This is a genomic window from Rossellomorea sp. NS-SX7, from assembly GCF_052828565.1.
On sequence record NZ_CM128249.1, the window covers coordinates 3,568,878 to 4,030,250 of the forward strand.

Genomic DNA, 461,373 nt, shown 5'->3' on the forward strand with positions numbered 1-461,373 from the left:
CCAGAAGCGATACCACAATCAGGAACGAAAGCGACAGCGAATGCTCCAGGATGGAGATCACGATATTGAAGAGGATGATGGCAATCAGGATATGTGACAGCTTCCCTGCTCCCCCGCTCTTTCCGCTCCCTGCCTCAATGGCAGCAGCGGTTTCATCGATTGCCGTGCTTGTCCCAAAAGAAGCACGCTTCCGCTTCCTATATCCGCCCGTATACCAATCAAGCAGAAGTCCCAAGACACTAAGCGGCAGCACATAAGGAAGCATCGTCCCCCATTTCACTCCCGTCATATCAATGACGATCCCCACAATCGGGGTGACCGGCGCCCACATCAAAGGCATTGAAAAGCCATGCGTGATGGCCCTGCTCATGAATCTCTCCCTATTCTCTAAAGGAAATCCATCCGCCGCCGGCCTGATCGAGAAATACGTCATCGGCAATGTAGCCAGATTCATAAAGATACTAAAGAAATAAGAAATCCCCGAAGTCAAACTGTATAAACTTGTGGAGGACCGGACCCGCCTGGAAATAAAGCCTTGAATATTCTCAGAATAATTACCAAGCTTGATCGGCAGTGCAAGTAATGGAACCAACGCAAATAGTGTCAAAAGATTAAGCATCGGTCCGAAAGATAAAACGATATCTCCAATCCCAGCACCACTCCTCAACAACATAATCAGCCCAAGTGCAAGGAACACCCCTCCAATCAATCTGACAAACTTACTTACTTTCAATATGGTCATACATACAATAACGAAACAAATAACAGAGATCACAGGTGAAAGCTCGATTCCCTTGAAAAGTTCATTCAGCAAGTAAAGGACAATCGAAACACCTGATAATAGTTTAATCATAAAATCACCGCATTTTTTCTGATTATTCTATATATTAAACCTATTGAGAATGAAAATCAATTAGTTGGTATACATTATTTTGATAAAAAGTTTGATTTTTAAAAATGATCATTCACTCTTCCTGCGTATGAGGAAGCAACTACAACGCCATAAAACCCTTTATTTATAAACGTTTAACCAAGATATTACGTACTGTACTTCAATTGATATGGTATACCAAGTTGTCTGATTTATCAACTTTAACTTAAATTCCATTAAAATTTCAAGTATTTGGTATACCAAATTATTGACTAATGCAAAAATACCGCTTATAATCAAATTATTAAAACGTTATCAATAGGAGGGCTTCACATGTTCCAATTCTTATTTGGATCAAAACATGCTTTAGAGAAAGCAAATCGTAAACTTGCGCGGCTGAAAAGGACCTTAAAGTTTTAATGAAATAACATATGGTAAGAGGACATTCTCATTTATAGATTCCAAAAAGGCATCCATACCCCTCACGCACGGGATATGGATGCCTTATTTTTACTTAACAATTTAGAGAATGATTTATCACTAGTGTGCCATTGGAAATTGTACAGCCACTTTTGTACCAACCCCTGGTGCGCTTTCAAATTTTATCGTACCGCCATATTTCTCTACTATATTGTAGCAAATCATAAGACCGAGGCCAGTACCCTTACTTTTTAATGAATAAAAAGGGGTGCCGAGGTTCTTTAATTCCTCAGATGACATGCCCCTGCCGTGATCCATCACTTCTATTCTTACTACACCTTTTTTCTTCCTGGCGGCGACGGATACGGCCTTGCTGTGAGGAGATGCCTCAATGGCGTTCTTAATCAAATTGATGAACAATTGCTTGATTTCAATGGGGTTAGCTATGATGAAGCACCCTTCCTCCACCGAAAGTTCAATGCTGTTATCGTTATGCATTCCATAACTTTTCAATAACTCCGTCACATCGTTCAGGACTGTATCAATTCCAACAGAATCCTTCATTTTGTCCTCGTCAGGCTTGGCAATGGCCAGAAATTGAGATATGACATGTTCAGCCGTATGAAGCTCGTTAATCATCAGAGAAAAGTTCTTCTTAAAGCTTTGATTGAGCTCTGGGTCAGCCTCATAGTATTGCAGAAATCCCTTCACGACAGTAAGTGGATTCCGTATTTCATGGGCGACGGCTGCCGCCATCTGCCCCGTCGTCTTCAACCTTTCAGCCTGCTGCACCTGTTCATAATACATACGCTGCTTCTGGATTCGGACATTCGTTAAATGAAAAATAAAATAAAGGATGATCTGGCTCGCAAAGAAATTCACAACATTCCCTGCTATATCTGCATAGATGTACAAATAGGTTTGCCCCTGATCGACAATGGCTATGTAGCTGAATGTAAATCCAATAAAAAGTGAATTCAGCACAAGGGAAAAATAAAAAAGACGTTTATCAAAAAACAAAATAGATAAAGCAGGAACAAAACACAACAGAATAAACTCCGACCATGTTTCGGGATACAAATAAAACAGACTATAAAAATACACTGTCGACGCTATGATCGTTGTGTACCTCATACCAGCATTTTCATACAGTGGGTAAAGAAGCAGGCAAAACGCCACAATGAACACCATTCCACCATGAATGACAAAACGGGAATCAAACGGGTTATCGACCACCACCCCCAACACCATCAAAACAATAATGACAGAAATGATCATATAATAATTTTTCTTTTGTAACCCATGTTGAAATTCCCTCATGCTCATCCCCCACTAGTCAACTATTGAACTATTAATCTTTGACAGGATATAGTAACTATCTTACAAAAAAGGGAAATAGTCAATGGGACACCGGGTCTCACGTCCCTTCATTGTCTTCCCTTTGGGACGAGGGGACAGGTTCAGCGTCCCTCTTCTTCCACCTGGGACACCGTCCCTGTCCCCTTGTCCCATAACAAAAAAGCCAGTACTCTGCTTCTTCTGGGTAAGAAGAAACAAATACTGACTCTAAGATTCATATGTATTGGAGCGGGTGATGGGAATCGAACCCACGACATCAGCTTGGAAGGCTGAGGTTTTACCATTAAACTACACCCGCGTATGTGGCAGGGGCAGTAGGAATCGAACCCACACCAAAGGTTTTGGAGACCTTCGTTCTACCGTTAAACTATGCCCCTATGCAAAAAATTTGTTTATGAAGATTTTTTACCATTCGCTCTGAACGTAATGCTCCGCTTTCGCTGCGCAAAGGGTAAGGAGGCTTATTTTCACTCCGCTTGCGCTCCGTGAAAAAAGCTAAATGGAGGGGGGCAGATTCGAACTGCCGAACCCGAAGGAGCGGATTTACAGTCCGCCGCGTTTAGCCACTTCGCTACCCCTCCATGAGAGAATAAAAAATATGGCGGAGGAAGAGGGATTCGAACCCCCGCGGGCTTTAACACCCCTGTCGGTTTTCAAGACCGATCCCTTCAGCCGGACTTGGGTATTCCTCCGTGTGATATTTCACGTGTAAAAGCTGAGCTTTATTCTTAGAGATGCTCCGCTTCGCTGCGCAAGGTTTAAGGATAGATATTTTACTCCGCTGACGCTTCGTAAAAATCTTTGGTGGAGGATGACGGGATCGAACCGCCGACCCTCTGCTTGTAAGGCAGATGCTCTCCCAGCTGAGCTAATCCTCCGTAAATACATCTATAAATTGTGACGACCTATATTAATCTATCAATTCTTTAATCAATTGTCAACTTCAATAAGGAAATTCACTATAAAAAAGATAGAACGGTTGACTAGGGACAGGTGACCTGTCCCACCTCTAACCTAAAAGCTAATATGATCCAAAAGTCAATCATCTCAATCTGAAAAATGGGACAACAAACCTGTCCCTACGTCCCAATAACAGTCTTTATCACTTCTTCTACAAATACAGGCGTTTTGACGAAGGCACTCTCAATGTGAAGGCGTTCGGTTCGTTTGTGGGCGTCTTTACCGAAAGGACCTACGTTTAAGACTGGTCCTTCGAGCTTGTGCATTTCCCCAAATGGTATCGAATAGGTCGTATTCCACACCGGGGTATTCTTTTCATAAACCGCCCATCCTTTGTTTTCGTCTTTGTAATTGACGTAGCTCAAGTCCGAGATGCCGTTGAAGTAATGGACCTGTTCGACCGGGAGATCAAAGTGTTCCTTCGCAGACTTCACCACGGCTTCGACACATGCTTCCACCAGTGGATGATCAGACGTATTGACAGGCGGATAATAAGGCGGTGTGAACATGATGACCATCGCGGGTGCGAGCTCCTGGCAATTGATCATGAGCGTATCGGCAACCTTGAAAGACTTTTCCCTGTCGTCTCCTTCATGGCCACCGATATCATGCTTGAGGGCTTCGATATAGTCCCTTCCAAGTTTCTTTTCCGCATAAACCTCCAGTTCTGAATACCGAAGCACCCCGACTTCACCAACAGAAGGAATCCCCTCCCGTTCACAAAGCTCCCTGTACCTCTGGTTGCACTCAGCGGCCGCAGACAAGGCAACTTGTTCAAATACATTCATGACATCTGCAGCCGTTTTCTTCATTGTGAAGACGTTGTATAGAGCAACAGTGCCAAACGGCGTTTGTGCGGAATAATCCAGCCTTAAATCATCCTGCTGCAAAGTTACTGGAAGTGGAGTTGTTTCACCAAAGTCGGTTTCTTTAAACAAGGGATTCCATTCCATCTTCCTAGTAAGGAATGAAGCGATGAACGGTGATGTCATCCCGCTCAGAGGTTCACCTACATGCGTTTCCCTTCCATAGAACAGAGCAGAGGGCATGATCTTTCCGATGGTACCTGAATATACATTGTAAGACGTATCAGTCGGATTTTGGGAAAACACCGGTTCTCCGTTTAAGAACAAGGTATAGTCGAGGTCGTGCACTTCCTTCAGTTCATTCAAATGAACGACAGCCGCTCTCATCCCGGAGGAATTCACTTCTTCATCCGGTACAGTCACAAGAACAAGGTTGACCGGCCAGCCTTCATCGGCAGCTTTTTCAATGACTGCCATGTGAATGGCCAATCCGGCCTTCATGTCCATCGTTCCTCTTCCCCATAAGTAGTTTCCTGATTTCAAATCATTCTGTGCATCCGGGTGCAGCTCATCTATGTAGTTCTCCAGCTCTTTGGTCAACTGCTCCGGGTTAAAGGCTAGGGCTTCAAGCTCCCCATATTCCTCCGTACTCACCGTATCAAAATGACTGATCAGGACTATGGTCTTTTCAGCTTTCTCATGTTTGTAAAAAGCTGAAAAAAACTGCCTTCCATAATCGGCATCCCCGAGGTTAAGATGAGTTGGATTGGCATGGAAATAAGGAACACCCTTTATCTTCTCATATACTTTTTTCGGAAATTCGATTTCTCCCTCTGTCAGAGTCCGGCTATGCCAGCTGACCAGTTCACAAAGCAGCGCCCTCAGCGTATCAGGTGTCCCCCAATGCCTCATGATATGACCTCCTTATTCACAAAAAACTCCTGATTCAGCCAGCCCTCAAGCCGGTTCATCGCTTCCTTTATTAATTCCATGCTGTACGCAAAAGAAATCCGGATGTACCCTTCACCAAACTCAGTAAACGAGCTGCCGGGTACAACAGCCACCCCCGCTTCCCTTAAAAGCCGTGTCGCAAATTCCATCGAAGGCATGCCGAACTGTTTTATAGAAGGAAAAATATAAAAGGCTCCTTTAGGCATAACGACATCAAAGCCCATCAACGTCAATCGCCTGTAAACATAATCCCGCCTATCCCTGTACGCAATATTCATCTGGGCCGGCACGTGCCTATTGTTAGTCAATGCCTCGATTGCTGCGTACTGGCCAGGTACCGATGCACAAACCCCATTGTATAAATGGACCTTCACGACATGCTCCATGATGGAAGCAGGACCAAGGACAAAACCGATCCTCCAGCCCGTCATCGAATGGGACTTGGACAGCCCATGAATGAGAAACAACCGTTCCTTCAATTGAGCATACGAAGCAAACGTGTGATGCTCCCCTTCCAGTGTGTTCTCACTATAGATTTCATCCGACACGATGAATAGATCATACTTAGCAATCAGAGATACCAGCTCGTCCATTTCCTCTTTATTCAGAGCCACTCCGGTAGGATTCGAAGGATAATTAAAGAGAATCGCTTTGGTTTTTTCAGTGATCAAGGCTTCCAATTTTTCAGGAGAAGGCTTAAATCCAGTGAGGGATGTGTCCAAATATACCGGCTTCGCCCCGCACATCGTGATGATGGGTTCGTAGCCTGAATAAAGTGGCGCCGGCAGGATCACCTCATCCCCTTCTTCCAAAATCGTCCTGAACACTGAATCCAGCGCCTCACTCGCACCGGTCGTGACGATGATTTCCGTTTCAGGATTATAATCAAGGCCATACGACACGGCAAAAAAATCACGGACAGCCTCACGAAGCTCAAGCAAACCGGCATTATGCGAGTAAATCGTCTGGTTCGAAGCTATGGCTCTGATCCCCGCTTCCTTCACCGCTTCCGGTGTGGGAAAGTCAGGCTGGCCAATGGTCAAATTGATGGCATTCGGATAGAGAACGAGCTGATTCGAGAATTGTCGTATCCCTGGAATGACCAACCCTTGTGCTGCTGCATTTATTGATAACGACATAACCTTTCACACACCTTTCACATACCTAAACTATTTCATTAATCCCGGTAACCAGAGGGTCAGAGGCGGGAAGAATGTAATAACAAGAAGACAGATAAACATCGATATCAGGAACGGGACAATCGCCCATGCAATTTTCTCGAACCGGACGCCGCCGACACTTGATGCGACAAAGAGATTCACTCCAAGAGGAGGTGTAATAAACCCGATGGCAAGATTGGCCACCAAAATAACGCCGAAATGAATCGGATCCACGCCTACGGCAGTCACAATCGGCAGCAGGATCGGTGTTAAAACGACCAGGGCAGAAATGGTATCGATGAACATCCCAACAATCAATAGCAGGATATTGATCGCAAGTAAAATAATAATCGGATTCGTCGATAGGTCAGTCAAAAAGTCAGAGATATTGGACGGGATCTGCTCCAATGTCATAAAGTAAGCAAACGAAACAGAGAGACCGATGATAATCATGGTAGTAGCGTTGATGACAACCGCCTCACGGAAGCATTCAAATACGGATTTCCATGTCAGCTCTTTATAAACGAACAATCCTACCACCAATGAATAGACCACAGCCACTACAGCTGCTTCAGTCGGGGAAAACACGCCTCCATAGATCCCTCCTAAAATAATGACCGGAATCACCAGCGCCCACTTTGCTTCATTGGCTGCTTTCAGAACATCTTTAAAACGAAATGGCATTGCTGCCTCAGGTTTATAACCCCGCTTTCGTGAAATGATATAAGCCGTGAACATCAGCCCTCCCCCAATCAGGATTCCAGGAATAATACCTGCGAGGAACATGCTGCCTACTGATACGCTCCCAATAACCCCGTATAATACAAATGGGATGCTCGGAGGGATGATGACCCCGATTGAGCCCGCTGAAGCTGCCACTGCCGATGCAAAGCCGCCTTCATATTTACGTGCGACCATTGCCGGGATCATAAAGCCGCCTATGGCAGCCACGGTGGCAGGACCGGACCCCGAAATCGCGGCAAAAAACATACAAGCCACGATGGTGACCATAGAAAGTCCACCAGTCATCCAGCCGACCATGGCCGTAGCCAGATTCAATAGTCTTTGTGAAACGCCTCCCTTCCCCATCAGAATCCCCGCGAGCATAAAGAATGGGATCGCGAGTAACGGGAAAGAATCGAGTGACGTAAAGGCTTTTTGAGTAATAATATCCAGCGGCAAAGTAGATCCGAAGTAAATCGCCACAAGCGCTGACACTCCTAATGAAATCGCAATCGGGACCCCAATCAGCAAACAAACAGCCAGGGTTCCAAATAACAGTGCGATGGTCATACCCTCACCTCCCCAGAAGGAGAATCATCATTGGTGCGCCAGATGGTCACCAGCTGCTGCAGCAGACGGAGCGCCATTCCCGCTCCTCCAATCGGTATCGCTAGGAATGGGATCCACATCGGCAGCTGCATGGCAGGTGTAACCTGTCCATTTTGAAGGCTGGCAAGAACGAGTTGAGTTCCAAAGACGGCAAGAAACAGGGCAAGCAAAAACCAAATGATCAAAGAGACTGTTTCAAGCAACTTTCTTGCTGTCCCTTTAAACAGCTCGATAAAGCTCTCAATACGTATATGCTGTCTCTTTTTGACTGCGTAACTAGCCCCGATCCAGACCTGGAATATATGTATATAACGGGCCATCTCCTCTGTCCAGCTCGGTGCTGAAGAGAACACATAGCGCCCGACTACCTGTCCAAAAATGAGAGCAACCATAAGAGCCAGCGTCAAAACAAGAATCGTCTCTTCCAGAACGTCGAATTTCTTTTTCATCTAAGAAGCTCCTTTCTAAAAAAGCAAGGAATCAAGGAGAGCCTTGATTCCTTGTTTCATGCCGATGATTAGTTGTTCGCTTCCAATGCTTTGTCCACTAAATCCTGACCAATGCGATCTACGTATTTGTCATAAACAGAAGATGCCGCATCACGGAATTTGTCCCGCTGCTCATCCGTTAATTCATTCACTTCCATTCCGCTTTCCTTCAATTTTTCAAGGAATTCTACGTCCTGCTTCTGAGCAAGGCCGCGCTGTTCTTCCCTGTACTCCTCGGATGCTTCAGTCACAAGCTTCTGTAAATCTTCCGGCAGCTCATTATAGAAATCATTGTTCATCAACAGAGCCGTTGCAGCGTACACATGACCAGTCATTGATAAATAATCCTGTACTTCATAGAATTTGTTTGTGTAATAAAGCGAAACTGGACACTCCATTGCGTCGTATGTACCTTGCTGCAGAGCCGTGTACAGTTCACCGAAGGCAAATGGTGATGCATTCGCGCCAAATGCTTTGAATGTATCCGTATGAAGCGGGTTTTCAAGCGTTCTGAACTTCTGCCCTTCTATGTCTTCAGGACTTTCAATCGGTCCTTTGTTATTCGACATATGGCGGAAACCATTTTCACCAAAGACAAGGCCCTTAATGTTATTTTCTTCGAGATCCTTCATAAGCTCCTGACCAAGTTCACCATCCAGCGCTTTATATGCCGCTTCATTGTTATTGAATAGGAATGGAAGGTCGAACACCATGAACTTTTCATTGAAAGAAGCAAGCGGTGCGACAGCAGGAATCGTCATTTCGATATTGCCCAATTGAACCGCCTCGATTGCCTCGCGATCAGAACCATATAGCTGGCCATTCGGATATAGTTCAACCTTGATACGGCCATTCGATTCTTTTTCAAGCTTTTCTTTAAACGTCTCGGCGGCAACGTGTGAGGACTGCTCTTCAGGTACAAGGTGAGCGATACGGATCGTGTATGTTTCGTCCCCGCCTTCCCCCCCTGAAGAACTGCTAGGGCGCCCGCATGCTGCCATCATCATCACGGCCATCAATAGTAGAATTAAATATTTTTTCATTTCTCTTCCTCCTCCAAGTAGTAGCCTTTAATTCGGCGTGCGATATTTTTCATATGGTGGGTCATCTGGATTTTGGCTTCTTCAATCACACCAGTTTCCAATGCATCCACTATGCGTCTGTGTTCTTCATATGCTTCCATGGCACTTAACTTCAACGTATTCGACAGGACCAGAAACGCCCTGTTCACCCCGGTATTAACCGAATGGATCAAAGCCCTGAGCTTAGGGTTTGGATTCCCACCGGCCAATAACAAATGGAATTCCCTGTCGAGATCGATGAATTCTTCATAACACCCGTCTGTAATTGCTTTTAGTTGAGCATCCAAGTTTTCTCTTATCCCCATAAACACCTCGCCCTTTAAAGGGAAGGTCGCTTCAAGGTTGTACACCTCTAACAGCGCACGGATCTCCATAAAGTGCATCGCATCTTCTTCTGTAAATGAGGCAACGGTCGCGATTTTCTGATCAGATAATTCGACCAGCCCTTCCACAGCAAGTCTTGTCAGCGCCTCCCGGACAGGCGTCCTGCTGATACCGAGTTCCTGTGCAAGCTTTTTTTCAGGAAGCTCCTCTGCCGGTGCCAGCTTTCCTGATATGATGTCTTTCTTGATCAGGTTAAAAGCCTGTTCAGCCAGTGTTTCTTTTTTGACCACTTTTTGCAACTGGTTCCCTCCTTTTCCAACAACCGCACTGGATAAATTTTTGTGAATCATAAGACAAATAGAAAGATAGATTATGTATGTTTATTCCTGATGTTAAGTAGAATTAGGTTCGGAATGCTTCAATCATTTAATAGAGTTGAAAAAATATCTTGGTGAGGTTCCCCCTTTGTGAACGGGGGTGTTTTTCTAATCGCAAGGATGAATTGGACTCTTGATGGGTTTTTTCTGAAATGATTTCAAGGCGGTATACCGTATACATTTATGATAATTTATGCTAATCTGTTTGTAAATATAAAATTTAGAATTTTTTAAAAACGGAGGGAGAACCTGGATGAGTACTGCATGGATAGAGAAATTGAAAGACTTAATAGGGGCAGAACGGGTCAGTACGAGTGAAGGAGAGCTATTCCGGCACAGCAAGGATGAATCCTTTCACGATCCTGTACAGCCAGAAACGGTAGTGTTTCCGGAATCGACGCAAATGGTCAAAGATATCGTAGACTTTGCAAGGGAGAGAAAGCTCACGATCACCCCTTATGGAGCAGGATCAGGGCTTGACGGTCTGGCCATTCCGGTTTCAAGGGGTATTTCCATGAATTTTGACCGAATGAAAAAGGTCATCGCCTTTAACCCCAAAGATTTATCCGTGACAGTACAGCCGGGTATCACACGCCTTGAATTGAATCGTGAAATCAACCGGCAAGGTCTGTATTTCCCCATCGATCCGGGAGCAGATGCCACGATTGGCGGGATGACTGCGACGAATGCGAGCGGAACAACCGCCGTTCGATACGGTTCCATGCGCGATCAGGTATTGAACCTTGAAGTTGTCCTGGCAGACGGCAGGATCATCAGAACCGGCAGCGCGGCAAAAAAATCATCCAGCGGATATCATTTAAACGGGCTGTTCACCGGATCAGAAGGAACGTTAGGTATCATCACTGAAATCACCTTGAAGCTTCACGGCATCCCGGAGCACACGATTGCAGCACGCTGTACATTCGATACACCGAAACATTGTGCTACAGCCGCTCAAGCTGTACTCACTAGCGGTATCCCCGTCCTTCGGATGGAACTGGTCGATGCCCAGAGCATCAAGCAAGTCAATGCCTACGGCGACTATCACTTTCCAGAACAGCATTCATTATTCTTTGAATTTGCCGGGACACGGACATCCGCTGAAGAAGAAGCCACATTTGTAGAGGATCTAATGGAGCACATGGACTGTGGCAATTGGGAGCGGGCAAGCGGATCCATCGAACGGGCCGAGATATGGAAAGCAAGACACGAACTAGCGTACGCCTTCCGTCACATGAAAGGAAAAGAAGTAGTGGGATCAGATGTGTGCGTCCCCTTGTCAAAGCTTGCCGACATGGTTGACTTTGCCCGTGCTCAGATTGAAGCTAGCGGTCTGCTTGGGAGTGTCTTCGGTCATGTCGGAGACGGGAACTTCCATACCATAATCGTGTATGATCCGAACATCCATAAGGAGAAGCAGGCATCGGAGGCGATCAATGAACAACTCATCTTAAAGGCTTTGGATGCTGGTGGGACATGTACTGGAGAGCATGGCGTCGGTCTTGGAAAGATGAAATATCAGAGGATGGAGCATGGTGAGGCGTTAGAAGTGATGAAGTCGTTTAAAGTGTTGCTGGATCCAGGGAATTTGTTTAATCCAGGGAAGATTTTCAATTAAACATTCATTATTGCTAAAAACAAACACTATGCCTACCCATTTAATAATGGATAGGCTATCTTCTGATAACTGTACAATTCAACATCACAAATTTTCCTTTCATCAAGTTTAGTAATGTTAGCTAGTTGGGGATCATCTCCCCAACATGATTATTCTCTTTTAAAAAGAGCCTCAGGACCTGTCCCGTGACTCCTAACCGTCTCACTTGAAATTTTTATAATGAGCTATGCTACTAAAGCACCTCATAGGCCTTTTGATATTTTTGAATATCTCCAGCCCCCATAAATAATAGTACACTCTTTGGGTGTTCGGACAGTACCGAAATGTTTTGCTCCTTTAATAATGAGGAATCTGGTATCATATTTTGTAATTCATCAATACTTACATTTCCTTCATTCTCTCTGGCAGAACCAAAAATATCGCACAAATATACTGAATCAGCTGACCTAAGGCTTTCGGCAAAAGAATTCAGAAAGCGTTGTGTTCTAGAAAACGTATGCGGCTGAAAAATGGCAACTACTTTTCTATCAGGATATTTTTGCCGTACAGCACTTATGGTTGCAGCAATTTCAGTCGGATGATGGGCATAATCATCAATAATTACCTGGTTTTTAAAGATCTTTTCAGAAAAACGCCTCTTCACTCCGTTAAAAGATTTGAGCCCTTCTTTGATATCAGCCATGTTTTTATTTTCAAGATAACCAACAGAAATGACAGCCAATGCGTTTAGCACATTATGGTTTCCATAACTTCCGATTTCAAATTCACCAAGAGATGTATCTTTCATGACTACATCGAATTTAGTCCCATAATCATTTAAACTTATATTTACTGCTTGAAAATCATTATCGTCCTCAAATCCAAAAAAACTTATTGGAACTTGAGTTTTTAGGTTTCTCAACAACGGATTATCTCCAAAGGCAACTATACGTTTTCTTACTTGAAAAACAAATGATTGAAACGCATTAAGGACATCATCAAGATCTTTGTAATAATCCGGGTGGTCAAAATCAATATTTGTTATGACTGCATAAGACGGTTTGTATGCAAGAAAATGTCTTTTGTATTCACATGCCTCAAAGATTAAATCCTTACTTCCCTTTTCCCCTCTTCCAGTGCCGTCACCTATCAAGTAAGATGTTGGATGGCATTGGTTAAATACATGAGCCATTAGACCTGTGGTTGAAGTCTTTCCATGGGATCCGGTTACCGCTATACTATTTAACTCCTCACTGAACCCACCTAAGAAATCATGGTACCGAATGACCTTTAAGTTTAGTTCTTTGGCTTTCTTGACTTCAATATGATCATCATCGAAAGCATTCCCTACAACGACAATATGATTTTCTTTTACATTTTCTGAATTGAAATCTAGTACTTGTATATTTCTACTTTCAAGTCCCTCTTGAGTAAAAATATACTCCTCAATATCAGAGCCTTGAACTTCAAAGCCCATGTCGTTCAAAATTTGTGCCAAAGGACTCATTCCTGCGCCTTTAATACCTATAAAATGAAAAGCATTCATTTCTATGACCTCCCTATTAGTTCTGGGTCTAAATGCAACTTATACGCATAACTTACATACTAAGCTGATTGAAGAGCAGGTCAACCTTTCGTCCATCCATTCCACGGCTCATGAGCGGTTCTGAATTCCTGGGTTTAGAACTGTCAAAAGATGAGGCAGTAGTATGGTTGGATACAATCCATTCATCGAGAACTTTACGATAGTTGTTTATCTCTGATTCGTTAAAGAAGATGGAAGACTCTCTTACTCCTTCTCCAGAAGATGAACAATGAAGTACCCCTCTTGAAGGATGGGATGAAAAATAAAACCTGATAGTACCAGAAACATCATGCTTCCCCTGCAAATCTTTTAGTAATTCAGCAGAATCGATACCAAGTGGAGATTCAATGGCAATTGCAACAACAGGACCGTTTGCACATAAATTTATAAGGTTATCATAGTGAGATGAAGTTTGATGCTCACCATATAACTGTCGTATTTGATCTTCTGTTGCAGTGATCATCTTAAGTCCAATGATTTTCAATCCTTTATCTTCTATAAAACAAACAATCTTGCCAACTAAATTTCTTTGAATGGCTTCAGGTTTCAAGAGAACAAAACCTCTCAATTTTATACCCTTCTTTCTACTATTAAATTTGTTTTGCTGGTACCTTATCATATTTTTCCACTTGGGATAAAATTTTATCAACAGCGTTCTCTTCGTTGATGTTGCCAAGTAGAATTCTCTCGTTATTCTCATCTTCCGTTAACCAATCATTATGTTCGTTTTGTCTCGGAATCCACACTACACCTTCACCATCGATCAATAAATATTTGTTTTTTCTATGCAGCCTGGATTTCAACTGAATATCCATCGATGTATCATTTACTGAATGAAGTGTTTCTTCGAGACTATTGAACTCTTCATCAGACAGTTCATACTTATGCCTATTTTTGTAACCGCCTGGTCCGATAGGCATGTACTGGAACAATTGCCACTTTAATATATTATTATATTCTTTCAATTGATGATAAATATTGATGATATCATCGATATTATTTTTATGAACCACAGTGTTGATCCCGATGTTTGCATTATTAAAACTAAGTTCATCTAAAATGCCCAATACCTCATGAACTTTCAATTTACGTCTGAACATATTCATTATTTCGTCTGTCGATCCATCAAATGGTATTCCTATGACATCAATGGATTGAACAATTCCTTTAGAAGAAATTTTTTTGATTATAGTATTCTTTCCGATTGTGACATCTCTGATTAACGACAGTCCTACCGTATCAAGGTTGATGGTATAACCTAACGTTTTTAGTGTATGGAGTATGTATGGCATGTCTTCACGCGCCAATGGTTCTCCACCTGACATAGTTACTTTAGAGATATTAACCTTTTCTTTTAACTCTGATAAAAAATTTATCAAATCACTTGTTATATAGTCTTTACCACTAAAAAAGTTGTAGCAGCCAGGACACCTGACAAAGCATTTATTACCGCCACTTAATTGTATCCTTCTGTTTAATTCCTGCATATATTCTCCCTCTTCCTCTTTTGAATTCTTAAAAGTGCGCCTATGTCATCTCAGGTTCATCTTTCAGGCGGCTTTGATTCATCCATGACTTGATCTCTAAGACCATGGAAGGTAGCACGGGTTCTAGGACGTTTCCTTAGCTAATAAATACAAACACACCTGTTGATTAACTGATTGTATTGACGTTAAAGCCGACACACTATTCTGAGGAGCATAACGGAGATGTTAACAGGTAACTTAAAGCCGGCAGCATATCGCCCTGGCTGAATCCCACCGGTAAGGGATATATCTTTACTTATTCGTATCAGCTTTGTTTAGAGCCATCAGAAAACGCTCATATTTACTTTTTCCGTTTAACTGAAATGTAATTTGTTTCTCTTTGAGCACGTCCAATATATATTCACAGTCTTCTTGATTTGAAACTCCTTCTATTTCTAACTCATAGGACTGTATCCTATGAGGAAACTCAGAATGGTCCAGTTCGAAAGTGAAATTATTATCGAAATTTAGACAATGTCTAGTATTCTTAATGGTTCCTAGAAACCTCAACTTTTCGTTTTTTGCCAGAGACAGTATCAAGTCTCTGCTGCTTTCAGGCAGATAATCCAACATGGAATCTGGATGTTCTATACACTGACTTAGAACCTCTTCGGAGATATTACGTTGTACTTCATCGGAGGTCACAAACATCGCTTTTTTGACTTTCATCTTCATACACAAGATCACCTCTTCGTTCTCTTCACGAATCCTGAGAGTGATCCCTGATTCCTTTAAATCTAAACGAGGAGTGTCAAAGTAGTAATTAATCTGCTTTAGTATTTTTGTTGGTTTGTTTGCTAGCAGCTGCTTAAAACCTTCAGCATCCAATAAGAGTTTGAGTTCTTGTTCCTTTACATTCATATTTTGATACTCCTTTTCTAGAACAATGTCCAGCTTCCTTGCCTTCTGGCATGTTTTTCAGCCATCGTCAGAATCCCGTAAGTGACTGGGATCAATAAAGCATTAAACAACACCAATCCTCCGCACATCCACCACCAAGTTGAATCAACCTGTCCTTCCAAGGCTTGTCTCAGCATAAATAAACTGTAGGTTACCGGGAATAAGGCAGCTGCTATTTTAGCCCAGAAAGGAAAGACTGTTGGTGGAATACGTACTCCTCCAAATAGATTCATAGGACCGTAAAAGATGTAATACAGGTAGCCCGAATCTCGTGAGAATAAACAAAGCGCACATAGGAACGCTCCCCATATCACTGCAGATATAACCATCAGGAGTAAGGAAGCAGCTAAATAACCCCAAGAAATTTCGCTTAAGTTAGAAATAAAGAAGAAGGTCAGGATGCAAAATACAAAAAACATCCACATTCCATTAAATAAAGAGTAGACTGATCTCCCATACAAAAAAACTGTCTTAGAAGCCGGTGTGAGATAAACTACTTCCAGTGTTCCTTGCTTTCGTTCAAGTTCAAATGTCCACGCCGATTGAACAACTGTCCAAAAAATTTGAAATACTAGAAAACCGCTTAGCAGAAACAAAGCTATGTCCCCGCCTTCAATCACTTGGGCAAGGGCAGATCCAGCACCGTCGCGGAAAGGTTTAAAAGAATAATAAGTCGTTAAAAAAGTGAGAACCGGCCACATGAGTAATGAATAAAAAATAACTTTGCTTCCTCCAAAGTCATTTCGATGCTGTTTATACAGCTCAGCTCGAAACGCCCGCCAGGATCTTGTCATCATCTCGAAGCCCTCCTTCAGATAAAAGTACGATTGCATCCTCTAAAGTAGGTTTTTCCACTGTTAAATTCTTTATCTGTACTCCTTCTTTCATTAACCAAGGCAGGATAGCAGGGGTTAAATCATCCACTGAGTCCGTTTTAATACTTAAAAGCACCCCAGATTGATCACCTTTTCTCACCAGTGAAATATCACTTTCTGGTATATTTAAGAAGTGATTAAGATAGTCTAATCTCTCTTCTTTAAAATCTTGAATATGAAGATGCAGGGTTTCATATCTAGCGGCTTTTTTTACAACTTCCGAAGGTGTAGCACACATAATAAGCTCGCCCTTATCTATTACATACACCCGATCACATAACTCTTCTACTTCTTGAAGGTAGTGGCTGGTCAAAAGAATTCCTTTTCCACTTTCCACCGCTAAACGCTTGACCGTCTTACGAAGCTGCCTTGCAATGGGGGCATCCAGTCCTAATGTCGGCTCATCCATTAACAAATAATCTGGATCGTTAATAAGTCCTCGAGCTATTTGAAGCCTTTGTTTCATTCCTTTTGAATAGTTTTCAACTGGTGTATCGGCAGCATCTTTTAATCCCATTTCTTCTAGAAGAACCTCTGAACGGCTAATGATTTCTTTTTCTGCCAGTCCATATAACCTGCCAAAATACATTAGATTCTCGCGCCCCGTAAGTCTCCAGTAAAGCATCCTTTCTCCACCGGCAATCATATTGATCTTTTCAAGAATGCTTTGACGATTTTTCACAGTATCCAGTCCATCAATGGTGATTGATCCGCTAGTTGGTTCAAGCAAAGTGGAAATCATTTTTATGGTGGTTGTTTTTCCAGCTCCATTTAGGCCTAGAAGACCAATGATTTCACCTGGATAAAGTTTAATGCTTAAATTTTCTACTGCGACCTTTTGCTTTTTTTCAGATCGGAACCAACCTAGTTTATTCTTACTTTCATAAATTTTTGTAACTCCATTTACAGATAGCATTTGATCACTCCTAAGCTATTGATCTATCAAAAACTGTTCTTTCAGCATATTTGATCATATATGCACCAATAAGGGTGTAAATTATACTCAAACCTAGTACGGACATAATCTTAAGTGGACTTTCCCAGATAGGTATGCCTGTTAACATAGAATCCCGGAACAGGAAGACTGAATCTGTTATAGGAAATACCTTGCTTAGCCACTGAAGCGGCACCGGCAAATATTCTATCGGAAATACGAAACCACACACTAAGCCGGTAACGGTAAACAGATTATTCTGCACAAAATAAGTATCGCGCGTATACAACATCACTCCAGCTAACACTAAAGCAATAGAAAAACATGAAATCATGAATAAAAGAAATCCAAAAATCGCAGATGAATCTGGATTTGTTAATTTCAAACCTAAGAAAAAAGCGATGATAAGGGCCGGGAATAATTCTATTACTACCCTGTAAAGCTGCTGAATGGCAGTACCTATAAAATATGCTGATCGTCTTGCTGGAGAAAGCAGCAAAACTTCCAGCGTTCCTTCCCTCCACTCAGTTATTAAAGATCTAGATACATTCATCATCATACTAACCGAAATCGTACTAAGCAGGCCTCCAATGATTACATAAGTCAGATAATCATCTGTGCCGGCAAATTTAGAGAATTTGCTGTCCAATTGACCTTGAATTAAATAATGGTATGTAAAATAAGAAACGAGAATGATATAAGTGCTGTTAAGCAAATGGCCCATAGTAAAGGTCCATGGATACGCTCTTATATCCGATATTTGGTTACGGTAAATGATGGCTTTTATAGCTTGTAACAACGGCTGAACCTCCATTTTTTGCAGAATTAAGTATACATCCCACTATGTTTCCTGATTTTTTTTTGTTCACTTGCCAGCTTTTTTGCTTCCTGTCTGGAAAACATATATCTTCGGAAAATGATCACGATGGATGACGAATTATAGACAAGGTGTCCGATGATGGCCGGTAACAATGTTCCACTTATTTTATAGGAATAATACCAGGCAATACTTAGTAGAAACAAAATAATATAGGATCTAACAGTGAAGGTTTTTCTGGTCAAGGGGTGGATATAGTGCGACAAAGAAAAAAGACCTCCTGATACAATACACTCGATCCAAAATACAGACTCCGGTACGTATGTGCGGTAAAAGATTTCTTCAAAGATCGCACTCCCAATAATTGAAGATTCAATACCTATGAAGGCCTTTGTCGTGATTGGCGGTAAAAGAGGATACACCTCTTTACGTAAAAAAGAACTATAATCTTTATACTGAATAGCTAGTGCGACAATTGCACAGCCAATGGCAAGTAAATAAGGCAGCATTCCACTCTCGGAAGCAAATGCAAAATTAGGAAGCCCGAAAAATATTGCTGGAGCAAGGAAAGGCAAGAAGAAAATGGTTATTCTTACTATGTCTTTAAAATTAGACCCTTTCACTTTTTCTCTAATTAAATTGGTTGAGAACATTGCAAATGCAAAGAACAAACCGAATAGTATGTACTGTAAAACCATTATTTCTGCCTCCAAAAATTCACGTATATTAGATAGAGATTCAATAAAGGAAAAGGACACCGTTTGTTAGTTAAAAAAGGTAATGATTCACTTAAAAGTCCTTCAAGTGAAATGTGATTCTTTGACAATCGCCATTCAATTTAAAAATTGAATTCTCACTGGGCAATTGTCAAAAATAATTAGTTAGGAAGATTTCCTGCTACTAGCTTTACTTGTTTTAAAGTTGGCTTTTTGTACATATGTATCCCCTCCTCCCCTTGTAACGGTGTCCTTTTCCCATATTGAATCCCTTCTCTGATAAGTCACGCACAAATCGAATTGAACTCTCATGATGATGAATGTTTAAATCAAGGGTTATACTTCAGCTAAGCCTCTTTCAATTAGAACATTCACAAATTCTTGTACATCATTTTCCACAACATCAACATCTGTGTTGTAATTAAGGGCAACTACTTTTGAAATACCCTCTATATCCCTCTGGCCATCAATCGATTCCCAAATCACTTGTCCAACATCGTTTAGTTCAAACAAATCATAATTAAGGGCTAAGTAACTCGTTCCATTAATTGCGCTAAATCTGGCAAACATATTTTGTGTAGGTACCAAGTTCCGTTTCCTCCTTATACAATTAACTAGTTTGTTTAACTTTTAATATAGATTGAGATTTCAAATTTAATGATTGTGCATACTTTATTGTTTCTTTGACCAATTCATTAATGGTGTCTAATTCAAATGATTGGCTTTGCAGTTCGATGTATTTACTCAAAAGGCTTGTATCTCCTGTTTTTTCTTGGTAGCGAAGTGCCTTTCTGTATAACCATTTTGTATTAGGGTTTGTCTCCCCATTTGCTGCTAAATAGGAAGTCATCACTCGATCCAGAAACAGTCGGGATAAAAAGAATGCTGAACCAAAATCTTCAGATAAATATGCCCCTTGTAAATCTTCCAGCAAACCCTGATAACTTTCATTTTCCACCGCGACGCGATAGTGCCCCAGATTGTCAAAATCAATGTGGTTATAAACTTCTTCAAATTTTTCAAGGTTAACAATTGGTCTGCCGAACTTCAATCTATGAAGTAAATCATATTCATCATCAGAAATTCTCTCTATGTATTCATTCGTTTTGAAATTAAGACGGTTTAATGAATTAATCGCTTTATTAAACTCGTTCCATGTCCAATATTCAAAATCCAAACGAATTCCCTCGTGAATGACGTTTCGGATTAAGTTTTGTTCACTCTGTAAAAAACTTTGAGTAATATTTTCATCTTGTTCAATGGAAGGGATCGCATCACAGATAACGTAAACATCAATATCTGAGGTAGAATTTCCAAACCCCTCCATCAACGATCCAGCTAAATACACTATACAATCGTCATAATTAATATGATTTAAATATTCGATGATAACATTCGGATTATTCAGTAAATTTTTAACGTTGTTTCTCATTAGATCCTCTCCTTTTATATTTCTAGGCCTTTTATATTCCCCTGCGCAGCTGCGTATCGCATTAATGCCGGTGAGCCTCCTCATTCTTTTCCTAGTCCGGTTTTTACAGAAGAAGTGACAGAGCTTATTTATCAATCTGATTATGATTCTTTTGATCCGGCACTAAAATACCATTAAGATAACAACAATCTTCATTTCTGGTTCACATATAACCCTCATAACTTTATACTTGATACATATGAATCAAATAATTATAAAACTATTCTACTAATAGTTTATTTATTCGGAGGGTCTCATTTGGATAAAGAAGTACTAGGTAAAGAGATAAAAAAGTTGAGAAAGCTTAGGAACTTGACACAAAAACAATTAGCCGAAGGTATCTGTAATCAATCAGAGATTAGCAGACTAGAAAAAGGAGAAGTCTTTCCAAGTATCGATATCCTTCATCTTGTCGCTAATAAGCTTAAGGTTCCTACTTTTTACTTTTATGAAGTTTTAATACACGATAATATCTCTTACAAGAATAATTTGACTGGAAAACTAATGACACTAGTTCAGAATAAGGATTACATTGAAGTTTATAAACTAGTTGAAAATGAGCTGAAAAAAACGGAATGTCATCCTGAATTCAAACAATTTTTGTTATGGCAATATTACGTATCTGCATATTATCTCAAGAAAATAAATTCAGATACTTGTTTAACAGAACTAAAACTTCTATTGCAGCAGCAGACTTTCGGAACAAATGTTATCCAGGATTTGTTCATCAAGAATTCCATTGCAAACATCTATGCCGAAAAGAGAAAATTCAAAGAAAGTATCCGTTATTATGATTCAATATTGAATTCCGAAATAGATAGCCTTGAGTACACTGCATTCCGCAATAAAGTATTATATAATTTGAGTAAAGTACTGTTCTTAGACAATCAAATAGAACTTTCTCTTTCTACCCTTGATGAGGCAATCGAATGGCTATGTAGAAATAGTGATATGTCCTTATTGGGACAAGTATATTTTCAAAAAGCCGAATGCCTTGAAAAGCTTAATTATCCGTATGATGAAATATCAGAGTGTTATAAGAAAGCTCTATTTTTCTTTAAACTATTAGGTCTTACATATTATGAGAAAATTATTATTGAAAAAAAGCAAAGATATTTAAATTAAATTTCAGGATTTTCAATCGAATGTTCGAATGGAAGATCCGATTCATTTTGCCCCAGTGAGACTCCATTATCGCTGCTTAGAGCGATTGCACCAATTAGTAGTAAAAGAAACGAAAATCCAAATAAGACTTTTTTCATGAGTACAACCTCCTGTGTTATCGTTCAATAAGTGTATAATAAACCATAAATTTCATGAAAAATATGCAAATTTACATATTTACAACAAATTATCCTATAATTTGATAAATTACTTATATATGGAGGTGATTAAATGCAGGATTTGTTCTTTTATAATTGGGAAGTTAGAGATGAATGGATGGAGTGGTGTAAAGAGGTTTCAGATAATAAACTAATTGATATCAAGTCGGAAGATATGCAAAATATTATTAAGACGTTATTTCATTTAATTTATAATGAACAACATTGGATGAGCAGTATAAAAGAGGAACCTGACTTAATTCAGATCAACAAGGATTTTATTCCTACAATAGAAGAAGTATTGGAATACTCAAGGTATACAAGACCTTTTGTAAAAGCTTTCATTGACAAGTATCAATTTATGTCAAATACGAACCAGAAGGAAGATAGCACAGGATTCCCGTATCCATTGAACAATAAAATGCACCAGTTAGTTATTCAAGAAGTTCATCATATAGGAGAGATAAGTATTTGGGCGAGCAATCTTGGATATGCTCCAGTAGAGACGGATATCATTGATAATCGCATCCTCATGGATTAATAGCAAAAAGCAGAAGATAAATCCTTTTAAAGGTGTTCTTCTGCTTTTTTTATTTTTTTATAAGTATTTTCGAACTAATACTGCACACGCAATGGTTATAGAATTTCCTCATAACAGGCCTCTACCTTTACCAGACTTTTAAAAGAGACCCTGGTTGATTTAATTATCTAATTATTCCGTCAATATGCATCATTGCATATTCCAGAACGTCATTTGTTTGATATTATTCTAATTGTGAGGGATCACAAATCCATATTGGGGGAGGGATAACGATGAAATCATTAAAAATCGGAATGGTAGAGCCTATGCGTTCTCATGAATATGGTTATGATGGGCCGTAATAGCCTAACTTAATATCAAATGTTTATCAGGCTAAGAAGTTCAACACGATATAGCTTCTTAGCCCCCCTAAAGGACCCTGATAGGGTCTTTATTTATTATCCAGTAAGGAGCGGACTGTGAAATGGAAAACACCAGCAGCATAAGCAAGGTAACTCAAGAACTTGTTAAAGAAATTGAAAAACATTCATATGGCTCTTATCTTATAGAAGGAAATCCAGGTTTAAGCAGGATTGTATCAACTAATTTTTGTAGTCAGGTTAAAAAAGACCACTTTATCTATGAAATATCGTGTAAAAGTTTACTAACCGACTCATATTCATTCGTTAAAAAATTGATCTCTCCTTATATTACATCTCTTGAGAAAGAAAACCCCTCCCTTCTAGTAAAATACAAACAATCTCTTTGCCTTTTGATGCCCTATTTACGGGAGAAAAAGTTATTTGAAGATGTCATTTTGGGGCTGGATGTCCCTCGAGAAGAAAATCCAACATCGTTTACGATGAGCTTCATAGTCAGTATGCTCAACGGAATTATTAACTTCCTGCTGGAAATATCCAGTCATTATGCTGAACATAAACCAGTGGTTTTTATTCTTAAAGATATCGATCAATGTGATTATTCAAGTTTGCAGCTTATTAAACGTCTGATCATACGATCTTCTGTTTGTTCATATTATGTCATATTAACTTCTTCCAAACACGGGCTCTTTAAAGAGAAAGAAGTAAAATTCAATAGGAAGTTTTTAATCAACACTGCTTCATATTCTCTAGTTAAGGATATGGAAACCCAACTTCAAGAATTAGACCATCACGAGAGAAGTGATTTTCTCAAATGTTATATTGAGAGCTGCGGGGTTAATGATGGGAATGGTCTTTATTCTGCAGTGTATCATGAGGCGGCTGAAAACATAAAGTTCAAATATCACCAAAAGCAAATTACTTCCTTACATGATCATGAATTAGACATGTCTTCTAAATATGCAAAACTCTTATTTCATATGGAAGCAATTAACGATGAAAAGGTAGCAGAATTATTAGAAGACGCTGCATATTACTGCAGAATCAGTGGGTATTATAATGAAGCCGTCCATTATGTTTCACACTCCCAAAGCCATTACTGGTCATCATACGATAATCAACAGAAAGCGAAGTTACTGAGAATCAAAGGGGTTGGCCATATAAGGCTTAAAGAAAATGCTGATGCCCTTGATAGTTTGGAAGAAAGTTTAAGACTGGCTAAAGATCCTTATTTCAAAGCAAGATTATGCTACACAATAGGTTCTTTTGTAATCAAGCATGAAGCTGAAATGTTTGGCCCAAAGTGGCTGGATAGAGGTTTTGACCAAATACAAGGGCTAGAGAATGAAAAAGCTACCTTGGAGAGGCTTTGGTTAAATAATTCCAAGGCACTTATCAAATACAGAGAAAGAAATTATGAAGAGGCAATCAAAATTGAAGAAGAAAACTTGAACAAATTTAAAGAAACCTTTAATGGCCAAGAACATGCAGTTACACATGCTATACTCCATTACAATACAGCATATGTGCTGCAGGACTCCGGCCGTTTGAAAGAGGCTCTAAATCATATTGATGAAGGAATTGGGTTAGTCCCTTCCAATTTGGATTTATATAATAACAAAGCAAATATTTTGCAGCAAATGGGGAAATTTCAGGAGGCAATCCCCTACTATAATAGAGTGAAAAATGACGGGTATCCCAAGGTAGAGGTATATATTAACTTAGGGAATGCGTACATGAAGTCTGGAGAATTCGATAAAGCTTTGGAAAATTACAATTATGCTGTCAAATTAGCACCGGATAACCCACATACTTGGAATGCAAGAGGACACTTAGGTTATGTAAAGGGTACATTTCAGGAGGCGATCAGTGATTTTTCAAATGCACTTGACATTGACCCAACATTTATTTCAGCTCTCATCAATCGTGCGAATACTTTTGCTGAATTAGGTAAGAATACCGAAGCGATAGCAGATTATGGTTCTGCTGAAAATTCAGCCCCTAACCGTGTAGAGATTTTCGTGAATCGGGGAGCGATATTTCAAGAAGCAGGGGAATGGAAAAAAGCTAAACAAGATCTGGAACATGCTTTAAACTTGGCCCCTTCTCAAAATCTAGCTTATATCTATGCAAACCTAGCTGTTATTTACAGTCAGGAGAACAAATTACAACAGGCAAAAGAATATATTGAACAAGCAGTCGCTCAGAATCCCTCAGATCCATGGATAAAATATAATAAAGCCCATCTTCATATTCAATTGAAAGAATGGGATTCTGCTTATTCTGAAATCAAAAAAGCTTTAGAGATATCCCCAACTACTAAAGACTTTATTGAATTGAAAGATAAAATTCCCAAAAGACCATCCATGGTTTAGGTGTTGAAAATGGGAAAAAAACTAACCTTTGAAGAAGTTCGAAGCCTCTTTTTTTATAGTAAAAACTATTTCCTGTTTTTTTTAGGATGGGCAATATCCCTTTTTGGTAGTTCTCTAACTAGAATAGCTTTACCTATCTTAATTCTTGAAAGAACGGGTTCCGGATTTGCCATGGGGATGACGTTTGCTCTTGAAACCATCCCTTCAGCTCTTTTAGGACCATTACTAGGGGCATTATCTGACCGGTACAATAGGAAAATCATGATCATAACCTCTGATGTGTTAAGGGCATTGATTTTGATCGCTGTATTATTAACCGGTAATCTTTACATTATTTTCACTTTAATTTTTTTAATGGGAATTCTGAAAGCACTTTATGTCCCGGTAAGGTCTGCCATTATCCCTGAACTTGTATCAAAAGAAAACTTCCCTAAGATTGTCGTGTTACAAGGAACGACTCAAAGAATCATAAATATTGCTGGTCCTTCATTGGCAGCAGCCATTATAGGGTTTACAAACCCTACTTTCGCTCTTCAACTAGACATCATCACATATTTAGCTGCAGCCTTACTATCCTATTTTGTCTATATCCCCATTCACAAAATATCTAAAGAAAATGGGATTGTGGCAGATATGAAGGAAGGTTTTGTTTATTTATTCAACCATTCAATGATTAGAAAACTAAATTTCTTTTGGGTGATCCTTAATTTCGGATTTGGTGGATTGACTGTATTATTGCTCCTTTACCTTGAAGAGATAAATATGGATAATGCCACTTACGGACTATTGATGACAGTCCTGACGATTGGAATGCTTCTGGGAACAATGGCGGCTTCAAAAGTAAAAGATAACCAAAAAGAAAAGATAATCGATTTATTACCTCTTACATTCGGGGTCTGCTACTCGTTCCTATTGTTCGATGTAGGTACCCTGGTTCTATTTATAATCGTGCTTATCCTAGGTTTGAATTTTGGCTTATATAATGTCATGGCCAGTATCATCTTCGGCCTGAATATACCAAATGAGATACGAGGCAGAGTGTATGCAAATGCCACAGCTTTTACTACTTTGGCTTTTTCTTCCAGCACCATATTAGCAGGGGCGATGAAGGCGTACTTTACTGTCTCAACAATTTTCTTTGTCATCGGAATAGTTGTTGCCGTTTGTTCTTTAGTGGTAATGATTCTTCACCATAAAAAAAGCCCGCAACATGAAGTGAAAAAAGCGATGAACTAAAAAAGTATGAACCGTTTAAAGTGACGGTTCTTTTTTTTAGAGTTTTGACACCCTATATCAATCTTACAAATTCTACAAATAAGCACAAGAAATCTTACCCTTGTATAGGGATTAAGCCTAAAAGCTTTACTTGGGGAACTTGCTTAACTTATGATTAAATAAATTTGGGTCTCAGGAGTGTTCTTGTGTAGCTTACATCATTCGATTATACATAATTTTCTTCAGCCCCTACGTTGTTGTCTAATTCCCATTATATAAAAAATACCCAATAGGTAGACGTTTTGTAATGTCCACTCTATCGGGTACAATGTATAATGGGGAGGTTGAAATATTTCACATTCTGCAGTTCAGCAAATGAGATAAGTACAACATGTAGATTTACATCATTTACTTCTCCAATTCCATAAATAATATAATAAGCAAGTGCAAGAAAAAGTTATCAAGACACTTCCCATGATTGACATATTTAATGCGGCAGCAGGAATTTCTTCGATTAACAATTCATCTGTAAATTCGAAAGTAAATAGATATAGTGAAGTTCGCACTCCATCAACATGTAATAACTTGTCCAATAATTCTTTTGATTTAAAGATGAAGTACATACCAATAATGGGAAGAAGAAACAAAATGATTACTTTTGATTTCATAAAAGATAACCTCTCTTTCAAAATAGCCTACACCTGATCTCCCTCCCTGTCTACTCCCTATTTTACTTGTTGAAGCTCCCAAAATAAATCATAGACATTCACATCAATATGGAGTTTTTTATCTTTCGATTTATCAAATTTGAATTCTTTTGAATTTGTAATTTGATTTTCAATAATTTGCTTAGAAACATCCACTAAGAAAATGTTATTATTTTCCGTTAATGTTTCAAATATTTCCTCATCCGTATTTATTGTTCCTTCAGCGGCATAAACACCTACAACCTCTAACTCAACCGGTCCATCCAATATTGATTTTAATTTTTCGAAATTCACCCTATTATCTTCTAGCGTCATTGTAAGAGCTCCCAGATTTCCATCACTCACTGACTTTGTTCTTACAAATATTCTATTTACGTCCACATTTGTATCATTTATTATTTCTTCAAGCTCCTCAAAAGAAATAGTTTCATTAAATGTAATAGTAGCAGGTACTGAGGCATACCCTTCTGCTTTTAATTTTTTAAAATACTGAGGCATTTTTTTCTGGTATTTTTTAAGACTATTCAGCGTAAGATTTTTTGAGTTCACAATCACATCTGCTTCGATTTCTTTGCTCTCTTTTTCTTTGTTTATCTTTAATTCAATAGAGTTATCATCTGACAATTTGTTTGGAGTATATTTTTCCATTTCTAACTTATTGGATGGTGAAGCAAATGAAGATGTCGCTATAGTTACAATTAATAATCCAGTTATGATCCCAGTCGGAAATATTTTTCTCAAAGTGTCCTACCTCCTATTGTTTGTAGTAGTTAATTGTTCCAAGTGGCGCATGCCATTGTGTATTGTATTCCCCGTAAAAGCTCTTGCTGCTTTCATGAGCATTTAACTCGATATAACCATCTCTTGCACAGGTTACACTTCCACCGCGATTGTTCCAATCCACGTAGAAATAATAACTAGTGGAAGTATTGATGCTTGTAGGACTTAGTGAAACGAATTCTGCCTCTTCATCATTTCCATCACCGCCATCATCATCTGTATCAAATTTAGGATTCGGATAATTAGTCGACATGCTCGATGTACTAGTGTCCAGATTACCGCTCATATCTGTTGCATCCAGGCCGTGATAGTAGCTACTGTTATTATAATAGTTTTTTATTGCAGTTACTTCACTTGAATTATACTTAATGTTGTGCATTCGTAAATCCACCTGATCCACACAAGAACCGCTATAAGTATTATAACTATTCGTATAATAATTACCTGAATTTGGTGCGTATGAGCCGGCAGGACTATACCATGACCCACTTACAATCTTCGCTGAAGCCTGTCCAGTAAAGCAGGCCATCGCAAGTAGTCCAGTTACCACAAGACTTAACATCCTTTTCTTTTTCATATTATTCCTCCTTATACTTAATACAAGTAAAATATTACCACCACTTCCAAAGATATAAAATTGGGAAAATTCTAATCATTTACTATGTAATAAACATTCATTCTCGTTATTCCCGACTGTTTTCGCTAGATTTCAATTGCTGTATATCAAGCTAATTATGACTATTTTTATATTGGGATAATCCTAAGGGTTTTTACGGTTTTATATTATTATGAATTTCATACCCAAAAAATGAAACGGATTTCCAGTTCGTTCCGTCGTATTATTAAGTTAATGGAGGGGTGGGGAAACTTGGATAAACAATGTAATACCCTTAGAGGGTTCGAAGAAATAATGAAACGATACGGAGAAGATGTGACACGACTTATATTCGGATATGTTAAAGATTGGGCTATAAGTGAAGATTTAACCCAAGAGGTATTTATCAATATTTATCATCATTTAGACGAATTTGAAGGACGCTCCCAATTAAAGACCTGGATTTTTTCAATAGCAATAAACAAGACAAAAGATCACATGCGTTCATGGCAGTATAAAAAACTATTGATGACGAATAACTTTTTCTACCTTCAAGACTCATCACAAAAACCTGATCAGCAATTAATCGATAGAGAAGTAAATGATGAATTAATAACGAAGGTATTTAAGCTGCCTTTAAAGTATAGAGAGGTAATCTTATTACATTACTATCAGGAATTAAAACTAACTGAAATCAGCCAAGTCATTAAAAAAAAGCCTGAAACCGTACGTACCAGGCTTTTTCGCGCAAAAAAATTATTAAAAGAAATAATAGGGGGGCATATCGAGGATGAATAAAAGAGAATTCAAGAAACGTCTCCATCATTTCATGTCGAAAGATCCTAAATTTACTGAAGAAAAAAAGTCTGCTATCTTAACTAGAATCAAAACAAAAACTGCTAATAAAAAGAAAGTGGAAATGAGGCCTGTTTTAAGCGGACTGACTCTCTTATCCGTGGGTATCTTCCTTATTTTTTTTGGAATGCAGCAGATGGGTATATTTGAGAAACAAGAGACAGACCCTACTTTGATCGCCACCCCAAAAGAAAATACAGATAAGTCCGAAGGGAAGGAGAAGACAAGTGTTAAAGATAACTTCTCACCACCAACTCAAGAGCAAATCAATAGTAAGGTGGAAGAAATTCAATCTACATTCCAGCTGAATATGACGCAAGATGAGGCCACACAAGCCTTTGGAAAGGACTTTTCAGAAGATAAAGCTCAAAACCCTGAAGGCAGTCCATTCGTTTTCTGGCGCTACGAGTATTTCAATGACCCCGACTCAAAGCGGAACCCTATTTTACCTCCAGGGGATATTGATATCGAGCGATTAAAAAAACGCACCTTAGGCATATCATTTTCTATATTCTGGAATAAAACAGAGGCTCACTTTGCTACAATCGCCTATCATGAGGGTGATACAGTTAAACTTATTACACATAAGAGAGACGGCACAGTCACCGTAGATGAAATAAAATAGTAATGCTCTTTTCGTTTTACTCTGTTCCTTTACACACTAGAAAATGCCGGAACTTGGGCATTTCTGCAGTTTATACTCGAGAACCCGCTTCATTTAGTAATTTTCATTACGTATGAAAAACAACTCTTTTAGAAAACAGCCAATAATAAAAAGATAACTCCATCTGCGATGGAGTTATCTTTTTATTATTAATTATGTTTGTTCTTTTCGATGAATGTATCTTTGATCGTCTCAATCTTTTTGTTATTTAATTTAAAATCTTTTTTGAACTGTTTCATTGTTCTTTCTTCAATTTTCAAACCATTAAACCAGTCCCAGAAGTTATCTTCTCCTACATAATCGATTACGTAATCAGCAAAGGATGTTTCCTCATTAAAATACTTCATATGTTTGGCATGATCATCATGGTGAAGACTCTCTTCTGTGTCTGCTTGAATAAAATATGGAGAATCTCCATAAATAAAGCTCTTATAAGGCCAGAAAATCTCCGGATCCACTGTATTATAACGTGTCATATCGCTGCCATTCATTACCCCTCCGTCATTGACGTCAAAGTGAATGTGAGTTCCAGTAGAATTTCCTGTTGTTCCTGTAATTCCAATTTGCTGTCCTCGGCTAACAGTAGCACCTGTAGATACCCACCTTTCATCTAGATGAAGATACCTGGCAATTAGATCATTACTGTTTCCTGATTCAGGGCTGTTGTTGTTTGTTTCTAGGACAATCCAATTTCCAGCTGAACTACTTACTCCACTGTACATTATTCTCCCGGAACTAACTGCGTACGCTGGATCATAACCCGTGTCTACATCAACTCCAAGATGAGAAGACCTTGTTGGATCTAAATATTCCGAAGTAATATAATTTGAAGTAGTAAAATATCTCCAATTGAAGTCATCGTAAGGATTCAATGGATCAGCTTTTTGTGGACCAGTCTCTGCAGCTGATACCCCTCCAGATATAAGGGATCCAGCTAAACCAATCACTGCAGCGCCTGAAAGAATTTTTTTCATTTTCATATTTTATCTTCCCTTCTTCGTTAATAAAATGGATTATTCATTTTACACACACGACATAACTTACATTCAACGACACTTTCACTCAAAGTATAAATACAATTTCTATGAACTTATTAAACTGCAAAATTACTTAAGTGATTAATAGTTGCTGTATGAAATACTTAAAGAACTGGTTCTGGTTGAATAAAGAGTACCTCCTGTATTCCCATACACAGGAACTCTAAAATATGCAGAAACAGTTTTGTATGAACTCGAACTCGACACCCCGATATAAGAAGAAGTGGTGTAATAGTTACCTACTGAATATAATCGAGTATTATCAAAATCAAAGTTTGCCTTTCTGGAATAATCCCCTCCACCAAAATAGACAGTCTTTTCTGAAGATGAAGAAGCATTCACATCATAGTTATCCCAGAATTTAATTGAAGAGCCGGCACTTATCGGACCATACCCCACAGAAAGCCCTGCAGTCGCACTATAATAAGGGCGCTTACTATAACTGCCATACCATTTTGTTTTCTTAACAAAATCAACATAACTGGACCCTGAGAACGTTAAATCTACTTGAACAGGGTTTGTATAACCTCCGAACCAAACTGCAGTTTCTGCACCAGAAACGTAAGTATAATCTCCAGGTCCGCAATTATACGTAATACCTTGAGAAGTAACTTTTATATTTGTGTCTACATAATCGCCGTCACTCATGATAGAACTGCCGATGATACTTGTTTTTCCGCTCTTTGAATGTTGTTCATCACATCCATTGCCATAAGGATCTGAATACGTAATGACTCCTGAAACATTTCCTACGTCTTCTCTATTTACTCCCCCAAGCATGGTAAATGAAGGCTCTTCTATTTCACCTTTCATAACTTTGTACACCCAAGCATCTGTAACGGATTTAGAATATTCAAAATCTTTTCCGTTTAGGTCTCCTAATCCAAGGTCGATCGCTGGAACATTAAAGGAAATTAAATCGCGTTCATCCTTGTCAAAAAAATAGATAGTAAGAGTCTTCTCACCTTCTAGTCTCTTATTAGCAACCAACTCGTTTGTGTTAGGCGTATTGTAGAGTTTAAGTTTCACGACCTCTAAGCCGTCATGGTTGTTTTCATTTGTAACATTAAAAATGACATCTTCAGAATCAATTCCTGATTGAAATGCTTCTCCAGACACTACCACTTCTTTAGTCACATTTTTATACTGTAATTGCCCTGTAATAGAAAGATCTTCACCATTAAATACATACTGATCAATCTTTAACGATGAAGGAACTTCCAACTCTTTCGCGTTTGGATTTTTTTCTGGTAAATTCACCAAAGCAACTCCCTTGTACACATTTTTCACATTGTCAGCGAATGCGTAGCTCGGAATTAATGCCAAAACCAAAACCAAAGCTAATAGAAACTTTAAACTCCTCATTTTCCATCCCCTCCTAATATTTTTTAGTACGACTCAATTATGAGGGGGTATTCCCAGTATTTGTATTGGGAAAATCTAGTCTCGAGTAACTGAAAGTAAGTGTTGATTAAACTGTTGTAAGGACATATCTTTGATTTCATAATCAACAAAGTAATGTTCTTTAAGGGCTTCTAAGTCATTATTTAATTCACTTATTTGTTCAGCCTCAATTTGTAAAGATGGATTATTTAAATATTGTTCAACCATGCGTTGATATTCCTTAAAGTATTCTTCATACTCATCCCCTGGGTGCAATGTATAAAGAGCATCGATTCGAATTAAGTTATTATTAAGCTTGGATAAATGCCTCCGTTGAGCTGCACCCTTAGTTCCCAAAACATTCGTTGAGCTATTGTATGTGTTATCTACTTGTGTGGTAAAGGCTGAAATATATTCTTTTTCATTCGTTCTAAGCTCAAGCCAATAGTATAAATTAAGAGAGCTGCTAATCAGAAGAGCGGCCAGTACACACGCCATAAAAATTTTGATTTTCAACTTTCAATCCCCCTCACAGTTATTGGGAAAATTATGATGAATCTATAAAATTTTTAATAAATCTTCAGTAAATAAAGTGAATTTTTCATCATTTAAGTACTTGTAGTGATTGATTAATAGTTTATAACAGTAGATTTTCTTGTCTTTATTTTCTGTCTCTATATAGTAAGGTAATGCAACTTTCTCCACATATTTCGCCAATTTCTTGTTTTTTCCCATGAGGATCATTGAGTGCATGTTAAACTTAATCTGATAATCTTTTGATGATGCTTCCTCTGCATATTTTAGCCCCTGATTTGTAAATAGAAGACCTTTTTCTTTTTCACCTTGTTCTACATATATATTTACTATTTCATATAGAGTACTTACACTGTTGACCCCCTTCTGCTCCGCAATTTTTTGACTTGAGCTGAAATGTTTAAGGGAAGATACATAGTCATTTTGACCTTTATACAGCAGCCCCAGGTTGTGGTGGACACTGACCAATAGTTCTTCTTTTTTGAAATACGTAGCCTTAAACAATACAATATTCAGGTGATTAATCGCTTCTGTGGGTACATTGATTTGAGTGTAGAGTATGCCAAGCAACAAATGAACATGCAAAGTCCTTGACGTGTTAAAGCTTTTTTGGAATACATCTAATGCTTTTATCGCATATGTAATGGCATATCCCAATTTATTTAATTTACCGCTTGCTAACGCAAGATAATAATATAAGTCTTTTTGGTGCAGCGATTCAATCTCAAGACAGTTATGGAGCAACTGAAAAGAATCTTCTAATAGTCCGCTCTTCAAAAAGTATATTCCATTAAAGAAATCCAATGTTTTCATTTCCGATACGTGTAATATTTTTGAATGCTCTTCCAGCGTATCTTTAATTTTAGCGCACTCTGCTAAATTATCTTTATAGAGATAATAACGATATTTTGTTAAAAGAAACCGGTAAATATAAGATGAATTTAAGAATAGCTTTTCTTTCTCACAAAGCTTATTAAATGTAATTTCAGCCCTTTCCTTGTCTTGAAAAATGATATACCGCTCCAACTCCTCAATCAGTATTTGATTTTCAGCCAAATCCGTTTTAAGGTCGTTAAAATCTACCTCTAATTTATTAAATAATAGAGTAAGTGTTTCATCGTTCACTTCCTTGTTTCCATTTTCTATTTTACTTAGATGTGAAACGGAACAAATTCCTTCGCACAAGTCTTCCTGCGTCATGGTCTTTGCTCTCCTGAAATATCGAATCAATTTACCATGCATTTAACCACACTCCCTTTTCATTTTCATATAAAAAAACGCCCAAGATGGACGTTCGTCAATGAAAGAATTAATCGAGACTTATAGAAGTCGGCGGCCAGATAGGATCTGTTTTTTGGTCTAAAGCCGCTGCAATAGTTTCTGTTTTATGCAGGTTCACCCCAACTCCAATCGATAAAATAGAAAGGCAAAGAATAATTTTTTTCATGATTGAAATTTCTCCCTTTTATTTATTTTTAGGTTTTTACCTTTTAAACTTTTAAACTGTTCTACTAGTGTAAAAATGACCCGCTGTAAGGGGTGAATGTAATTCTTCTATATATAGAAACTAGGATAAATGAGAAATCTGAAAGGAGTTAGAAGAATTAACTGAATGCGAATTAGAAAATAGGTAACTTGTACTACTTCATTACAATTAAATAGTAACAAACGGTTTCTATTTTATGATATGCAATGTTGCATATTTCTTAATTTACGATAATAGATAATCTAACAGAAAGTAAATGAATACAAGTCACAAATTAATTCAATCATTTTTATCGGATTCTGATTCATTTCTGACTTTACCAGTCTAAACAAAATAAAAAGTTTATTTTTTATGCAATTATGCATATTCCATTGACCCATCGAATTTTATTTAATATATTTATCTTGTAAAATTTTACAAAATAACTGGAAGGAGTTGACACCCATGAAATCAATCAAAATGACAAAGGTTGAGAATGTTAGAGCTTATAGCTTAGGTTACATCGATGAAGGCGGCTGGTCTTAATCGATTAATCAATAATACTGTAGATTAAATAGCATCAAAGGGCTTGTCAAAAAGCGTAAATAAGGCTCTTTTCCATTCGTGAAAAGAGCCTTATTTTATTTAAAAAATACGATATTAGGAGTTTTTCAATTGGAAAACTTAATAGGTAATTATTCAAATTTATTTTCAACTAGAGAATCTAATGTGTCTTTAATGAAGGGTGATTCCACAGAAATTCTCCCCTTTATGGAGCATCTAAAGGAATCTTTTCTACTGGATAAGCAATATGTATACAGTACTTCCGGTGTTTGTTTACCTACCGAGTCCTTTTATATAGCGAAACAATTAGTATACCAACAATTAGAGAAACTGGACCTGAAGCAGTCCCCTCTTGTAAGCAAGTATAGAAAGCCTCTATATTATTTAATGCCATGGTTGCAAGAAGAAAGTGAAATGTTTAAAGGGGTTTCACTAGGGTTAGAGATCCCTCAAGAACAGAATCCAACTTCATTTACTCTCAGCTTTGTCTATCAAGTAATAAATGGAATTATCAATTTTTTACTGGAAACAGCAAAGGAATTAGGCAACACTGAAAAAGTCGTATTCATGTTCTCTGATATTGATAAAACCGATTTTTCAAGCATTCGCTTTATTGAACAGCTTGCTAAGCGTTCAAAACAAGCAAACTTTTACTTAGTAGGCTCCTACTCATTAGACCAACTCCCGGAAAAATACCTGACTCTCTCTTCTATAAAGTCTTACAGTATGGCTGACATTCAATCTAAATATGCTTCCGGGACTTTCACCTTTACACACACCGCTAAGGATAGTCATCCAGAGCACAGCCAGCAGCCGCTGAAACATCATAATAAAGATCTAGCAGCACACTATGCAAATCTCCTTCTCTCACAAGATATAAGTAAGGAGACAGCTGAATCTTTCAAAGAAGCAGCTATTTATTCAAAGAGAAACGCTTGTTATGATGAAACCATTTATTATACCGATATTCTCATACATAAATATTGGGACTACTTCGATGATAGCAGTAAGGCAAGACTGCTCCGTTTAAAGGGAGTTTCGCATGTACTCTTAAAACAAAACGATATTGCCATGGAGTGTTTAAAAGAAAGTATAAAACACTCTAATGACAGGTATTTTAACGCCAAGGTCTGCTACATCATCGGTTCATTTGTAACGAAGCATATTGATGAGATTCTCGGCCAAGAATGGCTGGATAAAGGATTTTCCTATATTGAAGGGTTATATGATAAACAAGCTGTAATGGAGAGGCTCTGGTTAAACAATTCACGTGCACTTTATTATTTCAAAAACAAAGAATATGATCGGGCTATTCAAATTGAGAAAGACAACATTAAAGTCTTCCAGCTTACCTTTGATCAAAATGAACATGTGATGACTCATGCCATTTTACAATACAATACAGCTTATGCATTACAAGACAGAGGTCATTTCGATGAAGCTCTTTCTTATATGGAAAAATCACTACATCTCGTTCCATCTCATCTCGATCTATATAACAATCAAGCAAATATGCTGCAAACAATGGGAAGATATGAAGAGGCCATTCACTATTATGAAAAGGTTAAGGAAGAAGGTTTGCCTAAGGACGAGGTCTACTTGAACTGTGGCAATGCTAAAGCTTCTTTAGGTCATTGGGGTGAAGCATTAAAAGACTATGAATACTCGTTATTTATCAATCCAGATAATAGCAATACATGGAATTCACGAGGTTACTTATATTACTTAACCGGGAATAACGTGAAAGCTATTGAGGATTTTACCCAGGCATTAAAAATCCGCCCACAATTTATACCTGCCTTACTTAATAGAGCCCTGGCGTATGAAGCAACTGAACAAAATACTATGTCACTGAATGATTACCATACAATTGAAAATCTCAACCAGAACATAATCGAGGTATATGTAAATAGAGCTTCATTATATCAACGGATCGGGATGTTAAAGGAAGCAAAAGAGGATCTGAGGAATGCCATTGGAATAAAGCCGAATCAAGCAGAACCTTATGTGAATCTGGCTATCGTCCATAATGAGGAAGGTAACTATATTGAAGCAAAAAAACTTTTGGAAAAAGCAGTCACACTTGATTCAAAAAACCCGTGGTTTTATTTTAATAAAGCTTATATTCATAAAGTATTAAATGAGTATCAAGAGGCAAAGGTAGAGATAGATAATGCTCTTAAACTCTCTCCAAACGAAGAAGAATTTAACAATTTCCTAATAGAAATTATTGAAGCACTTAACCAGGTGAGCTCATCATGAAACGTTTAAGTGGTGAATTCACTAAATTATTATTCAGTAAAAATTATGGCTTTTTCTTTTTTGGAGGGGCCATTTCTTTTTTTGGCTCTGGTCTAACAAGAATTGCTCTTCCCATATTAATTTTAGAAAAGACAGGATCGGGATTATTAATGGGGCTTGCCTTTGCCATCGAAGTACTCCCTGCTACTTTACTTGGACCTTTTCTCGGTGCTCTGACTGATAAAATGAATCGAAAGAAATCACTCATCATCGTTGATCTTTTAAGAGCGATACTCATTTTAGGCATCTTACTTACTGCGGATTTCATTGTCATTTTTACAATGCTGGCATTGATAGGTGTTTTAAAGTCGTTTTACGCGCCTATCAGATTAGCGGTTGCACCTGATTTAGTCCCTAGAAAGCATTTTCCTAATGCTGTTTCATTAAACGGCGCTACACAACAGCTTTCAAATATCGTGGGGCCTTCTGTTGCTGGGATTCTCATCGCTTTTACAAGCACTTATGTGGTTTTGGTGATTGATCTCATCACCTATGTAATCGCCGCTTCACTAACATGTTTCATTACATTATCTGAACGAAAAGAAAAAAAAAGGGATTCATTGGTGGGACAAATTAAAGAAGGGTTTCTGTTTCTTTATACAAACAAACATCTTCGAAAGCTGAATTTTTATTGGATTGTGCTGGATTTTGCATTTGGCGGCCTTCAAGTTTTATTGCTTTTATATTTATCAGAAATCAGTATGAATAAATCGATTTACGGACTGTTAATGACATGCCTGACAATCGGAATTTTTATAGGGACGATAGTAGGGCCCAGGATCAATAAGCAACGAAACAAAGAACGGCTCATCAACATTTTACCCTTATCGTTTACGGTGCTCTATTGCATGTTAGTCTTCGACTTGCCTTTGTTACCCCTTGGATTCTTTATTACAATATTAGGTTTCTTATATGGATCATTTAACATTCTTGCCAGTGTAGATTTCGGATTAAACGTCCCTTCTGAATTAAGGGGGCGGGTTTATTCAAACGCAAATGCATTTACTACGCTTGCAATCGCTTCAAGCACTATTGTTGCAGGAGCGACCGATGCTTACTTCAAAGTGTCAACCATCTTCTTTACCTTTGGTGTCGTTAGCTCTTTCGTTCTGTTGATTATCCTTTTCACTCATACTTCTGTTAAACATATGATTTTCAGTAAGAAAACAAAAACAATTGCGTCTTAAAAGGACATGGGGACAGGCTGACTGTCCCCTATAAATTATTCACAGCTGTACTCTTCACATAACCAGCCTAATTCACCCCAAACCTCAAATAAGTTCTATCATCAAAAGAGATATTCCCTTTTTTCAGTCCTTTGGTTGATTTATATTCCCTGAAACAAAGGGGGTCCTTTTTGATGATTTCGGCTAAAGCTTCCTCTGATTGTTGAAGAGTGTTAAAAAGTCTTGGATATCCGTCTGAAGCAAGGACTATCTGTTTAGTCTTTGGAGGAACTTTTCTTACGATAAAAGATGATTCCTTTAGAGGAAAACCATCCAATGCAGAATAAGAATACTGAGAGTGAAGTGTATTTTGTAGTAAATATTGCCTTTTCAACAAAGGTAATACAAAATCCCTTCCTGTATCGAATTCCAGAAGGTCGTCAAGGGTTTTTCCCTGTACGATTTCCATCTCCAGAAATGCTGCCCTTGCATTGGAAATGACGATGTCTATCTCTTTCTCATCCTTAAATAGTTCGTCGTCAAGCATATACTGACAGTCCCCTATCATCCATATTTCATTCCTATACCTACTGTAAACAACCACTGAGGCTGTGGCTCTTTTGTAAGGGGCTGTTTTCAATTCTTCCAGCAGATTGTTTTCAAGGTAGAAGTTCATGAGGGATTGATTCATTCTATGAAAGGCCTCTCCTGCTGATATATCCTTCTGGAAATCTCTAACACACGACAGAATGAGAGACCTTGCCATCTGCCCGCTGGTTTTCCCATTATAACGATTCATACCTTTACTCGTTGCCCCATCTACTACTAATGCAAAATTATTTGTCAGTAAGTAACCATCTTCATTTGTCCGATCATTTCCAGCTTTTGAAACTGAGAAATCTTCAATTCCTTTCATGCCGATTCCTTTCCACCAGAAGATGCTCTTTCTGACATCCTCTTTGGCTGTTTGAGGATATACTCTTTCTCTAAACGAACGTTTGTAATATGCTCTTCTCTTAATTCGCAGCTAACAACTGCCACATATAGTTTTCCGAAATTCTTCATCTTCTTCGCCTTTTTAAAAAGGGATTCGGTAAAGTATTTAGCAGCAGCCACTGTACCATAAGTATGACATCCTGAAAAGACAGTAAGCGTCGTTGAACCATTATCATTAAAGGGGTTCTCCATTCTAATGACCAAGCCTAAATCTTTGACCACTTCATCGTTTTCTTTCATTGGACTTAGAATATCCCTTTCCCCCTCTGCATTCCAATGAATGTCATTTCCAACTTGTTCCACAATGTGAGTCAGCTTTTTCAACACATCTCTTGTTACTTCATTATTTTTCGGACCACCAACCGAAATGATATCTCGTTCACACCTTTCCCCCAAACGTTCCCCTGATAAATATATATTCTTCAGTTCAAGTTTTTTATAGGCCTTATTCAATGAAGAAATGATAAAAGCCAGGGCTCGAACTTGGCCTATTCCCGTTGCTTTTTTTTGATATCCTGTGTCCGCCGAAATGACTGAAGTTGCAGAAACGACTATGAGTTTGCTATGGTCTGTTAAATTCCACAGTCTTCTCCCAGGACTTACGCTATTAAAGAAATGCCCCATTTTTACCATGAACAATATGAAGACCGCCCAAACTACATTTACAAATAAACCTTGAGAAATTCCACCTTTAAATAATTGTGGAATCCCCATCATAAAGTCATAGATTTCTTTCATGATTCCTCCAAAAATAGTAATATTTACTTATCCTTTTTATCATTTTATATTATGATAATGGACAGGGTAAAGAAATTTTGGAGGTAACAAATGAAAACTGCCATACATGGGCTGCTTTATATAGTGTCATTTTACATGATAGAACTTTTTTCTTTTATTTTCATTACCGGGGTTTATTTGTATGTAAACACTTTTTATTTATCATCTGTTTATCAATTGTCCGGATTAATTATGTATCTAATGATACTCCTAGTCATACTCATTAAAGCCATTTCTTTCACAAGCAAACTAAAAGAGGGTTACTTGATTGGACACCCTATGACACCATCTGCAGAATGGACATCAGAAGAAACTCACTATACACATCTTTCTGAATCTGCAGCTTATTCCTTTACAATCAATCAATCTCTATGGGAATCAGATAAAGAGATTGTTATGAATCAAGAAATGTATAGTCAAATAAAAAGATATATGAAGAAGCACAAAAACACATTAATCCCTATCTTTATATGGCAATGGATCAAGGCAATGCAAAATAAACAACCCTTTTTTAATGATAAAAAATTGTGTATGTCCCAACCATTGAGTAACAGTGATTTGAGTCGATGCCATATAGGAGGCTACTACGACACATTTTTAACAAATCGGATATTTAACAAGAGCTTAAAGTGTAAGCATACACACTATCATGCCAACGAGATCTTTCATTGTAAGCCGAAATTGATGAACAACCAGATTGGTGTTTCAACCATCGGCTTCACGCTTGATGGTTACCTATTACTCTGGCAGCAAAACTCTAAAGCACTTTCGAGCTCCGGCCTACTAGCCCCTACAGGCAGTGGCTCTTTGGATTACTCGATGATGAAAAAAAATAGCCTAAATAAAACATTGATCAATGCAATGAACACTGAATTATGGGAAGAGAGTAACGGGAAAGAAACACAATTTACAATTGATGACATTGGCCGAACGTATGTCATTGGGCACTATCGATGGATGACAAGAGGTGGACAGCCTCAGTTCGCGGGAGTTTCATTCCTAAATATAGATTATAAAGAACTGAGTCCAAATTTATATGAAGTAACTCATGGTGAAAGTAAGAAGATTCATTCAATAGAAGAATTGATAGCTCACTTGCACTTATTACTCGAAAAAGATAACTTATCCTTCCCTTTAAGGATGAATATTTTATTTCTGTTGGATTATATACAGGAATATCCTGATTTTGTGAGTAGGATGTTAATCGGGGCAGAAAGAGTAGTATAAAGGACGAATGGGGGTGGATTCCATCCCCATGCTTTCCTTTTTCAATACATAAACTTCAGATTCTCCAACAACCCAGAGATTCGTATCACCTGCAATGAACCATCATTGATCATAGTGCAAATCATTACTTAGTAGTCTATTTACAAGTCAGATAGTATTCGTTCTCCGTGTACAAAAAAAAGAGATAAGAGTATTGTCTTTTACCTTCCCTTATTCAACCACAACCTATTTCCATATGATTTTAACCCCACCTTCTTGGGTGCGAATCCTAATCATATCCCCACTCTCATCCCGGACAAACGTCGGACGGTACCAATAAAGGATGTCCGCAAGCAGCGTAATCGACACAAAATGTGCCTTCCCGCTCGAAAACGTAATATTCTTATACCACAAATGAGGAGCCAGATTCCCCTCGATCTCCATTTCTCCAACCTGATTCACTACTTTACAACCTGATTTCATAAAAAAATTCCACCCTTTTATATCTAGTCACTTACTAGGTATAGAAGGATGGAAAAAGGACACCATTGGATGAAAACTTTTAATTAAACGTTTGTTTAATCGCAGAAAATGCTCTTTCAAAAGGGATTCAGGATTAAATCAAACGTTTGTTTAAAAAGCCCAATGATTTTCTTACCCTGACAATGTATTGACTGTGAAACCATAATATTCGATATGAAATACTCTCAAGACGAATATACATTAGAAAAAATGACAATATTTCAGGAGGGACAGCATGAACACATATATCGAAGTGGAACCTGGTATAGAACTATTCGTGCAAGATACCGGCAGTGGGGAGCCCATCGTATTTATTCCCGGTTTCACCTTTACAACCGAAGTCTTTTCAGAGCAGGTCAGGCACTTTTCAACATCCCACCGGACAATCGTGATCGACCCCAGGAGCCATGGCCGATCCACGATGACGGTTCATGGGAATGACTATGTCACGCATGGAACGGACCTGCAAAAGGTATTGAAAAAATTAAACGTCGAGAACCCTACCCTTGTCGGCTGGTCATTCGGATGCCTGACGGTTTGGGAGTATATCCGCCAATTCGGTTCGGATGGCATCAAGTCTATCGTTTTAATTGATATGCCTCCAAAATCCTTATCCGTCCAGCAAGACCAGGAGTGGGTGGAGGGCCCACTTGATGACATGGCTGCTGCTTATACAAACTACCTTCGAAATCCAAAAGGACAGCGGGACTTCATTTCTGCTTACGCCACGGGAGTCATGGTCCAGCGGGATCTAAAGGATGATGAATTAGAATGGATCGTTGAGCAGTCATTAAAGACTCCTTACTACATTGCCGCCAATCTGTTTTCCTCCGGGCTTTTCTCCGATTATCGAGTGGAGGCCACTGAGAGCAGTGAGTCCATACCGACTCTGTATGTGGTCGCAGAGCATTGGGCAGAAGCTGCGGTTTCAAGTCTAAATAAGCTGGCTCCTAAGGCGTCTGTGGAAGTATTGGGAGGGCATCTAATGTTTTGGGAGTATGGTGAGAAGTTTAATAAGATTGTTGAGGAGTTTTTAGAAGGTAATAGATAACAGAGCATTGTTTTCACTTCACTTTGCTGCAATCTAAAGTAACGTAAAGGACTGCCTTTTTCTTGGCAGTCTTTTATATAACATACTGGACTCGGATATATTGTCCTCCCACACTAAACATATACTACCCCCATAATTACAGCAATCACCACAAACGGCACCGGTATGATAGGGATCATCCCTAAAAAGCCCAAAAAATTCCCCGATTCTCTTCTATTGATAATCAAATAGATGATATTTGGAATTAGAGCGAGGATCACCAATTGGAATATTGCTTTCAAAACCCCATTGATATATTGGCCACCATCTTCTCCGAGAATAATGGCTACAAATAATAAGAATGACAGTACTATATACATCGGAAAAATTTTTATATTGAAACGTATAAATTTTCTAAACATAGAATCACCTCTTATTTAATTTAGAAGGAGAATAATCCTCCCTCCCCCTGAATAATTATACCTAGAAATATTAACACACAGGCCTTTAATACTAAATTATAAATAAAACTACAACAAAAATTGACAAAATATTCTTTCTATTTATGGTAGTATTGGTTCATCCCTTTGTAAACTACTCTTATGACTATCACGAAACATACATAATTAGTACTACAATGATTTTATTTTATTGAACATTGAAGGAGGAATTTTAAACATGAAGAAATTATTAACGGCTACCTTGGGTATAGTTTTTGTAATGAATATCATGGTATCGGGGGTGTCGGCTAAGAGTACCATCGTTCCTGGTCATCAGACAGACGATGGCAGTATTCCAGTTGGAGATGTAACAGGCATGTATACTCAAGAAGTTGGCGGTTATCATTATAAAGTTCAATATCGTGGTGACTTTGGAGGAGACCCGTATCTAGACAGCGGATGGATGATCAATCACATCACGAACATGGAAACGGGTGAAAAGTATTTCTACCTTATTGTTCATGAAACTGACCCTCGTTATACTGGAGAAGGTACTCCGATATGGGGAAGTTGGGAATATCACCTTGTGGTCGGTGGAAATCAAACGGATCCAGTAGATAATGGTGTTATTGATATTAACAAACCTAATCACCCTGTCAAACGCTAAATGAGTAACAAGTGGCAAGCAAGTAAAAAGAGACAGGCTTAAAAGGCCAATCTATAAAAGAGTAGTTTACAAAGTGGCTTGTTTTACCTAACAGGGATAAAATTTTACAAAGCAACTCTTCTATTTTTCTATAAGAGACAGCATTTTTCTGTCCAAAGAAAGGAGCCGTCGTGATTCCTAGTGTGGAATCGACGGCTTTTTTATCGTGATTTTGACTGTAACTCGGGTGCTAATTATTGCTGAGTGGGGGGCAATCCTCATTTTTATAAAAAAAGGAAATCGAGAACTATCCCCGATTAACCAACCATAGAAACGGGACACGCTACCTGCCCCCCCGTCCTACATGCCTAGATTCCCTTACCCGCTCATATAATAGGGTAATCAACTGAAAAAGGGGTGAACCACATGAAGAAACTGATTTCTTTGACGTACTTATTCGGGGTTGTGTTCCTTCTGGCAAGTGCACTTTATTTTTTTGCTTCTAATTGGCAGGTGTTTTCCCGACTGGAAAAGGTGGCTTTGGCGGGGTCTTTGATTGTATTGTTCTACGGAGCAACTTTTCTGTTGGAACGTGTATTAAAGGGGGCCCATTTCCTTTCAAATTGGCTCTTGGTCAGCGGGGTGATCTCCTTTGGCTTGTCCGTTGCTCTCCTCGGGCAGCTGTACAATTCCCACGCGGACAGTTATTTATTGTTCCTTGTCTGGTCAATTCCCGCCCTCCTGTTCAGCTTGTACACGAGGTACAACGGTTTTTACGCATTGGCCCATATCCTCATCCATTTGACGATTTACTTCTTTTTATTCCCTTCGTCCCCATTCGGGCACTGGACACCCGCCCATACATGGATCGCGTTCGGAGTCGGAATCATGAACACACTCTTGTTTTTGATCATTAAAAAAGGATGGATCGCTTCAAAGCCGCTTCTTTATCTCAGTCTAGCCTCTGCCAACCTCCTCTTTATGGTCTCAGCATTCAATGAAGGGTATCCCGTTTTCTTCTCCCTCTTTTATATCGTCATCCTGGGGGTTGGGGTGTACCGGTACGTTCACAAAGAAACGTCCATTTTCATCATCCTTTCGATGTTTGGAACGGGCTTTATCATCATTAAAATGTTCGAGTTGATGGCACGGTATGTGTCGAGCCTTTTCTTTGTCGGTCTCTTATTAGCCGCAGTTCTGTTGTTGACGGGAAGTGTTTTCCTTGTGAACTATTTACGGAAGTGTCCCTCCTCCCGTCATTGGACAAAGACGATTTTCGTTGCCAGCGTCACGACCATCGCCTCCGTTTTCATCGTGGCATCTGTCTTCGGTCTGCTTTCGCTGTTCATGGTAGACGTCTCAATGATCACTCTATTTATATTGGCTACAGTATTCGTCATTCCGAGTACGGTAACCAACTGGCCGTCCCCTGTGAAATATTCACTCACGATGACCGGCATCCTCATCGGGATGACGGCAAGTACCTTTGATGACTTTTCGTTTGCGATGTTCTTCGTTCTCGCCTTTGTGTTTTATCTTGAAAAACGGGCCGCTGCGAAGATTGTATTCTACCTTCTATTTCAATTGAACTTGGGGATCTTCCTTGGGCAGACGCTGGAAATGGGCGCACATCCCCTCCTGGCGGTGATGGTGCTCTTGAATGGTGCCGTGTTCCTTGCTGCTCATAAAAGACACGTCATTCAGTACGGGGCGTTTCTCATTGGGATCCTTGCCTTTTTTTCATTAACGGCCATCGATCTTTCGCTGCCGCTTCATATGATCTACACTGCTCTGTTCTTTGTGACCACAACGGTCTGCATCTATTTATTCAAAAAGTGGGATCGCACCTTCTATTGGGTTACATCCCTTGTCTTCTGGTTCATGCTCATCATTCAGCTGTATTACGATTTGGCCTGGAAGCTCGTCCATAAATCCCTGCTCTTTGCCGTATTGGGTGTCCTCTTCATGATGACGGCCGCATACCTGGATAGGAAGGCAAGCCCCGATCTGCAATCCCGCTCGATACTTGCCGGGAAAATCCCGGGGATTCTCCTCATCATCTTCCTTCAAGGGGGATGGATCGGTTATAGTGTCTATTCAAACGAAACCCTTTTACAAAACGGGGAAACGATCCTATTGGAGCTTCAACCTGTCGATCCCAGATCCCTCCTCCAGGGGGACTATGTGCAATTGAATTACACCATTTCTCAGCTCGAGCGCACTTCCATCGATGACACCGGACCCATCACCATTGTGCTGCGGAAAAATGCACAAGGCATCCACGAATATACAGGTGTGTATAGCATGCGCGACGGGGATTGGAATACCCCTTACGAAAAGAAACCCGGTGATGTCCTCCTGAACGGAAAGGTCACAGGTTCATGGGACCACACCGCCCAGGCCACCTACGGGATCGAACACTTTTTCATCCCCGAAGGAACCGGACTGGATGTGGAAGGGAAAGTGAAGACAGCCGTGGTCAAAGTGAGCGACAAGGGAAATGGGATATTGGTGCGGTTGCAGGACTAGGTGGCAGTAGCGAGGGACAAGGGGACAGGGCCCTTGTCCCTCGCTAAACCAAAGAAGGGGACAGGAACCACGGTCTTAAAAAACGTAGTTTCCTGTCCCTTCCCCATCCAATTGGTCATCCGCAAACAAAAAAAGACTCCTTCGCTTCCAAAGCAGCCTTTTCATTGACAGACCGTTCCCGATCAACCAATTCGATTACACATACACTCTCAGACCACCACATTTCATTGTATCCCTGACGGTATGCAATTCAATCTAACGAACCAAGTACTCCCCTCTACTTGGGACACCGAACCTGTCCCCCCGTCCCTTTTTCAATCTTTTCGCGGATGAAGGCTACGTACCTTTCGTCTTTTACGAGTTCGAACATATGTAAGGCACGATTGAAGTAAGATAAGGCTTGTTCCATCTCATCGACCAATTCGTGGTTATATCCGATCTGATAGTTTAATTCCCCCAGCCCCCACAGTTGTTCTTCTTCTATGCACCAGTTGATGGCTCTCCGGCAATAGGAGGTTGATTCTTCATAACTGCCTAACCGCGTCAATATTCTGGATTTATTATAAAATAACCTTGTTTTGATCGATTTATCATGCAGTTGCTCTGTCGCCTTCAATGCCGTTTCAACCAGGTAGAAATAGTGGAGCGCTTCATCATGCTGGTGTAAAGCTGTATGAATGGTTCCTCTGCTTGAAAGAATCTGCATTTCTCTTTCTGTCATGGCTTTTTTTTGATTGGCTGTGATGCAATAGGCCCGATCGAGGATTGAAAAAGACTTCTCTTCATTTTTCTCCACTTCATATGCATAAATCCCTTTATGCCAATAGAGAAGCTGCATTTTTTCCATATCTTTATAGAAAAGTGGATTTTTCTCCTCTATCTTCACTAGATCCATCATGTCCTCGAATTTACGGTTGATTCTGAGAGTTCTCAACTGCTTTTCAACTTCCTGCACATAATCAAGCCGAGGGGTGGTTCCGATTTCAAAAAAGTAATTCACATCGACCCCGAGCTTAACAGAGATTTGGAATAACGCGGTGGCGCTGGGATAGATGTCTCCCTTCTCAATCCGACTGACTAGCGCCTGCGTACAGACACCTTCAGCAAGTTCTCCTTGAGTGAGCCCGACTACCTTTCTCAGTTCTTTTATCTTTTTACCGATTACTGCATAATCCACTGAACTGCCTCCCAGACTTTGTTCTTATTGATAGTTTATCAGAAAGAATGGAACCGGGCCTATCTGCTTTTTAAAACTACTCAAGGGCACTGTGCAAACAATACTTATAAAGATGCGGGACACTGTTCCTGTCCCCTTGTCCCACCTTTAACCAACAACGAATGATAAAAATAACCAACAAGCTCCCTTACATTACCTTTATCTTCTTCCCTGAACTTCACGAGAAAGCATGTAGATGGACCACCTGACACTAAAATATCGAGAGGACATTGGATCTCCTTTTCTGTCAATGAAACATCATCTGTTAATACCTTAAGCTCTTCCAGAATGCCTTTTGAACCTACAGGAATTAAATCCAGAATGGCTGAATGCCTGCAGCATTTGGTGAACAGACTTAAAGGTGCCGCCATTTCCTTCTTTTCCATAACCTGATTCCCTGTTAACGGGGCACCTATTACAGCATACTTATACTCGTATTCTCTCGCTCTTTCATTTTTAACAACCGGTCTTTTTCCAAGAACGGTTATCCCTAAGGCCGATTGCTTTAAAGGAAAGTTGGATTCTGTGCTGCCTGTAATCTGCACTCCTTCTAATTCAGCCTCTTTGAGAGCTGTTTCTGCTCCTTTTTTATACGCTTCCCAAACCATATCTCCTGAGAAGTTGTGGATGATGACTGAAAAGGGATTTGCTTTAACTGCCAACACTTCCATTACCGCTACCCGGGTTGAGTAATAGGCGGTGATTACATCACCCACTTTGACTACATCCTCATCCTTTGTCCCGATCCCGCCGCTGTTATCTGTTCCGACGATGATTTCTTCATTTGAAGATGAAGGAATGATGCTAACGTCTCTCATGACTGCCTCCTCACCCTTTCATGAAAATAACGGTTTAACGGAGGATAAGCGAAATGAGCAATGGTCAGGTTCAGGAAAGACCCTATGCACAGGGAAGGAAGAATCGTAAAATAAAACTCTTTACTGATAATGAAAATAAACGGTAGCGGAGCAATAAAGGCATTGATGGTAAAGAACAAAACTGCCGCAATCACTGGAGATTGTTTGAACATAACACCAAACAACCAGACAGCTCCTGCCATTTCCGCTGCAATCAACACATGCAGCGGTCCCAGCGGAAAACCTGCCAGTAGTGCGGAAATCAAGTGTCCGGACATGGCTGTGACAGCTCCAAACCCTCCACCTATAATGGAAGCGGCAAGCAGTGCGGCAAGTGAATCCAAGGCAACGCTGCCCACGACTGCAGGGATTTTAATCAGCCCTCCAGCAGCACTAAGTGAAACTAAGAGTGCGAGTAATGTAAGCTTATTTGTTCTTTTCATCTGGCCTCACCTTTTTACCTGCTGCAGAGAAGACGTTTGCACTTCTTTCATATTCAACATCCTGCAATCCCATTCTGTAATTGATTGCCCTTGCCAGTGCGAAAAAATAGTCTGATAAGCGGTTTATGTATTGTAACGTCACTTCAGGAATTTCTGCATTTGTTTTGATCAGACTGACGATTTGCCGTTCAGCCCTACGGCAGATTGTACGGGCAATATGGATAGTTGCAGCTGGTCCTGACCCTCCTGGAAGGATAAATTTCTCAAGCGGCGGGGTTTCTCCAATATACTGATCAATCCTCTCCTCGAGATAATCGATCGTTTCGCTTTTAAGCTTCATCGGAAACTTATCCGTCACATTCGCCAGATCCCCTCCACAGTCAAAGAGTTCATGCTGAATTTTCTCCAGGTCATCCAGAACGTCCTGGAAGAGGCCTTTGTCCAATTCAGATACTGCTTTTCCTACGAATGAATTTAATTCATCAATCGTGCCATAAGCCTCTACCCTTACATCATCCTTATCGACACGCCCGCCTATAATGTTGGTCCTACCTTTATCGCCTTTTCTGCTGTATATTTTCATAGTAATCCTTCTCCTTTTAGTAAAGTCCGTATCATTTTTGAAGACTCATATTTTATAAAACATGTGACCACTATCGAATTCCTTCAAACCTATTCAGCCCCTTTTAACCTCTGCGGCAAACCAAACCAGATTTCATACACACTATCCGCAAGCTTTACAAGATCCTGGTATACCCATCCTGTAAGATCCCGCCACTTTCTTTCAGTAGAATCAATAGGTACGATTCCCCTTCCAATATCAGATCCGACCCATATCACGTTTCGCGGCGTTAATGCTCCTTCCCAATCCATCCACGTTTCAAACAGTGAGTGAAATTCACTTCTGATACTATTCATTTCTTTCTCTTTCCTGACTTCATTAAGAATAAGGTACTCGAGGCCTTCCAGTACAACTGTATTCTGAGAAGGATCAGGCTGAGGAAGAGTACATTCTTCAGATAAGTTCACCCACTCCAGCTTTTGCTTATTGGTTTCCCTCACCCATTGGGATTTTCCGTTGAAGGCACCGCCCGTAACGAACTGCATGTTTTTCCCCTCCTCCATTCATCGACTGTCCAACTCAATTCATACCCTCCGCCACATGGAATCTGCCATTCCCAAAAACTTCTTTCTTCTGCCGTCAGCTTCATCAATAAATGTCTTATCACACCGCCATGAGTGACGATCGCTATCCTCTTTGTCTGGCTGTCATAAGGTGGATGACTGCCGGATTTTCCGACATGTTTCGGGTCGTACCCATCACGATTGACGACATCCTTTACCTGCAGCCAGCCCATTCTCAGTCTTTCATAGAAATCACTGAGTCTTTCACCGCCCGGTATTTGAATGCTTGGGTCATTCAGCCATTCCTGGTAAGATCCATTCAATTTTAGTTCCTGGTATGTTTTCGTTTCCCATTTTCCAAAATGGATTTCCCTGAATAAATCGGATTCCAGATGAGGAACATCTCGAAACAGTGCTTTTGCGGTCTGTGTACATCGTACAAGATCACTCGTGATGACCCATTCATATGAAGGATAAAGCGACGCTCTCTTAACCAATTCCTTGCGGCTTGCCTCCAGTATCATGGCATCATGCCATCCAATATACTTTTTGGCGCGGTTTTCTTCTGTCAGGCCATGCCGGTATAAGCCGACAACCACACGATCAACCATAATACTGTCTCAGCTCCTTCCACTGATGCACCAAGCGTGTCTCCAGTGATGCCTCCAAACCACTTGATTGTTTGGCGTCTGATCCATACTGTCAGCAATCCTGCAGCCAAGGTGAACAGCAAAAACAAATCTGCTATTTCCGGCAATACCCAAAAGAAAATGACAGCAATCAGAACATAAGGAATCAAATAAGTCAGCAGGTACATGGGACCCGTGTGCTGTTTAAAATAATGCGCCATCCCTTCTTCCTTGGCCGTTTTACCTGTTACCATCAGGATCCCCATGATTATTCTGCTGAAAAATGGAATGATCCCGATCATGGTTGCGAGAAAAATAGAATCTAATATCATACTTTCATAGATAAATAGGAAGCGGGACGATAACAGGACGATAACTGATATAACAGCAAAAGCTCCAGCCCGCGGATCTTTCATGATCTCCAGACGTTTCTCTTTATCCTGATAAGAAAAATAAGCGTCACTGCTATCCATCCAGCCGTCAAGGTGTATACCTCCTGTAAGGATAATCGGCAATACCCAAACGATAAAGGCAAGGGCCAGAGATGAAAGAGTCGTCCACTCACTCAAGCAGAATAGGAGGCTTCCAACGATACCGCCCATGATCAAACCGAGTATTGGAAACATCATGACGGTCCTTTTTATCATGTCTCTATCCATTTTGAATGAGATCGGAATTGGGAGACTTGAGAAAAATTGAAGGCAGACCAGCAATCCCCATACATAACTTTTCACATTCATCCTGCAGGGAGTCTCCTTCCTTTTTTCAACACTGGTATGCCGTTCTTAACTGAATACGCTTCAGCTGCCATTTCAACAAGCTTTTGGTGAACCATACCCAGTGTTTTCGTAAAATTTCTCACAAAATCATTAGTAGAAACGGGTTCGCAAAAAACATCGTTGCTGACAAAGATTAGCTTGCCAGCGTTCTTGGATAGTTCCTTAACATCCCCAACGACCTTTTCTGTCAACTTTCGTTCATTGATAAATTCAGCTGAAAACATTTCATTGGTCAGCAAAGTCGTCACACAATCAAGTAAGACAATATCTTTGGAGGAGAAGGTTTCAGACAGATAACCAATATTCACCGGGCATTCCCACGTCATCCAACTATGCTCCGATTTTCTTCTGTCATCCTGATGCCTTCTTATCCTTTGACTCATTTCATCATCCACCGCCCTGCCACAGGCAATATAATGCAGGGATGCTTGGGGCAAGGCAGATTGATAGGATTCTGCCCTGCTTTCTGCGAAAGAGCTCTTTCCACTGCGCACTCCTCCACAAATAAAAATCATTTCTGCCGCCATTTGCTTATCCCTCCATCTGCAACTTATATATCAGCGAATTCATAAATAATAGAGCAAAGTCATCACGCACCGACTGAAACACATGATGACATATCCAATGTATAAGGGTCAGCCAACTCCCCCCTCCATAAACCTCGAAAAGCGGCTCCCGCAATGGCGAGAGACGCTCCAACAAGAATGCCAACAGGTACTCGGGTCAGCTTGAACCTATTCACGATAGTGATATCCATTTAATCCACATTATACAGGACAGGGTAACGGAAAATCGTTGTACCGAGGATCGAAATAATACCAGTAACCGGGACTCGCGCCAACCCCAATACCTATCAGCAGTGAGAATATTAAGATCCATACGAAACTATTACATTGTTACTTAAATAAATCCGGATAAACCGCTTTTGCAAGCTCCTCTACGCCTTGTACCAGCCTCGGACCGGTTCTCGTTACTAAATCCGAATGAACGTCATATACTTGTTCATTCTTGATGGCAGGAACACCCTCCCATCCCTCTCTGCTTAACACTAAGTCTTTCGGATTTTCCGTGTAATACCCATAGGTAGTGACAATGACATCAGGATTCAAGGCGATAATGGCCTCTTCATTCATCTTCACCCAGCCTTCCTGTTCTGCAGCTGCATTGTCAGCATTAATCAACGTCAGCATTTCATCCATGAAGGTATCACTTCCAGGAGTGTAAATCTCTGGTGCAGGAGACACTTCTACAAAAACGCTCTTTTTCTCTTCTTTTGAAACTTCAGCTGCTTTCTCCTTCACCGCCTGAAGATCATCTTTCATTTTCCCGATGGTTTCTTCAGCCTGTTCATTTGCATCTGTAGCCTTGCCGATCATTTCAATCGTAGAATAAACTTCTTCGAAACTTTTAGCGTCATGTACGACCAGAACCGTGATACCAGCGTCTCTTATCTGCTGGAGAGCATCCGTTGCCGATCCCATTACCGAAGCATGGGCAAGCACCAGATCAGGTGATAAGGAAAGAATCTTTTCTACGTTGAACTCCATACCGCCGATCTTCTCTTTTTCAGCAGCTTCAGGAGGATAGTTATCAAAATCAGATACTCCAACAACTTTATCAGCCAGCCCTAATTCGAAAGCAATTTCTGTATTACTCGGGATAAGCGATACAATCTTTTCAGGTTTTTCCTCAATCGTTACCTCATTATCCACAGCATCCTTTATGATTACAGGAAATGCTGCCGTTTCCTGGTTTTCAGCTTGTTCCTGATCCGCTGAATCCCCTCCAGCTTTCCCATTAACTGTGTCTCCGTTATTTCCGCAACCGGCAATGACGCCAATGGAAAGTAGCAGTGCAAGCAATAGTAAGTTAATCTTCTTCACGTTCGTTTCTCCCCTTTTTTCATTTCAAAATAAAAAAACATCTCTTCCTGAAGAAAGAGATGACGTGTAAAAGGCATATTTTTGATGTAAACTCAAAATTTATGCGATTTACACCTTCCCTATCCTCGTAGGCTTTTGGTGCACGGTAACAGGCAGGTCTCCTGGCTTATGGTCATTGCCCGCTGCTCCTTCCCATACAAATGTACAGTGGTATTAACAGCAGGCTCCCAAATTACAGTGGCGGGACCGCGTTGGAATTTCACCAACTTCCCTTTTAAGACTTCAGTTCGACTAAAGTCACCTGTTTCGACAATATGTATTAAATTTTCCGCTAGCTAGATTATACACAAGAAAGGTTGAGAGGGGAATCATTTTCCAGAATATTATTTTAATGGTTTAAGTAAAAGGAAGAGTGAGAACCGCCTCCACCTAATTCCACTGTTCCTCAAGCCTATCAAGCATCTCATTTAACTCTTCCAGCCGTCCGCTGCTGCTTCATCTTTTTCCTCCCTTTACCTGCTACAAATTCCTCATCCAACAATGCGACTTCCTCCAACGATTGCACACCTCTCTTAGAGAATGACAGAAAAAGGACACCCTGTTTTGAAATTTTGTTACATAAACGTTTGTTTAACTTTGTAGGTAGCTTTGTGCCAGGGGTTTAGAGATTAATCAAACGTTTGTTTAAAAGGACAAGTGGACAGGTATACCGTCACACTAAAATAATTGGACTATCTAGCTCGCGGTACGATGGACCTGTCCCCCTGTCCCACTTCCTCTAAACCTTTATACCCATATTCCGATAGTAAAAATAAACACCTGCATTATAAAGGAGTGCAATATGTTATTATTTCTACACTTTTTAAAGAAGAAAAAAGAAAAGGACGTACCCATACAAACAAGAAAACCGGCCGCTAAGCCTATAAAGAGGACTTCAGAGGAATTCGCAGCCAGAAAAGGAGAACTCGGTGAATACAAGATAGACATCCAACTTGATCAGCTGCCGAAAGACTGTCGTTACCTGAGCGACCTTCTTGTGAAAAACCCGAAGGCGAAGTCGGGATATTCCCAGATTGATCACGTAGTCTTGACTCCCTATGGCATCTTTACCTTTGAAACGAAAAATTATCAGGGCACCATCTATGGCGGGAAAGACAGAAAAACGTGGCTAGTGAATGGGAAATTTAAAATGATGAATCCGTTTGTCCAAAATTACGGACATATTGCCGCACTGAAGACACTGATTGATGAAAAACACCACCCTTTATTCATCTCAATGGTTTCCTTTACAAAGAGATGCACATTTAAAGTCGGATTAGAATATCGTAAAATCGCATCCAATGAGTTGATTGTCTATGATATCGAATTGTCTGAGTTCATTCACAGAAAGCTTTCGGTTTTGAAGCTTCAGCACAAACAACCGCTACTTAGTGAACCTGACATTTCTACCATTCATCATGCTTTTACTCAAGCGAATATAATTGATCCAACGACCAGGGAGGAACATAAGCTCAAACTAAGCAACCCTGAAGATACCGAGGTGATTGCCGGTGCCTCCGCGGCCTGCGTCGCGTGCAGTAAACCTGTTTCGGCAAAAGTACAGGCGTATTGTCTGGCAAACAAAAGGTTCGGAGGGAAAATCTATTGTTTTGAGCATCAGAAAACAAGGTAGAGCGGGAATCTGCCCCCCTGCTCTACCCCTTGTGGTAATCTTATCCAATGCTTAACCTTTCAAATTATTAAAAGGATTTCCATCAGGATTGGTTCGTATATAACCGCCGCCTTGTTCAAGGGGGGTGTCTATGGAGGAATTCCCGTCACCATCGCGGAAATATCCTTCCACTAAAGTCCCATCTTTACGAATGTAGGGATCTACATAGTGAGGCTCCACAAAGTGAATGTTGTCAGTGCCGGACCCTAAATGTAATGGTTTGAACTGAAATTGATTTGTATACTTCAACGGATCAGAGTAATGATAGATATCCTGGCCATGTCCAGTAAAGGATCCGTCTGACCCATAATCGATCACGGACGGTGTTTGATCCTTAAGTGCCAGATCTGTACTTGTGCCATAGTCCTGATCAAATGCTTCTGAAAGATTTACTGTATTGTTTTCCCATCCATTCATTTCAACGCTTCCTCCTTCATTAATTCTGTTAGATAAAGTTTCAGTTCTTTAATCTTTTCCCTGTGAGCATGGATTTCAGCTGCCTCTGTTTGATGTCTTGCCGCCTCTTCTTTAAGAATCATGTGATAACTTGTTATTAAACGACTAAATTCTTCAAGAGAAAGCCTGTTAATTTCACTGATTCCCTTTCTGATATACTGGTTCAACTGATATTTAAAGTCATCAAGAAGGACGTTAATCTGAGTATGCACGGAATATATAAGGTCCGGCTTGATATTGGCTAGTTGCTTCTCAGCGATCTTTTGAGAAATATAAGGCAGGCCAGCCATCCCAACTACCGGAAGGAAGAAAGGACCTCCCAATAAAAGTGCAAGAGAACCAACGCCCCCCAGCAAAACACCTGCTTTCACATTGGCATTTCCGCTGCGGGCATTCAGAATAGGGATATCGCCTTGAAACCTCAGATTCTCTCCCCTGTAGGACTGCAATTTTACACTTTGCTGAAAAGATTTAGATAATCCAATAGAAACCTCTCTTTCAAGCTTTACAAACAATTGGTGAATATGGTCGCTATACTGATCGATCCATTGATTGAAATGAGCCCGTATTGTATGAGGAATTTGGTTTTCCACAAGGGACTTTATATCAGCACCTTGAAAGAGATTAATTTTATGCTCGATATCCTCCTTCACCTTTTCTCCAAAATATTGAAAAGATTTGTTGATTAGAAAGTTGATCTCTTCTTCTCTCTCAAACAGATAATCTTGCAATTGTCCTTCCCATTTTGCACGATGTTCGAACCAGTTCTCCACCCTGAGTAACTGATCTCTTAGATCTTCAATCGATCTTTCTGTAAGTTCTTCCGCAGTTTCAACCTCTTTAAGCACTGCCTCGTGTATGTCAGCTAATCTTTCTTCAATTCGTTTTTGCTTTTGTTGTGTTCTTGAACCCGATTCTAGTCGTCGCTTTATTTCTGCTTTAATTTCTTCTATACCTGAAACTTGTTTGAGTTCATCGTTGTTCGTTAAATTACCTTCAAGGGCTTCTTTCGCTGATACAGGAAACACCCTATGTTGTCCACCTGCTATACCTTGAATTCTTCTTTCTGAGAATTCGATCACTTCATCCAGTTCGTCTTCATCAATTTGATCTAAGAAATTCATGACGAAAATGGTCCGGTCAAATCCAATTTTCTTTATTCTATTCTCCAGGAATTCCTGCTCTGATTTTTTTATTGCCGCTGTCAGAGAAGACATAAAGATGATGACATCTGCCCGTGGCAAGAACTGATGAGTGATGTCAGCCCGTTGTTCACTTAAATCATTCACACCGGGAGTATCAATTAATACAATACGCTCCTTCAATAACGGTACATCCAAAAATAATTTTATAAACTTGATTTCCTCCGGATTGAAGTCTGAAGAAGCAGTATATCTGTTTAACACCTCAATAGAAGCCTCTTGTTTCTCTATTTCGCCATTTTGTTTAACGATATGAATTTCCTGTTCGCTCCCGTGAAAAATCGCATTAATTGTTGCTGTAGTCGGGGTTACATTTCTTGGCATGATGTCCTGTCCCAACAAAGCGTTTACGAAAGTAGACTTTCCATGTTTGAACTCACCAACCACCATGATCGTATAATAATTTTGAATAATATCCTCTTCAAGTTCCTTTAATGGCTTCAATTGCGAACTATTAGGTAATACAGACTCTAATTTAAGAATCATTTCGCTTGTAACCCGCTTGAAATCTTCGAGATTGGTCCATTCACTACTCATAACACGCCAGCCTTTTCTTTTGTTTTTTTCTGCAGCTGCTTTAATAGACGAGGCAGATCTTTTTCAATCTGTGTCAATCTTGTATCCCTATGATTTAGGATATCTATTGTCTTATGAATATCTTTTTCTTCTAATTGAGTGGTTTTGATAAGCTGGTTTAGCTGTTCGTTCATTTGTTGAATATTTCGTTCAACAATCTCTTTGTATTGACTACGTATTCCCTCTCCCAAATTGCTCCAATCTTTCTTAAAAGAAGAAAGCTTTTTCTTTTTTGATGCTTCGAACTGCTCTAGGAGATCTCGTTTAAATCTTGTTTTTTCATTCTCACCTGTCAGCCATGACCATCCTGCTCTGAAAAGAGCCGTTATTCCACCAGCAATGGCTGTCGCCACATACCCAGCTCCGATGACTACTTTCCCTAACAAGCTGTTACTCTTACCCCAGGCATCGTCTAATTCTTCGAAAATTTCATCAAAAAGGCTGTATTCATTCATTCCATCGTTCTCCTTGACCGCCGGAAGAAGATCATCCTCATGAGGAGAGCTGCTTAAATTCACTAATTCACCTTCTAATCTTCCCCATTCCTCATTCAAATCTCTAGACCTGAGGTTAATGCATGCTTTGGCTGTCTCCGTCATTTTGTTTTTTTTGTTTATATGTAGAGTCCTTTCCAAGGGAGCAATCGTGTTTTCCACTTTTCTGCTTATCTCATTTACACTTAAATGACGAGATTCTTCAAAGGTTTCAAGTCCTTTTGAATAAATTTTTTCAGTTTCCTTTTGATACCATTGTAAAAGGCCTTGCTCTTCTTTTTTAAGCTCCATGTACATTTTTTTCAAAGCTTCATTTCCAGTCTCTTGAGTTTTCACTAATTTAGGGCGGAAGTTTTCTATTTTTTCTTTTAAACCCTCTCTTTTTTTACTTAAAGCATTTCTTTCTAGTGAAATATGCTTTTTCTTTATCTCTTTTATCAGCTTAGTTACTTGTTGAATAGGCTTCTGTAATTTTACAGCTCCCCGTTCAAACTGGAGAAAGTCCGCTAGATTGTTTTCAAGCTCAACAAAGCCGGTATCCTTGAGATCCCATACGGGCATTCTTCGTCCCCTCTTCGATCCAAGCTCTTCTCCATTTTGTTTCCGCCGGGCATTTAATGCCTGTTTTGCAGCCACCATATGAATTTTCGGCTGTTGTAAAACATCCTTCAAGTGAGTATAGGCGAATTCCAATACTTTTCTCTCGTCCTCTTTGCTCTCTAGTAAATCTTTGAAGTTCACAATGATAAAGATTTTTTGAATATCACTGGCCAATAATCGATCTCGCAAAAAACTAAGCTCTGATTCCGATAAGATTTTCAAAGCAGATAAAATGAGAATGGCTGCATCTGATTTTGGAATGATATTATTCGTGATTTCTTCACGCGCCGGGTCTAAATCGTTTGTTCCCGGCGTATCTATGATTTCCACTCCATTTTCAGAAAAAGACAGGGGATGGGCAATTTCTGCGTATTCAATTTCCTGAATGAATTGTACTTGTTTCTCGTATTCTTTTTCTGTTTTCACATCACCTGGAATCGGCTCTTTAGGAGCAACCAGTTTTGCAAAAAGTTCCTCTGTAATCTTCTTAGACCGTTTAGCATCTCGAAAATGTAAGGTAATTCCCGGCTCTGTGCCATACACAATTTTATTTAATATGGTTGTAGTAGGCTTTGCCGATGAAGGAAGTATTTTCTTACCCAAGAGTGCATTAATGAAAGTAGATTTCCCTCTGGAAAATTCGCCTACAACAACGACTTGAAATCTTTCTTCCAACAAATTGTTTTTAATTTCTTTTAATTTCCGCATTTCTATATCAAGCTTCATCTCATCGAGAAGATCTTGAAGCTCGGTTACTTTATCAAGTAATTTCTGCTGTGTAATCGTATAAGTATCCAATGAAAATGTCATTGATTGGTCCTTTCCTTATTGAGTAGTAGTAGTTTCTAAAATGTCGAAATAGGGCATGTCACTAATTTCAATACCCTCTTCACTTGTCACATTGATTAAATATTCAACCCTTACTTTCTTCTTCTGGGTTGGTTTATCCTGATATTGATATTCATCTTCAAGGTGGACGGTGGCCAAGTATGTATCAGAATCTACGATGTTCATCGACTTCACTTCAAAAGAAAGATTGTTCATTTGCATTTTTTTTGTGATCGCCTTTGTCAGGTACTTTTTCTCCTCCATGTACCGTTCAGAATCTGGCTCAAAATAATGTTCAACATATGAGAATCCTCTATTATTAAATGCCTCTTCATATTGATCGTAATAACGTAGAAGCATTTCTGATACATCTGATGCGCTTACCTGAACATTACCTTCGGACTCTGCATTCAAATCATCAAATGAGGCTTCAGCCATATCATTCTCTACGACCTGCTTTTTTGTATCTTGTATGATGATGTCATCTATTAATAGGTCATTATCCGCTACTGCTCTTAATACATATTCTTTCGTTCTTTCAAAATATGTCTCTATCCCCTTATCATCAATAAAAGTAAACGTCTCAAAACTACTCACCGTATACTGGTTATCATCTGTTTTCTCAATATTAGAAACCTGGTTTTCTCCAAACTCAAACCTATAGCCTTTTCCTTCTATAGAAGAGAAGTATTCCTCCATTTCCTGATGTTCTTCTGTGTCAGAGAAAAAATAGGGTTCAACATAAGAAAAGTCTTCACTATTTAATGCTTGCATATAGTCTGATCGATACTCATTCATGAACGAATAAATCATTTGTTCATCCACAATATAGGGGTTTATTGTTTCGTTCTCTATTGAATAAGAAACTTGGTTGATTTTAAGCTTGTTTGATTCAAAGCGATCCTGTATGAATGAGTAATGGACCTTGAAAGTTCTCTCCGCTTCTTCCCACGAATAGTACTCTGTAGTGGTGACATTAATCTCATCAGACGAATACTCTATTTCTTCTCCTGTAATCTTTACTAAATCTCCATCCGTCAACTTCTCATGATATGGAATAAAACCTTCCCAGCCTTCATCAGTGAAATATTCACTATACAACAACTCCAGCGAACCCGTTGGATTTTCCATCTCGTTATGGAGGCGTGTCAAGAAATCTTGAATAGCACTTCTGTCAAACAGGCTTTCAAGTTCTGTTTGACTCTCTTCTTCATACGACATTTGTTCGATAGTATTGGAATCTGCCTCATCATCCATATACGAAGCATCATCAAAGCTGCTTGTCCCTTGTGAATTATTAGGATCTTCAAGAATGAGATAGGCGAAAACGGAAAGGACTACAAGACAGACTGTTATTCCAATCCACTTCTCTCTTCTATCTTTAATCGTCCTTTTCACACTTCCTGGGTCGTGTTTAAGTGAAACAACCAACGGAATCTGAATCGACGGTATAAAACGAGTTCCCATGCCGGGAATGTTAAACTTTTCGTATGTTTTCATCTTGAGGTGTGGAAGTGAAAGAAAAGAAGCCAATGTGTCCTTGAATTCACTATATGGAAAGTCATCATAAAGTTCTTCAATATCCTCCAATGACCTTTGAACTTGTTCATAGGCTAAAAGTGGAGTAATGGATTCATCCACTGTAAAAAAGAACGATTTTACTTGATGTATGAATGAGTATATCCAGTCAAAAAAGCTCGTTAACTTTTCTGTATAACTTAGAGTAATCTCTTTATAACTAATCTTTATTTCTTTTACCTGTTCATTCCATTTTTCAGTCCGTTCTTCTATCTGAATCTTACGTTCATCGAAATCAGATTGAATGATGGATTGAATATTCCTATCCAAGTTTCGGAATACATTCTCTAATTTACGCTTTTCCTCCATGAGTACTTGTCTTTTTCTAGTGAATGTCTCTACCCGTCTATTGAATTTATCCTGCTTATCAGAGTATTGTTCAACCTTGGACACACCAAATAAACGCAAGCGGGAAAGATTGGACCATTCAGTTTCCAAGCTGTTATTTTCTTCTAGTAACCGCTCATATTCTTGTTGGTGATTCTCCATGTTTTTTTCATAGCTTTGAAGTTTAGGCAAGACTTTATCCCACTGATCTTTAATCATTTTGCGTTTAACTGGATCTTTAATAGGACTTACTATACTGTCAACATACGCTCCTGGACTTGTATTGTATTTAAGTGTGCCCAGTGTGGTTATCCAATCTGCATTAAGTTGCTTCGTTTCTTGATGCTGCTTCAGTACCTGCTCTTTTTCCTTCGCAAGGGAGGGATAGATAGTTGAATGAAAATCCTTGATTTTAATAAAGTTACGTTGTAAGGAGTAGGAGGATTTTTCTTTTAATAACATGCGATCCAACAGATCGATCGGCTCTTTCAATTTTTGAAGAATACGCTCAATCTTTTGGTCCGATTGCCCTTTTAAATCCTGAAACAGTTTCTCAACAGCACTCCAGTTACTCCACTCCACCATTTTTTTGTCCTTTTCTACTATTCCGTTTAATGCTTCTTTAGCAGATACCCCCACCAGTTCATCAATTAAGGGGTATAGACGTCTCAAGTTGAAGTCCAGAAAGCTTTCCAGTTCATCCTCTTCGTCATCTAATTGATCAATCCGATTTACGATACCTATTGGTTTAATCTCATAATCTTGAAGTTTCTTTAACCATTCAAGCTCTGTCGATGTTCCGACATTAAGAGAGTGGAATAACCATATCGCTACATCTGCCCGTTTTAAGAATTGTTCCGTTGCACGGGTATGGTCTTTATTTAAGGAAGTAAGTCCGGGACTATCCACTATGGTAAATGTTTTTAAAATAGGAGAAGGCAAATAATACTCAACATACGCTAACTTACTGCGTATAAATTTGGACTTACCTTCTCGTTCTGCAGTTAATTCATCCAGCCAGGAAGGTTCATATTCCTTCGTTGTACCGTCCGTGAAATGACCAATCACTTTTTTCTTCATACCGAATTTAAGCTTTGTTACCATTGCCGTCTCCGGCGTAACATTGGATGACAGTACCTTTTCACCTAACAAAGCATTAATAAAAGTAGTCTTCCCGGAATTGAATTCTCCCGCAACCATAACCAGTAATTCATCTTCCAAATCCTCAGAAATCTGCCGTAAATCTTTCTCAATCTGTTTAAATCTATTGTCTTTCGAACTTAGCTCTATCCAGTGTTGCATACCTTTTCGAAATCCTTCTTTCCAACTCATGAGGCATTCCCTTTTCCATATATATTAGTAGTTTAGTAATAGTCTATAGGTAACGATATATATAAAATTATATCCTATTATGTAATATATTGTAACTGTGCAGATAAAACATTTGGGTCCGAACTCGGTAAGGAATTGGACACCGCGATGAGCAAGTGACACTTCCCTTAGATTTGGGTTAGTTCCCTCGCCGTTGATTAGAACTACTGATGCGAAATAAACCAAGGGGGCTGGAACAACGGCTCTAAAACCGGAGTTCCTGTCCCCTTGGTTGTAATCCCCAGCTTATTCGCTGCCAGGACGGATGATAGCATCCCTTCCGCCGCCCAGCGACAAAGCTCCCAAAAAGGCGATCGTCTCAGGACACCGGAATGATATTTCCTCCGTGCTTAAGAGTACACCGATGGCCATTGATAAATCATAAAGCGGCCAGTCTTTTTAATTCCGAGGCACCACTTTAAAAAGAAATACCTCCTCAATCTCAAAAACCTAGCTGAGTGGGGGCAAAATATCCGTATCCGTTATCTCAAACTAACTAACTTCTCAAAAACACTCATAACAGTCTCATAATTAAGTAGTAATATCACACCCTTACTATACTCACTACAACAAACTACAACACAGAAAACAAAAACGACAACCAGTAACAAAATTACCAAACTTTAGTTGTAGTTTTTTGTAGCAATTTATACTACACTTATTTAGCAGAAAAACTTAATGTTGCTAATACTTAAGAGTTACAACTACTAAGGAGGTGTACAAAAATGAAAAGAATAGAAGAACACTGGGATGAGAATGATCGAAAACTTTTATACCAAACTGTTAAAAAGGAGCTAGAGCAAGGTAAAACAGTTGAAAAGGCATTTAATTATGCAAGTAGACTTTTTAACAAGCCCGCTGAACAGTGTAGACATGTTTATTTAAAATACGAAGCAGAACATGGGTACGACATGAGAGATGAAGATAATAAAAAGGTTGTTATCAAAGGAGATGAAAGTATAGTGAATCCTAAACCAAAAGATTTTGACTTACTATCCGAAATGATCGAAGCTTATAAGTCTGGAAATACTATAACCAATAGTATCAAGGCAGTGAGTGAAAAACATGGCCTTAATTTCGTATCAGTAAAGGGTCGATGGTATAAACTCATGAAAGATGAGGAATTCAGGAAGAAATTTAATGAGGAAAAGGACAAGTTTGATAAGAATTTAACTCTATCAACCTCTGTTTCTAAGGATAAGCAGGCATCTAAAAAGGAAGATGTCCCTCAAATAAATCAGGACAATGAAAAGAAAAATTCTTTTATTGATATGCAAATCAATTTCTTTAATGAATTTTATCAGAACGTTAAAAACGATCCTGAAGTTCTATCTAAATTGGATATGTATAAGGACATGTCAGCAAAGACGACCGAACTAGAAAACAAATTAAAGAAAATACACACAATCTCCAAGCACGAGGAAAAATAGAAGGAGAATAATACATGAAGATTAATAAAATCATTGCTGAAGTAAAACGAAAAAAAACAACGTATGCGAGACAAATTGAGCGGCTCCAAAATGAAGGCAAAGAAACTGGTGCCATAGAAAAAGTAGTAAATAAAAGCATAGATAACCTTACTGATGGGATTTCATCATTTGTCATTTTTGGGGAGCCCCAAAGCGGGAAAACGGAGATGATGATAGGCCTATCTGGCAAACTGATTGAAACAACCAAACGTTTAATCATTGTGTTAGTTCCTGATAGTTTACGATTATTAGGACAAAATACCAATCGTTTCATCACTTCTCGCATTAATCCAAAACCGAAAATTCTCCACGAATTCCTGGAGGGAGAGATCTCTCCTACCAGAATCGTTCTTTGTAAGAAGAACAGAGTAGATTTAGAGAATTTGATTATGAAGACACAGGGTATGAGTAAGGTGATCATAGACGACGAGGCAGATACAGCCAGTCCAAATGGAAAAATAAACAAGAAAGAAAGGACTAAAATTAACGAACTTATTGAAACGCTTTTAGAAGAAGACGGTATTTATATAGGGGTAACCGCGACCCCAGCCAGACTGGACTTGAATAATACATTTAAAAACAGAATAGAGAATTGGATACACTTCCAATCCCATTCTAATTATGTCGGTAAAGATGTTTTCTTCCCTGCATCTAATGAAGATATCTCCTATAACATTGAATTTATCGAGGACACTCCTTCTAATGAAGAGCTTGAAAAAGCTATATTATATTTTATATTGGATGTTGCAATGGTCAACGTTTTAAAGAATAGCTCAGAAAAAAATTATGCTTTTCTTGTACATACATCCGGTAACAAATCTAATCATACCGATGACGCAGGGACAATACGGAAAGTTTTCGATGTCATTTCTAATGACAAACATCCAGAATTTGATATATACATCAAAAGGCTCGCATCATTAGTCAAAGAGAACATTTCTAGTACCAGCGAAAGAGAAAAAATATTGGAATATATTTTGATCAATATCACTAATCACACCGTTATTAAAGTGAATAGCGACAAAAATAAAACGTATGTTGATCTTTCCGAACAAATTCCAAACCTTTTTACCGTTCCTGTAGGTGGAAATATGGTATCAAGGGGTCTTACCATCGATAATTTATTGGGCATGTATTTTACCAGGGACGTTAAAAGAATGCAGCAAGATACGTACATTCAGCGGGCCAGAATGTTTGGAAACCGTAAAGAATACCTCGACTACTTTCGTCTTTGGATTCCAGAAAAACTCTTTATGTCGTGGAGAAGTTGCTTTATTTATCATGATTTTGCAATAGAGTCCATTAAATCAGGTATGGGAGCCCCTGCTTGGGTTGCGGACGAAAAAGTGTTTCCCGTAGCAGCAAACAGCATCGATAAACAAACAATCAACGTACAAACAAATGAAATATCATTTGAATCTTTCTATTGTGATGCCGAAGAAGTCAAAAAGATAATGGATGGTTCTAAAACTCCGATTGAGATGCTGAGTGTTCTAAATGAATCATATGGAAATCAATGCCTGCCTAACTACATCATTAACTTTGTAACAAAGCATAGTAACCAAAAAGATATTGAAGTGAACATTGATTATAAAGAATCCAGAATTAAAAGACGAACTTCAGAAAATCAAAACACTGTACAGCATAGATTTTGGATTTGCTTCATTTCTCAAAATAAAGCCAAAGTTTTTTATAGTTTTTCACCTAAGAAAATGAAGTATATTTCAACTAACACTTTGTAAGATCACAAAGAGCATCCCGGCTAAGTGGGAGAGCCGTTCGATGCTCTTTTCAAAGACAACAAGAAATAGGAGCTGTGATCCTCTCTCTTTATCAACTCTTCTATTACTTTTCCATATTTATATAAAAATCATAATCTGAACCTTCCCCGGTTAATCACTTGTCAATAAGGCACCACTTCGCAAAAAGAAGTGCCTCCTCAATCTTAAAAATCACTTCTTTAGCGCATTAACGCTGGACACTTTAGCTGGGTGGGGGTCAGACCCCAATATTCCCCAATAAACAGGTACAAAAAAGAAGCAAGAGACCCCCCTGCTTCTTTTTCATATCTATCAATATACCCAACTAGCAGTAACCATTTTCCTCTTAGTATAAAATTCCACACCATCCGAGCCATTAGCATGAAGATCTCCGTAGAAAGAATTTTTCCAACCTGAGAACGGAAAGAATGCCATTGGTGCCGGTACACCTATGTTGATCCCGAGCATTCCTGCTTGTATTTTTTCTCTGAAGTATCGGACATTGCTGCCATCCTGAGTGAATAAGCATGCCCCGTTTCCAAATTCAGATAGGTTTGCCACTTGGACTGCCTCTTTTAAATCTTTTACTCTCACAATAGACAGGACAGGAGCAAAAATTTCTTCCTGCCAAATTTTCATATCAGGGGTCACTTTGTCGAAGATGGTAGGTCCGATAAAGAATCCTTTCTCGCATGCTTCTTTTCGACCATCTCTAATCAATTGGGCTCCTTCTTCTTCTCCTGATTCGATGTATTTTACCGTTCGTTCTAAATGCTCTCTACGGATGACAGGTCCTAAAAAGACAGATTCATCTAAACCGTCTCCCATTTGGATTTCATTTGCTTTCTGTACCAAATTCTCCATTAGTGTATCTGCTATACTATCAACAGCCACCACGACCGAGCATGCCATACATCTTTCCCCGGCTGAACCGAAAGCAGCGTTGATAATTTGTCTGGATGCTTCTTCAATTTTCGCATCCTCCATGACAATACTGTGATTCTTGGCCCCAGCTAACGCTTGGACTCGTTTTCCATTCGCTGATGCGCTTTTGTAAACGTACTCTGCAACCGGTTGAGAGCCCACAAATGAAATGGCAGGAACTTGTGGATGATCCAACAACCCATTTACGACATCATGGGCACCATGAACAATATTCAGAACACCGCCCGGTAATCCTGCTTGGTGGAATAACTCAGCTAATCGATTAGCTAATAAAGGAGTCCGTTCAGATGGCTTTAGGACAAATGTATTCCCGCATGCAATCGCTAAAGGGAACATCCAGCAAGGGACCATCATTGGAAAGTTGAATGGGGTGATCCCTCCCACAACTCCGACAGGATATCGATACATCCCGGATTCCATGTTGGTCGCGATGTCTGGAAGCTGCTTCCCCATCATCAAAGTAGGTGCGCCTGCAGCAAATTCTACACATTCAATTCCTCTTTGTACTTCTCCGTATGCTTCTTTGTAGTTTTTACCATTCTCTTTCGTAATAAGTGTAGCCAGCTCATCCCAATGATCAATCAGCAATTGCTGATACTTAAATAGGATTCGTGCTCTTTTCGGTACCGGAGTTTCACTCCATGTTTCGAATGCGATGGATGCCGTCTGAACTGCCTGATCGACTTCTTCCTTTATAGAAAGAGGGACGAATGCCAACACTTCTTCAGTTGCAGGGTTAGGAACAGGGAGGGATGAAGGAGAAGACGATTCGATCCATTTTCCACCGATAAAATTTTTAACCGTTTCTACTTTTGTATCTATGCTCATCTCTTTACACCTTCCCTATCATTAAATGGATGACCATCCTTACTATCATGGATAAACTCTTTAACTTGGTCCACAGTCGGCATGGCATCCGAACAACTGTGGCTGGAGATGACAATCGCTGCTGCAGCGCTTCCAAACTCCATTGCGTCAGGGAGATTCCAGTCTTGCATCAACCCGTAGATAAAACCGGCTGCATACGAGTCTCCCGCTCCAAATGTTTTAATCACATTTGCAGGGAAAATCGGGCTTTCAACCGACTGTCCATCCTTTGTATACGCAATCGATCCCTTCTCACCATGCTTTATGACGACTATTTTCGCTTCATGGTTGAACCAGCCTTTAGCTGTAGACCAATCATTTGGTTCTTCTCTGTTATCGAATCGTTCCATCAGGTCAAATTCTTCCCGGGTGCCGATGATGACATCGCACTTTTCTGCAGCAAGCCTGTAATAAATCGCCGTCTCATCTTCAGACGACCAGGAATACGGGCGGTAGTCAATATCGAAGACGACGACCACTCCGTGTTTTCTTGCATAGTGCAGAGCCGTGAAAACCGCTTCTCTTGAAGGACTCTTGGATAAAGCCGTTCCTGAAATCAATAATGCTTTAGAGTCTTTTATGTACTCTTCTTTTATGTCTTTGGGCTCTAAATTCAGATCTGCGACATTGTCCCGATACATCAAAATACTACAATCGGAAGGACTTTTGATTTCAGTGAACGCAAGGCCTGTCACACTATTATTTGTATCTATTACAACACTTGAAATGTCTATATTATTTTCATCAAGGTATTGTGAAATATATCGTCCCATTTGGTCAGCAGCCACTCTTCCAATAAACCCTGTCTTTTTTCCTAATCTCGACATACCGATTGAAATGTTGGCCGGGGATCCCCCTACATATTTTGTAAAAGTAAGGGTCTCTTCCATTGGACGGTTGATTTCATTCGCGTTTAAATCGATGCACAATCTTCCTACACCAATAAAATCGAATGGCTTGGTAGAATCAAAGGTTAATAGAGGCATTTTTCACGTTCCTTTCTATTTAGGTTAAAAAATCCATCAACTTTTTGTCTTAAAAAGCCACTCATGGTTGGGATCGTTCCTGAACTTCCACGTGCGGACAGGACCGGCCATGACATTTAAGTAATATCCTTCATACCCAGGGGGAGCACACACCGGATGATATCCTTTCGGAACCAGCACGGCATCACCATCTTTCACTGTCATGGTTTCGTCCAGCGCACGATCATCTGTGTATACCTTTTGAATCATGAATCCATCTGCCGGGTTCACTCTATGGTAATATGTTTCTTCCAGATAGGACTCTTCCGGTAAGTTGTTTTGATCATGTTTATGAGGGGGATAACTTGACCAGTTCCCCTCGGGTGTAAAAACCTCCACTACAAGTAAACAATCTGCTTCTTTTTGTTCAGGCAATATATTATGGATCACTCTCTCCATATTTCCTGCCCCGCGTATTTCCACCCCTACATCGGCCGGCTTAATCAGTCTCGCGCCATAAGTCCCATTTCCCGGTGCTTTACAAAGGGCAAATTGAAGCGGGGTGTTGGCTGTAATTGTTAATTGGTCACCAGGAGGGGCATACACTGCATAAGGAGGAATCTTCTCAAAAATACTCATTCTCTCTCCAATGTTCTCCCATGAACATTCCGCTGTTCTCACATCTGCCAATCCTGTCAGTAAAACGACACAAACCTCGGTTTCTTCAGTGGAAATCCTTGTTTCTTCCCCTTCTTTCAATAAAAACACTTCAAATCCAACGTATTCCCAACCAGCACTCTCAGGGGTGATCTCCATGACCTGCCTTCTTTGGTTGGGGTTATGACTTGGAACGATTAATTTAGACATATCTTCCACTCCCTTCACACTATTCCTACTACATTTCATTCAGGATGCGATCAAGATACTGTTTGGAACGCTTGGCATGTTCATAAGGATTCTTCTCATCAGGGTCCTGCTCTGCTTCCACAATCAACCACCCACGATAATCCATCCTTTTGAGCTCATCAAAAATCGGCTGAAACGGTATGACTCCATCTCCTGGTACAGTAAATACATTTCTGAGAACAGATGACTTAAAATCCACCTCTTCTTTTCTAACTGTATCCAGGACTTCTTGCCGGATATCCTTTAAGTGAACATGCTTCACACGGTCTTTATAAGCTTCAAGTAAAGACAACGGATCTGCTCCAGCATAGTAGGCATGCCCACTATCAAATAACAAATGAACGAGTTCAGGATTTGTTTCTTTCATAAGACGATCGATTTGCTCCCGTGTCTCTACATTGGTTCCCATATGATGGTGATAAACGAGATGAAGTCCTTGCTCCTCACATATTGCACCAGCCTTTTCAATGCCTTCAATCACTGACTCCCACTCTGAATCAGACCATTCCCGTACATTTTTCTCATTAGGGGGTCGGCGGGGATCTCCGATGGTAGATCCCCCTATATCGCAAGTGACAACCGTTTTGCATCCCATTTCCTTAAGAAAGGACACATGGCGCGTAAATGCTTCAAGCTCCTCCGCATGCCTCGTATGTTCCGAAAACAGTACACCCTTCCACTGAGATGCGAGTTTCATCCCTTTACTAGATAGGAATGCTTTTAATTCCGTCACTTCCTGTGGGAATTTCCTGCTCATTTCGGTACCTGTAAACCCTAATGACGACATTTCAGAAAGGATGGTATCACCAGAATAATGATCTCCTAATGAAAGCACATCTTCATTTGCCCAATTGATCGCTGAGATACCAAGCTTAATCGTTTCCACCATTGTCTTCACCATCCTCATTTAGCAAATGGGGCATCCCATCAATATTTTTTGGCAAGTTCGATACTTGATTTCATTTGTTTATGAGCCTTCGTTACTTTGTCACTTTTGGATACTTCCGCCACATCCACTCTCCACCATGAATCATAACCATCTGTATTCGTACCCGGGACAACACTCATATGAATGAGAGTCGATGTCGTTTCTTCTTTGGCTTTGCTTATCGCCATTTGAAGTTCTTCAATTGTCGAGACAGAATAGGTATTTACACCAAGCGCTGCCGCGTAGGATGCGAAGTTAATCGGCATATACTGACCCGTTAAATGACCCGTGTCATCTGAACGATACCGAAACTCATTCCCAAACCCTTCACTGCCTTGGCCACGCTGTAAATTATGGATACATTGATAGCCGTGGTTATCAAATAATAAAATATTGATCTTCTTACCTTCCTGGATACTTGTTACGAGCTCAGAATGAAGCATTAAGAAGCTGCCATCCCCACACATGGCATAGACCTCTTTTGCAGGTTCTGCAAGCTTCACTCCGAATGCCCCGGAAACTTCGTAACCCATACAGGAGAAACCATATTCCAGGTGGTAATCCTTTGGAGAATGGCTTCTCCATATACGATGAAGATCACCCGGGAGGCTGCCTGCAGCACCGACGATTACAGAGTCTTCTCCAAGCAGTTTGCTTAATTCGCCGATCACCCTTGTTTGGGACAAACCTTCTGGATGCTCTTCTGCAAACAGTCGATCCACCTCATGTCTCCATTCAACATTCAGCGATGAAATTCGTTCCGTGTCGTGACCTGATTGATAGGACACTCTTATTAATTCGTTACTTAAGGAACTCAATGCTTCCTTTGCATCTGCCACAACCGACATACCACTCATTTTCATGGCATCCATAGCGTTTACGTTGATGCTGAGCACCTCTACTTCAGCGTGCTGAAAAGCTTGTTTTGAAGAAGTGGAGAAATCACCCAACCTAGTACCGATCGCAATCACCAAATCAGCTTCTTTGGCTAACCTGTTAGCCGAAGAGGAACCCGTAACACCTATGGCCCCTACATTCAATGGATGATCCCAAGGCAGGCAGCTTTTCCCTGCTTGTGTTTCAGCAACAGGGATATGGAAACGTTCAGCGAAATCAACCAACTCTTCTGTGGCAAAAGAATAATGTACGCCGCCTCCTGCGATGATGATTGGATTCTTTTTTGACCTTATCAACTCGACTGCGCGTTGGATGATTGTAGATGGTGCCGGCTTACGATCCAAAAAGTGCGTTCTCTTTTGAAAAAACTCAATGGGATAATCGTAGGCTTCGCTTTGAACATCCTGCGGAAGGCAAAGCGTAACCGCCCCTGTCTCGGCTGGGTCTGTTAGGACACGCATGGCATTTAGAGCAGCAGTCATCAGCTGTTCCGGCCGTGTAATCCGGTCCCAATATTTACTTACAGCCTTGAAGGCATCGTTCGCAGAAATCGTGTAATCCATAGGATTTTCAATCTGTTGCAGGACAGGGTCCGGCTGCCGGCAGGAAAAGGAATCTCCAGGTAATAATAAAACAGGGATGCGGTTCGCAGTGGCTGTCCCTGCAGCAGTCACCATATTTAATGCACCAGGACCGATAGAAGTCGTACAGGCATAGGTTTCAAGCCTGTTTTTTTGCTTGGCAAAAGCAGTGGCAGCATGAACCATTCCTTGCTCATTCTTTCCCTGAATGAAGTTCAGTTCATGGTGCTCGTGTTCCAAGGCTTCACCTATACCGCTTACATTGCCGTGACCAAATATGCCAAACACACCTTTAAAGAACTTTCTTTCGGAATGATCCATCTCGACATACTGTTGATCTAGAAATTTAATCAAGGCTTGCGCCATCGTTAATCGAATTGTTTTCATGTCATAACACCTCCTGAAGGATTTCAGCAACCGCACCTTGTTATTGCCCATTACCAAGTTCATATTAGAGAGTTATCTGACCAACTTACTTCAAAGGAACCATTGTATCCAACTTCACAGCCTGCCCTGTTTCAAATGATTCCCTTGCTGCCCTTGCAATGCGCTCAGCATGTAGGCCGTCCCTTCCATCACAAATAATGTTCCTTTTATGAAGGATAGTTCCAATGAAAGAATTGATTTCCTCTACATAGGAATCTTTATATCGTTCTAGGAAGAAATATTTGGGTTTATCACGGTGGACGCCCGTTTCGGTGCTCACCTCCACTGTGGTGGGATAATCATTCTGTACAGTGACAGACCCGTTTGACCCAAACACTTCCACTCGTTGGTCATATCCATATACCGCTTTACGGCTGTTATCGATGACGCCAACCGCACCATTCTCAAATTTCAAGGAGATGATCGCTGTGTCGATATCCCCATTCTCAGCAAACACCGGATCGATCAGGCTCACTCCATTCACGAAAACTTCCGTCACTTCACTTCCGCACAAATATCGAGCCATATCAAAATCATGAATGCTCATATCCATAAACATTCCGCCAGAGGATCTGATGTATTGTTCTGAAGGTGGTTCTGGATCGCGTGACGTAATTTTCACAATATGAGGCGTACCGATTGTTCCTCCTTGAATGAGCTCGAAAGCCTTTTTGAAGTTGGGATCGAACCTGCGATTGAACCCTACTTGAAGAACAACCCCTTCCTCACTGACAACTTGTAACGTCTCCTCTGAATCTTCTACGGAGAAACTGATCGGTTTCTCGCAGAAGATATGTTTCTTTGCTCTCGCTGCTTCTTTGATGATGCTTGTATGTGTATTCGTAGGGGAACAAATAAATACGGCATCTATCTCATCATCTTCCAATAGTTTTCTATAATCATTCGTCGTCTTCGTGATACCAAGGGAGGCCGCCCAATCATCAAGGGTATCCGATTGAATATCCGACACGATCTTAAGGTTTACATCTGGGTGATGAACCAAATTTTGAGCATGTAATTTTCCGATCCTTCCAGCTCCGATGATGCCTATCGTCAATCTTGATTTACTCATGTGTCCTTTCTCCTCCTTACATAAATCGTTAGATTAGTAGATTGATAAACTACAGTCTGATTGCAAACCTGAATTTCGCATCCTCTTCGTACCACATCGGAAAGTTTGTACCCCACACATTGTTATATAAATTGAAGTGAAAACCACCTTCAAGAGATGGGAATGTATTATCAAGCTCCAGTAATCGCGGTTTACCTGGTGATACCAATGGAGCGTCCTTTGATTCAATCAAAACCTGACCGTCAGCACCATGATAGGCTACCCCCGTTTGTACAGCGTGAAGATTCCGGTTTCCATTTTTCACTACTTCCAAAGGCGAAACCCACTCACCGATTTTGTCCATTTTCCATAAGTTATCGTTATCTACTATCGGGGCAAATGAAAACCAGATAGCTTCAGGTAATCGGTTCGCATCCTTATCAAACCAGTTCAATTCAATTTCGATAGTAGATTCAGTTTTACTAAAAAGATAGGAGAGTTCTATTACTCTTGGAGCTCCAAACTCTTCAGCCGCTAGATGGGGAAGGCTCAGCCTTACATGTACGTGATCGGCTTTGTTATCCGTATCATGAAGAATCGATTCCACTTTAGGTTTATACCACTCATGTGTTGGAATGGGGTTGAGTAGGTCCATTCCAGGTTTTCCTTGATCAGCTTCAGACCAACGATATGTCTGCCCGATATTGACGACATATTGTTGAAACCATGTGTGATAGTTTTCTACACCGAATGTTTCATATGCGAACACCCCTAATGGCTGCTGCTGACTCGCCCTAATCTTACCGGAAGAGTCAATTAATTCGGAGATAGACCCATCGTTTGAAAATGCCACATCGAAAGTTCCGAGACGATACTGACAATCCACATTCATTTCTTCTCCAACCAATTTTTCTCGTCGCTTTGGTGTTAGCTGTTGAAAAGCCTGTTTTACTTCTAGCTGTTTATCTTCTGATAAGAAACTGATCGCTTTTTGTAAGTAGGCTCTTTGTTCCTCCCATGAGCTCTCAAAGAAGCGATAGCTTCTTTCTTCCCAAGCTGTTGAAAATAACTGTTCTGACAGGGCATCGAATTCATTCATAGCAAAGGATCCTATGTAACTATATTTGTCCGGTACTGCATCTTTAGAAATCAGATTTTGTTTTCGAGCCTTATGAAAGTCCTGTTTCGCGTAGTTTCTGTAATCATTCAAGTACTTCTTTTCATCAAGTCCCCATGTATGTTCCGGGATTAACAATAATGCATCTAAAAACCCCTTATACTCCTCACTGGTCTCTACTAATCTTCCTTGATCCAGCCATTTATCCCTTAACCTGAGAAGTTCACGGTAATGAGATATTTTCCTAGGGTCAGTGCCTGCGCCGTGTATCCAAGTGTCCCCGATTTCTTCGTAAACAACAGGTAGTCGATGTTTGACGGCTCTAAGTTTCACTGCAAAGTCATCCATGGTTGACGCTTTGATCACAGCATTCGGAAATTTCTTGCCAAGTTGGTGAAACTCATGTTTGATCTCTTCTATGGAAGGTGGTCCACAATTATCTCCAGTATGAGCGAATACCATGACTTCATTGATCCCGTCTATTTTGAGGACATCACCATAGTTATCCGCATAATTGACAATCACTTCTGATCCATCGGTTCCTCTCCAGCAAAATAGATTGGGAACGTTCGGTACTTTCGATGCCGGATTCACACCTAAATGTAAATATTCAATCCCATTTTTCACTAAAGAAGATATCATCGCATTCGTATGACCAGGCACGTCAGTCATTTTCGAAGAAATCGTCTGCTTCCCAAATCTCTCATCCAGTTCTTTTGAGATCGACAACGCATGCTCCAGGAGACGACGATCCATCAATTCTGTATGAGTAGTAAACGGTAAGCCGTGCCAAGCAACGTATCCTTTATAAACGGCTTCTTCCATTCTCTTTACCTGTTCTTCATTCGCCCTTTTTAAATATTCATGAATGAGCCAGGAGCCGGTCGTCCAAACGAACTGGACCTCTCCTCCCTCCTGGGCAAGCTGTTCGCTTAACTGTATGGCCTTCGGTATATAGGAACTCATATATTGATTGGTTACATTTTCTTCAAGGTCTGTAAATCCAAGATCTAAGTGCGTCTTGAAAATCACATGCACCACTTCGATATCCTTCATGCCTTTCACCTCTGGTTCTTTCTTAATTGGTCAAGTGGTTCGTTGTCATATTTATTAAATTTTTTAAGCTTAATTCAAGACTGTCCAGTGGCTTTCCAGAACACTCATCCTGTTCCACCGCATACCACTTAACACCGTTTTGTTCACCCCAGTTCAGAATGGGAAGAAAATCGATACACCCTTCTCCAATTTCAACAAAATCTTTTCGATAATTATTACTCATATCCTTAAGGTGTAAAATCGGCATGCGGTAAGAAAATTGCTCAATGTAATCAAGGGGATCAAAGCCGGCTTTTTTCACCCAATACGTATCGATTTCAGGGAATATACGAACCCCATCTTCAGGAGTTAGCAGATAGTCCAGGGCCGTTTCACCATCAATGCTCGTCATGAATTCGAAATCATGATTATGATAGCCAATATTCAACCTCAGAGGAGCAGCCTTACGTGAAATGTGAATCAACTCTTTCTTTGCCTGAATATACCCTTCAGCATTTCTCATCTCTTCATCTAAATAAGGGCAGATAATATCATTCGTTTCAAAAAGTCTCGCTTCCTCAACTACCTTTTCAAATTCATTCTTCAATCGAACCAATGGTACATGCATTCCTGCTGCCTTAAGCCCTGCCTTCTTCATGACATGGGCTATTTCTTGTGCTTGATAACCAAATAAACCATCTATCTGTACAGCTTCCCACCCCATATCCTTTAGCTTCCATAACACGCCTGGAAAGTCTGAGCTTATTTCCTTTCGTAAGGTATACAATTGGGCTGCAAATTTATGTTTCATCGTTCTCTCTCCTTCCACCTATGTTCATCTAACGGATTTTCCCCGATACATCTTCCTTTAGGTTCAGCCAGTTCATTTCCTCTGACGTAAGGATGATGTTGGAACCTGCAATGGAAGATAGTAGTTCTTCCTTTGTTTGAGGACCAATGATCGCACCTGTTAAAAACGGCTGATTGAGAACATATGCCAGAGCGATCTGAATAGGGGATGCCCCCTTTAATTCCGCCAGCTTTTGTGCACGCTTATAGCGCTCCCAGTTCTCTTCATGATAGTAGACCCTTACCATTTCTTCGTTATCCATCACATCAGGTGAGAATCGCCCGCTAAAGAATCCGCCTGCCTGGGAAGACCATGAAAATAGTGGCATCTTCTTACCGATATGCCAATCAAGCATTTCATCGTCTACAGATACACACCCAGGCCATCTTGGTTCATTGCACTTTGCCAGGCTTAGGTTCGGACTGTTGAAGGTAAATCCGATCAATCCGTGTTCAGCGGCATACTCATTTGCTTCCTGAATGCGCAGATGTGTCCAATTCGAGGCACCAATTGCATGTATCCTCCCTGCTTTGAGATGCTCATTCATGGTCTCAATGATCTCACCGACTTCAACTGTTTCATCATCTCGATGCAGTGCATAAAAATCGATGTAGTCCGTTCGAAGACGCTCGAGGCTTTCCATGAGATCCTTCTCTATTGCTTTAGGGGTTAAACGCGGGCCTGGTTCCCCATCATCCGGATGGGCACCTTTGGTCATGATATACAGATTATTTCTGGCACCGCTCTTTTCCACCCACTCTCCTAAAATAGACTCGCTGTCGATATATTGATGAGCAGTATCGAACATGTTGCCTCCAGACGCCACATAATCATCCAACATGGAGAAAGCCTGCTCCTTGCTCTCATATTCATAAAAGTGAGCTGTCCCCATAATCAAACGGGAACAGCTTTTTTCTGCATCCTTTTTATCTTTAACCGTCTTTAATGTGTGATAGTTCACGAGGTGGTTCCCCCTTCTAATCTGCTTACTTTTGAAACTAGTCAAAATAAATTGGATTACTGATCACAATCGGCTCTTCCAAGTCCACATCCCAAACCTCAACCCGGACATACTTACTGTCACTTGAAATACTGTTAGAGTAATAAACTTTCTGCGAATCAATTGCCTCATTAAGAATCGTGCCATGATCGGTAATCACCTTGATGATTCCTTTTACTTTCTCTTTGAATTCCACTTCTAATGGAATATCGTTGAGATTGTTTACTCTTGGGTAACTTCCTCCCATATAAGTGTCCATAGTTTTGATTTCAATCCAAGGAGATGCCGGTGTCCTTCCTACACACGCCCTTCCAGACTTCATGGCCTCCACTAACTTGCCAGGGGAATGACGCCAGGCATTTAACCAAGTCGTAGGGAAGCCATATTTTATTTTCTTGTGCTCCCTGTGTGTATCACTTCCACCTATGGCCACCACTTTTTCACCTTGTTTAAGCTGGGAATCCCACCAGTCTAGCGTTTTTTGATTAGCCTCACTCCAAGGACCATTCCATATTTCCACCATGTTTATATCAAAATGCTCTAATCCCCATTCCCAAGGACAATACTGACAATGGGGATGATTAATGGAGTAGAAGGACCCGTTGGTTATTCCCTCATCCATTTTCCCCTGCACATCCTCTATTGAACGGCAGCGGAAATCCAAGAAAGGCTGATGCACTCCATAGAAGTTGGCATGACCTTTATTAGTCGTCAGTTCCACTCCAGGAATAATCGCGATATCTTCCACTACAGGGAACTGAAAATTCTGACTAAAGGTGTTGTGATCCGTTAAGGCAAGGAAATCTAAATCAGCATATCTGATATTCTCAACTACCTCTGAGACTGTATATGCCCCGTCACTATGGTTGGTATGGAGATGCAAATCACCTTTGTACCATCTTCTTTTACTTCTGATACATGTAATCTTGACTGTTACAGAGCAAACCGTTGGAACCCTGTAAGCATTTAAGATAACTCCCCACTTACCTTCAGGCAATTCTCCAATGTTATATCCCGGAGTGGCACGATCTTCTCGCAAAAAAACCTCTTTTCGCGCTCCACCACTCCAGCCTCTAAACCCATTCGGATCTTCCACTCCCAAATCAATGACATTTGACTCTTTGTCTGTAAAATCCAACTCAATCTTAATTTCTTCCATATCGTCAATGACTGAGAAAGGCAAGGTCAGATACTCCCCTTGTCTGGAATGATCGATGGTTTCGGTCAATGTCAATTGTTTGTCGGTACTCAAGATTCTTTCCCTCCTGAACCGAGTCCGCCTAACCCTTGTTCAAATAAAGGCTGAAGGATAAAGTATAAAACGATCATCGGAAGTGCAGCCGTTGTCGCTCCCGCCATAATTAACGGCCAATCGATATTGTATTGACCTTGAAATGCTTTCAATGCGATTTGGATTGTATACATTTCCTGGGATCTGGCTATGGTTAACGGCCATAGATATTCGTTCCAATGACTTAGGAAGCTGAAAATGGATACCAATGCAATCGCAGGCTTATTCAACGGAAGGATGATTTTCCAATATATTTGAAATTTAGAACACCCATCAATAGTAGCTTGCTCATCCAATTCCCGGGGGATCGCAAGGAAGTTCTGTCTCATTAAGAAGATGGCAAACCCTGTCACTGCAAACGGAAGAATGAGCCCGGCATATGAATCCAACAATCCATCAGGACCCGCAAACGGTACATTTTTCATCATGAAGAACAATGGCACCACCATCAGGCCTGTCGGTATCATCATCGTTGCCAGCACCAGCATGAACAGCCTATCCCTTCCCGGGAATCGGAGGCGGGCAAAGGCAAATGCTGCTAAAGATGAAAGGAATACATTAATTAACGTGGCAATCACAGCAACAACAAAACTATTAAAAAAGGCTCTTGGCAAGTTGGTTTCCTGCCAAATTCTCAAGAAATTTTCCCAATAAAACTCGGTAGGAATAATCTTAGGCGGCCAAGCCATGACTTCACCCTGTGTTTTAACAGCGGTCATAAACATCCATATATACGGCCCTAAAAAGATCATTAAGACAATCGTGAGCATAACGTACAATAAAATTTTTCGGATCATGTTCGACTTTTTCATCAGTTCTTTTCCTTTCCGGATGATAGCCTTAATTGAAGCCATGTAACACCCAATAAGAATGGGAATAATACAAATGATAGAGCTGCACCATATCCGACATAGTTAAACTCAAAGGATTGCTGCCAAATATGTTTAATGGCAACCATCGTACTATCCATCGGTCCTCCATTAGTCAGGACATCAACAACCGCTACAACCTGGAAAGATCCGATAACAGACATGACCATACAGTAGACTAAGATATGCATAATGGATGGCAAGGTTATATGAATAAATTGCTTCCAAGAGTTTGCACCATCAATGCGGGCTGCTTCATATAAGGATTGAGGAACCGCTTGAAGGGCTGCAAGGAAAATCGGGATATTGTAAGCCGTCCCTCTCCATGCACCGATGAGGATCAGAATAATCATGGCCGTCGTAGGCTGTAACAGCCAGGCAGGGGGAGACTCCACTCCTGAAACTTTTAATATGTAATTTAATATTCCAAGATTATTATCGAATACCCATAAGAAGATCATTGCTGTTATAACTTCTGAAGTTATGGTAGGTAAGAAATAAAACACTTTAAAAAAACGGATCCCTTTAAGCTTTCTATTTAACAGAACGGCTACTGCAATGGCTCCACTTAATCCAATAGCCATCGAACCTGCTGTATAGATCAAGGTATTGCCAATACTTTTGATAAATAACGCATCCTGAAACATACGGACATAATTCTCCACTCCATTGAATACGGCGGGATTCGGCAGCCTGTACTCGTGAAAACTTAACCAAACCAAATAGATGATGGGCACAATCGAAAACAAAGTCAAAAATGTCAAGGCAGGTAAAACAAATAAATAAGAGCCGATATGATCTTTAAGTTTGTGCATATCCTTTTTAGGTTTTATGACCGATTTGTATTCATGAACAGTCTCTGTTTTCATCCTTTTCACTCCCTTATAAGGAAAAGGTATGTAACAAAACATACCTTTTCCCATTCACCCTTTGCTAAAGCAATTAATTCGAATTTTCAATTTCTCGTTCTGCGATTTTCTGAGCGTCATCCAATACCTCTTGTGGATCAGCACCGTCAAATACAGCACGTAATGCTTTCCCCCAAGCATCATTTGCTTCTGGGAATGCTTCAAGCTTATATGGCTGTGCATACTGTAACGTTTCAACATATGGCTTTAATAATGGGTCATTATATAGTTCATCTTCATACAAATGGGTTTTGACCGGATGACGGCCTTCTTCCTTCGCTAATCGAATACCATATTTATCCGAAATAAACCATTTCATTAATTCAAATGAAGCCACTTTATTCTCAGATCCCTTAGGGACAAACAAGCTTCCTCCACCTAGAACAGATCCTTTATCATCTCCTGGTAATGGGGCAGTTGCTAAATCGTTATAGGCATCAGGAAATTCGTTCTTGATTCTAGCAATATCCCATGGTCCAGATATAAAGGAAACTGCTCTTCCTGTTCCAAACATAGCAACTGGGTGGTCAGTTTGACGCTGTTGAGGCGGAGGAACTGGAGATGATTTATCCACTGTAGCCAGGCCAGTGTATTTCTTCATCGTTTCCACGATCTTAGGATCGTTCAAATTAGCTGTCACTTCATCCCCATTAAATTTCAAGTTGTTTGTACCTGCTGCTATAACATTTCCAAAGAAGCTCCAACCACTTGCACTAGTGACGATTCCATATCGTGAACCATCTTTTTCAGTTAACTTCTTCGATACTTCAACTAATTGGTCTAAAGTTTTTGGGGGTCCTGCAATCCCGTTTTCTTCAAAAACCTTCTTATTATAAAGATAGATTGTGGTATTTACGTCGATTGGTACCCCGTACTTAACACCTTTCCACTCGGTATCTTGAATCCCGCCTGGAACGATTTGATCCTCTGCACCCCATTCTTCCCATAAATCATCAAGAGGTTCAGCAAGCCCCTGGGCACCCATTGCAAATGCATGTGCGTGAGCCATATCTGGAACAGCGCCACTTGAAACCGCCAGCTTCACTTTATTACTCATGTCTCCCCATTCAATCCCTACTGTTTTAACCGAGATATTTGGGTACACCTCTTTAAACTCTTCAATAGCATCAGTGATTGGTGCTGTGTTCGCATAGTCAGCGGCCAACCAAATTTCCAAATCCGTCTTAGGCAGATCCGCTACTTTCTGATTGAACTCAGGCAAGCCTTCAGCAACTAGATCGCGATCAGGCGGATTGACGGTGATTTTCTCTTCTGTAGAACTCCCGGTTGTTGATTGACATCCGGCTAACACTAATAAAGTGGCAACTACACATAACCATACTCTTTTCATTGTTCTCCCCCTTGTTCTATCAACCGATTTTAAAACGCTTACAATTTGACGCCTATGAAGCTAACCCCTTCTCCAACCGCCTTTTCTCCCTATCTCCCCCTTTCAAGTATCTGTTTATGTCCTACCTTGATTCCCTTGCACGAATCTCTTTGCACAAGCTTAGCTGGAATCATCTTATATTTTGGTGATAACTCATTGTTGAGCGAACTCATTAAGATGCTTGCTGCTTCTTCCCCCAATTTTTCTGGCTGTAACTCCATACTGGTCAATTTAGGAGTAATCTCGTGGGCAAGTGTCTCATTATTGCTTAAAGCGACTAAGGAGACATCATTCGGAATATCGATCCCCAGGTCCCTAGATGCTCTTATGACACCCAACGCAACACGATCAGTATCAGCAATGATGGCAGTATATTTCTTCTTTTGATAGTTTTCTAGAAAACTCGTATAGCCATATTGCGAACCATCTTTACATTGCAAAGGATCATAGTACATGACATCCTCTTCAATAAATGGCAAGGAATAATTTTCAAAGGCTTGTCTTAATCCTGCTTTCCGGTCCTCAGCTACTGTCATATGTAAAGAAGCATTCAAGAACAAGATATCCTTGTGACCGAGTCCAATTAAATATTCTCCTACCTCTTTCACCATTTCAGTGTTGTTATTATCTACATATTTCGTTTCACCATTTCGATCATTTGGTCTCCCAATGATGACAAATGGTATGTTAGAAGCTTTGTATTTCAGGATCCTCTGATCTTCATCCCGTGGATTCAAGAGGATAACTCCATCAACAGGATCATTGGAAACGAAGTTCATTTCGTCTTCTTCAACTATTCTGTCTAATAGAACACGGTAGCCGTTTTCTGAACACTTCTTGACGACACTATTAATGATTTTCGTTTCAAAGCTACTTAATTCATACTCTGTGTAGGTAGGCATTTTCAGTCCGATGATCATCGTCTTTTTCGTAGCTAGGCTGCGGGCCATATGGTTGGGAACATAATTTAATCGACTCGCAACCTCTATTACTCGATTGGTAACCTCTACGCTTATCGGACGCTTTTTACTAAATACATTGGAAACGGTGCTTTTAGAAACACCTGCTTCTCTTGCAACATCACCTATCGTTGTCATACAAGTCTCCTTTATCATCGAACCGGTTTCATTGTTTATAAAAAAAATATTATGGTTTCACATGATTTATGCATGTTATTGAATGAAAAAAATCAAATTCGCCCCTCAATCAATCGAACCGGTTTCATAAATATGTGTCCATTATATTTCGTTTTCTAAAATAAGTCAATATTCTGAAAAATATTATTCTAAAATTTTTCTCCCTCTCTATTTAACCTTAGTATAATATAAAAGTCTTCGATGAAACTTGGGAAAATCCACGACACAAATAAAATCGACCTCTATACTATCAGTGAGATCGATCTTCAAAATTCTATTCTTTTATATTGTCTTTATAAGAGGAAACCAAACCGATTGCTCCTGCCAATCCAGCATTATCCCCTAAACTTGGAGGAACGATATACTCTTCAATTCTACTAAGTATTTGTTCATGGTGGATGTATCCCCCAAGAATGGATTTGACATATGTATGGATGAGGGGAAACAATTGTTCCTGCTTCATAACGCCTCCTCCGAGAATGATTCGTTTTGGAGATAAAATCAAGATGTACTGGGCAATCGCTTGAGCAAGATAGCTTGCCTCCATCTCCCATACAATTGCTTCTTCTTTTAAATCATAGGCTTTCTTCCCCCATCTATTCTCAAGGGCGGGACCAGCAGCAAGTCCTTCCAGGCAGTCACCGTGGTACGGACAGTTCCCTTCATAATGGTCCTCAGGGTGCCTTCGAACGAGGATATGACCCATTTCAGGATGAGTCAATCCGTGTAAGAGTTTCCCTTCGGCCAATGCACCAACACCAATACCAGTTCCAACTGTGATATAAATACAGCTATCCAGGCCTTGAGCAGCTCCCCATAAACTTTCCCCAAGTGCTGCAGCATTTACATCAGTATCAAATTCAATTGGGACCGAAAATCGTTTCTTCAGCTCCCCAACCAGATTCACATGATCCCATTGTTTTTTGGGAGTACTTGTTATATAGCCATAAGTAGAGCTTGAACGATCAAGATCTACCGGACCGAAAGAGCCTACACCTAATGAGGTAATTTCCTTATCCTGAAAAAAGGAATTGACCCGCTCCAAAGTCTCATCAGGGGTAGTCGTTGGAATTGTTTTTCGTTCAAAAATATTCCCATCCTTGTCACCTACCCCACAAACAAACTTAGTTCCTCCTGCTTCAATTGCCCCTATCATTATTTATTGCTCCTCCCTTACTCGCGAATTCTTTCTGAAAACTCTTACAATTACTATAATCGAATTTTCAGAGGATAGAAAGGTTGATTTGTATCCAAAACCCTCATCCCCTTCGAAGACAGACACAAGATACCCGAAAGAAATGGTTACTTTTTGCTAATAACATAAACAAAAAAAGGCCGAGGTATAACCCGACCAACTTACATAAATAGCCGCACAACTTGCTCTACCGTCGCACGAATCTGTTTTTCCGTTATCTGCCCCTTCAGCGCCTCCTCCAAAGACCGGCATTCCGTCTGAATCGAGAAAGCCGCATCCAAATATTGATTCACCTCTTTCAAATCCGTATCAATGCGACCGGCAATCCCAATGACTTTCTTTCCATGCTTCTTAGCAAGTTTCGCCACTCCGACAGGGACCTTGCCCATAAGAGACTGACGATCAAGGCTACCTTCACCAGTGAAGATCACGTCAGCTGCTGCCACCTTTTCTTCCAAGCTGGTCAGGACAGCTATTGATTCGACTCCTGATTGAAGTGCCCCTTTCAGACCTGCTGCGATGCCGCCGCCGAGACCGCCTGCAGCACCGGCACCTTCAACAGCCTGAAGATCGACTCCATAGGCGTCCTTGAATAGTCCTGCCAACTTTCTAAGACCTTTATCCAGTTCAACGATATCCTCATCGGTCGCACCTTTTTGCCTGGCAAAAATATGGGCTGCGCCATTCTCCCCATAAAAAGGGTTGGTGACATCGCTCGCAATGGTAAACGAGCATTGGTCAAGCTCAGAAATACGTTCGTCATCCGTGAATGAAGCCACCTTCAATAATGGATTTTCTTCATTGCCGAGCAGCTCCCCTTCATGGTCATGGAACTTCCATCCAAGCGCCTGTAGCATCCCGACGCCGCCGTCATTCGTCGCACTTCCACCAAGCGAAATAACTATATTCCGGTAACCGTTCCGTACGGCATCCTTTATCTGCTCGCCCAATCCATAGGAGTTGGTCTTCATTGGATCCCGCAGGTTGAAAGGGACTAGCGGCAGGCCGCTGCTCCGGGCACTCTCGATGAAAACAGTATCCTCTTCAAGCACGGCATAGCGGGTCGGGATCTTATTCATCAAAGGATCATGAACAATCACTTCCCTTTCCGCACCATCCATACATGCTAGAAGCGCATCGATCGTTCCTTCCCCTCCGTCAGCCATCGGTGAGTTCACCACATCAGCATCCGGCATGGCGGCAAGAATCCCCTGCCACACCGCTTCCCCGACCTCGTACGCCGAAAGCGAATCCTTAAACGAATCTGCCGCAATCAAAAACTTCATCTTCACACACTCCTAAAAACGGGTCAGGGAGACAGGTACATTGACCCAAATCCCATAAGGTTCATGCGGGTCAAGGGACCTGTCCCTACATCCCAACCTTTATTTGATCCATACAAACTGGTATGGTTCCAATTCAACTGTCCCGCTCATTTCTTTTCCAGTGACTAAATCAGTACCCGTTCCCGGCAGGGCCGCTTCGACGTTGCGGGAATCAAGATTCACAACAAATGTGATTTCTTCACCGGTATCGGCATTCTTACGCTTCAACCCAAACAGGTTCTCGCCCAGTTCCAGCACTTCCTGCCCTGCATAAGGGGAAAATGCCGACTCCTTCTGGCGGATGGAAATCATGTTTTGCAAGCCTTCGAAAATCCCTTTGCGGCGGGAATCTGCTTCTAATTCACCCAGGACGCTGTCCAGTTCAAGCTTCTCCCGGTTGATGCGTCGGTTGATGCCTGACTCTTCAACCCCTGCTTCATAGTTTTTAGAACCCAGCAATGAGTGATAGTAAATCGCCGGAACGCCGACAAAGGATAATAGGATTGAATGGGCCGCAAGCATCTTCGCGACTTCCATTTCTTCCGTCACATCCTCGCCCTTATTCACAAGCGCTTCTGAATAATTGATGTTCAACTCGTAAACAGACTGACTGCCGTCGCTATTGGCTTTATAAGACACTCTGCCGCCGTTTTCCTTCACTTTTTCAACAAGCATCTGCTTCTCGTCCTCGGTCAGGATCCCCTCTGTCGGACGCATGCCGATGCCGTCGTGACTCGCAAGGAAATTGAAATAAGTCGCGGTATCCGATACCGTATCAATCGTCTTCGCCCATTCCCTCAGCTTTTCACCGTCATGTGTTGTCAATGAGTACAGCACCAATGGCGGAAGCGAGAATTGGTACACCATATGGGCTTCGTCGGTGCCATCGCCGAAATAGCTGATGTTTTCTTTATGAGGGACATTCGTCTCCGTTATGATCTGGGTGTTCGGTTTGAAGAAGTCGACGACGTCTCTCCACAGTTTGATGATTTCATGGGCCTGCGGGAGGTGGATCGATGTCGTGCCGGACTCCTTCCAGATGAACCCGATCGCATCAAGGCGGATGCTCGTCCCACCCTTGCTTGCATATTCCAACAGGATTTCCGTCATTTCAACGAGCACCGGGAAGTGGCGGAAATTCACGTCCACCTGGTCTTCACTGAACGTAGTCCACGCCGTTTTCACGCTATCCTTCCCTTCGTACTCGTGATGAAGCGGAGACGTCCGGGGACGGACCACTTCGCTTGCATCGAACGTTTCATCTTTCGGGATAAAATAGTGCTGGTATTTTTCATCGCCGTTCAGGTATCCCTGGAACCACTCGCTGGACTTAGAAATATGATTGGCCACGAAATCAAACATTAGGCGGTAATCCTTTGAAAGCTCCTCGATGTTCTCCCAGTCACCCAGCTTTTGGTCGACCTGGCGGTAATCCACGACCGAAAACCCGTCATCCGATGTGTACGGGAACATCGGAAGTAGGTGGACATCCGTGACCGTGTCCTTCACTTTTTCGTTTAAAAAAGAGCGCAGCGACTCAAGCGTCGGTTTTCCTTCTTCATAAATGCTGTCGCCGTATGTGATCAGGTAGACGTTTTCTTCTGAAACAGGAGCTGTCTTCTCGAAAGATTGGCTGCTCCAATTCTCGACGAGTTCTGTGAAACTCGATAGATATTCCTCTTTATATTCATCGCCATAAATCGTTTTGAGTCTGGTTTCGATGTTTGTTAGTAGTTCGTTTTTTGTCATGGTTTCACCTTCTTTTGTTAATATTAGGGCTGTTCGGGCTTAGCACCTGGTTTTTTGGAAAGTGTTTTTTACCAAAAAAGCGGTTTTAAAGACAATTGTGCCCTTCCCTGTCCTAATCGGGCCTCTCCTCGGGATTATTACGCCTTTTAAAAAATAATTGTGCCTTTCATCAGGCGAATTGCACCCTTTAAATAAATAATTGTGCCCTTCATGTCGAATTTTCTTTATTGGGCCGATGGGACAGCACTCCGTTTTACGGATTCCATTTCGTTTTGGCCATTATCCAGCATTTTTTCATTGAGATGGATCGATAACCTCGTATTTTAAAACAATAATTTGTCAAAACCGCTTTTTAACTAATTAAAAATGGCTTCCAGCAGTCATACGAATCAGCTTTCTCCACGGAATTGCGCCACTTTCAAGGATAATTGTGCCAGTTCTGAAATAATTGTGCCGCTTTCCTGATAATTGAGCCACTTTTACATTAATTGCGCTACTTTACCTGATAATTGAGCCACTTGTCGAAAAATCTTACAAATCAAGTTGGGGAGGGGTGGGACGCGGGGACATGTTCAGTGTCCCACTTTCATGAGAAACAGGGTTGGGACAACGTTCCTGTCCCCCTGTCCCGCACTCTATGACAGTTTCAACGTCAAATGCCCTCTAGGTTTGATTTCGAGTTCGCTGCCTGCTCCAGCCAGCACTTCTTCTGCCAGGTTTACAACCACTGATGAATCAAATACGCTGTCCAGTTCAAACGTCTGAACCTCTTCCGTAGGGTTAAAGAACCGGACAATGACTGAAGCATCATCATACGCGCGCTTGCAGCTGCTCATCACGACTGCAGGATTGTCCACCACACGCAGCAGTGATACCGAATCGTCGAGTTCGGCAACTGGATATGGTATATCAAATCGCTCGAGGCGTTCTTCGAATGTGTTCAACGCCTGTTTCTGATACGAGACATGGCGTCCGACATATTGGTCGGTCTCTCCGAACAATACATCCGGCTCACCGGAACCAACATAAACACCGTATTCAAACACCATCTGCTGCTTCATCTGCGCATCAGGTGTGTATACCATTTTGTTGTTGATGCCCGACGCTCGTCCGGGACGCCACGCTAAATCATCTTTGCCCAGCAGACCGACACTTCTGAACAGTGTCAATGCCAGCGATCCGCCGGCCACTTCGTATTCCTTGATACCGCGGGTGATTGCTGCAAAAGTAACCCCATCCTCGGATACGCCTGCAAAATTCTCCAACGAATAAATCGGCACCGGCGCTTCGGCGAAGCCGTTTTCCTTCCAGGCCCTCATATAAGGATTCTCCACGCTGCGTTCGATTAAACCAAACCCTTGATCAGCAAATGACGACCATGGATTCTCAACTCCTGTATTCAACAGAACCCGCACACGGTGATCCTCAACCGAGTTGTCAATCGTATGCTGGACGCGCACAACCTTCTCGTCTTTTCGAAGTTCAAGCGTGGTCACAATCACCAATGACTCAGAATTAATCTCTGCCTGGCGGTCATCCAGATTCCCAGGGACCAGCGCTTCATGTTTGATCATCATTTTCGAGGAAAGCGTGCCTGTCTCTACAGACAGCAATTCTCCATTTTCAAGGAAAATCGGTTCGTCTCCCTCAAGCGGTGAGAAATCATAGGAATCACCGGCATCCGCTACATTTTCAAAACGAAGCAGCCCAGTAATCTCTTCACCGGTTGCTTTATGGGTCAGCGTCACATTCCCATCAACAAACTCCACTTTCACGTGTTCATTATTAATTGCAGATACAGCATTCACTTCAAGCTGCTGCAGTCCTTCTTCCACTTCCTCGACCGTATATGTCCGATAACCAAGCGCCGGAACATCCGTCAATTCCACCATCACAACCGTCCGGTAATAACCAGGTACCTCCACCTGCTTCTCGCCTTCCGCTGTCACGACGATCTTCTTGCCGCCGCTGATATATTCCTGGTCCACCGCTTCAACGGCAACATCGGAGCCATCCAGACCGCAAACCTTAAAATGACTCGACTTCGTAAACAGGACCGCTTCAACCGAACCCGAGAACACTCCGGCATTCGTATTGAAGAAAACAAACACATTATCCTGTCCAAGCTTCTTACTGACAGCTTCCGTCATCTGCTTCTTCAAAATATTCAACAGCCCGTCCGCAATGCGGTTCACTTTCTCAAGGCGGTGAACGATATCGCGGTTCGTGTCATCCGAGTTACAGCCGCCGATGCTATCGTGGGCATGCACATCGAATAGCTGCTTCCACATGCCGTCGAGCCACGCCTGCGGATAGCGGAATCCCAATGACTGACCTATGACGGCCAAAGGTTCAAGCACATTCAAGATCTTGTGCTCTACTTCGTAATTGAGTTTTTTGATGTCATACCGCTGCGAGCGGATCGTATTGTGGATCCGTGACTTCTGGGTCGCCGTCATTTCGCCTTCAATCACATTCGAAAATCCGGCACCGTTTTCCCACGTATCCTTCATGAACGTTTCATAGTCAGATAAAACAAACTCGTACTCCGCAGAGTCTTCGTTCAGCTTCTTGATTGTTTCAGGGAAATGCTCACGCACAAGCACCTGGTCACCACCCGCTGGCAGCAGCAGGTTGTCGGTGTTTGTGTTCATTTCGGCCAATTTCTCAAGTATAGGGAACAGCCGCTCTTCCTTGTATTCCTCCGACGCTTCAAGGAATTTCCCCGGGCCGTAGCCGAAGTAGATATTGTTCGCATCCACCGATTCGCCGTCAGGGGATTTCCATATGAAGTTCAGGTCGCCTTTTAACTGATCGGTGTAGATCCCGCGCTGGAGAACGCTGTTATCGATGCCGAACCCTTTGAAAATCGACGGCAGGTACTGATTCTGTCCGAAAATATCCGGGAGGTATCCGCAGTTCATGCTGTGTCCGAAGCTGCCCGAAATCTTCGTTCCGTACAACAGGTTTCGGATGATCGATTCCTTATTCACCAGTAGCGAATCTGTCTGTGTGTACCAAGGTCCGATGAAAACCCGCTTCGCCTCAACTAGCTGCTTCAGGCGTTCACGGTTTTCCGGACGGACCTTCAAATATTCCTCGACAACACTTGCCTGGGCGTCGAATACGTAGCCCGTGTAGTCACCATCTTTTTCGAGGACGTCCAACAGATGATCGAGGTTTTCCGCCAGCAGGACGTTTGAATCTTCTATTGTAAAATACCATTCGCGATCCCAGTGGGAGTGCGGTACGACGTAGACACGTTTCTTCATGATGTTCCCTCCAATAATAGATAAAGGAGTCCAGGTCAAAAACTCGACCCGGGCCCCCTTTTATGTTTTATCAACTATATTTGTGACAATGGCCATACGCGGCGGTCGGACCGGAAGTCCGGCCAAGTCCACGCGCAGCCCATGTCATCGTTCATTTTTTTTCAAAATAGCAAATCGGATAAAAATGTTCGTAAATGCGATGAATCCTGCACCTACAACAAGTCCGATCAGGTATGCCCAAAGGTTTTCCACGAGCGGCCATCCCCATACAGCCGGAAGCGGATACCATTGGACGGCACCTAGAAGTACTGCGGTCACTGAGCCGAGGATCGCGCCGATGATGTTGATCGGAATCGTGATCAGCGGGTTGCGGAGCATGAATGGAATCGCCCCTTCACTGATGGCGATGAATCCTAGCAGCAGTGATGTGTTTCCTGCGACACGCAGGTTGGCGTCGAATACGCGGCGGCCGACGACGTATTTGTCGATGACCGTTGCCAGTCCCAAGCCGATCGGCGGGATGACGATGGCAAGCACGCGTGCCGTCAGCGGGTAGATCTGGTCTGCAGCCAGTCCGATGGCGATGGCACCGGCGGCTTTGTTGATCGGTCCGCCAAGGTCAAAGGCTGTCGCTGCAGCGATGATGCTTGCCAGTACAACGTTTCCTGCGCCCTGGGCAGCCGTGATCCATTCGCTTAGTAACGCATTCAATCCTCCGAATACAGGATCGACAATATAGAAGTTCAAGAAGAAAATCGTCAGAACTGAAATCGCCGGGATGATCAGCATCGGTTTCATGGCGATCAGATTTTTGTTGAGCTTGATTTTTTCATTTAAAAATTTCGAAACATAACCGGCCGTGAGTCCAAGGATCAACGCGCCAAGGAAACCGGACGGGATACCGCCTTCGACTCCCCAGAATGTGTAGTGCAGTCCTGCGGCAAACACCCCTCCGATGAAACCGGAAACCAGTCCGACACGGTCGGCGATCGAATACGCAACGAACGCACCAAAGATCGGATACATGAATTTAAAGATCATGCCCCCGAATTTATCGAGGTGATGCAAGATGACAAACAGTTCGTTCGAGTGGGTTGCATATTTGATGTCATGGATCTGATCGACGAGACCGAACGGCATTGCCGCGAGTTTCGCGATCCCCATCATCAGACCAGCCGCGACAAGGACCGGGATCATGTACGAGATACCCGTCATGACCGCCTGCGTCATTTCGGCGAGCATGCCCTGCTTGTTGCCGGTTGGTGCTGTCATGTCTTCTTCGTTTTCGTCACCCGCGACGGTTCCATCCGGGTTCGTCAACGCGCGGTTCAGGATGTCTTTTGCATTCTTCAACGGCTCGGCCACACGCGTCTGCACATATGGCTTGCCTGCGAAGCGCTCTTTATTCTTAGGGGCGATGTCGGTTGCGAATACAACCGCATCCGCTTCTTTTAAAATCGCTCCCTTGTGGGCATCTTCAATCCCGTTTGCACCCTGTTTCTCGGTGATGACGCGGATTCCCATTTCACGGCCCGCTTTTTCCAAAGCTTCAGCCGACATATACGTGTGCGCTATCCCAGCGGCACATGCCGTGATGGCAAGGACCGTTTTGGTATATTCCTGAGGTTCTTCCACCGCAGTTTCCCTGCGGTCGAGGGCTGCGATGAATTCAGCCGGAGTGGTTGCGTTCATCAGGTTGTCGATGTAAGTCTTGTCCATCAGCCTTGTGCTCAGCTCGGATAGTACGCTCAAGTGGGTCGAGCCTGCTTCCGCATCTGGGATCGCCAGCAGGAAGACCAATTGAACTTTATTGTTTGGATCAATGCTTTCCCACGTATCGATTCCATTTCGTAGTCTCGCAACTGCGAATGCCGCTTTCTTGACGGATTTGCTTTTCCCGTGGGGAATCGCAAGGCCCGCTTCAAGGCCGGTCGGGGAAATCTGTTCCCTTTCTAAAACCGCTTTCAAAAAATCTTCCTTGGAAGTAAGTATGTCTTTTTCATGGAGTGCCCCGACGAGTTTCTCGAGGATCTCTTGCTTCGATGTTGAATCCACATCGAATATGACAAGCTGTTCATCTGTCATTTTTCTTAATTCCATTGAGGTTCACCTCTCTATTAAAAATGATAATCATATTTATGAAATCCCTTACAATCTAGTTATAACATAGCGAATCTTGTCGAAACGGTACATAAAAAGTATAATTGTACAGAATGAAAGCCCTATCACTTTTGTTATTGGGTATAATGAAATTACAATGAACGGTTTACAAAGGAGCTTTTTATGGGGAAGGTACTGGATCGGTTCGCATCTTCAATCGGAGAACTTACATACGCGGAAAAGCACGTATTATATTACGTCGAGGAACATTTAGAAACGGCTAAAAATCAATCGCTCACATCGATGGCGGAAAGCAACAGCGTCAGTACGACCACAATTGTCCGAATGTGCAGGAAGCTCGGGCTTGAGGGTTTCTCTGAATTTAAGTTTGTCCTGAAAAGCATTGATGAAAACGTGGGACCGGCAGAAAACATGCTCGACCGCTACAGCCAGGACATGGGGAGGACTCTGTCATCGCTGAGAGTAGAAGAGCTTGAGAAAATCAGTGAGCAGATCCTGAATGCCGGCAGAGTCATGATTGTATCGGTCGGTTTGACCAAAATGGTCGGAGAATACTTCAGCAAGTTATTCATGCAGGTTAACAAACCAACTTCATATGTGTACGAATCGCACATCATCGACCTTCTCCCCAACATGGTGCAGCCGAATGACTTGATCGTCTTCATTTCATCAAGCGGCGAAACGAAAACGATTGTCGGTGCGGCAGAAAAAATCCGTTACAAAAACGCCGATTCACTCGCCATCACCAACTCGGCCGACAGCACCCTGGCAAAGATCACCCGCAACTCCATAAGTGCCGACGTCCAGAAAGTCCAATTTGCCGGATATGACCTGACTCCGCGCTCCACCATCGTCGTGCTTATCGATTTGATTTTTGAGTTCTATTTGAAGAAGGTGATGAAGTGAGGGACAAGCGGGAGATGGGGACAGGTCCCTTGCCCCGAAACTAGCCCTAACTTTAACCAAACGTTTGTTTAACATCTTCCATCCCGGCAGCATGAATGGTTAAGATCGTTAATCAAACGTTTGTTTAAATTCCACCAAACACAAAAAGAGCAAAGCACCCGCGACCGGATGCTTTGCTCTTTTAAATGTGTAAAGTAATTCAACAACCCCAGCTATCAAACATGCGAAACAATTAATTCGACTCGACCTTCGATTTCAAACGTTTCAACATCCGCTGGCAAAACAAAGTGATCACCCTTTTTCAAAGTATACGACTCCCCGTTTACTTTCAACGTGCCCTCTCCATCCAGCACACTCGCCAGCTGGAAAGGCTGATCCTGAACAAATGAAGCCTGTCCATCAACCTGCCACTTATAAACGGTAAAGTACTCAGCCTCCACAAACTTTGTCACTTCAACCCCGTCACGCTTCTCGACAGCAGGCTGTACATCGGCGTTGCGATGCGGGATCGTCGTCACTTCGATCGACTTCTCAATGTGAAGCTCACGCGTATTCCCCTCAGCATCTCGGCGGTCATAATCATACACTCGATAAGTTGTATCAGAGCTTTGCTGCGTCTCTAAGACAAGCGTCCCCTTGCACAAAGCGTGAATCGTTCCGCTCGGCACATAGAAGAAATCCCCCGGCTTCACCGGAATGCGGCGCAGCAGATCATTCCACTCACCCTTTTCGATCATCGCCTCAAACTCTTCCTTCGTCTGAGCCGTGTGACCGAAGATCATTTCGGCATCTTCATCACAGTCAATGATATACCAGCATTCGGTCTTACCGAGCTCACCGTTCTCATGCTCCTTCGCATATGTATCATCCGGATGCACCTGTACTGACAAATCAGCATTCGCATCTAATATTTTCGTCAACAAAGGAAATACCGGTGAAGTGTGACCGCCGAATAACTCACGGTGTTCATTCCAAAGCTCTGCGATTGTCTTCCCTGCAAACTCTCCATTCACGACCGTGCTCTGTCCGTTCGGATGACCCGAAATCGCCCAGCATTCCCCCGTTTTGTCAGACGGGATATCATAGTTGAATTGATCCTTTAACGCCGTTCCTCCCCAGATTCGCTCCTGGAATACGGGTTGTAGAAATAGTGGTAGGTTCATATGTGCCTCCTGTTTACGCTTTTCTATTAAAACTATCTCCATTCTACTAACTTTTTCAACTCTTTTACAATCTCGTATAAATCATTTTGATAGTGCGCTTTAGAATATTTCATTTCTCTAATCATACTAGCAAAACTCTTCACCTGCGCCAACTCATCCCACTCTATCGTCTGGCATAACTGTTTCTCTTTCAGATAAGCAATCGTATTCCTGTCTTCCTTCATAGACTGACGATTAATAATAAGTAAAGGAGTATTCCCGATCACTGCCTCACTCACAGTTCCCCAGCCGGCTTTTGTAATCGCAAGATCTGCCGCCGCAATAAAGTGGTGTGCATCAGTATAGTCGGATGGAATCCGGTATACATTTTCCCTGTCGATCACTGTATTAGAGGAAACAATAAAGGTAGTCGTCGGGTCCTCCCAAAACTCAAACTCATCCAGACCCCCTTGATCAATCTTCATCCCCAGACCGAAATACACCAGCACCTTTTCCCCAAGAGGATTCAATAACTTTCTGATCCTATCAACTTCGCCAATGTTAATTTCTCGCGAAAAGAAGCCGAAAGACTTCGTATAAAGCGTGTTCCAGTCAGGCTCACAAGCCCCTGCCAGTGTAAAGAAGCCAGTCATCGAATCATACGCCTCCTTCATCTGGCTAAGCTTTTCCTCCTCGACCAGTCCCTCATATGCTGTATACCAAGTAAAATTGGATACTCCTACAGAAGGTATGCCTATTTTCTTTGCTGCTTCAACCGGGAATGCCACAATATCCGTTACGACAAGATCAATATTCTCTCCATTCAAGAAAGTTACTTCTTCCGAGACTCGTTCATCCCATTCCTCCATATAGCGATCATATTCCAGGTTCAATCTCTTAACATCTGGTTCAATGGAATCTTCCTTTAAAATATAACCTATATCAGTAGAGATAGGCCGCATCTTTACACGTGTATTATTAAAATTCTGATGTAAAAATGGCATGGCAAACGAATTACAGACCATGATTTCAATGTCGTCCATTTCTTGCAAAAGACCTTTGATAATACCGGAACTTCGCGTCGCATGTCCAAATCCATAATCGGATATATAGTAGGCTATTTTCTTCGTCATCGCAATACCAATCCCATAGCGCCTGCCAAACCGGCATTGTCACCGAGACCGGGTGCAACGATGTAGTCATCGATCCGATCAAGGAGCTGATCACTTTGAACATAGCCGCCAAGGATGTCTTTCACCTTGTCCCGCACAAGAGAATACAACTGAGTCTGCTTCATGACCCCGCCGCCTACAATGATTTTTTTTGGTGATAATATAAGTACGTAATTTGCAATCGCCTGGGCCAAATAATAAGCTTCCATTTCCCATACCTCTGGGGAGTCCTCTAAAAGATGGCCCTTCTTCCCCCATCTCTCTTCAACGGCAGGACCGGCAGCTAATCCCTCCAGACAATCACCATGATAAGGACAGCGACCTGCATAATGATCATCGCCGTGCCGCCTCACCACAATATGACCCATTTCTGGATGAGTGAGGCCGTGAATCAACTTGCCCTCAACCAAAGCGCCGACCCCGATACCTGTTCCAACGGTCATGTATAGACAGCTGTCGAGCCCTTTTGCAGCCCCCCATAAACTTTCACCAAGAGCAGCCGCGTTGACATCCGTATCGAAGCCAATCGGCACCGAGAAATGCTTCCTTAATTCACCGACGAGGTCAAAATAATTCCAATGCGTTTTGGGTGTACTGGTGATATGCCCATATGTAGAGCTTGATTCGTCCAGGTCAACAGGTCCAAATGAACCTACTCCCATCGCGTCCAATTGCTTATCTTTAAAATATGTAACTACTTGATTCATCGTTTCATCAGGTGTCGTAGTCGGAATGGAAATCCGCTCAACAATCACACCTTCTTCATTTCCAATCCCGCACACAAACTTCGTACCGCCCGCTTCAATTGCACCAATAATCATATGTACGCATCCTCTCTGTCTAATTCATAAAATACTCATTTATCTCATGCCGATTATACAACATTATTCATCAATTAATGATTGACCAGACTTAAAAGGATGACAACAAAAATAAGCCACCTCGGGATTTCCCAAGGTGGCTTTTTCTTTATTGAGTTACACCAATCATTTGATGTACCCGTTCCATTACGCTTTCTTCAAGCTTTTGTAACTTATCTTTACTGTCATCCAGTGAAGAACCTCTCACCCCAAAATAGAACTTGGCTTTCGGTTCAGTTCCAGACGGCCTTACGCAGAACCAAGAACCATCTTCCAAGAAATACTTAATAACATTGGACTTTGGAAGATTAAGTGCATTAGTAGTATCTTCAGATACTACTTTCTGTTCTGAAGTCTTATAATCTTCAATTACAGAGACTCTCACACCATTGATTTCTATTGGCATTTTCTTCCCAAACTCAGCCAGGATTCCATCAATCTGCTCAGACCCTGCTTTCCCTTTAAGAGTAAGTGACTGAAGAGATTCTCTAAAATATCCGTATCGTTCAAAGACTTCCATCAATCCATCATACAATGATTTGCCTTGCGACTTATAATAAGCAGCAACCTCAGCAGCAAAAATTGCCGCTTGAACAGCATCCTTATCACGCACAAAGTCACCAATTAAATAACCATAGCTCTCTTCATAGCCAAACAAGAAAGAGTGCTCACCGGTCATCTCAAATTCTTGAATCTTTTCTCCAATGAACTTAAAGCCAGTAAGCGTATCAAGAGTTGGAATCCCAAAACTTTCAGCAATGACTCTTCCAATTTCAGATGTAACAATGGTCTTAATGACCATTCCATTCTCCGGAAGTGTTCCTTTTTGTTTCTTCTGACTCAATAGGTAATGAAGCATCAAAGCGCCCATTTGGTTACCTGTCAACACTTCATACTTTCCTTCAGAGTTCTTAACAGCTACACCCAAGCGATCTGTGTCCGGATCTGTACCCATCAGAATATCAGCATCTTCTCTTTCTCCATACTGAATTGCCAGTTCGAATGCAGTATGCTCTTCAGGGTTAGGAGACTTGACGGTTGAAAAATTAGGATCAGGCAGTTCCTGTTCCTTTACTACTGTGATGTTTTTAAATCCAAAGTTTTTGAGCCCTTCTCTTACCGGGATGTTTGCTGTACCATGTAAGGGAGTAAAAACTATCTTCAATGATTCTGAAGTTTTTTCAATGACAGAATCGTTCTGTTTAATCGTGAGCAATTCTTTTTGATAAGCCTGAACCACTTCTTCACTAACGTAAGTAAGTGTCCCGTTACTCACTAATTCTTCTTCTTCAGCCACTTCAATGTCTAATTCATTTTCCACACCATTTACATATTGGATTAATTCATCTGCCGTTTCAGGGGGAATCTGTCCACCATCTGGTCCGTACACTTTATAACCATTATATTCAGGGGGGTTGTGACTAGCTGTGATGACGATTCCAGCAAACGCATTTAAATATCGAACTGCAAATGAAAGAACTGGTGTTGGCTGAAGCTCTTTGAATAAGTATGACTTGATCCCGTGCTGTCCAAGAGTCTTCGCTACTTCTAAAGCAAACTCTGGAGACTTATGACGGGAATCGTAAGCAATGGCTACACCTTGCTGCTTCGCTTCTTCACCTTGTGCCTCAATGTATTGCGCCAATCCCTCTGTTGCTTTTCTGATCATATAGATATTCAGACGGTTTGTTCCAGGCCCCAATTCTCCACGTATTCCACCCGTTCCAAATTCAAGATATTTGTAAAATAATTCTTCAATTTCTTTTTCATCATTCTCAATTTTTAAAAGTTCACTTTTTAATTCTCTATCAACAGTGGCAAAATTCATCCACTTTTCATAGTTATCTTTCCAAATCATTATCTCACCCTATTACAAAAATTAATTTTTATTAATATGAAATCATCTTTGACTTAGAAGACTGGAAGTTTGTTAGTACCTCATCCCAAGTGAAAAATAAGCGAGTAAAGTCCTCTTCAGTAATCGTTACTCCTGACTGGACTTCAATAAACTCTAAATCTGTTATTGCCTTAATTCCATGTTTCTTACCAACTGGTAAATGAATTGTATCTCCCGCTTTTACTCTTGTGAGGTTATCATCTAAAGCCAATTCTCCTTCACCTTTTACAATCGTCCATACTTCATCTCTTAGGTTATGATAATGATAGCTAGAATTTTTTCCAGCATGTATACAAATACGTTTTGTTACCATTTCTGGACCACCATCGTACCTGGCATAATCCAATACTCTAGACCATCCCCAGATCCGTTCCTCGTACATCGGAGGTTGGTTAATACCACCGATATACTCTTTAATCTTGGGACTGGAAGCTTTATCAGCAACAAGAATACCATCTGGGCTCGCTGCCACTATTAAATCCTTTGCACCTAGCACTGTAACTGGAATATCCAGTTCATTAACCAAGTGAGTGTTTACATTATCTTCTGCAAGGATTCCTTTACCAATTTGATTTGTCGCCATTTCTTCGGTAAGTGTATTCCAAGTACCGAGATCCTTCCACCCCCCCTCATAGGGCAACGCAACTATGTGGTTAGCTTTTTCTACAACTTCATAATCAAAGCTTATCTTAGGCAGTTGATTATATTCTTGACCTAAATATTCATAATCTGTATTTAGGTTTTTTTCTTTTAAAATATCAATGATATAGCCTAAACGAAAAGCAAATACACCGCAGTTCCACAAAGCATTCATTTCAATTAACGTTTTTGCTTTTTCTTCACTTGGTTTTTCTGTAAATCTTCCTACTTTGAAGGAAATTTCATTACTCTGACTTTCTGGTACAATATATCCATATTTTGATGATGGATATGTAGGTGTTACTCCCATAAGAGCTAGATCAGCAGCTGACTCTATTAAAAGTTCCTCTAATTCTTTAACTTTCTCAAAAAATTCATCTTCAACGTATGGGTCAACTGGCAGAACTGCTATTACCTCATCTAAGGATGTCTTCTCTACTGAATAAAGGTAAGAAGCAGCTAACGCGATAGCAGGAAATGTATCTCTACGTTCTGGTTCAATAATTAACGGTACATTCGTTCCTAATTGACTATGAATCATGTCACGCTGCATTTTTGAAGTTGCGATTACTGCAGAGTTACTTAATTCTACAGTTTCCAGTTGCCCCCATACCCTTTGAACCATCGATTGATTTTTTTCTTCATTACTCTCTAACACCTTTAAGAATTGTTTTGAACGTGTATCATTTGAAAGGGGCCATAATCTCTTTCCTGACCCCCCAGATAACAATACTAATTTCATAATAGATTTCTCCCTTCACACAAAAAAACAAACCATTAAATCTGGTCTGCTTTTCTTCTACAAGATATTTAATTATGATCCTAGAACATCATGTAATGTCTCACGGTATTTATTAATAGAGATTTCTCGTTTTAAATATTTTTCTAGATAACCCCTACCATTATTGCCTAGATCATCTAGATCTTTTTTATTCATTTGATAAAAACCTTCTATTTTCTCAATAATTTCATCATAGTTCTGAGGCTCTACAATATGTCCACAATTACTTTTTGAGATAAGAATTTCCGCTTCACTATCTTTTTCCAACACTCCCAGAATCGGTTTTCCCGCAGCCATTACACCATATATTTTACTTGGTACAGATACACCCTTAATACCCTTTTGATTGACTACTAAATGAACGTCTGCTGTATTTAAAGAGTACTTGATAAATTCCTTTGGTTGATAAGGTAAGAAATGAACGTTTGTGATATTATTATCTACAACATACGACTGCATTTCAGACTTTACAGCACCTTCACCTATAAAGACAAAGGCAAGATCTTTATATTCTTTAAAATGCTGAGATACTTTAATAATATTTTCCAAATCATAATAAAGACCGATATTTCCAGAATACATGACGATGAATTTATCCTCTAATCCATGTTCTTCTAAAAAACATTTTATGTTAGGTTCATCTTTAGAAAGTGGTATAATTTCATCTTCATCTGTCCAATTATTAATAACTACATGTTTAGGAATATCTTTACCTTCAAAGCGCTTTTGAAGAGTTTGTTTCATATCGTTTCCTACCACAATTACACAATCTGAATAGCTGCAATTTAATTTATCGATTTTTTTAGCCCAATTAAAAATAAACTGCTTGTTTGTATAACTTACAGCCATTGCTTGTTCAGGATTAAAGTCTTGAATATTGTAAATGTGTTTTGAACGCTTAATAAGTTTCCCGATTGTCCCTATTAGCCCACCTAATACAGGAGGTTGAGATATAGTATAGACAGCATCAGTATTTTTTTCTTTAATAAGGGCCATATTTGCTAATAAGAAGTAGGAGAATATATATTTCATACGACTTAGCTTAGATGTTTTATCCACTTGTGGTAAACGTATTCTAATAATTTTTATTTTTTCTAGGTAATCTTCTTCGAACAACCTTCTATTACTTTGTTTTTCTCCAGCATATCCCGGTTGAGCTGCAATAACTGTAATATCAAAGTCGGCTTGTAAATTTATGCACAATTCAGTCATCAGTTGTCCAGTTGAAGCGTAATCAGGGTAAAAATAATTTATTATAAATACAATCTTTTTTTTATTCAAGTCAATTCATCTTCCTTAAACCTATTTTTTATATATCTAGCAGGGGATCCGGCATGTATCTCATTAGAAGGAATATTGTGTAAAACAGTACTTCTAGCTGCTGCTACACCCATCTCTCCAATAATTACTCCAGGGTAAATAAATACATCACTAGCAATCCAAGCTCCATCTTTAATATTTATTGGCTTAGTTACCAAACTAAAATGGGGATCTATAATATCGTGACTACCTGTACACAAGTATGACTCTTGGGATACTACACAATTAGAACCAATAATAATATTATCAAGGCTATACAATTTTACATTATCACCTATCCAAGAATTATCGCCTACTTCTATTTTCCATGGATAAGTAAACTTTGCAGAAGCTCTAACTTTTACTCCCTTGCCAATCTTCGCACCAAACATCCTTAATATCATATTTCTCCAATTATACATATTATGAAAAGAAAGCCTAAAAAAAGTAGACTGTATAAACCACCAAATAAGAACGAATGCACCATTTTTTCCTCTATCATAACTATTCTGATTATAATTTTTTAAATTTATTTTATTCTTCATGAGGTCATTCTCCTAAATAAATCTGACCAGCTATCTACTTGGTTATCATTTTTATAAGGCTTATAATAATTTGTTGGTTCTTCTAGTATCTTCATCCAAGCTTCTGTATCAAAAGCATCAATAAATTTAACACCAATATACTCTCCAATTACTTCATCCGCATACTTTTCACTAGTACAATAAATCTGCTTACCAAACGATGCTGCTTCAATAAGTGGAAGTCCAAAAGTTTCAATATAACTAGGAAAAAGAACAGCATTTGAACTAGAGTAAAATGAGTACATTTCAGTTTTATCTAGCAATCCCAAAAACTCAACTTTATCTAGCACCCCAGCTTTTGATGCTAGCCTATATACATATGAATTCCTAGTTAACGTAAAAGCTACTTTTATTTCTTTATATTTTTTTGGATTTCTATTCTTTAATAGAGATAGAGCATTTATTATTATTTCATGGTTTTTGTATTTATAGTCGGCTGCAGGATAAAAGAATAATTTTTCTTGGGTCTTTTTTGGTTCTTTTAAGTTTCTTAAGTTATTAATGTCATATGATGGTATATTTATTAAGACCCTAGAAGGGTTTATATTAAAATACTTACAGACCTCTTCTTTTAACCAAGTACTTTGTACAATCAAAAAGGTATTCCCTTTAATTGAACTTTTGATAAAATATGGGTATAAATGTTTATAAAACCAGAGACCTCGCTCTTTTTTGCTTAAAATATTCCAATTAAACCTTACAAATGGTAGCGGAGTATGCAAATATATATATTGCTGAATATTATCAAAATTAACGCCAGTGTTTTGTAATGATAAAATTTTATCGGGCTTGACATTATTTTTACTAGACCATCTCTTCATCCCAAATAAATCCCAGTAAATCCTTTTCAATGCAGATTTGGCCTCTATTTCAATAAACTTACAATTGAAAGGTTTATTAGTTTGCTTATATTTAGGGTTAATAAAAATATAATATTCATTATCTGTATCATTCTCGGGAATACCGTTAACAAATTGATCAACTATTGATTTTAAACCACCTTCATGAGTTGCAGCTGTCGCATTAACAAATATTCGCATTTCATCACCTGATCTTTTTTAGTATTTTTTTTGAGAATTTGTACAGGTTCAATTTTTTTAAAACGTTTCCTATGATATTAACTAAAGTTAAACTATACAATTGTGAATATAGCTTTTCAACTTCAACAAAATAAGGGACATTATATAACTTGTAATTTATATCTGATTTATATAGTTCCGTTATAAATCTCTTACTAATCGATCCATGTGTTGATTCGCCTTCAAAACCAACATTTTTAATGAAACTAAATCGTGGAAATACACTATACTTACCCTTTAAGAACTGTGTATTTGTCCATCTAATTGCCCATGAATCTATAAGCCCCCTTTTGAAATCATGAGTAAGATAAAATAAATCAGGGCCAATCTTGTTTAGTTCTTTTCTACTTTTAAACAAAGAATCGTAGTCATTTACATTCCAATTCCATTTAGTTTCTATCCATTTATCTTCCCAAGTCCCCCACCCCCACGAACTTCCTCTTCTAGTAAGGTATACATCATATTTATAGTTTGAAGGGAATTTTAACGAAGGGGAATAACCTGAAATCGACCAAATATTTTTTTCAGTTTCATAAAAATCTAGTGCATCATTCATAAAATTAAGAAATTGCGGATGTGTAATTAAGTCATCCTCTAGAACAATAACTTTTTTATACTTTTTTATTATTTCCGAAACGCCACTTATTACAGAGTTAGCCAAACCTTGGTTTTTAGAACTGATTTTAATATTAATGGTTTTAAAACCAGTGTATCCTTTTACAACTTTAACTGTTTCCTCTACTTTTTTCCTATCATTAATATGTTTAGGACCATCAACAAACACATATAAATTGGAATGAGGTGATAAAATATTTTTTTCTAAACTCGATAGTGTCTTAGCAGTCAAGTCCGGTCTGTTATAACAAAATAATATAATGGGAGCTAAATCCATAAGTACACATCCTTATAATTAACTAGAAATTTTTACCAATAACAACCTTTTTCAACATTTTGAAAACCACTTGGTACCTCTTCAGTATTAGGTCTTGTCCAATATTCATTATAAAAGCCACTAATTACAGGATGATTATCCCATCGTTTCCCTTTAATACCGAACAGTATTTGTGTTGCTCCTCCTAAGTGTATTGCTACTTTATTCCTTCGTTTAATATGTGCTGCTAAAGGAAGCCCATACGCCCCTGCACCTATTATTGCTACATCATATTCTGTATTATCTATTTGCTCTTTCATATGTTCTAGAGCTTCAAACCAGTTTTCAAAATTTGTTTTTTCATTTGAAATTGATTGTACTGCCTTAATAGTCTTCAGATGAAATTCTGGCAATACATTCTTATTCATAAATAGTTGTTTATGATTCTGAAATTGCTTATTGATAGTGTTAACAAATGGATGAATTACCAAAACCCTCTTACCCTTTAACGAAGCAGACCAAGGAACTTCTGAGAAATACGGCTCTAAATTTCTTAGTTCCGTAATATTACCTATATTATTGTATTTATTAAAAATTACATTCTCCCCTTCGTTATACCAGACTCCTAGTAAGTTTATGTCATTAACATCCCTAAAGTATAATTCTGCAAATTTTGTAAGATAATTATCCGAAGGTGGAAAAAAACCAGCATTGGTATTCATTTGTAATTTAACCTTATTGGTTGCAGTACCTTTCTTGTAATAACTATATATATAGGAGAGTTCTACTGATCCTAACCTAGAGGCCATAAAAGGTTTTGCTTCATCTATAGCTTCTCTAATTTTCAAGTTAGCTTCTTTATTATTAAGAGCATTGGCATTATATTGTCCTGTAGTTTTGAGTACTTTTTTATAAAATTTGTTTCTAAGTTTATCTATCATATCCTTCACCCTCTCAATAATATAAACGAAATAATAATAAGCATTAAAATAAATATATATACATGATTTCTAATCGATAAAAATTCGATATTCTCTTTTCCAATAATTATTAAATTTAAAAGGACAGCGACACAGTAAGAGGCTAAGGTAGAAAACATTAAACCATTTAGCGCATAAGATTTAATTAGAATGAAATTTAATGCAACATTGGTACCTACTGATAATAAGCTTGTAAAAAATACAAGCCTATGTTTAGAGAATGCAAATAATATATAATTGTAAAGATCTTTTAAAACATAAAATCCTGTGCCAAGTATTATTATTGAAAAAGCATTAGAAACATTTTTCAGGTCCGAAGTATTGAATTCTCCATAACCGAATAGAAACTTCACAACATTCTCACTTTGTAATGACAATCCTATCATGGTCGGAACAACTACCAATAAAAGTCCATATACAAATTTATCAATTTTGGAATTTGTTTTCTTCCCTTTATCATTAATATTAATAGAACGTGATATATAAGGATATATCAGATTTGAAATTATTAATCCGAATATTCCAATAAGAAAACCATTTAACTTGTGAACGTAGTTCACAGAAGAAAGAGCACCAATAAATAATGTTGAAGCCAGTGCTCTATCGACAAAATAATTTATTTGAGATAATGAGATACTAGAAAAAATTATTAAACTATCTTTAAATTGATTCCAAGCTATACTAAGACTTAGCTTTGATATCCCCAATAACTTTTTCTTTATTAGAGGAAAGACAATAACTAATTGTGCCACAAATTGAATTATATAGATAATTGTTATTCCTATGAATATATGGTTAATTGATGAATCGTTAAATATAAAAATTACTATTGCTACTGCAAATGAAAATATCATGTTCATCAATGAAGGTAGAAAATATTTTTCCTCAGCATTAAAGAAGGCATTAATAACCCCGTTAAAACCAATAAAGAAAATCTGTAACGCAACAATCCTCACAGCGACTTTATATTCAAGAATATCGCCTAAAGATATTCCTGGTGCCATAATACTTAAAATTTGCATAGGAAAAAATGTCAATATCATGCTGACTATTAAACTTAGAATAAACATTAATAACATCGAAGAATAAAAAGTTGTCTTCTTTTCTTTAGACTTATGATAGTTAGGAATAAAAGCATTTGAAAATGCTAAACTATACCCTGTGTAAAATACCAAGGGTATTGAAGATACAATATAAAACATATCCGCAAAGAGAGTTGTACCAAAATAAAAACTAATTAGCAATTCTCTAAGAAATCCAAAAAAACGGCTTAATAATGCAAATAACATTATTAAGCCTGCAATACTATATAACTTTTTCATAAAATTATTTCTTCTTTCTCTTAATTAGAATAATTTACATTTTAGCCATTAAGCTATTCTTCGTTCTCGAGCTTTCCTGTTACTAATAGTTAACAATAAATTATAAAAAAGTATCTCTAGGGTTAGAAGAAATGCAACTATTATCATTGATATAAAATTATCTGAGAAAACAGATCTTACAGACCATAGAAAAACTTCACACAGCATAATTGCAAGAATTGGAGAAGAATAAAAATTAACATATTTACTTATAAGTACAATAATTAGGGTTAACATCGGAATTAGGATTAATGACCATGTACCAAAATTAGCATAAAACTCAGCAACCATCGTAGAGTTAAGACTTAAATTTGTACCTGGTTCATATATTCTTCCAGCTATAACAGTAAAGGAATCCACTTTTTCAATAAAATCAGGAAAAATTGGATAAATCACCTTTAAAAAAGTTAATCCATTAAGCAATTCAAATACTTTACCGTAATCTTTTATAATATGGAAGGCAGCAAGAATGTTAGCCCCTTCGCTGATATCAAATAACATACTTACTATAGCATACTCAAAATCACTAAATACCTGAACATAATTATTTACAGCAGTATCTAAATTAGTCAACGATGATCGTGTATAAGACCAAGCACTAAATATAAATAATACAACTGGAGAAAGTATTAACAGTTTATATATTGGTTTATAAACATTTAACAATATAAAATTAGCAAAAACAAATAAAAGATATATAGCAAAATAAATTCTGTTCCCTGTTATTACAACTATCAATAAATGAAATACTACTGAAGTAAGCAATAAAGGATTAGTAAGTAAATTTATTTTTTTGTATTTAAGAGTAATATAAAGAGTAAGAAGTATAGATGTTCCTGTAAAAATCAGTTTATTTGAATGGATTATTTTTACAAAAATAACATATAAAGAACCATACGTATTAAACATAAGGTCATTTCTCATATACCAATGATGGCCAAAGTATCCAGATATCCCTCCGAATTCAATTATTACAACTCCCCAATCGATAGACTGAATTAAAATTGAGATAACTAGTATAAATTTTATTTTTGTAATATTTTTTTCAAAAGCTTGTAATAAGAATTCACTATTCGATTCCTTAGTTTTGAAAGGATAAATAATAATAATTAAACTTATTAAAAATAGGACAGTCCAAATAACAAAATAGGGATAGTGAAAAACAGGATTATTTAAGTCAACAGAAGACCAAACACCTTTGGCTCCAGATAATGGATTAACTTTAAAACTTTCTATAAAAGTTAATAAGGTAAAAGGGAATAAAATAAAATAAATTACACCCATTAAAAACCCAAAAATTGGGGAAAAACCATTATTGCTTTTTTTTAATTTTTTAAAAGAGATAAAGAACATTACTATTAGTAACATATTCAATAGCTTTAAAAATGATACCATTTTCTTACTCCTTTATATTAAAGGTTCTTTTTGCTTTAATCGAATGAAAGTTTGATTTTCCCTTCGTTTAGAACCTTTTCCAGATCACTTTCTACCATGATTTTTACTAACTTATCAAAAGAAGTATTTACTGGATTCCAACCTAACAACTCTTTTGCTTTAGTAGGATCTCCTAATAACTGATCTACTTCTGCTGGTCTAAAAAACTTAGGGTCAACCTCTACAACAACTTCCCCAGTTTCCTTACTTATACCCTTTTCTTTATTTCCTTCTCCAGTCCACTCAACTTCAATTCCTACATGCTTAAACGCCAATTCAACAAACTCTCGCACAGTATGCATCTCACCTGTAGCAATCACAAAGTCTTCAGGTTTGTCATGTTGAAGAATCAACCACATACATTCAACATAATCTTTTGCGTATCCCCAGTCACGAAGGGAATCTAAGTTACCTAATGTTAATTTTTCTTGTTTTCCTTGAGCTATACGAGCTGCAGCTAAAGTGATTTTACGAGTAACAAATGTTTCACCACGGCGTTCAGATTCATGATTAAATAGAATCCCGTTTACCGCAAACATATTATAAGACTCACGATAATTTTTTGTAATCCAGAATCCATAAATTTTGGCTACTCCGTATGGAGACCTTGGATAGAATGGTGTTGTCTCTTTTTGAGGTACTTCTTGAACTTTACCATAGAGTTCAGAAGTTGATGCTTGATAAATTCGGGTCTTATCAGTTAACCCTAAAATACGGACTGCTTCTAATATATTTAAAGTACCCTTGGCATCAACATCAAGAGTGTATCCGGGCATATCAAAAGAAACCCGAACATGTGATTGAGCTGCCAAGTTATAGATTTCATCTGGTTGGATTTCACCAATTATACGGGTAACATTTAATGCATCCGTTATATCTCCATAATGCAAGTGAAAATTTCCGTTATTTAACAATTCATCAGCTTCATCTGCAGACATAATATCTTCTAATCGTTCTTGATTATAAGAAGAACTACGGCGGATAATACCGTGTACTTCATATCCTTTTTCAAGTAAAAGCTCTGCTAGATATGATCCATCTTGTCCTGTTACTCCGGTTATTAATGCTTTTTTCATGTTAGTCCTCCATCAGTTTCAACTATTATTTTGTAGTAGTTAATTCATTTTCTAAAAACCATTTGTATGCTTTTTGCAAACCTTCTTCAAGTGAAGTAGTAGCTTTCCATCCTAAAGAATTTATTTTTGTAACATCCACTAACTTACGTGGTGTTCCATCTGGCTTTGTAGTATCGAATTGAATGTCTCCTTCATATCCCACTACAGCTTTAATTTTTTCACCTAATTCTTTAATTGCGATGTCTTCACCTACACCAATATTCACAATTTCATTACCTTCATAGTTTTCCATAAGGAATAGACATGCATCGGCTAAATCGTCTGAATATAGGAATTCACGTTTAGGGGTACCTGTTCCCCACATTTCCACAAATGAAGCGTTTGTCTCTTTCGCTTCATGGAACTTACGAAGTAATGCTGGTAATACGTGAGAAGTTTGCAGATCGAAATTATCATTTTCACCATACAAGTTTGTAGGCATGGCTGATATGTATTTTGTACCATATTGGCGGTTGTAGGATTCACACATCTTAATTCCCGCTATTTTTGCAATAGCATATGGTTCATTGGTAGGCTCTAGTTCTCCGGTAAGAAGATATTCTTCTTTTAGGGGTTGAGGAGCCATTTTAGGGTAGATACAAGTGCTCCCTAGGAATAATAGTTTTTCTACATTATTTCGATGAGAGGCCTCAATCACATTCGTTTGTATTAATATGTTGTCTCTAATGAAATCAGCTGGGTATTCATTGTTTGCAACGATTCCACCAACTTTTGCAGCTGCCAGGAATACGTATTCAGGATTTTCTTCTTGGAAAAACTGATCAACTTGACCTTTGTCTCTTAAATCCAGCTCTTTACTCGTTCTATATAGAAGATTTGTATAACCTTCAGATTTTAATTTTCTTAGAATAGCAGAACCAACTAATCCTCTGTGTCCTGCAACATAAATCTTAGAATCTTTTCTCATGGTTGACCCCCACATTTAATAAGCATTTTTCGAACCAAATAATAGTAACACTGTTTTGAAGATAATCTTTACATCAATCCAGGTATTTCGTTTTCTTATATACTGCAAATCTAATTCTACCATTTCTGTAAAGCCTATATTGCTCCTTCCACTGACCTGCCATAATCCAGTACAGCCAGGCGTCACCATTAATCGTTGTTTATCATAGTTTGTATACTCCAACACTTCTCTAGTTAAAGGTGGTCTTGGGCCAACTAAACTCATTTCACCCTTTAGCACGTTAAATAACTGAGGAAGTTCATCAATGCTTGTTTTGCGAATGAATCGACCGATTTTTGTGACACGGGGATCATTCTTCATCTTGAACATAGCCCCTGTTGTTTCGTTATGCTTTAGTAGTTCAACTAAACGATCTTCTGCATCAGCAACCATTGAGCGGAACTTATACATATTAAACTCTCTGCCATTTTTCCCGACTCTTTTTTGAGTGAAGAATATCGGCCCTTTTGGATCTTCCAATTTTATAAAAATGGCTACAATTAAAAATAGCCCACTGAGTAAACAAATACCCATTAAAGCTCCAACGACATCAATAAGCCTTTTTTGAGTTAGATAGAATCTTGAATCCTTCACTTGAACCTTCGCACCAGATTGAGTATATAAAAAATCTTGTTCAGCTAGGTTTGCCATCTACTTTACCTGCCTTTACTTCATTTCTATTTTTTTGTTTTCCTCTACTAAGGAACCCATATACTCTAGGATAGAATCGCGAATTTCTTCATGTTCTAGCGCAAAATCGATGGTTGTTTTCACAAATCCTACCTTTTCGCCGACGTCATAACGCTTGCCTTCAAAGTCATAAGCGTATACCCTTTGTGTCTCATTTAATTTTTGAATCGCATCTGTTAATTGAATTTCTCCACCAGCACCGGATTCTTGGTTTTCAAGGAGTTCAAAGATTTCCGGGGTTAATAAGTAACGGCCCATGATGGCTAAGTTAGATGGAGCAGTTCCCATTGCCGGCTTTTCAACGAAGTTTCTAACTTGATATCTTCTGCCTTCGATCGTAACCGGATCAATGATACCGTATCGATGAGTTTGATTATCTTCTACAGTCTGTACCCCGATCACTGAAGATCCTGTATCTTCATATTGATTGATAAGCTGCTTTACACAAGGAGTATCACTTACTACAATGTCATCACCTAGTAATACAGCAAATGGCTCGTCCCCTATGAAGTTTCTTGCACACCAAACAGCATGACCCAATCCTTTTGGTTCTTTTTGACGGATATAATGAATGTTTACTAAGTTACTTGAGTGTTGTACTTTCTCCAACAGGTCAAGCTTTCCTTTTTCTGCAAGGTTTCTTTCTAGTTCAGGTGCAAGATCGAAGTGATCTTCGATTGCACGCTTGCCTTTCCCAGTTACGATAATGATGTCTTCTATGCCTGAAGCGATCGCTTCCTCTACTATGTATTGAATAGTTGGTTTGTCTACGATTGGAAGCATTTCTTTCGGCATGGCTTTTGTAGCAGGTAAGAAGCGAGTTCCTAACCCTGCTGCTGGAATAATGGCTTTTCTTACTTTTTTCATTTTGTTGGCCCCCTCTAGATTTTATACGCCAGCTTTTTCTCTCTCTTTACTATTTACTGCTGGTCTGCCCATGGAATAGTACTCAATATTAGACTCTTTCATCACTTCAATGTCGTAGCAATTGCGACCGTCAAAGATGATAGGTCGTTTCATGTTACCTTTGAACGTTTCTATATTTAGGTCTTTGAATTCAGACCACTCTGTAAGAATTAAGGCTGCATCTGCATCTTGCAACGCCTCGTTTATAGATGAAGCAAAATTAACTTTTGAGTTGATGAATTTTTTTGCATGATTCATTGCCACAGGATCATAAGCAACTACCTGTGCTCCCATGCTTACCAGGTGATTTGTCATGGGAATGGAAGCAGCTTCCCTCATGTCATCTGTATTTGGTTTAAATGCCAATCCTAATACAGCAATCTTTTTACCTTCCAGACTTTCAAATCGCTCTTGCAATTTATTCAACAGGATGCTTTGCTGTTTTTTATTCACTTCGATAACACCTTTTAACAGTTCGAAGTCATACTCCACATTACCTGCAATCTGCACAAGGGCTTTCGTATCCTTAGGGAAACATGACCCACCGTAACCGATCCCTGCATTTAAGAACTGAGAACCGATTCGGTTGTCCATCCCCATACCGACGGCTACATCCTCAACATTTGCTTCCACTCTTTCACAAATGTTAGATATTTCATTGATAAAGCTGATTTTTGTAGCCAGGAAGGCATTCGCTGCATACTTAATCATTTCCGCACTGCGTATATCCGTTTTAAATACCGGGATGCCATACGGTTTATTAATCTCTTCAATGACATCGGCTGCCTTTGGGTTATCAGCACCAACGATAATTCGATCTCCGTTGAATGAATCGTAGATTGCTGATCCTTCGCGAAGGAATTCCGGATTTGAAACGATATCAATTTGAACAGGATGTACCAGATTCTTTTGGATCGTTTCTTTAATCCAGTGATTCGTTCCAACCGGTACCGTACTTTTTGTCACAACAATCACATTGCTCTGGATGTTTGTGGCAATATCAATGGCAACCTGTTCGACAAACGACAGATTTGCGGATCCATCTTCTTTTTCCGGAGTACCCACGGCTATGTAGATCACTTCAGCTTTCTGGAATGCTTCTGAGTGATTGGTCGTAAAGAATAAGCGACCTGCTCCTGAATTCTTCTTCATCAGTTCATCTAATCCTGGCTCATAAATAGGAGAAATGCCTCGCCTCAATCTGTTCACTTTTTCTTCATCTATATCTATACACGTCACGTGATGGCCAATCTCAGATAAACAAGTCCCTGTAACCAAACCAACGTACCCTGTACCGACAACTGCGATATTCATATCATTCTCCTCTTTCTCTCCTATTTTCAGTCTAACGACATAATAAATACCTAATGAAAAAACACAATTTCCAAATGTTCTTTCATTAGGTATCCAGTTGGAATCATAACCATCAATTACATAAAGCGTTTTCATTGTTTTTCCTTACTTGTGTCTTTTAAAATAGTAATTGTGGGCATCTAACCCTTCCTCACATCACGCCCCTGACGACGAGCGTCTAAGGCGAAGTTTCCTCTTCACCCACGGCGTGACCGAGTGCCTCCATTGATAATGGAAAGGAGACATTCCCAAAATATCTATTGTTGTTTGTATGCATGATTCCAACTACTCACTACCAACGACAATAGTACATTAGGACCTTAAAACTATTTAGCTTACTTATTAAAAAATCCCCAGGAATTTTTTCTTTTTAACCTTCTCTGGAATTTCTTTATAAATATTCATTCCATCTACCAATAACTCTGCGTTTTCTGTGAAATAGTAAACCATGTCGGTTCCGTATTTATCCTCTATGTAATCCATGGCTTCATTCATCTTAAATGTGCGATTGCTGATATTATGTGCATCGGATGCAATGAAATGCGTAAGGTTCGCTTCGATTAGCTGTCTTGTGAACTTCTGGATGTTCTTGCCGAAGTAGCCGATCAGGCTGGATGCGGTGATTTGGGTGGCAGCCCCGTTCTTCACGAGGTTGTACAATTTATCCGGACGGGCGGTCAGCTCGGCATTCCGCTCTGGATGCACGATGACAGGTACCAGCCCTTCGTTCTGTATATCATAGAATAACCGATCCGCGTATCTGGGTACGGAGTTGGATGGGAATTCCACAAAGATATATTGAGTATATTGATTTAACGTTAAAATATGCCCACTTTTATAATCTTCGATGATTTCTCCATAAATTCGGCATTCCTGACCCGGTAAAACCTGCAGGTCGATCTCTTCTCTCCTCAACTGATCATTTAACTGATCTACCAATGGCAGGATGTCCGACTTCAGGTTATCGTAAGAATCATTGTTATGAGGAGTGGCAATGATCGTATGGATCCCTTCCGATACAGCAAGTCTGGCCATATCTAAGCTGTCCTTCATAGTCTTCGCGCCGTCATCGATTCCCGGAAGTATGTGACTATGTATATCAATCATTACCATTTTCCTCCTTATTACTAATTCTTTAGTCATATCAATGTCTACTATTTTACTACACTAGGTATTTTTGTAAATGGACGAATTTTGTCGAATCGACACTTTTTAAATGTTATTTTTTTCCATAATAATAGTAGTAGCTTGTATCCTTCACTTCACGGTTATTCAGGACCACTCCCAAGAGCTTTCCTTTTGTCGCCTGGAGAAGGTCTTTTGCTTTTTGCGCGCTTTCGATTTCCGTCGTTCCTGAACTTATCACCAGGACGGTCCCGTCGCATTGATTTGCAAGCACTTGTGCATCCGTCACGGCAAGGACAGGCGGCGTGTCAAAGATGATCAAGTCGTAATCCCCATAGGCATCAACCAGGAACTCTTCCATTGAACGTGAGCTCAACAGCTCAGCCGGGTTTGGCGGCACTGGACCACAAGTAAGAAGATCGAGATGATCGACATCGGATGGATGCACCACTTCCCGTAAAGTCTTCTGCCTCGTCAACACCGTCGTGAAACCGAATGTGTTCGTCAGGTTAAAGGTATAATGAGCAGTCGGCTTGCGCATATCCGCATCGACGAGAAGGACGCTTTTCCCCTGCTGGGCGAATACCACGGCAAGGTTCGCTGCCGTCGTCGACTTCCCTTCCCCCGGTCCCGATGAAGAAACCATGATCGACCGCAAATCGCGGTCAACCGATGAGAAATTGATATTCGTACGAATCGTTTTGTATTGTTCTGAAATAGGTGATTTGGGGTCTGTCTTCGTAATGAGCTTCCTTTTGGTCGCCATCATCAGTTTCTTTAATTTCTTGCTATTAGCCAACTTTCTCACCTCTCACTCGTGAATTTCGTTCAGTGCGGCCGGCTGACTTCTTTTCATCTTGTTCTGAAATCTTCGCGATGGAACCAAGCACAGGGAGGCCAAGGAGTTTTTCCACTTCTTGCTCTGTTTTGACCGTATTATCAAGGAATTCCAATAGGAAGGCCAAGCCTACTCCTATCATCATGCCGACTACCGCTGCAATGGCGATGTTCAAATAGGGCTTCGGTTTGATTGGGGATTGTTTCTCTCCCACTTCCGCTTTCGCGAGGATACTTACGTTATCGACGTTCATGATGTTTGGGATTTCTTTTTGAAATACTTCTGCTGTCATATTCGCGATTGTCGCAGCTTTTTTCGGATCCGTATCTTGTACAGACAGGTTCATCACTTGGGATTCATTTTCACTGCCAACCGTAATTTTACTGTTCAACTGAGAAACATCCATATTCAAATCGGCATCTGCAATGACTTTTTCCAGGATGGCCGGACTTTTGATGATGACCGTATACGTATTGATCAACTGTAAGTTTGTTTGGATTTCGCCGGGATTATAGGCAGGCTGTTCCGACTTTGATTGATTGACCAAAAGCTGGGTGGATGATTGATAAACCGGGGTTAAAAGAAAAAAACTTACCGCACCACTGACCAAAACGGCCGTTAGGGTAATCAGAATGATAAGTCTGATGCGCTTTTGCAATGTTTCCATTAACTCGCGCAGGCTGATTGTTTCTTCCATGAGTTCCTCCTAATATAAGAAAAATATGTAAATAATGGCGAATCTTGTTGTAATTTCGGCACTTTCTTGTCATAATTTTAATATAATTGTAATATTGACTCCATACTTATCTATTAAACTACAAAATCTTGTAAATGAAAAGAACAATTACAATATTGGAAAGTATTTCATATTTTTTTACAAAGGAGGCTTCTCTTATTGAAGAATGTTTTATTGGTCGTATTCGCTATTATTTGTATATCTCTTCTTATCATAGGTAACCGATATTGGCAGGAGCGAATTACAGGATCTCCTTCAGCTCCTGCAGCAAGTAATGTCACGAAGGAAGCTGCCGTGAATTATAATGAAGATGTTCAAGGGGATGCTCTCATCACCAACTGGCCGGTAAATGCGCAGGAACATTTCAAGGAACAAATGAAAAACGGGAAAGTATATAAGATTGCTCTTGTTGGATCATCTGCTTTGGGATCCGAAGAAGATGGATGGAGCGAACAGTTGGCGGAAAAGCTCTCATCTGCTTTTGAAGATAAGGTTGAAGTAACGATTTTTCAAAGCGATACAACTTCCGTGCAATTTATTGACAGTGAAATGTATGAAAGCGTTCTGGCATTTCAACCTGGCCTGGTATTATTCGAACCTTTTACATTGAACGATAATTCCATCGGAGTCCCTTACGAAAGAAATCAAGAAAGCATCTTGATCTTTTACGAGGACCTTAAAGAGAAAAACAATCGTGTGGAATTAATCCTCCAGCCTTCATATCCGATTGCCGGAGCGACTTACTACCCTAAACAGGTCGAATACTTAAAGGTCTTTGCAGAGGAAAATGCCTTTACCTATTTGGACCACTGGAAAGAATGGCCTGAAGAAGAGGCGCTAGATGAGTATCTCCTCCCATCACAGGAAAGCCCCAATGAAGAAGGACATGAGCTTTGGGCAGGGTATCTGGCCGATTACTTTATCCATGATCCTTCTTGATAGGCTGTACAATATAGTATCGTTCACTCTTACTGGTTAATAGTCTATTAACCTATGAATGTGAAATTAGCTCGTCCTTCATTAGATTGGGGGCAGACCGAGGCTGTGAACATTTTTCCATAAGTAAATAATTGACTATTCAAAACGTCCCTTTTTTGATATGTTATCTAGTAGGCTAATTTAAAAGGTGAGGAATGGAATATGAGAGCAGAAAAACATAAAAAGAAAAAACGCACATGGCTGCGGGTGGCTGGAATCGTCCTGCTCCTGTTGCTGCTTGGCGGAGGCGCATACGCGTTCAGTGTCTATCAATCTTTGAACAGCGCAGTCGAAACGATGCATAACCCAATCGACCGCGATAAATCGTCCAAGCGTACAGAAGAAGTGAAATTCAACGAACGTGATCCTTTCTCTGTATTATTGATGGGAGTGGATGAACGGGAAAACGACAAGGGACGTTCAGATACGATGATTGTCCTGACGGTGAACCCTGATACTGAGTCAGTGAAGATGCTGAGTATCCCTCGTGATACCTTGACGGATATCGTCGGTTACGGAACACGTGATAAAATCAACCACGCCTATGCTTTCGGAGGAGTGGAGATGGCGATGGATACGGTGGAAGAACTGCTTGATATTCCGATTGATTATTATGTACAGATCAATATGGAAGGATTCGAAGACATTGTCAATGCTGTCGGCGGCATTACCGTCAACAATGACCTTGACTTCACATATAGCGGTTATACCTTCCCTGAAGGATCGCTCGACTTGAACGGAAAGAAAGCACTCGCTTATACGAGAATGCGCTATGAAGACCCGCGCGGCGACTTTGGCAGACAGATCCGTCAGCGCCAGATCATCCAAGGCATCATCAAAGAAGGCGCAAGCGTATCAAGCCTGTGGAAATTTGATGATATCTTCGAAGCATTGGGAAGCAATGTGAAGACGAACATCAAATTTGAAGAAATGGTTGATATCCAAAAGCATTATAAGGATGCATCGAAGGATATCGAGCAGATCAAAATCGAGGATGGTTCCGGTACGAAAATTGATAATATCTACTATTATGTCATTCCGGATGAAGAATTGATGAGACTTCAGGATCTATTGAAGGAGCATTTGGAATTGAATGAATGATAAAGAGAAACCCGCGCTGTGTCAGGCGCGGGTTTCTTTTATATGATTATCGGGACTCTTTCGTTTGTTCTTGGAGGAAAGTTTCTTCCGCTTTCTCGGACATCACCCCGGTAGCTTCACCGATTGTCCCGCCCTGCAGTGACCAGATCCGGTTATGATCGGTGTCTGCATCGGAGAAGTCCCCCTCTTTCCAGCTCTTCAAGATCCCCCTGTAAAGATCTTCATGTTCAAACTTATTGACTTCCAGCTGATTCAATAAGAAATCAATCCGTTCATCGGTTATTTTGAAGAATGACCATTTTTCCTTTGCCTGCACTTTTTGGTGGCTCATGGCATGGATATATTGCTGCATATGTGTTTCTTTTAAAGGGGTCTTAACCTTCTTTTCAAATGGGTTCGGCATATCTGCTTCAACAGTTGCATCAGACACATCCCCGTCTGCCTCGACTGCTACAGAAGAATCAGCCGCGTTTTCACTTGAGTCAGGGCTTACAGCAGTTTCCGCGTCCCTTTCCGGCTGATCCAGACTGCCCACCACCAGATAGACCCCCATCACTGTCAGTAACAAGACACTCCCCAAAATATACACAACAAGTTTCTTGTTCATTTACGTACTCCCCTCTTTATTTCTCTTTCCTTACTACTTCTATACCCATCCGGGAATTCCTTTTGTACTTTACCATTTATTTCATGTATTTGTTAATTAAGAAGATTGGATAACAAAAGCCGGCGGAATGATTCCGCCGGCTTTCCTAAAATCTAAATTCGAAACGAAGAATTAAAATGTTCTATATCCTGCAAATCGAGGTGACCAATAGGTGTTGCTCAATTTGGACACTACTACTCCACTGTCGGATGCGTGGATGAATTCACCATTTCCAAGATAGATGCCCATGTGACTGATTCCAGCCTTGTATGTGTTTTTAAAGAAGACCAAATCGCCTGGTTTCGGGTTGGAAATCGCAGTGGATTTGTTATAGTAGCCTTCTGTGTTTGTACGGGAGATGCTTGTCCCTGCTTGATTGAATACATAATAGATGAACCCGCTGCAGTCGAAGCCGCTCGGTGTGGTCCCGCCCCATTTGTATGGAGTTCCGATGTATTTCTTCGCGACATCCACTACGTTTGAGGTTTGACCTGTTTGGTCAGTGGTGCCAATTGAGAGCTTTTGTCCAACATAGATCGTGTCGGAATTCAATCCGTTCCAGGACTTGATCTGGGATACGCTCACATCATATCGGGCAGCGATATGGGATAATGTGTCACCGGATTGAACGGTATATGTTCCGGTTGTCGGGGCCGGCTGAGTTGTTGAAGTTGGTGCAGATACTTTTAAAACTTGTCCAGGATAAATGACATCACTTGTAAGGTTGTTCCACTTTTTCAGTTCAGCCACGTAGACATCGAACTTCTGGCCGATTTTAGAAAGATAATCACCGGATTGGACTGTATATGTCTTAGTTGAAGTTGTTGCCGGTGCGGATACTTCTAAAACCTGATTGACATAGATCATATCCGATGTAAGGTCATTCCAATTTTTTATATTCGAGACGGATGTATCATATTTATAAGCGATCGCCGACAGTGTATCGCCGGATTGAACGCGATAAGAGGCAGCATCAGCAGATGTTACAGCAAGTGACGAGACTAAAGCAGCAGTTGTGACAGCAATAATCGATTTCTTCAAAAGATATTTCTCCTTCTTCAAGTAAAATTTTCATGCTTTTCCATTATGAAAGAAGGAGATTGATAGGTTAATAGTACTTTTAGGGTGAATTGACATAATAACCCTTAAAAGCGCATGATTGCGGGGTTTAGTAATTTATGGGTATATTTCCATATTGGTTGTTTAGGTTGTAATCGAAAAGTCGCATTCATAGGGGCTGTGCCTGGCTTAAATAGGGGATTTGTGCCAGGTACACAACCGATGATTTGTGCCAGGCACAATTCCCCCAATCTGTGCCTGGCACAGCAAAAGAATGAAAACGCTAACCTTTTTCGTTGACAACTTGTATATACATGAATAGAATAAGAGTGTATCTTGTATATACAACAAAACCCTTAAATGTAAGCGTTTATTTGTCTTTAGTAAAATTGCTTGTAATAGCATATTTAGGGACGTTTTTCACAAACTATTTAAGGGAATTCCATTAATAGAATTGAAAGCGGGTACATGACAGCTTTCGACAAATTCACGGATCTGCCGAGGCGGCTCCAATAAACCAGGGAGGGAATTTCATGAGCGTGAGCAAAGAATCCGTTCGCGAGATTATTGAAGCGATTGGCGGTAAGGAGAATATCCAGACGGCCACTCACTGTGTGACACGCCTTCGTTTAGTGTTGAAGGATGAGAAGAAAGTAGACAAAGAGCGTTTGGAAGAGATTGATATTGTAAAAGGGTCATTCTCCTCTAACGGACAGTTCCAAGTTGTCATCGGACAAGGCTTGGTCAATAAAGCGTATCAAATTTTAGCAGAAGAAACAGGCATCGAGCAGGCATCGAAGCAGGATGTCAAAGATGCGGCTACTCAGAACCTGAATCCACTGCAGCGTGCGATCAAGACGCTCGCTGACATCTTCATTCCGATTCTGCCGGCGATCGTTACGGCCGGTTTATTGATGGGTCTGAATAACATCCTGACGGGCCCGGATATTTTCTATGATGGAAAATCTGTCATTGATGTGCACCCACAATGGGCTGATCTGACAAGCATCATCAACTTGATTGCGAATACAGCTTTCGTGTTCCTGCCAGGATTGATTGGTTGGTCGGCTGTTAAACGGTTCGGCGGAAGTCCGCTTCTGGGTATCGTTTTAGGTCTTATCCTTGTGCATCCTGACTTGATGAACGCCTGGGACTACGGGAAAGCAGATGAAATTCCAACATGGAATCTATTTGGACTTGAAATAGATAAGATCGGGTATCAAGGACAAGTACTTCCTATTCTGTTCGCGTCATTATTATTAGCTAAAATAGAGCAATTCCTCGATAAACGGGTTCACGATTCAATCAAGTTGTTGGTTGTAGCTCCAGTTGCCCTTCTTATCACAGGTTTTGCAGCATTCATTCTTATCGGTCCAGTTACATTCTTCATCGGTAATATGTTAACAGACGGCGTCATCTGGGTATTCGACCACGTATCATGGTTAGGTGGTTTATTATACGGTGGTCTCTACGCAGTCATGGTTATCACAGGTATGCACCATACATTCCTTGCAGTGGATCTGCAGTTGGTTTCAAATGCAGGCGGAACATTCTTATGGCCGATCCTTGCACTATCCAACATCGCTCAAGGTTCAGCTGCCCTTGCCATGATGTTCATTGCCAAGAAAGAAAACGAAAAACTACGAGGTCTAGCCGGTACATCTGCATTATCCGCTTATCTCGGAATCACAGAACCAGCGATGTTTGGGGTTAACCTCCGTTACAAATATCCATTCATCTCTGCACTAATCGGTTCTGCAATCGGCGGGGTGCTCCTTGCGATGACAAAGACAAAAGCCTTCTCCATCGGAGTCGGAGGTCTGCCAGGTATCCTTTCTATCAAAGCAGAATACTGGGTGCCATTTGCAATCGGAATGCTCATCGCAGTTGTCGTACCATTCGTGTTGACGATGATCTGGTCTAGATTCAGTAAGAATAAGCCAGTGTAAAAACAGAAAGAGATAACAGTAGACGAACTTGTATATACAAGTTAAAATGAGGGGGCGAGGATCATCAGCAGTGAAAAATAGAAATCACTGACGATCCTCCCCTCTCTCTTTTTTTATATTAAAAAATACGTGATTTGATGAGGAAGGTATCATCTTTGACCCTCTCATCTATTTATGTAAACAGTCTTGATATAAGCTCAATCCAGCTTTTTATTGGAGTGGAAGACGAAGACTCCTGCGGGAAAAGCGAAGCTGGTGAGACCCCGCAGGCGAAGCCGAGGAGGCTCACCGCTCGCCCGCGGAAAGTGAAGTCTTCCACGGAAATAAAAAGCGGTATAAGTACTAATAACTAAGTAATGAAAGGTGCGAATCAAAATGAAACAACCATGGTGGAAAAACTCAGTCGTATATCAAATCTACCCGAAAAGCTTCAACGATACATCAGGCAACGGCGTCGGCGACATCAAAGGAATCACAGAGAAGTTGGATTATCTTAAAGAGCTCGGAATCGATGTAGTTTGGCTCACACCGATCTACAAGTCCCCCCAGCGTGACAACGGCTACGACATTAGCGACTACTTCAACATCCATGAAGAATACGGCACGATGGAAGACTTCGATGAACTTCTCGAAGAAGCACACAAACGAGGCATCAAAATCATCATGGATATCGTCATCAACCACACATCAACCGAAAACCAATGGTTCATCGAATCACGCAAATCGAAAGACAACGAATACCGCGACTTCTACATCTGGAAAGACGGCAAACCCGACGGTACCGAACCGACGAACTGGCAGTCTAAATTCGGCGGCAACGCGTGGCAATACGATGAAGAAACCGGTCAATACTATCTTCATCTCTTCGATGTCACACAGGCAGACCTGAACTGGGAAAACGATGAAGTCCGCAAAAAGCTCTACGACATGATGCACTTCTGGCTGAAAAAAGGCGTCGACGGCTTCCGCCTTGACGTCATCAACCTCATCTCCAAAGACCAGGATTTCCCGGACGATGACGGTTCTGTGGCTCCCGGAGACGGACGCAAGTTTTATACGGACGGTCCGAAAGTTCACGAGTACATGCAGGAGATGAATAAAGATGTCTTCTCCCAATATGACATCATGACCGTCGGTGAAATGTCTTCCACGACGATTGATAACTGTATCAAGTACTCGAACCCTGACCGCAACGAACTCAGCATGACGTTCAACTTCCACCATCTTAAAGTGGATTACCCTAATGGCGAGAAATGGTCGGTTGCGGACTTTGATTTCTTCAAGTTAAAAGATATCCTATCTACCTGGCAGCGTGAAATGCACAAAGGCGGCGGCTGGAACGCGTTATTCTGGTGCAACCACGATCAGCCGCGTATCGTGTCCCGATACGGTAATGATGGTGAATACCGCACCGAATCAGCGAAGATGCTTGCTACGACGATCCATATGATGCAAGGTACACCTTACATCTATCAAGGCGAGGAAATCGGGATGACCAATCCGAAATTCACAAGCATTGATGAATATCGCGATGTTGAGTCGATCAATATCTTCAATATTTTAAAAGAAGAAGGAAAATCAGAAGAAGAAATCCTTGAAATCCTCCGTCACAAATCCCGTGATAATTCCAGAACTCCTGTACAGTGGAATTCTGAGGAAAACAGTGGATTCACTTCAGGTACACCTTGGATCCCGGTGGCGAAGAACTACAAGGAAATCAACGTGGAAAATGCTTTGTCAGACGAGAACTCAGTCTTCTATCACTATCAAAAGCTGAACAATCTGCGCAAAGAATACAGCATCATCGTTGACGGCGACTATCAATTGATCCATGGAGACCATCCTGATATTTTCGCATATGTTCGCAATGGCGATAGTGAGAAGCTGCTTGTGGTCAATAATTTCTATGGAAAAGACACAGAGTTCACTCTTCCGACTGAAATTGATGTTGAAGGTTGGACTAGTGAAGTTATATTATCCAATTACGATGACACGGCGAATGAATATTTGAACTTTACATTACGCCCTTATGAGTCTGTGGTCTTCCGTATAACGAAATAGCTATCAGAGGTACCTGCATATTGCAGGTACTTTTTTTACTTAGGACTGGCATTAATGATAAAACCAGTAATATTTAGCTTGTGTCTATGGAAAAGATGATCGTTGATTAAAGGTCATTCCAGCTGTTGATTGGAGTGGAAGACGAAGACTCCTGCGGGAAAAGTAGCTAATAAGAAAAGCGTAAGGGCTTTGCTCAGAGGCGTGTGGCATAAGACGAATCAGCCTGGAAGGCGCTCTTTGCCTTCTTGGTCGGTTTGGCTTATGACATGTGCCTCTAAGCCCTGCAGCTAGACAAGTGAGACCCCGCAGGAGCGTAAGCGACGAGGAGGCTCACGGGCTACCCGCGGAAGCGAAGTCTTCCACGGAAATCATTTGCGGTATTAAGGAACCTACACTGAAATTGTTCGTATTTATTAGGGGGATTTTTGTATTGTCCCATTCTATTTTTTATGAAATCAATTAGCGAAAAGAATGCTTACTCATTTTAATGAGACTTTGAAGAGCTTACCATGTGATTTTAGTTCCCTCTACAAAAACTTTCATCAATACAAAAACGTCTAATAAACAGAAATATTTTTCAAACAAAACATTCTATACAAAAAACTGTAAAACAATTTCTAGCAAATTCGACACATTTCCCGAGAAATATGTCATAATATAGACACAACATCAGGAGGAGGGATTCCATGCAATCGAGCAATCAATTGCAGAACCTGCTATACGAAATGGAAAAGAAGCGCTCCGAGCTCCAATCCTTCGCTCTTGTCAATGGCTTCACCCACCCTGTCACCCTCAGGCTGAGTGAGGAACTTGATGAATTATTCAACCTTTATACCGCCCAAGCTCATAAGAATGATGAATAATACATAAAAAAATAGACTGCCGCAGCAGTCTATTTTACTTAATCCTACTCTTGATCTTCTTCACTCGCCAGGAAGAAAATAGCTGCAACCTTCCATCCTTCTTCCTTCTTATGGAATACAGTCACTTGCTTTCCTGAACGAGTAACCTCTTTATCACTGTTTGGGTCTTTCGTTGTTGCCTGAATATCAGCATAGACATCCGCTTTCTTACCCGCATAGTTGATGATTTTCACGTTTTCCACTGTACGCTTGGAGTCAACGGAATCGAAAATTTGCTTCACATAACGCTCTTCATCTTCATATTTGAAATTCACTGGTGTCTTCGAAATCACACTCATATACGATTCGAAATCCTCCTTATTGAAGGCATCGATATATTGATTAAAGGCTTCAGTAATAGCCGTCTTCTCTTCGGCAGGAATGTTTTCCGCTTCTTTCAAGGCACCCGCATCTTCCACGATCTCTGTCATCTGAGTAAGAGATGCCGCTTCATCCGTTGCAGGATCATTTTTGGCTTCCTCATTCGGCATTACTTCTTCTGTATCTTTTTTCTCTTCCTTCGCTTCCTCTTCTCCGCCGCAAGCACCAAGTAACAGCGTACTCATCCCAATTCCCAGCATGATTTTCTTCCAATGTTGTGTCGACAATACTCTTCACCCTTTTCTAAAATTTGCGCTATCTCCATTCTATTGAAAATATTCACAACACTCAAGTTCAATCTCATTTTCCCGCGACATTATGGTAAAATAATAGATGGTGATACTATGACGAAAAGTAATAAATACAAACAAATCTTTGAAGAACTGTCTAACAAAATACAAGACGGTACCTACAAGACGAATACCATTCTACCATCAGAGAACGAACTGGCTGTGATTTATTCGACTTCTCGTGAGACGATAAGGAAAGCGCTTACATTATTAGCTCAAAAAGGACTCATTCAAAAACTGCGCGGGAAAGGCTCCCTGGTCCTTGATGTATCTCGAATGAATTTCCCGATTTCAGGATTGGTCAGTTTTAAGGAACTGCAGTCTTCAATGGGTCGGGAGGATATCGAAACCACCGTTCATGAGTTTGGGCTCTCAGAAGCAGGCAGCAGCCTCTCTTCTATATTTGAGGTCTCAGCTCAAACAGAAATCTGGAATGTTGTGCGCTCCCGGCGAATTCAAGGGGAACGGATCATTTTAGACAAGTCGTATTTCCTGAAGTCGGAGGTTCCGCTGTTGACAAAGCAAATATGCGAGAATTCAATTTATGAGCATTTAGAGAATGAACTTGAACTGCCGATTGATTTCGCAAAAAAGGAAATTGTGGTTGAGGAATGTACGGATGAGGATCGTATGTATCTTGATCTGGATGAGTATGATCATGTGGTCGTCGTGAAAAATTATGTTCATTTGAAGGATGCCACTCTGTTTGAGTATACGGAGTCGAGGCACAGGCTCGATAAGTTTCGGTTTGTGGATTTCGCGAGGAGGAAGCATTAAAGAAGTTTGTCTTCATTATTTGCCAGTAACAGAGAAATCAAATGCACCTGGCAACGTAATCTGTTATTGTACCTGGTACATCGTCCTCTATTTGTACCAGGTACAATTCAACTCTACTGTACCTGGTACACTTCTGCTCCGACTACCGTTATTCCATCTCCAACAAAAAAGCAGCCCTCCATTCAATGGAGGGCTGCTTTCCTAACAACAAATTACATCCTGTATCCTATTTATCTTACTTCGACCCAGCCATTCTTAATCGCTGTCACAACAGCCTGCGTACGGTCATTCACATTCATTTTCTGAAGAATGTTACTCACGTGGTTTTTAACTGTTTTTTCACTGATATACAGTGCTTCACCGATTCCACGGTTGCTCTTACCGTCTGCAAGCATTTGCAGTACTTCACATTCGCGGCGGGTTAATAAATGTAATGGGCGGCGAACTTCGGATTGCTGGAATCCACCTGTGTTTTGAGCGTTTGCCAGGCGCTTGTATTCAGCTACCAGGTTATGTGTCACTTTCGGATGAACGTATGATCCACCTTCTGCAACCACTTTAACCGCATCGATCAGTGCTTCTGAATCCATTTCTTTCAACAGGTATCCAAGAGCGCCTGTCTTTAATGCATGGTTTACATAGTTCTCGTCATCATGGATGGATAGGATGATGACCTTTGTGTCAGGATATTTGTTCATCAGTTCGCGAGTGGCTTCCACCCCGTTTGTTTCCGGCATGTTAATATCCATTAATACGACATCCGGCTCGTGGGATTCCACTAGGTTGATGGCTTCTGAACCGTCGTCTCCTTCAGCTACTACGTTGAAAGAAGGTTCAAATTCCAATATGCGTTTTACTCCTTCTCTGAATAACTGGTGATCGTCAATGATAACAATATTTGTTGCCATGTCATTCGCCTCCCTAATCCTTCGAAAAATTTATTTATTGAGCGGAACCACAATGATAACTACAGTCCCTGCCCCTATTTTTGAGTCTATCGTGATGTCTCCTTCGAGAAGGTCGACACGTTCTTTCATCCCCATGATGCCAAAGGACCCTGTTTTCTGATTTTCTATATCGAATCCTTTGCCGTCGTCTTTGACGACAACTGTTATTTTATCTTTTTTTACTTCCACTTTTACCTGGATATGTGTCGATTCAGCATGCTTCAGCGCATTCTGTACACATTCCTGGACCAATCGGAACAAGGCCACTTCGTATTTTGACGGAAGCCTTACATCTAGGCCGATATTCACGAATTGAATACTAGTTCCATGGTTATATTCTTCGATGGTGCTTAAGTATTTTCTGAGGGTCGGAATCAAACCAAGATCATCGAGTGCCATCGGCCTGAGATCGTAAATGATGCGGCGGACTTCATAAAGTGCGGACCGAACCATTCTTTTCAAGTCGCGGATCTCTTTGATTGCTTCATCTGACCCTTTTTCCCTGTACACCCGGTCAATCAGATCAGATCGCATCAGGACGTTCGCCATCATCTGCGCAGGACCGTCATGGATCTCTCGGGACAAGCGCTTCCGTTCTTCCTCTTGCGCTTCAATGATCTGCAGTCCGAAATCCTGCCGCTGTTTCGCATCTTCAAGTGCTTCATTCACTTGTCTTAAATCACTATTGAGATAATTTAAGACAACGGAAATTTGCGTACATAAATGCTCAGCACGATCAATTGTGTCTCCTAATGACTGTAAGCGTCTTTGGAGCTCATCCCGGCGGTCACGCAGCTGCTTCTCAAGCTGTCTGTTTATCGATATCTTTACCTGCAGGTCATGGGCCACTTCATAAGCTTCTCTCACTTGAGTCTCTGAGTATGTTTGAAAATGTTTACTCACTTCAGAAAGCCGGAGTCTGGCATGCCTTGATTTACGGGTCAATTCATCTCCTTCATCAATGACCTTGATGACCATTTCTTTCACTTCTGCTAATTCACTTGTCAATTCTTCAAAATCGTTTCGGCATTGTTCACCGATCTGGAAGATTTCATCCTTACTTTGATCGACCGTATCCACCATTTTCTCAAGGATGACATCCAGCAGCTTGGTGTTAATTTTTTTAAGTGACACGGTTGCACCCCTCTTTTGGTTCCACGATTCGTTAACACCCAGAATGACATTTTGCTGTTTCCAAGGTATTATTCTTCTATAATAAGTAATCGATTAATTTGTGGCTGTTGAAAGTCCTTGCATGTCCAACTACCTATAATCTCATTTATAAAATATACCTATTAGAAATTCAATGCAAAATCAAAAATCTCCTTTATTCATCTAGGCATATTTCTCGGCAATACTTCTATACAAGGGTTTTCACTGTCTTTCCCATAAGATTCGCAAGTTGTTCCTTAAAGAGACCATTCACCTACGAACATAAGTTAGGACCATAAGAAGTATTACTTTCAGCGTCAATTATACCATGTCATATATTGTCGGAGATTAAAGTTTCGTTACATTGTATTACCATTATTTCATGTAGAACCATTTATTTCCTTGTCGAACTTTCAGATTTTGTGCAATTTCACTCTAAGTCCTTTATAGTAAGAAGAGAAATAATACCTATTATAAATACCCTTATTACATAAATACTCATTATTATTGAGAGGAGAATGAAATTTGTTACACCACTATAATACAGTCAAAGGTTATGGGGAAAACGAAATCACCATTGAACGATCAAGATTCATCGCTTTCGTAAACCGTGCGGAGACCGAGGAAGAAGCACAAACCTTCATTGCCGATATAAAGAAAAAACACTGGGACGCAAATCACAACTGCTCTGCTTATATGATCGGGGAAAATAACCTGATCCAAAAAGCCAATGACGACGGGGAACCAAGCGGTACTGCAGGAGTACCGATGCTTGAGGTTTTAAAAAAGCGAGACCTTAAAGATACAGTAGTTGTTGTCACTCGCTATTTTGGCGGCATCAAATTGGGTGCCGGGGGACTCATCCGTGCTTATGGAAAAGCTGCGTCTGAAGGCTTGAATGCCACAGGGATTGTTGAAAGAAAGCTGATGAGGATCATGAAGACCAAATTGGACTACACTTGGCTGGGCAAGGTCGAAAACGAAGTCCGCTCATCGCTCTTTCAGCTAAAAGAAATCCACTACCTTGATACTGTGGAAGTCGAGGTATATGTAGAAGAAGGCGCAAAACAACACTTTGTGGATTGGATGACTGAACTTACAAATGGCCAAGGAGAGATATCAGAGGGAAATGTAGAATATCTTGAAACAATAATATCGTGACATATTGAGTGAATGGTTGTTGTAAGGATTTATCTGAAATACCATTGTAATAAACTCAATATTGTTTTATTAAATACTACCCTATATACTTTATAATAGGGCTTTTGGCAATTCGTACTTGGAGTGAATTTTTATATGAAAAGATCTAATTTATTTTATGATAGAAGAAGACTTAGAAGAAGAAGGATCCTGCGGGTGATTTTGGCTGTTATTATTTTGATGTCGATTATTGGATCAGGTTTCGCCGCCTACTTTCTATATGGTACATATAGTGCTGCATCTGAATCCTACCTGGGACTTGAACGCGGCGATAAGTCTAAGTTAAGGGATGAACCGATTCAGATGAAGGAACATCCATTCTCGATTCTAATCATGGGCATAGAGGATTATATTAGCGAGGGTTCAAATGGCAGGACAGATTCCCTTATACTTGCAACCATTAATCCCGAGGAAGAATCCATGAACTTACTTAGTATTCCAAGGGATACTCTTGTGACATTGCCTGATTCTTATAAGGAAACAAAAATAAACCATGCGTATGTATACGGCGGGAAAGAAGGAACCATTGAAACAATAGAGTCCTTACTGAACGTCCCGATTGACTATTATGCAACCATCAACTTTAATGGATTTAAACAACTTATCAATGAGGTTGACGGGGTAGAGGTTAATGTTCCCTTTGATTTTACAGAGGTTAATTATTTGAATGGTGAAACGTTGTACTTTAAAGAAGGAAGCATGAGACTAAACGGGGATGAAGCACTTGCTTATGCCAGGATGCGCAAACAAGATCCACGAGGGGATTTTGGACGAAACGAACGGCAAAAGGAAATAATCATTTCATTAATCGATGAACTTAGAAAGCCTTCAAATGTATTTAAGATAGACAAGATGGCTCGATTACTTTCAGATGATGTAGAGACCAATGTTAAAATCTCAGAAGCATTATCCATGACTAACACTCTTACCCGCTTCAACAAGTTTAAAATCAATAATTTGAAGTTAGAAGGGGAAGACACCTATATAGACTCCATTTATTACTACACTCCTGATGAAGAATCTCTGGATGAGCTTTCATCGACAATACTTGACCATCTAAATATTGAGCAATAATAAAAAACGAGCTTATTTGCTCGTTTTTTATTATCGGCTTTACATCATATTGTTGGACCGTGACCACTAGTATTCTTGATGGACACACGGAGTCTCAATGCAGTTCTGGGGATGTACGGATGTATTTTAGTCTAAAAACTCGGGAAAACACGCTTTCGCCATTTTTTGTGGACTAAGATCTCCTTTACGGAAGCGAAAGGAGCCAAATAAAAAAGTCATTTATGTGTACACATAAATGACTTTTTTATTTATTGTCTTCCACTGACTTTTCGATAAAATTTGATGAATGGACGAAACTGCTCATTAACTAAACCAACGCTCTCCACTATGAAATGAGCAACTAACAGTAAACCAACGATGATGAACAGCGCTCCCCATAGGGTAACGGATGACAACATGATCGCACTCACACTAAAGAGTATGCCTAGTGCATATATGGCCAATACAGTGTTTCTGTGCGATAATCCCATTGCTAAAATTCGGTGATGCAAGTGGGATTTATCCGGGGCTGATATTGGTTTCTTATTATAGATACGTCTTATTATTGCAAATGTAGTGTCAAATATAGGAACACCTAAAATGATGATTGGAATAATAAAACTAAATAGGGTTACACTTTTATATAGCCCTAACAATGACAAGATTGAAATAGCATATCCGAGGAACAGTGCCCCGGTATCTCCCATGAAAATCTTAGCTGGGTGAAAATTGTAGAACAGGAACCCGATTGTGCTTCCCAGGATGATGATTGAAAGCAGAAGGATTAATTCTTTACCTGCCAACCCGGCTAATATGGCAATTGAGGCAATCCCGATTGCTGAGACACCGGCTGCTAATCCGTCTAATCCATCAATAAGATTTATGGCATTGGTTATGCCAACAATCCAGAGAACTGTTACTGGTACTGCGAACCATCCAAGTTGAAACTTCTCAACTACAAATGGAATGCTTATGAAGTCAATTGTTAATCCGGTGCTTACGATTAACAAAGCCACAACGATTTGTCCTGCAAATTTCACTTTTGCAGAAAGTTCGTATTTATCATCTAAAATACCAAGTATTGTAATTAAAATACCGCCTACAGTAATTGCTGTGATCTTTTCATTATGAAGACCACTTACAAAATATCCGGCAGCAACTCCTATAAAGATCGCAAGCCCACCTAATCGAGGCATTAACTTATCATGTACCTTACGGTGATTTGGCTTATCTGTTGCACCAATCTTAATTGCCAACTTTATGACGAGTGGAGTCGTAATCAGGACTGTAATCAGTGATACCACAAAAGCTAAAATAACTTTGTCCACAATTATATCCCCTTATTTGTAAAGTTTCAGTAATTAGTCTGCGACGAATGTCCCCAAACATCACTAGTAATAAGTGGAGATTATGCAGACGTCATTCCTACTGTTCTTGCAAAATATGAATTTCCAAAAATTAAGCAACATAAAACATCATCATCGTACCATATGAAAAGGTATGTGCCAATATCTTTTACCTGAAAATGTAATGAATTGCGTGCGTTTGGTCATTATTATTTTTTACCCGCTGATGCACGTTAGAAAACAAATAAATATTACACTCGCTTCTTCACAGCATTATATGCATAGTTTAAAAAACACCAAGCGGAATAACCTAAACTAAGCTTTTCAATTTTTCTGTATACCTGCCAATTTCTTTTTGCAGTTTTGATTTTATTACTTGAGATGGATCCTTCAACTTTCCTGTAGTAAGCTAAAGGCTCATTAATCCCGTATGCCGTATTCCCTCTTTTAAGAATATCGAGCCAAAGGACAAAATCTTGCCTCGTCCTAATATTGAGCATTTTGATTTCACCAATTTTAGAACGGTCCAATACCACAGTCAGGCATCCAATAATCGTATTTTTAAGCAATGTGTGATAATCAACTTTATGTGGCACACTTACCATTTTATCCATTTCGTTTCCATCTTGGTCAATGAGTTCATACGCTGTAAAACTAAATGCATAATCGTTATCCAGCATAAACTTGATTTGCTTTTCTAATTTATGAGGGTGCCATAAATCGTCACTATCAAGAAACGCGATAAAATCCCCATGTGCAGCCTCGATTCCTGTATTACGGGCAATTGCTGCACCGCTATTCTCAGGCAGGTCCAACAGTCGGATCCTGGAATCCTGTGCTGCATGTGATAATATGATTTCCTTACTATTGTCTGGTGATTGATCATTGACTAAAATCATTTCCCAGTTTTGGTAAGTTTGGTTCAATACTGATTTGATTGTTTCTTCTATAAACTCTTCAGCCTTGTATACTGGAGTGATGATTGACACTAAAGGTGTATTCATTTTAGTTTACTCCTTTCTAGTCCAATTTACAATATACTACAAAATTCTACTCTTGCCTATTACATTTTAGTTAAATTATCTGATTAAATTTGAAACAAAAAATGGACAGATCAACAAATTGACCTGTCCATTTTGATTTACTTCGAATAGAATTCATACGTTTGCTTTAAGCCTTCTGCAAGACTTACCTCCGGTGACCAATTCAATAGTCTTTTTGCCTTATCATTCTTGAGGTAGCTATGTTTGATGTCACCCGGTCTTTCAGCCAAATACTTGACTTCTAACTGTACCTTGTTTTGTTCTTGAAAAATTTCAAGGGTATCATTTAATGTAGTGGCCACACCTGTACTGATATTCACAATTTCATTGGCAGGAGTCTTCGTTGCCTGCAGATTTGCTTTTACGATATCATCGATGTGAATATAATCCCTTGTCTGTTCCCCATCGCCAAACACATTAAATTCAGTGCCTTTAACTGCACAATCCACCATAATGGAAATAACTCCGCCTTCTCCCTTTGGTATCTGATGCTTTCCGTATGCATTAGCATACCTGAAAATTGTATATTCCACGTTATATAATTCAGAATAAAGTGAAATATAATGTTCGGGCGTATGTTTTGAAATACCATAGCTTGAAATGGGACTTACGTTATGCTCTTCATCAATACCCAAATACTCCGGAACCCCATATACTGCAGCTGAAGAAGCATAGATTAATTGACAATTATTTATTTTACAAGCCTCCAGGACATTAATTGTACCTAAAATATTTATTTTGGCGTCAAGGACAGAGTTTTTAATCGACGTCTGTACATCGATTTGGGCTGCATGGTGGTTGATGATATCCGGCTTTTCTTTCGCTACGATCTCTAAGAAATCAGGATGAGTAACATCTGTATGATAAAATGTTACTTCAGGGTAAATATACTCTTTTTTTCCTGTCGATAAGTCATCGACAATAATGACTTCATATCCAGCTTCAATGTATGCCTTACTAATATTCGAGCCAATGAAACCGGCTCCTCCTGTTAGCATGACCTTCAATTTATTTCCTCCCTGCTTGCCCGGCCCATCGTAATATACGTATATCCCAGTTTTTCTACTTCGATAGGATTATACATATTTCGGCCGTCAATTAGGATTTTAGATTTCATTAAACTTCCAAGCTCCCCTAAATCCAATGATTTAAATTCTTTCCAATCAGTAATGAGCAAGACTGCATCAGCATTGGTAAATACCTCTTCGATTGAATCTGCAATCTCAAGGTCTTCAATCAGATTCTGAGCATGTTTTGAAGCGATGGGATCATAAGCTGTAATCAACGCTCCCTTACCGTTCAGGGCATTGATGATATCAATGGAGGGAGCATCCCTCATATCGTCGGTGTTGGGTTTAAATGATAATCCGAGCACACCTATTTTTTTATTTACTAAGTCCTCATCTAAAGAATTTACAACTTTATTTACAAAGATGGAACGCTGACGGTAATTCACATTTTCTACTTCAGGGACCAACCGGATGTCGTAACCAACCTCTTTTGCGATGTTGATCAATGCTTTTGTATCCTTCGGGAAACATGAACCTCCGTAACCTAGTCCCGCTTGAAGAAATTTGTTCCCAATACGGGGGTCGAGTCCCATTCCTTCTGAAACTTTTGTAACGTCAGCACCAAAGTATTCACACAAATTAGCGATTTCATTAATGAAACTGATTTTTGTTGCTAAAAATGCATTGGATGCGTATTTTATCATTTCTGCAGTTTCGATATCCGTTTCTACAAGAACCGTGTTAAAAGGCTTATGTAACTCTCTTAACATGTCCAAAGCTTTAGACGAGTCCACACCAACCACTGCCCTATCCATGTTCAGGGTGTCGGCAATTGCGCTTCCCTCCCTTAAGAACTCAGGATTGGATGCCACATCAAAATCTAATGTTTGACTTAAACTTGAAGTGATCCATTCTTTTACTTTACGATTGGTTCCCACTGGGACTGTGCTCTTTGTTACAACAACCTTGTAACCATTCATATATTTCCCTATATCTTTTGCAGCTGCTTCCACAAAGCTCAAGTCCGCTCCACCATTTTCTGTTGGAGGAGTACCGACAGCAATAAAAATCACATCTCCAAACTCCACCCCATCTTTAAGAGAAGAGGTGAAGTTCAATCTGTTATCCGCAATGTTTTTTTTCATAAGTTCTTCTAAACCTGGTTCGTATATGGGGGATCGTCCTTGTTTCATTTGATTAACCTTTTCTTCGTTTATATCAACACAAAGGACGTCGTTTCCAATTTCACTAAAGCACACTCCAGATACTAATCCTACGTATCCAGTTCCTATAACAGTAACTTTCATTTACATTCCCTCGTTTCTTTCGGTTAACTACTTAGCTGCAAGGCGATTGACTAGGTCTTGAATTTCATCTTTTAGTTCAGGTCTTTGTAAAGCAAATTCGATAGTAGCTTCAATGAAACCAATTTTGTTTCCAATATCATATCGTTTGCCTGAAAATTGATAACCATAAATATCTTGGGATTCCAATAAAGATTTAAGGGCATCCGTCAATTGTATTTCGTTTCCTGCCCCCGGTTCCGTAACTTCCAGTATATCAAGGATTTCTGGAGTTAGCACATATCTCCCCATGATGGCATAATTTGAAGGTGCTTCCTGAATGGAAGGCTTCTCGATTAAATCCTTCACTTTAAAGCTATTTTCTTCTTCGTAATTAGAGTTGATGTCGATAACTCCATAACTCGATAAATGTTCATTGGGAACTTCTTGAACCCCAATAATACTGGATTGTTTTTCATCAAATTGTTTAATCATTTGCTTTAAACATGGATCTCCATCATTTACAACGATGTCGTCCCCAAGTAAAACCGCAAATGGCTCATTTCCAATGAATTTCTTTGCACACCAAATCGCATGACCTAACCCTTTAGGCTCTTTTTGTCTGATATAATGAATATCGGCAAGCTCCGAAATTGCTTTTATTTCATCAAGCATTTCTATTTTACCCTTATTATTAAGTGTTTCTTCCAATTCCCAAGAACGATCAAAGTGGTCCTCTATCGCTCTTTTACCGCGGCCGGTTACAATGAGTATATCTTCTATCCCTGACTTAACAGCTTCTTCAATGATATATTGAATGGTTGGTCTATCCACAATTGGCAGCATTTCTTTAGGCTGTGCTTTTGTAGCAGGAAGGAATCGTGTTCCCAATCCAGCTGCTGGTATTATTGCTTTTCTTACTTTCATACTCGATCACCCTTTTTAGTGTAGTTAAATGAGGCAGACAATGTCTTGTTTAATGTTTTAACTGGAGTATTAAGCATCCCCATCTTTTTTATCCATAACAGCATTAATAGGATAAAGCCACAAGACCTGCCGTGCATGCGTTTTAACATCGGTCCTTTGCCAATGAAGTTCTTATCATTTAATCTCGATGAACTGGAAGGTACCTGATGATACACGACCGCTTCGGGAATATAGCGAATCTTCCCTTTTCTTTTTAGAATGTCATTGATAAATACATTTTCTTCTCCACTATAATATTTAGCCCCAAGACCAAAATCTTCATCAAAGAAAATATTATTATCTTGTAAAAATTCCAGGCGGAAAAACAGCTCGATTGAAGATTTACTAAAAGCATCCTTGAAGTTTATTTTCTTCACCTTATCAGAGTACTCTTTATAGTAACGCTGCGTCAAAGGATCATATATTTGAAATGCTATCCCTTCATATTCCTGATTAGAACGAAAGTGTTCTAATACCAAGGATAAAGCATTCTCTTTATACCAGCAATCGTCATCTGAAAAGGTTACAATTTCTCCTCTGCATATTTTCAACGCAGTATTCCTTGCTTTAGACAGCCCTTTTTCTTTATTGTGTATATGACGAATTGCCAGGTTATCAAATGATTGGATGATTCCTTCAACTGCCTCGTAATTATCTTGTGAAACGATTATGATTTCCATATTGACTTTTTGACCAGAGAGACTGGTCAGCAGTCTTTCCAGTTCTATTATACGGCTTCCTAATGTAGGAACAACAATTGAAATATCAATCATATTCTCACTCCATCATTGACAGAATACCAAATGTAGAGATTTTTCACTCCAGCTCCACATTCAGTTACTTACATAATGGCTATTTCTTATTTGAGATAACCACGTTTTCCACTCTATCTTTTCCTACTGCATACCGTACTTGAATACTTTCACCGATTGTTAACTCATTATTTTCAAAGTTAAGAGCTGCTAATAACTCGTTTTCTTTAAGAGTCACCGGTAGTACTATCTCTTCCACTTTTTTGTCCTTAATACCAAAATAAACACCAAATTCTCTATAGAACAAATAATAGCGTGATTTATTAAACGGCGTGAGTTCTGTGAAAATGAATTCTCCGTCATCATATCTTCGGATCAATTCATCTTCTTCCATTCCAAGCGGGACAGGTACTGTGTCCACAATCCCCATTTGAGCCAGTTCAGGAAAGTCTTCAGAAACTACCCTTCTATTATTCCTTACTACATTAGGCTGGAAATTTAGATACTCACTTTCTAACTTTAATTCTCTATCAGTTAAATCTGAGTCGTGACCGATCACAAAAGCTGAGAAAGGGGTCTCTTTTGGGAATAGGGTTATTGTTTCAATCAGGTTGTCTTTCGTTTTTAAGACAATTTTATAATCACCCTTTTCAAAGTAGACGACAGGATCTTCCTGATGTGAATGATATTTGTAAAACGTTAATCTTATTTCTTTTTCTAGTATTGTATTTATACTTTCACCGATTCCTATTACTTCGCCTATTTGATATTCAGGATTTGTGACCTTAATGTAATCAATTTTATTATCTTCAAAGCTAACGGTTAACTCCTGGTCTTTATAGACATAATGTTGATTTTCCTTTGTATCTGGTTTACCCAAGGAATTCAATACCGAACCCTTGTCTTGGGTAAAGTCGATCCCAAATACTTTTTGCTCATTACCTAATGGTTTTGTTTCATCCGGTTGAGACTTACTTTGACCGCATCCCGCAACTCCGAATAGTATTAAAGCCGTTATACAAATTGCACCTAGCAAATGTTTCACACTTATTCCCCCCTGCCAAGACCAGTTGTTGTATGACTTTGAGCTTTTCTCCCAATCAAATTCAATAAGAATATGATCAATAGTAACGACCAAAAGCGAGGAGTGGCATAATCGGCTCTGTATAATGCAGTTAGGACCAGGTGAATGAATTCCACAAAAGCGATAAAACAATATATGTTTAATCTGTATGATTTAAATAGTTTAAGCCCCACTATCGTCACTGAGGTGACGATCAAGATGAGACCGACAATACCGCCTTCAAACAAAATATCCACAAACATATTGTTTGAAGATGTGCTTACGCTTCCCATGCTGGGAAGAATTTTTGTTTGAGCTAAAAAGTCAAAGGCTCCCGGGCCATAACCAAATAATGAAGAAATAAACGAATGATCAAACAGCCAAAAAACTGGCATAACATACATATACATCCGACTGGATGTTTCAACATCGAACAAAGATCCCCCACGCGCTAGTATAGGGCTGAAGAAGTCTCCTAATGCATCGTTAAAAACAAATAATAAAAGAACCAAGGCTGCGAAAGATAGACCCAGTCCTTTCATAACCTTGTTAATAGGGATATTTGTCTTCTTAATATACAGAAGAGCCGCTAAGGAACCCATTACTGCAAAATTCATATAAGCACTTACTGAAAATGAAAACATCAGTACGATTAAAGCAGGTATTAAGATGTATAAAACATACTTCCATTTTTCTTTAAAAATGAGTATTCCCAATATCATTAAGTCAATTAAGAGCGGACCCAGATAACTTGGTTCATCTAAAAAAGATGTCAGCCTGAAATTAAAGAATACTGTTTCAGATACACTATGTATATAAGATCTTGTACTTATATTCACAAACGGTATACCAAACAAAAAATGGGCCAGCTGCCATAGACCGACAAGCACTAATAGAAAAAGGGAAAGAGGATAAATGTTCAAGACTTTTTTCAATTGCTGCGATTCTACATCTCTCAATACATAATAACCTGTAAACAAAAAGACTACATAAGTGAAGTAATAAATCAGCCTGGATGGTAAAGATGTTTTTATATAAGACATATATTCCACACTGTTTATTACACTCATTGTGTAGATGCTTGATAAAGAGGAAAGCAGAGCGATCAATATAAATAATCCGATAAAGCGATTAACTTCAAGATCTTGTTTCAGCTTGTATTTTTTTTCTTTGACATACTTTATAAATAGTAAAAATGAGATGAATAGAACGAATAAGGCTGTTAAAGGAATCGGCGTGATTGTGACAAACCAGTGAGCTGCAGAAAACTGAACTGTACAAAGATAGCCGGCAAATAAATATAATAATATGTCTTCTTTATTTAGTCTGAAATTATTATTCACTAGGAATGACCACCTTTTTCTTACCGCTATTCTTTCTCCATGTATGAGATATCTTCAAGAAAATATGTTCCATTTACTTCTCGCCATTTTGTCATATACAATAATTTTTTATCACGGCTGAACCTGTAGAATTTATCATCAACATCTACATGAAAAGAACTGTGCTTTTTATTTAATAAAGTTTTTATATATTCAAATTCTTCTTCTTTTACATGATGTCCTGATAGAGTCACTTCTTCGAACTCTTGCCAAGTAAGATTCTGGATATTATTTCTGATATATTGATCTGCCTCAAGCAGATTTCTGAACTTCAGGGGTTCCTGTCCACAACCGGCAAGTGTGGTTGAAATCACACCGGTAATTAAAAGTAAGATTAACTTTTTCATGTTAATTTCCCACACCCTCAATCAGTTCATTGTAATTTATCATTACTTCTTCAAGTGTATAAGGCTTTAATACGTCTGCATCAAAAGGATTTCTTTGATTACCTTTCAATTGCGTTTCTATAGCTGTCGCCATTTCATCAGTGTCTTTTACAGGAACTAATAAACCGTACTTGCCACCTTTAAGGATTTCCCGGGGGCCGCTTTTACAATCCGTTGAAACGATCGGTACATTAAAGTAAAGTGCCTCAATAAGGACTGTTGGTAAACCTTCTCTCTCAGAAGATAAAGCCAAAACATCCGCTCTATTTAAATAAATGAATGGATTTTTTTGGTATCCTTTAAATATTACTTCCTTTTCTAATCCCAGTTTAAACACTAGACTTGAAAGTTTTTCTCTTTCAGGACCTTCTCCTATGATCACTAACTTACATTGCCGTTTATCAGGTAGTTTACTGAATGCCTGGATAAGCATATCAATATTTTTCTCTTTTGAAAGTCTTCCGATACTTACAATCCATTTTTCTTCTGAGCTTTTGCCAATCTGGGCATTCATTGCTTCTTCGGCTCTCTCGATGAACTTTCGGTCAATAACTGGATTATAAATGACATTGACCATTTTCACATGTCTTGAAGGAATGAGTTCCTTTATTTCCGAAGCCACCCCGCTTGATACACAAACAATCTCATCTGACAAAGGATAAAGTAATCTTATGAAATATTTCATGAACTCATCTTTTTTACTGTTTCCCAGCTGTCCATGCACAGTGGAAATAACATTCGTTTTTTTACCGGTTAATAGGTTCGCCATTAAGACAGAAATATTCATAAAATGTTTAGCGGATAGAATGATATCGGGATTATTCTCTTTTATATATTTCACAAGTGATCCTATTGTCTTGCTGGCTTTCTTCTTATTTAAATTCACAATCTGAATATCGTCATTTAAATCGCTCATCAATGGTCCTTCAGAGGACATTGCCAAAGCAGTGACTTCATACTTCTTGCTTAGTTCATTTGCGAGGTTAATGAGAATCTGTTCTACTCCCCCGCTATGAAAAGACTGAAAGAATAGTGTTATCCTTTTCATCTTGGTCCCTCCCAGGGAATAGCATTATTTGAATCTCTTTTTGAATTTCAAGATTTCCTTCTTTATATATTCTTTCAATTGCTTGTCTGCTGTAATCATCGAAACAATAAGTATTAATTCTAATATGAACATTCCTAAAATAGACGGTACATGCTTATAAATAAGAAGGAATATACTTAGTGTCACTATTAATGCCGCCATATTAAGCAGTATCCCTTTAAGAATAATCTTTAATCCCCTATTTAGAAAGAGGCTGAACATAATTAACATAACGCCTTCCGTCACAATACTTGCATATGCCCCGCCTAGACTGCCATACATGCCACCCAGCACGACATATGCTGCAATACCGATCAGCACCACAAATAGCTGAATAAGCGTCCGCCTTGTTTGCTGGCCGCGTGTTGTCAGTGCATCTGCTAATGGATAGTTTATCGATTGGAGAAATATCATGATAGATAAAATCCTTAATGCTTCTCCAGCTTTTTCCCATCCACTCCCCAGTAATAACTCAATTAAATAGTGGCTGTAAAAAAATAATGGAGCAGCCATGACGAGCCCCAAAAAGGTCATTAGCTTTATTTGTGTGATACTTAGCTTAAAGTGGCCATCCCAGTCTTTATTATTTCCCATTCTAAATAGGACAGGGAAGAATGCCATAGCCACGATCCCTGGAAGTTGATAAAGAACGACCGGGATTCGAAACGCTGCAGAAAAGAATCCGGCCTCTTTCAAGGTGGATACTTTTTCCAGTATAATCGGTCCCATTTGTTGTAGTGCAAGAACAGTAACCCCGCTCAGCATAAAAGAACCTAAGTTATCAAGTATGCCTCTATGCCAGCCTGAAAATAGCTTGATGCGGTTCTTTACTAAAATAAGTGCAACGATTCCGGAGACAACATTAGCTCCTCCGTAAATAGGTGCTATTACTTCTATGGGCCATGAAAAAAACATCCCTAGGAAAAGTGCACTAGCCGTTGTCAAACCTGTAATTGATCTGATTACTGCAGTGAATTTCATTTCCTCTATTAATTGAAAATAACCTGCACCCAGCCCTTGCAAAGTCGCTCCTGCAACAGTAGGGATGAGAACTATATATAAGATTGATTTTAATTGTTCATTATCATAAAAAACTTGAATAATAATTATGGATAACAGAATTGTAAATACAGCCAGGGCAATACGTACAATAAAGAAGCTGCTCACCACTGAATCATGATTCGACTCTTTTTTTGTACCTTCTCTGATTAATGTGTGAGTCAGCCCTAAATCAGTAAAATATCCAGCAATGGACGAAAAAGCAAGCGCTACACTTAATATTCCGTATTCTTCAGCACCTAAGTACCTTGCCACCAATATCGTTGCAGCTGCTGAAAGAAGCCTTACCATCACATTACTGCCAAATAAGTAAAAAACGTTTTTTATGATGCTTTTGTTATTACCCAATTTTTCACCTTCTACTATTCCTTATGTGAAATTAGACACTACTATATTATAGTTTATACAGAAAAAAGAACAATAATATGATTATTACATATTTGTTACTTCTCATAACAAAAGTTCCTTATTTATCCTCGTGCCGTCAGCCAAAACTCATTATATTTAGGAGTTCCAGCATAGCAAATTTACTGTCCACCACCATTATTCCAAAGTTCCGATAATTTCTTGGCTGCACACCAATAAAGCATGAAAAAGAGCCTAAAAAAAGCTATCAAAAGGAATAAACCTTCTGATAGCTTTACTTTACTTTACTTCACGTTAAAATCATATGTTTTATAGGCGTCATAGCTCTTAGATGAATTTTCATCTTTCACATGCACGACCAGTTGATAATTTCCGCTTTCCTCTGGCACCCAGTTCATCGTTGAAGCCTTACTATAATCACCAAGCTTCAGCCACGTTTTCTTATTCTTATCATATACCCAGAATTTATATAACAAAGAATTTGAACCTGATGCCGCAGCCGTGATTTCTATATTTTGTCCTACCGCACCATCCTGGAGTGGTGTTGTCACGATTTCTTGCACTTTAATTCCTTCATTCTCAAGTACCTTGAAATTCAACACTTTGTAGTCATCATACGGACGATTTGATTTGGCATCTTTCACATGTACAACCAGTTCAAATTCACCAGCAGCTGATGGGGTCCAATTTACTTGATTGTTATCATTGTACTCCTGCAGCTTCGTCCATTCGCCCGTTTTCACATCTTTCAACCAGAATTTATATTGAGCATTCGTATCCGCTGACGCATCCGCTACAATCGTAACAGGGCTTCCGACTGCTGCTTGAGCAGAAGGTGTCGTCATAAATGAGTTAATCGTTGCCACAGGGAGTTTAGCTGCCCCGTAGTTTAATACTTTGTAAGAATCATAACTCTTTGAAGAGTTTTGATCTTTCACATGTACGATCAGCTGATAATCTCCCGGTTTTTCAGGGCTCCAGGAAGCTTTATTGTCCTGGGAATATTCTTTAAGCTTGACCCATTCGTTTGTTGTTGTATTATAACTCCAGAATTTGTATAGAAGGATAGTCCCTCCACTGGCATTCGCAGTTATATTCACTGGATAGTCAGTATCATCCACTGAAATGCTTTCTGCTTTTACTTTGTCTGGCTCTGCCACTGTAATCGTTTTTTCTACCTTATAATCATATTGTGCAGATCCAGGCGCTTTAACTAGAACAGTAACCTTTACCTCACCAGTCGCTGCCGGTGTCCAGGACCACGTATTGGATGAAACATACTCTCCAGTTCCGTCGTTCATATTCGCTGACATCAACGTGCTTTCTTTAGCGGAACTTTCTACAAGATATTTGTATTGAGCACCTTCGAATACATTTTCTACTTCAATATTGATTGGGAGCCCTACTACATTTTTATCTTCAGGTGTGATTTTCAAGTCCATATTTCGTTCGAAAACGTTAACTGTAAGCAACCTGTAATCATCATAACTGTTTGTAGAGTTCGTATTTTTGACATGTACCAGGAATTCATGCGTTCCTTTGTTTTCAGGCGTCCATTTTAAAGTAGGATCACTTGAATAATTCTGTAATCTTACCCAGCTGTCATTCTCCCTGATAAAGTATTTGTACAAATAGTTACCACTGTCATTCATGGATGTGGTAATTTCTACATCATCAAACGCTTCTACTTTATCGCTGTTCAATTTCATAGTAACATTCGATTCTGCAATATTCACTTTTTGTTTGCTGTATACGTCATACGCTTTTGTGGAACCTTCTTTTTTGGCATGGACAATCAGGTCCACATTCCCTGAAAGATTTGGAATCCACTTCACTTCTCCATCGGTATAATCACTAATCATATGCCAGTTTACCCCGTCGTAAGCCCAGTACTTATAAAGATAGTTTTCTCCGTTTCGGCTCTCTGCTTTCAGTGTAGTATTGACACCTTCTTTAAGCGATCCCGAAAGTGGTAAGTGAATTGGGTTTTGAGACACAGTTACTTTATTCTGATCGTATTCATCGTAACTGTTTGACGAACTTTCATCTTTCATGTGAACGACAAAATTGTATTCTCCACCCGAAGGAGGAGCCCATTTAACTGAGGTGGCTCGTGAATAATTACTTATCAATTCCCATTTGCCATCATACTGTACCCAATATTTAAATAACTTATTTTGTGTGTTACTTGAACTAATGCTAAGGGTGTAATCTTGATTACTATAACCGTTTTCAGCAACGCTTAATTTCACAGGTTTCTCTTTAACCGTTACGTTGAATGTATAGTAATCATCGTAAGAGCTAGAAGAGGAACTATTTTTCGCATGGACAACAAACTCGTACTTCCCTGCTTTACTCGGTGTCCATTTGAAACTGCTGCTATTCGAATACTCTTGGAGTTTCTTCCATTCTCCATTCTCTCTTATCCAATATTTATATAATGGAGAGTCGCTTTGCTTCGTAATTGTATTAAACGTAATCGGTGAATCTACTTCGAAATTATTTGAGCTTGAAACTTCTACATTGGTAATATCCAGTTTTCTTAACCCAAATGAATCAATGACGGCATCTGCAATTTTCTTGGCGGACTTTTCCTGAAAGGCCGGGTCAGTGAGTTTCAACACTTCTATCGGATTGGAAACAAATCCTGCTTCAACTAATACAGAAGGCATTTTTGTCCATCTTACTACGTAAAAAATATTATCTTTTACACCAGTAGACGTATATTTCCTGTTCAGCCCCAAAGAAGCCAGATTATCTGTAATATTCAGAGCAAGTTCCGAACTTTTAGTTGCCTGTGGTGTAGGCGTGGAGTCGTATACATGAACATCATTAATATCTACTGACTTTGTCACACCATTTTCTTTATAGAAAATGTGGGTGCTTGACCCTACTTTCCTTTCGTCTACATAAGGATAGATCTTCCCATTGTATATTACATAGTTCCCTGACTTATCAAGAGCCGGGCGGTAAGAGCTGTAATGTGCACTTACTCCATTCACGACTGAACTGTAAGAAGAATCATGGTGAATACTTAAGAATAAGTCTACATTTCTATCATTTGCCATTTGTGCTCTCTCAGCCAAACTTAAATATTCGTCTGAGGTTCTTGTCATGTATACATTTCCCACATAAGGAGAAAGATACTTTTTGACTTTTGAGGCCAATTGTAAATTCAATACTTTTTCATACGTATCAGGTACCGTATTATAATTGATCGCTCCCGGATCACTTCCACCGTGTCCAGGATCGATCATTACGTTAAATCCATTCGCTCGTGCTTCATTTGTCGATACCAGTAAAACAATCATAAGGGAAACAAGACTGGCAATAAAACCTATAAAACTTTTCTTCACTTAATATCCTCCTAAAAAAACTCACTCTAGTTGATGTTCTTACTTCACCCAGTACTCTTTTGCTTCATAAACATCATAACTTTTCGTTGAATTCGCTCTCTTCACATGCACAATCAGCTGATAATTGCCTGCTTCCGACGCTTTCCATTGGACCTGGTTGTTGGATGCATAGTCCTGCACTTTCAACCATGTACCCTTATCTTTGTTGTACACCCAGAACTTGTACTGTAAGTCCGCTCCTGTGGCACTCGCCTGCATCGTCACTGTGTTACCAGTTGTCGTTCCAGCTGCCGGTGTCAGATTGAAGCTGCTGATTTCCACCTTTTCTGACTGGGTTACCTTATAGTCCTTTGCCTGGTATGCATCATAGCTTTTGGTTGAATTCGCGCTCTTCACATGAACAACCAGCTGATAATTGCCTGCTTCCGACGCTTTCCATTGGACCTGGCTGTTGGATGCATAGTCCTGCACTTTCAGCCATGTACCCTTATCTTTGTTGTACACCCAGAACTTGTATTGTAAGTTGTCCGCTCCTGTGGCACTCGCCTGCATCGTCACTGTGTTACCGGTTGTCGTTCCAGTTGCCGGTGTCAGATTGAAGCTGCTGATTTCCACCTTTTCAGGCTGGGATACCTTATAGTCCTTTGCCTGATATGCATCATAGCTCTTGGTTGAATTCGCGCTCTTCACATGTACAACCAGCTGATAGTTGCCTGCTTCCGATGCTTGCCATTGAACCTGGCTGTTAGATGCATAGTCCTGCACTTTCAACCATGTACCCTTATCTTTGTTGTACACCCAGAACTTGTATTGTAAGTTGTCCGCTCCTGTGGCACTCGCCTGCATCGTCACTGTGTTACCGGTTGTCGTTCCAGTTGCCGGTGTCAGATTGAAGCTGCTGATTTCCACCTTTTCAGGCTGGGATACTTTATAGTCCTTTGCCTGATATGCATCATAGCTCTTGGTTGAATTCGCGCTCTTCACATGTACAACCAGCTGATAGTTGCCTGCTTCCGATGCTTGCCATTGAACCTGGCTATTAGAGGAGTAGTCCTGAACTTTCAACCATGTACCCTTATCTTTGTTGTACACCCAGAACTTGTATTGTAAGTTGTCCGCTCCTGTGGCACTCGCCTGCATCGTCACTGTGTTACCGGTTGTCGTTCCAGTTGCCGGTGTCAAATTGAAGCTGCTGATTTCCACTTTTTCAGGCGGGGTTACCTTATAGTCCTTTGCCTGGTATGCGTCATAGCTCTTGGTTGAATTCGCGCTCTTCACATGAACAACCAGCTGATAGTTGCCCGCTTCCTGTGCCTTCCATTGGATCTGATTATTGGCTGAATAGTCCTGCACCATTAACCATGTTCCTTTGTCTTTGTTGTACACCCAGAATTTATATTGCAAGTCATTTCCGCCGCTTGCTTGTGCGCTCATCGTTACTTGATTCCCCGTTGAAGTAGTAGTTTCCGGTGAAAGATTAAATTGATCTATCACAACTTTTTCAGAATCGCTGATAACATAGTTTAATGTTTTATAAGAATCATAAGCATTAACGGAGTATCGATCTTTCACATGTACATTTAAAGTATATTCGCCAGCTTCTTTAGGGGCCCAATTAACATAATCCTGAGTAGAATAGTTTCTTAATACCTTCCATTCAGAGCCTTCTTTCACCCAGAATTTATACAACTTTTCATGTCCCCCTGTAGCACTTCCGCTTACTTTGATAGAAGCACCTTTTTCTTGAGGACTTGTTTTATCGACAAAAATTTCAGCATTCGAGACTTTAGCAGGTATATATTGAGTCTTCATAATTTCTGTACCGACGTAATAATGCTTTACTATTTCATCATAGGTCTTGCCGAAGTTAGCAGCCATATTTTGCGCACCATGCTGACTCATCCCGACACTATGACCGAATCCACTTCCGGTAATCATCAAATTGGTTTGCTTATCTTCAACTTTATTGATATTGATGCTTTTAAATATACTTGTTCCAAACATTGTACGGAATTTAGTCATTGGGAACGTAAATTCTCGTTTATATCTGGCTACCTCTCCGTTTGACATCCTGATTTCATTTGTCAAACTATTCTTCAGCATGTAAGTTATCGTCACTTTACCTTTCAGGTATTCATCAGGAGAGATATTCGTGTGGACTAAGTCAAGGCCGTTGACTTCTACAATTTTCAGGTCATAATTAGTAAACCCATAATCGTCTTCGTAGGGAGCTGTCGTTAATGCCCCCGATACGTTACTTCCAAAAGTAGTTTTTTCAGTCACCTGATCGAACCAATTGCTTGGTTTTGTTAAATCATATGGTGTTAAATCAATTTGTTCCTTCTCTAAAGAAAAATTCCAGGAGTTATATGGATTACCATTAAAACGGTCATAAGGATCTTCTTTTGTTGTCAAATACGCATGATAGTCATTGTCAGTATTCCAATAATTTGTATTAGAGAGCATTTGACCGCCATTAGAGGAAGAGTAGAGTGCAGAAATCCACCTTCCCCCATTATATGTAATGACCTCTGCTCTTGTTTGCTCTACTGCTTTTCTTGAATTGTTGTAAACATCACCAAAAGGTATTCCAGCATAGACTTGTGAACCTTGAGTATCTGTTATAATTCTGCCAGGTTCGTCAACATAGCTCATCGCGTAAGTCCTTGCCGCTAAAGTTTGAGCTTTTAATGCTTCGATATGCCACGTAGGATACATTTCAAATCCTACAACACCCTTTATGTAGTCTTCTATAAATAAAGTATTATAGGGTCTCACATATTTTCCGCTCTCCACCGTAAATTTCATTTCGCCAAGATACGATAAAGATCGATCATATTTTTTTGACTCTGCTATTGTAATATATGTTTGATTATTGTAATCTTCGGGTACTAGATTTATAGTATCAACATATTCCTTAATCAGAGTACTGTTTTTATAGAGTAGTAGTTTGTTATTTACAGATTTTAACTTGTATGATTCATTGGAATCTATTTTATATCCATCTGATTCAATTGTGTAACTGCCAGAAGCTTCGAAATTAATGGTGGACAAACTGCCCAGATGATTGGATAGTTTGACCGTGATAAGGCCAGGACCGCTTGCACTGGTGCCACTTGGTACAATCAAAAAGAGTGCCATTGCGAAAACGAAAATCAAGGCCCCCTTTACCTTTCTTACATATTCCATTTGTTACCCTCCTAGTTTTTTACTTTTCATGACTTTTATCGACAAGAATTCCAATACTTTTTAGCTTCCAGTTATACTTCTATTATTTACCAATGTCGTTTTTTGCCTCTTTTACACATTTTTTCTCCTTCCTAATAATAATACAATCATTTCAAATATGTAACCTTTTTTACGTTATTCCCATAAATAGTAAAAAACCCCAAACTCGTAAGTTTAGGGTTCTTGGGATGGTTCTATATCATAGACATTGACTTCTTTCGCATAATATTCATAAACCGATTGAATACTGGATGCTTTAGAAGCAGTAATATCTTTTGTTGGGATTTTATAAGAAATAATTTTCACATCGGAATTCATCATTTGTTTAAGATTAATTAGTGCTGATGAATAGAAAGAAACGATATATTTCGGAATAGTATCACTGTATATGAGTTTATGCTCTACACATGTATTATTTCTATCTATATTAAATCCTAATTCTTCTATTTCTTGTAATTTGGACCCGTCTTCTGCTCTATGCGGAATATAAACCAAAGGAAGATTCGGCAGGTTTTCCTTTATTGTTTTTAGATATTCCAAATACTTTTGATTCCCTGATATTACATTCTTTTCTGGGAGCGGGGTACCTAACAAACAAATTTTGTCCTCTACCTTTTTCTCTTTACTAATTGTCTTATGGAAGTGATAGTCATTCTTATGCACTTCTATTTCATCAGTAGAGGGTAAATCATACACTGTAAAAAGCTGAATATGCTCTGGATGTTCTTTTTTAGGGGCATGACCGGAATAAGCAACTTTTTTTACCATACTTTTCGTTTTATCGGCTTTGCTGGAATCTTTCAGGAACTCATTCCTGGATTTCTCATCCACTAAACTTTTATAAGTGTTTAATGTAGCAGCTCCATCATCGATAATGATTAGTTGATTGTAATCTACCGTTGCAGCGAAATCCCTCATTAAATCAGATCGATAATCCCCTATAAACAAACGATTGATTGATTGTGATTTTTTAGCAAGCTTTTTAAGGCCCAGCATCCGTGTAAACCAGCTGATTTTGCCTTTCCCTGAACCAACCACCCTGACATTCGGCCATAGTTCAGGCTCAATCATATTTTTCATTTGTTCAAGGGTTTCCGGAATTTCACCGTTTTGTAGAAGGAGCCATGTATCTTCTTTTTTTATTTTGTAATATGATTGTGCTTCAATTGCATTTAAGAGCTGTAAAGGTGATTCAATTAAAAAAACGTTCATATAATTTATCTCCTTACTTTAGTTGAAACTTTTAAGCCTCATCTTCATTCAGAAGCAGCAGGATCAGCTTTTTACAAAGTTCTTGATAATCTGTATCACCTTTTCTTGGTCTTCAATCGACATACTGGATCCAGACGGTAGACAAATGCCTTTTAAAAACAAGCTTTCACTTACATCTTTGTCTCCAGCAGTAACATAATCATATTCTTTAAAGATTGGTTGGAGGTGCATCGGTTTCCATACTGGGCGCGCCTCAATGTTATGACCCTCTAATTCACTTATAATTTCATGTGGTGTCTTCCCTGCTTGGTCAACATCGATAGTAAATACTGATAACCACCTTGTGGAATAATATCCAGCCGGCTCAGGCATTGGATAGATTCCTTCAATATCAGTGAATCCTTCTACATATCGTTCAAATATCTCTCTTCTGATTTTAACTCTGTCATCGAGAGCATTTAATTGAGCAATTCCAACCCCTGCAAGAATATTACTTAACCGATAATTGTAACCAACATGACTATGTTCATAATGAACAGCTTTATCACGTGCCTGTGTTGCAAGGAACTTTGCCTTCTCCATTAAAGCGGGGTCATCTGAAACCATCATGCCTCCACCAGATGTTGTGATAATTTTATTACCGTTGAAAGAGAATACACTTATCTTTCCAAAACTACCGCTTTTTCTATTTTTATACGAGGCTCCCAATGACTCTGCTGAATCTTCAATGATCGGAACACCGTAGTGATTACATATTTCAGTTAATTCATCCATGTTAGCACTTTGACCATATAGATCCACAATCATCACCGCTTTAGGACGCTTACCTAAACCTTCATATTTGTCAAAGGCTCTCCTCAAAGCTACTGGGCACATATTCCATGTTTCTTCTTCCGAGTCAATAAAGACGGGGGTTGCCCCTTGATATTTAATAGGGTTTGCACTGGCGGCAAATGTTAATGAAGAACAAAATACGATATCCCCTTGCTTCACTTCTAATAGTTCCAATGCCAAGTGTAAACCTGCAGTTCCTGAACTTACTGCAGCGGCGCTTTCAACACCTACATATTTTGCGATATTAGCTTCAAATTCATTTACATTAGGTCCCAAAGGAGCAATCCAATTTGTTTCAAACGCTTTATTTATGTAATCCAACTCATTACCCGTCATGTGAGGCGGAGATAAAAATATACGATCCATCGTCAATCCCCTTTCAATTTGTTAAAGGCTTGGCTGGTGTCCCGACAACTTTTAAGCCATCATCAATATGGTTGATGACCGTCGCCCCGGCACCTACTGTAACTTCATTTCCAATCGTAATGCTTTGGATAGAACAAGCTCCTATCCCTATATGAGTAAGGTTTCCGACCCTCACATTCCCTGCAAGGTTTACTCCTGGAGAAATATGAACATAATCTCCTATTGTACACTCGTGATCAATCGTAGCTGAGGTATTGACTATTGAGTGCTTTCCAATGGCAGCATCACAGTTAATCACTGCACCGGGCATCACTACCGTACCCTCTTCTATTGTTACATTTCTGCCAATCAATGCAGAAGGGTCTATCGCTTTCCCGTAAGGAATGGAAAGATCAGAAAACATGTTATCAATTTTTTCGCGAACAAAATTGTTTCCAATTGAAATGATAAACTTAGCATTCACATGTTTCTGCATGATCTCTGGAATATCAGATACCTTCCCTAAAATATCAAATCCCTCAAATGATGATTTGATATTATCATCAACAAATCCTATAATTTCTTCATTACTCCTTAAAAGAACATCGATTATTACTTTAGCGTGTCCACCGGCACCGATTAAAATATTCATACATCAACCCTCAATATGCAATAATCTTATTAATCAGTTTGTTCTTTTCTATTTGAGATAAAACGTTCATTATTCTGCTTACTGACTTTCCATCACCGTAAACATTTGTGATATTGATAAGCTGCTTCTTGTACTCATTGGTAGAGATGAAGGTGAGTGCTTCCTCGATCTCCTTCTTATTCTCTTCGACATTAATAACATTAGCAGATTGTTCCCTGCCTCTTTGTCTAATCCCAATATTGATTACGGCCTTGTTAAAAGAAGCGGCTTCGATGATACCAGAAGAAGAGTTTCCGATCATCGCCTTAGAACCTTTTAAAATCGCTAAATATTCCATAGGGGAAAAATTGGTAACATAATGAAATTTATGATAATCACTGAACTCTTCATATGCTTCATTAATGACTTGATTCCCTGCATCAGAATTAGGTTTGATGATAACCACATCTTCGCCTGTATTTTTTAGTGCTTCAAGGCATAGGCGAACCTGATCTTTTAAGTCCATCAGTTCAGTTGTTACTGGATGATAAACAAATAAATAATACTCGTTCACTCCAAGTAATTCATACTGATTTTTGACTTCTTGAAGATCAGGTAACTGGCTGCTTACTATTGTATCGATTCTGGGAGCACCTACTCTATGAATACGCCATGGGTCTTCCCCCATTTTCATAATTCTTTCAGCGCTTTTTTCTGTGGCGGGAAAATGCAAGTGAGATAGTTTTGTTATCGCATGGCGTACCGATTCATCAATAGATCCAGAAACTTCTCCACCATGTATATGAGCAACTGGTATATTTAAATGCGAGGCCGCTATAGAGGCTGCCAGCATTTCCCCTCTATCACCAAGCACCACTACTACATCCGGTTCGTCTTCTTCTAATATATTTGTCATTCCCAATATGCCTAACCCCACAGATTTAGCCATATTGGCCTCGGTAGATCCCTGCAAGAGATTGTCGACTCTTCCCGCAACCTTGAATCCATCTTTCATTATTTGATCTATTGTATTCCCGTAGAAGGGGGACAAATGCATCCCGGTTACAATCACTTTTAACTCAAACTGATCATGCTTGTCCAAAGCGCTGAGCAAAGGGAAATAAATACCGTAATCTGCTCTGGTCCCAGTTACGACGTGAACTGTTATCTTATTCATCATAATATTTCATCCCAAGTGATTGTTCTATCTTCTTTAATGGCATTCTTGGCTTTACGGCCTAATAATAATGGCATAAATTTAGGTTCAATCCCGTCTCCCGGACGCTTTATTCCAATGTTTTCTTCAGTGAATGTATCACCTGGTTCAATATTCTTCAAAGCAATTAAGCTTTTTCTTGCAACCTTCTTTGTTGGCTCCTCAGAAGGCATACATTTTTTTATTCCATCGCCCAGAGCAGCCTCAACATGACGAACAGATTTTATAAGATCCTTTAAATCTTTTGGTTCTAAAGAAGCTTTATGATCAGGACCCGGCAGCTCTTGGTCCAAGGTGAAATGACGCTCAATAATTTTGGCACCGAGAGTCACGGCACTAATGGAGACTTCGTTTCCTAGAGTATGATCGGAATATCCAGTAATTTTATTAAAGCTTTGCTTTAATGTATCCATTGCTTTTAAGTTTACATCTTCATAGGGTGCCGGATAATTAGACGTACAATGCAATATTGACACTTGGGACTGACTAAGGGCATCCAGAGCCTCTTCCACTTCAGCCATATTTGCCATTCCAGTTGATAAAATCACCGGTATTCCAAGTTCATTGATACTTTGTAAGAAAGGAATATTGTTTAGGTCCCCAGAACCTATCTTGATTGCATGTACTCCTATTTCTTTTAAGAATCTGGCGCTTTCATCATCAAAAGGTGTAGAAATAAATTCTATGCCCTTCCGTTCACAATAATCTTTTAACATTCTAAAGTCTTCAAAATCCAGTTCCAATTCTTTAAGCATTTCATATTGAGAAGATTGTTTTTTTAAATTATTTATTTGATACTCCGCTTGTTCAGCTTGTTTTGAAACCAGGTTTTCCGCTTTAAAAGTTTGAAATTTCACAGCATCTGCGCCGCATTCCACTGCCACATCGATTAATTCTTTGGCAAGATTTACATCTCCATTATGATTCACACCAACTTCTGCAATAATATAAGCAGGTGAAGTTTCTTCGATGGTAGTTTTCCCTATTTTAAACAAAACGTTCATCTCCCGTATTCATTTCTTTCAGGATTGCTTCTGCTGTCAAAAAATCATATTTATCATCTATGTCAATTGAAGCTTCTTTGTGCATTACATATGGAATCACTCTATCCTTATAAATCAATCCATGTTCAATAAGGAAGTCCCTGCTTGTAATATAAATTGCACCATTAAGCTGATATACCGTTTCCAAATCTTGTCTCCTCAAATGGTTATTGGCTGTATCATCATAAGGGACAAGGTTATTGCCGCTGATTTTTCTCAAGTAGTATGGGTGACTTTCTGATTCACACACACTTACAACAGGTGTCTGTTCATTAGCCAAGTATAGTTCGATTGCTTGATTCAATTGAGCTGTGGTCCTTAAAGGCGATGTAGGCTGCAGTAAAATAACATTGGCTACCCTTTTGCCTGTTTCTTCTTCAAATTTCTTAACCGCGTGAATTAAAACATCTATGCTTGAAGCCGTATCAGATGATAATTCGGCTGGCCTGATAAAAGGAACTTCTGCTCCAGATTTCCTCGACACTTCCGCTATTTCAAGAGAATCGGTAGATACTAACGTATGATCTACAAGAGTTGACTGTTGAGCACATTCAATCGTATATGAGATCAAGGGTTTCCCAGCCAGAGGGAGAATGTTCTTGTTTCTTAATCCTTTTGAACCGCCTCTTGCCGGAATAATCGCTAAATTAATCATTCCTATCAACCTTAGAAAATAATAGGTCCTCACTACTTAACAAATCTTTGATCTCTTGTTTAGTCAGAACTTTAGCGGTTAACGAAGAATATGCTTTATTTTCTGTTTTCACAAAGCCCTTTGGTGCATCCAAATTATGTTTTAAGTGAGAGTTGATTACATACATTTGATCATTTTCAAATGCTCTTTCAGATTCTTCAACCGTCATTAACTCTTCATACAGTTTTTCACCTGGTCTTATACCCACTTCTTCAATGTTCAATGTATCTCTTGTAGTTGTATATTTAGTGTTAAAATCATCAATTAACACCTCTGCCAAATCTTTAATCAATAATACCGGCATTTTCAGCACAAATGTCTCTCCGCCTATTGCATTTTTACCAGCATCCAAAACCAATCGGGCTGCTTGAGGAATGGACATCATAAAGCGTGTCATTCTTTCATCTGTTAATGTGAGTGGACGATTTTCCTCAATTTGAGATTTAAATAAAGGAATGACCGATCCCCTTGAACCCATTACATTCCCGAAGCGGACGCATGAAAATATCGTTCTTGAAGAACCTTTATAATATTCAGCTGCAGAAATCAATCGTTCTGACAGCAGTTTAGTTGCTCCCATTGTGTTCATAGGGTTTACCACTTTATCCGTGCTTATCGCCACCACTTTTTCAACATTTTGATCGATCGCTGCTTCAATGATATTTTGAACACCCAACACATTTGTTTTTACAGCTTCAAACGGATTATACTCACACGCTGGTACATGCTTCAGTGCAGCTGCATGAAATATAATATCTATATCCTTCACTGCATATTCTAAACGTTCCTTATCTCTAATATCCCCGATAAGAAAACGAATATTATCATACTCGCTTAATTCTTGCTGTAAAAAATACTGTTTGGATTCGTCTCTGCTGAATATACGAATGACTGAAGGATTATACCTCAATAACTGTCTTACAATTTCGCTTCCGATTGAACCTGTACCGCCTGTAACTAGAATCTTTTTACCTTCAAACACTTAGGTGCCTCCTCATAAGTAAACTTATTTTTTTTTCTTAAATCCAGCCAGTATGCCACTTCCATACTTTTCTAGAATCAATACGATAACCACGTTTAATACTACAGCAAAAATCCTTGAGAACTTCGGAAAATCCAATGATCCCATACCAACCAAATAGACACACACTGTAAAACTCCAAAGAACAAATAAGTTGGAAGAAAAGTGTATATCTACGAACTTAGAAATAAACATAAATACAGCCAGGACTGCAAGAGTGATTAATGTTCCAAGTACGATTCCGTAGATGACAGTGAAATCCCCTGCAAAGAAAGTTGGCTGACTTCCTTCAGGATAACCGTACACGAAATAGAAAACCTGCTGGTTAATCTTATCGAAATCAAAATCAAAATCTCTAAAAATGAGCTCAAAGCGAGCAATCAATCCAGCTCCCTGTGTAACAAAAAACCTTCTGATCCCGGAAGCAATTGCCCCACCCGAAATAATCATATACGCAGTAAAGGCAAACGTTAGCATTGCCGCAAGCTTAAGGTTTATTTTTAGCTTAAATATAAATACCCATACAAAAATGAAAAAATATACCAGTACCCCTTTATTGCCTCCTAACAAAAGCAAAAAGCTCAGCAGTACAAATAATCCCCATTTTAGTTTGTTCGATTTTATTTTATCAAAGTAATAAAGGTACATCGCTGGTAAAATAAAATGGATAAAGGTGGAAAACGTATAATATAAAGGGATAGCTCCGGACATATCCGGTCTCTCTATCATTGTGAATTTAGTCATTAAATGAACTAAAGGGAAATGCGGTAGATATAACAGTATATACCCAAATATAACGGCGGAAACAGCTCCGATATAGATGTTTACTAATTTGTTATTTGAAAGATCATTAAAATTGGGCTTGCTTAAAAAACCGGACCCAGCCTTATTTTTTCCTATTACAAATAGTGTCATCATCACAAAAAAGAAGATAGAATACCCTTGATAAAAATTAAAGGTACTCTCACTAAAAGCCTTATATGCCCTTCCATTAAAGATAACATAATAAACAGCAGGACCATAAAAGCTGTTTATTAGTATGAAATATAGAATGGCCAGAGATTTTCTATGTTCTGAATACTTAAATACTACAAATAGTAGTAATGCTAGTGATACTGTAAGCAGTCCAAATAAGAAGTAATACATACTAACACCTATCCATTCATTCTTTTATTTTTTATCCTGAAAAACCATGGCATTGGGTAAACTTTAGCTGATAATAACCACATTGCAATAAAAGCCACTAAAAAGGATATAGTGGTAGCTTGCGCTGCTCCGATTGGACCAAACCAAGAAATGAAATAATAATTTAGGATGATATTGATAGGAACAGCTATTAGCAATACCCAAAAGTTATATTTGGTTTTCTTTGCATAATGAACATAGTTTGTCATCATTTTATACATTCCATTAAGAGCATATCCAATCGCGATCCAGATCACAAAGATACTTGCCCCTTGATATTGTTCACTCACATAGTATTTAAGAATAAACGGTGATAGGAGCCCCAACAAAACTGCAGCAAGTATAAGAAAACCAAAGTAAAGATAAGTAAATCGAACAATCTTCAGCTTTTCTGATACAGATTCTTTTTTCAAGCGATCAAACAACCAAGGCACCCACGCCTTATTAAAACCATTAATAAAAATCATAAGAATCATGGATATTTGATAACCGATTGTATATAATCCCACTGCTTCCAAACCTACCATGTTCTTGATAAATAACCTATCAAGCATGTTGATAAGAACCATCCCGATAGCCACAGGAATCAACGGAATACCAAAATCAAGGGCTCCCTTAATATAAGGAATGTGAATAGTATGCTCTATAAACTTTCCTTTAAATAATATGATGAAGCCTATGATTCCATAAATGATATAAGAAAGGGAGAAACCAAGAGCAGCTCCTTCCCAGCCACCATTTAATACTACAACAAAGATAATTGATAATAAACCGTTAATAAGCGATTGAGTAATAAGGAATATTCCATATTTAATCGCCATAGACTGAACTTGAAAAATCACAAGGACAACTTGGAATACAAACTGGCTTATGGATACTACAACAGCCAGTGCAATCCATTCAAATGTTAAATCTGTCAGTGAATATACCAAATCTTGTGCCACAAACGAAACGATGAGGAGCACCGCACCACTAATTGCTAATATATACAAGCAATTTGTTACGTAGTTAGGAAAGTTGATTTTATCTCTATCAAAGTACTGCCTTGTAATCGCACCATTAATACTCAAACCTGCAATTGGACCAAGAAGAAGCAGGGTAAGCTGAAACATAGAGAATATTCCGTACTCCACAGTTCCCATATTCCTTGTGAAAATAGGAATTAACAAAAAAGGAATTGCCGCGTTTAATATCGTTGAGAACAGGTAAATGGATGCAGATTTAAAAAGTCTATTGAACATTGTACCACCAGTTTCTATTGTGTGTCTTTGTCAGCCTCTTCGATTGTATCAGCATTTATATTTTCCAAAAGTAAAGTGTATAATGCTGCCCGGACTACTAACCTTTCCGTAAACAGAGACCCTGCGTCAAGGAATTTCGTTACCATAGTTGATGTTTCTAAATAGTTTCTATATTCTTCTTCTATTTTTGAAGTTTCTTTATTCTTATGTTTGAAAGAGTAATAATACTGGTAAAAGTTATCCATTTTACTGCGGAGCAATCCCTTAATATATTTCTTCGCATTGAATGTAGGTTCTTTAAATTCTTTCGTATGAGAAAATATTGGGATGTCCATAACACTTTCATCCATCTCTTTAATAAGCGCCATTTGGAAACGACTATTCCTTCTATATTCATAAGGTACATTAAACATATATTCGTATAACTGAGTCGTTCCGAATGGTACAAGAGAATAACTGAACTCATTTCTGAAGTTGACTAATTTGTTATCCATTGAACGGGCGAAAATTTGCCTCAGTTCATCAAAATTGTCTTTTGATACTTTTCCATTTTCGACCTTTATATTATATTTCTTGACAAGTTTATTGAGTTGATCGTACAGATAAGAAGTGTATTTTTCATAATACTCTTTCTTAGTGAATGTATTTTTATTAACCGGAAGAGGCAAGTGATAATCTTTTATTATCTTTTTGAGTGTGATCGAGTTCATAGGAATCTCTTCCAGCCATTCTCTGGCCTTTAGATTCTCCCCGAAATCTCCATTAACAAATAAACCCGGGTAAGGATCCCTGGATTCGTATTCCTTGAAATAATTGGAGTTTGCCCCATAAATTTTATAATGGATACCATATTGTTTCAGCTGTTTTTCTAAATAACGTTTATCAAACTCATAATTATGTTCCCAATTCATAAGGTGCAGATCTCGATCATATTTAGCGGCAAATTGTTTTACGATATTCAAATCTTCTTCTTTAGTGTTTGTAATGTTGGTATTACCAATTCCGTATGCAAGTCTTACTTTACAATCCACGGCATTGAAAGACGAGAAAATAGCCCTTGAGTCAAATCCACCAGTCATATCCAATACGATGTCATTACCAAATGCACTTTTAATCTCACCAAAAACTTCTTTTACCTTATCTTTGTATATAGATACACATTCCTCAAAACTTGAGAAGTCTTGGCTTACCTTCTTATACTGGATTTCTTCTACGATTAATGAATTATTGCTAATCAATATATATTGATAACCCATTAATTTTTTTATTCCTTTAAGGAAGGTTTCTTCCCCCATGATTCCCACTTGAAATACTTCTTCTAAAAATTTCTCTCTTATTACAGTTTGACTTCCAGAAGATTGAGCAAGGTTATAAAAAGCATTGGACACTGACCAACGTCCTGAATCATCTATTTGGTAAAAGACTTCATACACATTGTATTTATCTGTAAATAGATAAAGTTCACTGCCCCATTTTATGCCGATTGCAAATTGCCCTATCACGTGATCCTGTAGAAAAGGTATGCCTTTTTTAAAGTCTTCTAATATGCCTTTTAAAGCAGAGCTGCCTTTGCTGCCTTTGTAGATATAGGTGCCTGTTCCGAATATGAAGTGATCATCATCCATTACGAATACATTTTCGTGTTCGATATTTCTTTTTTTATATACATCTATCGTTGTTTTAGCAATTGTTTTCGTTTGCTTTGAATGAAACCCTGTTTCTTTATTTAGATTTAAATCTATAGATCTTCTTTCTTCATTATTAGAAATAAAAAAGCGACCCATGGTTACCTCCCTGAAAACTCTATTATTCTATCTTAAATTGTTCAATTCATACATACAAGGTGAAGAAATTTACATCGATGTCTATATTATCTAAACAAAATTCGACAACCTAAATTTTATCATACAAACGACCTATTGGATGAAGAAATTACAATTTAAGTCATATCACTCAACAAAAAACTGGTTACACTATTGATCAGTGAACCAGTTATCTAATTTCAAGTTCGGTTTAGTTGAGCTATTCGTTATTAATGTATGAATACTGTATGTTAATGACTTCCTTAATCCGACTATCATAAAGCGATTGATTAAAGTATTGATTAAAGAGCAGCTGTAACACTGCGAAGTCCCCTTCCAAATTGTGATCCCCTTGATTTACTTCAATTAGCACTTCTGGTTCAGAAGGTTCATATTTATTAAAATGATAATTTTTATACTTACTATACTTTAGTAAATCTCCTACTTCTTGATTTTTTCCAAATATTAAATTAAGACGTGACGGAACGCCCATTGCTTTCTCCATTAGATAATTGTATTCATAAAAATTATAGCTTCTTTGCTTAGCATTTAAAGAAAGCGTATTATCTTTGATTATAAAAGTTGAATGTTGAGCAACTATATCTGTTTCTTGAATGCTATGTATAAATCCCTGTTGTTTAAAATAATCCCGATAATATTCAATATAAAAACTTAGATTCAAACTTACAAATAAAACGATAAGAATCGTGTGGACCAGAACGAGATGCTGTTTGTTTATCCTGAAAAATCCAAAAAGGAGTTTCATGCTGTAATATATAGTAAACGCAGCTCCTAATGGGACTAATAACTGCCACCTTCCATGCCACCCTGTATGTTCTGCTAATTTACCTACTGCACTATAAGGATACACTGCCATGTAAAGTGCTAATAAACCGAATAAAAGCAAATAGATATCTTTTTTATAACCATTACTCTTAATCATTCCGCCTATGTTCTTTCTTCGAATAATATAGAAAATCAATACACTTGTGCATAGAGCTGCTACCACCACGACCACATTATTAAAGGACATTCCTATTACATCATAAAATGAATATTTCACAGCCTTAAAAGAAGCACTTATCCCATTGATCAAACGTGAAATGGTAAGGTCATTGTACCCTTCATATAAGCCATAGGGCTGGAATTTTCTTTGTAATGCAAATGCAGCTATCGGCAATAAAATAAAATCTACATATTTTACTGGCAGTAAAATGATTTCGGACAAATTTCCAGGGAACTTCCGATACAAGATATAAATAAGGACTAAACCATAGAAAAAAAGAAATGCATTATGAGAGAAGGACAGGAACAATAGGATTAATGTAAAAACCCTTATCCATTTACTTGGTTTATTAAAGTATGCAGCTAAAAGCATCCATCCAATGAAAAATAACAAGTAAGGAATTGTATACCACCCAATAATCACTAAAATTCTTTCTGTGAAAACAGGGAAAATCAGAAAGATGGATACGATGAAAAATCTTTCGTATTTACCAATTATATCTGAATGATGTTTCAGAATAACATCAAGGCAAATTCCAGTTAAAAAAAATGCAATTAATGAGACCACATGATAATAAAATAAACCAATTTCACTCAGGAAACCAATCAATATGCCTATCCATGGTAGACCAGCCATCCTGTGCCATTCCATAATAGTCTCTTTATCCATTCCAACTACTCCCACATCATCCCAAAATACCCCTTGAGATAACAGGGTGATGCCATATGTAATGAAATAAATAAGGAACAGAATGGATCGATAAGTTAACTTATTCAATAAAACCCACTACTTTCAAATAAAATCATGACTAGTCTTTTTTGTTAAAAACTAAATACTTACTTGCAAAATAATTCATTATTACTACAAATCCATTAGACACTATCTTTGATATATTTTCTTCAAGAATGAAAAACTCTATTAGAACGATCATTAATAGAACATCAATTATATAGGAAGTTATTCGGAAACCAATAAACCTTAAAATTTCATGGTAAATAACATTTAATTCGAATGAACGTGAATGGAATACAAATATTTTATTTGTAAAGTAGGCAAATAATACTGAGATCAGCCAGGCGATTGAGGTAGCTACTATATAATTTTTAACTACTATATCATTGCATACAAAGAAAACTGCAATATTTATGACAGTAGTTAACACTCCCATCACAAGATAGGCAATTGCCTCTTTAATATTTTTCATTTTCTTTTGAATTAGTAGCTTTCTGATTATTGTATTCATTAATAAAATAAAGCGGTCTTTTCTTGGTTTCATTGAAAACTCTTCCCAAATATTCTCCTATAACTCCTAAAGATAATAATTGAATACCGCCAAGGAACAATATGACAGCCATCAAAGAGGGATATCCACTCACCGTCTCCCCATATATAAGTGTCTTTGCGATAATAATAAACATATAAATAAAAGATATAATTGAAATAACGACTCCAATTAATGAAGCTAGTCTTAAAGGGAAAGTGGTGAAGGATGTAATTCCTTCAATTGCTAGATCCGCTAGTCGGAAATAATTCCACTTCGTTTGGCCTGCCGCTCTCGGATCCCTATCAAATGTCAGTTCTTTCTTGTTGTAGCCAATCCAGCTAAACATCCCTTTTGTGTAACGTTGTGATTCCCTCAATTGTTTTAATGCTTCCACACACCTTTTATCAAGCAGACGGAAATCACCGGTGTTCTCTTGTATAGGAATTCTAGTTGTCTTCTTCAGCAGCTTATAAAACCTGGCCGCCGAGTATTTTTTGAACCAGGATTCACCCGATCTGGATTTTCTTTTGGCATAAACATCATCGTATCCTTGTTCCCAATATCTAATCATGTCAGGTATGAGTTCTGGAGGATCCTGCAGATCCGCATCAATGAATATAACCGCATCCCCTTCAGAAAAGTCCAACCCGACAATCATTGCAATCTCTTTACCAAAATTTCTCGAGAGATCTACATACGCCACTCTTCTATCATTTCTTCTTAAATCCTTTAGGATTGAAAGAGTACTATCTTGGCTCCCATCATTAATAAAGAGCAATTCAAAATCATAGTTATCAATCCTGTCAATGACTGTTACAAGCCTTGTATATAACTGTTCCAGAACCTCTTCTTCATTATATGCCGGAACAATGATTGTTACCTTTTTCATTAAACCACCCTACTAGTTTAGTAATAAGAGTAATATTTATTAAACAGATTGTTAATCGAAAATATTTAATAAATTCTTATGTATTGTATCATTCACTTCCTAAAAAAAGTATGTAATCTTTTATTTGCTTCAAAATTCATTTAATCCACTTATCACCAAGGACTATTTTACTAAATAAAATCAAAATATTAATAAAAAATTCAATAAAACACCTAAAATATGTGATAAAATGACAGTATAATCCACCAATCTATGACAAAAAGGAGTAAGGCATGTGAAAAAAACGTTGGTTACTGTAGCAGCCACGGCTGTGTTATCGTCTACCTTTGTTTCTGAAGTCGCGGCAAGTACATATAAGGTTCAATCTGGTGACTCTCTATGGTCCATCGCCCGAAAACACGATACCAGCGTGACCCAATTAAAGTCATTAAATAAGATCCAATCAGACATCATTTATCCTAATCAAGTATTAAAAATAGTAGACTCCCAAGTAAACCTGCCTGCTGAAACTCCAACTCAATCACAAGAGCCATCTGCTGCACCTTCAGCAAAAACCTACACAATTAAAGCAGGGGATACTCTTATCGGGATTGCGAATAAACATTCTATTACATTAGCAGAACTTAATAAATGGAACAGTATTTCGAGTCATATCATCTACCCGGGACAAAAACTAGTAATATCTGCTGCCAGTGAGGGACAAGAAAACAGTAACTCTTCAGAAATACCAGTTACGTCACCTGTTCCACCGTCTTCTGAAACGCCAGAAAATACTGCTTCTTCTTACAAAGTTAAACCAGGAGATACACTTACTCATATAAGTATTAAAACAGGAATTTCTGTGGCTGAGATTAAGAAGCTTAATGGTTTATCCACTGACATGATATATGCAGGACAAGGATTAATGCTTACGAAGTCACCACAAAAAGAAACTCCAGCAGTTAATGACGAAGCCTCCTCTCCTAATTCTTATACTGAAACTCTACTTAATGAAGCAAAGTCACTTCTAGGAACTCCTTATGTATGGGGCGGATCTGCATTGGGAGGATTTGACTGCAGCGGATTTATCTATTACGTCTATAACAAAGCCGGCAAAAACATTAATCGTTTGTCCAGCGGCGGTTATTACAATCGTTCTTTCTACGTAAATAAGCCTTCTGTCGGGGATCTTGTCTTTTTCGAGAACACTTACAAAAAAGGAATTTCTCATCTTGGAATTTATGTAGGAAATGATAAATTCATCCACGCTGGAGATAACGGGGTCGAAATTACGAGTTTGAATCATTCATATTGGAAATCTAAATTTGATGGGTTTAAACGTTTCTACTAGTTTCAGTTTAGAGGCTGGGACAAAAGGATATTAATCAATCAAAACCGAACAAACGTGAAGCTTTAATTAGAAGTTCACATTTGTTCGGTTATTTATTTTCTATGAGATTATTTCAGTTATCCCCTTGTCATTCATTTCACTAGATCATTTACCGTGCCACTTTGCCACAAGTCAACAAAGTGACCTACATAAGCAAATCGGTGAAAGGGGAAAACAAAGTAATCGGAACAGGAAAAGCAGACACAGCAAAGGAGAGCGCAGGAAATGTAGGAATGTCCGATATGTGACTGTACTACAATAAAAAATAAGGCAGGTACTCGCGTGAAAAGAGTACCTGCCTTATTAAATCAGTGCACTTAGTTCCTTTATTCTGTTTTGTATGAATTGAATGTGTTTTAAATCCTGTTGAAGATCAAATACCACGATCGCTTTTTCCATGTAACGGACGGCATCCTCAGGTTTATTCAACAGCTCCAAATTATAGCCTGTTTGGTAGTGCAGCTCTCCCAGAAGAAAGACACTATCTTTATGAAGACACCATTTTATTGCGTCTTCACAGTACTTATTTGATTCCTCTATTCTGTTTAAACGCGTCAGTACTCTTGCTATATTATAATATAGTCGCGTTTTAATCGTGTAATCATTCAGGTGGGGAAGAAGTTGCAGATGTCCTTTGATCTCTTCAAATACTTCAAGAGCCTTGTTTATGTCCTCTTTGAAATAGATGGTTCCCAGTGCTAACAGGATTTCCAGTTCTCTCTCCAACATGATTTTACCTTTATAATGAGTCAGGTTAATCGCCTCTTTGAGGGTTTCAACCGATTTACTTAAATTTCTTTCTACCTCGTACAAATAGATGCCCTTGTGCCAAAGTAGCAGCTGTAGATTTTTATTATTCTGTAAGAACAATGGATTATCCAATTCAGCTTTAACGATATCCATCATCTCTTCATATTTCACACTTCTGCGGAGTATCTGGAGCTGCTGGAACACTTCCTGGACATAATCAAGCCGTGGAGTCGTCCCTATATCAAAGAAGTAGTTAACATCGACCCCAAGCTTCTGCGAAATCTGATACAATGTAGATGCATAGGGAAAAACATCACCTTTTTCAATTTTACTGATCTGTGCTTGGGTACATATCCCATGTGCAAGCTCTTCCTGAGAAAGACCGCTCGTTTTTCTCAACTCTTTTATCTTCTTTCCCACTGCCGTAAAATCCATAAAACCCTCTCCTAAATATGCCTAGAGTTATATTTTTCGAAGAAATCAAATGAATTGGCTATTAATAGTCACAAAAATTAGGTATTTTGACATCATAACCGGAATGTACAAATATTAAATATGTGTTTTAATTATTATAACAGATATATCTTTAATATTATCGAATATTCACTTGAACATGAAAGGGAGGAAAGTCCTATGAAAAGACGTTTTCTTACAATTCTGACCGCTTCAGTTTTACTTCTTGGTGTGGCAGGCTTTAGTAATAGTTCTGTGGATACAGCAAGTGTACAAATACAAAAAGCTGAACTACCTACAAACGTATATTAAGTTTATTTTAAAGCTTCCTGCATTCAGGAAGCTTTTTTCATTAATAAAATTCACCCTTAAAAAATATGCCTATAATTATGTTATACAAGAAAAGAAAACGTTTTATCAACCAATTGTGATTTTTTTGCCTATAAATCATGAATAAGCCAAAATACACTGGAATTTGTAACGTGGTAGGATAAAAGTACAATAACAGAAAGGGGGCTTCATGATGAAAGAACTCAACATGAAAGTAAATCCTCTATATTCCGAGGTAGATTTGTCGATCCAGTTCCATTTCGAATTTGTTCAAGGTGAAAGCAAGGTCGGGGAAGCGATGGTTTCAACGTACTCCATGCAGGACGATTCGGAAATATCTCGTAACACCAAGGGCATCAGCTACACAAAGACTTCAAAATGCGCGGTGATTGACCGATTTGAAGTCATGAACGATACTGAAAACATATGTATGGTTAAGCTCAATCATTTCCTGCAGGTGATCGGGATGAAAGAAGTTCACTCAGGTTACGATTTATATCGTGAAGCATAATTGGAAGGCCCGCCCTCCGTCGCGTTAAAGCGATGAGGGCGGGCCTTCACTTATTTGATGAGTGTGTTGATGATAAGCAGGCTTGCGATCCGGCTGGTCATGTCCCGGATGTCGAGCGTAGGGTCGATTTCCACGATGTCCATGGTTTGAACTTTCGGGTGCTGGATGGCTGTTTTGACCGCTTCTGCGAGAGTGTCCGGGTCCATGCCGCCGGGTCCAATTGCCGGGCAGCCCGGGGCGTATGCCTGGTCAAGGACGTCCATGTCGACGGATAGGTAGATGGTATCGACTTTATTGTCCAGTTGGTTCAGGGCTGATTGGATCAGTTCTGTAATCGGGCGTTGTCTGACGTCCTTCATCGTGTGGACGGTCACGCCGTTTTCGATGGCATAGTCGTGATAGGCTTTCGCATTTGCATAGTTTCGGATGCCGATTTGGATCAGATGCTCTCCTTTTAAATGCCCCTCTTCTATTAATCTTCTAAACGGTGTTCCATTGGTCGGCCCCCCGTCTTCCGTGTTTCTCAGGTCATGGTGGGCGTCGAGCTGGATGATGCCTACGGTACCCTTGTTTTCTTTGATAGCTTTCACGGTTGAGGTGGTGATGGAGTGATCACCGCCAAGTATGATGGTTAGCGGTGCCGCTTGTGCTCCTGTGGTTTCTTTTGTTGATTGGTAGATTCGCTGATGGCACTCTTCCATGGATGTAGGGTGCATCGTGATATCACCGAAATCGATGATTTTTTGATTGCTGATGTCCGTTTCTTCTTCGATATTGTACGTCGTTAAGGAGTTCAGGCATCTTCTGATCGCGTCAGGTGCAAAGCTTGCTCCCGAGTGGGAGATGGACGGCTTTGAAAGGGGGGCGCCAATGATGGCGATGTCCCCTTTTGATCCGCCTGTGTATGGTGTCAGCAGCTCGGCTGCTTTCGTCGTGTAGCGGTCCTTGAACTGCGCTTTCCCCGCCGGCTTAATGTGTTGAAATGTGCTCATGAAGCTTCTCCTTGCGATAGATGATGCGTCCGTTTTTAATGACGGTGTTGGTGTGATTCACGCCGTAATGGTACGGGACGTAATGATAGTTTGGCGCATCCCAAAGCACGATGTCGGCTTTGCGTCCTTTTACGAGCCTGCCGGCTTGATCCCCTCTGTTGATGGCAAATGCTGAGTTGACCGTGACCGCGTTCCATATTTCTTCCGGCGTCATTTTGAGCTGCAGCGATGCCAGGTTCATGATGAACTGCAGGTTCTCTGTTGGCGAGCTTCCCGGGTTGAAATCGGTTGACAAAGCGACTGCCGCTCCTGCTTCGAGCATGCCCCGCGCATTGGCGAACTTTCCTTTGTTCAGGTAGAAGGATGTGCCTGGAAGGAGGACAGCGATGGTGTCTGTTTCTCCTAAAGCCTGGATCCCTTTTTCGGATGCTCCTACTAAATGGTCTCCGCTTGTCGCCCCGATTTCGGTTGCCATTTCCGTTCCGCCGAGCGGATCGATTTCGTCGGCGTGAATTTTGACGGAGAAGCCTTTATCTTTTGCTGCTTTTAAGAACTGGCGTGACTGGTCGACTGTGAAGACTCCTGTTTCGCAGAAGATGTCGACGAATTCTGCGAGGTTTTCTTTTTCGATGTCTGCAAGCATGTCGAGCATTCCTTGTAAGAATTCATCGGATCGTTCTTTGAATTCTGGTGGGATTGCGTGTGCTCCCAAGAATGTCGATACTAAGTCGGCAGCATGTTCTTCATTTAATTTTTTGGTTACTCTGAGCTGCTTAAGTTCCGTGTCTTTATCTAAACCGTAGCCGCTTTTCGCTTCAACTGTAGTGACCCCGTAAGAAATCATTCTATCTAGATGGAAACGGGCTTTTTTTAGCAGTTCTTCTTCAGATGCTTCACGGGTCGCTCCTACTGTAGAGAGGATCCCCCCGCCTCGCTTAAGGATTTCTAAGTATGGTACACCCTGCTGCTTCAGTGCCATTTCATGTTCGCGGGAGCCTCCGAATACTAGGTGTGTGTGCGGGTCTACAAGACCTGGCGTCACGAGTTTCCCTTCGGCGTCGATTCGCTCGGTTGCTTTATGGGATTGGGCTTCTTCATGGGTGCCTATCCAATCAATCAGTCCATCCTTGATTCCGATCGCTGCTTCTGTGAGGACCGGCAGCTCACTCATTTGTTTCCCTTTGAGAGGTCCGTCCCCATGATCCATCGTGAGCAGCTGTCCTATATTTTCGATGATTGTGTCGAATTGTTTTGTCATCCCTTATTCTCCTCCTTTTTTCATTGGGATTTGAATGTTGTGTTTTTCAGCTGTTTTTTCTGCGATATCGTAGCCTGCGTCCGCATGGCGAATGACACCCATTCCAGGGTCGGTAGTCAGAACTCGTTGGAGTCTTTCTTGAGCCAGGTCAGTACCGTCCGCTACGACAACCATTCCAGCGTGCAGGGAGTAGCCCATTCCAACTCCGCCTCCATGGTGGAAGGAAATCCATGAGCCGCCTGCAGCTGTGTTAATCAGTGCGTTCAAGATTGCCCAATCCCCTACTGCGTCACTGCCATCCTTCATGCTTTCCGTTTCGCGGTTCGGCGAAGCAACTGATCCACAGTCCAAGTGGTCACGTCCAATAACGATTGGAGCTTTCAGTTCGCCTTTTCGCACTAACTCGTTGATTGCAAGACCCATCTTCACACGCTCTCCGTAGCCCAGCCAGCAGATACGTGAAGGCAGTCCCTGGAACGATACCTGCTCCTGCGCCATGTCGATCCATCTGTTCAGCGCTTCGTTTTCAGGGAACAGCTCTTTGATCAAGCGGTCTGTTCTGTAAATGTCCTCAGGATCGCCCGAAAGTGCTGCCCATCTGAACGGACCTTTCCCTTCGCAGAACAACGGACGGATGTAGGCAGGAACGAATCCAGGGAAGTCGAAGGCATTTTCGACTCCTTCATCTTTCGCAACCTGGCGGATGTTATTGCCGTAGTCGAATACGATCGAACCTCTATTTTGGAATTCAAGCATTGCTTCCACATGTTTGGCCATGCTTTTTTGTGACAGCTCGGTGTATTGGGCTGGATTTTCTTTTCTTAGACGTGCCGCTTCTTGTAGTGTATATCCTTCAGGAACATAACCGTTTAATGGATCGTGAGCTGACGTTTGGTCGGTCACGATTTCGATTTTCACGCCTCTTTTTAAAAGTTCGTGGTGAACTTCCGCTGCGTTTCCTAATAGCGCTATGGACAGAGCTTTCCCCTGGTCTCTTGCTTCGTAAGCCATGGCGACTGCTTCTTCTAATGAATCTGTCTTCACATCACAGTATTTTGTATCGAGGCGTTTCTGGATACGCTCTTCATCGACGTCGACTGCAATGACAACCCCTCCGTTCATTGTTACGGCTAACGGCTGCGCGCCACCCATTCCGCCAAGGCCGGCTGTCAGGGTGATGGTACCTTTTAGTGAGTTGTTGAAGTGCTTCTTGGCTAATGCAGCAAACGTTTCGTATGTCCCTTGAAGGATTCCCTGTGTTCCGATGTATATCCAGCTTCCAGCCGTCATCTGTCCGTACATCATGAGGCCTTTTTGATCAAGCTCGTGGAAATGCTCCCAATTTGCCCACTTCGGTACAAGTACTGAGTTAGAAAGAAGAACCCTTGGAGCCGCTTTATGGGTCTTGAATACGCCGACCGGCTTTCCGGATTGGACAAGCATCGTTTCATCGTTTTCAAGGTTTCTTAGTGTGTTGACGATCGCATCGAACGATTCCCAGTTACGAGCCGCTTTTCCGATTCCGCCGTAGACGACAAGCTCTTCCGGGATTTCAGCCACTTCAGGGTCAAGGTTGTTGTACAGCATGCGGAGTACCGCTTCCTGCTCCCATCCCTTACACTCGATTTCCGTTCCTTTTTTTACATTGACGATACGTTTGTTTGCATTAACCATTTGTCGTTTCCTCCTTTGTTTTGGTAATGGATTTTAATTGGAATTGTTTCAGCCAGCTTGCTGCTTTTTCTATGTCTTTTGAGAAAATGCGGTCCTTTGTAATGGAAGGAACGATTTTTCTAGCTTCTTTATAAAACTTGCGTGTCGTGCTTGCAAGCAGATCCGTACCTCGGTGCTCGACTGCCTGCAGGTTGCAGATCAATTCGACCGCCAAGACCCTTCTTGTGTTCTGTAAAATTTGATATGCATGCCGTGAACCGATTGTTCCCATGCTCACGTGGTCTTCCTGGTTTGCGGAAGATGGAATCGAATCGACGCTTGCAGGGTGGGCAAGTGTTTTATTTTCTGAAACAAGTGATGCCGCGCAGTATTGCATGATCATCGCCCCCGATTGTAATCCCGGCTGCGGACTCAGGAATGCCGGCAGATCGTTCAACTGCGGGTTGACGAGCCGTTCGATCCTGCGTTCCGAAGTGTTAGCCAGTTCCGCTACGGCGATCTTCATGAAGTCCATTGCGAAGGCGATCGGTTGGCCATGGAAGTTACCGCCTGATATGACCTTTTCCCCGTTTTCGAAGATCAGCGGGTTGTCCGTTGCTGCATTCATTTCGATTTCGAGTTTTTCTTTTACATAATCGAGTGCCTGCCAGGAGGCTCCGTGGACTTGCGGGATACATCGCAGGGAGTAGGCATCCTGTACGCGGATGTCCCCTTGTTTCGTCGTGAGCTTGCTGTCACGTAAGTATTCCCTCATTCGTTGTGCCGTTGCCACTTGCTGAGGGTAGCCTCTTACTAAATGTATATCTTCGTCAAACGCATCCATGATTCCTTGCAGGCCTTCCATTGTAAGACTGGCAATCATCTCGCTTTGGAATGCGAGCTCTTCCGCTTCAAGGTATCCCACGACTCCCATCGCCGTCATGGCCTGGGTACCGTTGATGAGGGCCAGCCCCTCTTTTGCCTGAAGCTGGACCGGGAAGATGTTTTCTTTTGAAAGTACCGGCAGGGTTTGATGGATTTCGCCTTTAAAGTGGACCTCTCCTTCGCCCATGAGAGCCAGTGCCAGATGGGAAAGAGGCGCGAGGTCTCCGCTTGCCCCGAGGGATCCCTGCTGCGGGATCACCGGGTGGATTTCTTTGTTCAGGAACTCTACCAATCTTTCAACGATGACCGGTCTAACGCCGGAGTAGCCTTTTAATAGTGCATTCGCTCTTAGTAACAGCATCGCCCTCGAAACCATTTCAGGGAAGGGGTCGCCTACACCGCAAGCATGAGAGTGGATCAGGTTGAGCTGAAGCTCCTCCACATCATCTGAATCGATCAGCACATCACTGAACTTCCCAAAGCCCGTCGTGATCCCATACACCACACGCTTCTCCTTCACGATCTTTTCAACCGCTTCCCTGCTCTTCTTCACCCGCTCCATACTCTCCGGAGAAATGATGACCTCTTCCCCTTCATAAATGATCTTTCTCGCATCCTCTAAACTCAGTGAACCCCCTGTTAACACAACCATCTATTATCACCTCAATTAATTTATTTTCGCTTTCACCCTTTAAAGCACCGCTTTAACGTGGTCTGGAGCGGCCCTCAAAAACTTCCTACTAACAAGAAAAAGAGGCTCGACCCGAAGACAGAGTTCTGCCTCGGGTCGAGCCTCCTTTTGACTGGTTTCTATAGGCTCTTTTCTTATTTAACTATTAAATATGATTGATACCTAAACCGATTGTTTCGTGTTCCAATCCTTTAATGGGCGCGCCAATCGTTCCATACAGTGCGACTGCGATCCATTCGCCTTCCTCTTCATTTTTGTAAGGTGTTCCCCTTACGATGGAGAATCGGAGGCCGACCGTTCGGAGGACTTCCCCGATCTGGGTGTGTCCCCTGGTCACCCCGGTAAGGGCTTCCATGGTCGCGTGATACAGCGCGTGCATTTCACGATAGAGATCTTCTCGTACAAGATCACTTCTTTTTGCTGCCGTTTCGATGGCAGCGACAATTTTTTGACTGTCCATGGAGCCGATCTTGCCTGTGCAATAGCTCCAGTTCAATTCATTAAAATGCCGGTTCCACTCTTCCTCTTCCTGATCGAGGAGCAGGAGCAGCATGGCATTCTTTCCAATTTTGGTATGATCCATTTTATCCAAGTGGCATTCGCACCTTAACTAGAAAATTCTAAAAATACTAATAACTACTTATATTGTATGGTGAACACTGCGATAGGTCAACGAAAAATGTCGCGATTTTAGAAACTTAGAGAGGTAGTTTGGTAGCGTGGTAAAGAGGTTGAAATGATTTATGAGAATTAGTTACTGAGGGTTGTAAGCTTCATTAAAAATAGACGTCCCTAGAAATCAGGTTCGCCTGGTGGCTCCTTTATGAATCTTCTTGTTTGTTGCCCTTTCCTTTATATACATCAGGATTTTTCAGAAAGTATGTAATACTCCCTCCGTCGCATTTATGACTCAGGTAGGAGAGGATATCCTGCCTGTCCGCATCATTCAAAGTATCTTTACTCGGAAAGCGGGCACGGATATTCAACTTGCCTTCCCCATCTTGGTTTTCAAGCACGATTTTACAATCCAGGGGTTTACAATCCCTGTCATCGACACGCACAAATTTAAACGGAATGGAATGCTTTGAATCGATTGGTAGCGCAAACAACGTGCTGAACCCTACCGTTTCAAGGATCTTATCGGAATACATGATTCCTTCTAAAGCGTGAGAGAAGCCCGGCGGTCTGCTTACTACGACCAGTCGATTGTGGTATTGCTGGCCCTGGAATAAAACGAGGTGTTTTTTGGGTGTAGTCACGATTTTTCTTGATACGTGGAAATCTTCGAAAACCAGAATGAATTCTTTGTTCATTACTTCCTCCTTTTTGAGCTTGAATTTTAACTAGGAATATTTTCCTATAATTTACAATTCGACATCAATTTCCGTTTTCCTGTAAAAAGTTAATCTTTTTTACAAACTTTTTATATTTTCCAAATGCCCGTCCCTCACTGCGTTATATCGCCACCGAGGGGCGGGCATCAATATGCTATTATTGCTCTCTCCTCCCAGTGTATATAATCCTCTCGTTTTCTTGAATGAAACAGATAAGTTTATTGGAGTGGGTACTACCATGCTGAGGATTGATCATATATAGTTCAAAAAAATTTTTGTCGTTTTCTTTGTTGTTAGAAAAGAAGTGCACCCGCTTTTTTCCATAGTCCCCTGCCCGGAAGTAACTTTTCTTTTTCTTTGTTACGTGAAAGCACACCTTGCTGGAAGCAAAGTCATTTCGATTCCAATTCTTCTCTTTCCTATAAGTTGTTGCAGCATTTCGATTACTGCTTTTAGTACTCTCTGGCTTCTTCTCTCTCATTCATTTCTCCACCCTTCATTCTTTTACAACAACAAATGACAATATTTTACTTTTTATCATACTACTGATTAACGGAATTTGGTACAGTGAATTATCTTGATAACAATTTGAAAAGATCATATACTTTTCAAATTGTCGAATAATCCGGATACCGAAGTTAAAAAGATTATCTTGAAGGAAAAAGGGATAGTCGGTGAAAAGTATGGAATTGGAATTACACGAAGAGTTACAGCGATACCGAAAAGAAGTACTCGATTTGTCTCAAGGAGAAGCTGCAGAGCGGCTCAACATCGGATCAAGCAGTCTGTCCAATTACGAACGCGGAAAAAGGGAAATACCCTCAAAAATGCTTCGCAAATTTAAAGAAGTGTATAAAATCCCAACAGAAGAAATGAATCGCATCATCTATGGAGAGAAAGCAGGGGAATATACCACTGACCCATTGGTCCTGAGGGAATCATTCGAGGATGAGGAAACAACTGCAATCATCAAAATGCTGAATGATCATCCTAAATTAAAGCGTACTTTAGCTTCCCTCACCTATCAAACAGAGAAACGAAAAGAAAAGTTCGCCAGCCAGGTAAGCTCACTCTACAACTACGCTCAAGATTGGTAATGAACCGGAGGGAACTTCCTTACATTAACGTAAAAAAGCACTCTATTAGCCCATTTGGGATTAGAGTGCTTTTTCGTTTTGGAATGTATATTCACTTTGTAGTTCTTGTTTTAGCCAATTTAACATTTTATTTGCATCCATGTTTCCCTGCTGTCCTTTGTCGAATGCTTTTTGCATGACAGAGAGAACATGCTGCTCCTTGCTGACTTTCTTATTCAAAAAGACAACCTCCTACACATTTAAACAGGTTTCTACTACTTTAATACACTAGTTGTCGAAAGTTCAAACATCAATTAATAGATATATTACCATATTTATACACTTACCAAAAGTAAAAACATTAAAAATAGTGACTTTTTAACTATTTTTATCCTTGTGTTTATGACGATAAAAAATAGGGAAGATGGTAAAATATTCGTAGGGTTCTGAATAAAGGCAAAATCATCGAAAGGTGATGACGCAAAGCTATAGGGGCTATCCAACGCCAGCCAGCTACCAAAACCAAGGAGTGATAAAATTTGTCGTTTTTAACACCAGAGGAAATAATGATTAAAAAGAAAAATCGCAAAATTATGATGTACGTAGGTATTTTCACGGTAACAACCATCGTTGTTGCAGGAACCACTCTTCTCACTTATGGGTTCTAATTCTAAAAAGGCGTCTTTTGACGCTTTTTTTTATTGGTTTCTTCTATTATTCTACAATATATGGAAAAGTTCTCGTTTTTTCGATAGAATATTAGATGCAGCCTATACTACTTGGAGGAAACCGCTATGAAAAGAGAAATAAATATTTTCAAGGGGCTAAAAAGTCCTTCTTTCTTTTTCTATGACCTGTCAACCACTGAAAATCCAAAAGGGTACTTAAAGAACATATTTCGTCTGATCCTGTTATCCGTCCTCGCTTTCGGTTTAATTTCCTCGTTCGGTATAGGGATGGACCCACTTTCCAAAAAGCTAAACACACTTGCCCCTACTTTATATGAATTAGAGAAATTTCTGTTCTTCTCAGGAAGAGTCCTAAACGGGCTATTCTATTCCATCATCATCCTTTTTATTCCAAGCATCATTTTCTGGACGATCTCCGAAAAAGGTGAATATCGCAAACTCGTAATCGTTCAAGGGTTAGTCCTGCTCATCCTATTACTCGAGCGTTTAACCTATATCCCATTATCTCTATTTTTCTCACTGGATTGGTTCTCGTCTCCCCTTTCACTTGGAGTCATCGCCCAATACATAACATCGAAGCCATGGGTTATTTATTTCTTGGGAAGTTTCTCCCTGTTCAAAATCTGGATTTTCTACATCCAATACAAAGGACTGAAACGACTCACCGAACAAAAGAATTGGCTCATATGGACCGTCATCTTACTAACGAATCTATTTTTCTGGGCTATCACTGCATTTTTAGCCTATATCGATTTTTCTACATTAATTTAACGTCTAAAGGCTGGGATCATTATGAATAAACGAAAATTATTATATACCGGTCTCTCTTTGTCCCTCCTATTCGTCGGGGCGAATGCATACCTGATTGAAAAAGCAAAGAGCAAGGTTGACCGGGAAGTCAGGATTGAAGAATGGGACGCATTTGATAAAGACGACCTGCAAAAAGAGCTTCCCAAATCCGGTGTCGTCACATCTGCTGAAGAAACCTACCTTTATTTCAACGATGAATTCGGCTCCTTCAAGAAGTTCCTCGTGAAAGAAGGCGACGAAATAAAAGCAGGTACGCCTCTATATGAATATGAAGTAACCGACTATACAGGGCAAAAAGATGTTCTCGAATCAGAAGTCGACCAGCTAGAAGATGAGATCGACAGCATCGAAGACAACATCTCTGATCTCGAACGGCTCGAGAACTCTCTTCCTTCCACTTATGATGAAGAAGAGATGCCACTCGAAGCAAGTGCCCTTGAAACAGAATATGATATAAAGAAGGAGATTGCCTCCCGGGAACTTGAGATTGACCGCCTGGAAAATCAAATCGACAGTCTGGAGCGTCAAATTTCCGACTTGCAATCATACGAAACGACACTGACAGTTGAAAGCAGCGGTGAGGGGATCGTTAAAGAACTTTCCCACTCCGTCCAAAATCCACTGATCACGATTTCTTCTGAAGCTACGGTGGTCACGACTGATCTGACGGAAAAAGAAATCATGGAAGTCGAAGAAAAAATGAATGCAAAAGTGCAATCCGAAGTTGAAGAAAAGACTCAAAAAGGAATTGTAACGGATGTCTCTGCTCTTCCTAAAAGAGATCCTCATCTAGAAACAGACAGCATGTATCCGATAAAGATTCAGCTGCAGGATGAAGACAACAAACTTCTCCCAGGTCATCATGTACTAGTGTCAGTGATTACGGATGAAGTGAAGAACACATTGGTCGTTCCTGTGACGGCTGTTGAAAAATCAGGCTCTAAAAAACATGTCTGGGTGCTGACTGATAAAGGTGTCGTGAAGAAGAAAACCGTTGAAACCGGTCTTCAGGTTGTCGGTAAAGTACAGATCAAATCCGGCGTGAAAGCAGGAGAATATTTTATCATGAATCCTGATGAAGTCCCTGCATTAAGGAACGGTGCTTCATTTATCACAGCTCTCGACTGGGACAAGATCAAATTGAGGGATCTGAAGAAAATGGACAGGCAAACTGTTTGGGAAAACCTGCTATTAGGAATATTAGAAAGAAAATAACCGTTTGATGATTCCCGCTCCTTGCTTGGAGCGGGGCTTTTTTATACATAGTCTCTTTATGAGTGTTGATACTAAGTGTATCTGACACCATGTTAAAGGAGACGATTCCATGAAAATCTTCAAATCCCTGCTTATTGTCACCATCCTTCTATCCCTGCTTGCATTCTCCTTCCCCGCTACCTGCGGATTTGCCTCTGTCCCACCTAAGAAAAATGTGATCTTCATGATCATGGACGGCACCAATTCAGACATCGTCACGCTTTCAAGATGGTATAAAGGATCCGGGCTCAACTTGGACAACATCCTGGTCGGGGGCGTACGCACCTATTCCGGTGAATCTGCCATCACGGACTCTGCGGCTGCAGGGACGGCAATGGCGACCGGTGAGAAAACAAGGGCGGACTATATTGCCATGAACGCTGACGGCAAACCTGTCTTGACCGTTTTGGAAGCAGCCAAGCTATCAGGATATGCAACGGGAATCGTCTCGACCTCCCCTGTCCAGCACGCAACGCCGGCTGCCTTCACGGCCCACGTCCTCAATCGCGATGAATTCGGAGACATCGGCGAACAGCAGGTCTACCAGAACCTAGACGTCATCCTCGGCGGCGGGGCAGCCTGGCTCAAACCAAAATCCAAAAACGCCGTAAAAAACGACGACGACATGCTCAAAACCAAACAAACCTCCCGCGAAGACGGAGAAAACCTTATGAATAAGATTAAATCCGATCCGCTTTACTCCTTTACCGCAACGAGGGACGGGCTTTCAAAAAATCGTGGATCCGAGAAGTTGTGGGGAGCGTTTGCAGAGGAGGATTTAGCCTATGACTTGGACCGGAAGGCTTTGAAGCCGTATGAGCCAACACTTGCCGAGATGACGAAGGCGGCCATCGAACGACTATCAGTTAATGAGAAAGGTTTCTTTCTGATGGTGGAAGGCAGTAAAGTGGATTGGGCGGCTCATAAGAATGATCCTGTCGGGATGATCAGTGAGGTGCTGAGCTTTGACCGGGCTGTCGGTGAGGCATTGAAATTTGCTGAGCGTGACGGCAATACCATGGTCGTCGCGGTAACGGATCACGGCAACAGCGGGTTGACGCTTGGTAATCGGGATACAGATAAAACGTATAAGCGTCAGCCAATGGAAACCTTCACAGGACCGTTGAGAAAAGCCCAGTTTACGGTTAAAGGTGCAGCTTCCCAATTGAAGGATGACCGTTCAAATTTGAAAGATGTGTTGAAATCTTACGGGCTGTCTGGTTTGAGCAAAAAAGAATATTGTGTGATGAAAGAAGCCAAGGACACCGAGAACGAAATGGTCAAACTGCTTGCTAAGCGGGCGAATATAGGTTTCTCCACCCATGGCCATACTGGTGAGGACGTATTTCTTTATGGATATGGCCCCGGGAAGCCTGCTGGGTTGATTGAGAATACAGAGATTCCCTCAGTTTTTGCCAGATATCTTGGATTTTCTTTAGACAGTTTTTCAGATTGGTATGTGGATGGGAAGGAATTTTTCAGGGAGAAGGGCTATAAGGCGTTGATTGATAAGCGTGATCCCAAGAATCCTGTGCTTGTCGTTACACGTGGCGAAGAGGAGCTTCGGTTCCCAGAGAATAAGAATTTCTATTTGAGGAACGGTGAGGCTGTTGAGTTGAAGAGTGTGAATGTTCATAGCGGGGGGACGTTTTATGTTCATTGGGGGGAGTAGGGTGTTTTGGGCATAGGTGGTAGAGTCTGGCTTAATGTTTGTATACTGTCCTACGGGTAATCTCCTTGGAGACTGTAGTATTTTCACCGTAGACACATAATTGTACCTTGGTACCGGTCATTGGTAGTTGGCGTTGGGCTGGGGTCGGGGTGCCAGGCTCAAAAAAGTTGTTTTGAGCCTGGCTCGATTGCCCCAATTTGAGCCTGGCTCAGATATTTCAACTGGTACATCCCCCTTTTATCAGTACCAGATACACAAAATAAAGACACACACCTACTCTCCCACTCACCACCAATCGACATTTCCCGAGAAATATCTCCCCCGCCCTTCCACAACTTCCGCACTTTTCCCTCTTTTATTCCAATCCCCACCCCATATGCGTTATAATAAAAGAATGCGATTTTATAGATGGGAGAGATTGTTCGATGGCGATTCGAATTGAAGAATTGAAAGATAAATTAATTCCGATGAGTCGGGCGATACAGGGCGAGTTGAACCCTGGCACCGACGAAGGAAGAAATATTGTCTCAAAAGGGCTTCTTTTGTTTCGCCAGAACCTGGTATCGAACGTAAAGGTCCGCGATGAGGAAGCAAGCGCCGACGTCCAGGATGTGACGCCTGTTTCGGTGCGCCTGGACCTGCAGTTTCCTCTGCTGAGCAAATGTTCATGCCCCTACTCCGGCTGGTGCCGTCACCAGATGGCGACTTTTTTCATGATTTACAACAAGGTGGCACGGGTCAGCGAATGGATCCAAGACTGGCGCAGCCAGGAAAGCTCTCCCGCTTCGGACACAGGTGACAAGTCTTCACTGGATGAATTATTGAAGAAACACAGCGATTCCGGTGCCCTCCGTAAAGCCAGTGACTTATTACAGGAACGGAAAACACGCGGAAATACACCGGATGAATGGTGGGAGTTCTTCGAGACGCTTTTACAGAAAGAAGACCTGCAGCTGCTTGAAAGACAGCCCTATTTGATGGACGTCATCATCCAGAACATCTACAAACGATTTAACAAAGAAGCACCGTTCGAACGGGAATGGAAGCCCCTTTATCAGCTGTTCGCTACCTTCTTCCTGACACTGAAGGTGGATTTATTTTTACAGAGAAGGGACATCGCATTGAACCGGGAACAGTATGCCCTGTTCGACTTTCTCTTGGATGAAATGGAGGATGCGGTCGAGAAGCTCTCGGTCCATGCGATGCCGTTCAGCTTCGATCCGTTCATTGCCTTTTTGAAGGAAAAATCGAGAGAAATGAGTGAGGATCCGAAACACAGTTCTGAGATCAAGGCGGAGGTGTACCGCTTCATCTGGTACTACCTGTTCAAGCAAAAAGCGTGGCGCCGTGAGGAAGTGAAACGGCTGGAAGCTGCCGAATCACAGGATGATTCGTTCATAAAGATTGCCCTTCTTCATCAATATTTATTGCTTGAAGAGATGGAAAAAGCAGAGGAAATGGTAGATAAAATCGGAACAGAACTGGTTGTTCATTCTGAGTTCTGGCTTGTAAAATTCGTCCTCTCAAAGCGATATGAAGCACTGCTTCTGTTGTTGAAGGCCATATTAACAAGACTTCCTTCTTACATCGAGGAACGGGATCATTATGAAGCTTCGAGCTTCGTACGCTGGTTCGTCCGGAAGCTGCCGACGGAATGGCTGATGGAAAGAGATCCCGCCTTCTTAAGGGAACTGCTGCTGTCCATGCTGCCGTTCAGCTATTACAGCTACACAGAATTCCTGCTTAACGCAAAATCCTACCGCGAGTGGGTGGAACTGCAGAAATATATGGGCTATTCAATCGCTGAGATGGAAAACATAGGTCTTCGTGAGGTCTACAAAGAGTCTCCGGAGCTTGCACTGCCACTCTATTATAACGGTGTCATTGATGCGATCGAACAGAAGAACCGTGACAGCTATAGGCAGGCTGTCAGGTACTTGAAGAAAATCCGTACGATTTATAAGAAGCTAAAACAGACCGACAAATGGGATGCTTATATAGAGTACATTCTAGAAAAATACAAGCGATTACGTGCGTTTCAAGAAGAATGCAGAAAGGGTAAGTTGATCGATGCTTAAACTGTCTTCCGTGAAAATCAATGTAGACGCAACCAAATATGGAGACCGCTTCTTTCTGACAGCAGAAAACGGTGATGGAGAGAAGCTGCACCCTTCCGACTGGAAAAGTCAGCTGTTCCTGTGGCATGAAGATACCCATTACGGGACGCTTCTTAACGACACCATCGTGAACGACGGGATTGTCGTGTCTCAGTGGCAGCTGCTTACGCTTCTCGCTCAGGAGCATTTCAGCGGGATGGTGGAATGGGACTGGGACGAAGCCGGTCAGGCGTGCAATGCAATTGCCCCCGTCCTCTATGAAGCAATAGAAGCAGGACGATGGCTTCCCCGCTTCGATGAATGGCAGGAAACAGGGCTCCAGTTTCACATCCCCGATGAAGTCTGGGAAAACTTCAATGAAGAGTTCTGGAAACAGGACATCCCTGAAGGCCCGTCCCTCGCCGCTTTAACGCAGCAGTGGTTTGAAGGGTCGTTGAATGAGGCGATGGAGGCCGGCGGGTCAGAGGCGATGAAGAGGATCCAGAAACTGAAGGAGAGTACACTGACTTCGGAGGAGCTTCATGCTTATTTTGATGAGAAGCGCTGGAGTGAGTGGATTCGCGGCGAGGAGGATGACGAGCTTCCGTTTTCAATCGGACTTCGCATTTCCGAGCCGCTCGATGAGGATGAAACGTGGCAGCTTGAGACGATTTTGCGCGACCGCAAGAAGGAGAAGCGTGTGATTTCGTTGGCGGATGATACGGTTCCCCCTTCTTGGAAAAGGTATTTGCCACAAGTCCGTGAAGAGCAGGAACGCTGGCTGAAGATGATCCCGATGCTTCGCGACACGGGCGGAATTCTGACCGATTCCCTCAGCGAGCACGATGCGTGGGATTTCTTATCGGTTCTGAGTGAAAAGCTGATCGACCTTGATATCGAAATCCTCCTCCCTTCCTGGTGGGAAGCGATGAAGGATGCTCATGTGCTGGTGAAGGCTAAGCTGAAAAACACAGATACGAGCTACCGCCCATCTTTTGTCGGATTGAATGCCATGCTCGATTTTGACTGGCGCTTATCAATGAACGGGGTCAATTTGTCGGAAGAGGATTTTAATAAGCTGGTAGATGACCAAAGGCGACTGGTGAAAATCCGCGGGCAGTGGATGAAGCTCGATCCCGCGATGATCCGCCGCATTCAGCAGATGATGACGAAGGCGAAGCAGGAAGGCATCTCGATTCAGGATATGCTGGAGCAGGAACTGGTACCGAGGGATGAAGATGATGCAGCTTTGGAACAGGACGACGAGTATGATCCGTATAAATATGCCCGTATTCAGCTGGAGCTGAACCGCTCCCTGAAAAAACTTGTAAGTCAGCTGACGAATGTGTCATCGATTCCTTTAGTGGAAACGCCTCAGGATTTTAACGGGGAACTTCGGCCTTATCAGCAGCTCGGAATGAGCTGGATGCTATTTTTACGAAAATTCGGTTTCGGTGCATGCCTTGCCGATGACATGGGACTTGGGAAAACGGTGCAGCTCATCACCTATTTATTACATGTGAAGGAGACCGAGAAACCGGAGACGCCTGCTTTGATTATCGCGCCTACCTCTGTGCTCGGAAACTGGCAGCGTGAAATCGAGAAGTTTGCGCCCGATTTAAAGGTCCATCTTCATTATGGTTCTTCCCGTGCAAAAGAAGAAAAATTCGCTGAGCGGATTGCAGGTATGGATATCGTGCTGACCTCTTACGGCTTGTCTCACATTGATTTTGACGAGCTGTCTGACGTGGAATGGAGCTCCATCTCCCTGGATGAGGCACAAAACATCAAGAATGCGAACACAAAACAATCACGTGCGATCCGTAAGCTGAATGGAAAGCATCATATCGCACTGACGGGAACGCCGATGGAAAACCGCCTATCCGAGCTGTGGTCCATCTTCGATTTCTTGAATCACGGCTACCTCGGAGGGTTCACGCAGTATCAGAAAAACTATATTGCTCCGATCGAAAAGGATGAATCTCAGGAAAAGGTCCGCGAGCTTCAAGCAAAAATCAAGCCGTTCCTGCTGCGGAGAACGAAGAAGGATCCGGAAGTCGAGCTCAACCTTCCTGAGAAGATCGAGCAGAAGGAATACTGCAGCTTGACGGCTGAACAGGCGGCGCTTTATGAGCAGCTCGTGCAGGAAACATTGACCAAAGTGGAAACGTTGAGCGGGTTCGAGCGCAAAGGATTGATTTTACAGATGCTGAATCAATTAAAACAGCTTTGTAACCATCCCGCTCTTTACCTGAAAGAGCCGTCTCCTCGGTCAATCCTAACACGTTCTGAGAAAATGCAGAAGCTGAAAGACATCGTGGAAACCGCATTGGAGTCAGGTGAGGGTACATTAATTTTCACCCAATATATCTCAATGGGCGAGATGATCCAGGAAGTCATGAAGAAAGAGTTCGCGGTCGATGTGCCATTCTTGAATGGCAGCATGGCCAAAGGCAAGCGCGATGAACTTGTCGAACGATTCCAAAACGGTGAGTTCCCTGTGTTCCTACTTTCCTTGAAGGCTGGCGGTACTGGCTTGAACTTAACTGCTGCCAATCACGTTGTCCACTATGACCGCTGGTGGAACCCTGCTGTGGAGAACCAGGCGACCGACCGTGCTTACCGCATCGGGCAGAAACGATTCGTCCATGTTCATAAGCTGGTTTCGTCAGGTACTCTTGAGGAGAAGATCGATGCGATGCTCGAGAAGAAGCAGGCGTTGAACGATGAAATCATCAGAAGTGATCAGTGGGTTACGGAGTTATCGGATCAGGATCTGCAGTCGTTGTTGGTGTTGGAATAGATTTTGTGTTAGACCCCTTTCTTTTTGGAGAGGGGTTTTTCTTTTGCACTGAAATCAACAGCGATGTTCAGCAGTACAAAACCACAAAAAACAGCCGGTTCCTAAGAAACCGACCCTACATGAAGACATATTGGGGAACTTACTACACTACTTCACTACTTACTTACGATATTCTATTTCTAACGAGGTATGTTAGAGGGATGACGCGGTGGTATGATGACAATTGGACTTTGAGACATAACTTATAGGTTGGACAGAAATTATTTGGGATGTTCGTTTGAAGGTTTCTAAGTTGGAGAGATATCGAGGTTCCTTATGATGTGGTCTGCAGGACAGGGTTCGTATATTCATATCCTTGTTCAAGTGCGGTGACTCGTTGTGATAGGTAGAAATTCTCGACGTTTGCCCGTGCTACTTTCTTGATCAAATCTTCGTTCAGCTTTTCCAGTCGATCGATTCGCTGCTCCAGCGTTTGCAGGGTTGCCACATGTTCCCCTCCCTTCTTTTAGAATGGCAGTTCGATTGGTTCTTTCTCCGGCTGTTGTTCTTTTTCAAGATGCGGCTTTGGATCCATAAACCGGATCGAATCTGCGACTACTTCCGTAACATAGATACGCTTTCCTTGGTCGTTTTCATAATTGCGAGTTTGAATGCGTCCAGTGATTCCGACAACCGAACCTTTGCGGCAATATTTTTCCGTGTTATCGGCCGCCTTGTTCCAAATTTTGCACATGACGAAATCCGTGTCTACCTGCCCCTGCTGATTTTTAAACTGGCGGTTGACAGCAACCGTAACACTAAGGACCGACCTGCCTTCCATCGTTTTTCTTGCTTCGGGATCCTTGGTCAGCCTTCCCACCAGGGTTACTTGATTGATCACCTTCGTTCTTCACTCCTTTCTTTTTGGAATGACTTCATCTTACACTCCCCCTTCCAACCGTGTAAAATCGTGAATTTCTAAAATTCAGAGCCAAAACAGGCTTAAATTTGACAAATTCCCCTAGGGAGATTTGCCATTTTCGAGGTGAAATCCGTCCAAATATCGGAAATCAGACTTTTTTCACACAATTTGATATTAGGGATTCTATTCTTGCTATGATATAATTTTTTTAACTAAGCTCTTTCGTATACAGTACTTTTTTCAATCTTAAAATAATCAGTAATCACCAGTTTTGAGCTGTATTCGAAAAGAGCACGTGCACACACTTCATTCAGAGTTCTGCACAACGTACGAGAATCTACACCCCTTTTGAAAATAGACTTTCCATTAAAAACCTATTTATAGGAGATGTTCGTTCATGAAAACCTTTAAAGTGATATCACTTCAGGTAGTGGATAATGATGAACTACAGGATTTTGAAATTGAGGACGGTTTAATCATCAATAAAGAGGATGAAAAGGGTACTTGGCTTGTGGAAACGTATATGTCACAAGACCACATTGAATTTTTCCAAAAGGTCCAGCAGCGAGAGGATGACTTGGAAATACAGGTCGTCATTTCCCATAAAGCCAATGATCCCGCCGCATTCATGACGTCCATACGCTGCATTAAGAAAATGAACGGACGGATGAGTATCTTATTTGAAGGAAAATTAAAGAAACAGCGCAATGAGTACGCCGAGTTATTATTGGACGACTTGCTTCAAAAAGGGTATTCAGGAGATGAACTGGTGAAAGAATTTCGTGAAAAGATGGTGTCTAAGCCGCGTATTCCAGCTACGTCAAAACCGAGCGTCTGATTTTACGAAAATGTGTAAACTTATTGTAGAGCAGATGTTAACGGTTTGTTATAATAGGCTTATCGATACGATTCAATAGGCAGGTGTCCAAGATGATCGGGGAAAGAGTAAAGAAATATAGACAGGAAAGACGAATGTCTATGACAGAACTGGCTGAAAAAGCTGGGGTTGCTAAATCATATCTGAGCTCTATTGAGCGCAACATTCAACAAAACCCATCTATTCAGTTTTTGGAAAAAGTCTCTGCCGCTTTGGGAATCTCGATGGATGCATTATTACACGATGAACCCGAAAATACAGCAGTCGATCGCGAATGGATCAAAATTGCAGAGGAAGCGATGGATTCCGGTATTACGAAGGAACAATTCCGTGAGTTCATTGAATTTAATAAATGGAAATTGGGCAACAAATAAGTCTTGCAGCTTCTGCAAGACTTTTTACATTAGACGATCTTATACTCATTTGCTTTTTTGCCATGAATTTGAATAAATTTTCTAATATCATTCTTTGAAATTCCTGCCTCCAGTGCCTGTCTCACTAGTTCCACCCATTCTAAATCAAGCTCACGTTCCTTCATTTAGATCCCCTCCCCAAAATACATTCATGTATTTCAGGCAATCCAGCCATCTTAGTCCCCCAATGAGCACTTCGCCTATGTATATACCTGTTAGTATGTACGCATTTTCCTACCTTAGATCTGTGACTTTGCGTCCCTATTTTTCAATAGGTTTGCCTTTATCTGAGTAGTTCATTAGAACTATACCCATTATACTGCTCAATAATCTTTTTTAGTGTTATTTTTTGTCTATTCTGATAATTAATTTTATACTTTATCTTACATATTCAGTTGTTTTTTGACACCAATCTTTAATACTTTTATAAGAACTTGTCTTTCTTTCTCATGCAATAAAAGTATTTGTCGAAGCTTTCGTTTATTTCTTCACTTTGTGTTGCTGATAAGTCTCCAGTTTCCTTTTCAATGGAAGGACTTTGTCATTAATATTTTTTAAAGTTTTGGAATCGTAGAAGGAATGGTTCGTTAAATCATTTCCGCAAGATGGACAAACCCATTTACCTATCTCGCTGCTGCTATACGAACTTCGAGTGCAACGGGAACATACTTTTTTATACATGGTTGTATCCTCCTCTTCTATAAAAATCGCCTCTTGTTCTTTTTAGTGAACATATCATTATTATAAAGCAAATTTTTATTAACAAAAGAATCAAATTAGCTTAATTATTCTTAATAAAGAACATTTTATGTGTTTTTACTCCCGATATCTTCTGTTTTCTCGATATTTCATATTTTCTTTTATCTTTTTTGTTCTATATAATGAATATAATAGTACATAACTGGAGTGATGTGTATGGTGGGGGATCGAATTAGAGAAATCCGCTCCCAAAAGAATCTGACGATTAATGAATTGGCACAGCTTTCCCAAATTTCTAAGTCATATATCAGTTCAATTGAAAGAGGGCTGCAAAAGAACCCCTCTATTAAAGTTCTTCAAAAACTAGCCGAAACCCTCAATGTCCCTCTTGAATCAATTATTTCAATAGATACTGTGGATATACCCCTAGATGAAGATTGGATTGAAACTCTTGAGGAGGCCATACATAATGGCTTAACAAGAGAAGAATTTAATCATCTTCTCTCATTTCTACACCATCTTAGAATGAAGAAGATAGAAGAATAGCGCTAGAATTGTCAGTCTACAAAAAAAACAGAGACAGCCTTCACCATCTCTGTTTAAGGACTATTACTCGTCCTTATTATCCGCATCCTTCATATCGATGTCATCTTCAATAACATCTTCTTCAGGAGTATTGTTGTCTTTTGTTGCATCTTTATCATTCGGCGTGTTCTTATCTTCAGATTCAGGATAGTTCTCTTCATTCAAATCGTTGTCATTCATGTCACCGTTTTCGTCCATGTCACCATTCTCTTCAACACCATTATCTTCTGGAGGCGGCTCCTGGTCGTTCATGTTACACCCAACTAGAAGCATAGCTGCTAATGCTGATCCACTAAGGATTGATACTAACTTTTTGCTCATGATGTATGACTCCTTTCTACACGTTTGGATTGTTTGATGTAAGACCGCTGTTTGTGGTCTTTCGTGGTTAGTTTTCCCTGAAATTTGATTTATTTGCATGGTTTTTGGAATTCATTATAAAAAATACGCCTTTAAACACCGCTGTTGATTTCCGTGCAAGACTTCGCTTTCCGCGGGGGGGGGCGATGAGCCTCCTCGTCGCTGCGCTACTGTGGGGTCTCATCTGTCCCGCAAATACCGCAGGAGTCTTCGTGTTGCACTATCATCAGCTGAATCAGGTTAAGCAATATCAAAACATCATCTTAGAGAACGTTCACACACCGTCTTGATTTATTGTAAATCCCCAAATAAAAAACCGGCCCCTCAGTGACTCAAACATCACCTCAGGACCGGTTCCAATACTCTATTCTTCCTTCTCACCAAGCGCAAACATCATTTCCAATTCGCACGCCACTTCTCCGTCAACAGTAGCAACGCCTTTTCCTTTACCGATTGCCCCTTTGAAGCGAGTCATCTCAACTTCAAGCTTGAGCTGATCACCAGGTTTTACCTGGCGCTTAAAGCGGCATTTATCGATTCCGGTAAAGAATGCCAAGCGGCCACGGTTTTCTTCTTTCTTAAGCATTGCCACAGCTCCCACCTGTGCAAGTGCCTCAACGATCAAGACACCGGGCATTACAGGGTAATCTGGGAAATGTCCATTGAAGAATTCTTCATTTGCCGTTACATTTTTGATGCCAACCGCTTTTTTGCCTTCTTCAACCTTTAATATACGGTCGACCAGCAAAAACGGATAGCGGTGTGGGATGATGTCTTTGATTTCATTGATATCAAGCATGTGTTATGTACCTCCTGTAATATCTAACCTTTCTCCATTGTACATAAATCGAGGGGAGAATGGAATAGCCGGCAAAGGCCCGTCCCTCGATGCATAACGCATGAGGGACGGGCCTTCTCAACTTATTTCTTGGTTACTATATCTATAATGTGCTGCCAGGTTTCTTTTTTGAATACGTCGGTTGGATTGCCGTCTCCGATGACGCCGTAGCCAACCATGGCTCCAAAGGCGAGACTGGCAGCAAGAAGGAGAACGACCAGAAGGATCCGCAGCCAGATGGGAAGCATCCGGACGCGTACCCAGCGTTTCGGTTTTGCTTCTTTCTTTGGCTTATCCTTTTTCTCAGCTTTCACCGATTCTCTTGTTTTCGCTTCTTGTACCAGTTCTTTTTCACTCATAGCTTAAGACTCCTTTTAGCGTATACCATTAACGAGGCCCATCATTTGATCCGCAAGCGAGATTGAACGCGCCTGGAATTGATAGGATCGTTGAACATTCAGCATATCTGTCATTTCTTTTCCGATATCGACGTTTGAGGCTTCAAGAGAATTCTGCACCATTGAAATATCGGTTCGCGCTCCACCAATCAGGTTTGTCAGCACCTCATCTGCATCGACATCCAACTGGTTCATATTCTCGGGAAGACCCACAAGGTTACTTCCATATTGACTGAGAAATTGAGGTTTTTCAATGGAAACTATTCCTAAATTCACTTGCTCTTGCTGTCCGTTCTGTCCGGAAATCGTGAGGACTCCGTTATCACCTAATTGAAAACTTGAGGCGTCCTCTGAAAACGTAATGTAATTATCGTCCTCATCCAATACAGGGTAACCATTCCCATTGACCAGCATCGACTCTCCATTCCCCATAGGACTGACAAAGAACGCACCGTCCCTTGTGTACCGGACAGCATTGGCATCACCATCCTGCGCAAGCACCTTGAAGAACTGTCTTTCATTTGTGAAGGCAAAGTCAAGCGACCGCCCTGTAGACTTAAGCGACCCCTGAGACAAGATCAATTGAGCTTGAGACAGCTTTGCACCAGTACCTGACCTGATTCCAAGCGGTGTAAGCCTGCCGATATCCTTGTCGGTATTCTCCTGATTTCGAACGTTCTGAACCATCATTTCAGCAAAAGTCGCTTCCCGTCGTTTATAGCCATATGTTTCAGCATTCGACAGGTTATGACCGATCATATCCATTTGTTTCTGCAATTGGCCCAGCGTATTCGTCGCTGTAATCATTGTCCGGTTCATGTCAATTCCCCTTTATTATAAGGTATTTCACTTGGAATTACTATTTCAAAAGGATGACTATCCATTTACCCGACCGATTTCATTTGCTGCCTTTTCCATGCTGCGGTCGTAGGCTTGGAGCACTTTCTGGTTCGCCTCGAATGCCCGGTAAGCGGTCATCATGTCTGTCATTGCACGGGAAGCGTCTACGTTTGAACGTTCAAGGAAACCTTGCTTTGCCGTAAAAATGACACCTTCTGCATCATAAGCATTCTGAAGCGGTTCGTTTCCTTCCGTTGCGAACAAGCCGTCTCCCTGCTTGATCAATTGATTGGGATTTTCCGAAAAACCGATGCCCAACCGTGCTACAACTGTATCTTCAACGAGGATTTGTCCTGATTCACCAATTTTGAACTCATCCGTGTCAAGCTGGATCCGTTCTCCATTCTCATCTAAAATGAATTGGCCGCTATTCGTAGTCAAAAAACCATTTCCATTTACCGTCAGATTCCCGTTGCGGGTGTATCGCGGACCATCTGTGCCCTCCACTGTCAAAAACACCGATCCTACAGCACCTGTATCTTCATCAACCGGCATATTCCCGTTCAACAGGGTGATGTCGGCATTCCTGCCTGTTTCCTGTATATCTCCCTGTACAAAGTTAGGTGTGGTTTCCTGCATATACACACCCGTATTCATTTTGCCCAACCTTTGATTAAACGGTATGGACAGCCTGTTCTCTGTAGGGACCTGCGCAGAGTCCAGACGCTCCAGAAGCATTTCTGGAAAAGCACGCATCGAAGCCTGATCAGCCTTGTAACCAGGAGTATTCGCGTTCGCCATATTATTCGTCAGCATTTCTGTTTTGCGCTGCTGCGCAAGCATCCCGGATGCTACTGTATAAAAACCACGAAACATACTTTACACCTCTTTACGATTTTGCTCTTCCATCATACTATCGGTCACATTGGACTTCTTTTTTATCCGTGTCTCGTTATTCCAGAATGTTCCTTTACCCTCAGCCGATTTTTCTGCGTGAGATTTTATCAATGTTTTCTAGCATCATCCCGGTACCGACTGCCACACAGTCCATCGGGTTTTCCGCTTTAAAGACTGGCACTTTCAATTCTTCAGCTAAAAGCTGATCCATACCGTGCAATAGAGCGCCCCCGCCCGTAATGATCACTCCACGGTCGATGATATCAGCGGAAAGCTCAGGAGGAGTTTTCTCAAGGACGTTTTTAGCTGCTTGAACGATAACAGCAACTGACTCTTTAAGAGCGCCTTCAATCTCCTTGGAAGTAACGGTGATCGTACGAGGCAATCCGGATACCATGTCACGGCCGCGGATGCTCATCTCATTCATAAACTCTTCTCCCTCTTCGCGCTTGCTGGAGAAAACCGTACCGATATTGATTTTGATATCTTCTGCTGTGCGTTCACCGATCAGGAGTTTGTACTCTTTTTTAATGTAGTTCAGGATTTCATGATCAAATTTATCCCCTGCCATCTTGATGGACTGCGCTGTTACGATGTCACCCATCGAAAGCACGGCAACGTCCGTTGTACCGCCTCCGATATCGACAACCATGTTCCCGGTCGGATTGAAAATGTCCATTCCTGCACCGATTGCAGCAACCTTTGGCTCTTCTTCAAGATAAATTTTCTTTCCTCCGCTCTTCTCAGCTGCTTCCCTGATCGCTTTCTGCTCGACGCTTGTAATGTTAGTCGGACAGCAAATCAGGATTCTAGGCTTCGATAAGAAACCCTTTACATTTAACTTATTGATGAAATGCTTCAGCATGGCTTCTGTTACATCAAAGTCCGCAATGACCCCATCCTTCAACGGGCGGATCGCCACGATGTTTCCAGGAGTACGACCTACCATGCGGCGCGCTTCTTCACCGACTGCCAGAACCCTATTTGTATTCTTATCAAGAGCCACAACCGAAGGCTCATTTAAAACGATCCCTTTTCCTTTAACATGGATCAGGACATTCGCCGTCCCAAGGTCAATACCGATATCTTTCGCAAACATTTCGTGTTACTCCCTTCTTCAATTCCAGTCATTTATATGTCAGTTAATTGTCAGTTTGTAATTACGTTATTACGATAAGGTAAAACTTGCACCCAATATATTATTTTACCACAAATATGTCGAAAGGACGTATTCTTTGTCAAAAAAATGTATTGAAATTGTTATTTATTTGAAAAAGTATTTTAGTTAGATGTTTTTTGTTGCAAAGATGTAAAAAATGAATTGTCCTACTGAACACCGCAGTTGATTTCCGTGCGAGACTTCGCTTTCCGCGGGCGGTTGGTAAGCCTCCTCGTCGCTGCGCTCCTGTGGGGTCTGACCTAACGCGCTTTTCCCGCAGGAGTCTTCGTCTCGCATTCCAATCAACTGCTGGAAAGGCATATTTACAAACTACAACTACTACCCTGTTTGACTGAGCGCTCAATCACATATTCAACTGATTTAAGAGCGGTGCCAGGCACCGCTCTCCACTTATAAACTCTCTACCCACAAAATTAAAAATACACCAAGCGCATCAATGCGTAGCTTGGCGTATTTTGATTAGCTGTGGAGCTCTTCTTTTTTGTACTTTTGCTTTGTGGCTTCCCCACCTCGTAGATGACGGATTGATTTATGATAATCAAGTATCGTTTTCACTTCGTTTGCTAGTTCTGGATTTATTTCTGGCAGGCGTTCTGTCAGATCCTTATGAACAGTACTTTTGGACACGCCAAACTCCTTCGCAATGACACGAACAGTTTTCTTCGTCTCCACGATATACTTGCCAATCTTGATTGTTCTCTCTTTGATGTAATCGTGCACACCACTCGACCTCCCTAAATTGGATGTGAGAAGTGTGAAATGAGACTCGCTATATCATCAATGAAATAGTACAGACCGCAATCGGCGGCAGAAAGCTTTATTTAAAGCAGCGGCTTTCTGATCTTACAACGTATGAACAAATTCCTCGGCTTTGTGAAATAGTAGGTTGAAACGATTCCTCACCTCAAACACTCTCTGTTTTGATAGGTTTGTATCATTTTATTAGCCGAGGTCTCCATATATGCACAAAAAAGACAATAAGGACAAGGTTTGGAGCGAATTTTCTGAAAATAAATTAAGGTTACGCTAATTTGCTCCTTTTAGTGAGGGTGTTTAACAACGTGCTCGACTATTTTTTGTACCTGATTCACAGGTTGTTAATTGTACCTGGTACAATCCCCGTTCACCCCCGCCCTCTGCTAACCCTCAGCAGCTCGCCCCACGTATCGACTTTCCGATCACGCAGAAGCTCCAGCAGCTCCACAAACAAATAAGCCGTCGTCAACGCATCGTTGACGGCACGATGCCTTGGGTACATCCGGGTGCCGAATAGTTGAGCGTATCGCTCAAGGTCGCGCATATCATACGAAGGGGCGAGATACCCGATGAGGTTCAGTGTATCGATGCTAGGTGCCATTTGAAGGTGGGAGCCCGTCCTTTTCATTTCACTCTTCAGCACCAATTCATCAAAGCTGACGTAGTGTCCCGTTAAGCAGTCCGCTTTTTGTTCACGCAGGAATTCAAAGAAATCCCGTATTGCTTCATGGGCTGATGGAGCGCCTTCGACATCCTTCGAGGCGATTCCCGTCAAATCGGATATTTCCTGAGAAATAAGTCGATTCGGATTGGAGAAAGTTTGAAAGGTCATCTTGTCTTTTACCTTATATCCCTCCACTCTGACTGCACCGATTTCGAGCAGCCGGTCTTCTGCGTTGACACGGAAGCCGGTTGTTTCTGTGTCGAAGACGATGAAGGTGAGTTCCTCTATTGCTCTGTTCATCGGAATCGAATCATAATTCAAGGGGCACGTCATCTTCTTTTTGGAAAAAATGATTGGGATCACTTCCCTTCTATGCTAATGAGTAATGTGCGAGCATCATGTTCTGGAATTCCCTGATTGTTTTTACGCTGTGATAGAGATGTTCTTTTTCCCTTGTTGAAAGGGTGGATAGCTGTACGGTGTCCCCTTGTTTGCTTCTCTTCAGCTCCATATAGAGTTTCATCACTTCCTGAAAGGATTCCGTCAAGTCATCGGCGAATTCAGGTGAAATAGACCCTTTTTTCGCCAGGAACGCTATTTTATCCAACGTGGAGCCCGTCAGGTTACCGTGAGCGAGATTCAAGATTTGCAGTGCATGATGAAAAGGGAAAAGGATTTCTTTTTTCATTGAAAATTCCTTCCGCTGCATCCCGAGCAGGGATCGGATCGATGAATGCAGGACGGGTACGGGCTTTGTCTTTTCAACCTGAGCCATCCTTGCCAACAGGATTTTCGAATGATTCAACTGACGGTGGAGTGTACTTATGAAATCGTCATTGAGCTCCTTCTCCCCTGCCACGAACCGAAACGAAAAGAAGTTTTGAGCCTTTAACAGCGTCTCTTCAGAAGAACGGACAGACCACCGCCTCACTCTTTCCTCCCACTGATCCAGGCTGCCCCTCCACGCGGACTTAGAGGACATCATATCCCCGTCACAACGTCTCAATCCGGCTTCCTCGAGCTTGTTCACTACTTTTTCTGAAAACAGCGTGAAATACTCCTCCGACTGTTTTCCTTCCTTTTCATAAACGAGGAAGTGATCCTGGTCGGTTAGCATGAACTGCTCTTTCCTTCCCGCTGAACCCATCACATAAAAGGCAAATTTGCACGGTTTGGCCATTCCTTCTTCTACCAGCTCCTCTTCCGCCTCTTTCAGCACCCTTCGATACAAACGGTCTAGGAGCCCTGTCATAAAGTCCAAGACATGAAAGACAGGCGCCTGAGCTTCCCATAAATGATGAAAGACCGATTCGATGGTAGCCTTTATTTTATCGTGGGGAAACCTGAGATCATCAAGTTTATGAGTACTCGTCAAAGCGCCGATATGATTCGCCTTCATTACATCATAAAGAGTGATGATCCCAACCAGCTTGCCTTTTTCCGTTACAGGCAGGTGTTTGATAGAATGGTCCAGCATGGCAGCCAGCGCTTCGTACAGATACGTATCCTGGCCAATCACGATAGGTTTCTTCGTCATCCCTTCCTTCACAGGATTGGTGAGGGGGATGTTCCCTGCAATGTATCGCGAGACGATATCCCGTTCGGTAAGGATACCGGCAATCCTTTCATTCTCAAGGACTACAACCGAGCTGACCCGATATGCCCCCATGATATGCGCAGCTTCCTGGAGGGAGGCCCCGCTGTCCACGGTGATCACGTGATCAATCATGATATCTCTCACTCTTTTTAAAATGGTGGATCGCTCCTGGAGGCCATAAGACGCCCCTACCTGCTTCGACAGAGAGTAGTAGATATCCTGAAGGCGCTTTGACGTTTCATTCAATAAAAAGCGCTTCAGATGGGGATCTTCCCAGTACCCCTTCAAGCCGCTATAAGGGACGATACATAGCAAGCTGTCCTCTTTTGCCCTGACCTCAACAGATGCATAGACGCCTTCCTCCACTTCTTCTTTTTCCATAAAAGAGTAGAGGGAAGATAGTCCGACGATACCCCCTTCAGAAATCAATTCAAGTACTTCTTCCTTTCCGTCCATTTCTTTCGGAATGATGACTTCTACTTCCCCTTCGACGACAAGGTAGAGGCCGATACGATTTTCATAGCTTTTTAGAAGTGTCTGGTCCGCTCCTGCAGTCACTTTTTTACAAGTGGATAAAAGGGAAAGAGCTGTACTACGCTCCATCCCCTTGTAGAAGGGATGAAGCAGTACAGCTTCTTGAAAGGTTTGATCAGGATTTGAAGTTGACATCATCGTCCACCCAAATATCCCCGTTTTTGAATGTCATCTGCTCAGGATAACGAAGATTCGTCACTTCATCCTGAAGCTTCTGGTCCGGAGCTTTCGTCATCAAGGAGACGACGAAATTCGCTAGGAACCCGGCTGTCGCGCCGAATACGCCTGCTCCTGTATCAATGATGCCGAATACGTTGATTCCTGCCCTTGCCATGAAAATATAGGTGAGCGTAACGCCCAATCCGACAAGCAACCCTGCAATGACCCCTTGTGCGTTCGACCGTTTCCACCAGACTCCGAGAATGAGAGCCGGGAAGAAGGTTCCGGACGCGAGCGCGAAGGCCCACGCAACGATTTGGGTGATGACACCCGGAGGATTCAGTGCCACTATTCCAGCTGCAAGTGTTGCGAGTACGATCGTCCAACGGGCTACAGCGAGGCGGTTTTTCTCCGTCGCATTCGGCCTGAATACGCGGTAGTAAATATCATGTGCGAAAGAAGACGAGATGGCGATCATCAATCCGCCGGCCGTCGATAATGCCGCCGCCATCGCACCCGCAGCAACAAGTCCGATGACAAATACGCCAAGGTTTGCGATTTCAGGCGTTGCCATGACGACGATATCATTGGAAATGACGATTTCTTTCCATTGTAAAATGCCGTCCGCGTTCGTATCGGCTACCTGGAGCTTTCCTGTATCCACCCAGGAAGCCGTCCATGCAGGCAGTTCACTGATCTTACTGCCTGCAACCTTCGTCATTAATATGAAGCGCGAGAACGCTGCATACGCTGGTGCAGAAAGATAAAGCAGCCCGATGAAAAGAAGTGCCCACGCCCCAGACCAGCGGGCCGCTTTCATCGTCGATACCGTATAGAAGCGGACGATAACGTGCGGAAGACCCGCCGTCCCCGCCATCAATGTAAACATAAGCGCGAGGAACTGCCACTTCGTCCCGTTCGTGAACGGTGCGAAATACTCCGAGACCCCGAGCTCCCGATCAAGTTCACCGATCTTCCCTACAAGTTCACCGTACGAAATCCATGGTGCCGGATTCCCCGTAATCTGCAGGGACATGAAAATAATCGGAATCAAATACGCAATGATCAAAACGATGTACTGTGCCACCTGGGTCCAGGTGATCCCTTTCATACCGCCGAATGCAGAATAAAAGGCAATCAGCACGACCCCGATGAGCGTCCCGACTTTTGCATCGATTTCAAATAAACGCCCGATGACGACCCCTGAACCGGAAAGTTGTCCGATCGAGTAGGTGAAACTGATGATGATCGTACAAAGTGCGGCAATAACGCGCGCCGTATGGCTGTTATAGCGGTCCCCGATGAACTCCGGAACCGTGTAGCGCCCATATTTACGGAGCTGCGGCGCAAGGAGGAAGGTCAGCAATAAGTAACCGCCTGTCCACCCCATTATGTATGCCAGTCCGTCATAACCAAGGATCATGACCGTACCGGCAAGTCCGATGAATGAAGCTGCACTCATCCAGTCGGCTCCGATCGCCATCCCATTGAAGACCGGTGGCACTCCGCGGCCAGCAACGTAGAAATCCGATGTCGCTTTCGCCTTGTTATATACCGCTATACCGATATATAAAGCAAATGTTGCAAGAATGATAGCCGTTGAAACAATAAACTGTACATCCATTAACCGATTTCCCCCTTTTGTCTGCTTCTTTATTTTCTGTCTCTGTTTAGTGTTCGTTGATGAATGGGAGCCGCTCTCCTTTATCCACATAGCTTTAATGATCAACAACGTCGTTTAACAGAGCATTTTTTAAAAGATAGATTTTTATTAGTTCACATTAGGATTAATGATCAAGCGTCTTTCCATAACTCACTTGCTCATTCTTACTTTCATCGATTCCATATTTGCGGTCGATTCGGTCAGATACGACGGCATTCACATAAAGCAGGATGATAAAGATCAGAATGGATCCCTGAGCACCCATGAAATAGTGGAATGGAAACCCGTTAATCGTAAAAGAAGATAAACTTTCAGCGAAGAACACCATGACAAAAGAACTGATGAACCAGATGACAAGGTATAAAGCCATAAAACGGTTTTTCTCTTTGAAATACTGATCGGCTTTGGCTCGATCGATTTTCTTCATAAATATCCCCCTTTTTATCTACGCTCTTTTCGCAAGCTTTGTAGATCTTCACACTAGGTTCAAACCAAATTTTTTAAAGAATCGAATTCGAAAAGAGCACGTGTCCACTCTTAGTTAAGAATTCTATTTGACTGACGAAAAACCAGTCATCTTTTAAAACTGACTTTATCGTAGACTGAAAATGAACTTCACTGTTTCAAAAAACGGCATTGGGACAAGTGCAATCTGAACAATAAAATATACAAACATGGATAAGAACGGCAGAACTAAAAATACGGCTTTCTTTTTCTTAACTGCGAAGAAGATACTTGCGCCTGTGATCAGGAGCAGCACGATGAAGTAAAGCAATCTTTCACCTCCCATTTTGTAAACGCTGCCATAAATAAATATTAAATTTTCTGAAACTTTATTCGTGACCTCATTATCATTTATGTGGAAAAGCTTTTTCAATAAAGAAATTCCGACATTTACCACTGAAAGTGCACGAAATATGCTTTAGCTATTTTACAAATATAAGAATTTTCCAACTATTGATACGTTATACTGTTATGAGATTGGTCTATACATTTTACTGACATAATGAATGGATGTCGAATATAGTCGAAACTTTTTTATGGCAGGATATTTCAGGAGTTATGGACTTGAAATAGGTGAGCAGAGCAGACGCGTATGTGTGCAATGAGGCTAAACGCAAAAAACTGACCAGCTCCTGCCGGTCAGTCCGTTTATTATTCTTGATCTTCTTTACTTGTATCAGCGTTTGATTCAGCGTCTTGATCTTCTGCATCAGCATTAGACTCGGAGTCGTTTTGCTCTGCGTCAGATGGGTTTGCGTCCTGCTTTTCTTCAGCAGCTTCCCCTTCAGCACCTTCTTCAGCTTTTGCGTCATCTTGTGCTGCTGCGTCTTCTTTCGCTGCATCATCTTGTGCCGCTTCTGGCTGATCGCCGGAAACCTTCTGCTCATCAAGCTTTGCTTCTTGAAGAGTGGCAAGAGACTTATTGAAATAGTTGATTGGATTGACTGCTACATTGTCTTTGCGGATTTCAAAGTGTACGTGAACACCCGCATCTTCATTGAATAAAGATTTTCCTGCTTTTGCAATCGCTTGACCTTGATCCACGACATCCCCGACAGCTACTTCAAAATCTTTGACTGATTGGTAACGAGTGACGATACCCTTGCTGTGTTCGATTTCGATTGTGTTGCCCAGTAATGAATCTTCCTGAACCTTTGTGACTGTTCCACTCATGGCAGCAAGTACGTCGAATTCTTTTCCATCCTTCGAGATATCGATCCCTTGGTTCGGATAATACATGTTACCATACACGACTAGAGCGGCTTCCTGTTCTTCAGCAGAAGCTTCAGCATCGTAGAAGTTTTTCTCGATGACTGTGTCTTCAGGACTTGAAACAGGCATTACGAAGTTTTCCAGTGAACGATTGACTTCTTCAGCAGGCTGATTGAACTCGTTATCAGTAGGAACATCATAGCTGTAATCCTCGGCATTTTCGTTCGCATCATTTCCTGCTTGGTACCACAGAATCCCTGTGATAATGATTGCTGCACTTGCTAGATAGATTGCTGGGTATGCCCAACGTCTTTTCAAAAATTTTGGAGAAGTGTATTTCTTTTCTTCCTCTCTCATTTTCATCACCTCAGCAATCATTCTGAACAGAATTCTGAAAATATATACACAAGTCCAAAAAAATTTTTAATTCTTATCTTTCAACAAAGGTGAATGAATTATGTATGGAATCCCAAACTTTTTTCTGGAAACTTCATAGAACTGCAATATTTATCGGGTAGGTGAACCGTTTTCACGTGATACAATGAGTTAGGTTTTAAATATGAGAGTGGAAAGTTGTGTTTGAATTCCGCTCCAAGTTGCTCGCTTTCACGGGATCTGCCCCATGACACCATTGGGGGAAAATCAGATTTCACAACCATATTAGCTTTATAACTTACACTAAAAACCGAAAGGACGATAGACTGTGAAAACACTTCTTAAATACATTCTTACAGCTGCGCCTTTTCTATATATGATGCTAATCTGGATCATGTCCAGCAACCCGGATGATGCCGTCATCCGCTTTCCCGATAATACATTGGACCGGTTCATCAAGGAGTCCCTCCATCTAATTGAATTTGCCATTCTATACGGGTTGTTTGTACTTGCCCTGCTTGCGAACGGCAAACTCTCATATTCAATTAATTTCATTGTAGCACTGGTCGCAATCTTTTATGGATTTGTTGATGAGATCCATCAATCGTTTGTTCCGTACAGGTCGGCGACAATGATTGATGCTGCGAAGGATTTAATCGGGGTGACCGTCCTGTTCTGGGTAGTGAATCGGACGTATTTCAGGAATCCGGGTCATGGGATGACGAAATATATGAAGAAGGTTGAAGGGTATTTTAGTTGAATTTTAAAAAAGATGGATCTCTCCGGGGCTTGGAGAAATCCATCTTTTTGATTCGGTTGGTTTTGGGGAGTATGTACCTGGTACAGGAGTGTTTGATTGTACCTGGTACAATTGCGGCTCTGTGTACCTGGTACATTGGCCTCGATTTGTACCAGGTACACATACGGCGGCTGGTGCCTGGTTCAAAACCTGTTAGTTGAGCCAGGCTCAGAACCATGGATTTGAGCCTGGCTCAATTTCACTGTTTGGTGCCTGGCACAGTTCCTGTCTTTTGTTCCTGGCACAAATCAGGATTTCGGTGCCTGGCACAATCACTGCCATTTGTTCCTGGCACAAACCAGGCTTTCGGTGCCTGGCACAAAACCACCAATCTGTGCCTGGCACCAACAAATTGCCACTGCCGGGGTGAAATACGCAGCATGAAACTCAAACCATGCTACACACCCCTACCTAACCTACCGCTGCGCCGTCACCTTCTGCAGCAGCTTATCTGAAGTCGTGATATCCACACCCTTATAATAGTGGGTCACGATCTCTTTATAATCCTTACCTTCCTTCGCCATTCCATTGGCACCGTACTGGCTCATGCCGACTCCATGACCGTAGCCTTTGGTCGATATGACGATATGATTGTCTTTTAGGTACCAGGAGAAATCAGAAGACTTCAGTCCGAGCTTATCTCTTATTTCGCGTCCGGTGAATGACTTGCCATTTATATCGACATTGGCGACACGCTTTCCTTCCGTCCTGGAAGTAATCGTGCCGACGGAACTGTCCTTCGATAATTTCACACCAAGCTTTTGCTCAAACTCTGTTATCGGGATAATTTTTTGATCGGTGAACTTTGGGGAGTTCTCATCCCAAGGACTTTTTACACTACGAAGATATGGGATTTCGTTTTGCCAGTAGGCTTCTGAGTTTTCCGTGTACCCATTGCTCGTCGAGAAGAACGCCGCTGTGATTGGTTTGCCGTCGTACGTCAGTACCTGCCCCTTCGTTTCAAGGACTGCTTCGGTTATCTTTTTTAGCTTCCATTCAGCGTCTGCTCCCCACTGGCCTGCGAGCTCCGATGGGTTCTTGAATACCTGATGGGAAATCGTATCGGTGACATCCGCTCCCTGCGGAACGGACGGATCATCCGTCATCATTTGGTTCACGATAAATGTCCTTGCTGCAAGCGCCTGTGCCTTCAACGCTTCTTTTTCAAAATCAGCAGGCATTTCACCAGCAACTACCCCTACTACATATTGCTCTAATGGCAGCTTCTCGATCATTTCCTTTTCTGACCGGTAGACAGCCACCTCTACTGAATCTGCAAGCTCTCCGATACCGGGAGCGCCCTCCAGTTTCTCATGTAAGTTGGTCTTTTCTTTGTCCGATGAAAATGGGAGCACAAGCAGAGTAGGGACGATAAAGATGATGCAAATGAAGATTGAGAAGACGATCAGTACTGGTTTTAAATGCGTCATGTTCGCTGCCTCCAATGAAAGATTAAATAGGAGAGTGCCTACGCACACTTCTCCACTCTTTTTCATATGTATGGTAGTGGACAAGCTTTTATGATTTAAATTTGTTTTGTTGTGGTGTAGATTTTGTTCAGTCTTTGTCTGCGTAGATTAGTTGAAAATATTATGGAGAAAGTTGATCGTAAAGGGCTGAAAGTTAAAACAAATCAGCCAAACTTGATCGTAAAACGTACTAAGTTGAAAATAACAATTCTTATGTATGGCTAAAATCATTCTTTATCATTGGTTACAGCTCTGTCAGGACGATAATTTTTCAAAAACCCGGATCTTTTTTTCAAAAACACATGTATTTTTGAAAATTCAGCTATTAATTTTTCAAAAAGCTGCATTATTTTTTCAAAACCCTATCAACCCTCCCCCTACGACTGCACCCATAGCCATAGAATCCTACTGTCGCCTGGCCACTACCACTTTATTATCAAAAACGAAGCTTTTATTATCAAAAACTCAAATATATTATCAAAACCCAGTAACTTATTATCAAAAATCCAAATATATTATCAAAACCTTAATCACTGCATTTTCAAACCAAGATCCAGGCAGCCGCCTGCTCATGGTCGGCCACTACAGCACCTGTACCAGCCACTCCTCAACGTTCCGCCGCTACACTCAAGCTGGCACTACCTCCAGGATGTCTCCCCTGCTAAAACAAAAAAGGCAAGCTCCCCAAACAGAAAGCTTACCTTTTCAATATCAAACCTATCTATTATGCATCTTTCAACATGCTCTGCTCTGAAGCAGCTGCATCTGTTTCTTCGATTTCCTTTACGCGCTCGATGTCTGCACCGATGCCCGCAAGTTTCTGGTGGAAGTTTACATATCCGCGGTCGAGGTGCTTGAGTTCCGTTACACGTGTGTAACCGTCAGCGACAAGACCAGCGATGGATAATGCTGCTGCTGCACGTAGGTCCGTTGCAGCTACTTCTGCACCTTGAAGCGCAGTTGGTCCTTGCATGATCACAGAACGGCCTTCAATCTTGATGTCTGCGCCCATGCGGCGGAATTCTTCCACGTGCATGAAGCGGTTTTCGAAGACTGTCTCTGTGAGTACACTTGTACCCTCTGCTGCAAGAAGAAGAGCCATCATTTGTGACTGCATATCCGTTGGGAAGCCAGGGTGAGGCATTGTTTTAATATCGACAGATTTTAGTTTATCTGGACCAATGACACGCAAACCTTCTCCTTCGTCAATGATGGTAACGCCCATTTCTTCCATTTTTGCGACTAACGATGATAAATGTTCTGGAATCGCACCTTTTACAAGGACGTTCCCTTTTGTGATGGCCGCAGCCACCATGAATGTTCCCGCTTCGACACGGTCAGGAATGATGCTGTGCTCGACACCGTAAAGGCGTTCTACACCCTCGATACGGATCGTTCCAGTTCCTGCGCCTACTACGTTTCCACCCATTTTATTGATAAAGTTTGCTAAGTCGACGATTTCAGGTTCTTTTGCAACGTTCTCAAGGATTGTCGTCCCGTCAGCCAGGGCTGCTGCCATCATGATGTTTTCAGTGGCACCCACGCTTGGGAAGTCCAGGTAAACCTTTGCACCCTTCAATCTTCCGTCAACTTCTGCTTCGATGAATCCGTTACCGACCTTTACTTTGGCTCCCATTGCTTCAAAGCCTTTCAAGTGCTGGTCAATAGGTCTTGAACCGATGGCACATCCGCCTGGGAGTGCCACACGTGCTTTCCCGGTACGCCCTAGAAGAGATCCCATTACAAGAACGGATGCACGCATCTTGCGAACATATTCGAATGGGGCTTCCACAAATAACTCCCTTGATGCATTAACGACAACTTCATCATTATGGAACTCAACATCTGTATTTAAATGACGTAATACTTGATTAATCGTATATACATCGGAGAGTGGTGGTACATTTGTAATTTTGCTTTTTCCTTCACTTGCTAATAATGTAGCAGCGAGAACAGGTAAAACGGCATTCTTTGCTCCTTCAACTTGCACAGTACCGCTTAAACGCTGACCGCCGCGGACGATAATTTTTTCCAAGAGTATTCCCCTCCGCGTCCAATTTCTCTATATTAATATTCAATCGTCAGGATGGGTGTGCCAATGACAAAGGTTGTCTTGGTGCCCATTCCACTTTTCCGTAAACCCAGTTGTATGTTCATTTCGTTATCTTTTGTTGGTATTGACCGTGACATTTGCTTCGAATAGGCGGAAACGGAATGAAAGTCTTCTTCTTCCAGTGATTCCGTTTCTGTTGCGTCAAGAATCGACATCATTTCGACGGCTTGATTCGACAAAACTTTCTCAAGCGTATCATTGAATTCGCCTTTTATACAAGAGAAAATCAAAGGTTTAGTAGTAAAAATGATTTCCATGTTTGGGATATACTGTCTCTTTAGATATCGTGATGTTTTTTCTCCCAAAGATTCCTGATTTCCACGGATCTCATACATAACGTACGAAATCGAATGCTCATTTCCTGGGGTATGTTGAAGCTTAATTGTTTCTTCCCCGTGAGAAGTCTTGCGAGTCCCCACAACAATTACTTCTTCACCCTTTTCTTTTGTTGCCCATTCAAAATCAGAAAAAGTTTCTTGCATATTCTTACTATATTGGGCAAATCCTTTATTCGTGAAGCTTTTTACATTTTCTCTTGCATATAGAGACCATTCAGTTACTTCACCGTTTGTTTGAGAAATGGCGTGATCAAGCTTTTCGATGTCTAATAATTGATTGGCTTCGATAGTGTTCTTCCCATTTATGATAGGCAGAAAACCTAATCCAACAAAAAATATTAACAAAATGTAAAAATACCGTCCCATTTTACATTCCTCCCCTTAGGTAAAAGTCTTTCCTATACGGGAGAGAACATACTTTTAAAATGTCGTCATCTTTTTACATTTTTTTGTTCGGGCACTATCCATATGCAATTGAAACGGATCTGCATCGTGTGAAGAATTTTCAGATGATTTTGTTTGAGAAGATGATTGAACCTTTTTCACAATTTCACGTTTAAAGCTTTGTGTCAGGGAGAAACTATGCTCTTAACACCTCTGGCACATCTATTACGGTCTTCTATGAAAACGGATTCAACTTGAAACTTTTTCACAAACATGCAAATACAAAATTAATCTTACTCAAAACATGCTGTAAAGAAAACATGCAGGAAGTCCTATTTTTTGTAAAAGAATTGTCTTGATTTTTTAATTTGTTATGCTTTATCCAATCTTTCTTCATATACACGTGTCAGGACTTGCTTCAGACTGCGAAAAAAGCCTTATTGAAAGAACGCTGGCAGCTGCTGTGACCATAGATAATAATCCAGCAGGAATCGGCTGACGGCTGATCCAATCGCGATCGTCAACAGGATGAATAAAAGTCTCCCTTGAGCGACACGATTTTTTTTCAGTAACTTATCAAGCTGAATTGCCTGCAGCGACCAGAATGTAGCCGCGAACACAAATAGGTGCACGAGCATGCTGATCAATGCCTGCTGGCCGAAGCTTTCCACCATACTGTATCTCTCCAATCAATAAAAAATTCCACGCACATAGCCCATTTTATCATACTCATGGCACTACGGGATATTGAAATTAATAGCAAATGAAAGAATTTTTTGTATATCCGGCACATTGCCTGAATTTCATCAAAATCCGAGTTTCTTCTTATATTATGGATTTCTCTTTTCGGTCTATTCTTTAACGCGTTTTTGCACGCAGGGACGGGCTTTTAGCACTTTAATGTGGTCTGGGAAGGGCTTTCAATACTTTAGTGCAGACTAGAAGGGAACTTCATGCTTGACTCAAATCACAAAAAAAACACCCTTCCAAGCCTGGAGAGGGTGTTTTCTTTATTAGAAGTTACGTTCGGAAACGTTAATTCTGTTCATGGCACGCTTAAGGGCAAGTTCGGCACGACGGAAGTCGACGTCTTCCTGCTGTGCCTGCATGCGGCTTTCAGCACGGCCTTTTGCTTCTTTCGCGCGTTGTACATCGATAGCTTCTGCTTTTTCAGCAGACTGTGCTAGAATTGTCACCTGTTCAGGGCGGATTTCAAGAAATCCTCCGCTGACAGCTACAAGCTCAGTGTTACCGCCTTTTTTCAAGCGTACAGCACCGATTTGTAGTGGAGCAACCATCGGAATGTGTCCAGGTAAGATTCCAAGCTCACCGCTTTGAGCTTTCGTGCTCACCATTTCCACTTCTGAATCGTACACTGGGCCATCGGGAGTGACAATATTGACTTTTAATGTCTTCATTTTCTTCCCTCCTGGTCCCTGATTATACCTCTACGCCCATTTCTTTAGCTGCTTTAAGTACGTCCTCGATCGGACCTACTAGACGGAAAGCATCTTCAGGAATGTGGTCGTATTTACCGGCTAGGATATCTTTGAATCCGCTAACCGTGTCTTTTACTTCTACGTAAGAACCTTTTTGTCCTGTGAACTGTTCAGCCACGTGGAAGTTTTGAGATAAGAAGAATTGTATGCGACGAGCACGTGCAACTGTCAGCTTATCATCATCAGAAAGTTCGTCCATACCAAGGATCGCGATGATATCTTGAAGCTCTCTGTAACGTTGTAGCGTCTGCTGTACGCTACGCGCAACTTCGTAGTGTTCTTCTCCAACGATGTCAGGAGAAAGCGCACGTGAAGTAGATGCGAGTGGATCCACCGCAGGGTAGATACCCATCTCAGAAAGTTTACGCTCAAGGTTCGTTGTTGCATCCAAGTGAGCGAATGTTGTTGCAGGAGCCGGATCCGTGTAGTCATCGGCAGGTACATAGATCGCTTGGATCGATGTAACGGAACCAACGTTTGTAGACGTGATACGCTCTTGCAATTGACCCATTTCAGTAGCAAGTGTCGGCTGGTAACCAACGGCAGATGGCATACGGCCTAGAAGGGCAGAAACCTCTGAACCTGCTTGCGTGAAACGGAAGATGTTATCGATGAACAGAAGTACGTCTTGACCTTGCTCATCACGGAAGTACTCAGCCATTGTCAGACCCGTCAAGGCAACACGCATACGTGCACCAGGCGGCTCGTTCATTTGTCCGAATACCATCGCTGTTTTCTTGATAACGCCAGAGTCGCTCATCTCGTGGTAAAGGTCATTACCTTCACGCGTACGCTCTCCAACACCTGCGAATACCGAGATACCGCCGTGCTCTTGAGCGATGTTGTTGATAAGCTCCTGGATTAATACGGTTTTACCTACACCGGCACCACCGAATAGACCGATCTTACCACCCTTGATGTAAGGAGCAAGTAAGTCTACTACTTTGATACCTGTTTCAAGAATCTCAACTTCAGTGGAAAGTTGATCGAATGTAGGTGCTTGTCTGTGAATCGGGTCGCGACGGATACCTTCTGTAAGCGGCTCGTCTAAATCGATTGATTCACCAAGAACGTTGAATACACGACCTAAAGTTACATCCCCTACTGGCACAGAGATTGGTGCTCCTGTATCTAGTACGTCAGCTCCACGTTGTAAACCGTCCGTTGAAGCCATCGCGATCGTACGTACAGAATCATCACCTAGGTGAAGGGCAACCTCTAATGTAAGTTCAGCTCTATCTGCAATTTGGACCTTTAAAGAGTTGTAGATATCAGGAAGTTGGCCGCTGGCGAACTTGACATCAACAACTGGACCCATTACTTGAAGAACGTGTCCTTTGTTCATCTCTTTCCCTCCTAACTAGCTTTTGACAAAAACTTTATGAAAAATTGTCGGTCATGACAGACCGATTTCGTTCTATTCTAGTGCCGCAGCTCCGCCGACGATCTCAGTGATTTCCTGAGTGATCGCAGCCTGACGCGCACGGTTGTATTTAAGTGTAAGGCTACTGATGAGTTCTTTTGCGTTATCGGTTGCATTTCTCATCGCTGTCATACGAGCGGCATGCTCACTTGCTTTACCGTCAAGAAGTGCACCGTAAATCAAGCTTTCAGCATATTGAGGAAGCAATACTTCCAGGATTTCTTCTGGAGACGGTTCGAATTCATACGAAACCAGCTTGCCGGAAGTATTCAGGTCCGTTAATGGAAGAACTTTTTTCTCGGTAACATCCTGCTGGATGGCACTTACATAGTGGTTGTAGAACAAGAATAGTTCATCGTATGCCTCTGCTGAGAACATACCAACCGCTTTGTTAGCGATGTCTTTAACATCAGCGAAACTCGGCTGATCCGGAAGACCAACGACGGATTCGATTACGTTAAAGCCTTTTTTACGGAAAAAGTCAGCTCCAACACGTCCCAGAGCGATAATGGCAAATTCATCATTAGAGCTGTGACGCTCTTTAATTCGATTGCTTACAGCACGGATTACGTTACTGTTATAAGCCCCCGCCAAACCTCGGTCTGAAGTGATCAACAGATACCCGGTCTTTTTAACGGGGCGGGAGACTAGCATCGGATTCGTTACACCTTGACTACCTGCCGCAACGGAAGTGACCACTTCCTGGATCTTATTCATGTAAGGGACGAATGATTTCGCATTCGACTCAGCACGATTCAATTTAGAAGCAGATACCATTTCCATTGCTTTTGTGATCTGACTGGTCTTTTTGGTAGAAGTAATACGAGTTTGTATATCGCGTAACGATGCCACTGGTTCTCACCACCCTTTACATATTGTTAGACATAGGGAGGCGTGGCATTACCCGGTAATGCCGCTGTCCCTATGGATTGCCGTTATAACGGCTCGTTATCCTTATTCAGACTTGATGAAAGTCTTCTTGAATTCAGTGATCGCTGCAACCATTGCATCGTCTTCAGGAAGACCTTTCGTCGTGCGGATATGGTCTAACAGTTCTGTATGGTTGTGATCTAACCAGCTTAGGAATTCACCTTCGAAACGACGAATGTCTGTTACTGGAATATCATCTAAATGACCTTTCGTCAATGCGAAAAGGATCATTACTTGTTTTTCAACTTTAAGAGGTTTGTTAAGATCCTGCTTCAGTACTTCTACTGTACGCGCACCACGATTCAGTTTCGCTTGTGTCGCTGCATCAAGATCTGATCCGAACTGAGCGAATGCTTCAAGTTCACGGTATGCTGCCAAGTCAAGACGCAGTGTACCTGATACCTTCTTCATCGCTTTGATCTGTGCGGATCCACCAACACGTGATACGGATAAACCTGCGTTGATCGCCGGACGAACACCGGAGAAGAACAGGTCAGATTGTAAGAAGATCTGTCCGTCAGTGATGGAGATAACGTTTGTCGGGATATAAGCGGAGATATCTCCTGCTTGTGTTTCTACGAATGGCAATGCAGTGATGGAACCTCCACCTTTAGCATCACTCAATTTCGCTGCACGCTCAAGTAAACGGGAGTGCAAGTAGAATACGTCACCAGGGAATGCTTCACGGCCTGGAGGACGGCGTAATAATAGGGAAAGCTCACGGTAAGCAGAAGCCTGCTTAGAAAGATCATCATAGACAACAAGAACGTGCTTGCCGTTATGCATGAACTCTTCACCCATTGTGATACCAGCGTAAGGTGCCAAGAATAGCATTGGAGCTGGTGAAGCAGCAGATGCCGTTACAACGATTGTGTAATCAAGTGCACCGTGCTTACGTAACGTTTCAACTGCGTTACGTACAGTTGATTCTTTTTGACCGATCGCAACATAGATACAGATCATGTCTTGATCTTTCTGGTTTAAGATAGAGTCGATCGCAACAGATGTTTTACCTGTTTGACGGTCTCCGATGATTAATTCACGTTGACCACGACCGATTGGTACTAGAGCGTCAATCGCTTTGATACCAGTTTGAAGCGGCTCGTGTACGGATTTACGATCCATAACACCAGGTGCTCCACTTTCAATTGGACGAGTTTTAGTTGTAGCAATCGGGCCCAACCCGTCAACTGGTTGTCCAAGTGAGTTTACTACACGACCTACTAGTTCTTCTCCTACTGGAACCTCCATGATACGTCCAGTACGACGAACCTCATCGCCTTCACGAATGTCACTGAATGGTCCGAGAATGATGATACCAACGTTGTTTTCTTCTAAGTTTTGTGCCATACCCATGACACCGTTAGAAAATTCAACAAGCTCTCCAGCCATGACATTGTCGAGGCCATGAGCACGAGCGATACCGTCACCGATTTGGATAACTGTACCTACGTCGCTTACTTTCATCTCAGACTGATAGTTTTCAATTTGCTTTTTTATCAGCGCGCTGATTTCTTCCGCCTTGATGCTCATGAATTTCACCCCTCATTTATACGAAAGTTAACGAATTAGTTCACGCTCAAGACGAGTCAATTTACCTTGAAGGCTGCCGTCATAAATGCGGGTTCCGATTTGAACCTTGATGCCGCCCAGTAAATTTTCGTCTGTCACATTGGTAATTCTTAATGATTGTTTTCCGACTTTTTTAGCAAAAGAAGATGATAATGCTGTCTTTTGATCTTCTGTCAGTGGACGTACAGAATACACAGTCGCATCTGCAATTCCACGAGCTTCATTGGTCAATTCGATGTATGCCTCAACCAAACCTGTGATCTCGCCCGTACGGTGACGGTCCGTCATGATCATAAGTGTGTTCAGGACAAACGGTGAAGCCGTTTGAAAAGCTTCCTGGATGATTGATTTCTTTTTCGCCAGCGTAAGCTTCGGATTCTCGAAAAGAGCATTTAATTCTCTGTTCTCCAAGAAAACCGCTCTTACTGTACGCAGCTCCTCTTCGATCGCTTCAAGCTGATTATGTTCTTTGGCAATATCGAAAAGAGCTAACGCATAGCGCTTTGCAACTGTAGAGTAGCTCATCGCTCTTCCCCTACCTCTTGAATATAATCGTTAATTAACTTCTGTTGATCCTCAGCAGAAAGTTCTTTCTCGATGACCTTAGAAGCAATAAGTACTGATAAAGATGCAACCTGTTTTTGCAGTGCTGCAACAGCTTGTTCTTTCTGCGTTTCGATTTCACGTTTAGCAGACTCTTTCAAGCGTTCTGCTTCCTGGCGGGCAGTAGCGATGATCTCTTCACGCTGCTCCACGCCTTGCTTTTTAGAGTTCTCGATCATAGCTTGAGCTTCCGTACGAGCTTCCTTAAGAAGCTGACGCTGCTCTTCAAGAACCTTGTTTGCTTCAGCACGGCTCTCTTCCGCCGCTGTGATTTCACCAGCGATGTGGTCTTCACGCTGCTGCATGATTCCCATCAATGGACCCCAGGCAAATTTCTTAAGAAGCGCCATAAGGACAAGGAACATCACAAGTTGGAAAAGGATATCTCCGCTGTTGAAGCCGCCACCTGCACCTAAAACGAATGCGTTAGTTAACATACTCGATTCACTCCCTTCAAGAATCGATTGGATCTTATTTTTATAAATTGAACAATCTATACTTGCAAGAATTCTTTCAGTACACAGGAATGGCGAAGATAATCGTCAAGACGAACTTCGCCATTAAACATTATTGTGTCAGTTCTATTAGCTTCCTAGAGCGATGAAGGCAATAACTACACCGATGATTGGAAGTGCCTCAACTAGTGCGATACCGATGAACATTGTTGTTTGAAGAGTACCTCTTAATTCCGGTTGACGTGCAATTCCTTCTACTGTACGACCTACGATTAGACCGTTACCAATACCAGCTCCTAGTGCTGCTAAACCAACTGCGATTGCTGCTGCGATAAGACTCATTCTAAAGTTCCTCCTTAATTTATAAGAAAATAATTTTTTATATATGTTTGTCCATAGGAATGAACAGGTATATATTAATGGTCATGACTTACTTTGTGAGACATGTAGACCATTGTTAACATACAGAAAATGAACGCTTGGATTGCCCCGATAAAGATCGAGAACCCTTGCCAAGCAAGCATCGGAGCGATTGCTCCAAGAATGCCGCCGATACCGCCGTGTACGGCCATACCTGCGATAAGCGCCAGCAGGATTTCACCGGCATAGATGTTCCCGTAAAGACGAAGACCCAATGTAAGAGTGTTTGCAAACTCCTCAATGACTTTCAACGGGAATAACCACCACATAGGTGAGAAAAAGGTGTCCTTACCGTATGCACCGAACCCTTTCATTCTGATTCCATAGTAATGGGACAGCGCCACGACCATAACCGCCAGTGTCAATGTGACCGCTGGATCGGCTGTAGGTGATTTCCACCACAACTCGTGATCATACACAACTGAGAATGGAAGACCCAGCATGTTAGATACAAAGATATACATAATGATTGTGAGACCTAAAATATGAAAACGCCCACCGGTTTTCCAGTCCATGTTACTCTTGATGATTCCTTTGACGAAGTCCATGACCCACTCGAAAAAGTTTTGCATTCCAGTCGGTTTCAGGGCTAAGCGTCGTGTCGATATGACTGCGATGATAAACACTATTGCAGATGCTACCGTGATCATCATTACGTTGGCCAGGTTGAACGTAAGGCCCATAAATTCGGCTAAAGGTGCTTCATGATTCAAATTACTTCACCTCTCTTCCCCGCTATTTATTAGTTTTAATAGTGCTGAAAAAATAATCTATCATAATGACAATGTAGGCTGTCATTAATCCCAAAATAAGACTTAGGAGATGAAAAGTTTCTGGAAAGCGGGTTACAATGATCACGCCTAGGGCTGCTGCAGCCATCCGTGAAGTCGTCCCAAGGGATCTCACTTTCTTCCCCTGTACCACCGCATCACCGAATTTACTGACTCTCTTCGTCATGCCCCAGTGCATATAAAGGCTCAAAGCCGTTCCTAAAGTCAACCCTAAGAATACTGATTTGTGGTCGGTAAATCCCCAACCCAGGACGTAAATAGCCAGCAAGTAAAATATGTATTTCCGCTGTCTATTAAACATTTGATGGAGTTCCGGCATATCTTATTATTCTCCTAAGATAAATGTCGTAAGGTACGAAGCATCGCATAGATTCCTGTTGCTAACCCAAGGAATAATCCGATGATTAAAAAGAGTGGTGCAGAGTCTGCTTGCTGGTCAACCCATCTGCCCAGAAAAATCCCCACTAAAATGGAGCCGACAAGTTGCGACAAGATCGCTGTATAAATCGCCATCGCTTTATACGGGCTTTGGTTTTTTTGACCCATTTCAACCCTTCCTATTCAAAAGAAATTTGAACGTGAGGCAAGCTGTGTAAAATTGAAGGAATTCAGAGTTTAAAAGGATTTAAAACTTGTGAAAACCTTATCATTTTACATCCTTTGTAAGCATACAATAGGGTAATATCTATGTCAATGAGTTCAAGTTAAAAAGTTCACAACCTCGCCACGTGTTTGTCGAATGTTCACATTTTTTACACATTTAATTGAAATGCGGAGGCGGCTCGCTTAGGCCCGAAAAGCATAAGATGAATTGACCGGGAAGGCGCTCTTTGCCTTCTTGGGCAATTTAGCTTATGTCTCGAGGGGCTAGCCGCCGGAGCTGGACACCACCAAGAAAAGTGGAAGGGCTTTGCTCAGAGGCGGGTGGCATAAGACGAATCGGCCTGAAAGGCGCATTTTGCCTTTTGGGCCGGTTTGGCTTATGACATGTGCCTCTAAGCCCTGGAGCTGGACACCGCTATATGCGGAAACCAGACCCATCCACCCCAAAATTTATACTATGTAACATTCAACCACGGACATCACTTCAAACCCGTAACTTCCATTCAAAATCATAGATTCCTATACACACTCCTCATTATAAAGAAATCCCCTTTCACGAGAAACCCTACATTTTAATGTAAATACTTCCATATACCTAGGGGAAACTTTTTAAAGGATCATTTGAGTTGGGATCTAGAGGCAGAGGTTTCATAATGTGGAGGCTTAAATAGAATGATTGTTAGAAGAGAATAAAATCGTGAAAAGGATCGTATATTTTGAATCAGGCTCATAAATCCCCGGAATGGATCATACTTTTTCCAGCCCCTAGGTAATCGGAAATAAATACAATATCCACTCAATTTATCTATTCACTTCCTGCAGGTTTATAAATCAATGCTAAAACTAAATAACCAATATTAAAGCCCGCCCACACTCCTCTTCATTCACGCAGTGTGGGCGGGCCGGAATCATAAATCAGTTTTATTTTGTTCCAAACAAACGGTCACCAGCGTCCCCTAAACCAGGAACGATGTAGCCTTTTTCGTTCAGCTTTTCATCAAGAGCCGCAATGTAGATGTCTACTTCCGGGTGCTCTGCCTGAATGGCTTCTACCCCTTCAGGGCATGCCACTAAACACATGAACGTGATGTTTTTCGCACCGCGTTTTTTTAGTGAGTTGATTGCTTCAACTGCAGAACCGCCCGTCGCAAGCATCGGATCAACAAGAATGAATTCACGCTCTTCCACATCGCTCGGAAGCTTTACGTAGTACTCGATTGGTTTAAGAGTCTCAGGGTCGCGGTATAACCCAACATGTCCAACTTTTGCTGCCGGAATCAATTTAAGGATCCCATCAACCATTCCAAGACCTGCACGTAAAATAGGAACGATCCCTAATTTTTTCCCTGTAAGTGTTTTTGCATTGGCTTTGCTTACCGGTGTGTCGATTTCGATGTCTTCAAGTGGCAGTTCGCGTGTGATTTCAAATGCCATCAGAGTTGACACTTCATCAACCAGCTCGCGGAATTCCTTCGTACCTGTGTTTTTATCACGGATAAACGTTAACTTATGCTGGATTAATGGATGATCAAATACATATACTTTGCCCATTCGACTCTCTCCTTTTGATTTCGATTTATGTAAAAATGAATAGATACTGTTTTACACCTTTGACTATTGTACATAAAAGAGGTTTTAAGAGCAATAAAAGTTGGGAGGTGTAATGAAATCGTTATGTTTTATCAAAAGAATGGGAGAAAGTGAACCCTTCTTATACCGCTTTTAATTTCCGTGGAAGATTTCGCTTTCCGCGGGTGACCCGTGAGCCTCCTCGTCGCTGGCGCTCCTGCGGGGTCTCACATTAGTCACTTTTCCCGCAGGAGTCTTAGTCTTCCACTCCAATCAAAAGCTGGATTCAGCTGAGTTAAAGTATAGAATTCTATTTAGATACTCTAAGTAGCTTTACCTAAATACACATTTTATTTTGAATAACCCTCCTGTTTCAACGACTGAAACCATAGATATCTGCCTAACTATCAAATTATTTACCTAATTAAAAAACCTCCTCAAAAGAATCCATTCTTCTGAGGAGGTCTCCAACAATCTATTATTTCTCAGGATATAAAGAGAATTTGCTTGTTAAATCTGTAACACGTTTGCGAGCTTCTTCCAGCTTTGTTTCGTCTTCGTGGTTTTTGAGGGTAAGGGCCATGATGGACGCGATTTCGTCCATTTCTTCCTTGCCAAAACCGCGGGACGTGACAGCCGCTGTACCGATACGGATTCCGCTTGTGACGAATGGGCTTTCCGGATCGAATGGGATTGTGTTTTTATTAACGGTGATACCGATATCATCAAGAACCTTCTCTGCGATTTTACCAGTTAAACCAAGTGAGCGAAGATCGATTAATAGAAGGTGGTTGTCAGAACCGCCTGATACCAAGTCGATGCCTTCTTTTCCTAAGCTCTCGCCAAGACGCGCTGCGTTATCGATGATATTTTGCGAATAATCTTTGAAAGATTCCTGCAGTGCTTCACCGAACGATACAGCCTTCGCTGAGATGACATGCATCAACGGACCGCCTTGAAGACCAGGGAAAATAGACTTGTCTATCTTCTTGCCGAACTCTTCTTTACAAAGGATCATTCCACCGCGAGGACCGCGCAGTGTCTTATGAGTCGTTGTCGTCACGAAATCTGCGTAAGGAACCGGGTTCTGATGAAGGCCGGCAGCTACGAGACCTGCGATGTGAGCCATATCCACCATCAGGTAAGCGCCCACTTCATCCGCGATTTCACGGAATTTCGCAAAATCGATCTTTCTAGGGTACGCACTTGCTCCCGCTACGATCAATTTCGGCTTGTGCTCAAGCGCCTTTTGACGAACATCTTCATAATTGATCAGGTGGCTTTCCTTATCAACCCCGTACTCAACAAAGTTGTACTGGATTCCACTGAAGTTGACCGGACTTCCGTGCGTCAGATGTCCTCCATGGGAAAGGTTCATCCCCAGAACCGTGTCACCCTGCTCAAGGATTGTGAAGTAGACTGCCATGTTGGCTTGTGCCCCCGAGTGAGGCTGCACGTTCGCATGCTCCGCTCCGAATAACTTTTTCGCACGATCGCGCGCTAAGTCTTCCGCTACATCGACATGCTCACACCCGCCATAATAGCGACGACCTGGGTACCCTTCTGCATACTTGTTCGTCAGAACCGAACCTTGTGCTTCCATAACGGCTTCACTGACAAAATTCTCAGATGCAATTAACTCGATTTTAGTACGTTGACGCTCTAATTCATCTTGAATCGCTGCATAAATTTCCGGATCTTGCTTGGCAATCTTACTCATACATATCCCCCTTTTAGTCATCGGCCCATTCTAAGCTGCGCCATCTTGATTCATTCAATCTCATTCTATCATGATTATGGAGAACGCGAAATAATAACGTGTGGGTAAATTGAAATGTTCGTGTTTTGGGGATTGAAAGGGGGGGTAAAAAGGTTTTTCACTATAATTTGCACCTGGTACAGAAGCGCGCGTGTGTACCAGGTACACCAAAGGGGCTAATACCGGGTACAATCACTTCAACATATACCCGGCACAAAAATCAAAGGCCCGTCCTCCAATGCATCAACGCACCAAAGAACTGACCTCCTATTCCTTATTCATACACAGCCCGAACCCCGCCGATCAGCTTCGGACGGGTCACAGCGAGCGTCACATGCGCTCCGCCGAGGCTTTTCTGTGCAACCCTCACCGGCACCGCCACATGCTTCAGCTGCATGCCGATGAACGTGTCACCGATATCGATTCCGGCATCCGCTTTTATGAACTCCACCATGACCGGATCCTCAAAAGAGCGGTAAGCATGGGTCGCCATTGCACCGCCAGCAGACCGGGCTGGCACGACGGTCACTTCATCAAGACGCAGACGCTCAGCCGTTTCACGTTCCAGAACGATTGCACGGTTCAAGTGCTCGCAGCATTGAAAAGCAAGCGATACACCGAGAGAATCTGCAAACCCTTTTAACTCATCATAGATCATCTCAGCCACATCGAATGTTCCAGCCGTTCCGATTCGTTCACCGATGACTTCCGAGGTTGAGCATCCGACCACAAAAACCTGGCCTTTTTTCAACGAAACCTTTTCCTTGAACTCTGTCAATATACTGCTAAGCTGTTCCTGCAATTGAGTGATTTCCATGAAACCCACTTCCTATTATTTGTCTTCGTATGCCGTGATTTTACCGATTCGATTGGCGTGGCGTCCGCCTTCGAATTCTGTTCCCAGCCAAGTTTTTGCGATTTCACGTGCAAGCCCAGGGCCGATGACGCGTTCGCCCATTGCAAGCATATTGCTGTCATTATGTTCACGTGTCGCTTTCGCACTGAATACATCATGCACAAGCGCACAGCGAATGCCCTTTACCTTATTGGCTGAAATGCTCATACCGATACCCGTTCCGCAAATCAAGATGCCGCGGTCAAACTCGCCGCTCGCTACCTTCTCGGCAACCGGAACCGCATAATCCGGATAGTCGACTGACGTGCCGCATTCACAACCGAAGTCCTCATATTCAAGTCCCATTTCTTCCATTAATGATTTGATTTCTTCACGAATATTAACCCCGCCGTGATCTGACGCAATTGCGATTTTCATCCATCGTCACTCCCCATTTTTGACTAGTGTTTGTTTCCTTTTATTTTGCCATACCCGCAGGAATAGATAAAGTTTTTCATCTTAGGAAAAAAGTCGTTTTCCCCACACCTCGAAGGCCCGTCCCTCGCCTCTGTAACGCGGCACCGCACGCTGGGACGGACCTTCAAAGTCACAAAAAAAATAGCACGGACCGGAGCCCATGCTATCAGCATCTACCAATTATAAATGAAAACGAGTGATTGTCCCCTTCAGCGACTCTGCCTGCTTCTTCAGGTTCAACGCCAATTCCTCGACATTCTCCATGACCGCAGCCTGTTCGCGGGTCGATTCCGACACTTCTTCCGCTCCTGCAGACGTCTCTTCTGCGATCGCCGCCACTTCCTGGGACTGCTGGGAAGTGAGCCTGATGCTTTCCATTTGTCTGTCTACTAGTCCGGAGATTTTCTGAACGGAGTCTGCGACTTCATGAATCGTGTTTGTCATTGTTTCAATGACTTCATTTGTTTCCGCACCTTTTTCCGCTTCCTTGTTGGCCGTCGTCACCTGGTTGGTGATCTGTCCGACGACGTTACCGACTTCAGTTTGGATATTTTTAATCAGATCAGAAATCCCTTGTACCGCTTTTCCGCTTTCGTCAGCAAGTTTACGGACTTCCTCCGCTACGACTGCAAATCCTTTTCCGTGCTCACCAGCACGCGCTGCTTCAATGGAAGCATTCAGCGCGAGTAGATTCGTCTGGTTGGCGATATCCCCGACCAATTGAATGATCTGTTCCACTTTCTTCGCGTTGTCTTCCAACCTGCGGACAACCACAAGCGAATCTTCATTACCCTGCGCGAGCGTTGTGATTCCTTCTACCAAAGAATGGATGACCTCCTTGCTTCCCTGAAGCTCGGTGACCATGTTTTTGGACAGCTGCTCGGAAGATTTAGAATGATTCTGCACTTCTTGTGCAATTTGAATCACATCTTCAACCGATTCGGCCGTAGTCTGGATGGACATGGCCGAACTTTCAGCGCCAGCGGATATTTCACTGATCGTCCTTGAAATGGCATCCGCCTGCTGTGAAGCCATTTCAGATGCCTTTGATAAATCGACTACGTTTGAATTTGTTTTTGCAAAATTCTCCTCGATGCTGGACACCATATCTCGAAGATTATGAAGCATGCGGTTGAATGCGAGTCCAAGCGCACGAATTTCATCATCAGACTTCGGCACTTCCACTTCCACCGCGATGTCTCCCTCTGCCGCCTTAAGCGCCGCCTGCTCCAAACGTTGCAGCGGTTTTACGATAAAACCAGCGGCGAAGAATGCCAGCACTGCTGACCAGAACACACCCATGCCCAATGTGACACTCGTAAATAAAAACTCATTCATGTCCGGTGCAAAAGTAGGTTTGATAAAATAAATGAAAAATGCCGACGTTGAATACGTGACCAAAGCCAAAATTGTAATAAAGAATACCAATTTCTTTCTAAGACCGGACTTATACTTTCTCTCTTTCCCCATCCCTTTTCTCTCCTCAAAATATCAATCTTTTTCAAGCTTTCTGATCAATTGCTCGACCAGCGATTCCAGCTCTCTATATGTATGTCTGTAGATGTCAACACTTCCCCCAAACGGATCGGAAACGTCCATGTCTTCAGCATCCTCAAGCACATATTCCTTTAAAGTGAACACTTTATCGGAAGCTTCCGGATACTGATCCATGATCGCCCATTTATGATGAGCGGTCATCGTAAACACATAATCCGCCCAGTCGAGGTCCTTTTTCCGGAGCGTGCTGGATTGGTGCTCATGTTTTATATCGTTCTCTTTCAGAACTTCTTTAGCCTGAAATGAAGCATCACTTCCATCCATCGCAAACACACCCGACGATTTCACCTCAAACCGCCCGGATCCCCTATGTCTCAATACCGCCTCCGCCATCGGACTGCGGCATGTATTTCCCGTACAAACAAATAAGATTTTCATCATCTCATCCTCCTTAATGCCTATTATAAAATAATTTCCATTTCCCATATAGCACATTCACAAAGAATACAAAAAGAAAAGTATCATTTCTGAAGCTGACCGTTCCTTTTCGCTCCAGGCACTTGCTTTCCGCGGGGAGGAAGTCGAGCCTCCTCGGCGTTCCGCCTGCGGGGTCTCGACTTTTCCTCTATATCCCGTCGGAGTCAAGTGCCTTCCGCTACAATCCACTCTGTGTTTTTAATGGTGAAAAAGTAATTCTTATAAAGCCGATATGCATTATTCGTAACAATATACATAAGGGAAATCTGCCAAGAAGCTCTTATTGGTTTTCTTACCACACTCCACTTATGCTTCGAACTCCTAAATCCTTGAACAGCACAATATTCCATTGAAAACATCGCTTCTATATCTCCACCAAACACAAAAACGCCCCACCACATTAAAGCAGTGAGGGACGGGCTTTTAGCGATTTAACGCAAGCTGGGACTGACCTCCAATTTATAATGGAAGCAACAGCTTGATCCCGAAGGCAAAGAGGATGCTGCCTCCGAGCGCTTCGCTGTAAGTGCCGAGGACGCCTTGGAACTTCCTTCCCAGCAAAAGTCCTGTCCAGGTCAGGAGGGTGGCGGCCACCCCGAAGCAAGCAAGCGCCACAGCAGTCCGTGCGCCAAATATCCCGAGGGTCAAGCCTACCGAAAAGCTATCTAAACTGACACTGAGAGCAAATAACATGAGACCGAATCCCACCGGAGAAATCAATGTCGTCTCTTCATCTTTAAAACTGGATAAAAACATCTGTATGCCAAGCACAACCAGGAGTATTCCCCCAGCGTAAGTAGCAAACGCCCCGAACGTGACGGATAAAAATTTCCCCGTCATCATTCCAAAGAGCGGCATGAACACGTGGAAAATGCCGACCGTCAATCCTATGTAAAAAATCTGCTTCAAACGAAGCTGAAACATCCCCATACCAATACCAATCGAAAAGGCATCCATCCCGAGAGCAAATGCCATTAACATCAGGGTAATCAATTCTCCGATAAGCGTTGTCATTTCTTTTCCTCCTCTGGACGTGCCTTCAAGACAAACTTATGCACGTCCAAAAAGAAATAGAATGACAAAAAAGTTATCGTAATATCGATCGCTTATCATCCCACAAATATTTCAACAAAAAAACCCCCGCCACGAATCAGCAGGGGGTCTTAATTTATACGTTTACACGATTTCCGCTCACCATCCGGCAAGCGCAGCGCATGTCCCGCTGCTTTACAGTTAACCAATCAAGCTTTTATCACCCGGTACCCTGCAGCCTTCTGTAGCCGGTTCATAATTGCAAGCCCAACCCCTTCTTCAGGGAACATCTCTGCAAAAATGATATCCACGTCACGATTATTGAATGCGCGCAGCGTATCATAAAGTCCATGGGCGACCGTTTTCAAATCGTCTCTCCGCCCGACGGAAAGCACGACATCAGCACGGTAGTCGTTCACAAATTCATCCGTGGTCAACACACCGGCCTTCAATCCCTCATCCCTTTTCTCATCCACAAGTTTTTGCACGTCTTCCCGCGTTCCATCGACCAAATAGACGGGGGCATCCGGAGCATAATGCGTGTATTTCATCCCGGGTGATTTCGGGACGCCCTTCCCTTCTTTCAACGAAGGATCGACGCCTACTTCACCGACGACTTCCTGAAGCTGCTCTTTCGTCACTCCACCCGGCCTTAAAATGACCGGAGCCGGCCCCGTACAATCGACTACGGTTGATTCAACCCCGACACCCGTTTCACCGCCGTCAACCACACCGATGATGCGGTCCTCAAGGTCATCGATCACGTGCTGAGCCGTGGTCGGGCTTGGTTTTCCCGAACGATTCGCACTTGGCGCTGCTATCGGCAGACCAGATTCTTCAATAATGGCAAGCGCCACGGGATGATCCGGCATCCGGATCGCGACCGTATCGAGTCCAGCCGTCACCTTTTCAGAAAGCACTCCATCTTTTTTATGAAAAATAAGAGTCAATGGCCCCGGCCAATAGGAAGAAATCAATTTTTCCGCCGATGCAGGGATATCTTCAACCAGCTCTATTAATTGATCTTTATTTGATATGTGGACAATCAGTGGATTATCGGATGGCCTTCCTTTTGCTTTAAAAATTTTATCCACGGCTTCATCACTTTTGGCATTCGCTCCAAGCCCGTAAACCGTCTCCGTAGGAAAAGCCACAACCTCGTTTTGTTGCAAAATCCGAGCTGCATCCACAATTTGTGGATAACTTTCTTTATTATCCACATCATTTTCCACAATCCAATGTTTTATCATATCATTCGTCCACCTTTTTCAATCGAGCATACATCTATTCACATCAATGTGGATAAACACTGAATTATCAAGTGTTCCACAATCATACTCTTTTGAAAGTATAAAAGAAACCTAGTGAATTCTCAAGTATTATCCACAAAACGTGCATAAACCGCATCCCTCTGTGGATAACCCTGTGGACGAGTGTGAATAATTCAGAAAAAAGAGACATTTCGACAAACTCACAGGTTCACTCGCTTTTTGTCGAATCCACTCATAAAAAAATCGGACCATTTTGTTGAAAAATGATCCGTCACATGGAATGTACATCCCTGGCTTTTAAATTACCCATTTGTCGAAATTTAGAGAATCCCCTTACAGTTGAAGGCTCATCGTCAGCAGGTTATCCACTGTGGATAACTGTTTGGCATGAACGAAAGCTTTCAGTTCATCCACAAACGATTGTGGTTCCTGTTGAAAACCTAATACTTCAAAGAAATTTAATGAAGCTCTTCGATTTGTAATCAAGTAAAGCTTGGCTAAATCCTTTTCTTTTGCCAGCTTAAAAATTTCCTGGAAGAGGGTAAAGATTTCTTCTGTATCAAACGCAGGGGTGACTACCAGCGAACGAAGCAGCCCGGTACTGCCCCGCATCTCGATCCCAAGCGTCCCGATCAAATTCTGTTCTTCATCTTCCACCATCAGAAAGCAATCTATCGTGTTCTTAACCCCTTCCGTGCTCAATCCCGCTTTGACCAGGAATCCAATTACTTTATAAATATCTTCATGAGTTGCCTGCCTGATTGTTTTCGTCATTTTTTCTTCCTCCCTTTTCTATCATCCTTTACTTTTAATTTATGAGAGGAAGGAAGGATTAGAACTATTATTTAGTAGATTTCTATTTTTAATAGAATGCTTTTGAAACAGCGCTTTTGATTTCCGTGTAAGACTTCGCTTTCCGCGGGTAGCCCGTGAGCCTCCTCGTCACTGCGTCCTGCGGGCAGAAAAGCGGAGGCGGCTCGTTCAGCCCCGACAAGCATAAGATGAATAGGCTGAAAAGGCGCATTTTTCCTTTTTTGCCTATTTAGCTTATGACCTCGAGGGGCTAGCCGCCGGAGCTGGACAAGTCTCACATTAGCTACTCTTCCCGCAGGAGTCTTCGTCTTCCACTCCAATCAACCGCCGGAAATCCCCTAAATTCAAAAAACATCTTTATCATACTATTAAAGAAGATAATACAAAAAATAAGACTTCATCCTGAGATGAAGCCATATGTTTAGTTAAAAAATCCTTTTACAAGATCTACTACGAAGAAGCGCACTTCTACTTCTTCCTGTTCACCTTCTGCAACAAAAACCTCTTGGTTAACCGGCTGCTCTTTTTCTTCTACATTATCTTTCGTTTGAAATCCTTCAATCAATTTGTTTTCTTTAACGATTGAAACTTCGGACTTCACTGCTGCTTCTTCAAGTTCTTCTTCTACAACTTCTTGCTCTTCTGCTACTTCTGCCGGCAATTCCATATCCACTGCCTCTTCTTCAGCAGGCTCCTCTTTTTCTGCAGCCAATTCGTCTTCCGGATCTACTTCAGTGACCACTTCGCCGCTTGCTTCGACCGTTGTTTCAAACCCTGGGCTTCTTACCGCGTTACCTGTTGAAAAGTCAAGAAAGCACAGCGGCGGATACAGCACGCACCACCAGTTCGCCCCTTCTCCTTTTCCCAGTGTGATCAATACTGCTTCATACTCACCCGCTGGATAAAGATACTGTCCGTATAGCTTTGTCGGGAACTGAACTTTGCCGAAATCGATTGACACACTTTGATCAAGTCCTTGTGCTGCCACCACGTCTTCTGCAATCTGTTGAAGCTCTGGCAGTCCCGCTTTGATGATGTTCTTCGCTTCTTCCTGGGATGTGAGGCTGCCGACCCATTCTGTAATCTCTTTATTAACCTCATCACGCACCAAACGTTTCACGTTCTGGTCTTTCTCTAAATCGCTGTTAGCGAGGATACGCAGGCGAATCGCTTCCTGTGGAATCACCATCGGCTCCTCTGCAGCGATTTCCTGTTTCGGAATATATAAACTTAAGATAGTCCCTAAAGTTAAAATCAGAATATAAGATAATACCGCGTGTTTTGTTTTCATTTTCGCTCCACCTTCCCCTCAGTAAAACAGTCTGGACAAGATGGCGAAATCTTAAACTAGTAAATTGATATTTTTTCTATAAAAAGTGCAGGCACAATATATTTGATAATATATTCTTGTTTTTGATAATAAATCCTCTGTTTTTGATAATAAAACTGGGATTTTGATAATAAATCCTTGGTTTTTGATAATATGAGGCCGCTCCACCCCATTTGGTCGACTATTATTCTATTAAAACACGATTTGAACGCTTATTTTCACCTAAATGTGCGTAAAAAAAAGACTCCTTTTCTAAAAGGAGCCTCCTAAACGTGTAAAAACAAAAATCCTATCCAACATGCACTTTTGTATTAAACTCTACTTCCTGCAACAAAAAACCATCCGGTCCTTACCGTTAATATCAAATACGACTTCCGTCTCCGCTTCCGGGAATGTGTCACGAAGCATGTCAGCGACCGTCTCACCCTGGCCGGCACCGACCTCGAATCCTATCATGAACGTTTCGTTCATGACCGCCGGGAGCTGGCCCATAAACCGACGATACAAATTATACCCGTCTTCCCCGCCAAACAAAGCGAGCTGAGGTTCATGATCGACGACCACTTCCGACATCGTTTCGCGGTCACCGAGCGGAATATAAGGTGGATTCGAAAGCATGATATCAAGCTTGACGCCTTTTTCAATCAGCGGCTGCATCAGATCTCCCTGATAAAAAAGAATCTCCGCTCCTAACCGTTGACTGTTTTCCTTAGCCACAGCCAGCGCTTCCTCAGAGATATCCACTGCCATCATCTCAACCGGACGATCTGTACTTTCAAGCTTCAGCGTTGCCGCGATCGCCCCGCTGCCCGTACCGATATCAGCCGCCCGCAGGGTTTGCCCTCGCTTAAACAGCTTCTTCATTCTTTCAAGACCATAATAAATCAGCTCTTCAGTTTCCGGTCTTGGAATCAGCACATGCTCATTCACCTTGAAAGACCTGCCGTAAAACTCTTCAAATCCGATGATATGCTGGATCGGCACCCCGCCGGCATGCTGCCGGATCCCTTCCTGGAATTCTTCCCACATTCCTGACGGGACCTCCATCCGCTGTTCTGCATAAAGCTGCGCACGCGACACGTCCAGCAGATGCCTCAAATAGATTTCCCCTGCATTTTCATCGCGGTTATTCTCTTTTAAAAAAGAAGAAGCCCACTTTAGGGCTTCAAATACAGTGACGTTCATTTTACACTTCTTCCATTCTTTCAAGGAGCTTGGATTGGTCTTCGATGATCAGTGCATCGATGACTTCTTCCATTTTTCCTTCAAGGATCTGGTCAAGTTTTTGGATCGTCAGTCCGATTCGGTGGTCGGTCACGCGATTTTGCGGGAAGTTATATGTGCGGATCCGTTCAGAGCGGTCACCCGTACCGACAGCAGACTTACGGTTTGCATCGTACTCAGCCTGGACTTCACGCTGGAATTTATCATATACGCGGGCACGCAATACTTTCATGGCTTTTTCTTTGTTCTTGATCTGGGATTTTTCATCCTGACATGAAACCACTACACCTGTCGGCATGTGAGTCAAACGTACAGCAGACATCGTCGTATTGACCGATTGTCCCCCTGGTCCGCTGGATGCGAAGGTATCGACGCGGATATCTTTTTCATGAATATCCACTTCCACTTCTTCTGCTTCCGGAAGACACGCAACCGTTGCCGTCGACGTATGGATACGGCCGCCGGACTCGGTCTCAGGTACACGCTGCACGCGGTGTGCCCCGTTTTCGTATTTCATTTTTGAATAGGCGCCATTACCCGTGATCATGAAGATGATCTCTTTATAACCGCCGACACCTGTAGACGTCGCTTCCATCACTTCGATCTTCCAGCCTTGGGACTCTGCATAGCGGCTGTACATACGGTATAGGTCACCCGCAAATAGAGCGGCTTCGTCTCCGCCTGCTGCTCCGCGAACCTCCATGATTACGTTCTTGTCATCATTCGGGTCTTTCGGGATCAATAATATTTTCAAACGCTCTTCCAGTGCATCAATCTGCTCTTCAAGCTCGGATACTTCTTCTTTTACCATCTCGCGCATGTCAGCATCAAGCTTCTCATCCAGCATCGCTTTCGCATCTTTATACTGCTGGTTGATGTCTTTATATTCACGGTAAGCTTCTACCGTCGCTTGGATGTCTGACTGCTCTTTCGAATATTCTCTTAGCTTCTTTGGGTCATTCACAATTTCCGGATCACTCAATAGCTCATTTAACTTATCATAGCGATCTTCCACTGCTTGTAAACGATCGAACACAGCTATTCACCTCAATTTTAATCCATAACAGTCTAATTATATTATATGGGGTGGGTAAAAACAAGAAGGTTCGGATTGGGGTAAGTTTTCTTCATATAAAAATTGTGCTGTTTCATTATTCTCCGAAAATGACGAAAGGTCGTTGATTGCCGCTTTTGATTTCCGTGGAAGACTTCGCTTTCCGCGGGTAGCCCGTGAGCCTCCTCGTCACTGCGTTCCTGCGGGGTCTCACATGTCTAGCTACAGGGCTTAGAGGCACAGGTCATAAGCCAAACCGACCAAGAAGGCAAAGAGCGCCTTCCAGGCCGGTTCGGCTTATGCCCCCCGCCTCTGAGCAAAGCCCTTCCGCTTTTCTAATTAGCTACTCTTCCCGCAGGAGTCTTCGTCTTCCACTCCAATCAACCGCTGGATTCTCTTTAAAAATAGTTATGTATTCACCCTTCAGATTGCATACAGAAAATTAGCAGGCAAAATTATCCGCTCTTTTAACCACAAAAAGGCAAGCAGAAACCAACTTCCACTCGCCCTTCAATCCTCATATTTATCTTTCCGTAATCTTCACATTCACATCATAACGAGGCAGCGCTTGTTCGAGTTTCTTCTTTAGCTTCGCTTCCTCTCGATCAGTTTCTTTGGCGGTCATTTCATTTTTTGTATGGGCGGTGACCCACATTTGTTCCCCGTTGATCCAGACCTCATCGGCTTTAAAATGGGAGTACTCGTTCACGACTTCCCTGGCTTTATCTTCATAGACGCCCATTGTCGTGGATGTATTCTCCATATTATTCGTCAGGTTCGGAAAATTGGGATTCTGATTCATACTCTCGCCATTGTTCACGTTTTTGGGGTCATTATCCATATGAGGCTTACGGGTATCGATGAAGTTCGTCCCGCCGCCATCATTATGAGCCCCATACTCAGACTCCTGATTCACACTGCCGCAAGCCGTGGCAATAATGAAGATCATCGTAAAGAACAGAGCAAGCATCATTCTTTTCATCATGCCAAAACACCTCCTGATTTTACTTTTTCCATCAGGAGGTTCGTTATACCAGGTGAATTTTGGCTGTTCTACCCAGCAAAACAGCAAAGCCCGTCCCAGACCAATTCAACGCGTTAAACCACCGAGGGACGGGCCTTCAATAATAAAAAAACCGCCATCCCATACGGATAGCGGCTTGGCTTTAGTCAAATAATGTTTTATAATTCCTTCACCATATCAGGTGATACACTAATGCCTTTTGGAACCTCATGATGATGACGGCATCTTGGTTCGTAGGCTTCGGATGCACCGACAAGGATGACCGGATCGTCGTAGCCGGCCGGTTCACCGTTGATCAGGCGCTGGGTCCTGCTCGCCGGAGAGCCGCAGACGGCACATACAGCTTGAAGCTTGGTCACTTGTTCCGCAATGGACATCAGCGCCGGCATCGGACCGAATGGTTCTCCCCGGAAATCCTGATCAAGTCCGGCAAGGATCACGCGGTAACCGCTGTTCGCAAGCTTCTGCACGACTTCCACAATGCCTTCGTCGAAAAATTGGACCTCGTCAATAGCGACTACATCCACCTGTGGATTCAGATCCTCAAGGATGACAGCCGATTCCTCAACTGCCTTTGCAATGACCGAAGTACCATTGTGGGATACGACGGATTCATCGCTATAGCGATTATCTAATTTTGGCTTATACACAGCAATTTCCTGCTTTGCAAATTGAGTGCGTCTGACCCTGCGGATCAGTTCTTCTGACTTACCAGAGAACATGCTGCCGCAAATGACTTCCACCCAACCGGTTTGCTTCATGACATACACGAAAGCGCCTCTCCTTTCTAACCCCTTTTTATAAAAAAGCAATTCTCCAAGCATCCTTTTTCGCAATATTCAGTAAACATAATCCCTGAATCAATCTTACCATTTGAGGATCTTGGCCGCTGATGATCTATTAGTATAAAGCATTCCTTTATGTACGGAAAAAATGCTCTTCAAACGCGAAATTGACAGAAAAAAAGAGGCACAGCTCTTATCAAAAAACCGCCTCAATCTTGTCTTTACGTAATAAAAAACAGGCAAGCAGAATTTCCTTGCCTGTTTTTATCCTGTGAAGAGAAGACTCAGAGAGTCCGTCCCATTCATATGCTAGGCACATAAACGGTATCGAATTCCCTGATCTTCTGACTCTTCATTATTGTTGTTTTTGTTTAAGACCGTATTTTTTGTTGAAACGGTCAACACGTCCACCTGCGTCAGCGAATTTCTGACGGCCTGTGTAGAATGGATGGCATTCAGAACATACCTCAACGCGCATTTCTTCTGCTACAGAACCAGTTTCAAATTCGTTACCGCATGCACAACTAACTGTGATCGTGTTGTACTTTGGATGAATTGCTGATTTCATTACTTTCATCTCCTTCCGCCCTGAATCATCTGAAACAGAGTAATTTATTACGAAGATATATGCGATATGAGCATAAGCATGGTAGTAATAGCCAGCCCCTTACCGCATCCATTTTTTAAAAACACATTGATTACATTATAACAAGGACATGCCGGTTTTGCAACCTAATAAATTGGAAATGCTGTCCTTTTAAAATGACCGATTACTAGATTAACGCTTCTTTGCTTCTTCTGTCAACACTTCGAAAAACTCATGATTCGTTTTCGACTGTTTCAGCTTGCGCATAAGTTTTTCCGCGAAATCAGGCTGGTCGGACATCGCTTTACGGATTGCCCATAATTTATCAAGGTGATCCTGCTGGATGAGAAGTTCTTCTTTACGCGTACCGGAACGACGGATGTCGATTGCCGGGAAGATACGTCTTTCAGCAAGTGAACGGTCAAGATGGAGTTCCATGTTACCTGTTCCCTTGAATTCTTCATAAATGACGTCATCCATACGTGATCCAGTGTCCACCAGTGCAGTCGCAAGGACCGTCAAGCTACCGCCTTCTTCGATATTACGCGCAGCACCGAAGAAACGCTTCGGACGGTGGAACGCAGCCGGGTCGATACCGCCTGACAGCGTACGTCCGCTTGGCGGGATCACAAGGTTATACGCACGGGCCAAACGAGTGATGCTGTCCATCAGTATGACAACGTCACGCTTGTGCTCGACAAGGCGCATGGCACGTTCAAGGACGAGCTCCGCCACTTTGATGTGGTTTTCAGGTACCTCATCAAATGTCGAGGAAACAACTTCAGCTTCCACTGAACGCTCGATGTCGGTTACTTCTTCCGGGCGCTCATCGATCAAAAGGATGATCAATTCCGCTTCCGGATGGTTCGTTGTGATTGAATTGGCGATTTCTTTTAAAAGCATCGTCTTACCGGCTTTAGGCGGCGCAACGATCAGACCACGCTGACCGAAACCGACCGGTGCCATCAAGTCCATGACGCGTGTGGAAATCTTATTCGGTGTAGTCTCGAGCGTCATTTGACGATCAGGATATAAAGGCGTCAGGGCAGGGAAATGAACACGTTCTTTCGCTGCTTCCGGCTCTTCACCGTTAACCATTTCTACATGCAGAAGTCCGAAATAACGCTCATTTTCTTTCGGAGGACGTACCTTACCGGATACTTTGTCCCCGTTACGAAGATCGAAGCGGCGGATCTGTGAGGCAGAAATATAAATATCCTCCGAGCTCGGAGAATAATTGATCGGTCTTAAGAAACCGAAGCCTTCTGATTGAATGATTTCAAGGACACCTTCCATGAAGAAGAAGCCTTCCTGCTCTGCTCTTACTTTTAGAATGGCAAAAATCAGTTCTTTTTTTGTTAATTTACTATAATATGAAACTTTGTATCGTTTAGCCAGCTCATAAAGCTCTTTCAGCTTCATATTTTCTAAGCTGGAGATTGTTAATTCTTCCATTATGACACCACGCTTTATTAATTTGGTTGCTGCTTTGAATTAGTGAATTGAAATCAGGGGATCTGCACGTTGTCTTATTTACCCTCCCGAAGGACAAAACAATCTATGTAAAATAACCCTGTAAATAAAATGAAGAAATGTAATGAAGCATTAAAAAGAGAATGCTGAAGAAAAAACCTTATCTATTTTAACCATACTTATCGAAAAAGCGCAAGGTACCCTTTTCAACTGTTGATCACGATTCATGACTTTTCGCTTTTCCGGTGTGCATTTTGTGTGTTTGAAATAAAACAGGAAGGTAATGATCACCTGTGAAGGTTAGTTGTGGGTGATAAGATGTTGAAGGAGAAAGGCAGACCCTTCCCCTTCGCTATCTTTTTGAAGATTTCTCTTTTATCTTGCTAGGCTTTGTAACGCCGCTTTTGATTTCCGTGCAAGACTTCGCTTTCCGCGGGTAGCCTGTGAGCCTCCTCGTCGCTTCACTCCTGCGGGGTCTCACATTAGCTACTTTTCCCGCAGGAGTCTTCGTCTTGCACTCCAATCAACCGCTGGAACGTTAATGTTCAACAATCAAGTTTCTATTAAGTGGCATAATTTACCACAGCCTACATGTTTATCTAATAACCAGGTTCGGCTTCTTCTGAAGGCTGTGACGGCCGTCGATGAAGCGGACGGTTCCGGACTTGGCACGCATGACGACTGAGTGAGTCAAGCCGTATGTTCCTTTCAGCTGGACACCTCTTAAGAGTTCACCGTCGGTTACACCTGTTGCAGCGAAAATCGCGTCGTCGCCTGTTACAAGGTCTTCCATACGTAATACCTTATCTACATCAAGTCCCATGCTGATGCAGCGCTGGAGCTCGGCATCATTCTGAGGAAGAAGCTTCCCTTGAATTTCCCCGCCTAGGCATTTCAGTGCTACTGCGGCAAGTACACCTTCAGGGGCACCGCCTGATCCGAATAATATATCGACTCCCGTGTGATCGAATGCTGTATTCATCGCGCCGGCAACATCCCCGTCATTGATCAGCTTGATGCGGGCACCCGCTTCTCGGAGTTGTTGGATGATGTGCTCGTGACGCTTACGATTCAGCACTGTTGCCACGACGTCTTCAATATCTTTATTCTTCGCTTTTGCAACAGCTTTCAGATTATCGATAACTGAAGCGTTGATATCAATCTCACCAACCGCTTCAGGTCCAACTGCAATTTTATCCATATACATATCCGGAGCGTTCAACAGGTTCCCATGATCGGCAACCGCCAGGACCGCCAGTGCGTTCCATCCGCCGGATGCGACGATATTCGTTCCTTCCAGCGGGTCCACAGCCACGTCGACGCGGGGACCATATCCTGTCCCAAGCTTTTCACCGATGTACAGCATCGGAGCTTCGTCCATTTCCCCTTCGCCGATCACGACAGTTCCCTTCATTGGTACGGTATCAAATACGTCACGCATAGCAGAAGTAGCAGCATCGTCCGCTTCGTCCTTCTTGCCGCGCCCCATCCATCTAGCAGATGCCAGAGCCGCTCCTTCCGTTACTCGAACCAGTTCCATTGATAAACTTCTTTCCATGTATACAGCCTCCCGAATTCCCTATTGTTAAAGCTCTTTTCTATCCATTGTGTTGTACCTTCATGGTTTCAAAGAATGGCTTCACGTTCAGCTCACCACTCCGGTGCACATGATTTCATGCAATAGAAAAGCAGCAATCGTTACAATAAATTTAAATTGTATAACATATTAACAGATTTATTGTAACACATTTATCGGTTCAGAGAGACCTTTTTTCAAAAAAAGCGTGGCCAATCCTTCTCAAAGCTGAGAATTTTTTCAATCAGCCTTTATGATTTTAATTGTTCGAGCTCTTCCGCCGTCATCTTTTCACGCCAGATCGTTGCGCCGAGTCCTTCGAGCTTTTCGACGAGATCGCTGTAACCACGGTCGATGTGCTCAAGACCTGTGACTTCTGTGATCCCTTCTGCCATCAGGCCGGCAATTACAAGAGCCGCTCCAGCGCGAAGATCGCTCGCTTTCACTTTTGCCCCTTGAAGCTGAACCGGGCCATTGACGATGGCAGAACGCCCTTCCACTTTGATCGTGGCATTCATGCGTCTCAGTTCATCGATATGCTTGAAGCGGGCTGAATAAATCGTATCCGTTACCACAGCGGAACCTTCCGCTCGATTCAAGAGCGCCGTGAACGGCTGCTGAAGGTCGGTCGGGAATCCCGGATAAACCAGCGTCTTGATATCGACCGATTTGAGCTTGTCCGCTCTGCCGATAAAGATCTGGTCATCATTCGTTTCTACGGGTACTCCCATTTCACGGAGCTTCGCTATCACTGATTCCATATGTAACGGAATGACATTGTCGATCAGGACGCCTTTTCCTGCTGCTGCAGCAAGAATCATAAACGTACCTGCTTCGATACGGTCGGGGATGATCGTGTGGCGGCATCCATGAAGTTCATCGACACCGTCAATACGGATCACATCCGTTCCGGCTCCTTTGATTCTCGCACCCATATTGCTCAGAAGCGTCGCCACATCGATGATTTCAGGCTCTTTCGCTGCATTTTCAATAATGGTGCGTCCTTTGGCACGGACGGCAGCAAGCATGATATTGATGGTAGCGCCTACACTTACGACATCAAGGTAGATACGCGCACCCTTCAGTTCATCGGCGCGGAGATAAATCGCACCCTGTTCATTCGTTACTTCGGCACCGAGCGCTTCAAATCCTTTAATATGCTGATCGATCGGACGCGGTCCCAAGTGACAGCCCCCCGGGAGACCGATGACCGCTTTTTTGAAGCGTCCCAGCATAGCTCCCATCAGGTAATAAGAAGCACGGAGCTTTTTGACTTTCCCGCTTGGAAGCGGCATGGACACCATCTCGCTTGGGTCCACCCTCATTTCTCCATCTTCGAAGTTGACCGTTCCGCCGATTTCTTCAAGCAGGTCCTGCAGCGTACGAACGTCTGAAATTTCCGGCAGACCTTCAATCGTAACCGGCGAGTCGGCAAGAATCGTAGCCGGTATCAACGCTACAGCACTGTTTTTCGCACCACTGACTTTTATGGTACCTTCAAGTGGATAACCACCTGCAATCTTAAGCTTTTCCATTTTAATCTCCCTTCCACTGTTCCATGGTGAAGAAAGGTACTCATTCTGTTTGAGGTCCCGTTCTCCAGCAAGTGAACAAAAAGGATTATTTTTCCATATGAAGACGATCTAAGAAGTGTATTGTCTACTAGTTTATACATATTTCGTCAAAACATGTATAGGATTTTCGATTTTTTTCTTATAGGTCCTTTTGACCTAAGAGCCTGCGTGATGCAGAAGCTATTTATCTGTTATTCCAGTCATTTAAGAAGGCTTCGATTCCTTTATCCGTCAGCGGATGGTTGAATAACTGCTTCAATACTTTAAGCGGCACGGTTGCAATATGCGCGCCTCTCAGAGCAGCTTCTGTGATGTGCTGCGGATGGCGGGTCGATGCTGCGATGATCTCCGTTTCAAGACCGTGGATCGCGAAGATTTCAGCGATCTTTGAAACCAGCTCAAGTCCGTCATGACCGATATCATCCAATCTTCCCAGGAAAGGTGAAACATATGTCGCGCCTGCGCGGGCCGCTAAAAGCGCCTGATTCGCACTGAAAATCAACGTAACATTTGTCTTGATCCCTTCTTTGGAAAAAGTCGATGCCGCCGTTAATCCGTCCGGGGTCATCGGAAGCTTGACCGTGATGTTCGGAGCGATCTTTGCAAGCTCCCTTCCTTCCTTGATCATCCCTTCCGCGTCTGTAGCGATGACTTCAGCGCTGACAGAACCCGGTACGAGTTCGGTGATTTCTTTCAGGCGATCTTCAAACGTAACGCCTTTTTCTTTTGCCACAAGTGATGGGTTCGTTGTCACTCCTGAAACGATTCCCCATGAAAATGCTTCTCTGATTTCGTCCATGTTTGCTGTATCGATAAAAAATTTCAAATCTATTACCCCTTTTTCGACAAAATTTTCAATCTTTTTATAATGAACGGAAAGGACTGACCCAAAAAGGGCATTACCTCCCCTGGTGCCAGTCCTCTCCTACTGCTTCATTCTTTTTCTACCACGTCTGGAAAGATCTAATCTGATTCCAGTCGCTTTCCAGACATTACCTCTATTCGCTTACGCTTGGTTAGAAGAACCAAATTCACGCATTTTACCGATCACTGTCGCTTTGATCGCTTCTCGTGCAGGACCCATGTATTTACGTGGATCGTACACTTCAGTGTCTGCAGCCAGTACTTCACGTACTTTCTTGGCAGATGCGATTTGGTTTTCTGTGTTTACGTTGATTTTAGCTGTTCCGTAAGAAATCGCTTTTTGGATATCTTTTGTAGGGATACCAGTTCCGCCGTGAAGTACTAGAGGTACTCCTGTAGCAGCGCCGATTTCTTCCATTTCTTTGAAACCAAGGTTTGGTTCACCTTTGTAAGGACCGTGCACTGAACCCAATGCAGGAGCAAGCGTGTCGATTCCAGTACGTTCAACAAGCTCTTGACATTCTTTAGGGTCAGCATAGATAACGCCGTCAGCAATGACGTCATCTTCCTGTCCGCCGACTGTACCAAGCTCAGCTTCGACAGAAACACCTTTAGAGTGAGCATACTCAACCACTTTGGAAGTGATTTCGATATTCTCTTCGAAAGGACCGTGAGAAGCGTCGATCATGACTGATGTGAAACCAGCATCGATTGCTTCTTTACATTTGTCATAGCTTGAACCGTGGTCAAGGTGGATCGCAACTGGAACTGTGATGTTCAAGTCTTCCATAAGACCTTCAACCATTTTCACAACTGTTTTGAAACCGCTCATGTAACGTGCTGCACCTTCAGAAACACCAAGGATGACAGGTGATTTCTCTTCTTCAGCAGCTTGAAGGATCGCTTGAGTGAACTCAAGGTTGTTCAAGTTGAATTGACCAACAGCATAGCTGTTTTCTTTTGCTTTGATAAGCATGTCTTTCATTGAAACTAAAGGCATATTTATTTCCTCCTTTTATTCAGTCAGTGTGCCATTTTTGGTAAATATAATGGAAGTTTAGCTCGTTCACACCTACATTGTTAACAATTTCACTTGTATCATACCAAAACATAATTGATTTTACCAACTGAAGAGGCCATTTGTAAAAAATACTACTATTTTCACTATTCTAACTTCAGGGTCATGCCGGAATGTACTGCCTTACTGCCTTTCTGATGTCATCGATGTCAAAAGGCTTTGCAAAATGAGTCAATGCACCCAGGTCCTTCGCTTCCTGAATCATATCCAGCTCCCCGTATGCGGTCATGATGATCACACGGATATCCTGGTTCTTTTTCTTCATTCTCTTCAGGATCTCGATTCCATCCATTCCAGGAATTTTCATATCCAGCAGGACGAGATCAGGGGAATGTTTATCAACGATTTCAAGTGCCTGAACGCCATTCGCCGCTTGAAAGGTTTGGTAGCCTTCCTTTTGCAAGACTTCATTTAATAGAATTCGTATACCAAACTGATCATCTACAATAAGTATCTTTTCATTCATATGGCTTAATCCCCTTTTTAAATAAAATATGTATGTTTCAAACATTAACAAACGATCATTGGCGACAGTCTTATCTTTGTATACCTGTCATATACCGCTTATGATTTCCGTGCAAGACTTCGCTTTCCGCGGGTGACCCGTGAGCCTCCTCGTCGCTAAAACTGCGGGAAGAAAAGTGGAAGGGCTTTGCTAAGAGGCTTTGGTATAAGGCGAATCGGCCACGAAGGCGTTCTTTGCCTTCTTGGACGAGTTGAATTATGACATGTGCCTCTTAGCCCTGTAGCTGGACAAGTCTCACATTGGCCACTTCTCCCGCAGGAGTCTTCGTCTTGCACTCCAATCAACGCTGTAACCAAATTTATATAAGTTTTATTTCTATTAAAACGTTCTAAAGTTTTCATACTTCTAGTACTTCTCTTTCTCCGGTGAAAAATCCTGCTTTTTCTCCATTATTTTACTTAAACGCATTTTCCTTTATAATAAGCGATACAGCAAAGATTGTCGAAGGCTATTGTTCGACAAATGGAGGAGTGGAAAGATGATCAAGATGTTCACGACCCAATTAGCGGGTCTGTTTAAACGCATATCAGAGAAACAGGAGTTTGAAATAGAAGACGCTGCAAGGCTGCTTGCGCAGGCAGCTGTCGGACAGGGCTCGATCTATATCAAGGCTTACGGGGAGATGGAAGCTGTGGCTGCTGAGGCTTTGTACGGAGCTGAGCCGCTGCCTTCTATTAAAAAGTTTGATGAGTCCGTTCCTGTGACTGAAGCAGACCGCGTACTCGTTGTGACCCGCTTGTCGACGGATGAGGAAGCAATTGAATTTGCGAAGGGCTTGGCGGATGAAGGAATTCCGTTCGTGGGGATCTCCGGTCTCGTCGGGGAAAATGAAGGGCTCGCCGGACTTGCCGACCTTCACCTCGATACAAAGGTGATCAAAGGAATGCTTCCGGGAGAGGAAATCGGCGAGCGCGTCTGTATGCCGACGAGCATGGCAGCGCTCTATATCTATTTTGCGATTGGTTTTGTCATTCGTGAGATGTTAGAAGAGTACGAGTAATGATTGAAGGCCCGTCCCTCGATGCTTTAATGCATTGAAGGACGGGCCGTTTTTTATGCAGTCTTCACTTTCTTGGCATGAACATAGGTGACTGCGAGTGCAAGTACGAGGACGCTGCCTTTGATGATTTCGAACGCATAGTATGGAAGGTTCATCATCGTCAGTCCATTGAGCAGGACACCGATCAGTGCAGCGCCGAAGAAGGTGCCGAGGATGTTAGGTTTCCCCGCCCCGAGGACAGAGAATCCGACGAACACCGCGGCCACCGCTTCCATCAGAAGTGGTGCACCGGCATCCATCTGCCCCGATCCTACCCTCGCTGTGAACAGGATGCCCCCGATGGAGGCAAAGACTCCCGACAGGACATAGGCGATAAGTTTTACTCGCTTTATGTTAACACCCGACAACCGCGACGCTTCCGCATTCCCGCCGGTCATGTACAGGATCCGCCCCCAGCGGGTAAAATGCATGATGACATACATCAACCCGACAAAGACGAGCATGATCCAGACGGGTACCGGCAGCCCCAGCAGCTTACCCTGGCCAATCCACAAAAAGGCATCAGAAAATGTCCCCGGTGCCGTTCCGCCGCTCACCATCGGCATATTGTTATAAATGGAGTACCCCTCCGTATAGGTGCGGTGGATCCCTGAAATGATGTACATCGCCCCTAAAGTGGCCAAGAGGTCCGGGATGCCGAGCTTCACGATCAGCAGTGAATTGAACAGCCCGACTCCCGCCCCGACCAGCAGCGGGACGAGAAGCACAACCCATAATGGCGCTTCATACCATACCATCAAAGAAGCTGTCACCACCGTCGAAAGCGAAACGGTCGACCCGACAGATAGATCAAAGCCGTCGACGACGAGGGTGAATGTCACCCCCAGTGCCACCAGCGTGACAATCGAAATGGACCTGAGAATATCAGATAAATTGCCATACGTAAAGAAAAACGGATGATAAAAACTGAAAAAAATCAGGATGACTGCCATCAATACAATGGCCCCGTATTTAAATAGTAAGTCTAACATCTTTCCTTTCATTCGCTGCCGTCCCTCCCGAAGCATAAAGCAGAATGGTTTCTTGTGACGCTTCCCCTGCCGTCAATTCCTTTACGATCCGCCCATCATACATGACAAGGATCCGGTCGGAAATCGCCAGGATTTCTTGGAGCTCACAAGAGAAATAAAGGATCCCTTTCCCTCTTTGAGCCAATGATTGAATCAAACCGAAGATTTCTTTTTTCGCCCCGACATCCACACCTTTTGTCGGTTCATCGAACAGAAACACCGAAGCGTCTTCCGTCAGCCACTTCCCGATCGAGACTTTCTGCTGATTGCCACCGCTCAGATCATTCGCGCTGATCCGTTCGTGTGCCGCCCTTATGCCGAGTGATTCGATCCTGTCCCGGGCGAGCTTCCTTTCTGCCTTCCCGTTGATCCACAGGCGTTTTGAAATATTCCTTAATGAAGGGAAACTGAGATTATGCTGAACCGATTCATGGATGAATAATCCCTCTTTCCTTCTTTCTTCAGGTACAAGCGCCAAGCCGTGCTTCACCGCATCGCGCGGAGATCCTATGTTGATTTCCTTACTTTTTAAAAAGTAGGATCCTTTTACGACTGGAGATGCACCGAACAATGATTTTGCCAGTTCAGTTTTCCCTGCTCCGACAAGGCCCACAATCCCAACTACTTCCCCCTCCCTGACTTGGAGGTCGATCGACCGGAGTTTACCGCCGTCATCGAGACCTTTTACTTCATAAAGCAGCCCGCCCTTCTCGACATGAGGCTTCCCGAACTCTTCTTTGAACGAACGCCCCAGCATCTTTTCCACCACCGCTTCCGGTGTCGTATCCTTTGTCTCATCCATCCCCACCGTTCTGCCGTCCCTCATCACCGTGATGCGGTCGGCAGCCTGGAACACTTCAGGGAGCCGGTGGGAGATGAACACGATCCCGACCCCTTCCTTCTTCAATTCCTCCATGACCTCGAACAGCCGGTCGGTTTCCGTTACACTCAGCGGAGCTGTCGGCTCATCGAGGATCAGGATTTTCGCCTTCTGCAGCAGCGCCCTTGCTATCAGGACCAATTGTTTTTCAGCTAAACTCAGTGAGGAAGCGGGCGAGCCGAGGGACAGATTCCCTGCTCCGATTCGATGAAGGACGGTGCCGGCCTCTTTTTCCAGTGACTTTTTATTCAGAAAAAAAGATCCGCCGCTTGATAGGCGGTCAAGCAAAATGTTTTCTGCAACGGAAAGCTGAGGCACAATTGCCGTGTCCACTTCCTGATAGACACAGTGGATCCCATTTTGCTTCGCTTCTTTCGGAGTTTGATAGCTTTTCTTTTCATTGTGAAGCAGGATGTCTCCACTGTCCGGAGTGTAAGCCCCGGAGAGGATTTTCATGAGCGTACTCTTTCCGGCACCGTTTGCTCCGAGCAATGCATGGACTTCCCCCTCATTCACTTGAAATCTTGCTGCGTACAGGGCCTTCACCCCGGAAAAAGCTTTACAGATATCTCTCATTTCCAGTAAGGCGGACATCGCCACCCCTCCTCTCCTTTATTCGGTGAAGGAATCTTCAAGTTCCTTCAGTTCAGCTGTGTATCCTTGTTCACTTGCTCCCCAGCCTTCCACATGCACATGGAGCTGATCGGTTGTAAGCTGTTCATCCGGAAGCTGATCCCGTTCGATGAAGACCGGTTCAAGTTTCACCGTTTGCGGTGTTTCCTCCCCTGATAGTTTCTGATAGAGGAAACGGACCTGCACACGGCCAATATCTTTCGGATCGACCGCAGCTGAAGCCACCCACGGACTTCCTTCCTTCTGGATGATCTGAAGATCTTCATCACTCATATCGATTCCATAAACCTTGATTTCTTCTCTCCCCGCCGCCTCGATGGCCCGTACGGCACCTTTTGCAAATTCGTCCCACGCAGCCCACACTGCGTCAATATCACCTTTATTCGGGTACTGCTTCAGAATGGCTTCCATCTGGGCCTGCGTATCGAGTGCCGTATTCTGGGTCGCCGCTCCGAAAGCAGCCACTTCTTTGATGTCAGGATTGCTATCAAGGAATTCTTTATAGGCCGCCTGGCGCCTTTCCATCGGGGCAAACCCCGCTACCCAGATCTTGACGATTTCACCTTTCCCTCCAAGCTCCTCTGAAAGCTTATTAAGCGTCTGTTCCGCCATTTGCCTGTCACCTTGTTCAAGGACCGTCACACCTTCTGATTCAACATCCGCATCAAACACGACAACGGGAATCCCCTGTTCTTTCGCTTTCTCAACACCCGATTGAAGTGCTTCCTTTGTTCCATGGTCGATCAGGATCCCATCAAATTTCTGGTTGATGGCAGCATCGAGATTGGATGACATCTTTGCCAGATCCCCTTCGGAAGTGAAAACCTGGACCTTCCCGCCAAACTTTTCAACCTGCTCTTTCACCCCTTCGATATACTGGGCAGAAAACGTCCCTAAATTGATCTGCATGATCAGGGCGATTTTCTTGCCGGCAAGCTCATGATCGGATGCTCCTTTTTTCGCGCTTGCCTCAGCATTTGACTCCTCGGAAACCTTTGGCTGACATGCAGCCAGTAAACTTAGCACAAGCGTGATGATGATCAATAATAAAGCCGGTTTTTTCATAAAAATGACTCTCCTCTCGCGAAATGGTTTTATTTTTATACAGCCTTGAATCGAAGCGGTGCACTCGCCCGATCACAAAGCCCATCGCCGGGATTCCTGGTTGATTGAACAAAAGCAGGTACCCGCCGATATTTTCATACAACAAAAAACCCCTTTTCCTAAGGGAAAAGAGGTTTATGTATCAATAAACGTACTCTTATCACTCAGGAAATCATTCCTGCAGGTCTTAGCACCTTTCCGTCGAAACGGTAGGTTGCCGGGCATCATCGGGCCAGTCCCTCTGCCAACTCTTTATAAGAGAAATATGAAATTGGTAAAATCTTCGCATGCGTATAACCGATATCTTACTTAGTTGATGGAAAATTGTCAATATTCTTTTTAAAATAATTTCACGGCGGGTATCACGGAGCCTCTATGTGCGGACTGTCGTCACGACAAAACCCGACACGCCTGCACACCTCGTGAACCACAACAACCCGCCCCATAACAAAAAACCGCTCCCCCAAAAGGAGAGCGGCCCATATATTAAACCAAATCTATTCTATTACTTCCCGCCAAAAGCCAAACTTGCTTCAATAAAGTCTCTGAACAGCGGCTGCGGACGTGTCGGGCGTGATGTGAATTCCGGGTGGAATTGGGATGCCACGAACCATGGGTGATCTTGAAGCTCGATGATCTCCACAAGGCGTCCGTCAGGGCTTGTACCTGAGAAGATGAAGCCTGCGTTTTCCATTTGCTCACGGTAATGATTGTTGAATTCGAAGCGGTGACGGTGACGCTCGTAAACCACTTCTCCATCATAGGCTGCATACGCTTTTGAACCTTCCGTCAGCTTACATGGATATAAACCGAGACGAAGGGTTCCGCCAAGATCTTCGATATCCTTCTGTTCAGGAAGCAGGTCGATGATCGGGTACGGTGTATCCGGGTTCAGCTCAGCAGAGTGAGCTCCTTCAAGACCAAGTACGTTGCGCGCATACTCTACAGATGCAAGCTGCATACCAAGGCAGATGCCAAGGAAAGGAACTTTGTTTTCACGTGCGTATTGAGTCGCAACGATCTTCCCTTCAACTCCACGGTCACCGAAGCCTCCAGGTACAAGGATTCCGTCTACATCGCCAAGCATTTCCGCTACGTTTTCAGCGTCTACAAGCTCGGAGTTCAACCATTTCACCTCGACGTCGCTGTCGAAATTGTATCCGGCATGACGAAGAGCTTCCACAACTGAAATGTAAGCATCCTGAAGTTCAACATACTTCCCGACAAGGGCGATCTTCGTTTTGCGTGATAGATTCGTTACACGCTCAACCAGTTCATTCCACTCTGTCATTTCTGCTTCACGGCAGTTCAGTTTCAGGTGCTGACATGTGATTTCATCCAGCTTCTGGGCCTGAAGGGCAAGAGGCACTGAGTAAAGTGTGTCAGCATCCATCGCTTCGATCACAGCATTTTTATCGATATCACAGAACAGCGCAATTTTATCTTTCATATCCTGCGTCATTGGCATTTCTGTACGAACGACGATGACGTTCGGCTGGATTCCAAGGCTGCGCAATTCTTTCACGCTGTGCTGAGTCGGCTTCGTTTTCATTTCACCGGCTGCTTTGATATAAGGAACCAATGTACAATGGATGTACATCACATTTTCACGGCCCACATCACTCTTGATCTGACGGATCGCTTCGAGGAATGGAAGAGACTCGATATCCCCTACCGTTCCGCCGATTTCAGTGATGACCACATCCGAATTCGTTTCGCGGCCTGCACGGTACACGCGTTCTTTGATTTCGTTTGTGATGTGCGGGATGACCTGGACCGTTCCGCCTAAGTAATCACCGCGGCGCTCTTTTTTCAGGACGGTGGAATAGATTTTCCCAGTCGTCACAGAGCTGTATTTAGTCAGGTTGATGTCGACGAAACGCTCATAGTGACCTAAGTCAAGATCCGTTTCCGCACCGTCATCCGTCACGAATACTTCACCGTGCTGATACGGGCTCATCGTTCCCGGATCCACGTTGATGTATGGGTCGAATTTCTGGATCGTTACCGAAACTCCGCGGTTTTTTAATAGTCTTCCAAGGGACGCTGCTGTGATCCCTTTTCCAAGTGACGACACAACGCCGCCTGTTACGAAAATATACTTAGTCATGTATATGTCCCCCTTTTGATATGATTTGGTTCAAAAAAAGTAGAGGGTGTCTCCTATGTATCCTTGTCATGAAGTTATCTTGTTCAAAGAAGGAGAAGTCCATTCCCGCAAAATAAAATCATGGGCAAAAATCAGCTAAAAGACAGCCTCTTATTTATAAATGATGGTAAGTTGTAAGGGGAAGAGAAATCGTGAATCAGCCTGCATCCTTCGCGCAGGCCGTCCTGTAAAAAATAAAAAACGCCCCTCTTACCAAATGGTAAGGGGAGCGTTGAATACTCTATCCGTCCTTTTTTAAGGAGCCCAAATAAAATACTACCTTCCTGAAAGAAAGAAGTCAAGCATAGAATGGAGCCGGATAAATCTTCTTAATTCACTGAAAAATTAAAGATTTTCATCCTCTTCTTCTTCATCTGACTCTTCTTCGTCTTCATCATCGATTTCATCATCGAACTCATCGATTTCCAACTCTTCTTCTTCTTCATCGACATCAAGGTCGTCCATATCATCGTCCGAATCCACATCGTCGTCGTCATCCGTCAGATCATCATCGTCGTCTGTATCGTCGAGATCATCATAATCAAGATCGTCTTCCAGATCTTCATCATCTAGATCGTCGAATTCGTCAAGATCAAGGTCCTCGTCGACTTTCTTCTTCGACTTTTTCTTTTTAGTAGACTTCATTGTCGGAACGGTTTCCTCTTCGATTTGATCAACCGGATACCATTCGCGCAGTCCCCAGCGGTTCTCGCCAAGCGCAATGAAGCGTCCGTCGATGTTCAGGTCTGTATAAAATTGAACCATGCGGCTCTTAACCTCTGATTGAGGGATTTCAAGTAGACTTGTAATTTCGTTCAACACCTCTTTAAATGTCATGGCTTGTTTCTTTTCCGCCATGATCTCGTGTGCCAGTTCAATAAAAGATGTTTGTCGCAATTCTTCTTTCGATAACTGTTTTAGACTCACTTTACGCACTTCCTTTCTCTATTTCACACTCTACTGGGAGAGTCACTAAAGCACAAACATAATGCCCGGACGTTCAACCGGACTGCTAAAAATCGACAACATGCAGAAGCCTGTTGCAAGGCGTTCAAACACTATGTACTCCATTCATAGCAAACGTAAGAGTGATCCCCTATCAAAAAAGGGACCGATAAAAAACGGCATAATCCTGCCATTATCATTTTAAGCATATTATTCATTATAAACAATATAAGAGACTTTATGCTATATTTATCTGGCTTTTCTCTTATTTTTTTATTCTTGTGAATTCAGAAGGCTGCCGTCCTCTTCACTTTCTTCTTTGTCACCGTATCGGATCACCTTATACGCTTCATAAAAAAAGTAGAAGGACAGAAGAAGAAACGGAATCGCCCCAAGCTGATAGTGGTACAACAGGGCCGCCGCATATATACCGGCCGCAATAAGCGCATAACGTAAAAATGTCCTCACAATTTCACATCCAGTGTAAGTCGTCTCTGGGTCTAATCATCCAATACCCATTATATAGCAAAACAACACCCGCATCTATCACCACAATACAAAGAATTGTAACTTTTCTGTATATTCAGCATAGACCATTTTCCTGATCTTTAATCATCCTTAAAATCAGAAAGTCCTTTAGCGAAGTGAGGGACGGGCTTTTAGCGCTTTAAAGTGTACTGGGACGGGCCTTCGATTTAACAGCCCACCTCCATGAGCGGGCTTTCCTTTACCATATCAATGCACGCCGGGACGATCCTTCAAAAAAAGACTGCCGTCCAAAACAACAGCAGTCTTCTTTCTATTACATATTCCGGCGGTACTGTCCTCCGACTTCATATAGGGCGCGTGTGATCTGCCCAAGGCTTGCCACTTTGACGGTTTCCATCAGCTCTTCGAAGATGTTGCCTCCGTCGACGGCCGCTTTCTTCAAGCGTCCCAATGCTTCTTCGACCTTATCTTCGTTGCGGCCCTGGAAGTCACGCAGGTTCTTGATTTGCGTTTCCTTCTCTTCCTTCGTCGCACGTGCAAGTTCCATGCTGTCCATCTGTTCTTCAGATGGAGGATTAGGATTCAAGTACGTGTTCACCCCGACGATCGGAAGCTCGCCGTTATGCTTCTTCATTTCATAGTACATGGATTCTTCCTGGATCTTGCCGCGCTGATACTGGGTTTCCATCGAACCGAGCACGCCTCCGCGGTCATTCAGGCGGTCGAACTCTGTCAGCACCATTTCTTCCACGAGATCCGTCAACTCTTCCGCAATGAATGATCCTTGAAGTGGATTCTCATTTTTAGATAGACCGTGTTCTTTCGTGATGATCATCTGGATTGCCATCGCACGGCGGACGGATTCTTCCGTCGGTGTCGTGATTGCTTCGTCATACGCATTCGTGTGAAGCGAGTTACAGTTATCCTGCAGCGCCATCAATGCCTGAAGCGTCGTACGGATATCGTTGAAATCGATCTCCTGCGCATGCAGCGAGCGGCCGGACGTCTGAATGTGATACTTCAGCTTCTGACTGCGCTCATCCGCTCCGTACTTATCTCTCATGACCGTTGACCAGATACGGCGGGCAACACGGCCGATAACCGTATACTCCGGATCAAGACCGTTCGAGAAGAAGAATGATAAGTTAGGAGCAAATTTATTGATATCCATTCCGCGGCTCAAATAGTACTCGACATACGTGAAGCCGTTAGCGAGCGTGAACGCAAGCTGCGAAATCGGATTCGCTCCCGCTTCCGCGATGTGGTAGCCGGAAATCGAGACAGAATAGTAGTTTCTCACTTTATGATCGATGAAGTACTGCTGGATATCACCCATCATGCGAAGCGCAAACTCAGTAGAGAAGATGCATGTGTTCTGGCCTTGATCTTCTTTTAAAATATCTGCCTGAACGGTTCCGCGCACGACTTGAAGTGTCTGCTCCTTCACTTCAACATACTCTTCCACCGTTAGCACGCGGCCAAGCTCTTCTTCCTTCGCTCGGATCTGCTGATCGATTGCCGTGTTCATATACATCGCCAGGATGATCGGCGCCGGACCGTTGATTGTCATCGAAACGGATGTTGACGGTGCACATAAATCGAAGCCTGCATACAGCTTCTTCATATCATCAAGCGTACAGATGCTCACACCGCTTTCCCCGACTTTTCCGTAAATGTCCGGGCGATAATCAGGATCTTCTCCATAGAGGGTCACCGAGTCGAACGCAGTACTCAGACGTTTCGCATCATCATCCTTCGACAGGTAATGGAATCGGCGGTTCGTACGCTCAGGCGTTCCTTCACCCGCGAACTGGCGCTTCGGATCTTCCCCTTTCCGTTTAAAAGGAAACACACCGGCCGTGTACGGGAATGAACCCGGCACGTTTTCTCTGTATACCCATTTGAGGATTTCCCCGTAATCCTTGTACTTAGGAAGGGCCACTTTAGGAATGTCGAGTCCTGACAAGCTCTTCGTCTTCAGCTCGGTCACGATTTCCTTGTCACGGATCTTTGTGACGAATTTGTCCTTGCTGTACGTATCCTTCAAGTTTTCCCATTTTGCTAAAATGTCTTTGGATTCCGCTGTCAGCTTATTCTCCACTTCTTCTTTCAACGTTTTCAATGAAGTAAGGACTTCATCATTCTGTTCTTTTTCACGGAGAGCTTCCATCGCACCTTCAATTTGGAACAGACGGCGTGCAAGTTTCACCTGTTCTTCCGCTTGTTTATGATAGTTGCGGACGGTATCCGCGATCTCTCTCAAATAATAACGGCGGTTATTCGGAATGATCACGTTCTGTTTTTCAACATCGACGTTCTTGCCAAAACTTGTTTTCCAGTCGAGCTTCATCTTCTCATTCACTGTTTCCACGATTGCCGCAAACAGTGCATTCGTTCCCGGATCGTTGAACTGACTCGCGATCGTTCCGTACACCGGCATCTCATCAAGATCCTTATCAAACAGCATATGGCTGCGCTGATACTGCTTCTGAACTTGACGGCGTGCATCCTCGGAGCCTTTGCGCTCGAATTTGTTGATGACGATCAGGTCTGCAAAATCGATCATATCGATTTTCTCAAGCTGTGACGGCGCACCGAATTCGCTCGTCATCACATACATGGACATGTCACAGATTTCTGCGATTTCCGCATCCCCCTGCCCGATTCCGCTCGTCTCGACGACAACGAGATCGTAGCCAGCCGCTTTTACCACGTTGATGGCATCCTTGATCGCAAGCGAAAGTTCGGTCTTTGAACCACGAGTGGCAAGGCTGCGCATGTAGACACGCGGATTGAAGATCGCGTTCATGCGGATACGGTCGCCAAGAAGCGCACCGCCCGTCTTCTGCTTCGTCGGGTCGATCGATAGAATCGCAATCTTTTTCTCCGGAAGCTCGTTGATGAAGCGGCGAATCAGTTCATCCGTCAGTGAACTTTTCCCTGCGCCTCCGGTTCCTGTAATCCCGAGTACCGGCACCTTTTTCGCAAGAGTCTTAATTTCAGAGAAAACCGTCTGAGCCGTTGCCGCTACCTCTTCATTCGCACCAACCTGATACTCAGCAAGTGAAATCAGCTTGGAAACGGCATTCACGTCACCAGTCGAGAGCTTCTCAACCTCTGAATTGACGGTTCCTTCAATAGTAGGAAAATCACATTCCTCGATCATCTGGTTGATCATCCCCTGAAGTCCGTGCTGTCGGCCGTCTTCAGGTGAGAATATGCGGGCGATCCCATATTCATGAAGCTCCTTGATTTCACGCGGGATGATAACCCCGCCGCCACCGCCGTAGATGCGGATGTGGGAAGCCCCTTTTTCTTTTAACAAATCATACATGTATTTAAAATATTCGACGTGTCCGCCTTGATAGGAGGAAATCGCAATCCCCTGTACATCCTCCTGGATCGCAGCGTTCACCACTTCTTCCACGGAACGGTTATGACCTAAGTGAATAACCTCTGATCCGCTTGCCTGGATAATCCGACGCATAATGTTGATCGACGCATCATGTCCGTCAAAAAGGCTCGATGCCGTCACAAAACGGACATGGTGCTTTGGCTTATATACTTCAACCGTACTCATCGTACTCCCCCTGTTCTCCTTTGTTTTTCAAAACCTATGACACCAGCAAAAAGCAGTTCGATTTGCAGATCGATGTACTCCTCGAGTGAAAACCTCTTTTGCAGTGCCCAGCGGCGGAATCCCCACATCTGCCCCTGGACGAATACATTCTGCGCGAGCATGTGGATCTGATTTTCATCAAGCTCAAGCTCCCCCGTCTCGACGCAGCGGACGATCAGCTTCTCAACCATCGCGACCATCTCAAGCTCTTTTCGGAGGACATACGGAAGTGCGTCCTTCGATAACGACTTCGCCTCCTGATACATGACGAGGACCTCGTCCTGCATCCGGTCCATCACCTGAAAATAATGGGCGATGCCGAGCTTGAGGCCGTCCAGCGTACCCTGGCCGATATCGAGCTCCTCAAGCTCCAATCGAACCTGCTCATAAATGCTGTCACAGACTAGATACAAAACGTCTTCCTTTGTTCGTATATACTCATAAAGCGTTCCGATGCTGAATCCGGCGGCCTTGGCAATCTCTCTCGTCGTGGTGCGGTGAAACCCCTTCTGTTTAAAAAGAGAGACGGCTCCCCGGATCATCTGATCACGCCTCTTTTCCACTAAACGTTCATCTTTGACAGAAGCATGCACTTCTCTTTTTTTATCCAATCGTACCGACCGCCTTTATCACATTCTCCCATTGACCCCTCTTACATCCGCCTGCTTCGTCCCCCAACGGAGCGGGCGGTTTATATATGGAAACATACCCCTTTAATACATATCTCAGATTAGTGTTGATTGCCGCTTGAGATGCCGGCAGTGAGCTCTAACGCCCTGCAGGACGGCACCTTCAGCTTCATCAACCTTCTCTTTATTTCGTTACCATACGGGAAATAACCAAACGCTGGATTTCCTGAGTTCCCTCATAAATTTGAGTGATCTTCGCGTCACGCATATAGCGTTCAACAGGATAATCCTTCGTGTAGCCGTATCCGCCGAAGATTTGGACGGCTTCCGTCGTCACCTTCATCGCCGTATCCCCTGCCATCAGCTTAGACATCGCAGATTCCTTCCCGTAAGGAAGACCTTCCGACTCAAGCCATGCTGCTTGATAGGTTAATAGACGGGAAGCTTCGATGGATGTCGCCATGTCAGCGATTTTAAAAGAAATCCCCTGATTCGCAGCGATCGGCTTGCCGAACTGCTCGCGCTCTTTCGCATAGTCGATGGACGCATCAAGCGCTCCCTGTGCAATTCCGACTGCCTGAGCGGCAATTCCGTTACGGCCGCCGTCAAGTGTCATCATCGCAATCTTGAATCCTTCCCCTTCTTTACCAAGAAGGTTCTCTTTCGGCACTTTACACTCTTCAAAGACGATTTCCGTCGTTGGAGATGAACGGATGCCCAGTTTCTTCTCTTTTTTACCGACAGAGAAGCCTTCAAAATCCTTCTCCACGATGAACGCACTCGTTCCGCGCTGGCGTGACGATGGATCCGTCAATGCGAATACGATGTACGTATCAGCGATTCCGCCGTTCGTGATGAAGATCTTGGAGCCGTTTAGAACGTAGTGGTCGCCTTCAAGACGGGCAGTCGTTTTCATGCCGCCTGCATCCGATCCTGAACCCGGCTCAGTCAATCCGTATGCACCGATTTTCTCCCCTTGCGCCATCGGGCGGAGATACTTCTGCTTTTGTTCTTCATTACCGAATTTGTAAACCGGCCATCCTGCCAGGGATGTGTGGGCAGATAATGTTACACCTGTTGATGCACATACTCTTGAAAGCTCCTCTACCGCGATGCAGTATGCAAGATAGTCACTTCCGATTCCGCCGTACTCTTCCGGCCAAGGGATCCCCGTTAAGCCGAGTTCCGCCATCTTATGGAAGATATCCATATCGAAGCGCTCTTCCTCATCGCGCTCCGCAGCAGTCGGCGCAACCTCATTGCGCGCAAAATCGCGTACCATCTTGCGAATCATTTCATGCTCTTCAGACAACTTAAAATTCATGATCTCTTCTCCCATCTTTGTTGGTATCTATTTTTTTGATAATTTTTTTAAAAATGTGGTTTTCAATCAGGCACAAGTGTAATCACCGCTGTTGATTTCCGTGGAAGACTTCGCTTTCCGCGGGCGGTTGGTGAGCCTCCTCGTCGCTACGCTCCTGCGGGCTAGAAAAGCGGAAAGGCTTTGGTAAGAGGCGTGTGGCATAAGGCGAATCGGCCACGAAGGCGTTCTTTGCCTTCTTGGACGAGTCGACTTATGACATGTGCCTCTAAGCTCTGTAGCTGGACAAGTCTCACATTGGCCACTTCTCCCGCAGGAGTCTACGTCTTGCACTCCAACCAACGCTGTAACCCGCCAATTTTCAAACTTAAGCTTTATCAAAGCTAATTTCCTGCAAAACCTTATCTATAAAAACCTTCTTAAACCAGCAGGTTCTTCCCGATGACCATTCTCTGAATCTCGCTTGTGCCTTCGTAGATTTCTGTTACTTTAGCATCGCGGAATAGTCTCTCCACCGGATATTCCTTCGTGTAGCCGTAGCCTCCGTAGACCTGTATGGCTTCGGTTGTGACTTCGACGGCTGTTTTTGAGGCGAAAAGTTTGGCCATGGAGGCTTCTTTTCCGCAGGATATGCCTTGGGCGCGAAGGTCAGCCGCTCTGTAGACCAAGAGCTTCGACCCTTCTACTGCAGTCGCCATATCGGCAAGCTTGAATCCGATGCCCTGCTGAGCAGCGATTGGTTTACCGAACTGAACGCGTTCTTTCGCATAAGCGGTAGCGTAATCAAACGCTCCTTCTGCGATACCCAGTGCCTGGGCTGCGATACCGATGCGGCCGACATCCAGGTTTGCCATCGCGATTTTAAATCCTTCGCCTTCTTGCCCCAGTAGATTCTCTACCGGTACTTTCATGTCTTCAAACGTCAGCTGTACCGTTCTTGACCCGTGAAGCCCCATTTTGTGTTCGTCTTTCCCGATGATCAGCCCAGGCGTATCCTTCTCAACGATAAACGCCGATACACCACGGCTTCCCTTCGAGGGATCGGTAACAGCGAACACGATATATGTATCCGCTTCGCCCCCGTTTGTAATGAACACCTTAGAACCATTGAGTACGTAATGATCGCCGCGCTTCTCAGCTTTTGTTTTCAAGCTCTTCGCGTCAGACCCTGCACTCGGTTCTGTCAAACAGAAAGCCCCTAAATATTCACCCGAAGCAAGCTTCGGAATATACTTTTGCTTCTGTTCTTCGTTCCCGAAATAAAGAATCGGATTCGTCCCCACCGATGTATGAACCGACAGGATTACCCCGATGGTCGCGCTTACTTTTGACAGCTCGTGAATCGCGATGATGTAGGATGTGAAATCCATCTCGGAGCCGCCGTATTTTTCAGGAATTGTGATTCCCATCAGGCCGAGCTCTGCCATTTTATTTAAAATCTCACTTGGAAAATGCCCCTCTTCCATCTTCTCCACAAAAGGTTGTATCTCTGTTTCTGCAAAATCGCGCACCATCTTGCGCATCATCTGCTGTTCTTCCGTGAAACGTAATTCCATGATTGTCCCCTCCCGGATGTTCGTATGCATTACTTAAACACGCCAAACGCGGTTTATTCGTAAGAGTAGAAACCTCTTCCAGTCTTCTTGCCGAGCCAGCCTGCTTTTACGTATTTTCTTAGCAGCGGGCATGGGCGGTATTTGTCGTCGCCGAAACCTTCGTGAAGTGTTTCCATGATGTACAGGCATGTGTCGAGACCGATGAAATCCGCAAGCGTCAGCGGCCCCATCGGATGATTCATTCCGAGCTTCATCACTTCATCGATCGCTTCCTTGCTTGCTACCCCTTCATACAGCGTGTAGACCGCTTCGTTGATCATCGGCATCAGAATACGGTTCGATACGAATCCAGGGAAGTCTTCCACTTCAACCGGCACCTTGCTCAGTGACTTCGTCATATCCTCAATCGATTGATACACTTCATCCGTCGTAGCAAGCCCGCGGATGATCTCGACAAGCTTCATTACCGGCACCGGATTCATGAAGTGCATCCCGATCACCTGCTGTGGACGTTTCGTCGCAGCCGCAATTTCCGTGATCGGCAGTGAAGACGTATTGGTTGCAAGGATTGCGTGCTCTGGAGCGATTTCATCCAGCTGAGCGAAGATTTTCTTTTTGATCTCCATGTTCTCAACCGCAGCTTCGATGACGATATCTACGTTTTTCGCATCCTTGATATCCGTTGAAGCCGTAAATCTGTTTAGTGTTGCTGACTTATCGTCTTCAGACATTCTTCCTTTTTCGACTGAACGGGAAAGGTTCTTAGTGATGACGCCCATTCCTTTTTGAACAAATTCTTCTTTCAAATCATTCAGAAATACGTCAAATCCGGCCTGAGCGCATACCTGGGCGATCCCCGAGCCCATCTGTCCTGCTCCGATGACCATGACTTTTTTGATATTCATAGTGTGTTCTCCCCTTTGTTTGAAAAATTGCTGTATAAGTTGATGAAAGTTTAGTTGTTCTATTTTGGTGCCCTGTACTTGGTACAGGGCTGTTGAATTGTACCAGGTACAAAGGTGGTCTGTTGTACCTGGTACACCGGCTGTCCCGGTTGCGGTGCCGGTGCGGTGCCAGTGCGGTGCCAGGCACAGAATCCTTGTTTTGTGCCTGGCACAAACCGCATTGATTGTGCCTGGCACAATACGACCTGTTTGTTCCTGGCACAATACCTTCAAATGGTGCCTGGCTCAGATGACTCGATTTGAGCCTGGCTCAAAACACCTCATTTGAACCTGGCTCAAAACCACCAAATCGAGCCTGGCACCCGCCACTCACAAACGGCACCCTGCCTAAAACTCTACCAATCTACCAATCCAAAACCCGCAGCCTACTGCTTCGGCACCTCAATCATAACCGCATCGCCCTGTCCGCCTCCGGAACAGATAGACGCAACACCGATTCCGCCGCCGCGGCGTTTCAATTCATAAGCCAGTGTCAAGATGATACGCGCTCCGCTTGCCCCGATTGGGTGGCCAAGAGCGACCGCGCCGCCGTTTACGTTGATTTTTTCAGGATCGAGACCGGCAATCTTCCCGCTTGTCAGTGCCACCGCCGCGAATGCTTCGTTTATTTCGAACAGGTCGATTTCCTCTAATGATTTACCTGTTTTCTTCAGTAATTCGTTGATGACAAGGCCAGGCGTCTGCGGGAAGTCCTTCGCTTCCACTGCAATCGCGGTATGGCCCAGGATTGTCGCCAATGGCTTTTTGCCTTCTTTCTCAGCACGTTCTTCACTCATCAGGATCATCGCTGCCGCTCCGTCATTGACACCCGGTGCGTTTCCAGCCGTGATCGTACCGTCGGATCCGAATACCGGACCTAATTTAGCTAATACTTCAAGGGAAGTTTCCTTACGAGGTGCTTCGTCTCGATCGACAACCACCGGATCCCCTTTACGCTGCGGCACTTCCACCGCCACGATTTCTTCTCCAAGTTTCCCTTCCTCCGTCGCCTTCACCGCAAGCTCGTGGCTTCTTAACGCCCATTGGTCCTGATCTTCCCGCGTCAGTTCGAATTCCTTCGCCGTCGCGTTTCCGTATGTCCCCATGTGAACGTTGTTGAAGCTGCAAGTCAGGCCGTCGTGAACCATCAAATCCTTCACGCTTGAATCACCCATCTTGAATCCCCAGCGTGCTTTAGGCAAGATATATGGCGCATTGGACATCGATTCCATTCCTCCGGCCACGATGACTTCTCCGTCTCCGGCGCGGATGATTTGATCGGCCATTGTGACACTTCTCATCCCTGATGCACACACTTTATTAATCGTTTCCGTCTTCACATTCCAAGGCAATCCTGCGTGACGCGATGCCTGTCGGGAAGGGATCTGGCCCTGTCCTCCCTGTAAAACCGTGCCGAGGATCACTTCGTCGATGTCTTCACCGCTGACCCCAGCTCTATTCAATGCTTCCTTCACTGCAAAACCGCCAAGCTCGGATGCTGTAAAACTGCTCAATCCGCCGCCAAACTTGCCGAAAGGAGTTCTGGCTCCATCTAAAATAACCGTTTTCCCCATGTAAATCCCTCTCCTTTTTCTTTTCAGTTTGAGAACCAACTTTGTATACGCTTTCAAAATTCCGTTAAGTATCAGGTTGTTCTTGAGTTCTCCACGAAATGTTCCTGGAGACTGTCCTTTTCGAGTGTTAGAATTGCATCCGCGACCCGTTTCTGCCGTCTTGACTGAACGCTCGCTCGACCAAACCCCAAAAGAGGAAGGGACAGATTCCGTCCCTTTCCACTATTTCCATTGTACTTCAAAATTGTGTAAAACGTAATGATTTTTTAGAAAGTTTTTATTTTTCGTAAAAGTTACTATTTCAGAATAATAAAAGAGGAGTGAAACGCCATAATGATTATGTTGTTTCACTCCTAGTGATTGTTCAATGATGCATCTGCTTACGCGACAACTTCATCCTTACGGTCACCGCAGACCGCTTTTTCAAGAAGCTCGGCAACGTCCAGCGTAGAGACGTTCTCCTCAACTTCCTTCGCTTTTGTTCCATCCGAGAGCATCGTCAGGCAGTAAGGGCAGCCGGAACTAATGACGGACGGACTGACAGCAAGCGCCTGCTCTGTACGTGATACGTTGACGCGGTGGCCAGTGTCCTCTTCCATCCACATGAGTCCTCCGCCGGCTCCGCAGCACATTCCCTTTTCACGGTTGCGCTCCATCTCGACCAGCTTCACGCCGGAAATCGCTTTAAGGATTTCACGAGGCGGATCATATACTTCGTTGTAACGGCCGAGGTAACAGGAATCATGGAAGGTGATCGTTTCATTCACTTCGTACTGTGGCTTCAGAAGGCCTTCCTTTACCAGGTCATATAGAATCTCGGTGTGGTGATAGACCTCTGCTTCAAGTCCGAAGTCAGGATATTCATTTTTGAAAATATTATAAGCATGCGGGTCGATCGTGACGATCTTCTTGATTTCATGCTTTTCGAACTCGGCGATATTGTTCGTCGCAAGTTCCTGGAACAGGAATTCATTCCCTAAGCGGCGAGGTGTGTCACCGGAGTTCTTCTCTTTGTTCCCAAGGATCGCGAATTTCACGCCTGCTTCATTCATCAGCTTGGCAAACGAAAGCGCGATTTTTTGGCTTCGGTTATCGAATGAACCCATGGATCCGACCCAGAATAAGAATTCGAAGTCTTCTCCTGATTTTTTCATTTCTTTCACGGTTGGGATGTGAACGTCTTCTCTCGCTTCACGCCAATTTTCACGTTCTTTACGGTTAAGCCCCCATGGATTTCCTTGGCGCTCGATGTTTTGCATTGCGCGCTGTGCATCGGCATCCATTTTCCCTTCCGTCAGAACAAGATAACGGCGAAGGTCGATGATTTTGTCTACGTGCTCGTTCATGACCGGGCATTGGTCTTCACAGTTACGGCATGTTGTACACGCCCAGATTTCTTCTTCCGTGATGACGTCTCCGATGAGTGATGGGCTGTATGCTGCACCGGCTGCCGCTTCTTCAGCTGCCTGTGTCGCACTTGCCATCGCAATCTGGTTCCCTTTCGTCCCGTTGAATGCGAATGTCGGCACCCAAGGTTTCTTTTGCGTAACGGCTGCACCGTGATTCGTCAGATGGTCACGCAGCTTCACAATCAGATCCATCGGTGAAAGCATCTTCCCTGTGCCGGTTGCCGGACACATATTCGTACAGCGTCCGCATTCCACACAAGCGTAGAAATCGATCATCTGATGCTGAGTGAATTCTTCTATTTTACCTACCCCGAAGCTTTCTGCCGACTCGTCTTCGAAGTCGATCGGCTTCAGTTTCCCTGGGTTGTCTAAGCGGTTAAAAAATACATTGGCTGGTCCTGCGATCAAGTGGGCGTGCTTTGATTGCGGCACGTACACCAAGAATGCCAGTAAGAAAACAAGGTGAATCCACCATGCAATGTAGAAAATGACGATGGAAGCCGTCTCACCAATGGCGCCGAGTGCTCCCGCAATCAGTGACGCGACCGGCTCAGTCCATGCAAGTTCCTCGCCATGCCAGATCAGGCTCATCCCGTTTCCGACAAGCACGGAAAGCATCAAACCTCCGATGAATAAAAGAACGAGTCCAGATTTGAACCCTCTTTTCAAGCGTACGAGCTTCTCCACATAACGTCTGTGGAACGCCCAGACGACTGCGACCAGAATCATCAATGTGACGAGTTCCTGGAAGAACGTGAAGCCTGGATACAATGGTCCAAGCGGAAGGTGGCTTCCCGGTGCAAGTCCTTTTATGATGAAATCGATCGCTCCAAATTGTACTAAAATAAAGCCGTAGAAGAACATAACGTGGATGGCTCCACTTTTCTTATCCTTCAATAGCTTTTTCTGTCCGAATACATTGACCACGATTTTGTCGAAGCGTTCTTTGAATCGATTATCAAATTCAACTTTCTTTCCGAGCTTGATATATTCAATTCTCGTTTTGACCACATACACAAACAGACTCACTGCGTAAACGGTTACAAAAATGAACGCAATCCAATTGAGAATGAGTAATCCATTCATCTCAAGTCTCTCCCCCTTTTCGGTTCGTAAATGAACTTCCCCCTTTGTTCAAACTTTTACAAACCAAATTAATATTCAGAAAAATTCCCTTATATCCATTATATAATGAATGAGCATTCAGTCAACGGTTTTTTTGAATTCTGATCACCGCTTTTGATTTCCGTGGAAGACTTCGCTTTCCGCGGGCGGGTGGTGAGCCTCCTCATTCAACGGGGAACTGTCCAGCTGCAGGGCTTAGAGGCACATGTCATAAGCCAAACCGACCAAGAAGGCAAAGAGCGCCTTCCAGGACGATTCGTCTTATGCCACACGCCTCTGAGCAAAGCCCTTCCGCTTTTCGGTTAGGAGTCTTCGTCTTGCACTCCAATCAACCGCTGGAACGACTTAAAAACTCGATAAAACTCATTCATTCCTGCAAAAAAAAAACATTCTTTTATTTGATTCATTAGACCCTTTTTCTTCCATAGTCAAAAAGTACGAAGAAAAGGTTTCGATCCTTCTGTCTTCAGGGAATAAAAAAGATGGAACACAATACAAGTTACCGGACATACTAAGTTTATTGACGATGAGAGAGTGATTCGAATGTGGTTATTTTATACGCTGGTAATAATCGGACTGGTGATTGCCTGGATGGTGATCGATTTCAAGCTGGGGCGGAGTCACTTCATCCGTACCCGCACAAGAAGAAATTACGATGATCGTTATAGTGATATAACGTTAATTTCCCGTGGACCGGAATTGTTCGACAAGATGTTCACGGATATCAAGAACGCGGAATCATCCATTCATATTCTGTTTTATATTGTCCAGAATGATCATCTCGGCTACCGTTTCATGGATCTTCTTAAGGAAAAGGCCAAACAGGGCGTGAAGGTCCGATTGCTTATGGATCAAATCGGAAGCCTGCAGGTGCCTAGGTCAAAGGTGCATATGTTGAAAACGGTCGGTGTGGAGGTCGCTTACTGCCAAAGAGTGAATTTTCCTTATCTCTTCTTTTCCTCCCAGCAGCGGAATCACCGGAAGATCACCGTTGTCGACGGAAAAGTCGGGTATCTCGGAGGGTACAATGTCGGGAAGGAATATATCGATGAAAATGATAAGCCGGAGCTGTCCCCATGGAGGGATTACCATATGAGGATTGAAGGGGAAGGAGTCCTTGACCTACAATCCGAGTTCTGCATCGACTGGCACCGTGCGACGAAGAAGGATCTGAAAAATGATTCCCTGTACTTCCCCCCTGCTGGAAAAGGAAAGATCAAGCATCGGATTTTCCCGACAGAGGGTGTCAACATCGAGCAATTTTTCGGTGAGTTCATCGATGAGGCGAAAGATTCCATCTTCATCGGGACACCCTACTTCATTCCGACCAGGCATTTGATGGACAAGCTGATGAACGCACTTGACCGAGGTGTCAAAGTGACGATCATCGTTCCGGATCAGGCGGATCATGCGCTGGTCAAGGAAGCCGCATTTCCATATTTTAGAACACTTCTTGAAAAGGGAGCGCTGGTGTATCAATACATGAATGGTTTTTATCATGGGAAAGTCATCATTATCGACGACCATTTCTGTGATATCGGAACAGCGAACTTTGATCAGCGGAGCTTCTACCTAAACCTTGAGCTGAATAATTTAATATATGATAAACATTTTATTGAAATAACAAAAAAAGAGATTGATAAAGATATCAAGGCATCAGACCGATTGACTGCCAGTGACTTGGAATCTGTTACGTTCTTTACAAAATTCAAGGAAAAGGTCGCTTCGGCGATTTCGATTCTGCTTTAGGAGGACTGCACCATGAAAGTGAGACTCGGGTTCGTGGCGAATTCCCTCGCCCTTTGGGAATCAAGTCCGTCCAAAACGATGACCTATAGACGTTTCACCGAGCTTCCAAAACATGAACGCATGGAGAAGCTCATTGAAGTGACGAGGATGAATCTGGAGCATACAAAACGCATTCTTTATTATTGTGCAGCCCATGAAATCGAGCTGTACAGGCTATCAAGCTCACTCGTCCCGCTGGCGACTCACCCCGATGTCGAATGGGACTTCTACTCCCCTTTTCAACATGAATGGAAGGAGCTCGGGATGCTGATCAAGACGTTCGGTATCCGAGCGAGCTTCCATCCGAATCAATTTACGTTATTCACCAGCCCGAAACAGCATGTGACCGACAACGCGGTGAAAGATATGGTGTATCATTACAGGATGCTTGAATATATGGGAGTGGAAAAGGAAGCGGTGATCAATATTCACATCGGCGGGACCTATGGGGATAAAAAAGCCGCACTGGAACGGTTTCATGAGAATGTTGCCGCTATTCCGTCCGAGGTAAAGGAAATCATGACGCTGGAAAATGATGACAAGACATACAATGTGGAAGAAACTCTTGCCGCTTGTCAAAAAGAAGATATTCCTCTGGTGCTTGATATCCATCATCACGAAGCGAACCTTAGCAGCGAGCCTCTCGAAACATACCTTAACGATATCTTTAACACATGGGACAGACGAGATCTTGTCCCCAAAATACATATCTCCTCGCCCAAATCTGAAAAAGCCTTCCGTTCACACTCCGATTATGTGGACCCGGATTTCGTGAAGCCCTTCTTTAAAACACTGAAGAAAATCGGACGGGACGTGGACTTCATGATCGAAGCCAAACACAAAGACCTGGCCATGCTGAAGCTGACCGAAGACCTCTCCTCGATCCGCGGCGTCAAGCGCATCAGCGGTGGAGTGCTTGAATGGTAGACGATAGTCGATCCTGATGAAAGAGACCCGTTCCCCTCCAAAACATCACCGGGGGAACGGGTCCTTTATGTAGACTAAGATTTCTTATTTAAAAACCGATTCGATCCATGGCTGGATCGCCATGAATGCTTTGAATCCCAAATAGATCCCGACAATCCCGGCGATTCCTGCCAATGCAGGCGGCGCTGGAATCGGAAGCTTGAACAGGGCAAAGATGAACCCTACCAAAAATCCTGTGACAATGGCCAACACAACAGTCTTCATGAACAACCTCCTAAGCTGATTCCTATCTGTATCCACTATTATACGACAACTCGTAAATAATTATTAAAAAGAAGGCCCGTCCCGCACTGCTTTAAAGCATTGTGGGACGGGCCTTCAAATCGATTGATTACATTTTTTCAGGAGCTGCCACACCAATAAGGGCGAGTGCGTTTTGAAGCGTCACGCGCACGGATTTGACGAGAGCCAGGCGGGCTGTTGTCAGCTCGCGATTTTCTTCGTCCAATACCTTGTTGGCGTTGTAGAAGCTGTGGAACGCTGATGCAAGATCATTGATGTAGTTTGCGACACGGTGCGGTGTGCGCTTCTCTGCTGCATCGGCGATCATTTGCGGGAATTCTCCCAGCTTCTTAAGAAGGTCGACCTCTTTTTCCGTTCCAATCAGGCTTAGGTCGATGCGGTCTTCAGAAGCAAGACTGGACTCCTCTGCCTGACGCAGGATCGAACAGATGCGGGCATGTGCATATTGAGCATAGTACACAGGGTTTTCATTGGATTGGGACACAGCTAAGTCCAGATCGAAATCCATATGTGTATCCGCGCTTCTCATAGCGAAGAAATAGCGTACTGCATCCAAACCGACTTCTTCCACAAGCTCACGCATCGTCACGGCTTTACCGGTACGTTTACTCATCTTCATCTTCTCGCCGTTTTTATAAAGGTGAACCAGCTGGATCACTTCGACTTCAAGCTTCTCACGGTCAAAGCCAAGCGCTTCGATCGCTGCTTTCATACGGGGGATATACCCGTGGTGGTCCGCCCCCCAGATATTGATGAGCACATCATGACCGCGCTCGAATTTATCCTGATGGTACGAGATGTCCGGAGTCAAATACGTGTATGTTCCGTCATTCTTGATCAACACACGGTTCTTATCGTCGCCAAGCTCGGTCGAACGGAACCAGGTCGCACCGTCTTCTTCGTACACATGTCCGTTTTCACGCAGCTTCGCAAGCGCTGCGTCGATTTTCCCGTTTTCATAAAGGGATGTTTCAGAGTACCATACATTGAACGGTACGCGGAACATTTCCAAGTCCTTCTGCAGCTTGGACATTTCGACCTTCAACCCATACTCACGGAAAAACTTGTAGCGTTCATCTTCGCTTGCTTTCGCATATTTAGAACCGAATTCCTCAACAAGCTGCTTCCCGATTCCGATAATGTCGGCACCGTGGTATCCATCTTCAGGCATCGCCACATCCTGGCCTAGAGCCTGGAAGTAACGCGCTTCCACTGATTTAGCCAGGTTATGGATCTGGTTTCCGGCGTCATTGATGTAGTACTCGCGAGTCACCTTGTATCCAGCCTTCTCAAGTACATTACACAGGGAATCACCGACAGCCGCTCCACGGGCATGTCCAAGGTGAAGGTCTCCGGTCGGGTTCGCTGAAACAAACTCGACGTTGATGCGTTCACCTTTTCCTGCATCGGACTGGCCATATTCATGATCCTGATCAAGAATCATTGGAATCAGGTCCGTTAAGTAATCGTTGTTCATGAAGAAGTTGATGAATCCTGGGCCAGCGATTTCCAATTTTTCAATCGATGCCTTTGACTGATCGAAATTCGCCATGATGTCTTCAGCGATCATACGAGGTGCTTTTTTCGCCACACGCGCAAGCTGCATCGCCATGTTTGTCGAGTAATCCCCGTGTGACTTTTCCTTCGGTGTCTCCAGGATGATATCCGGAAGCTGATCCTCTGTTGCAAGACCCGCTTTCAGAACCGCTGCTTTGATTTCGGATTTCAGGTTTTCTTGTACTTTTTCGACGATATTCATGCGCCTATTCTTCCTCCTTAAAATTGATCGACATCTCATAATCCCCAACCGAGCTGCCCTGCATGATCAGCTCATATGAAAGGTTGAAGTCCCCTTCTGCAATGGACAGGTTTTTCGTATGTGAAAGTTTTTTTGTCTTTGTCGTAAGCAAGAGTGTGCCGAGCTCGCTTTCATAGGAGCCGCTCATCTCTTCCTCTTCGTTGAACACCATCCGCATCTTCACGGCGCCGCTCCTTAAGATTAGAGCCTGCGTGTCGGTAACCTTGACGAACGTATGGATGGTCCCTTCCTCCTGAACCTCATCATACTTCAGGAAAAAGGCATCCCCTTTTTCATAGTAGCGCCCAAACGACACGAGCTCAAAAGAGTCGCTGTCGTCACCGATCGTGATATTCGTTTTCAAGTGAATTTTGACAGGTGTGGATTCATTATTTAAATCTGTCAAACCACTCACATCCTTTTCTAGTTTAGGGTCCGTTCATGGAACTGGTCCGCCCCTGTTGGAGGGCGGTCTTCCTTCTAACTTATTAAGTATAAGAAGTATTGGGTGAAAATGCAATGAATGGGGGTGAGTTTTGGGTTGGAAGTTTGTTGAATATATTTGTAATGGCCATTTTATACCTCAGTTTATTTCCGTGGAAGACTTCGCTTTCCGCGGGCGAGCGGGGAGCCTCCTCGTCTCCTTCTTGAGGTAGTTACTGTCCAGCTACAGGGCTTAGAGGCACATGTCATAAGCCAAACCGACCATGAAGGCAAAGAACGCCTTCCAGGTCGATTCGTCTTATGCCACACGCCTCTGAGCAAAGCCCTTCCGCTTTTCTGATAGGAGTCTTCGTCTTCCACTACAATAAACTGCTGGAGCCGGTTCATACTCCAACCTTCCCCTCCAAAGGCTGGATCTATTCACATTACTTCTTTTATGAGATAGGGGCAGTTCATTACCCTATACCTTCAAAACTTTAATAAAAGAAATAGGATCACCCTTTACAAGGCAATCCTATTTTCTAAAAAGTTATTTCACCCAGCCCAATAGCATTTCTCTAATGAGTTTGCTGGCTGTGTTGGCTGTTTGTTCGGATGGGTCGTAGATTGGTGCTACTTCGACGAGGTCGGCACCTACTACGTTGACTCCGGAGTGTGCGATCTCATGAATGGATGCAAGCAGCTCCTTGGATGTGATCCCGCCGCAGTCCACGGTTCCTGTGCCGGGAGCGTGGGCTGGATCCAGTACGTCGATGTCGATCGTTACGTAAACAGGACGTCCCGCAAGCGTCGGAAGGATTTTCTTAAGCGGCTCGAGCACTTCGAATTTCGAGATGTGCATGCCGTTTTCCTTCGCCCATTGGAATTCTTCCCTCATTCCTGAGCGGATACCGAAAGAATACACATTCTCAGGTCCGATATGCTCTGCGATCTTGCGGATCGGAGTCGAGTGGGAAAGCGGCTCTCCCTCGTACTCTTCACGAAGATCCGTGTGAGCGTCCATGTGGATGATCGCCAAATCCGGATATTTCTTCGCAACGGCCTTCATGACCGGCCATGAAACGAGGTGCTCCCCGCCCATGCCGAACGGGATTTTCCCGTCGCCTAAAAGCTGATCAATATAATCCTCGATCATATCGATGCTGCGCTGTGGATTTCCGAACGGCAGCGGAATATCGCCTGCATCGAAGAATTTCACTTCTTCAAGCTCGCGGTCAAGATATGCACTGTATTCTTCAAGTCCAATCGATACTTCACGGATGCGGGCAGGTCCGAAACGTGAACCCGGACGATAGCTTACCGTCCAATCCATCGGCATCCCGTAAAGCACAACCGAGCTCTCTTCATAAGAAGGATGGCTCTTAATAAACACATTACCTGAATAAGCTTCATCAAAACGCATCATATTCAACCTTTCTCTGTCGAGGGCGTGCCATCGGATGGCCGCCCTCACTATTTTACATCTAACGCTCGCCTTCGCTCACTTTGCGATTTGGACGCGCATCGGTTTTTCTATTATTTCGTCAGGTCTTTGACGAACTTAGGAAGCACGAATGCTGCGTTGTGCAGTTCCGGTGTGTAGTATTTTGTTTCGATTTCGTGGAAACGATCTTGTGGCACTTCGATTGGGTCGTGTTTTTTCGATCCGATCGTGAATGCCCACATGCCGCTTGGGTATGTCGGGATATTCGCTGTGTACAGGCGTGTCACAGGGAAGATTTCCTTTACATCACGCTGCACCTGACGGATTAGGTCCGCTTTGAACCATGGGTTGTCACATTGAGCGACAAAGATCCCGTCTTCTTTAAGAGCTTTCGAGATTCCTGCATAGAATCCTTTTGTAAATAGGTTTACAGCAGGTCCTACAGGCTCCGTGGAATCGACCATGATGACGTCATATTCATTTTCACTTTTCGCGATATGCATGAATCCGTCACCCACTTGAACATCGACGCGCTCGTTTTCAAGTTCGCCCGCGATTTCAGGAAGGTATTTCTTAGAGTACTCGATGACTTTTCCATCGATATCTACTAAAACGGCTTTCTTCACGCTTGGGTGCTTCAGGACTTCACGGATGACACCGCCGTCCCCGCCACCTACAACCAATACCTTCTCCGGATTCGGGTGAGTGAATAAAGGAACGTGAGCTACCATTTCATGATAGACGAATTCGTCTTTTTGGCTTGTCATGACCATTCCGTCAAGGAAGAGCATGTTGCCCCATTCTTCTGTTTCAGCCATTTCAAGGTATTGAAAATCCGTTTGCTCTGTATGTAAAGTCTTCTTGATTTTCATCGTGATTCCGAAGTTATCTGTTTGTTTTTCTGTGTACCAAAGTCCACTCATTGTTTCAACTTCCCTTCTTGTTTTGATTTTATAAGTTTCTTTGTATCCGTTCTCGTTGTAAATCAGGATCCTCTATGAAAAACGTTTGCATAGAACGTCATTTTTATCCTTCCCTATCATGATAAATACAAACATGAGAAAAAGTATAGTGGAATCTAGCAAAAATTCAAGTTAAATTTTTTCTAGGTCCAGTACGTTTAAAAACTCTCAAAACCTTTCATACTGATAATATACACCAGAAGTCTACGGGAAGGCCCGTCCCTCGGTGCTTCAACGCATCTGTGGACGGTCATTGGGGAACCCGGGAACGGATTTTTATAGAAAACTATTTTATAGAGAAGGCGGGAAAAGGGATGGAACTGATTACTCGTGCTGGATTGGAGAAAACAAAAAAATATGTTAGAGCGGCCGTCATTTTGTCTCTATTGTTTTCGGTTCTCATGCTGCTCGGGCTGATCGGGGTACTGACGTACGCGAAGTTCCAGGGCCCGCCGCCGCTTGCGGTGCCTCAGTCGACCCTGATTTACGGGGAGGACGGCAAGGTGATCGGCGAGACGAACACCGGGGAAAAACGGTACTGGGTGAATCTCGACCAAATTTCACCGGCCCTTGTCGAAGCGACGATTTCAATAGAAGATAAGAATTTCTATCAGCATTACGGATTTGATATAAAGCGGATCGCCGGGGCCGCGCTTGCCGACGTCAAGGCTATGGCCAAGGTTCAGGGAGCGAGCACCATTTCCCAGCAGTACGCCCGCAATCTATTTTTAACGCATGATAAGACGTGGAAACGAAAGATTTCCGAGGCACTCTATACGCTTCGGATCGAAATGAACTATAGCAAAAAGGAAATTCTCGAAGGCTACCTGAACACCATCTATTACGGTCACGGCGCTTATGGGGTCCAGGCAGCAAGCCAATATTACTTCGGGAAGGATGCCGACAGGCTGACCCTGGCAGAAGCGAGCATGCTTGCAGGGGTCCCGAAAGCACCTTCCTATTATTCCCCTCTCGAATCGATGGAGAATGCCAAGAACCGGCAGGAGCTCATTCTCGATTCAATGAGAGAAGACGGGTTTATCACGAAAGAGGAAAGTGAAATCACGAAGGCAAAGCCGATCAAGATCAACGGACAGCATGCACATCTGACAGTGGAAACAGCCCCTTATTTTCAGGACGTCGTGAAAAACATTCTCCGCACGGAACTGGGTCTTGAAGAACGGACGATTGAAATGGGCGGCCTCAAGGTTTACACAACGCTCAATTCAAAGCACCAGGAAATTGCCGAGAAAGTGGTCGAGGAGCAAATCGAAGATGAATCAGACATTCAGCTCGGGTTTGTCGCGATGAATCCTAAGAACGGCTACGTCACTGCGATGGTCGGCGGCCGAAGCTATGAGGAGAGTCCTTTCAACCGGGCCGTCCAAGCGATCCGCCAGCCAGGTTCAACGATCAAGCCGCTCCTGTACTATTCTGCACTCGACCAGGGCTTCACGCCTGCAACGACGATGAAAAGCGAGCTCACTTCCTTCACGTTTGACGGAAATAAAAAATACGCACCGCACAACTACAACAACAAATATGCGAACGATGACATCACACTCGCCCAGGCGATTGCACTTTCAGATAATGTGTTCGCCGTCAAAACCCACCTCTTCATGGGACAGGACACATTGACGAAAACGGCTAAGGAAAAATTCGGCATCACCACCCCTGTCAAAAAGTATCCCTCATCCGCTCTCGGAACTTCGGGGGCGAGGGTGATCGATATGGTGAACGCCTACAATATGTTCGCCAACGGAGGCTATAAAGTGAAGCCGGTCTTCATCACCCGTGTGGAAGACTGGTCTGGGAATGTCATTTATGAAAAAGAAGTGAAAAAAGAGCAGGTCCTCGATCCGGACAAAGCATATGTCATGACTCACATGCTGAGCGGTATATTCGATCCGAAGCTGAATGATTATTCGACCGTCACCGGCATCCAGATCAGGAAAGATGCGACAAGGCATTATGCCGGAAAATCCGGTACGACCAACACCGACAACTGGATGATCGGCTTCTCACCTCAGCTCACAGCCGGGGTGTGGACCGGTTATGACAAAGGAAAAGAAATCTCCCTGGTAAACGATAAACTGTATGCAAAGAAAATCTGGGTGGAATTCATGGAAGAAGCTTTGAAGGACGAACCCGTCAAAGCATTCAAACCGACCAAGGGCGTCGTCGGCGTGGCGGTCAATCCTCATAACGGCAAGCTTGCAACGAAGGATTGTCCCGTCCAGCGCTTCACCTATTTCGTAAGGGGTACCGAGCCGACTGAATACTGCACAGAACATCTTGGAGAACATGAAACACCGAAAGAAAAAGAACCGTCCAAAGATGAAAAGAAACCATGGTACAAAAAACTGACGGATTGGATCTTCTAAGTAATTTGAAGGCCCGTCCCTCGTTGCTTTAAAGCGGCGAGGGACGGGCCTTTATCTCGTTAAAGTTTTATTTTCATTCCTTCATGAGTCGCGTTGAATCCGAGCTTTTGGTAGAATCGCAAAGCGTCATCGCGCTGTTTGTCCGTAGTGAGCTGAACCAGGCTGCAGCCCAGTTCTTTTGCGCGCTCGATCGCCCAATTGATCATCTGAGTTCCGACTCCCTGCCCGCGGACAGAAGAAGATGTCCTGACTCCCTCAATCGTCGCCCTCCAGCTTCCCTGATGGGTCAGGTAGGGCGTGAACGTAATCTGCATGACACCTATGATATCATTCTCACGGCAAGCAACAACCAGTTCATTATTGGGATCGGCATCAATCGCCTGAAAGGCTTTCAAGTAACCTTCTGGCAGTGGATTTGTGTATTGTTCCCGGACTTTCCCGAGTACATCATCCGCGAGCATTTTCACGATTGCATCCAGATCCTCTTTTCCTGCCATTCGAAACATTATGTGCTCTTTCATCATAGTCCCTCCTTTTCCGAACCCTTTACTTTTATCCTATCCGCCGGACTTCGATAAGGAAAGTAGAAGTTCATTATGATTTGACATAAGGAATTCTTATATTATAAAAACGAAAAACCTCGGGCTTGTGCGAACCCGAGGTTTTTCATGTCCTAGTTTATGTGCAAACTGTGCTTTAAGTGTACTTTTTTTCCAAGATAAGTACAAGATGTGAAAGTCACTTTCAAAAAAATGTCACAGTTTGTTCACAAAGCGCAGATTTTGTCGAAATTAGAAGACCCGTCCCTTGCTGCTTTAACGCTGTGAGGGACGGGCCACTACTATTTTATTCCGCATTCAATGCTTGCTTCAGTTCGGGCTTGGAACGGTCCCACATGCCCTGGTCATGGGTTTTGAGGAAGTCTGCAAGGATTCCTTTTGATTTATCGTCCATATGATCGACGATAATGTGACGCTTGATGGATTTATCCATATGGTTCACGTGCTCCGGCATCGACTTATAGCCTCTGCGTTTTTCACGATTCATGACCATTTCACAGGCTGTCACCCCTGCATAATAAGGGCCGTCCTCCATGCGGTCAATCGTCACCCAGATCAGCCAGAACGGCTTGCCGCCAGCTGAATCTTCACGGTTATTCGTAAATTTGATCCCTTTTTCCATCGGGCTCCGCGCATGCATCGCACCGATTTCGATCGTCGCTTCTCCTTCCTCTACATCGATCATGACAGGAGAAACATTATCAAGGCTGAGGGAACCGACCCCGTAGCCTCCGTGTCCGTCAGTCGGATCACTCTTTATGATATTAAATCCGATGTTCTTTTTCTTTTCCATCGTTTTTCACTCCTTTTAGCTAAAGATTGAAAAGATTGTTCCGTAAATCGTACTGAATGCCTGGCCCGTCGCGCTCATGCCTGTATTCAGGAACGGCCAGATCGTATATTGATCAAGCGGTGTGATCACCAGGATCAGAAACAGCAGAATGCCGTATTGTTCAAACTGACTCATTTTCACCCGGACATGGGCAGGCGACAGATCCTCGATGATCCGGTATCCGTCAAGCGGAGGGAACGGCAATAAGTTAAAGACAAACAGAAGAATATTCAATTCAACGATCATTTGAAGAAGATCGACCGCGAACGGAGGAATCCCGCCGCCCGTCACTCCGACAAAGAAATAAAATAATCCGAACGCGATGAAAGCAATCAGGAAATTGCTCAGAGGTCCTGCAGCCGAAACGAGGATGCCCGCGAGCCGCGGATTCTTGAACCTCGATCTCATCACCGGAACTGGCCTGGCCCATCCGAAGCCGGCGATAAGAATCAAAATCGTCCCGAACGGATCTAAGTGCTGAACAGGATTCAGCGTCAGCCTTCCCTGATCCTTCGCTGTCGTGTCCCCGAATTTGTAGGCCACATATGCATGCGCAAACTCATGAACCGTAAAGGCCAGCACCAAAGCGATGACCACAAACGGAAGCTCTTCAAGCCGAAAGATCGAAATAGACTCAAACAAACTGCGAAAAGTATCCAAAATATGTACTCCTTTAAAAATGTTTTACTTTCTTATTCAATAGTATACCGAAAAAGTCCTGCTCATGACTTTCATCATCCAAGCTTGCTTCCCCGCTCTCCTCCGATTACAGTATAGAAGCAGGGTACTACCCACGATTGTATCAAAATCAAAGATAAGGAGCGAATCATAATGCCTTACGTTACCGTTAAAATGCTTGAAGGACGATCTGAAGACCAAAAGAAAGCCCTCGTCGAAAAAGTCACCCAGGCCGTCAGCGAAACAACCGGTGCCGCCGAAGACAAAATCGTCGTGTTCATCGAAGAGATGACAAAGGGACATTACGCTGTTGGCGGGAAGAGATTGAGTGATCAGTAGTTCTGTAAATGTGAAGCTCTGAAGTTATTGCTTTAGGGCTTTATTTCTTTCCCACCATATGTATGATTGAACCGTGTCAATTGAATATCTATGCTTTTCTGCAATAGACTCCATACTTTTGCCATTTTGATAATCACGGATAACAGAATGGTATTTTTCCTTTCGCTTATATAACCTGTGATTATGACTCACTCTACTGCCACTTACTCCTAATATTTCACCGATGGCTCTATAAGTTTTCCCCTCTTCTCTTAACTTGTTCACTAATAGCTCTCTCTCCGTAAAATCTAAATTCATATATTCTTCCTCCTGATCATTAGAAAATAAAAAGACCGCCCTTCCCACAAGAGCAGCCCTTCATCCAATTATTATTGAACAACCTTAATTTTCTTCAACCCGTCGATATATGCGAAAGCCTCATCAATTTCTTCTTCCGTGTACTTCTGCTTGCTCTTAAGCGTAAATACCTTCTCGCAAACTTCCTCTTTAGTAAGATTATCAAAATATAAAACCGTAGAAACAAGCTCCAAAAAGCGTGCAGACTGGCCGTTCATATCCGTGAGGCAGTCCTTCAGGGACGGAATATCCTTTTCATAGATGGAAAGGAAGTCTTCCCCTTCTTTCGTGACGGTGTAGCGATATTGGTAGTAGCCGCCTTTTTTCTCCCGCACTTCCGAGATGAAGCCCATATTGCAGAGCTCCTCCACGCGCAGGGTCAGCTCTTCTGAGTAAGGGCCGTAGAAATGAAATTGGAATTTTTCCTGAAACGGAAAGGTCAGCTTCTTGGCGATGAAGATCATTTTTTGAAGCTTCTTCCTTCCCACCACTTCACCGGACGCTAAAAAGGCACTCATCAGTTTTGCATGTTCTTTCAACAATGTACGTCATCTCCTACTCCTAGTATTGCGTTTAGCAGATTCTCCATTGGCATTGGTGTCCCGGCTGCTTTTGCGTGGTTATCCATTCGTTGACGTGATAAAAAAAGAAGTCCGCTAAAAAGGCACATTCGTCCTCACTGCGGTGTCCGTATTTCCGCAGCAGTGCCTACAGCTTTCCTCCGTCCAATCAACAACATGTTAACAGCGCCTCTAAAAACAGCACTCTTCTAAGATAGTTCCAGAATCGTCCTTATCTGTCTCTTTATATTCTTCTTCGTTGATTCGTCGTATAGTAAATCCACTGGATAGTATAATTTATGGTCCGTTCTGCGCTTGCCCGAGATGGAATCCACGATATCCGATTCCCTCGAGAGCTCCCGAAGTTCGTCATTCTTCATTAAAAGATGGATCGGAAGGCGTTCCTCTTCCTCTCCTGGCCGGTAAAAATCGTATGGAAGGTCCGAAGATGAGTCGACCACAAGATAATAGTCGGGATCGATCCCCGCTTTTTTAAACAAGGTCTCAAGCTCACTGTGCTTCTTGTATTCCTTTGCCGGATCGAATTCGACGTACTTAAAGAGATTGCGATTCATGAATCTCTCGCATAAGTCCTTTAGAATCCTGTCCTCTTCTTCCTGCCAAATCTGAAAATAATACATGATGACCGATTCATCGAGCTTTAAGTAATCTTCAAGTGCAACATCCCCTGTGAAAAGGGAGTAAAAATGAAGGGGCTTCTGTTTGAAAGAGTATCCCGTTTCATGAAGTTCCTTTGCTCTATGTAAGATTTTCGTCAAGATGACCTCTGCACTGCGCGTCACAGGATGGAAATAAACCTGCCAGTACATCTGATAGCGGCTCATGATGTAATCCTCGACAGCATGCATCCCGCTCTGCTTGATCACGACCTGATCTTCACGAGGCCTCATCACGCGCAGGATCCGCTCCATGTCGAAATGACCGTAGCTCACCCCGGTGAAATACGCATCGCGCTGCAGATAATCCATGCGGTCGGCATCGATCTGACTTGATATCAGGCTCACGACAAGCTTGTTCTCATACGTCTTCGCGATGACCTCTGCGACATGCTTCGGAAAATCCTTCCCTACTTTGGAGAGGACCCCATTCACTTCCGTGTCGCCCAGAATGATCGCCTGCGTAAAATGCTCATGGTCCAGGTGGAACACCTTTTCGAAGGAATGTGAAAAAGGTCCGTGGCCAAGGTCATGAAGCAGTGCGGCACAAAGCGACAGCAGCCTTTCATCCTGATCCCACTCGGGTCTTCCGTCAAAGACATCATCGACGATACGTCGGATGATTTCATACACCCCGAGGGAATGGTTGAACCGGCTATGTTCGGCACCGTGGAAGGTCAGATACGTCGTCCCGAGCTGCCTGACCCGTCTGAGGCGCTGGAACTCCTTCGTTCCGATGAGATCCCAAATCACGCGGTCCCTTACATGAACATACCGATGAACAGGGTCTTTGAATACTTTTTCTTCATGTAATTTCTGCTTGGAATACTCCATCTTTTACCCTCTTCCTAAACTAGCATATTTCTATTATAGCGACTTTGTACCCGGTCTTCATCTCGAATTTTGTCGAAAAAAATATAAAAATGTCCCCTAAACAAACCATGCCGGGCACTTCATCCGCCTCAAAAAAATTTCAGCCATTTACACCATCTTGACAAAACATTTACCTTTTTAACTAATTCTCTATCCCTTAAATAGTTTCCTTTAAATAGTAAACATAAACCTCCCGATCCACCGCCATTTAACACGGTAAAGCACCGAGGGACGGGCGTTTAGCGGTTAAAAGGGGAAAAGAAAAAACTCCCTAATAGGAAGTTTGTTGAAACACTCACTTATTTCTTTAGTTTCTTTTGGATCTTTTCCATCAATTCTTCTTCCGTCAATGCCGCTAGCGGACGATTATTCACAAAGGCGAATGTCTTTTTACGTCCTGGACCACAATAGGACTGACAGGCGATATCGATCGGCGCGTCCGGGTCCATCTCTTTTAATTTCGGAATCAAAGTCTTTAAGTTTACGGCCTGACAATCATCGCAAACCCGGAATTCGTTTGCCATCTGTCAACAACCCTTTCTATCTATCGAATCATTATTTTAATAAACATCGATTTATAGAATACAGTTTTCTGCAAGGATTTGCAAGAGAGTGTCGTTTCCAGGTTGTGGTATCTTGTCCCCTCAATTCCTGATTTATAGATGCTTTTGAGAAATGTGGCCTTTCAATAAAAATAGCGGTTGTCGCCATTGTCTTAACCGAATCCAGCGTTTGATTGGAGTGCAAGACGAAGACTCCTTTCAGAAAAGCGGAAGGGCTTTGCTCAGAGGCGTGTGGCATAAGACGAATCGGCCACGAAGGCGTACTTTGCCTTCTTGGTCGGTTTGGCTTATGACATGTGCCTCTAAGCCCTGCAGCTAGACAGTTAACCCCTTCGAAGACGACAGAGGAGGCTCACGGGCTACCCGCGGAAAGCGAAGTCTTCCACGGAAATCAAAAAGCGGTAATTGAAGGAATGAACAACGAAACTACCAACTTCAAAAAATTTTTAACATATTCGTATAAAAATCTATAAATCTGCCCATCCTTTTATCAACGAGTCATTTAAGTAAATTATGGGAGTTGAGATGAGAATGATGAAGACAAGACAGGATGCCTGGACTGACGAAAATGATTTGCTATTAGCCGAAACCGTTTTACGTCATGTACGCGAAGGGAGTACACAGTTAAACGCGTTTGAAGAAGTCGGGGATAAACTGAACCGCACATCCGCAGCCTGCGGGTTCCGCTGGAATGCAGTGGTCCGCCACCAATACGAAAAAGCTTTGCAGCTGGCCAAAAAACAGCGCAAACAGCGCCACCGCCTGCTGGGGAAAGATCAGGGCGGAAAGAAAAAGCTATTATACAAGCCGCCTACACCTTCATTTGATGAGCTGGATGCTATGTCTCTATCAATGGAGGAAGCGGAAGAAGAAATGGAATTCCAATTCGAGGATTATGTACCTGCAACTGAACAGCTTTCACAAAGTTCCAGCAAGCAGGAAGTGGAAGTATCCGAAGCTTTGGAAGAGCAGTCCGTTGCCCCGCAGGCACCAGCCGGCAAACATATGGTGAACCCATCCGGTCTCCGCGGTGAAGTCACACTTGAAAAAGTGATCGCATTCCTGCAGAACATGGCGCAATCCAGCGTAAACTCGGATATCGTAAAAATCGAGAATCAGAGATTGAAGCACGAAATCGCTGAGATTAGAAGAGAAAACAAAGAGCTTGAAAAGAAAGTCGCCGAGCTAGAAACCAACTCGGTCACAATGCAGGAAGACTACGAAACACTTATGCAGATCATGAACCGCGCCCGCAAGCTTGTCCTGTTCGATGAAGAAGGCGAAGCGAAAGCACCGCGCTTCAAGATGGACCGCAACGGGAACTTAGAGAAGGTCGCAGAATAAATTTAGTAGTGAGCCCCCCTTTTAATAGGGTTCCCAAGTCAGTATGCTTTTTGTAAGAAAAGGTGTACTGGCTTTTATTTTGATGCGTGGCGCCTTTGTTGAGGGGATTTTCTGCTCATTTCAAGGTAAGCTCAAACATTAAGGGCGGAATCCAGATAGCTATGGGCGATTTTTTGAATATAAGGGCGAAACAGATTCGCTAATCCCCTATATACATACCGAGGTATAAACCCAAAACCTTTACCTAATCCCACTAACTCCAACCTCAAATTCTACCACTCTCCAGTTCCGTCACCCTATCCATCCGAAAATCGCACTGATAGTGAGCAAAAAAGCCAATTCCCCCGTTTCAAAGGCACACATAAAAGTTTCAATTTTTCACCAAACGCTATCAAAAAAAGACCAAATGCGCCCACTGGCCATTTGATCTTATCACTGCTTATTCACCTAATACCTTTTCATTCCGTACTACCACTCTTTGATAATACGTTTCATACATCGCATACTCCCCACCCTGCAGGGCACTGGAGTATATATCACCGCTGAAAGATTTCAGCGACTGCAGGAACCGGAGCATCACATCCTGCACGGATAACTCCACGCCGAGCAGTTCTGATAATGAAGCCATCACCTCAGGCTGAATGGACGGAAACGTGAATTTCGTCTGTTCACCTTTAAGCCCCGTTTCATAAAACTGTCGGATCAATTCCGCCCGCTCGGAGCCGCTCCCATTGACACACAAATAGATTTGAACCGCCACACCGTTCCGGATACGACGCTGTGAGATCCCGGCAAACTTCCGGTCACCGATGCTTAAGTCATAGCTCCCAGGACAGTACGACTGCGTGATTTCCTTCGCTTCCATCTCTACATCGAAATCCTTGAACATCTCCTGAACAAGCAGCCACATGGCATCGTAGCCTCTATTGATATCGATGCCCTTCTCCGAATCAGGGAATACCAAAGACAAGTTCAGAACGCCTTCATCCAGTACGACCGCCAAACCTCCGGAGTTCCGCACAATATATTGATAACCCGCTTCCTCCAACACGCTTAACGCCTCGGAAAGAAACGGCAATTTCGTATCCTGTATACCAAGCACCACCGTCTGATGATGGACCCACGAACGGGCAGCCGGATCGGACTCGCCCGCTCCCACAGCCGTGCATAGCGTATCATCCATTGCAAACGACTGCAGCGCACCAAACATCGGCCCGAGACTCGACTGATCGATCACCCTCCACCGTTCCTGACGGAGCAGTGCATATGCTTTTTCCTTATCCATAACGCTTCTCCTTCACTGAAAACATGCGGGTTCATTATACCATAAAATGCGGGCGGGTTTTGAGAGTGGATGGGGGATTGGTACGTGGGGTCTGGTGCCAGGAACAATGACCCTTAATTGTGCCTGGCACACATCGCCCTCCCCGAGCCAGGCTCAGATCTCCACTTTTGAGCCTGGCTCAACCCGGCCAAAACGAGCCTGGCTCAGTTTCCCCATTTTGATCCAGGTACCACCCGCCGGTTGATGAATGTGAGGTATACCTGGTACAAATCAGTCCGCTCGTACCTGGTACAATTCCGCATACGTGTACCAGGTACACTCCAACCTCTCTGTACCTGGTACAAACCACCGCCAATGTACCTGGTACACACGTCACCTCCACCAAAAAAACCACAAAAAAAGCCGGACCCCCATTAAGAGTCCAGCTTCCCTCCAACACTCATTACAACGCCTGAGCAGCCGTAATCAATGCTAGTTTATATACATCTTCCTCATTGCATCCGCGGGAAAGGTCGTTCACAGGAGCGTTCAATCCTTGAAGGATCGGCCCTACTGCTTCGAAGTTTCCTAGGCGCTGAGCGATTTTGTAGCCGATGTTTCCGGCTTCGAGGCTAGGGAAAACAAATACGTTCGCATTCCCTTGGATGTCTGCACCCGGCGCTTTTTTCTCAGCAACGGATGGGACGAATGCCGCGTCGAATTGGAATTCGCCGTCCACTGTAAGCTCAGGGGACTTTTCTTTGGCAATCTTCACTGCTTCGACGACTTTTTCTGTTTCAGTAGATTTTGCTGACCCTTTTGTAGAGAAGCTCAACATTGCTACACGCGGGTCGATGTCGAACATATCGGCAGTTTTTGCACTTTCAACCGCGATTTCAGCAAGGTCCTGGCTGTCAGGGGAAATGTTGATCGCACAGTCGGCGAATACGTATTTCTCTTCTCCGCGCACCATGATGAACACGCCTGATGTCTTGCGCACGCCTTCTTTTGTCTTGATGATTTGAAGGGCAGGACGAACCGTGTCAGCCGTTGAATGGGCAGCACCGCTCACAAGTCCGTGTGCTTGTCCAGTGTACACAAGCATCGTTCCGAAGTAGTTCCCGTCAAGAAGGATTTTCTTCGCATCTTCTTCCGTCGCTTTCCCTTTACGGCGTTCAACGAAGCTTTTCACAAGGTCGCCCATGCCTTCAAATGAAGCAGGGTCAACCAGTTCACAGCCGTCAAGCTTCACGCCTGATTGTTCTGCAACCGCTTGAACTTCATCGACGTTCCCAACGACGATCGGAGTCAATACGCCGTCGCTAGCCAAACGGGAAGCCGCACGTAAAATACGTTCATCCTTACCTTCAGGAAAAACGATCTTCAATTCTTTGCCTTTGATTTTATCTGTAAGTGTCGTAAATAAGTTACTCAATAGAGGAACCTCCTTGATTTATACATATCCATTCTTAGAATACTCTACTCATATAGGAATTCAAGGAAAAGGGAAAATGTTATCGGTTTCATCTTTAAAGTCTTTGTTTTCAAAAAATTCCCCTTCGCCATCCATCCTTCCTATACCCGGTACACCATGTTAAAAACCCTTTATGTAACACCTTTTAGTGTGTTCCGTAAAAACGCTTCCTATCCCATAATTGTGCCATTTTCGCGACATTTGGGTTTCCCATTCTTCCTCTTTGACCAAACTATGATATAGTGAAATTGGAATAAGTACCTTAAGGAGTGATTGAACATGCCAGAACCAGCACAAACATTAGATGGATGGTATTCACTGCATGATTTCCGTGCGATGGATTGGACTTCATGGAAGATGCTTCCGAGTGAAGAAAGAGCAACGGCGATTGCTGAATTCCACCGTTTCTTAGATAAGTTGAACACGACTCAGGCTGCAAAAGAAGGAAGCCATGCCCTTTACACAATCGTGGGGCAGAAAGCGGACTTCATGCTGATGATCCTTCGTCCGACGATGGAAGAACTGAATGAGCTGGAAAACGAATTCAACAAGCTTAAAATTGCTGAATTCACGATTCCTACGTTCTCATACGTATCTGTCGTTGAGCTTGGTAATTACATGCCGACTGAAGGCGATCCTTATGAAAACCCTTATGTACAGGAGCGCATCTACCCGATTCTCCCTAAGGCGAAGCATGTCTGCTTCTATCCGATGGACAAGCGCCGCCAGGGCAATGACAACTGGTACATGCTTCCGATGGAGGACCGCCGTGAAATGATGAAGAGCCACGGCATGATCGGCCGTCAATATGCAGGCAAGGTAAAGCAAATCATTACCGGTTCTGTAGGCTTTGACGATTACGAGTGGGGCGTTACGCTATTTGCCGATGACGTTCTTCAATTCAAGAAGCTTGTATATGAAATGCGTTTTGATGAAGTGAGCGCACGCTACGGCGAATTCGGTGCTTTCTATGTCGGCAACCTATTAGAGGAAGAAGGAATTTCGAAGTTCCTTCACGTATAATCCTATAATTTAAACAGTCCATTTTGGGTGTCTGTCACGCCAAAGTGGACTGTTTTTTTGTTTTTTGAAGACCCCCGCTGTTGACTTCCATACAAGACATCGCTTTCCACGGGCTTAATAATTTTATTTTAATTCCGATATAAATATTTGGTTCTGCAAGTGGATTAATTTTTAAAATATCAGGGTAATAATAAAAGTCGCCGACTTATTACTTACCAGAAATATCAAGATGAAGAGGAGAAGGATAACATGGAAGAATACAACATTACACTAGAGTCAATTAAAGATCGAGTTAAAAAAGGCCGCATCACTGTGGAAGAAATAGAATGGTTGATTGCAAAGGCTGAAGAAACGAATAAAAAATAGACCGAAAGAACTCTCCCGGTCCACTAAATATTTTCTCTAAGAATATTCCAGCGTACCGGGAGAGGTCAATCTGAAGCTATATAAAAAGGTACTTAATCAAAGATACAACTTTCCACCACTCACATGATTTCAATCGTATTCAGCATCTTCAACATTCCCGGAACAATCCCTTCCGACTCCTCCGCATTCCTGTAATGAATCGTAAACTTCAACAACACACCATCCACTTCTTTTACAGCGATCGTTGTCTGCACCTCAGAATTGTGTGCATGCAGTAAAAATTTTGCCCCTTTGTAAAATGGCAGTGAATTCTCCGTTGGCAGTTCTGTAACCTTGCCCAGATTTCCAAGCTGTTCCTGCGCCTGTTTTTTCAGGGAACCGATTTCAGCACCGTAATCGATCACTTCGACTCTGGCAAAATAGTAATCGTCATTTGCGGATTGAAGGATGAATCTCCGCGGCTCTTCTGCTGTGTAATAGTACCCGGAATGACCTTATCGGCATCATATCCGGCAGTTTTGTCTGCTGTTATCTTATTGACCTTCAACACCTGACCTGTAAAAATACGGCTGCTTTTCAACCCGTTTCTCTTCTTCAGTTCTTCTACCGTCAATCCATATTTGCGGCTGATCGCCCATAACGTATCCCCCGGCCTGACTAATGCGAACGTTGGAATATCAAGCTTCTGCCCAATATAAATGGTATCTGATTTCAGCATGTTCACGTGTTTTAATTGTCCGACTGTCGTATGATTCTTTTTCGCCAGGCTCCATAACGTGTCGCCTTTTTTGACGGTGACCACTTTTCCAACCTGAAGCTTATCACCTGCATAAATCAAGTTTGATACCAGGTTGTTGCTCTCCTTGAGATGGTTCACGGTCATCCCATACTTTTGCGATAAGCTCCAAAGCGTATCCCCTTTTTGGATCAGATGAATACCCTCAGCTCCCGCACTGGATACACTCAGCGCCGTTATGGTCAAAGCCAAGGCTGCTGATTTGAACATGTTGTTTCTTTTCATAGTAAGTCCCCCATTATAATGTCTCTTGATGTTATTCTTACTCCATTAGACGACTGAAAAAATGGCAGGTTACGTGAAGATGAGCCCATTTTAAACATTGGGCCCGGTCACCGGGCTGGTGATCTCTCCGGTTTTCATCGCGAGCTTCTTTAATCTGCCCAATAATAAGAATATCTTTACATGCCCGGACATAGACATGAAATAGTGAGACAGAAAGCATCTTCTAAAGTGAGGTGGGAAGATGGCTGTTGTTCCTTTTAACGAGAAGGAAGTGAAGCTCCTCGCTCGATTGATGAGGGCCGAAGCCGAGGGTGATGGTCAGCTCGGAATGCTGATGGTGGGAAACGTCGGGATCAACCGTGTAAGGGTAAGGTGTCTGGACTTCAAGGATATCAATACGATTCAACGTATGGTGTATCAAAAGCCAGGAGGTTTCGAAGCTACACAAAAGGGTTACTTCTATCAACGGGCCAGGGAGAAAGATATCAATCTTGCCCGAAGGACGATAAGAGGAGAGAGAACACATCCTGCTTCAAATGCTTTATGGTTTTTCCGCCCGGAAGGAGGATGCCCTGCCAAGTGGTATAACCAAGCCAACTCTGGCCGCTTCAAATCACACTGTTTCTTCATTCCGACCAGAGCCGATTGTCCAAAAGCCTATTAACGTGTGAGACATCACTTCATCAAACATTATTAAAATTTATGTTTCTCAAGGAGGTATATCACTTGTCAAATCAACAATACAACCCTTATTACCAAGGGTATCAAGCGTATGATCCATATCGTCAATACTATGCAGGCGACATGCAGGGGCAAGTTCAGGGGCAGGCCCAGGGTCAATATATGCAGCCGCCTGCACAGCAAAACGCCCCAGCACCGTCACAGAACATTCCGGGCATGCTCCCTGTCGAGGAGTCCTATATCGAGAACATCCTTCGCCTGAACAAAGGGAAAGTGGCGACTGTTTATACCACTTTTGAAAACAACACCCAGTGGAATGCGAAAGTATTCAAGGGGGTCATAGAAGCTGCCGGACGCGATCATCTCATTCTAAGCGACCCTCAAACCGGAACACGCTATCTTATTCCGATGATTTATCTGGACTACATCACCTTTGACGAAGAAATCGAATATGAATATCCATTCAATGGGACCGGAATGACAAACTATTCCCCACGATAATCCCAGACTCAAGTGTTCAAAATCCAATTTTGAACACTTTTTACTTTTGAAGGCCCGCCCCTCGGTACCAGTGAGGGACGGGCTTCTTTTTAAAAAAACAAAAAGGCCGACTCCCCATGAGTCGGCCTTCCTTATCGTTACATCGTCTTCGCAGCAAAGATCACCAGCAGGATCCAGCCGGCAAGGAAACTCACTCCCCCGAACGGTGTGATCGCTCCAAGGATTTTGATGCCGGACAGGCTCAGGACATACAGACTTCCCGAGAAAAGAATGGTCCCGATCACCATCAGCCAGCCCGACCACGACAGCAGTGACGTCGGGGAGACAGTTCCCATCAAGACCCCGATGATGATGATTCCGATCGCATGAAACATTTGATACAGAACCCCTGTATTCCAAGTATCTATGTATTTCTTCTCGATCTTGCCTTCAAGAGCATGCGCCCCGAACGCCCCGAGTCCAACTGACAAGAACGCACTCAGCGCTCCGATGATGATGAATGTTTTCATGATTCTACTCCTCCGCTCGTATTGAATACTTATTAAATGGTGATGACGGGTAATGGAAATCCGCTCGAAGCAGAAATCCCGTCGATTTCACACGTTTACTAAAAATCAAATAGTGAATCCCCGTTTGCCCCATCGTCTGTTTCCAGCGGTTCTTCCTTCTGTATGGACACCGGTCTCTGGACAGGCTGTTGCTGCTCGGGGACGTATGGGACTGTCTGCTGCGACTGAACGGGCGCAGTGAAGCTCCCTCCCTGACTGTTCTCTTCAAGCAGGACTTCGCATAACACTTTAATCGAATTTATATGTTCACGAATCTGCTGGGATTTTTCCGCAGACTTCGCTTTAGCCAGTTCTTGTTCCATTCTCTTAATGACGCTTTGATGAGGAATATTCATCCCGGGCCTCCTTTCACTTCCAAGTGACGTTCGTTATCTACATCATAATCCTAATTGTAAATCGAAGAATAATCAAATATGTTCTTATGTTGATTTAGGCGCAAACTTCAAACACGGACTCCCCGATGACTGGAGGACGACCGTGGACGGCATCGCTTTTGTCTTGAATCCATACCCTTTGCATCCCCTGGGATGGGCGGGTTCCCATGTAGTATAAAAATAACGGCACTGAAAGCAGTTGATCCGCTTTTCATTTTTCAACAAACTCGCCTCCTGATTAGAAAAGTGCAAGCACCTTGTTCAGCCCCGGCAACGCTCTTGGTCGCTCTTCGACTTCAGATGATGACCGAAACGTCCCGACTGGAGCCGGTCATTTCTCTAACATGATAAAGATTAAACCCCCTCTCTCCAGGAAAGATCGAGGGGGTTCGGAAATGTTTCACGTGAAACAACTTTTCTTATTCAATGCACCAATCGATTTCTTCCATCCCTTGCTCTTTTAAAAATTGATTCGTCTTCGAATAGGGTTTGCTCCCGAAGAAACCACGGTGTGCTGACAGCGGGCTCGGATGAGGGGCTGTTATGATTTTGTGCCTGGACTCATCAATCAGTGCACGCTTACTTTGAGCCGGTTTCCCCCATAGCAGGAATACCATCGGCTTTTCACGTTCACTTAACAGCGTGATCACCTTGTCTGTAAACTCCTCCCACCCTTTGCCGCGGTGTGAGTGAGCCTTCCCTTCCTCGACCGTCAAGACGGTATTCAACAGCAGGACACCCTGTTCAGCCCATTTCACGAGCGAACCGTGCTGCGGGATTTCACATCCGAGGTCATTGTGAAGCTCTTTATACATATTGCGCAGGGACGGAGGCAGCTTGATGCCTTTTTTCACCGAAAAGCTGAGTCCCTCAGCCTGATTTGGCCCGTGATAAGGATCCTGCCCGAGGAGCACGACCTTCACATCCCGGTAAGATGTATGATGGAACGCATTAAAGATATCGTACATGGATGGATACGTCGCCGACGACTGATATTCTTCCTTTAGCCACTCTCTTAATTTCAGATAATAGTCTTTCTGAAGCTCTTCCCCCAGAACCTCAGCCCAATCATTTTCAAAAATAGCAGAAGACAATACAAGACATCCTTTCTAGTTCTCGTACGTGATGCTCACTTTATAGCCGAGTTGTTCGAAGAAGCCCGTTAAAGACTTTTCGGCATTTTTTTCTGCAGCCTGAAGCAGGCCTTGTTCAATCGCTTCCTGACTGATCAGATCCTTCGCCACTTCAGCAAGGGCGAAGCCTTCTTTCCAATCGACGTCACTCCTGAAAATCCCTTCCACTGAAAATGTTTTGATCTGTTCAGTATCAATGGATGGATCTTGAAGGATCTCAGCATGTGGAAGTATCAGTTGAATCTCTCTCTTCTCTTCATCTACCACTATATCGTTTTTATCGATCTGCTGTAAATCCACACCGGCGAGCACCGACCCCGGTACCACCATCAATAGCTTCCGCTTCGTACCCGGAAGATCGGCACTGATTTCTTTTCCAAATAACTGATTATCCTCCTGCTCGATGACCGCTTTCACAAAACCTTGGGCCGTCGCCAGCGAACTCATATCCTGAATGCGTTCAACAAACGAGCCTTTCTCTTCTGTAAAAGTGGAACCCGCAAGCCAGGAATACATGCCGATTGCAGTCCCGCCTGCCACCAAAACGATCAGAAGCAGCACGAGCAGGATCCTGTTTTTCCAAAACGACAGAGCCGTCGTCATCAACTTCCATGATTTCCTGTTGCTTCTGCTTCTATGATTAACAGCCACCGTGGCACTTGCTTCTCTTTCATTCGCTTTCAACTCTTCCAAAATCCCTTCCATCTGCCTGATCTTTTCATATTGTGTACTCAAGCCCTTCACCTTCCTTCCTTTTATTATAAGAAAATCTGTCGAATCTTGGAAACAATTATTCTCGCAAAAACAGTTACTAGATTATGGAAGTTTTGATCTGCTTACAGCGGGAAAAGCAAATACAAGATCAAATGAATTTTCAGGAGGTTGAGAATGTATGTATAAAGTAGAAGTCGTTGAAAATGTAGTGGGAGCAAAAACGAAAATTGAGACATTAACATCAGAAGGCTACACGAAAGAAGATATTTATGTCTTTGCACACGACAAACATCGTTCAGAGGATCTTACTGAAGGAACAGGCACGGAGTCGATCGGTGTTAAAGAACAGGGAATGATCGAAAGCATGGGGAATCTGTTCAAAAGCCGCGGAGACGAGCTTCGCGCGAAGATGAAAGCTGTCGGCATGAACCGGACGGAAGCCGATACGTACGAAGAAGAACTCGACAAAGGGAAACTCGTCATCGTCGCTTCCAAAGAAGCAAAAGCGAATAACGCAAATCCGTTCTAACCAATTGAAGGCCCGTCCCTCACCGTTAATGCGGCGGGGGACGGGCCTTCTTTTTATGAAAAAGTAAGAACATTTGTAATTACGCTTTCAGTATTATATTCTTTATTCAGACTGAATGGACACGACTATAGGAGGTAATCACCCATGACATTGAAAAAGACCCTTTCAATCGCAGGATCGGATACAAGCGGCGGAGCCGGTATCCAGGCGGACTTGAAAACGTTCCAGGAGCACGGAGTTTACGGCATGACCGCCCTGACGACAGTGGTCACGATGGACCCGAATAATCATTGGCATCACGCTGTTCACCCGCTATCAATCGATACGCTGGAAGCTCAACTGGAGACTGTTCTGTCCGTCGGGATCGACGCGATGAAAACAGGCATGCTCGGTACGGTCGAGATCATCGAGCTTGCCGCTAAAAAAATTGATCAATACGGCTTGGACAAAGTGGTGATCGACCCAGTTATGGTGTGCAAAGGGGAAGACGAAGTGCTGAATCCTGAAACAACAGATGCCATGAGAGAGCACCTTCTCAAGCGCGCAACGGTTGTGACACCGAATCTGTTTGAAGCTGGACAGCTTGCCCAGACCGGTCCGATCAAAACGGTTGACGGCATGAAGGAAGCCGCAAAGAAAATCCATGACCTCGGAGCGAAGAACGTTGTCATCAAAGGCGGCAAGCAGCTTGAACATAACAAAGCACTTGACCTCTTCTATGACGGCAGCGAATTCACTCTTCTTGAAGAAGAAAAAGTGGAAACGTCATACAACCACGGCGCAGGCTGTACGTTCGCAGCTGCCATCACATCCAACCTTGCAAACGGACAAGATGTGAAGGAAGCCGTAGAAAACGCAAAGAAATTTGTAACAGCTGCCATCAAGCATGGATTTAAGCTGAACGAATATGTTGGCCCTGTCATGCATGGTGCTTATAATCGTTTTGAGAAATAAAGTCTAGGCTGAGGTGCCAGGCACAGATCGGATGATTTGTGCCTGGCACCTTTTTGTATGTAGCGGTCGGAATGAAGAACTGGTGGATAAAGATTTTTCGACAACTGGCGCATTTAATTAAATTCCTGCGCAATTATCAAGAAAGTGGCGCATTTAATTAATAACCGGCGCAATAAACTCTAAAGTGGCGCAATTAATATTACTATATTAATATTCCAGTCTTAGGGTCTGTTTTCAAAGCATGCTCAGTTATGAATTTATAAAAAAAGCTCATTTTCTCCTCAGTAAAGGGAAATAAATCACAGAAAAACAAAGAAATTTGACAAAAACTTTTTAAACTGACGTTTGTTCCCACATCACCCACTGCATCTACCGACTCAGAAGCTCTGGACTCACCTCCCCACCCGAATCCGTTCTCCACCCATCGAAACAGACTTTTCGCAATCACTGAAGAACTTTAGTAAAATAGAACATAATATGTAAGAGTCTTTTCTGTACCTAAGGAGGAAATGGAATGGAACCGATTAAGATCGCTGACGCTCAAGGATTGATCAATCAATTCGCCCGTCAGGATGTCTACATACATTTGGAAACGACGAACGGAGCGTACGCCGCTCATTTCAACGAAGGCTTCTTCAACGCCGGAGCCTATATCCGCAACGCGAAAGTCAATTACGAGCACGGGAAAATCATCGGGGATGGCCCTTTCCGAGTAGGATTGAAGATTGAGATCGGCTGGATTTATGCCGAGGGCCTCACCCACTACGAGATGGATGAGCACGGCCGCCTGCTGATGGCAGGTCACGGTGCCGACGGGAAGCTTGCCGTAGCACTCGAGATCAGCCCCACTCCGTTTAATTAAGAAAGGAGAGACAAAAATGGAAAAAGAACGAAGAGTCCTTGTCATCTTTCCGCACCCGGATGATGAAGCATTCGGCGTGTCCGGGACGATTTCTACTCATATAAATAACGGTACTCCCGTTACGTACGCCTGCCTTACACTCGGTGAAATGGGCCGCAACCTCGGGAATCCCCCGTTTGCAACGCGGGAATCGCTGCCTCTCATCCGCAAGAAAGAGCTGAAAAAAGCAGCCGAAGCGATGGGGATCACGGACCTGCGCATGATGGGCTACCGCGATAAAACACTCGAATTTGAAAATGACGAAAAACTGGCGAATATGGTGACAGAGCTGATCAACGAACTTGATCCTTCCCTGATCATCAGCTTCTACCCGGACTACTCTGTTCATCCCGATCATGAAGCGACAGCACGGGCAGTCGTCCGTGCGGTGCGCCGACTTCCTAAAGAATCCCGTCCTAAACTACACTGTCTGGCATTCTCCAAGAACTGCCGGGAAGAGCTGGGCGAACCGGATGTCGTCATCGATATCACACCGGTGAGGGATCAAAAGATTGAAACGCTGAAAGCTCATATCTCCCAGACAGCCTGGATGCTGAAGGACCTTGAAAAAGGGCTGGAAGTGAACGACCCCGAAGCATTGAAATGGGTGACCACCGAAAACTTCTGGAACTACCAGTGGGATAACGATAAGGTGGATTGAGGCAAAAGCCTTTATTTAAAGGCAAAAAAGCCATTCTATTTTCAAATCTGAACGCATTTACTAAAGCATGGAACATCGGATGAATGTTTCATGCTTTTTTGTTGCAACAAAACCGGGTATTGAGCATTATTTTTTCAAAACTGGATGATATTTTTTCAAAAAGCTGAGTTATTTTTCAAAAACAGAATTATTTTTTCAAAAACGACCCATAATTTTTCAATAATAAAAATGAGTGATTACTCACTTTACAAATCCAGCCAAATAGATTATATTTTAAAGTGAGTAATCACTCACTAACAGATCAACCTTCCGAAAGGTGTGAGAAAAATGGATTCAATCATTCAATTAAACGATTTATCTAAATCATTTAAAACGCAGCATGTATTGAAGGATGTAACGCTTGATATCCGACCGGGTGAAATCTATGGTCTGCTTGGTCCGTCCGGTTCAGGCAAGACGACGCTGATCAAAATGATGATCGGCCTTGAGCTTCCTTCAAGCGGCAGTGTCACATTCAAAGGAAACAAGCTGAAAGCGAAAAAGTTGTACCCCTCGATCGGCTATATGGCGCAGTCAGATGCCCTTTATGAAGAACTGACGGCAAAGGAGAATTTATCTTTCACGGCTTCCCTTTACGGACTCAAAAAAGAGAAGCGTAAACAACAGATTGAAAAGGTGATGGAGATGGTCGACCTCCTCCCCCACCTTAATAAGCCAGTACACCAATATTCAGGCGGAATGAAACGAAGGCTGTCGCTTGCGATTGCACTCTTACATGACCCTGAGGTTCTTTTTCTTGATGAACCGACTGTCGGGATCGATCCTGTGCTCAGGAAGGAAATTTGGGATGGCTTCCATGCGCTCAAGGAGGACGGAAGGACGATCATCATCACGACACACGTCATGGACGAAGCAGAGCGCTGCGACAGGCTTGGCCTCCTGCAGCACGGGGAAATCATTTCGAGCGACACTCCGGATGCCATCAAAACGCAATACGGAGTGCATTCCATAGAAGATGTGTTTTTGAAAAATGGAGGTGTCATCCTTGAGAATTAACGGTTTCGTCGTTCGTATCATCAGACAGCTATTAAGGGATAAACGTACGCTTGCCCTCATGTTTTTGGCTCCCCTTTTAATATTGACGATGCTTTCACTTGTATTTTCTTCAAACGAATACGAGGCAAAGGTGGCCGTCGTCGACGTACCGGAGCCGCTTGAGGCTAAGCTGGACCTTGATGATTTTGAATCCTATGAAAACAAAGACAAGGCATTGAAAGCGATGAAGGATGGGGAATTGGATGGATATGTGACGTTCGATGACCCTGCCGCCCCGGAGATCGTCGTGGAAGGGAGCGACCCGGCGGTAAATGGGGCCGTGATGAAGAAGGTCAAGACTCTATTTCCTTCTCAATCTGCGAATCTATCAGATGGAGTGACGTTTTTATATGGAGATGAGGACATGGGCATGTTTGACTCGTTCGGGCCCGTCCTGCTTGGATTCTTTGTGTTCTTCTTCGTATTTTTAGTAAGCGGGGTTTCGTTTTTAAGAGAAAGAACAACTGGCACGCTTGAGAGGCTATTGGCCTCACCGATTAAAATTTGGGAAATGGTCGTCAGCTACGTCATTGGATTCGGGATTGTGACGCTCCTTCAGGCAGCACTCATTTCATGGTTTGCCATCTATATTCTCGACATGATGATGGCGGGAAGCTTCTTTAACGTATTGATTGTGATTGTGCTGCTTTCATTTACGGCTCTGACACTCGGAATATTGCTGTCCGCTTTTGCGAAGAATGAGTTACAAATGATGCAATTCATTCCGATTGTCGTGATACCGCAAATTTTCTTTTCCGGATTGTTCAACCTGGATACGATTTCGGAATGGCTCAGCTGGGTGGGACCGTTCACCCCGCTCTACTATGCAGCCAGTGCCCTGCGCGATGTGATGATCAGGGGATTCGAGTTCAGTGATCTGCTGTTCAACCTGTCAGTCCTTGCCGGATTTTCACTTCTGTTTATCACCCTGAATGTTGCAGCGCTGAAAAAATACCGTAAAATATAAGGTACAACGAATACGTTAGGGGTTTACGCATGTCTGAAGAAAAAGATATCTTTAAGCAATTATTCGAACAGGAAGAACCGTTTACGGAGAAGCAGCAGAAGATCGTGGAAGCAGCGATTGAGATGTTTGCCGAAAAAGGCTACGCGGCGACATCAACGAGCCAGATCGCCAAGAAAGCAGGCGTTGCCGAAGGGACCATTTTCCGGCACTACAAAACAAAGAAAGACCTGCTCCTTTCGATTGTTTCTCCTACCATGGCGAAATTGATTGCACCATTCGTGATCCGTGATATCAACAAAGTATTGGACGCCAAATACGAACGCTACGAAGATTTCCTGAAGGCGATGATCCTGAACCGCCAGGAGTTCTTGAAGGATAATATGACCGTCTTTAAAATCCTGATCCAGGAGATCCCGTTCCATCCCGAACTCAAGGAACAGTTCAAGGAACACATCGCCCAGAAAATTTTTGAAAAGTTCACATCCCTTGTCGGCCACTATAAAGAAAAAGGCCAGATCATCGACCTGCCTTCGCCGGCAGTCGTCCGCTTCTCTGTCACCAGCATTTTCGGCTGGCTGCTCGTCCGCTATGTGTTCCTGCCCGAAGCGGACTGGAATGATGAGAAAGAGATTGAGATGACGGTGCAGATGATCATGAACGGCGTTGGAAAAGAGTAATATAGAAGAGCTCCGGATTTGCGTCCGGGGCTCTTTTTTCCGGTCGTTTTGCGATGCGGCTTCACGGGTATCATACATTACATAGTAAAAGGAGGGATCATGATGAACTTTCCATTTCATGATAAAACGCTGGAAGGACAGCATATTCTGATTACCGGGGCGACCGGGGGCATCGGGTATGCCGCCGCAAAAACAGCCGTTGCTGCCGGTGCCCGCGTGACGATAACGGGACGAAATGAAGAAAAATTGAGTGAGCTGAAGCAGGCGTGCGGAGACGATAACATATTCGCGGTCAGGGCGGATCTGACTAAGCCGCAGGCGCGCGACCAGCTAGTTGATTCCGCCGCGAACGAATTCGGTCCGATTACCGGACTCGTCAATTCTGCAGGGGTCGGCGGCGGGGACATCGTTGAAAACCTGTCTGAAGATGACTTGCGGAACATCATGGAGCTCAATTATTTTTCTCTGGTCGAACTTACACAGCTCATATATAGAGGCATGAAAGATAAGCGGAATGGAGCGATTGTTAACATCGCCTCCCTTTCTGGACTCCGGGGCACTCACGGAAACTCGGCTTACAGTGCATCCAAGTTCGCGGTCGTAGGCTTCACTCAGGCGTTCGCCCTTGAGGCGGTCGAACACGGCGTGCGCGTCAATGCGGTGTGCCCGGGTTATGTCGACACTGAAATGGGCAGGAACGCCATCAAGTCCAAAGGTGAGCGCCATGGGCGCAGCTACGAGGAACAGCTGGAGCTTGCCAAGGAAAGCATCCCTTCCGGCCGGCTGACCTCTCCTGAAGAAGTGGCGAACACGATCGTCTATTTATTGAGTGACGCAGCCGGGAACATTGTCGGTGAATCCGTCAAGATCTCGGGCGGCAGTGTAATGCGATGATCATTGTGATGAAATCCCGCCGTCTTTAGTCAGCGGCGGTTTTTTTGTGCAACATGGGTCACCGTTTTGCGATGCGGCGGCCGTTTTTTGATGAAATGACTTACTTTTAGGCGGGTTTAGAAGGAATTACATCGAATTCGCGTGTGAAATCAGCGCCTGATTTACGTATATTATCAAAAACGAAGGATTTATTATCAAAAAACCAATTATATTATCAAAACCGAACACTTTTTTATCAAAAATCCATTTATATTATCAAAACCGAACACTTTTTTATCAAAAATCCATTTATATTATCAAATCACCTCGCTACCCTGCACGCTGAACCCCACGGCCAAATCCCCTGCCCTCCCGGCTCAAAACACCGCCACACTAACTAATTCTCCCACCATAGGAAAAATTAGTGCATTCCACCCTTCATAAAAAAACGGTTCTATGGTTTAATGAATAGTACATTGGAACGATATTAAACCAAGAGGTTGTCATTTTTTTGATGAAGGTTTCTTTATATACTAAAAGCAGGAATAGCATCCGCCGCTTTTTTTTTAAACATTTAACCGAACATACGTTCTAATGGTGGTGAAAAAAATGGACTCATTAAAAGAGAGATTTTATCGTATCTATCCGGATTTAAGAGGAAATAAAGCAGTTGAATCGTTTATGGCCCGGCCCGAACACCAGGAACTTTTGAAAGAATTTTTGACGTCGCCAAGTGCTTCGGCAGAAGATGGCCTGAATGAGGCATTCAAGGCTCATTATTTTGGCATCAGGTTCACTTCTTATGTAAGTTCATCCCTCTATTTTCATAGCGTCAACTTTGATAAAAAAATCCGTCTTCACCGCGGCAGGCAGCTGCTGACACTCGATCAGCCGCTCGGCGGTGATGAAGACGGGACGTTTAAAGACATGATTGCAGACACTGAGGATCCTCCCTCCCTGCCCGAACAAAGCCTGGAAGATGCAATCAGTAATGAAACACTGCTGCATGCTTACAGAAAACTCACTGCCAGACAGCGTAGGATTCTTGATCTGGCGTACGTTGAAGAGTTAAGTGATACCGGCATCGCAGTCATGCTGCGGGTTTCCCAGCAGGCGGTTTCCAAATCCCACAGAAAAGCATTGGCTTCATTAAAAAAAGAATTAGAGAAAGGAGAACAAGAATGAACGCACTTTATGACATGGTAAAAGAAGCGCAGGACAACAGCCGCTATGAAGTGAACGTGGTGCATACCTTTGAGCCGAAAATTAAAAAGTCACTGCGTTTGACTCATCAGGAGAACAGGGAAGATCTTGAACAGGAACTCAGGATCAAAGTGATCGGGTATGTACGAAGCTATTCAATTGAAGATGTGCCCGGATTGTTTGATTTAACGAAGTAACAGTTGAACGGCCATGGCCTGACCGGACCCTTAACAGAAGATGAAGAAGGACAAGTAAACACGCCCCTCTCGTGTTTATTTGTCCTTTTTTTTGTATTACCGTCGGATTCGATCACCCTTCCTTAAAAGTTTTTAATGAAAGGTTGTGAATCCACTCCCCTCCTCTTCTTTATAAGGTGTAAGGCAAGCAAAACAGAGTAAGCACGGCAGGGATGGCCTCCCTTACTCTGCATCCCTTTTGGCTGTCTGACCAACAAAGCCCGTCCCGCAGTGCTTTCGGGACGGGCCTCCGAACTACTAATCTACTAAACCTGAGGGAGAGATGCTTTTATGAACTGGACTAGAACAATGAGAAATGGTGACTCCGGCAGTGATGTAAAGGAACTTCAAATCCGCGTTGCAGGCTGGGCTTCGGATTCTGCTTCACAGACCAAGGTAACGATCGACGGTGCGTTCGGTCCCGGAACGGAGGCAGCCGTCAAGCGATTCCAGCGCGCTTACGGGTTATCGGTTGATGGCGTTGCCGGCCCCCAGACTCACAATCAGCTCAATGCCCTTGAAAGCAGTGACGGATCTACCGCCAATTTCAATTTCAGTGAATTCCACTCTAAAGACGGCAGCGGTTTCTCTGGCGGGAAAGTCGGTTCATCGCAGGTAAAAGAAAATGTCCGCCGCTTGATGTACAAGCTGGAAGCCCTGCGCAAGAAACTTGGGAATGTTCCCATCACCATCAATTCAGGCTTCAGAAGCATCAATCACAACAGCAATGTTGGCGGGGCTTCCAACAGCATGCACACTTACGGAGTGGCGGCCGACATCGACCCATCAGGAAAGACGCCTTCCCAAACAGCCGAGATGGCAAAAACCTGCGGATTCAGCGGAATCATCAAATATAACACCTTTGTCCATGTCGACAGCAGGATTGAGTATCCATACGGCTCACAGTTCTGGTATTGGGCATAGAAAGGAGGACGATCAGTATGCCGAAGATTGTACTTGACCCCGGACACGGCGGGAATGACCCTGGCGCGACAGGAAACGGCCTGCAGGAGAAGCAGCTGACGTTGACCATCGCTTCAAAGGTCCAGACACTTCTTGAGGAACAATATATCGTCGATGCCATCTTGACGCGATCGACAGATACCTATGTCGGATTATCAGAGCGGGCCCAGTTTGCCAACGGGCTCGCCGCCGACTACTTCGTCTCCTTCCACCATAATGCCGGAGGGGGCACAGGGTTTGAAAGCTACGTTTATCCAGGCACGTCTGGAACGGAAACCGGGAGGCGGCAGGATGTCGTCCACGCTGAAATGATGGCATTTTATGCAGGCTACGGTCTTCGGGACAGAGGTCAGAAAGAAGCCAACTTCGCTGTGCTGAGGGAAACCGCGATGCCTGCCATTTTACTCGAAAACCTATTCATCGATCATACAGGCGATGCTTCTTATTTAAAAGATGCCGCGTTCATACAAGGATTATCCCAGTCCATTGCCTCAGGGATCGCAAAAGCAGTCAACCTTCAGCCTTAACCGGATCTCATTCCAGATACCCGGAGAGCATATATACATTTTCAAGGGAGGTCTCGCAATGGAATATTCTGTGTTCATTCAATTACTGGGCAATTTCGGTTTTCCGATTGCAGTCACTCTTTTTCTGCTCGTAAAGCTTGAGAAGAAACTTGAACAGCTCGAGCTTGCCATTCATTCATTATCCAATGCCTTTTCCAAACAGGCAGGTAAGGCCGACGCTGATAAATAGCAGCAAAGGAGAGGGTGCCGACGTGGCTCCCTCTCCTTTGCTTTTTTGTAATAAAAAAGTACTGTTTTCAATGAATCTAGTACTTTCAAACACTCAGTTTGTCCCTCTTCATCATAAGAAATAAGAGGAGGTGAAATAGTTGAAAAAAATCATATTGTTTGCCGATACCGGCATTGATGATGCCATTGCTTTGATCTATGCCATTAAGAATCCCGACATCGATTTGATGGCCGTCGTTGCAGGCTGGGGGAACACGGACCGCGACAGGAGCGCACGTAATGCTGCCTATCTATTAAAATTGGCCGGCCGCTCTGGTGTCCCCGTCATTACAGGAAGCACCAGGCCTTTAAACGGGGAAACACCGGTCTTCTTCCCTGAAATCCATGGCGAAGAAGGACTCGGTCCCATCTCTCCCCCCATGCCGCAGCAAGCATTTCGCAGGCGCACAAATTTCGGCAGGTTGTTCCGTTTGATCAAACAGAACCCTGGTGACATCACGATTGTGAATGTCGGCAGGTGTACGTCCCTGGCCTTAGCCTGGTATCTGAGCCCAGATGTGATGAAACTGGTGAAGGAAACCTACATCATGGGAGGGGCCTTTTTAGAACCCGGCAACGTCACCGAAGTGGCTGAAGCGAATTTCTACGGAGATCCGCTTGCCGCAGACTTTGTTTGTCAACATGCTCCCGCTCTCACCATCATTCCCCTCAATGTCACCCGCGATGCCTTACTGACTCCCGCATTGACAGACTTCATCGACAGCCGTGCAGAAACCCCTCTTCAGCAGATCATCAAACCGATTCTTGACTTTTACTACGATGCCTATCAGGAGCTTGAACCCGGAATCGAAGGCACACCTCAGCATGATCTGGCCGCCGTAATGGCTTCTCTCAACATTCCCGGTATGTTTTCTTATGTAAAAAAGAGAGTGAAGGTTGAAGATGAAGATGGTTATGCCGAGGGGCTCAGTATTGCCGATTTTCGCCCCGGCGTCCCCGAATGCAGCGGCGCGGGATGTGCAAGAATCGCTTCAAGTCTGGACATTGAGCTCTTTACAGCGAACATGCTGGATATTTTGACAAGACCATGACGCTGTGTCTGCTCGTCTCTTGATATAGTACTTGCGGGATTCTTCCCAGAAACCCAGGACAAGCTCTAACAGAACGCAAAAAGCCTTCCCCTGTACTCTCTTGGGGAAGGCTTTATTCATCCTATTCTTCCAACGTCAAAGAACCCAGATCCACTTTATAAAGCTTGTCATCATTCTCCTTCGGGATCCCCCTGCCGTCCGTGTTATTCGATACAAAATAAAGGGTATCCCCTTCCACCAGCACGTCCCGGACCCGGCCGAACCCATCAATCAGGGTCGTAACCTCCCTCGTCGCAGGGTCAAAGAGTTTGACACTCTGTCCGCCCAGGGCTGCAAATACAAGCTGGTCCTCCCAGAAATCCGCTCCCGACGGCGCCCAGGAAGGTTCACCTGAATTGGCAAGGGGCGATACCATACCTTCTGATGTTTCGTCACCGGTGATCTCAGGCCAGCCATAATTCTTCCCGGCCTGCAGGAGGTTGACCTCATCATAGCCGTTCGGACCATGCTCTGTTCCATACAATGCCCCATCATCATTCCAGGCAAGGCCTTGAGGATTTCGGTGGCCATACGAATAGACAGGAGAGTCTCCGAACGGATTGTCAGCCGGGATGCTGCCGTCCAGGTTTATCCTCAGGATTTTACCGCCAAGGAAAGACAGGTCCTGTACTTTTTCTTCCTGGGTCGCATCTCCCGTTGTGATATAGAGCTTTCCGTCCGGCCCGATTTTCAGCCGGCCCCCGTGATGATACTGTGCCCCGCTTGGGATTTTATCGAGGAGGACCTCCGTTTCATCCCACGCATCCTCTGACCTTTCGAGTACAACCACCCTGTTATAAGGCGTCCTGTCCCCGTCATTATAGGTATAGTAGGCGAAAGCCTGATGATTTTCACTGAAATCCGGGTGAAGGACCAGCCCCATGAAACCTGCTTCAGGTTGACTGGCAAGAGGTTTGGAGAGGTTCACTTTCACCTCATTCTTCCTGCCGTCCTTGATTTCAACGATGCCGCCGGTCCTTTCCGTCAGATAGAAATCCTCCCTGTCCTTCACAATCGACCAAGGAATGGAAAGATTTTCGGCCAGCACTTCATGTTCGGTCTCACGCTTACTGACTGACTCGCTCTTTTCTTCCTGTTGTCCTCCGCATGATGTGAGAATGAGCAGAAGTCCGATCGTTACTGCCAATCTTTTTTTACATAAAATAGATCTCATCGGCCACCGGCTCCCTTTTCATTTTTTCATCAGTATGAACAAACTTTGAGGCGTTCAATCTATTTCACAAGGGTCTGAAGAGCCTCCCTGATTGCCTTTGCCACGCCGTCTTCCCGGTTGGACGCTGTTTGGAACGTGCAGAATTCCTTGATTTCATCGAGTGCGTTCCCCATCGCGACCGGTCTGCCCGCCACTTTCATCATCGACAGATCATTCAGGTTATCACCCATTGCCATCGCCTGTTCAGGTGACAGTCCTTTGTCCTTCAATAATTTCTGCAAGGCCACACCTTTCTGAGCGTCGATACTGTTCACTTCCAAGTTCTCTTTCCCTGAAGAACTGACCGCAATCCCGTCGATGGCTTTCAGCTTTTCATTCGCTGCCTTCAGCTGTTCAGCCTCAAAGGAGAAGACGAGGAATTTATATACGAGCTGAGATTCGTCATTGAATAAGGCTCCATAGTCTTCCACGAGCTTTATATGACCTTTCTCAAAGCGTTCCCGTGCTGCTTGTCTTACCTGTGTCTCCGTCACTCCTGGGTTCGCTGTCGTAAAAATATCCACGATCAGCTCGATGCCCATCTCATAGTTTTCTGTATACGTGCCTTTGTCTGTGTATACTTCAAAATAAATACCCGTATCGTTCAGGGCTGCGGCAATTTCCTTTGCATGTGCAGAAGGGATTCCTGCCTGATGAATGATTTCGCCGTCTTTGTTTCGGACCTCTGCACCGTTTACACAGATGATATCGCAGGAAATACCGGCATCTTTCAGGACGTAGCGGGCTTCTTCGTATGAACGCCCCGTTGCCACGATAAATTCAACCCCTTGATTCTGAGCATCTAGGATCGCCTTTTTGTTGGCTTCACTGACCTCTTGATGTTCATTTAATAAAGTTCCATCCATATCGCTTGTAATGCTTGTGATCATCATCCGTCACCTTTCATTTCTGTAATTTTCTGTTGATGCTTTCTTGATAGCTTTTGCTCTCAGTGCGTTTGTTATTTAGTCATTGTATCAGAACACTTCCTTTTTTGACATTCTCCCGCATTTATACAGGATATTTGAATGTTCATGCATGATTCGGTTGAGGTTGGGGTATGAGAATAATAGGGTCCTATGCAGAAAAAATAAGAGGAGGGGTTGTACATTTGGAGAATCGTACACATTTAAATAAGGTATTTTGGATTTCGGGAATCATCATTTCCATCTTAGTTGTATTTGGAGCTGTTTTTCCCAAGTTATTTGCCAAAGCGGCAAATGCAGCGTTTGGATTCACTACATATGCATTCGGTTGGTTTTACTTATTAGCAGTTCTCATTTTTGTTTTATTCCTATTGGCTCTCGCCATCAGCAAATATGGAAAGATACGCCTCGGGCGCGATGATGAAAGGCCGGAATATCCGTTCTTCACGTGGATCGGGATGTTATTTTCAGCAGGGTTCGGGATCGGCCTTGTCTTCTGGGGTATCGCAGAACCGATGAGTCACTTCTTCGAGACTCCATATCCTACTACAGAACCACTGACGGAAGAGGCAGCACGTCTGTCTATGGCGTATTCCTTTTTCCATTGGGGGGTCAGCCAATGGTCCGTGTTCACCATCGTCGGGCTGATCATTGCCTATTTCCAATTCAGGAAAGGGGAAAACGGATTGATTTCCACGTCCCTGTCCCCGATGTTCGGCAAGCGAAAAAACGCCGGGGGAATCAAAAACACGATTGATATCCTTGCCGTCATTGCAACCGTCATGGGGGTTGCCACGTCACTCGGGCTTGGGATCCTTCAGATAAACGGGGGGCTGAATACCGTTTTCGGGATGGATGACAGCACACTAACCCAACTGCTGATCATATCGGTGCTGTTGATCCTGTATTTAACGTCTTCCACTACCGGGCTCGACAAAGGGATCAAGTGGCTCAGCAACCTCAATCTGTCACTGGCGCTCCTGTTGATGGTCTTTGTCTTTATCGCTGGACCGACTGTCTTCATCCTCAATACGTTCACGCTCGGGATCGGTGATTATATCACCAACTTCATCAAGTACAGTCTCCGCCTCACCCCTTATCAAGGCGGATCTTGGGTGCAGGACTGGACGATTTTCTATTGGGCATGGGCCATCGCATGGTCCCCGTTCGTAGGCGCCTTTGTGGCCAGGGTCTCAAGGGGGCGGACCATCAGGGAATTCATCATCGGGGTGCTGGTCATCCCGCCGCTGATCGCTTTATTATGGATCGCCGTCTTTGGCGGAACCGCCCTGCATTTTGACTTATTCGGCGGCACGTCCATCGCTGAAGCCGTCAATCAGGATGTTGCAAAGGCGTTGTTTACCACCTATGCAGAGCTTCCATTCACGATGCTCCTGAATGTGCTGTCCATCATTCTGATCTTCACATTCCTGATCACGTCAGCCGACTCGGCCACGTATATCCTGAGCAGCATGACGACGGAAGGAAGCCTGAATCCGCCGATGTTTGTAAAAATCGTCTGGGGCGTGCTCATCGCAGCCATTGCAGCCGTTCTTCTCCTATCAAGTGGATTAGAGGGTCTGCAGACCGCCTCGCTCGTATCGGCATTGCCTTTCACGGTCATCCTGTTACTCATGTGCTTCACCCTCTACAAACTGCTGAGGAAAGAAATAAAACGAAAAACGAAAGTGCCAAAAAAATAACTGCACTGAATGGAATGCCCGGTTTCTCTTTTAAAGAGGGACCGGGTTTTTATTTTGTTGAAATGCTATTTACTGGATAATACTTTATTCAATTCTTACTATAAATTGAAAGGCCGGAGTGGATTGGAGCGGAAGGCATTTGACTCCGGCGGGAAATAGAGGAAAGGTCGAGACCCCGCAGGAGCAAAGCGACGAGGAGGCTCGACTTCCTCCCCGCGGAAAGCAAATGCCTGGAGCGCAAAGGAACGGTCAACGATATTATTCCTAACAAAGTTATAAGAAAATTCTCCATTTTGAAAGGGTTTTCACATATCATTATAGAAGAATAAGAAATGGGTGGGATTTATAAAGAAAAGACAAAGGGGAGGAAAGGCATTGAAACCACTAATTTCATTATCAAACCGGATTATGCAGAGATACCTGCCTGATCCGTTTCTGTTTGTGGTCATTTTGACCCTTGCCGTATTCGGAATGGGACTGATTTTCACAGACAGTACAAGTATCCAGATGGTCCAGTTCTGGGGAGAAGGATTCTGGGCGCTCCTGGCATTTTCCATGCAGATGGTCCTGGTCCTTGTAACAGGCTATGTGCTGGCAAGCAGCCCGGTCTTCAAGAGATTCCTGGGCTTCATTGCTTCTTTTGCTAAATCTCCGGGCTCCGCGATTGTCATCGTTACGGTTGTTTCAATGATTGCAAGCTGGATCAACTGGGGATTCGGGCTGGTCATCGGTGCACTTTTTGCAAAAGAGCTCGCCAAAAGGGTCAAAGGGGTCGATTACCGCTTACTGATTGCAAGCGCGTATTCAGGATTCGTTGTCTGGCATGCCGGTTTTTCAGGCTCGATTCCATTATCGATTGCTACCGAAGGACATCCATTTCAGGATCTGATCGGCGTCATATCGACTAGCGATACGATTTTTGCTTCATTCAATATCATTATCGTCGCTGTGCTCTTCATCGCACTTCCGATTACCGCAAGATTATTGATGCCTCCGAAGGATGAAACCGTGACAGTAGACCCTTCGCTATTCAATGAAACAGCTGCGACGGTAGAAACCGGTTCACTGACACCCGCTGAAAAAATGGAGAACAGTATGGTTCTATCCGTTGTCATCGGAGTACTCGGAGTGAGTTTCCTTGGGTACTATTTTGTGAAAAATGGATTTGCACTCAACTTAGACATTGTCAACTTCCTGTTCCTGTTCCTCGGAATCATCTTCCACGGGACGCCAAAACGATTTCTGACTGCCGTTCAGGAAGCGGTCAAAGGAGCGGGCGGAATCATCATTCAGTTCCCTTTCTATGCCGGGATTATGGGGATGATGACGGCTTCGGGACTCGCTGTCGTCATGTCAGAAGCCTTCGTATCCATTTCGAATGATGTGACATTCTATTTCTTTGCATTCCTCAGTGCGGGAATTGTCAACTTCTTCGTACCATCAGGCGGAGGACAATGGGCGGTACAGGCGCCGATCATGCTTGATGCTGCCCAAACCCTGGATGCCTCGGTGGCAAAGACCGCCATGGCAGTAGCATGGGGAGATGCATGGACGAATCTGATCCAGCCGTTCTGGGCATTGCCGGCCCTCGCCATTGCCGGATTGAAGGCAAAGGATATCATGGGCTATTGCGTGTTTATTCTCGTCATCAGCGGAATCATCATTTCGCTTGGACTGTTATTTTTATAGCACAATGGGCCGGCTTTCCATACAGTCGGCCCACCCTCACCGTTAAAAACGACTTGGTTTACGCCTTCCATGAATAGGGTAAATATCAGATTGTGCTAATTGATTGCAGCGGGTTCTTGATCTATTTTCCTGCTTTGATGCCAACTATAAAAACGTTTACATGACCAAGGCATGAATTTCCACCTAGACAAACTTATATCTATACATTAGAATGAATAATGTTTCATTCGAGCAAAAAGATCATCAGAGGTGAACATATGAATCAGCAACGTTATCCACTAATCAGTCATTTACGATTTATCATTCCTTCATTAATAGGAATTTTTCTTTTTATCATTCCGATTCCGAAAGAAGACGGAATCACGATCCCGATCGCCATTTTATCAGGATGGCTTCAGGATAATATCGGGACGTTCGTACCCGCGATCATGACCGGTCTGATTGTACTGACCGTGATCGGGACGTTCATTACAAAAGCAGCCCAGCCTGAAGCGATTAAAAAGTCGCCATTTTTCTATAATCTTTTCAATGTACCGATGGTTTGGGTCGTTGTAAGGGTATTGGGTGCTGTTTACGCCATCATGACCCTTTTCAAGATTGGACCTGAATGGGTATGGTCTGATGTCACCGGAGGACTTCTTCTCAGTTCCGAAGGACTTCTCACGATATTATTCTCTGTCTTTTTATTTGCAGGGCTATTCCTGCCATTATTATTGAATTTCGGATTACTGGAATTATTCGGAGCTTTATTGACGAAGATCATGAGGCCGTTATTCGGATTACCGGGACGTTCATCCATTGACTGCCTGGCTTCATGGCTTGGTGACGGAACGATCGGTGTACTTCTGACAAACAAGCAATATGAAGAAGGATACTACACGAAGAAAGAAGCGGCCATCATCGGGACGACGTTCTCAGTTGTGTCGATCACTTTCAGTTTAGTCGTCATTTCAGAAGTAGGATTGGGAGACTATTTCATCCCGTTTTATCTGACGGTGGCAGCTTCAGGGTTGATTGCAGCGATCATCCTGCCGCGCATACCGCCTTTATCCCGCAAGCCTGACACGTATTATAACGACCAGGAAGGAAAAGACACGATGGAGGTCATTCCTGAAGGCTACACGCGTTTTGGCTATGGTTATAAATCTGCCCTTGTACAGGCAAAGGCTAATAATAGCGTAACGAAATTCTTTGCAGATGGAATGAAGAATGTACTCGATATGTGGATGGGTGTTGCGCCAATCGTTATGGCGATCGGTACAACGGCATTGATCATCGCGGAAAACACGCCGTTTTTCGAATGGATCGGCATGCCTTTCATCCCGATATTAGAGATTCTTCAGGTTCCTGAAGCAACGGAAGCATCTAAGTCCATTCTTGTCGGATTTGCCGACATGTTCCTGCCGGCGATCTTCGGTTCAGGAATTGAGAGTGAAATGACACGATTCGTTATTGCGTCATTATCTGTTACACAGTTGATTTACATGTCTGAAGTCGGTGGATTATTACTAGGTTCAAAGATTCCTGTAGACTTCAAGGATCTTGTGATCATTTTCTTACAGCGTACGTTCTTGACATTGTTGGTCATTGTGGCGATTGCGCATATGATTTTTTGATAGTTAATAGTTTAAAACCAGGTTCCTTTTTGAAGGGACCTGGTTTTTTTATGTAAAAAAGTAGCCGGTTATTATAAATGCTACTAATACCGCCTTTGATTTCCGTGGAAGACTTCGCTTTCCGCGGGCGGTTGGTGAGCATCCTCGTCGCTGCGCTCCTGCGGGTTAGAAAAGCGGAAGGGCTTTGGTTAGAGGCGGGTGGCATAAGGCGACTTGGCCATGAAAGCGTTCTTTGCCTTCTTGGACGAGTTGACTTATGACATGTGCCTCTAAGCCCTGGAGCTGGACAGGTCTCACCTAACACGCTTTTCCCGCAGGAGTCTTCGTCTTCCACTCCAATCAAAGGCTGGAACGGCTGATATAAAGAACGAGCTTAAACAGATAGTATGCTAGTCACCCATTCATCATACCAAAACTTTATCGGTTGTTACCTGACATCACCTGTCCAATTCGGATGCGCAAATCCACAGCACAAAAAAGGTCTAGCATATTAATTACTATCATTAAAAAAGACCTGCGCAGCATGTTGCGCAGGTCTTCTTACTTTTTATTCATCTCCCATATAACGTGGCAGAAGTACGTCCACCTTCGTCCCTTTGTGGACTTCGGATTCGATATGGAGGCTGCCTTTGTGTTCCTGGAGGATTTTTTGGCTGATGGTCAAGCCGAGGCCCATTCCTTTTTCTTTGAGGGTAAAGAACGGTTCCCCGAGGCGTTTCAATCGTTCCGGGGAAATGCCTGTCCCCTGATCGACCACGGAGACATTGATATGTTTTTCTCCGATTGTACAGTCGACCGTTATTTCCCCTTCATCCATGGCATCGATGGCATTTTTCACGATATTGATGAGGACCTGGATGATTTGGTTTTTGTCGCCGTACACTTCCATAGGTTTTTCAGGGCAATTTTCATGAATGGTGATCCCCTTCATAAGCGATTCATGCCCCATCACTTTTATGGTGTAATCGAGGACTTCCCTCATATCGAATGTTGTGAATTCCCTCATTTGAGGCTTGGACAATATCAACAGCTCTCCGACGATTTGATTGATACGATCCATTTCTGAAGACATGACCGATAAATACGTTTCAGCCACATGCTCGTTCTCTTCAAGAAGTTGAATGAATCCTTTGATACTTGTGAGCGGATTCCTGATTTCATGGGCAATCCCTGCCGCCAATTCACCGACCACCGAAAGTTTTTCTTTCCTTAAGAGCATTTCCTCAGCCATTTTCTGCTGTGAAATATCCCTGCCGATGATGACAAGTCCCTTTCGGCTATCGTCACTGTGAAACAACGGCACTTTAATGACATCAAAGGTCTTGAATTCCCCGTTTGGAAGGTAAAACCCCTCTTCACATCTCGTCACCTTACCTGCTCTCCAAGACTCCTCATCCGACTCGACACAATAGTTAAAAGCATCTCTGAAAAAAGGGACCAGCTCCCCTAATTCACGATCGGTTTTCCCAAGATAATCTATATTCTCAAGGTTATACAGCTGCCGTCCAAATTGATTGACCTTCAGCCACCGCCCCTCCCCGTCTTTAAAGCAGACAAAATCTGGCAGTGAGTGCAAAAGAGTCGATAATTGATTCTCTTCTTCTAGTAATTGATCATATTCTATGAAAAAGGACTCCGCTTTTCTTCTCATCCTTAAGAGAAAAAAGCCGCCCATAACCAGTGTGAACACAGAGAAAACAACGTTCCATGGTCTATCTAAAAATAGGACAGACAGCAGCTGAAGTACGAATAGTAAGCCAGTCAGCGCCACCAGATTATTGAATTTTTCAATTTTGACGTGAACCTTATTTTCTTTCATGACGCCACCTGCGCTATCTCTTTTCTTGTATCGTATCATATTACTTAATTTTCCTGATAACTTTACTTGTATTATTCTATAATTCTAGTGAATTTACAATCTGTTAAATAAGATAGTCTGCTAAATGCCGCAGTTGATTTCCGTGGAAGACTCCGCTTTCCGCGGGTAGCCCGTGAGCCTCGCTTGTTCCTGAAATCTCCTGTTCCAGCAGATGATTGGAGTGGAGGACGAAGACTCCTGCGGGAAAAGTACAATACAAAAAAAGATTGATCACCTCAAAAATAGAAGGTAATCAATCTTAAATGAAAAATGATTATTTCGCTTTTAGTTTATCCAGCATATCGGCTGTCATTTTTGCCAAGTCGTAGTCAGCTTTGAAGCCCCACTCGGCTTTTGCAGCGCTTGAGTCGATGGCATCCGGCCAGCTTTCTGCGATTGACTGGCGGACAGGGTCTACGTCGTAGTCCAGTTTAAAGTCCGGCTGGTGTACGCGGATCGCTGCCGCTACATCTTCTGGTGCGATGCTCATGGCAGATACGTTGAATGAATTGCGGTGCTGAAGCTTCGCAGGGTCGGCCTCCATCAGGTCAACGATCGCCTGAAGGGCATCCGGCATATACATCATGTCCATATACGTTCCTTCACCGATGTAGGAAGTATAAGCATTATTCTTGATCGCTTCATAGTAAATTTCCACCGCATAATCCGTCGTGCCTCCGCCTGGGAGTGTTTCATAGGAAATCAAGCCTGGGAAGCGCAGTCCTCTTGTATCCACTCCGAACTTGTGAAAGTAGTAATCGGATAACAGTTCACCTGAAACTTTATTCACTCCGTACATCGTCGTTGGACGCATAATCGTATCCTGTGGTGTGGAATCTTTCGGTGTGGTTGGTCCAAAGGCACCGATCGAGCTTGGTGTAAAGAACTTGCAGTCTAATTCTCTTGCTGTTTCAAGAGCATTCACCAATCCGCCCATGTTCAAGTTCCATGCAAGGAGAGGCTTCTTTTCTGCGGTAGCCGATAATAAAGCGGCCAAGTGAATGATCGTATCAACGTTATTCTTTTTGGCTATATCCATCATCTTCTCTGCATCCGTCACGTCCAGTTTATCGAAATGACCGTCTTGAACGACGTGGCTGTCCGTTTCACGGATATCCGTTGCAATGACATTATCAGAGCCATACTCTTTTCTAAGCTTCGCCGTAAGCTCAGAACCGATTTGACCCAATGCTCCTGTTAGTAAAATCTTTTTCATTCTGTTTCCTCCTAAAAGAAAAGCACAAGCGCCTTGGTCAGCCCCGAAAAGCGTTGGAGGGCCGGCCGGTGAAGTCGTTCTTTGACTTCATTGGGTGGACCGAAACGTCTCGAGGGGCTAGGCGCTGGAGCTGGACAATTCTCCAATAAAATTTATACATTCTTATAATACAGAAAGCACGCAGCCGGGTGAGCGGAACGTCCGTTCATCCGGCACGGTACCGTATATATTCTAATGTCTGGTTTAGATAATACCCATTTCTTTGCCGACTTTTTCATAAGCCGCAACCGCCTGATCAAGCATCTCTTTCGTATGAGCTGCTGATGGCATGTTTCTCACACGTCCGGTTCCTTTTGGCACGGTTGGGAAGACGATGGATTTTGCATAAACGCCTTCTTCATACAGACGCTTACTGAAATCCTGCGTCGCTTTCTCTTCTCCGATGATAACCGGTGTGATCGGTGTTTCACTCTCACCGATGTCAAAGCCGAGTTTCTTCAGGTTCTCTTTTAAATAGGCACTGTTTTCCCACATCTTGTCCTGCAGTTCCGTACTGTTCATCAGAAGGTCAAGTGCTTCTGTACATGCCGTCACGTCTGCCGGTGTTAAGGAAGTTGAGAACAGGAATGGACGGGAGCGTACTTTCAACCAGTCAATCAGGTTCTGTGTACCTGCTACATAGCCGCCGACAACCCCGATTGCTTTTGACAGGGTACCCATTTGGAAATCGACTTTATCCTGCAAGCCGAAGTGTTTCACCGTTCCGGCACCCTTTCCAAGAACGCCAGATCCGTGAGCATCATCAACGTATGTCATCATATCGAATTCTTCCGCAATTTCAACGATTTCAGGAAGTTTACATACATCTCCGTCCATCGAGAAGACACCGTCTGTGATGATCATGATTTTATTGTATTGGCCGGATTCCTTTGCTTCCTTCGCCTTCGCACGGAGATCTTCCATATCAGAGTGGTTGAAACGGATGATCTTTGCTTTTGAAAGACGGCAGCCGTCAATGATCGATGCATGGTTCAGTTCGTCTGAAAGAATCGCATCGTTTTTATCCATAACTGCGGAAATCGCCGCCATATTACAGTTGAAGCCTGATTGATAGGCAATCGCCGCTTCTGTTCCCTTGAATTTCGCAAGCTTTTCCTCAAGCTTCACATGCAGATCAAGCGTACCGTTGATTGTACGCACCGCACCCGAACCTACACCGTATTCTTTGACAGCTTCGATTGCTACTTTTTTCAGGCGTTCATCTGTCGCAAGGCCAAGATAGTTGTTTGAAGAAAGGTTTACAAGTTTCTTCCCTTTAATCGTAATGACAGGACCGTTCGCACCTTCAAGCGGATCGATCTCATTGTATAAACCGCGTGATTTTAAATCTTCCAGGTTTTCTTGTAAAAAAGAATCAAGAGTTTTACTTGTCATAGGAACATCCTCCTTTTATATGTAAGCGCTTTACAAACAATTGTCCACTCCAAAAATACAGTAAATATCAGATATTTCTATATATTTCCTTGTTTTTAATCTACTTATTAGTTTAACATGTTTTTTGGTGATGGACAAAAAAATTCTTCAATTTATTCATCTCATTTATTGTTCCCGATAAATGAAAAAAACTGCAGTATTTTGGGAAACTGCAGACTTTTTCATGTTGATTGTTATCAGGATCATGTTAAACGAAAAATGACTTTTTAATGCCGCTTTTGATTTCCGTGCAAGACTTCGCTTTCCGCGGGCGAGCGGGGAGCCTCCTCGACGCTCTGCGTCTGCGGGGTCTCCCCAGCTTCGCTTTTCCCGCAGGAGTCTTCGTCTTGCACTCCAATCAACCGCTGGAACAAGCTAAAAACCACAAAGATTAATGTAGAAGCATAAGCTGATCCTGGTGGAATAATATATCGGCAGATTTCAGCTTTTATAAATTCGAATCAATCTTCCCCAACAAAGTATCAATACCCGCATGATCTTCCGGGGATTGATCGATGTGTTTCCATACGACTTTTCCTTTTTCATTGAAGAGGAATGTGGCTCCCTGGATGTAGACGTCCTGGGTTTTCATGGATTTTTGGACGAATTTCTTTTGGCCTTGTTCGTCGGGAAGGAAGTTCTTTACTTTTCCTGTCACGAATCCGAACAGGGCTTTTCCGAGCAGCTTCCACTTCGGCATGGTTACGGTGCCCGCCTGTTTGTACCCTTCGCGGGACGGATCGCCGTAGATTGTGAAAGGGAACGGACCGAATTCTTCAAGGAATTGCGAGACAAAGCTTCCTTTTGATGGGGCAATGACCACAAGCTCGATGTTTCGTCTTTCAAATTCTTCAACGCGCTCACGCAACTGCGTGAGGTAATTCCGGCAGATCGGTCAGCCAAGGTGGCGGACAAAGATGACTGCGGATTTCTTGTCTTGAAGAAGCGTGTTGATGTTCACTTCTTCGTTTGAATCGGGACGTTCGAGCATAAAGTCCATGGAATAACCTCCTCATTCTTTGTATGTTTATCATACCTAATAGGGAAAGAAACATTCAAAATATTCGGCTTGCAGAACTCTCTGCCCCTATACCCCCACTCAACAGGAAAAGCAGCCACTCATCCGTTTTCATAAATCGTTCATAAAAGTTTGTGAAATAGTGAGCAATATAGGTGTAAAATAGAAGTATAAATAATAAAAGCAGGTGAACATCTTGAGTTTCCTTGAGCTTCTCACTTCTTTAACACCCATACTATCTGTCTTCATATTTCTTGTGTTATTCCGTCTCTCGGCTTCCGTTGCGATGCCGGTAAGCTTCCTTATCACGGCCCTGTTGGGATATGCTGTGTGGAAAATCCCATTTGTCCAGATCGGGGCTGCCACATTGGAAGGGGTCTTGATATCAATATCCATTTTGTGGATTGTATTCGGAGCCATCCTCCTTTTGAATACGTTGAGTAACAGTGGGGCAATGGATTCCATCCGCAATGGGTTTTCCGTGATTTCACCCGACCGCCGGGTACAACTGATCATCATCGCCTGGCTATTCGGCTCTTTCATAGAAGGTGCTGCAGGATTTGGAACTCCCGCTGCCATCGGCGCTCCATTGCTCGTCGCTTTAGGCTTCCCACCGCTTGCTGCCGTATCTCTTGCTCTTATTGCCGACAGCAGTGCCGTCTCTTTCGGTGCAGTGGGAACTCCGGTACTGGTCGGGGTCGACCAGGGGCTGAGACAGGGCGGGGCCCTTGCAGATCAAGTATCTCAACAAATCGGAAATGGGAATATGCTCGACTACCTAAGCATCGTTGCCAGTCAGGCTGTCAGCATCGATCTATTCATCGGAAGTTTTATCCCGCTTTTGCTGGTTGCGATATTGACCCGTTTTTTTGGAGAAAACCGTTCATGGAAAGAAGGTCTGGCTGTATGGAAGTTTGCACTTTTCGCAGGTTTCAGCTTTACGATCCCCGCCTGGCTCGTCGCTGCTTTTCTGGGGCCTGAATTCCCTTCCATCATAGGTGGGCTTATTGGGCTGCTTCTGGTCGTGCCGGCAGCCAAAAAAGGGTTTCTGCTGCCAGATGAGGTGTGGGATTTTCAGATGAAACAAGCAGATGAACGAGGAGAAGAAGAGATTCCTGTACGGAGTATGCCAATATGGCTGGCATGGTCTCCGTACATCCTGGTCGCTCTGTTTCTTGTCCTCACCCGCTTGGACTTCCTCCCACTTAAAAGCTGGCTGCGAAGTATAAAAGTGGGCTGGACTGACATTCTAGGCACGTCAATTTCAACACAGTTTGAGCCTCTCTATCTGCCGGGCACCATTTTCTTTACCGTGATGCTCATTACGTTCTTTATTCACAGAATGAAGCCGGTGCAGATCAAAGACACGTTGACGAAGTCGATCATCACGATGAAAGGGACCCTGATTTCTTTGATGACGGCCGTGCCGATGGTGAGAATTTTCATTAATTCCAACCTGAATGAAAGCGGGCTTCTCAGCATGCCGATGGAGCTTGCCACATTGATGTCAGGGACTATCGCCGAAGGATGGCCGCTTGCAGCCCCTTTGATCGGCGCTCTCGGCTCATTCATTTCCGGAAGTGCAACCTTCAGCAATATGATGTTTTCACTCTTTCAATTCAGTGTCGCCGACCAAATTTCTGCAGCCCCTGATGTGATCCTTTCCCTTCAAGTGCTCGGTGCAAATGCGGGAAACATGGTCTGTGTGCTGAACGTTGTCGCAGCAGCCTCTGTGGTCGGCCTGAGCGGGAAAGAGGGTCAGATCATCAGGATCACCCTGCTTCCGATGATCCTATATGTCTTATTAGCTGGGTTGTGTGGAATCTTATTAGTCTATCTTATCTAGTGAAAAAGCGAAGGGATCACCCCTTCGCTTTTTCCAGTCTTTTAATATGCTTCAAGCCTTCCCGCTTACTTAATGGCGCGAGGTTCTCCCTGTCGATGAACTGCTCGACAGTTTCAGGGTTCGTCTTTGAATATTCCCTGAGTGCCCACCCAATGGCCTTTTGGATAAAAAATTCTTTGGACTCATTATGCATGAGGATGTAGCGGAAAAGTCGTTCTTCATCCGTCTTGTCTTTGTATCGCAGCTGGTGAAGGATCGCCGTCCGGTTCAGCCAGAAGTCATCTGAGTGTATCCATTTCTCCAGATAGTCGTCTGCATTGTCCTTTTCATGGATCCTGCCTGCCAGATGAGGTGAGATATGATCAATCGTATCCCACCATGAACCGGTCAGAATCAATTCTTCCAGGAGAAGCAGATGGTCTGGCGTAAGATGCCTCGCCTGCTTATCAAGAAGTGTCATTGCAGCGTATTGGCACTCACGCTGCGGCTCTTTCCAGAGTGAACGGACAATCTCCGGCAGTTCTTCCATCGGCGGCTTTCCATTTTCTTTTAGGAAATCGCGCAGCAGCGCATTCCTTTCAGGGGTCTTGATGCCAAAAAACGCAAACTGATTGCGCATATACTTTTCCATCGCTTCCCGGTTTTCCTCATTTTGATTCTCCTTCAATAATGAAACCAATCGATCCGCATACTCATGACTCATCCTTCTTTTCCTCCTCTTCGTTGCAGTCGAAACAAACGATCTTTCCGCTGTCCTTCTTTACACCGTTAAAGAAACCATCCAGGCAGTAAATCGGTTTTTGACAAGAGCCGCAGTGACCAACAAGCTCTTTCATTACAAACTGCCCTGTTTATCCCTCAAGTAGTAGATATAATCCGTTGACACTCCCTTTTCACCCAGCTGCCAGACCATGGCTGCAACATTTCCGCGGTGATAGGTGCCATGGTTGACGAGATGCTTCAGTATTTCTTCCCTTGTATTCTCGAAAGCTTCACCCGTCGAAGACATATAGCTGACGGAAACAAGCTCATCCGTCATGCCGCGCAGCCATTCCAGGATTTCGTTATGTAAATCAGAAAAATCCAATTCGCATTCTTCGACTGTTTCAAACATTTTCTTTTCAACCGGTAGACGCTCACCTTTCAATCTTGAAAACCACAGCGCATCCACCTCATAGAGATGAAAGAGCGTCCTTTCCACAGAAGGGAACACACTTTGAATCTCTTTATGAAAAACCTCACGGGGAAGGGTCTTCAAGTGACCCAATAGTTTCTGGGTGGCCCATACATGATAAGTAAATTCCATTATTTATCCACTCCTTTACTTTAGTAGTTCTCTCCCTATGGAGGAAATCCCTTGTTACGCGATTGAATTTACTTTTATTGAATACCAAGTGGCGTAATCTGAAATTCCCTATAAAAAAACAATCCCCTCAGCTAGCCAGGGGATTGTCTCTTTTCGTTAATTGTCTTGTTAAAACGTAATGGAGAAGCTTTTTACTCTGCGGCAGCGAGATGCCGACAATGGAACCAAGGCCGAGCGCAATGACCACCGTCCCGATTCCGACAGGGCCGCCGAGCAGCCACCCGAAAAAGAAGACGATAAGCTCCATTCCATTCCGGACCCATTGTACCTTCCAGCCCGTTTTTTCTGTAACCAGCAGCATCAGGCTGTCCCGCGGTCCCGCTCCTAAATCAGCGGAAACATATAGTCCGATTCCGTACCCTATGACCAGGATCCCGATGGCAAATACAATCGCCTGAGCCGCAAATGACTCCGGATCCGGAATCAGGAAATTAAATAAATCTATGAAAATACCAATTAAAAGCATGTTTAAAAATGCACCGATTTTCGGAAATGATCTGGTGCCGATGCCGGTGATCAACAAGATGACAAAACCGGCGATGATCGACCAGGTCCCGATTGTCAGGCCAAGCTGTTTGAATAACCCGTAGTGAAATACATCCCATGGACCGATTCCGAGGTCCTTTCCTTTGATCGTCAGCGTTATCCCAAAAGCCAGAACAAGCAGGCCCACAAAGAAAAACGCCCAGCGAATCACGAATTCTCTTTTCATGAAAATCCCTTCCCAATCTGTATAAATTCCATAATACCCGGATAACTGTAACACAGATGGGAAAACAAAAAAATTTCATAAAACCTATCGGGTTGGTGAGGTATTTACTATTTATCACCGCAGTTGATTTCCGTGGAAGACTTCACTTTCCCGGGCGGACGGTGAGCCTCCTCGTCGCTGCGCTCCTGCGGGCTAGAAAAGCGGAGGAGTCTTCTTCCACTACAATTTCCACTACAATCAACTGCTGGAGCCGGTTGTGTCATAAAAACAGCCAGCCTTCTTTGTTTTTTTTATTTATCGAGATTAATTCGATTACTTCTCCATCCGATCCCTCGAAAAAGACTGCTTTCCATCCGTTATCAAGATGGATCGGCCCTTCCACAGCATCCAACCCTTGAAGGGAGAGCCTCTTTATCTCTCCTTCCAAGTCTTCCACTTCCCATGCAAAATGAACATGGGAGTGAAGGTGAGCGGTATTGGGATCAAATATCAACTCAAGCCATTCTTCATTCCTTGATAAGAACAGAATGTGCTCTTTCCCTAAGACAGCGGCGAACTTTTCTTCAAAACCAAAATGAGTTTGGTAAAATGCTTTGGATTTCTCCATATTCCTTACATTGATCCCGAAGTGATGCAGCTTCATGATTTCACCCCATTTCCCCGACCGCATACGACGCCATTTACAAAATCAAATTCATATCCCCGAACTCATGCCACATATATCCCTTCGCCAAAGCGCTGCGATAGGCACGGAACAAATGCTCATCGGGGACAAATGCCCGCAATAGATCCAGGTGGCTCGCCTGCGGCTCATGAAGCCCAGTAATCAGTCCGTCAACGACACGAAGGGGGCTTTCTTTGGTGATATAGAGGTCAGTCACGCCGCTCGCTGCGATTAGTTCACCAACATGGTCTCTAGCAACGGTTTCAAGCGCACGAACGACCGTCGTCCCCACTGCAATCACCCGGTTCCCATTCATTTTCGCTCTTCTGATGCTTTCCACCGTCTCTTCAGGGAGATGGTATTCCTCCGGATGGTTCGTTGGAGTCGGCCAGTGGTCATCACCGTAATAACTGAGTCCCGCATGAAGCTGCAGGCATACGACCTCAATCCCTTCAGCGCGAAGCTGTGAGATCAATTTCCAGGAAAACGCCCTTCCGGCGGAAGCCATCTCAACCGATCCCGGGACCGACCCGTATACAGTCTGGTATTTATCGAGCGGCCAAGGTGTATCGATGTATTCATAGCGGACCGGCTGCCCCTCTCGATATAAGAAGTCGTAAAAAACCGCCCCTTCTACATTGAATGCCAAACGGATCAAGGGATTTTCACTCCCTTTTCCCGTCATGACGGCTTTTACCCCGTCACCGAATGAAATGGGGAGACGGGTGTCATACATGCAGCCAAGAATCAGTGCATCCCATTCATTGCTGCTCACCTTCCTTGAGAGCCGGACCTCCACCTGACGATTCCCCTGTTTCCCCTGAAGAGAAGCCGGGATCGTCCTGCTGTTATTGACTACGAGAACGTCCCCTTTCTTCAAGTGTGCGGGCAGCTGATCAAAATGGGAATGGATGCAGGCACCCGTTTTTCTATTCAATACCATCAGTTTCACTTCATCCCTGTTCTTCCCGGTGAGCTCGATCGGCGTAGAGGCATTCAGCTGCTCTGGTATGCTAAAAACGGCTTCATTCATAGTCCTCACCCCGATTCCACTGAAACTCCTGCGCTTGGAACCTGCTTCCGGAAACATCGCTGGCAGCATCAGAAGCCAGATAAAGGAAAATGTCCATATGTTCATTCGGCTGTGCCAACGGATAGTCACAGTCCGGGACAGCCTCGTCATGCATATCGGTGTCCATTTCACCAGGGTCTACCATGTTCATACGGACACCTGTGCCCTGAAGCTCATCAGCCCATGTCTGGGTCAGTCCTTCCACGGCAAATTTAGATATCCCGTAGGCTCCCCACTCTGCAAAACCGGTTTTCCCCGCTTCAGAGGTCAAGTTGATGACAGAACCATGATTTCTCATCAGCATCCCCGGCAGTACCCGTTTGGTCACGATGAAAGGGTTGAACGCATTGATTTTTAATACATGGAGAAAATCGTCTTCCGGATAATCAGCCAGAAGCCTTGGTCCAGGACCGAAAATGGAAGCATTGTTGATCAACACATCAATCCTGCCGAATGCCTCCTCCGCTACCGAAACAAAACGGTCGACATCCTTCAAATCGGATACATCTGCTTCCAAGGCAACAACATCAGACCCTGACGCACGAATTTCCTTCTCCACTTCAGCCAAAGGGGCAGCATTCCTTGCACATATGGCGAGCTTCGCCCCTTCTCTTGCAAATTGAAGGGCTAATTCCTTCCCCAACCCTTTTGACGCTCCTGTAATCATGACAACTTTATCTTTTACCATTCTTTTTTCCTCCCAAATCGTTTTGTTGCTTTCAGTTTATGAAAACCGTCAGCTAAGCAAATCGGCTATAAGGGAGGATGAAAGATAGAAAATTGGACCGGTAATCATTTCAGACTTATGATGGAGATTTTTCAAAAACACGAACAATTAAACTGGATTTTTTGTTTATATTCGTGTTATAATGAATTCGAACTTAATTATCAGCAGTGACTGGCGAAAACGTGGAACGAACCACAAGGGAGCTGCGACTTTCATTTAACATTAGCCATAATGCCGTTCGCCTGGGCAAAGGCAAGGACATTTGTATGCCCTTGTCTTTTTTTATTGGGCTCTTTTCCATACTTTGTTGCTTTTCAGACAAACCTTTTTTAATGAGGCACACCATCGATAAGCAACGATTTTCAGAAAACAGTCTTTGACCAAATTCAGGAGGGATTGCTAGTGGAACCATTAATTTTAGACGGAAAACGAGTAGCTGCAGAAGTGAAGGAAAGCTTACGATTGAGAGTGTCTGCTTTAAAGGAAAAAGGGATCACACCTTGTCTTGCCACCGTGCTTGTAGGAGATGATTCCTCTTCTGAAACGTACGTGAAAATGAAAGGGAATGCCTGCAGGAAAATCGGCATGGAGTCCCGCCGCATTCACCTTCCGAAAGAAACGACAACGAGTGAGCTCTTGAAAGTCCTTAACGAATTAAATGCGGATGAGGATGTACACGGTATCCTTCTTCAGCATCCTGTCCCTAAGCATATCGATGAGCGTGCCGCGTTCGAAGCCATTTCTATCGAAAAAGACGTGGATGGTGTGACGAGCCTCGGCTTCGGTCAGACATCCTTTGGTTTCGGTGAGTATCCATCATGTACGCCTGCTGCCATCATGAACATCATTGATTTCTATGATATTCCGGTCGAAGGAAAGCATGCCGTCGTCATTGGAAGAAGCCCGATCCTGGGGAAACCTGTGTCCATGATGCTGTTAAACCGCAATGCAACCGTCACGACCTGTCATTCATACACAGAGAACCTGCCGGAGGTCATATCGCATGCCGATATCGTCGTAGCCGCTGTTGGAAAGCCCTGCTTCATTCAAGGCGATTGGGTGAAAGAAGGCGCGATCATCCTCGATGCCGGATACAATAAAGGGAATGTCGGTGACGTCGATTATGACTCTTGCTATAAGAAAGCCGGTGCGATCACTCCAGTCCCAGGCGGAGTCGGACCTGTAACCATTTCAATGCTTTTAAAACAAACCGTCGACTCTGCTGAAAAAACAGCAAAGCTTCTCAAGAAATCTTCATAACTCATCGTTTTTATCAGAGATTAGCTCTTTATAAGGGCTAGTCTCTTTTTGTTTTCTTTTCCAAATGCCTGCTAATTCTCCCGGTATTGGGGAAAAATGTGTAGAAACACCGAAATGCGGAAGCGCCTTGTTCAGCCCCGACAAACGCTTTTGGGCCGACCGATGAAGTCGCTCTTTGACTTCATTGGACGGACTGAAACGTCTCGAGGGGCTAGGCGCTGTAGCTGGACAATTCTCAAATTATATTTGTACTTTCTAATAATTTTTTAAAAAGGAGCAGATCCATGGACACTCAAAACAATCATTCATTCAACCAGCCGCCCGAGCCATTTTGGCGGGAATCTGTACAGCTTCCTACATTCCCCAAGCTTGCACAAAACATCAAGATCGACGCAGCCGTTGTAGGTGGAGGAATCGCCGGGATCACCACTGCTTATTTGTTGGCAAAAGGCGGGAAAAGAGTCGCCTTGATCGATGCCGGCCGGCTTATGAATGGAACCACCGGGCATACAACGGCAAAAATCACTGCCCAGCATGGGTTGATTTATGATGAACTCATTAATCACTTCGGAGAAGAATTCACAAAGAAGTATTACGAGGGAAACATGAAGGCACTCTCTTTCATGGAAAATACCATTGGGACTGAACAGATCGAGTGTAATCACACAAAACAAGATGCTTATATTTACTCCACCACCGATCAATATAAGAAAAAAGTGGAAAAAGAATATGAAGCTTATCTAAAACTTGGGATTGATAGTGAGCTGATGGAACAGCTGCCGATCGACCTCCCGATAAAAAATGCGGTCATCATGAGAAATCAGGCACAGTTCCATCCTTTAAAGTATCTGAAGGGGCTTGTTGACAGTATCGTCAACAAGGGGGGACAAATTTTCGAACAGACAATGGCAAAGACCATCAACGAGGGTGAAAGTACACAGGTTGTAACGGAAGACGGTTATCACCTCGACAGCGAATATGTCGTGATCGCCACTCATTTTCCTTTTTATGATGGGATGGGCGGCTATTTCGCCCGCCTCAAGCCTGACCGCTCATATACAGTTGGCGTAAAAACAAACAAAGAGTTCCCAGGGGGAATGTACCTCAGTGCCGAAGAACCGACCCGCTCCCTCCGCTATACAGAAGACGAGAACGGCGATAAACTTGTATTGATCGGCGGAGACAACCATAAGACTGGACAAGGGAAAGACACGCTTGAGCACTACAATGCCCTTGAAGACTTCGGGAATAGAGTCTTCGGGATCGATGAAGTGAAGTACCGGTGGTCTGCACAGGACCTGATTACATTGGACAAAGTTCCGTACATAGGTCCTTTAACCAAGAAGCACCCCGCCATCCTTGTGGCCACCGGGTTTCGGAAATGGGGGATGACCCTGGGTACGCTTGCCGGTCAGATCCTTTCCGATCACGTTCTTGGAAACCATAACCTGTACAAAGACCTCTTTGTACCATCACGCTTCAAAGCGGATCCGGGCATCAAGAGGTTCACAAAAGAGAATGCCAACGTAGCTGCACAATTGGTGAAAGGAAAACTGAATATCCCAACGAAGAAAGTCGATGACATAGAGAACGGTGAAGGAGCCGTCGTCCTGGTGAACGGCAGAAGATGCGGAGGCTACAGGAATGAAAAAGGAGAGCTTTTCGTCGTCGATACCACCTGCACCCATATGGGCTGTGAATGTTCCTGGAATCACGGGGACCATACTTGGGACTGTCCTTGCCACGGATCGAGGTTTGCCGTGGATGGCACAGTAATTGAAGGACCTGCGAAAGAACCACTTAACCGGGTTGAAGATCAACTGGAATAACGTCGAATATAGCCCGGGAAATATCTCGGATGAAAACGAAATATGTCAGTTTTTGACGCTGGCCTGGCAATGATATGAAGGAATATTTCCTTCAGTTAGTTCCCAAACTATAATAGCAAGAGTATTTTTTTAGGAGGGAAACGTATGGGCCGCACAAAGCAGGGAAACCGCAATGCACAGGCAAATACCAATGCTAAAAGAGGAAATCGTACAAGCTCTGAATTAGTGGAGTTTACGACCGGACGGGCCAAGCCTCAGAAGAACCGTCCTCAAGACTGATACCATTTACCGATAAGTGCCCTTGAATAGTTTCAGGGGCATTTTTTTATTTCTTCCTCACCCCCTGAAAGGAATACGAACCGCTCATCCCGAATACAAAAAGAGCAGATACTTTTTGGGAGGAAGATAAAATGAAAGAACATATGATGTTTCAACAAATGGAGTTCATCCGATCCCGAACGCTTGCCTTTCTGGATGCAACCACTGAAGAACAGGCTGATGCGATGCCGGATGGATTTCGCAACTCGATCCGCTGGAATCTTGGCCACATCCTTTTATCGCAGGAAAACCTTCTCTATTCTTTTGTAGGAGAAAATGAAAGAAAAGCGATCCCTGCTCATTACAATGAGTTGTTTGGATTCAATACAAGCCCTTTGACCTGGGAGGAAAACGGATTGACTCCTCCAACTTTAACGGAACTTCGTGACCTGCTTGAAGAACAGCCGAAAAGAGTGAAACAGACATTCACCGGTCGTCTGGACGAGCAGGGTGAAAAGCCATTCAACCTGGGAACTGTTTCATTCACAACATTGGGAGAGGTACTGTCCTTTGCCAATTGGCACGAGGGGCTGCACCAAGGGACAATCACAACCATCAAACGTGTACAGGGAGTCGAGAACCTGTTTGAAAAAGCAGAACAAAAAGTGAACTGACGGGTATATCGGCACCCGATACAAATAAACGTGCTCGCAAACTCTTGCGAACACGTTTATTTTTTCCCTTTGAACAAAATCAAAAAGTCCCCATATCCCTCAGCTTCCAGCCTCTCCTTCGGGATGAACCTGAGAGCGGCAGAGTTGATGCAGTACCTGAGGCCCTTTGGCCCTGGACCATCCGTGAACACATGTCCGAGATGGGAGTCCCCTTCCCGGCTTCTCACTTCCACCCGTGTCGATTTATGTGAAAGATCATATCGCTCCTTCACACTCGCGTCCATGACCGGTTTCGTAAAGCTAGGCCATCCGCAGCCGCTGTCATATTGGTCTTTCGATGTAAACAGCGGTTCTCCGCTCACCACATCGACATATAATCCTTCTTCTGTATTATTCCAATATTCATTTTCAAAAGGGGGCTCCGTTCCGTTTTCCTGAGTGACATAGTACTGCATATCGCTTAGCGATACACGCAGATGTGAACGATCCTTCGGCCAATATGTCCGGCTGAATTCTTCCCGCCCGGACCCTCTTTTGTACAAGGCGTATCGGAAGGCATTTTTCTTATAAAAATCCTGGTGATACTCTTCAGCCTCATAGAAGGCTTTAGCCGGAAGAATTTCCGTTACGATCGGCTTACTGAACTTACCGCTCTCTACAAGCTCCTCCTTTGATTCTTCCGCCAGCTTTCTTTGTGTTTCATCATGATAATAGATAGCTGTCAGGTAAGTAGGGCCCCGGTCTTTAAATTGCCCTCCGGCATCTGTCGGATCGATCTGCTGCCAAAACAAATCCAATAATTTTTTATAAGGGAATACATCAGGGTCGAATGTGATTTGAACCGCTTCAACATGCCCTGTATCGCCCGATATCACTTCTTTATAGGTTGGATTTTCCGCCTTACCGCCTGTATAGCCTGAGCGGATGCCGATGATGCCTTCCTGTTCGTCGAACGGCTCGACCATGCACCAGAAACATCCGCCTGCAAAGGTGGCTTTCTCATATGCCATATCCTCACTCCTTCGTTTCACGTGGAACACCACTACCCTTCCGCTTTCCCCTTACCCTTCAAAATAAAGATGATAATGAGTCTGACATCCCGGATTAAAAGAAGACCGGCAAAACGGGCATACTGATTGGCAATTCATATACTGCAGGACCGTCAGTTCATGTCGGCACTCCCCGCACAGTACTGCTTTAGAATTCCATTCATCCTTCGACCATCGTTCCGGCTCGTGATCGGTCGTCTCTTCATGGCAAAGGTGACACGGATAATATGTATCGCAGCACTTGAATTTAATCGCAATGATATCTTTTTCACTATGATAATGCCGGCACCGGGTTTTCGAATCAACGTCTACTCCCTTGACCACAACTTGTCTGGGCAACATTCGAACACATCTCCTTTTGAAAGGTCTTTTCTACTTTTTCGCCATCTAAGACGCATTTACCTGTCACAATCAAAAATAGGATACCAGCCGAATCGGCTGATATCCACCCCCTCATTTCACATGATTCAGGATCCCGCGTAAATCTCCATATTCATAGTCAGGCTTCACGCCCAGCTCGTCCATTCCTTTACCCTGACGATTGATCCAGGCGGTGTAGAAGCCGAAGCTTGAAGCACCTGCGATATCCCACGTATTCGATGACATGAACAAGACCTCTTCCCTCCTGACACCAAGTCTTTCAAGGACCAGCTGATAAGACATCGGGGTCGGTTTGAACTGCTTCACTTCATCCACAGAAAGCACCTCGTCAAGCAGTGAAGCAAAAGGGGATTGTTCGACTAACGGAGACAGCATATCAAATGAGCCGTTAGAGAAAATCGCCGTTTGATAGGATTTCAGTTTCATCAATACCTCTTCCGTTTCTTCATAATGATGAAGTTTCAGATAAGAATCCAACAATTCTCTTTCCGTTTCATTCGAAAGCTCTGCTCCCGCCTCGTTACATGCGTAACGGAGTGCATCCCTGGTAATTTCAAAGAATGTCGTATACCTGCCCATCAACTGTCGCAAAAAGCTGTATTCAAGCTGTTTCTGCCTCCAAATCCCACTGATGTCTTTTCCCTTCCCAGGAAACATTTCATTGCATTTCTCAATGACAGAGTGTACATCGAACAGCGTACCATAGGCATCGAATACAAATGCCTTTATCTTCGGCTTCGGCATATCCTCTTCCTCCCAGCAATCGATTTAAAGATTTCTTACCTTCATGATATAGGAGATATCACCATAAACAAACTGATAGCCCTTTTCGTGCTGTCAAAAATTCTTTACCGCGCCACTTTCAAATAGGATTCTATCCCGGCTGTTAAGGGTATAGTAAGAAAAAATAGAAGAACAGGGGAATTCAATTGAAAAAGAAGCAAAAGTGGTATAAGAAGAAAAAATGGTGGATCGGCGGGGCGGTCGTTCTCATCCTTGCTGCAATCATGCTCTATCACCGGGTGAAGCCCCTTCCACCGGGCATATCCTATGAAGGGGACGTTCAGACCCTTACTCAAAAAGATGTTGAATTTTTGTACGACCTCACGTATGAAAAGAACGGCAAAGAAGTATATGACCATTCCATCTTTGATGAAGTCTACAAAACCATCGAAGAAGCGGACGATTTTCTCGTCCTTGATCTCTTCCTCGTCAACGGCTATACAGACGGGAAACGGCCTTATCCTAAGCTCAGTGAAACATTATCAAATAAGATACAGGAACAAATGAAGAAAAAGCCCGACTTAAAGGTTGTCTTCATCACAGATCACGTCAATACGACCTACCGTTCACATACCGCTGATCAAATAGCACCTCTCGAGGAGCTCGGAGCAGAAGTCATCTATACGGACTTGAACCGGCTCCGCGATCCGAACATTATCTACTCAGCAGTCTGGCGTGCCGCCCTCGGATGGTTTGGACAGGAAGGGAATGGCTGGCTTCCGAACCCGATGGCGGGTTCAGCCCCAGATGTGACTGTGCGGTCTTATTTAAAATTACTGAATATCAAAGCGAATCACCGGAAAACGGTAATTACAGAGGATGCTGGACTCGTCCTTTCAGCCAATCCCCATGATGCGAGCGGATTTCATTCAAATATCGCCTTCAAAGTGAAGGGGGAAATCCAGAAGGACATGGTAAAAGCCGAAAGAGCGGTGGCTGCCTATTCCGGTGGCGACATAAACGCATTTCCGACTGATGAAGCGCTGGACAAGCTGATCAAGCCTGCCGCTTCGGGGGAAGGACCTTCTGTGAAGGCACAGATCCTCACCGAAAGCAAGGTTCAGGACCATGTCGTCAAAGCGATGGACGAAGCTGAAAAAGGAGACGAAATCTGGATAGGGATGTTTTATTTAGCCGACCGCGATATCATCGACGCCATAGAAGACGCAGCAGAGCGGAAGGTTGACGTGCGGCTCGTGCTGGATCCAAACCAAAACGCATTCGGTCAGGAAAAAATCGGACTTCCTAACCTGCCGATCGCATCGGAGCTCCATAATCTCAATAAGGAACACATCACCATCCGCTGGTATGACACAAATAAAGAACAATATCATTCCAAATTCATCTACGTCAAAGGGAAGACGGAATCCACCGTCATCGGCGGGTCCACAAACTACACTTCACGAAATCTGGATGACTACAACATTGAGGAAAGCATAAAGCTTGTCTCGGCAACAGACAGTGAATTCATCCAGTCCGTAGATCAATACTTCAAGCGGATCTGGGAGAACGAAGATGGGATATATACGGTGGAATATGAAAAGTATCAGGACAAACTTCCTGCATTTAAATACATCATGTACGTTTTACAAAAAATCTTCCAGGTTACCACATATTAATGGTTTATATCCTTTTAAAACGGGAATTACAAAACTAACAATCATTCAAGAAAAAACAAACAATGGAGGTAATAATTATGGGTTTTATTTTATATTTAATCGTCGGAGGGATCATTGGCTGGTTAGCAGGACTAATCTTAGGTAAGAACGTCCCGGGCGGAGTCATCGGAAATATCATCGCTGGTATCATCGGTGCATGGATTGGCGGGGAATTACTCGGAAGCTTTGGCCCGTCGCTTGCAGGAATCGCCATTATCCCGGCATTGATCGGAGCCATCATCTTTGTATTCCTTCTAAGCTTGTTATTGAGAGGGATGAGAAGGACTTCCCATTAATCTAAGCTATTGGAAAACTCCTCGAGATTTGTCTCGGGGAGTTTTTTTGTGCTTCAACGCGTATGTAAAATGTGAGACTTAGCGTCGTGAAGTCTCAAGTCCCCCCATATGAATCACCTCAATAACCAACAAAAAAACAGCCCGCAGGCTGCTTTTCTCATCAATACGTCATCGACTTACGAGATCTTCTTTTATTTCGGTACTTTTTGTAGATCGGGTAGATGATAGGCCCCCATTTGATCAATCTTCCAATTAAACGTTTCATAAAAGGCAACCTCCTTTGTTACGTATTGTTTACCCGCTACAAAGGAAAGGAAAACCCCATTCACCGATTAGAAACATTGCACTCTTCTGGTAGATCGGTAGAATCACAAGCACTTTCTGGAAGTTCTATTTTGTAATGGATAATCCACACTCCGTTTACAATGGCTTGCTAACCTAAAAGCAATTAAAGGAGGTATCTATTATGAAAAGTTGGCTTAAAAAAGGTCTGGTTTTATTAATCGTATTAACTCTCATCCCGATTTCCGTACAAGCATTCGAAGTACCGGAGAGCTCCTCAGGAGAAAGGGACGGCGGAATCGGCGACAGCACGAATTATCTGGATGCTGCACCGAATATCTCAGTAGATACAAAGGTCAATCAAATACTTTATCCTCTTTTTGCCACTCCGGCAATCAAGAAGAAGGGAGAAACCCTCACACTAAAGATTGATACGCAAGGTAAACAAGCAGGTGAATGGAATGTTAAGCTAAAGCAGACCAATCACTCTTCTCTCACAAAGGAATATGAATTACCGGTGCAATCCGTGAAAGAAGGACAATCTCACTGGAAGGACAGCTCTTCCGTAATGGATGTCACTGTTCAGATTCCAGAAGGAACACCAGAAAAATTGTATGACTTGGAAGTATCCTACACAGGTAATGGACAAAGAATCACAGACAAACAGCCTCATTCCGTTAAAGTGGTAGACGAATACAAGAAGGATTTCACATTCCTGCATCTAACGGATACTCATATCGGTTCTCCGCGAAACCTCGGTGACCCGGATGACCCGGCCTCAACAGACCCTGCTTTGGCGAAAGAAGCCGGCATGTGGGATCCCGATCCGAATAAGCGCTGGCTTTATCTTCAGAAGGCGATAAAAGAAGTAAACTTGAAGAATCCTGATTTTGTCGTGGTTACAGGAGACTTGATGTACGGACAGATGAACCCTCAGGAATATATCTATGAGTACGAAGAAACGTATAAGATGCTTCAAAAACTGAACGTGCCTGTCTATATCGTACCTGGCAATCATGATTACTATGCTCAGGATGCGACTTTGGCCGACGGTGCGAAGTACTGGGAAAAGTATTTCGGTCCACAATATTTTTCGTTTGATTACGGTCCATATGCACATTTCATCGGCTACAATTCATTTGACTGGCATAAGTTCGACCGAAGCGGTCATGGAACCGTTTCTGTTCCGACATGGGGCGGACAAATCCGTGAAGAACAATTAAATTGGGTTAAACAGGACCTTCAAAAAAATGCTGAAACAGCACAGGCAGGTCAGATTCGGGGCTTATTCTCTCACCATAACCCATTATGGCGCGACCGTGAGATTTGGCCGCAGGATGATCCAGAAGTTCAAAAGTATTGGAAGCAATATGACGAGCAGCATAACCCTCAAAACCTGGACACATTGGTACTTGGTGAAAAACTCGGGATTAAATATGACCAGCAATGGCACGGAGAAAACGCACAAGAATTAATCGATGTGATGAAAAACAATAATGTGAACGTCAGTCTTCACGGCCATACGCATATAGATGATGTGACAAAACAGGACGGTATCCTATACACGACTACGACAGCCATCGAACTAACCGGGAAACCTTGGGTTGGCTTCAGGGATTTCACCGTTAAAGACGGAGGGATTTCCTCTTATCATTATGATGAGTCCGGCCATTCCATCCCGGTTTACGAGAACGGTGATACGAAAAGCGGCGTGATGTCCTATGAGGCAGACTACAATCACGCAAATGATGGAAGTGCATCTTCTCAAGAAGTCACGGTCACGAACCGACTGGATAAGCCGCTGACGGTCACCCTGCCACTCTACATGAAGGAAGGAAGCTATAATGCTTCAAAAGGCACCATCAAGCAAAATTACCCTTCTGATGGCAAGCAGTACCTTGAAATAGAGGTTACGGTACCGGCAAACTCCACAGAGACCGTCATCGTCAATCAATAGCATACCCAAAGACCCTCTCCTTTTGGACGAGGGTCTTTTTTTGATATGTATGATTTCCCAAGGAAACGTTCCTGTCCAGTAAAAAAAATCCATGAACATGAAACAATTCCCGTCTGCCCTTGGTTACATCTATAAATGAACCATTGAGGGGAGAAAAAAATGAACAACAAACGATTAAACGGTTTATTCGTGTCGATCATCCTGTTCCTATCCTTGACTGCTTGTACCAGTTCCAACTCAAGCTCCAACCCCGGCGGAGAAGCGAATTCACCGGAAATCACCATGGAGGAATTATCAAAAATCACAAAAGGAATGGAACTACAGGAAGTGATTGATGTCGTCGGGGGTGAAGGGAAGCAGATGGGACAGTCGGGGGAGTCGGATACGAAAGCCCATAAAGTGAGTTATGTATGGGACGGAGCCGCTCCGAATTCATTCGTCCACATCAGCTTTCAAAATAACAAAGTCATGACTATCAAAGATGTGAACGTGAAATAATGACAGTATACCTCGGGCTGATTCTCTATCATCCTGATAAGCTATACTTTTTTCATAAACAAACGCCCAGAGGATCCTCCCTGGGCGTTTGTTTATATCTGATATTCCTATTTACTGCTTTTTGATTCAGATATCTTCCCTAAGAAGAATCCGTCCACTTCACTCAACTTTCCCCTCCATAGGATTTTACCCTTGGATGGGGTCGGCTTGCTGTCTCCACAGTAAACCTTGGTATTTTTCAAATGAATGAAATTCGCATCGCTATTGCTGCTCTCCTCTACCGTTTCACCTGCTTTGGCAAGTTCTTCGCTTACCTTTTGAGCGACATCACTGCCGTCTTCAAAGTTTTCGCTCAAAGCGTCAAAGTAGTCTTTAGCGGAAACGAGGGTGCCTGATACGACAGCCCCATTTACATTAAGCGTGATATCTAGCGTAAAGTCATGCTTATTAGCTGCCTGTACAAAAAATTCCAAGATACTATCCTTCGATTCCAATCCCATATTCACTACTCCCTTCTGGCCGTCATCAATTAAGAAGAAGTGTCGTCATCACTCGAAAGTGTTGTTTCCTCTTCTTCATCTTTATCTTCTTTTTTAGATGATTTTTTAGACTTTGAAGAAGATTTGCGTGTAGAGCGTTTTTTGCCTTTGGATGAAGAAGATTTGCCTTTTTTATTCTCTTCATCATCGTCTTCTTCATCTTGTTCGTCATCTGAATCATCATCATCTTCGTCAGACTCTTCTTCGTCGTCCTCATCCGCTTTTTTCTTGGATGCTTTTTTCGTGCTCTTTTTTGACTTTGTTTCTTCTTCATCTTCTTCGTCTTCGTCGTCTGTGTCCTCATCTTCTTCAGTGAGTTTCGTCAGCATATCTTCCAGCTTTTGAAGTCGATCGTTGAGCTGTTCGTTTTCCTGTTTAAGGGATTCGTAGTCTTTGTCACTGTTTGTCTCTTGTTCTTCAGCTTGATCCAAGCTTAAGGTTGTATCGTTTTCTTCCGTATCATCATCCTTGTTTTTCTCACGCTTGAACAGGCTCGCTGTGGACGTTTTCAATGTCGTGACCGCACTTCTTGATTTTTCCTTTGCTGCTTTTCCGAAGTCCAGGGATTTGCTTTTCAGCTTTTCCTGATCGATTGAATCAAGCAGCTTTTTCCCGTTTTCAGGAGTAGCCAGGTATCCGACTGTTGCTCCGAGCACACTTCCTGCAACTGTACGCTTGATCGGACCGCTCATTCTTTTCTTCTTTTCATTTGTTGATTTCTTATCCTGATTCTCTACTGTAGTGTCTTCAACTTTAGTATTGTTTTCTGCCATGGTTAAACCCTCCGATTAGTTTGATTGATTACTAGTTTTTAAGCGATTTGAGTCCATCTTTTTCTCGAGTGATTCCAAGCGTTCCTGTAACTTTTTATTTTCTTCTTCGAGTGCGCGTGTATTGTTGTCAGCCGCTTTGGAGCTTAGGTAAGGGTCGTTTTCCCACCAGTCCATGCCGATTTCCTTTGCTTTATCCACGGAAGCGACGATTAAACGGATCTTGATGGTCAGTAGCTCGACATCGGCAATCCCGACGGTTATATCTCCTGCGATGACAACCCCTTTATCCAGGACTTTCTCTAAAACATCCACGATTGTATTCGACTGCATTGAATGTTCCATAGCCATGTTGTTGTCCTCCTTTGAACCGGTGGGAATGACTTTACATCAAGCTCCCCAGAGGTCCGAGATCTATATTAAGGTCTTCTGCATCAAGACCGAAGATTTCTTTCAACTCTTCCATTTTCTCTTCAAGATTCATCAGGGCAACGCCAAGATCCTCGACCTGCTGATCTGTGAGCGTGCCGCCTTCCACACGCCTCATGGCATGCCTTTCCACGATTTGTCTTATTAACTCTATGACAGTGAGGACAAGCTGTGCCAACCCGTCCTCTGGATTATTTGAATCGAAGTTGATCCTGCTGCGTCCATTTGTTCCGCTGACCTGTTGCATGAATCAATCCCTCCCTTTCTTTATCAAGTCTTTCGGAGTTGATTTCTTTGCGCGTTCCGTTTTTATGCTGTACCAGTGTTTCCACCGAGGAGATCAGTACTCTAAGATCTAAATAGACGAGATCGACACCTGCAATCGAAATGACCAGGTCTCCTTTTATGGCTACACCTTTATCGAGAATCACGTCTAATATATCGATAAGTGCAATTTCTTTGTTTTCAATCGATTCTCTTACTGTCATAGCTCACATTCCTTTTCTACTATCTCTTATACTTCTTTAATCCCATCAGCAGAGTCTCTGAAACAGCCAATTTTATGAAAAACTTGAGAAGTGGTAAGACGGCCAAGGCCCTGAAGCTTCAAAGCTCCAACCTGATTTCTCTAATTCTTCTTTATATCGATCCACTTCTCCGATAAAGTCATCCACCTTGTCTTCAGCAATCAAGAACACGCTGTTCCAGGCCATGTTTTCCTGACGCCCGGTGACATCTTTGCCCCAGTTTTTCTTTACACTGCCTTCCAGTGCTTTTTCTTTCAGCTTTTCATGGACTTCTTCACAGATTCGATTTTTTTCATTTTCAAGTTCCTGATCGATCAGCTGGTCGATTTTCTTCTTTTCAAAGAATTGTCTACCCGGGGGAAGCTCACTGATTTCTTGTCTTTTCTCCTCAATGGCAGGGTTGCTCTCACTTACTTTTCCCCTGAGCTCTTTGTCGTTGCAGAATATCTTCACATTCCATTCTTCGTTGCCCTTCAATTTCGAAAATGTGCTGTCAAGCTTAATGCGATTGCTTTCGATGGTTCGCTTCAAGCTATCCTCGTTTTTGTATAGCGTACAGAACTTCAAAGGGACGATTGTATACATTTTCGATACCATCAAGACGGTTTCGTGATGATGGAAGGCTTTTTCCTGAAGCCATTCCATATCATTTTCAATCTTATCCTTCAACTCTTCTTCCGAATGTGCTTCGGAATTGATCGTGCACACAATGGCTGTCACATCACCAACTGAGATGGTATAAAGCTCGTTCTCACCATCAAAACCTGTAATGGAGGGAAGCGGTTGATCATTTGCTTCTTTTGTTGGGATCAAGCCATATAAATAAAGTAAATTGCTCATCCTTTCACCCTCATTTCTTCTTCGTCAATTCTTCCCATTGCTCCATTTCGCGCTGTTTTGCGATTTCATATCGTGCCAGCAGTTCTTCTTCCTTTTCCTGAAAGGCTTCTTCAGGGATTTCGCCCAGCTCGTACATCATTTGCAGCTGAATCAGCTTCTGCTGGATGGTAGGAAGGTCGTACAGCTCTTTGTCGGCTTCTTCTTTGATCTTTTCTCCGACTTTAATGACCATATTGATCGGCGCACTGACCAACTTATGGATCATCCGGCTTCCTCCACCTTTAAGCGGATGTTGACAAAGTTGTATGCCGGCCAAGGTCCGCTGTAATGAAAATCGACCTTATCCTTCCACTTTTCATGCGCTTCATTTACCTTTTGATCGAAGTATTCTTCTTTATCACGATCAATCAGAAACGCTGCATTGAGAAGCATCGTTTCACTCGAAGGATCATTTGCCTTCGCTGCCTCGGCAGTTTCTTCAAGCGGTTGGAAAATCTGCCTCTTCATTTCTTCCTGGAGGGAAGTAAAGAGCTTCTGAGCCATACCACCCAGTTTGATGCGCTCATAATAAGCGGCGGATTCAGACTTGCCTTTTACAGATGAAGACATCTTCTCCATTTCAGGATTCTCTTTCACCATTTTTTCAAGATATTCTTTCTTGCCAATCACTTTAAGTCCTATCTCGATTTTCCCTTTGATGGCCGGGAAGAGTTTTTCAAATTGCGGGTAAAGATTTTCAAGAAGCGCCTCTACATCCTCTTTGCTTTGAAAAACGTTACCGAAGCTGATCGGAATGACGGTGTCATTCTTGCTCATGACCTTGGATACCGTTTCCTGATGCATCAAAAGATTGTCTTTCTTTGGGTGATAGATCTTCATTGGCACTTCAGCCGCGACCATTGCGGCATCTTTGTACTTGATGGTAAAGACGTCACGTGATTCCCCTTCTAGTTCCACTGACCCAAACTCCTCTTCCTTGTCCGTTTGGATCGCACAAAATACATAAATTCCATTCTCTCCGCTCATGGATATGACTCTCCTTTATTGATCAGTTCGCACTTTTACATGCATCTATGATTAATTGTTCCGCTTTTTCTCTCGGGTTGTCGGCATCGATGCCGCGTTTCACGCTGTTACCTGCTATATCAATACATAGACGCTGAAATTCTTCGCTTTCACCGTCTATGGGAATGTCTAATTCAATGGCGAGCCTTGCAATCATCAGCGATGCACGCAAGCTCGGCCCGTGCTCGTTTTCCTTTGTACATTGATCGCGTAATGTTGAGATGATCGAGGTGATGACCCGGGCCTCTTCAATGACCAGATCTGCTTTTTCCGATACGATCAGTGCTTCGCGCTCACTGTCCTTAAAATCAATCGGAATGGTGATCATCCGGTCCAGCAGGGCATCCTGTGTATCGTATACCCCTGCGTACTCTGCCGGGTTACTGGTGAAAATCACCGAAAATTCCGGATGGACCTTCACAAATGGTTCCGTTAATTTCGTTCCGTATAAAGGGATGACTCCCTCTTCTAATATGGATAAAAAGATATTATTCGTCGTCGGCTGCGATCTTGTAAATTCATCGTAGACGAGAGTATAGCCATTTTTAGCCGCTTCAAGCAGACGGCCGTCCCTCCAGGTCTCCGTTACGCTTTCATCCTTTTTATAGACGGAGCGTATATATTGGTCGACAACCTTTTTGCTGGTATAGCCCGTAAAGTCACCGATCAAATCCCGGTTATTTAATTCATGATTGCCGTGTATGAGCATGACGGGACGCTTTCGTTTCTTGGCCAAAGCGAGCGCAAAGGAGGTTTTTCCGGCTCCCGAGGGACCGGTGAAATGGACAGGATAACCGGCTCTCAGATAGTGCAGCGAACGAGCCATCAGCTCCTTCGTTTCATCATCCTGGATCATTGCCCTGCTGTCTTTTTTGATACTGTTCCGTAAGACTGTCACGTTGATTTTCCCTCCTACTCACTTGCCGCTACATTTCTTGTCCAATCGCGCTTCTATAACGAACCTCCAGACGTTTGAAGGATGTTACTTCTTTATCTTTGTCCAGAAGTGCTTCATATGTGCCAAGCATTTCGTCCTTCGCATATTTCTTCATGTATTCCTTCTCTTCGACTACTTCCACAATCACTCGCCAGCCCTCTTCTTCCCTTACCTCCACTGAAGTAATCTTATGGACGGGAGCGACGTTTTCATTGAAGAAATCTGAAACATTCCCCATGATTTCTTTGATTTTCATAATGGCCTCCTTGCTCTGGTCCTATTAAAGGGAGAGAGTGGAATCCGGGGCCGGATTCCACTCCTGCTCTCCTTATGACCTGACATTAAATACTGAACTGAGAACTTCTTTCGTTTTCCTGCTTGGCAAGACCTTCTTCTTCCACATCATCACGCAGCAGCCCTACTGCCTCTGCATATCGTAACCATGTATCGACGCTTGCGATGACGACCCGTGCTTCTACGGTTAAAATCTCTATCCCAACGACTGAAACCCGTGCAAAGGCGTCAATTACAATCCCTTTGTCTAAAATCCGGTCAATAACCTCTGCTAAACTTGAACTGTCTGTCGTTTTTTGGATTGCCATTTAAATGATCTCCTTTCAGTGCTCTACCTTGAGCTGATCGTCTTGATATCTTTTGATGATTTGATGTTGGTGGAGCTTTTGATCTCAGTGGAACTCTTGATATCCATCGAGCTCTTGATTTCATTTACCCCTTTAATATCCGAGACGCTTTTCAGTTTGGTCTTGTCATTGTTCGATGAGGACATTTTATTCTGGAATTCTTCACCGGCTTCCTTGGCTTTCCCTAACTTCTCGCGGACATTGAGCAGGACATCCTGAACTTTTTCTTTTGCTTCTTCCGCTTTCGTATGAACCTTTTCGGAGTTTTTCTCCTTAGCTGATTCAAGTTTTTCAGAAGCCTCTTCTGCCTTTGATTGAATCCCGTCTTCCACTTTGTCCTGGACGCCTTCCACGAACTTTTCCTTGGCTTTTTCCTTGGCCTTGTCTTTTACCTTATCCTTGACTGGTTCCGGGGTGTGTTCGACGATTGTTTCAGCCATTTTACCGGCTGCTTTTTTTGCTGCTGACTTACTCATGTCATTCCCCCTTCGGAAACGTCCAGTTAAGTTGAACCGTTACTTTTTTGACTCCACAAGGCTGCTGAGCATTTCTTCGATTCGTTCCAACCGCTCATTGAGATTCTTGTTTTCTTCTTTGATCTCTTCTATTTCATCGCTGTTTGCAGAAGACGTAGTTGCTTCCTGCTCCTGTTGTGCCGTCTCTTCTTTTTTCTTATTGAAAGGCAATAAGCCGTTTTCGTATCTGCTCATATACCCTGCAGCTGACTGCCGTAAGGTGATCAGTGCCTGTTCTGTAATGAACTCCTGTGCCGTCCTTCTGAGTTCGTTCCCCGCCAGTCGCACAACTTCGGATTTTCCCAGGCTGCCGGCAATCTTTTTCCCGGTGCCGGGATGACTGAGCAGCCCTACGCCCGCGCCTACCACGCCGCCGATGATGGCGTAATTGACATTCACTCCTGCACGTCCGCCGTCTTTTGTTTCTGTTTGATTATGTTGTTCTTCCTGATTTGTTTTTTCATGCTTTTCTGTTTCTGCCATCTTTCATCCTCTTTTCTTAAAGCTTTTATTATTAAAAAATAGTCACCAAAACTCTACTTGCCATTCTTAAATACTGAATTGTGTACTTCTTTCGTTTTCCTGTCGGGCAAGGTCTTCTTCCTCTACTTCATCCCGGAGGAGGCCGACTGCTTCAGCATAGCGCAGCCAAGTGTCGACACTGGCTATGACGACTCTTGCTTCTACCGTGAGGATTTCAATTCCCACAAGCGAAACCCTTGCAAACGCATCGATCACGATTCCTTTGTCCAAAATGCGGTCGATCACTTCTGCGAGGCTGGAGCTATCAGTACTTTTTTGAATAGCCATCCTTTCCCTCCTCTCCTCTTTCTGTATGGAAGTTTCGTCTTGTACATTCATTCTCTAAAATCGAGTTATACGTCTGATTCATTGCCATTCACTATCATTCACTATTTGGTTTAGTCGATGTTTACCTCGATTTCTGAACCTCAAAACCTGGTTTGGTCATTAATTGAAATAAACTGGTATTTTTTATATTTGTTTTGATTCGGGCTCGCAGTTTTGTAATAAATGGGATCATGATTAGCAAGGATTTTTCCATTGATTTCGGTGCGTTCAAGTCAATTAAGACAAAATGATTACAGTTGAATGTTTTTTGTTTCATGGATAAGGGATTAAGATTAGGGAGGGGAAAGGTGGAAAAAAGGGGACCTGTCAGATACCCTTCTTCCCTACACCTGCTGTCGGTCAAGAATTTCTTTCAGTACGATGGCGTGGTTGTGTGACTTGTCTTTCGCTCCGTAGATGAGACTTACTTCTTTGTGCTCTTTTTCGACGATTTCCTTCAATTCTTTCAGCGCGCTTTGTTTATCTTCATCGTTATGGAGTTCATCTTTGTATTTCTCTTTGAATTCACCGAACTTGTCCGGTTCATGATTGAACCATTTGCGTAAACCGGGGGAGGGGGCCACTTGTTTGATCCAGTGATCGACGGCCAGTTCTTCCTTCGATCTTCCGCGCGGCCATAATCGGTCGACAAGGATTCGCAGGCCGTCCTGTTCTGATTTCTCTTCATACGCCCGCTTTATGTTCACTGGCATCCTCATCACTCCTTTTTTATGTATGTATTCCCTCTATCTTTGTTTCTTAACGTTTTCTGCATTTAAATTGCATACTCCCAGGGTATAGAACTTTATAAACGTGAAAATCTAGTTAGTGAGGTGGAAAAATGTCAGATTCAGATTACAAAAAAGATAGTATTTCCCTGACTGGTGCAGTCGGCCTCGGTACCGGGGTGATGATCAGTGCAGGGATATTCGCTCTGCTCGGACAGGTGGCTGGGCTTTCGGGAGCATGGTTTCCGCTGATATTTATTGCCGGGGGAATTGTGACCGGATTCAGCGCGTATTCTTACGTAAAAATGAGCAACGAATATCCGTCAGCAGGCGGTATAGGCATGTTTTTGGTAAAAGCGTATGGGAAGGGGACGCTGACTGCATCCGCAGCCCTGTTGATGGCTTTTTCGATGGTTATCAATCAAAGCCTGGTGGCCAGGACATTCGGAACTTATACGCTGCAGCTTGTAAACGGGGAACAGTCTGATTACCTCATCCCCTTATTGGGTGTGGGCCTACTGACGTTTGCATTTCTAGTGAATATTTCAGGGAACAGTTTCATCCAGACCTTTACCGGTATTGCTTCACTCATTAAGATAGCCGGTTTGGCGGTGTTCGCGATTGCCGGGTTATGGGTGGTTGGTTTCACTTTTCAACCTGCAGAAGGCGGGGCGAACCCACCCGATCCTTCAATGGCCAGCTATATTGCAGCCGTTGCCTTGACGATTCTTTCGTTTAAAGGCTTTACAACGATCACGAACAGCGGTTCTGAAATCAAAGAGCCAAAGAAGAATGTCGGAAGGGCGATTACAGTTTCGATTTTGATCAGTCTGGTCGTATACCTCCTGCTCGCATGGGCTGTTTCAAGCAATCTATCCATTACAGAAATCATTAAAGCCAAAGATTATTCACTCGCTGAAGCTGCCCGGCCGGCATTTGGTGATGCAGGCCTCTGGTTTACCGTCATCATCGCGATCATCGCAACGATAACAGGGATAATCGCCAGTGTATTTGCTGTTTCACGCATGCTTGCCATGCTTACGGAAATGAAATTGATCCCGCATAAGCACTTTGGCATGCCTGGACGGATTCAGAAGCACACGCTTGTCTACACAATCGTCGCGGCGATGATACTCACCATTTTCTTTGATTTAAGCAGGATTGCTTCGATGGGAGCCATTCTCTACCTGGTCATGGATATGATGGTCCATTGGGGTGTATTTAAACATCTGCGAGGTAAAGTAAAAGCAAACCCTGTCATCGTCCTGACGGCACTTGTGTTGGACGCCATTGTCCTTGCAGCATTCATTTGGGTAAAAGTACAATCGGATATACTTGTTGTCGGAGTATCCATCGTCTTCATGATCCTGATTTTCGCAGGAGAACACTTCTTCCTGAAAAATCGCGATCCTGAAGAAGGTTCAGATACACACCACGACCATTAAAAAAAGCCCTTCACTCACGACTTTAAAGCGGTGAGCGAAGGGCTTAACATTGCCTTTTCGCAGCCTGAAAGGACTGCAGTTTCCTTATTTATTCATCTGTGACAGGAAGTCTCCAAGCAAGTCTTCCATGCTCTCTTCCTTCGGTTCTTCTTCCTCTTCCGGCTGCCGTGACTTCATGGCACTTTCCCAATCAAAGTCATCCAGGTCTTCATCAGTGGAATGCGAACGTTCTTCCACTTCCGGCTCCTGTTCGTCCTCTCCGATAACTGTATCAAGCGACCATTCACGAGAAGAATCACGACTTGCTGCCGTCTCCTCCTGAAGGTACAGTGCTTCATCCATATCCATTGCATGGCTGTTGAGCGGGGTAAGCAGGGAAGCGGTCCTGACAGGATTCGTCAATAACTGATAGACTATGCTGCCGAGTAATGCCTCCGAGTGTTCATGCTTCAGCCAGTCGCGCTGGGATTTGTCGAGTGCCCTCGGAAGCGGGATCGTGATCGCTTCACGCTGCTTCGATACAGACTCATTGACTCCGTTTACGACAAGCTCTGCAATTTTACTAGAGAAATTTCGCTTCTCCGTTTCCTTGAGCTTCTGCAAATGCTTCAAGATATGGTCAGGCGTATCGGAAGGGAGGCGGAATGTGATCGGCTGCCCCCTTGACATCCCCTTTTCTTTCATACAATCACCCTATTTGGTTTTCGCTAACTTTTTCTCGTCTTCTTTCTTTTGATTCTGCTGTTGGTTCTTTCTTGAGAAATCAGCGATTAGTTTGTAATATGCGTTGGCCATCATCCAGATGCTTTCATTTTCGTCTTCGAAGAAGTCGATGTTGTAGCCGTCCAGATTGTTATTGAGCGTCTTGATATATTCCTTAAGAACGCTGGATCCGCCGCCGATGAAGTAGCAGATTTCCGTCTGGGAATTCTTCTGCCACATGTTGCGGAGGTGGCGGTATTGCTTCTTGGCAAGTTCGACAAGGATGCGGTCGACGATTTCATGTACGCTCGTACGGCTTCCTTTGACCATGATGTGGTTGCGATCATTTTTCTTCGTGATGATTTCCACAACGTCACGGCGGCTGTCGAGCTCGATGCCGTATTTCGAACGGATTTCTTCACGGATCAATTCAAGTGATTCAGACACCCCGAGGTTGAAGCCTTGAGCTTTGTCATCATCGACTTTACGATTCTTGATCACGGCGATATCGGTGGAAAGACCACCGATATCCTGGATCAGGATGCGCTTATCGATCAGGTCTTTATTGATGATGTTCCCGTTATTGTCCATCACAAGATTGATGAATGCCGCGAATCCTTCTGGATAGACCTTCACTTCATCAAATTTGATGTTCACCTTGATGCCCTGGTGGCGCGGAGTCACTAGGAATTCAACCTGGTGGACAGATCCAAGGAGCTTCGAACGGTAGCCGACATCCTTTCCTTCCTTCACTTCACGAAGGGGAAGACCCGTACCAAGCGTATAGTTTGCTTCTATGACATTATTATTCTTTTTAAAAAGTGAATCCTGCTCAGCTGCATCCAGAGCTAAAGAAGCAAACAGCATGATCAGTGTTTGGTCTTCTTCTGATTTACTGCTTCCCGGATCCAATTCAGTAGAGTTGTTGCTCTTCGTAGCCAGATTACCGACACGATAAATCGCATTATTGTCCTGCAGGGCAGGGGAGTGGACGCGGATATGTATGCCATCTAGAGGGTCTTGCTTGTCCAGTTCCTCGATCCCGATAATCGGACGATCTTCAATGTCTCTTGCAATCACATTTGGGATATTCAGTTCACTATCCAACTTTCCAAAAATACCTTTAAGAGAATCGTTACCTACATCAATTGCAGCAATTCGAGAGTTCGTCAAAAAAATCATCCTTTCATATATAAGTAAAAATTTATCAAAAAATTTAAACTCTTAATCAAAGATTAAAACACTTCCAGCCTCCGGTCAATCCTACTTTCAACTCTATCACACAACTGTAATGTTCGGCCTATTTGTATACATTTATGTATCGTTGTAAACAAAACAGTACACATCCTTATATACCAACATGTGTACGACTTTGTATACTTGTATACATTTTTGTCTACAATTGTGTACGTAAATGTATACAAGTATACAATATTGTAAACAACCATTATTTGGATGAAAAATAGTAAATTGAGAGTCTATCAAACTGCCTTTCTGCCACTTGTAAAAAAAGGAAAACGGGGAAATAGGACTGAAAGAAAGAAGATGCGTGAAAATATAGTAGGAAAATCAAAGGAATAAAATAAATAGAATAGGATGATGAGATAATGAAGGAACAAAAAAACTATTTTCCGTCGGATTATGAACAATCGAGAAACACAGTCAGGAGACACCTGCATAAAATCAAGGAAAAATGGCCGGATGCTGAACTTACAACGACTTCAATTGGGAAAGAAGAAGACAATACGACCGATATGATTGCATCCCAGGCCACTGAAACAAACAAGCAGGTTTTATTCTTCACTGCAGGAGAACATGGGATAGAGGGCTATGCAGGTACCGCCATGATCCATCTGTTTGTCGAAGAGTACTTGGACCGAGTCGATCCCGCCACGACCGGTATCTGTTGTATACATGCCCTAAATCCGTGGGGTATGAGAAACTTCAGGCGGGTGACCGAGAATAATGTCGATTTGAATCGAAATTACTTGTATAACCGCTCTTCGGTGCCGGACGATGTAAACGAGTACTATGAAAGAGAAAGTGAGTTATTCCTTCCTCACGGGAAGATAAAGGACTTGGCAAAAGAAAAGATGAAGCTGCAGGCGCAGCTGGTCAAGGCTCTTGCCGAAGAAGGATACAGCGCCATCAAGGAAGCGAAAGGGATGGGACAGTTCCAGTTCGAGCGCGGTGTCTATTATGGAGGCGAAAAAGAGGAAGAAACGGCCATTTTCCTGAAACAGATACAAAACAGGCTATTATCCGACTATCCCCGTGTCATCCATATGGACTGGCATACCGCCCTTGGGCCGACCAATGAGATTACGATGGTTGTTTCCTCAGAAGATGAGCGGGAAGAAGAGGAACTAAAGTCAAAATTCGACTTGAACAGCATCCAGAAATTTACACCGCAAAAAGTGAAAGGCGACTCGACCAACCATTTTCATAAATTGAAAAATGAGAAGTATCCTTCCACCTATTTATTCTCCGCCCTATTCGAGTTCGGTACATTTGGAACAGGCATGAAAGCGGAACTCCGGGAATTCATGACCATCGTCCTTGAGAATCGCCTCTACTGGGAAGGCGCTGAAAAGCAGGAAGACCGGGAATGGATCCTCTCTGAGTTCAGGGAAATGTTTTATCCCTTAAGCGATCAATGGAAGAAATCCGTCCTCCAGGAAGGACGTCTCGGCATCGAAGCCGTTTTAGGCGAAGAAGGCATCTTACCAACAAAATGATCAAAAAAGCTCCCTTCAGCGCCGCTTTTGAAGGGAGTTTTTTTGCCTGAAACTGAAGGCGTTATTATTCGACATACCCTTTCTCAATCTATTGCGACAACTCCCCTCCCCTCTTCACACCGACTCTTGTCGATTCACTTCCTCTTCCTTTTCCCAGTTCACCATCTTTTCCAATAAGATCGATACGAGGACGCCCATGATGAATCCATTGGTCACGATCGGCTGAACAAAGACCGGCAGACTCGTAAATGATGCGGGGTCCATGTTCATGATCGATATCCCCACGAGAACCGGGGCTGCCAGCCGATAAATGGTCACAGAATTAAACACCGTTCCCTGGAGACTTTTCAATGAAGTGCCGAATAGCTGCAGATACGCTGTAAACAGGACAGCATTTCCTACAGTGATCGGCAGGGTGGCCAGAATCCCCCCTAGAAACGGTACAATCCCTAAAAGAGACATAAGGGCCCCGCCAATGAGAAACGGCCTTAAATGGAGGATCCTCGTGCTTTCCAGGAACCCGATCGAAGATGCGAATGGAGCATAGGACACCAGACCGGACAAGGCACCGACAATGGAATACATACCTGATAATAAATATGACCGGTTCACCCTCTTTTCAGCCGGCTCTTCCCCATAGAGCTGTGCTGCAGCCTGCACCGAAGCAAGCGTATTGCTAAGATTCATCAAACTAGCCAGAAATGTAATGAAGACGATCCCTGCATTCAGGTTTGGTGATCCGAAAGGGAACAAAATGAAAAAAGAAAAACCGCTTGCCGCACTGCCTGCAGCTTCTGATTGAAATAAAAGAAGATATCCGATCCACCCCGCTGTCATTCCGATCAAAATGGAAAAATTACTGAGAAGAGGACTCCCCTTGATTTTCAACAGGCTTACCAGAATCGCAACCGATATGGAAAACAAGCTGACCGGCAGCACAAGCTTCCCATCATCCGAAAAGGTCAGCATCCCTTTAAAAAAGATGAGGATCAGCTGAAAGGTCAACAGAAATAAATAGACACTCATCACCATCGGCGTAAAGACCCTTTGAATCAAAGACAGCAGCCCAAGTGCCCCTAACACCAGTACCACAGCCCCTGCCAGCAGCATACCCGTCGCAATACCGCCACCGACCGATGGCAGACTCATCCCGAGTGCCGGAGCCGCTGCGGACAAATTGAGCACGACTCCCCACATGACCCCCGAATGCCCCTCCATCAGCGGGTACTTATGTCCGATCAGCCCTTGCAGCATGCAGGCAACCCCGGTGAAGATGAGCGAACTTCTGAGGATCACCGCAATATCATGGGAAGGCAGTTCGAATGCCATCCCCACCGAAATAGGGACCACCACTGTATTCGCAAAAATGAAAAACAGCCATTGCACAGATGAAAACGCTGTTTCCGCAGCTGATAATTGTTTCATGTGTCCCCCTCCTGACATTGTCTTACTGTACTATTCTACGAAACCCTAAGGAATCCTATTGAAGTCGCCACTTTTTCGTAACGGAGTCTGAAAAAGTATATCGTTGCACGAACCACTCCCAAAAAAAAGACACCTGGAATCAATCCGGGTGTCTCTGTTTCAAGTCTGAGGAGGCTCTTCCATCCAGCCATGCTTGATCATGATTTTTGCGCCGTCATGGCCATAGCTGAAGATATCCTCCATGATCATGACCATTTTCGCCGGCAGATCGTTTCGCAAACTGAAAGCCGTGCCGATGGATCCGCTGCCGACAGAAAAGCTGCAGAATAAACTGACACAATACATCATCAATTTATCCGAGAACGGCGCAACGGTGGAATCAGAGACATTCCCATTTGCGGCGATAGGTACCTGCAGTTTGCTTTTCATCATGATGTCACTTAAATCATGAATGATATCATTCGCGATTTTTCTGCCTCTTTCAAAGAATTTTCGTGCGTCTTTTTCTTGTGCAACTTGTGCAAATCCGTCTATCATAATGAATCCGGCTATATTTGATTCCACCCCATGGTATAAATTGGCCAACTCCACTGTATTTAAGTGGCGGGTTTTAGAAAACGGAGTGAGGCCTCCTAAATAATTTGTGTCTTTGATAAATTCAACTGATTTGGGCATTGGAACAAAGGGTGCTCGGCAAAGCAGACCTTTTTCAAGCAGGTAACTTGTACAGATTGCAAAATTCTCTTGCGTGATGACGGTCAGCTCTTGGAAAAGTTCGATAACATCTTCCCGATAAGACATCGTGATATTTAACGTGTGCATTCCCATACTGATTTCACTGATCATTCGGACCATCGTGACGTCAAATCCATTTTCGTATAATCTAGGTGCATCCAGATTCACATCTTCCTGGGTGAAGCCTATTGGGGCAACTGCACCCTCACGATGAAACATATCCTTTATTTTATCAGGATAAGGGCTGATTTTGTCATATATAGTTTCCAAGATGGTCTTAGCCTGAACATCATCAGCATTCCTGATGAAGTGCTCTAGCATTCTTTTGGTCATCGTTTTTTGCTTGTAGGTAATCCACAAAACACCTATTTCTGACGAAGTTAAAGCTGGTTTTTCGGGCATGGGCATGACCTCCATACATATTTCCGTATTGTTGTCTTATATAGTGTAGTATGGACGATAATGAAGTAATCATTCACGCTGAGATTCGCTTGGTTTGTTGGTTTGAGCCTTGAAAATAGAAAACTCCCGCCTGCTGCAGGCGGGAGCACTGTATGAATGGTGATAAAGTTATATGCGAAGTCACAGACCTCTGCCTGGACGGTTACCTATTAGATAAACAATAACAAACTGACCGCCATGACAGCCATCCCGGCGATCGTCCCGTAAATGGATAAATGGGCTTCATCATACTGCTTCGCAGCCGGCAGAAGCTCATCCAGCGAGATGAATACCATGATCCCAGCAACGGCAGCAAAAATGATCCCGAACATGATATCGTTCAGATAAGGCATCAAGACGAGGTACGCAACCGCGGCCCCGACAGGCTCTGAAAGCCCCGACAGAAAAGAAAGCCGGAATGCCTTTTTCTTATCCCCCGTGGCGAAATAAACCGGAACGGACACCGCAATGCCTTCCGGGATATTATGAATGGCGATTGCCACCGCAATGGCGATCCCGAGTGATGGATCTTGGAGGGCGGATGTGAACGTGGCGATTCCTTCAGGAAAGTTGTGAATCGCAATCGCCAGCGCCGTGAAGGTGCCCATTTTCAAAAGCTTTGCGTTCCCGGGCTGGTTCATATCTTCGACTTTTTTCAATTCATGGGGATTCCCCTGCTTAGGGATCAACTTATCGATCAGCGCAATCAAGAGGATCCCGCCAAAGAAGCCGGCAACCGTCATCCAGTTCCCTTGAGTGACGCCCATTGCGGACACAAGTGCGTCCTTCGCTTTCACAAAGATCTCAATCATCGATACATAAATCATCACCCCGGCGGAAAAGCCGAGCGAGATCGACAGGAACTTCGTATTCGTGGTGGAAGCAAAAAACGCCAAACAGCTTCCGATCCCGGTCGCGAGTCCTGCCATCAAAGTCAAACCGAATGCCAATAGTAAATTTTCAGCCATATATTTTCTCCTTCATCATAGGTACATGTCATATACGTCCTATTGTACTTTCCCGCGGGTCATTTTTAAAGGATTGTTTATCTAACACTGTTTTCCAAGGGATTGCTGCGTTATGTACGCTCTCTCAGGGAGCAGGTGTGGAGTGTGCTTACATCAAAGCCCACCTATTGTTCAATCAATAACAGTCAGTTATGTATTCTCCAAGATGATCCGATTAAGGTGGACAGATCAAAAATATCCTGCATCAATTATGACTGGAGGCACACAAGGTGAAAAAATCCTGCTTCGTGTTTTTATTATATGGTATACATGCGGTGTTATACTGCTCAGCTTCTAACCCGGCCAAACCCGCTCTCCCAACAAAAAAAGCCCACTTCTCTATAAAAGTGAGCCTAGTACTAAACAATCTCCAGCTTCGCACCCATCATCAAAGCGAACTCAACCCAACGACGATTTCTTTCTTCGTTTCGTCTTTCACAAAATGTTTTTGACCAAATACGGTATACTTTTTCAAACGGATCGTCGGTAGGATTTCACGATACAGATAGGCTGCGCTCTTTACCGGGATCCGGGAAGATAGCGGATATTCCTTCATCGTCTTGAAGGCTTCATCATAGTAATGTTCAGCATGTCCGGCGATTTCTTCCCACATATCGATAAAAGAAGCATCGACTGTTGCCGCACACAGCGACCTTTCCGAAACACCATGACGCCTCATGATTTCCTGGGGAAGATAGATCCGGTCACGCTCGAGGTCCTCACTGATGTCACGCAGAATATTGGTGAGCTGCATGGCAAGCCCGAGCGACACAGCCCCTTCTTCCAAAACCTTCGTCTTACCCGGGGCCAGGATCGGCAGAAGCATCAATCCAACCGTGCTTGCGACATGATAAGAGTAGTCCAGCAGCTCATCCAGGGTTTCATACCGGTTGATCGTCAGGTCCATTTCCTGCCCTTTAATCAAGTTATGAAAGGCCTGTTCATTCATCTCATAGCGACTAAACACATCTTCGAGAGCCAGCCAGGAAGGATTCGAAGAGTCATAACCGCCTTGTAAAAACAGATCAAACTCATCTTTGAACTGAGCCAGTTCCTGCACAGGATTACACCCTTCATCCACGATATCATCCACTTTCCTGCAAAAGGAATAGACGGCCCACACCGCATTGCGTTCGTTCTTCGGCAGCATGGAAAAGGCTTTATAAAAGGTTTTGGAATGGTGCGAAATGACGTTTTCACAATGTTTATATGCTTCTTTAACACTATACATGGACATTCCCTCCTTTTATCGCTGGGTCTTTTTGATCGTGCAGCAGTTGATCGGACGCAAGTTTTGCTCCCTGCATGACCAGCGGTATGCCTCCGCCGGGATGGATGGACGCTCCGACTGCGTACAGGTTGTCGATGCGATACGGTTTGACTTGGGGTCTGAATACGCCTGATTGGAAGAGGGTCGGTGCCACTCCGAAGCTCCCTCCTTTGTGAAGCCCGAATTGTTCTGCATCCTGAGGCGTCCGGACTTCCATCCATTCGATGGCTTCGCGGAGACCGGGGAATGCCCGTCTTTCCAAACGGTCGATCAGCCCGTTAATCCACTCTTTTTCATTTTTCCAATCGATATCCGTGTCAGAAGGCACCGGTACGAGGGCATAGAGTACGCCCTTCCCCTCTGGTGCCAGGCTGTCATCTATCTTGGAAGGATGAAACGTATAAATGGCGGGATCATCCGGTATTTTCTTTTTGTCAAATACATCCCTCATATGGGCAGGGAAGCTTTCCCCCATCACATAGTGATGCACATTCACTTCCTCGAAGACCTTATTCAAGCCAAAATAAAGCAGGACACAGCCTGATGAAGGAGCATACTCCCTGGTCCGGTTCCGTTTGATCAACGGATCGATGCCCGGGAAGTCTCCATTGAAAATGATGGAATCATAGGATCGCAGTCCGTCCTTTGTACTCACGCCCGTCACACGCTTGCCCTGTCTCGGGATATCCGTGACCTCACAATTGAGGTGGATGGGGACATTCCGGCTCCTGAGTTCTTCTTCCAAAAGGGGGACAAGGCTTGCATACCCACCCCTGAGGTAATGAATGCCGAATTGATGTTCAGCGAAGGATACCAATGAGTACATGGCCGGTGCCTTGAAGGGGTTCCCTCCGATATAGAGGGCCTGCAGGGCATAGATTGCCTGGAGCCTGTCATCTTGGAAATAACGGGACATCAAGTTGCTTATAGATTGATGGGGTTTCAGTTTCAGAAGTTTCTTCAGGTTTACCGGTTTCCAGAAATCCAGCGGGTTGACGAACGACTCCTCCAGGAACGATTCCTTTCCGATCTCGAATCGCTCATTGCCTTCTTTTAAGAAACGTAGAAAACCATCCATTTCACCTGGAAATACCCTCTTCATCTCTGTGAGGTGACAATCGTGATCCGGATATTTCGTGAACACTAGACCATCGGGGAATTCAAGGGAATAAAGCGGATCGCACGGGATCAGCTCATATCTGTCCCGGGAAATTCCCGCTTCCTCAAGCAGCTTCTGAAACATATCGGGAAGAAGGACGATCGTCGGTCCCTGGTCGACCCTGAAACCGTCACGTTCCACAAACGTCAATCTTCCGCCGAGATGGGATTCTTTTTCATAAACGGTCACGTCCACACCCTGTCTCGATAAAAGCAGGGCGCTCATCAGGCCGCCGATTCCGCCTCCAATGATCGCTGTCTTCATCAGAATCCCTCCATAACGGGAAGGGAAGATACAGGGATGGGTTCCTGAAAATCCTGTTCCAGGATGCCATTGGCTGTGATGCGGGCGGATTCCAGGATGGTCGGGAGCCCGCTTCCAGGATGGGTCCCGCCTCCTACGAGCCAGCAGGATTCCAGTTCCTCAAATCGGTTATGCGGCCTGAACACCATCATCTGGGAAAGCTGATGCCCCAGATTGAAGGTGGCTCCCTGATACACATACATATCTTGTTCCCAATTCTTTGGCGTGATCATTTTTTCCACCTCGATATGTTCCTCAAGATTGGTGAATCCTGTTTTTTCCTCGACCGTTTTCAGGATGAGCTGACGAAATGTACCTTTTTCCTTTTCCCAGTCGATGCCGCTGAAGTTGTTCGGCACCGGTGCCAGGATATAAAGGGTGGATTTCCCTTCAGGAGCGAGCGTCTTGTCTGTCACACTTGCATTCTGAATATAGAGGGAGGAATCCTCGGACAAGATTTTAAGGCTGGTGATTTCCTCGACATTCTTTTTGTAGTCTTTTGAAAAGACGATCGTGTGATGCGGCATATCCTCATAAAGCTTATCAAGGCCCAGGTACAGCATGAAGGTGGAGCAGGAATATTTCTTCTTCGCAAGTTTTTTCGCCGAATATTTCTTCAGCTGCCGGCCATCCACAAGGTTCGTCATCGCGTGCGCAAAGTCACTATTGATGATGACTTCGTCCGCCTCCACGCTTCTCCCGTCCTCAAGGCGGACCCCCTTCACTTCTTTTCCTTCGATCCACAAGCTTTTCACTCCACAGCCGATATGGATCTCACCGCCGTGCTCCTCTGTCACACGCGCCATCGCCTTTGAGAGCTGATTTACGCCCCCGATCGGATGAAAGACGCCATATGCATGTTCCATGTAGGAAAGGATCGAGAAGGCACCGGGACATTCCCACGGTGACATGCCGAGATACTTGGATTGGAACGTAAAGGCGAGCTTCAGTTCATCTTCGGTAAAATAACGGGAAAGCACGTCGTACAGGGAACGTCCGAGTTCAAGTTCCGGAAGGGCCTGAAGCACCTTGGGCTGGAAATAATACATGAAGCGGTCCATCTTCGACTGCAGGACCGGGGTCAATGCCTCCATCTTTTTTGCGGTTTCCTTCATGAACCGTTCGTAGCCTTCCCCATTGCCCGGATAGTGGGTTTCGATCTCCTGTTTCATTCTGTCTTTGTCCCGTGACATGAGCAGCTTGCGGTTCTCGAAGATCAGCTCATACATGGATTGGAGTTCGACTGCCTCCATGTAATCAGCCGCTTTTCTGTCCGCAGCGGAAAATAGTTCTTCGACAATATGAAACATCGATAAAAACGTCGGGCCCATATCAAACTTATAATCACCAAGGCGTACCTCGGCATTCCGGCCGCCGATATATTCCTGCTTTTCATAGACCTTTACATCATATCCCTTACCGGCCAGAAGCATGGCCGCCGCCAAGCCGCCCGGGCCTGCCCCAACCACGATGATCCGCTTTCCCATTCACAAGACCTCCTTGTCGTACAAAAGTTATACAATCATTATACACATATTGAATTTCAAATGCCACAAATAACATTTTTCCTTATACATTCGCAGCCGAATCCCTGTAAATAAAGGAACCGACAGGCGAGTACAACCCAACTGTACAAACCCTGCACAACAACTGCCTGCTGAAAGGCCCGTCCCTCGTTACGTTAATAGGTTAAAGGGGGAAATTAAAAAAACAGACTGAATCATCGAGAGTCAGTCAGATTTTTTCTATGAATCTATATCGTCATAATGTTCATGTGCTGGATGACCCTCGACACTTCCAGGTCATCTTTCATCACTTCGATCGGCCACCATTTAACTTCCTGTAGCTTTTGTTCTTCCCCGGAAAATTCAGGGTCATATCCAAGCTCGGGTACATGGGAACCAGTGAGTTCAGCTAAATATACGCGGCATTCCCCAGCGCTGTAGTCATATGTAAACAAGTGCCTGTCCACTTTCACGGAAAGGTTCACTTCTTCCTTCACTTCCCTCACAACGGTTTCTTCGAAGGTTTCCCCCGATTCCACACCTCCTCCGGGAAGCGACCACCATTCCTTTTCTCCGCGTTTCATTTTCACCATCAGGATGTGATCGTCCTTGATGATCGCCGCACATGCCCGCCGACGGTTGCGATCTTTAAGGTCTTCTTGCATCATGTGGTACACATCTTCAATGGTATATCGATGGGGGTCACTCAATTTCCCTTCTGCCACCCACTCCTTCGCCAGTCGCATCGCCCTCGGATAATCTTCTTCCATTCCCTCATGCACCCCGTGGGATTTAGGGTCACTGATGGAGAAGTCGTAATAATAGCCCAGAAGGATGGCCAGGTATTCAAGTAAAGGCACCGGCCCCTCTATGCTGATCGGCTTCCGGCTCAGATAAGGCGTCGTGTCTTTCAGGTTAGTGCTTCCCCCATATCGATCCTTTGCCGCATATTTCAACTGACGTATCCCGCTCATATAGAACGCGCCGAAACAGAGCGGACACGGCTCCAATGAAGTATACAGGGTATAGCCCTTCACATTGTCATGAACACGATTATCAAGCTTCAGCAATGCATTCACTTCTGCATGGGCCAGTTCATTGTGGAAAATGACAGCGTCCGATGTTTCTTTTTTGGTGGAACTCTTCCCCCTCGAGACAATCTCCCCTTCTTCATTCACCACAATCGCACCGATCGGACGGGAACCTTCAAGAAAAGATTCCCAAGCCGCCTCGAAGGTTTGCCGCCATAAATAAGATTGTTCACCCCAGTTCATATGTACGCCTCCTTTTTGGTACTATTTTAGCACAAATGTTGGAATATTTTGGTGGAACACTGCAACAAAAAAAGACGAAAGAGAGATTCTTTCATCTACTTTTTTTGTTTATCTTTGTTGAGTGGTTTTTTCCTTAAATACATCCACATCACGATATAAACCGTAAATAATAAAAACAAAAAGACCGGCACTGAGAAAGCATTTTGGATTAACATGACGTCACGCCCCTGATCATTTTAAACTTTCCAAAGGGAATGGGAATAACAAGTAAAAGACGATGGTAAGTAAAATCGAGACCCCGATGGCTCTAAGTGGATTCCTGTAATGAAGATACAGTACACTGAACAAAACAAGGTTCAGCGGGATATTCCACCAGCCATTCCAGCCGTTATCATAGACATACATGCCCTTGTGAGCGAACAGGAACTGAATGGCTGAGTAGAAGGCTGTCCAGATGAGGATATATATGATCCGCCCGCTCCTCTTCCCGGGGAATCGCTGCAGGTAGATGATCAGCCCGACTGGACAGATGAAAAAAGTAAAGGCGACGTTGATGATAGAGTGATTCAGCCAGTCAGCCGTCACACCCCTGAACGCCCAGAGAGTATAGTCATAATAAAAATAATTGTATGCAAAGTTGACCAGCATGAAAAATAACAGCGTCGGATACTGTTTTCTCCACTGCGACCAATCAACGAATTTATATGCAAACAGAATCCAAACCACAATCACCAATAGTAAATACATCCATACACACCTACTTATCATTACTGTCAACATCATTGACTGATTTGAAAGCAATTATACGAACGAAAAGCAGTCAGTCCGCCATTAATGAGGGATGGAAGTAAATAAATAGGAGGCATTCTCATGAAAATAGCCATTGTCGGTTTAGGCGATATCGCAAAAAAAGCATACTTACCCGTTTTATCTGAAAAGGAAGGAATCGAGCTCGTCCTATGTACACGAAACATAGAGACTCTGGATACACTGGCAAAAAAGTATCGTATCAAAGAAAAAGTCCAGTCAGTGGATGAACTGATCACGAAAGACATAGATGCTGCTTTTATCAGCACGGCAACGGAAGCCCATTTTATAATAGCAGAGAAACTCCTGGAAAATGGAATCCATATTTATATCGACAAACCGATCTCGATGAATTTCCGCGAAACCGAAAGAATCGTCCATCTTGCCAAAGAGAAAAACAAGATCGCGATGGTCGGCTTCAACCGAAGATTCATTCCACATGTAAATGAGCTGAAAAGCCATGGAAAAGCTAGCCTGGTCTTGATGCAGAAGAATCGGTTTGCATCTCCTGACCATGTTAGAAGATTCGTTGTAGAGGACTTCATTCACGTTGTCGATACGCTCCGCTTCTTGATGGGTACGGATGTTCATGATGTCAAAGTGGAATGCCTGAAAGATGGGGATGAGCTCCATCACCTGGTCATCCAGCTGATCGGAGACGGCTGCACGGCAATCGGGATCATGAACCGAAATGGCGGGGTGACAGAGGAAACGATCGAGTATCATACCGGACATCACAAATATGTCGTCGACCGTCTTGTTGAAACAACTCATTATCATAATAAAGAAACGAACATCACGACATTCGGGGACTGGGAACCGACTCTTTTCAAGCGAGGATTCTACCAATTAGTCGATCACTTTATCGATTGTGCGGAACACAACCAGACACCCGATCCCTCCATCGATGATTCGCTCATCACCCATGAGATCTGTGAAAGAATAGTCAAATCCATCGACCCGCATGCATAAAAATTGGCCGGGGAAATGAAAAAGTGTCTGCGCACAGGCAGCAGACACTTTTTGAAATCAGTCTTCCGGCATGATCCAAACGATTTCACAGAGACGAACAAAGAATAATGAATCATGCTCCTTCACCACAACGTGATCAGGCTTTGCATCAGCCACTGTACCGCTCACTGAACCACGTGATGTATCAATGACGACCCTTTTCCCAATAAGACTTTTTAACGCAGCGTATACATAAGGCTCCACGACAATCACTTGCATCGGTCCTTTAGAAGGGACTTGCGGGCTGGTTCGATACGGATACATACTGTACATTTCCTAACCTCCAACCTGTTTACTGTTTTTTACATATTATGTTTATGAAGGCATGTGCCTGACCCATGCCTTCATACTTCACAGACCCCCGACAAAGAAATCCGTTGTTCTTTTCATCCTCCATTACGCATATGGATTACCTTGAATGTGACATCCATTGGAGGAATGCATGTGGTAAATTTTTATTACTTTCAAGGGACGGTCACTTTGATCAGTGACTTTATGATCGGGCAGAACGGGGAAGAAGGCTGTTATAAACTGATATCCGTCATGGATGATTCAGGGGCAACCGTCAACTTTGTAGTTGAACCATCCACTTATTTTGTAGATCATGAAATCGTTGGTACGGGGGACAGAGTGACGGGATACTATGACGGAAATGCCCCTGTTCCGCTCATCTACCCGCCGCAATACCGGGCACTGATCATGGTGAAGGAAAGCCCTGCTCGAAATGTAAAAGTTGATTATTTCAACTCGCAATTGGTGAGCAGTGACGGCTCACTAAAGCTGAATGGTTCACCCTATACCCAGGTGCTTTTAACCAACGGCCAGCTTTTCACAGGAAATCCGGCGAACCGGAATCTGATCGTTGTGTACGGTCCGTCTACGAAAAGCATCCCGGCCCAGACCATACCTTATAAGGTCATCGTATGGTGTTGAGATGAGCCCCTAACACGCTGTGGGGCGGTTGTACAGGATATTCAAACGCTTGAACCGGAGATGGGAGTGATCTCCGGTTTTTTTGTTATAACGACCTTTGCATGGAACGGAAAGGAGCGGCCATCAACTTTGAACACATCCAAAGCTTTCATAATAGCTGCGTAAGGGGGTTTTGATAATAAAAATTGATTTTTGATAATAAACCCTTCGTTTTTGATAATAAATCCCGATATTTGATAATAAACCTCCCATTTTTGATAATAAATCCCGATATTTGATAATAAACCTCCCATTTTTGATAATATCCTCTTTGCACCCCTGCTCATTATCCATTTAAGTCAGGAATTCAGGGGCCAAAACGGGGCTTTATAAAATACACCCACAAACAAAATAGTCAAAAAGTCACCAGAGAGGCCCTTTTCCACGAGAAAACGTTCGATTTCCCAAGAAAAACGATCATCCGCTCCCCTCGACACCCAACAGCATCAGCCTTCAACCGCCGCAGAAGGGTTGCATAAACCTTCCAAAACGGTTTACCATGGTAAAGTACTAATATTCTAAATTTTTTGTACATAATGTTGTTTGTTGCTGCATTGGTGCTTTCCGTACATATCAAGAGTCCAGTTACAGCCCGGCTGCTTTTCGGATCAGCCTTAAACGGGCAGAAGACCGTACAATCGAACATACCATACGTGTAACGCAACAAGTATGAAAAAGAGCCGTACATAAAAATGTAGTCGCTTACATCAAGAAAGGAGCAAAAACGAATGTCACTTGAAGTGAACACACATGCATCAGCACCTAAATCGTTCAAAAAACGGGCCGCCTTGATCGGTCCTGGTTTCGTTGCAGCCGCAACCGGGGTCGGTACGGGGGATCTCGTTGCTGCCCTCGTGGCCGGCGCAGGCTTTGGACTGGTATTTGTCTGGGCGATTGTTGTCGGTTCCATCTTGAAGCATTTTCTCAATGAAGGGGTCGGACGCTGGCATCTCGCCACCGGGAAAACAATTCTTGAAGGCTGGCAGGAGATGGGCAAGTGGGCGACAGGATACTTCGGCATTTATGCTGTCATCTGGGGATTTGTCTACGGGGCTGCCGCAGCCTCGGCTTGTGCGCTTGCCATGACAACCATGTTTCCAATCATGCCTTTTTGGGCTTGGGCCGTCATTCATGCGATTGCCGGCTTCGTATTGGTGTGGACCGGCCGCTATCTGGTATTTGAAAAGGTCATGATGTTTTTGATCGGATTGATGTTTGTAACAGTCGTGGGGTCTGCACTTTTATTCCTGCCAAACCTTGGTGATTTCATGAAAGGCTTTGTCCCGACCATCCCTGAAGGCTCATTCCTGCTTGCCCTCGGACTGGTGGGAGGAGTCGGCGGTACGATCACGATGACCTCATACGGCTATTGGCTGAAGGAAAAAGGTTGGAGCGGGAAGGAATGGATTCCGACGATGCGTCTGGACTCCAAGGCAGCTTACACGATGACGGCCATCTTCACACTAGCCCTGCTGATCGTCGGCAGCCAATTTTTATATGGGACAGGCATTGAGCTAAAAGGGGAACAGGGCCTCATAGAACTGACAGGGCTGCTTGGGGATAAGTATGGCGGATTCATTTCCTGGATGTTCCTGATCGGATTCTGGTCTGCGGCATTTTCATCCCTGCTCGGTGTGTGGAACGGGGTCCCTTACTTATTTGCCGATTTCGTACGGGTTGTAAAGAAACGGACGGACCGCCCTGTGACGGAAAAGGATCCGGCATACCGTCTATTCCTGGCGTGGCTCACCTTTCCGCCTATGATTCTGTTATTCTTCGGAAAACCGGTTCAGCTGATCATTTTATACGGGGCATTGGGTGCTTTGTTCATGCCGTTTTTATCATTCAGCCTGATGTGGCTGTTGAATTCGAAAAAAGTGGAAAAAGACTACCGGAACAGCGCATTGGCTAATTTTGTCTTCGCAGCATGTATCTTATTGTTCGCGGTCCTTGCTGTGACGAAATTGATTTCTATTTTTTAATCCGGCATGGGCTTCTATTTAACATGATAGTTGTCGACTTTGACTGCAATCAATAACTGGAATCCCCTAAACGACTCACAGAAAAAAGCCGTGGATCCTTCATCCACGGCTTAGTTATTGACTGCCATCCTCCCAAGCGGCCCGCTTTCCTCGATGATATCCTGCAAATCGTACACAGAGATCGGAAACATAGGGAATCCGAAGACATATGGCGTAATTTCATATAGTTGAAAATAGATCACCAGCGACTTGTCTGCGATGTAAAAGTCCTGGTCGGGGCTGATGCCCGTAAACTCTCCCAGGAGCGGGATATCTCTCTGTTTGATCTGCAGGGCCACCAGGTCCGAGATCCGCTTCACATAATCGCTGCCGGGCTTGAATAGATCGTTCAAACGGCAAAGCTTCTTTTTCCCGAGATCGAAAGTCAGCGACTTGATGATCGTCAACCCGTGCGCTGCCTGGAAGTGATACGTATAGTTGGAGAGTGATAGACTCAGTACCTCTCGCTGGTTGTTCTTGATTTCAAATGAGCCCAGCATCTCCTCAACGCTCGTCGGCATATTGCCGGCCTGCTCATGAATCAGCTTTTGGGTTTGATCGACAATGGTACGGTTGATGAAGCGTTGAAGCTCCCGATCCTCCACCTCCACTGCTTTTGGGTAATAAACCGTCTGTTTCGGACCGCTGCTGATCATCCTCGTTTTTATGCTCACTGGAAACGATATGGGCAATGTGATCATCCTCTGCTCTTTTTAACCCATTGTATTCAAGGGAAGGCCCTAGGTGACCTTGGATCTTTTCTGAACGACATGACCTTTAAGCTTGTAAGACCAGTTCTCTTTCCTTGATCCATAGGGCAGCTTCCCTCTCCCCTAAAGGAGGGGAAAAGTAATAGCCTTGGATGTGAGGCGTCTCGATCATCGACGAGATAAAGTCGATCTGCTCTTGTGTCTCCACTCCCTCGATGACCACCTTCAACTTTAAGGACGAACATAATGTGATGATTGCCTTCAGTAAAGCGGAATCCTTTTCCGACAATGGAACACCATCCACGAATGATTTATCGATCTTGATGGTTGAGATGGGAATTTTCCTTAAATATGATAAGGACGATAATCCTGTCCCAAAATCATCCAGTGCCACGGATAGTCCCATTTCCCTGAAGCGGCCCACTGCGGTGATGGCGTTTTCTATGTCATGGATGACACTCGTTTCCGTGATCTCAAGCTCGATGAAGCGGCTGTCGACCCCATGCTTTTTCAGTTGGCCGTTCAGGACCGACAATAATCGTGAAGAAGTCACATACGGCCCCGGAATATTGATGGAGACCTGACCGAACTCGACACCCTCTTCCAGCCATGAGGAGACCTGCCGGCAGACATTCCCTATGACCCAGTCCGTCACCTCGAAGATCTTCCCGTTTTCCTCCAAGACGGGGATAAACACACCGGGCGAAATCAATCCGTGAACGCTGTGATTCCAGCGCAATAATGCCTCCACACCTGTCACTTCCCCCGTCACAGGCCAGATTTTCGGCTGATACACCATAAATAACTCCTCGGATTCTATCGCTCTATTAATATCCTGGACTAGTTGTCTCTCAAAACTATACGTATGGATGGCCGGATCATATTCAATCACCTCATGCCGGTAAGAAGTAGAAGAATGCTGCAGCACGGCCATCGTATTGGACAAGAGTTGTTTGCAATCATTCTTTTCACAATGGGAAACGGCACATACCATGTCAACCACGACACGGTAATCATCGATCAAAAGCGGCTTCTTCAGTTCAGACATGACCCTTTTCATTGAAGCTTTCAATTTCTCAAATTCATACTCTTCACTGTGGTGTATGGCAAAACGGTTCCCTTCGATCCGGTAGACCTTCGATGTCCCTATTTTCAAGTCTGCAATGATTTCCCCTGCAGCTTTTATCACACGGTCACCGAATGTATACCCATAACCGCTGATCCACTTCTCCAGGTCATGGAGATGGATGATGGCGAGACTCCCAGAGGTTTTTGACGTTTTGAGATCCTGTTCAAACTGCCTTTGATTCGGGAGCAGCGTCAACGCATCAAAATGATTCAACCGATGATCAACATAACGATCCAGCAGGCTGGCCAGACTTGAAATCGCCAGCAGGACAAATATACCGATTGTCACCACTATGACAAAGAGGGGCATATCCATCCTGTGCATCTCATGTGAATTGCCCCCCATGCCTTCTGTATAAAAGACAACGGCCGCCATCCCTGTATAGTGCATACTTGTAATCGCAAGCCCCATCAGGATCGATGTCCCTATTTTAATCAGTTGATTCCCCATATACTTCTGAAGGGTGGAGAAAATAAACAACGCAACATAGGAAACGATCACAGCAATAAGCACCGAGGCAAAGAGGACCCACGGCTTGTAGGCATGCTTCGCCTCCATCTCCATCGCAGCCATCCCGATATAATGCATCGCCGAGATTCCCACCCCCATGATGAGCCCGGCTAAGATGGCTGGAAAATGGCCTGTGTTCTTCCTGTTGGCAACATAAAAGGCTAAATATGAAGCAAACACAGCTGGAAAGACAGAAACAGTCGTCAAAAACAGATCGTATTCCATGGAGACGGGCAGCATGAAAGCACTCATCCCTATGAAATGCATGGACCAAATCCCAAGACCCATGGCCACCGATGCAAGCATTAGCCAAAATGATTTATGAAAAAAGCTGTTTTGCTGCATCCTTTGGTTCATGGAAAGGGACGTATAAGAAGCACAGCATGCAATGACAATCGACAACAACACCATTGAGAGTGAATATTCCCCATGAAGTACACGAATCTCCTGTGATTCTGGTAATGAAAACATAAAACAACCTCATTTAAATGGAATTAGACATACCAAATATGGTATTCATGTAAAATTATACTAAACTCTGTGAAAAATGAAACAAACGAATCTTCTATACTAATCGGCATCCTCACACAAAAAATTAAATAATTTAATTTTCAGAAAATGATATGGAAAATTGAACCCTTCTCCGCGTATAATGGTAATACCAAATAAATTAATTGGTATTACCAGAAAGGAGACCAAAATGAAGGAACGTGCATCTGACACAATAGGCAAAACCATCATCGGGTCGATTTTGGAGGGAACCTGCTCCATAAACGAACCTCTGCAGCCGGAAAGAGAACTGGCTTCCCGTTTCAATGTTGGAAGGCCCACTATACGGGAGGCCTTGCAGCGGCTCGAACGGGACGGATGGATCACGATACGGAAAGGCATGCCTGCCGTCGTGAATGACTATTGGAAGCAGGGAAACCTGATGACCATCGCCGCTATTCTCGAGCACCATGAAGACATCCCCGACGAATTCATTCACCATATGCTCGAACTCAGGATCTCATTGACGCCCTCCTATGTAAGGGACGCCGTAAGCCGCCACCGGGTAAAAGTCATTTCCCTATTTGCTGACGTCGAAGAACTAGATGACGATGCAGAATCGTATGCTGAATTCGATTGGGATTTACAGCTCCGAACAGCCAGACTTTCTCCCAATCCCATATATCTTCTTATCCTCAACAGCTTCAAGGAAGTCTACAAGAAGATGGCCGTGAAGTATTTTTCAGATGCTTCTCTTCGAAAGGCTTCCCGCTCTTATTATAATGAGTTACTGGAAGCGGTGTTGAAAGGGGACGTCGAAGGAGCTGAGACCCTGACGAAAGCAATGATGGAGAAGAGCCTGAGTCTTTGGAAATTAAATATGATTGGAGAAGATGCTGTTCATGAAAAATAAGGGGATCTACCGTGACTTTTTCCTGCATGCCGACATCGTGATCATGGCTTGCATTTTCCTTGCCGTACTCGCTTTCCTATTTACAATGAAGCTGACACTCATCACCCCGCTGCTCATTGTGATTGGGATTGTCACCTACATGTTCAGCGAGTACCTCACACACCGTTTCATCTTTCATATTAAAGCACCAAAGAACAGCCTTCTGTTAAAGTTGATCAAACGGCTTCACTATGACCACCACAAGAAACCAAACGACCTGAAACTGTTATTCCTTCCTGTTTGGTATAGCGCGCCTAGCTTATTCGCTTTAAGTCTCATATTCTATTTCATCTCAGGATCTCTTTCAGCCACCCTGGCCTTCAGCACAGGCATTCTCATCATGTTCTTTGTATACGAATGGAAGCACTACGTAGCCCACCGCTCATTAAAACCCAAAACGAGATTCGGCAGGTGGCTGAAGAAGACCCATGTCCTGCACCATTACAAGAATGAAAACTATTGGTACGGCGTGTCCACACCGTTTGTCGATGTGCTGTTCGGGACGCTGAAGGATGAGAAAGAAGTGGATTTGAGTGAGACCGCGAAGGATTTGGAGAAGCGGGGTTGAATTTGGGGTTGGGTTTGGGAATGGGCCTGGTGCCGGGGATTGGCTCTGAATGAGGCATTGGCATCGGATCCGAGAATGGTTTTGAAACAGGGATTACCCCGAATCAGGATACGGCCTTGAATCGGGGATCCGGCCGGTTCCCTGATCCCAGGCCGAGAATCCATACAACTCAACCTTCCCCCTAGGTGGCAAACACAATTAATGCTCTGTCATGTCCTTTTCAACAAAATAGAGACCTATTTGAATAAAAATTATGTCCAGCCTCCTGCCTGGTTGGCAGTATTCATCCATATCCCGCCCATTCCTGCCTTCACTCTGACAAAAACCGCCGCCAATACTGTCCTGCACCGGATTTATTATCAAAAACGGACAACTTATTATCAAAAATCCGATTTTATTATCAAAAACAGAAATATATTATCAAAAACGACCTTTTTATTATCAAATCCAAAAAATACTTGAATGAAAAACGTTTGAGCCCCACCCGGCGGACCTAATCAGCTGGGCATTCCATCCTCATTCGTCCGCCTCTTTATATGTTGAATATTTTCTGTTCGGTGATTTATATCGCATCTGGTAAAATTAACAAAATAAGGAAATGTTATTGTTAGTGTGTTTCATTTACATCATAACTAATAGATACATAAAATGATTGTTTCATTATTTTCGCGAAAGGGGGAGTCATGAATGTTATTTGTGATTGCGGCATTGTTTTTTCTAGGGATCACTTCAATTTCCTATCAAGAAGGCATTCTCACTTCTTTTGTATGTATGGGATTCTTCATTTTGCTAATGACAAATAGAGAGAAACGCTTCATCCTATCGCTGCTATTATCATTCCTGATGGGGTTTGTGATATTTACGGCTGCCAATCATTTTATTGGAACGATGGCCATTTCAAAGGAAATAAAGGTGATTCTTAATCGCCTATTTCTTGTTTTTATTATGATGGGACTCTTTATCAACTCTCTCTTCTTTAATAAAAAGATTTCTTGGTACAATGAAAAACCTGACTGGAAGAACCCGATTGTCCTGCCATTTCATAAAGTGAATATCTTTTGGTTTTGGATGATCGGGATCATCGTCAATGTGATCATCTATTCTGTTTTTATCATTCAAAAGGATATTGAATACATTCAGTCGCTGGTATTATTTTGTATCCTTTTTTCTTTTATTAATGCAGTGTTTGAGGAAGTTATTTGGAGAGGCATCATGCTGTCGGCCCTTAAGGAATCCACACCCACATGGTATGCGGTCTTGGTTACAAGTGTTGGGTTTGGACTCCTCCATCTCGCCATTGGTTTTTCTATGTATCTCAGTTTATTGATTTCAGCTGCAGGGGTGATTTACGCCATCATCACGCTTAAAACAAACAGCATCTATCCGGGGATTGTACTGCATACCGTCATTAATATCGGGATGGTATTCAACGGTTTTATCATTTAGGCCCTGACCTTATCTGCAGTAAAAAAGAAGCTCAGGACCCTCAAAGGGCTGAGCTTCCACCATGTTAATCTATTTGTGAACTTTTCCTGATCGGTTATTCTTTTCAAATCTATTGTATCGCCAACCGATACATGATTTTCACGGTCTTGGTTCACTAAACGCCTGAAACCGACGCCCGGATCACTTTCCCCAGCCTCTTCACACCTTCCGAAATATCACTCTCATTCGCATAACTGAACGAAAGACGTAAATATTCAAGTCCATCTTCCTGATTCAAAAAGAAATACTTTCCTGGTACATAAGAGACACCTTCTGCTGCAGCCTGGTCCAGCATGTTCGACGTATCGACACCCGGCACTTTGAGCCAGACAAAATACCCGCCTTCAGGGACGTACCATGAAACAGAGTCCGGCAGATGTTTCTTGAGTTCCGAAAGTAACAGATGACATTTTTCACGATACACCTTCCTCAAGGTGATAAAGTGCGAATCTAGATCCGTGTTTTCTACAATTGAACTCATGCTAGCCTGGGAAAATGGATGATCCAGATCCTTTTTGAACCAGGACAATGCCTGGATAAATTCCTTTTCGGCGGCTACCCATCCAATACGCATCCCGGGCGCCACAATCTTCGAGAGGGAACCGACATACAAGACACGCGGATCTTTCCCCCTTTTCATCGACTTCAATGAACCTATGCCTTGATCAAAGTATACCATCCCGTAAGCATCATCCTCGATCACAAGGAAATCATATTCATAGGCAAGCTTCATGACATGAGCACGGCGTTCCTCCGTCATCGTCGTCCCGGTCGGATTTTGGAACGTCGGTATCGTATACAACACCTTCGGAAGCTTCAGCCCTTTCCTTTTTCGTTCCGAGAGCTCCTCTTCCAACCGATCTGTCCGAAGTCCATTTTCGTCTACCTCAACGCTGATAAAGTGACTCGTATAGTTTTGAAAGATTTCGAGCGCCTCCATATACGTCGGGGACTCCACTGCCACGACCGTCTCCTCGTCAATGAGGACCCGGGCGATCAAATCAATCGCCTGACACGCACCCGATGTGACCAACACTTCATCACTCTGGATAAGCATGAAACGCTCCACCATGAGACATTGAATGAATACCTTCAAATCTTCCACTTTCTTGCTGCCAAGATAGTGAAGCGGAAGGTCTTTCTCTTCTTCCAGAAGCTTCACGACCGCTTCCTTAAGCTCCTCCACCGGCACAAGCCCCGGATCCGGATACCCGGAACTCAGCCTGATGCAATCAGCAGGGATTGCAGGCATCCACTCACCTGGGGGATCATTCTGTAAAGCTGGTTTGATGTCTTTTGAAAAAAAAGATTCCGGATTCACATGATCAAACACCTTTCCATTCTTTGTTTAGTAACATTGTAAAGCAACAAGACCGGGGCTTCTACCCGGAACCCTTTCACCTTTTACTACTTACAGGTTAACGAAATAGAAAGCATTGACGGCCGCCAATGCTTTCTGCTTGATACTATACTATCCACTGAGGTTATTTTTTGTGCAAAATTTCGCTTTCAGCGCGCTGCCGCAGGCACTTCCCACGAAATGTTCCACGTGAAACAACATCAACTATCTAATACTTTTAATCTATGAACACTGCCAAATATTGCAGTCACTATTAAAAGAAAAACCAATGCGCCATCAATGCTGCAACGGGCAGCGTGATGACAGTCCGCTGTAAAAAGATGATGAACAACTGCAGGAACGAGATCGGAATCTTTGATTTTAACAAGAGAATCCCGATTTCAGACATGTAAATCAACTGTGATAAAGACATCACCCCGATGACAAAGCGTGTCAGTTCCGACTCGATCCCGCTTCCGACAACGGCCGGGAGGAACATATCGGCGAATCCGACGATCATCGCAGGCGCGGCCGCTTTTGCCTCAGGTATCTGCAGCAGTTCAAGCAGAGGTACAAAAGGAAAGGACAAATAGTCAAAGATCGGCGTAAATTCGGCAATCACAAGCGCGACCGTCCCAATGGCCATCACCAGTGGTATCAAAGCGAACCAGATATCAATCACATTTTTGACCCCGCTGCCTGCCACGCTGCGGAAGCTTTTTACCCCATCGGCCTTTTCCACTGCAGTTTCCAGACCCCAGCGGAAATTGGATACCCCTGCAGGAACGTCCTCTTCAATCTGCTTCCCGACCGGCTCATAATACGTTTCTTTTTTCAGGGAAAGAGGAGGGATCCTCGGGCAGATGATGGCGGCGATCACTCCTGTCACGACCACCGTCAGATAAAATTGGACAAACAGATGATCAATCGCTAGAAACTTTGCGATTACCAGACTGAAGGCAATCGACGCAATCGAAAAGTTTGTAGCAACGACGGCCGCTTCCCTTTTCGTATAATATCCGCCTTCATATTGCTGTGTCGTCAATAACACACCAACGGTCCCGCTTCCCATCCAGGATGCCAATGCATCGATGGAGGATCTGCCAGGCAATTTGAATAGCGGTACCATCACGTTTCTGACCAAAGTCCCAAAAAAGTCCATCAAGCCAAACTCGAGCAGAAGCGGCATGAATAAACATGCAAATAAAAACCATACCATCAACACCGGGATCAAATCATAAAGGACAACCCCGCCTGTAAATTCCGACCATATGTACTCTGGACCTATTTTGAAAAAGGTCAATAGCGCGAACACAGCTCCGATCCAGCGAAGTGCCAGCCAAAACGGCGTAACATCGAACAGCGCCGTCAGGAATGGACTCTTCTTGACCAATGGGAGACCCGTGAATGTCACTATTAAACTGGCAATCGCGGATAAGCAGATGACGCCTGTCATGATCAATGGAATATAATCTGCTAACATCGCCTGCAGCCCGTCCGCCAGGATCCCGAGTCCAATCGTCACCTTGCCGTCAATTGAAATGGGGACCAGAAATAGCAATACCCCTAATAATGAAGGCAGCCAAAACTTCATATACTGCTTCGCTGTGAACTCTTTTCTTCCCGTAATGCCGTTACTATGTTGCAGCTTTTCTGCCTGCATACCGAAACCCTCCCTTTTTGTGCCGTTAAATTTTCTGAATATAAATAAGATAACATTTCATTGTATAAATATACAACCTTATTTTTGGAAATAGACAAAAAAGAACCCCCAATCCCAAAACGGGATCAAAGGTTCCATCACCGACATTATTTACATTAAACCATCAACTATGGGCAAGCTCTCTTCCATTCAGCCCAAGTGCTTGGGCAGTAGAGGCATGGATTTCCTTGAACAGCTCCGGATTTTCCGATAATGATAAGCCGTAAGAAGGAATCATTTCCTTGATTTTCGGTTCCCACTCATTCATGTGCTGAGGGAAGCATCTGCCGAGTACCTCGAGCATGACGTGAACCGCTGTGGAAGCACCCGGGGATGCACCAAGCAGTGCAGCGACCGATCCGTCGGAGGCACTGACCACTTCCGTGCCGAATTGAAGCGTCCCTTTACCGCCTGCCTCGGTATCTTTGATCACTTGCACACGCTGGCCGGCTACGACGATATCCCAATCCTCGCTTTTAGCGTTAGGGATGAATTCACGCAGCTCTTCCATTCTCTTTTCTTTTGACAACAGCACTTGCTGGATCAGATATTTTGTCAATGACATGTTTTTGGCTCCTGCCGCCAACATCGTGAAAACGTTATCCGGTTTTACAGAAGTGATCAAATCAAGGTTTGAGCCTGTTTTTAAGAACTTTGGTGAGAAGCCGGCAAACGGCCCAAATAACAGTGATTTCTTATTTTCGATGAATCGTGTGTCCAGATGTGGTACAGACATTGGCGGCGCTCCAACTTTCGCCTTGCCGTATACTTTTGCATGATGCTGCGCCACGACTTCCGGATTGTTGCACACCATGAAGAGCCCGCTGACCGGGAACCCTCCAATATGTTTTGACTCAGGAATGCCCGTTTTCTGCAGTAAGTGAAGACTGCCGCCCCCGCCACCGATGAAGACGAACTTTGCCGTATGGGTTTCGATCTTCCCGATTTCAAGATCCTGCACTTTCACTTCCCAAGAGCCGTCGCTTGTGCGTTTTATATCCTGGACACTATGCTGATAGTTCACCTCGACGTTTTGACTCTTCAAGTGGTCAAACAACATGCGTGTCAAGGCCCCGAAATTGACGTCCGTCCCCGAGTCGATCTTGGTTGCCGCGATCGGTTCATGTGATGTACGGCCTTCCATGATCAGAGGGATCCATTCCTTCAGTTTTTCAGGATCATCTGAAAATTCCATCCCCTCAAACAACGGATTCGCTGACAGCGCTTCCAAACGTTTTTTCAAAAACTCGACATTTTTCACCCCTTGGACCATACTCATATGAGGCAGCGGCATGATGAACTCCTGCGGGTTGGCAATCAGATTGCTGTTAACAAGATGAGCCCAGAACTGTCTTGAAACCTGGAACTGTTCATTCACGTTTACCGCTTTCGTGATATCGATGGATCCATCAGGCTTTTCCGATGTATAGTTAAGCTCGCATAATGCAGCATGACCCGTACCCGCATTATTCCATTCATTAGAGCTTTCTTCCCCTGAATCCGAGAGTTTCTCAAACACTGTGATTTCCCATTCCGGCGCTAACTCTTTCAGTAACGATCCCAGAGTCGCGCTCATGACTCCGGCACCAATTAAGATAACGTCTGTTTTCTTCTGTATGCTGCTCATGATAACCTTCCTTACCTTTTATATTTTCACAAAAAAGAGCAGGCGCTCCTGCTTAGGTATCTCAAAAAGCAAAGCGTCACTCCAGGAACATATCTCACTACTAAATATATCATAGACTATCATACTGATTGATGGATAAAAATAACTTCTGTTATCTAAATATTATAAACTATTTAAAGATAATAAAAAAGTCCAACATACTTCCACTACACACAGGCTTTAACACTAATAAAAGTTCGGAAAATTCAGTCATTATCTGCAAATCCCCTGAGAAGTAATTATTATTCTTGTAAAACAGGCGCAGCCACATCAATGCGGTTCGTCCAGACACCGCCCCTATAATCTTCCGGCAGCCGCTCAAGGTCCTCAGGTGTATCAAACCCCTCCGACCATCCGCCGTCGCCTGCCACCAGGATCACGCGCGTCCCTGCCTCTTCCATGCGGTTGATGAACTTGTCCGGCCAGCCCCACATCCATTTCGCATATTTCTCGGGTAAATGGATCTGTGTGTTCTGACAGGCAGAAGGGACGTAACCTGTCCATCCTGCAGCGATATAAGGCAGCATACAGCTCTTCATCGTGGCAATCGACATGACGCGAAGTTCCGGAAGCTCAGCTTTCAACGCTGCTATCGGCCGGTCTCCGCCATATACCGTCAGTTCTTGAAGTCGTTCCTCCGGCAGTCCGTCAAGATAGCGGGCAAGCTGCTTTCCTTCCTCCGGATCATCACTCTTGATATGGATCAAAAATGAGCCCTCCGGAAAACGATCCAGCACCTCGTCAAGTGACGGCATCAGCCCGACTCCCTTCCCACGGAAAGGATATGTCTTCCCGTCATCGGCTGTATAGCCATATCCGATATCCAGCTTCTTCAGCTCTTCCATCGTGTGTTCCCTCGTCACCCCTTCGCCGTCTGTACGGCACTCCAGTGTCCAATCATGGAAAATCGCAAACTGGCCGTCCGTCGTCGGCTGCACATCAAACTCGACAACGTCCGCCCCTGCTTCAAAGGCCGCTTCCATCGATGGGATCGTGTTTTCAAGATATGGATGTTGTGGTTCATAAATTCTCTCAGCCGTACAGGTATCACTCTTGATCCCATCCATCGTGAAGGTCTGGGCCATCCCCCTGTGGGCCAGCAGCAACGGGTCGTCATCGTTGGTTTTTGTAAATAATGATGTGTTGTTCACATACATGAACGCTGCCAGGAGAATAATCCCCAACAAGATCCGTTTTATGATCCTCTTAAACTTTTTCATATTTCCTCCAACATTTTCAAAAAAATTGAACTCTAGTAAATTGTATCTCTTTCCCAAAAACCCCGCTATGGTAATCTGCTTCGTTCCGTGAACACATCCTTTTATCGTACGCTATATTATCTGCCAAAGTGTATGTTAGGGTGGTGAGGTTTTTTTCTTTTCTTTCTCTACTTTCTTTACAATCTTCTTTTTGTTTTCCATTCTACTTCAAGCTTGCTTCAAACCTGATTCATCTCTAATTCACCAAAAAAGAAGATAGCACGCTTTTCGTGCCGGCATCAAACTCTGTTCATCGCTCGGTTCATCCCATTTAATTCCACCCGTCAAGTCACATTCATTCCCCATTCCTTCACCTTCCATATATGAAGTTGAGTGAAAAACGGATACCCCTGTTAAAAAATAGCTATATTTATTTCATTCTTTCAACACATTTTCGCTATAAACTGAATGATACAGACGATTCAGTCCGAATAAAGCAAGTAAAGGAGATTCATATGAGCAAGAACACGTTCAATCCATTCAGAAGGCTTCATTTTTATGCAGCTTGGTTCATCACGCCTTTATTATTGACTCTGACCTTGTCGGGAATCGGATTCCTCTTTTATCCCGAGGTTGAAAACGCAATTTATGATCACGAATTCTTCGGGCAGAGTGATGATAAAGAGATGCAAAGCATGGATGAAGCGATAGAAGAAATAAAAGAAACTTACAACGGCTTCTCCGTCAGTAAGATCAGCATGATGGAAGAACCCTATAACAACCGGGTGACGATCAGTAATGATCAAGGGGAGTCGCAATATGTATTCTTAGACAGCAACAATCAGATCGTCGCCAGCCAGGATTCGAAAAGCACCTATTCCAATTTTATGAGGACATTCCATAGTTCCTTGTTGACCGAGCATACCTTTGTCCGTTATCTGGTCGAACTGACGGCTTGCTGGGCCATCTTCCTGATCGTGTCGGGGACCTATATGACATTCAAGAAGAAACTGCTCCAGAACCGTTCCAGGAAAAATCCTCTCAGGTTCCAAAAGATTCATGCATTACTTGGACTGACACTTGCCGTACCACTGATCATCATCGTGGTGACGGGGATTCCATGGTCCGTATTCACGGGGAGTAAAGTAAGTCAATTCGCTGCCGATCATCCTGATTGGGGAAAGACAGAATTGCGCTATAATCCCCCTCAATCGGATGTCGATGAAATCCCTTGGGCGACAAGAAGCCTGGACCAGCCCGCTTCGGAACATAAGGGGCATGCGGGGCATCACTCAGACAGCAGCTCAGATGACACGATAGACGGCCAGAAAACCATTGAAGAAATCATCACTGCATCCGGGGAGAACAATATTTCAAGACCGTTCTCCATTGTCTTTCCTTCTGATGAAACCGGCGTCTTCACCGTGTCCAAAGGAAGCAATACAGGTGTCACCGGACTTGATGTCAACCCGGACGAAGAAACAACCGCTTACTTCGACCAGTATTCCGGAGACATGATCGCTCAAATTGACTTTGAAGATTACGGCATCATCGGCAAGTGGTTCACATGGGGAATCCCACTTCACGAAGGACATCTATTCGGGATGGCCAACAAGATCCTGAACCTGCTCGTCTGCATCGCCTTCCTTGCAGCCATCGCGATGGGCTTCATGTCATGGATGAAGCGAATGAAACCGGGTGAAGCGAAGGGTCCGAAAAGGATCAACAAACCATGGTCGATCGGCGCCGTCGCAACAATCTTGATTCTCGGTATCCTCATGCCGCTTTTCGGATTATCCGTTCTCGTGATCTTTATCGTTGAAACGATCATCTACTTCACGAAGAAAACGAAAAACGCTAGATAGAAGAAAGGACTGACCCGCGTAATCGGTGTCAGTCCTTTTTTGCAACTTCTTCCCTTTCCTTCAAAGACCTCTCATGTTTAAGAAGCCATTCCTTTCTCCATAAACCGCCCGCATAGCCGGTCAACTTTCCATTCGATCCGATGATCCGGTGACAGGGGACAACGATGCTCAACCGGTTCCTTCCATTGGCGCTGCCCACTCCCCGGACCGCCTTTTCATTCCCGATCGTGACGGCGATGTCTTTATAGGTGGACGTTTCCGCATACAATACATCCGTCAATGCCTCCCACACCTTTTTTTGAAAAAGGGTCCCATCAAGCTGATACGGGAAAGTGAACGTACGGCGTTTGCCCCTGAAGTATTCATCAAGCTGCTTTTCGCACTCTTGCAGCACCCGGGGACATTCACCCCGGCAATCGTCTGCCTCCTGTTCTTCGATGAACAGAATGGATGTGATCTGTTCATCCGTTCCCTGTATGTCAATCATTCCGATCGGTGACCGGTAAAGTTTGTTATATAGTTTCGTCATATAAAGACCTCCAAAGATAGAAGGCGGCATATCCCTGCCATCCTTCCCATTTTGCCGATAATTGTTCCATTTCTTCAAGCGTCGGTTTACGGTCATAACCCAATAAAGCCTTCAACGCGTTTTGAAGGCCAACATCCGCGATTGGGAACGACGATTTGACATGCAGACATTTCATCATGACATAGTCCGCTGTCCAGGCTCCTATGCCTTTATACTGCAGGAGCGTGCTTCTCACTTGCCGCTCATCCAGCTTCATCAATGAATCTTTTCTCAATTCACCCGTCTTCATCGCCCCCGCGATCCCGAGGATGTATTCAGCTTTTCTGCCTGTGATTTGAAGTTTCCTGAGATCCTCAACATCTATTGATGCGACTTCTTCAAATCGGGGAAATAACCAGAACCGTTCGCCGTTGACCGTCACACTTTCACCATATTGCTCAACAAACCGTTTTTTTAATGTGTAGGCAAAGGTTAAATTGATCTGCTGCCCAAGGATCGCCCAGACGAGGGCTTCGAACAAATCATGAATGGATATCATCCTCAAACCTTCATATTTCTGAGTAAGCCCCGATAAAATGGAAGCACCGGCCGCCCATTCATAAAACGCCGCCAAATCCACATCCAATTCAAACCACTCCCATATATATTCCGCCACTTTTTCACGTGCGTATTCAGATGGGGTGCCGTTCAGAAATTCAACGTTTATGAACTCATGGATATTTTCAATCTTACATAAAATCAATTCTTCATCCACACGGACCAATTTCAATAAACATCCTTCTTTAATCTCATGAAGGATTTCCAGATCGGATCTCCCTAAAAACAGCAGGCACTCATCAAAGCTGAATTCTTTTGGAGGGTAGATTTTGATCCAAGATTGTCCGTCAGTCCACTTCATTTTTCGAATCCTCCGACATACGCTTTCGATATTCGTTTGGTGAACATTCTTTCAGCTGCTTAAACACTTTATAGAAATTGGATGAGCTTTGAAATCCGGCCTCATAGCCGATTTCAAGATTCGTCTGGCCAGTTGTCACCAGCAGATGAGCCGCTTTATCGACGCGGATTTTTTCCAGGTAGGTACGCGGCGTCTCCCCTGTTTCCTGTTTAAACATGCGTTCTAGATAATAGGGGCTCAGGCCTGCATGATCCGCAATATCCTTCAACACCAGGGGTTTGTTCGTATGATTGACGAGATAGCCGATGACGGTCCTGACCACCTCGATATTCGGGGAGTACTCCACTTCAGGCTGACATCTTTTACAGGCACGAAATCCGGCTTTCTCTACCTCATGGATGTCAAAATAAAAGTCCACATTCACTTTTTTCGGCTTCCTGGACCTGCAAGAAGGCCGGCAATAAATCTTTGTCGTCTTCACAGCCGTAAAAAACAACCCGTCATACTTCTGGTCACAAGCCATAATTTTCTCCCACATTTCTTCAAACGTAAGATTGACCGCAGTCATCAGCACACCCCCTCTTTCTACTTTCCCTAAAGATTATATATCTCATTTTATCAAGAATGCCCCTCACATTTCCTCCTCATTCTTGCTCTTATGGTCTGGACAAAAAAAAGAGAGAAGTATCATCTACTTCTCTAAAAATGCTGATTAACCGTTTATTTGTGAGTACAGTAGAAGCTGCATCAATAACGGGTGCTGCTTCATTCTCTTTTTCTATCCGTCTCTGTATATTGATCTTCATAACTGATGAACTCATGCTCCTGGTAAGCTGCCAGGACTCCGTGATAACTGATATCGAGTCCCATTTCTTCTTCTTCCTCGGTGGAACGGACCGGAATCCATAGTCGAATGATGGACAGTGCGAGCCATGTCATACCAAACCCCCATACGCACAATACGATGAGCCCCAGTAGTTGCACACCTAAGAGCTCCCAGCTTCCACTGGAGAATAGGCCGCCGTCCGTCGAAAACAGGCCAAGTGCGATTGTCCCCCAAATACCGGATACGCCATGAACCGGAAATGCGCCAACGGGATCATCGATTTGTTTCGATTCAAGCCAATTGGTTGCAAACAGCATAAGAAGCCCCGCAACTGCTCCGATGAAAATGGCTGCCTCAGTGCTAACGAAGGCACATCCTGCTGTGATCCCTACCAATCCTGCCAGGGAACCGTTGATCACAGCAGCAGCGTCTGACCGTTTATAGCGAAACAACGTGTAAAGCAAGGTCGCGGCTCCACCTGACGCTGCTGAAAGCATAGTCACAACGGCAATATGTCCGATTTTCACGTCCGTTGCACTGAGCGTACTCCCGGCATTGAACCCAAACCAGCCGAACCATAGTAAAAATGCACCGACAGAAGCTAATGGAAGACTGCTCGGCAGAGAAATGGTACTGGTGCCATGAGGGGTGAACTTTCCCTTCCGCGGTCCGATGAACATGGCCGCCGCAAGGGCTGCAAATCCGCCCAGGGCATGAATGACAGCTGACCCGGCAAAGTCCATCATGCCTAATTCTCCAAGCCATCCGCCTCCCCAGACCCAATGTCCGCCGATTGGATAAATGAGAGCCGTCATGACGATGGCATAAAGGATATAGGCACGGAAATTAATTCGTTCAGCAACCGCCCCGGATACAATCGAAATGACCGCAATGACAAATGCCGCCTGGAATAGCCAGAACGTATCAAGAGAGATGGTAAAATCCAGATGATCGAGATTCCCCTTCAGCATGGAGCCGCTCGTACCGATCAATCCAAGGAAATCCGCTCCATACATCAGTCCAAATCCAATGAAGTAGAAACAAAGGGTGCCGATCGTAATATCGACGAATACCTTCATGATGATATTGACGTTATTCTTATGCCTTACAAACCCCGCTTCCAGAAGCGCGAATCCGCCCTCCATCAAAATGATCATGGCAGCGGTAAGGACAACCCAAATCGTATCTAAGCCGGCATTAAGCGTTTCAATCGTCATGTTATGAGTCCTTTCCCTTTCTGTAGTCGATGATTTCTTCCGTCAGCGCACTGGAAACCTCGAGCGGTTCATCAGAGGAATGTTCCCTGCATAAAACGGTCACCTGATCGATCTGCTGGATCCGCTGCTTGATCCCATCAATTTGCTTAAGGCGTTCTTTTACATGGACCATATATTCCACAGCCTGATGATGACTGGGAGCACGGCCCGCAAAGAATTTCCGGACTGGTGACAACGATTGGTAAAAGGCTTCTTCAGCGCGCTTCTTATCTTCATACCCCTTGATCTTCTGCTTCAGATCATTCACTTCCGCTTCCTTAAGACGTTTTCTGTCTCCAAACATCTCTATAAGCTCATCACAAGAAAAGTCCAGCTCTCGATTCAATTCATCACGGATTTTCATGTAAACTCTCCTAACAATTTAATGTCATGTTTTCTAACATAATATCAATTTACAGAAAATTTGTACAGAAAATAGTATGTAAATTTTTATTTGGGCCCTCGGAGGATGGGGGTAGGGAGTTATACCTTTTTTATAAATAAAAATGAGGTCTGGTCGACGATATCCTTTATGATTTGATTGGAATGTGGGGATTGTTGCAGCATAAAAAAAGAAGCACCGGGATCCGTCCAGTGCTTCAGGTGAGGGATAAATTTATAGAGTAGGCTTGTTCTGCATCTTCTTTTTTCTAATCAAAAAGTAAATAATCAGTGCTGAGATAGCCACTAACAGGATGATGGTAACAAAAATATAGGTTGGGTCTTGATTCTTATCCTCTGGAAGGAATCGATTTGCAATCGGTCCGAGCGAAAGAAACAGCGGGATGACGATTGTAAACCACGTTTTTGTATAAATGGCAGCAGCAATGAAGATCACGATACATGCAGCAAGGATCAAGTTATTTTGTAAAGGAGTCGCGGTAAAGACCGGCTGAAAATCCTGCGCATTGTACCAGAATAAGACCGCAACACCCATTCCGGTGACGAGAAGCATCGTCCCAAACATCAGAAAGTAGCTCCATATAGACTGGATATATCCAGGCAGCACCTTGAATAGCAGAACAGCATAAATCAACACCCCGACAATTGCACTAATCGATGCAACCAGGATCATGCCCGCCGATAGTGAGAAGTTGCCTTCAATCGCTGGCGCAAGGCTTAAATAGGCAGCCAATAACAGGATCAACAGCGGGACAAGCCCTATTAGCTGACGATAATCAGTCTTCATCGATTCCCCAATGCTTTTCATATACTGCTTAGGGCTTTCCCCGACGATGTGCGTGACATCTTTCCCCTCAGCCTCTGCTTGAAGCAAATGGTCTTCCAATTCCTCCGTAATCTCATTGATTTCGTTGTCGTTTTTCCCTTTCGAAATCAGGTGCATCCGAAGTTCGATCAAGAACTGTTCCGACTCTTTAGAAAGCATCTGTTCACATCCCCCTTTTATTCAACACGTAGTTCACCGAGGAACTCAGCTGTTCCCAGCGCTTGATAAATGACTTCAGTTCCTCTTCCCCTTTGTCGGTCAGGGAATAATATTTCCTTTTCGGTCCGGCTGTCGATTTCCTCAGCGTGGCCGTGACAAGACCTTCCTTTTGCATCCGCAGCAATAAAGGATAAATGGTTCCTTCACTGAAAGAGGTAAATCCATAAGACTCCAGTCTTGCAGCTAATTCATACCCATATATTTCTCCGTCTTTGATGATGGATAAAAGGCAGCCGTCCAATATCCCTTTTAGCATCTGAGTCGTATCTGCCATTGACTTGCTCCTTTCGGTATCTTGTAATACAAGATATACCATTAGTATAGTTTCCACTACCTTGTATTGCAAGATAAATTTGATAAATTTTTACAAAAACGGACCGGAAGCAGGGAACTTTTCCGTCATTCTGCGGATCCTTGGCTACTCTTTCACAAACTGCATCCGGCACGGCCGCACCGTACATATCTGGAAGGGAGGGGGACAGTTTATGAGTGATATCATGGGAAGTCGGTTTCTAGGTAAAAGATAATGAACAAAAAACGCTGTTGGGAGAATCCAACAGCGTTTTTCTTTATTCCATTATTTATATGCCTTTTTCAATCCCTCATAACTGTTGATCACAGCAGCGACCAGGAGGCCGACCGATACGGTCAGGTAAAACCACTGAAAGTTGAAGGAGTTGTTGAAGAGCATTTGGATCCTGTCGATGAATGCCGGATTCATCACTTCCATGTTTCGGAACATAAACAGAAACACAGCTACAGGGACAAATTGAAATACCGCATTCTCGATCGCCAGCCTTTTCGTCCAGATACCAGCCCGCCATTTTTTGAAAAAGAGAAGCAGCTCCAAACCAATGAGGAACACGACCAGCGGCCAATAGCCCAGGAGGACATCCTGGTCGAACAGAGAGGTGAACACCCTTCCGTCGTCACCATTTTCATACAATCCAATAATATCTGAAGCTTTAAAGTAGCATGTGGACCAAATGACCGTCCACACCAGGCCACCGAATATCTCCAGCTTGCTAATCCGTTTTTCTTTCGGGATATACGGGATATCCTTCAAGTCGTCCGGCGTCCACTCTTTTCCTTTCATGGTAATCGGAAGATGACTTTCCGGGGGAACGGTCCGCTCGATGACGGCAAAGGTGACCGTCAGCCAGAAGAACACCTGCATCCCTGTGCCGATGACCTCGACAACCCCATTTCCTGCGATAGACAAGAACAGCGCGATGGGATTGGATTCGCCTGAATAGCTTAAAACGGACGAAACCGCCAATACAATGAACGTGACGGCGGCCGCAATCGGCAGGATGAGCTTCAACAGCGTGATATACAAATCATAATACCGCGGACCGATCAAATGCATCGGCCTGTCTTGATAGTTGGAGGCCAGCACAGCCGGGTCCCCGAGTGAAGTCAGTACCTCCCTCACATCATCCTCTGAATACTCTTCCGGCAGCATATCTTCAATCGTGGATCTCAACTCCAGGGCGATATCATCACGATTCTTCTCCGGCAGCCTTCTCATCACTTCTTGAATATACAGTTCAACAAGCTTCATTTTCCCTCTTCCTCCTTCAATAAAATCGTCAATTCCCCGGACATCTTTTCCCATTCGGCCTTCAACTGCTTCAGAATTTCATCGCCGTATTCACTCAACACATAATACCTCCTCGGCCTGCTTTCCGACCGGTCCCAGCTGCTCGTTACCAGCTCCTGCTTCTCCAACCGGCGCAGCAGCGGATAGAGTGTACTCTGCTCCATCGAAATCCCGCTCTTCTCCAGCAATTGAACAAGTGAATATCCGTACTGAGGTGTCCGCAATTGACTTAATACCGCCAGGGTCAACGTCCCCCTCCGGAGCTCCGTCGTCAAGGACGTCAGCAGTGACTTATCCATATCTTCACCTCTTTGCTTGAATATACTGTGTGTCGTACACTATATGCTTTATACTATGTATCATACACTATAGGGGTGCAAAAAAGAACATTTTTATCAAAAAGAGTAGTGGATCAAACCCAGGATGCAGCCTTTAACTCAATACACATGTCTAATTCATTCAAAAATGCCTGAAACCACCGGGCGGATGGGATTAAATCGTGTGATCATTCACAGGAGACCGGATTTATCGTTGAGTGAGTTGTCTCAATCCATGTTTGGGAGGGAAGTTTCATACTGAAATGACGTAATTTTACCGTTTGGTTCAGTAATCTTTGAGGTTTTGTTGATAATCTTTGAGGTTTGACCGTAAATCTTTGAGTTTGTACCAATAATCTTTCACTTTTGACAATTAATCTTTCGATTTCGTCGATAATTCCGCCACTTGGAAAAATAAGTAAAAAACGCCTTCCCACACTTATTAAAATGACCTTTAAAAGATGTGCTAACCAATTCAAACGCCAGACTTTCCCCTGACCTTCACCCCAAATAAAAAAATAGCGGCCTGCAAGCCGCTATTCCCTATCCTTCAATTTACTCAACATCGTGGTCAACGTCTGGTTGAACTGCTCAAGCTCGCTGCCCTCCATGTCCAGGCTATCCAATAACCGTGACGGGATACAGCTTGCTTTTTCTTTCAACCCGACCCCTTTTTCCGTAAGGCTGATGATGACACTCCGTTCATCTTCTTTTGAGCGCTCGCGGATCAAGAGTCCATTGCTCTCCATTCTTTTCAGCATAGGGGTGAGTGTACCGGAATCCAGGAATAACTTTTTCCCCAATTCTTTTACCGTTGTCCTCTCCTTTTCCCAAAGGACCAGCATGGCAAGATACTGAGGATAGGTCACCCCTATTTCCTCAAGGAGGCTTCGGTATAATTTCGTGATCTCTCTTTCAGCCGTGTAGATTTTAAAACAAATCTGATTCTCTAATAAAAGTACATCGTCCATATATGTTGTATCCTTCCCTGTACATACTGATTGTTGTGATTATCATACAAAATCCGTTAGTAATTATCAAATTAAATTGTACACAACTTAATTGTTGACAATTAATATATCATGTTTTACTATTTAGTTGTGCACAATTAAAAAATCTCATTTTACAAGGAGTGTTATGAAATGGATGCATTATATACAGCAAAGGCTACGGCAGAAGGCGGCCGTGCAGGTAAAGTAAAAAGCAGTGACGGTGTATTGGATCTTGGATTAGCAATGCCGAAAGCCCTTGGCGGCAGTGGAGCAGAAGGAGCGACGAACCCTGAGCAGCTTTTCGCAGCTGGTTATGCCGCTTGCTTTGATAGTGCTTTGAACCTGGTGGCAAGACAATCAAGGAAAAAGATCGAATCTAAAGTGACGGCAGAAGTGTCCATTGGAAAAGATCCAGCTGACGGAGGTTTCAAACTTGGTGTTGTTCTATCCGTTGCAGTTGGAGGAGTGGATCTTGATGAAGCGGAACAGCTGGTTGAAAAAGCACACGGTGTCTGCCCGTATTCAAAAGCCACAAGTGGCAACATCGAGGTAGACTATAAGACAACTTCTTTATAATAGCAGGACAGATTAACGGTCCAGAGGTGAATGATCTCTGGGCCGTTTTTGTGTTTTCTTTTATTACAATAACGGCTTCACATGACGAAAATAGCGGGATTTCAAAAAACAAGCAGAAGATCCACAACCGTGCCTCTTTCCCTGTCTTGATTACTCTCCGGTCAACTGCCAGCAGCAAGTATTTGATAAAGAGTTTGAAATCAGAGGGGTTTAATTGTATTTTTAAGGTAATCAGAAAGAGAAGAAGGAGAATAGCAAATGACTTCGATCCTTATTGTAGACGACGATATCAATATCCTCCAGCTGGTCTCGATCAACTTGTCCCGGGAAGGGTATCATGTATTCCAGGCGAAGGACGGGACAGAGGCCCTGCGCATCCTTAATGGAGAGGCATGCGATTTAGCCATTGTCGATGTGATGATGCCGTTCATGGATGGGTTTGCATTGACCAGGGAAATCCGTCAGCACCATGATATTCCGGTCATCCTGCTGACTGCAAAGGATCAGATCGAAGATAAAGAAGAAGGGTACAGGTCCGGTACGGACGATTATCTGGTCAAGCCCTTTGAACCGAAAGAATTGCTATTTCGAATAAAAGCACTGCTGCGGCGTTATGATAAACAGCCTGAGTCTTCGTCCATTCGTTTCAGGGGGACGACCATCAATAAAAGCAATTATGAAGTCCAGGTCGGGGACAGGACCATCCTTCTGCCTTTGAAGGAATTCGAACTGCTCTATTTTCTGGCTGCACACCCCATGCAAGTGTTTTCCCGCGAGCACCTCATTGAACGGATCTGGGGGCTGGACTATGAAGGGGATGAACGGACGGTGGATGTTCACGTGAAAAGATTGAGGGAACGCTTTTCTGGGATGACGGATGACTTTCATATCAAAACTGTGCGCGGTGTCGGATATTTATTGGAGGCTAAGTCATGAAGTCCCTTTATGTGAAATTTGTTTTGAGTACGATCGGGATCATGGTGATCAGCGGCATTCTCGCCTTCCTATTATCAAATGCTTATTACCAACAGAAATTAAAACCCTATAACGATCAGAAAAATACCACCATTGCACTGAAAATCGCTGACTATGCAAACGAACACCCTGAGATTGATTTAGAAGAGTACCTGGACAACATCTCCGGCATCGGATACCAGCTGTTACTGGTGGGGAACTCCGGTAACGACACGTTCTTTGGCTCAACTTTCAACGATCCATCACTCCCCGAGACAGTCAGGGAACATGTGTTAAACGGCAAGATTTATCACGGCATCCTTCAATTCCCCAGAAAAACGTTTGTCACAGGTTTTTTTGCCAATGAAGTCGAAAATTCAATCGGCGTGCCCTTGACCCATGACGGAAATAAGTATGCCCTTTTCCTTCGACCGGATATCAAACTACTGTTCAACGAGATGCACTATTTATTCGGCTGGCTGCTTGTGCTGACGATTCTATTAAGCATCCTTTTCGTCATTTTCGGCACGAAATACTTAGTAAAGCCTATTTCAACACTTACAAAAGCCACCAAATCCCTTTCCAAGGGACAATTCAACGTTGAAGGAATCGATTTGAACCGTTCAGACGAATTGGGCGTACTTTCACGAAGCTTCTCGCAGATGACACGTAAATTGGAGCAGATGGAGGATATGAGGAGAGAATTCATCTCGAACATTTCTCATGACATCCAGTCCCCTCTCTCCAATATAAAAGGATATACAGGCCTATTGGAAAGTGAGTCGATAAAACCTGAAGACAAAAAGGAATACATCGCGATCATCAATGGGGAGATCAATCGACTATCCTCCTTGACGAAACAGCTGCTGCTTCTTGCCTCATTGGACCGGAACGAAGAAATGATGAAGGTCCAATCCTTCAATGTCGGAAAGCAGCTCAAAGAATTGATCCGAAACTATCAGTGGAAGGTAAACGAACGCGGAATCATGATCGGGTACTCCTTGCCGGATACTGAATTCAAAGGAGACCCTGCATTGCTCCTCACCGTCTGGGAGAATTTGTTGACGAATGCCATCAAGTATAATAAACCCAACGGCAGTATTGACATCACCATGGAAAAAAAGGAACACACCCTCTCCGTCCTCTTCGAAGATACTGGAATAGGAATGAACAGCGGTGAGACGGAAAGAATCTTTGATCGTTTTTACCGGGTGGATACAGCCCGCTCCCGGTCCATTGAAGGATCAGGGCTCGGATTGTCGATTGTCTCCACCATTGTCAGCCTGCATGGCGGACAGATCACTGTCAAAAGTAAAGAAAGGGACGGGACGGCATTCATCGTGGAATTGCCACTCCCACCCGTATGACGTACATAGTGTTATGACTTCCCAGGGAAAAGCCCTTGGAACGTCATAACACTTTTTTTGTTACCTGCTGTTCATCTTCCGTTCATATTCAGGATATAGAGTAAGGGCATAGACAATAAAGAAAATGGAGGCTGTGAAATGAACATTGCATGGAAGGAAATGAAAAGGAATAAAATCAGGTTTCTCATTCTGGGTTCGATCATCTTCCTGGTCAGTCTGCTTACGTTCATTATTTCCGGTCTGGCGAATGGATTGTCACAAGATAATGCTTCCCTCATTACTGATTTGCCAGACGGTCATTTTTACATGGATGAGGATGCCGAAGAAACCTTTGCATTCTCCAGAATTGATACAAATGTACAGCAGGAAATACTGAACAAAAATAAGAATGCCTCGGCATTTTCTATACAGATGAGCTTCTTGATCGACGATTCCGGAAACCGCCGAAGTGCCGCCTTCGTTACCTCCTCGGGCTCACCTCTCCTTTCAGGGATCGAAAGTGGTGAAGTCATACTGGATCGTTCCTTGGAAGAAGAAGGGATCAAGGTTGGAGACACCTTAACCGTGGCACAATCCGATCGAACACTAGTTGTAAAAGACTTCGTCGACCAGAAGAAATACAGTCACGCACCGGCAGCGTATGTTCATCGGGAGGACTACCAGGACATATTTCGTACCGAAGAAATGCAGCTGCTATTCATACCCGGGAGTGACCTCCCGACTGAATTTGACGGACTGCGCTCTTTTTCCAAGAAAGAATTCTTTGAAACGATCCCAAGCTATAGCGCAGAACAAATGTCACTGAACATGATGGTCTGGTTTTTAATCATCATCAGCGGAATGCTGTTTGCCATCTTCTTCTACATGATGAACGTTCAAAAAATAGGGCTCTATGGAATCTTGAAAGCAATTGGCGTAAAAACGAGTACACTCTTTAAGATGATCTGGACACAGATGCTCGTCATCACCATATCCGCCCTTATTGCAGCCATCGTCTGCAGCCGATTGTTCACTGTACTGGCACCTGATGGGATGCCCTTCCGTCTCACACCGGATGCGACCATACAATTGTCGCTCGTCTTTCTGATGATCGGCTTCATCGGCGCCACGCTGTCAGGGATCCAGATCAAAAAGGTGGGACCATTACAAGCGATTCAACAAGGAGAGGTTTAAGATGGACATATTCACATTGAAAGACGTCAAAAAGACATTCAAAAATGGGGAAACAGAGGAAGAAATCCTGAAAGGAATCAACCTCACCCTGAAACAAGGTGAAATCACCGCACTCGTGGGGGCATCGGGATCCGGGAAAAGTACACTCCTGACCATAGCCGCAGGCCTTCAGCCCGCATCGGCCGGACAGGTGGTGTTTGACGGCCAGAATTTGACGGCGATGACATCAGAACAAATCCGGAACATTCGGGCGAGCAGCTTCGGCTTCATCTTTCAATTCGCCCACCTGGTCCCATTCCTCACCGTCGAAGAACAATTATCATTCATGCTCAAAACGTCCGAAACATCATTAAAAAAACACGAACAATCAAATGAAATCGATCGCATCCTAAAGCTGGTGGAAATGGATCACAGAAGACACGCCTATCCCCCTTCCTTATCAGGAGGGGAAAAACAACGGGTCGCCTTGGCGCGTGCCATCATCCATAAACCGCAGGTCCTTTTTGCAGACGAACCCACTGCAAGCCTCGACTCCAAACGATCCAGGGATGTCATGACACTGCTCCGCGAGTTGACCAGAACCCTGAACATCACCACCCTGATGGTCACACACGACGAAGAAATGCTTTCGTACGCCGATCATATCGTGAAAATGAATGATGGGCTGGTGGGATAGTAACATTGTCAGTATTAAATTGACTAGGAAAAGCCTGTTTTCACTTTGCTGAAAACAGGCTTTTTCCGTTGGCACACTACTTTTTTTATCATCCTCAGAACTAAAGGGGTTCATAAACTTAAATGTCTTAGGAAAGAAGATTTTTAGCAATAAATGGCTAATTCCGTGTATAGTTATTGCTGTGGGGGTGGCTTTCAATGATATTATTTAACGTTCTAAGCCTTGTATTAACATTATTCATTATAGGAAGTGGACTCTACTACTTGTTCATTAAGAAAAACAAGAACAAGATCAGTTCTGTTTTGGGCTTATTATTCATCTCTGCAGGAGCCGTCGGATTCATCATTTCCATTTCTCTTAGGTGAAAGTATATGTAGGTACATTAGAAAGGGGAAATTTTTTATGAGCGAAATCAAAGACCTCATGACCAAACTCGACCAATTCATAGACGACCGGAACTGGGGACCTTATCAAACTCCAAAGGACCTTGCCATTTCCATCTCCATCGAAGCGGCCGAACTGCTGGAAGACTTCCAATGGATCAGCAGTGAAGAAGCCCTTCAAAAGAATGAAGATAACATCCGTGAAGAAATTGCGGATGTCCTGATCTATTCATTGATGCTTTGTTCCAAACTTGATTTGGACGTGAAAGAGATCATTGAAGAGAAGATGGTGCAGAATGCGCTGAAGTATCCTGTCACAGAAAAGGTTTAAAAGAACAAAACCAAAGGGCGGCACTGCATCCAGCACCGCCCTCTTCGATCAATCTCTATCCCTAGCCACCTGCGTATCACGAATATTTTTCTGAATCGTGATGGCCGCAAATAGACTAAGAACGAATGACATCCCATAAAATCCTTTTTCACTCAGGATGATACTGCCGGCATTATAAAGTCCGATTGCCATCAAAGAAATGGCGACAATCACGGCAAACCAGCTGAGACCGTAGTAAATCCCGGAAACAGGGATATCCTCTTCCTTGTCCCGTACCGCTTTTTGCAGTGATACCGCTGCGTACAATCCGAATACTAGTACAGCGAAGTAATACCCTTTCTCATTCAGTTCCATTCCGGCATTGAACAGGCCGATCAGATACGCCGACACACCTACTACCAAAGCTGCCCAGCTTGCTCCTTTAAATGCAGCAGTCGGTTCCCCTTCTTTTCTCTCCACTTTGATTTTCGGTTTCTTATCATCGTTCTTCATTAACGGATTTTCATTGAAATCAGACATCGACCGCTCCCCTTTACTGTCATCTAAAATGCAGGCGTTACCCTGCTGCCCTAAGAATCATTATAGCAATTTTTTACAGATTATGTATGCGATTATTGCGTGAAATCTTCATATACAGGCATTATTTATATAAAAAAAGGGCAGTACGGAGTCTCGGAACGGCTGGTACCCTTGCACTTTTCGCCAATAACCATTAAAGTATATACTGGTTGAAATCTGTCCCCATGGGGAATGGATAAGACTAGACATTTCACTTTTTAATTTTGGGAACGTGTGTCCCTGAAGGAAAGGGTTTAATATACTATGAAGAATAATTTTTGGCATGAGTTGCCTCGGCCGTTTTTTGTTTTGGCACCGATGGAAGCCGTGACCGATGTCGTGTTTCGTCATGTCGTGAGTGAAGCGGCGAGACCTGACGTGTTTTTTACAGAGTTTACAAATACAGAAAGCTACTGTCACCCGAAAGGAAAAGACAGTGTACGCGGGCGTCTGACGTTCACGGAAGATGAACAGCCGATCGTCGCCCATATATGGGGAGACAAGCCTGAATACTTCCGCCAAATGAGTATCGGCATGGCGGAAATGGGCTTCAAGGGAATCGATATCAATATGGGCTGCCCTGTTCACAACGTCGCAGCGAACGGAAAAGGCTCCGGCTTGATCCGCCGTCCGGAAGTCGCAGCGGAACTGATCCAGGCAGCCAAAGCGGGAGGACTTCCCGTCAGCGTGAAGACGCGCCTAGGATATACGAAAGTAGAGGAATGGCACGACTGGCTGAAGCACCTATTGGAACAGGATATCGTCAATCTGTCCATCCACCTTCGCACAAGAAAGGAAATGAGTGAAGTCGATGCGCACTGGGAGCTGATCCCCGAGATCAAGAAGCTCCGTGACGAAATCGCTCCTCATACGTTATTGACGATCAACGGCGACATCCCTGACCGTGAAAAGGGACTCGAACTTGCCGAGAAATACGGTATCGACGGCGTCATGATCGGACGCGGGATCTTCCATAACCCATTCGCGTTCGAAAAAGAAAAGAAAGAGCATACGAGCGAGGAGCTCCTTGACCTTCTACGACTGCAACTGGATCTTCATGATCAGTACAACGATGAACTCGAGCCTCGCCCATTCAAACCGCTCCGCCGCTTCTTCAAGATTTACGTTCGCGGATTCCGCGGAGCAAGCGAGCTGAGAAATCGTTTGATGGAGACAGAAACGACGGATGAAGTTCGTGCACTGCTTGATGAGTATGCAGCTGAAGTGAAGGAAGATGAAGGGTTTTCGGTGACTAAGTAAAGCCCTTGTTAATAAAAAGGAGTCAGTTCCCAGTGTGTGTTAGATTACTGGGGCTGACTTCTTTTTTGTCATTTTACAACTTTTTTTGCCTCTATTTTTTATACTGTGGCCACTATCCAATAAAAAGGGATAACGTCCACACTATAACTCTACTATAAACATATTATTACTATGTGGATGATCATTCATTACGTTCCATTAAGGAGAGAAGTAAATGTCCAAAACCATAGGAATCCTTGGGGGAATGGGTCCAGCTGCAACTTTGGACTTATTCAATAAAATTATCTTAAACACTCCTGTACAAAGCGATCAGGAACATCATCGCATTATTATCTACAATAACCCTAAAATCCCTCCTCGAACGCAGCAATCACAGCCATTACCCGAGCTAATCAAATCTGCCATATTATTGGAAAAGGCAGGTGCAGATTTCATTATTATGCCCTGTAACTCAGCACATATATGGCTAGAACAAATAAAAGCAGTCATTCACATACCATTCTATAGCATAATTGAAACCACTGTGGAATCAATACTTTCAGAAGAAGAAGCCTTTCCCAATAAAAAAATCCTCTTACTAGCTACTGAAACAACGATAAATAACCGATTATATCAAAAAGCATTTCATCATACCCCTTATGAAATCATCATCCCTATGAAAGAAGAACAACGGATCATTGATAACGCCATTAAAGAAGTTAAATTGGGAAAGATTTCATCTAATCAGTATGTAAAAGAGCTTAACAGGATCTTACATGTCTATAAAGAAATCGGAATTTCCGTGATTATAGGTGGCTGCACTGAAATACCATTATTGTTTCATTTATTCAATGCAGACATGAAGATGATCGATCCAACTCTATTACTAGCAAAATTGGCTGTGCAAAAAGCAACATAGTTACTATTTAAAAATAATGACAAGATACAAGGGAGCTGCATAAGCGATGAAAGAACAGCTTATCTGTTCAGTCCATATTGATAAGGAGCTTGATCCACTTTTTATTCAATTGAGTGATGAAACATTGAAACGATTAAACATTGAGTCAAAGTCAATCATACTGAATTATGGTAATTACAAAAAAGAACTAACAATTGAAATCGATCATAATCTGAAACTTAATCAGATTAAAATCTCATCCTGCTTGAACGAAAATATATCCATTCCCGATCTTCCATATGATTCCTTTTTTGATAAAAATCATTTATTCTTAGGTCCAGTGATTGGTTTTCTAGAAACGCCTTGGTTCAATCCTAAGAAAGAAACCGCCAAGTTGCGTTTTTCAAACTATGACAAGATCAAAGGGTTAATCTATATTTTTAATAGTAAAACGATTAATCAATCTACTAAAACCATTTCCGGCTATTATTACGAACCAAAAACAAATAGATTCATTAAAGGAACCTTTCCTTACCCTTGTGCCATCTACAATCGATCTCCTATGAATCCAAACCTTTACAGACACTTTAAAGAACATATAGGTAAAAATATATTTAACTACCCATATCGCAATGACAATAAATATTCTTTTTGGATCAACATGTCCAAGATCCCCTATATACGAGAGCATTTACCTTTTACAAGAAAGTATAACGGGCTGGAAAGTTTGGTTTACATGCTTACAAAATATGAATCCGTCTTTTTAAAACCTACTTCATTAAGCAGAGGCAGGGGAATTTTCCATATAAAAAAAGCGGATAAAGGATATATATTATCAGCTAACACTGGAGATAAGGTTCTTATCAAATCAATAGAGACGTTGGAAGAGAAATTACATTCAAGCACAATGAAAAATAGTAGATATATTATTCAACAGGAAATCCCTTTTACCCACTCTGGGAAAAAAATCGACTTCCGGCTGTACCTTCAAAAAGATGAAACGAAAAACTGGACATATTCAGGCATGGAAACGAAAGTAGCACAGACTGGGAGTGTAATCTCAAACTCAAGCAACAGAGAGAAAGTACTTCCAGGAGAAGCAGCTCTTAAGGAAATATATCATTTGAATGAAGATCAAATGAAACAAAAAATAGTTGAAATCACCCAATTATGTATGAAAATTTTAAACGTTATGGAGAATGATGAAGAAGCACACCTCGGTGATGTTGCTTTTGATTTCATTTTGGATCATGAGTGCAAGGTTTGGGTATTAGAAATGCAGCCAAATTATGCCGCAGAAAGGAAAGCGAACAGAACCATGGATGAACGCCAGGTCCTGCCCTATATACTTCCAACTCCATTTGAATATGCCAAGGCGCTGGCAGGGTTTGAAATGAAATCAATGCGTTAATGCTGAAAGAGACTGTCACTACTATTTAGAGACAGTCTCTTTTAACTCTTTGTATATATAAAACGACATTTACTATATGGTAAGGTTCACCTTTTGTATCTAAAGATAAAAATTTATTTATTCTTAATCGCTTCGGCAAGCTCATATAAAGCATGCTGCTTTTTAATCCGATAATTCCTGCCTTCTTTTTGCAAATATCCCTTTTCACAAAACTGTGTCAGTACATGCAGCAGGTGTCGGTAAGAGACGCCTAAATAATCACTAACAATGACGTGCTTTTCCAGGTAAACTCCTTTATCGGACGTCTGTAAAATAAAGTCTGCAAGCCTGTTTTCCAACGGAAAAGCAAGGCTCTGTGAATACTTGGCTGCCATTAACGTTGCTTTCAGACTCAAGAATTTTGTTAATTCACGAAGAAATTTTGTGTCTTCAAGCAGTTTGGTGCGGTACCTGGAAAAAGGCAAAGCAAAACAGACTGTTTTTGTGGATGCCTGAATTCCCTTTGTATAGTACACATCGTTCAGTAATTCCATCTCGCCTATATAATCATGCGCATTGATAAAGTTAATAAGCGATACTTTACCATTTTGATGCGTGACATATATTTTTGCTTTTCCTTCTGTTACATAAAATAAGTAATCAGGTCTCTTTCCTTCTTGAATGATCCATTCATCCCGCTTATATTCCCGAACTTCAAGAAATTCTTCAATCTGAAAAGAAAATCGATGGGCAATTGAGTGTTTTTCTACATATAACCGCTTTTTCTCACCTTTATAAATTTCCATCTTCCACCTCGAAAATATGAGATATCTCATATTATTCTTCTTTATTCTCATGATATCATGCGATTGATAAGGAGGATACAAATGAATACACAACGTTGGATGAGCACGCATTTCTTTAGTTTTTTTCTGACATGGGGAATCTTTCTGCCTTATTGGTCAGGGTGGATGATACAAACGAAAGGCATTACGGTTTCAGAAGCCAGTTTCATTATGAGCATCGGCTTAGCAGCAAGGGGCCTTTCTACACTGTTTGCCTTTCCTTATTTACTGGAAAGGGTCAGTAATAAGGTACTCTTGAACATAGCCGGAATTGGTACACTGGTGGCACTTCTCAGCTATATCCCGGCTGACTCGTTTACCGCCTTACTAATCGTAACCGTTATACTGCACATCTTTTACCCAACCTTAATGCCGGCCTTGGACAGCGTAGCCGGCGTGCTTGTGCAAAGTAAGCAATTGAAGCACTATGGGAAAAGCCGACAGTGGGGATCCATCGGATTTGTCTCAGTAGGTATACTGTTAACGGTTTTTACGGGGATGTTTGGTGATGACGTGATTTTTTGGGCACTATTACTTGGAATCAGCTGCTTTGTCGCTCTTAGCTTAACGAATGCCCCGGAGATTTTATCGAAGAAACCGCAAGTAAATCAATCCATAAAGGTCAATATCTTTGATTTATTCAAGACGAAACATTTCCTGGTAGTCCTGATTATTGTGGTGCTTCTTCAAGCAGCCCACGCTGCCTATTACAACTATGGCTACATCTTTTTACAGGAGATTCATGCACCGATCTATCTCATCGGTGTCATCATTAACGTTGCCGTCATTGCAGAAATCATCTTTTTTTCGATTGCTGATAAACGCTTTAATCGATTCTCACCCGGAACTTTATTGTCGCTGGCTGCAGCCGGCTCTTCACTGCGGTGGATATTGGTGTTTACGTTTCCTAACGTTGTGGTGTTTTGCATCGCCCAGACGCTGCATGCATTTTCGTTTGCGATGGGGCACTATGCTTTTATGAAATACTTAACAACAAACATTCCGCATACACACATCCCAAAGGCCCAAGGCATGTATTCTGCCTTTGCACTTAGCTGGAGCACGGCGGTGTTTACGATATTCGGAGGGTTCTTATATGAAATTGAGCCAAGATACGCCTTCGTCGGAATGCTTGCCTGCAGCCTGCCGGCGATGTTCATTGCCCTTGGGTATCGGAAGCTGGAAGTGGAAAAGAATGTTTTGTTGTCTGCTGAAGCGCGTTAATATATTTGTCTTGATTAAAAAAAGAGACTGGGACGAACATTTTATAGGAGGCTCTAAATACCGCTATTGATTTCCGTGCAAGACTTCGCTTTCCGCGGGTAGCGCGTGAGCCTCCTCGTCACTGCGTTCCTGCGGGGTCTCACATTAGCTACTCTTCCCGCAGGAGTCTTCGTCTTGCACTCCAATCAACCGCTGGAAAGAACTAATATCTAACTTACAATAAAAACTAAAAACCCGAATCAATTTGCAGATATTTAACAAATTGATTCGCGTTTACTTAGGTTAAATCACTTATTTTCCAGCCTCTTATTTGCTAGAGGAACCCACAGCGCAAATATAACAACCTCACTTCATTTTTCACTTCCCGACGATCTTATCCATCACCCGATTGGTTCTGGCACCCGATTCTCCGCTGCTTGGACACCAATTGCCGCCCTCGGTTAACTCTTTGACAATCGTCGTTACAAGCGGCTGGTGGACATGCTCGGGGCGTTCGAAACTCCATTGCTGCTGCCCTTCACTGGTTGTCAGTATGACCGGATCATCTCCAAAGGTAGAAAAGCTGATTTTTCCTTCACTTCCGACAATTTCATTCAAATCCACATCTTCAAAAGCCGTGAAACACCATTTTCCAACCCCATGAACGCCGGATTGAAACTGATATGTACCCGTCACGATATCTTCCGCCTCATAATAGCCTGCTTGATTCGAAGAAAAGCCTTTTGCTTCCTGGATCGGTCCGAGCAGGAAATCGAGAATATCGAGGGTATGGCTTGCCAGATCAAAGAACAAGCCGCCACCGGCTATTTCAGGCTGAACCCGCCATGGAAGATGATCTGAATCCTTCACGTCGTCCCCCGCTTTTTGATACTGAGTCGAAGAGACAAAACGAACGTCTCCAATCGCCTTTTGATCCACTAATTCTTTTATTTTCAAAAACCGCTCCTGTGCCCGGCGATAGTAAGCCACATATAAAGGAACCCCAGCTTCTTTACAGGCAGCTACCATCTCGCTGCATTCCTCTGTGTTGCGCGCCATTGGCTTCTCCACATAAACAGGTTTCCCCGCTGCGGCTGCCTTCAGCGTATATTCCTTATGTGAGCCTGGCGGTGTTGCGATATAAACCGCATCCACATCAGGGTCGTTAATCAATGCATCCGCGTCATCGTACCATTTCGGGACCCCATGTCTTTCAGCATAATCCTTCGCCAGCTCACCCGTTCTTCGCATGACCGCAACAAGTTCCGAGTGTTCGACCTTTTGAAAAGCAGGACCGCTCTTCTTTTCCGTTACATCTCCGCAGCCGATGATTCCCCATCGGACTTTTTCGTAAAGCATGGTTAAATTCCTCCTACTGGTATCGTTATTACCAATCATACCTGAATTTACTGAATAATGACTACAATCATTGCATGAACCAACTACCTGAATATCGAAGGCTCTTCAACAGATGATCATTTTAAAGAAAGTCCAAATGATATTGCATATATCTTGCAAGGGGACCTCGATAAACTAGAATTAAATCTTCTATTGGAGGTGATTGGCATGGCGGAGCAACTCGTCATTGGAGGTGTTTTTGCTGCAGGGTTACTATCCTTTTTCAATCCATGTATTTTACCGCTTCTACCGGTGTACATCGCGTTTTTATCAGGTTCTAAAACCTCTGCGAATGAAAACACACCTGTCATCCGGATCGGCTTCTTGCGACTGCACCCTGTTCTTATCATCAGGACCCTTTTATTTGTGTTTGGCATATCGACCGTCTTCATACTGCTCGGATTTGGGTTAGGCGTATTGGGCAGGTTGGTGACGAGCCCCACCTTTATCAGCATTTGTGGCGCAGTTGTGATTATGTTCGGGATCTATCAGACAGGGTTGATCAAATTACCGTGGCTGGCAAGAGAGAGAAGGTTTTCGCTAAGGGGTGGAAAAAATGGCGGATACGCAAGTGCATACCTGCTGGGACTGACATTCAGCTTCGGTTGGACACCTTGTATCGGTCCCATACTGGCAGCCATCCTGAGCATTGCAGCAGGGGAAGGATCGCCTGCATACGGCGGCTTCTTGATGCTCATTTACACACTGGGGCTGGCCATTCCGTTTCTGGTGATGGCGATATTCTCGGATATCCTGCTGCAAAGAATGAAAAAGCTCAACAAATACACAGGCTATATCAAAGTGTTTTCTGGCATTATCCTCATCATCATGGGGGTATTGCTGTTGACGGATCAGCTGAATACGATCGTCGTATGGTTTGAAAAAATTTAATCTGGAGGGATTTTCAATGAAAAAAAGTATATTCTTAGTTGCTGTGATTAGCACACTACTTCTCGTATTAAGTGCATGTGGACAAGAGGAAGACATGATGGAGAAAGAAGACCAAATGCACAACGAAGACATGAAGTCTGAAGACGGTATGATGAAAGACGATGACATGAAATCCGAAGGCGGCATGAAGGATGATGACATGCAAGAGGATGGCATGAAAATGGACGACAACGAAATGATGAAAAACGATGGTGATCCCGCTCCTATGTTTTCTTTGAAGGATTTGAATGGAGATGAGGTCAAACTTTCTGATTTTAAAGGGGAGAAAGTGTACGTAAAATATTGGGCATCATGGTGCTCCATATGCCTTGGCGGCCTTGAAGAGCTGAATACGCTGGCAGGGGAAGATCACGATTTTCGTATCATCACCATCGTCACTCCTGATTACAAAGGCGAGAAGTCTGCGAAAGATTTCAAAGAATGGTTCAACAGCCAGCCTTACGATAATCTGACGGTGCTTTTAGATGATGATGGAAAATGGGCAAGGGAATTTGGGCTTATGGGTTATCCAAGCTCTTACTTTATTGGATCCGACGGTATTCTCGTAAACTCTTCACCTGGCCATGTAGATAACGAAACCATCACTTCGAAATTTGAAAAGATCCATTAAGAAGCGGGGGATTTCACATGCGGAGTTTTATGATTAAAAGCCTGATGGTTACTGCCTTGGCTGTATTGCTGACAGCTTGTGGAATCGTGCATAACGCATCTCAAGACTCTTCATCAGGAGCCGCAAATGGGGTTGGAAGTCTTCCAAATAACCCCAACAAAAATGTAGATTACTCAAACAGCAAGCTTAGGGATATCTATTTTGCCGGCGGCTGCTTCTGGGGAATGGAAGCATATATGTCACGAGTTTACGGCGTTTCCGATGTCACGTCGGGTTATGCTAATGGAGAAGGGAAAGACCCCTCCTATAAAGACGTGATAAAAGGGGATCGAGGCTTTGCAGAAACCGTTCATGTTCAGTATGATCCAGATAAGGTCTCGCTTGAAAAACTAGTGCAAGATTATTTTCGGGTCATTGATCCAACAAGTGTGAATAAGCAGGGAAACGACATCGGCACACAATATCGAACAGGAATTTATTATAAGAATGAAGAAGACAGTAGTATCATTCTAGATGTAAAATCAGAGGAACAGCAAAAATACAAAAAGGAAATCGTAACGGAGGTATTACCCCTCACAAACTATTATTTGGCCGAGGAGTACCATCAAGACTATTTAGAGAAAAACCCGGATGGTTACTGTCACATCGATTTAAATAAGTTGGATGAACAAGAAATCGTCATTGACGAATCGGACTATTCAAGACCGAGCGATGAGGTGTTGAAGGATACGTTAACCGACAGCCAGTACGCTGTTGCCGTGTTAAACGATACCGAGAGAGCCTATTCAAACGAGTATTGGGATAATTATGAACCTGGCATTTATGTCGATGTGGCAACCGGTGAGCCTTTGTTCTCCAGCCGGGATAAGTACGACTCCGGCTGCGGGTGGCCCAGCTATACAAAACCGATCATCTCTGAAGTTGTGACGTATCATCAAGATACTAGCTTCGGAATGGAGCGCACAGAGGTGCGCAGCAGGGTCGGTGACATTCACCTTGGCCATGTGTTTGATGACGGACCCAAAGATCGTGGAGGAAAACGTTATTGCATCAACAGCGCATCCATTCAGTTTATTCCGCTTGAAGACATGGATGAAAAAGGCTATGGCCACTTAAAAATGGCCGTCGAACAATAAAGTATACTTGATAGGGACGGGGGTGATGAGACGATGTATACACTATTGATTGTCGAGGATGAGGATCTGATTCGCAGGGGGATTGTTCAGTTCGTCCCCTTTGAGCAATTGTGCATATCCGAAATTTACGAAGCCAGTAACGGGTTGGAAGGACTTCAACTCCTACAGTCGCATAAAATTGATTTGATTCTGCTCGATATAAATATGCCGAAGATGAACGGCCTTGATTTTGCAAAAAAGGTCAAGGAGCTTCAGCCGCTGGCCAAAATTGCGATCATCACAGGCTATGATTACTTTGATTATGCGGTGACCGCCTTGAAGCTTGGTGTCGATGATTACGTCATGAAGCCGGTCTCCCGCAAAGATGTCAGCGCCGTACTCTCCAAGCTCGTTGACAAGCTGAAGAACGAACAGGTGCAAGCGGAAGTATATGAAACGATTACTTCGTTTCAGTCTAAACAGTCCGCGAGTGAAGACAATGACCTAAAAAAAGAGCTTTCCCGACTGATTGAACAAAACCTGAGCAATCCCGAATTGTCCCTGTCCTTTTTAGCTGGAGAGGCAGGCTTCAGCTCCGGACACATGAGTGGTGTATTCAAGCGTCTGTTCACGGTTCCTTTTCAAGAATATGTCGTCACGCTGCGGCTCGAACGGGCAAAACTTTTACTTCTGACCTCAAGTAAGAAAATGTACGAAATAGCCGAGGAAGTTGGCTTCGACAATCAGAATTACTTCAGCACCGCTTTCAAGAAAAAGTACGGCTGCTCACCACTTCAGTACCGGGAAAGGGTTAAGGACGAATGAAACAATGGTTAAAATCACTTCGGGCACAGATCTTCCTATTCACAATGTTGATCAGCATCGTCACGATCAGTATACTCGGCATCATTGTCTATATCGGAAGCTCTAAAGTGGTCCTGCAGCAGTCAATCCAGACTTCCAAGATGGCCGTCGAGAAAGGCAGCGCCAGTGTCGGCATGTACATTGAACGATTGAATGTACTGTCAGAACTACTGGCAAAAGATCCTTCCACAAAGCAGGCGCTGTCTTCTGAGGATCGGTCCGGAGAAAGTAACTTGAATACAATCATAAATAACGTCCTGGATTCGGACCCGAATATCCAATCGGTCATCGTGATCGGAAAAGACGGGTATGTGATGTCGAACGAAAAGGACCTTAACATGACCCTCTCCTCTGATATGATGAAGGAAAAATGGTATACAGCCGCTTTGAAAGAGCGGGGCATCCCAGTGCTTACTTCGGCGCGCATGCAGAAATTCTCCATGGATCAGGATAATTGGGTGATCTCCATCAGCAGGGAAGTGCGTGGCGAAAACGGTCAGCACTTGGGCGTCGTTCTGCTGGATATTCAATATAAAGGAATTGAAGATGCCTTTCATGACCTCATGCTTGGTCAGAACGGCTACGCCTTTATTCTAAACAACAGCGGCGAACTGGTTTACCACCGGGACCCGTCTTACTTCACGGATGAAGGTAAAAAGCAACAACTACTGGACATATGGAAATCTAAAGAAGGCTATGACCAAGCCAACAACACACTCGTCCATAAAGCTAACATCCAGCATTCCGACTGGGTGCTTGTTGGGGTCAGCTCATTGGATGGCCTGAGCCAAGTCCGGAAGCAGCTGCTCGGTACAATCCTCATCGTGGGGATTGGTTTGTTTGTACTCGTTCTCATTGTGACCCCACTGGTTGCAAAGCGTATTACAAACCCCATTCATCGACTCGAAAAAGCCATGCAAAAAGTACAGCACGGTGTCCTGGATGTCCATGTTACGGAGAGTGGAATAGCTGAGGTAGAGCATCTATCAGAGCATTTCAATGTCATGACGAAAGAAATCAAACGGCTGCTGAAAGACATCGAGCAAAAGGAGAAAGATCTGCGGTCGTATGAGTTAAGCGTGCTGCGTGGACAAATTAACCCTCATTTCTTATACAACACACTGGACACGATCGTTTGGATGGCAGAGTTCAATGACAGTGAACGAGTGATCATGGTAACCAAAGCACTCGCCCAATTCTTCCAATTGTCCTTAAGCGGTGGAAACGAATACACGACCATCGAAAATGAACTCAATCATGTCAAACAATACTTGATTATCCAGAAGGAACGCTATGGAGATAAACTTAACTACACCATCGATGCCGACCCGGAAATCCTGGAGGTGAAGATTCCGAAAATCATTCTCCAGCCACTTGTTGAGAATGCCATCTATCACGGCATACGTGAAAAGTCCGAAACCGGGCATATTCATATTACAGCCAAGAAAGATGAGTCCTCTATCAAATTGATCATTGAAGACGACGGCGTAGGTTTCAATCCTCAACCACGATTGCAGCAAGTGAAGGAGGAACAGTCGATTCGCTTAGGCGGGATTGGCATTCGGAATGTGGATGATCGGTTGAAGCTTTATTATGGGGAGGAGTATGGTGTGACGGTGGATTCAGTTGTTGGGGTTGGTACGACGGTTGTTGTGGTGTTGCCGGGTTCTTTGGGGTGATTCTTGATCAAAATACTTTTAGGATCAAAAAACAGACGGGAGATTTGTGGGGTCCCGTCTGTTTTTTTTCTTCAAAGGAATAACAGCATATTTATTTATTCTTAATCGCCTCAGCTTGATCATACAAAGCATGTTGCTTCTTAATGAGATAGTTACTACCTTCTTTCTGCAAATATCCCGTATCATAAAACTGCGTTAGGACATGCAATAAATGCCGATAAGATACCCCTAAATAATCGCAAACAATAACGTGTCTCTCCCTATAAATCCCTTTATCAGCCGTTTGTAAAATAAAGTCCGCCAACGATGTTCTAGCCTTACATAGTTTGAACTCAGGAAAAGGAATGTCTCAGCCTCTATCTACATAGACATAGAATAAACGAAGGGAGCTGGTCTCAATGCTTGAGTGGAGTGCTGCTATTGCAGCCGTCGCGTTTACCATTCTCGTAGTCTATTTAATTTTGACATTAAGAAAAGTAATGACAACACTTGCTGAAACAAAAAAAACGCTGGCCGACACTCGGGCAGCCGTTAACGGCATTTCAGATGAAGCAGAAGATCTGATTCATACAGCCAACCAAATTTCTGATGATATAAAAGGAAAAATGGAAGCCGTTGACCCTTTATTTGAGTCAGCTCATGATGTGGGAGATATGATACAAGATGTTACAAGCTCAATAAAAAGGACTGCTTTACATAAAAGCAAGCCTAAAACCGTTTATACGCAGGAAAACAAGCCAGTTCAAATTAAATTGAAGTAAGCAAAAAGAGGCCAGATCAATTGGCCTCTTTTTTGTGATTAGTTTATTCTACCAGTTCATCAACCGCCTTCTTACCGGGTTTAACCGATAGCATTTGTCAGCACGGCATGAAGACGGTTTTGATGCTTCGTCATTATGAATAAAGAATGACGTATCAAGAACGTTGGTTGTTCTTTTATAATTCTTCTTTATTAGTAGGGATATGGTTATTTGTGATACGGTTCCCCCCGATTAATCCGAAACGCCCGATAAATCTGCTCAACCAGAATCAACCGCATCAACTGATGAGGAAACGTCATTTTAGAGAAAGAAAGGGTCTCATTCGCCCGCTTCATTACCTCATCACTTAACCCGAGTGATCCACCGATGACGAAGGCTACCTTGCTCTTACCATAGGTGGCCAGCTTATCCAGGTTGTCGGCGAGTTCCTCGGATGAGCGCATTTTTCCATTGATGGCGAGGGCGATGACATGGTGGTCGGGTGAGATTTTGGAGAGGATCCGTTCTCCTTCCTTACCTTTGACCTGTTCCATTTCCGAATCGCTCAATACTTCCGGTGCTTTTTCGTCTGCAAGTTCGACGATATCGATCTTTGCATAGGCTCCAAGACGTTTTACGTATTCACCGATTCCTTGCTTTAGGTACTTTTCTTTCAGTTTACCAACCGTTACAATTGTGATATTCACACTTCATCCTCACTTTACAAACAATTTACAAACACATTATCCACAGAACTTATCCACATATCCACATAACCCATCCACATACTGTATGGGAATATTAGTTCGCCACAATATATATTGCGTTATTCCCACAATATTCACAGGTTGTGGATAACTGTTCTTCCTTTGATAATTCTTTTAAGTCCGGCGCTACTTCGTGCTCGTCGACAATGATATCCATAGCAAGCTCCACGTGCTCTAAACAGCAATAAATCATCGTTATGTCCTCCTTTATTTCATCTTTCTAAATAGTCATTTATTTATCCACAGGTAATCATATCACGTAAAGAAAAAGCAGGAAAGGTGCTTTCCCCCTCCTGCTTTTTACTTATCCACAACGATGGATTATAAACGTGATTCATCCGTCAGCTTCATCGTAAGTTCTTTCTTTTCTCCATTGCGATAGTATGTTACGTTCATTTGATCATTGACATCTTTCTTATTGTACAGGTGTTTTCGGAGATCGATCAGATTCTCAACTTTTTCACCATCGAGTTCCACGATGACATCCATTTGTTGAAGACCAGCTTGTGCTGCAGGGGAATTCGGAACCACCTGTCTGATCATCACACCATAATTCACTTCTTTCGGAAGCTTTAATGTTTCCTGCTGATGATAAGCGGAAATGCGGTTCACGTCTTCAAGCATGACACCCATGGCAGGTCGTTTCACTTCACCGTACTTTTCAAGATCATCGATGATTGGCTTCGCGTAATTGATCGGAATGGCAAGTCCGATGCCCTCTACAGCTTCCTGTGCGATCTTCATGGAATTGATCCCGATCAGTTGGCCAGAGATATTGATCAGTGCGCCTCCGCTGTTACCCGGGTTGATGGCTGCATCTGTTTGCAGGACTTCTGCGTTCCAGTCTTCCATTCCGTCCTGATTGATATCGACAGGAATCGTTCTTTCCACCCCGGAGACCACCCCTTGTGTCACTGAACCGGAGAACTGAAGACCCAGAGGATTCCCGATTGCGATGACCGGTTCACCGGCTTTCAGTTCATCTGAGTTACCGATTTCGGCCACTCTGTCTTTATCAATCTTGCTCCCGTCAATTTCGATGACGGCAAGGTCTGTCCAAACATCGGCACCACGGAGGGTCGCCGGCACCTTCGTTCCATCTGACAAAGTCACTTCCAGCTGGTCAGCACCTTCAATAACGTGGTTATTGGTTGCAATATAGGCTTTATTCCCCTCAATTTTATAAATGACTCCTGAGCCTGTCCCCGCCTGCTGGTCCTGGGATTCACTCTGTCCCCAGAAACTTTGCGAACGGATATTTGATATCCCGACGACCGAGTCACTGGATTTCTCCACCGCCTTCGTCACATCCGTCGTGACGTCAACCGAAACATTCTTTGTCGTCCCATTATGATATTTTTCGTCAGTCTCCTTCAAATCCTGATCCGGCTGGATTGAATAAGGCAATACATTCAAATTATGTAACTGAGGAAGCGCGATAATGATTAAAATAGCTCCCAGGATCGCACCAAGAAGCCCGGCAAGGAACATTCCGCCCCGATTGCCTTTTTGTTTGCTTCTGCCTTCTCTATTATAATCCTGGTCATCATAATATCCCATCTACCATCATCCTTTCATCAAATATACCTTTTGTTATTTTATCTTTACACGCCTGATTATAGTCAGGTTAAATTAAAAAATGATGAAAAACAGTTAAGGATTTGCAAGGCGCTTAGTTTCCTTTGCCCAATAACGAGCTTAAATACTGCTTTTGATTTCCGCACAGGACTTCGCTTTCGACGGGTAGCGTGAGTCGCCAGCGGGAAAAAGCAGCTAATGTGTGACCCGGCCAACTGATTTTTTAAAAATAAAAAGGCAAAAGCCATCAGCAGCCTTTACCTTTTTACATTCCTCTAAAATTACCCATTTAAACACTTTAATGGGTCAAATGGCCACTAATGGTGTCGGGACTTTCGGATCCGTATCGAACAAGTCGATTTGTTCGCCCACACCTATCCCTCTTGACTCCAGCGTCTGTGTCACACTCATCCGTGCCAGGTCTTTCATATTGTTATCAAGGCTCAAGTGCGCAAGATAGATGCCTTTGGTCCTGTCACCGATCACTTCACTCATAGCGATGGCTGCATCTTCATTTGATACGTGTCCGACATCACTTAAGATACGGCGCTTGATATTCCATGGGTAACGGCACATCCGGAGCATGCCGACGTCGTGATTGCTTTCGAATACGTAAGAATCGGCATTCGAAATGATGCCTTTCATCCGGTCGCTGACATAGCCGGTATCCGTCACAAGCACCAGCTTCTTTTCCCCTTGATGAAACACATAGAACATCGGCTCAGCGGCATCGTGGGAAACACCGAATGACTCGATGCTTAGGCCCCCGAAATGCTTGGCCGTTTCCATATCGAACGTGAACTTCTGTTCTGTATCGATTTTCCCCACGAGTCCATCCATCGCGTGCCATGTCTTTTCATTCGCATAGACAGGGAGCTTGTACTTTCTGGCAAGAACGCCAATCCCCTTGATATGGTCGCTGTGCTCATGAGTGACAAGAATGCCGGACAAATCTTCAATTTTACGGTCAATCTGACTGAACAACCCTTCCATCGCCTTGCCGCTTAGGCCAGCATCGACAAGAAAGGAATGCTCTTCCGATTCAACAAATATCGCATTCCCTGTACTGCCGCTCGCGAGTACACTAAAATGCATGGTCATACCTCTCACTCCAGTAGTTCTTTCTCTTTTTTTGAAAACTCGATCATGTTTCCATCAAATGCATTAAAGTAAAGATCGTGTTTTTTGTCTTCTTTTTCTACAACGAATCTCCAGGTAGGTGTAAGAACCTGATAGTCCGAAATCGGCACATCGGTGGAATATCCGGGTTTGAAATTCACAATCTCACTATCCGGTTCAATTTGATTGCTGTCAGCAAGTATCTGCAATGACTCCAAAGGAGTAATGATCCGTCTTTTTTCACCGAATGCCTTAATATCTTCAAGCATCGTCTGTTTATAGGATACAATTTCATTCTCATTATTAAGCTCGAATACAATTTCCGCACTGCCATTATGGAATAATGGCTTTTCATTGTACGTTTGATTATAACTGATCGTTAAATTTTCTTTATCATAATTTCTGAAAGCATATTGATCTCCGTCAATCGTATACTCTGCCATGAACGCTCTCAATTTTTCCTGCAGCTCGTCTTCCGAAAGTTTTTCACCTAAAGAGTAGGGCTCATCAAGCGTGGAATACAGCGTATTATCATTCAGGATTCTCACTTCCTGATTGTTAAGACTCTTTTTATCTTCATCCGTGAACTTCCTGGTCTTTGCACTGATGTTCGTTTCATTGATCGTTTCTTTAGAGGCTGATGATAAGTCAGCAGGATACGTGATGTTGTAAGAATCCAGTGACTGCTGAGTATTCGTATCGGCCAGGATCTCAGGTTCTGAGATTTTTTTTATGAAGATGGATAAAAGAAAGATATTAAGGATCAAGAAAACAACGATGAAGATCGTTTTCGTTTTACTCCAGTCCATTTATACCCCCTCCAATTCTTCAAGAGGCAGGAGCAACCAATTGCCGCTGTATTTATAGTACCATGAAGGCTTTAAATCATATAAAAGCATATCGGGAAAATTCATGTCCCTCGTTAATTTATATCCGATTGCAATATCCTCCACATAGTCCAGGTTGATCGAATTATTTCTCTCCAGTGCCTGCTGGACTGTATATCCGGAAGGCAGCCTAATCTGATCAGGTTTCGAGAACATGGAATAATCATCCCCTAATTGGAAGTATGGACGGTTATATTTGTGAATCACGTCTCTACCCCATACCTGGGAGATTTCAGTTGTCCCGGCAACATCACTGAACACTGGAAAGTTTAATAGAAACAGCCGATATTCAATTTTACTTTCTTCAGGGCTGATCGAAAATAGTTTGAACTTGTCGGTCCATCCTCCGTGCTCATTTAAGAACTCGATGCTGTTGTGGACCAGTACTTCAGCAGAAATACCGGGGTCCGGATCGATGCCGGGATTGACGAATGAAAGAGAATTATAATTTGTATTCACTTTCATTAAACTGGAGGAATCTCGATAGATTTCCTCTGAATCCGTTGTATTTCTGCTCACATTGATTGGATCTTTAAACAATGCCTTCATGAAATCTTCTGCGTCCAGCATCTCTGTAGAGTATTTATAGCTGTAATATTCATCTTCTTTCATCGGAAGAAGCAGCGTCTTCCTTGCATTCACTTTAAACGTATAATATTTCTTGAAATTTTCGTTGTAGAGGGCCCTCTGTACAAACATTTCCTGCAAGGATTCCATTTTTTCAATATCTACCTTGCTCTCAACGACATATTTCCTGTCCTCTTCTCCATACAAGACAAAATAGACACTTCCACTATCCCTCTTTTTCGTATTGATATCGAATACAATTCGATTAAAAGAAGTCTTCGGGAGATTATCCTCATCAAATTTGATGACCTGCTTATAAACAGAGAGGGGAAGATTATCCGGAAACACCAATTCTATCTTACCTGGGCTGTGAACCAGATTCTCTATTTCACTTTGAGAATATTGATTGCTGACGTCCTTTGCACCGGTTAATCGCCAGCTGCTCATATGTTCCAATACTTTATCGATTTCATTTTCATTCGGGCTACCTGAAATTTGATCGTCATGATAGTAGAAGACCTTATATGGCTGGATCAATTCCAGCTCTCTTCTCTCATCACCGATGGATACATCAAATGCCTCAGTGCTTTCAATCACGTCGTATTCAGGTTGATAGGTCCATAGATTCCACGTGAGGAAAATACTCATGGCCACAAGCAGCGTTAATAAGATTGATTTTATTTTTTCATAATTCATGACCAATCATCCTCTTGTGCGGAATCATATGGGAGCGTAAAAGTGATGGTCGTACCTTTTCCTTCCACACTTGTTGCCCATATATCACCACCGTGTGCTGATATCATTTCTTTCGCGATCGCAAGCCCCAGTCCTGTACCGCCCATCTGTCTGGAACGGGCCTTATCGACGCGGTAGAATCGTTCAAAAATCTTCTCGAGATTCTCTTTCGGAATTCCGAGTCCCTGATCCGATACGCTGATCTCGATGAATCCATTGTTTTCTTTCACAGTGAACGTAATCGTTCCGCCCTCAGGGGAATACTTCAATGCATTCGAGATAATATTATCCAATACCTGAGTGATCTTATCCTGATCGATTTCTACAAACATCGCCTCATCGGGCAAATAACGTTCAAAGGTGACATTCAGATTCTTCGTCATGTCAAAGCGGTCGATGATCCGATGGAAAAATAGGATAAAATCGATCCAATCTTTATTAAAACGGTAGTCTTTGCTGTCCATCTTTGATAATTGCAGCAGATCGTTTACAAGGCGGATCATCCGTTCCGTCTCGGTCTGCGTCACATTTAAAAATTGCGGTGCAATCTCTTCATCCTGCCATGCACCCTCCGCCAATGCCTCTAAATAGCTTCGCATCGTCGTCAGAGGGGTACGTAATTCATGGGATACGTTCGCAACGAACTCCCGTCTTTCCAAGTCGATCTTCTCCTGCTCCGTAATATCATGAAGCACGGTGATCAATCCATTGACAAAGCCGGTTTCCTTTTGAATGATGGAGAAATTAGCCCTCAAAATATAAGGCTTCTCCTTTGTACTGTAATCCAGAATGATGGAATCCTGTTCATTCGAAAGGTCTTCGAACGTATACTCTTCATCGAGCCCGAGGAGTGCAACGATCGGCTGGGATAGCACTGTTTCACGTGAAACATTCAGCATTTCAACCGCTGGGTCGTTAATCAGGATCACCCGTCCTTTTCGATCTGTCGCGATGACCCCATCCGTCATGTAGGAAAGGACGGAAGAAAGCTTTCTTCTTTCCCCTTCGGTCGTCGCCTGTGCTTCCTGCAGTCTCTTCGTCAGGTTGTTGAAGGTCATGGCCAGCTGTCCGATTTCATCATAGCCGTAGACCTTTACCTTACGTGAAAAGTTCCCTTTCGCCATCGCAAGCGCATGTTTTCTCATATCCGAAATCGGCCTTGTGATGGTCTGCGCCAGTAAGACACCAAGGATGGCCGTAATGGCAAGGGCAATCAGCGTCCCATTCGTGAAAATCTTATTGATTTCATTCATCTGGTTATATACATTTTCAATTTTAGCGACAAGATAAATCGCACCGATTACTTCTTCAGACGTCATAATCGGGGAAGTCAGGACCCACACCCGGTCTCCGGTTTGTTTATCGACGAAAATATTATCATAAGTGCCTCCGCCGGCAAGGACCCGTTTGACCGAAATTTCATTCGTCGGCCGTCCCACCAGCGCCTGGTTGTTTTCATCCGAAGTCCCTATGATCCTGCTCCGATCGTCTACCACCCGTATTTCATAAATATCGGAGGTGCTTTCATCACTGTCTTCCAATAGATTCTTAATTTCATTTTCTTTCGTGGGATCATCCTCTGTACGGACCTTGACCATCTCTTCACGGACCGAATATTCGAGAAGATCCACCCGGCTTTTTATACTGGTCTGAAAGTTTTCAACCAGCTTATTCTCCAATTCCCTGACAAAATAGACCCCGATGATCTGCATTGCCAGGAGAATCAGGAGCACATAAATCATGACAAATTTAAGATGGATCGAACGCGTTAAACCGACTTTCTTCATTCAACCTTACTCCTGTTCGGGATTTCGCAAGTAATAACCGACTCCTCTACGTGTTACGATCCAAGTAGGGTGGCTGGGATTGTCCTCGATTTTCTCACGAAGACGTCTGACTGTTACGTCCACCGTACGGACATCCCCGTAATAATCATACCCCCACACCGTTTGAAGAAGGTGTTCGCGGGTCATGACTTGTCCAATATGCTTTGCCAGATAGTGAAGGAGCTCAAACTCACGGTGTGTCAGTTCAATCGTTTCACCGCGTTTTGACACAACATAGGCATCAGGGTGGATGGTTAATGAACCAACCGTGATCTCGTTGTTCTCATCCTCATCACTCGCCTGGGCAGCCCCAGCCTGATGGCGTCTAAGGTTCGCTTTCACCCTTGCAATCAACTCACGCGTACTGAACGGCTTTGTGACATAATCATCTGCACCGAGTTCAAGACCAAGCACCTTATCGATTTCAGAGTCTTTCGCCGTCAGCATGATGATCGGCATCTCATACTTTTTACGGATCTCACGACACACTTCCATCCCGTCGCGATTCGGAAGCATGATATCAAGAAGAACAAGATCAGGCTTCACTTCCTCGGCCATCTTCACAGCTTCATCGCCATCGTAAGCACAGTGGACCTCATAGCCTTCCTTCTTTAAATTAAACTGTAAAATATCCGCAATCGGCTTTTCATCGTCAACAACTAGAATCTTTTTATCCATATCAATTGATCTCCTTTGACAATTAAATTCGTTCTTAAAGTATTTAGCTTAGTATAGGATTCTTCCTTTAAATTTATCACTTTCTGCGCCTTAATTCATCTTTTACTCTATGATTGGCTGATTTCATGTCTTTTTTACCAAAATAAAGCACTTATTCACTATTTAACATAGTGGGAGCATTATTTCGAATGAAATCTTCCCAACCTGATAAAAAAACCCAGATATAACAAAGGGGACTGACAGCTAATAGTTGTTGTCAGTCCCGTATAGTATCTTCTTTATTTTTTAAGTACATCTAATGGATTGATGAGTGATCCATTTTTATATACTTCGATGTGTAAGTGGACACCGGTAGATTCTCCGGTTGTTCCCATGATTCCGATTTTTTCCCCTCTTCCAACCGTCTGGCCGGCTGAAACAGAAATGGAATCCAAGTGAGCGTAAATCGTTTTGTAACCGTTTTGATGATCGATCACGACTTTATTTCCGTAACCGCCATCGTCCCAGCCTGCAGAAACGACAACACCGTTATCAACGGATTTGATTGTCTTATCACTTGGGCGTGCAATGTCTATGCCTTTGTGCGTTTTCCCCCAGCGAGGACCTTGCTTGGAAGAGATATACCCTCCATTTGTCGGCCACGCAAAGCTGCCTGATCCACGTGAAGGTGTTTCTTTCGTCCCTTTAATGACGATATATTTCTTTGGTTCTTTTACTTGTTTTTCTTCAGTGACATTTTTTTCAGTCTGTGATCCGTTTACTTCGGTAGCAGTGAAGGTAACTGATTTCTCACCATCGACACCTTCCTGCTTCACTTTCGTATCGCCTTTATTCATAGAAGAGTCTTCTACCACTTCTTTTTTATAGGCAACCTTTTCAATCTTATTCACTTCTTTTTTAACGACCGTATGAACTAACGGCTTACTGACCGTCACATTTAACTCTGAGCCTATTTTCAAGGCACCCTCTTCATCAAGTTCAGGGTTTAATTTTAAAAGCTCGGCAGTCGTCAATTTATGCTTTTCAGCAATTTTACCAAGCACATCCCCTTCTTCGACCTTGTACTTCTTCTCTTCAAGGTTTCCTTTAAGAAGAAGCTTGACAGCCTCATCTGAAGAAAGGATTTCTTTTGGATCTACCTGAATTTTCTCGGCATCCACTTTTTCTTCAAAAGAAATGTCCAATAAACGTGTTTCATTTTCCTTTAAAGCGGGTAGGGAAGAAGTAGAATCCTTTTTGCGTGCTTCTAATTCTTTTAATTCGTCTTCTGAAACATATTTTAACTTGAGCTTTTTCAACGCTTCGTCGGCAGCTTTTTTATCTTTCACATAAGCTACCGGCTTGTCGTCGACAACTAATGCAAATGCATTAGCTTCTACAGCCATAGACTTTTTGACATTCGTTAATACTTCCTGATTATTCGTTTTAGCAGAAAAAACATTCTCAGGTATGTATGTGATGTCATTATTCCAAGTAACTTGATAGTCTTTATACTCTTCTTGAGCATCCTCAAGTTTATCCTCAAGCATGTCCTTCACATCATCCTGGTTCGTAACAGCCCCTACATAATGACTGTTCACATATACATGATAGATGGTCTTAAGTTCTTTATCTGATGAATCATCCGCAGAAACAGATGAAAATGTTAAAGTTGATAGTGCCATAGTTGTGATCGCAACCTTCTTCATAAACTGAGAAGGACGATTCTTATATTTTTCTAATTTCGGTAATAATCGTTCTCCAAACTTCATTCTCTTGCCTCCTGTAAACTAAAAAGCAAAAATCACTGTGTTGGTCGTTCATTATGCCTAATTTTAGTAAATATTCTTGTAAATTCGTACTTTATTAATTTACCATAATTCGACGAAATACGGGGAAAAGTATTAGGATTGTAATGAAACTGTATAATTAAGCGGATTTTCAATGAGTCCATTTGATGATTTTATTGCTGAAATCCTTTATATATCTAGGAATAAGGTTACAGAGGGGAAATATTCTTGTCGAGGAATTTTGTAACTTTTTGTTACATACATGTTACAAACGCATAATAAAAAAGTACTACGAGAGTCAAAGTCATCGCAGTACTTTTTGTAAGATGGCTCAGGACGGAATCGAACCGCCGACACATGGATTTTCAGTCCATTGCTCTACCAACTGAGCTACTGAGCCGTATATGTATGAATTACATAGAATCAAGATCATCTGATTTGGATCAGTGATGATTCATTATGTAAAAAGAAAATGGCGGTCCGGACGGGACTCGAACCCGCGACCTCCTGCGTGACAGGCAGGCATTCTAACCAACTGAACTACCGGACCAAAAATTTTTGCTTTAGCAAAATATTTATCCTTAAATTGCGTGAGCAAAATAACTGTCATTCGTTTGCGCTAGCAAACTATCTTAATAACAAACTACCATATTACCAAACTATCATTCTAATAAAAGAAGATATGACCCATACGGGATTCGAACCCGTGTTACCGCCGTGAAAGGGCGGTGTCTTAACCGCTTGACCAATGGGCCATGCAAAATGGTGAGCCATGAAGGACTCGAACCTTCGACCCTCTGATTAAAAGTCAGATGCTCTACCAACTGAGCTAATGGCTCACAATATATATCAACACGAAAGTTTCGCGACGTCTTACGTGACAACGAAATTAATATTATCACGTATGGCGGACGGGGGCAATAGTTTTTTGTAGAATTTTGTTGAAAATTATTTTCTGGGGAATAAAAGCGTTAAAACTTACCTAAAGGTCTTTAGCTTTTTCAGGGCTAAAGACCTTTAGGTTTATTTTTTATAGAGGGTGTAGATCCTGCCCTTTGTGGTTCCTTCAGTAATCGAAGCTACTGAATTAAGTATTCTAGAAGCAAGAGAAGAGGAGGAAATCATAAGGAACTCTTTTAATTCTGAACTTGAAATGGAGTCGCCAAAAAGTAATTCATATTCTATCAAAGCTGTTAAGTGTGCATCTTTTGATTTTGCTGAACACTTTCTGCATATCCAATAACCATGACCCCTATCTAAGGGAATATGATTGCAAAAAGGACAAAATATCCCCTTCCTAATATCGTTTCTGGTCATTTGATATTGGTCTAGAATAGAAGAATTTAATGGAGTATCCATCTTAATTAATTTTCGAATGATTTTCTTTATTTCCCTTTGAGAGATTTGTTCACTATTATTTTGATTGTTGATTTCACTAATTCGTTGGGGGAGTAAATTACTATGGAGAACCACTTTATTTATATGTTTATTCGTTGACTTAATAACAGTTTGTGGATTGCTTATAACAACGAGGCCATGTATAGGAAGATGAGGGAGGTGGTTAAGTTCTAACCATTTTTTCAATTGAGATTTTTGACGTTGAAGTTGGAGTACTGGGTCAGGGAAAGCCTTCTCTTGTCCATTTTTAAATTGTATCAATTGATTAAAATCCCTATCAAACTCGAGAGAGCCAGACATATTTTTTACCTCTAAGATAAAGATATCTCTTCTGCTTAATACCAGAATGTCTATTTGAAAATAACGTTCACCATCAAATATTCGTAGATCATGGAAAATATAATAGTCATCTTTAGGGAGGAAGCTTAGATGAAAATCAATTGATTTTTCACCTTTGTAACCCGCTAGAAATTTAGCTAAGTCGTCTTTAACATAGATCGCTTTGACATGGAGAGGGGGTGTTCGGGGTAATAGCGCTTGTAGCTTTAATACAATTCGAGGGATTTGTTTCTCTTTTACATTCATTTCATCACTCCAATTTGTTTATTTACTCTATTTATTATTCAATTTCTTTCTCTAAAACCCTTCATCAAATGTAATTCAGTTTCTAATCTACCCTTATTTCAAAAGTGTGGTAAATAATTTTTCAAAAACACACTTCTTTTTTTCAAAAACAGAATTAATTTTTCAAAAAACACTTTTATTTTTTCAAAAACAAAGATTTTTTTTCAAAACCGATATTTATACACAAAAACTACAAAAAAAACCACAGCCCAGCCCCAATCCCGGAACCAAGCTGTAGCCTCTATCCAAAAACACCTCAATAAGTCAAACTAGCCGCCACAATCAACCCAACCACAATCGAAACCGAAAACAGGCTAAACCCGATTGCGACGTTGCCTTCTTCCACTTTCTTCGCCAAACTGACCTTAGGAGTCAATACGTATTCGATGATCCAATACGCGATGACCTGGGTAGCGATACCGATCAATCCCCATACGAAGGCATCGAACAAACTGACGCTGTTCGCCCAGACGGTGTAGATGACGATCGCGAGTCCGATCGCTTTTCCCCACAGTTTCAAAGCGACGGCGATATTCCCTTCACGTATGAGGGTGGCTTCTGAAAATTTGGTGGTAAATGCGAATACGATGACACCGAGGATCATGAGTCCCAGGCCGGTGCCGACATGGGCAAGAAAACTGATAAGTGCTTCACTTGTTATGATTTGCATTGATTTCTCTCCTTTTTAATCTTCCTCCACACCAATTGGGAGGAAGTATGATTCGTTATCGGTAATGGCGTTGCCGGCACGATACCCCACGGCACCAGCACAACCGTTTATGACGAAACTGCCGGCCATCAGGCTTGCCTCTACAATACCTTCATCGGTACGGATGCCGTGCCGGGGTAGTTCTATATACTCCTGATAAACAGGCAGAGATTCTTTATATGTTTCTTTTGGATCCTGCAGCACAACTTTACCTGACGCTTCAATGATTTTGACTGTATCCCCTTCGCGCCCGAAGGCTGGCTTCTGCACATAGGTCACGCCGCTTGCCTCAAACACATCCGGATCCAGATACGTCGGTAAAAAAAACGAAGAAATCCATTCGTGCTCTTCTTCGGTATAAAACTCACTCCCCGCCTCATGAAGGCCCCAGATCAATGCCTGCACGCCTTTAGACTGCATCAAAAAGGCAGAAGGCGGGTTCAACACTGCGAGTTTCCCGTCCAATACCAGCTTAATCAAATCCAGCCCCACTTTTTCACCGGTTTCTGGGTCAGCATCATCCACCAGATGCTCGACCGGATACGTCGGACGGTACAGAACATCGATCCGCTCCCCGGATGGAGTATAGACGCCGGCTTCACGGCCGCTCCTGACCTGCAATTGATCCAGACTGACAAATTCAGAAGGGACGCCTGCCAACGCCTGGAGGTACCGCGTCGTCAAATAATCCTCTTCATGATCACTGTGCGAGGAGAACACGATTTTCGGGGAGCCGCCCCGCTCCAATGTTTTCCAGGAAGCGAGCAGTGCACGGCGCACCTCAAGACCAAGCTGTTCTTCAAGTCCAGCATTGGGATCGGCACATGAAAAATGGTCACAGACTTTCCCATTCACATGAAAAAGCTCTTTAATGAAAGTCGGTGTATCACTATTGAATTCAAGTAGTTTCACCCCGCCGTCATTCCCGAGGACAAAATCGAACCTGCCGACGATGCACTCCTGGGGGATGGATTTAAACCGAATATAAGAAAGGGATTCCTCGGGAAATCCTAACTCCAGCAAGGACTCGTCGCTGAGTTCCCGGAGCAGATCGGCCGTTTTCCGGTAGACTTTATAGACCTTTTCAGACGCATCACGAATCCCCGACACGACTTCACGCGATTCTTTTTTAATATCCAAAAGAGCATATTCCATTCCGAAAAGGTCATGCCAAAAATCGGATATCCCCTCATAAAAACTTACTCTCTGTTCACGGTGGAATGTATCCATATTAACCGCCGAACCCGCCTTTAGATCCGCTCCCTATCCCTGATTTATAGGATTTCGAATACGATTTGTAGCCGGAATAACTTTTCAGGCTCGACTTATTTTTAAACATCCTGCCTGCAAACCAGAAGTAGCCGAAATGCGGGGAACGGCTGTCATCACAGTAGTAGGTGCCGCTTTCGTCGTCCCAATCCCAGTCGTCGCAGTCGGTGTCCGTCGGCTCCGGCGGTAGTTCCTGGTTGTTTCCGCAGCCGGTGACAGAAATGGCCATGACCGATGCCACTACTCCGGCCATCATTTTTTTCGTTTTGTTCATAGTGCTTCCTCCTCCAACATTACGCCTGTTGCTTTGACATATAAGATATAAACGGATCTGTCTTCATCGATTTCAGCAGAGTCCCGCTCATACTCTGCGCCTTTAATATAGGTATATACAGAGCCAATGACACTTAGTATATCAAGATGATCTTCATAGGTTTCTTGTTTTAGTATCGGATGGTTCTTCCTTGGATTTAGTTCACGAATTTCGAGCATCAATCCCTGCGGCGGAAACAATGGGTCCGTGACAGGCTCTTCTTCAAATATTTCTACATAAATAAGAAAGAGGTTCCCTTCCTTGGCAGAAGAAACTTGTCTGTACGTGATGCCTTCTTTGACAAAGAACTCACATTCCCTGCGGGCAAGGATCTGTTCAAGTTCGATATCCGGATAATGAAAGATTGGTTTGAAGCCATCCATGCCTTTGAGCAGGCGGTATTCCAATAGGGGTCTCGCCATTCTAATTCTCCTCCTGGACATTGCTTTTTCGTTCAATGGACAGCAGCCAGTGTGGGTATAGATTAAACATGTACATACACTTCAAAATCTGCTATCTTTTAAAACACTCTTTATGTATACGATTCACAAAAGGAATGGTTTCATTTACATCCTAGTTATTGGTATTATTATACTATGATTCATTAATAAGGAGCGGTTGCATGGCCATTTTTATGAGACTTTGGAAACAAGTATCCAAAATGGATTTCGGTTTTATCTTATTGTTATCCGTTATCATCATATTATTGGGTACATTCGGTATTTATTTTTTGGAACCTGAAGGCTTTCCTTCGCTGTTTGACGGTTTCTGGTGGACGATGACCACGTTGACCACTGTCGGATATGGGGATTATTATCCCGTCACCGTGGGCGGACGCCTGCTTGGCATATTCCTCTTTATTTTCGGTATCGGGATCATCGGGGTACTGATCAGCAAAACGGTGGATGCCATCACCACTTTTCAAAAATACAAACGGGAAGGGAAGCTTGAGTATACCATGAATGATCATTTTATCTATATTAACTGGTCCAAGAAGACTGAAAGAGCGATTGCAGAAGTGCTGGCTCATTCACCCCAGGCGGAAATCGTCCTGATCGATACACTCAGTGAATCGCCAATCGATCATGATCAGGTCCATTATATTCAAGGAGACCCTTCTGATGAGGAAATCTTGCTGAGGGGGAATATACTCGATGCCAAAAGAGTCGCGATCTTTTCCGATTCACGTATAGAGGACCCTTCACTCATAGATGGAAAGACGCTGCTGATTGCTTCAGCCGTTGAAGGCTTGTCAAAGACATACGAGAAGGAAATTCATACGATCGTTGAGATTTCAGAAGACCGGCATATCCCTAAATTCAAGCATATTGCGGTCGAGGATTTCATCCTTTCCACTGATTCGGTCTCTTTCTTGATGGCAAAAGCGACGATCCATCCTGGAACGACCAGTCTGTTCCGGCAGCTCCTGAGTAAGCGGTACGGTAATAATATTCATGAGCTAAAGCCGAATTCCGACTGGAAAACGATTAAAGAAGCGTCTGAAAACCTTTTGCAAAAAGGGGCCATATTACTTGCAGTCAACGATAGTATGGACTTCACGGATGCAATCAACCGTGAATTGCACCAGACCGACACCCTTTATGTCGTGTGCCATGACCGGGTGTATGAACAGATCACGGCGACTAACTGAATACAAGAAAGAAGCTGACCCAGCATGGATCAGCTTCTTTTTTTTTGAAAAATTATCTTGCACTCCAAACACTGCGAACCACATTCGTTTGGGAACGATCCGGCCCTACAGAGAAGATGGAAAGCGGAATACCTGTTAATTGAGATACACGCTCCAAGTAGTGGCGTGCATTTTCAGGAAGCTCGGAAAGCGTCTTGCATCCAGTGATGTCTTCTTTCCAGCCTGGAAGCTCTTCGTATACCGGCTCGCATTCAGCCAGGATATTAAGGTTCGCAGGGAACTCTTCCATGATTTCGCCTTTGTATTTATACGCAACACAAATTTTCAGTGTTTCGATGCCTGTCAATACGTCGATCGAGTTTAAGGACAGGTCAGTAAGTCCGCTGACACGGCGGGCATGGCGTACGACCACACTGTCGAACCAGCCGACACGGCGCGCGCGTCCAGTCGTTGTACCGTATTCACGGCCGACTTCACGGATTTGATCTCCGATTTCATTGTTCAGTTCAGTTGGGAAAGGTCCGTCCCCTACACGAGTCGTGTATGCTTTTGATACACCAACGACGTGATTGATTTTCGTAGGGCCGACACCGGAACCGATCGTCACTCCGCCCGCTACCGGGTTAGAGGATGTAACGAATGGGTATGTTCCTTGATCGATATCAAGCATAACCCCTTGTGCGCCTTCAAACAGAACGCGGCGTCCGTTGTCGATCGCATCGTTCAATACGACGGATGTATCGACTACGTACTTCTTGATCTGCTGGCCGTACTCATAGTACTCATCAAGGATGTCTTCGATCTTGAATCCTTCCGTTTCATAGAAACGCTCAAGAAGACGGTTTTTCTCCTCAAGATTACGTGCAAGCTTTTCTTCGAAAGATGCACGGTCTAGAAGGTCTGCGATACGGATCCCGATACGTGCTGCTTTATCCATATATGCAGGACCGATACCTTTTTTCGTCGTTCCGATCTTGTTGGCACCTTTGCGCTCTTCTTCCACTTCATCAAGCTTCAAGTGGTAAGGAAGAATGACGTGCGCACGATTGCTGATTCGTAAGTTCTCCGTTGTAACGTCACGGTCATGTAAGTATTTAAGTTCTTTTACCAATGCTTTCGGATCGACAACCATTCCGTTACCGATGACCGAAATTTTTTCATTATAAAAAATACCAGAAGGAATTAAATGTAATTTGTACGTTTCACCATCGAATTTAATTGTGTGACCCGCGTTGTTTCCACCTTGATAACGTGCGATTACTTCTGCGTGTTCAGAAAGGAAGTCAGTGATCTTTCCTTTTCCTTCGTCTCCCCATTGTGTACCTACTACTACTACTGAAGACATATTAAGCACCTCCGACGGGAATTAGTATTCCCTCTTTTTTCAAACAAACTCATTTTATCAACAGCAGGATGGAAAGTCAATCAAAACACGAACATTATTATAGGTATTAATATTTATGTTCGTAAAAACAAATTTACTTTACCCGACTAAAGGCCCGTCCCCCAGCACTTTAAAGTGTCATAGGAGTTGTCTGATAAAAAAGTAATAGCCCGAATTTTTTATTTTTGATATGTTTAAATAAGCATTTTGAATTTTACATACAATTGGATATTGAGGTGAGTGAGATGATTAGACGATTTTTCAGTTATTACCGTCCTCACAGGCGGCTGTTTTACATAGATTTCGCATGTGCCGTGCTGGTCGGACTGCTGGAACTCGGGTTTCCGATTGCCGTTTCCTGGTTCATCGATACCCTTTTGCCGGAAGGGAATTGGAGCACGATCCTGGCGGTAAGCGCAGGTCTCCTTGCACTCTATCTGCTGAGCTCGAGCATGCAGTTCGTGGTCAACTATTGGGGGCATAAGCTCGGCATCAACATCGAGACCGATATGAGGCGGGAGCTTTTCCATCACGTGCAGAGGCAGTCCTTCCGATTCTTTGATAACACGAAGACCGGGCACATTATGAGCCGGGTGACCAATGACCTGATGGATATCGGCGAACTTGCCCATCACGGGCCGGAGGATCTTTTCATTGCCGTCATGACATTCATCGGGGCGTTCTGGATCATGCTGACGATTAATGTGAAGCTCGCTCTTGTTGCGATCATCATCGTCCCATTCCTTGTCTGGCTGATTTCGTATTCGAATATCAAGATGAACGCGGCCTGGACAAAGATGTATGCCAATATCGCCGACGTGAACAGCCGGGTGGAAGACAGTGTGTCCGGTTCACGGGTGGTACAGTCTTTTACGAATGAACAATATGAAATGGACCGCTTCCAAGAAAACAACCAGTTCTTCCGGAAGTCCAAATTAAAGGCATACAATGTCATGAGTGTGAACTTATCGGGAATCTATATCACCACGCGTCTGATGACGCTGATCATCCTCGTATACGGGGCATGGCTGAGCTTCTCGGGCGCCCTTACCTACGGTGAACTGGTGGCATTCATCCTTTACATCAATGTCCTTTTCAAACCGATCGATAAGATTTCTGCGCTGCTTGAACTTTATCCGAAAGGGATGGCCGGATTCAAACGGTTCACCGAGCTGATGGACATGGAGCCGGATATCGAAAACCGCCCGGATGCCATCGAAGTGTCGAGGTTAAGAGGGAAGATCGAGTTCCACGGCGTACACTTCGGCTACGAGGCTCACCGCCCGATCTTGAGTGATCTTTCATTCAACATTGAACCGGGGCAGACCGTCGCATTCGTCGGCCCTTCAGGTGCCGGTAAAACGACGATCTGCTCCTTGATCCCGCGCTTCTATGACATAGAGGAAGGCGCGATCACAATCGATGGGATCGACATCAGGGATATGACAAAGGAGTCGCTTCGTTCACAGATCGGCATCGTGCAGCAGGACGTCTTCCTGTTTACCGGAACGCTCCGTGAAAACATCGCCTATGGTAAATTGGATGCAACCCAGGAAGAGATCGAAGAGGCATCGAGACGGGCTCACTTGACCGATCTGATTGCATCCCTTCCAGACGGGTACGACACCCAGATCGGGGAGCGCGGCTTGAAATTATCCGGCGGTCAGAAACAGAGGCTGTCGATCGCGAGGATGTTCTTGAAGAACCCGCAGATCCTCATTCTCGATGAAGCGACTTCAGCCCTTGATACAGAGACCGAAGCCATCATCCAGGAAGCGCTGAACGAACTTGCGAAGGACCGTACGACGCTGGTGATCGCCCATCGCTTAGCAACAATCAGGAAAGCGGACCGCATCCTCGTTGTCACCGAGGATGGAATCGCGGAAGATGGGACGCATGAAGAGCTGTTGTCGATTGAGAATGGAATCTTTACGAAGCTGCATGCGCATCAGCATGCGACGATATTGTAGGTTTTTTTAATTGAAATCCAGGCATGGTTGAGGCGCTGTGCCTGGATTTTTGTGTTCACCAACCCAGAATGGGGCTGTGCCCGGTTCTTATGTTTTTGTCCTGGCTTAGGGGGGTGGCTGAATTTTATGTTTTCGACTTGGCTTAGGGGTGTGGCTGAATCTTATGTTTTCGACTTGGCTTAGGGGGGTGGCTGAATCTTATGCTCTAGACCCGGGTGAAAAGGGGTTTTGATAATATATCTGGATTTTTGATAATATAATGTCCATTTTTGATAATATATTTCGATTATTGATAATTTAAGTGTGGTTTTTGATAATAAACAACCAGACAATACCCCTCAACCCTTATAAAGAGCAGGGATTCATACTCCAAAACAGGCAATCATTGACGAATTGGCCCGAATCATTTAATTAGACAAAAGATTTTTATAAAAAAGCATTAATTCAACCTAAAAAAACCAAGCATGCACCCCATGCTTGGTTTTTTCATCTAACTCTATCAATCGGGCAGCGGAGGCCTCTCTAAGCCCCCGGCGGAACCCCGGAATCATCAAACCGCCGCTCCAAATTAACGAATTTATTATATTCCTTAACGAAAGCAAGCGATACATTCCCGACGGGACCGTTACGCTGCTTGGCGATGATGATCTCGATGATGTTTTTATTCTCGGCATCATGGTCGTAGTAATCTTCACGATATAGGAAGGCTACGATATCGGCATCCTGCTCGATACTTCCTGATTCACGGATATCGGACATCATCGGACGCTTGTCCTGACGCTGCTCGACTCCACGGGAGAGCTGTGAAAGGGCGATGACCGGGACCTGAAGCTCACGGGCCAGTCCTTTCAATGAACGGGAGATTTCAGAAACCTCCTGCTGACGGTTCTCGCCTCCGCGGCCATTCCCCTGGATCAGCTGCAAGTAATCGATAAGGATCATACCGAGGCCGTGCTCCTGTGCAAGGCGGCGGCATTTCGAACGGATTTCCCCGACCTTGATCCCAGGCGTATCATCGATATAAATACCGGCATTCGAAAGACTTCCCATCGCCATCGTCAGTTTTCTCCAGTCTTCGTCGGTCAGTTCACCTGTACGAAGGTTTTGCGCGTTGATGTTTCCTTCCGCACAAAGCATACGCATGACAAGCTGTTCTGCACCCATCTCAAGAGAGAAGATCGCGACATTTTCCTTCGCCTTGACCGCTACGTTCTGGGCGATGTTCAGTGCGAAGGCGGTTTTACCCATCGACGGACGGGCACCGACGATGATCAAGTCATTTCGCTGGAATCCGGCTGTCATATGATCAAGATCCGCGAAGCCTGTCGGGATCCCTGTTACATCACCTTTACGGTTCGTGAGTGTTTCGATATTGTCATAGGTCCGTACGAGTACGTCCTTGATATTGTGGAATGCTCCGGCATTCTTTCGCTGAGCGACTTCCATGATGCTTTTTTCCGCTTCCCCAAGCAGCGCATCCACTTCATCTTCACGCGCATAGCCGTCGGACGCTATATCAGTAGCCGTACGGATGAGTCGTCTCAATAAAGACTTCTCTTCTACGATTTTCGCATAGTATTCGATATTAGCAGCCGTCGGTACAGCCGCTGCAAGTTCACTTAAATAAGCAACCCCGCCGACATCCTCGAGCTCCTTGGCGGCTGCGAGTTCTTCTGTCACCGTGATGAGATCGACCGCTTTTCCGGCGTCCCCGAGTTTCAGCATCACGTTGAATATTTTCTGATGAGAGTGACGATAGAAATCTTCAGGGATCAGTCCCTCAGAAGCTGTCGTCAGCGCACTAGGTTCTAAGAAAACGGCCCCCAGTACAGCTTGTTCCGCCTCGATATTTTGAGGAGGGATCCGTTCTTGTAACATCTCATTCATCTATTTATTACCTCCATTTCGAAAAACAGTTGGAAGATATACCTTTATGATCAATTCAATCAAGACTTTTTTACTACCGAAAAAATGTGATCGGGAAGGGATCCAGATCACATTTCTTATCAACCTATATTCATTTTATCATGTTTTTCTATAAATGAAGTTACCAAATTTCGTAAGTTGTGACGTTTATTCTTCCGTCACGTGTACTTTCAATGTAGCCGTTACGTCTGTATGAAGCTTCACAGGTACATTTGTATAGCCTAGAGAACGGATCGCGTCGTTCATTTCGATTTTGCGCTTGTCCACTTTGATGGAGTGTGCCTTCTTCAATTCATCGGCAATTTGCTTGCTTGTGATAGATCCAAAAAGACGTCCGCCTTCACCGGATTTCGCTTTCATTTCCACACTCAGTTCTTCAAGAGTCGCCTTTAAATCCTTCGCTTCTTGAAGCTCTTCCTCTGCAACCTTTTGCTCTTTCTTCTTCTGTCCTTCAAGCTGACCCATATTGGCATTGGTTGCTTCGACAGCAAGTCCTTTTTTCAGAAGGAAGTTATGTGCATATCCATCAGCAACATTCTTCACTTCGCCTTTTTTTCCTTTGCCTTTAACATCTTTTAAGAAAATTACCTTCATGTCTCTTTTCTCCCTTCGAAATAATCATTTAGTGCTTCTTTTAACTGTTGTTCCGCTTCTCCAACAGAAGTATCTTTTAATTGAGTGGCAGCATTCGTTAAATGTCCGCCGCCATGTAAGCTTTCCATGATGATTTGGACGTTCACATCCCCTAAGGAACGGGCACTGATACCGATTGTATCGGGTTCCCTTTTTGAAATCACAAAGGAGGCGATGACTTCATCCATTGTTAAGAGCGTGTCTGCCGCCTGCGCAATAAGAACTGGATCATTGATCGTGTCTTCGTCCGCTTTCGCAATCGCAACGCCTTTATGATAAAATTCGACCGATTCGATTAGACGCGCACGTTTGATATAGGTATCGACGTCTTCTTTCAGGAACTTCTGAACGAGGACTGTGTCGGCCCCTTGCGCCCTTAAATAGGAAGCTGCATCAAATGTTCTGGAACCGGTTCTGAGTGTAAAGCTCTTCGTGTCGACGATGATGCCGGCAAGAAGGGCTGTGGCTTCAAGCATGGAGATCTTTTCGTGCTTCGGCTGATATTCCAAGAGCTCTGTCACAAGTTCCGCTGTCGACGACGCATACGGCTCCATATAGACCAGAAGCGGATTCTTGATGAAATCTTCGCCACGTCTGTGATGATCGATGACGACGACTTTATCAATTTTATTTAAGAGCTTCTCTTCAATGACAAGTGACGGCTTATGGGTATCCACGACAACAAGCAGCGTGTCATCAGTGGCCATTTCCAAGGCTTCTTCCGGTGTGATGAAACGGGAATAAAGATCTGAATTGTTCTTGATCTCTTTCATCATACGTTTGACGCCATTGTCGATTTCGTTGAAATTCAGGACGACATAGCCTTCGCGCTGGTTCATCTGGGCGACCTTGCGGATACCGATCGCCGCTCCGATCGCATCCATATCAGGATGCCTGTGTCCCATGATGATAACTTTGTCGCTCTCGATCATCGTCTCGCGGAGCGCATGGGAAATGACCCGTGCACGGACCCGTGTGCGTTTTTCCATCGGGTTTGTTTTGCCCCCGTAGAATTTCACTTTACCGTTCGTCTGCTTGATGGCGACCTGATCACCGCCGCGGCCAAGCGCAAGATCGAGACTTGATTGAGCAAGCGTACCGAGTTCAGGCAGGGACGGCACCCCTGTCCCTACACCGATGCTCAGGGTAAGCGGTACATTCTGCTTGGAAGTCGTATCCCTCACATCATCCAAAATGCCAAACTTCTCTTTTTCAAGCACTTGAAGGATCTTTTCATTGATGACAGCAATGAATCGTTCCGAGGAAACCCTTTTTAAGAAAACTCCATATTCTTTTGCCCATTTATTCAAGATCGACGTCACCAGGCTGTTCAGACTGCTTCGTGTCTGGTCATCCATCCCCTGTGTCAGTTCGTCATAATTATCCAGGAAGATGATGGCGATATTTGTGCGTTCCTCATGGTATTGCTTCTCGATTTCCTTCTGTTCGGTTACATCAAAGAAGTACAGAAGCTTCTCTTTCAGCTTCAAAATGACATGGTACTTTCTTTCGTTCAATGTAATGATTTCAGAATCCACTTCCTGCTTAATAAGCGGTACAAGATTCTCTGCCACGTCATAGAGAGATCTGCCCACGACGGTATCTTCATTAAAGCATGACGCAAGGAAAGGGTTCGTCCATTCTATGTAGTACTCATCGTTTATCAGCATGATCCCGATCGGCATTTCCATCAATGCCTCTTCGCCGACACGCTTTACCCGGTAGGATAAAGTGGAGATATACTCTTCTGTTTCTTCATGAGATCTTTTCTCGAAATAAAAAGCGAGAAAAAACGCGCTTCCAAAGACAATCAACCCGATTAACGAAATAATCCATTTGTAAAAAGCGACTGATACTAACAAGAGAGCTGTTAATATAGCTAGACCGTACAAAGGGTACCGGATCATTCGCTTATTAAAATAAGATGGCATGATTTCAGCTCCTGGAACTTAAATTATATTATCTTTATCTATGACTTACGTTGTAGGCGTTGTCTAAGATTAAATCCTAAGTCAATTATACCTAAAATTCTCACGAGATAAAGGAGTGGAAGCGAAATGATTGTAATTAATACCAAACTCCCCTTCGACCAGCCCTTGAAATGGCCCAGGAAATAAAGGAATGACAAGCCTTGGACAGCCATCAACGTCTGCAGGACATAAAGCACGTTCAACACTGCCGTATACAGATAAGTCCCCTGCTCAGGCTGTGCAATCATCGATACCAATAAAACAATCAGATAGTACCACAGGATGCTTTTAGGCAGCATCCATTCCCTGAACGGCTTGAAAACTGGTACATTTACGCCGAGCCTTTTCAGTATGGGGAAATTCACCCAGATGAAGAGAAGGGCAAAGATTGCAGCCATTCCAAGGAAAAAGGCCGGCATCAGAGTCTGTATCAACTGGATGGAACTATTAAGACTCTCGATGAATTTTTGATCAGGTTCCTGGCCCACCTGCTCGAGCAAGGAATAATATGTAGTTTTGGATTCTTTCAAACCGTCTTCCACGATGTTTATATTGAGAAAAGCGATTGATAAAACAAACCCAATGACGATATTGATCAATAAAATGAACGTCGATGACATGAATATTCTTAATTTATCCCACTGGTTCCTGATTCCCCAGCCCATCACCATGGCCAACGATCCGAATGCCAAACCAAGCGGCAGTGCAACAGGGCCGCCCACAAAAAAACTAAGCACCATCGCTCCAAGCAATACATACAGGGAATTCACGAACGAATGTCTTGCACTGAAAAAGATCAGCGGCAATGGCAAAACAAAAAATGCCAGCGTTCCAAGGAAAGGTACATACAGCACCATAAGTAATAAAACAGTGAAGATGGCGAGCATTAACGCCCCTTGCGTAATAACACGAGTATTTTTCAACAGCTAACTCTCCCAACATTAATTTCAGGCGAAACAACTATAACAGAATAATCATATCAATTTTAACGATGAATTTCATCTCAACGGCTCGTTCACTTTCAGCGGAATGCGTAAAAAAAGATGCCCTTGCACGCCACCCTTCTTTTCCCTTAATATACTCCCTTCACATAAGAGTATTCCTTACGGGTTCACAGAAGGATGATGCAGAGGGCATCTTACCGATTCATTATTTAATTTTAAACTTCTGTATCGAATCCTGCAGTTCCTGACTCAAGTCTGTCAGGACTTCTGCTGCTTCGGTGACAGAGTGGATCGCCCTCAATTGTTCTTCTGAAGATGCATTCATCTCCTCACACGAGGCGGCTGTTTGTTCTGCTGTTGCCGCCATCAATTGAATGACGTTGACCACTTCATCTTTATCCAGATTGATTTGTCCGACTTGCTTATACATTTGTTCGATTTCGCCCTGCATCGTTTTCATCAATGTGGACGTTTGATCAAATACATCATTTGTCTTCTGGATGACCCCGTACTGAACTTCGAAGGTTTCTTTCGTCTTGGTCATTTCATTGACTGCCTGATTCGAACCTTGCTGGATTTCGTTGATCGTGCTCTTCACTTGCTCTGTAGCCTTTACCGATTGATCGGCAAGCTTCCTGACTTCTTCCGCCACGACCGCGAATCCTTTTCCATGCTCACCTGCTCTTGCCGCTTCAATACTTGCATTCAGGGCAAGAAGATTGGTTTGCGACGAAATGTCCGTAATCGTCTCCATGACGGACTCGATCGTTTTCACTTTAGACTCAAGGCTCATGATCACCTTTTCCATAGAAGAAATATACTCTTTGGAAGAGTGGTAGGCCCCGATCAGTTCCTCCACTTGATTCAGTCCGGTCTGATTCATCTCATCTGCTCTACCGGCCATTTCAGCCATCGCTTTCGAGTTGTCATAAACTTCATTGATGCGTGTACCCAGCAATTCCGATTTTTGATGAGCGCTCTCCGAATCTGCTGCCGACTGAGAGGCACCGTGCGCAATTTCATTTACGACCGTAGCCATTTCCTCACTAGAAGCATTGGTTTCTTCTGACACCGCACTCAAGCTTTCAGCTGATTGACGGACATTCATGACTGAGTCCTGGACGACCCTGATTGTATCTCTCATACTGGTGATCATCTTGTTCAAGTCAGAGGCAAGCATGCCCGTCTCATCCTTCGACTCTATCGACGACTGGATGGAGAGGTCACCTGTAGCCACTTCTGTTACCGTTTTTTGAAGCTCTTTAATCGGTTTCGTCATTTTACCCGATACAATTACGACCATGACAAGCATGACCACAAGGGTCACCAATCCCGTTAAGAGCAGGAGTCGTTCGATTTCCTTCGAGGATTGCAATAAAGCATCCATCTCATAGGCAGATCCAACTTTCCAATTCGTCTTCGGGACCGTGTTGTACACAAGAACCTTCTTCTCACCGTCCAATTCATAATGAATGGTACCCTGATTATTTTCAGACTCCAACATTTCTTTGATGAACGGTTTGTCGGAAAGATTCTCTCCTCTTAACGTAGGATGGACGATTGCCGTTCCGTCAAGGCCAAAAAGGAATGGATAGCCTTCATAACCAAGTTCCATATCCGACACACTGTCTGTCAACTTACTCAGATTCACATCGACCCCGATCACGCCGATGATTTTATTATCAGAAACGACCGCTTTTGAAGCCGTGATAATATATTCTTCCGTGGCTGTATCGATATACGGCTCACTCCACACAACGCCTGCTTTCGTTTCCACTGCATTCTGATACCATTCACGGCTTGTCGGGTCAAAATCAGCCGGCAGATCGACAGCAGGGACGATTTTAAGCTCTTTATTTGGTGACGCGATATAAATCGAAGTCGCCTCTTCGTATAACCCTAAGTAATTTTTAAAATCCGACTGGATATCTGCGTATAACTCCGTATCCTGAGCTGCATCTATATCCGCATCGAGCTGTGCTTTACTATAGTTCTTCAATACATTCGAAACAGAGTATTGATTCAGGCTTTTCTCATACTGTTCAAGAAATAGCTGCACGGAACCATTCAGCTCCTTCACCACTCCCTGTGTCTGCCCGATGACTTGATCCTCGGTCTTCATCCTCGTCTGCCAGCTTGTAATGGCAATGATCGCGATGAGTGAGGCAACGAATAAGATGGAAAAGACCATGATCAGCTTCGTTCTTATGGATGATAGCTTTAGAGTGGCTTTATTATCTTTATGTTTTTGCCGTTTCTTCTTTTGTTTCTCTTTTTTCACTGAATTTCCCCCTACTCCCTTATGTATCCTAAACCTTTTCTCCTGTTCTTTATCGACAGGTTTCGGGAGAATTTAATAGAATTTGTGGATTTCGGTCGTTTTGAGGAATGAAATGAGAGGGGGAGTGGTTTTGATAATAAAATTGGATGATTGATAACTTCATTATTGATAATAAGTTGGCTTTTTTTTGATAATATCTCAATTCCTCTGCTCCCGAGCTGTTGGTTTTTCATTAAAAATAAGACATGGTGGGGTCTGAAAATGCATTTACGACTTGTTTAGAAGATAAAAAGCCAGTATAAATAGAAAATTCGCAGCTATCTCATACAAAAAACAAAAAAGCAGCAGGGAAAAATCCCTGCTGCTTTCACCGTTCAATTATTCACCGCTAACGTATGGAAGTAGTGCCATAGTACGAGCGCGCTTGATTGCACGAGTCAACTTACGTTGGTACTTAGCGTTAGTTCCAGTTACACGACGTGGAAGAATTTTTCCACGCTCAGAGATGAATTTCTTAAGAAGATCCACATCTTTGTAATCGATGTGAGTAATTCCGTTTGCTGTGAAGTAGCATACCTTACGGCGTCTACGTCCACCTCTACGTCCTCCTGCCATGTGATTCGCCTCCTATCATTTTAGATTATTCGTATCGTTCGTTTAGAATGGCAGATCATCATCAGAAATGTCGATCGGCTGACCGTCATTTGCAAATGGATCTTCATCTACACGTGTATAGTTATTATTATTGTTGCGTTGTTGATTCTGATTCTGACTATAAGGATTTCCTTGGTCACGCTGACCTCCACCCGAATAGCCCGGACTTCCTCCACGGTCACCTTGATTCGCACTGCGCGGTTCTAAGAACTGAACGCTTTCTGCTACAACTTCCGTCATAAACACACGACGTCCATCTTGTCCTTCGAAATTACGTGTTTGAATACGACCGTCAACGCCAGCTAAGCTGCCTTTTTTAAGAAAGTTTGCTACATTCTCTGCAGGGCGACGCCATACAACGCAATTAATAAAATCTGCTTCCCGTTCTCCTGATTGATTCGTAAAACTACGATTCACTGCAAGAGTGAACGAGGCAACAGCCACTCCACTAGGAGTATATTTTAATTCAGGGTCTTTGGTTAAACGCCCTACTAATACAACTCGGTTCATCATCAGAATCAACCCCTTCCTTCTAGATTCCTGTTTCACGTGAAACATTCATAGAAGTCTATCTTAAAACGTTCGGATTATTCTTCTTCTTTAACAACGATATGACGGATAATGTCGTCACTGATCTTAGCCAAACGATCGAACTCGTTTACAGCTTCAGTGTTAGCGTTCATCTTCACTAGTTGGTAGAAACCATCACGGAAATCGTTGATTTCATACGCTAAACGACGTTTACCCCAATCTTTTGACTCGATGATTTCCGCACCGTTCGTTGATAAAACGTTATCGAAACGCTCAACTACTGATTTCTTTGACTCATCGTCAATGTTTGGGCGGACAATGTACATAACTTCGTACTTTCTCATCTGAATGTCACCTCCTCGTGGTCTATGCGGTCCTTTCGTTTTGAAAGGACAAGGAGCAATGCGTTCATTACTCACGAAATAGAATTATATCACAGTATATCTAGTATTGCAATATGTCGTAGGATATCTGATAGATTTTATGAAGAGCCGGTTTTGAATGCCGCTTTTGATTTCCGTGCAAGACTACGCTTTCCGCGGGTAGCCCGTGAGCCTCCTCGTCACTGCGTTCCTGTGGGAAGAAAAGCGTAGTCGGCTCGCCCAGAGGCGACAAGCATAAGGCGAGCAAGCCGGTAAGGCGCTTTTTGCCTTTTTGGCTTGCTTGACTTATGACCTCGAGCCTCTAGCCGCCGAAGCTGGACAAGTCTCACATTAGCTACTCTTCCCGCAGGAGTCTTCGTCTTGCACTCCAATCAACCGCTGAAACCGGTTAGAATTAACAGGGGTTTCAAATATTCTACCTATGATCGACTACTTGCTAACTGGTTAAATAATTTTAAAAAGAGAAAAAGACCGGAGTTCCCTCCAGTCTTTCAACAAAATCTTATACATTAAAACGGAAGTGGATAACATCTCCGTCTTTTACTAGATATTCTTTACCTTCTAGGCGTACTTTTCCAGCTTCCTTGGCTGCTCCCATCGTACCCGCTTCCACTAGGTCATCATAGGATACGGTTTCCGCACGGATGAAGCCTCTTTCGAAGTCAGAGTGAATGACTCCGGCACATTGAGGAGCTTTCATGCCTTCACGGAACGTCCAAGCACGAACCTCTTGTACACCTGCAGTGAAGTAAGTAGCGAGTCCAAGAAGAGAGTAGGTAGCACGGATCAGCTGATCAAGACCTGACTCTTCGATTCCAAGCTCCTGAAGGAACATCGCTTTCTCCTCATCATCAAGTTCAGCGATTTCAGATTCGATCTTCGCACATACGACGATGACTTCTGCGTTGTCTTCTTTCGCAAATTCACGAACCTTTTGGACATATTCGTTGTCAGAAGGATCAGCGATTTCGTCTTCACTAACGTTCGCAACATACAATACCGGCTTTGAAGTCAGAAGGTGAAGCTGTTTCACAAGTTTCATCTGCTCTTCTGAAAATTCAACCGTACGGGCAGGCTGCTCTGCTTCAAGAACTTCTTTCAATTTCACTAGGATATCATGCTCGAATACCGCTTCTTTATCCTTTTGCTTTGCCATCTTTTGAACACGGGCAAGACGCTTATCTACCGTTTCAAGGTCTGCAAGGATCAGTTCAAGGTTGATGACTTCAATATCAGCGATCGGATCCACTTTACCGGATACGTGTGTGATGTTGTCGTCTGCGAAGCAGCGGACAACCTGACAGATCGCATCGACTTGGCGGATGTGTGATAAGAATTTGTTTCCAAGACCTTCCCCTTTACTTGCTCCTTTAACGATTCCGGCAATATCCGTGAATTCGAATGCAGTAGGGACGGTTTTCTTCGGATCCACCAACTCAGTCAATTTATCTAAGCGGTAATCAGGCACCTCTACGATTCCTACGTTTGGATCGATTGTACAGAAAGGATAGTTAGCAGATTCTGCTCCTGCTTTTGTAATCGCATTAAAAAGTGTTGACTTACCTACGTTCGGCAGCCCAACAATACCAGCTGTTAAAGCCATTTCGGTCACTCCTCTTTATTGTTCTTATCTATGAAAAATCGTGATTTGATAGTAACTCTTCTAAATGGTCGAACCCTTCACAATTATAGAGTTAATGGAGGGAAAAGACAAGTAGTGGTTATTGCACGGATATAGACTCGGCATTTACATTCCGCCGGCCGATTCCCTGCAAGCATCAACAGAGGGAAAGGCTGAGATTGCAACATATTTTTCAGAAAAAAAGGACACCCGCCCGTCAGAAAACGAAGGAGTGTCCTTTATTGTTTTAATATGCCGAACCATATCAGCAAGAGGATTACGCTTGCCTTGTTAGGGGTATGAAAAGAGTAATCAATCTTGGGAACTTTCCAGTACCTTTTTCATTTTTTTCGAAAAATCCTTACGAGGAATCATCACGCTGTGACCGCAGCCTACACATTTAATCCGGATATCCATTCCCATCCGGATCACCTTCCAGCGATTTGTTCCACAAGGGTGAGGCTTTTTCATCTCTACAACATCATTCAGTTGGAATGTTTTTGGCTCCATCAGCCTTCCTCCTGTCCACGCTCAAATTTTTGCTGTTTTTCATTAGGCGGCAGCTCCTGATTGTCTTCGTTTCTCGAGTACATCACCATTCGAGGGAATGGGATTTCAATGCCGTGTGCATCCAGAACCAGTTTCACATCTTTTCGAAGCATCCTGGCAATATACCAGTGTCTCATAGGTACGGTCTCCGCCACGATCCGGATGACCACATCTGAAGCGCCGAGTGTCTGGACACCCAATAGCTCAGGAGGATTTACGAGATCTTCATACTTTTGGGGAAGGGTGATCAGCAGATCCTGAATGACTTTTTCTGCTTCCTCGATGTTCTCCTCATAGGCAATGCTGACATCCACGACAGCTATACTGTTATGAATGGAGAAGTTCGTGACTTCTGTGATGTTCCCATTCGGGAAAATATGAAGTTCACCCGTCCAGCTTTTTATTTTCGTCGTACGGAGCCCGATTTCTTCTACGTTTCCTTCTGCAGACCCAATCCGGACATAGTCACCGACAGAAAACTGGTCTTCAAAGATGATGAAGAACCCAGTAATGATATCACGCACAAGGTTCTGAGCCCCGAAACCGATGGCAAGCCCGACGATCCCGGCACCGGCGATTAATCCTTTGATATCGATGCCTAGCGTTGAGAGAATAGTCATCAAACTGATGAAGTACACCACATAGGTCAATACATTCTCAAGTAGCTTTAAAAGAGTGGCTTCGCGCCGTTCCGTGAATTTGAGCGGAGCCTTCGAACGCACCCTGAATATATTACGGATGGCTGTCCGTCCCAACTTCAACGCAATATATGTAATCAACATGATTGCGGCGATCTTAAGTGTATTCGTTCCTAATGTTACCCATAAATCATTGTCGATTATTTTATCCACAGTATCATCAACTGTCTTTTTAACATTTTCAGGAGTTGTGTTTGCCATATATATGTATCACCTGCTTTTTCAGTAATAAGTATGTTTATTCTATCAAGTTTCCCGAACCTTGGGTAGTTCTAACCTAAACATTACAAATTAAACGAAATTTTTTATTTTATGAAAAATCACCTTCGTTTATGTATGAAAAAACCAAATCGTCCGTATACTGTTAAAAAGAAATGCGGAGGGGCTTTGGTTTGAGGCGGGTGGCATAAGACGAACCTCGCATGAAGGCGTTCTTTGCCTTCCTGACCGGTTTGGCTTATGACATGTGCCTCTAAGCCCCGCAGCTGGACAAAAGAACAGCGGATGTACCTCTAAGCCACTGAGCTGAACAGCAAGAAAAGCGAAAGCGGCCAGTTCAGTCCCGGCAAACCATAAATTATAATCTAAAAAAATTACTTTCCTGCAAACCTACTATTCAAAGGAGTGGAAGTCATGAATCTAAAAAAAGGATTATTCGAACGGAAATCTGAACCTTTCAGAGTCTTTCATCAGGATGAACACGCTGCAAGAGATCTTTCTGTTCAATTATCATCCATACTTCCCACTCTGTACCGAACGCGCCCGATCGTCTTTGTGTGCATCGGCACGGACAGGTCGACCGGTGATTCGTTAGGTCCCTTGGTAGGATCATTATTATCCGAGCAGGCGATAGGGATTTTTCATGTATACGGTACGTTGGATGATCCGATTCATGCTGTAAATCTGGAGGAAAAGCTTCATGAAATCAAATCGAGGCACCTTAATGCATTCATCATCGGGATTGATGCCTGCCTTGGAAGATTGAAGAGTGTAGGTTCCATACAGTTGTGCGACGGACCATTGAAACCGGGTGCAGGAGTGAATAAAGAACTGCCCGAGGTCGGGAACGTGCATCTGACAGGAATCGTGAATGTCAGTGGATTCATGGAATTCTTCGTCCTTCAGAATACACGCTTAAACCTTGTGATGAAAATGGCGAAAACGATGGTGGAAGCGATTGTCCTGGCTGAAGAAATCATCGAACGCAGAAATGCAATAAGCATAGAAAAATGGCGAGAAGAATTACATTAGTTTTTACCTATATGAAAACGGGAGGCGCTGCTGCCTCCCGTTTTTTCATTACATATACAAATGATAGGCATGGATGACTCCGACAACTATGGCTACCACTACAATACCCGGCAATAAGTTGGCTACACGTATCTTAGTGATACCTATGAGGTTCAATCCTATAGCAAAGATCATGATACCGCCAGTTGCCGTCATTTCAACAATATAGGCATCCATCAGTTCCTGAGGGACCCATTGGTGAATCTGGGTAGCGAAAAGGGCGATCAACCCTTGATAAAGTACAACCGGAACAGCAGAAAACATGACTCCGATTCCTAGTGTAGTCGTCAAGATCAACGAGGTGAATCCATCGATGATCGACTTTGTGTAGAGAACATCATGATCTCCCCTGATTCCGCTGTCGAGTGCACCGATGACGGCCATTGCACCGATTACAAAAATCAAGGTGGCTGTTACAAAGCCTTGAGAGATGGACGTTTCTTTCTTGCTTCCCAGCTTCTTTTCCAGCCATGAACCGATTGCGTTCAACTTGTCCTCTAAATTCATCCACTCTCCCCAGGCGGCACCGAGAGCAAGACTGATGATGACAATCAGGAAGTTCTCGCTTTTCATTCCCATTTGCAAGCCGAGGACCACTACCGCTAATCCTATGGCTTTCATCACGGTCCCCTTCATATTTTCGGGGATGCGGTGAAGGAAAACTCCAAGCAGCGTTCCGATAATAATACAAATTCCGTTTACAAGCGTCCCTAACAATACCATACAAGTTCCCCTTATCCAGACTAAAATCTATGACTACTTTCTTAAAAGGGAAGAGGACTGACCTCTGTACTACAGAGGTCAGTCCTTTCTCTATTTTGTATACCCAAGTTCTTTACTTATCCTGTAACAGCTCCAAAATTCGTTCCAAATCTTCCTTGGAGAAAAATTCAAGTTCAATTTTCCCTTTTTTCTTGGAATGCTTGATTGTCACGGTTGTACCGAATCGCTCACGGAGCATGGTTTCCTGTTCTTTTATAAAAACATCTTTCTTCTTCTCAGGCTTCTTTGTTTCACGTGAAACATTTCCGTTCATTTCGCCGACGATTTTTTCAAGCTGGCGGACATTCAAAGACTCTTTCAGAATACGGTTCACCAGTGCAGATAGATTCTTTTTGTTTTTCAATCCCAGCAAAGCACGTCCGTGACCCATTGTTAATTTCCCTTCAGAGATCAATTCCTGGATGGGAGCAGGCAATGAGAGGAGCCTGATATGGTTTGCGATGTGCGGGCGGCTTTTCCCTAAACGCTTCGCCACTTCTTCCTGGGTGATCTTAAGCTTATCCATAAGCAGCTGATACGCGGCGCCTTCTTCGATTGGAGTCAAATCCTCTCGCTGAAGGTTTTCCAGCACAGCCAGTTCCATCATCTGCTGGTCATTAAGTTCACGGACCACCACAGGAACAGTTTCCAGCTTGGCTGCTGTTGCTGCACGATAACGTCGTTCACCAACGACAATTTCATACCCTTTAATCGACTTTCTTACAATGATGGGCTGCAGAATCCCATGCTCCAAAATCGATTCCTTTAATTCTTCGATTGCCCCAGGCTCAAAAATTTTACGTGGTTGATAAGGATTAGGCCGTATGTCTTTCAGCTTCACCTCTTGAACGCTTTCCTCATTTTGAGTAGATTGTACGTTTTGAAACAGGGCGTTAATGCCCTTTCCTAGACCTTTAGCCATTCGCCACCACTTCCTTTGCCAGTTCTAAATAAACTTCCGCTCCCCTAGACTTAGCATCATAAATAATGATGGGTTCGCCGTGACTGGGCGCTTCACTCAAACGAACATTACGCGGGATAATCGTGCGGTACACTTTATCTTGAAAATACTTTTTCACTTCTTCGATGACTTGGATTCCAAGGTTAGTACGGGCATCCAGCATGGTTAACAGCACACCGTCAATCATCAATTCATGATTAAGGTGTTTTTGAACTAATCGTACAGTGCTCAGCAGCTGACTCAATCCTTCGAGTGCGTAGTATTCACATTGCACAGGAATCACGACTGCATCAGAGGCTGTCAATGCATTAATCGTCAAGAGTCCCAGAGATGGCGGGCAATCAATAATAACATAATCATATTCATCTTTGACTTTTTCCAATGCTTTCTTTAATCGAACTTCACGAGAAATGGTGGGAACTAATTCAATTTCTGCCCCTGCCAATGAAATGGTTGCAGGTACAATTGAAAGGTTCTCGACTTTTGATTGTTTGATGGTTTCGTTTACATCCACATCATCTACCAAAACATCATAAATGCAATGATGTACATCACCTTTTTCCACTCCAACACCACTCGTGGCATTTCCTTGGGGGTCGATATCTATGAGTAGGACTTTTTGTCCTATGTATGCTAAGCACGCACCCAAATTAACGGAAGTGGTCGTTTTGCCCACGCCGCCTTTTTGGTTGGTCACCGCTATAATTCTTCCCAAGGTTGTCACCTACCTTTTAACGTCCAAGATTGGTCGTTTTTTCTTCACAGTATTCTTCTATTCTATCAAAATTTGTGGGGAAATGTCTGATTCTTTTTTGAAAATAATGAAAGCTTGCAATCCATTGTTTGGAAAAATCAATATCATAGGTAAAATAAAAGTAGATTATTGCTGAAAATTGTAATATTTCCATGGAAATTATTTAGTGGCCTTTTAATACCGCTAATGATTTCCGTGCAAGACTTCGCTTTCCGCGGGCGGTTGGTGAGCCTCCTCGTCGCATTCGCTCCTGCGGGTTAGAAAAGCGGAGGGGCTTTGCTCAGAGGCGGGTGGCATAAGGCGAATCGGCCACGAAGGCGTTTTTTGCCTTCTTGGACGAGTTGACTTATGACATGTGCCTCTAAGCCCCGGAGCTGGACACGTCTCACATTAGTCACTTTTCCCGCAGGAGTTTACGTCTTGCACTCCAATCAACCGTTGGATCCGTTAATTACCAATATTAAATTTCTACCCTTTCCTTACATTGTTCACAAAAAACGAAAACAAAAAAGCAAGAAACACCAAATCTCTGTTTCTCGCTTTTTATGAATCTATTTCTTTTTTGGAATACGAATGGTAAATTGATAGAATTCGTCGTGCTCTTCTTCCTCGGCGTTGAGGTTGATGCCGCTGTCTGACACCATGGAAAGAGATTGACGGATCGTGTTGACCGCTATGCGCATATCCTTCGAGAATGCTTTACGCTTTGGCTTTGGTTTAGGGGCAGAGCCTTCCTGCATTTTCACTACTCTGTCCTCTGTTTGCTTGACATTCAAGCTTTTTTCGATAATTTCAGCCAGGAGCTGGATCTGCTTCTCAGGATTCTTCAAAGGGATCAATGCCCGTGCATGACGTTCCGTTATTTTTTTATCTAATAAAGCATGATGAATTTCTTCCGGAAGCTTTAGGAGACGAAGCTTATTTGCCACAGTGGACTGTCCTTTTCCTAAACGCTGAGCAAGTGCTTCCTGGGTCAGATTATGCAATTCCAATAACTTTCCGTAGGCAATGGCTTCTTCAATCGGAGACAGCTCTTCCCTTTGCAGGTTTTCGATTAAAGCCACTGAAGCCGTTTCGGTATCACTAAGGTTTTTGACAATCGCAGGCACGGTTTCCCAGCCAAGTTTTTGAACGGCCCTGTAACGGCGTTCCCCTGCGATAATTTCATACTGATCATCATCCGCTTGTCTCACTACGATCGGCTGTATGATCCCATGCGTGTGTATCGTTCTGGATAGCTCTTCTATTTTTTCATCATTAAAAACGGTTCTTGGTTGAAAGCGATTTGGAACGATTTGAGCTACTGGTATTTTCTTAACCTCATCTCGATCTTCCACTACACTTAATTCTTCAGATTCAACATCTTGCTCTTTTTCACCTTGCTCTTTTTCACCCAGACCAAAAAAACGAGAGAAAGGATGCTTCATCTTCCTACACCACCTTTAAGAAACTCCCTATATTATAATTCTCTAAAATATGACAAGTTCCTGCCTCATCTAGACATATTCACACAAATCACTACAGTAAAAGCATACCATTTTTCCTATAAGAGAAGAACCAAACATGGCTCAAACCTATTCCAACGGTAGTTTATTCGGGGTACCCGGCTTTCTTGGATACTTATTAGGTGTTTCTTTTACTTTGTTTATTTTCACGATATTACGTTCACTTTCTTCTTCCGGAAGGACAAATGAAAATACTTTTTCTGTCTGCCCCCCAAGTGTCGCAATCGCTTTTTTTCCTATGTTTAATTCTTCGCTGGCATTTGAAGCCTTCATCGCTACGAACAATCCGCCTTTTTTCACGAGTGGCAGACAAAGTTCACTTAACACAGACATTCTGGCCACTGCTCTGGCTGTCACGACATCATAGGATTCACGGTGCTCCTTCTTTTTCCCGAAAGTTTCTGCCCGGTCATGATAAAAATGAGTATCCCTTAGTCCCAACTCTTTAGATAAATGATTCAGGAACGAAATACGTTTGTTCAGTGAATCGACAATGGCTATATGTAGGTGAGGGAAACAGATTTTAAGAGGGATACTTGGAAACCCTGCACCTGCTCCCACATCACATATCGTTTTCACTTTGGTAAAATCAATGAAAAATGCTGCACTGATTGAATCATAGAAGTGCTTTAAATATACTTCTTCCTTGTCCGTGATAGCGGTCAGATTCATCTTTTCATTCCACTCGACAAGGATTTCAAAATAACGCTCGAATTGATCTAATTGCCCGGGAGAGAGGGAAATTCCCTTCTCCTCGAGCATGGATTGGAATTGGTCTATATTCATGCTATTACCCTTCCTTTGCCTATTGATCGCCTGAAACTTTCGCAATTTTCCCTTGTTCGATATACACAAGCAAAATCGAGATGTCAGCAGGATTGACCCCTGAGATTCTTGAAGCCTGAGCGAGTGATAGCGGGCGCACTTCAATCAGTTTTTGTCTGGCTTCTGAAGCTAAGCCGCTGATCGCTTCGTAATCAATGTTTTCAGGGATTTTTTTGTTTTCCATCTTTTTCAGCTTGTCGACTTGTTGAAGGGATTTCTCAATATATCCTTCGTACTTCACTTGAATTTCGACCTGTTCTTCTACATCCGGAGAAAGCTCAGCCTCACTTGGTACAAGGCGTTTAATATGGCTGTAATTCATTTCAGGACGTTTCAATAGATCGGCTGCAAGAATGCCATCTTTCAACTCACTGCCTCCAGCTTCACGGATGACGGCTTGAGTCTCTTCCACAGGCTTGATGCGGATGCCTTCCAGACGCACCTTCTCAGCCTGGATCGCTTTTTTCTTTTCAGTGAAACGCTGGTATCTTTCGTCGGAAATCAAACCGATGCGTTTTCCGATATCCGTCAGGCGAAGATCTGCATTGTCATGTCGTAATAATAATCGGTATTCAGCTCGGGAAGTTAATAAGCGATAAGGCTCATTTGTTCCTTTTGTGATAAGATCATCGATCAAAACGCCGATATAAGCATCGGAACGACTGAGGATGACTTCTTCTTTATCCAGTGCACGGCAGGCAGCATTGATACCGGCCATCAATCCCTGTCCGGCAGCTTCCTCATAGCCGGAAGTTCCGTTGATCTGACCTGCAGTGTAAAGATTTTTGATTTTTTTCGTCTCAAGCGTCGGCCATAGTTGAGTCGGCACGATTGAATCGTACTCGATCGCATAGCCGGCACGCATCATTTGTACCTTTTCAAGACCAGGGATCGTGGAAAGGATTTTTTGCTGCACATCTTCAGGAAGGCTCGTTGATAACCCTTGAACATAGACTTCCTGCGTGTTTCTTCCTTCCGGCTCCAGGAAAATCTGGTGGCGCGGCTTGTCATGGAAACGAACCACTTTATCTTCGATGCTTGGGCAGTAACGAGGGCCTGTCCCTTTGATCATACCTGAATACATCGGAGAACGATGTAGATTCTCGTCGATTAATCTATGCGTTTCTTCATTTGTGTACGTCAGCCAGCAAGGCAGCTGATCGGTAATATATTTTGTTGTTTCATAACTGAATGCACGCGGTACATCATCACCAGGTTGAATTTCCGTTTTGGAATAATCGATGGATGAGCTGTTTACTCGCGGCGGAGTTCCCGTCTTGAAACGAACCGTATCAAATCCGAGCTCCCTGAGATGGTCCGCCAGGCGGATGGAAGGCTGCTGGTTATTCGGGCCGCTGGAGTATTTCAAGTCTCCAAGGATGATCTCACCGCGCAGGAATGTCCCTGTCGTAATGACGACTGTTTTTGCGCGGTAAGCGGCGCCAGTCATAGTCACGACACCTTTACATTCCCCGTCTTCGATGATCAACTCTTCCACCATCCCTTGAAGGAGGGTCATATTAGGTTCATTTTCAAGTGTGCGTTTCATTTCATGCTGATAAAGGAATTTATCCGCCTGCGCTCTTAGAGCACGAACAGCCGGACCTTTCCCTGTATTCAGCATTCGCATCTGAATATGCGTTTTATCAATATTACGCCCCATCTCTCCACCAAGGGCGTCGATTTCACGTACTACAATTCCTTTTGCCGGGCCGCCGACAGATGGGTTACACGGCATAAAGGCAACCATATCAAGATTGATGGTCACCATTAACGTTTTCGCTCCCATCCGGGCAGAAGCGAGTCCCGCTTCAACGCCGGCATGTCCAGCACCAATGACAATGACATCATATTGTCCTGCGTCATATTGCATGGTTTATTTTTTCCTCCTTGTGAATGAGCTGTTCGCTCATCCAAATAGTATAATGTTTATTTTCCTAGGCAGAATTGAGAAAACAGCTGGTCAATCAGGCTTTCATGGACACTGTCACCGATGATTTCACCCAATAGCTCCCATGTTCTCGTTAAGTCGATTTGCGCAATATCGATTGGCGTTCCCATTTCCACACTGTTTATGGCTTCGTTTATCGCTTGAGATGCTTGATGCAGCAATGCGATGTGACGGCTGTTCGATACATATGTGATATCCCCTGCTTCAATGGATCCGGCGAAGAAAAGGGATGAAATAGCTTCTTCGAGTTCATCGATACCTTCTTCTTCTAGTAAAGCCGTGGTCACAAGAGGATGTTCTTTCGCAAGTTCCCTTACTCGGTCCAAGTCGATCTTTTGCGGAAGATCCGTCTTATTCACAATCACGATGACGTCCATTCCTTTAACCGCTTCAAAGAGCTGTTCATCCTCGTGGGTCAGTTCGTCTGCATAATTGAGGACGAGAAGGATCAAATCTGCTTCTTTCAGAACCTGTCTTGAACGTTCGACACCGATACGCTCGACGATGTCTTCCGTTTCGCGGATCCCTGCAGTATCGACAAGGCGAAGCGGCACTCCGCGTACATTCACATATTCCTCTATCACGTCGCGGGTCGTTCCGGGAATGTCCGTAACGATCGCTTTATTCTCATGTACAAGGCTGTTCAATAAAGAGGATTTCCCTACATTCGGACGTCCGATGATGACAGTGGAGAGTCCCTCGCGAAGGATTTTCCCCTGTTCGGATGTCTGAATCAATTTATCAATTTCGTCCCGTACGTGTTTTGACTTTTCCATCAGTACCCCATGAGTCATTTCTTCTACATCGTCGTATTCCGGATAGTCAATGTTCACCTCAACGTGAGCGAGGGTTTCAAGGATTTCCTGACGGAGTTTCCTGATCAGATTGGAAAGGCGTCCCTCCATCTGATTCAGGGCCACGTTCATCGCCCGGTCCGTTTTCGCACGGATCAGATCCATGACGGCTTCAGCCTGCGATAAATCGATACGGCCATTCAAAAAGGCGCGCTTTGTAAATTCACCCGGTTCCGCTAACCGCGCCCCATGCTTCAAGACAAGCTGCAGGACTTTATTGACGGAAACCAATCCGCCATGACAGTTGATTTCAATGATATCTTCACGGGTGAAGGTTTTAGGTCCTCTCATGACTGAGACCATCACCTCTTCCACTACCTGCTCGGTATCCGGATCGATGATATGTCCGTAATGGATCGTATGAGAAGCAAATTCCTTCATGGATGTGCCCTTCATTCCCCTAAACACTTTCGCTCCGATGTCAAAGGCTTCATCACCGCTCAAACGCACGATGGCAATGGCCCCTTCACCCATCGGTGTAGAGATGGCTGCAATTGTATCTAGTTCCATTCTTATCACCTCTCTTTTTATATTGGTTTTGAATCTATATGAACAAATGAAATTCAGAGAGCAAAGTTTCCCCAAATTATTAGAATATCACAAACCTATTTAATACAAAAGAAACTAATTTCCTTTGTCATCACGTTATCCACAGACCTGTTTCTCTCATCTCTATTATTTTAACTTATCCACATGTGAATAACAATAAACCGGCCCGAAAAGGCATATCCACAAGGTGGGAGAGATGGAAAGTGCGGAGGATCTCATTTGAGGGCAGGATTGGATTTAGATGTGGGCAGAAACAGGATGCGGAATCGATTCTGAGTTTGAAGGACATTCGAATGCTTGGATTTTTTGACTTTTTTAGATGAAAACCAATCATAATTGGCGGCTTTTGGCTGGTGCGGTTTAAATGGAGGGCGATCAGATCCAAAATGAAGAAAATGGGCAGTGGTTGAAGGCAGGATGAGGATTATATTATCAAAAACGAAGGTTTTATTATCAAAAATCTATTTATATTATCAAAAACAATGGGTTTATTATCAAAAATCCGATTTTATTATCAAAACGGTAATAATCCCGTTCGAGACCCGCTCATCAAACAAAAAACGACAAATTTCGCCCCACACATCAGCCAGCCATTCCCCCTCCTGCAAGTCCTTACAAATAAAAAAAGACGACTCCTCAAAAAAGGAATCGTCTCTTCTCAATATTATTTAGGCGCAATCACAATATACCGATTCGGTTCCCTGCCTTCAGAATACGTGTCCACTTTCTTAGCATTCACTAGAGCGGTATGGATCACTTTTCTTTCATAAGAAGGCATCGGTTCCAGCGAAACAGCGCGATTGGTGCGCAGTGCTTTATCGGCAAGCCTCTCTGCCAGGTTGGTAAGAGTCTGACGGCGGCGTTCACGATAGTTTTCTGCATCCAGGAGAATGGTTAAAAACTGATCGGACGCCTTATTTGCTGCCAATTGCGTCAAATGTTGAAGCGCATTTAAGGTTTGTCCTCTTTTACCAATTAAAAGGGCCATTTTTTCACCGGATAAACGAAATTCGATTTCCCTTCCATTCTGATGCACCTCGATGGCAGCTTCCACTCCCATCGCACGTGCTACAGATAATAAGAATTCTTTCGCTTCATCAACCGGATTGATTGCTTTTTTGACATGGACGACGGCGGGTCTTCCCCCGAACAGTCCGAACAGGCTTTTTTTGCCTTGGTCTATAACTTCGATTTCTGCTTCTTCTTTGGTGATGTTCAGTTGAGACAAGGCTGATTCAATGGCTTCTTCCACCGTTTGACCAGTCGCTTTCACTTCTCTCACTTTTTCTTTCCTCCCGAACCACCAGCTTTTGCAGCTTGTACTTCCCTGATATCAGGACCTTTGATGAAATACGTCTGAACAATCATGAAGATATTACCGATTACCCAGTACAATGAAAGGGCTGACGGGAAGTTGATGGCAAAGATCACGATCATCACCGGCATGATATAAAGCATCATAGCCATTTGAGGATTTTGATCTGCCGTTCCTGCCATCATCAGCTTTTGCTGGATGAACGTTGTAATACCGGCAACAACCGCAAGGATAATATCTCTTTCTCCAAGGTCGAACCATAAGAAATTATGTTCTGCAATTTCTCTTGTACGGACAATCGCATGATAGAATCCGATTAAGATCGGCATTTGAACGATTAATGGGAAACACCCTGCCAATGGGTTGACTCCATGTGACTGGAATAATGCCATTGTTTCCTGTTGAAGCTTTTGTTGAGTCTGAGCGTCTTTAGAACTGTATTTTTCACGAAGCTTTTTCATTTCAGGCTGCAATGCCTGCATCGCTTTGGAATTTTTCGTTTGTTTGATCATTAACGGTAAGATGGCTAAACGGATGATCAGCGTTACAATGATGATTGCCATACCATAAGAACCGCTGAACCACTCTGCAACCATTGTGATTAATTGTGATAATGGCCACACAATATATTCATTCCAAAAACCTGAACTTTCAGGTGTGATGGGCTGGTTATATTCTGTACAGCCTGATAAAACAGTCATTAGCCCAATGATTGCCATGAGGGCTATAATTCTCTTTTTCACCCTTATTTTCCTCCCAACTAATATGTTTCTGCTAGGCTCTTTTCTCATACTTTGTTCTCAAAATACCAGAACTTGAATAGTTCGGATCGTACAATCAGGTGCCCGTAGGAAAAAAGCATGTTTGATCATACCACTAAGGCTCTGATCTATGTACGAACATTAAACAATCTCTATGAAAACAGCCTTTTCATAGTCAAGGACACGTTCCCTCAACCTTTTTAAAAAAGTACAATCCCTCGTATTGTAACATCTTTTCAAAGGATTGTGATGGTGAAACTTGTCTAAATAATAAATACTTTTTTACTTTTTCCTATCATTTTTGCCATCAGAAGGCCTTTTCAATACTTTCCCTCTTTTTAAAACATGAGTAATACTGCTTTTTACTTCATGAAAATTCATGTCGGCCGCCGGTTTTCTGGCGATGATCAAATAATCGTGGTTATCTTGAACGTCTTCACGCAATTCTAAAAAAGCCTGCCTTACGTACCGTTTGATTTTATTCCGGCACACTGCATTCCCGATTTTCTTGCTGACGGAAATCCCGATCCGGAAAGGCTGGGCTTCATCCTGTTTTAAGGAATAAAGAACAAATTGCCTGTTTGCAAATGATGTCCCTTTTTTAAATATCTCTTGAAATTCTTTGTTTTTCTTTACTCTTTGTTCTTTACGCATAAGCCACACCTGTTTTTATGTTTTTCCATAAGTCTTTCATTTAATAGAAGATCTTAATCATGTTTGTTAGGGCTCTTTTCATAAAAATTGCTGTTTATTTTGCCATTGTTTCACTCTAACAAACACACCCATTTATTAGAAAACAGCCCGGTTTACTAGAAAAAAAGACCACTGAGTCAGTTCAGTGGTCTAAGCAGATAATACTTTTCTTCCTTTAGCACGACGACGAGCTAATACTCTACGTCCGTTTTTAGAGCTCATACGCGCACGGAAACCGTGTACTTTACTTCTTTTACGTTTATTTGGTTGAAACGTTCTTTTCATCTATTGACACCTCCCTGAAGGATTCATCTTTATAAGTTAAAGACATTCTACACTATTATAAAGACGTCAACCATAAAAAGTCAACACTCATATCATTTTATTTTTGGGTATCTATATTTTACTAATTATTTTGTTTGTTCATCTAAAAATAATTGTGAACTAGGATTGCAGACCGTTCCTTTCCGCTGGAGGCATTTGCTTTCCGCGGGGAGAAAGTCGAGCCTCCTCGGCTTCGCCTGCGGGGTCTCGACATTTTCTCTCTTCCCGCAGGAGTCAAATGCCTCCAGCTCCAATCCACTCTGTTTTTTAAATATAGAAAGTAACAATAATCCTTAGAAGTTAGCTGCAGATTTTACTACCTATATAGTGATGAATTCCATCTTTCCAATAGTCAAAACATCTTTATAAAAGTAGCTTTCTACATTTATTAAATGGTAAATGATATCTAGATTTATCTTCAGAATAATAGTAAATGATAGTCAACCTTCAATTATTTTAACCGGATCCAGCGTTGATTGGAGTGCAAGACGAAGTCTCCTGCGGGAGAAGTGACTAATGTGAGACCTGTCCAGCTCCGGCGGCTAGCCCCTCGAGGTCATAAGCTAAATAGGCAAAAAAGGCAAAAAGCGCCTTTTCAGCCTATTCATCTTATGCTTGTCGGGGCTGAACAAGCCGCCTCCGCTTTTCTTCCCGCAAGAGCGAAGCGATGAGGAGGCTCACGGGTCACCCGCGGAAAGCGAAGTCTTGCACGGAAATCAAATGCGGTATTTTGAACTGCCAAAACATAATCTTAGAGTTCAGTTTCGTCTCCTGCTACCTTCTACAAAATCTCTCCCACCACTCAAAAAAATCACCCTGTGGATAGAATTCGACATGATTTTTAATTATCCACAGCAGCTATTGACAGGTTTTTCACAAGTTCTACCCTTGTGGACAATTTCATTCCACAACTGACAGAGGTTGTGGATAATATTTAAAAACCATTGCACCCCTAAGGATATTTTGATATGATTATTGTGTTTTCACTCTTGATAACTGCAATTACGTAATTTACTTATCCACAAAATGTGGATATCATGTGGGTAACTTATTCAGATGGTTTGTAAAACCTTGTCCACAGGTGGTGGATATTGTCGACTAACCATTTTCTTTCCTTATTATATATATTCTCCACATTCAATCCATTGTATTTTTATAAGATGACGATTTTAAAGACGTTTACAAGTTATACAGAGGTTGTACAAGCAGAAAAGAACTGACGTTTCAACTGAACATTGAAAAGAAAAGGAGGGATCAGGTTTGGAGAATATCGGGGATCTTTGGAGCAAAGCCTTGGAAAACATCGAAAAAAAAATCAGTAAGCCAAGCTTCGACACATGGCTGAAATCGACGAAGGCGCACTCCATACAAGGAGATACTCTTGTGATTACCGCTCCTAACGAGTTTGCAAGGGATTGGCTGGAAGGCCGTTATTCTCAGTTAATCTCGGGAGTGTTGTATGACATCACCGGCGAAGAACTGGTCGTTAAATTCATTATTCCCCAAAATCAGGAGCCGGAAGAGTTTGATATTCCAGTACCGCCGAAAAAGGCATCAAAAGACGATGATCAGTATGATCTAAACCAGAACATGCTGAATCCCAAATATACATTTGATACATTTGTCATCGGCTCGGGTAACCGCTTCGCACACGCCGCATCGTTGGCAGTAGCTGAAGCTCCTGCCAAAGCTTACAACCCTTTATTTATTTACGGGGGCGTCGGCTTGGGAAAGACCCACTTGATGCATGCAATCGGTCATTATGTAATTGAGCATAACCCGGCTGCCAAAGTGGTCTATCTATCTTCGGAAAAATTCACGAATGAGTTCATCAACTCCATCCGTGACAACAAAGCGGTCGATTTCCGCAACAAATACCGGAGCGTCGATGTACTACTCATTGACGATATTCAATTCCTGGCAGGTAAAGAACAGACACAAGAGGAATTTTTCCATACGTTTAATACATTGCATGAAGAAAGCAAGCAAATCGTCATTTCAAGTGACCGTCCTCCTAAAGAGATCCCGACGCTTGAGGACCGCCTGCGTTCCCGCTTTGAATGGGGCCTTATTACCGATATCACTCCACCTGATTTGGAAACGAGAATCGCGATTTTAAGGAAAAAGGCAAAAGCAGAAGGCCTGGATATTCCAAATGAGGCCATGCTTTATATCGCTAATCAAATCGATACGAACATCCGTGAATTGGAAGGCGCCCTGATCAGGGTCGTTGCGTACTCTTCACTTATCAATAAAGATATTAATGCCGATCTTGCAGCCGAAGCATTGAAGGATATCATTCCAAGCTCAAAGCCCAAGGCCATTACGATCCAAGAGATCCAGCGCGTTGTCGGCGAGCACTTCAATGTGAAAATCGAGGATTTCAAAGCAAAGAAACGGACGAAATCGATTGCATTCCCTCGACAAATCGCCATGTATCTTTCAAGAGAAATGACAGATTCTTCCCTTCCTAAAATCGGAGAAGAATTCGGCGGCCGCGACCACACGACCGTCATCCATGCCCATGAGAAAATCAGCACCCTGCTAGGAGCAGACGCCCTTCTCCAGCAGCAGCTGAAAGAAATCAGGGATTCGTTGAAGTAATTAAGAGTATTAGATGGCCAGTGGAAACTTGATCGATAATTAGCTGATTGAACGGGTTTCACTGAAGCTGAAAATAAGTTGATTCTATTGGATATAGCCGGTTCCAGCAGTTGATTGGAGTGCAGGACGATGACTCCTGCGGGAAAAGCGAAGCTGGTGAGACCCCGCAGGCGCAGCCGAGGAGGCTCACCGCTCTCCCGCGGAAAGCGAAGTCCTGCACGGAAATCAGCTGCGGTATTCAAATGGCTCTTACTAATAATCATAAATCTCATAACTGAATACTGTTGATAACTGAGACCAACTAGCACACAGTCTGTCCACATGTGGATAGGCTGTGTTTCCGTTCAATTCACACACTTATCCACATATCAACAGGCCCTACTATTACTATTACTATTTTTAAATAAATTATTAATATATGATTCAGTCCAAAAAATTATGTGCAAATTGGAGGAAATAATCATGAAATTTGTTATTCAGAGGGACGATCTTGTTCAGAGCGTTCAAGATGTCATGAAGGCTGTTACGTCAAGAACAACTATACCGATTCTTACGGGGATTAAAATCATTGCGACGGAAGAAGGAGTAACCTTAACTGGAAGTGATTCTGATATTTCGATCGAATCCTTCATCCCAAAAGAAGAAGAAGGTTCTGAGATTGTTGAGATCCTAGAAACAGGAGGAATCGTCCTTCAAGCGAAATTCTTTAGTGAAATCGTTAAAAAACTTCCTAAAGACACGGTGGAAATCGAAGTGCAAAATCATTTCCAGACAGTCATTCGTTCTGGTAAAGCCGAATTCAATTTAAACGGATTGGATCCTGAAGAGTATCCACACCTTCCTCAAATCGAAGAAGGCAATGGAATCAAAGTTTCTACTGATCTTTTGAAAACGATGATCAGACAAACGGTATTCGCAGTGTCCACCTCAGAAACACGCCCTATCTTGACAGGTGTAAACTGTCAGATCGAGAATGGGGAGCTGAGCTGTATTGCAACAGATAGTCACAGGCTGGCAATGAGAAAAGCGCCTATCGAAACAAATCATGATGCGTCATACAACATTGTCATTCCAGGGAAGAGCTTGAATGAGCTGAACAAAATCCTTGATGATACGGACGAACCTGTTGAAATCGTCATTACTGAAAACCAGGTGCTGTTTAAAGCGAAACACCTATTATTCTTCTCAAGATTGCTAGAAGGTAATTATCCGGACACAAGCCGCTTGATTCCGTCTGATACAAAGACAGAACTGACGCTAACAACGAAGGAATTTTTACAGGCGATTGATCGTGCGTCATTATTGGCGCGTGAGGGAAGAAATAATGTCGTGAAACTTTCTACCCTTGAGGGCGGTATGATAGAGATTTCCTCTAATACCCCGGAGATCGGGAAAGTCATTGAACAGGTTCAAAGCCAATCTGTGGAAGGTGAAGAACTGAAGATTTCATTCAGTGCGAAATACATGATGGATGCACTGAAAGCCATCGAAGGGACTGAAATCTATGTGAATTTCACAGGAGCGATGAGACCGTTTGTGTTAAAGCCGCTTCATGACGATTCGATCCTTCAATTGATCCTTCCTGTGAGAACATACTAATAGAGCTGAAGCTGATACCCTTTCAAGGGGTATCGGCTTTTTTCTTTGATGAAGCCAGCTTATGGTATGGGTATTCTATAAATGCAGAAGATGACGAATCTTGTAAAATTGTCGGTAAAACAGTGGAAAATGTCCGTATTGTTGATTTTATGTCAGCATTTCAAAAAAAATGTCCGCAAATCACATTTTTCGACCGTAAACATCAAAAAATGTCCGATCAAGCGTATCCGCCGAATCCTCTACTCCATGACATCCGTAAAATTCTCCAAATGCAGCGAAAACCCTTCCACTTTTCCTTAGTTGTGACTTGTCCTTTTTTAGAGTAAAATAAGATATTAGAGACTTTATACGGAAAGTAGTGATTCTAGTGGAGAAAAAGGTCACGATTACGACGGAGATTATTACACTCGGACAGTTCCTGAAACTAGCCGATGTGATTCAATCCGGAGGTATGGCAAAATGGTTTTTAAGTGAATACGAGGTATACATAAATGGTGAGCAGGACCAGAGAAGAGGAAGAAAGCTTGCAGTCGGAGACAAAGTTGAAATTCCGGAAGTAGGGGTCTTTGTGGTTGCTGGAGAATAATAAAGGATGTTATGTCCATGTATATTGAACAATTGGAATTGAAAAATTATCGGAATTACGAATCGATTGAAGTGGATTTCGAAAACAAGGTGAACGTCATCCTTGGGGAAAACGCCCAGGGTAAGACGAATATCATGGAGTCTATCTATGTTCTGGCAATGGCCAAATCCCACCGGACGTCAAATGACAAAGATTTAATCCGTTGGGACGAGGAATATGCTAAAATAAAAGGTAGGATTCAAAAGTATAATGGAGCGTTGCCTTTGGAGCTTGTCCTTTCAAAAAAAGGCAAGAAAGCAAAGTGCAATCACCTTGAACAGTCAAAGCTGAGTCAATACGTCGGCAATATGAATGTTGTCATGTTTGCGCCTGAAGATCTCCATCTTGTAAAAGGGAGCCCTCAAGTTAGGCGTCGTTTTATTGATATGGAAATCGGGCAGGTTTCACCTGTTTATTTACATGATATCAGTCTTTATCAAAAGATATTGCAGCAGCGTAATCATTATTTAAAACTATTGCAGACGCGAAAACAGACAGATCAAACGATGCTGGATGTACTGACTGAACAATTCATCGAGATGGCTGTCAAAATAGTAAAAAAACGGTTTGAATTCGTCCAGCTGCTTGAGAGTTGGGCAAAACCGATCCACTCAGGGATCTCAAGGAACCTTGAAACGCTGGAAATCCTTTATAAACCCTCTTTGGATGTATCAGATGATCAAGATTGGTCAAAAATGGTAGAGGTATATGAACGGAAATTTGAAGGAATCCGCGAGCGTGAAATCGATCGGGGAGTCACCCTTGCCGGACCGCATAGGGACGATCTGCAGTTCATTGTAAATGGGCGCGACGTCCAGACGTTCGGATCGCAGGGTCAGCAGCGGACAACAGCACTCTCTGTAAAACTGGCAGAAATCGAACTCATCCATTCTGAAATAAAAGAATATCCGATTCTGCTTCTTGATGATGTGCTGTCGGAACTTGATGATTACCGCCAATCCCACTTGCTCAACACGATACAAGGCAAGGTGCAGACCTTTGTCACGACCACCAATGTGGATGGAATCGATCATCAGACGTTAAACGAGGCAGCGCAATTCGAAGTGGAAGCGGGAACTATGAAAAGACTGAAATGAGGTGGTACCTTGTACATTCATGTCGGAGAAGATGTCATGGTACGAACAGATGATATCATCGCAATAATCGATCGAGATACCGTACAGTTTTCAGAAGAATTACAGCTTTTTTTGAAGAATAAAGATAATCACCTTTGTAATCTTGCAAAGGGTTCATATAAATCTCTCGTTATTACGAAGAATCAATTGTATCTTTCCCCACTAGCATCAAGCACGCTCAAAAAACGATCAAAGAAATACTCAAACTATGAGAATTTATTATAGGAATACAAGCCCGAAAGGTTAGAAAGTGTAGGTGAATCTGCATGACTATGGAACAAAAGCAAGCACAAGGTCAATCCTATGATGAAAATCAGATTCAGGTTTTAGAAGGATTGGAAGCCGTACGTAAGCGACCAGGAATGTATATTGGTTCAACAAGCGGAAAAGGTCTTCATCACTTAGTATGGGAAATCGTTGATAACAGTATCGATGAGGCACTGGCAGGTTTCTGTAATGAAATCGAAGTGATCATTGAAGAAGACAACAGCATCACGGTTACCGATAACGGACGCGGGATACCGGTCGGGATTCATGAAAAAATGGGACGTCCGGCCGTAGAGGTCATCATGACCGTGCTTCATGCCGGCGGTAAGTTCGGCGGCGGCGGATACAAGGTATCCGGAGGTCTGCATGGTGTAGGAGCTTCGGTTGTTAACGCCCTTTCCACGGAACTTGAAGTGCATGTCCACCGTGACGGTAAAATCCATTACCAGAAGTTCGAAAAAGGTGTTCCGAGCTTCGATCTGAAAATCATCGGTGAAACAGACAAGACGGGAACGGTCATCCATTTCACTCCTGATCCTGAAATCTTCACTGAAACAACTGAATATGACTTTGAAACACTCGCGAACCGTATTCGCGAACTGGCTTTCTTAAATAAAGGCATTCAGTTAAGCATTGAAGATAAGCGCGGTGAAGGCAAGCGCAAGGATTATCTTTACGAAGGCGGAATCAAATCCTATGTCGAGCATTTGAACCGTTCAAAAGAAGTCATCCATGAAGAACCGATCTTCATTGAAGGTGAAAAAGATGATATTACAGTGGAAATCGCCTTGCAGTACAATGACGGCTTTGCAAGTAATATCTACTCTTTCGCGAATAATATCAATACTCATGAAGGCGGGACGCATGAGTCCGGCTTCAAAACGGCATTGACCCGTATCATCAATGACTATGCACGTAAAAATAACGTGTTTAAAGAAAGTGATGCCAATCTTTCAGGTGAAGATGTCCGTGAAGGATTGACTGCCATCATCTCCATTAAACACCCGGATCCCCAATTCGAGGGACAAACAAAGACGAAACTTGGTAACTCAGAGGCAAGAACGATCACGGATTCATTGTTCTCAGAACATCTGGAAACATTCCTCCTTGAGAATCCGGTCGTTGCCAGGAAAGTAGTCGAAAAGGGACTCATGGCTGCACGTGCGCGTATGGCTGCGAAGAAAGCAAGGGAACTTACACGACGTAAGAGTGCTCTGGAAATCTCAAGTCTTCCTGGTAAACTGGCGGACTGTTCTTCTAAGGACCCGGGCATCAGTGAAATCTATGTCGTTGAGGGTGACTCGGCCGGCGGATCTGCCAAACAAGGCCGTGACCGTCATTTCCAGGCGATCCTTCCATTGCGTGGTAAAATCATCAACGTTGAAAAGGCCCGTCTCGACAAGATCCTTTCAAATAATGAGGTTCGGGCGATCATTACAGCGCTCGGTACAGGAATCGGGGAAGACTTCGATATCTCCAAAGCCAGATATCATAAAATCGTCATCATGACCGATGCCGATGTCGATGGTGCCCATATTCGGACGCTCCTGTTAACGTTCTTCTATCGTTATATGCGACAGATCATCGAAGCAGGTTTCATCTACATCGCACAGCCGCCGCTGTATAAGATCCAGCAGGGCAAGAAAATCGAATATGCTTACAACGACAAAGAACTCGATCGCATCCTTGCGGAAATTTCACCTACACCGAAACCTGGCATCCAGCGTTACAAAGGTCTAGGGGAGATGAACCCTGAGCAGTTATGGGAAACCACAATGGACCCTGAAACAAGAACGCTGCTTCAAGTAAGCCTGCAGGACGCCATCGAAGCCGATGAAACCTTTGAAATCCTCATGGGTGACAAAGTAGAGCCAAGACGTAACTTCATCGAAGAGAATGCAGCTTACGTTAAGAATCTGGATATTTAAATTTCATAAAGCAGGATAGACATATCAATCTATCCTGTCTTTTACATAGCGGACAAGGTTAACAAAGAGAAAGGTCCAAATCTTTCTTCAAAAGGAGGTCCCTTACACTATGGCAGAAACACCAAGATCGAATGTGAAAGAGATTAATATAAGCAATGAGATGCGCTCGTCCTTCCTTGACTATGCGATGAGTGTCATCGTATCCCGTGCCCTGCCGGATGCCCGTGACGGCTTGAAGCCGGTTCACCGCCGTATTCTATATGCGATGAACGACCTTGGGATGACGGCCGATAAAGCCTACAAAAAATCTGCGCGTATCGTAGGTGAAGTAATCGGTAAGTACCACCCGCACGGTGACTCGGCGGTGTACGACACAATGGTGCGTATGGCGCAGGATTTCAACTATCGCTACATGCTTGTTGACGGCCATGGGAACTTCGGTTCTGTGGACGGAGATGCAGCGGCTGCGATGCGTTACACAGAAGCGCGTATGTCCAAGATTTCGATGGAGTTAATCCGTGATATCAATAAAGATACCATCGATTATAAAGATAACTATGACGGCACAGAACGTGAACCCGAAGTATTACCTGCCCGTTTCCCTAATCTATTAGTGAACGGTTCATCGGGGATTGCGGTCGGTATGGCAACAAATATCCCGCCTCATAACCTGGGTGAAGTCATTGACGGGATCCTTGCCCTTAGCAAAGAGCCTGAAATCACGATCCAGGAACTGATGGAATACATCCACGGCCCTGACTTCCCTACTGCAGGGTTGATTGTCGGAAGAAGCGGAATCCGCCGTGCCTATGAAACAGGTAAAGGTTCCATCACGATGCGTGCACGCGTTGAAATCGAACAGAAGAGCAACGGGAAAGAAACGATCATCGTTCATCAGATCCCTTACCAGGTGAATAAAGCGAAACTTATTGAAAAAATTGCGGATCTTGTCCGCGATAAAAAAATCGATGGCATCACGGATCTTCGTGATGAATCAGACCGTAATGGTATGCGTATCGTCATTGAAGTCAGAAAAGACGCCAATGCCAATGTACTACTGAATAACCTTTACAAACAGACTGCCCTTCAAACAAGCTTCGGGATCAATCTGCTGGCCCTTGTGAAAGGTCAGCCGAAGGTACTGAACCTTAAGCAGTGTCTTCAGGAATACCTTGAGCACCAACGCGTCGTAATCCGCCGCAGAACTGAGTTCGAATTGCGCAAAGCGGAAGCTCGCGCACATATCTTGGAAGGTCTCCGGATTGCACTGGATCACATCGATGAAATCATTGCCCTCATCCGCGGCTCTCAAACAACCGAACTCGCGAAACAAGGGTTGATGGATCAATTCTCTCTATCTGACAAACAGGCTCAAGCGATCCTCGATATGCGTCTTCAGCGCTTAACAGGATTGGAGCGCGAAAAGATCGAAGATGAATATCAAGAGCTTGTGAAGCTGATTGCCGAATTGAAGGCTATTTTAGCTGACGATGAAAAAGTTCTGGAAATCATCCGTGAAGAGCTGCTTGAAATCAAAGAACGTTTCAACGATGACAGAAGATCTGAAATTGTTGCAGGCGGAATTGAAAACATTGAAGATGAAGATCTGATTCCACGGGAAAACATTGTGGTTTCCCTTACTCATAATGGATATATCAAGCGTCTTCCTGTCTCCACATACCGCAGTCAAAAACGCGGTGGCCGGGGAATCCAAGGAATGGGTACGACGGGTGATGACTTCGTAGAACATCTCCTGACGACGTCGACTCATGACACGATCCTGTTCTTTACGAATAAAGGGAAAGCGTATCGTGCCAAAGGATATGAAATCCCTGAATTCAGCCGTACGGCAAAAGGACTTCCGATCATCAACATGCTCGGTGTGGAAAAAGACGAGTGGATCAATGCGATGATCCGTGTGGAAGAGTTCGTGGATGACTGGTATCTATTCTTCACGACCAAACACGGTATCTCCAAGCGTACCCCTGTCTCTGATTTTGCCAATATCCGTACAAACGGATTGATTGCCATCAATCTCAGGGAGAATGACGAATTAATTTCCGTCAAACTCACTGACGGTGAAAAAGACATGATCATCGGGACGAAAAAAGGGATGCTGATCCGTTTCCCTGAAACGGATGTCCGTTCAATGGGAAGGACTGCGACCGGGGTGAAAGGGATCAACCTCTCAGACGATGATATCGTCGTGGGCATGGAGATCCTGGAAGAGAAAAGCGATGTCCTTGTCGTAACCGTCAACGGCTATGGTAAGCGGACACCTGCAAGTGAATACAGAGTCCAGACTCGCGGAGGTAAAGGCCTGAAGACTTGTAACATCACCGAGCGTAACGGGGAACTGGTTTCCGTTAAAGCTGTAACGGGTGAAGAAGACCTCATGATCATCACCGCCCACGGAGTTCTGATCCGCATGGACGTAAATGATATCTCCACAACCGGACGTAACACACAAGGTGTGAAACTGATCCGTCTTCAAGAGAATGAATTCGTTTCTACTGTAGCCAAGGTAGAAAAAGAAGACGAGGAAGAAACGGCTGCACCTGTTGAAACATCCGAAGAGGCAGATGCACTTGAAAACAATGAAAATGAAGAAGGAAACAATGAATCAGCGGATGATTCAGAAGAATAAGTGATAATAAGCTATTTCTTGAAGAAATGATTTTCTTCAGGGGATAGCTTATTTTTTTGAAAGTACAATGATTATTATGGGTTCCAGCTGGTGATTGGAGTGCAAGACAAGTAGGCTTGCCCGGCCCTGGAGGCAGTCTGTGTCCAGCACAGAAAGCCTTTGTAGAGATTATTAGAGCCAATTAACAAATAACTTTACGAAAAAATCGAACTATTATGAAAGAAATTTGGTAAAATAAACCTAAGTAGATGAGGATGACTCGAGGTGCAATAAAGTGAAAGTATATCGTGAAGACGTTCAAACGGGTTGTATTTTGGAAGAAGATATCATGGGGATGACGTCGAACCCTATCATTCCTAAAAATACGGTATTAAATGAAGAGCATATGAAAATCCTTCGTGCATTTAATATCACTGAAATAACGATAGAGAATACAAAAGCGGATGGGCAGCGCTACAGACCAAAGCAAATCCAGTCTCCGGCAAATACATCTGACAGGGATCAAACTGCAGGTGAAAGCCTTCTTGAGGCAAGTAGTCAAACAGGCTTTATTGATACCTATCTAAAGAGTGTGGGAGAATTTAAAAAGGAATTCATAAACTGGCAGTCAGGCACCCCTATAAACATAGCGAAAATGAGAGAAATCACATTGCCTCTCATACAATCAATAGAACAGAACAAATACTTACTCTACTCGTTAAACCAATACACAACGAAAAAAGAATATATCTATCATCATCCTGTTGCGGTCAGCATCCTGAGCGCCTTGCTTGGGAAGAAAATGGGCCTTAAAAGCGGACAGGTCAATCAACTTGCACTCGCGGGTGTACTGGCGGACTGTGGTATGGCTAAGGTGTCGACTCATATCCTGAATAAAGAAAAGCCCCTTTCAGAAAATGAATTTCAAGAGATCAAACTTCATACCGCAAACGGATATAAAATGGTAAAAGACTCGCCTCTCTTGAAACCGGAAGCGAAACTTGCAATCTTTCAACATCATGAACGTTTCGATGGAACCGGCTACCCGACATCTGAAAAGAGTGACCGGATCCACCTGTATTCTCAGATCATAGGAATTGCTGATGTATTCCATGCCATGACATCTGAGAGAATCTATAGAAGCAGGCAGCCAATATTTAAGGTGCTCGATATGATCAGCAGGGATCTTTTCGGAAAGTTTGACATTAAAGTAGTCGATGCACTCATGAAACTGGTGGGTGACTTGGATATTGGAACAGCAGTAAGGCTGTCGACCGGAGATTATGGAGAGGTAGTCTATACAAAAGCAAATGCCTTCACGAATCCCATTGTTAAATTGAATAACAGTGAAGAACTGCTAGATCTTTCACAGAAAAAAGATATTTATATAACGGAAGTGTTGGGCTAACATTTTGTTAAAAACGTTCCATTCTCTTAAACCAAGAATCGATAGATTTTCTTGGTTTATTTTTTTATAAATTTATACTTGCTAAATATCATTTCAGTATGTATAATATTATTTGTTGTCCGAAAAACACTACATAATAATTCGATACAAGAAAAATTAAAAAAAGTGTTGACGAAAGTTGGACAAGATGATATATTATAAAGGTCGCTTCAAACGGAGCGCATCAACAAATTGAACCTTGAAAACTGAACAAAACAAGACAATACGTCAACGTTAATTCTAGATTTACCGTAACGATTATCGTTACAAAAAAGAGCTATTCAAACTTTTATCGGAGAGTTTGATCCTGGCTCAGGACGAACGCTGGCGGCGTGCCTAATACATGCAAGTCGAGCGGATCAAAGGGAGCTTGCTCCCTGAGATCAGCGGCGGACGGGTGAGTAACACGTGGGTAACCTGCCTGTAAGACTGGGATAACTCCGGGAAACCGGGGCTAATACCGGATAACTCAGTTCCTCGCATGAGGAACTGTTGAAAGGTGGCTTTTAGCTACCACTTACAGATGGACCCGCGGCGCATTAGCTAGTTGGTGAGGTAACGGCTCACCAAGGCGACGATGCGTAGCCGACCTGAGAGGGTGATCGGCCACACTGGGACTGAGACACGGCCCAGACTCCTACGGGAGGCAGCAGTAGGGAATCTTCCGCAATGGACGAAAGTCTGACGGAGCAACGCCGCGTGAGTGAAGAAGGTTTTCGGATCGTAAAACTCTGTTGTTAGGGAAGAACAAGTGCCGTTCGAATAGGGCGGCACCTTGACGGTACCTAACCAGAAAGCCACGGCTAACTACGTGCCAGCAGCCGCGGTAATACGTAGGTGGCAAGCGTTGTCCGGAATTATTGGGCGTAAAGCGCGCGCAGGTGGTTTCTTAAGTCTGATGTGAAAGCCCACGGCTCAACCGTGGAGGGTCATTGGAAACTGGGGAACTTGAGTGCAGAAGAGGAAAGTGGAATTCCAAGTGTAGCGGTGAAATGCGTAGATATTTGGAGGAACACCAGTGGCGAAGGCGACTTTCTGGTCTGTAACTGACACTGAGGCGCGAAAGCGTGGGGAGCAAACAGGATTAGATACCCTGGTAGTCCACGCCGTAAACGATGAGTGCTAAGTGTTAGAGGGTTTCCGCCCTTTAGTGCTGCAGCTAACGCATTAAGCACTCCGCCTGGGGAGTACGGTCGCAAGACTGAAACTCAAAGGAATTGACGGGGGCCCGCACAAGCGGTGGAGCATGTGGTTTAATTCGAAGCAACGCGAAGAACCTTACCAGGTCTTGACATCCTCTGACAACCCTAGAGATAGGGCTTTCCCCTTCGGGGGACAGAGTGACAGGTGGTGCATGGTTGTCGTCAGCTCGTGTCGTGAGATGTTGGGTTAAGTCCCGCAACGAGCGCAACCCTTGATCTTAGTTGCCAGCATTCAGTTGGGCACTCTAAGATGACTGCCGGTGACAAACCGGAGGAAGGTGGGGATGACGTCAAATCATCATGCCCCTTATGACCTGGGCTACACACGTGCTACAATGGACGGTACAAAGGGCAGCGAGACCGCGAGGTTTAGCCAATCCCATAAAACCGTTCTCAGTTCGGATTGCAGGCTGCAACTCGCCTGCATGAAGCTGGAATCGCTAGTAATCGCGGATCAGCATGCCGCGGTGAATACGTTCCCGGGCCTTGTACACACCGCCCGTCACACCACGAGAGTTTGTAACACCCGAAGTCGGTGAGGTAACCTTTTGGAGCCAGCCGCCTAAGGTGGGACAGATGATTGGGGTGAAGTCGTAACAAGGTAGCCGTATCGGAAGGTGCGGCTGGATCACCTCCTTTCTAAGGAATATATATGAAACGTTTGACAGTCGAAGTTTTGTTCAGTTTTGATGGTTCAATCCATTAATTCAATACATCCATGATAAGCGATGCTTATCATCCTTTTTATGAGTAGGGGCCTATAGCTCAGCTGGTTAGAGCGCACGCCTGATAAGCGTGAGGTCGGTGGTTCGAGTCCACTTAGGCCCACCATATTCATTCATACGGGGCCTTAGCTCAGCTGGGAGAGCGCCTGCTTTGCACGCAGGAGGTCAGCGGTTCGATCCCGCTAGGCTCCACTTAGGTTTTTTACGAAGCGTAAGCGAAGTAAAAGAACCATTGTTCTTTGAAAACTAGATAAAGATATATTGATAGTCAAGAAATTACCGAGTATCGCCATTTTAGGTTTTAAACCTTATGTAACAACCAATTCGGTTAAGTTATGAAGGGCGCACGGTGGATGCCTTGGCACTAGGAGCCGATGAAGGACGGGACTAACACCGATATGCTTCGGGGAGCTGTAAGTGAGCTTTGATCCGGAGATTTCCGAATGGGGGAACCCATTGTTCGTAATGGAACAATATCCATATTTGAATACATAGAGTATGGAAGGCAGACCCAGGGAACTGAAACATCTAAGTACCTGGAGGAAGAGAAAGCAAATGCGATTCCCTGAGTAGCGGCGAGCGAAACGGGATGTAGCCCAAACCAAGAGGCTTGCCTCTTGGGGTTGTAGGACACTCTATACGGAGTTACAAAGGAACGGAGTAGACGAAGAAGTCTGGAAAGGCTCGTCAAAGAAGGTAACAACCCTGTAGTTGAAACTTCGTTCCCTCTTGAGTGGATCCTGAGTACGGCGGGACACGTGAAATCCCGTCGGAAGCTGGGAGGACCATCTCCCAAGGCTAAATACTACCTAGTGACCGATAGTGAACCAGTACCGTGAGGGAAAGGTGAAAAGCACCCCGGAAGGGGAGTGAAAGAGAACCTGAAACCGTGTGCCTACAAGTAGTCAGAGCCCGTTAACGGGTGATGGCGTGCCTTTTGTAGAATGAACCGGCGAGTTACGATCCCATGCAAGGTTAAGTCGATGAGACGGAGCCGCAGCGAAAGCGAGTCTGAATAGGGCGAATGAGTATGTGGTCGTAGACCCGAAACCAGGTGATCTACCCATGTCCAGGATGAAGTCCAGGTAACACTGGATGGAGGTCCGAACCCACGCACGTTGAAAAGTGCGGGGATGAGGTGTGGGTAGCGGAGAAATTCCAATCGAACTTGGAGATAGCTGGTTCTCTCCGAAATAGCTTTAGGGCTAGCCTCATGTGTAAGAGTCTTGGAGGTAGAGCACTGTTTGGACTAGGGGCCCTCATCGGGTTACCGAATTCAGACAAACTCCGAATGCCAAAGACTTATCCATGGGAGTCAGACTGCGAGTGATAAGATCCGTAGTCGAAAGGGAAACAGCCCAGACCACCAGCTAAGGTCCCAAAGTATACGTTAAGTGGAAAAGGATGTGGAGTTGCTTAGACAACCAGGATGTTGGCTTAGAAGCAGCCACCATTTAAAGAGTGCGTAATAGCTCACTGGTCGAGTGACTCTGCGCCGAAAATGTACCGGGGCTAAACGTATCACCGAAGCTGTGGATTGACACCTTTAGGTGTCAGTGGTAGGAGAGCGTTCTAAGGACAGTGAAGTCAGACCGTAAGGACTGGTGGAGTGCTTAGAAGTGAGAATGCCGGTATGAGTAGCGAAAGATGGGTGAGAATCCCATCCACCGAATGCCTAAGGTTTCCTGAGGAAGGCTCGTCCGCTCAGGGTTAGTCGGGACCTAAGTCGAGGCCGATAGGCGTAGACGATGGACAACAGGTTGATATTCCTGTACCACCTCTTTTCCGTTTGAGCAATGGGGGGACGCAGGAGGATAGGGTAAGCGCACTGCTGGATATGTGCGTCTAAGCAGTTAGGCTGATGATGAGGCAAATCCCGTCATCGTGAAGGCTGAGCTGTGATAGCGAGCGAATTATAGTAGCGAAGTTCCTGATTCCACACTGCCAAGAAAAGCCTCTAGCGAGGAAAAAGGTGCCCGTACCGCAAACCGACACAGGTAGGCGAGGAGAGAATCCTAAGGTGAGCGAGAGAACTCTCGTTAAGGAACTCGGCAAAATGACCCCGTAACTTCGGGAGAAGGGGTGCTCTTTGAGGTGCATAGCCTCGAAGAGCCGCAGTGAATAGGCCCAGGCGACTGTTTAGCAAAAACACAGGTCTCTGCGAAGCCGTAAGGCGAAGTATAGGGGCTGACGCCTGCCCGGTGCTGGAAGGTTAAGAGGAGTGCTTAGCGCAAGCGAAGGTGCGAATCGAAGCCCCAGTAAACGGCGGCCGTAACTATAACGGTCCTAAGGTAGCGAAATTCCTTGTCGGGTAAGTTCCGACCCGCACGAAAGGCGTAACGATCTGGGCACTGTCTCAACGAGAGACTCGGTGAAATTATAGTACCTGTGAAGATGCAGGTTACCCGCGACAGGACGGAAAGACCCCGTGGAGCTTTACTGTAGCCTGATATTGAATTTTGGTACAGCTTGTACAGGATAGGTAGGAGCCTTGGAAGCCGGAGCGCCAGCTTCGGTGGAGGCGTTGGTGGGATACTACCCTGGCTGTATTGAAATTCTAACCCGCGCCCCTTATCGGGGTGGGAGACAGTGTCAGGTGGGCAGTTTGACTGGGGCGGTCGCCTCCTAAAGAGTAACGGAGGCGCCCAAAGGTTCCCTCAGAATGGTTGGAAATCATTCGCAGAGTGTAAAGGCACAAGGGAGCTTGACTGCGAGACCTACAAGTCGAGCAGGGACGAAAGTCGGGCTTAGTGATCCGGTGGTTCCGCATGGAAGGGCCATCGCTCAACGGATAAAAGCTACCCCGGGGATAACAGGCTTATCTCCCCCAAGAGTCCACATCGACGGGGAGGTTTGGCACCTCGATGTCGGCTCATCGCATCCTGGGGCTGTAGTCGGTCCCAAGGGTTGGGCTGTTCGCCCATTAAAGCGGTACGCGAGCTGGGTTCAGAACGTCGTGAGACAGTTCGGTCCCTATCCGTCGTGGGCGCAGGAAATTTGAGAGGAGCTGTCCTTAGTACGAGAGGACCGGGATGGACGCACCGCTGGTGTACCAGTTGTCTTGCCAAAGGCATCGCTGGGTAGCTATGTGCGGAAGGGATAAGTGCTGAAAGCATCTAAGCATGAAGCCCCCCTCGAGATGAGATTTCCCATCACTTTATGTGAGTAAGATCCCTAGAAGATGACTAGGTAGATAGGTCAGAGGTGGAAGCATGGTGACATGTGGAGCTGACTGATACTAATCGATCGAGGACTTAACCACAAAGAGTCATTTTTAAATGAACACAAGCGGCAATACCGGTAATCTTGACATCAATCCTTTATCTAGTTTTGAAGGAACAAACCTTCAATTGAATATTCGTCTGGTGATAATGGCGAAGAGGTCACACCCGTTCCCATGCCGAACACGGAAGTTAAGCTCTTCAGCGCCGATGGTAGTTGGGGGCTCTCCCCCTGTGAGAGTAGGACGTCGCCAGGCAAATAGATAAAACAGCTCAGTGTTGGGCTGTTTTTTTGTGTTTTTATAGGTTTTTAGGTGTAAATGGGGTGGAAGACGCTCGATTTGGGCTGTAATCGTCATGATATTGGGGAAGCTGACTGATATATTATCAAAACTGATAGGTTTATTATCAAAAATCCCAATATATTATCAAAAACAGCCCTTTTATTATCAAAAATCCGAATATATTATCAAAACCCCATTCCGCTCCATCCGGATGCCTGACTCTATATTGCCATCACTCCCTATGGTCATCAAGAGGAACACCACAGCCCTCTAACAAGGTCCGATTCTGAGTAACCCCGCCTCCATATCCACCAATAAAAAACTCTCAAAATTGCTATCCCCACTCCCCATCAAGTATCATGAAACTATGAACGAAAAACAGGGAGGAGATAGTTGTGTCGTCCATCTATAATTTCACGGTTGTAAAATCGAACGGCGAAGAGACCTCTTTAGAGGAGTATAAAGGGAAGGTATTGCTGATCGTCAACACAGCAAGCAAGTGCGGCTTTACCCCGCAATTTGAAGAGCTGCAGGGGTTGTATGAAGAATACAAGGAGAGAGGACTCGTGGTTCTCGGGTTCCCGAGCGATCAGTTCATGAATCAGGAATTCGAGGAGCAGGACGAGATCATCGAGTTTTGCCAGACAAACTACGGAGTCTCATTTCCGATGTATAAGAAAACGGATGTGAAGGGTAAGAAAGCCCATCCGTTATTCAAGTTTTTAACAAAAGAAAAGAAGGGGCTGCTGGTTTCGGATATCAAATGGAATTTCACGAAGTTCCTGGTTGATAAAAATGGAGAGGTGTATGATCGTTATTCCCCTCAGACCAGTCCCAGAAAAATTGAAGATGATATCAAGTTGTTAGTGGAACGGTAAAAGGAAAGAGGATGTGGGTGTATGCTTACATCCTCTTTCATCTACATTTTTTGTTTAAGTATATCCAGTAATAAATAGGGTGCTTTCTGGGTAGTAACGTTAAGAAAGGACCGTATAATCGGATAATCTTCGTTTGTGCGGTTCTTCAATAGTTCGATCCACCATTCTGTTTCGTACCGGGCAATCATGCTGAGGTTGTAGAGGATGGCATAGTGAATCAAAATTTCAGGGATTAAATTTGCTTCATTCCGATTGCTTGGCAGGGCAAGTCGATTCTTGCTTAAATGCCACCTTATCGGCAGCTGCTCCATTCTGTCTGGGATATGAAGGGTGTTTCCCTTTGTCCATGTGAAATTCCCCGTCAGTCTTTCATTCAGATAATGGATGAATAAATCTTGTGACATATGAAAATTGTCAAGGACAGCTTCATCGATGCTGAGTTCATTCTCATCGTTGAACCAGAGCATCGTCTGTCTTTTCAGCAAGACTTGAAATGATTCTTCCAGTTCCGGGATTTGTACGAGCAGGTCCTCCATCTTCAGTTTTTCACCTATGATGTGTTTCACATGGAACACAAGGGTCGAGAAGTGAGAAAACAATCCATTCTTTTGAACCTTCACTTCGTCCTGGAGGAAATGATAATGCTGCTTCTTTCTTTTTCTGGACGTTACCCCGTGAGCGAGTACCTGTGTTGTTTCAGGATACAAGGGGTCCTCCGTTAAAACAATTGCTTTGATAAAATGGATGTACCCGTAAAATAATAAAATAGGCTGCAGTGATATAGGAGATTGCACCGCTTGTTTATAATAAAGTTCTCCTTGTTCCAGGTAGTACATGAATGAATAGCAGTTATCATAGCTCTTCGTTTCAGCCTGCGCGAAACCTATTTTTTCATAGCATTTCTTTAGAAACTTCTGGGAGTATTCAGCAGACTGAAAGTAGTGAATGGAGTCCCAATGTTGATGTATTCTTTCCAATTTGTCACCCTCTAACTATTCTGAAAAGTTAAATTAATTCTGATGTTCTTGACAGTATTTTAACCAATTGATAACCTACTAATAATATTTTGGGACTAGGGAGGCCGAAAAATATGTGGGAATCTAAATTTGCTAAAGAAGGTTTAACGTTCGATGATGTTTTACTAGTACCTGCGAAATCCGAGGTATTACCAAAAGATGTAAGCATTTCAGTTGAATTAACAGACTCCATCAAGCTTAATGTTCCAGTCATCAGTGCTGGGATGGATACTGTAACAGAGGCTGAAATGGCCATTGCAATGGCTCGCCAGGGTGGACTTGGGATCATCCACAAGAACATGAGTATCGAGCAGCAGGCCGAGCAGGTTGATAAAGTTAAGCGGTCAGAGAGTGGAGTTATTTCCGATCCATTCTTCTTGACTCCTGAGCATCAAGTATTTGCTGCTGAGCACTTGATGGGCAAATATAGGATTTCTGGTGTTCCGATTGTGAACAATGAAGAGGAGCAGAAATTGGTTGGGATCTTGACGAATCGTGATCTGCGATTCATTCAGGATTTCTCGATTCAAATTTCGGATGTCATGACGAAAGAAAATCTCGTGACTGCTCCTGTTGGCACAACCCTAGATGAAGCGGAAAAAATTCTTCAGCAGCATAAGATTGAAAAGCTGCCGCTTATCGACCAGGAAGGCGTTCTAAAAGGTTTAATCACGATCAAGGATATCGAAAAAGTGATTGAGTTCCCTAACTCAGCGAAAGACAGTCAAGGACGCTTATTGGTTGGGGCAGCAGTAGGGATTTCAAAAGATACCCTTACACGCGTCGAACAGCTTGTTAAGGCCAATGTTGATGCAATTGTCATCGATACTGCCCATGGACATTCAGCTGGTGTTCTAAATGTGGTAAGTGAAATTCGTGCAGCGTATCCAGAGTTGAACATCGTTGCTGGAAACGTTGCAACGGCTGAAGCGACAAGAGAGTTGATTGAAGCAGGGGCTGACGTTGTGAAAGTTGGAATCGGTCCTGGATCCATCTGTACGACCCGCGTAGTTGCAGGAGTCGGTGTTCCACAAATCACTGCGATTTATGACTGTGCAACCGAAGCGAGAAAACACGGAAAAGCCATCATTGCTGACGGCGGGATCAAGTTCTCTGGGGACATCGCGAAGGCACTTGCCTCAGGCGGACATGCCGTCATGCTCGGAAGCCTGCTTGCAGGGACAACTGAAAGCCCTGGGGAAACGGAAATATTCCAAGGCAGACGTTTTAAAGTATACCGCGGAATGGGCTCATTAAGCTCTATGGAAAAAGGATCAAAGGACCGCTACTTCCAAGAAGAAGCGAAAAAATTTGTTCCTGAAGGCATCGAAGGCCGTATCCCTTATAAAGGACCGCTTGCAGATACATTGTATCAACTGATCGGCGGACTTCGTTCCGGAATGGGCTATTGCGGTACGAAGAATCTCCTTGAGTTGAGAGAAAATGCTCAGTTCATCCGTATGACGGGTGCTGGACTGCGTGAGAGTCATCCGCACGATGTACAAATCACGAAGGAAGCACCAAATTATTCACTATCTTAAGAAGCTTGAACAAAAATCCGGCGGCTGGATCCGCCGGATTTTTTTAATGGGAAAAACGGTTAAATGAAGAGGCCGCAAGTCCCTTGTCCTATCCCAAAACTAGGAATATTCTCTGTCTATTCTTACCTTTCGAACTATGATAAAATAACGAAGGTGTACATAAAAACTTGGAGGGCTAAAAGTGAAAAGAAGTTGGGTTCAAAAATCTTTTGTATGTTTCTTGGTATTTTTGATGGCAATGAGCATGGTGCAAAAACCGGCAAGTGCTCAAGGAGATCTCGATGTTAACGCAAATGCTGCGATTTTAGTAGAAGCAAGTACCGGTAAAGTTTTATATGAAAAGAATTCCGAGACAGCTCTTGGAATTGCAAGTATGACGAAGATGATGACGGAATACCTTCTGCTTGAAGCGGTTAAAGAAGGTAAAATAAAGTGGGATCAGAAGTATACAGTACCTACGAATGTATCAAAGATGTCCCATAACACGTCGTTAAGTAATGTTTCTTTGCGTGAAGAAGGGACGTATACAATTAAAGACTTATATGAATCCATGGCGATTTATTCAGCTAATGCTTCAGCGATGGCCATTGCTGAAACGATTGCTGGTTCTGAAGCTAACTTTGCGAAATTAATGAATAAAAAAGCTGAAGAACTTGGATTGGAAAACTATAAATTTGTTAATTCATCAGGTTTGAATAATAAAGACTTGGCTCCTTACGTCGATCAAGTTGTCGGCGGACCGGAGGAAGAGAATGTCATGTCAGCTAAGGATACGGCGACTCTTGCATATCGCCTTCTTAATGATTTTCCGGAAGTACTGGAGACATCCAGTATTGCGAAAAAGGTATTTGCTGAAGGTACCGAAGATGAATTTAACATGCCTAACTGGAACTGGATGCTTCCAGGTCTGATCCGTGAGTATGAAGGTATGGACGGGCTTAAAACAGGAACTACAGATTTTGCAGGAGCTTGTTTCACAGGTACTGCAGAACGTGACGGCATGAGATTCATCACGGTTGTGATGGATGTTCAGGTTGAACCTGGTGAAAATTCTTATGATGCCCGTTTTGCGGAAACGAGAAAAATGATGGACTATGCTTTTAATAACTACACGATCCAAGAGCTGCTTCCTGCAGATTACAAGATTAAGGGACAAAAGGCCCTATCGGTAGTAAAAGGGAAAGAGAAAGAGGTAGGCATCAAATCTGAATCTGCTCTGAACATGGTCGTGAAAAACGGTGAAGAAGATCAGTACAAGCCTAAATTTGTAGTAGACAAGAAGAAGCTGAATGAAGACGGTAAACTGACAGCGCCCGTTAAAGAAGGCGAAAACGTCGGATACGTTACGTTAGAGTCCAAGAATAAAAATGATTTAGGCTATCTGACAGATAAAGGATCTAATGCAGCCAAATCATCTGTTGTGACAGTTGAAGGAGTAGAAAAAGCAAACTGGTTTGTTCTCTCCATGAGAGCTGTAGGCGGATTCTTCGGAGACATTTGGGGATCTGTGACATCCACTGTCAAAGGCTGGTTCTAATTTAATTGAATGACTCCAGGTTATCATAAAGCCTGGGGTTATTTTTTTATCTGAATGGTCATTGCGGAGCTGGGAATACTTCCATTAAATACATAAGTAAACCACATCCGCATTTCGTCTTGTCCAGCTCCAGGGCTTAGAGGCACATGTCATAAGCCAAATCGGCCAAGAAGGCAAAGAACGCCTTCTAAGTCCGATTCGTCATATGCCACCCGCCTCTGACCAAAGCCCTTCCGCATTTCGTCTTGACATAACCTTGTTTTTATTGTTTATTTAGCAGTAGGGCAATATCATCATTCCGATTGTTTTAGTCACTTTTTCCTGGTATTTCTACTGAAATGAAAAGAAAAAAAGGACAGACATAGGATAAATATAAGGGGGATACATAAATGAATACTGGTACAGATCGTGTTAAAAGAGGTATGGCTGAAATGCAAAAAGGCGGCGTCATCATGGACGTTGTCAATGCAGAGCAGGCTAAGATTGCTGAAGCTGCAGGAGCAGTGGCGGTAATGGCTTTAGAACGAGTTCCAGCTGACATCCGTGCTGCAGGCGGCGTGGCGAGAATGGCAGACCCTCGTATTGTGGAAGAAGTAATGGGAGCTGTAACGATTCCGGTAATGGCGAAAGCGCGTATCGGTCATATCGTTGAAGCTAGAGTACTTGAGTCAATGGGTGTCGACTATCTTGATGAGAGTGAAGTATTGACTCCAGCGGATGAAGAGTATCATCTAAATAAAAGAGATTTCACAGTACCGTTCGTATGCGGATGCCGTGACTTAGGAGAAGCAGCGCGCCGTATCGGTGAAGGTGCATCAATGCTTCGTACAAAAGGTGAGCCTGGAACTGGGAACATTGTTGAAGCGGTTCGTCATATGCGTAAAGTGAATGCTCAGGTTCGTAAGCTTGTCAACATGAGTACAGATGAAATCATGACGGAAGCGAAGCTGCTCGGTGCTCCATATGAATTATTATTAGAAATTAAAGAAAATGGCCGTTTACCGGTTGTTAACTTTGCTGCAGGCGGTATCGCAACTCCTGCTGATGCAGCTCTTATGATGGAACTTGGTGCTGATGGTGTATTCGTCGGTTCCGGAATCTTCAAGTCTGAAAACCCTGAGAAGTTTGCAAGAGCAATCGTGGAAGCGACTACTCACTACCAGGACTACAAGTTAATTGCTGAACTGTCCAAAGAACTTGGTGTGGCAATGAAGGGTGTAGAAATTTCTTCAATCCTGCCTGAACAGCGCATGCAAGACCGAGGATGGTAAGAGGTACATTATGATGAGAATTGGTGTATTAGGACTTCAAGGGGCTGTCAGAGAGCATGTACGATCGATTGAGGCATGCAATGCCGAAGCAGTGGTCGTGAAGCGTACAGAGCAGCTGGAAGAACTGGACGGCTTGATCATGCCAGGCGGCGAAAGTACGACGATGAGACGCCTCATCGACCGTTATGGTTTTCTTGAGCCGCTGAAAGAATTTGCAGCAAGCGGGAAACCGATCTTCGGTACATGTGCCGGTCTTATCCTTTTGGCAAATAATATCGTCGGTTATGATGAACCGCATCTTGGTGTAATGGATGTGATGGTTGAGCGCAACTCTTTTGGACGTCAAAAGGAAAGCTTCGAAGCCGATCTGAACATTGCACACGTTGGAGATCATTTCAATGCCGTATTCATCCGGGCGCCGCACATCGTGGAAGCCGGAGAGGACGTCGAGGTCCTTGCCAAGCACAACGACCGCATCGTGCTTGCCCGCCATGGACAATTCCTCGGCTGCTCATTCCACCCGGAACTGACAGACGACAATCGCCTGACTGCTTACTTTATTGAAATGGTAAAAGAGTCAAAAGAAAAAATTGTTTCTTAATCTTTTCGCAAAGATTGTTCGGTTTCACCACTTTTAAAACCTAGAGTGGGTTGGAGCGGAAGGCACTTGACTCCGGCGGGATATAGAGGAAAGGTCGAGACTTGTCCAGCTCCGGCGGCTAGCCCCTCGAGGTCATAAGCTAAACGGCCCAAGAAGGCAAAGAACGCCTTCCCGGTCCATTCATCTTATGCTTGTCGGGGCTGAGCGAGCCGCCTGCGCATTTCGTCCCGCAGGAACGCAGCGACGAGGAGGCTCGACTTCCTCCCCGTGGAAAGCAAGTGCTTGCAGCGGAAAGGAACGGTCTCCGTTTTTTCGGGAATTATCTTTTAGAAAAAACATTGGCATAAACCTATTGCAAAATGGAAAACATTGTAGTAGATTATGAAATAACCAATATGAGTTTAAAACGTTGACAGGAAATAGTAGTGAAGAATTCTTGCCAAAAGAGAGCCGGTGGTTGGTGCAAACCGGTGCAGAATCTTTACGAATCCATCCTTGAGTGAAATACTGAACCATTCAGTAGGTATTTTCGGTGATTCCGTTACCATCTCTAAGAGGAAAGCAGCTTCGCTGTTTTCAATTAGGGTGGCAACGCGGAAACCTCCGTCCCTTTTACCAGGGACGGGGGTTTTTTATTTTTTCCGGAACCTGTTACCGTTCGAAACCAAACATCCATATAAATCAAAGGAGGAATAAACATGTTAGACATCAAATACTTACGTGCCAATTTGGAAGATGTGAAAAACCGCCTTCAGCATCGCGGTGAAGACCTTGAAGACTTCGATAAGTTTGAAGAGCTTGATAAGAGAAGAAGAGAGCTTCTTGTGGAAAGTGAGAACTTGAAGAGCAAGCGTAATGAAGTTTCTCAAAAAATCGCTCATATGAAAAAGGAGAAACAGGATGCCCAGGACATGATCGTTGAAATGCGTGAAGTCGGCGGCATGGTCAAGAAGCTTGATGATGAGCTGAGAGGAATCGAGGAAGAGCTGGAGCGTATCCTTCTTTCTATCCCGAATATTCCACATGAGTCTGTCCCTGTCGGTGAAACAGAGGACGACAACGTGGAAGCCCGCAAATGGGGTGAAATTCGTGAGTTCGATTTCGAAGCGAAGCCACACTGGGATATCGCAACAGGGCTTGATATCCTTGATTTTGAACGTGCAGGAAAAGTAACAGGAAGCCGTTTTGTATTCTATAAAGGTTTGGGTGCAAGACTGGAGCGTGCGCTATTGAACTTCATGATGGACCTGCACATGGATGAGCACGGATATACAGAAATGATCCCGCCATTCCTTGTGAACCGCGCAAGCATGACAGGAACGGGGCAGCTGCCTAAGTTTGAGGAAGATGCTTTCCGTATCGAAAGTGAAGATTATTTCTTAGTCCCTACAGCAGAAGTGCCTGTAACGAACTATCACCGTGATGAAATCATCAAGGGAGAAGAGCTGCCGATCAGTTATGTAGCATACAGCGCTAACTTCCGTTCTGAAGCGGGATCTGCAGGGCGTGATACAAGAGGGCTGATCCGTCAGCATCAATTCAATAAAGTGGAGCTAGTCCGCTTTGTGAAGCCTGAAGATTCTTATGATGAGCTTGAGAAGCTGACAGGCCATGCTGAAAAAGTCCTTCAGCTATTAGGACTGCCATACCGCGTTTTATCAATGTGTACAGCTGATTTAGGCTTCACTGCTGCGAAGAAATATGATATCGAGGTTTGGATTCCAAGCTACGGCACGTATCGTGAGATTTCTTCTTGCAGTAACTTCGAAGGCTTCCAGGCGAGACGTGCGAATATCCGTTTCAGAAGGGAAGCAAACGCAAAACCTGAGCATGTTCATACTCTGAATGGGTCTGGATTGGCGATTGGCCGTACCGTTGCTGCTCTGTTGGAAAACTATCAGCAGGAAGACGGATCTGTCATCGTACCAGAAGTTCTGCGTCCATACATGGGTGGGGCAGAAGTGATAAAATAACAGCATTATGAAAGGTGTTCGGCAAAGTGCCGGGTGCCTTTCATTTTTTTTAGGAAAGTGCTTGACTCTATTTTCTCACCGTGATATTATAATTCTTGTCGATACGGAGGAATACCCAAGTCCGGCTGAAGGGATCGGTCTTGAAAACCGACAGGGGTGTTAAAGCCCGCGGGGGTTCGAATCCCTCTTCCTCCGCCATTGATTTATTAATAACCATAGCGCATAAATTGGAGATTGTTAAATTCGTTACTGGAGATGTAACGAATTTTTTTGGTTTCTGTAGATTTTTATAAATTGATAATAGTTTGATAATTCGAGGGATTTTTTATTACTATAGATAATTCTTTTGAATACCGCTTTTGATTTCCGTGGAAGACTTCGCTTTCCACGGGTGAGCGGGGATCAAGTTTACATGTCTAGCTACAGGGCTTAGAGGCACATGTCATAAGCCAGACCGACCAAGAAGGCAAGAGCGCCTTCCAGGCCGATTCGTCTTATGCCACCCGCCTCTGAACAAAGCCCTTCCGCTTTTCTGGTAGGAGTCTTCGTCTTTCACTCCAAATCAAAAGCTGGATCCGGTTAAGACAAAAACAAGTTTGTAATTAAACCTTTTCAAAAAAGCCTTGTACTGTTTGAACTGTACAAGGCTTTTTCTTTATTTAAAATTCTCTATATCGCTTCTGGTGTTACTATCATTGTTGTAGTTCAGCACACCCATTTCTTTAATGTTTCTCCGTGTTTCGTCGGATCCCAACTTGAAGATCATTTCATAGATTTCATGCATCGAGTGGTCATATTGAGCATTTTCAGGGTCGTTATGATATTGACGAAATGGAATCTGAGCCCGGTTGAATGTGGACATGTCAGCATCATCATTTTTTTCAAAAAGAGTCTTCAGTTTGGTTACCTCGTCAGGAGTAGCCTGAATCTGATAGTTCACACTTCTCGCTTCTTCTGCATGAGGTACGATGTCCCCGCTGCTTATATCCACGAAGTACGTATCTTTTGTAACCATGAATTCATCTCCCTTTTGTATTTCTTGTTATATACATACCTCGCAGCTGCTGAATATAAACGAATGACGGAGTGTTCATATAAAAAAGAGGTGCCGCCATCATAGGCTGCACCTCTTTTTTATTAGCTTTTTAACATTCTTGTTTGTTCAATGAAGTAACCAATTCGTTCCACGATCGGTTCGATGGAATTTTCTTCGTTTACCAGATCATACTCACTGATATCCAGGCGGAGGACAGGGCATGCGTTGAAGGAATTGATCCAGTTTTCATAGCGCTGATGCATTTCTTCCCAGTATTCAACCGGTGTTTGCTGTTCCATCGGACGGCCGCGCTCACGGATGCGGTCGATCACGTTATCAAGGGATCCTTCCAGATAAATGAGCAGATCCGGATGAGGAAAGTAAGGTGTCATCACCATCGCATCGAAAAGGCTTGTATATGTTTCATAATCGATATCTGACATATTGCCTTTTTCATGGTGCATCTTGGCGAAGATTCCTGTATCTTCGTAGATCGAGCGGTCCTGGATGAAGCCGCCGCCATATTCGAAGATTT

General features: G+C 43.4%; 426 protein-coding genes, 12 tRNA genes, 3 rRNA genes, 3 pseudogenes, 5 riboswitches and 1 other annotated feature (2 of these 450 running past the window's edge). Of the genes and pseudogenes, 123 read left to right on the plus strand and 321 right to left on the minus strand.

Annotated features, from left to right (window positions below):
• The 13 genes from ACUXV2_RS17715 to ACUXV2_RS17775 all read right to left on the minus strand — a co-directional run.
• A protein-coding gene (locus tag ACUXV2_RS17715) for a hypothetical protein (protein WP_446244471.1) crosses the window boundary here: on the minus strand, positions 1-853 show its 5' portion. Its footprint begins 533 nt before the window's first position; 853 of the gene's 1,386 nt are visible here — the first part of the coding sequence; it begins with the start codon at positions 851-853; its stop codon lies off the left edge, out of view.
• A 558-nt stretch (positions 854-1,411) separates the two neighbouring features.
• Positions 1,412-2,611, minus strand: a complete 1,200-nt coding sequence (locus tag ACUXV2_RS17720) for an ATP-binding protein (RefSeq protein WP_446244472.1) — start codon at positions 2,609-2,611, stop codon at positions 1,412-1,414.
• A 263-nt stretch (positions 2,612-2,874) separates the two neighbouring features.
• Positions 2,875-2,948: transfer RNA gene (locus ACUXV2_RS17725), tRNA-Gly, on the minus strand.
• A 5-nt stretch (positions 2,949-2,953) separates the two neighbouring features.
• A tRNA-Trp gene (locus tag ACUXV2_RS17730) sits at positions 2,954-3,027 on the minus strand.
• Positions 3,028-3,150: 123 nt separating this feature from the next.
• Positions 3,151-3,231 (minus strand) — tRNA-Tyr (locus ACUXV2_RS17735).
• An 18-nt stretch (positions 3,232-3,249) separates the two neighbouring features.
• Positions 3,250-3,342: transfer RNA gene (locus ACUXV2_RS17740), tRNA-Ser, on the minus strand.
• 110 nt (positions 3,343-3,452) lie between these two features.
• A tRNA-Val gene (locus tag ACUXV2_RS17745) sits at positions 3,453-3,528 on the minus strand.
• Positions 3,529-3,729: 201 nt separating this feature from the next.
• The gene (locus tag ACUXV2_RS17750) at positions 3,730-5,328 is read right to left on the minus strand and encodes a M20/M25/M40 family metallo-hydrolase (protein ID WP_446244473.1); all 1,599 of its coding nucleotides are present in this window, start codon (positions 5,326-5,328) and stop codon (positions 3,730-3,732) included.
• Positions 5,325-6,506, minus strand: a complete 1,182-nt coding sequence (locus ACUXV2_RS17755; RefSeq protein ID WP_446244474.1) for an aminotransferase class I/II-fold pyridoxal phosphate-dependent enzyme — start codon at positions 6,504-6,506, stop codon at positions 5,325-5,327. Before ACUXV2_RS17755 ends, ACUXV2_RS17750 begins: the two co-directional genes overlap by 4 nt.
• A 30-nt stretch (positions 6,507-6,536) precedes the next feature.
• A complete protein-coding gene (locus ACUXV2_RS17760; RefSeq protein ID WP_446244475.1) occupies positions 6,537-7,820 on the minus strand; it encodes a TRAP transporter large permease in 1,284 nt (427 codons plus the stop codon).
• On the minus strand, positions 7,817-8,308 hold the full coding sequence (locus ACUXV2_RS17765) for a TRAP transporter small permease (RefSeq protein WP_446244476.1): 492 nt from the start codon (positions 8,306-8,308) through the stop codon (positions 7,817-7,819). Before ACUXV2_RS17765 ends, ACUXV2_RS17760 begins: the two co-directional genes overlap by 4 nt.
• A gap of 68 nt (positions 8,309-8,376) precedes the next feature.
• Positions 8,377-9,390 carry a TRAP transporter substrate-binding protein gene (locus ACUXV2_RS17770; protein WP_446244477.1) on the minus strand — a complete coding sequence of 338 codons (1,014 nt, stop codon included), beginning with the start codon at positions 9,388-9,390 and terminating at the stop codon, positions 8,377-8,379.
• A complete protein-coding gene (locus ACUXV2_RS17775; protein ID WP_446247104.1) occupies positions 9,387-10,043 on the minus strand; it encodes a GntR family transcriptional regulator in 657 nt (218 codons plus the stop codon). Before ACUXV2_RS17775 ends, ACUXV2_RS17770 begins: the two co-directional genes overlap by 4 nt.
• A gap of 340 nt (positions 10,044-10,383) precedes the next feature.
• On the opposite strand from ACUXV2_RS17775, the gene ACUXV2_RS17780 reads away from it, so the two are divergent.
• Positions 10,384-11,748 carry an FAD-binding oxidoreductase gene (locus ACUXV2_RS17780; RefSeq protein WP_446244478.1) on the plus strand — a complete coding sequence of 455 codons (1,365 nt, stop codon included), beginning with the start codon at positions 10,384-10,386 and terminating at the stop codon, positions 11,746-11,748.
• A 232-nt stretch (positions 11,749-11,980) separates the two neighbouring features.
• Here the strand turns inward: ACUXV2_RS17780 and murC are convergent, their stop codons facing one another.
• From murC to ACUXV2_RS17830, 10 genes are all read right to left on the minus strand, one after another.
• The gene (gene murC, locus ACUXV2_RS17785; RefSeq protein WP_446244479.1) at positions 11,981-13,273 is read right to left on the minus strand and encodes a UDP-N-acetylmuramate--L-alanine ligase; all 1,293 of its coding nucleotides are present in this window, start codon (positions 13,271-13,273) and stop codon (positions 11,981-11,983) included.
• A 52-nt stretch (positions 13,274-13,325) separates the two neighbouring features.
• A complete protein-coding gene (locus ACUXV2_RS17790; protein WP_446244480.1) occupies positions 13,326-13,880 on the minus strand; it encodes a nucleoside-diphosphate kinase in 555 nt (184 codons plus the stop codon).
• Between the two features lie 22 nt (positions 13,881-13,902).
• On the minus strand, positions 13,903-14,799 hold the full coding sequence (locus ACUXV2_RS17795; protein ID WP_446244481.1) for a radical SAM protein: 897 nt from the start codon (positions 14,797-14,799) through the stop codon (positions 13,903-13,905).
• A gap of 291 nt (positions 14,800-15,090) precedes the next feature.
• Complete coding sequence (locus ACUXV2_RS17800; protein WP_446244482.1) at positions 15,091-15,699, minus strand: CYTH domain-containing protein; 609 nt, start codon at positions 15,697-15,699, stop codon at positions 15,091-15,093.
• A gap of 17 nt (positions 15,700-15,716) precedes the next feature.
• The gene (locus ACUXV2_RS17805; RefSeq protein ID WP_446244483.1) at positions 15,717-16,535 is read right to left on the minus strand and encodes an ABC transporter permease; all 819 of its coding nucleotides are present in this window, start codon (positions 16,533-16,535) and stop codon (positions 15,717-15,719) included.
• Positions 16,501-17,529 carry an ABC transporter ATP-binding protein gene (locus ACUXV2_RS17810; RefSeq protein ID WP_446244484.1) on the minus strand — a complete coding sequence of 343 codons (1,029 nt, stop codon included), beginning with the start codon at positions 17,527-17,529 and terminating at the stop codon, positions 16,501-16,503. The genes ACUXV2_RS17805 and ACUXV2_RS17810 overlap by 35 nt, the downstream gene beginning before the upstream one ends.
• A 10-nt stretch (positions 17,530-17,539) precedes the next feature.
• A complete protein-coding gene (locus tag ACUXV2_RS17815; RefSeq protein ID WP_446244485.1) occupies positions 17,540-18,346 on the minus strand; it encodes an ABC transporter permease in 807 nt (268 codons plus the stop codon).
• A 26-nt stretch (positions 18,347-18,372) separates the two neighbouring features.
• The gene (locus tag ACUXV2_RS17820; protein ID WP_446244486.1) at positions 18,373-19,062 is read right to left on the minus strand and encodes a CPBP family intramembrane glutamic endopeptidase; all 690 of its coding nucleotides are present in this window, start codon (positions 19,060-19,062) and stop codon (positions 18,373-18,375) included.
• 354 nt (positions 19,063-19,416) lie between these two features.
• Complete coding sequence (locus ACUXV2_RS17825; RefSeq protein WP_446244487.1) at positions 19,417-19,668, minus strand: PqqD family protein; 252 nt, start codon at positions 19,666-19,668, stop codon at positions 19,417-19,419.
• 22 nt (positions 19,669-19,690) lie between these two features.
• Complete coding sequence (locus ACUXV2_RS17830; RefSeq protein WP_446244488.1) at positions 19,691-20,512, minus strand: hypothetical protein; 822 nt, start codon at positions 20,510-20,512, stop codon at positions 19,691-19,693.
• A 297-nt stretch (positions 20,513-20,809) separates the two neighbouring features.
• Between ACUXV2_RS17830 and ACUXV2_RS17835 the strand changes: the two genes are divergently transcribed.
• Positions 20,810-21,676, plus strand: a complete 867-nt coding sequence (locus ACUXV2_RS17835) for a helix-turn-helix domain-containing protein (protein WP_446244489.1) — start codon at positions 20,810-20,812, stop codon at positions 21,674-21,676.
• Here ACUXV2_RS17835 and ACUXV2_RS17840 read toward each other — a convergent pair.
• Entirely contained in the window at positions 21,673-21,813 is a 141-nt protein-coding gene (locus ACUXV2_RS17840; protein ID WP_446244490.1) for a hypothetical protein, read from the minus strand. The two genes, ACUXV2_RS17835 and ACUXV2_RS17840, sit on opposite strands and share 4 nt — an antisense overlap.
• A 133-nt stretch (positions 21,814-21,946) precedes the next feature.
• On the opposite strand from ACUXV2_RS17840, the gene ACUXV2_RS17845 reads away from it, so the two are divergent.
• The 3 genes from ACUXV2_RS17845 to ACUXV2_RS17855 all read left to right on the plus strand — a co-directional run bounded on the left by ACUXV2_RS17845 (position 21,947) and on the right by ACUXV2_RS17855 (position 26,384).
• The gene (locus tag ACUXV2_RS17845) at positions 21,947-22,414 is read left to right on the plus strand and encodes a DinB family protein (protein ID WP_446244491.1); all 468 of its coding nucleotides are present in this window, start codon (positions 21,947-21,949) and stop codon (positions 22,412-22,414) included.
• Positions 22,415-22,877: 463 nt separating this feature from the next.
• The gene (locus ACUXV2_RS17850; protein ID WP_446244492.1) at positions 22,878-25,148 is read left to right on the plus strand and encodes a tetratricopeptide repeat protein; all 2,271 of its coding nucleotides are present in this window, start codon (positions 22,878-22,880) and stop codon (positions 25,146-25,148) included.
• Positions 25,149-25,157: 9 nt separating this feature from the next.
• Positions 25,158-26,384 carry an MFS transporter gene (locus ACUXV2_RS17855; RefSeq protein ID WP_446244493.1) on the plus strand — a complete coding sequence of 409 codons (1,227 nt, stop codon included), beginning with the start codon at positions 25,158-25,160 and terminating at the stop codon, positions 26,382-26,384.
• A 704-nt stretch (positions 26,385-27,088) separates the two neighbouring features.
• Here the strand turns inward: ACUXV2_RS17855 and ACUXV2_RS17860 are convergent.
• Both ACUXV2_RS17860 and ACUXV2_RS17865 read right to left on the minus strand, forming a co-directional pair.
• Positions 27,089-27,811 carry a hypothetical protein gene (locus ACUXV2_RS17860; protein ID WP_446244494.1) on the minus strand — a complete coding sequence of 241 codons (723 nt, stop codon included), beginning with the start codon at positions 27,809-27,811 and terminating at the stop codon, positions 27,089-27,091.
• 13 nt (positions 27,812-27,824) lie between these two features.
• Complete coding sequence (locus ACUXV2_RS17865; protein ID WP_446244495.1) at positions 27,825-28,427, minus strand: hypothetical protein; 603 nt, start codon at positions 28,425-28,427, stop codon at positions 27,825-27,827.
• 291 nt (positions 28,428-28,718) lie between these two features.
• On the opposite strand from ACUXV2_RS17865, the gene ACUXV2_RS17870 reads away from it, so the two are divergent.
• On the plus strand, positions 28,719-29,243 hold the full coding sequence (locus tag ACUXV2_RS17870; protein ID WP_446244496.1) for a sigma-70 family RNA polymerase sigma factor: 525 nt from the start codon (positions 28,719-28,721) through the stop codon (positions 29,241-29,243).
• A complete protein-coding gene (locus tag ACUXV2_RS17875) occupies positions 29,236-29,925 on the plus strand; it encodes a hypothetical protein (protein ID WP_446244497.1) in 690 nt (229 codons plus the stop codon). The genes ACUXV2_RS17870 and ACUXV2_RS17875 overlap by 8 nt, the downstream gene beginning before the upstream one ends.
• Before the next feature lie 188 nt (positions 29,926-30,113).
• On the opposite strand, the gene ACUXV2_RS17880 is transcribed toward ACUXV2_RS17875, so the two are convergent.
• From ACUXV2_RS17880 to ACUXV2_RS17900, 5 genes are all read right to left on the minus strand, one after another.
• Positions 30,114-30,944: a M23 family metallopeptidase gene (locus ACUXV2_RS17880; RefSeq protein WP_446244498.1), complete on the minus strand. Its 831-nt coding sequence runs from the start codon at positions 30,942-30,944 to the stop codon at positions 30,114-30,116.
• A gap of 138 nt (positions 30,945-31,082) precedes the next feature.
• Entirely contained in the window at positions 31,083-32,366 is a 1,284-nt protein-coding gene (locus ACUXV2_RS17885; RefSeq protein ID WP_446244499.1) for a hypothetical protein, read from the minus strand.
• Positions 32,367-32,441: 75 nt separating this feature from the next.
• Positions 32,442-32,900: a hypothetical protein gene (locus ACUXV2_RS17890; protein ID WP_446244500.1), complete on the minus strand. Its 459-nt coding sequence runs from the start codon at positions 32,898-32,900 to the stop codon at positions 32,442-32,444.
• 42 nt (positions 32,901-32,942) lie between these two features.
• On the minus strand, positions 32,943-34,160 hold the full coding sequence (locus tag ACUXV2_RS17895) for a helix-turn-helix domain-containing protein (protein WP_446244501.1): 1,218 nt from the start codon (positions 34,158-34,160) through the stop codon (positions 32,943-32,945).
• A 67-nt stretch (positions 34,161-34,227) separates the two neighbouring features.
• Complete coding sequence (locus ACUXV2_RS17900; RefSeq protein WP_446244502.1) at positions 34,228-34,365, minus strand: hypothetical protein; 138 nt, start codon at positions 34,363-34,365, stop codon at positions 34,228-34,230.
• A gap of 693 nt (positions 34,366-35,058) precedes the next feature.
• Between ACUXV2_RS17900 and ACUXV2_RS17905 the strand changes: the two genes are divergently transcribed.
• Both ACUXV2_RS17905 and ACUXV2_RS17910 read left to right on the plus strand, forming a co-directional pair.
• Positions 35,059-37,209 carry a tetratricopeptide repeat protein gene (locus tag ACUXV2_RS17905; protein ID WP_446244503.1) on the plus strand — a complete coding sequence of 717 codons (2,151 nt, stop codon included), beginning with the start codon at positions 35,059-35,061 and terminating at the stop codon, positions 37,207-37,209.
• The gene (locus ACUXV2_RS17910; RefSeq protein ID WP_446244504.1) at positions 37,206-38,435 is read left to right on the plus strand and encodes an MFS transporter; all 1,230 of its coding nucleotides are present in this window, start codon (positions 37,206-37,208) and stop codon (positions 38,433-38,435) included. The genes ACUXV2_RS17905 and ACUXV2_RS17910 overlap by 4 nt, the downstream gene beginning before the upstream one ends.
• A gap of 67 nt (positions 38,436-38,502) precedes the next feature.
• Here ACUXV2_RS17910 and ACUXV2_RS17915 read toward each other — a convergent pair whose 3' ends face one another.
• A complete protein-coding gene (locus ACUXV2_RS17915) occupies positions 38,503-39,330 on the minus strand; it encodes a hypothetical protein (protein WP_446244505.1) in 828 nt (275 codons plus the stop codon).
• Complete coding sequence (locus ACUXV2_RS17920; protein ID WP_446244506.1) at positions 39,327-40,148, minus strand: hypothetical protein; 822 nt, start codon at positions 40,146-40,148, stop codon at positions 39,327-39,329. The genes ACUXV2_RS17915 and ACUXV2_RS17920 overlap by 4 nt, the downstream gene beginning before the upstream one ends.
• Positions 40,149-40,238: 90 nt before the next feature.
• Here ACUXV2_RS17920 and ACUXV2_RS17925 point away from each other — a divergent pair, with 90 nt between their 5' ends.
• Positions 40,239-41,414, plus strand: a complete 1,176-nt coding sequence (locus ACUXV2_RS17925) for a hypothetical protein (RefSeq protein WP_446244507.1) — start codon at positions 40,239-40,241, stop codon at positions 41,412-41,414.
• Positions 41,415-41,639: 225 nt separating this feature from the next.
• On the opposite strand, the gene ACUXV2_RS17930 is transcribed toward ACUXV2_RS17925, so the two are convergent.
• A complete protein-coding gene (locus ACUXV2_RS17930) occupies positions 41,640-41,876 on the minus strand; it encodes a hypothetical protein (RefSeq protein ID WP_446244508.1) in 237 nt (78 codons plus the stop codon).
• 274 nt (positions 41,877-42,150) lie between these two features.
• On the opposite strand from ACUXV2_RS17930, the gene ACUXV2_RS17935 reads away from it, so the two are divergent.
• Complete coding sequence (locus ACUXV2_RS17935; RefSeq protein ID WP_446244509.1) at positions 42,151-42,966, plus strand: alpha/beta fold hydrolase; 816 nt, start codon at positions 42,151-42,153, stop codon at positions 42,964-42,966.
• A 113-nt stretch (positions 42,967-43,079) separates the two neighbouring features.
• Here the strand turns inward: ACUXV2_RS17935 and ACUXV2_RS17940 are convergent, their stop codons facing one another.
• Positions 43,080-43,367: a hypothetical protein gene (locus ACUXV2_RS17940; protein ID WP_446244510.1), complete on the minus strand. Its 288-nt coding sequence runs from the start codon at positions 43,365-43,367 to the stop codon at positions 43,080-43,082.
• A 256-nt stretch (positions 43,368-43,623) separates the two neighbouring features.
• On the opposite strand from ACUXV2_RS17940, the gene ACUXV2_RS17945 reads away from it, so the two are divergent.
• The gene (locus ACUXV2_RS17945) at positions 43,624-44,052 is read left to right on the plus strand and encodes a hypothetical protein (protein WP_446244511.1); all 429 of its coding nucleotides are present in this window, start codon (positions 43,624-43,626) and stop codon (positions 44,050-44,052) included.
• A 405-nt stretch (positions 44,053-44,457) separates the two neighbouring features.
• A complete protein-coding gene (locus ACUXV2_RS17950; RefSeq protein WP_446244512.1) occupies positions 44,458-46,560 on the plus strand; it encodes a GDYXXLXY domain-containing protein in 2,103 nt (700 codons plus the stop codon).
• 277 nt (positions 46,561-46,837) lie between these two features.
• On the opposite strand, the gene ACUXV2_RS17955 is transcribed toward ACUXV2_RS17950, so the two are convergent.
• The 10 genes from ACUXV2_RS17955 to ACUXV2_RS18000 all read right to left on the minus strand — a co-directional run bounded on the left by ACUXV2_RS17955 (position 46,838) and on the right by ACUXV2_RS18000 (position 53,492).
• Positions 46,838-47,737: a helix-turn-helix domain-containing protein gene (locus tag ACUXV2_RS17955; RefSeq protein ID WP_446244513.1), complete on the minus strand. Its 900-nt coding sequence runs from the start codon at positions 47,735-47,737 to the stop codon at positions 46,838-46,840.
• Between the two features lie 104 nt (positions 47,738-47,841).
• Positions 47,842-48,594 (minus strand): ATP-binding protein, encoded by a 753-nt coding sequence (locus ACUXV2_RS17960; RefSeq protein WP_446244514.1) that lies wholly within the window; start codon positions 48,592-48,594, stop codon positions 47,842-47,844.
• Positions 48,591-49,076, minus strand: a complete 486-nt coding sequence (locus ACUXV2_RS17965; RefSeq protein ID WP_446244515.1) for an ECF transporter S component — start codon at positions 49,074-49,076, stop codon at positions 48,591-48,593. The genes ACUXV2_RS17960 and ACUXV2_RS17965 overlap by 4 nt, the downstream gene beginning before the upstream one ends.
• Positions 49,060-49,659, minus strand: a complete 600-nt coding sequence (locus ACUXV2_RS17970; RefSeq protein WP_446244516.1) for a cob(I)yrinic acid a,c-diamide adenosyltransferase — start codon at positions 49,657-49,659, stop codon at positions 49,060-49,062. The genes ACUXV2_RS17965 and ACUXV2_RS17970 overlap by 17 nt, the downstream gene beginning before the upstream one ends.
• A gap of 89 nt (positions 49,660-49,748) precedes the next feature.
• Positions 49,749-50,183 carry a bifunctional adenosylcobinamide kinase/adenosylcobinamide-phosphate guanylyltransferase gene (locus tag ACUXV2_RS17975; RefSeq protein ID WP_446244517.1) on the minus strand — a complete coding sequence of 145 codons (435 nt, stop codon included), beginning with the start codon at positions 50,181-50,183 and terminating at the stop codon, positions 49,749-49,751.
• A complete protein-coding gene (locus tag ACUXV2_RS17980) occupies positions 50,135-50,812 on the minus strand; it encodes a histidine phosphatase family protein (RefSeq protein ID WP_446244518.1) in 678 nt (225 codons plus the stop codon). The genes ACUXV2_RS17975 and ACUXV2_RS17980 overlap by 49 nt, the downstream gene beginning before the upstream one ends.
• Positions 50,770-51,570: an adenosylcobinamide-GDP ribazoletransferase gene (gene cobS, locus ACUXV2_RS17985; RefSeq protein WP_446244519.1), complete on the minus strand. Its 801-nt coding sequence runs from the start codon at positions 51,568-51,570 to the stop codon at positions 50,770-50,772. The genes ACUXV2_RS17980 and cobS overlap by 43 nt, the downstream gene beginning before the upstream one ends.
• A complete protein-coding gene (locus ACUXV2_RS17990; RefSeq protein WP_446244520.1) occupies positions 51,567-52,136 on the minus strand; it encodes a bifunctional adenosylcobinamide kinase/adenosylcobinamide-phosphate guanylyltransferase in 570 nt (189 codons plus the stop codon). Before ACUXV2_RS17990 ends, cobS begins: the two co-directional genes overlap by 4 nt.
• Positions 52,137-52,198: 62 nt before the next feature.
• Positions 52,199-52,366, minus strand: coding sequence for an iron chelate uptake ABC transporter family permease subunit (locus ACUXV2_RS17995; protein WP_446244521.1), 168 nt, complete (start codon positions 52,364-52,366; stop codon positions 52,199-52,201).
• Positions 52,367-52,505: 139 nt separating this feature from the next.
• The gene (locus ACUXV2_RS18000) at positions 52,506-53,492 is read right to left on the minus strand and encodes an ABC transporter substrate-binding protein (RefSeq protein WP_446244522.1); all 987 of its coding nucleotides are present in this window, start codon (positions 53,490-53,492) and stop codon (positions 52,506-52,508) included.
• A 134-nt stretch (positions 53,493-53,626) separates the two neighbouring features.
• Positions 53,627-53,812: riboswitch (cobalamin riboswitch) on the minus strand.
• A 521-nt stretch (positions 53,813-54,333) separates the two neighbouring features.
• Between ACUXV2_RS18000 and ACUXV2_RS18005 the strand changes: the two genes are divergently transcribed.
• Positions 54,334-55,164 carry a nuclease-related domain-containing protein gene (locus tag ACUXV2_RS18005; protein ID WP_446244523.1) on the plus strand — a complete coding sequence of 277 codons (831 nt, stop codon included), beginning with the start codon at positions 54,334-54,336 and terminating at the stop codon, positions 55,162-55,164.
• Between the two features lie 51 nt (positions 55,165-55,215).
• On the opposite strand, the gene ACUXV2_RS18010 is transcribed toward ACUXV2_RS18005, so the two are convergent.
• The 4 genes from ACUXV2_RS18010 to ACUXV2_RS18025 are packed head-to-tail and all read right to left on the minus strand — an operon-like array spanning position 55,216 to position 62,596.
• Entirely contained in the window at positions 55,216-55,620 is a 405-nt protein-coding gene (locus ACUXV2_RS18010; protein ID WP_446244524.1) for a hypothetical protein, read from the minus strand.
• Positions 55,617-57,398, minus strand: a complete 1,782-nt coding sequence (locus tag ACUXV2_RS18015; RefSeq protein WP_446244525.1) for a dynamin family protein — start codon at positions 57,396-57,398, stop codon at positions 55,617-55,619. Before ACUXV2_RS18015 ends, ACUXV2_RS18010 begins: the two co-directional genes overlap by 4 nt.
• Positions 57,395-59,341 carry a dynamin family protein gene (locus ACUXV2_RS18020; RefSeq protein WP_446244526.1) on the minus strand — a complete coding sequence of 649 codons (1,947 nt, stop codon included), beginning with the start codon at positions 59,339-59,341 and terminating at the stop codon, positions 57,395-57,397. Before ACUXV2_RS18020 ends, ACUXV2_RS18015 begins: the two co-directional genes overlap by 4 nt.
• A gap of 15 nt (positions 59,342-59,356) precedes the next feature.
• On the minus strand, positions 59,357-62,596 hold the full coding sequence (locus ACUXV2_RS18025) for a TcaA NTF2-like domain-containing protein (protein ID WP_446244527.1): 3,240 nt from the start codon (positions 62,594-62,596) through the stop codon (positions 59,357-59,359).
• Between the two features lie 764 nt (positions 62,597-63,360).
• On the opposite strand from ACUXV2_RS18025, the gene ACUXV2_RS18030 reads away from it, so the two are divergent.
• Positions 63,361-64,065, plus strand: a complete 705-nt coding sequence (locus tag ACUXV2_RS18030) for a hypothetical protein (protein WP_446244528.1) — start codon at positions 63,361-63,363, stop codon at positions 64,063-64,065.
• Positions 64,066-64,079: 14 nt separating this feature from the next.
• Entirely contained in the window at positions 64,080-65,846 is a 1,767-nt protein-coding gene (locus ACUXV2_RS18035) for a Z1 domain-containing protein (protein WP_446244529.1), read from the plus strand.
• Positions 65,847-66,176: 330 nt separating this feature from the next.
• On the opposite strand, the gene ACUXV2_RS18040 is transcribed toward ACUXV2_RS18035, so the two are convergent.
• The 19 genes from ACUXV2_RS18040 to ACUXV2_RS18130 form a co-directional block, all read right to left on the minus strand.
• Positions 66,177-67,637, minus strand: a complete 1,461-nt coding sequence (locus ACUXV2_RS18040; protein ID WP_446244530.1) for a CoA-acylating methylmalonate-semialdehyde dehydrogenase — start codon at positions 67,635-67,637, stop codon at positions 66,177-66,179.
• Complete coding sequence (gene iolC / locus ACUXV2_RS18045) at positions 67,634-68,662, minus strand: 5-dehydro-2-deoxygluconokinase (RefSeq protein WP_446244531.1); 1,029 nt, start codon at positions 68,660-68,662, stop codon at positions 67,634-67,636. The genes ACUXV2_RS18040 and iolC overlap by 4 nt, the downstream gene beginning before the upstream one ends.
• 36 nt (positions 68,663-68,698) lie before the next feature.
• Complete coding sequence (gene iolB / locus ACUXV2_RS18050) at positions 68,699-69,508, minus strand: 5-deoxy-glucuronate isomerase (protein ID WP_446244532.1); 810 nt, start codon at positions 69,506-69,508, stop codon at positions 68,699-68,701.
• A 28-nt stretch (positions 69,509-69,536) separates the two neighbouring features.
• Entirely contained in the window at positions 69,537-70,436 is a 900-nt protein-coding gene (gene iolE, locus ACUXV2_RS18055) for a myo-inosose-2 dehydratase (protein ID WP_446244533.1), read from the minus strand.
• A 38-nt stretch (positions 70,437-70,474) separates the two neighbouring features.
• Positions 70,475-72,340 (minus strand): 3D-(3,5/4)-trihydroxycyclohexane-1,2-dione acylhydrolase (decyclizing), encoded by a 1,866-nt coding sequence (iolD, locus tag ACUXV2_RS18060; RefSeq protein ID WP_446244534.1) that lies wholly within the window; start codon positions 72,338-72,340, stop codon positions 70,475-70,477.
• Between the two features lie 85 nt (positions 72,341-72,425).
• The gene (gene iolG / locus ACUXV2_RS18065; protein WP_446244535.1) at positions 72,426-73,451 is read right to left on the minus strand and encodes an inositol 2-dehydrogenase; all 1,026 of its coding nucleotides are present in this window, start codon (positions 73,449-73,451) and stop codon (positions 72,426-72,428) included.
• Between the two features lie 49 nt (positions 73,452-73,500).
• On the minus strand, positions 73,501-75,603 hold the full coding sequence (locus ACUXV2_RS18070) for a DUF5054 domain-containing protein (RefSeq protein WP_446244536.1): 2,103 nt from the start codon (positions 75,601-75,603) through the stop codon (positions 73,501-73,503).
• A 22-nt stretch (positions 75,604-75,625) separates the two neighbouring features.
• The gene (locus ACUXV2_RS18075; RefSeq protein ID WP_446244537.1) at positions 75,626-76,393 is read right to left on the minus strand and encodes a sugar phosphate isomerase/epimerase family protein; all 768 of its coding nucleotides are present in this window, start codon (positions 76,391-76,393) and stop codon (positions 75,626-75,628) included.
• A gap of 28 nt (positions 76,394-76,421) precedes the next feature.
• The gene (locus tag ACUXV2_RS18080; protein ID WP_446247105.1) at positions 76,422-77,324 is read right to left on the minus strand and encodes an aldo/keto reductase; all 903 of its coding nucleotides are present in this window, start codon (positions 77,322-77,324) and stop codon (positions 76,422-76,424) included.
• Between the two features lie 106 nt (positions 77,325-77,430).
• Positions 77,431-78,684, minus strand: coding sequence for a CehA/McbA family metallohydrolase (locus ACUXV2_RS18085; RefSeq protein ID WP_446244538.1), 1,254 nt, complete (start codon positions 78,682-78,684; stop codon positions 77,431-77,433).
• Complete coding sequence (locus tag ACUXV2_RS18090) at positions 78,681-79,535, minus strand: carbohydrate ABC transporter permease (RefSeq protein WP_446244539.1); 855 nt, start codon at positions 79,533-79,535, stop codon at positions 78,681-78,683. The genes ACUXV2_RS18085 and ACUXV2_RS18090 overlap by 4 nt, the downstream gene beginning before the upstream one ends.
• Positions 79,535-80,461 carry a carbohydrate ABC transporter permease gene (locus ACUXV2_RS18095; RefSeq protein ID WP_446244540.1) on the minus strand — a complete coding sequence of 309 codons (927 nt, stop codon included), beginning with the start codon at positions 80,459-80,461 and terminating at the stop codon, positions 79,535-79,537. The genes ACUXV2_RS18090 and ACUXV2_RS18095 overlap by 1 nt, the downstream gene beginning before the upstream one ends.
• Before the next feature lie 73 nt (positions 80,462-80,534).
• Positions 80,535-81,851 (minus strand): extracellular solute-binding protein, encoded by a 1,317-nt coding sequence (locus ACUXV2_RS18100; RefSeq protein ID WP_446244541.1) that lies wholly within the window; start codon positions 81,849-81,851, stop codon positions 80,535-80,537.
• Positions 81,852-81,940: 89 nt separating this feature from the next.
• Entirely contained in the window at positions 81,941-82,987 is a 1,047-nt protein-coding gene (locus tag ACUXV2_RS18105; RefSeq protein WP_446244542.1) for a LacI family DNA-binding transcriptional regulator, read from the minus strand.
• A gap of 313 nt (positions 82,988-83,300) precedes the next feature.
• A complete protein-coding gene (locus tag ACUXV2_RS18110; RefSeq protein ID WP_446247106.1) occupies positions 83,301-84,185 on the minus strand; it encodes an ROK family protein in 885 nt (294 codons plus the stop codon).
• Positions 84,186-84,382: 197 nt separating this feature from the next.
• Complete coding sequence (locus tag ACUXV2_RS18115; protein WP_446244543.1) at positions 84,383-85,507, minus strand: glycerate kinase family protein; 1,125 nt, start codon at positions 85,505-85,507, stop codon at positions 84,383-84,385.
• Positions 85,508-85,606: 99 nt separating this feature from the next.
• Complete coding sequence (locus ACUXV2_RS18120; RefSeq protein ID WP_446244544.1) at positions 85,607-87,295, minus strand: alpha-amylase family glycosyl hydrolase; 1,689 nt, start codon at positions 87,293-87,295, stop codon at positions 85,607-85,609.
• A 635-nt stretch (positions 87,296-87,930) separates the two neighbouring features.
• Positions 87,931-90,567 carry a glycoside hydrolase family 38 N-terminal domain-containing protein gene (locus ACUXV2_RS18125; protein ID WP_446244545.1) on the minus strand — a complete coding sequence of 879 codons (2,637 nt, stop codon included), beginning with the start codon at positions 90,565-90,567 and terminating at the stop codon, positions 87,931-87,933.
• A gap of 144 nt (positions 90,568-90,711) precedes the next feature.
• Positions 90,712-92,667 (minus strand): fructose-specific PTS transporter subunit EIIC, encoded by a 1,956-nt coding sequence (locus ACUXV2_RS18130; RefSeq protein WP_446244546.1) that lies wholly within the window; start codon positions 92,665-92,667, stop codon positions 90,712-90,714.
• A gap of 183 nt (positions 92,668-92,850) precedes the next feature.
• Between ACUXV2_RS18130 and ACUXV2_RS18135 the strand changes: the two genes are divergently transcribed.
• Positions 92,851-93,594 (plus strand): MurR/RpiR family transcriptional regulator, encoded by a 744-nt coding sequence (locus tag ACUXV2_RS18135; protein ID WP_446244547.1) that lies wholly within the window; start codon positions 92,851-92,853, stop codon positions 93,592-93,594.
• Positions 93,595-93,809: 215 nt separating this feature from the next.
• On the opposite strand, the gene manA is transcribed toward ACUXV2_RS18135, so the two are convergent.
• The 20 genes from manA to ACUXV2_RS18235 all read right to left on the minus strand — a co-directional run bounded on the left by manA (position 93,810) and on the right by ACUXV2_RS18235 (position 115,384).
• A complete protein-coding gene (gene manA, locus ACUXV2_RS18140) occupies positions 93,810-94,757 on the minus strand; it encodes a mannose-6-phosphate isomerase, class I (RefSeq protein ID WP_446244548.1) in 948 nt (315 codons plus the stop codon).
• Positions 94,758-94,789: 32 nt separating this feature from the next.
• Positions 94,790-95,869: a glycosyltransferase family protein gene (locus ACUXV2_RS18145; RefSeq protein WP_446244549.1), complete on the minus strand. Its 1,080-nt coding sequence runs from the start codon at positions 95,867-95,869 to the stop codon at positions 94,790-94,792.
• On the minus strand, positions 95,866-96,729 hold the full coding sequence (locus ACUXV2_RS18150) for an ROK family protein (protein ID WP_446244550.1): 864 nt from the start codon (positions 96,727-96,729) through the stop codon (positions 95,866-95,868). Before ACUXV2_RS18150 ends, ACUXV2_RS18145 begins: the two co-directional genes overlap by 4 nt.
• 148 nt (positions 96,730-96,877) lie before the next feature.
• Positions 96,878-98,626: a phospho-sugar mutase gene (locus tag ACUXV2_RS18155; protein ID WP_446244551.1), complete on the minus strand. Its 1,749-nt coding sequence runs from the start codon at positions 98,624-98,626 to the stop codon at positions 96,878-96,880.
• Positions 98,627-98,657: 31 nt separating this feature from the next.
• Positions 98,658-100,046, minus strand: a complete 1,389-nt coding sequence (locus ACUXV2_RS18160) for a sugar phosphate nucleotidyltransferase (protein ID WP_446244552.1) — start codon at positions 100,044-100,046, stop codon at positions 98,658-98,660.
• Positions 100,047-100,118: 72 nt separating this feature from the next.
• Positions 100,119-101,366 carry a glycosyltransferase family 4 protein gene (locus ACUXV2_RS18165; RefSeq protein ID WP_446244553.1) on the minus strand — a complete coding sequence of 416 codons (1,248 nt, stop codon included), beginning with the start codon at positions 101,364-101,366 and terminating at the stop codon, positions 100,119-100,121.
• Positions 101,363-101,929 carry a WcaF family extracellular polysaccharide biosynthesis acetyltransferase gene (locus ACUXV2_RS18170; RefSeq protein ID WP_446244554.1) on the minus strand — a complete coding sequence of 189 codons (567 nt, stop codon included), beginning with the start codon at positions 101,927-101,929 and terminating at the stop codon, positions 101,363-101,365. Before ACUXV2_RS18170 ends, ACUXV2_RS18165 begins: the two co-directional genes overlap by 4 nt.
• Entirely contained in the window at positions 101,926-103,008 is a 1,083-nt protein-coding gene (locus ACUXV2_RS18175) for a glycosyltransferase (RefSeq protein WP_446244555.1), read from the minus strand. The genes ACUXV2_RS18170 and ACUXV2_RS18175 overlap by 4 nt, the downstream gene beginning before the upstream one ends.
• 4 nt (positions 103,009-103,012) lie before the next feature.
• Positions 103,013-103,939 carry a sugar transferase gene (locus ACUXV2_RS18180; protein ID WP_446244556.1) on the minus strand — a complete coding sequence of 309 codons (927 nt, stop codon included), beginning with the start codon at positions 103,937-103,939 and terminating at the stop codon, positions 103,013-103,015.
• A gap of 32 nt (positions 103,940-103,971) precedes the next feature.
• Complete coding sequence (locus ACUXV2_RS18185) at positions 103,972-104,859, minus strand: GT-D fold domain-containing protein (protein WP_446244557.1); 888 nt, start codon at positions 104,857-104,859, stop codon at positions 103,972-103,974.
• A gap of 5 nt (positions 104,860-104,864) precedes the next feature.
• A complete protein-coding gene (locus ACUXV2_RS18190) occupies positions 104,865-106,220 on the minus strand; it encodes a lipid II flippase MurJ (RefSeq protein ID WP_446244558.1) in 1,356 nt (451 codons plus the stop codon).
• 48 nt (positions 106,221-106,268) lie between these two features.
• Positions 106,269-107,654, minus strand: coding sequence for an O-antigen polymerase (locus tag ACUXV2_RS18195; protein WP_446244559.1), 1,386 nt, complete (start codon positions 107,652-107,654; stop codon positions 106,269-106,271).
• A 35-nt stretch (positions 107,655-107,689) separates the two neighbouring features.
• Positions 107,690-108,769, minus strand: a complete 1,080-nt coding sequence (gene gmd, locus ACUXV2_RS18200) for a GDP-mannose 4,6-dehydratase (protein WP_446244560.1) — start codon at positions 108,767-108,769, stop codon at positions 107,690-107,692.
• A 25-nt stretch (positions 108,770-108,794) separates the two neighbouring features.
• Positions 108,795-109,736 carry a GDP-L-fucose synthase gene (gene fcl, locus ACUXV2_RS18205; protein ID WP_446244561.1) on the minus strand — a complete coding sequence of 314 codons (942 nt, stop codon included), beginning with the start codon at positions 109,734-109,736 and terminating at the stop codon, positions 108,795-108,797.
• Positions 109,737-109,751: 15 nt separating this feature from the next.
• Entirely contained in the window at positions 109,752-110,426 is a 675-nt protein-coding gene (locus tag ACUXV2_RS18210) for a sugar transferase (protein WP_446244562.1), read from the minus strand.
• Positions 110,427-110,441: 15 nt separating this feature from the next.
• Positions 110,442-111,332 (minus strand): UTP--glucose-1-phosphate uridylyltransferase GalU, encoded by an 891-nt coding sequence (gene galU, locus ACUXV2_RS18215; RefSeq protein ID WP_446244563.1) that lies wholly within the window; start codon positions 111,330-111,332, stop codon positions 110,442-110,444.
• A gap of 21 nt (positions 111,333-111,353) precedes the next feature.
• The gene (locus ACUXV2_RS18220; protein WP_446244564.1) at positions 111,354-112,685 is read right to left on the minus strand and encodes a UDP-glucose dehydrogenase family protein; all 1,332 of its coding nucleotides are present in this window, start codon (positions 112,683-112,685) and stop codon (positions 111,354-111,356) included.
• Between the two features lie 381 nt (positions 112,686-113,066).
• Complete coding sequence (locus ACUXV2_RS18225) at positions 113,067-113,831, minus strand: tyrosine-protein phosphatase (RefSeq protein ID WP_446244565.1); 765 nt, start codon at positions 113,829-113,831, stop codon at positions 113,067-113,069.
• Between the two features lie 112 nt (positions 113,832-113,943).
• A complete protein-coding gene (locus ACUXV2_RS18230; RefSeq protein WP_446247107.1) occupies positions 113,944-114,615 on the minus strand; it encodes a CpsD/CapB family tyrosine-protein kinase in 672 nt (223 codons plus the stop codon).
• Between the two features lie 25 nt (positions 114,616-114,640).
• The gene (locus tag ACUXV2_RS18235) at positions 114,641-115,384 is read right to left on the minus strand and encodes a YveK family protein (protein WP_446244566.1); all 744 of its coding nucleotides are present in this window, start codon (positions 115,382-115,384) and stop codon (positions 114,641-114,643) included.
• Positions 115,385-115,582: 198 nt separating this feature from the next.
• On the opposite strand from ACUXV2_RS18235, the gene ACUXV2_RS18240 reads away from it, so the two are divergent.
• Positions 115,583-116,362 carry an SGNH/GDSL hydrolase family protein gene (locus ACUXV2_RS18240; RefSeq protein WP_446244567.1) on the plus strand — a complete coding sequence of 260 codons (780 nt, stop codon included), beginning with the start codon at positions 115,583-115,585 and terminating at the stop codon, positions 116,360-116,362.
• 201 nt (positions 116,363-116,563) lie between these two features.
• Positions 116,564-117,502: a polyisoprenyl-teichoic acid--peptidoglycan teichoic acid transferase TagU gene (gene tagU, locus ACUXV2_RS18245; RefSeq protein ID WP_446244568.1), complete on the plus strand. Its 939-nt coding sequence runs from the start codon at positions 116,564-116,566 to the stop codon at positions 117,500-117,502.
• Positions 117,503-117,548: 46 nt separating this feature from the next.
• Here tagU and ACUXV2_RS18250 read toward each other — a convergent pair whose 3' ends face one another.
• Positions 117,549-118,109, minus strand: coding sequence for a DUF6241 domain-containing protein (locus ACUXV2_RS18250; protein ID WP_446244569.1), 561 nt, complete (start codon positions 118,107-118,109; stop codon positions 117,549-117,551).
• A gap of 171 nt (positions 118,110-118,280) precedes the next feature.
• On the minus strand, positions 118,281-119,189 hold the full coding sequence (locus tag ACUXV2_RS18255; RefSeq protein ID WP_446244570.1) for a C40 family peptidase: 909 nt from the start codon (positions 119,187-119,189) through the stop codon (positions 118,281-118,283).
• A 551-nt stretch (positions 119,190-119,740) separates the two neighbouring features.
• Between ACUXV2_RS18255 and treP the strand changes: the two genes are divergently transcribed.
• The 3 genes from treP (at position 119,741) to ACUXV2_RS18270 (ending at position 124,080) form a co-directional block, all read left to right on the plus strand.
• Complete coding sequence (gene treP / locus ACUXV2_RS18260; protein ID WP_446244571.1) at positions 119,741-121,156, plus strand: PTS system trehalose-specific EIIBC component; 1,416 nt, start codon at positions 119,741-119,743, stop codon at positions 121,154-121,156.
• 375 nt (positions 121,157-121,531) lie between these two features.
• Positions 121,532-123,217 (plus strand): alpha,alpha-phosphotrehalase, encoded by a 1,686-nt coding sequence (treC, locus tag ACUXV2_RS18265; protein ID WP_446244572.1) that lies wholly within the window; start codon positions 121,532-121,534, stop codon positions 123,215-123,217.
• Between the two features lie 686 nt (positions 123,218-123,903).
• Positions 123,904-124,080, plus strand: coding sequence for an aspartyl-phosphate phosphatase Spo0E family protein (locus ACUXV2_RS18270; protein ID WP_446244573.1), 177 nt, complete (start codon positions 123,904-123,906; stop codon positions 124,078-124,080).
• Between the two features lie 44 nt (positions 124,081-124,124).
• Here ACUXV2_RS18270 and ACUXV2_RS18275 read toward each other — a convergent pair whose 3' ends face one another.
• On the minus strand, positions 124,125-124,727 hold the full coding sequence (locus tag ACUXV2_RS18275) for a hypothetical protein (protein ID WP_446244574.1): 603 nt from the start codon (positions 124,725-124,727) through the stop codon (positions 124,125-124,127).
• Positions 124,728-124,844: 117 nt separating this feature from the next.
• Here ACUXV2_RS18275 and treR point away from each other — a divergent pair, with 117 nt between their 5' ends.
• Positions 124,845-125,567 carry a trehalose operon repressor gene (gene treR / locus ACUXV2_RS18280; RefSeq protein ID WP_446244575.1) on the plus strand — a complete coding sequence of 241 codons (723 nt, stop codon included), beginning with the start codon at positions 124,845-124,847 and terminating at the stop codon, positions 125,565-125,567.
• Positions 125,568-125,797: 230 nt separating this feature from the next.
• Here treR and ACUXV2_RS18285 read toward each other — a convergent pair whose 3' ends face one another.
• Both ACUXV2_RS18285 and ACUXV2_RS18290 read right to left on the minus strand, forming a co-directional pair.
• The gene (locus ACUXV2_RS18285) at positions 125,798-126,475 is read right to left on the minus strand and encodes a response regulator (RefSeq protein WP_446244576.1); all 678 of its coding nucleotides are present in this window, start codon (positions 126,473-126,475) and stop codon (positions 125,798-125,800) included.
• 30 nt (positions 126,476-126,505) lie between these two features.
• Entirely contained in the window at positions 126,506-127,648 is a 1,143-nt protein-coding gene (locus ACUXV2_RS18290) for a sensor histidine kinase (RefSeq protein ID WP_446244577.1), read from the minus strand.
• A 543-nt stretch (positions 127,649-128,191) separates the two neighbouring features.
• Here ACUXV2_RS18290 and ACUXV2_RS18295 point away from each other — a divergent pair.
• The gene (locus ACUXV2_RS18295; protein WP_446244578.1) at positions 128,192-128,827 is read left to right on the plus strand and encodes a YigZ family protein; all 636 of its coding nucleotides are present in this window, start codon (positions 128,192-128,194) and stop codon (positions 128,825-128,827) included.
• A 135-nt stretch (positions 128,828-128,962) separates the two neighbouring features.
• Positions 128,963-129,940 carry an LCP family protein gene (locus ACUXV2_RS18300; protein WP_446244579.1) on the plus strand — a complete coding sequence of 326 codons (978 nt, stop codon included), beginning with the start codon at positions 128,963-128,965 and terminating at the stop codon, positions 129,938-129,940.
• A gap of 248 nt (positions 129,941-130,188) precedes the next feature.
• Here the strand turns inward: ACUXV2_RS18300 and ACUXV2_RS18305 are convergent, their stop codons facing one another.
• The 26 genes from ACUXV2_RS18305 to ACUXV2_RS18430 all read right to left on the minus strand — a co-directional run bounded on the left by ACUXV2_RS18305 (position 130,189) and on the right by ACUXV2_RS18430 (position 162,629).
• Positions 130,189-131,253: a glycosyltransferase family 4 protein gene (locus ACUXV2_RS18305; RefSeq protein ID WP_446247108.1), complete on the minus strand. Its 1,065-nt coding sequence runs from the start codon at positions 131,251-131,253 to the stop codon at positions 130,189-130,191.
• A gap of 263 nt (positions 131,254-131,516) precedes the next feature.
• Positions 131,517-132,269: a glycosyltransferase family 2 protein gene (locus ACUXV2_RS18310; protein WP_446244580.1), complete on the minus strand. Its 753-nt coding sequence runs from the start codon at positions 132,267-132,269 to the stop codon at positions 131,517-131,519.
• A gap of 137 nt (positions 132,270-132,406) precedes the next feature.
• The gene (locus ACUXV2_RS18315) at positions 132,407-133,306 is read right to left on the minus strand and encodes an NAD-dependent epimerase/dehydratase family protein (RefSeq protein ID WP_446247109.1); all 900 of its coding nucleotides are present in this window, start codon (positions 133,304-133,306) and stop codon (positions 132,407-132,409) included.
• A gap of 5 nt (positions 133,307-133,311) precedes the next feature.
• Positions 133,312-134,625 (minus strand): UDP-glucose dehydrogenase family protein, encoded by a 1,314-nt coding sequence (locus ACUXV2_RS18320; protein WP_446244581.1) that lies wholly within the window; start codon positions 134,623-134,625, stop codon positions 133,312-133,314.
• A 27-nt stretch (positions 134,626-134,652) separates the two neighbouring features.
• Positions 134,653-135,528 (minus strand): UTP--glucose-1-phosphate uridylyltransferase GalU, encoded by an 876-nt coding sequence (galU, locus tag ACUXV2_RS18325; protein WP_446244582.1) that lies wholly within the window; start codon positions 135,526-135,528, stop codon positions 134,653-134,655.
• Entirely contained in the window at positions 135,525-136,340 is an 816-nt protein-coding gene (locus ACUXV2_RS18330) for a glycosyltransferase family 2 protein (protein WP_446244583.1), read from the minus strand. The genes galU (ACUXV2_RS18325) and ACUXV2_RS18330 overlap by 4 nt, the downstream gene beginning before the upstream one ends.
• Before the next feature lie 79 nt (positions 136,341-136,419).
• Positions 136,420-137,364, minus strand: coding sequence for a hypothetical protein (locus ACUXV2_RS18335; protein WP_446244584.1), 945 nt, complete (start codon positions 137,362-137,364; stop codon positions 136,420-136,422).
• 2 nt (positions 137,365-137,366) lie between these two features.
• Positions 137,367-138,725 carry an O-antigen ligase family protein gene (locus ACUXV2_RS18340; RefSeq protein WP_446244585.1) on the minus strand — a complete coding sequence of 453 codons (1,359 nt, stop codon included), beginning with the start codon at positions 138,723-138,725 and terminating at the stop codon, positions 137,367-137,369.
• Positions 138,726-138,751: 26 nt separating this feature from the next.
• Positions 138,752-139,111, minus strand: coding sequence for an LptM family lipoprotein (locus tag ACUXV2_RS18345; RefSeq protein ID WP_446244586.1), 360 nt, complete (start codon positions 139,109-139,111; stop codon positions 138,752-138,754).
• 1 nt (position 139,112) lies between these two features.
• Positions 139,113-140,198, minus strand: coding sequence for a glycosyltransferase (locus tag ACUXV2_RS18350; protein ID WP_446244587.1), 1,086 nt, complete (start codon positions 140,196-140,198; stop codon positions 139,113-139,115).
• 24 nt (positions 140,199-140,222) lie between these two features.
• Positions 140,223-141,644 carry a flippase gene (locus ACUXV2_RS18355; RefSeq protein WP_446244588.1) on the minus strand — a complete coding sequence of 474 codons (1,422 nt, stop codon included), beginning with the start codon at positions 141,642-141,644 and terminating at the stop codon, positions 140,223-140,225.
• Between the two features lie 302 nt (positions 141,645-141,946).
• Positions 141,947-145,018 (minus strand): triple tyrosine motif-containing protein, encoded by a 3,072-nt coding sequence (locus tag ACUXV2_RS18360; protein WP_446244589.1) that lies wholly within the window; start codon positions 145,016-145,018, stop codon positions 141,947-141,949.
• A gap of 39 nt (positions 145,019-145,057) precedes the next feature.
• On the minus strand, positions 145,058-148,207 hold the full coding sequence (locus ACUXV2_RS18365; protein WP_446244590.1) for a SpoIID/LytB domain-containing protein: 3,150 nt from the start codon (positions 148,205-148,207) through the stop codon (positions 145,058-145,060).
• A 213-nt stretch (positions 148,208-148,420) separates the two neighbouring features.
• Positions 148,421-149,458, minus strand: coding sequence for a hypothetical protein (locus ACUXV2_RS18370; RefSeq protein WP_446244591.1), 1,038 nt, complete (start codon positions 149,456-149,458; stop codon positions 148,421-148,423).
• Positions 149,459-149,521: 63 nt separating this feature from the next.
• Positions 149,522-150,664, minus strand: a complete 1,143-nt coding sequence (locus ACUXV2_RS18375; protein ID WP_446244592.1) for a DegT/DnrJ/EryC1/StrS family aminotransferase — start codon at positions 150,662-150,664, stop codon at positions 149,522-149,524.
• A gap of 7 nt (positions 150,665-150,671) precedes the next feature.
• Entirely contained in the window at positions 150,672-151,289 is a 618-nt protein-coding gene (locus ACUXV2_RS18380; protein ID WP_446244593.1) for an acetyltransferase, read from the minus strand.
• A 10-nt stretch (positions 151,290-151,299) separates the two neighbouring features.
• Positions 151,300-152,448 (minus strand): UDP-N-acetylglucosamine 2-epimerase, encoded by a 1,149-nt coding sequence (neuC, locus tag ACUXV2_RS18385; protein ID WP_446244594.1) that lies wholly within the window; start codon positions 152,446-152,448, stop codon positions 151,300-151,302.
• Entirely contained in the window at positions 152,445-153,479 is a 1,035-nt protein-coding gene (gene neuB / locus ACUXV2_RS18390) for an N-acetylneuraminate synthase (protein WP_446244595.1), read from the minus strand. Before neuB ends, neuC begins: the two co-directional genes overlap by 4 nt.
• Positions 153,472-154,182: an acylneuraminate cytidylyltransferase family protein gene (locus ACUXV2_RS18395; protein ID WP_446244596.1), complete on the minus strand. Its 711-nt coding sequence runs from the start codon at positions 154,180-154,182 to the stop codon at positions 153,472-153,474. Before ACUXV2_RS18395 ends, neuB begins: the two co-directional genes overlap by 8 nt.
• Positions 154,175-155,203: a UDP-N-acetylglucosamine 4,6-dehydratase family protein gene (locus ACUXV2_RS18400; RefSeq protein ID WP_446244597.1), complete on the minus strand. Its 1,029-nt coding sequence runs from the start codon at positions 155,201-155,203 to the stop codon at positions 154,175-154,177. The genes ACUXV2_RS18395 and ACUXV2_RS18400 overlap by 8 nt, the downstream gene beginning before the upstream one ends.
• Positions 155,204-155,227: 24 nt before the next feature.
• Positions 155,228-156,388 carry a hypothetical protein gene (locus ACUXV2_RS18405; protein ID WP_446244598.1) on the minus strand — a complete coding sequence of 387 codons (1,161 nt, stop codon included), beginning with the start codon at positions 156,386-156,388 and terminating at the stop codon, positions 155,228-155,230.
• A gap of 8 nt (positions 156,389-156,396) precedes the next feature.
• On the minus strand, positions 156,397-157,668 hold the full coding sequence (locus tag ACUXV2_RS18410; protein WP_446244599.1) for a lipopolysaccharide biosynthesis protein: 1,272 nt from the start codon (positions 157,666-157,668) through the stop codon (positions 156,397-156,399).
• A 14-nt stretch (positions 157,669-157,682) separates the two neighbouring features.
• Positions 157,683-159,452: a hypothetical protein gene (locus ACUXV2_RS18415; protein ID WP_446244600.1), complete on the minus strand. Its 1,770-nt coding sequence runs from the start codon at positions 159,450-159,452 to the stop codon at positions 157,683-157,685.
• 238 nt (positions 159,453-159,690) lie between these two features.
• Positions 159,691-161,145, minus strand: a complete 1,455-nt coding sequence (locus ACUXV2_RS18420) for a hypothetical protein (RefSeq protein WP_446244601.1) — start codon at positions 161,143-161,145, stop codon at positions 159,691-159,693.
• Positions 161,146-161,284: 139 nt separating this feature from the next.
• Positions 161,285-161,752 (minus strand): GtrA family protein, encoded by a 468-nt coding sequence (locus tag ACUXV2_RS18425; RefSeq protein WP_446244602.1) that lies wholly within the window; start codon positions 161,750-161,752, stop codon positions 161,285-161,287.
• The gene (locus ACUXV2_RS18430) at positions 161,667-162,629 is read right to left on the minus strand and encodes a glycosyltransferase family 2 protein (RefSeq protein WP_446244603.1); all 963 of its coding nucleotides are present in this window, start codon (positions 162,627-162,629) and stop codon (positions 161,667-161,669) included. Before ACUXV2_RS18430 ends, ACUXV2_RS18425 begins: the two co-directional genes overlap by 86 nt.
• Positions 162,630-162,903: 274 nt before the next feature.
• Here ACUXV2_RS18430 and ACUXV2_RS18435 point away from each other — a divergent pair, with 274 nt between their 5' ends.
• A complete protein-coding gene (locus tag ACUXV2_RS18435) occupies positions 162,904-163,959 on the plus strand; it encodes a LysM peptidoglycan-binding domain-containing protein (RefSeq protein ID WP_446244604.1) in 1,056 nt (351 codons plus the stop codon).
• A 342-nt stretch (positions 163,960-164,301) separates the two neighbouring features.
• On the opposite strand, the gene ACUXV2_RS18440 is transcribed toward ACUXV2_RS18435, so the two are convergent.
• Positions 164,302-165,183: a helix-turn-helix domain-containing protein gene (locus ACUXV2_RS18440; RefSeq protein WP_446244605.1), complete on the minus strand. Its 882-nt coding sequence runs from the start codon at positions 165,181-165,183 to the stop codon at positions 164,302-164,304.
• 198 nt (positions 165,184-165,381) lie between these two features.
• Here ACUXV2_RS18440 and ACUXV2_RS18445 point away from each other — a divergent pair, with 198 nt between their 5' ends.
• Positions 165,382-165,513, plus strand: a complete 132-nt coding sequence (locus tag ACUXV2_RS18445) for a hypothetical protein (protein WP_446244606.1) — start codon at positions 165,382-165,384, stop codon at positions 165,511-165,513.
• A gap of 211 nt (positions 165,514-165,724) precedes the next feature.
• Positions 165,725-166,042, plus strand: a complete 318-nt coding sequence (locus ACUXV2_RS18450) for a hypothetical protein (protein WP_446244607.1) — start codon at positions 165,725-165,727, stop codon at positions 166,040-166,042.
• Between the two features lie 50 nt (positions 166,043-166,092).
• On the opposite strand, the gene hutG is transcribed toward ACUXV2_RS18450, so the two are convergent.
• From hutG to ACUXV2_RS18480, 6 genes are all read right to left on the minus strand, one after another.
• Complete coding sequence (gene hutG, locus ACUXV2_RS18455) at positions 166,093-167,034, minus strand: formimidoylglutamase (protein ID WP_446244608.1); 942 nt, start codon at positions 167,032-167,034, stop codon at positions 166,093-166,095.
• Positions 167,012-168,292 carry an imidazolonepropionase gene (hutI, locus tag ACUXV2_RS18460; protein WP_446244609.1) on the minus strand — a complete coding sequence of 427 codons (1,281 nt, stop codon included), beginning with the start codon at positions 168,290-168,292 and terminating at the stop codon, positions 167,012-167,014. Before hutI ends, hutG begins: the two co-directional genes overlap by 23 nt.
• A 3-nt stretch (positions 168,293-168,295) precedes the next feature.
• Positions 168,296-169,966: a urocanate hydratase gene (gene hutU, locus ACUXV2_RS18465; protein ID WP_446244610.1), complete on the minus strand. Its 1,671-nt coding sequence runs from the start codon at positions 169,964-169,966 to the stop codon at positions 168,296-168,298.
• Positions 169,959-171,482: a histidine ammonia-lyase gene (gene hutH / locus ACUXV2_RS18470; RefSeq protein WP_446244611.1), complete on the minus strand. Its 1,524-nt coding sequence runs from the start codon at positions 171,480-171,482 to the stop codon at positions 169,959-169,961. Before hutH ends, hutU begins: the two co-directional genes overlap by 8 nt.
• Before the next feature lie 184 nt (positions 171,483-171,666).
• Positions 171,667-172,113 carry a hut operon transcriptional regulator HutP gene (gene hutP, locus ACUXV2_RS18475; RefSeq protein ID WP_446244612.1) on the minus strand — a complete coding sequence of 149 codons (447 nt, stop codon included), beginning with the start codon at positions 172,111-172,113 and terminating at the stop codon, positions 171,667-171,669.
• Positions 172,114-172,342: 229 nt separating this feature from the next.
• Positions 172,343-172,834 carry a hypothetical protein gene (locus ACUXV2_RS18480; RefSeq protein WP_446244613.1) on the minus strand — a complete coding sequence of 164 codons (492 nt, stop codon included), beginning with the start codon at positions 172,832-172,834 and terminating at the stop codon, positions 172,343-172,345.
• Positions 172,835-173,538: 704 nt separating this feature from the next.
• On the opposite strand from ACUXV2_RS18480, the gene ACUXV2_RS18485 reads away from it, so the two are divergent.
• A complete protein-coding gene (locus tag ACUXV2_RS18485; RefSeq protein ID WP_446244614.1) occupies positions 173,539-173,952 on the plus strand; it encodes a helix-turn-helix domain-containing protein in 414 nt (137 codons plus the stop codon).
• A 60-nt stretch (positions 173,953-174,012) separates the two neighbouring features.
• Here ACUXV2_RS18485 and ACUXV2_RS18490 read toward each other — a convergent pair whose 3' ends face one another.
• Positions 174,013-174,171 (minus strand): hypothetical protein, encoded by a 159-nt coding sequence (locus ACUXV2_RS18490; RefSeq protein ID WP_446244615.1) that lies wholly within the window; start codon positions 174,169-174,171, stop codon positions 174,013-174,015.
• A gap of 205 nt (positions 174,172-174,376) precedes the next feature.
• Positions 174,377-174,452: riboswitch (cyclic di-GMP riboswitch) on the plus strand.
• Between the two features lie 273 nt (positions 174,453-174,725).
• Here ACUXV2_RS18490 and ACUXV2_RS18495 point away from each other — a divergent pair.
• From ACUXV2_RS18495 to ACUXV2_RS18515, 5 genes are all read left to right on the plus strand, one after another.
• Complete coding sequence (locus tag ACUXV2_RS18495; protein WP_446244616.1) at positions 174,726-175,391, plus strand: hypothetical protein; 666 nt, start codon at positions 174,726-174,728, stop codon at positions 175,389-175,391.
• Between the two features lie 21 nt (positions 175,392-175,412).
• Entirely contained in the window at positions 175,413-176,645 is a 1,233-nt protein-coding gene (locus ACUXV2_RS18500) for an efflux RND transporter periplasmic adaptor subunit (protein ID WP_446244617.1), read from the plus strand.
• Between the two features lie 109 nt (positions 176,646-176,754).
• The gene (locus ACUXV2_RS18505; RefSeq protein WP_446244618.1) at positions 176,755-178,356 is read left to right on the plus strand and encodes an alkaline phosphatase; all 1,602 of its coding nucleotides are present in this window, start codon (positions 176,755-176,757) and stop codon (positions 178,354-178,356) included.
• A 425-nt stretch (positions 178,357-178,781) separates the two neighbouring features.
• Complete coding sequence (locus ACUXV2_RS18510) at positions 178,782-180,434, plus strand: SWIM zinc finger family protein (protein WP_446244619.1); 1,653 nt, start codon at positions 178,782-178,784, stop codon at positions 180,432-180,434.
• Positions 180,427-183,255: a DEAD/DEAH box helicase gene (locus tag ACUXV2_RS18515; protein WP_446244620.1), complete on the plus strand. Its 2,829-nt coding sequence runs from the start codon at positions 180,427-180,429 to the stop codon at positions 183,253-183,255. Before ACUXV2_RS18510 ends, ACUXV2_RS18515 begins: the two co-directional genes overlap by 8 nt.
• Positions 183,256-183,568: 313 nt before the next feature.
• Here the strand turns inward: ACUXV2_RS18515 and ACUXV2_RS18520 are convergent, their stop codons facing one another.
• Positions 183,569-183,742, minus strand: coding sequence for a hypothetical protein (locus ACUXV2_RS18520; protein ID WP_446244621.1), 174 nt, complete (start codon positions 183,740-183,742; stop codon positions 183,569-183,571).
• Positions 183,743-183,760: 18 nt separating this feature from the next.
• Complete coding sequence (locus ACUXV2_RS18525; protein ID WP_446244622.1) at positions 183,761-184,135, minus strand: single-stranded DNA-binding protein; 375 nt, start codon at positions 184,133-184,135, stop codon at positions 183,761-183,763.
• 418 nt (positions 184,136-184,553) lie between these two features.
• On the opposite strand from ACUXV2_RS18525, the gene ACUXV2_RS18530 reads away from it, so the two are divergent.
• The gene (locus ACUXV2_RS18530; RefSeq protein WP_446244623.1) at positions 184,554-184,994 is read left to right on the plus strand and encodes a YwpF-like family protein; all 441 of its coding nucleotides are present in this window, start codon (positions 184,554-184,556) and stop codon (positions 184,992-184,994) included.
• Between the two features lie 92 nt (positions 184,995-185,086).
• Positions 185,087-185,407: a helix-turn-helix domain-containing protein gene (locus ACUXV2_RS18535; RefSeq protein ID WP_446244624.1), complete on the plus strand. Its 321-nt coding sequence runs from the start codon at positions 185,087-185,089 to the stop codon at positions 185,405-185,407.
• A 29-nt stretch (positions 185,408-185,436) separates the two neighbouring features.
• Here ACUXV2_RS18535 and ACUXV2_RS18540 read toward each other — a convergent pair whose 3' ends face one another.
• Entirely contained in the window at positions 185,437-185,571 is a 135-nt protein-coding gene (locus ACUXV2_RS18540) for an anti-repressor SinI family protein (RefSeq protein WP_446244625.1), read from the minus strand.
• 33 nt (positions 185,572-185,604) lie between these two features.
• A riboswitch (cyclic di-GMP riboswitch) is annotated at positions 185,605-185,738 on the minus strand.
• A 623-nt stretch (positions 185,739-186,361) separates the two neighbouring features.
• Here ACUXV2_RS18540 and ACUXV2_RS18545 point away from each other — a divergent pair.
• Entirely contained in the window at positions 186,362-186,691 is a 330-nt protein-coding gene (locus ACUXV2_RS18545; RefSeq protein ID WP_446244626.1) for a helix-turn-helix domain-containing protein, read from the plus strand.
• Positions 186,692-186,754: 63 nt separating this feature from the next.
• On the opposite strand, the gene ACUXV2_RS18550 is transcribed toward ACUXV2_RS18545, so the two are convergent.
• From ACUXV2_RS18550 to ACUXV2_RS18615, 14 genes and pseudogenes are all read right to left on the minus strand, one after another.
• Positions 186,755-187,051, minus strand: a complete 297-nt coding sequence (locus ACUXV2_RS18550; protein WP_446244627.1) for a hypothetical protein — start codon at positions 187,049-187,051, stop codon at positions 186,755-186,757.
• Positions 187,052-187,454: 403 nt separating this feature from the next.
• Entirely contained in the window at positions 187,455-187,889 is a 435-nt protein-coding gene (gene fabZ / locus ACUXV2_RS18555; protein ID WP_446244628.1) for a 3-hydroxyacyl-ACP dehydratase FabZ, read from the minus strand.
• 122 nt (positions 187,890-188,011) lie between these two features.
• The gene (locus tag ACUXV2_RS18560; RefSeq protein WP_446244629.1) at positions 188,012-188,287 is read right to left on the minus strand and encodes a DNA-directed RNA polymerase subunit beta; all 276 of its coding nucleotides are present in this window, start codon (positions 188,285-188,287) and stop codon (positions 188,012-188,014) included.
• A 15-nt stretch (positions 188,288-188,302) separates the two neighbouring features.
• Complete coding sequence (locus ACUXV2_RS18565) at positions 188,303-189,145, minus strand: flagellar hook-basal body protein (protein WP_446244630.1); 843 nt, start codon at positions 189,143-189,145, stop codon at positions 188,303-188,305.
• Positions 189,146-189,202: 57 nt separating this feature from the next.
• Positions 189,203-190,042 (minus strand): flagellar hook-basal body protein, encoded by an 840-nt coding sequence (locus tag ACUXV2_RS18570; RefSeq protein ID WP_446244631.1) that lies wholly within the window; start codon positions 190,040-190,042, stop codon positions 189,203-189,205.
• Positions 190,043-190,142: 100 nt separating this feature from the next.
• Positions 190,143-191,162, minus strand: coding sequence for a rod shape-determining protein MreB (gene mreB / locus ACUXV2_RS18575; RefSeq protein WP_446244632.1), 1,020 nt, complete (start codon positions 191,160-191,162; stop codon positions 190,143-190,145).
• A gap of 139 nt (positions 191,163-191,301) precedes the next feature.
• Positions 191,302-191,528: pseudogene (locus ACUXV2_RS18580) on the minus strand (hypothetical protein).
• Between the two features lie 174 nt (positions 191,529-191,702).
• Positions 191,703-191,963, minus strand: a complete 261-nt coding sequence (spoIIID, locus tag ACUXV2_RS18585) for a sporulation transcriptional regulator SpoIIID (protein ID WP_032086905.1) — start codon at positions 191,961-191,963, stop codon at positions 191,703-191,705.
• Positions 191,964-192,366: 403 nt separating this feature from the next.
• Complete coding sequence (locus tag ACUXV2_RS18590; protein WP_446247110.1) at positions 192,367-193,017, minus strand: 3'-5' exonuclease; 651 nt, start codon at positions 193,015-193,017, stop codon at positions 192,367-192,369.
• 16 nt (positions 193,018-193,033) lie between these two features.
• A complete protein-coding gene (locus tag ACUXV2_RS18595) occupies positions 193,034-194,929 on the minus strand; it encodes a DUF294 nucleotidyltransferase-like domain-containing protein (protein ID WP_446244633.1) in 1,896 nt (631 codons plus the stop codon).
• Positions 194,910-196,577 (minus strand): sodium:solute symporter family protein, encoded by a 1,668-nt coding sequence (locus tag ACUXV2_RS18600; RefSeq protein ID WP_446244634.1) that lies wholly within the window; start codon positions 196,575-196,577, stop codon positions 194,910-194,912. The genes ACUXV2_RS18595 and ACUXV2_RS18600 overlap by 20 nt, the downstream gene beginning before the upstream one ends.
• Positions 196,578-196,740: 163 nt before the next feature.
• Entirely contained in the window at positions 196,741-197,043 is a 303-nt protein-coding gene (locus ACUXV2_RS18605; RefSeq protein WP_446244635.1) for a DUF4212 domain-containing protein, read from the minus strand.
• A 165-nt stretch (positions 197,044-197,208) separates the two neighbouring features.
• The gene (locus tag ACUXV2_RS18610) at positions 197,209-197,391 is read right to left on the minus strand and encodes a hypothetical protein (protein ID WP_446244636.1); all 183 of its coding nucleotides are present in this window, start codon (positions 197,389-197,391) and stop codon (positions 197,209-197,211) included.
• Positions 197,392-197,771: 380 nt separating this feature from the next.
• Positions 197,772-198,689 carry a peptidoglycan DD-metalloendopeptidase family protein gene (locus tag ACUXV2_RS18615; protein ID WP_446244637.1) on the minus strand — a complete coding sequence of 306 codons (918 nt, stop codon included), beginning with the start codon at positions 198,687-198,689 and terminating at the stop codon, positions 197,772-197,774.
• A gap of 346 nt (positions 198,690-199,035) precedes the next feature.
• Here ACUXV2_RS18615 and ACUXV2_RS18620 point away from each other — a divergent pair, with 346 nt between their 5' ends.
• Entirely contained in the window at positions 199,036-199,467 is a 432-nt protein-coding gene (locus tag ACUXV2_RS18620) for a VanZ family protein (protein WP_446244638.1), read from the plus strand.
• 455 nt (positions 199,468-199,922) lie between these two features.
• Here the strand turns inward: ACUXV2_RS18620 and spoIID are convergent, their stop codons facing one another.
• On the minus strand, positions 199,923-200,936 hold the full coding sequence (gene spoIID / locus ACUXV2_RS18625) for a stage II sporulation protein D (protein ID WP_446244639.1): 1,014 nt from the start codon (positions 200,934-200,936) through the stop codon (positions 199,923-199,925).
• A 256-nt stretch (positions 200,937-201,192) separates the two neighbouring features.
• Between spoIID and ACUXV2_RS18630 the strand changes: the two genes are divergently transcribed.
• Positions 201,193-201,729, plus strand: a complete 537-nt coding sequence (locus ACUXV2_RS18630) for a hypothetical protein (RefSeq protein ID WP_446244640.1) — start codon at positions 201,193-201,195, stop codon at positions 201,727-201,729.
• On the opposite strand, the gene murA is transcribed toward ACUXV2_RS18630, so the two are convergent.
• The 34 genes from murA to ACUXV2_RS18800 all read right to left on the minus strand — a co-directional run bounded on the left by murA (position 201,700) and on the right by ACUXV2_RS18800 (position 234,870).
• Positions 201,700-203,010, minus strand: a complete 1,311-nt coding sequence (gene murA, locus ACUXV2_RS18635) for a UDP-N-acetylglucosamine 1-carboxyvinyltransferase (protein WP_446244641.1) — start codon at positions 203,008-203,010, stop codon at positions 201,700-201,702. The genes ACUXV2_RS18630 and murA overlap by 30 nt on opposite strands.
• Positions 203,011-203,042: 32 nt before the next feature.
• Positions 203,043-203,792 (minus strand): YwmB family TATA-box binding protein, encoded by a 750-nt coding sequence (locus ACUXV2_RS18640; RefSeq protein WP_446244642.1) that lies wholly within the window; start codon positions 203,790-203,792, stop codon positions 203,043-203,045.
• Between the two features lie 455 nt (positions 203,793-204,247).
• Positions 204,248-204,484 (minus strand): DUF1146 family protein, encoded by a 237-nt coding sequence (locus ACUXV2_RS18645; RefSeq protein WP_446244643.1) that lies wholly within the window; start codon positions 204,482-204,484, stop codon positions 204,248-204,250.
• A 339-nt stretch (positions 204,485-204,823) separates the two neighbouring features.
• Positions 204,824-205,228 (minus strand): F0F1 ATP synthase subunit epsilon, encoded by a 405-nt coding sequence (locus ACUXV2_RS18650; RefSeq protein WP_446244644.1) that lies wholly within the window; start codon positions 205,226-205,228, stop codon positions 204,824-204,826.
• Positions 205,229-205,250: 22 nt separating this feature from the next.
• Positions 205,251-206,654: a F0F1 ATP synthase subunit beta gene (gene atpD, locus ACUXV2_RS18655; protein ID WP_446244645.1), complete on the minus strand. Its 1,404-nt coding sequence runs from the start codon at positions 206,652-206,654 to the stop codon at positions 205,251-205,253.
• 72 nt (positions 206,655-206,726) lie between these two features.
• Positions 206,727-207,584, minus strand: a complete 858-nt coding sequence (locus tag ACUXV2_RS18660) for a F0F1 ATP synthase subunit gamma (RefSeq protein ID WP_446244646.1) — start codon at positions 207,582-207,584, stop codon at positions 206,727-206,729.
• 102 nt (positions 207,585-207,686) lie between these two features.
• Complete coding sequence (gene atpA / locus ACUXV2_RS18665) at positions 207,687-209,195, minus strand: F0F1 ATP synthase subunit alpha (protein WP_446244647.1); 1,509 nt, start codon at positions 209,193-209,195, stop codon at positions 207,687-207,689.
• 27 nt (positions 209,196-209,222) lie between these two features.
• The gene (locus ACUXV2_RS18670; RefSeq protein ID WP_446244648.1) at positions 209,223-209,759 is read right to left on the minus strand and encodes a F0F1 ATP synthase subunit delta; all 537 of its coding nucleotides are present in this window, start codon (positions 209,757-209,759) and stop codon (positions 209,223-209,225) included.
• Complete coding sequence (locus ACUXV2_RS18675) at positions 209,756-210,274, minus strand: F0F1 ATP synthase subunit B (protein ID WP_446244649.1); 519 nt, start codon at positions 210,272-210,274, stop codon at positions 209,756-209,758. Before ACUXV2_RS18675 ends, ACUXV2_RS18670 begins: the two co-directional genes overlap by 4 nt.
• A gap of 147 nt (positions 210,275-210,421) precedes the next feature.
• Positions 210,422-210,634, minus strand: coding sequence for a F0F1 ATP synthase subunit C (gene atpE / locus ACUXV2_RS18680; protein WP_032086923.1), 213 nt, complete (start codon positions 210,632-210,634; stop codon positions 210,422-210,424).
• A 74-nt stretch (positions 210,635-210,708) separates the two neighbouring features.
• The gene (gene atpB, locus ACUXV2_RS18685; RefSeq protein ID WP_446244650.1) at positions 210,709-211,425 is read right to left on the minus strand and encodes a F0F1 ATP synthase subunit A; all 717 of its coding nucleotides are present in this window, start codon (positions 211,423-211,425) and stop codon (positions 210,709-210,711) included.
• A gap of 22 nt (positions 211,426-211,447) precedes the next feature.
• Positions 211,448-211,822: an ATP synthase subunit I gene (locus ACUXV2_RS18690; RefSeq protein ID WP_446244651.1), complete on the minus strand. Its 375-nt coding sequence runs from the start codon at positions 211,820-211,822 to the stop codon at positions 211,448-211,450.
• Between the two features lie 14 nt (positions 211,823-211,836).
• Complete coding sequence (locus tag ACUXV2_RS18695; protein WP_446244652.1) at positions 211,837-212,049, minus strand: AtpZ/AtpI family protein; 213 nt, start codon at positions 212,047-212,049, stop codon at positions 211,837-211,839.
• Positions 212,050-213,027: 978 nt separating this feature from the next.
• Positions 213,028-213,657, minus strand: coding sequence for a uracil phosphoribosyltransferase (gene upp, locus ACUXV2_RS18700; RefSeq protein WP_446244653.1), 630 nt, complete (start codon positions 213,655-213,657; stop codon positions 213,028-213,030).
• 496 nt (positions 213,658-214,153) lie between these two features.
• On the minus strand, positions 214,154-215,395 hold the full coding sequence (locus ACUXV2_RS18705; protein ID WP_446244654.1) for a serine hydroxymethyltransferase: 1,242 nt from the start codon (positions 215,393-215,395) through the stop codon (positions 214,154-214,156).
• Positions 215,396-215,708: 313 nt separating this feature from the next.
• Positions 215,709-216,251 (minus strand): TIGR01440 family protein, encoded by a 543-nt coding sequence (locus ACUXV2_RS18710; RefSeq protein WP_446244655.1) that lies wholly within the window; start codon positions 216,249-216,251, stop codon positions 215,709-215,711.
• A gap of 15 nt (positions 216,252-216,266) precedes the next feature.
• A complete protein-coding gene (gene rpiB / locus ACUXV2_RS18715; RefSeq protein ID WP_446244656.1) occupies positions 216,267-216,707 on the minus strand; it encodes a ribose 5-phosphate isomerase B in 441 nt (146 codons plus the stop codon).
• A gap of 219 nt (positions 216,708-216,926) precedes the next feature.
• Positions 216,927-218,216: a methyl-accepting chemotaxis protein gene (locus ACUXV2_RS18720; protein ID WP_446244657.1), complete on the minus strand. Its 1,290-nt coding sequence runs from the start codon at positions 218,214-218,216 to the stop codon at positions 216,927-216,929.
• 21 nt (positions 218,217-218,237) lie between these two features.
• Positions 218,238-218,681 (minus strand): low molecular weight protein arginine phosphatase, encoded by a 444-nt coding sequence (locus ACUXV2_RS18725; protein ID WP_446244658.1) that lies wholly within the window; start codon positions 218,679-218,681, stop codon positions 218,238-218,240.
• Between the two features lie 498 nt (positions 218,682-219,179).
• Positions 219,180-219,734, minus strand: a complete 555-nt coding sequence (locus ACUXV2_RS18730) for a manganese efflux pump MntP (protein ID WP_446244659.1) — start codon at positions 219,732-219,734, stop codon at positions 219,180-219,182.
• Between the two features lie 227 nt (positions 219,735-219,961).
• Positions 219,962-221,002, minus strand: a complete 1,041-nt coding sequence (locus ACUXV2_RS18735; RefSeq protein WP_446244660.1) for an L-threonylcarbamoyladenylate synthase — start codon at positions 221,000-221,002, stop codon at positions 219,962-219,964.
• 354 nt (positions 221,003-221,356) lie between these two features.
• Positions 221,357-221,797, minus strand: a complete 441-nt coding sequence (locus ACUXV2_RS18740) for a GNAT family N-acetyltransferase (protein WP_446244661.1) — start codon at positions 221,795-221,797, stop codon at positions 221,357-221,359.
• Between the two features lie 460 nt (positions 221,798-222,257).
• Positions 222,258-223,127, minus strand: coding sequence for a stage II sporulation protein R (spoIIR, locus tag ACUXV2_RS18745; protein ID WP_446244662.1), 870 nt, complete (start codon positions 223,125-223,127; stop codon positions 222,258-222,260).
• 357 nt (positions 223,128-223,484) lie between these two features.
• Positions 223,485-224,351, minus strand: coding sequence for a peptide chain release factor N(5)-glutamine methyltransferase (gene prmC, locus ACUXV2_RS18750; RefSeq protein WP_446244663.1), 867 nt, complete (start codon positions 224,349-224,351; stop codon positions 223,485-223,487).
• 1 nt (position 224,352) lies between these two features.
• Positions 224,353-225,426, minus strand: a complete 1,074-nt coding sequence (gene prfA / locus ACUXV2_RS18755) for a peptide chain release factor 1 (protein ID WP_446244664.1) — start codon at positions 225,424-225,426, stop codon at positions 224,353-224,355.
• 541 nt (positions 225,427-225,967) lie between these two features.
• The gene (locus ACUXV2_RS18760; RefSeq protein WP_446244665.1) at positions 225,968-226,429 is read right to left on the minus strand and encodes a hypothetical protein; all 462 of its coding nucleotides are present in this window, start codon (positions 226,427-226,429) and stop codon (positions 225,968-225,970) included.
• 197 nt (positions 226,430-226,626) lie between these two features.
• On the minus strand, positions 226,627-227,238 hold the full coding sequence (locus ACUXV2_RS18765; protein WP_446244666.1) for a thymidine kinase: 612 nt from the start codon (positions 227,236-227,238) through the stop codon (positions 226,627-226,629).
• 370 nt (positions 227,239-227,608) lie between these two features.
• On the minus strand, positions 227,609-227,821 hold the full coding sequence (gene rpmE, locus ACUXV2_RS18770; protein ID WP_446244667.1) for a 50S ribosomal protein L31: 213 nt from the start codon (positions 227,819-227,821) through the stop codon (positions 227,609-227,611).
• Positions 227,822-228,031: 210 nt separating this feature from the next.
• Entirely contained in the window at positions 228,032-229,294 is a 1,263-nt protein-coding gene (gene rho / locus ACUXV2_RS18775; RefSeq protein ID WP_446244668.1) for a transcription termination factor Rho, read from the minus strand.
• 613 nt (positions 229,295-229,907) lie between these two features.
• Positions 229,908-230,870, minus strand: a complete 963-nt coding sequence (gene glpX / locus ACUXV2_RS18780; protein WP_446244669.1) for a class II fructose-bisphosphatase — start codon at positions 230,868-230,870, stop codon at positions 229,908-229,910.
• A gap of 269 nt (positions 230,871-231,139) precedes the next feature.
• Positions 231,140-232,423 (minus strand): UDP-N-acetylglucosamine 1-carboxyvinyltransferase, encoded by a 1,284-nt coding sequence (locus ACUXV2_RS18785; RefSeq protein WP_446244670.1) that lies wholly within the window; start codon positions 232,421-232,423, stop codon positions 231,140-231,142.
• Between the two features lie 223 nt (positions 232,424-232,646).
• A complete protein-coding gene (gene fsa, locus ACUXV2_RS18790; protein WP_446244671.1) occupies positions 232,647-233,288 on the minus strand; it encodes a fructose-6-phosphate aldolase in 642 nt (213 codons plus the stop codon).
• Positions 233,289-233,468: 180 nt separating this feature from the next.
• On the minus strand, positions 233,469-234,326 hold the full coding sequence (locus ACUXV2_RS18795; RefSeq protein WP_446244672.1) for a class II fructose-bisphosphate aldolase: 858 nt from the start codon (positions 234,324-234,326) through the stop codon (positions 233,469-233,471).
• Positions 234,327-234,507: 181 nt separating this feature from the next.
• A complete protein-coding gene (locus ACUXV2_RS18800; RefSeq protein ID WP_446244673.1) occupies positions 234,508-234,870 on the minus strand; it encodes a response regulator in 363 nt (120 codons plus the stop codon).
• Positions 234,871-235,408: 538 nt separating this feature from the next.
• On the opposite strand from ACUXV2_RS18800, the gene ACUXV2_RS18805 reads away from it, so the two are divergent.
• Complete coding sequence (locus tag ACUXV2_RS18805) at positions 235,409-235,930, plus strand: DUF2529 domain-containing protein (protein WP_446244674.1); 522 nt, start codon at positions 235,409-235,411, stop codon at positions 235,928-235,930.
• A gap of 53 nt (positions 235,931-235,983) precedes the next feature.
• On the opposite strand, the gene ACUXV2_RS18810 is transcribed toward ACUXV2_RS18805, so the two are convergent.
• The 13 genes from ACUXV2_RS18810 to ACUXV2_RS18870 form a co-directional block, all read right to left on the minus strand.
• A complete protein-coding gene (locus ACUXV2_RS18810) occupies positions 235,984-236,973 on the minus strand; it encodes an ABC transporter permease (RefSeq protein ID WP_446244675.1) in 990 nt (329 codons plus the stop codon).
• Positions 236,942-238,474 carry a sugar ABC transporter ATP-binding protein gene (locus ACUXV2_RS18815; protein WP_446244676.1) on the minus strand — a complete coding sequence of 511 codons (1,533 nt, stop codon included), beginning with the start codon at positions 238,472-238,474 and terminating at the stop codon, positions 236,942-236,944. The genes ACUXV2_RS18810 and ACUXV2_RS18815 overlap by 32 nt, the downstream gene beginning before the upstream one ends.
• Before the next feature lie 18 nt (positions 238,475-238,492).
• Complete coding sequence (locus ACUXV2_RS18820) at positions 238,493-239,578, minus strand: sugar ABC transporter substrate-binding protein (protein WP_446244677.1); 1,086 nt, start codon at positions 239,576-239,578, stop codon at positions 238,493-238,495.
• Between the two features lie 193 nt (positions 239,579-239,771).
• A riboswitch (SAM riboswitch) is annotated at positions 239,772-239,878 on the minus strand.
• Between the two features lie 244 nt (positions 239,879-240,122).
• On the minus strand, positions 240,123-241,727 hold the full coding sequence (locus ACUXV2_RS18825) for a CTP synthase (protein WP_446244678.1): 1,605 nt from the start codon (positions 241,725-241,727) through the stop codon (positions 240,123-240,125).
• Between the two features lie 384 nt (positions 241,728-242,111).
• The gene (gene rpoE / locus ACUXV2_RS18830) at positions 242,112-242,693 is read right to left on the minus strand and encodes a DNA-directed RNA polymerase subunit delta (protein ID WP_446244679.1); all 582 of its coding nucleotides are present in this window, start codon (positions 242,691-242,693) and stop codon (positions 242,112-242,114) included.
• A gap of 291 nt (positions 242,694-242,984) precedes the next feature.
• Positions 242,985-243,179: a hypothetical protein gene (locus ACUXV2_RS18835; RefSeq protein ID WP_446244680.1), complete on the minus strand. Its 195-nt coding sequence runs from the start codon at positions 243,177-243,179 to the stop codon at positions 242,985-242,987.
• A gap of 334 nt (positions 243,180-243,513) precedes the next feature.
• Positions 243,514-246,780: a fused isobutyryl-CoA mutase/GTPase IcmF gene (gene icmF / locus ACUXV2_RS18840; RefSeq protein ID WP_446244681.1), complete on the minus strand. Its 3,267-nt coding sequence runs from the start codon at positions 246,778-246,780 to the stop codon at positions 243,514-243,516.
• A complete protein-coding gene (locus ACUXV2_RS18845) occupies positions 246,777-247,430 on the minus strand; it encodes a TetR/AcrR family transcriptional regulator (RefSeq protein ID WP_446244682.1) in 654 nt (217 codons plus the stop codon). Before ACUXV2_RS18845 ends, icmF begins: the two co-directional genes overlap by 4 nt.
• A 202-nt stretch (positions 247,431-247,632) precedes the next feature.
• Positions 247,633-248,772 carry an acyl-CoA dehydrogenase gene (locus ACUXV2_RS18850; protein WP_446244683.1) on the minus strand — a complete coding sequence of 380 codons (1,140 nt, stop codon included), beginning with the start codon at positions 248,770-248,772 and terminating at the stop codon, positions 247,633-247,635.
• Between the two features lie 416 nt (positions 248,773-249,188).
• The gene (locus ACUXV2_RS18855) at positions 249,189-250,325 is read right to left on the minus strand and encodes an acyl-CoA dehydrogenase (protein ID WP_446244684.1); all 1,137 of its coding nucleotides are present in this window, start codon (positions 250,323-250,325) and stop codon (positions 249,189-249,191) included.
• A 53-nt stretch (positions 250,326-250,378) separates the two neighbouring features.
• The gene (locus ACUXV2_RS18860) at positions 250,379-251,230 is read right to left on the minus strand and encodes a 3-hydroxybutyryl-CoA dehydrogenase (RefSeq protein WP_446244685.1); all 852 of its coding nucleotides are present in this window, start codon (positions 251,228-251,230) and stop codon (positions 250,379-250,381) included.
• A gap of 425 nt (positions 251,231-251,655) precedes the next feature.
• Entirely contained in the window at positions 251,656-252,843 is a 1,188-nt protein-coding gene (locus ACUXV2_RS18865; protein ID WP_446244686.1) for an acetyl-CoA C-acetyltransferase, read from the minus strand.
• 380 nt (positions 252,844-253,223) lie between these two features.
• A complete protein-coding gene (locus tag ACUXV2_RS18870; protein ID WP_446244687.1) occupies positions 253,224-255,338 on the minus strand; it encodes a 4Fe-4S dicluster domain-containing protein in 2,115 nt (704 codons plus the stop codon).
• Positions 255,339-255,920: 582 nt separating this feature from the next.
• On the opposite strand from ACUXV2_RS18870, the gene cls reads away from it, so the two are divergent.
• Positions 255,921-257,126 carry a cardiolipin synthase gene (gene cls, locus ACUXV2_RS18875; RefSeq protein WP_446244688.1) on the plus strand — a complete coding sequence of 402 codons (1,206 nt, stop codon included), beginning with the start codon at positions 255,921-255,923 and terminating at the stop codon, positions 257,124-257,126.
• Between the two features lie 12 nt (positions 257,127-257,138).
• A complete protein-coding gene (gene uvsE, locus ACUXV2_RS18880) occupies positions 257,139-258,092 on the plus strand; it encodes a UV DNA damage repair endonuclease UvsE (RefSeq protein ID WP_446244689.1) in 954 nt (317 codons plus the stop codon).
• Positions 258,093-258,176: 84 nt separating this feature from the next.
• Here the strand turns inward: uvsE and ACUXV2_RS18885 are convergent, their stop codons facing one another.
• From ACUXV2_RS18885 to speE, 5 genes are all read right to left on the minus strand, one after another.
• Positions 258,177-258,356 (minus strand): XapX domain-containing protein, encoded by a 180-nt coding sequence (locus ACUXV2_RS18885; protein WP_032086963.1) that lies wholly within the window; start codon positions 258,354-258,356, stop codon positions 258,177-258,179.
• 127 nt (positions 258,357-258,483) lie between these two features.
• Positions 258,484-260,154, minus strand: coding sequence for an arginine--tRNA ligase (argS, locus tag ACUXV2_RS18890; protein ID WP_446244690.1), 1,671 nt, complete (start codon positions 260,152-260,154; stop codon positions 258,484-258,486).
• Between the two features lie 4 nt (positions 260,155-260,158).
• Entirely contained in the window at positions 260,159-260,608 is a 450-nt protein-coding gene (locus tag ACUXV2_RS18895) for a DUF1934 domain-containing protein (RefSeq protein WP_446244691.1), read from the minus strand.
• A gap of 558 nt (positions 260,609-261,166) precedes the next feature.
• Positions 261,167-262,039, minus strand: coding sequence for an agmatinase (speB, locus tag ACUXV2_RS18900; RefSeq protein ID WP_446247111.1), 873 nt, complete (start codon positions 262,037-262,039; stop codon positions 261,167-261,169).
• A gap of 113 nt (positions 262,040-262,152) precedes the next feature.
• Positions 262,153-262,983, minus strand: coding sequence for a spermidine synthase (gene speE / locus ACUXV2_RS18905; RefSeq protein ID WP_446244692.1), 831 nt, complete (start codon positions 262,981-262,983; stop codon positions 262,153-262,155).
• Between the two features lie 353 nt (positions 262,984-263,336).
• Here speE and ACUXV2_RS18910 point away from each other — a divergent pair, with 353 nt between their 5' ends.
• Positions 263,337-265,406, plus strand: coding sequence for a transglycosylase domain-containing protein (locus ACUXV2_RS18910; RefSeq protein WP_446244693.1), 2,070 nt, complete (start codon positions 263,337-263,339; stop codon positions 265,404-265,406).
• 59 nt (positions 265,407-265,465) lie between these two features.
• Here ACUXV2_RS18910 and ACUXV2_RS18915 read toward each other — a convergent pair whose 3' ends face one another.
• The 3 genes from ACUXV2_RS18915 to ACUXV2_RS18925 form a co-directional block, all read right to left on the minus strand.
• Positions 265,466-265,927, minus strand: a complete 462-nt coding sequence (locus ACUXV2_RS18915) for a GNAT family N-acetyltransferase (RefSeq protein ID WP_446244694.1) — start codon at positions 265,925-265,927, stop codon at positions 265,466-265,468.
• A 325-nt stretch (positions 265,928-266,252) separates the two neighbouring features.
• Positions 266,253-266,759 carry a YwhD family protein gene (locus ACUXV2_RS18920; protein ID WP_446244695.1) on the minus strand — a complete coding sequence of 169 codons (507 nt, stop codon included), beginning with the start codon at positions 266,757-266,759 and terminating at the stop codon, positions 266,253-266,255.
• A 15-nt stretch (positions 266,760-266,774) separates the two neighbouring features.
• Positions 266,775-267,458, minus strand: a complete 684-nt coding sequence (locus tag ACUXV2_RS18925; protein WP_446244696.1) for a site-2 protease family protein — start codon at positions 267,456-267,458, stop codon at positions 266,775-266,777.
• A 171-nt stretch (positions 267,459-267,629) separates the two neighbouring features.
• Here ACUXV2_RS18925 and ACUXV2_RS18930 point away from each other — a divergent pair, with 171 nt between their 5' ends.
• Positions 267,630-267,815, plus strand: coding sequence for a 2-hydroxymuconate tautomerase (locus ACUXV2_RS18930; protein ID WP_224875841.1), 186 nt, complete (start codon positions 267,630-267,632; stop codon positions 267,813-267,815).
• Between the two features lie 24 nt (positions 267,816-267,839).
• On the opposite strand, the gene ACUXV2_RS18935 is transcribed toward ACUXV2_RS18930, so the two are convergent.
• From ACUXV2_RS18935 to ACUXV2_RS18950, 4 genes are all read right to left on the minus strand, one after another.
• A complete protein-coding gene (locus ACUXV2_RS18935; RefSeq protein WP_446244697.1) occupies positions 267,840-268,112 on the minus strand; it encodes a hypothetical protein in 273 nt (90 codons plus the stop codon).
• Between the two features lie 71 nt (positions 268,113-268,183).
• Complete coding sequence (locus ACUXV2_RS18940) at positions 268,184-268,693, minus strand: YwgA family protein (RefSeq protein ID WP_446244698.1); 510 nt, start codon at positions 268,691-268,693, stop codon at positions 268,184-268,186.
• Positions 268,694-268,920: 227 nt separating this feature from the next.
• A complete protein-coding gene (locus ACUXV2_RS18945; RefSeq protein ID WP_446244699.1) occupies positions 268,921-270,222 on the minus strand; it encodes an HD domain-containing protein in 1,302 nt (433 codons plus the stop codon).
• Between the two features lie 338 nt (positions 270,223-270,560).
• Entirely contained in the window at positions 270,561-270,785 is a 225-nt protein-coding gene (locus ACUXV2_RS18950; RefSeq protein WP_446244700.1) for a DUF1450 domain-containing protein, read from the minus strand.
• Between the two features lie 573 nt (positions 270,786-271,358).
• On the opposite strand from ACUXV2_RS18950, the gene ACUXV2_RS18955 reads away from it, so the two are divergent.
• Positions 271,359-272,168, plus strand: a complete 810-nt coding sequence (locus tag ACUXV2_RS18955) for an RsfA family transcriptional regulator (RefSeq protein ID WP_446247112.1) — start codon at positions 271,359-271,361, stop codon at positions 272,166-272,168.
• 439 nt (positions 272,169-272,607) lie between these two features.
• Here ACUXV2_RS18955 and ACUXV2_RS18960 read toward each other — a convergent pair whose 3' ends face one another.
• Both ACUXV2_RS18960 and pta read right to left on the minus strand, forming a co-directional pair.
• Complete coding sequence (locus tag ACUXV2_RS18960; protein ID WP_446244701.1) at positions 272,608-273,453, minus strand: lipoate--protein ligase family protein; 846 nt, start codon at positions 273,451-273,453, stop codon at positions 272,608-272,610.
• A 442-nt stretch (positions 273,454-273,895) separates the two neighbouring features.
• Positions 273,896-274,867, minus strand: a complete 972-nt coding sequence (pta, locus tag ACUXV2_RS18965) for a phosphate acetyltransferase (RefSeq protein WP_446244702.1) — start codon at positions 274,865-274,867, stop codon at positions 273,896-273,898.
• 318 nt (positions 274,868-275,185) lie between these two features.
• On the opposite strand from pta, the gene hemQ reads away from it, so the two are divergent.
• Positions 275,186-275,929 carry a hydrogen peroxide-dependent heme synthase gene (gene hemQ, locus ACUXV2_RS18970; protein WP_446244703.1) on the plus strand — a complete coding sequence of 248 codons (744 nt, stop codon included), beginning with the start codon at positions 275,186-275,188 and terminating at the stop codon, positions 275,927-275,929.
• Positions 275,930-276,414: 485 nt separating this feature from the next.
• On the opposite strand, the gene ACUXV2_RS18975 is transcribed toward hemQ, so the two are convergent.
• Together ACUXV2_RS18975 and ACUXV2_RS18980 are read right to left on the minus strand one after the other, a co-directional pair.
• A complete protein-coding gene (locus ACUXV2_RS18975) occupies positions 276,415-276,699 on the minus strand; it encodes a hypothetical protein (protein ID WP_446244704.1) in 285 nt (94 codons plus the stop codon).
• Positions 276,696-277,316: a LysM peptidoglycan-binding domain-containing protein gene (locus ACUXV2_RS18980; RefSeq protein WP_446244705.1), complete on the minus strand. Its 621-nt coding sequence runs from the start codon at positions 277,314-277,316 to the stop codon at positions 276,696-276,698. Before ACUXV2_RS18980 ends, ACUXV2_RS18975 begins: the two co-directional genes overlap by 4 nt.
• Before the next feature lie 241 nt (positions 277,317-277,557).
• Between ACUXV2_RS18980 and ACUXV2_RS18985 the strand changes: the two genes are divergently transcribed.
• Positions 277,558-277,980 (plus strand): cell wall hydrolase, encoded by a 423-nt coding sequence (locus ACUXV2_RS18985; RefSeq protein ID WP_446244706.1) that lies wholly within the window; start codon positions 277,558-277,560, stop codon positions 277,978-277,980.
• Positions 277,981-278,042: 62 nt separating this feature from the next.
• The gene (gene gerQ / locus ACUXV2_RS18990; RefSeq protein WP_446244707.1) at positions 278,043-278,498 is read left to right on the plus strand and encodes a spore coat protein GerQ; all 456 of its coding nucleotides are present in this window, start codon (positions 278,043-278,045) and stop codon (positions 278,496-278,498) included.
• 137 nt (positions 278,499-278,635) lie between these two features.
• Here gerQ and ACUXV2_RS18995 read toward each other — a convergent pair whose 3' ends face one another.
• The 4 genes from ACUXV2_RS18995 to ACUXV2_RS19010 all read right to left on the minus strand — a co-directional run bounded on the left by ACUXV2_RS18995 (position 278,636) and on the right by ACUXV2_RS19010 (position 281,318).
• Positions 278,636-279,007 carry a DUF423 domain-containing protein gene (locus ACUXV2_RS18995; RefSeq protein WP_446244708.1) on the minus strand — a complete coding sequence of 124 codons (372 nt, stop codon included), beginning with the start codon at positions 279,005-279,007 and terminating at the stop codon, positions 278,636-278,638.
• Between the two features lie 98 nt (positions 279,008-279,105).
• The gene (locus tag ACUXV2_RS19000; protein WP_446244709.1) at positions 279,106-279,402 is read right to left on the minus strand and encodes a YwdI family protein; all 297 of its coding nucleotides are present in this window, start codon (positions 279,400-279,402) and stop codon (positions 279,106-279,108) included.
• Positions 279,403-279,860: 458 nt separating this feature from the next.
• Positions 279,861-280,535, minus strand: coding sequence for a uracil-DNA glycosylase (locus tag ACUXV2_RS19005; protein WP_446244710.1), 675 nt, complete (start codon positions 280,533-280,535; stop codon positions 279,861-279,863).
• A gap of 15 nt (positions 280,536-280,550) precedes the next feature.
• Positions 280,551-281,318: a DUF4230 domain-containing protein gene (locus ACUXV2_RS19010; protein ID WP_446244711.1), complete on the minus strand. Its 768-nt coding sequence runs from the start codon at positions 281,316-281,318 to the stop codon at positions 280,551-280,553.
• A 148-nt stretch (positions 281,319-281,466) separates the two neighbouring features.
• Here ACUXV2_RS19010 and ACUXV2_RS19015 point away from each other — a divergent pair, with 148 nt between their 5' ends.
• From ACUXV2_RS19015 to ACUXV2_RS19080, 14 genes are all read left to right on the plus strand, one after another.
• Positions 281,467-281,817 (plus strand): general stress protein, encoded by a 351-nt coding sequence (locus ACUXV2_RS19015; protein ID WP_446244712.1) that lies wholly within the window; start codon positions 281,467-281,469, stop codon positions 281,815-281,817.
• A gap of 144 nt (positions 281,818-281,961) precedes the next feature.
• On the plus strand, positions 281,962-282,771 hold the full coding sequence (pdxK, locus tag ACUXV2_RS19020; protein WP_446244713.1) for a pyridoxine/pyridoxal/pyridoxamine kinase: 810 nt from the start codon (positions 281,962-281,964) through the stop codon (positions 282,769-282,771).
• A gap of 514 nt (positions 282,772-283,285) precedes the next feature.
• Complete coding sequence (locus ACUXV2_RS19025) at positions 283,286-283,633, plus strand: YojF family protein (protein ID WP_175989955.1); 348 nt, start codon at positions 283,286-283,288, stop codon at positions 283,631-283,633.
• A gap of 16 nt (positions 283,634-283,649) precedes the next feature.
• The gene (gene bshB2, locus ACUXV2_RS19030; protein ID WP_446244714.1) at positions 283,650-284,333 is read left to right on the plus strand and encodes a bacillithiol biosynthesis deacetylase BshB2; all 684 of its coding nucleotides are present in this window, start codon (positions 283,650-283,652) and stop codon (positions 284,331-284,333) included.
• Between the two features lie 327 nt (positions 284,334-284,660).
• On the plus strand, positions 284,661-285,389 hold the full coding sequence (locus ACUXV2_RS19035; protein ID WP_446244715.1) for an ABC transporter ATP-binding protein: 729 nt from the start codon (positions 284,661-284,663) through the stop codon (positions 285,387-285,389).
• On the plus strand, positions 285,379-286,395 hold the full coding sequence (locus tag ACUXV2_RS19040; RefSeq protein ID WP_446244716.1) for an ABC transporter permease: 1,017 nt from the start codon (positions 285,379-285,381) through the stop codon (positions 286,393-286,395). Before ACUXV2_RS19035 ends, ACUXV2_RS19040 begins: the two co-directional genes overlap by 11 nt.
• Positions 286,396-286,424: 29 nt before the next feature.
• Positions 286,425-287,072 (plus strand): TetR/AcrR family transcriptional regulator, encoded by a 648-nt coding sequence (locus ACUXV2_RS19045; protein ID WP_446244717.1) that lies wholly within the window; start codon positions 286,425-286,427, stop codon positions 287,070-287,072.
• A 102-nt stretch (positions 287,073-287,174) separates the two neighbouring features.
• On the plus strand, positions 287,175-287,966 hold the full coding sequence (locus ACUXV2_RS19050) for an SDR family NAD(P)-dependent oxidoreductase (RefSeq protein ID WP_446244718.1): 792 nt from the start codon (positions 287,175-287,177) through the stop codon (positions 287,964-287,966).
• 588 nt (positions 287,967-288,554) lie between these two features.
• Positions 288,555-289,130, plus strand: coding sequence for a sigma-70 family RNA polymerase sigma factor (locus tag ACUXV2_RS19055; protein ID WP_446244719.1), 576 nt, complete (start codon positions 288,555-288,557; stop codon positions 289,128-289,130).
• Positions 289,127-289,345, plus strand: a complete 219-nt coding sequence (locus ACUXV2_RS19060) for a hypothetical protein (RefSeq protein ID WP_446244720.1) — start codon at positions 289,127-289,129, stop codon at positions 289,343-289,345. Before ACUXV2_RS19055 ends, ACUXV2_RS19060 begins: the two co-directional genes overlap by 4 nt.
• A gap of 330 nt (positions 289,346-289,675) precedes the next feature.
• Complete coding sequence (locus tag ACUXV2_RS19065; protein WP_446244721.1) at positions 289,676-290,308, plus strand: D-Ala-D-Ala carboxypeptidase family metallohydrolase; 633 nt, start codon at positions 289,676-289,678, stop codon at positions 290,306-290,308.
• 17 nt (positions 290,309-290,325) lie between these two features.
• The gene (locus ACUXV2_RS19070; protein ID WP_446244722.1) at positions 290,326-290,874 is read left to right on the plus strand and encodes an N-acetylmuramoyl-L-alanine amidase family protein; all 549 of its coding nucleotides are present in this window, start codon (positions 290,326-290,328) and stop codon (positions 290,872-290,874) included.
• Positions 290,875-290,932: 58 nt separating this feature from the next.
• Positions 290,933-291,103 (plus strand): YvrJ family protein, encoded by a 171-nt coding sequence (locus ACUXV2_RS19075; RefSeq protein WP_446244723.1) that lies wholly within the window; start codon positions 290,933-290,935, stop codon positions 291,101-291,103.
• Positions 291,104-291,242: 139 nt separating this feature from the next.
• Positions 291,243-292,193, plus strand: coding sequence for a nucleoside hydrolase (locus ACUXV2_RS19080; RefSeq protein WP_446244724.1), 951 nt, complete (start codon positions 291,243-291,245; stop codon positions 292,191-292,193).
• 121 nt (positions 292,194-292,314) lie between these two features.
• Here ACUXV2_RS19080 and ACUXV2_RS19085 read toward each other — a convergent pair whose 3' ends face one another.
• The gene (locus tag ACUXV2_RS19085; RefSeq protein WP_446244725.1) at positions 292,315-293,406 is read right to left on the minus strand and encodes a PQQ-dependent sugar dehydrogenase; all 1,092 of its coding nucleotides are present in this window, start codon (positions 293,404-293,406) and stop codon (positions 292,315-292,317) included.
• 59 nt (positions 293,407-293,465) lie between these two features.
• Positions 293,466-294,335, minus strand: coding sequence for an HAD family hydrolase (locus ACUXV2_RS19090; RefSeq protein ID WP_446244726.1), 870 nt, complete (start codon positions 294,333-294,335; stop codon positions 293,466-293,468).
• A 221-nt stretch (positions 294,336-294,556) separates the two neighbouring features.
• Between ACUXV2_RS19090 and ACUXV2_RS19095 the strand changes: the two genes are divergently transcribed.
• The 3 genes from ACUXV2_RS19095 to ACUXV2_RS19105 all read left to right on the plus strand — a co-directional run bounded on the left by ACUXV2_RS19095 (position 294,557) and on the right by ACUXV2_RS19105 (position 299,379).
• Positions 294,557-296,074, plus strand: coding sequence for a BCCT family transporter (locus ACUXV2_RS19095; RefSeq protein WP_446244727.1), 1,518 nt, complete (start codon positions 294,557-294,559; stop codon positions 296,072-296,074).
• Positions 296,075-296,482: 408 nt separating this feature from the next.
• The gene (locus ACUXV2_RS19100) at positions 296,483-297,763 is read left to right on the plus strand and encodes a short-chain fatty acid transporter (protein ID WP_446247113.1); all 1,281 of its coding nucleotides are present in this window, start codon (positions 296,483-296,485) and stop codon (positions 297,761-297,763) included.
• 257 nt (positions 297,764-298,020) lie between these two features.
• On the plus strand, positions 298,021-299,379 hold the full coding sequence (locus ACUXV2_RS19105; protein WP_446244728.1) for a YjiH family protein: 1,359 nt from the start codon (positions 298,021-298,023) through the stop codon (positions 299,377-299,379).
• 547 nt (positions 299,380-299,926) lie between these two features.
• Here ACUXV2_RS19105 and ACUXV2_RS19110 read toward each other — a convergent pair.
• From ACUXV2_RS19110 to ACUXV2_RS19130, 5 genes and pseudogenes are all read right to left on the minus strand, one after another.
• The gene (locus tag ACUXV2_RS19110; protein WP_446244729.1) at positions 299,927-301,198 is read right to left on the minus strand and encodes an ATP-binding protein; all 1,272 of its coding nucleotides are present in this window, start codon (positions 301,196-301,198) and stop codon (positions 299,927-299,929) included.
• A 313-nt stretch (positions 301,199-301,511) separates the two neighbouring features.
• Complete coding sequence (locus ACUXV2_RS19115; protein ID WP_446244730.1) at positions 301,512-302,453, minus strand: L-threonine 3-dehydrogenase; 942 nt, start codon at positions 302,451-302,453, stop codon at positions 301,512-301,514.
• Between the two features lie 243 nt (positions 302,454-302,696).
• Positions 302,697-303,887: a glycine C-acetyltransferase gene (locus tag ACUXV2_RS19120; RefSeq protein ID WP_446244731.1), complete on the minus strand. Its 1,191-nt coding sequence runs from the start codon at positions 303,885-303,887 to the stop codon at positions 302,697-302,699.
• Positions 303,888-304,052: 165 nt separating this feature from the next.
• A pseudogene (locus tag ACUXV2_RS19125) lies at positions 304,053-304,288 on the minus strand (hypothetical protein).
• An 86-nt stretch (positions 304,289-304,374) separates the two neighbouring features.
• Positions 304,375-304,794: an AhpC/TSA family protein gene (locus ACUXV2_RS19130; RefSeq protein ID WP_446244732.1), complete on the minus strand. Its 420-nt coding sequence runs from the start codon at positions 304,792-304,794 to the stop codon at positions 304,375-304,377.
• 346 nt (positions 304,795-305,140) lie between these two features.
• On the opposite strand from ACUXV2_RS19130, the gene ACUXV2_RS19135 reads away from it, so the two are divergent.
• A complete protein-coding gene (locus tag ACUXV2_RS19135; protein ID WP_446244733.1) occupies positions 305,141-306,790 on the plus strand; it encodes an L-lactate permease in 1,650 nt (549 codons plus the stop codon).
• A 16-nt stretch (positions 306,791-306,806) separates the two neighbouring features.
• On the opposite strand, the gene ACUXV2_RS19140 is transcribed toward ACUXV2_RS19135, so the two are convergent.
• From ACUXV2_RS19140 to ACUXV2_RS19170, 7 genes are all read right to left on the minus strand, one after another.
• Positions 306,807-307,493: a DNA alkylation repair protein gene (locus tag ACUXV2_RS19140; protein ID WP_446244734.1), complete on the minus strand. Its 687-nt coding sequence runs from the start codon at positions 307,491-307,493 to the stop codon at positions 306,807-306,809.
• Positions 307,483-307,626 (minus strand): hypothetical protein, encoded by a 144-nt coding sequence (locus ACUXV2_RS19145; RefSeq protein ID WP_446244735.1) that lies wholly within the window; start codon positions 307,624-307,626, stop codon positions 307,483-307,485. The genes ACUXV2_RS19140 and ACUXV2_RS19145 overlap by 11 nt, the downstream gene beginning before the upstream one ends.
• Positions 307,626-308,096 carry a DinB family protein gene (locus tag ACUXV2_RS19150; protein ID WP_446244736.1) on the minus strand — a complete coding sequence of 157 codons (471 nt, stop codon included), beginning with the start codon at positions 308,094-308,096 and terminating at the stop codon, positions 307,626-307,628. Before ACUXV2_RS19150 ends, ACUXV2_RS19145 begins: the two co-directional genes overlap by 1 nt.
• 127 nt (positions 308,097-308,223) lie before the next feature.
• A complete protein-coding gene (locus ACUXV2_RS19155) occupies positions 308,224-308,868 on the minus strand; it encodes a YczE/YyaS/YitT family protein (protein ID WP_446244737.1) in 645 nt (214 codons plus the stop codon).
• 259 nt (positions 308,869-309,127) lie between these two features.
• Complete coding sequence (locus tag ACUXV2_RS19160; RefSeq protein WP_446244738.1) at positions 309,128-309,511, minus strand: VOC family protein; 384 nt, start codon at positions 309,509-309,511, stop codon at positions 309,128-309,130.
• Between the two features lie 37 nt (positions 309,512-309,548).
• Positions 309,549-310,565 (minus strand): S-adenosylmethionine:tRNA ribosyltransferase-isomerase, encoded by a 1,017-nt coding sequence (locus ACUXV2_RS19165; RefSeq protein WP_446244739.1) that lies wholly within the window; start codon positions 310,563-310,565, stop codon positions 309,549-309,551.
• Positions 310,558-311,292, minus strand: a complete 735-nt coding sequence (locus tag ACUXV2_RS19170; RefSeq protein ID WP_446244740.1) for an SDR family NAD(P)-dependent oxidoreductase — start codon at positions 311,290-311,292, stop codon at positions 310,558-310,560. Before ACUXV2_RS19170 ends, ACUXV2_RS19165 begins: the two co-directional genes overlap by 8 nt.
• Positions 311,293-311,488: 196 nt before the next feature.
• Positions 311,489-311,586, plus strand: a riboswitch (ZMP/ZTP riboswitch).
• A 141-nt stretch (positions 311,587-311,727) separates the two neighbouring features.
• Here ACUXV2_RS19170 and ACUXV2_RS19175 point away from each other — a divergent pair.
• From ACUXV2_RS19175 to ACUXV2_RS19190, 4 genes are all read left to right on the plus strand, one after another.
• Positions 311,728-312,591: a bifunctional 5,10-methylenetetrahydrofolate dehydrogenase/5,10-methenyltetrahydrofolate cyclohydrolase gene (locus ACUXV2_RS19175; RefSeq protein ID WP_446244741.1), complete on the plus strand. Its 864-nt coding sequence runs from the start codon at positions 311,728-311,730 to the stop codon at positions 312,589-312,591.
• Positions 312,592-312,875: 284 nt separating this feature from the next.
• Positions 312,876-314,420 (plus strand): FAD-dependent oxidoreductase, encoded by a 1,545-nt coding sequence (locus ACUXV2_RS19180; protein WP_446244742.1) that lies wholly within the window; start codon positions 312,876-312,878, stop codon positions 314,418-314,420.
• 144 nt (positions 314,421-314,564) lie between these two features.
• Entirely contained in the window at positions 314,565-314,699 is a 135-nt protein-coding gene (locus tag ACUXV2_RS19185) for a hypothetical protein (protein ID WP_281358059.1), read from the plus strand.
• A 131-nt stretch (positions 314,700-314,830) separates the two neighbouring features.
• Positions 314,831-315,352: a DinB family protein gene (locus ACUXV2_RS19190; protein WP_446244743.1), complete on the plus strand. Its 522-nt coding sequence runs from the start codon at positions 314,831-314,833 to the stop codon at positions 315,350-315,352.
• A gap of 56 nt (positions 315,353-315,408) precedes the next feature.
• Here ACUXV2_RS19190 and msrA read toward each other — a convergent pair whose 3' ends face one another.
• The 3 genes from msrA to ACUXV2_RS19205 all read right to left on the minus strand — a co-directional run bounded on the left by msrA (position 315,409) and on the right by ACUXV2_RS19205 (position 317,526).
• Positions 315,409-316,362 (minus strand): peptide-methionine (S)-S-oxide reductase MsrA, encoded by a 954-nt coding sequence (gene msrA / locus ACUXV2_RS19195; protein WP_446244744.1) that lies wholly within the window; start codon positions 316,360-316,362, stop codon positions 315,409-315,411.
• 51 nt (positions 316,363-316,413) lie between these two features.
• Complete coding sequence (locus ACUXV2_RS19200; protein WP_446244745.1) at positions 316,414-316,743, minus strand: CHY zinc finger protein; 330 nt, start codon at positions 316,741-316,743, stop codon at positions 316,414-316,416.
• A 111-nt stretch (positions 316,744-316,854) separates the two neighbouring features.
• Entirely contained in the window at positions 316,855-317,526 is a 672-nt protein-coding gene (locus ACUXV2_RS19205; RefSeq protein ID WP_446244746.1) for a haloacid dehalogenase type II, read from the minus strand.
• 185 nt (positions 317,527-317,711) lie between these two features.
• On the opposite strand from ACUXV2_RS19205, the gene ACUXV2_RS19210 reads away from it, so the two are divergent.
• The 4 genes from ACUXV2_RS19210 to ACUXV2_RS19225 all read left to right on the plus strand — a co-directional run bounded on the left by ACUXV2_RS19210 (position 317,712) and on the right by ACUXV2_RS19225 (position 322,256).
• Entirely contained in the window at positions 317,712-319,184 is a 1,473-nt protein-coding gene (locus tag ACUXV2_RS19210) for a phospholipase D family protein (protein WP_446244747.1), read from the plus strand.
• Between the two features lie 77 nt (positions 319,185-319,261).
• Positions 319,262-319,519: a GlsB/YeaQ/YmgE family stress response membrane protein gene (locus ACUXV2_RS19215; protein WP_032087027.1), complete on the plus strand. Its 258-nt coding sequence runs from the start codon at positions 319,262-319,264 to the stop codon at positions 319,517-319,519.
• A gap of 466 nt (positions 319,520-319,985) precedes the next feature.
• Positions 319,986-321,758 (plus strand): metallophosphoesterase family protein, encoded by a 1,773-nt coding sequence (locus tag ACUXV2_RS19220; protein ID WP_446244748.1) that lies wholly within the window; start codon positions 319,986-319,988, stop codon positions 321,756-321,758.
• Between the two features lie 159 nt (positions 321,759-321,917).
• Entirely contained in the window at positions 321,918-322,256 is a 339-nt protein-coding gene (locus ACUXV2_RS19225) for a hypothetical protein (RefSeq protein WP_446244749.1), read from the plus strand.
• A gap of 107 nt (positions 322,257-322,363) precedes the next feature.
• Here the strand turns inward: ACUXV2_RS19225 and gvpU are convergent, their stop codons facing one another.
• The 15 genes from gvpU to ACUXV2_RS19300 all read right to left on the minus strand — a co-directional run bounded on the left by gvpU (position 322,364) and on the right by ACUXV2_RS19300 (position 330,081).
• Complete coding sequence (gene gvpU, locus ACUXV2_RS19230; protein ID WP_446244750.1) at positions 322,364-322,756, minus strand: gas vesicle accessory protein GvpU; 393 nt, start codon at positions 322,754-322,756, stop codon at positions 322,364-322,366.
• A 29-nt stretch (positions 322,757-322,785) separates the two neighbouring features.
• The gene (gvpT, locus tag ACUXV2_RS19235) at positions 322,786-323,568 is read right to left on the minus strand and encodes a GvpT/GvpP family gas vesicle accessory protein (protein ID WP_446244751.1); all 783 of its coding nucleotides are present in this window, start codon (positions 323,566-323,568) and stop codon (positions 322,786-322,788) included.
• Positions 323,569-323,583: 15 nt separating this feature from the next.
• Entirely contained in the window at positions 323,584-323,916 is a 333-nt protein-coding gene (gvpJ, locus tag ACUXV2_RS19240; RefSeq protein WP_446244752.1) for a gas vesicle protein GvpJ, read from the minus strand.
• Between the two features lie 34 nt (positions 323,917-323,950).
• Positions 323,951-324,241, minus strand: a complete 291-nt coding sequence (locus tag ACUXV2_RS19245) for a gas vesicle protein K (protein ID WP_446244753.1) — start codon at positions 324,239-324,241, stop codon at positions 323,951-323,953.
• Complete coding sequence (locus tag ACUXV2_RS19250) at positions 324,186-324,482, minus strand: gas vesicle protein (protein WP_446244754.1); 297 nt, start codon at positions 324,480-324,482, stop codon at positions 324,186-324,188. The genes ACUXV2_RS19245 and ACUXV2_RS19250 overlap by 56 nt, the downstream gene beginning before the upstream one ends.
• Before the next feature lie 72 nt (positions 324,483-324,554).
• Complete coding sequence (locus tag ACUXV2_RS19255; protein ID WP_446244755.1) at positions 324,555-325,361, minus strand: GvpL/GvpF family gas vesicle protein; 807 nt, start codon at positions 325,359-325,361, stop codon at positions 324,555-324,557.
• 10 nt (positions 325,362-325,371) lie between these two features.
• The gene (locus ACUXV2_RS19260; RefSeq protein ID WP_446244756.1) at positions 325,372-325,626 is read right to left on the minus strand and encodes a gas vesicle protein GvpG; all 255 of its coding nucleotides are present in this window, start codon (positions 325,624-325,626) and stop codon (positions 325,372-325,374) included.
• Positions 325,623-326,387 carry a GvpL/GvpF family gas vesicle protein gene (locus tag ACUXV2_RS19265; protein WP_446244757.1) on the minus strand — a complete coding sequence of 255 codons (765 nt, stop codon included), beginning with the start codon at positions 326,385-326,387 and terminating at the stop codon, positions 325,623-325,625. The genes ACUXV2_RS19260 and ACUXV2_RS19265 overlap by 4 nt, the downstream gene beginning before the upstream one ends.
• A 22-nt stretch (positions 326,388-326,409) precedes the next feature.
• Positions 326,410-327,324: a gas vesicle protein GvpN gene (gene gvpN / locus ACUXV2_RS19270; protein WP_446244758.1), complete on the minus strand. Its 915-nt coding sequence runs from the start codon at positions 327,322-327,324 to the stop codon at positions 326,410-326,412.
• Between the two features lie 28 nt (positions 327,325-327,352).
• Positions 327,353-327,619 (minus strand): gas vesicle protein GvpO, encoded by a 267-nt coding sequence (gene gvpO / locus ACUXV2_RS19275; RefSeq protein ID WP_446244759.1) that lies wholly within the window; start codon positions 327,617-327,619, stop codon positions 327,353-327,355.
• A gap of 85 nt (positions 327,620-327,704) precedes the next feature.
• Complete coding sequence (gene gvpJ, locus ACUXV2_RS19280; RefSeq protein WP_446244760.1) at positions 327,705-327,965, minus strand: gas vesicle protein GvpJ; 261 nt, start codon at positions 327,963-327,965, stop codon at positions 327,705-327,707.
• A gap of 23 nt (positions 327,966-327,988) precedes the next feature.
• Positions 327,989-328,480, minus strand: coding sequence for a gas vesicle protein GvpQ (gene gvpQ / locus ACUXV2_RS19285; RefSeq protein ID WP_446244761.1), 492 nt, complete (start codon positions 328,478-328,480; stop codon positions 327,989-327,991).
• A 39-nt stretch (positions 328,481-328,519) separates the two neighbouring features.
• Positions 328,520-329,002, minus strand: coding sequence for a GvpT/GvpP family gas vesicle accessory protein (gene gvpT / locus ACUXV2_RS19290; protein ID WP_446244762.1), 483 nt, complete (start codon positions 329,000-329,002; stop codon positions 328,520-328,522).
• A 66-nt stretch (positions 329,003-329,068) separates the two neighbouring features.
• Positions 329,069-329,329 (minus strand): gas vesicle protein GvpJ, encoded by a 261-nt coding sequence (gene gvpJ / locus ACUXV2_RS19295; RefSeq protein WP_446244763.1) that lies wholly within the window; start codon positions 329,327-329,329, stop codon positions 329,069-329,071.
• Positions 329,330-329,712: 383 nt separating this feature from the next.
• Entirely contained in the window at positions 329,713-330,081 is a 369-nt protein-coding gene (locus tag ACUXV2_RS19300) for a DUF488 domain-containing protein (protein ID WP_446244764.1), read from the minus strand.
• A gap of 128 nt (positions 330,082-330,209) precedes the next feature.
• Between ACUXV2_RS19300 and ACUXV2_RS19305 the strand changes: the two genes are divergently transcribed.
• The gene (locus ACUXV2_RS19305) at positions 330,210-331,541 is read left to right on the plus strand and encodes an APC family permease (protein WP_446244765.1); all 1,332 of its coding nucleotides are present in this window, start codon (positions 330,210-330,212) and stop codon (positions 331,539-331,541) included.
• Between the two features lie 84 nt (positions 331,542-331,625).
• Here the strand turns inward: ACUXV2_RS19305 and ACUXV2_RS19310 are convergent, their stop codons facing one another.
• Both ACUXV2_RS19310 and ACUXV2_RS19315 read right to left on the minus strand, forming a co-directional pair.
• Positions 331,626-332,225, minus strand: a complete 600-nt coding sequence (locus ACUXV2_RS19310; RefSeq protein WP_446244766.1) for a hypothetical protein — start codon at positions 332,223-332,225, stop codon at positions 331,626-331,628.
• A gap of 9 nt (positions 332,226-332,234) precedes the next feature.
• Positions 332,235-333,416 carry a ParM/StbA family protein gene (locus tag ACUXV2_RS19315; protein WP_175989903.1) on the minus strand — a complete coding sequence of 394 codons (1,182 nt, stop codon included), beginning with the start codon at positions 333,414-333,416 and terminating at the stop codon, positions 332,235-332,237.
• A 434-nt stretch (positions 333,417-333,850) separates the two neighbouring features.
• Here ACUXV2_RS19315 and ACUXV2_RS19320 point away from each other — a divergent pair, with 434 nt between their 5' ends.
• A complete protein-coding gene (locus ACUXV2_RS19320) occupies positions 333,851-334,981 on the plus strand; it encodes a M14 family metallopeptidase (RefSeq protein WP_446244767.1) in 1,131 nt (376 codons plus the stop codon).
• 114 nt (positions 334,982-335,095) lie between these two features.
• Here ACUXV2_RS19320 and ACUXV2_RS19325 read toward each other — a convergent pair whose 3' ends face one another.
• From ACUXV2_RS19325 to ACUXV2_RS19360, 8 genes are all read right to left on the minus strand, one after another.
• Positions 335,096-336,406, minus strand: coding sequence for a uracil/xanthine transporter (locus ACUXV2_RS19325; protein WP_446244768.1), 1,311 nt, complete (start codon positions 336,404-336,406; stop codon positions 335,096-335,098).
• Between the two features lie 159 nt (positions 336,407-336,565).
• Complete coding sequence (locus ACUXV2_RS19330; RefSeq protein ID WP_446244769.1) at positions 336,566-337,543, minus strand: DUF3231 family protein; 978 nt, start codon at positions 337,541-337,543, stop codon at positions 336,566-336,568.
• A 209-nt stretch (positions 337,544-337,752) separates the two neighbouring features.
• Complete coding sequence (gene zupT, locus ACUXV2_RS19335) at positions 337,753-338,550, minus strand: zinc transporter ZupT (RefSeq protein WP_446244770.1); 798 nt, start codon at positions 338,548-338,550, stop codon at positions 337,753-337,755.
• A 427-nt stretch (positions 338,551-338,977) separates the two neighbouring features.
• Complete coding sequence (locus tag ACUXV2_RS19340) at positions 338,978-339,820, minus strand: phytoene/squalene synthase family protein (RefSeq protein ID WP_446244771.1); 843 nt, start codon at positions 339,818-339,820, stop codon at positions 338,978-338,980.
• The gene (locus ACUXV2_RS19345) at positions 339,813-341,282 is read right to left on the minus strand and encodes a phytoene desaturase family protein (RefSeq protein ID WP_446244772.1); all 1,470 of its coding nucleotides are present in this window, start codon (positions 341,280-341,282) and stop codon (positions 339,813-339,815) included. Before ACUXV2_RS19345 ends, ACUXV2_RS19340 begins: the two co-directional genes overlap by 8 nt.
• A complete protein-coding gene (locus ACUXV2_RS19350; protein WP_446244773.1) occupies positions 341,282-342,808 on the minus strand; it encodes a phytoene desaturase family protein in 1,527 nt (508 codons plus the stop codon). Before ACUXV2_RS19350 ends, ACUXV2_RS19345 begins: the two co-directional genes overlap by 1 nt.
• 266 nt (positions 342,809-343,074) lie before the next feature.
• Complete coding sequence (locus tag ACUXV2_RS19355; protein ID WP_446244774.1) at positions 343,075-344,100, minus strand: NUDIX domain-containing protein; 1,026 nt, start codon at positions 344,098-344,100, stop codon at positions 343,075-343,077.
• 231 nt (positions 344,101-344,331) lie between these two features.
• A complete protein-coding gene (locus ACUXV2_RS19360) occupies positions 344,332-344,847 on the minus strand; it encodes a CBO0543 family protein (protein ID WP_446244775.1) in 516 nt (171 codons plus the stop codon).
• A 123-nt stretch (positions 344,848-344,970) separates the two neighbouring features.
• Here ACUXV2_RS19360 and ACUXV2_RS19365 point away from each other — a divergent pair, with 123 nt between their 5' ends.
• A complete protein-coding gene (locus tag ACUXV2_RS19365; protein ID WP_446244776.1) occupies positions 344,971-345,879 on the plus strand; it encodes a Gfo/Idh/MocA family protein in 909 nt (302 codons plus the stop codon).
• Positions 345,880-345,936: 57 nt separating this feature from the next.
• On the opposite strand, the gene ACUXV2_RS19370 is transcribed toward ACUXV2_RS19365, so the two are convergent.
• Positions 345,937-346,191, minus strand: a complete 255-nt coding sequence (locus ACUXV2_RS19370) for a YuzF family protein (RefSeq protein WP_446244777.1) — start codon at positions 346,189-346,191, stop codon at positions 345,937-345,939.
• 171 nt (positions 346,192-346,362) lie between these two features.
• Here ACUXV2_RS19370 and ACUXV2_RS19375 point away from each other — a divergent pair, with 171 nt between their 5' ends.
• Positions 346,363-346,851, plus strand: coding sequence for a hypothetical protein (locus ACUXV2_RS19375; protein ID WP_446244778.1), 489 nt, complete (start codon positions 346,363-346,365; stop codon positions 346,849-346,851).
• 41 nt (positions 346,852-346,892) lie between these two features.
• On the opposite strand, the gene ACUXV2_RS19380 is transcribed toward ACUXV2_RS19375, so the two are convergent.
• Positions 346,893-347,144 (minus strand): hypothetical protein, encoded by a 252-nt coding sequence (locus ACUXV2_RS19380; RefSeq protein WP_446244779.1) that lies wholly within the window; start codon positions 347,142-347,144, stop codon positions 346,893-346,895.
• Between the two features lie 474 nt (positions 347,145-347,618).
• On the opposite strand from ACUXV2_RS19380, the gene ACUXV2_RS19385 reads away from it, so the two are divergent.
• Complete coding sequence (locus tag ACUXV2_RS19385) at positions 347,619-348,872, plus strand: Nramp family divalent metal transporter (RefSeq protein WP_446244780.1); 1,254 nt, start codon at positions 347,619-347,621, stop codon at positions 348,870-348,872.
• Positions 348,873-348,982: 110 nt separating this feature from the next.
• Here ACUXV2_RS19385 and ACUXV2_RS19390 read toward each other — a convergent pair whose 3' ends face one another.
• Positions 348,983-349,603, minus strand: coding sequence for a DUF3298 domain-containing protein (locus ACUXV2_RS19390; RefSeq protein ID WP_446244781.1), 621 nt, complete (start codon positions 349,601-349,603; stop codon positions 348,983-348,985).
• Between the two features lie 85 nt (positions 349,604-349,688).
• On the minus strand, positions 349,689-351,731 hold the full coding sequence (locus tag ACUXV2_RS19395; RefSeq protein ID WP_446244782.1) for a bifunctional diguanylate cyclase/phosphodiesterase: 2,043 nt from the start codon (positions 351,729-351,731) through the stop codon (positions 349,689-349,691).
• Between the two features lie 229 nt (positions 351,732-351,960).
• Here ACUXV2_RS19395 and ACUXV2_RS19400 point away from each other — a divergent pair, with 229 nt between their 5' ends.
• The 3 genes from ACUXV2_RS19400 to ACUXV2_RS19410 all read left to right on the plus strand — a co-directional run bounded on the left by ACUXV2_RS19400 (position 351,961) and on the right by ACUXV2_RS19410 (position 354,715).
• Entirely contained in the window at positions 351,961-352,662 is a 702-nt protein-coding gene (locus tag ACUXV2_RS19400; protein ID WP_446244783.1) for a GntR family transcriptional regulator, read from the plus strand.
• A complete protein-coding gene (locus ACUXV2_RS19405; protein ID WP_446244784.1) occupies positions 352,652-353,269 on the plus strand; it encodes a sterol desaturase family protein in 618 nt (205 codons plus the stop codon). The genes ACUXV2_RS19400 and ACUXV2_RS19405 overlap by 11 nt, the downstream gene beginning before the upstream one ends.
• 687 nt (positions 353,270-353,956) lie before the next feature.
• On the plus strand, positions 353,957-354,715 hold the full coding sequence (locus ACUXV2_RS19410) for a CPBP family intramembrane glutamic endopeptidase (RefSeq protein ID WP_446244785.1): 759 nt from the start codon (positions 353,957-353,959) through the stop codon (positions 354,713-354,715).
• A 154-nt stretch (positions 354,716-354,869) separates the two neighbouring features.
• Here the strand turns inward: ACUXV2_RS19410 and ACUXV2_RS19415 are convergent, their stop codons facing one another.
• From ACUXV2_RS19415 to ACUXV2_RS19430, 4 genes are all read right to left on the minus strand, one after another.
• Positions 354,870-356,075, minus strand: a complete 1,206-nt coding sequence (locus ACUXV2_RS19415; RefSeq protein ID WP_446244786.1) for an aminotransferase-like domain-containing protein — start codon at positions 356,073-356,075, stop codon at positions 354,870-354,872.
• Between the two features lie 292 nt (positions 356,076-356,367).
• Entirely contained in the window at positions 356,368-357,756 is a 1,389-nt protein-coding gene (locus ACUXV2_RS19420) for a YjiH family protein (RefSeq protein WP_446244787.1), read from the minus strand.
• A gap of 163 nt (positions 357,757-357,919) precedes the next feature.
• Positions 357,920-359,422: a malate:quinone oxidoreductase gene (locus ACUXV2_RS19425; protein WP_446244788.1), complete on the minus strand. Its 1,503-nt coding sequence runs from the start codon at positions 359,420-359,422 to the stop codon at positions 357,920-357,922.
• A 281-nt stretch (positions 359,423-359,703) separates the two neighbouring features.
• Positions 359,704-360,681, minus strand: coding sequence for a glycerophosphodiester phosphodiesterase family protein (locus ACUXV2_RS19430; protein ID WP_446244789.1), 978 nt, complete (start codon positions 360,679-360,681; stop codon positions 359,704-359,706).
• Positions 360,682-361,175: 494 nt separating this feature from the next.
• On the opposite strand from ACUXV2_RS19430, the gene ACUXV2_RS19435 reads away from it, so the two are divergent.
• Positions 361,176-362,525 (plus strand): PepSY-associated TM helix domain-containing protein, encoded by a 1,350-nt coding sequence (locus ACUXV2_RS19435; RefSeq protein ID WP_446244790.1) that lies wholly within the window; start codon positions 361,176-361,178, stop codon positions 362,523-362,525.
• 28 nt (positions 362,526-362,553) lie between these two features.
• Here ACUXV2_RS19435 and ACUXV2_RS19440 read toward each other — a convergent pair whose 3' ends face one another.
• The 11 genes from ACUXV2_RS19440 to ACUXV2_RS19490 form a co-directional block, all read right to left on the minus strand.
• Entirely contained in the window at positions 362,554-363,054 is a 501-nt protein-coding gene (locus ACUXV2_RS19440) for a methylated-DNA--[protein]-cysteine S-methyltransferase (protein ID WP_446244791.1), read from the minus strand.
• Positions 363,038-363,952, minus strand: coding sequence for a DNA-3-methyladenine glycosylase family protein (locus ACUXV2_RS19445; RefSeq protein WP_446244792.1), 915 nt, complete (start codon positions 363,950-363,952; stop codon positions 363,038-363,040). Before ACUXV2_RS19445 ends, ACUXV2_RS19440 begins: the two co-directional genes overlap by 17 nt.
• Positions 363,939-364,520: a bifunctional transcriptional activator/DNA repair enzyme AdaA gene (locus tag ACUXV2_RS19450; protein ID WP_446244793.1), complete on the minus strand. Its 582-nt coding sequence runs from the start codon at positions 364,518-364,520 to the stop codon at positions 363,939-363,941. Before ACUXV2_RS19450 ends, ACUXV2_RS19445 begins: the two co-directional genes overlap by 14 nt.
• A 197-nt stretch (positions 364,521-364,717) precedes the next feature.
• Positions 364,718-365,995 carry an ammonium transporter gene (locus ACUXV2_RS19455; RefSeq protein WP_446244794.1) on the minus strand — a complete coding sequence of 426 codons (1,278 nt, stop codon included), beginning with the start codon at positions 365,993-365,995 and terminating at the stop codon, positions 364,718-364,720.
• Between the two features lies 1 nt (position 365,996).
• A complete protein-coding gene (locus tag ACUXV2_RS19460; protein WP_446244795.1) occupies positions 365,997-366,398 on the minus strand; it encodes a hypothetical protein in 402 nt (133 codons plus the stop codon).
• Between the two features lie 252 nt (positions 366,399-366,650).
• Positions 366,651-367,421, minus strand: a complete 771-nt coding sequence (locus ACUXV2_RS19465; protein WP_446244796.1) for a hypothetical protein — start codon at positions 367,419-367,421, stop codon at positions 366,651-366,653.
• A gap of 4 nt (positions 367,422-367,425) precedes the next feature.
• On the minus strand, positions 367,426-367,755 hold the full coding sequence (locus ACUXV2_RS19470; protein ID WP_446244797.1) for a PadR family transcriptional regulator: 330 nt from the start codon (positions 367,753-367,755) through the stop codon (positions 367,426-367,428).
• Positions 367,756-368,058: 303 nt separating this feature from the next.
• Positions 368,059-369,045 (minus strand): HAAS signaling domain-containing protein, encoded by a 987-nt coding sequence (locus ACUXV2_RS19475; RefSeq protein WP_446244798.1) that lies wholly within the window; start codon positions 369,043-369,045, stop codon positions 368,059-368,061.
• Complete coding sequence (locus ACUXV2_RS19480) at positions 369,042-369,383, minus strand: PadR family transcriptional regulator (protein ID WP_446244799.1); 342 nt, start codon at positions 369,381-369,383, stop codon at positions 369,042-369,044. The genes ACUXV2_RS19475 and ACUXV2_RS19480 overlap by 4 nt, the downstream gene beginning before the upstream one ends.
• 206 nt (positions 369,384-369,589) lie before the next feature.
• Positions 369,590-369,880 carry a hypothetical protein gene (locus ACUXV2_RS19485; protein WP_446244800.1) on the minus strand — a complete coding sequence of 97 codons (291 nt, stop codon included), beginning with the start codon at positions 369,878-369,880 and terminating at the stop codon, positions 369,590-369,592.
• Positions 369,881-369,937: 57 nt separating this feature from the next.
• The gene (locus ACUXV2_RS19490) at positions 369,938-370,372 is read right to left on the minus strand and encodes a MarR family winged helix-turn-helix transcriptional regulator (RefSeq protein WP_446244801.1); all 435 of its coding nucleotides are present in this window, start codon (positions 370,370-370,372) and stop codon (positions 369,938-369,940) included.
• Between the two features lie 171 nt (positions 370,373-370,543).
• Here ACUXV2_RS19490 and ACUXV2_RS19495 point away from each other — a divergent pair, with 171 nt between their 5' ends.
• The 7 genes from ACUXV2_RS19495 (at position 370,544) to ACUXV2_RS19525 (ending at position 375,853) form a co-directional block, all read left to right on the plus strand.
• Entirely contained in the window at positions 370,544-370,969 is a 426-nt protein-coding gene (locus tag ACUXV2_RS19495; RefSeq protein ID WP_446244802.1) for an organic hydroperoxide resistance protein, read from the plus strand.
• A 258-nt stretch (positions 370,970-371,227) separates the two neighbouring features.
• Positions 371,228-371,905, plus strand: coding sequence for a response regulator transcription factor (locus ACUXV2_RS19500; RefSeq protein ID WP_446244803.1), 678 nt, complete (start codon positions 371,228-371,230; stop codon positions 371,903-371,905).
• Complete coding sequence (locus ACUXV2_RS19505; RefSeq protein ID WP_446244804.1) at positions 371,902-373,290, plus strand: sensor histidine kinase; 1,389 nt, start codon at positions 371,902-371,904, stop codon at positions 373,288-373,290. Before ACUXV2_RS19500 ends, ACUXV2_RS19505 begins: the two co-directional genes overlap by 4 nt.
• A gap of 138 nt (positions 373,291-373,428) precedes the next feature.
• Positions 373,429-374,463 (plus strand): ABC transporter permease, encoded by a 1,035-nt coding sequence (locus ACUXV2_RS19510; RefSeq protein WP_446244805.1) that lies wholly within the window; start codon positions 373,429-373,431, stop codon positions 374,461-374,463.
• 1 nt (position 374,464) lies between these two features.
• Positions 374,465-375,139, plus strand: a complete 675-nt coding sequence (locus ACUXV2_RS19515) for an ABC transporter ATP-binding protein (RefSeq protein WP_446244806.1) — start codon at positions 374,465-374,467, stop codon at positions 375,137-375,139.
• Between the two features lie 197 nt (positions 375,140-375,336).
• A complete protein-coding gene (locus ACUXV2_RS19520; protein ID WP_446244807.1) occupies positions 375,337-375,504 on the plus strand; it encodes a hypothetical protein in 168 nt (55 codons plus the stop codon).
• Between the two features lie 37 nt (positions 375,505-375,541).
• The gene (locus ACUXV2_RS19525) at positions 375,542-375,853 is read left to right on the plus strand and encodes a nucleotide pyrophosphohydrolase (RefSeq protein WP_446244808.1); all 312 of its coding nucleotides are present in this window, start codon (positions 375,542-375,544) and stop codon (positions 375,851-375,853) included.
• A gap of 48 nt (positions 375,854-375,901) precedes the next feature.
• On the opposite strand, the gene yiaA is transcribed toward ACUXV2_RS19525, so the two are convergent.
• Positions 375,902-376,372, minus strand: a complete 471-nt coding sequence (yiaA, locus tag ACUXV2_RS19530; protein ID WP_446244809.1) for an inner membrane protein YiaA — start codon at positions 376,370-376,372, stop codon at positions 375,902-375,904.
• 303 nt (positions 376,373-376,675) lie between these two features.
• Between yiaA and ACUXV2_RS19535 the strand changes: the two genes are divergently transcribed.
• From ACUXV2_RS19535 to ACUXV2_RS19545, 3 genes are all read left to right on the plus strand, one after another.
• Positions 376,676-377,671 (plus strand): tRNA dihydrouridine synthase, encoded by a 996-nt coding sequence (locus tag ACUXV2_RS19535; RefSeq protein WP_446244810.1) that lies wholly within the window; start codon positions 376,676-376,678, stop codon positions 377,669-377,671.
• 214 nt (positions 377,672-377,885) lie between these two features.
• Complete coding sequence (locus ACUXV2_RS19540) at positions 377,886-378,569, plus strand: aspartate/glutamate racemase family protein (protein ID WP_446244811.1); 684 nt, start codon at positions 377,886-377,888, stop codon at positions 378,567-378,569.
• Between the two features lie 46 nt (positions 378,570-378,615).
• Entirely contained in the window at positions 378,616-379,959 is a 1,344-nt protein-coding gene (locus ACUXV2_RS19545; RefSeq protein ID WP_446244812.1) for a YheC/YheD family endospore coat-associated protein, read from the plus strand.
• Between the two features lie 113 nt (positions 379,960-380,072).
• Here the strand turns inward: ACUXV2_RS19545 and yeiL are convergent, their stop codons facing one another.
• Positions 380,073-380,744 carry a transcriptional regulator YeiL gene (gene yeiL, locus ACUXV2_RS19550; protein WP_446244813.1) on the minus strand — a complete coding sequence of 224 codons (672 nt, stop codon included), beginning with the start codon at positions 380,742-380,744 and terminating at the stop codon, positions 380,073-380,075.
• Between the two features lie 81 nt (positions 380,745-380,825).
• On the opposite strand from yeiL, the gene ACUXV2_RS19555 reads away from it, so the two are divergent.
• A complete protein-coding gene (locus ACUXV2_RS19555; RefSeq protein ID WP_446244814.1) occupies positions 380,826-382,007 on the plus strand; it encodes an MFS transporter in 1,182 nt (393 codons plus the stop codon).
• Between the two features lie 357 nt (positions 382,008-382,364).
• Here the strand turns inward: ACUXV2_RS19555 and ACUXV2_RS19560 are convergent, their stop codons facing one another.
• Positions 382,365-383,345: a Gfo/Idh/MocA family protein gene (locus tag ACUXV2_RS19560; protein WP_446244815.1), complete on the minus strand. Its 981-nt coding sequence runs from the start codon at positions 383,343-383,345 to the stop codon at positions 382,365-382,367.
• A 207-nt stretch (positions 383,346-383,552) separates the two neighbouring features.
• Between ACUXV2_RS19560 and ACUXV2_RS19565 the strand changes: the two genes are divergently transcribed.
• From ACUXV2_RS19565 to ACUXV2_RS19585, 5 genes are read left to right on the plus strand one after another with little or no spacing between them, the layout of a single operon-like run.
• Positions 383,553-384,275, plus strand: a complete 723-nt coding sequence (locus ACUXV2_RS19565; protein WP_446244816.1) for a cytochrome c biogenesis CcdA family protein — start codon at positions 383,553-383,555, stop codon at positions 384,273-384,275.
• A gap of 16 nt (positions 384,276-384,291) precedes the next feature.
• A complete protein-coding gene (locus ACUXV2_RS19570) occupies positions 384,292-384,945 on the plus strand; it encodes a TlpA family protein disulfide reductase (protein WP_446244817.1) in 654 nt (217 codons plus the stop codon).
• A gap of 17 nt (positions 384,946-384,962) precedes the next feature.
• Complete coding sequence (msrB, locus tag ACUXV2_RS19575; RefSeq protein WP_446244818.1) at positions 384,963-386,081, plus strand: peptide-methionine (R)-S-oxide reductase MsrB; 1,119 nt, start codon at positions 384,963-384,965, stop codon at positions 386,079-386,081.
• Between the two features lie 33 nt (positions 386,082-386,114).
• Complete coding sequence (locus ACUXV2_RS19580) at positions 386,115-386,885, plus strand: response regulator transcription factor (protein WP_446244819.1); 771 nt, start codon at positions 386,115-386,117, stop codon at positions 386,883-386,885.
• The gene (locus ACUXV2_RS19585; RefSeq protein WP_446244820.1) at positions 386,882-388,603 is read left to right on the plus strand and encodes a cache domain-containing sensor histidine kinase; all 1,722 of its coding nucleotides are present in this window, start codon (positions 386,882-386,884) and stop codon (positions 388,601-388,603) included. The genes ACUXV2_RS19580 and ACUXV2_RS19585 overlap by 4 nt, the downstream gene beginning before the upstream one ends.
• Positions 388,604-388,694: 91 nt before the next feature.
• On the opposite strand, the pseudogene ACUXV2_RS19590 reads toward ACUXV2_RS19585, so the two are convergent.
• Positions 388,695-388,907, minus strand: a pseudogene (locus ACUXV2_RS19590) (transcriptional regulator YeiL); the annotation flags it as partial.
• 94 nt (positions 388,908-389,001) lie between these two features.
• Between ACUXV2_RS19590 and ACUXV2_RS19595 the strand changes: the two are divergent.
• Positions 389,002-389,364: a DUF948 domain-containing protein gene (locus ACUXV2_RS19595; protein WP_446244821.1), complete on the plus strand. Its 363-nt coding sequence runs from the start codon at positions 389,002-389,004 to the stop codon at positions 389,362-389,364.
• A gap of 206 nt (positions 389,365-389,570) precedes the next feature.
• On the opposite strand, the gene rlmH is transcribed toward ACUXV2_RS19595, so the two are convergent.
• The 18 genes from rlmH to ACUXV2_RS19685 all read right to left on the minus strand — a co-directional run bounded on the left by rlmH (position 389,571) and on the right by ACUXV2_RS19685 (position 404,004).
• Positions 389,571-390,050 carry a 23S rRNA (pseudouridine(1915)-N(3))-methyltransferase RlmH gene (gene rlmH, locus ACUXV2_RS19600; RefSeq protein WP_446244822.1) on the minus strand — a complete coding sequence of 160 codons (480 nt, stop codon included), beginning with the start codon at positions 390,048-390,050 and terminating at the stop codon, positions 389,571-389,573.
• 94 nt (positions 390,051-390,144) lie between these two features.
• Entirely contained in the window at positions 390,145-390,303 is a 159-nt protein-coding gene (locus ACUXV2_RS19605; protein WP_341982018.1) for a CxxH/CxxC protein, read from the minus strand.
• A 128-nt stretch (positions 390,304-390,431) separates the two neighbouring features.
• Positions 390,432-391,670: a S1C family serine protease gene (locus tag ACUXV2_RS19610; RefSeq protein WP_446244823.1), complete on the minus strand. Its 1,239-nt coding sequence runs from the start codon at positions 391,668-391,670 to the stop codon at positions 390,432-390,434.
• Positions 391,671-391,994: 324 nt separating this feature from the next.
• A complete protein-coding gene (locus ACUXV2_RS19615) occupies positions 391,995-392,789 on the minus strand; it encodes an MBL fold metallo-hydrolase (RefSeq protein ID WP_446244824.1) in 795 nt (264 codons plus the stop codon).
• Between the two features lie 5 nt (positions 392,790-392,794).
• A complete protein-coding gene (locus tag ACUXV2_RS19620; protein WP_446244825.1) occupies positions 392,795-393,616 on the minus strand; it encodes a two-component system regulatory protein YycI in 822 nt (273 codons plus the stop codon).
• Positions 393,617-394,957, minus strand: a complete 1,341-nt coding sequence (locus ACUXV2_RS19625) for a YycH family regulatory protein (protein ID WP_446244826.1) — start codon at positions 394,955-394,957, stop codon at positions 393,617-393,619.
• Complete coding sequence (gene walK, locus ACUXV2_RS19630) at positions 394,954-396,783, minus strand: cell wall metabolism sensor histidine kinase WalK (RefSeq protein WP_446244827.1); 1,830 nt, start codon at positions 396,781-396,783, stop codon at positions 394,954-394,956. The genes ACUXV2_RS19625 and walK overlap by 4 nt, the downstream gene beginning before the upstream one ends.
• A 6-nt stretch (positions 396,784-396,789) precedes the next feature.
• Entirely contained in the window at positions 396,790-397,500 is a 711-nt protein-coding gene (yycF, locus tag ACUXV2_RS19635) for a response regulator YycF (protein WP_175989852.1), read from the minus strand.
• A 278-nt stretch (positions 397,501-397,778) separates the two neighbouring features.
• Positions 397,779-399,251 (minus strand): peptidoglycan DD-metalloendopeptidase family protein, encoded by a 1,473-nt coding sequence (locus ACUXV2_RS19640; RefSeq protein WP_446244828.1) that lies wholly within the window; start codon positions 399,249-399,251, stop codon positions 397,779-397,781.
• 345 nt (positions 399,252-399,596) lie between these two features.
• A tRNA-Phe gene (locus tag ACUXV2_RS19645) sits at positions 399,597-399,669 on the minus strand.
• A 73-nt stretch (positions 399,670-399,742) separates the two neighbouring features.
• Positions 399,743-399,819 (minus strand) — tRNA-Asp (locus ACUXV2_RS19650).
• A 133-nt stretch (positions 399,820-399,952) separates the two neighbouring features.
• Positions 399,953-400,024: transfer RNA gene (locus tag ACUXV2_RS19655), tRNA-Glu, on the minus strand.
• A gap of 8 nt (positions 400,025-400,032) precedes the next feature.
• Positions 400,033-400,108, minus strand: a tRNA-Lys gene (locus ACUXV2_RS19660).
• 184 nt (positions 400,109-400,292) lie between these two features.
• Positions 400,293-401,252, minus strand: a complete 960-nt coding sequence (locus tag ACUXV2_RS19665) for an NERD domain-containing protein (RefSeq protein ID WP_446244829.1) — start codon at positions 401,250-401,252, stop codon at positions 400,293-400,295.
• Positions 401,253-401,547: 295 nt separating this feature from the next.
• A complete protein-coding gene (locus ACUXV2_RS19670; RefSeq protein ID WP_446244830.1) occupies positions 401,548-401,961 on the minus strand; it encodes a DUF350 domain-containing protein in 414 nt (137 codons plus the stop codon).
• A 15-nt stretch (positions 401,962-401,976) separates the two neighbouring features.
• Complete coding sequence (locus ACUXV2_RS19675) at positions 401,977-403,230, minus strand: glutathionylspermidine synthase family protein (RefSeq protein ID WP_446244831.1); 1,254 nt, start codon at positions 403,228-403,230, stop codon at positions 401,977-401,979.
• Position 403,231: 1 nt separating this feature from the next.
• On the minus strand, positions 403,232-403,543 hold the full coding sequence (locus tag ACUXV2_RS19680) for a hypothetical protein (protein ID WP_446244832.1): 312 nt from the start codon (positions 403,541-403,543) through the stop codon (positions 403,232-403,234).
• The gene (locus ACUXV2_RS19685; protein ID WP_446244833.1) at positions 403,540-404,004 is read right to left on the minus strand and encodes a hypothetical protein; all 465 of its coding nucleotides are present in this window, start codon (positions 404,002-404,004) and stop codon (positions 403,540-403,542) included. The genes ACUXV2_RS19680 and ACUXV2_RS19685 overlap by 4 nt, the downstream gene beginning before the upstream one ends.
• A 200-nt stretch (positions 404,005-404,204) precedes the next feature.
• Between ACUXV2_RS19685 and ACUXV2_RS19690 the strand changes: the two genes are divergently transcribed.
• On the plus strand, positions 404,205-405,233 hold the full coding sequence (locus ACUXV2_RS19690) for an ion channel (protein ID WP_446244834.1): 1,029 nt from the start codon (positions 404,205-404,207) through the stop codon (positions 405,231-405,233).
• Between the two features lie 52 nt (positions 405,234-405,285).
• Here the strand turns inward: ACUXV2_RS19690 and ACUXV2_RS19695 are convergent, their stop codons facing one another.
• The gene (locus ACUXV2_RS19695) at positions 405,286-406,578 is read right to left on the minus strand and encodes an adenylosuccinate synthase (RefSeq protein WP_446244835.1); all 1,293 of its coding nucleotides are present in this window, start codon (positions 406,576-406,578) and stop codon (positions 405,286-405,288) included.
• 284 nt (positions 406,579-406,862) lie between these two features.
• Here ACUXV2_RS19695 and ACUXV2_RS19700 point away from each other — a divergent pair, with 284 nt between their 5' ends.
• Complete coding sequence (locus ACUXV2_RS19700; protein WP_446244836.1) at positions 406,863-408,587, plus strand: ABC transporter ATP-binding protein; 1,725 nt, start codon at positions 406,863-406,865, stop codon at positions 408,585-408,587.
• Between the two features lie 522 nt (positions 408,588-409,109).
• Here the strand turns inward: ACUXV2_RS19700 and dnaB are convergent.
• The 11 genes from dnaB to ACUXV2_RS19755 all read right to left on the minus strand — a co-directional run bounded on the left by dnaB (position 409,110) and on the right by ACUXV2_RS19755 (position 420,978).
• Positions 409,110-410,474 (minus strand): replicative DNA helicase, encoded by a 1,365-nt coding sequence (gene dnaB, locus ACUXV2_RS19705; RefSeq protein WP_446244837.1) that lies wholly within the window; start codon positions 410,472-410,474, stop codon positions 409,110-409,112.
• A gap of 186 nt (positions 410,475-410,660) precedes the next feature.
• On the minus strand, positions 410,661-411,107 hold the full coding sequence (gene rplI, locus ACUXV2_RS19710) for a 50S ribosomal protein L9 (protein ID WP_446244838.1): 447 nt from the start codon (positions 411,105-411,107) through the stop codon (positions 410,661-410,663).
• Positions 411,104-413,077, minus strand: coding sequence for a DHH family phosphoesterase (locus ACUXV2_RS19715; RefSeq protein WP_446244839.1), 1,974 nt, complete (start codon positions 413,075-413,077; stop codon positions 411,104-411,106). Before ACUXV2_RS19715 ends, rplI begins: the two co-directional genes overlap by 4 nt.
• A gap of 38 nt (positions 413,078-413,115) precedes the next feature.
• Entirely contained in the window at positions 413,116-414,039 is a 924-nt protein-coding gene (locus tag ACUXV2_RS19720; RefSeq protein WP_446244840.1) for a YybS family protein, read from the minus strand.
• Between the two features lie 226 nt (positions 414,040-414,265).
• Entirely contained in the window at positions 414,266-416,341 is a 2,076-nt protein-coding gene (locus tag ACUXV2_RS19725; RefSeq protein WP_446244841.1) for a methyl-accepting chemotaxis protein, read from the minus strand.
• A gap of 378 nt (positions 416,342-416,719) precedes the next feature.
• Positions 416,720-416,956 (minus strand): 30S ribosomal protein S18, encoded by a 237-nt coding sequence (gene rpsR, locus ACUXV2_RS19730; RefSeq protein WP_175989837.1) that lies wholly within the window; start codon positions 416,954-416,956, stop codon positions 416,720-416,722.
• Positions 416,957-416,998: 42 nt separating this feature from the next.
• Positions 416,999-417,508 carry a single-stranded DNA-binding protein gene (ssb, locus tag ACUXV2_RS19735; protein ID WP_225006065.1) on the minus strand — a complete coding sequence of 170 codons (510 nt, stop codon included), beginning with the start codon at positions 417,506-417,508 and terminating at the stop codon, positions 416,999-417,001.
• A gap of 74 nt (positions 417,509-417,582) precedes the next feature.
• Entirely contained in the window at positions 417,583-417,870 is a 288-nt protein-coding gene (rpsF, locus tag ACUXV2_RS19740) for a 30S ribosomal protein S6 (RefSeq protein WP_175989835.1), read from the minus strand.
• Positions 417,871-418,411: 541 nt separating this feature from the next.
• Positions 418,412-419,512: a redox-regulated ATPase YchF gene (gene ychF / locus ACUXV2_RS19745; RefSeq protein ID WP_446244842.1), complete on the minus strand. Its 1,101-nt coding sequence runs from the start codon at positions 419,510-419,512 to the stop codon at positions 418,412-418,414.
• 330 nt (positions 419,513-419,842) lie between these two features.
• On the minus strand, positions 419,843-420,040 hold the full coding sequence (locus ACUXV2_RS19750; protein ID WP_446244843.1) for a DUF951 domain-containing protein: 198 nt from the start codon (positions 420,038-420,040) through the stop codon (positions 419,843-419,845).
• Positions 420,040-420,978, minus strand: a complete 939-nt coding sequence (locus ACUXV2_RS19755; protein WP_446244844.1) for a mechanosensitive ion channel family protein — start codon at positions 420,976-420,978, stop codon at positions 420,040-420,042. Before ACUXV2_RS19755 ends, ACUXV2_RS19750 begins: the two co-directional genes overlap by 1 nt.
• Before the next feature lie 432 nt (positions 420,979-421,410).
• On the opposite strand from ACUXV2_RS19755, the gene yyaC reads away from it, so the two are divergent.
• Positions 421,411-422,028, plus strand: coding sequence for a spore protease YyaC (gene yyaC, locus ACUXV2_RS19760; RefSeq protein ID WP_446244845.1), 618 nt, complete (start codon positions 421,411-421,413; stop codon positions 422,026-422,028).
• A gap of 48 nt (positions 422,029-422,076) precedes the next feature.
• On the opposite strand, the gene ACUXV2_RS19765 is transcribed toward yyaC, so the two are convergent.
• From ACUXV2_RS19765 to rpmH, 11 genes are all read right to left on the minus strand, one after another.
• Positions 422,077-422,790, minus strand: coding sequence for a DUF554 domain-containing protein (locus ACUXV2_RS19765; protein WP_446244846.1), 714 nt, complete (start codon positions 422,788-422,790; stop codon positions 422,077-422,079).
• Between the two features lie 112 nt (positions 422,791-422,902).
• A complete protein-coding gene (locus ACUXV2_RS19770) occupies positions 422,903-423,751 on the minus strand; it encodes a ParB/RepB/Spo0J family partition protein (protein ID WP_446244847.1) in 849 nt (282 codons plus the stop codon).
• Entirely contained in the window at positions 423,744-424,505 is a 762-nt protein-coding gene (locus tag ACUXV2_RS19775; protein ID WP_446244848.1) for a ParA family protein, read from the minus strand. The genes ACUXV2_RS19770 and ACUXV2_RS19775 overlap by 8 nt, the downstream gene beginning before the upstream one ends.
• Positions 424,506-425,095: 590 nt before the next feature.
• Positions 425,096-425,971, minus strand: coding sequence for a nucleoid occlusion protein (gene noc / locus ACUXV2_RS19780; RefSeq protein ID WP_446244849.1), 876 nt, complete (start codon positions 425,969-425,971; stop codon positions 425,096-425,098).
• A 147-nt stretch (positions 425,972-426,118) separates the two neighbouring features.
• Positions 426,119-426,835 carry a 16S rRNA (guanine(527)-N(7))-methyltransferase RsmG gene (rsmG, locus tag ACUXV2_RS19785; protein WP_446244850.1) on the minus strand — a complete coding sequence of 239 codons (717 nt, stop codon included), beginning with the start codon at positions 426,833-426,835 and terminating at the stop codon, positions 426,119-426,121.
• Positions 426,836-426,854: 19 nt separating this feature from the next.
• Positions 426,855-428,747: a tRNA uridine-5-carboxymethylaminomethyl(34) synthesis enzyme MnmG gene (gene mnmG, locus ACUXV2_RS19790; RefSeq protein WP_446244851.1), complete on the minus strand. Its 1,893-nt coding sequence runs from the start codon at positions 428,745-428,747 to the stop codon at positions 426,855-426,857.
• A gap of 56 nt (positions 428,748-428,803) precedes the next feature.
• Positions 428,804-430,189, minus strand: coding sequence for a tRNA uridine-5-carboxymethylaminomethyl(34) synthesis GTPase MnmE (gene mnmE / locus ACUXV2_RS19795; protein WP_446244852.1), 1,386 nt, complete (start codon positions 430,187-430,189; stop codon positions 428,804-428,806).
• Between the two features lie 703 nt (positions 430,190-430,892).
• Positions 430,893-431,510, minus strand: a complete 618-nt coding sequence (gene jag, locus ACUXV2_RS19800) for an RNA-binding cell elongation regulator Jag/EloR (RefSeq protein ID WP_446244853.1) — start codon at positions 431,508-431,510, stop codon at positions 430,893-430,895.
• Complete coding sequence (gene spoIIIJ, locus ACUXV2_RS19805; protein WP_446244854.1) at positions 431,507-432,286, minus strand: YidC family membrane integrase SpoIIIJ; 780 nt, start codon at positions 432,284-432,286, stop codon at positions 431,507-431,509. The genes jag and spoIIIJ overlap by 4 nt, the downstream gene beginning before the upstream one ends.
• Positions 432,287-432,586: 300 nt before the next feature.
• Positions 432,587-432,958 (minus strand): ribonuclease P protein component, encoded by a 372-nt coding sequence (rnpA, locus tag ACUXV2_RS19810; RefSeq protein WP_446244855.1) that lies wholly within the window; start codon positions 432,956-432,958, stop codon positions 432,587-432,589.
• 189 nt (positions 432,959-433,147) lie between these two features.
• A complete protein-coding gene (gene rpmH, locus ACUXV2_RS19815; protein WP_224875679.1) occupies positions 433,148-433,282 on the minus strand; it encodes a 50S ribosomal protein L34 in 135 nt (44 codons plus the stop codon).
• A gap of 1,299 nt (positions 433,283-434,581) precedes the next feature.
• On the opposite strand from rpmH, the gene dnaA reads away from it, so the two are divergent.
• The 14 genes from dnaA (at position 434,582) to ACUXV2_RS19885 (ending at position 451,863) form a co-directional block, all read left to right on the plus strand.
• Positions 434,582-435,925 carry a chromosomal replication initiator protein DnaA gene (gene dnaA, locus ACUXV2_RS19820; RefSeq protein WP_446244856.1) on the plus strand — a complete coding sequence of 448 codons (1,344 nt, stop codon included), beginning with the start codon at positions 434,582-434,584 and terminating at the stop codon, positions 435,923-435,925.
• A 462-nt stretch (positions 435,926-436,387) separates the two neighbouring features.
• Entirely contained in the window at positions 436,388-437,524 is a 1,137-nt protein-coding gene (gene dnaN / locus ACUXV2_RS19825) for a DNA polymerase III subunit beta (RefSeq protein ID WP_446244857.1), read from the plus strand.
• 367 nt (positions 437,525-437,891) lie between these two features.
• Positions 437,892-438,110: a S4 domain-containing protein YaaA gene (yaaA, locus tag ACUXV2_RS19830; protein WP_341985913.1), complete on the plus strand. Its 219-nt coding sequence runs from the start codon at positions 437,892-437,894 to the stop codon at positions 438,108-438,110.
• A gap of 17 nt (positions 438,111-438,127) precedes the next feature.
• A complete protein-coding gene (gene recF / locus ACUXV2_RS19835; RefSeq protein WP_446244858.1) occupies positions 438,128-439,246 on the plus strand; it encodes a DNA replication/repair protein RecF in 1,119 nt (372 codons plus the stop codon).
• Positions 439,247-439,255: 9 nt separating this feature from the next.
• Positions 439,256-439,510 carry an extracellular matrix regulator RemB gene (remB, locus tag ACUXV2_RS19840; RefSeq protein ID WP_032087143.1) on the plus strand — a complete coding sequence of 85 codons (255 nt, stop codon included), beginning with the start codon at positions 439,256-439,258 and terminating at the stop codon, positions 439,508-439,510.
• Between the two features lie 47 nt (positions 439,511-439,557).
• Complete coding sequence (gyrB, locus tag ACUXV2_RS19845; protein WP_446247114.1) at positions 439,558-441,480, plus strand: DNA topoisomerase (ATP-hydrolyzing) subunit B; 1,923 nt, start codon at positions 439,558-439,560, stop codon at positions 441,478-441,480.
• A 109-nt stretch (positions 441,481-441,589) separates the two neighbouring features.
• Positions 441,590-444,127 carry a DNA gyrase subunit A gene (gene gyrA, locus ACUXV2_RS19850; protein WP_446244859.1) on the plus strand — a complete coding sequence of 846 codons (2,538 nt, stop codon included), beginning with the start codon at positions 441,590-441,592 and terminating at the stop codon, positions 444,125-444,127.
• A 274-nt stretch (positions 444,128-444,401) separates the two neighbouring features.
• A complete protein-coding gene (locus ACUXV2_RS19855; RefSeq protein ID WP_446244860.1) occupies positions 444,402-445,514 on the plus strand; it encodes an HD-GYP domain-containing protein in 1,113 nt (370 codons plus the stop codon).
• A gap of 328 nt (positions 445,515-445,842) precedes the next feature.
• Positions 445,843-447,394, plus strand: a 16S ribosomal RNA gene (locus ACUXV2_RS19860).
• A gap of 115 nt (positions 447,395-447,509) precedes the next feature.
• Positions 447,510-447,586: transfer RNA gene (locus ACUXV2_RS19865), tRNA-Ile, on the plus strand.
• Positions 447,587-447,599: 13 nt separating this feature from the next.
• Positions 447,600-447,672, plus strand: a tRNA-Ala gene (locus ACUXV2_RS19870).
• A gap of 134 nt (positions 447,673-447,806) precedes the next feature.
• A 23S ribosomal RNA gene (locus ACUXV2_RS19875) occupies positions 447,807-450,742 on the plus strand.
• Between the two features lie 99 nt (positions 450,743-450,841).
• Positions 450,842-450,958: ribosomal RNA gene (gene rrf, locus ACUXV2_RS19880) — 5S ribosomal RNA — on the plus strand.
• Together the 16S, 23S and 5S rRNA genes with 2 tRNA genes alongside form the textbook arrangement of a ribosomal RNA operon.
• 422 nt (positions 450,959-451,380) lie before the next feature.
• Positions 451,381-451,863 carry a glutathione peroxidase gene (locus tag ACUXV2_RS19885; protein ID WP_446244861.1) on the plus strand — a complete coding sequence of 161 codons (483 nt, stop codon included), beginning with the start codon at positions 451,381-451,383 and terminating at the stop codon, positions 451,861-451,863.
• 41 nt (positions 451,864-451,904) lie between these two features.
• Here the strand turns inward: ACUXV2_RS19885 and ACUXV2_RS19890 are convergent, their stop codons facing one another.
• Positions 451,905-452,840: a YaaC family protein gene (locus tag ACUXV2_RS19890; protein ID WP_446244862.1), complete on the minus strand. Its 936-nt coding sequence runs from the start codon at positions 452,838-452,840 to the stop codon at positions 451,905-451,907.
• A 113-nt stretch (positions 452,841-452,953) separates the two neighbouring features.
• Between ACUXV2_RS19890 and guaB the strand changes: the two genes are divergently transcribed.
• The 6 genes from guaB (at position 452,954) to ACUXV2_RS19920 (ending at position 460,000) form a co-directional block, all read left to right on the plus strand.
• On the plus strand, positions 452,954-454,420 hold the full coding sequence (gene guaB / locus ACUXV2_RS19895; protein WP_446244863.1) for an IMP dehydrogenase: 1,467 nt from the start codon (positions 452,954-452,956) through the stop codon (positions 454,418-454,420).
• A 232-nt stretch (positions 454,421-454,652) separates the two neighbouring features.
• Positions 454,653-455,957, plus strand: a complete 1,305-nt coding sequence (locus ACUXV2_RS19900) for a serine hydrolase (protein WP_446247115.1) — start codon at positions 454,653-454,655, stop codon at positions 455,955-455,957.
• A gap of 389 nt (positions 455,958-456,346) precedes the next feature.
• On the plus strand, positions 456,347-457,228 hold the full coding sequence (gene pdxS / locus ACUXV2_RS19905) for a pyridoxal 5'-phosphate synthase lyase subunit PdxS (RefSeq protein WP_446244864.1): 882 nt from the start codon (positions 456,347-456,349) through the stop codon (positions 457,226-457,228).
• A gap of 13 nt (positions 457,229-457,241) precedes the next feature.
• Positions 457,242-457,829 (plus strand): pyridoxal 5'-phosphate synthase glutaminase subunit PdxT, encoded by a 588-nt coding sequence (gene pdxT / locus ACUXV2_RS19910; protein ID WP_446247116.1) that lies wholly within the window; start codon positions 457,242-457,244, stop codon positions 457,827-457,829.
• A 400-nt stretch (positions 457,830-458,229) separates the two neighbouring features.
• Positions 458,230-458,443 (plus strand) — a binding site (T-box leader).
• An 84-nt stretch (positions 458,444-458,527) separates the two neighbouring features.
• A complete protein-coding gene (gene serS, locus ACUXV2_RS19915) occupies positions 458,528-459,802 on the plus strand; it encodes a serine--tRNA ligase (protein ID WP_446244865.1) in 1,275 nt (424 codons plus the stop codon).
• Positions 459,803-459,907: 105 nt separating this feature from the next.
• Positions 459,908-460,000 (plus strand) — tRNA-Ser (locus tag ACUXV2_RS19920).
• Between the two features lie 457 nt (positions 460,001-460,457).
• Here ACUXV2_RS19920 and ACUXV2_RS19925 read toward each other — a convergent pair.
• Complete coding sequence (locus ACUXV2_RS19925) at positions 460,458-460,817, minus strand: hypothetical protein (protein WP_446244866.1); 360 nt, start codon at positions 460,815-460,817, stop codon at positions 460,458-460,460.
• Between the two features lie 122 nt (positions 460,818-460,939).
• On the minus strand, positions 460,940-461,373 hold the 3' portion of the coding sequence (locus ACUXV2_RS19930; protein ID WP_446244867.1) for a deoxynucleoside kinase. 235 nt of this gene lie beyond the right edge of the window; 434 of the gene's 669 nt are visible here — the last part of the coding sequence; its start codon lies off the right edge, out of view; the stop codon is at positions 460,940-460,942.

What these genes read in the sequence shown, in the direction of transcription:
- ACUXV2_RS18180 (WP_446244556.1), bottom strand. Translation starts at nt 103,939, where the DNA reads ATGGATTTAGCTCCCATTATATTATTTTGTTATAACAGACCGGACTTG.
- ACUXV2_RS19000 (WP_446244709.1), bottom strand. Translation starts at nt 279,402, where the DNA reads ATGAATATTCCTCATCAAAGCGTCATTAAGAGAATGGAACAAGAACTG.
- ACUXV2_RS19700 (WP_446244836.1), top strand. Translation starts at nt 406,863, where the DNA reads ATGATTAGACGATTTTTCAGTTATTACCGTCCTCACAGGCGGCTGTTT.
- ACUXV2_RS19350 (WP_446244773.1), bottom strand. Translation starts at nt 342,808, where the DNA reads ATGGGAAAGCGGATCATCGTGGTTGGGGCAGGCCCGGGCGGCTTGGCG.
- ACUXV2_RS18645 (WP_446244643.1), bottom strand. Translation starts at nt 204,484, where the DNA reads ATGGTGGAAAGCTTCGGCCAGCAGGCATTGATCAGCATGCTCGTGCAC.
- ACUXV2_RS17810 (WP_446244484.1), bottom strand. Translation starts at nt 17,529, where the DNA reads ATGCTATCTGTAAATGGAGTTACAAAAATTTATGAAAGTAAGAATAAA.
- pdxT (WP_446247116.1), top strand. Translation starts at nt 457,242, where the DNA reads ATGAGAATTGGTGTATTAGGACTTCAAGGGGCTGTCAGAGAGCATGTA.
- treR (WP_446244575.1), top strand. Translation starts at nt 124,845, where the DNA reads ATGACGAAAAGTAATAAATACAAACAAATCTTTGAAGAACTGTCTAAC.
- prmC (WP_446244663.1), bottom strand. Translation starts at nt 224,351, where the DNA reads ATGAACGTCACTGTATTTGAAGCCCTAAAGTGGGCTTCTTCTTTTTTA.
- ACUXV2_RS19595 (WP_446244821.1), top strand. Translation starts at nt 389,002, where the DNA reads ATGCTTGAGTGGAGTGCTGCTATTGCAGCCGTCGCGTTTACCATTCTC.
- ACUXV2_RS19325 (WP_446244768.1), bottom strand. Translation starts at nt 336,406, where the DNA reads ATGAAACAATTATCAGCTGCGGAAACAGCGTTTTCATCTGTGCAATGG.
- ACUXV2_RS19625 (WP_446244826.1), bottom strand. Translation starts at nt 394,957, where the DNA reads ATGAATTATGAAAAAATAAAATCAATCTTATTAACGCTGCTTGTGGCC.
- ACUXV2_RS18345 (WP_446244586.1), bottom strand. Translation starts at nt 139,111, where the DNA reads ATGAAAAAGTTAATCTTACTTTTAATTACCGGTGTGATTTCAACCACA.
- ACUXV2_RS19520 (WP_446244807.1), top strand. Translation starts at nt 375,337, where the DNA reads ATGATATTATTTAACGTTCTAAGCCTTGTATTAACATTATTCATTATA.
- ACUXV2_RS18425 (WP_446244602.1), bottom strand. Translation starts at nt 161,752, where the DNA reads ATGAAACCAAGAAAAGACCGCTTTATTTTATTAATGAATACAATAATC.
- speB (WP_446247111.1), bottom strand. Translation starts at nt 262,039, where the DNA reads ATGCGTTTTGATGAAGCTTATTCAGGTAATGTGTTTATTAAGAGCCAT.
- ACUXV2_RS18800 (WP_446244673.1), bottom strand. Translation starts at nt 234,870, where the DNA reads ATGAATGAAAAGATACTTATTGTAGATGATCAGTTTGGTATACGAATT.
- ACUXV2_RS19900 (WP_446247115.1), top strand. Translation starts at nt 454,653, where the DNA reads ATGGCAATGAGCATGGTGCAAAAACCGGCAAGTGCTCAAGGAGATCTC.
- ACUXV2_RS18740 (WP_446244661.1), bottom strand. Translation starts at nt 221,797, where the DNA reads ATGACGAAAACAATCAGGCAGGCAACTCATGAAGATATTTATAAAGTA.
- treP (WP_446244571.1), top strand. Translation starts at nt 119,741, where the DNA reads ATGAGCGTGAGCAAAGAATCCGTTCGCGAGATTATTGAAGCGATTGGC.
- iolG (WP_446244535.1), bottom strand. Translation starts at nt 73,451, where the DNA reads ATGAGTAAATCAAGATTGACGATAGGCATCATCGGAGCTGGAAGGATC.
- ACUXV2_RS17900 (WP_446244502.1), bottom strand. Translation starts at nt 34,365, where the DNA reads ATGAAAAAAATTATTCTTTGCCTTTCTATTTTATCGATTGGAGTTGGG.
- ACUXV2_RS18105 (WP_446244542.1), bottom strand. Translation starts at nt 82,987, where the DNA reads ATGACAACGATAGGTGATGTTGCAAGAGAAGCAGGTGTTTCTAAAAGC.
- ACUXV2_RS19115 (WP_446244730.1), bottom strand. Translation starts at nt 302,453, where the DNA reads ATGAAAAAGATTTTACTAACAGGAGCATTGGGTCAAATCGGTTCTGAG.
- ACUXV2_RS19695 (WP_446244835.1), bottom strand. Translation starts at nt 406,578, where the DNA reads ATGTCTTCAGTAGTAGTAGTAGGTACACAATGGGGAGACGAAGGAAAA.
- yeiL (WP_446244813.1), bottom strand. Translation starts at nt 380,744, where the DNA reads ATGGAAATTTATAAAGGTGAGAAAAAGCGGTTATATGTAGAAAAACAC.
- fcl (WP_446244561.1), bottom strand. Translation starts at nt 109,736, where the DNA reads ATGAGAAAAGATTCTAAGATTTATGTTGCAGGACACAGAGGATTAGTT.
- mnmG (WP_446244851.1), bottom strand. Translation starts at nt 428,747, where the DNA reads ATGCAATATGACGCAGGACAATATGATGTCATTGTCATTGGTGCTGGA.
- msrA (WP_446244744.1), bottom strand. Translation starts at nt 316,362, where the DNA reads ATGGCATATGAGAAAGCCACCTTTGCAGGCGGATGTTTCTGGTGCATG.
- ACUXV2_RS19370 (WP_446244777.1), bottom strand. Translation starts at nt 346,191, where the DNA reads ATGTACAGTATGTATCCGTATCGAACCAGCCCGCAAGTCCCTTCTAAA.
- gvpQ (WP_446244761.1), bottom strand. Translation starts at nt 328,480, where the DNA reads ATGAGTAAGTCAGCAGCAAAAAAAGCAGCCGGTAAAATGGCTGAAACA.
- ACUXV2_RS18600 (WP_446244634.1), bottom strand. Translation starts at nt 196,577, where the DNA reads ATGGATGTACAGTTTATTGTTTCAACGGCTATCATTCTTGCAACATTT.
- ACUXV2_RS18100 (WP_446244541.1), bottom strand. Translation starts at nt 81,851, where the DNA reads ATGAAAAGAGTATGGTTATGTGTAGTTGCCACTTTATTAGTGTTAGCC.
- ACUXV2_RS17865 (WP_446244495.1), bottom strand. Translation starts at nt 28,427, where the DNA reads ATGAAAAAGAAAAGGATGTTAAGTCTTGTGGTAACTGGACTACTTGCG.
- treC (WP_446244572.1), top strand. Translation starts at nt 121,532, where the DNA reads ATGAAACAACCATGGTGGAAAAACTCAGTCGTATATCAAATCTACCCG.
- ACUXV2_RS18090 (WP_446244539.1), bottom strand. Translation starts at nt 79,535, where the DNA reads ATGAAAAAGTCGAACATGATCCGAAAAATTTTATTGTACGTTATGCTC.
- rplI (WP_446244838.1), bottom strand. Translation starts at nt 411,107, where the DNA reads ATGAAGGTAATTTTCTTAAAAGATGTTAAAGGCAAAGGAAAAAAAGGC.
- ACUXV2_RS18485 (WP_446244614.1), top strand. Translation starts at nt 173,539, where the DNA reads ATGGAATTGGAATTACACGAAGAGTTACAGCGATACCGAAAAGAAGTA.
- ACUXV2_RS18405 (WP_446244598.1), bottom strand. Translation starts at nt 156,388, where the DNA reads ATGTATTACTTCTTATTTGGACTGCTTACAGTATCACTAGCATTACTA.
- ACUXV2_RS18395 (WP_446244596.1), bottom strand. Translation starts at nt 154,182, where the DNA reads ATGATTAATTTAGCGATTATTCCGGCAAGAGGCGGTTCAAAAGGATTA.
- tagU (WP_446244568.1), top strand. Translation starts at nt 116,564, where the DNA reads ATGAGAGCAGAAAAACATAAAAAGAAAAAACGCACATGGCTGCGGGTG.
- ACUXV2_RS17975 (WP_446244517.1), bottom strand. Translation starts at nt 50,183, where the DNA reads ATGCAGTTCGTTACGGGCGGTGCCTTCAACGGAAAATCCCAATGGGTG.
- ACUXV2_RS19500 (WP_446244803.1), top strand. Translation starts at nt 371,228, where the DNA reads ATGACTTCGATCCTTATTGTAGACGACGATATCAATATCCTCCAGCTG.
- ACUXV2_RS19445 (WP_446244792.1), bottom strand. Translation starts at nt 363,952, where the DNA reads ATGAAGTGGACTGACGGACAATCTTGGATCAAAATCTACCCTCCAAAA.
- ACUXV2_RS18530 (WP_446244623.1), top strand. Translation starts at nt 184,554, where the DNA reads ATGAAAACCTTTAAAGTGATATCACTTCAGGTAGTGGATAATGATGAA.
- ACUXV2_RS17925 (WP_446244507.1), top strand. Translation starts at nt 40,239, where the DNA reads ATGAAAACTGCCATACATGGGCTGCTTTATATAGTGTCATTTTACATG.
- ACUXV2_RS18115 (WP_446244543.1), bottom strand. Translation starts at nt 85,507, where the DNA reads ATGAAGTTTTTGATTGCGGCAGATTCGTTTAAGGATTCGCTTTCGGCG.
- pdxK (WP_446244713.1), top strand. Translation starts at nt 281,962, where the DNA reads ATGACATTGAAAAAGACCCTTTCAATCGCAGGATCGGATACAAGCGGC.
- ACUXV2_RS18380 (WP_446244593.1), bottom strand. Translation starts at nt 151,289, where the DNA reads ATGAATATTTTAATCGGTGCCGGTGGACACGCTAAAGTAATAATCGAT.
- atpA (WP_446244647.1), bottom strand. Translation starts at nt 209,195, where the DNA reads ATGAGCATCAAGGCGGAAGAAATCAGCGCGCTGATAAAAAAGCAAATT.
- ACUXV2_RS18725 (WP_446244658.1), bottom strand. Translation starts at nt 218,681, where the DNA reads ATGAAAATCTTATTTGTTTGTACGGGAAATACATGCCGCAGTCCGATG.
- ACUXV2_RS19145 (WP_446244735.1), bottom strand. Translation starts at nt 307,626, where the DNA reads ATGAAAGAGCTTGTTGGTCACTGCGGCTCTTGTCAAAAACCGATTTAC.
- ychF (WP_446244842.1), bottom strand. Translation starts at nt 419,512, where the DNA reads ATGGCTTTAACAGCTGGTATTGTTGGGCTGCCGAACGTAGGTAAGTCA.
- ACUXV2_RS19160 (WP_446244738.1), bottom strand. Translation starts at nt 309,511, where the DNA reads ATGAAGCTGCATCACTTCGGGATCAATGTAAGGAATATGGAGAAATCC.
- ACUXV2_RS18450 (WP_446244607.1), top strand. Translation starts at nt 165,725, where the DNA reads ATGAAAGAACTCAACATGAAAGTAAATCCTCTATATTCCGAGGTAGAT.
- ACUXV2_RS19465 (WP_446244796.1), bottom strand. Translation starts at nt 367,421, where the DNA reads ATGCTTTCTAAAGAGTCGGAACAGTTCTTGATCGAACTTCGGATGCAC.
- ACUXV2_RS19330 (WP_446244769.1), bottom strand. Translation starts at nt 337,543, where the DNA reads ATGCCCGAAAAACCAGCTTTAACTTCGTCAGAAATAGGTGTTTTGTGG.
- ACUXV2_RS19320 (WP_446244767.1), top strand. Translation starts at nt 333,851, where the DNA reads ATGAAGGAACAAAAAAACTATTTTCCGTCGGATTATGAACAATCGAGA.
- ACUXV2_RS18015 (WP_446244525.1), bottom strand. Translation starts at nt 57,398, where the DNA reads ATGAGTAGTGAATGGACCAATCTCGAAGATTTCAAGCGGGTTACAAGC.
- ACUXV2_RS18135 (WP_446244547.1), top strand. Translation starts at nt 92,851, where the DNA reads ATGGGGAAGGTACTGGATCGGTTCGCATCTTCAATCGGAGAACTTACA.
- gvpJ (WP_446244752.1), bottom strand. Translation starts at nt 323,916, where the DNA reads ATGGCTATGGAACATTCAATGCAGTCGAATACAATCGTGGATGTTTTA.
- ACUXV2_RS19535 (WP_446244810.1), top strand. Translation starts at nt 376,676, where the DNA reads ATGAAGAATAATTTTTGGCATGAGTTGCCTCGGCCGTTTTTTGTTTTG.
- ACUXV2_RS18545 (WP_446244626.1), top strand. Translation starts at nt 186,362, where the DNA reads ATGGTGGGGGATCGAATTAGAGAAATCCGCTCCCAAAAGAATCTGACG.
- guaB (WP_446244863.1), top strand. Translation starts at nt 452,954, where the DNA reads ATGTGGGAATCTAAATTTGCTAAAGAAGGTTTAACGTTCGATGATGTT.
- ACUXV2_RS19070 (WP_446244722.1), top strand. Translation starts at nt 290,326, where the DNA reads ATGCCGAAGATTGTACTTGACCCCGGACACGGCGGGAATGACCCTGGC.
- ACUXV2_RS18250 (WP_446244569.1), bottom strand. Translation starts at nt 118,109, where the DNA reads ATGAACAAGAAACTTGTTGTGTATATTTTGGGGAGTGTCTTGTTACTG.
- ACUXV2_RS18510 (WP_446244619.1), top strand. Translation starts at nt 178,782, where the DNA reads ATGGCGATTCGAATTGAAGAATTGAAAGATAAATTAATTCCGATGAGT.
- ACUXV2_RS17765 (WP_446244476.1), bottom strand. Translation starts at nt 8,308, where the DNA reads ATGAAAAAGAAATTCGACGTTCTGGAAGAGACGATTCTTGTTTTGACG.
- gvpO (WP_446244759.1), bottom strand. Translation starts at nt 327,619, where the DNA reads ATGAAAATCAAAGAAATCATGGGGAATGTTTCAGATTTCTTCAATGAA.
- ACUXV2_RS19120 (WP_446244731.1), bottom strand. Translation starts at nt 303,887, where the DNA reads ATGACAAGTAAAACTCTTGATTCTTTTTTACAAGAAAACCTGGAAGAT.
- spoIID (WP_446244639.1), bottom strand. Translation starts at nt 200,936, where the DNA reads ATGACGCATTTAAAACCAGTACTGATCGTCTTCTCAATCTTCATTTGC.
- manA (WP_446244548.1), bottom strand. Translation starts at nt 94,757, where the DNA reads ATGAACCTACCACTATTTCTACAACCCGTATTCCAGGAGCGAATCTGG.
- ACUXV2_RS19305 (WP_446244765.1), top strand. Translation starts at nt 330,210, where the DNA reads ATGTCAGATTCAGATTACAAAAAAGATAGTATTTCCCTGACTGGTGCA.
- ACUXV2_RS18270 (WP_446244573.1), top strand. Translation starts at nt 123,904, where the DNA reads ATGCAATCGAGCAATCAATTGCAGAACCTGCTATACGAAATGGAAAAG.
- ACUXV2_RS19150 (WP_446244736.1), bottom strand. Translation starts at nt 308,096, where the DNA reads ATGGAATTTACTTATCATGTATGGGCCACCCAGAAACTATTGGGTCAC.
- ACUXV2_RS18730 (WP_446244659.1), bottom strand. Translation starts at nt 219,734, where the DNA reads ATGACAACGCTTATCGGAGAATTGATTACCCTGATGTTAATGGCATTT.
- ACUXV2_RS18785 (WP_446244670.1), bottom strand. Translation starts at nt 232,423, where the DNA reads ATGGAAAAGCTTAAGATTGCAGGTGGTTATCCACTTGAAGGTACCATA.
- ACUXV2_RS19035 (WP_446244715.1), top strand. Translation starts at nt 284,661, where the DNA reads ATGGATTCAATCATTCAATTAAACGATTTATCTAAATCATTTAAAACG.
- ACUXV2_RS18570 (WP_446244631.1), bottom strand. Translation starts at nt 190,042, where the DNA reads ATGTTTCGTGGTTTTTATACAGTAGCATCCGGGATGCTTGCGCAGCAG.
- ACUXV2_RS18805 (WP_446244674.1), top strand. Translation starts at nt 235,409, where the DNA reads ATGATCAAGATGTTCACGACCCAATTAGCGGGTCTGTTTAAACGCATA.
- ACUXV2_RS18695 (WP_446244652.1), bottom strand. Translation starts at nt 212,049, where the DNA reads ATGGGTCAAAAAAACCAAAGCCCGTATAAAGCGATGGCGATTTATACA.
- ACUXV2_RS17855 (WP_446244493.1), top strand. Translation starts at nt 25,158, where the DNA reads ATGGGAAAAAAACTAACCTTTGAAGAAGTTCGAAGCCTCTTTTTTTAT.
- ACUXV2_RS19300 (WP_446244764.1), bottom strand. Translation starts at nt 330,081, where the DNA reads ATGCCAGTGAACATAAAGCGGGCGTATGAAGAGAAATCAGAACAGGAC.
- zupT (WP_446244770.1), bottom strand. Translation starts at nt 338,550, where the DNA reads ATGGCTGAAAATTTACTATTGGCATTCGGTTTGACTTTGATGGCAGGA.
- ACUXV2_RS18915 (WP_446244694.1), bottom strand. Translation starts at nt 265,927, where the DNA reads ATGAAAGAGCACATAATGTTTCGAATGGCAGGAAAAGAGGATCTGGAT.
- ACUXV2_RS19440 (WP_446244791.1), bottom strand. Translation starts at nt 363,054, where the DNA reads ATGACGAAACTATATAACAAACTTTACCGGTCACCGATCGGAATGATT.
- ACUXV2_RS19490 (WP_446244801.1), bottom strand. Translation starts at nt 370,372, where the DNA reads ATGGACGATGTACTTTTATTAGAGAATCAGATTTGTTTTAAAATCTAC.
- ACUXV2_RS18300 (WP_446244579.1), top strand. Translation starts at nt 128,963, where the DNA reads ATGAAAAGATCTAATTTATTTTATGATAGAAGAAGACTTAGAAGAAGA.
- ACUXV2_RS18445 (WP_446244606.1), top strand. Translation starts at nt 165,382, where the DNA reads ATGAAAAGACGTTTTCTTACAATTCTGACCGCTTCAGTTTTACTTCTT.
- ACUXV2_RS19685 (WP_446244833.1), bottom strand. Translation starts at nt 404,004, where the DNA reads ATGGCGAGACCCCTATTGGAATACCGCCTGCTCAAAGGCATGGATGGC.
- ACUXV2_RS17920 (WP_446244506.1), bottom strand. Translation starts at nt 40,148, where the DNA reads ATGAAAGAAATCTATGACTTTATGATGGGGATTCCACAATTATTTAAA.
- ACUXV2_RS19395 (WP_446244782.1), bottom strand. Translation starts at nt 351,731, where the DNA reads ATGTTTTCATTACCAGAATCACAGGAGATTCGTGTACTTCATGGGGAA.
- spoIIR (WP_446244662.1), bottom strand. Translation starts at nt 223,127, where the DNA reads ATGAAAACAAAACACGCGGTATTATCTTATATTCTGATTTTAACTTTA.
- ACUXV2_RS18365 (WP_446244590.1), bottom strand. Translation starts at nt 148,207, where the DNA reads ATGGAATATGTAAGAAAGGTAAAGGGGGCCTTGATTTTCGTTTTCGCA.
- ACUXV2_RS19430 (WP_446244789.1), bottom strand. Translation starts at nt 360,681, where the DNA reads ATGAAAAAGTTTAAGAGGATCATAAAACGGATCTTGTTGGGGATTATT.
- ACUXV2_RS19750 (WP_446244843.1), bottom strand. Translation starts at nt 420,040, where the DNA reads ATGGAGCCAAAAACATTCCAACTGAATGATGTTGTAGAGATGAAAAAG.
- ACUXV2_RS19025 (WP_175989955.1), top strand. Translation starts at nt 283,286, where the DNA reads ATGGAACCGATTAAGATCGCTGACGCTCAAGGATTGATCAATCAATTC.
- ACUXV2_RS19570 (WP_446244817.1), top strand. Translation starts at nt 384,292, where the DNA reads ATGAAAAAAAGTATATTCTTAGTTGCTGTGATTAGCACACTACTTCTC.
- rpmE (WP_446244667.1), bottom strand. Translation starts at nt 227,821, where the DNA reads ATGAAATCAGCAATTCATCCAAAGTACAACACGATCACAGTTAGTTGT.
- ACUXV2_RS18810 (WP_446244675.1), bottom strand. Translation starts at nt 236,973, where the DNA reads ATGAAAGGAAAGATGTTAGACTTACTATTTAAATACGGGGCCATTGTA.
- ACUXV2_RS19110 (WP_446244729.1), bottom strand. Translation starts at nt 301,198, where the DNA reads ATGAAAGAAAATAAGGTTCACGTCAAAATTGAAAAATTCAATAATCTG.
- ACUXV2_RS19310 (WP_446244766.1), bottom strand. Translation starts at nt 332,225, where the DNA reads ATGAAAGAAAAGGGGATGTCAAGGGGGCAGCCGATCACATTCCGCCTC.
- ACUXV2_RS18160 (WP_446244552.1), bottom strand. Translation starts at nt 100,046, where the DNA reads ATGAAATTAGTATTGTTATCTGGGGGGTCAGGAAAGAGATTATGGCCC.
- ACUXV2_RS19215 (WP_032087027.1), top strand. Translation starts at nt 319,262, where the DNA reads ATGGGTTTTATTTTATATTTAATCGTCGGAGGGATCATTGGCTGGTTA.
- ACUXV2_RS19200 (WP_446244745.1), bottom strand. Translation starts at nt 316,743, where the DNA reads ATGTTGCCCAGACAAGTTGTGGTCAAGGGAGTAGACGTTGATTCGAAA.
- ACUXV2_RS18170 (WP_446244554.1), bottom strand. Translation starts at nt 101,929, where the DNA reads ATGAAGAATAAAATAAATTTAAAAAATTATAATCAGAATAGTTATGAT.
- ACUXV2_RS18070 (WP_446244536.1), bottom strand. Translation starts at nt 75,603, where the DNA reads ATGAAGGATATCGAAGTGGTGCATGTGATTTTCAAGACGCACTTAGAT.
- ACUXV2_RS18650 (WP_446244644.1), bottom strand. Translation starts at nt 205,228, where the DNA reads ATGAAGACATTAAAAGTCAATATTGTCACTCCCGATGGCCCAGTGTAC.
- ACUXV2_RS17895 (WP_446244501.1), bottom strand. Translation starts at nt 34,160, where the DNA reads ATGCATGGTAAATTGATTCGATATTTCAGGAGAGCAAAGACCATGACG.
- ACUXV2_RS18710 (WP_446244655.1), bottom strand. Translation starts at nt 216,251, where the DNA reads ATGGAAATCACTCAATTGCAGGAACAGCTTAGCAGTATATTGACAGAG.
- ACUXV2_RS19515 (WP_446244806.1), top strand. Translation starts at nt 374,465, where the DNA reads ATGGACATATTCACATTGAAAGACGTCAAAAAGACATTCAAAAATGGG.
- ACUXV2_RS18855 (WP_446244684.1), bottom strand. Translation starts at nt 250,325, where the DNA reads ATGGAATTACGTTTCACGGAAGAACAGCAGATGATGCGCAAGATGGTG.
- ACUXV2_RS17885 (WP_446244499.1), bottom strand. Translation starts at nt 32,366, where the DNA reads ATGAGGAGTTTAAAGTTTCTATTAGCTTTGGTTTTGGTTTTGGCATTA.
- ACUXV2_RS19470 (WP_446244797.1), bottom strand. Translation starts at nt 367,755, where the DNA reads ATGGCAGATACGACTCAGATGCTAAAAGGGATATTGGACGGCTGCCTT.
- yycF (WP_175989852.1), bottom strand. Translation starts at nt 397,500, where the DNA reads ATGGATAAAAAGATTCTAGTTGTTGACGATGAAAAGCCGATTGCGGAT.
- ACUXV2_RS19580 (WP_446244819.1), top strand. Translation starts at nt 386,115, where the DNA reads ATGTATACACTATTGATTGTCGAGGATGAGGATCTGATTCGCAGGGGG.
- ACUXV2_RS18825 (WP_446244678.1), bottom strand. Translation starts at nt 241,727, where the DNA reads ATGACTAAGTATATTTTCGTAACAGGCGGCGTTGTGTCGTCACTTGGA.
- ACUXV2_RS18130 (WP_446244546.1), bottom strand. Translation starts at nt 92,667, where the DNA reads ATGGAATTAAGAAAAATGACAGATGAACAGCTTGTCATATTCGATGTG.
- ACUXV2_RS18190 (WP_446244558.1), bottom strand. Translation starts at nt 106,220, where the DNA reads ATGAAAAAGTTATATAGTATTGCAGGCTTAATAATGTTATTTGCATTA.
- ACUXV2_RS19560 (WP_446244815.1), bottom strand. Translation starts at nt 383,345, where the DNA reads ATGCTTTACGAAAAAGTCCGATGGGGAATCATCGGCTGCGGAGATGTA.
- ACUXV2_RS18995 (WP_446244708.1), bottom strand. Translation starts at nt 279,007, where the DNA reads ATGAAAACATTCATCATCATCGGAGCGCTGAGTGCGTTCTTGTCAGTT.
- ACUXV2_RS18120 (WP_446244544.1), bottom strand. Translation starts at nt 87,295, where the DNA reads ATGACAAAAAACGAACTACTAACAAACATCGAAACCAGACTCAAAACG.
- ACUXV2_RS19360 (WP_446244775.1), bottom strand. Translation starts at nt 344,847, where the DNA reads ATGTATTTACTATTGGTGATTGTGGTTTGGATTCTGTTTGCATATAAA.
- ACUXV2_RS19380 (WP_446244779.1), bottom strand. Translation starts at nt 347,144, where the DNA reads ATGGGAGGTTTATTATCAAATATCGGGATTTATTATCAAAAATGGGAG.
- ACUXV2_RS18595 (WP_446244633.1), bottom strand. Translation starts at nt 194,929, where the DNA reads ATGTCAACTTCAAATCCTGATCAAACCTTTCAAGAAGCTGTACTGCTT.
- ACUXV2_RS17830 (WP_446244488.1), bottom strand. Translation starts at nt 20,512, where the DNA reads ATGAGAAACAACGTTAAAAATTTACTGAATAATCCGAATGTTATCATC.
- ACUXV2_RS19190 (WP_446244743.1), top strand. Translation starts at nt 314,831, where the DNA reads ATGAAAGAACATATGATGTTTCAACAAATGGAGTTCATCCGATCCCGA.
- ACUXV2_RS19220 (WP_446244748.1), top strand. Translation starts at nt 319,986, where the DNA reads ATGAAAAGTTGGCTTAAAAAAGGTCTGGTTTTATTAATCGTATTAACT.
- ACUXV2_RS18850 (WP_446244683.1), bottom strand. Translation starts at nt 248,772, where the DNA reads ATGAATTTTAAGTTGTCTGAAGAGCATGAAATGATTCGCAAGATGGTA.
- ACUXV2_RS18370 (WP_446244591.1), bottom strand. Translation starts at nt 149,458, where the DNA reads ATGAACGTTTTTTTAATTGAATCACCTTTACAGCTCTTAAATGCAATT.
- ACUXV2_RS19385 (WP_446244780.1), top strand. Translation starts at nt 347,619, where the DNA reads ATGTCACTTGAAGTGAACACACATGCATCAGCACCTAAATCGTTCAAA.
- hutU (WP_446244610.1), bottom strand. Translation starts at nt 169,966, where the DNA reads ATGGTTAATGCAAACAAACGTATCGTCAATGTAAAAAAAGGAACGGAA.
- ACUXV2_RS18095 (WP_446244540.1), bottom strand. Translation starts at nt 80,461, where the DNA reads ATGAAAACAGAGACTGTTCATGAATACAAATCGGTCATAAAACCTAAA.
- ACUXV2_RS18025 (WP_446244527.1), bottom strand. Translation starts at nt 62,596, where the DNA reads ATGAGTTGGAAAGAAGGATTTCGAAAAGGTATGCAACACTGGATAGAG.
- ACUXV2_RS19565 (WP_446244816.1), top strand. Translation starts at nt 383,553, where the DNA reads ATGGCGGAGCAACTCGTCATTGGAGGTGTTTTTGCTGCAGGGTTACTA.
- dnaB (WP_446244837.1), bottom strand. Translation starts at nt 410,474, where the DNA reads ATGAATGAGATGTTACAAGAACGGATCCCTCCTCAAAATATCGAGGCG.
- ACUXV2_RS19340 (WP_446244771.1), bottom strand. Translation starts at nt 339,820, where the DNA reads ATGTATAGTGTTAAAGAAGCATATAAACATTGTGAAAACGTCATTTCG.
- speE (WP_446244692.1), bottom strand. Translation starts at nt 262,983, where the DNA reads ATGAGTGGACTTTGGTACACAGAAAAACAAACAGATAACTTCGGAATC.
- gvpT (WP_446244751.1), bottom strand. Translation starts at nt 323,568, where the DNA reads ATGGCAGAAAACAATACTAAAGTTGAAGACACTACAGTAGAGAATCAG.
- ACUXV2_RS18235 (WP_446244566.1), bottom strand. Translation starts at nt 115,384, where the DNA reads ATGGAAGAAACAATCAGCCTGCGCGAGTTAATGGAAACATTGCAAAAG.
- ACUXV2_RS18150 (WP_446244550.1), bottom strand. Translation starts at nt 96,729, where the DNA reads ATGATTATTGGTGCAATTGAAGCGGGCGGTACGAAGTTTGTGTGCGGG.
- ACUXV2_RS19165 (WP_446244739.1), bottom strand. Translation starts at nt 310,565, where the DNA reads ATGAATGAAGCCGTTTTTAGCATACCAGAGCAGCTGAATGCCTCTACG.
- ACUXV2_RS17795 (WP_446244481.1), bottom strand. Translation starts at nt 14,799, where the DNA reads ATGCAGGAATTAAACAGAAGGATACAATTAAGTGGCGGTAATAAATGC.
- iolB (WP_446244532.1), bottom strand. Translation starts at nt 69,508, where the DNA reads ATGTCTAAATTAATCGTTCCAAGTCATAACCCCAACCAAAGAAGGCAG.
- ACUXV2_RS18480 (WP_446244613.1), bottom strand. Translation starts at nt 172,834, where the DNA reads ATGAACAAAGAATTCATTCTGGTTTTCGAAGATTTCCACGTATCAAGA.
- ACUXV2_RS18080 (WP_446247105.1), bottom strand. Translation starts at nt 77,324, where the DNA reads ATGGGGACAGCTCACTTTTATGAATATGAGAGCAAGGAGCAGGCTTTC.
- ACUXV2_RS19055 (WP_446244719.1), top strand. Translation starts at nt 288,555, where the DNA reads ATGGACTCATTAAAAGAGAGATTTTATCGTATCTATCCGGATTTAAGA.
- ACUXV2_RS18315 (WP_446247109.1), bottom strand. Translation starts at nt 133,306, where the DNA reads ATGCTAACAGGAGGAGCCGGTTTCATTGGCTCGAATATTAGTAAGGCA.
- ACUXV2_RS18955 (WP_446247112.1), top strand. Translation starts at nt 271,359, where the DNA reads ATGAAGACAAGACAGGATGCCTGGACTGACGAAAATGATTTGCTATTA.
- ACUXV2_RS17820 (WP_446244486.1), bottom strand. Translation starts at nt 19,062, where the DNA reads ATGGTTTTACAGTACATACTATTCGGTTTGTTCTTTGCATTTGCAATG.
- ACUXV2_RS19555 (WP_446244814.1), top strand. Translation starts at nt 380,826, where the DNA reads ATGAATACACAACGTTGGATGAGCACGCATTTCTTTAGTTTTTTTCTG.
- ACUXV2_RS19665 (WP_446244829.1), bottom strand. Translation starts at nt 401,252, where the DNA reads ATGAATGTAAAAGAGAAACAAATCCCTCGAATTGTATTAAAGCTACAA.
- ACUXV2_RS18185 (WP_446244557.1), bottom strand. Translation starts at nt 104,859, where the DNA reads ATGATAGATAAACTTAGAAACAAATTTTATAAAAAAGTACTCAAAACT.
- ACUXV2_RS19085 (WP_446244725.1), bottom strand. Translation starts at nt 293,406, where the DNA reads ATGAGATCTATTTTATGTAAAAAAAGATTGGCAGTAACGATCGGACTT.
- ACUXV2_RS18220 (WP_446244564.1), bottom strand. Translation starts at nt 112,685, where the DNA reads ATGAATATCGCAGTTGTCGGTACAGGGTACGTTGGTTTGGTTACAGGG.
- ACUXV2_RS18985 (WP_446244706.1), top strand. Translation starts at nt 277,558, where the DNA reads ATGGCTGTTGTTCCTTTTAACGAGAAGGAAGTGAAGCTCCTCGCTCGA.
- ACUXV2_RS19505 (WP_446244804.1), top strand. Translation starts at nt 371,902, where the DNA reads ATGAAGTCCCTTTATGTGAAATTTGTTTTGAGTACGATCGGGATCATG.
- ACUXV2_RS19450 (WP_446244793.1), bottom strand. Translation starts at nt 364,520, where the DNA reads ATGACTGCGGTCAATCTTACGTTTGAAGAAATGTGGGAGAAAATTATG.
- ACUXV2_RS18350 (WP_446244587.1), bottom strand. Translation starts at nt 140,198, where the DNA reads ATGAAAAGGATAACACTATTCTTTCAGTCTTTTCATAGCGGGGGAGTA.
- ACUXV2_RS18495 (WP_446244616.1), top strand. Translation starts at nt 174,726, where the DNA reads ATGAAAAGAGAAATAAATATTTTCAAGGGGCTAAAAAGTCCTTCTTTC.
- hutH (WP_446244611.1), bottom strand. Translation starts at nt 171,482, where the DNA reads ATGGTTGTGTTAACAGGGGGTTCACTGAGTTTAGAGGATGCGAGAAAG.
- ACUXV2_RS18705 (WP_446244654.1), bottom strand. Translation starts at nt 215,395, where the DNA reads ATGAGTAAGATTGCCAAGCAAGATCCGGAAATTTATGCAGCGATTCAA.
- ACUXV2_RS18630 (WP_446244640.1), top strand. Translation starts at nt 201,193, where the DNA reads ATGGCTAAAATCATTCTTTATCATTGGTTACAGCTCTGTCAGGACGAT.
- upp (WP_446244653.1), bottom strand. Translation starts at nt 213,657, where the DNA reads ATGGGCAAAGTATATGTATTTGATCATCCATTAATCCAGCATAAGTTA.
- ACUXV2_RS17990 (WP_446244520.1), bottom strand. Translation starts at nt 52,136, where the DNA reads ATGGCGGCAGAAATGATTTTTATTTGTGGAGGAGTGCGCAGTGGAAAG.
- ACUXV2_RS18910 (WP_446244693.1), top strand. Translation starts at nt 263,337, where the DNA reads ATGGAACTGATTACTCGTGCTGGATTGGAGAAAACAAAAAAATATGTT.
- ACUXV2_RS18945 (WP_446244699.1), bottom strand. Translation starts at nt 270,222, where the DNA reads ATGGAGTATTCCAAGCAGAAATTACATGAAGAAAAAGTATTCAAAGAC.
- ACUXV2_RS19585 (WP_446244820.1), top strand. Translation starts at nt 386,882, where the DNA reads ATGAAACAATGGTTAAAATCACTTCGGGCACAGATCTTCCTATTCACA.
- ACUXV2_RS19540 (WP_446244811.1), top strand. Translation starts at nt 377,886, where the DNA reads ATGTCCAAAACCATAGGAATCCTTGGGGGAATGGGTCCAGCTGCAACT.
- ACUXV2_RS19180 (WP_446244742.1), top strand. Translation starts at nt 312,876, where the DNA reads ATGGACACTCAAAACAATCATTCATTCAACCAGCCGCCCGAGCCATTT.
- cobS (WP_446244519.1), bottom strand. Translation starts at nt 51,570, where the DNA reads ATGAATGTGAAAAGTTATGTATGGGGATTGCTGGTCTGCCTTCAATTT.
- ACUXV2_RS18225 (WP_446244565.1), bottom strand. Translation starts at nt 113,831, where the DNA reads ATGATTGATATACATAGTCACATACTTCCGGGAATCGATGACGGCGCG.
- ACUXV2_RS17880 (WP_446244498.1), bottom strand. Translation starts at nt 30,944, where the DNA reads ATGAAAATGAAAAAAATTCTTTCAGGCGCTGCAGTGATTGGTTTAGCT.
- gmd (WP_446244560.1), bottom strand. Translation starts at nt 108,769, where the DNA reads ATGAAAAAAGCATTAATAACCGGAGTAACAGGACAAGATGGATCATAT.
- ACUXV2_RS19065 (WP_446244721.1), top strand. Translation starts at nt 289,676, where the DNA reads ATGAACTGGACTAGAACAATGAGAAATGGTGACTCCGGCAGTGATGTA.
- ACUXV2_RS19770 (WP_446244847.1), bottom strand. Translation starts at nt 423,751, where the DNA reads ATGGCTAAAGGTCTAGGAAAGGGCATTAACGCCCTGTTTCAAAACGTA.
- ACUXV2_RS19205 (WP_446244746.1), bottom strand. Translation starts at nt 317,526, where the DNA reads ATGCCGAAGCCGAAGATAAAGGCATTTGTATTCGATGCCTATGGTACG.
- ACUXV2_RS17915 (WP_446244505.1), bottom strand. Translation starts at nt 39,330, where the DNA reads ATGAAAGGAATTGAAGATTTCTCAGTTTCAAAAGCTGGAAATGATCGG.
- ACUXV2_RS18535 (WP_446244624.1), top strand. Translation starts at nt 185,087, where the DNA reads ATGATCGGGGAAAGAGTAAAGAAATATAGACAGGAAAGACGAATGTCT.
- ACUXV2_RS17805 (WP_446244483.1), bottom strand. Translation starts at nt 16,535, where the DNA reads ATGATGACAAGATCCTGGCGGGCGTTTCGAGCTGAGCTGTATAAACAG.
- ACUXV2_RS18865 (WP_446244686.1), bottom strand. Translation starts at nt 252,843, where the DNA reads ATGGGGAAAACGGTTATTTTAGATGGAGCCAGAACTCCTTTCGGCAAG.
- serS (WP_446244865.1), top strand. Translation starts at nt 458,528, where the DNA reads ATGTTAGACATCAAATACTTACGTGCCAATTTGGAAGATGTGAAAAAC.
- ACUXV2_RS18980 (WP_446244705.1), bottom strand. Translation starts at nt 277,316, where the DNA reads ATGAAAAGAAACAACATGTTCAAATCAGCAGCCTTGGCTTTGACCATA.
- ACUXV2_RS19410 (WP_446244785.1), top strand. Translation starts at nt 353,957, where the DNA reads ATGTTATTTGTGATTGCGGCATTGTTTTTTCTAGGGATCACTTCAATT.
- ACUXV2_RS19400 (WP_446244783.1), top strand. Translation starts at nt 351,961, where the DNA reads ATGAAGGAACGTGCATCTGACACAATAGGCAAAACCATCATCGGGTCG.
- ACUXV2_RS18230 (WP_446247107.1), bottom strand. Translation starts at nt 114,615, where the DNA reads ATGGCGACCAAAAGGAAGCTCATTACGAAGACAGACCCCAAATCACCT.
- msrB (WP_446244818.1), top strand. Translation starts at nt 384,963, where the DNA reads ATGCGGAGTTTTATGATTAAAAGCCTGATGGTTACTGCCTTGGCTGTA.
- ACUXV2_RS17800 (WP_446244482.1), bottom strand. Translation starts at nt 15,699, where the DNA reads ATGAATGTAAAGGAACAAGAACTCAAACTCTTATTGGATGCTGAAGGT.
- rpmH (WP_224875679.1), bottom strand. Translation starts at nt 433,282, where the DNA reads ATGAAAAGAACGTTTCAACCAAATAAACGTAAAAGAAGTAAAGTACAC.
- ACUXV2_RS19050 (WP_446244718.1), top strand. Translation starts at nt 287,175, where the DNA reads ATGAACTTTCCATTTCATGATAAAACGCTGGAAGGACAGCATATTCTG.
- glpX (WP_446244669.1), bottom strand. Translation starts at nt 230,870, where the DNA reads ATGGAAAGAAGTTTATCAATGGAACTGGTTCGAGTAACGGAAGGAGCG.
- gvpJ (WP_446244763.1), bottom strand. Translation starts at nt 329,329, where the DNA reads ATGGCTATTCAAAAAAGTACTGATAGCTCCAGCCTCGCAGAAGTGATC.
- ACUXV2_RS18930 (WP_224875841.1), top strand. Translation starts at nt 267,630, where the DNA reads ATGCCTTACGTTACCGTTAAAATGCTTGAAGGACGATCTGAAGACCAA.
- ACUXV2_RS18005 (WP_446244523.1), top strand. Translation starts at nt 54,334, where the DNA reads ATGTTATTATTTCTACACTTTTTAAAGAAGAAAAAAGAAAAGGACGTA.
- ACUXV2_RS19420 (WP_446244787.1), bottom strand. Translation starts at nt 357,756, where the DNA reads ATGCAGGCAGAAAAGCTGCAACATAGTAACGGCATTACGGGAAGAAAA.
- galU (WP_446244582.1), bottom strand. Translation starts at nt 135,528, where the DNA reads ATGAAAGTAAGAAAAGCAATAATACCAGCAGCTGGATTGGGAACACGA.
- ACUXV2_RS18935 (WP_446244697.1), bottom strand. Translation starts at nt 268,112, where the DNA reads ATGAATTTAGATTTTACGGAGAGAGAGCTATTAGTGAACAAGTTAAGA.
- ACUXV2_RS18885 (WP_032086963.1), bottom strand. Translation starts at nt 258,356, where the DNA reads ATGAAGACTGTTGTGTTGGCCATTGTCACAGGATTTTTGGTAGGGTTC.
- ACUXV2_RS19765 (WP_446244846.1), bottom strand. Translation starts at nt 422,790, where the DNA reads ATGGTATTGTTAGGGACGCTTGTAAACGGAATTTGTATTATTATCGGA.
- ACUXV2_RS17755 (WP_446244474.1), bottom strand. Translation starts at nt 6,506, where the DNA reads ATGTCGTTATCAATAAATGCAGCAGCACAAGGGTTGGTCATTCCAGGG.
- ACUXV2_RS17935 (WP_446244509.1), top strand. Translation starts at nt 42,151, where the DNA reads ATGAACACATATATCGAAGTGGAACCTGGTATAGAACTATTCGTGCAA.
- ACUXV2_RS19185 (WP_281358059.1), top strand. Translation starts at nt 314,565, where the DNA reads ATGGGCCGCACAAAGCAGGGAAACCGCAATGCACAGGCAAATACCAAT.
- ACUXV2_RS19015 (WP_446244712.1), top strand. Translation starts at nt 281,467, where the DNA reads ATGTATAAAGTAGAAGTCGTTGAAAATGTAGTGGGAGCAAAAACGAAA.
- ACUXV2_RS18515 (WP_446244620.1), top strand. Translation starts at nt 180,427, where the DNA reads ATGCTTAAACTGTCTTCCGTGAAAATCAATGTAGACGCAACCAAATAT.
- ACUXV2_RS18505 (WP_446244618.1), top strand. Translation starts at nt 176,755, where the DNA reads ATGAAAATCTTCAAATCCCTGCTTATTGTCACCATCCTTCTATCCCTG.
- rho (WP_446244668.1), bottom strand. Translation starts at nt 229,294, where the DNA reads ATGGAAGAATTAACAATCTCCAGCTTAGAAAATATGAAGCTGAAAGAG.
- ACUXV2_RS19620 (WP_446244825.1), bottom strand. Translation starts at nt 393,616, where the DNA reads ATGGACTGGAGTAAAACGAAAACGATCTTCATCGTTGTTTTCTTGATC.
- ACUXV2_RS19605 (WP_341982018.1), bottom strand. Translation starts at nt 390,303, where the DNA reads ATGATTTATTGCTGTTTAGAGCACGTGGAGCTTGCTATGGATATCATT.
- ACUXV2_RS18030 (WP_446244528.1), top strand. Translation starts at nt 63,361, where the DNA reads ATGAAAAGAATAGAAGAACACTGGGATGAGAATGATCGAAAACTTTTA.
- ACUXV2_RS19640 (WP_446244828.1), bottom strand. Translation starts at nt 399,251, where the DNA reads ATGAAGTTTGGAGAACGATTATTACCGAAATTAGAAAAATATAAGAAT.
- hutI (WP_446244609.1), bottom strand. Translation starts at nt 168,292, where the DNA reads ATGACAAAACAATTCGACACAATCATCGAAAATATAGGACAGCTGCTC.
- ACUXV2_RS19255 (WP_446244755.1), bottom strand. Translation starts at nt 325,361, where the DNA reads ATGAGCAATTTACTTTATTTATATGGCTTGATCCCAACAAAAGAAGCA.
- yiaA (WP_446244809.1), bottom strand. Translation starts at nt 376,372, where the DNA reads ATGTCTGATTTCAATGAAAATCCGTTAATGAAGAACGATGATAAGAAA.
- ACUXV2_RS18615 (WP_446244637.1), bottom strand. Translation starts at nt 198,689, where the DNA reads ATGAGAGAGGAAGAAAAGAAATACACTTCTCCAAAATTTTTGAAAAGA.
- atpD (WP_446244645.1), bottom strand. Translation starts at nt 206,654, where the DNA reads ATGAACAAAGGACACGTTCTTCAAGTAATGGGTCCAGTTGTTGATGTC.
- ACUXV2_RS18795 (WP_446244672.1), bottom strand. Translation starts at nt 234,326, where the DNA reads ATGCCTTTAGTTTCAATGAAAGACATGCTTATCAAAGCAAAAGAAAAC.
- ACUXV2_RS19435 (WP_446244790.1), top strand. Translation starts at nt 361,176, where the DNA reads ATGAGCAAGAACACGTTCAATCCATTCAGAAGGCTTCATTTTTATGCA.
- neuC (WP_446244594.1), bottom strand. Translation starts at nt 152,448, where the DNA reads ATGATGAATAAGATAACAGTTCACGTCGTAACTGGGACCAGAGCAGAT.
- ACUXV2_RS19345 (WP_446244772.1), bottom strand. Translation starts at nt 341,282, where the DNA reads ATGAAGACAGCGATCATTGGAGGCGGAATCGGCGGCCTGATGAGCGCC.
- ACUXV2_RS19675 (WP_446244831.1), bottom strand. Translation starts at nt 403,230, where the DNA reads ATGGATACATTCCACCGTGAACAGAGAGTAAGTTTTTATGAGGGGATA.
- ACUXV2_RS19105 (WP_446244728.1), top strand. Translation starts at nt 298,021, where the DNA reads ATGAATCAGCAACGTTATCCACTAATCAGTCATTTACGATTTATCATT.
- ACUXV2_RS18550 (WP_446244627.1), bottom strand. Translation starts at nt 187,051, where the DNA reads ATGAGCAAAAAGTTAGTATCAATCCTTAGTGGATCAGCATTAGCAGCT.
- ACUXV2_RS17760 (WP_446244475.1), bottom strand. Translation starts at nt 7,820, where the DNA reads ATGACCATCGCACTGTTATTTGGAACCCTGGCTGTTTGTTTGCTGATT.
- mreB (WP_446244632.1), bottom strand. Translation starts at nt 191,162, where the DNA reads ATGTTTGCGAAAGATATCGGTATTGACCTTGGGACGGCGAATGTCCTG.
- ACUXV2_RS17875 (WP_446244497.1), top strand. Translation starts at nt 29,236, where the DNA reads ATGAATAAAAGAGAATTCAAGAAACGTCTCCATCATTTCATGTCGAAA.
- ACUXV2_RS18500 (WP_446244617.1), top strand. Translation starts at nt 175,413, where the DNA reads ATGAATAAACGAAAATTATTATATACCGGTCTCTCTTTGTCCCTCCTA.
- ACUXV2_RS19260 (WP_446244756.1), bottom strand. Translation starts at nt 325,626, where the DNA reads ATGATCCATAAGTTGGTCAGTGCGCCGATCAATATGGTCATTAAAGTC.
- ACUXV2_RS18330 (WP_446244583.1), bottom strand. Translation starts at nt 136,340, where the DNA reads ATGATTGATATTTCAATTGTTGTTCCTACATTAGGAAGCCGTATAATA.
- ACUXV2_RS18430 (WP_446244603.1), bottom strand. Translation starts at nt 162,629, where the DNA reads ATGAAAAAGGTAACAATCATTGTTCCGGCATATAATGAAGAAGAGGTT.
- ACUXV2_RS19455 (WP_446244794.1), bottom strand. Translation starts at nt 365,995, where the DNA reads ATGACGATTGAAACGCTTAATGCCGGCTTAGATACGATTTGGGTTGTC.
- ACUXV2_RS19510 (WP_446244805.1), top strand. Translation starts at nt 373,429, where the DNA reads ATGAACATTGCATGGAAGGAAATGAAAAGGAATAAAATCAGGTTTCTC.
- ACUXV2_RS17995 (WP_446244521.1), bottom strand. Translation starts at nt 52,366, where the DNA reads ATGGATATCACTATCGTGAATAGGTTCAAGCTGACCCGAGTACCTGTT.
- iolE (WP_446244533.1), bottom strand. Translation starts at nt 70,436, where the DNA reads ATGGTGGAAACGATTAAGCTTGGTATCTCAGCGATCAATTGGGCAAAT.
- ACUXV2_RS18420 (WP_446244601.1), bottom strand. Translation starts at nt 161,145, where the DNA reads ATGGATAAAGAGACTATTATGGAATGGCACAGGATGGCTGGTCTACCA.
- ACUXV2_RS19090 (WP_446244726.1), bottom strand. Translation starts at nt 294,335, where the DNA reads ATGATCACAAGCATTACAAGCGATATGGATGGAACTTTATTAAATGAA.
- ACUXV2_RS19680 (WP_446244832.1), bottom strand. Translation starts at nt 403,543, where the DNA reads ATGAACAAAACGAAAAAAATGATGGCCGGAGTAGTGGCATCGGTCATG.
- ACUXV2_RS18040 (WP_446244530.1), bottom strand. Translation starts at nt 67,637, where the DNA reads ATGAGCATAGATACAAAAGTAGAAACGGTTAAAAATTTTATCGGTGGA.
- ACUXV2_RS19690 (WP_446244834.1), top strand. Translation starts at nt 404,205, where the DNA reads ATGGCCATTTTTATGAGACTTTGGAAACAAGTATCCAAAATGGATTTC.
- ACUXV2_RS17840 (WP_446244490.1), bottom strand. Translation starts at nt 21,813, where the DNA reads ATGAAAAAAGTCTTATTTGGATTTTCGTTTCTTTTACTACTAATTGGT.
- ACUXV2_RS18815 (WP_446244676.1), bottom strand. Translation starts at nt 238,474, where the DNA reads ATGTCCGCCTTACTGGAAATGAGAGATATCTGTAAAGCTTTTTCCGGG.
- ACUXV2_RS19615 (WP_446244824.1), bottom strand. Translation starts at nt 392,789, where the DNA reads ATGACCATGCATTTTAGTGTACTCGCGAGCGGCAGTACAGGGAATGCG.
- ACUXV2_RS19925 (WP_446244866.1), bottom strand. Translation starts at nt 460,817, where the DNA reads ATGGTTACAAAAGATACGTACTTCGTGGATATAAGCAGCGGGGACATC.
- ACUXV2_RS19170 (WP_446244740.1), bottom strand. Translation starts at nt 311,292, where the DNA reads ATGGTAAAAGATAAAGTTGTCATGATTACAGGAGCGTCAAAAGGGTTG.
- ACUXV2_RS19155 (WP_446244737.1), bottom strand. Translation starts at nt 308,868, where the DNA reads ATGAAAAGAGAATTCGTGATTCGCTGGGCGTTTTTCTTTGTGGGCCTG.
- ACUXV2_RS17770 (WP_446244477.1), bottom strand. Translation starts at nt 9,390, where the DNA reads ATGAAAAAATATTTAATTCTACTATTGATGGCCGTGATGATGATGGCA.
- ACUXV2_RS17960 (WP_446244514.1), bottom strand. Translation starts at nt 48,594, where the DNA reads ATGAGAGACGTTAGCATCATTCCTTCATCTTCAAATGAAGAAATCATC.
- recF (WP_446244858.1), top strand. Translation starts at nt 438,128, where the DNA reads ATGTATATTGAACAATTGGAATTGAAAAATTATCGGAATTACGAATCG.
- ACUXV2_RS19425 (WP_446244788.1), bottom strand. Translation starts at nt 359,422, where the DNA reads ATGAGCAGCATACAGAAGAAAACAGACGTTATCTTAATTGGTGCCGGA.
- ACUXV2_RS18820 (WP_446244677.1), bottom strand. Translation starts at nt 239,578, where the DNA reads ATGAAAAAACCGGCTTTATTATTGATCATCATCACGCTTGTGCTAAGT.
- ACUXV2_RS17850 (WP_446244492.1), top strand. Translation starts at nt 22,878, where the DNA reads ATGGAAAACACCAGCAGCATAAGCAAGGTAACTCAAGAACTTGTTAAA.
- gvpU (WP_446244750.1), bottom strand. Translation starts at nt 322,756, where the DNA reads ATGGGATTGGAATCGAAGGATAGTATCTTGGAATTTTTTGTACAGGCA.
- ACUXV2_RS17930 (WP_446244508.1), bottom strand. Translation starts at nt 41,876, where the DNA reads ATGAAATCAGGTTGTAAAGTAGTGAATCAGGTTGGAGAAATGGAGATC.
- ACUXV2_RS17980 (WP_446244518.1), bottom strand. Translation starts at nt 50,812, where the DNA reads ATGGTTGATCGTGTGGTTGTCGGCTTATACCGGCATGGCCTGACAGAA.
- ACUXV2_RS19525 (WP_446244808.1), top strand. Translation starts at nt 375,542, where the DNA reads ATGAGCGAAATCAAAGACCTCATGACCAAACTCGACCAATTCATAGAC.
- ssb (WP_225006065.1), bottom strand. Translation starts at nt 417,508, where the DNA reads ATGATGAACCGAGTTGTATTAGTAGGGCGTTTAACCAAAGACCCTGAA.
- ACUXV2_RS17845 (WP_446244491.1), top strand. Translation starts at nt 21,947, where the DNA reads ATGCAGGATTTGTTCTTTTATAATTGGGAAGTTAGAGATGAATGGATG.
- rsmG (WP_446244850.1), bottom strand. Translation starts at nt 426,835, where the DNA reads ATGAATATAGACCAATTCCAATCCATGCTCGAGGAGAAGGGAATTTCC.
- ACUXV2_RS18155 (WP_446244551.1), bottom strand. Translation starts at nt 98,626, where the DNA reads ATGATTTGGAAAGATAACTATGAAAAGTGGATGAATTTTGCCACTGTT.
- ACUXV2_RS19060 (WP_446244720.1), top strand. Translation starts at nt 289,127, where the DNA reads ATGAACGCACTTTATGACATGGTAAAAGAAGCGCAGGACAACAGCCGC.
- ACUXV2_RS18035 (WP_446244529.1), top strand. Translation starts at nt 64,080, where the DNA reads ATGAAGATTAATAAAATCATTGCTGAAGTAAAACGAAAAAAAACAACG.
- bshB2 (WP_446244714.1), top strand. Translation starts at nt 283,650, where the DNA reads ATGGAAAAAGAACGAAGAGTCCTTGTCATCTTTCCGCACCCGGATGAT.
- noc (WP_446244849.1), bottom strand. Translation starts at nt 425,971, where the DNA reads ATGAAGCATCCTTTCTCTCGTTTTTTTGGTCTGGGTGAAAAAGAGCAA.
- hemQ (WP_446244703.1), top strand. Translation starts at nt 275,186, where the DNA reads ATGCCAGAACCAGCACAAACATTAGATGGATGGTATTCACTGCATGAT.
- ACUXV2_RS17940 (WP_446244510.1), bottom strand. Translation starts at nt 43,367, where the DNA reads ATGTTTAGAAAATTTATACGTTTCAATATAAAAATTTTTCCGATGTAT.
- galU (WP_446244563.1), bottom strand. Translation starts at nt 111,332, where the DNA reads ATGAAAAAAGTAAGAAAAGCCATTATTCCAGCAGCAGGGTTAGGAACT.
- ACUXV2_RS18950 (WP_446244700.1), bottom strand. Translation starts at nt 270,785, where the DNA reads ATGGCAAACGAATTCCGGGTTTGCGATGATTGTCAGGCCGTAAACTTA.
- ACUXV2_RS19100 (WP_446247113.1), top strand. Translation starts at nt 296,483, where the DNA reads ATGCAGAGATACCTGCCTGATCCGTTTCTGTTTGTGGTCATTTTGACC.
- ACUXV2_RS18860 (WP_446244685.1), bottom strand. Translation starts at nt 251,230, where the DNA reads ATGAATATCAAAAAAGTCATGGTCATCGGAGCAGGACAGATGGGCTCG.
- ACUXV2_RS19460 (WP_446244795.1), bottom strand. Translation starts at nt 366,398, where the DNA reads ATGAAAATCCGTGATGAATTGAATCGAGAGCTGGACTTTTCTTGTGAT.
- yyaC (WP_446244845.1), top strand. Translation starts at nt 421,411, where the DNA reads ATGAATCTAAAAAAAGGATTATTCGAACGGAAATCTGAACCTTTCAGA.
- ACUXV2_RS19355 (WP_446244774.1), bottom strand. Translation starts at nt 344,100, where the DNA reads ATGAACTGGGGTGAACAATCTTATTTATGGCGGCAAACCTTCGAGGCG.
- ACUXV2_RS18010 (WP_446244524.1), bottom strand. Translation starts at nt 55,620, where the DNA reads ATGAATGGATGGGAAAACAATACAGTAAATCTTTCAGAAGCATTTGAT.
- ACUXV2_RS19265 (WP_446244757.1), bottom strand. Translation starts at nt 326,387, where the DNA reads ATGAGCGGAGAGAATGGAATTTATGTATTTTGTGCGATCCAAACGGAC.
- ACUXV2_RS17965 (WP_446244515.1), bottom strand. Translation starts at nt 49,076, where the DNA reads ATGAAAAGAACAAATAAGCTTACATTACTCGCACTCTTAGTTTCACTT.
- ACUXV2_RS19045 (WP_446244717.1), top strand. Translation starts at nt 286,425, where the DNA reads ATGTCTGAAGAAAAAGATATCTTTAAGCAATTATTCGAACAGGAAGAA.
- hutG (WP_446244608.1), bottom strand. Translation starts at nt 167,034, where the DNA reads ATGAGCACATTTCAACACATTAAGCCGGCGGGGAAAGCGCAGTTCAAG.
- ACUXV2_RS17720 (WP_446244472.1), bottom strand. Translation starts at nt 2,611, where the DNA reads ATGAGGGAATTTCAACATGGGTTACAAAAGAAAAATTATTATATGATC.
- ACUXV2_RS17750 (WP_446244473.1), bottom strand. Translation starts at nt 5,328, where the DNA reads ATGAGGCATTGGGGGACACCTGATACGCTGAGGGCGCTGCTTTGTGAA.
- murC (WP_446244479.1), bottom strand. Translation starts at nt 13,273, where the DNA reads ATGAATGCTTTTCATTTTATAGGTATTAAAGGCGCAGGAATGAGTCCT.
- ACUXV2_RS18320 (WP_446244581.1), bottom strand. Translation starts at nt 134,625, where the DNA reads ATGAAAGTTACTGTTATAGGAACTGGATACGTAGGATTAGTATCTGGA.
- ACUXV2_RS17945 (WP_446244511.1), top strand. Translation starts at nt 43,624, where the DNA reads ATGAAGAAATTATTAACGGCTACCTTGGGTATAGTTTTTGTAATGAAT.
- ACUXV2_RS19475 (WP_446244798.1), bottom strand. Translation starts at nt 369,045, where the DNA reads ATGAAGCTTGTTGAACTGTATATTCAAGAAGTGATGAGAAGGCTGCCG.
- icmF (WP_446244681.1), bottom strand. Translation starts at nt 246,780, where the DNA reads ATGAGTACGGTTGAAGTATATAAGCCAAAGCACCATGTCCGTTTTGTG.
- ACUXV2_RS18285 (WP_446244576.1), bottom strand. Translation starts at nt 126,475, where the DNA reads ATGGCAACAAATATTGTTATCATTGACGATCACCAGTTATTCAGAGAA.
- ACUXV2_RS18720 (WP_446244657.1), bottom strand. Translation starts at nt 218,216, where the DNA reads ATGGGGAAAGAGAGAAAGTATAAGTCCGGTCTTAGAAAGAAATTGGTA.
- ACUXV2_RS18125 (WP_446244545.1), bottom strand. Translation starts at nt 90,567, where the DNA reads ATGAAGAAACGTGTCTACGTCGTACCGCACTCCCACTGGGATCGCGAA.
- ACUXV2_RS19405 (WP_446244784.1), top strand. Translation starts at nt 352,652, where the DNA reads ATGAAAAATAAGGGGATCTACCGTGACTTTTTCCTGCATGCCGACATC.
- ACUXV2_RS18195 (WP_446244559.1), bottom strand. Translation starts at nt 107,654, where the DNA reads ATGGTATCATTTTTAAAGCTATTGAATATGTTACTAATAGTAATGTTC.
- rnpA (WP_446244855.1), bottom strand. Translation starts at nt 432,958, where the DNA reads ATGCGTAAAGAACAAAGAGTAAAGAAAAACAAAGAATTTCAAGAGATA.
- ACUXV2_RS18760 (WP_446244665.1), bottom strand. Translation starts at nt 226,429, where the DNA reads ATGATGAAAAGAATGATGCTTGCTCTGTTCTTTACGATGATCTTCATT.
- ACUXV2_RS19365 (WP_446244776.1), top strand. Translation starts at nt 344,971, where the DNA reads ATGAAAATAGCCATTGTCGGTTTAGGCGATATCGCAAAAAAAGCATAC.
- ACUXV2_RS17950 (WP_446244512.1), top strand. Translation starts at nt 44,458, where the DNA reads ATGAAGAAACTGATTTCTTTGACGTACTTATTCGGGGTTGTGTTCCTT.
- ACUXV2_RS19495 (WP_446244802.1), top strand. Translation starts at nt 370,544, where the DNA reads ATGGATGCATTATATACAGCAAAGGCTACGGCAGAAGGCGGCCGTGCA.
- pdxS (WP_446244864.1), top strand. Translation starts at nt 456,347, where the DNA reads ATGAATACTGGTACAGATCGTGTTAAAAGAGGTATGGCTGAAATGCAA.
- ACUXV2_RS19610 (WP_446244823.1), bottom strand. Translation starts at nt 391,670, where the DNA reads ATGGGATATTATGATGACCAGGATTATAATAGAGAAGGCAGAAGCAAA.
- iolD (WP_446244534.1), bottom strand. Translation starts at nt 72,340, where the DNA reads ATGAAAACAATTCGATTAACGATGGCGCAAGCCTTGATTAAATTTCTA.
- ACUXV2_RS19715 (WP_446244839.1), bottom strand. Translation starts at nt 413,077, where the DNA reads ATGCCATCTTATTTTAATAAGCGAATGATCCGGTACCCTTTGTACGGT.
- gyrA (WP_446244859.1), top strand. Translation starts at nt 441,590, where the DNA reads ATGGCAGAAACACCAAGATCGAATGTGAAAGAGATTAATATAAGCAAT.
- ACUXV2_RS18690 (WP_446244651.1), bottom strand. Translation starts at nt 211,822, where the DNA reads ATGCCGGAACTCCATCAAATGTTTAATAGACAGCGGAAATACATATTT.
- uvsE (WP_446244689.1), top strand. Translation starts at nt 257,139, where the DNA reads ATGAAAGTGAGACTCGGGTTCGTGGCGAATTCCCTCGCCCTTTGGGAA.
- atpE (WP_032086923.1), bottom strand. Translation starts at nt 210,634, where the DNA reads ATGAGTCTTATCGCAGCAGCAATCGCAGTTGGTTTAGCAGCACTAGGA.
- ACUXV2_RS19140 (WP_446244734.1), bottom strand. Translation starts at nt 307,493, where the DNA reads ATGAGTCATGAGTATGCGGATCGATTGGTTTCATTATTGAAGGAGAAT.
- ACUXV2_RS19075 (WP_446244723.1), top strand. Translation starts at nt 290,933, where the DNA reads ATGGAATATTCTGTGTTCATTCAATTACTGGGCAATTTCGGTTTTCCG.
- ACUXV2_RS18410 (WP_446244599.1), bottom strand. Translation starts at nt 157,668, where the DNA reads ATGTTCAATAGACTTTTTAAATCTGCATCCATTTACCTGTTCTCAACG.
- dnaN (WP_446244857.1), top strand. Translation starts at nt 436,388, where the DNA reads ATGAAATTTGTTATTCAGAGGGACGATCTTGTTCAGAGCGTTCAAGAT.
- ACUXV2_RS19245 (WP_446244753.1), bottom strand. Translation starts at nt 324,241, where the DNA reads ATGCAACAGGTCAGCGGAACAAATGGACGCAGCAGGATCAACTTCGAT.
- rpsF (WP_175989835.1), bottom strand. Translation starts at nt 417,870, where the DNA reads ATGAGAAAGTACGAAGTTATGTACATTGTCCGCCCAAACATTGACGAT.
- ACUXV2_RS18735 (WP_446244660.1), bottom strand. Translation starts at nt 221,002, where the DNA reads ATGATAAAACATTGGATTGTGGAAAATGATGTGGATAATAAAGAAAGT.
- rpsR (WP_175989837.1), bottom strand. Translation starts at nt 416,956, where the DNA reads ATGGCAGGAGGACGTAGAGGTGGACGTAGACGCCGTAAGGTATGCTAC.
- ACUXV2_RS18960 (WP_446244701.1), bottom strand. Translation starts at nt 273,453, where the DNA reads ATGGATAAGGAAAAAGCATATGCACTGCTCCGTCAGGAACGGTGGAGG.
- ACUXV2_RS18670 (WP_446244648.1), bottom strand. Translation starts at nt 209,759, where the DNA reads ATGAGCTACTCTACAGTTGCAAAGCGCTATGCGTTAGCTCTTTTCGAT.
- ACUXV2_RS19225 (WP_446244749.1), top strand. Translation starts at nt 321,918, where the DNA reads ATGAACAACAAACGATTAAACGGTTTATTCGTGTCGATCATCCTGTTC.
- ACUXV2_RS18210 (WP_446244562.1), bottom strand. Translation starts at nt 110,426, where the DNA reads ATGGCAAACCTAGCTGAACAAGATTTTTTATATACTCAATCTGGTGCG.
- ACUXV2_RS19480 (WP_446244799.1), bottom strand. Translation starts at nt 369,383, where the DNA reads ATGGATAAGTCACTGCTGACGTCCTTGACGACGGAGCTCCGGAGGGGG.
- ACUXV2_RS18145 (WP_446244549.1), bottom strand. Translation starts at nt 95,869, where the DNA reads ATGACGAAGAAAATAGCCTACTATATATCCGATTATGGATTTGGACAT.
- iolC (WP_446244531.1), bottom strand. Translation starts at nt 68,662, where the DNA reads ATGCCTCTATTAACCTTTGATTCTACCAAGCCATTCGATTTTATTGGT.
- ACUXV2_RS18415 (WP_446244600.1), bottom strand. Translation starts at nt 159,452, where the DNA reads ATGGGTCGCTTTTTTATTTCTAATAATGAAGAAAGAAGATCTATAGAT.
- ACUXV2_RS19670 (WP_446244830.1), bottom strand. Translation starts at nt 401,961, where the DNA reads ATGCAAATCATAACAAGTGAAGCACTTATCAGTTTTCTTGCCCATGTC.
- ACUXV2_RS17780 (WP_446244478.1), top strand. Translation starts at nt 10,384, where the DNA reads ATGAGTACTGCATGGATAGAGAAATTGAAAGACTTAATAGGGGCAGAA.
- walK (WP_446244827.1), bottom strand. Translation starts at nt 396,783, where the DNA reads ATGAAGAAAGTCGGTTTAACGCGTTCGATCCATCTTAAATTTGTCATG.
- ACUXV2_RS18310 (WP_446244580.1), bottom strand. Translation starts at nt 132,269, where the DNA reads ATGAATACACCTTTAGTGTCAATCATCACTCCAGTATACAAGGCTGAA.
- ACUXV2_RS18640 (WP_446244642.1), bottom strand. Translation starts at nt 203,792, where the DNA reads ATGGGACGGTATTTTTACATTTTGTTAATATTTTTTGTTGGATTAGGT.
- gyrB (WP_446247114.1), top strand. Translation starts at nt 439,558, where the DNA reads ATGGAACAAAAGCAAGCACAAGGTCAATCCTATGATGAAAATCAGATT.
- ACUXV2_RS18605 (WP_446244635.1), bottom strand. Translation starts at nt 197,043, where the DNA reads ATGAAGAAAATCGATCGAGCCAAAGCCGATCAGTATTTCAAAGAGAAA.
- ACUXV2_RS18440 (WP_446244605.1), bottom strand. Translation starts at nt 165,183, where the DNA reads ATGGATTTTACGGCAGTGGGAAAGAAGATAAAAGAGTTGAGAAAAACG.
- ACUXV2_RS18175 (WP_446244555.1), bottom strand. Translation starts at nt 103,008, where the DNA reads ATGCGAATATTTGTTAATGCGACAGCTGCAACTCATGAAGGTGGTTTA.
- cls (WP_446244688.1), top strand. Translation starts at nt 255,921, where the DNA reads ATGTGGTTATTTTATACGCTGGTAATAATCGGACTGGTGATTGCCTGG.
- ACUXV2_RS18920 (WP_446244695.1), bottom strand. Translation starts at nt 266,759, where the DNA reads ATGGAAAAGAAAAAGAACATCGGATTTAATATCATAAAGAGTGATCCG.
- fabZ (WP_446244628.1), bottom strand. Translation starts at nt 187,889, where the DNA reads ATGCTTGATATCAATGAAATCAAAGACATCATCCCACACCGCTATCCG.
- mnmE (WP_446244852.1), bottom strand. Translation starts at nt 430,189, where the DNA reads ATGGAACTAGATACAATTGCAGCCATCTCTACACCGATGGGTGAAGGG.
- ACUXV2_RS18540 (WP_446244625.1), bottom strand. Translation starts at nt 185,571, where the DNA reads ATGAAGGAACGTGAGCTTGATTTAGAATGGGTGGAACTAGTGAGACAG.
- ACUXV2_RS18075 (WP_446244537.1), bottom strand. Translation starts at nt 76,393, where the DNA reads ATGAAACATAAATTTGCAGCCCAATTGTATACCTTACGAAAGGAAATA.
- argS (WP_446244690.1), bottom strand. Translation starts at nt 260,154, where the DNA reads ATGAATATCGTCGAAAAAGTACAAGAAAACCTGAAATCCGAAATCAAA.
- gvpJ (WP_446244760.1), bottom strand. Translation starts at nt 327,965, where the DNA reads ATGGCAATCCAAAAAACGACAGACAGTTCAAGTTTAGCAGAGGTTATT.
- ACUXV2_RS19755 (WP_446244844.1), bottom strand. Translation starts at nt 420,978, where the DNA reads ATGGCAAACACAACTCCTGAAAATGTTAAAAAGACAGTTGATGATACT.
- ACUXV2_RS17910 (WP_446244504.1), top strand. Translation starts at nt 37,206, where the DNA reads ATGAAACGTTTAAGTGGTGAATTCACTAAATTATTATTCAGTAAAAAT.
- gvpT (WP_446244762.1), bottom strand. Translation starts at nt 329,002, where the DNA reads ATGGCAGAAACAGAAAAGCATGAAAAAACAAATCAGGAAGAACAACAT.
- ACUXV2_RS19545 (WP_446244812.1), top strand. Translation starts at nt 378,616, where the DNA reads ATGAAAGAACAGCTTATCTGTTCAGTCCATATTGATAAGGAGCTTGAT.
- rpiB (WP_446244656.1), bottom strand. Translation starts at nt 216,707, where the DNA reads ATGAAAATCGCAATTGCGTCAGATCACGGCGGGGTTAATATTCGTGAA.
- ACUXV2_RS17970 (WP_446244516.1), bottom strand. Translation starts at nt 49,659, where the DNA reads ATGAAAATATACAGCAGAAAAGGCGATAAAGGTAGGACCAACATTATA.
- ACUXV2_RS19250 (WP_446244754.1), bottom strand. Translation starts at nt 324,482, where the DNA reads ATGACAGTAAGAGAATCGATTGAAAACAAAGAAATTGCACTTATCGAT.
- ACUXV2_RS18020 (WP_446244526.1), bottom strand. Translation starts at nt 59,341, where the DNA reads ATGACATTTTCATTGGATACTTATACGATTACACAGCAGAAATTACTT.
- ACUXV2_RS18560 (WP_446244629.1), bottom strand. Translation starts at nt 188,287, where the DNA reads ATGAGTGAAAAAGAACTGGTACAAGAAGCGAAAACAAGAGAATCGGTG.
- ACUXV2_RS18565 (WP_446244630.1), bottom strand. Translation starts at nt 189,145, where the DNA reads ATGAACCGGACAATGATTACAGCGACGAATACGCTGGGCCAATTGCAG.
- ACUXV2_RS18675 (WP_446244649.1), bottom strand. Translation starts at nt 210,274, where the DNA reads ATGTTAACTAACGCATTCGTTTTAGGTGCAGGTGGCGGCTTCAACAGC.
- ACUXV2_RS18870 (WP_446244687.1), bottom strand. Translation starts at nt 255,338, where the DNA reads ATGAATGGATTACTCATTCTCAATTGGATTGCGTTCATTTTTGTAACC.